This is a genomic window from Streptosporangium sandarakinum, assembly GCF_050942225.1.
Classification (GTDB): Bacteria; Actinomycetota; Actinomycetes; order Streptosporangiales; family Streptosporangiaceae; genus Streptosporangium; species Streptosporangium nondiastaticum.
Map to the genome: position 1 here is coordinate 57672 of NZ_CP192034.1, position 443215 is coordinate 500886.

Consider the following 443215-nt stretch of genomic DNA (forward strand, 5'->3'; position numbering starts at 1 on the left):
TGTCGACGGACCTGACGGCCGAGGGGTGGCTGACCGTCGAGACCGTGCTGCCCGCGCCGGCCGCGGACCAGGGGCCGTCCGTGTCCGCCGAGGACCCGCGCGCCTACCGGCTGTCCGTCGCGCTGCTGGTCGCCGTGCTGCTCGGGTTTTCGGCCAAGGCGCTGCTGGCCGTCCCCGCGCACCTGGCCGCGCCGGCCGCCGCCTGCCTCGCGGTGATCGTCGTCATGCAGGTCCGTTCGGTCACCGGGCGGCACATGGCCGCGCTCGCGGTGATGGCGCTGCTGGCCTTCGCGCCGATCCTGGTGTTCGGCAGGGCGTGGCTGGGCGTGCCCGGGTTCCTCGCCGGCCCGGTCCTGCTCGCGTTCCCGGCGGCGGTGGCCTGGCCGCTGGCCGGGTGCGTGATGGCGGGCACGGCGGTCGCCGCGGTGCTGCTCGGCCTGCCGGTCCCGGTGACGGTCAACTTCACGGTGAGCACGCTGGTGACCGGGCTGGTGATGTACGGGCTGGTCAGGCTCGCCCAACTGGTCAGGGAACTGCGGGAGGCCAGGCAGGGGCTGGCCCGCTCGGCCGTGGTCGAGGAGCGCCTGCGCGCCGCCCGCGACCTGCACGACCTCCTCGGCTCCAGCCTGGCCGCGATCCTGCTCAGGTGCGAGCTGGCCAGGCGGCTGGACCCGGAGCGGGCCCGCGCGGAGCTGACGGAGGTCCTGGCGATGACCGGGAAGGCCGAGGCGGACCTGCGGGTCGTCTCCGGCGGGCGCGCGGCGGTGTCGCTGGCGGACGAGGCGGAGACGGCGCGGTCGGTGCTGGCCGCCGCGGGAGTCCGTGCCGAGGTCTCCCTCGCGCACGGCGCGCTTCCCGGCGAGGTGGACGCCGCGCTGGGCACGGTGCTGCGAGAGGCGGTGACCAACGTGCTGCGGCACAGCGCGGCCCGGCACTGCGTGATCACGACGACGGCGGAGGAGGGCGGCGTACGGCTCGGCGTGCGCAACGACGGCGCGGGCACGGGTGGCGCGCGCGGCGATGGAGCGGCTGCGGGTGGCGTGCGCGGTGACGGTGCGGTCGGGGCCGGGGTCCGGCCGGGCTCGGCCGGCCTCGGCAACCTCACCACCCGCCTGGCGGTCCTCGGCGGGCGACTCGGCACGGCCCGGGACGGCGACCGTTTCGAGCTGACGGCCTGGGCACCGGTCCCCCGGGACACGGTGGCCATCGCGCCGTCCGTCGTCCCGGCCGGTGACGACCGCGCCGGGCGTGCACCGTACTGACCGGGGACCGGGGACCGGGGACCGGGGACCGAGGTCCGAGGGCCGGTTCCGATTCCGGTTCCAGGTCCGGTGGACGGCGGGCGGCAGGCGGCGGACGGGTCAGATCCAGCCGGCCTCGGAGGCGATGCGGACGGCGTCGGTGCGGTTGCGGGCGTTGAGCTTGGCCACGATGGCGGTCAGGTAGTTGCGCACCGTTCCGGCACCGAGGAAGAGCCGGGCCGCGATCTCGGCCGCGTCGGCGCCGCTCGCCGCCAGCCGCAGCACGTCGGCCTCCCGGGGGGTCAGCGGATTGTCGGCCAGGTTCCAGGCGGTGACCGCGAGCGAAGGGTCGAGCACCCGCTGCCCCGCCGCGACCGCGCGGATCCCGGCGACCAGGTCCTCCGGCGGCGCGGTCTTCAGCAGGAACCCGTCCACCTGGGCGCCGAGCGCGCGGCGCAGGTGGCCCGGCTTGCCGTGCGCGGTCAGCATGAGGGTGCGGCAGCCCGGCAGCCTCTCACGCAGTTCGGCGGCGGCGGCCAGGCCGTCGCGTGCGCCGGGCATGTCGATGTCGAGCACCGCGACATCCGGGCGGTGGACCAGGGCCGCGGAGAGGGCCGCGTCGCCCGAGTCGACGGCGGCCACGATCTCCAGGTCCGGTTCGAGGCCGAGCAGTGCGGCCAGGGCGCCCCTGATGACGTGCTGGTCCTCGGCGAGAAGCACACGGATCACAGGGATATGTCTATCAGTGTCCGGATCATGATGAGGTCATGACCGATCGGTGAGCACCTCCGTGGTCCGCGCCGCACCCCGCCGCCAGGGTTGAGGACATGACGGACGTGGTGCGGCTGGACGCGGTGAGCAAGGTGTACGGGAAGGGGCAGGGCGCGGTCGCGGCCCTGCGCGAGGTGTCGGTGGGGATCCCGCGCGGGAGTTTCACCGCGGTGATGGGACCTTCGGGGTCGGGCAAGAGCACGTTCCTGCACTGCGCGGCGGGACTGGACGTGCCGTCCTCGGGTTCGGTACGGCTCGGCGGCACCGAGCTGTCCGGGATGGACGAGACGGCCCTGACCGAGCTGCGCAGGCGGCGGGTCGGCTTCGTGTTCCAGGCGTTCAACCTGATCCCGGCGCTCACCGTGGAGGAGAACATCACGCTGCCGCTGCGGCTGGCCGGGACGCGGGCGGACCGGGCTTGGCTGGACGAGGTCGTCTCCCGGGTGGGTCTGCGGGGGCGGACCGGCCACCGGCCCGCCCAGCTGTCCGGCGGCCAGCAGCAGCGGGTCGCCATCGCCCGTGCGCTGGTCACCCGGCCCGAGGTGGTGTTCGGCGACGAGCCGACCGGGGCGCTGGACACGATGACCGCCCGGGACGTGCTGACGCTGCTGCGGGAGATCGTGGACGGCACGGGGCAGACGGTGGTGATGGTCACCCATGACCCGGTGGCCGCCTCCTACGCCGACGCGGTGCTCTTCCTGGCGGACGGCCGGATCGTGGACTCCATGGCGGCCCCCACCTCCGAGAAGGTGGCCGAGCGGATGACCCGGCTGGGAGCGTGGGTGTGATGATCTCTCTGGCGATGAGGACGATCCGGCACCGCGGGGCCGCCTTCGCGGGCGCGTTCGTCGCCCTGCTCTGCGCCGCCGCGCTGGTCTGCGCCTGCGGCATGCTGCTGGAGACGGGGCTGCGCGGGAGCGTCGCCCCGGAGCGCTACGCGGGCACCCCGGTGGTCGTCACCGGTGACCGGTTCGCCCGCGAGACGATCCGCAAGTCGGCGGAGAAGACCAAGACCAAGACCAAGGCCAAGCCGCTGGCCGAGCGGGCGTGGGTTCCGGTGTCCCTGGCCGAACGGCTGCGCCGCCTCCCCGGCGTCTCGCGGGTGGTCACCGAGGTGACGTTCCCCCTCTACGTCGCCGGCCGCCCCTTCGAGGGGCACGGCTGGGAGTCGGCGGCGCTGACCCCGTTCACCCTGAGCGCGGGCCGCGCGCCGCGGGCGGACGGAGAGGTGGCCGTGGAGGCCGGGGCGGGCCTGCGGCCCGGCGCGCGTGTGCCGGTGCGGACGCCGGCCGGTGACCGGACCTATCTGGTGACCGGCGTCACCGCTCAGGACCTGCCCGGCCGGGAGACGCTGTTCCTCTCTCCCGCCGAGGCCCGCCGCCTGGCCGGCCGGCCGGGCATGGTCAGCGCCGTCGGCGTCTTCCCGGCGGTGGACGTGTCCGCGGCGCTGCGCGAGGCCGCCGCGGCCCCTGGCGGCGTCCCGGCGCTCGCCGCCACCGGGGACGAGCGCGGCGCCGTGGAGTTCCCGGACGCCGAGCAGGCGAGGGTGCGGCTGATCAGCCTCGGCGGCGCGCTCGGCGGCACCTCGCTGCTGGTGGCGATCCTCGTCGTCGTCGGCACGTCCGCGCTGTCCGTCCAGCAGCGCCAGCGGGAGATCGCCCTGCTGCGGGCCGTCGCGGCCACTCCCCGCCAGGTGCGGAAGATGCTGGGCGGCGAGGCGCTGCTGGTCGGCGCGGTGGCCGGGTTGATCGGTGCGGCGGCCGGCATCGGCCTGGGGTTCTGGCTGCGCTCCCGGTTCGTCGCACTGGGCGCGATGCCGCCGAACCTGCGGCTGGTCGTCAGCCCGTTCCCGGTGTTCGCGGCGCTCGCGGCGACCGTGGCGGCCGCGTGGGCGGCGTCCCGGCTCTCGGCCCGCCGCGCCGTACGGATCCGCCCGGTGGAGGCGCTGGGCGAGGTGGCGCTGCCGGCCGCGTTGCTGCCGACGGGCAGGCTGGTCGCCGGGCTGCTGTGCGCCGGGGGCGGCCTCGCGCTGACGCTGGTGCTGTCGTCCCTGTCGACCGAGGCGGCGGCGAGCCCGGTCACCATGCTCACCGCGCTGGTGTGGACGGTCGCCGTGGCGCTGCTCGGCCCGCTGGTCGCGCGGGCGGCGGCCACCCTGCTCGGGGCGCCGCTGCGGGCCTTCCGGGCGAGCGGACACCTGGCCGCGGCCAACCTGCGGGCCGGCGCGCCGCGCCTGGCCTCGATCATCGCGCCGCTCAGCCTGATGGTGGCGATGACCTGCACGATCCTGTTCACGCAGACCACCGTGGAGGACGCCGCCCGGCGGGAGGCGGCGGCCGGCACCGTGGCCGGACACGTCCTCGGCCCGCACCTGCCCTCCGGGGCGGCGGCGACCCTGCGCGGCCTCCCGGGCGTCGAGGCGGTCACCGAGGTGCTGCACACCTCGGTGCGGGTGGGCCTGGAGAAGTACGGCGCGCAGGGCGTCACCGGCGAGGGCCTCGGCAGGACCCTCGACCTGGGCGTGGTCGCCGGTCGGCTGGACGGCCTCGACGAGGACGCGGTCGCGGTCAGCCGTACGGCGGCCGAACGGCTCGGCGTCCGGGTGGGCGGGAGGCTCCGTCTGACGCTCGGCGACGGAACCCCGGCCGACCTGCGCGTCACCGCGGTCTACCACCGCGGGCTGGGGTTCGGTGACCTCACGCTCTCCCACGCGCTGGTGGCCCGGCACGTGGACGACCCGCTCGGCACCGCGCTGGTCTCGGCGCCCTCCCTGACCCGGGCGGACCTCGCGCGGGCCGTTCCCGGCACCGGCGTGGCGGAGACGGCCGGAGCCGCCTGGGCCGGCCCGGCGAACGCCGAGGTGAACTACGTCGCGATGGGCCTGATCATCGCGTTCACCGCGATCGCCGTGGTCAACACCCTGGCCATGTCCACCTCGGCGAGGTCACGCGAACTGGCGCTGCTGCGCCTGGTCGGTACGACACGGCGGCAGGCGCGCCGGATGCTCGGGCTGGAGACCCTGGTCGCGCTCGCGGTCGCGGTGGCACTGGGGACGGGCATCGCGTTGGTGACGCTCACGGCGTTCAGCAAGGGCATGACGGGGTCGGCGGCGCCGTACGTCCCGCCGCTCGGCTACCTCGCGGTGGTCGGCGCCGCCGTCCTGCTCGCCCTTGCGGCCACCGCGCTGCCGGCCCGCGTCGTCCTGGGCCGGCACCCGGCGGAGGCGGTCGGCGCGCGGGAGTAGGCGCGGGAGCAGGGACGGGAGCCCGGGACCCGGAGCCCGGACGGGCTCCGGCCTCCGGTCTCCGGCGGTGGACCGGGGCGGGGCCGGGCGGCCACGTCCCGGCCCCGCGTTTTCCCGGCCGATCCGTTTGGCCTCGTCAACCTGGGTATGGCCACTGATCTGGAACAAGGCACCGAGGAGGCGGCGATGACCAGGTTCGGATACTTCCTCTCCTGCGAGGAACACGACCCCAAGGAACTGGTACGGCAGGCGAAGCTGGCCGAGCGGGCCGGTTTCGAGGGGCTGTGGATCTCCGACCACTACCATCCCTGGCTGGACGCGCAGGGGCAGAGCCCGTTCGTGTGGTCGGTCATCGGCGCCATCGCCGAGGCGACCTCGCTGCCGATCACCACGGCCGTCACCTGCCCGCTGGTCCGCATCCACCCGGCGATCATCGCCCAGGCCGCCGCCACCAGCGCAGTGCTCACCGACGGCCGGTTCCGGCTCGGCGTCGGCACCGGCGAGGCGCTGAACGAGCACATCATCGAGTCCCGCTGGCCCCCGGCCTCCGAGCGGCTGGAGATGCTGGAGGAGGCGGTCGAGCTCATGCGGGAGCTGTGGTCGGGCAAGCTGGTCACCCACCGCGGTCTCCACTACGACGTCGACAACGCCCGCCTGTACACGCTGCCCGACAGCCCGCCGCCCGTCTACGTCTCCGGCTTCGGCGAGAAGTCGGTGGAGCTGGCCGGGCGGATCGGCGACGGGTACATCTGCACCGGCCCCGCGGCCGAGCTGGTGGAGCAGTTCCACAAGGCCGGAGGCGAGGGCAAGCCCACCCAGGGCGGCCTGAAGGTCTGCTACGCCACCGACGAGGCCGAGGCCCGCAAGACCGTGCACCGGCTCTGGCCGACCCAGGGCATCCAGGGGGAGGCGTCCCAGATCCTGCCGCTGCCGCGGCACTTCGAGCAGCTCGCGGAGATGGTCACCGAGGAGCAGGCCACCGCCTCCACGCCCTGCGGTCCCGACCCCGAGAAGCACATCCAGTCGATCAAGGAGTACGTGGACGCGGGCTTCGACGAGGTCTACATCAGCCAGATCGGCCCCGAGCAGGACGCCTTCTTCGACTTCTACGCCCGCGAGGTGCTGCCCCGGGTGCGCTGAGGCCGGCATGCCCCCGGCCGGCCCGCCGGGGGCACGCGCATCGCACCCTTACGTTCCGGCGCGCGTACACGGCGTAGTCGTCCCGACGTGACTTTTGGGAGCGGCGGGGTAAGGGGAGCCGATGAACAGTCGAGCAATTTCATTGGCATTGATGTCATTAGTTGCGATTTTGACCGGTTGTTCCTCAGCCGAACGGGAAACCGCCGAACAGGCGGCCACCCGTTTCTACGGCGCGGTGCACGACCGCCAGGGAGAGCAGGCGTGCTCGCTGCTGGCCCCCTCGGCGGCCGAGGGGCTGAACACCGGCGGCCAGAGGTGCGCCAACGCCATCCTCGACCTCGAACTGCCCGGCGGGCAGCCGGTGGACACCGCGGTCTGGGGCGACGAGGCGCAGGTACGGCTGTCGCGGGACACCGTCTTCCTGCACAGGTTCCCCCAGGGCTGGCTGGTGCGCGGCGCGGGCTGCACGGCCCAAGGCGAGCTCCCCTACCGGTGCGAGGTGACGACCTGACATGCGCGTCATGTTCACCGTCACTTTGGTCCTGATCGGTGCCGGCCTGGCCTATTTCCTCGTCATCGGCCTTCTGCAGCGTTAGGGAGGGCTCCGTGAAGAACTTCATCAAGAACAACGCCCTGAGCCTGTTCTTCCTCGCCGCGTTCCTGCTGTCCCTGGTGGGGCAGTCGTTCGCCGGGAACGCCGACGCCAACCAGCAGCGACTCGCCGAGGGCGGCGCGCCGCTGTCGTGGGTGTCCTACGTGACCTCCTCCGACTTCACCGCCGACGTCGCGGAGAACTGGCAGTCGGAGTATCTCCAGTTCCTGCTGTTCATCCTCGCGACGGTCTGGCTGGTGCAGCGCGGCTCCACCGAGTCGAAGAAGCCGGGCGAGGAGGGCGGCGAGAGCGACGCCGAGCAGAAGACGGGCCGGTACGCCGAGTCCGACAGCCCCGCCTGGGCCGCCGCGGCCGGGTGGCGGCGGTCACTGTACGGCAACTCCCTCGGCCTGGTGATGGGCGCCGTCTTCTTGCTGTCATGGCTCGGCCAGTCGGTGTCGGGCCAGGCCAGCTACAACACCCAGCAGCTCGCACAGCTGGAGGACCCGGTGAGCTGGGGCGAGTACGTCGTCTCGGCCGACTTCTGGAACCGCACGCTGCAGAACTGGCAGTCGGAGTTCCTCGCCGTGCTGTCGATGGTCGTGCTCTCCGTCTACCTGCGCCAGCGCGGGTCGACGCAGTCCAAGCCCGTCGGGGCCGCCCACGGCACGACCGGCGTCGAGGGGTGAAGCCGCCCGAGGAGGACACCTCCTCGGGCGACACCGAGCCTTCACACGCCGAGCCTTCACACGCCGGGCCTTCACACACCGGACCTTCACACACCGGACCTTCACACACCGGACCCTCATGCGCCGGGCTTCACGACGAAACCCCCATGCACCGGGCTTTCACACACAGGGCTTCACCTGTCGGGCCTTTCACGCACCGAACCGGCGCCGGAGAGGTCGTCAGACCTCCAGGCATCTTTCCCCTGCCACGATCTTCGCCCCCATGTTGCGCTCCATCATCCGCAGCGCGGCGTCCGCCAGGTCGGCGTGGATGCCGGCCACGCAGTCACGCGGGATCCTGATCGAGAAGTGCCGCACATAGGCGTCGAGCGCGCTGTAGAGGACGCACTGCTCGGTGACCTGGCCGGCCAGCACCAGGGTCTCGACCTCCTCCCGGTGCAGCAGATACTCCAGGGAGGTGCCGTAGAACGCGCTGTGGCGCACCTTCTGCAGGAAGGGCGCCTCCTTCGGGGGCAGCACCGGCTCGACCAGGTCGGGCCGCCGGCCCGAGAGCGCCCGCCCCGCGAGGTCATCCCGGGTCACGGAGAAGTCCCCGTAGTTGTCGTTGACGTACACCAGCTCGATGTCGTCGTGTTCGTGCGCCCGGCGCATCAGATCGGCCAGGGGTTCGACGATCCCGGCGACGTTCTCGGCGAGCGGTTCCGCATCCTGATGGTCGTAGGGGTTCAGCATGTCCACCACGACCAGCGCAATCTTTCCCATGCATCGCTTCTCTCCCTTTCCGTCCCGTTCATTCGGCCCCGGTTTCGCCGGCGGGCTCCCGGGTAGCCGCAGAGGCTCCGGAGCACAGAAAGGAGCGAGATGAAGACCGCACGCGAGATCATGACGCCGAGCGCCGAGTGCGTGAGGGTCGACGAGACCGTGCTCGATGCCGCGGGCAAGATGGCTCGCCTCGACGTGGGCTCCCTGCCGATCTGCGGCACGGACGACCGGCTCAAGGGCATGCTGACCGACCGCGACATCGTGGTGAAGGTGCTGGCCCAGGGCAAGGACCCGAGGTCCTGCCAGGCCGGTGAGTTCGCCCAGGGCGAGGCGGTCACCATCGGCGCCGACGACGACGCCAGGGAGATCCTCGGCACGATGGCCAAGCACAAGGTCCGCCGCCTTCCGGTGATCGACGGACACAAGCTGGTCGGGATGGTCGCCCTGGCCGACGTGGCGCGGGCGCTGCCCGACGCGCCGGTGGGTGACCTGATGGACGCGGTCACCTCCGACTGACCCGCTGCCGGCGCCCCGGATCCTGCGTCTCCGGGGCGCCGGGTTCTTCACCGCCCGGGCCCGCCGCCTGGGCTTTTTCATGCCCTTGCGGGATCGCCGCGCCCGCCGTACGGCGGGGCGCGCGATTCCCGAACGGTCGAACATTCTCCACAAATGTCACTCTGCGTAGCGATTCATTACATAATGGAGCGTACGCTCGTGGACATGGTCGTATCGATACGGCGGTGCATGCGGCGCGGAGGAATCCTCCGCGCCCTGTATCTGACCGTGCTCGGTGCCACCGTGCTGCTGCACCTCGTGCTGTGCTCCCACGCCCACTCGGCCCACGCCCACTCGGGCCATCATCATCGTCACGGGGTCCGGGCCGCCCTTTCCGGAGAGATGTGCCCCGGAGGGGCCCGGAGCGCGACCGCCGGGTCCCGGCCCGCCGCCGAATCCCTCCCCGTACCCACCACCGGCTCTCGGACCGCATCCGGCTCCCGGACCACTGGCTCCCCGAACGCCACCGGCCCCCGGACCGCCACCGCCTCCCGGACCGTGTCCGGCTTCCACGCGATCACCCGCTCTCGCGCCGTGTCCGGCGCGACGGCGTACTGCGGCGGCACCCCGTGCCCCCTGCGGCCTCTGCTGCCCGCGGGCGAGGACCACACGCTGTGCGGGGCGGCGGCCGGACCGTCGATCACCACCCTCCGTGTCCTGCTCCCCGTCGGCCGCGCCGTCTGCGACGCCGCGGTCGCCGAGGTGGCCGCCGAGGCCCCGGCCGTTCCTGCGGCGCGGCGCTCCTCCCGTCCGGTCCGCCCGCTTCCCGGGGCGGCCCTGCTCCTGCTCAAGTCTGTTTCCCGGGTGTAGCCGGTCCGTCGGCGCGCCCCGTCGCCCGTGCCGTCGGCGCGGGCCGTACCTCCGGCGTGCCCTGAGGCGGATCACCGGATCACCGGATCACCGGATCACGTTCAAGGGAAACGGACCATGACCTACACACTCAACTCACCAGACATCTCACTGCTCCCGACCGGCCGACTGGTCACCGGGAACACCTGCCACGCTCCGGAGCACGTCGTCGGGAACACCCCGGTCCTGTGGATTCCGGAGATCGTCACCGGCCGGGGCCGCGGCTTCTGGGCGAAGCTGGAGGGCGGCAACCCCGGGGGCATCAAGGACCGGCCCGCCCTGCACATCGTGGATCGGGCGCGCCGGTCGGGCCTGCTGCGACCGGGAGCGCCCATCGTGGAGTCCACCAGCGGGACCTTCGGCCTGGGGCTGGCGTTGGCCGGCATCGTCCACGGACACCCGGTGACGCTGGTGACCGACCCGGGGATGGAGCCGCTGATGCGGCACCTGCTCGCGGCCTACGGAGCCCGGGTCGTCGTCGTCACCGAGCCGCACCCGGTGGGCGGCTGGCAGCGGGCGCGACAGGACCGGGTGCGCGAACTGCTGGCGGGGCACCCGGACGCCTACTGCCCGGACCAGTACGGTAACCCCGACAACGTCACCGCCTACGCGGGTCTGGCCACCGAGCTCGCCGGTCAGCTCGGCCGGATCGACGTCCTGGTGTGCAGCGTCGGGACCGGCGGCCACAGCGCGGGTGTCACCCGGATGCTCCGCCGCTTCTACCCCGACCTGCGGCTCGTCGGCGTCGACTCGACGGGATCGACGATCTTCGGCCAGCCGGCCCGCCCCCGGCTGATGCGCGGCCTGGGCAGCAGCATCCACCCGCGCAACGTGGCCTATGAGCTGTTCGACGAGGTGCACTGGGTGGCGCCGGCCGAGGCGGTGTGGGCGTGCCGCCGCCTGGCGGCCCTGCGCTACGCCACCGGCGGCTGGAGCGTCGGGGCGGTGGCCCTGGTGGCGTCATGGCTGGCCCGCACGATGCCCGGACACACACGGACGGCGGCGGTCTTCCCCGACGGGCCGCACCGCTACTTCGACACCGTGTTCAGCGACGACTACTGCGCGGCCCACGACCTCCTCGGTGCGCCACCGGCCGCCGACCCGGAGGAGATCGGTCACCCCGCGGAGCGCGAGCCGGTCCGCTGGACGCGGTGCACGACCGTGGTCGATCCCCTCGCGGACGCGCCGCCCGGAACCCCGCCCGGTACGGCGGGCACGGACCCGCCCGGCCCGGCGGACGCCGTCACGGACGACCCCGGCCCGGCGGGCGCCGTCACGGACGTCCCCGGTACGGCGGGCGCCGTCCGGGAGGATCGGTGACCGGCGCCGCCGAGGGGAGGCTGATGGCGGGCACCCCGGCGCTCATCCGGTCCTTCGACCGGCCGGTGCGGCTGCTGCTGGTCAACCAGCTCACCATCAACACCGGCTTCTACATGCTCATGCCGTACCTCGCGGGCCATCTGTCCGGGACGCTGGCGCTGCCCGCCGCGCTGGTCGGGCTCATCCTCGGCGTCCGCAACCTGAGCCAGCAGGGGTTGTTCCTGGTCGGCGGGACGCTCGCCGACCGGCTCGGCTGCAAGCCGGTGATCGTGGCGGGGTGCGGGGTGCGGGCCGTGGCGTTCCTGATGCTGGGGGTGGCTGGCTCGGTCCCCGCGCTGGTGGCGGCCTCGGCGCTCACCGGGTTCGCCGGGGCGCTGTTCAACCCGGCGGTGCGGGCCTATCTCGCCAGGGAGGCCGGTGAGCGCAAGGTCGAGGCGTTCGCCGCCTTCAACGCCTTCGGCCAGCTCGGCATCCTGATCGGGCCGCTGGTCGGGCTGCTGCTCAACGGGGTGACGTTCACCCTGGTCTGCCTCACCGCCGGGGTGATGTTCGCCGCCCTCACGGTCGCCCAGGTGCGGGCGCTGCCGCCGGGCACGGGAGCCGGTCCAGCCGGTCCAACCGGTTCAGGCGTTCCGGGGGCGGCCGGCGCCCCCGGAACGGCGGCCGGCGGGCGGGCGGTCTGGCGGGAGGTGGCCGCCGACCGGTCCCTGCTGCGGTTCTCGCTGGCCATGGCAGGCTCCTACGCGCTGAACTTCCAGATCTACCTCGGTCTGCCGCTGGAGGTCCGGCGGGTGACGGCCGGCGAGTTCGGGGTCACGCTCGTCTTCGTGGTCTCCGGCGTCATGACCGTCATCGGGCAGGCCCGGGTGACGGCGTGGGCGGGTCGGCGCTGGGGGCCGTCCCGGGCCATCGTCCGGGGGCTCGTCCTGATGGGCCTGGCCTTCGTCCCGCTCGCGGTGGCCGCGCCGCTGACGGCCACCGCCACCGCTCCGCCGCCCGCCGCCGCCCAGGTCCTCCTGCTCCTGCCCGTGCTGGGCGCGGCGGTGCTGCTCAGCCTGGCCACGATGATCATTTACCCCTTCGAGATGACGACCGTCGTCGCCCTCGGTCCCGAGCACTCGGTGGGCACCCGCTACGGGCTCTACAGCACCCTGGCGGGCCTCGGCGTCGCCGCGGGCAACCTGCTGTCGGGGTGGGCGCTGGACCTGGGCAGGTCGGTGGGCCTGCCCAGCCTGCCGTGGCTCGGCCTGGCGGCGGTCGGCGCCGGATGCGCGGCGGCCGTGCGCGCCCTGGACCGGTCCGGGCGGCTGGCGGAGCACTCCGTGGTCTCCCCGGAAGCGGTTTCCCCGGAAGCGGTCTCCCCGGAAGGGACCTCCCCGGACCCGCCCTCTCCGGACGTGGCTTCCCCGGGCCCGCCGTCTCCCGGCACGGCCCCACCGGATGCCGCCCCGGCGGCCCCGGGGCGGCATCCGCCCGTTTCGCCGGCGCGGGCGTCCGGAGCCCGTCTCAGGGACGTCGCCGCCGGGCGAGGTCGTGCAGGGCGGTGGCCAGGAGGTCGACGTCGTCACGCGAGGTGAAGAGCGCCGGCGTCACCCGGACGCAGTCACCCCGGACGGGCCCGCCCCGGCGCACGGTGAAGATCCGGTACCGGTTGTACAGGTCATTGGTGATCGCGACGTTCTCGGCCTCCGAGGTACGGCCGGCGAACCGGAAGGCGGTGATCGCGCCGTACATCGCCGGGTCCTCCGGGGTCAGGATCTCCATGCCCGGGATGTCGCGCACCCGGTGGACCCAGCGGTCGCGCAGGAAGCGCAGCCGCGCCTGCTTGGTCGCGGCGCCCAGGGCGTCGTGGAAGTCCAGGGCCGCGTCCACCGAGAGCACGGCGGCGGCGTCCAGGGTGCCGGAGTGGACGCGCGAACGGATGTCGCCGGCCGGATAGGTCTCGTCGGCGAACGCGAGGTCGATGTCGGCCAGGCGCTCCCTCCGGATGTGCAGGAAGCCCGTGCCCAGCGGCGCCCCCATCCATTTGTGCAGGGAGAACACGGTGAAGTCCGACCCGAGGTCGCCGAGGGTGAAGTCGAGCTGGCCCCACGAGTGCGCCGCGTCGACGATCACGTCGGCGCCGCGGGCGCGCGCCATCTCGACGATCTCCCTGACCGGCGTCACCAGCCCGGTGCGGTTGTTCATGTGGCTGAGCAGGAGAAGCCGTACCCGCGGGTGGTCGCGCAGCGCCGTGGCGTAGGCGTCCAGCACGGCCGACCGGGTCGCCGGCTCGGGGATCGCCAGCCGTTCGACCGTGACGCCGCGCCGGTCGCGCAGCCAGTTCATCGCGTACCGGGCGCTGTGGTAGTCGAGGTCGGCGTACATCACCGCGTCGCCCGGCCGCAGCCGGTTGTAGCCGCCGATCAGGTTCTGCAGGGCCTCGGTGCCGCCGCGGGTGAGGGCGATCTCCTCGGCGGAGACGCCGAGGAGGGCGGCGACGCGTCGCCTGATCCGGTCGGCCCGCTCCTTGTAGTCCGTGCGCAGCAGGTGGGAGTTCTGCTCGTTGAGCAGGTCCACGTTGCGGTGGTAGGCCAGGCGCACCGGCTCGGGCATGATCCCGTAGTAGCCGTTCTCCAGGTTCACGAAGTCCGGGCTGACGCGGTACCGCCGCGCGACGTCCCCCCAGAAGCGTTCGTCCCCGGCCGTCCGGTCCGGGGCGCGGCCGGCGGGGAGGCCGGGGAGCGAGGCGGCCGGTCCCCGGGCGGCGGGCGGCTCCGGACCCCGCGGGGCCGCCGCGGCGAGGGAGGCGGTCAGCGCGCCCAACCCGGTGATCATCTCGCGTCTGGACACAGTCATCGAAATCCCCCGTACCGCATCAGCGGGCGACCGCGGCGCGCGCCGGCCGGCCGTCCTGAAGCGGAACCGGCGGGCCGGGCGGATCACTCCGGGCGGGGCCGCGGCGGCACCCTGGTCGACGCTTCCAGTGTGCGGCGGACCGGCGCCGTCACGCCGTCACCGCCGGTGCCCGGCGTGGCGCGGGCATCGGCGGTGACGGCGGAGGACGGCCTTGGCGGCGGAGGACGGTTTACTTGAAACCGCGAAGCCGCAGGCTGTTGGTGACCACGAACACCGACGAGAACGCCATGGCGGCTCCGGCGATCATCGGGTTGAGCAGCCCCATGGCCGCCAGCGGCAGGGCCGCCACGTTGTAGGCGAAGGCCCAGAACAGGTTGCCCTTGATCGTGGCGAGCGTCCGGCGGGCCAGGCGGATCGCGTCGGCGGCCACCCGCAGGTCGCCGCGGACCAGCGTGAGGTCGGACGCCTCGATGGCCGCGTCGGTGCCGGTGCCCATCGCCAGCCCCAGGTCGGCCTGGGCGAGCGCGGCGGCGTCGTTGACCCCGTCGCCGACCATCGCCACCGACCGCCCCTCGCCCTGGAGCCGCTTGACCACGTCCACCTTGTCGGCGGGCAGCACCTCGGCGATGACCTCGTCGATGCCCACCTCGGCCGCGACCGTCCTGGCGACGGCCTCGTTGTCACCGGTGAGCAGCACCGGGGTCAGGCCGAGGGCGCGCAGCCTCCGGATCGCCTCGGCGGAGGTCGGCTTGACCACGTCGGCGACCACGAGGACCGCCCGTGCTCTGCCGTCCCAGCCGACCGCGACCGCCGTACGGCCCGCGGCCTGCGCCTCCTCCAGGGCCCGCTCCAGGTCGGCGGGCAGGTGCTGCGACCACTCGGCCAGCAGCCGGGGGCGGCCGACGAGGACGGCGTGCCCGTCGACGACACCCTGGACGCCGAGCCCTTCGACGTTGGCGAAGTCCTCGGGAGTGGGCAGCTCGCCCACCCGTTCGGCGGCCCCCCGGGCCACGGCCTGGGCGATGGGGTGCTCGGAGGCGTGCTCCAGCGCCCCGGCCAGGCGCAGGACCTCGGCGTCGTCCTCGCCCTCGGCGGTGACGACGTCCACCAGGGTCATCCTGCCCTCGGTGACCGTGCCGGTCTTGTCGAGCACGACGGTGTCGATGCCGCGGGTGGACTCCAGGACCTCCGGCCCCTTGATCAGGATGCCGAGCTGGGCGCCCCGGCCGGTGCCGACCAGCAGCGCGGTCGGGGTGGCCAGGCCCAGGGCGCAGGGGCAGGCGATGATCAGTACGGCCACCGCCGCGGTGAACGCGGCGCCCGCGCCGTCGCCCGTGCCGAGCCAGAAGCCGAGCGTCCCGAGGGCCAGGGCGATCACGATCGGCACGAAGACCCCGGAGATCCGGTCGGCCAGGCGCTGGACCTGCGCCTTGCCGGTCTGGGCCTCCTCCACCAGCTTGGCCATCTGGGCGAGGCGGGTGTCGGAGCCGACCCGCGTGGCGCGGACGACCAGGCGGCCTCCGGCGTTGACGGTCGCGCCGGTCACCGCGTCGCCGGGCCGTACCTCGACCGGGACCGACTCGCCGGTCAGCATGGAGGCGTCCACCGCCGAGGAGCCCTCCTCGACCACGCCGTCGGTGGCGATCTTCTCGCCGGGCCGCACCACGAACCGGTCGCCCACCGCCAGGCGGTCGGCGGGGACGCGGACCTCGACGCCGTCGCGCAGCACGGAGACGTCTTTCGCGCCGAGTTCCAGCAGGGCGCGCAGCGCGGCGCCGGCGCGGCGCTTGGAACGGGCCTCGAAGTAACGGCCGGCGAGGATGAACGCCGTCACCCCGGCCGCGGCCTCAAGGTAGATGTTGCCCGTGCCGTCGGTGCGCTCGATGGTGAGCGCGAACGGGTGGGTCATGCCGGGCGTGCCGGCCGTACCGAAGAACAATGCCCACAGCGACCAGCCGAGCGCGGCGATCGTGCCGAGCGACACCAGGGTGTCCATGGTGGCGGCGCCGTGGCGCAGGTTGGTCCAGGCGGCGCGGTGGAACGGCCAGCCGCTGTAGACCACGACCGGGGCGGCCAGGGTCAGCGACAGCCACTGCCAGTTCGTGAACTGCAACGCCGGGATCATCGCCATCGCGATCACCGGGACGGCCAGGACGACGGAGGTGATCAGCCTGGCCCGCAGCGGGGCCAGTTCGTCGGTCTCCTCACGGGGTCCGTCCTCCCCGGCGCCCTCGGCGCGGGGCGGCGGGGGCAGCTCGGCGCTGTATCCGGCCTTCTCCACCTCCGCGACCAGATCGCGGGGGTCGAGGTCGGCGGGGAAGACGACCTTGGCCTTCTCGGTGGCGTAGTTGACGGTCGCCGTGACGCCGTCGAGCTTGTTCAGCTTGCGCTCGATCCGGTTGGCGCACGACGCGCAGGTCATGCCGCCGATCGAGAGCTCGACCGCGCCGGTGGCCGGCGGCCGGTCATCCGTGATGGAGGACATCACCTCTCCTTTCCGCGTCATGTCCTGGTCAGTGTGAGTGGTCTTCGGCGTGGTCCGGGCCGTTTTCCGGCGGCTCGGGTGTGCCGTTCTCCGGCGGCTCGGGCGTGCCGGGCGGGCCAGCCGGAGCCGCGGCCGGCTCCTCGGACGGCGACCCCTCCGGCGCCGGGGCGTCCCCGGCGCGGACGGTGAAGTCCGCCGTGCGCACCTTGCCCCCGTGTTGGAAGTCTAGGAACAGCCGGTAGGTGCCCCGGCTGGGCACCTCGGCGTAGAAGGTGACGTCCGGGCCGGACGGCGTCCTGCCGTCACCGGGCTCCCCGTCGGGGTGGACGTGCAGGTAGGCGAGGTCGCCGTCGCGCAGCGCCACGAGGTGGCCGTAGGCGCCGAGGTACGGCTGCAGGTCGGTGACCGGCCGGCCGTCCTTGCTCACCTTCAGCGTGACCTTGCTGGAGCGTCCGGGCGCCAGGTCGCCGTCGAGGGTGACGGTGTACCCGTCCACCTCCGCCGTACGGCGCGGCTCCAGCGGCCCGGCCGGCTTGTAGTCGCCGCCCGCGCGCAGGTCGGCGCCGAGCGTCAGCGGCCGGCCGCCCTCGGGGGCGAAGTCGGCGAACGCGCGGTACGCGCCCGCCTCCGGCAGCGTCAGCCGTACCGACCAGACGCCGTTCCCGGCCTCCTCGGGGTGCAGGTGCCGGAACACGCCGAGGTCCCGCGAGACCACGATGAAGTGCAGTTTCTTCTCGTGCTGCGTCTGGTAGGCGGTGACCGGGCGGCCGTCCGGGCCGGTCACGGTGAACCGGAGGTCGGTCTCCTCGCCGGGGGTGAACGCGGTGGTCTCGGGGGTGAGGGTGTAGCCGTCCTGGGAGATCTGCAGCCCCGCCGGGGCGGACGCCGGAGCGTCCGTCCCGGCGTCGCCGTGGCCCCCGTGCCCGGCGTCCGGCTGCCCGGTGGGCGCGGCGTGCGCCGGGTGGGCGGCGCCGGTCGTGGACGGCGTGGCCGCCGGGCCCACGGCCCTGCCCGCGCCCAGCGCGCCGCCGAAGACCACGGCGAGCCCGAGGGCGTAGGCCCCGATCCGGGCCGGGGTGTTCACGACGTGGCCGTCACTTCGTAGCCGGCCTCCTTGACGGCGGCGGCGATCGCGGCCGCGTCGACCGGGGCGTCGCTGGTGACGGTCATCGCGCCGGTGGCGAGGTCGACGTCGACGCCGGTGACACCGGGAACCTGGCCGACCTCCTCGCTGACCGAGCTGACGCAGTGGCCGCAGGTCATGCCGTTGACGGTGTAGGTGGCGGTGGTCATATCCGGCCTCTTTCCTCGTTGTTTTTACCCCTGGGGGGTATCCGTACATGGACAACATACCCCTCCCCCGTTCTATTCCTCAACTCCGGCATCTGATGCGGGCGGCCCCGGGCCCGGCCACGGCGGCCGCGGAAAATGGGCGCGACATCGCCGCCGGGGAGCGGGAGGATGGTGCTCCCGTACATTCGCGAACCGGCGTGCGGCCCGGTGCGTCACGCGGCCGTGAGAAGGAGACCCCCGGTGCACAGCTTCAGGCGCGACCTCGCGTTGCTCCGGGACAGGCGCTTCACCCTGCTGTTCGCGGCCCGGACCATCTCGGTGCTCGGCAGCTCGTTCGCCCCGGTGGCCCTGGCCTTCGGCGTCCTCGGGCTTCCCGGGGCCACGCCCAGGACGCTCTCGACGGTGCTGACCGCCGAGTCGCTGCCCATGGTGGTCTTCATGCTCGTGGGCGGGGTGATCGCCGACCGGTTCCCCCGGCACCGGGTGATGATGGCCGGTGACGGGCTCAACGCGGTGGCGTTCTTCTCCCTCGCCGCGATGATGCTCACGGGGTGGACCCCGGTTCCGGTCCTGGCGGCGGCCGCGGCGCTCAGCGGGATGGCGATGGCCGTCCTCTTCCCCGCCCTGACCGGCATCATCCCCGAGGTCGTCCCCGCCGACCGGCTGCAGACCGCCAACGCCCTGCTGGGGCTGGGCGCCAACAGCTCCCGCGTCGCCGGGCTCGTGCTGAGCGGCGCCACGGTGGTCCTGATCGGCGGCGGCTGGGCGCTGGCCGTCAGCGGCGCCATGTTCACCGTGGCGGCCCTGCTCGTCGCCGCGCTGCGCCTCACCCCCGCCGAACGCGCCGCCGGGGAACGGCACTCCGTCCTCGCCGACCTGCGCGGCGGCTGGCGCGAGTTCGTCTCCCGGCAGTGGTTGTGGGTCGTGGTGGCGCAGTTCTCGGTGCTGGTGATGGCGGCGCAGGCCGCGCACGGGGTGCTCGGCCCGCTGGTGGCCAAGGAGAGCCTCGGCGGAGCCGCGGCCTGGTCCGCGGTGCTGACGGGCGAGGCGGTCGGCATGATCCTCGGCGTCTTCCTGGCGTTGCGGCTGCGCCCCCGCCGTCCCATCCTGCTCGGTACCGTCCTCACGGTGCCGACGGGGCTCCCCTACCTCCTGCTCGGCGTCGGAGCCCCGCTGTGGGCGGTCGTCGCCGGAGCCGTGGTGATGGGCATCTGCTTCGACCTCTTCGGCGTGCTGTGGAACACCACGATGCAGCGGGAGATCCCGCCCGCCTCCCTGTCGCGGGTCAGCTCCTACGACGCCCTGGGCTCGCTGATGTTCGGCCCGCTCGGCCTGCTGCTGGCCGGCCCGGTGGCGATCGCCACCGGGCCCCGGCCCGCTCTGGTGGGATGCGCCGGGCTCATCCTCGTGGTGTCCCTCGCCGCGCTGCTCTCCCCCGGTGTCCGGGGCCTGCGGGCCCCGGACACCGCCGCGGAGGACCGGGAGCCGGCGGGGGACGCGGAGCCCGGCTCGCCGGTGAAGGCCGGGCGGCCCGGCACGCCCGCCGGAGGCCCCGGGCCCGCCGCGGACGACCTGGAACCCACCGGGTGACGGGGCCCGGCCACCGTCCGCCGTACGGCCCGCCCGCGGGCGGCCTGCCGGGTGGGGAGGCCGCCCGCCGTACGGTCCGTCAGTAGCCGAGGGCGCGGTCGGTGAAGCGCTTGGCCAGGAAGGGCGTCTTGAACTTCGGGTAGGCGACCGTCTTCGGGTCGCCGTCGGAGGTGTACCGCTCGTCGGCGTGCGCCTTCAGCCAGTCGAGCCAGGCGGTGGAGCAGAACTTCGCGCAGTCGCCCTTCTTGTCCATCGACCGGATCCGCGGGATGCCGAGCGGGTCGAACTTCTTGCTGAACGGAGACTCCGCCGGGGTGTACCCGGCGAGGAACACCCCGCCGAAGTCGTAGCCGGCGTTCCCCGACCCGCCCTTCAGGCCCCACTCCTTGGTGCTCGGCTGGTTGCCGTACGGCAGGGCCAGCGTGACCGGCTTGAAGTTGATCAGCTTGCTGACCAGCTCCTGACCGGCGCCGATCTCCGCCGTCACCTGCTCCTTGGACTTGCCGTGCAGGTTCTTGTGGTCCCGCGTGTGGTTGCCGATGTCGTAGCCCCTGTCGTGCAGCCAGAGCAGGATCTGGGCGGCCTCCTCCGGGAGGTTCTCCTTCCCGAACAGGTCGCGGATCACGTAGAACGTCGCCACGGAACGGAACCCGGGGTTCTTCTTGGCGACCTCCTCCAGGATGCCGACGGCGGTGTTCGGCATGGGGTTCCCCGTGCCGTCCAGGGTGACCTGGGAGGGGGAGGAGTCGTCGAAGGTGAGCACGACCGGGTGTTTGCCGGCCGGGATGTCGATGTGCCCGGTGACGTACTCGGCCGCGGTGACCGGGACGTAGCCCTCCCGGGCGAGCCGCTCCAGCTCGGTGCGGAACTGCTGGGGAGTGCGGTCGTCCTGGGTCGTGGGTTTGTCCACCACGCGGTGGTACATCAGGACCGGTATCTGGCCGAGCTCGTTGGCGTGGGCCCCCGCGGCCTTCGCCAGCTTGGCCTGGAGAGTCGCCTGCTGGGCGGCGGCGGCCGATTTGGCCGCGGCCGGCTTCGCGGCTCCGGCGTTCGTGTCGTGTGAGTCGTTCTGCCCGGACGCGCATCCGGCCAGCAACGAGCCCACCGCCGCGGCGACCATACCGGTCCTGACCACCTTGAGACGGTTCATTGAATCCCCCCAGCGCACTGATCAAGTGCCTGTTATCCCCCGCTGACCTGCGGATGGATCTCCACGTGGAGCAAAGGATTCATACCCGCGGGACAGAAATCGCAGGCAGTGACGATGGTCAAGGATTGAGGGCGCCGGGACGAGGATGACCTACGAAACCAAGGGGGCGATAGCCGTATTTCCGGACAGGAGTCCCGAAAGGGATGGATGGTACGGCGGCGCGGGCTCAGTTCCGGAAAGACACGGCGGGATCAGTCCGCGGCGCCCTTGAGGGCGGAGCGGTCGATGAGCGACATCCCGGGTAGGGCCCGCATGCCCAGCCGCGCGTAGTAGGGCTGGAGCCGCTCCTCGCAGAGGAGATCGACCGAGTAGAAGCCCTCGGCGCCGGCCAGGACCCTGCGCATCAGCTCGGTGCCGATCCCCCGGCCCTGGTACTCCGGCAGGACCTCCAGCCACGGGATGTAGGCCGTCAGGACACCGTCGCTGATCATGTTGACGAAACCGACGACGCGGCCGGTCTCCTCGTCGATCGCGACGACCGCGCGGTGGCTTCCCCGCAGGACGGCCAGGTGCTGCTCGGGCGAGGCCGGCGTCGGCCACCCGACGAAGAAGCCGGTGAGCCGGTCGGCCTCGACCGTGTCGACGTCGTCGGTGTAGCGGATCACGATCACTCCTCGCGGTGGGGCGCCGGCATCGGCCGATCATGCCGGATCCGCAGAAGATATCCACCGGGATTCCGGTCGTCGACCGGATTTCCGGACAGCCGGATCATGGGCGGCCGGATCATCGGGCGGCCACCGGTCCGTCCGGTGCGGGCGCGCGGTGGGCAGGTGGGGCGCGGTAGGTGTTCTGGGCGCTCAGCGGGCGCTCAGCGGGCGGGCTCGGAGTCCAGGCGCATCCGGAGGCGGACCCGGGAGCCCTCGTCCGCCTGGTCGATGGTGAGCTCGTCGCAGAGTTGGCTCATCAGCCACAGCCCGAACCCGCGCACCGTGTCCGTGGGCCGCTCGGGCGGGACGTGCTTGGCCGCCAGGTCCCCCGAGCTGTCGGTGATCTCCACGGTGACGCAGGTGGCGTTGTGCCAGATGCTCAGCGTGCCCTCTCCTCCACCGTGCTCCAGGACGTTGATGACCGCCTCGTTGGCGGCGAGGAGCAGGTCGTCCAGCCGGTCGCCGTGCATGCCCGCCAGGGTCGCGTGCCGGAGCAGACGCTCGCGCAGGGCGGTGAGGTCGTCATCGATCGGCCAGTGCTGACCGCGGTCGCCGGTCACGACACCCCCCTGAGCTTCGCGCTGCCCGGCAACCACCGGGGCGAGCCGACCCGCTCCGGAACCGGATGTTGCCGATGACTTGTCGATGCCGGGCATCTGCCCGCTCCAGGCCGACTTACGACGGCTCGGGCGGACGGAATATCCCTCGGGTCGCCGTCCGCCGGGAACCGGCCCGGTCACGCCGGATCCTCGTTCCGCCGCAGGAACCCGACGGCCTCCTCGACCGTGGGATGCACGGCGAAGGCGTTGGTGAGCCCGGTCAGGTGGAAGATCCGTCGTATCCGGGGATGCGGGTCGGCGATGGCGAGGTTGCCCCCGCGGTCCTGGACGAGCTTGCGGATGGCCAGGAAGACCCGGATGCCGGTGGAGTCGCAGAACGACAGCCCGGCGAGGTCGATGACGAGGTGCTGCCGGTCGGAGCCGATGGACCCCAGGAGGTCGTGGCGGAACCGCTCGGCGTTGGTGTAGTCGAGCTCGCCCGACACGGCCAGGAGGGACACCCCCTCCGCCGGACCGCCGGACGCCGCCACGGCGTCGTCGGGCACGGTGCTGACGTGGACGGCAGTGCTCACGGGCGACCTCCGCAGGCGGCCGAAGGGGAAGGGGGCGGGAGCGGAGCCGTCACCCGGACGGCGCGAACGCGAACCGGCGGGCGCCTGCCGGACCCCGGGGCCCGGCGTACCGGGACCGAGATGATCCGCTGGACGCCGACATCGTTCACCCGCAATCTCGATTCCTCTCGCGAGGCCGCTGACCACGTCGCGGCCCCCCGCCGCGTGGCCGGGCCGACCCTGATCGCTCTAGCCTATTCAATCCCCAGAATTCACGATTGGTACCCCTTTGCCGATCGACTGACCGGTGTCCCCGGCGGATCACCCCGGGCCCTCCGGAACGCATACCTTGTTCCCATCGGGAATGAATGCCGCTTCGGGAACGAACGCCGCGGAGAACCGGCCGGCCCAGCGCCGCCGTCCGGCGGCCGGAGAAGGGAGAACCCATGCAGGTCGACGTCAGGCTTCTGCCCGGTGGAGGCTCCTATACGGCGGAGGTCGGCGGCGAGCGGGTGGGGCGGCTGGACCTCAGCCGGCGCGACGGCGCCATCGCCTACACCCACACCGAGGTCGACCCCCGTTTCGAGGGCAGGGGCGTGGGCGGCGCGCTCGTCCGGGTGGCGCTGGACGACGCCCGGTCCGAGGGCGCGAAGGTCGTCCCGCTCTGCTCGTTCGTCAGCGCCTGGATCCGGAAGCACCCCGAGTACGCCGATCTGGTGAAGGACGCCTGACCGGCTCTCTCCCCGGGCCCGCGTCCGGGAGGGGGCCGCACCCGGACCCGGGCACGCGGTGCCCACCCGGTCCGCCAGCATGGGTGCATGCTGCATCATGTCGAACTCTGGGTGCCCGACCTCGACCGCGCGGTGCGGTCGTGGGGGTGGCTGCTCGGGGAGCTGGGATATCAGCCCTTCCAGGAGTGGGAGGCGGGCCGGAGCTGGATCCTGGACGGCACCTACGTCGTCGTCGAGCGGTCGCCCGCCCTCACCTCGTCCACGCACGATCGATGCCGACCGGGTCTGAACCATTTGGCCTTCGGCGTAACCGGACAGGCGCGGGTGGATGAGCTGGTCAGCGCGTCGGCCGAGCACGGGTGGACACTGATGTTCCCTGATCGCCACCCCTACGCGGGCGGAACCGGCCATTACGCAGGTTATCTTGAGAACGAGGACGGCTTCGAGGTCGAACTCGTCGCGGTTCGCGAGCGTTGAGCGCGGCCGTACGGCATGGTTATCAGGAATCACCTGGTTGATGTGGGTTTGCCACGTGGGCTTACCGTGTGAACCAGATCAGGGTCCGATCCCTTGCTAGGCTGCAGGGAACCGTTTGAACCGGGCGTTGTCTCACCCCGGCAGGTGAGACCGTCGAGAAGTGGGGTCACACCGTGAAGAAGCTGCTCGTTCTGGTGCTTGTCGCCGTTGGGGGACTGCTGGTCTGGCGCAAGGTGCAGGCTGATCGCGCCGAGCTCGACCTGTGGACCGAGGCCACCGGCGGCGAGAACTGATCAACGCGGCTACCGATTTGGGTGCTTTCATGATCCCTGCTCGCGATGGGGAAGCAATGCCCATCAGGCTCGCCTGTCTGGATCTGGCAGGCACCACGATCGGTGATATCGCCATGGTTGAGCGGGCGTTCGCCGACGCGATCGCCACTCAGGGCATCGTTCCCGGGACCGGTGCGTACGCGCGTGCCATGGTGCACGTGCACCGGTCCCGGGGATGCCCGACCATCGAGGTCTTCCGCGGCATCTTCCCCGACAACGAGGCCCAGGCGCAGGCGGCCAACCTCACCTTCGAGCGCTCCTACCAGGGCGCCATCGGCCGCGCGGGCCTGGTCCCGGCGCCCGGTGTCATGGAGGCGCTGGACGATCTCCGCGACGCCGGCGTCAAGGTGTGTCTCACCACCGGCTTCAGCCGGGCGATGCTGGGAGGCGTCCTGGAGGCGCTGAGCTGGTCCGGCAAGGTGGACCTCGCCCTGAGCCCGGAGGACACCGGGCGAGGCCGTCCCATGCCCGACATGGTCCTCGCCGCGGTCCTGCGCCTCGGCATCGAGGACGTCCGGCAGGTGGCGGTGGCCGGTGACTCCGAGAGCGACATGATCTGCGGCCGCCGCGCGGGCGCCTCGGTGGTCGCCGGCGTCCTGACCGGGGTCCACAGCAGGGAACGCCTCCTCAAGGGCGGCGCCACCCACCTCGTCGGCTCCGTCGCCGACCTCCCCGCCCTGCTCCTCGGCGGCAGGCCGCTCCAGCCCACCGCCGCCTCCGCCGCTCTCTGACCGTTCGGAAGGTACGGCGGAGCTCTGCCGTACGGCCCCGCCGCGGGACCATCGCCGAGTGGCGCCGAAGCGGGTCCTGTTGCTACGGTGTACGACTGGAAGCGAGCCGTGTCCCGGATGAACCCCGGCGACCCCGACGGCTCACCGGGGGCCTTAGCTCAGTTGGCAGAGCGCCTGCTTTGCAAGCAGGATGTCAGGAGTTCGAATCTCCTAGGCTCCACCACTCTCTCGACACGAAGAAGCCCAGGTCAGGCGCGGTCGCCTCACCTGGGCTTCGATCTTCATCCGGCCTCGTCCGGTTCCCGTGCCCGTTGAGTGCCCGAGTGCTTCCCGAGTGCCTCGCGGGCGAGGTCACCAGGGTCAGGGAAAGCGTTGCGCGAGCGGCTTGGGGCCGTTCCCGCACGCGGCACGCGAGTTCGGGCCGCCGCTATGGCTCGTCGAGCTCCGCGTCCTGTCTTCGAGCCTCGCGTTCCGCCCACTCCCGCCGCTGAGCCGCACGCTCGGCCGTCACGCGCTCATGTAACGTCGGTTCTCTTCGACGCTCGTGCCGAATCGCCAATCGCACCGCCCAGTAGACGATGACGAACAAAAGCGCGGCAGAAATCATCCAGCTCACGAGCACGATGAGGCCTTCTGCCATCGAAAGTCCTTTATCAGTTTCCCGAACCAGGATGGCAAGCATGCCCGATCAGCCATTCAGCGTCTACTGCTTCAGCCGTACTCAGTGATCTTCAGTTCGGCAGGGGAGGGCTCTGCCGCACCCGGTGGAACTCGACGCTGACGAAGTGACCGTCGGTGAAGCCGAGGCGTACGCCGTCGCAGTGCGCGAACGGCGTTCCCCACGTGTCGTGCGAAGCATCCGGCAAACACGCCACCAACGCCAGTTCGATCGCCCCTCCGTGTCCGACCAACAGCGCCGACCCGCCCTCCGCGACGCCGTTCACCGTTTCCGCCCAGATCGCGCGGTGGGTCTCGGCCACGGCCGCCGCGGTGCGGCCTTTTCGGATGATGTCCGCGATCTGCAGGTATGGCTCGGTCCAGTCCCACTGAGCATGCCGAGGGATCTCTTCGGATACGTAGCCTGGCGGCATCTCCACGGTGTCGTCGACGGCGAAACCCATCGCCACGGCGGTCTCGATCGCCCGAGGGGACGAACTGGTGACGACGCGCTCGTAGGGGCCGACTCCGGAACCGATGAAACGGGCCAGGGCGATCCCGTCAGCCGACAGATGGGACCCTCGACCACGCATCGCGCCCTTCTTGGTCAGGCTGTGCCGGCGCACGTCCAGCCAACGCATGGACATCCTCCTCCACAAGACATTGTGGTGGTCAGATGAAAAACCTATACGACCACCGCGATCATCGACTGTTGTGCTGACAAACGAAGATCATGCGGTGGCCGCAGGCGATAATGTGGCGGCCTCGCGCCGGAAAGCGTCGCGCGAGCGGCTCGGGGCCGTTCCCGCACGCGGCACGCGAATTCGGGCCGTCGCTATGGTTCGTCGAGCTCCGCGTCCTGTCTTCGAGCCTCGCGTTCCACCCACTCCAACCGCTGAGCCGTACGCTCGGCCGTCACACGCTCATGCGTGGACGTACGGTCCCAACCGTTCGGAGTCGGAGGGACCGAGGCCCGGAGCGAGGAGTCATGTGACCTCGCCGCGGGCGCGTAGGGTCGCCACACCGTCGCCTTCGAGCTCGTTCCAGTAGCCGGAGCGTCCGGTCATCGCCATGATCAGCGCCAGTGTGGGGCCGGTCACGAGTGCGCCGGAGCCGGTCGTGAAGGGACCGTCGGTGGCGACGAGACGCAGGCCGCGGATTCGGCCCTTGGCGAGGACGACCAGGTCGGAGCGCCGGTAGTGGTCGGCCACCCGGGTGAGCGTCCCGATCGGATAGTCGCGCCGGATGCCCAATGGCCGTCGAATGTCCTCTCCGTGCACGACCGTCTCGCCCAGCATCGCCATGACGGGCAGGGGCGGCTTGGTCGTGCTGGTCACGATGCGGCGGAACCCGGCGAGCGTCTCGGCCGGGGTCGCGCCCAACTGCTCGGCCAGTCGCATGGCCACCTGTGCGTCGAAGTCGAAGCGGCAGCGGATGACGCCGGTCATCCACCGTACCGGTGTGAGGCTCGCCCCTGAGGTGATGTGCGCCAGCACCTCGCGCACCGTCAGCCCGGTGCACAGGGACGGTGTGGTCCATCGCTCGCCGGTCAGATCCGCGAGGTCGGCCGCCAGGGCCGCCCGCTCGGTGTGGACCAGGGACCAGATATCGGTCTTGTGGTGTGCCGTCGGCTCGAATGCGGAGTCGGTCATGGTCAGTGGCTCACCAGACCGACATGGTTGCCGTCGGGGTCGGCGAACACCGCGATCCGTCCCAGGGGGGTCGGTGCCGGTTCCATGACGCGGCTGCCGCCCAGGCTTTCCGCGCTCGCCAGCGCGGCCTCGACGTCGTCGACCGTGAAGTAGACCACGAGCCCGGTGTACGGGCTGCCGGGACCGGCCTGGCCGATACCGCCTGCCGGACGGCCGCCGTCACCGTCGATGAGTGTGTAGGTCTCGTCGATGACGTTCACCGTCCAGCCGAACAGCTCCTGGTAGAAGCGCCGTGCCTGCGAAGCGTCGGGAGTGGAGATGTCGAACCATCCGGGCGTGGGATGAGATCCGGTCGAAGTCATTGCAGTCCTCCTTCACATGGGCCGGTATGCGCCCTCGCCTGGTAGGACTGCCGCGGTAGGGCACAATCGTCGCTCATGGGGGAAAATTCGTCCGGGCTCCAGGCGGATCCGGCGATGCGGCGTGTTCAGGACGCTGACCTGGCCCGGGCTCGCGCGGGGGATGACGTCGCTTTCGCCCGCCTGGTAGGACCGCTACGCCAGGAGTTGCATGGTCATTGCTACCGCATGCTGGGATCGAGTCACGACGCCGACGATGCCCTGCAGGATGCCCTGCTGCGCGCGTGGCGGGGGCTCGCGCGGTTCGAGGGACGTGGCTCGTTGCGTTCGTGGCTCTACACCGTGGCCACCCGTACCTGCCTGGACCTGGCCGACTCCCGCGGCAAGCGGGCGTTGCCCGTCGACCTCGGCCCATCCAGTGAACGCGCCGTGCTTGACGCCGTCCCGCTGACCGAGGTCGCCTGGCTGGGCCCCTACCCAGACCAGGGCCTCGCCGACGGCCGGGCCGTCCCTGAGGCGCGTTACGAGCAGCGCGAGTCCGTCGAACTCGCCTTCGTCGCCGCCCTGCAGCACCTGCCGGGCAACCAGCGGGCCGCGCTGCTGCTGTTCGACGTTCTCGGGTTCTCCGCCGCCGAGATCGCCTCCATGATGGGCACCTCGACCACGTCGGTGAACTCCGCCCTGGCGCGAGCCCGCAGGCTCGTGACAGAGAAGATCCCCTCCATGAGTCAGCAGCAGGCGCTGCGGAAAATCGGCGACACCAAGGTCCAGCGGCTCGTGGCCGCGTTCGCGGCGGCACTGGAACGTGGCGACATCGACGCTCTGGTGCCGCTGCTGACCGAGGACGTCACCTGGTCCATGCCACCTCTGGCGACCTGGTACCAGGGACTGGCGGCCGTCACGGACTTCGCCGTGCAGGTCCCCATGACCAGATGCCCAAGCTGGCGGTCTCTTCGGACCAGCGCCAACGGCCAGCCCGCCGTGGCGTTCTACATCGGTGGCGACGCCACCGGATCGCACGCCGCCTGGTCGATCACCGTGCTCGCGTTCCGCGACGCGCGAATCTGCCAGATCGTCTCGTTCCTTGCTCCCGACCAATTCCCGGCCTTCGCGTTGCCTGCCTCGCTGCGCTGATCCCGAGAGCCGCAGGGCGTTGGCCGGGGTCCGTATCGGCCGCACACCGCCGTCTCTCCGCCGTAGGCGCGCCCGCGGTGTCTCAGTGCCTCGCCAACCACCGGCCCGCCGCCGCCCAGGCGCCACGAGCGACTCCGGGGGCGTTTCCCTGCTCCCGCTCACGTCGGTCACGTTCCGCATTCGCCTGGCGCAGCGCCAGGAAGGCCAGGCCCACGGCGGTGAGCATGGTGAGCACCGACAGGGTTGACCCCACCGGCAACGACAGGGGTATGAGCGCCCCTGCCAGCGCGCTCATGACCGATGGGATGAAAAAGAGGAACGTCCGCCGGCGCATGATCCAAGTGTGCATCCTGTGAGGCGGATGGCGGCGGCGCGGAGCGCTCCGAAGCAGGCGTCCTTATGCGCCCATCCATCGTGGTCGGGTGACCGGAACCACCGTGAGCAGGTGATCCAGCCCTTTGAAGTCCTTGGGGTTGCAGGTGTAGAGCGGGAGACGGTTGGCGATGGCCACGCAGGCGATCATCAGGTCCGCTGTCCGAGGACGAGGCTTGCGGCCTGAGGCGATGACGGCCGTCCACAGCTGGCCGTACTCGCGGGCGGCGGTGTCATCGAAGGGAAGGGGATCGAACTCGGCCTCGGCCGCCTGAAGGATCTTCATCCGCTGAGCGAGTTCCTGCGGTCCGGATGCCACCAGCACACCTACCGACAACTCCGCGGTGGTGATGGCGCTGATCAGCATCTCGTCCGGTAGTTCGTCCGGATCGATCTCGGCACGCAGGATGAGGATGTTGGTGTCGAGCAGTCCTTGGGCGTGGCTCATTCCCCGTCTCCGGTGAAATCGCCTCTGCCGTAGGCGCGATCGTACGGATCGTACGGATCGTCGTCGACGTGACGATCCATGTCCTCGCGGTACTTCCGGTCGTCGAGGCGCGGCATGCCCCGGGACATGGCTGCGAACTCCGCTCTTGAGACGGCCCGGCGCCGCCGGCGGATGGGCACGAGGTCGCCGATGTGATGACCGTTGCGGGTGACGGCGTACCGCTCTCCGCGCTCCAGGCCGTCCATGATCTCGGCTGACCGGTTGCGCAGGTCACGCTGGGAGATCTGATGAGTGTGGTCGGGCTGAGGAGTGCTCATCCGTCAACCGTACAACGGTGTGCCACATGGTGCTATGTAGTAGCACCATGTGGAGGGCCGTTCTGGGTCGGGCCCTGAGAGAACGCGTTCCCTGCGATGGTGACCGTTCGGAGACGCGACCGCGTTAGATTCAGGGCACGGCGCGCGAATCCACCGAATCCTGGGCAGATCACAGCCTGTACGAAACCTGCGCTCCACCGCCCTCCCGGCACGAAGAAGCCCAGGTCAGGCATTGCCGCCTCACCTGGGCTTCGACCTTCGTCTCGTTTCGCGCTCCTTTCACCGGCCGGGCTCGCGGCTTTTCGTTCTCTGGCCGTACGGACTCCTTTCGTTACTTGACCGCACGGATGCCGACGATGGCGGGGTTGGTACGGAAGTCGTCCCAGAACGTGTCGCCGGGGTCGGCGGGCAGCACGGGGGGGACGATCTCCACCGAGCGGAATCCCGCGTCGCGCAGGGCGGTGACCACCGGCTCCTCCTCCCAGAAGCAGGCCTGGAACGAGATGGGCGGGTTCACGTGCGCGGTGACCGTCAGCTCCTTTCCACCGGGGAAGTCCGCGTCGGGCCGGTGGGTCAGGCCGTACTTGGTGGCCAGGGGCCCGTCCCAGTCGAAGTTCGGGTTCATCTCCAGGCCGGTGTACACGCCTCCGGGGGCGAGGTTGTCGTGGATGGTGCGGGCCATGGCGGCGAGGTCGGACCGGTCACGGGCGTAGCACAGCAGCCACACCGCGTTGACCAGGTCGAACCTGCCGACGACCCCGAGCGTCCGGGCGTCGTGGACCTTGTAGGCGATACCGAGTGGTTCGCGGGCCTCGGTGTGCTCGGCGACGGCGACCATCTCCTCGGAGATGTCCACCCCGAGCACCGAGGCCGCGCCGGCGCGGGCGATGATCCTGCTGTACCAGCCGGTTCCGCAGGCCAGGTCCAGTACGGACCTGCCCGCCACCGCGCCGGTCAGCGCCTCGACCGTGGCCCGTTCGGGGCCCCTGGCCAGGGGCATCTCCCGCTTGAGCCGCTCGTAGGACCGGCCGATCTCGTCGTACTGGGTCCGCATCAGGCGGCCCTGCGGGTGGCGGAGGTCACTCGCTCGCGGACGGCGGCGACGACGTCGTCCCTGGCGTAGCTCTGGGCGTTGTAGAGGGAACGGAGGGGATCGCGGATCTTGCGCCTGCCGTGCATGAGCCTGCTGTTGTCGACCAGCGCGACATCGCCCGCGTGCCAGTCGATCTCTTCGGTCTCCAGTTCGGTCGCCTCGATGATCTGGCGCATCAGCATGGCGTCCAGCGGACGGCCGTCCTCGAACTCGATCACCGGGGGCTCGTAGTTGACCGACGGGGTGAGGATGCTGTTGGTGAACGCGATGTCGCCGCCGAACAGCGTGGTGTGCGCGGCGTAGGTGAAGTACTTGTAGTGGACGGAGCCGTCGGGGCGCAGCCGGTACTTGACGTCGACGCCGTCGTCGGTCACCGCGAGCAGGTCGTCGAAGACGACCTCGTCGGCGGTCTTGGCGCCGTCGAGCAGGCGGACGACGAGGTTCTTCCACTTGTCCTCGGGCATCGGCCTGGCGAAGGTGATCCGGGTGGACAGGAACAGCTCCTGGGTACGCGCCGGCAGCCGGTCCCACACGTGCAGCCCGTCGCAGATGGTGGTCTGCGAGCCGACCTTGGCCGGGGTCTCGCAGTAGAACCACACCAGGTCCGGCACCCACGGCGTGGCGCCGTTCTCCACGTGCAGGCCCTGCGGCACCAGGCCCGCCTCGATCTTCTGCGCGACGTTGCCGCCGGCGAACTTGCGCGCCGGGTCCAGGGTGATCCGCGAGGAGACGCTCTGGATGAGCGTGGAGAAGGTGGCCGGGTCGGTGTCGAAACCGCGCAGGAGGACGTAGCCGTGCTCGGCGAGCGCGGTCATCAGCTCGACGCGGTCGACGGTGTCGAGTCCGGCGCGGTCGGCGGCGGTGACGACCAGGCCCTTGCCGTCGGTGTGGTCGGTGGTGGTGAAGTTGCCCAGCATTTCTCAGACCTCCGTCAGGCCGAATCGGCCGGTGGTGAGTGCTTCCTTGATCTCTTTACGGCGAGGGCGTCCGGTGACGGTGAAGAACTCGGCGTAGAACGTCTCGTCGGCCTCGACGAACGCGGCGCTGCCGACCTGTTCGATCTCCGAGAGGACCTCGGCGTTGACGTGGCGCACGTCGGCGAGCGCGGCGGCGGGGTCGGTGCCGCGGCTGACGACGAAGACCGCGATCAGCCGCTCCATGTTGTCGCCGAACACGGCGGCGGCCTCGATGCCGGGCCGGCTCTTGTACTGCGCCTCGACCCATTCCGGGCTGACGTTGCGCCCGTTGGAGGTGATGATGATGTTCTTGAGCCTGCCGGTGATGGTGACGTAGCCGTCGTCGTCGATGTCGGCGATGTCGCCGGTGTGCAGCCAGCCCTCGGCGTCCAGCGGGAGCGCGGTCGGGTCGTCCGATCCGAGGTAGCCGGTGAGCAGGGACGAGCTGCGGATGAGGAGTTCGCCGGCGTCGGACCGCCTGACCTCGCAGTGCCGCAGGGGCTTGCCGACCGTGCCGAGACGGACGAGGCCGGGGCCGTTGAGCGTGGCGACGGAGCCGTTCTCGCTGAGGCCGTACGCGACGTACACCGGCAGGCCGCGGTCCCACATGACGCGCAGGACCTCGTCGGACACCGGGGCGCCGCCGCTGAACAGCAGCATCGGGTCCTCCCGGCCGTACACCGCCAGCGACAGCTCGCGGGTGGTCGCGTCCGGGATGGTCCTGGCGTGGGCCGCGATGGACTCCACGAGGGACGGCGGTACCAGCGACACCGTGGGCCGGGCCTCGGCGAGCAGCCCGCGGACCTGCTCGACGTCACCGCCGGCGGTGCCCAGCGGCTTGGCCTCCTCGGGCAGGAACACGACCGTGCCGCCGGCGAGGAAGGTCAGGTAGACGGCGAAGACCTGCTCCACCAGCAGGCTCGTCGGCACGACGGAGACGTAGCGCTGCCACGCCTCGACGCCGACCCGGCTGGTGACGGAGTCGATCAGGTCGTCCACCGCGCCGCGGCGGAGCATCACGCCCTTCGGGGTGGAGGTCGTGCCGGACGTGTGGACGATCTTGCAGATGGCGGACTCGTCCAGCGTCGCCGCGGCCCGGACCCTGGCGGTGATCTCCTCCGGGGAGTACCCCTCCCCGACCGTGATCGTGATGACCTCGCACCCCTCGGGGAGGATCCTGTCCTCGCCGCCCCACTCCGCCAGGCGCTTGCGTCCCTGCTCGTCCACCAGGCAGACGATCGAGTGCGACAGCAGATGGCGGGCCTGGTCCCGGCCGAAGGCGATCGGGATGGGCACCGACCGCACGCCGGTCAGCAGGCAGGCCAGGTCGCCGACGATCCCCTCCACACCGTTGCCGGTGAGCAGGCCGATCGTGCTGGTCCCGGTGTCCCTTCCCTCGGCCGCGGCGACGACCGCGTCGCCGGTGCGGATCGCCGCGCCGAGCACAGTCCCGTAGGTGTACGGGCGGGGCGGCGCGGACGACTTCATCTCCTCCACGGCCACCTTCTCCAGTGAGCCGAGGCGGTCGAGGGCATGGTCAAGCCAACGCATCAGCGGACTCCTTCTATGCGTTCAGATCTCGGTGCCGTTGAAAAGCCGGGTGCCGTTGAAAAGCCGGGTGCCGTTGAAAGCCCGGTCGGAAAGCCCGGTTGAAAGCCCTGCCGGAGGGAGCGCCGTCAGCCGGCGGCCCGCGGGGCGACGTCCCGCCCGCAGCGGAGGATGCCCGTGCGGGGTTTCGCGGAGTAGTAGGTGCCCCAGTCCGTGCCGCCGGTCCCGGCGAGGTCGGCGCGGCGGGCGTTGGTGAGGGTGTGGAACTCCCAGCCCGCGACCCTGGCCACGTCGTGGAGCTTCTCGGTCAGCGTGGACAGCAGGAAGTCGTATCCCAGGTGGAGGGCGATCCCCGGCAGGGCGCGCATGAGGAACAGGCCGGCGCCGGGGTGGAACGACGCGATCGGGCCCATCTCCACGACCCGGCGGCGGTCGACGTGGGTCCCCGGGACCAGGTCGGCACAGGCCCGCTCGACCGGGACGTCGAGGTAGTTCTCCGACAGCAGCCTGCGCCCGGCGGCGGTGGTGAGCCCCGCGACGCCCAGGATGCGGCCGAAGGTGGGCGAGTCGCGGGCACCGTCCCACGCGGTGACGAACAGGTCGGGGCAGGGGGTGACGACGGCGCCGTACCGGTCGAGGTACTTGCGCTTCACGCTGTCGACGCAGAACCGGTAGTTCGGCGTGCCGGGACTGGCGAACCCCGTCCGGAGAAGCGGAGGGGTCACGGGGCCGGGCCGGACCTCCTCCAGCGACGGCAGGGATACGGACAAGGAGTCGGACGCGGTGCCAGGTGTTGCCATTTCCTCATCCTCATCTCGAAGTGCCTATCTGCTTGCGTATGCACAACTCTGCGTGACCCCGGGTCGCGGGAACAGGAGTTTCGGGTGCAGCAAACTGCCCGGGGCTGCAGTTTTCTGCCAAAGACCGGCGCTTGACATGCCGTACGGCTCCGCACCGGACGGTGCCGCGGGTGGCGGCGATCTCCGTACGGGCAGGTGAGGGGCGGGAAAGGACGTCCGCGGGAGACGATCGGCGGCGAGAGGAAGCCCCGTACGGAGGGTCCTCGGTACGGGGCTGCCCGGTGCCGGAAGGGCGCACGGCGAGGCCGCGCCCTTCCCCTCGCCGACCGGTACCGGTCAGGCCACGACTTCCGGTCAGGTCATGTGGGCCGGGCCGCCGCCGGCGGGCCCGCTCACGACGCCTCGCCGCCCTGCCGGCGCACCATCTCGGTGATCCAGACGGGCGCGAACGGAGACGTGCAGCCCGGGGAGGTCGGGTAGTCCCTGAGCACCCCCAGGCGCTCGCCGATGCCGATCGCACGGGCGCGGTGCCCGGCGTGCTCGATCCCGATCTGAGCCAGGCAGGTGTTCATCGCCCACTGCAGGCGATCCGGGGCGCCCTTCATCTCCGTCTCGATGACGTCGAGCAGTCCCGCGAGGTCGAGGCCCTCGGGCTTCCTCGTCACGCGTTCGGCGGTCAGCGCCCAGCCGGCGGCCGCGACCGCCGGATCCGGGTCGGCGGACCAGGCCAGGCGCAGCTCCTCGGAGTGCGGGTTCTTCTTCACCACGTAGTTCACGAGCCAGTCGTGCACCTTGGGGGTGCGCGCCTCACGCAGCATGGCGTCCAGCTCGTCACGCCCGAACGCCTTCGGACGGCAGATCAGGAGGGCCAGCAGCCTCGCCGCGGTGTCACCCGTCTCCCAGAGCCGGCGCGCGAGTTCCTGCTGCGTCTTCAGCCGCTTGGCGAGCGCGCGCAGCCTGCCGAGGTTCACACCGTGATCGTCGCCGTGCCTCTCGTTCACCTCGCGGGCCCTCGGGTCCTCAAGCCCGGCCAGCTCGGCCATCACCTCGGCCACCGTGGTCCCGGTCGGCGTCGTCTCGGCCACCTCGTTCTCCTGTCCGTCACGCGCGGGACCCGCCCTACGCCGGATCGAGCGCGTGCCCCGGGTCAACGGTCTCATCCAAGGCTTATATAAGACAAGGCTGAATAAGGTCGAGACGGCCCTTCCCCGGTCGCATCCGGACGCCTGTCACACACGGCGGGGCCGTCCGGTCGATCGTGTGCGTCCGCGGCCCGGCCGTGATCGGCCGTGTCCGCGCGGAGCGGAGTCGGCCCCCGGCCGCGTCGCGGACTGCCGGGGGCCCTCACGGCGCGGGACGTGGCCGGTGACGGGAGCCGCGCCGCTCCGCGCCACCGGCGGCATCAGGTGAGCAGCCAGATGGCCGAGAACAGGCCTATGACCATCACGAGCGTCCGCAGGTACGAGGCCCGCAGTCGCCGGCCGAGCACCGCGCCGACCCAGCCGCCGAGAAGCGCGCCGGCGCCGAGCAGCAGAACGGGTTGCCAGACCGGCAGCAGATGCCCGGTCATGATGAAGACCACCGTGCCCGTGGCGTTGATCGTCGTCGCGGTGAGGATCTTGAGAGCGTTGATCTGCTGGAGCGACATGCGCGGGAACGCCACGTTGAACACCGAGAACAACAGCACGCCGAGAGCCACCACCCAGTAGCCCCCGTAGACGCTGACGGCCAGCATCATGGCCCACGGCCCGAGGCGGCGAAGCCGGCTGGAGCGCGACTCGCCGGTGGCGGCGTGGCGGTCCGGATCGGCGGTCGCGGGGTCGGCGGCCGCGGTGTCCGCGGTCGCGACGACCTCGACGGCCGGACCGTCTCCCGCCGGATCGGGTCCCGCCCCGGCGGGAGACGGCCCCGAGGCGGCCGGCACGAGCACCAGGGCGGGCCGGGACGCGGGCTGGGACACGGTCTCCCGGGCCGGGACGCCGGACTCCCGCCGGGTACGACGGCTCATCAGCGGTTGCGCCGCGGCCAGGGCCGTGGCGGCGAGGATGAGCACCGGCGTGGCCGTCGCGAAGTATCTGGCCGGGAGGCTGAGCAGGAGCACGCTGCCCACGAGGCCGCCGGCCACCGCCACCACGATGATCTTCACCAGGAGCGCCGGCTGCTTGGGCAGCCAGGTGCGGTAGCCGTACGCCCCGGAGATCCCTCCGGGCAGCAGGCCCAGGCCGTTGATGATGTTGGCCAGCAACGGCGGATATCCCAGCCAGATCAGCACGGGGAAGCTGACCAGCGACCCTCCGGCGACGACCGTGTTGAGCGCGCCCGAGGCGACGCCCATGGTCGTGAGGAAGACGGTGTCCGACCATGTCATGATCGGTCCCGGGGGGTCACGCCGGTGGCCGCCGCGGCACCGCCCCCCGGTCCCGGATCCCCTCCGCGGAGGGGACCTCCCGTACGGCCGGCGCACCTCCGCCGCGCGCCGCGGATCCTCACGAATGTTCTTCCTGCGACCGGCTCCGTCAGGCCCATGGCGACCTCTCATGGAGATGACCGGCGGATCCAGGTCTCGAGAGGCCGGCAGTCCGGCCGAATCGGCCGTCCTGACGACACGCCACCGGCAGCCGCGAGGATCGTCGGGCTTCGCGTCTCGCGGGAGATGCCGGCCGCGTGCTTCGTACCGGGCGCGGCCTCCGGCCACTGTGGCCGGTTGCGCCCCGGGCTCGGTCCTGTGTTCCGCGGGTGAGGTTCCTCACCCGCGGTCAGGGTGCGCGCCGTACCTTGATGACAATCTTGCCGTTACCTTGCAGTCCAGGTCAGGCGTGGAAAACGGCTTTCGGGCCTGCCGCCGGACCCGATGCGGGACGGCTTTCGGGTCATGGGAACGGGCGGTCCGGAATCGGTGCCGGGGAACTCCTCCGGGAGTTCTCCACCGCCGGCCGGATGAAATCGATATATGTTTCGAGCTCGGTCGGGAAAATCGAGCGGCTGCTGACAAAAGGGTCGGGAGCATCGGCCGCCGCCGGCCGGTGATGTCATACCGGAACGCCGGTCGGCCATGGCGACTTTCGGCGTGCGCCGTCATCGATCGTTCCGCGGCGGCGGCTGATCGCTCCTGCGTGATGGATCGCGTTCCGGGGCCGCGTGCGACGATCGCACGAGGCCACGCGTTCGTTCGCGGATTCGCCCGGCTCACGCGTCGTACCCGGGCACCGCGTCGAGATCGGCGTTTTCGCGGCGGACGGCCACTCGGGCGCCGATGGCCCGATCGGTTCAGATGACGATGATGTAGATCATCTGGAATGGAGTGAACACCACTGCCTCCCCTCGGTTAACTGCTGTCACGTTGGTCACATGTTAACCATGCCGGGAAGCATCATGCGGCATATCCAGAAAAATCCAATTATGTAAATTAGGTATGGATGACCCGGGCGAAGCGGGCCATTCCCGAGCGCGCATGCCTGAGCCCGGCGGGTCTGAGAACACACCGGTCAGGAGGCGGTCACATCGAGACCGTGCAGCCGCGCCCGCAGGGCCGTCTGCTCGGGCACGTTCAGCCGTTCGAAGATCTCCAGGGCCTCGTTCCACAGCGGTTCGGCCGAATCATGGCCCTGGACGTGGAGCGTCGCGTCGCCGAGCCCTTCGAGGCAGCAGGCCCGCTCGTAGGGGTCGTCGAGGTCGCCGGCGAGCCGCAACGCCGTACGGAGGGCTTCGAGCGCCGCGCCGTAGTGGCCGCTGCCCCGATGGGCCGCGCCGACGCCTCGCAGGGCGCGCGACTCCTCGAAGGGATCGGTGATCGCCTGCGCGATGCCGAGAGCCTTCTGGTGGTGGATGAGCCCCTCGGCGTACCGCTGGTCGCGTACGTAGGTGTAGCCGATGTTGTTCAGCACGTTGGCCGTGTTCCGGCGGTCCCCGGTGGCCTGGTAGATCTTCAGCGCCTCCCGGTAGAAGCGGAGCGCCTCGCCGTGCTCGCCGACGTGCTCGTAGGCGTTCCCGATGTTGTTGAGGACGACGCCCTCGCTCTGCGCCCATCCGATGTCCCGGATCGTGGTCAGGACGTCGTGGAACATCCGCAGGGCCCGCCGGCCGTCCCCGAGACGTAGCGCGATCTCGCCGATGTTGTTCTCCACCTGCGCCTGGAGGCGCCGGTCCCCGAGGTCGCGGTTGAGGTCCATGACCTCTTCGAAGTCGGTGACGGCCTCCCGGTACCTGCCCGCCTGCCACAGCAGGATCCCCTTGTGCACGAGCGCCTGGCACTCGCCGCGCAGGTCGCCGACGCTCCTGAATATGGTCAGGGCCTCCGTCGTGTGGGTGAGCGCCGCCTTGAAGCGTCCCGAGTACCAGCACACGCGCCCCTGCTGGTCGAGCGTCTCCGCCTCACCGAGGCGGTCGCCGATGGAGCGGTGGATCGCCAGGGCCTCCTGGCAGTAGCCGAGGGCGAGCTCGAAGTGGCCGGTGTGACCACGTAACAGGCTGAGCTCCAGCAGCGCTTCGGCCTCGCCCGCCCGATCGCCCATGTCGCGGCAGGCGGCCAGGGCCTTCTCGTGGGTCGCCACGGCGTCGTCCCAGTGCCCGAAACGTTCGAGGAAGGCCGCGAGCGCCTGCGGGAGCCGCCGGGCATGGGGGCGCCATCGGTGGTCGGCCGCGTACTGCGCGCTCGCGACGAGGTTGACGCGTTCGGCCTTCAGCCACTCCTGCGCCTCGGCGGCGGTCCGCAGCGGCGGCGGGCTCTCGGGTACGTGGACGATCTCGATCCGGCCCCGGCGGCGGTGCGGGTTCAGGGCGCGGTCCGCCCTGTCCGCGAGGTGGAGGTAGTGGTCGAGGAGCCGGTGTACGGCCTGGCGGGCCTCGTCCTCGGACTCCTCGGAGAGGGCCCGTTCGGCGGCGAACTTCCACAGCAGGCCGTGCAGCCGGACCCTGCCGGCCACCGCCTCCTCGACCAGGTGATGGTCGAGGAGGTCTTCGAGCAGGCGCTCGCCCACGGACAGGTCACAGCCGATGAGGGCGGAGGCCGAGTGCACGGTGAGGTCGATCCCGGGGTGCAGGCCGAGCCGGCGGAACGCCCGGCGCATCTCGTCGGTCAGCCCGCGGTAGGACAGCTCGAAGGCCGCGGCGATGTCCCGGTCTCCCGCCCTGATGTCGGAAAGCCGGAGCCTGGCTCCCGAGAGCCGGGTGACGAGGTCGGCGACGCCGCGGGCCGGCCGGTGGCGGAGCTGGCTCGCCACCAGCTGGATGGCCAGGGGCAGGTGACCGCAGAGCCGTACGACCGTTTCGACGTCATCCGGCGCCATGGGCCGGTCGTCTCCGACGACCCTGCGGAACAGGGCCATGGCGTCCGGCGTCGGAAGGACGTCCAGGGACAGCGAGTCGACCCCTTCGAGCCCGGTCAGCCTGCGGCGGCTGCTGACCAGCACCAGGCAGCCCGGCGCGCCCGGCAGAAAGGGGCGGATCTGGTCCTGGTCCGCCGCGTCGTCCAGCACGATGATCGCTCTGCGGTCGGCCAGCTCGCTCCGCCACAGCGCCGCTCTGTCGTCGAGGGAGGCCGGTATCCGGTTGCGCGACACGCCCAGGCGCCGGAGGAGGACCGCGAGGCCCTCCCGGGGATCGAGCGGGTCCTGGCTCGGGTCGTGAGCGCGCAGCCGCAGGAAGAGCTGCCCGTCCGGATAGCGTGGCGCCAGCCGGTGCGCGAGGCGAACGGTCAGGATGGTCTTTCCCACCCCGGGCATGCCGTCGATCACCTCGACCGGGGCCACGTCGCCGAGCGACTCCTCGTCGAGGGCGCCGAGCAGCCGCTCCATCTCCGCGGCCCGCCCGGTGAAGTTCGAGATCCCCCGGGGCAGGTCGTTCGGAGCCGCCTGATCGACGATCCTCTGACGGCCCGGTGGCCCGGCGATCTCCGGATCACCGCGCAGGACGCGCTGGTGCGTGTCCCGCAGGGCCGGTCCGGGCTCCATCGCCAGCTCGGTGTTCAGGCGGCGGCGAGCCTGGTGGTACGTCTCCAGGGCGTCCGCCTGGCGGCCGCAACGATAGAGAGCCACCATCAGGTACCTGATGAACTCCTCGTCGAGGGGGTGCTGCGCGACGAGCCCGTACAGTTCCGCGACGAGGTCCGCGTGCTGTCCCAGATCGAGTTGCACGGCGACGCGTCTCTGCGTCGCCGTCCGGCGCTCGCTCTCCAGGGCGGTGCGGATCTCCCTCGCCCAGTCGCCGTCCATTCCGGCCAGTGCCTCGCCACGCCAGAGCGCGTCGGCTTCGCGGAGCAGCCGCAGGGCGTGCTCCGGGTCGCCGCTCTCGGCGATGGCCTGTGCCTGGTCGCACAGCCGCCGGAACCGGTGCAGGTCGACGCGGTCGGGATCGACCTCCAGGGTGTAGGCTCCCGAGCCCGAGAACAGCCGGGCCGTTCCGTCCCTGAGCGCGGCCAGACGGCCGCGGAGCCGCGCGATGTAGGCGTAGAGGCTGTCGCGGGGTTTGGGCGGCGGGTTCGCACCCCAGAGCCGGTCGATCAGGGATTCGGCCGGCAGCGGACGTCCCGCTGTCAGCAGCAGCATCGCCAGCACCTGGCGTTCCTTGGCCGAGCCAAGCCCGAGGTGCAGGCCGTCGGCCGACAGCTCCACAGGACCGAGAATACGGAACTCCACCCCGAGCCCTTCCGGGTTGGGTTTTTCTTCAATATCGAATTATTTCACTAGGAGCTCCGGAAATCCAGGAGGAAGAAAAGTGGTCCTGTGGCCATCGGGACCGGAAGAGACGGAAACAGGCGGCCGTATGGGCCGGAAACGGGCTCGCCGAAAACCGCCGGCACCGGAAAGGGTCTGTCGAAATCCCACCGGCGCCGGAGCGAGCCCGCCGGAACCCTCCGGTCTTGCGGTGATCAGGTCGCCGGAGCCTCCGGGGCCGCCTGGGTGCCGGGCATGCACGGGCCGTAGTGCCCTCTGCCGCACATCGAGCAAATGATCTTAAGCATTGGCATCTCCTCGGGGCGTGTCGAATCAGCCGCGGCGCTCCTGGGGACCCGTCCTCGTCCCGGGAGTCCGCCGCGTCAGCCTTGCCGGACGGCCGTCGGAATCTCGTGCTCGACGGCTTCTCCCGCTCTCTCCGCGCCCTGTGTGCCGCCGGTCGCGATCCCGGATGCCGACGGCGCTCCACGTGGAGCGGGACCGCACCGCCGGGAGTGGCCGGTGCCGTGGGTCCGCCGTACGGCTTCGGTGGCGAGCTTGAGACCTCGGAGAGACGTTCTCTCTAGTACCTCAGGCCCCAGTACACCAGAACGGCATCACCCGTGACTCGCGTTTTCCTAACCTTTGCGGATATGCCAGTAAATATCTTGTATGTTCTATATTTGATAATATATGGATGATTGTCGGGATTGGTGATGCATGAAGATCACAAAAATGAGGAGAGGCGCGGCGGGGCCGTGATTTCGGTCCGAGGATATGTCCGAGGCCGCACCAGGTCAGGCGGCGGATCGCCATTTCGGTCCCGAGAATATGCGCGGGTTCGCGCCGGTCCGGGCGGCGGATCGCCACCAGCCGTCACCACCAGCCGTCACCACCGCCAGCCGTCACCATCGGCCGTCATCGCCATCGGCCGTCATGGCCGCCGGCGGTAGCCTGGCTCCGGGGCGTACATCGCGTCGGTCTCGCCGTCGCCCCCACCGGCTCGGCCGTCCCCGCGCTCGGCGCGTCGCGGGGAAGCACGCGGTTCCGGCGCGTCACGCGCGACATCGGAGGTGATCACGGTGCATCCGGTCTTGTGACGGCCCCATCCCGGGGTGTCACGGAGCCGAAAGGTGACCGTATGAGCAAGACCGACAAGACCCGGCCCTGGTGGGTGCGGATGGCCGACACACCGATGGTGACCTGCCTCCCCGTACACGACCACCGGTTCGGGCACTGCACGCTGCCGGACGAGATCACGGCCGGCGGCGCGTCCCTGAGCCGCCGCGCGGCCGGTTGCCACTGGGGCGGCCCGGCCCACTACGTGTTCGGCAACCTCACCAGGGGCGGCAACCGGGAGTGGTACCACCTCCGGCGCGAGGAGCGCCGCCGGAGCCGTCACCGGGCCCGCCGCGAGCTGCGCGGCTACCGCGGCGAGGACTGAGAGAAGGCCGCGGGCCGGGCCGGGTGCGGTCGTCCCCGGTCCGGCCCGGATCTCCCGCGGGCGGCACCGCGGGCACCGCGAGCGCTGCGGGCGGGGCGGGCGCGCCGCCCGGTGCGGTCTACTTCCCGGTGGCCGCCCGGTAGACGCACACGTTCGCGCCGGCGCCGCCGGTGGTCGTGGAGACCAGCTCGAACGCGCGCAGCGCGCCGTCGTCCGGGAAGATCTTCTTGCCGCCGCCGAGGAGAACCGGCATGACCACGAGCCGGAGTTCGTCGACCAGACCCTCGCGCAGGAGGGCGCGCACGAGCGTGGGGCTGCCCATGACGACCACGTCGCCGCCCTCGGTCTCGCGCAGCTTCCGGATGTGGGCGACCGCCTCGCCGCCGGGGATGAGCGCGGTGTTGTTCCACGTCAGGTCGTTCTCGCCCAGCGTGTCGGAGACGACGTACTTCCGGATGGAGTTCATCCGGTCGGCGAACGGGTCGCCGGCCTGTCCGGGCCACGCCGCGGCCATCGTCTGCCAGGTGCGGCGTCCGAACAGCAGCGCCTCGGCGTTGCTCAGCGCGTCGTCGAAGGAGCCGCCCACGACCTCCGGGTCGAAGAACTGGTGCGACCAGCCGCCGTGGGCGAAGCCGCCGTCGGTGTCCTCGTCGACCCCGCCCGGTGCCTGCACGACGCCGTCGAGGCTGATGAACTCGCTGACCAGGATGCGCATGGGAGGTGCTCCTTCGGGTTGTGTCGTCGAGGTGGCCGGCCCGTCCGCCGGGCGGGCGGCTCCGCGGTCGTTCCGGTCGCGAGGCCGCCCGCCCGGCGGGTCCGGCGGAACCCCGCTGACCGGTCTCCCCGGCCGCGGCGTTCCGTGTGATCAGAGACTATGCTCCGACAACTTTTTTTGTCAAGGATGAAATGATTGTCGGCGGTTTCGGGCGCGGGAGACGGGTTCGGATAGCGTCGGGGCATGCGGCTTCATGTGGGATGCGCGATGTGGACCCATACGCCATGGCAGGGGCGCTTCCTGCCCCACCCGCTCCCGCCCGGCGAGCGCCTGCGGGCGTACGCGACCTGGTGCGACGCGGTGGAGGGCAACACGACGTTCTACGCGACCCCTGCGCGGAGCACGGTGGAGTCGTGGGCGCGGCAGACCTCCCCGGACTTCCGCTTCGTGGCCAAGCTGCCCAAGTCGATCACGCATGAGCGCCGCCTCACCGGTCCCGGCGCCGACGAGGAGCTGGCGGCGTTCCTGGAGGCGATCGAGCCGCTCGGGCCGCGGGCCGAGACCCTCTGGGTCCAGCTTCCCGGGTCGTTCGCCCCGGCCGACCTCGGCGTCCTGGCGGGTTTCCTCCGCGGGCTTCCCCGCTCGCACAGATACGCCGTCGAGGTTCGGCACCGCGCGTTCTTCGAGGACGAGCGCGCCGGGCGGCTGCTCGAAGGTGTCCTCGGCGGCGTGGGCGCCGAGTGGGTCCCGTTCGACACGACCGCCCTCTTCCGGAGCCCTCCGACCAGCGACGCCGAGCGGGAGGCCTGGACGAGGAAGCCGCGCCTGCCGCGCCGGTCGGTCGCCCTCACCGACCGCCCGATCATCCGCTACCTCGGCCGGGACTCGGCCGAGCGCACGGTCGAGGGCTGGCGGCCGTGGGTCGGCACGGTCGTCGAATGGCTGCGCGAAGGCCGCTCGCCGACCGTGTTCATCCACACGCCCGACAACGCCGACGCGCTGATGCTCGCCCGCCGTTTCCATGACGAGGTACGGGCCCACCTGCCCGAGGTCGAACCGCTCCCCGAACCCATGCCGGCGGAACCGCTGACCCTCTTCTGACCACCGCGCCTCCCGCGCCTCCCGCGCCGCCCGTGTCCGTCTCGTTCGGCGGCTTCGGCGCGGCGACAGTGGTCATTTGCCCCTTCCGCCCGCTTGTGCGGGCTCTAGGCTGTCTGCCGTGACGTCCGGGCGGGTTTTGATCGACAACCGTTTCGAGCTGCTGGAGCGGCTGGGAAGCGGTGGCATGGGCACGGTGTGGCGCGCCCACGACCTCGCCCTCCACCGGGAGGTCGCCCTGAAGGAGGTCCGTCCGTCGGGTGCGACGGAGGACGATCCGGGCAGGGTGCGGATGCTGCGCGAGCGGGTGCTGCGCGAGGCGCGGGCGCTGGCCCGGCTCAACCACCCCAACGTGGTGACCATCCACCACATCGTGGACGCGGGCGAGACGGCGTACCCGTGGATCGTCATGGAGCTGGTGCGTGGCCGTTCGCTGCAGGACCGTCTGGCGGAGGGGCCGCTGACGCCGGCGGAGGCGGCGCGCCTGGGAAGAGGCGTCCTGGCCGCTCTGTGGACCGCTCACGCGGCGGGAATCTGCCACCGCGACGTGAAACCGGCGAACGTCCTGCTGCGCGACGACGGCAGCCCGGTGCTCACCGACTTCGGCATCGCGGCGCTGCACGACGCGCCCAGCCTCACGGCCAGCGGTCAGCTGGTCGGCTCACCCGAGTACATCGCGCCGGAACGGCTGCGCGGCCGGGAGGGCGACCCCGCCTCGGACCTGTGGTCGCTGGGCATGCTGCTGTACGTGGCGGTGGAGGGGTACCACCCCATGCGCCGCGAGACCACCATGGCCACGCTCGCGGCCGTGCTGAACGGCCACGTCCCGCCTCCGCGCCGGGCCGGCCCGCTGGCGCCCGTCCTGGCGGCCCTGCTGGCGCAGGACCCCGCCGCCCGCCCGCCCGCCGCGGAGCTCGACCGGATGCTGGGCTGGGCGGCCGACCCGGCCTCGAACACGCACCCCGCACTTCCGGTGTCGCGCGGTGGCCCACGCCGGCTCCGTGCCGTGACGGTCGCCGGGGCCGTCACGCTCAGCGTGGTCCTCACCGCCGTGGTCCTCCTCAACGTTCCGGGCGGGTTCGGAGACGGGGCGGACCCGGCGGCGTCACAGCCCACCGGCGGCTCCGCGCGCACCCCGGTCGCCGCCGGCACGAAGCGGGCCGGAAGGAGCGCGGCCCCCGAGCCGAAGGAGAGCACCGGTTCCGAGCCGGAGGAGAACACCGGCTCCGGAACGCTGCTGGACCCGCGCCGGGTCAGGGAGGTGATCAAGGTGCTGAGGAAGGCGACGGGCGGCACCGACTTCGTGGGATTCGTCGTCTACGACGAGCACGTGGTGGCCCAGGCCCTCGTCCCCGGCAATGAGAAGCTCTACGACCTCTACACCTACCGGGACGGTCAGGTGAACCGGATCAAGGGAAGCACCGTGACGCCGCTCCAGAAGCGGGTGAAGCCGGAGTCGTTCAACTGGGACGCGCTTCCGGCGCTGCTGCGTACGGCGGACCGGAAGCTCGGCATCACCCGTCCGACCGGCCACTACGTGATAGCGGAGGGCGGCTGGGTCTTCGCGGGGGGCCAACCGGTCCTCCTCGTCTACGTCTCCGACGGCTACGGCGCCGCCTACCTGACGGCGAGCGTGAAGGGCAGTGTGCTGCGGATGATGCCGCGGGACTGACCGGGAAGCATCGACCGGGCCTCACCGCGTGGGCCCGGTCCAAGGAGACGTCGTCCCCGGGTTCCGTTCCGTGGACGACCGCGGCAGGCGGGATCGTCCACGAGACGGCGCCTAGCCGAGCGCGGCCGGTTTGCGGGCCAGCACGAACGCCTGCGGGAACCCCCGCTTCTCGTCCTCGTCCGGTGAGATCACCATGCGGGCCACCTCGGCGATCCCGGCCTCGCGGAGCAGGCGGGAGACGTGGTCGGGCGACCAGCGGTAGGCGAGCGCCACGGTGTGGTCGAACGCCTCCGGTGCCGCCGAGGGGTCCTCGTGGGCCTGGAAGGCGACCAGCAGGTGGCCGCCCGGGGCCAGTACCCGCGAGAACTCGGCGAGCATTTCGGGAACCCGCTCCGGCGGGGTGTGGATGATCGAGTAGTTGGCGAGGACGCCGCCGAGCGCTTCGTCCGGCAGGTCGAGGGCGAACATCGAGCCCTCCTCGAACCGCAACTCCGGATGGGTACGGCGGGCCAGGGCGACCATCTCCGCGGACAGGTCGACGCCGAAGACGTCCAGCCCGAGGGCGCTCAGGTGGGCCGTCACGTGGCCAGGGCCGCAGCCGAGGTCGGCGACCCGCCCACCGGTGGCCCGGACCAGCTCGGCGAACGGAGTGATCATCGCGCGGACCAGCGGTGTGCTCGCGAACTTCGGGCTGATGAGCTCGGCGTAGGTGTCGGCGACCGCGTCGTAGGCGGTGCGGGTGGCGCTCAGGAAGTCCGGTTCGATCATGGCCGGCCATCGTAGCCCGCCCCGTCCGCGCGGGCCGGTCGTGCTCGGGCCGGATACGGGCCGGCCGTACCGGGGCCGGGATCCGGGACGCCCCGGATCCCGGCCCCGGTACGGCCCGCGGTCCCGCGGTCCCGCGGTCCCGCGGTCCCGCGGTCCCGCGGTCCCGCGGTCCCGCGGTTCCGCGTCAGGCGGCCCGCCGGAGCGCGGCCAGCCGGTCCGCCGCGGCCACGCCGGCCCACGCCATCGCGACCAGCACGCCGACGCACAGGGTGAGGGAACCGGCGCGTCCGCCCGACATCGCCCAGCCGTTGCCGAGGAGGAGGGCGGCGCCGCTGACCCGCGAGGCCACGGCGAAACCGGTACGGCCGGCGCGGGAGAAATGGCGGCCCAGCACGAAGCAGGCGGCGATGAGCGCGGTGAACGCGACCGATCCGGCGGCCATGTGCGCCATGGCGTGCCAGCTCATGGCCGTCGGCTGGCCCAGCGGGGTGCCGACCGGGAAGCCGTCGCCCGGGTCCATGACGAACACCCCGGCGACGGCCAGCATGACGCCGTTGACCAGGAGCAGCCGGGGCGCCCAGGTCCCGCCGGGCGTGCCGCGCATGACGCGGCGGAGCCCTGCCGCCCCGGCGATCATCAGCGCGCCGGAGACCAGGAAGTTCGTGATCTGGATCCAGCCGAGGTCGCCGGTGCTGAGCATGCTCAGCGGGTGGCGGAGCAGGTCGAAGCCCTCGCGGGTGAAGACCTGGGCCAGCGACACGAACCCGAAGACAGGCGTGGCCGCCACCAGGCAGGCGAGCAGGAGACGCGTGGCCGGGGCGGCGGCACCGGGCCGGGCGGCGGCCTCGGACCGTTCGGCGGTGCCGGCGCGGGTGGTGCGGCGGGCGGGGACGGCGGGGGCGGGCCGGACGGCGGTCATGGTTGCTTTTCCTCTCCTGCGGCGGGTTCTCCGCCGGGGTGTTCGAGCGGCCGGCTTCCGTCCGGCCTCGCTGACGCGTCGAACGGGGCGGGGCGGATTCGACACCGCCGCGCCGTCGCGCGTCCGGCCCGTACTGACCTGCGACGTCATGCGTTCCCTGTCACATGGCGTTCCCTGTCACATCGCGCGGTCTCCCAGGTCGGGCACCGGATGTCGATATCCGCCCGCCTCGTTCGACGCGTAGCCGGAGACCGGAGAGAATCGGTCACCCCGGTGGAGTCCGGTACAAAAGCCGGGCATGACAGCCCGGCGAACGAGGGAGATACGACGATGCGGTTCCTGATGACCACCAAGGGCGTCGACGCGGCTCCTCCGACCCCGGAGGTCATGGCCGAGATGGCGGCGTTCGTCGAGGAGATGACCCGTGCGGGAGTGCTGCTCGCCACCGGGGGCCTGGACCCGGCCGGCATCCACCTCTCGGCGTCCGGCGGGAAGATCACCGTCACCGACGGGCCGTTCACCGAGGCCAAGGAGGCGATCGTGAGCTTCGCGCTCATCGAGACGCGCTCCAAGGAGGAGGCCGTCGAGATGTCCCGTCGCTTCTGGAAGATCATCGGTGACGGTGAGGGCCACATCCAGCAGGTCTTCGGCCCGCAGGGCTGAGCCCGCGCTTGCGTGCCCGGCCGGGTGCCGCCGATGATCGGGCACCTGGCGTCCGGAACGGGAACGGGGATGGACGCGTGACGTCCGGAAACGGAGACGGGAGCGGAGACGGGCAGGTGACGTCCGGAAACGGGAACGGGGTCGAAGGCGAGGCCGGGAGCGGGAGCGGGAGCGGAGGCGGGGCCGGAAACGGGAGCGGGACCGAAGGCGAGGCCGGGAACGGAAGCCGGGCCGGGGACGCCCGCGGCGTGGTCGGCGCGGTCTGGAGGATGGAGTCGGCGAGGATCATCGCCGGGCTCGTCCGGATGGTGGGCGACGTGGGGCTGGCCGAGGAGTTCGCTCAGGACGCGCTCCTCGCCGCCCTCGAACAGTGGCCCCAGGCGGGAGTGCCGGACAACCCGGGCGCCTGGCTCATGGCCGTCTCCAAGCGCCGCGCCGTCGACCACCTGCGGCGCGGTGAGCGGCACGAACGCGGGAACGAACTGCTCGCCCACGACCTCGCCACCCGGCCGGACACCGGCGAGGACGGCGTCGACGAGGCCCTCGGCGTCCTCGACGGCGAGGTGGGCGACGACGTCCTGCGCCTGATGTTCGTCTCCTGCCATCCGGCGCTGTCCACCGAGTCCCGGGTGGCCCTGACGCTGAAGCTGATAGGCGGCCTGCGCACCGAGGAGATCGCCCGCGCGTTCCTCGTCTCCGAGGCGACCGTCGCGCAGCGCGTCGTCCGCGCCAAGCGCACCCTCGCCGACCTCCGGGTCCCCTTCGAGGTCCCGGAGGGCCCGGACCGGGTGGCGCGCCTGTCGTCCGTACTGGAGGTCGTCTACCTCGTCTTCAACGAGGGGTACGCGGCGACCGCGGGCGAGGACTGGACGCGCCGGGACCTCTGCCACGAGGCGCTGCGCCTGGGCCGCCTGCTGGCCGGGCTCGCGCCGGGCGAGGCCGAGGCGCACGGCCTGGTCGCGTTGACGGAGCTCCAGGCGTCCCGGCTGGCCGCCCGGAACGACCCGTCGGGCCGGCCCCTCGCGCTGCACGAGCAGAACCGCGGGCGCTGGGACCGGCTCCTCATCCACCGCGGCTTCGAGGCCCTGCTGCGCGCCAGGAAGTGCGGTGGCCCCCTGGGACCATACGTGCTCCAGGCCGCCATCGCCGCCTGCCACGCGCAGGCGGCCACGGCGGAGGAGACCGACTGGAAGCGGATCGCCGACCTGTACGAGGTGCTGATCCGGGTGCTGCCCACACCCGTCGTACGGCTCAACCGCGCGGTCGCGCTGGCCATGGCGTACGGCCCCGAGGCGGGTCTGGCCGCCGTCGACGCGCTGGCCGGCGAGCCGGCGCTCGGCGGCTACCACCGCCTGCCCAGCGTGCGCGGCGACCTGCTGGCCAGACTCGGCCGTCACGAGGAGGCCCGGCGCGAGTTCGAACGCGCCGCCGCGCTCACCCGCAACGTGCCCGAACGCACGGTCCTCCTGGAACGCGCCGCGGCCTGCGCCGACGCGGCGGCGGCCGTGCGGGCGGCCCCGGGCGGGACCGTCACCCTGGGCGAGGCGGCGGACGACTTCCTCGCCCGCGAGGACCTGGACGCCGCGACCGTCCGCTCCTACGGCCAGACCATGGGCCGCCTGCGCCGCGAGATCGGCGACGACGTCCCGCTGGCGGACATCGACGCCGGGCGGGTGGCCCGGATCTTCGCCGCGGCCTGGGGGAGCGCCGCGCCGGCGACGTGGAACCGGCACCGCGGCGCGGTCCGCTCCTTCTCCGCCTGGGCGGCGGCACAGGGCCGGCCGGCCGGCGGGCCGGACGGTGATCTGGCCGCCGGGCTCGGCCGCCGGTACGAGCCCCGGGGACGGATCCGCCCGATCGACCGGTCGTGCGTCGAGGCGCTGGGGGAGCGACCGGACGTCGCGCTGCGCGAGCGCGTCCTGTGGCTGCTGCTGCACGAGAGCGCGGCGGGCGTCGGCCCGGTGCTCGCGCTCGACGTCGAGAACCTCGACCTGGCCGGAAGGCGTGCCCGGACGGCCGGCGGGTCCGGCTGGATCCGCTGGGGGGACGGCGTCGCCGAACTGCTCCCCGGGCTCGTCGCGGACCGCCGCCGTGGCCCGCTGTTCCTGTCCGAGCGCAGACCGGGGCCGGGCCGTCCTCCGGCGCCCGGCGACCTGTGCCCCGAGACCGGCCGCCGCAGACTCTCCTACGAGCGCGCCGAGTACCTGTTCAAGCAGGCCACCGGCCACACCCTCGGCCGGCTCCGCGCCAGGTAGCGGCGACGCCGTACCGTCTCGGGGGCCGCCCATCCGAACAGATCGCCGCCCGTGCTCCCGCCGGGCTCCGCCACGCCGTACAGGCCGCTCATTCCCCGTGGGGAATTGCCGGTCGGCGGCCCCGGTCGCAGGGTGGGACCGGAACACGGGAACGCCGACACACCAGCCGAGGAGGAACGGTGACCGACATCCGCGTCCGGGAGCTGACCGAACGTTACGTCGCCCTCTGGAACGAGCCGGACGGAGGGCTGCGCCGCAAGACGATCGAGGAGCTGTGGGCCGAGGACGGCGTCCACGTCCTGCACCCGTCCGAGGAGATCCGGGAGGCCGCCGCGAAGCTGGGCTTCGACCATTCGACGCTCCGGGCCCGTGGGCACGACGAGATCGACGTCCGGGTGAGCCGCGCCTACGAGGAGTTCGTCGCCCCGGGCGAGTTCGTCTTCCGGCAGGGAGGTGAGCCCGTCCGTCTGGACGACGTCGTCAAGCTGACCTGGGAGATGGCGCCCGCGGGTGGCGGCGAGGCGCTGGGCGGCGGTCTGGAGATCCTCGTCCTCGACGGTGAGGGCCGCATCACCGCCGACTACCAGTTCCCCGGGTGACGGCCGGCCGGCGCGCCGTCCCGGGGCCGTTCCCATGGTCCGCCGCCCGGGAGCCGCCGGCCAGCACCGCCGCGGTGGCCGCGTCGGCGGGCAGGAACGCCTCCAGCTTCAGCTCCGCTACGGTCACGTCGAGCGCGGTCGCGAACGTCGTGATCGTGGTCGTCAGCCGCAGCTCACCGTGCGCCGAGCGCAGCCGCACCGGTACGGCGAAGCCCACGTGGTCGTGCCCCGGCTCGGCGTGCGGCACGTAGCCGGACAGTTCCTCGCGCAGGTCACCCGGGGGAACGCGGTCGAGGATGTGCCGCGCCCACTGCGCCAGGTTCACGATGCGCGGCGCCAGCCCCTGCGGATGCAGGGAGAGGCGCAGCACGTTGACCGGCGGGCGCAGCAGATGCTCGGCGATGCCCTCGGTGAGCAGGCCGAACGCGTCGTTGGCCAGCACCAGCTCGTGATCGGCGTCCACCACGACCGCGGGATAGGGGAGGTGGCCGGTCAGGATGTGCCCCAGCGCGGCGCGCACGTGCGTGAGGGCGGGGTCGTCGAGCGGGGTCCGCGGGTAGACGGGGGCGTATCCGGCCGCGGTCAGGAGCTCGTTGCGCTCCCTGAGCGGCAGCTCCATCGACTCGCCGAGCCGTACCACCATGGTCCGGCCCGGCCGGGAACGGCCGCTCTCCATGAAGCTGAGGTGGCGCTGTGTCGTGCCGGCGCGCAGGGCGAGGTCGAGCTGGCTGAGGTGCCGGCCCCGCCGGGCCGCGCGCAGCGTCTGGGGGAAGTCCACGCATCCAGTGTGCCGAGGCCGTCCATTCCCTCCGGGGAATTGCCGGCATTCCCCTCGGGGAGCACGATCCCCGCTGTGAACACGCGACTCGGGGTCCTGCTCCCCACCCAGCACAGTCAGTGGAAAGATGCCCGGCGGCTCCTCGACTTCGGGCTCCACGCCGAGCGGCTCGGATACGACTCGGTCTGGGCCAACGACACCCTGATCGGCGCGCGTGCCGAACCGCTGGCCACGCTCGCCGCCCTCGCAGCGGCGACCGAGCGCGTCACGCTCGGCACCGCAGCGCTGCTGCCCGCCTTCCGCAGGCCGGTCCTGGCCGCGCAGGAGCTCGCCACCGTCGACCATCTTTCGGCGGGCCGACTGATCGTCACCGTGGGCGCGGGCTTCCCCGGCCGGTCGGAGATCGAGTACGCCGTGTCGGAGGTGCCCTGGGAACGCCGCTTCGGCCGGCTGCACGACACGGTCGCCCTGTGGCGGGCGCTGTGGTCGGGCGAGCGGGCGTTCCACGGCGCGGTACTGCGCTTCGACGACCTGCCCGAATCCACCCCGTCCCACCGGCCCGGCGGCCCGCCGATCTGGCTGGGCGGGGCGAGCCCTTCGGCCCTGGTGCACGCCGGGCGGCGCTACGACGGCTGGCTGCCCTACCCGCCCGACCCCGACGATTACCGCGCCGGCCTGGCCACGGTACGGCGCGCCGCCACGGAGGCGGGACGGCCCGCCGGCGCGGTCACCCCGGCGCTGTTCGTCACGGTCCTGGTCACCGGTGACGTGGCGCGGGGCGAACGGGAGCTCGACGCCTACTGCCGGTCCGTCTACGGCGTGCCGTACGAGGTGGCGCGGACGATCCAGGCGATGGTCGCGGGCCCGGCCGATCACGTGGCCGCCACGCTGGGCCGCTACCTGGAGGCGGGCGCGGAACACCTGGTCTGCCGCCTCGCCGCGCCGGACATGGACGCGCAGCTCGAACAGCTGGAACGGGTCGCCGAGATCGTCCGCCCGGTCCCGGCGGGACGATGACCGGTCGCGCTGACCCGGCCGGAGGCGGCCGGACGGGGTGGAGCCGGGCCGGAACGGCCGGGCAGGACGCGGAGCCGTGTGACTCCAGGTGAGGAGGCGGCGGCCCCGGGTATGGCAACGGGGCACCGGACCGGCCGGGCGGCCCGCACGGGCCGGTGGCCGGGCCCCGCCACGGATGCCGCGGGAGCCGGGACACAGGGAGCGGAACACAGGGAGGCCGGATGACGGAGACGCTGCGGATGACGCTGACGGCCACGGTGCTGGGCGCGCCCGACGCCCGGGAGCTGGCGTCCTTCTACCGGATGCTGCTCGGATGGGAGGTTCGGCGGGACTCGCCCGACTGGGTCTCACTCGCCGCGCCCGGCGGCGGCGCCGGGCTGTCCTTCCAGACCGAGAAGGACCACGTCCGGCCGATATGGCCCGCGGGGCCCGATGACCAGCAGATGATGATGCACCTGGACATCGAGGTGGACGACCTGGACATCGCCGGGGTGCACGCGGTCGCCGCGGGGGCGACCCTCGCGACCTACCAGCCGCAGGACGACGTGCGGGTCTACCTCGACCCCGCCGGTCATCCGTTCTGCCTCTGGAAGCGGTAGCGGGCGTGCGGGGTCTGCCCCGACCCGGCCGGTCACCCGTTCCGCGGCTGGAAGCGGTAGCGGGCGTGCGGGTCCACCCCGATCTCGCCGGTCACCCGTTCCGCCTCTGGAAGCGGTAGCAGGGACCGGTCGCCACGGCCCCTGCTCACGCCGGGCCGCCGGGGACGGCGAGCCCGGTCTCGTAGGCGGCGATCACCGCCTGCACGCGGTCACGCAGGCCCAGCTTGGTCAGCACGTTGCTGACGTGCGTCTTGACCGTGTGCTCGCTGACCACCATGGTCTCGGCGATCTCGGCGTTGGACAGTCCGCGTGCGATCAGCCGGAGCGTCTCCCGCTCCCGGGCGGTCAGCACGGCGAGCCGCTCGGCGGACGGCGCGGCGGGACGCGGGGCCGTCCGGGAGACGAACTCGGTGATCAGCTTCCTGGTGACGGCCGGGGCGAGCAGCGAGTCCCCGGCCGCGACGACCCGGACCGCGTGCACGAGGTCGTCGCGGCGGACGTCCTTGAGCAGGAACCCGCTCGCACCCGCCCGCAGCGCGTCGTAGACGTAGTCGTCCAGGTCGAACGTGGTGAGCATCAGCACCTTGCAGTCGCTTTCCGCGCACACGATCCCGGCCGCCTCGATGCCGTCCATCACGGGCATCCGGATGTCGAGGAGAACCACGTCCGGCCGGTGCTCGCGGACGGCCGCGACGGCCGCGGCGCCGTCACCGACCTCGGCGACGACCTCGATGTCCGGCTGGGCGCCGAGGATCATCCCGAACCCCGCGCGCACCAGCTCCTGGTCGTCGGCGACCACGACCCTCACCGCCATGCCGTCACTCCGTTCTCCCCGTTCTTCTCCGTCACGCCGCCATCGGTCCGGTTCACGCCGGTCACGCCGCGGTTCGCCGGGTTCGCGCCGGTCATGTCGTGGCCCGCCGGGTTCACGCCGGTCATGCCGTCACCGGCCGGGCCGCCAGCGGCAGCCGCGCGGTCACCCGGAAGCCGGGGCCGTCCGTACGGGGTCCCGCGACTGCCGAACCGCCGCAGGACTCGGCGCGTTTGCGGACGCCGGCCAGGCCGTTCCCTCCGGAGGGGAGCGATGACGCCGAGCCGCGGCCGTCGTCGGTGACGTCGATCACGAGCACGTCGTCCTCCCAGCGGAGCCGGACGTCGGCGCGGGTGGCGCCCGCGTGCTTGACGACGTTGGTGAGGGCCTCCTGGGTGATCCGGTAGGCGGCGACCTCGACGTCGGGGAGCAGGGGACCCGGCTCCCCCGAGGCGGAGCAGACCACCTCGACCCCGGCGCCGGAGACCTGCTCGGCCAGCTCGGTCAGGGCGGCGACGGTCGGCTGCGGGGTGCGCGGCCCCGCCTCCTCCTTGAGCACGTTCAGCGTCCGGCGGAGCTGCACCATGGCGTCGCGCCCGGCGGCGGCGATCGCGTCGAAGGCCGCCTCGGCGCGGGCAGGGTCGCTTCTGACCACGACCGGGCCGGCCTCGGCCTGCACGACCATGAGGCTGACCGCGTGGGCGAGGATGTCGTGCATGTCACGGGCGATCCGGGCCCGCTCGCGTTCGGCGGCCCGTTCGGCCTCGACCACGCGCTCGTGCTCCAGTCGTACGGCCCGCTCCTCCAGGACGGCGGCGTACGCGCGGGAGGCGGCGGAGGCGCGGCCGATCGCGTAGGCGGCGACGAACAGCACGACACCGCGCAGCGCGGTCTCCGAGGAGCCGGCCAGTAGCAGGCCCCCGGCGATCGTGGCGAGGAGTACGGCGACGCGCGGCCACCGGGAGGAGTGGACGGCGACCGTGTAGGTCGCGATGAGCCCGCCGTACCAGATGGGCTGGGCCGCCACGTCGTCCGAGAGGTCGTAGAGGGCGGTCGCCATGAGGCTGGCCAGCAGGGTGGCGATGGGCGCGCGGCGCCGCCACATCAGCGGCACGGTGGCGGCCACCACGACCGCGTACCCCCACCAGCTCCATGGCTCGTCCCGCGGTTCGTCCGGGGAGAGGAGCGGCCACAGCTGCACGACCAGCACCGCTACGGCGAGCGTCGCGTCCACCCACAGAGGCGGCAGCGACCTCAGGCGGTCACGGACAGGACCGAGGCGGGACAGAACCGGCACAGAACCCAATCCTGCCGTCTCCCACCGGATCTCGGGCACACCGGTCGGCCGGAGGCGTCGCGGGGACCCCTCCATGTGCCGGGACTCCTTCATGCGCGGGGCGTCGTCCGCGTGCGGGGCGTCCCTCACGGGAGGGCGTGGGTGGTGGGGACAGGGATGCGGGATCTCATCGGGAAGGCTCCTCGGTGGTGTTCTCCTGCGTAGATCCTGGCCGCCCGCCGCTCGCAGGGGATCGCCGAGGAGAGCGATTCCGGTGCTCCCTCCCACGGGGGAGCGCCGGTCCCCGGAACGATCCGGAGGACCCGGGGCGCCGGGACGTCCTCGGACCGGGCCGAGGTCAGGACCTCCCGGCCGCCTCGTGCCACTCGTCCCCGGTCAGTGCGTACTCCACCTCGCCGTGCTCGCTGCCCGGGATGGTCTCCGGCCAGTCGGCGAAGAAGGTGCGGACGTGGCGCAGGCCCGCCTTCTCCATCACGTTCCGCGAGCCGGTGTTGACCGCCATCGTCCGCGCGACGACACGCTCGACCCCGAGACCGGTGAAGCCCTCGCGCACCAGCGCCCGCGCCCCCTCGGTGGCGTAACCCTTCCCCCATGCCGTACGGCGCAGCCGGTAGCCGAGCTCGACCGTCTCCGGGGCGTCCTCCTCCACCAGGGGCCGGAACTCGAACCAGCCGATGAACTCCCCGGTGGACCGGATCTCGGCCGCCCAGTACCCGGGGTGCCCGAAGAGGTCGTGGCGGCGCAGCATCCGGGGGAGCACCCGGCCCAGGATCTCCTCGCGCGGGGTGGGCCTGCCCCCGTTGAGGAAGCGCATGACCTCCGGGTCGCCGTCGAGCTCGAACAGGCGGTCCGCGTCGGCGTCGGTCAGTTCGCGGAGCGTCAGCCGCTCGGTCTCCAGGAAGATCTTCATGGTCCGATCATCGTCCGGCGGCAGGCGGGCCCGCCAACCGTTTTGCCCGCTCTGTACGGGTGCGGCAGCCGTTTCTCCCACTCCACGCGGGTACGGCAGCCGTTTCGCCCACTCACGCGGGCAGGCTGGCCGTTTCACCCGCCCCGTACGGGCCCGCCAGCCGTTCCGCCTGTTCCGTGAGGGGAGGGCCGGGCGGCTCTACGTCCTCGACCCGCCTGGACGGTGTGAGCGGTCCCGGGAGTAGGTGACCGTACGCCCGATGACCGTGAAACCCAGCGAGGCGTACAGCCGCGCCGGTCCGGGATGGGCCGCGTCACCCCGGACGTGCACGACCGCGGTCCGCGCGCCGGCCGCCCGCAGCCGGTGCATCGCCTCCAGGCAGACCGCGCGCGCCAGCCCCATCCGGCGGAAGTCCGGGTGCGTGCCGACGGGCTCGAACTCCCCGACGTGGTTTCCGGCGTCCAGCCAGGCCAGGCCGTACGCCACCAGCCGGCCGTCCGGGGCCTCGGCCACGCAGTCCAGCTCACGCCGGTACGGCCAGGCGCCCATGACACCGCGGTAGCTCTCCTCGGTGACCCGGGAGGAGCGGAACGCCGCCCGGTGCGCCGCGGCCCGGGCGGGCACGTCGCCGTCGTCCCGCACGTGCCGGACGGTGAACCCGGCGGGCGGCTCCACCGGGGGAAGCTCCCGCAGGTCATGGGCCATGCGCAAGAAGAAGGGAAGGCCGTCGGCGGGCCGGTAGCCGCGCCGGGTCAGGGCCGCGGAGACCGGACCCTCGCCGTCCATGATCTCCACACTCAGCGTGTCGCCGGTGGCGACCGTCTCGAACCAGCCGAGCACCTCATCCACCAGCCCGGGATGGCGGGGATGCACCAGCAGCCGCAGCTCGCCCGGCGGTTCGGTCCACCCCCAGGCCAGCGGGCGGCCGTCGCGCTCCCACAGCATGGTCGGCCACTCGCCGTCCCGCCCGATGTGCCGGCAGCGGCTCCAGGCGAGGCCGCCGACGTGCCAGCGACTGCCGGACGTCCAGGTGGTCCACGCGAGCTCCTGCATCCTGCGCAACGCGCCGGGACCGTGACAGGGCCGCATGACGATGTCGTTCACCTGTACGGCTCCCTCTCCTCGCACCTCCGCGACGGTCCCGGACGGTTCGGGTCCACACGCTTCCTCGACGGTCCCGGGTGATTCGGGCGGCACGCCGGATCGATCATCACATCCGGCATTCTCCGCCGTCGGGACGGGGCGCGACGGCGGTTCGGGCAACGCGGGTTTCACGGGCGGCCGGCGCGGAGCATAGCGGGGCGCCCCGGGCGCGTCTGTAGGACGTAACCACACAGTGGAGGTGATCGTGGACGCCGCAGAGGAGCGACGTTTCCGCGAGTTCGTCTCGGCACGGTCCCCGGCGTTGATGCGGCTGGCGTTCCTGCTGACCGGGGGTGACCAGCACGCGGCCGAGGATCTGCTGCAGACCGCGCTGACCAGGACGGTCACCAGGTGGCGGACGGTGGACGCGCCCGAGGCGTACGTCCGCCAGGTCATGTACCGCCAGCAGGTCTCGTGGTGGCGGCGGCACCGGGAGGCGGCCGTCCCCGAGCCGCCCGATCGGGCCGCGGCGGACGGCACGGACGGGGTGGAGCTGCGGCTCGTCATGCGGCGCGCGCTGGCGAAGCTGACGGCGAAGCAGCGGGCCGTCCTGGTCCTGAGGTACTACGAGGACCTGCCGGAGGCCGAGGTCGCCGGAATCCTCGGCTGCTCGGTGGGCACGGTCCGCAGCACCGCCCACCGATCCCTGGCCAGGCTGCGGCAGCTCGCGCCCGAGTTGCGGGAGCCGTACATGATCTTTGGGGAGGCGAAGAGATGACCATCGACGAGCTCGTCAGGCGGACCCTCCACGGCTGGTCGGAGGAGGCGCGGGTCCCCGCGGACCTGGCGTCGCGGGCGCTGGGGAGGCGGCGGCGTTCCAGGGTGAGGACGTTCGCGGTGGTCGCGGGGGCGACCGCGGCCGTCGTCGCGGGCGCGTTCGCGGTGCCGGACCTGGTCGCCGGGGGCTTTCCCGGGTCGGACGGCACCGCGCCCGCCGTGGCCGTCGCCACCGGCTCCGACCCGTCCGCCGCGCCTGGCCCGTCGGCGGGGACCCGGGAGACCCTGGGGGACGCGGACTCCGCGCCGCCCGAGACCCTGGTGGCCGCGGGGGACACGGCGGTCTACGCCTACTACACCTGGAGGAACGAGAAGGTCGTGGGCAACCGGGAGGCACGCCGGCTCACCTGGCACCTCTACGACGGCGACTCGGGAACCTACGAGAAGACCCCCTGGGCGTGGCTCGACCCCGCGCCGGGCGGGGAGTCCGCCGCGGTGCTGGAGTCGATCCCGGCGCGCCGGGTCGGGGTGGTGACCGTACGGGGCGGTGACGTGCGGTGGTTCGACCTCGAACACCCCGCGGGGGCGGTGTCGTGGTCACCGGACGGCACGAGACTGCTGGTCACCAACTACGACGACGACCCCGACCAGGTCGAGGTCATGGGGAAGGACGCCTGGACCGTGATTCCGGCGGCCCGGACCGGCTTCACCCTCATCGACCCCGCCGCCGGACGGCAGGACTTCCACCCGGCCGCGGTGGAAAGCGATGGTGGGGGGGCCAGCAGGCAGGACTTCTTCTGGAACGCGGACGGCACCCTGATCTGGGAGTGGACCAGCCCCGGTAGATCCAAGAAGTTCTACGGCATGGACGGCGTCCCGCGGCCCGTGCCCCCGGATGAGCCGGTGAAGCGGGAACAGGCGGCGGGGCTGTCACCCGGCGGCCGGTGGCTCGCGTCCAACAGCCCGGACCGCACCGCGGTCACCGCGGTGAAGGACATGAAGTCCGGCGAGGTCAAGCCGCTCAGGCCGGTCGACGGCTACTGGATCGAGCAACTCGCCGCCTGGGCCGACGACGGACACGTGATCGCCTGGGCGTGCGAGCTCAAGGGGGCCGACGGCTGCGTGAAGAGTGAGTTCCGCAACCGGCTGCTCCTCGTCGACGTCCGGGGAGGCGCGGTCGTGCCGCTCACCGGCTACCGGGAGAACAGCCTCCGGCCCGGAGCCTGGGCGCCGGTCTTCTCCCGCCGCTGAACCGGCCCGTGCCCGCTGTACGGCCCGTGCCCGCTGTACGGCCCGTGCCCGCTGTACGGCCCGTGCCCGCTGAACCGGCCCGTGCCCGCTGAACCGGCCCGTGCCCGCCGTACGGCCCGTGCCCGCCGTACGGCCCGCTCCCGTCACCGGACCGGCCCGCGCACCCCGGCGCGGGCCGTACGGCGGGCACGGCGGAAAACGTCTCGCGGCGCGGCGAGGCGCCCCCCTAGGCTTGCGGCCCATGACTCTCCAGTTGCGGCCGTTGACCGAGGACGACGTCGAGCGGTGGGCGCAGCTGCTCGCCGAGGTCGAGAAGGTGGACCAGGTCGGGGAGAACTATGGGGCCGAGGATCTCGCCGACGACCTCGACAACCCCATGCTCGACCTGGCCGAGGGCACCCTGGCCGCCTGGGACGGCGACCGGATGGCGGCCTTCGGCCTCACCGCCTGCGGCTCCGCCGCGGATCCGGCCCACCGGATGCACCTGTGGGCCGCGGTCCACCCGGAATACCGCCGCCGGGGCCTCGGCCGTCACGTGCTCGACTGGGCGATCCGCAACACGCCGGTGCTGCACGAGCGGCGCCATCCCGGCCGTCCCCTCGAACTCCACACCAGCGTCTTCGACGGCAACGAGGGCGCGACCGCGCTGATGCGGGCGGCGGGGATGACCCCCTCCCGGTGGTTCTTCACCATGGGCCGCGACCTGGACGCGGAGATCCGCCCGGCGGTCCTGCCGGCCGGCCTGCGGATCGTCCCCTACCGCGCGGACCTCGCCGACGCCGCCCGCGGGGTGCGCAACGCCGCCTTCACCGACCACTGGGGCAGCGTCCCGCACACCCCGGAGAGCTGGGAACGGACCATCGTCGGCGTGCACGCCTTCCGTCCCGAGGACTCCTACCTCGTACAGGACGGGTCGGGCAGGGGCGTGGCGGTGCTGATCACCCACTACTACGAGGCGGACACCCAGGCCACCGGGATCCGCGAGGCGTGGATCCAGATCATCGGCACGGTGCAGGAGTGGCGGGGCAAGGGGGTGGCCGGGGCATTGCTGGCCCACGCCCTCGGGGAGTTCCGCGCGCGGGGCTACCGGCGGGCCGCCCTGGGCGTGGACGCCGACAATCCGACCGGTGCCCTGGGCGTCTACACCCGCGCCGGGTTCGAGGTGGAGAACCGCACGACCACCTACGTGCTCCGGCTCGCCGGTGAGGCGTCCGGCGACTGACCGCGGTCCGCCGCCGGCGGTTCGCGGCGACACGGCCCGATACGACGGCGCGGCCCGGTGAGGCGCGGTCATGGATGCACCGGCCGGGAATCCGGTGATGCGCGATCGGCGGCGCCCGGCCGGCGTCCGGAAACGCGAGTGCGGCCCACCCCGCGAGGGGTGGGCCGCACTCGCGTTTCTCAGGACAGCTTGTTCGAAGCCTGATCCGCCTGGGCTTCGCCCTTGTCAGCGTGCCCGTCCGCCTCGGGGCCGGTCTTGGAGGCGGTCTTGCCGGTCATCTCGCCGGCCTTCTGCGTCCCGGTGTGAGTCTTCTCACTCACCCAGCGGGAGGCGTCGGAGGCGTTCTCCTTCAGCATGTCGGTCCACTGCTCGGAGTTCCTGCGGTACATCGCGAAGCCGGCGGCTCCGACCGCGAGACCCGCGAGCAGCAGGAACATCGGCCAGCTTCGGGACTTCCCCTTGGGTGCGGGGTCGACCTTGGCCGCGGCCTGGGACAGCATCGCGCTGACCCTGGGGGCGAGCTGCTCCTCCACGGAGTGAGCGGCCGCGTCCAGTCTCGGCGCGGCCCACTCTCGGGCCACGTAGAGCTTGTCCTGCGCCATGTCCCGGGCCTGGACGGCCACCGGTGCCATGCGATCGGCGGCACTCGCGACCTGAGACTTCATCTGCTGCAGTTTCATCTGCGTCATCAACCGTGCGTCCGTCGGCATGATCTTCTCGATCTTCTGCTTCTTCAGCAGTACAAGAGGCACATCAACCTCCCCAGTCGTCGGGGCCCCGTTGCGTCCCCTTCCCGATCGAAGGCGGCTCAATCATTACCGGCCGTGGGAGGATGCTAGATGGACCGGCTCCGGCCGCAGCCATCACAAGACCACAAAACAGCACCTCGCACAGGGTGTGAACAAAGAGACCCGAAGGGGGCAGTCCCTCGTGGCTGAGAAGTTGATCGCTACTCTGAACACCAACCGCGGCACCGTGAAGGTTCAGCTCTTCCCGGACCACGCGCCCAAGACGGTGCGCAACTTCGTCGAGCTGGCCGAGGGCACCCGTGAGTGGGTGCATCCGGAGACCGGCCAGAAGACCACCGACAAGCTCTACGACGGCACGGTCTTCCACCGCGTCATCGACGGCTTCATGATCCAGGGCGGCGACCCGCTGGGCCAGGGCATCGGCGGACCGGGCTACAAGTTCGACGACGAGATCCACCCCGAGCTGTTCTTCAACCGCCCCTACCTGCTGGCCATGGCCAACGCCGGCATCCAGGGCGGCCGCGGCACCAACGGCTCGCAGTTCTTCATCACCGTGGTGCCCACGCCGCACCTCAACGGCCGCCACACCATCTTCGGCGAGGTCATCGAGGGCCAGAACGTCGTCGACGCCATCGCCAAGACCGACACCGACGCCCGTGACCGGCCCAAGGAGCCGGTCGTCCTGGAGTCGGTCACCATCGACCGCGTCCAGGGCTGATCCGCCCGTGACCGTCGGGCGGCCGGCGACCCCGCGCACGGGGCCGCCGGCCGCCTCACGGCGCGGACACCCATGCCCGCCGTACGGCCGTTCCCGGCCACTGTGGCGTGCGCGGACACCCCGGATCCTTAATAGGCTGGCAGCCTGTGGACAACAGCACGGTCGAAGGGGCAGCGAGACGCCATGACCACCCAGCCTCCCGGCGAGCCTGACACCGCTGACACCGCGGCCGTCCCCACCTGTTACCGCCATCCCGGCCGTGAGACCTACGTGCGCTGCCAGCGCTGCGAGCGTCCGATCTGCCCCGACTGCATGCGGGACGCCTCGGTGGGCTTCCAGTGCCCCGAGTGCGTGGCCGAGGGCGGCAAGACGGTACGGCGGACCCAGGCGGTCTTCGGTGGCAGGCCGGTCGGCACCCCGTACGTGGTCTGGACGCTCCTCGTAGTGAACGTCCTGGCCTACGGCGCCCAGTTCCTCGACCCGGGGGTGATCGCCACCTTCTCCACCTTCTCCCCCGCCATCCACGAGGGCGAGTGGTGGCGCCTGGTCACCGGCGCGTTCCTGCACGCGCAGCCGGGACGGGGCTTCTCGATCACCCACATCCTGTTCAACATGCTGGCGCTGTACGTCATCGGCCCGCAGCTCGAACGCAGCCTCGGCTCGCTGCGCTTCCTGGCTCTCTACCTGCTCTCCGCGCTCGGCGGATCGGTGGCGATATACCTGTTCGGCATCAACGCGGTGGGCGCCTCGGGTGCGATCTACGGCCTGTTCGGCGCGCTGTTCGTGGTGGGCCGGAAGCTCCGCTACGACGTCACCGGCGTGCTGTGGCTGATCGGCATCAACGTGCTGCTCACGTTCACCCTCAGCGGCATCAGCTGGCAGGGCCACCTGGGCGGTCTGGTCGCGGGCGTCGCGGTGGCGGCGATCCTCGTCCACGCCCCGCGCGGGAACCGCAACGCGTTCCAGCTGGCCGGCTGCGTGGCGGTGCTCCTGCTGCTGGTGGCGGCGGTCGTGCTGCTGCCGCCGATCGCCTACGCGGCGCGGTACGGCCTTCCTGTTTGATCATCCACACCCTGGGGCTTCCCCAGGGTGTGGATAACCCTGTGGAAAGAACTAACGCCAGCGGGTGGACAGCACCACACCGAAGATGATGAAAACGAACCCGATGAACAGGTTCCAGTTGCCGAGGGCGCCGATGAGGGGCGCGGTGGGGGCCACATAGTAGACGGCGATCCACAGGATGCCGATGATCCAGGAGGCCACCATGACCGGCGCGAGCCAGCGCGGGCTCACCTTGACCGTCTGGGCCGTCTGGGGCGGGGTGTAGACCGCCTTCTTGCGAGACTTGGACTTGGGCACTGGGTTCTCCTGCGTCAACCCTGCGCGGTCCGGATCGTGCGCAGGCCGTGTAGCCAGCGTAGTCGCTGGTGGGTGAAGACCCGAGTAAGAATAGACCGCACACATGGGACATGGCGATCCCACGGGCGATCAGCACGGGGCAAACCTTGCGCCAACGGCGCGCTTCGCTCCGGTCCCGGGCCGCCTCTTCCGCCTAGCCTGAGTGAATGAGAGCCGCGCTGAGAGCCCTGGGGGAGACGGGCGTCACGCTGGGCGCGGTCCTGCTGCTCTTCTGCGCCTACCTCGTCTGGGGGACCGGCTCCTACACGGGTGAGCAGCAGACGCTGCTGCGCAGGCAGCTCGTCGAGGCCAGGAAGAACATCGTGCGGACCGGCCGGCTCGGCGAGGTCCAGGTGGGCGGGGCGCTGGCCATGCTGCGGATCCCCCGGCTCGGCGATCTCTACCGGTACGCCGTGGTGGAGGGCGTCGGCTGGGAGCAGCTCCGGATGGGGCCCGGCCACTACCCCGGCTCCGCCCTGCCCGGAAAAGTTGGAAATTTCGTTATTTCGGGGCACCGAACCACCTATGCCGCCCCGTTCAACCGTCTCGACGAGCTCCACCGGGGCGACTACATCGTGGTCGACGCCCGCGACGCCCGCTACACCTACCGGGTCACCGACAAGCGCGTGGTCGATCCCACGGACCTCGACGTCATCGCCCCGAACCCCGCCCATCCCGATCGCAGGCCGACCAGAGCCCTGATCACGCTGTCCACCTGCCACCCGGAGTACTCCGCCGCCCAGCGGCTGATCGTCACCGGCGAGCTGGAGGGACGCCGGGACCACCGCCCCTGGAGGGCGGACCGGAAGCCGGAACCGCCGCGGGCCGATCGGAAGCCGGAACCATCGCGGGCCGATCGGAAGCCGGAACCATCGCGGGCCGGCCGTCCACCGGGCGGCCCGGCCGCGGGAACGGGCGTGAAGGGAGATCACGCCGTGGACGGGCACTCCACGCACGGCCCGGAGGGCGGGCGTCCCGCGCACGGCCCGGCGGGCGAACACGACACGAGCGGATGAGGAGGGTCGCGTGTACGAGTGGATCTGGCGGCTGCTTCCCGGCGGCCCCGTGTGGAAGACGGTCACGGCGCTGACACTGGCCGGGCTGGCGGTGGCCGTACTCTGGTTCCTCGTGTTCCCCTGGATCGAGACCCGGATTCCCTTCGACCACGTCACGATGGTCCCATGACCCCGCGCCACCCGATGACCCCGCGCCGGCCGGGGACGGCGCCGCGCGTCCTCGTCGTGGACAACCACGACAGCTTCGTCCACACGATCGTCCAGTACCTCCGCGAGCTGGGCGCCTTCTGTGACGTCCGCCCGCGCGACCTGGTCGCGGCCGAGGACGCCGACGGGTTCGACGGGGTCCTGATCAGCCCCGGCCCCGGCACCCCCGAGGACGCCGGGGTGAGCGTCCCGCTCGTGATCCGCTGCCGGGACCGCGGTCTGCCGCTGCTCGGCGTCTGCCTCGGCCACCAGGCCATCGCCGTGGCCCAAGGCGCGACCGTCGCGCGGGCCCCCGAGCTGATGCACGGCCGGACCAGCGCGATCATCCACGACGGCAGCGGGGTCTTCGCCGGGCTGCCGTCCCCGGTCACCATGACCCGCTACCACTCGCTGGCCGTCGTCCCGGAAACCGTGCCGGCCGACCTCCGGGTGACCGCGACCACCGCCGACGGCACGGTGATGGGCCTGCGGCACCGTACCGCGCCCGTCGAGGGCGTGCAGTTCCACCCGGAGTCGGTGGTCTCCGAGCACGGTCACCGGCTGCTCGGAAACTGGCTCGACGAGGTCTGTAACACCCGCGTCCGCCTGAACGACTAACCAGTGAGCCCTTCCGCCATCGCCCCCGAGTGACGGAAGGGCTCACCGCTCTCTCCGGCCGGGAACGGCTCGCGCGGCCCGTGAACGACGAAGGGCCCCGCCGTACGGCGAGGCCCCTCATCGCGGTGCTGACCGGTCGCTCAGTTTCCGTCGCCGGGCGGCGGGTTGTCGAAGACGTCGCCGCCGCCGTCATCCTGGCCGCCGCCGTCACCCCACCCGTCGTCGGTGTTGGTGTCGTCCGGCTGGGGGTCGTCGCCGACGGTCGGCTCGTCGCTCGGGGTCGTCGGCTGCTGGGTCGGTTGCGGCGCCTCGCCGCTGGACACGACCAGCGTGATCGTGGTGCCCGGCTGGACCTTCGCCCCCGCTTCGGGACCCTGACTGAGGACGGTGTCCTTGGGCAGCTCGCTCGACTGCGGGACGACCTTGACCTTCAGACCGGCCTGCTGCAGCAGCCGCTTGGCGTCCTGGACCGTGAGGTTGGCCACGCTCGGCACCTCCACGGCCGCCTTGGGCACGTAGAGCCGGACGGTGCTGCCCTTGGCGGCCCGCTTGCCCGCCTCGGGATCGGTCTTGAAGACGACGCCCTCCTTGCCGCTGGAGACCTGGGGCACCACGCTGACCTTGAAGTTCTTGGCCTCCAGCGCGGAGGTGGCCTCCTCGGTGGTCATGTTGACCACGTCGGGCACCGCGACCTTCTCCAGGCCCTTGGAGACGGTGAGGACGACCTCGCTGCCCTTGTCCACCTCGGTCTCGGCCGGCGGGTCGGTGTCGATGACCGCGCCCTTCTCCATCTCCTCGTCGTACTTCTCGACGACCTTGACCTTGAGCCCCATGCCGACGAGCGTCTTGTTCGCCGCCTCCTCGGTCTGCGAGACCAGCGAGGGGATCTTCACCTTGCCGCCCTTGGCGGTGTCGCCGGGGGAGCTCAGGAACATGTAGCCCACGCCGATGAAGGCGCCGATGATCAGCAGCGGGACCAGGATCCACGCGGCGGTCCTGACCGCGGCGTTGCCGTTGCCCTGCTGGCGGCGCCGGCCGCCGCCTCCGCCACCCCCGCCGGCCGCCTCGGTGCCGTACTCGTACGCCGGGACGGCGGTGGTGCGCTGGGTGGCCGGGCCGGAGGCGCCGGCCGGGGTCTGCTGCATGGTCCGGGTGGCGGAGCCGTAGTTGTTGGTGATCGCCATCGTCTGGGCGTCCATCGGCATCCCGGACAGCGCCCGCTGGAGGTCGGCCCGCATCTCCCCGGCGTTCTGGTAGCGGTGCGCCGGGTCCTTGGCCATCGCCTTGAGCACGATGGCGTCGGCCCACTTGGGGATCTCGGGGTCGATCTGCGACGGCGGGATCGGGTCCTCGCGGACATGCTGGTAGGCGATCGCCACGGGAGAGTCGCCGGTGAACGGCGGCTGCCCGGTCAGCAGCTCGTACAGCACGCAGCCGGTGGAGTACAGGTCGCTGCGGGCGTCGACGCGCTCGCCCCGGGCCTGCTCCGGCGACAGGTACTGGGCGGTGCCGATGACCTGCGCGGTCTGCGTCATGGTCGCGGCCGAGTCGGCCATCGCGCGGGCGATGCCGAAGTCCATGACCTTGACGTCGCCGTTGCGGGTGATCATGATGTTCGCCGGCTTGATGTCCCGGTGGACGATGCCGCCGCGATGGCTGTAGTCCAGCGCCCGCAGGATCCCGTCGACCAGCTCGGCCGCCCGCTCGGGCATCAGCCGCCGGTCGGCGCGCAGCAGGTCGCGCAGCGTGCGGCCGTCGACGTACTCCATCACGATGTACGGCACCGGCGCGCCGTCCGTGACGTCCTCACCGGTGTCGTAGACCGCGACGATGGACGGGTGGTTCAGTGACGCGGCGGACTGCGCCTCCCGGCGGAACCTCGCCTGGAAGATGTGGTCCCTGGCGAGGTCCGCGCGGAGCGTCTTGATGGCGACGACCCGGTCCAGCCGGATGTCTCGAGCGCGGTACACCTCGGCCATGCCGCCGCGTCCGACGACGCCGTCGAGCTCGTAGCGATCGCCGAGGCGTCGGGGCTGAGTCATTTCCTGCACTGTCCCTTACCGTTCATCTTGGGTGCCGGTGATCCCTTGTTCCACCGGTGTCCATCATCGACCCCGTGCCGCATTACGTCTCCTCGTTCGGCGCGTCTGTTTCGCCGGGGTCGGGGGTGGTGCTGGTCGTGGTGCTCGGCGTCGCCGGAGGGGCGGTGGGGGTCGGGGGCGGAGGCGGGGCGGTCGGGGTGGGGCTGGGTGTCGGCGACGTGCTCGGCTGGGCGCTGGGCGTGGCCGATGTGCTTACGGTAGCCGACGGCGTGGACGGAGGCCGGTGCTGTTTCGTCGGCACGGCCGACGGCCGGCTCCGGACCGGTTTGGGACGCGTCGGCGTGGGCGACGGGGAGGCGGTGACGGCGGGGCTGGCCGGGATGACCGACCCGCCGGACCCGCGGTCGACGTTCCGGTGCGTCAGGTCCTGGGCGGCCAGTGCGCCGAGCCCGACGGCCGCCGCGCACCCCACCACCGTGGCGGCGATCATCGTCGTACGGCGCAGCCTCCGCCGGGGGCGCCGCGCACCGTCCGCGGTCTCCGCGCCGGGGCCGTACGGGTCCGTGCCCGCGACGCCCGGGTCCGCGATCCCCGCGCCCGCGACACCCGCGACGACCGAGCTCGCGCCCGCGGCGCCCGCGCCGGCCGGGTCCGTGTCGTCCGCCCCGACCGCGCCGACCGGGGTCGGCGCCCCGGCGTCCCCGTCCGCCGGGGCGGGCACGACGTCGCGCGGCCACTCGCTCGCGGGCTCCGCCCGCCACCCGTGCGGATCGGTCAGCAGGGCCAGCCCGGTCGCCCCGGCGGCGGTGAGCGACTCGCGCAGCGCGCGGGCCCGGCCGGCCAGATCCTCGGCCCCGGCCGGACGGCTGCCGGGGTCCTTGGCCAGGCATCGCATCACCAGGTCCCGCACCGCCTGCGGCACGCTCTCGGGCAGCGGCGGCGGCTCCTGGCCGATGTGCATGAGCGCGATCGCCACCTGCGTCTCGGAGACGAACGGTGGCCGGCCCGCGAGGCACTCGTAGGCGACCACGCCGAGCGAGTAGACGTCGGTGGCGACGGTCAGCCGCTCCCCCGACGCCTGCTCGGGGCTGACGTACTGGGCGGTGCCCAGGACGGTACCCGTCTGCGTCATGGGCGCGGCCTCCAGCGCCCGGGCGATGCCGAAGTCGGTGATCTTCACCGTTCCGGTCTCGGTGACCAGCAGGTTGCCCGGCTTGATGTCGCGGTGGATGATCCCGGACCGGTGCGCGGCCGCGAGAGCCCGGGCGGTCTGCTCGACCATGTCCAGGGTGTCCTCGACGCTCAGCCGGCCGGAGCGCTTCAGGATGGTCGCCAGCGAATCGCCGGGGACCAGCTCCATCACGAGGTAGGCGACGTCGTCGGCCTCGCCGTAGTCGAAGACCTGGGCGATGCCGGGGTCGGACAGGCCGGCCGCGATCCTGGCCTCCATGCGGAACCGCTCGCGGAAGTCGGGGTCCGCCGCCACGTGGCGGCGCAGCAGCTTCACCGCCACCTCGCGGCCCAGCAGCTCGTCGCGGGCCCGCCAGACCTCGCCCATGCCGCCCGTCGCGATCCGCCCCAGCGGGCGGTATCGACCCCCGAGCAACGCGGTCATCGTCTCAGCACCGCTTCCATCACGCTCTTGGCGATGGGGGCGGCGGTGTGACCGCCGGTGGCCTCGCCACCGGCGCTCCCGGACTCCACGATGAGCGCGACCGCGATCTTCGGGTCCTCGGCGGGGGCGAAGGAGATGAACCAGGCGTGCGGGTCGCGGCCGTCGGCGGTCTCGGCGGTTCCGGTCTTGCCGCCGACAGTGACGCCCGGGACCTTCGCGGCGCCGGCGGTGCCGATGTCGACGACGTTGACCATCATCTCCTTGAGCTTGGCCGCGGTCTCCTCGCTGACGGCGGTGGACAGCTCTTCGGGGTCGGCGGACTCGATCTCGTTGCCCTCGGCGTCGGCGACCTTGTTCACCAGGTAGGGCTTCATCACCACGCCGTTGTTGGCGATGCCCGCGGCGATCATGGCCATCTGCAGCGGGGTCATCTGGTTGCTGCGCTGGCCGATGGCGGTCTGGGCGAGCGCGGCCTTGTCGGCGTCGAGGTCCTCGTCGCCGCGGAGCCTGCTGCCCGCGACCGCGAGCGGGATGCTCAGCGGCTCGCCGCCGATGCCGAACTTCTCCGACTGCTTCTGAAGCGCGTCGTAGCCGAGGTCCATGGCCATCTTGCCGAACGGCGTGTTGCAGGACTTCTCCAGCGCGAACGACAGCGTCACCCGACCGGCGCCGCACGCCGCGCCGGCGTAGTTGGGCAGGTCGTGGGTGGTGTTGGGCAGGTCGAGCACCTGTGGGGCGTCGATCTGGCTCTGCGGGCCGAGGCTGTCGTCGCTTTCGAGGTAGGCGGCCATGGTGACCACCTTGAAGGTCGAGCCCGGCGGGTAGGTGCGCTCGATCGCCCGGTTGACCAGCGGCTTGTCCGCGTTCTTGTCCAGCTTGTTGTACGCCTTGTTGACGTCGGCCTTGTTGGGCACGGCCAGCGGGTTGGGATCGTAGGACGGCACCGAGACCATGGCGCGGATCGCCCCGGTCTTCGGCTCGATCGCGACCAGCGCGCCCTTCTTGCCGCTGGCGCTCAGCGCCTCGTAGGCCGCCTCCTGGGCCTTGGGATCGATCGTCAGGTCGACGTTGGCGCCCTTGGTCTTCTTGCCGCTGAGCAGGTCGATGCCGCGACGGATCAGCAGGTCGGCGCTGGAGCCGTTGAGCAGGCCGTTCTCGGCGCGCTCCATGTCGCGCTCGCTCTCGGGCGCGAAGAAGCCGGTGATGGGCGCGTAGACCTTGCCGCCGGGGTAGCGGCGCTCGAACCGGAAGTCCTTGTTGACGCCGGTGTCGACGGACTCGGCGAGCACCTTGTCGCCGGCGGTGATCCGGCCGCGCTCGACCTCGTAGCGGTTGTAGAAGTTGCGATTGTTGCGGGCGTCGGCGCTCAGCTTGTCCGCCTTGACGGCCTGCAGGTAGTTCACGTTGAACATGAGCAGGCCGAACATGAGCAGACAGGCGATGGCGACGCGCTTGAGGGGACCGTTCATCGCTGGAACACCTGCGTCATTCCTTCGTCCTGGATGGCCTGGGGCGGCGGCTGCCTGGCCGTGTCCGACGTGCGCACCAGCAACGCGATGAGGATCCAGTTGGCCAGCAGCGCCGAACCGCCCTGCGACATGAAGGGCGTGACCAGGCCGGTGAGGGGGATCAGGTTGGTGACGCCGCCGACGATGATGAAGACCTGCCAGGCGAGGATGAACGACAGGCCGCCCGCCAGCAGCTTGGAGAACGGGTCGCGGGCCGCGAGCGAGGTGCGCAGGCCGCGCTCGACCAGCAGCGCGTAGAGCATCAGCAGGGCCATCAGCCCGGTCAGGCCGAGCTCCTCGCCGACGGCCGGGAAGATGAAGTCGGAGATGGCCAGCGGGATCAGGTCGGGGTGGCCCTGGCCGAGCCCGGTGCCGAGGATCCTCCCGGTGGCCATGCTGAACAGGCCCTGCATGAGCTGGGCGCTGCCACCCAGCTCACGGTCGTAGAACGCCTGGTTCTCCGGGTCGAGGAAGACCTCCCACCGGGCGTACACGTGGTCGAAGATCGTCCCGGCGAGGACGGCGCCGCCGATGAACAGCAGGATGCCGATCAGCACCCACGAGGTGCGCTGGGTGGCGACGTAGAGCATCGCGATGAACGTGCCGAAGATCAACAGCGAGGAGCCGAGATCCTTCTGCAGGATCAGCACGCCGAGGCTGAGGCCCCAGACGATGAGGATCGGGCCGAGGTCGCGGGCGCGGGGCAGGTCGATGAAGAGCAGCCGCCGCCCGGCCAGGGCCAGCACGTCGCGCTTGGCGACGAGGTAGCCGGCGAAGAACACGATCAGCGCGAGCTTGGCGAACTCGGCGGGCTGGAGCTGGCCTAGGCCGGGGATGCCGATCCAGATCCGCGCGCCGTTCTGCGAGACGCCGATGAACGGCAGCAGCGGAGAGATCAGCAGGACGAGACCGACCGCTCCGGCGGTGTACCTGAACCGTTGCAGCGCGCGGTGGTCGCGCAGCACGATCAGCGTGACGGTGAACATCACGACCCCGACGGCCGTCCACATCAGCTGGGTGGTGGCCGAGGCGCCGAACGCCTCGGCCTCCTCCAGCCGGTAGATCATCACCAGTCCGAGGCCGTTGATCAGCGTCACCAGCGGCAGGATCAGCGGGTCGGCCCAGGGGGCGAACTTCGCCAGCACCAGGTAGGCCACCAGCATGAGGCCGCCCAGACCGAGGCCGTAGCCCAGCATCCCCGCCGGGATCTTCTGGTCGATGGCCAGGCCGACGTTCGCGTACGCGAACATCACGATCGCGACGGCGAAGGCCAGCATCGCGAGCTGGGCCACCCGTCGCTTGGCGGGCATGGGGACGGGCTCTGCGGCAGGGGTGCTCATGTGTCTACTGCGACCTCGTGGGTTCCGGGGTTGCGCTCTCGCTGGGCTGGGCGGTCTGCCTGGGCTTTCCCTCCGGCTTCTGGGCGGACGACTTCAGCTCCTGGATCTTCCGCAGGCCGGCGTCGACGTCGGGGACGGGGATGCCGTCGCGGACCTGACCCTGCTGGAAGGCTCCGAGGACCGTTATCGACTCGGCGGTGCTCCGGGCGACGTCGAAGAGCTCGATGGGACCGATATTGGTCTTCACGCCCTGGAAAACCACGATCTCATCCCCTTTCGCCCCCACGAAGTACTGGTCGTCGAGCCACTGGTTTCCGAAGTACCACCCTAGGCCGCTGCCGACCAAGACGACGCCCCCGGCGGAGGCCAGAAGGGGCCACAGACGCCGCCGGCGTTTCGCCGGGCGTCCCGCGGCCCGGGGGGCCGCGGGCCCGTCCTCGTCGTCGGTGACGACCGGCTGCGGCATGGTGATCGCGGCGGCGCGGCCCGCCGGGGTGTCCGGCGGCTGCGGCTGGGACCGGGTCGAGCCCGCGGCGCCGACCACGGCCGCCTCGGCGGCCGGGACGGACCCCTCGTCCACCTCCAGGACGTCGGCGACCACGCAGGTGATGTTGTCCGGGCCGCCGCCGCGGTTGGCCAGGTCGATGAGCGCGCGGACCACCGCCTCCGGATCGTCCACCGTCGAGAGCGTGTGGTGCAGCGTCTCGGCGCTCACCACCCCCGACAGCCCGTCGGAGCACAGCAGGTAGCGGTCACCGACCTGCGCCTCGCGCAGGGACAGGTCGGGATCGACCTCCCCGCTGCCGTCGAGCGCCCGCAGCAGGATCGACCGCTGCGGGTGCGTGGCGGCCTCCTCCAGGGTGATCCGCCCGTCGTCCACGAGGGACTGCACCAGAGTGTGGTCGTGCGTGATCTGGTAGAGCTCCCCGGCCCGCAGGAGGTAGGCGCGGGAGTCGCCGACGTGGACCAGCGCCACCCGCGTCCCGGACCACAGCATGGCGGTGAGCGTGGTGCCCATGCCCTTCAGGCTCGGGTCGCGCCCGACCATCTCGTGCAGCCTGCGGTTGGCGTCGCGGACCGCCGCCTCGATGGCGCTGAGCAGGTCGCTTCCGGCCGCGCCCTCGTCGAGGGAGGACATCGCGGCGATGGCGACCGAGCTGGCCACCTCACCGTGGGCGTGGCCGCCCATGCCGTCGGCGACGGCGAGCAGGCGGCCGCTGGCGTACGCCGAGTCCTCGTTGCCTTCGCGGAGGAGCCCGACGTCGGAGCGGGCGGCGTAACGGAGTGCGATGGTCATTTGCGCAATTCGATGACGGTCTTACCGATGCGGATCGGAACACCGAGCGGCACCGGAGTCGGACGGGTGACTTTGGAGCGGTCGAGATATGTGCCGTTGGTCGAGCCGAGATCTTCCACGATCCACTGACCGTCCTGGGGGAAGAGCCGGGCGTGCCGGCTGGAGGCGTAGTCGTCGTTGACCACCAGCGTGGACTCGGTCGCCCGGCCGATGGTGATCGTCGCCTCGCTGAGGGGGATGGTGGTGCCCTGCAGGGGCCCGCCGGTCACGACCATCTGCCGCGGCTCCCCCTTCTTGGGTTTGGCCGCGGGCTTGACCGGTTTGGGCGTCTTGCGGGCTGAGGCGGCGCCTGCCGTCTGGGAGCCGAAGAGGTCCGTCCGGATCACGCCGACCGCGGCGATCACGAAGAACCACAGCACCGCGAGGAAGGCGAGCCGGATCAGCAGCAGCGTGAGCTCGGACATGGAGCGTCTGTTTACCTCTAATCGCGCCGGAAAACCAGTGTCGTGCGTCCGAGCGTCACGCGAGTGCCGTTCTGGAGCTCGACCCGGCGGACCGGCTGGCCGTTGACGAAGGTGCCGTTCGTGGAGCCGAGATCGACGAGCACGACCTCGGGGCCCTCCACTCGCAGCTCGGCGTGGTGCCGGGACACACCCGGGTCGACCAGCCGCAGATCGCAGTCGGTGCCCCTGCCGAGCAGGGTCACCGGCGTGGTGAGGTCGTAGGAGCGCTGCCCCTGCGGGTCGTCCTGGGTGGAGACCAGCAGCCGGGGCTGCCCGCCGAAGGCGCGCGGCCGGGCCGCGGGCACGTCGCTCGGGGGGTGGCGGATCTCGTCCTGCTCGACCGTCGCGCCGCGGATCACGCCGGAGCGGATCCGGAACAACCCGACCGCCAGGTCCTCGGCGGTCTCGAAGCGCACCCGGACGGGTCCCACGAACGAGTAGCCCTGCTCCTTGGCGTACTCCCTGGCGAGGTTGGCGAGTTCGTGGCCGATGCTGTCGGCGTAGACCTCAAGGCGCTCGCTGTCGGTCATGGACAGCTCGACCACGAAGTCGTTCGGCACGAGCGTGCGCCCCTGCGCGACGATCGCGGCCCGCTCGTCCATCTCCCGCTGGACCGCGCTGGCGACCTCGACCGGCTGAAGGTCAGATTTGAACGCCCGCGCAAAGGCCCCCTCGACCAAGCCTTCGAGCCTGCGCTCGAAGCGCTGAAGGACTCCCACCGGGTACCTCCCTTCTTCCGTCCTATGTGGGTCACGGCCGCTGGGGGGCTCGTTCCTCGCTCTCTCGCACCCAAGCTCCTCCGCTCCGCGTCTAGGAGGATCGTATCCGGGTTCGTGGGTAGCGGCTGATTCGTGCTAATGTTTCGACCGCACCCAACAAGGGCGGGTGGCGGAACGGCAGACGCGCACGGTTCAGGTCCGTGTGTCCGAAAGGACGTGAGGGTTCAAATCCCTCCTCGCCCACGCGGAACCGTCGATGAAATCGGCGGATCCGAACTGTCGATGAAGGGCCCCGGTTCGTGAGAGCCGGGGCCCTTTCGCATGTCGCGGCGGCCTTCCCCCGGAGTCCGGGCGGGGGGCCGTACGGTGACCGATCATGGCCGACTGTCTACCCCGAATCGCTTGCAGGGCACTTTCGGCGGGCTTGCTGGAGATTCATCCTGTTCGCCCTCAGCTTAATGATCATGGCGATCCGGCTGCCCGGTGCGATCGGGATATCGCTGACCTGCGCGGAAAGGGGATCGCCGGTCCGGGCGACGGAAGGCCGCCGGGTTGAGCCGGGTTGAGCGGCCGGACCGGCGCGACCGGGGGCCGGTGGGAGGAGCCGGGTGGCTCCGTGCGGGAACCGCCTGCGGCGGAAAGAACCGGACGGCCCGGTGCGGGAACCGCCGGCGGCGGGAGGACGCGGTCCGCCCCGCCGCCGGCTTCGTTCTCCGATGACCCCTCAGCGGGCGGCCAGGACCCGGACGTCGAGGATCTCGCCCACCAGGTCGGTGAGGCTCACCATGCCGGCCACCTCGCCGCCCTCGTCCGTGACGAGGCCCACGTGGGCGTGTGCGTCCTGCAGGACGGCGACCGCCTCGGAGATCGTCGTGGTCTTCGCCAGCCTGGGCGCCGGGCGGGCGAGCTCCGCCGGGCTCTCTCCGGGCCGGATCAGCAGGTCCCTGACGTGCAGCACACCCACCACCTCCGAGCGGCGCCCCGCGTTGACCAGCAGGCGCAGGTGCCCGCTGTCGGCGGCGGCGCGGCGCACCTCGGCCTCCGGGGCGTCGCCGGCCACCGAGGCGGCCCGCTCGATGGGCAGCATCAGCCGCTCGACCGGCTGCTGGTGGGCGCGCAACGCCCGGGTGAGCAGGTCGTGCTCGGTGCGGTCGAGCAGGCCCATCCGCCCCGACTCTCCGACCAGCATGGCCAGCTGCACCGGCGTCCTGGTGGTGGCGAGCTCGTCCCTCGGGTGCACGCCGAACATCCCCAGCACGGCGTTGGTCAGGCCGTTCAGGGCGGCCAGCACCGGCCGCATCACCCGGGTGAAACCGCGGAACGGCAGGGCCACGCTCATCGCCGCGGTCTCCGGGTGGGTCAGCGCCCACGACTTGGGGGCCATCTCGCCGACGACCATGTGCAGGAACGTGACCAGGGCCAGCGCGAGCACCAGCGAGACGGGGACCCGCAGCGACTCGGGCACGCCCACCAGCCCGAAGACCGGCTCCAGCAGGTGCTCGATGGCCGGCTCGGTGACCATGCCCAGGCCCAGCGAGCACAGCGTGATGCCGAGCTGCGCGCCGGCCAGCATCAGCGACAGTTCCTTGCCGCCGCGTACGGCGGCGCGGGCGACGATCCGGGTGAACCGGCCGCCCCGGCCCGCCAGCTCCTCCAGGCGGTGCCTGCGGGCCGAGATGACCGCGAACTCCGCGGCGACGAAGAAGGCGTTGCCGATCAGCAGCACCACGCCGAGCAGCAGCGCGCCCACGGGGCTCATCGCTTTCTCCCCGCCGCGCCGGTCCTGGCGCCCTCTCCGGTCCGGTGGCCGGCGCTCAGGGCGGGCTCGCCGCGCCGCGCGCCGTTCTCCCGGGCGCCGTCGTCCCGCGGGCCGTCCTTCCGGGCGCCGTTCTTCGCGCGGTCGTCCGGTGTGCCGTCGTCCCGCGCGCCGTCCCCGGCCGCGGGGAGCGACAGCCGTACCCACTCCGGGACCCGGCGCTGCACCGACAGCACGGTGAGCACCGCGCTGGCCTCCTCCGGGCCGTCGTCGTCGAGCAGATCGGTCTCCATGGTCAGCGGGACGGTCACCTCGTCGCCGAGCTCGGCCATCCGGCCGAGTTCGGCGAGCACCAGGCCCGCGATGGTGTCGTAGTCGTCGCTCTCCGGGAGCGCCAGCTTGGTGACGCGCTCGACCTCGTCGAGGCGGAGCGTGCCGGGGAGGTTCCAGGTGCCGTCGCCGTTGGCGACGACGCCGGCCGGCTCGGGGTCGTTCTCGTCCATCAGCTCGCCGACGAGCTCCTCGGCCAGGTCCTCGACGGTGACCACGCCGGCGAGCCCGCCGTACTCGTCGATGACGCAGGCGAGGTCGTCGCGGGCGGCGCGCATGCGCTCCAGCACGGCCGGCAGCGGCAGCGAGTCGGGCACCAGCAGGGCCGGGCGGGTGATCCGCGACAGCGGGCCCTCGGACTCGCCGGAACGCAGCAGCTCGCGGACGCCCGTGACGCCGACCACCTCCTCGCCGTTCTCGGTGGACAGCACCGGATAGCGGGAGTGGCCGTGCTCGCGGATCGCGTCGACCAGGTCGGAGATCGGGCGCGCGGCGCGGAGCAGCACCACCCGGGGGCGCGGCACCATGACGTCCTCGGCCGTGCGGTCGCCGAACTCCAGGGCGCGTTCGAGCTGCTCCGACAGCCGGGGCGGCAGATCGCCGGCCGTGGCCGACTCGGAGATGATGCGGGACAGCTCCTCGGGGCTCGCGCCGTGCTCGACCTCCTCGACCGGTTCCACGCCCACCCGGCGCAGCAGGCCGGCGGCGGCGGAGTCGAACAGCCGGATGACGGGCCCGGCGACCTTGAGGTAGCCGAGCGTCCAGCGGGCCAGGAACTTGGCGACCGGTTCCGGGCGGGCGATGCCGAAGTTCTTCGGGGCCAGCTCGCCGAGGACCATCTGGACCACGGTGGCGATCACGATGGCCAGCGCCACGGCGAAGCCCGGCACGACGGCCGCGGGCAGCCCGACGGCCGAGAGACCGGGACGGATCACCTCGGCGATGGCGGGTTCGGCGATGAAGCCGACCAGCAGCGCGGTGACGGTGATGCCGAGCTGCGCACCCGAGAGCATGAAGGAGAGCCGGCCCGTCACCTCCAGCGCGCGCCGGGCGGCGGCGTCACCGGCCTCGGCCTGCTCGCGCAGCACGGCGCGGTCGGCGGCCACGAACGCGAACTCCTGGGCGACGAAGAAGCCGGTGGCGACGGTGAGAAGGAGTACGGCCAGCAGACCGAGAGCCGTGTTCACAGGGCGGTTCTCCCGGTCGGGTCAGCGGTTCCCGTGCCTGTGCACGGGCCGGTACTCCATGGGTCCGGAGTGGACACGATCATCCTTTCGAGCAGAGGTCGTCCTCTACCGTAACGATCCGTGAGGGGTTGGTGTTTCCAGATCGGCTGACGACTGCATCACTGGGGTTTATGTACCGTCTGGGTACTTCTGTATGACCAAAACTTGGGGAGAGGCTTCGCGGGCCGGGGCCGCGACGTAGCGTCGATAATGGCTTTTCATCGCGAACCGGAGAAGTGGCGGGGATACGACGTGGGTGACGCGCAGGACGACGACGACCGCACACGTGCGATGCGGCCGCCGCCCGCCGAGCCGTGGCGCGCGGCGGGGCAGCCCGCCCATCCGACCCCGGGGCGGAGCCGCACGTCCCCCGCCCAGGACGCCGGCCGTACGGCCCGTGACCAGGGCGCCGACCGTACGGCCCGCCATCAGGGCCCCGGCCGCGCCGCCGGGTCCGAGCCGGGGGACGAGACGGCCCCCCGGGCGACCTCGCGGGTCTACGGCCAGGCCAGGCAGGGATCGGAACCGGTCAGGCCGCTCCGCGGCTCGCAGTCGTCCTCCGCCCGGCCCGCGGACGCCGATCCCCCCGACAGGAAAGGCGGCCCCCGGATGCCAGGCGCCACCTGGAGACCGAAACGACCCGGCAGGCTGGCGGTGCGGATCCTCGCGGGCCTGGTCGTCGTGCTGCTGGTGCTCGGCGTCGTCGGCTTCTTCGTGATCAACTCGCGGCTGAAGGAGGTCGACGCGCTCGGCGAATACGACGGCCGCCCGGACGCCACCGCCGGCACCAACTGGCTGCTGGTCGGCTCCGACAGCCGTGAGGGCCTGACCAAGGCCCAGCGCAGGAAGTTCGCCACCGGCCGCGCGGTCGGCCGCCGCACCGACACGATGATGCTGCTGCACGTCCCCGACGGCGACGGCCGGCCGACCCTGGTCAGCCTGCCCCGCGACTCCTACGTGCCGATCGACGGGCACGGCAGCGACAAGCTGAACGCCGCCTACGCCTACTCCGACGGCGGCCCCAAGCTGCTGGCCAAGACCGTCGAGAAGGTCACCGGCCTGCGGATCGACCACTACATGGAGATCGGCTTCGGCGGCTTCGTGGGCATCGTGGACGCCATCGGCGGGGTCGATATCAATGTCAAGCAGGACATCAAGGACCCCAAGGCCGGGATCGACCTGAAGAAGGGCGTGCAGACGATGGACGGCGGCACCGCCCTCGGCTACGTCCGCACCCGCGCCACCGGCGGCATCCCCGACTTCGAGCGGACCCAGCGCCAGCGGCAGTTCTTCTCCGCGGTGGTGAAGAAGGCGTCCGCCCCCGGTGTCCTGCTCAACCCCTTCCGCTCCGTCCCGCTCGCGCTGAGCGCCACCGACGCGGTGGTGGTCGGCGAGGAGACCGGCGCCTTCGACCTGCTCTCCCTCGGGCTGGCCATGGGCGACAATCCGGTCACCACGATCGTCCCGGTCGCCTCCTTCCCCAAGGTCAACGGGCAGGACGTCGCCAAGTGGGACACCCAGCGGGCGCTGCGCATGTTCCGGGCGCTGGCCGAGGACAAGCCCGTCCCCAAGGACGCCCTCGGAAAGTGACGCGGTCTCCCGGCGCGACGCCGGGGGACCGTTGGCCCGCCCGCTCCCGGCCCCGGCCTCCGGCGGACTCGCGCGGGGCGGAGCGGGGCCGGGCGGCCGTGGAACAGGCCCCGGGAGCACTCCACGTCCGCGCGGTCCGGGGCGTAGGGTCTCGATCATGACGACCATCGCCGAGGAAGTCCTCCTCCTCGCGCTCAGCGAGCGGGAAGGCACGCAGTTGGTCGGCTCGACCGATCTGGGCGTCGCTCTCAGCGGCGCCCTGCTGGCCGAGCTGGCGATCGACGGCCGGGTCGGCCTGACCGACAAGAAGATCGCCGTCCTCGATCCCACCCCCCTGGGCGACGAGGAACTGGACGCGGCGCTGGCCCGGATCGCCGCCGAGGACAGGCCGCACAAGCCCGACCGGTGGGTCTACAAGCTCCGTTCGGCCAAGCTCCGCGGACGCCTGCTCACCAGGCTGGCCGAGCGCGGCGTGCTGGGCGAGGAGCGGTCGAAGATCCTGGGGATCTTCCCCCGCACCCGCCACCCGGAGCTCGACCCGAGCGTGGAGCGGGCGGTGCGCGAGCGCGTCCGGGAAGCGCTGACCGGAGCCGCGACCGACGAGCGGACGGCCGCGCTGATCGCCGTACTGCACGCGGCCAAGATCGACCGAAAGGCCTTCCCCGACGAGGACCGGCGCGCCTTCAAGGAGATCGCCGAGGGCCACTGGGCGGGCGACGCGGTCTCGAAGACCATCGCCTCCATCAACGCCGCCGCGGCGGGCGGCGCGGCGGCGGCGGCCGCCGCGACGTAGCCGATCGCGCACGGCCTGTGCCGCCGTGCCACCCGCCCGGTACGGCGGCGCCCGCCGTACCGGGCGTCCCGTACGGTCATCCGTTCCGTACGCCCGGGGGCCCGGCCGGGCCGCACGACCGTGGGCCGGTTGGGCCGCTTCCTGCCCCACCAGGGGGACGGACTTGGGACAATGGGTGTCATGACTGTTCCTGAGGTCGAAGCACAGGCCGTCCCCGACGGAGCGTTCCTGCTCGACGTGCGCGAGAACGACGAGTGGCGGGCGGGGCACGCGCCCACGGCCGTCCACATCCCGCTCGGAGAGCTCCAGGTCCGGGCCGGCGAGGTGCCGCCGGACGCGCCCGTCTACGTGATCTGCCGCTCCGGCGGCCGGTCGGCGCACGCCGCCGCCTGGCTCAACCACGTCGGCCGGGACGCGATCAACGTCGGCGGCGGCATGCAGGCGTGGGGGAGCGCGGGCCTGCCGATGGTGAGCGAGAGCGGCCGGGACCCGTTCGTGGCCTGATCCGCCGGTCCGGGGCCGGCCCGATCGCGTCGATCACGGGATCACGCGGCCGGGCCGGTCCCGCCGCGGTTCACCGTTCGACGTCCTGGGGATACCAGCGCAGTTCGACGGTGTTGCCGTCCGGGTCCCGCACGTACACCGACTGCGCGTCGCCACGCGCGCCGAACCGGCTGACCGGCCCCTCCAGCACGGTGAGGACGCCGGAGTCGATCACCTGCCGCCAGTCCACCGGATCCACGACGAGGCAGATGTGGTCCACGTTGGACTCGCCGCGCGGACGTTCGACCAGGTCGATGATGGTGGACTCGTCGACCCGTACCGACGGGAAGGGCGCCTCACCCGCCCGCCACTCCGCGACCCGCTCCTCCGCGAGGCCGAGGGTCCCCGAGTAGAACTCCAGTGCCCGTTCGGCGTCCTTCACGTTGAGCACCAAGTGGTCGAAGGCTTTCACGCGCATCGATGATCTCCTCTGCTGAATGTTCCGTCTGAGTCGGGGGGTGGGCTCATCCGTGTGCGGCCGGCGCCTCGCCGGGGACGGCGGGTGAGGTCCTGCCGCGGGTGGCGAGGGTGAGGAGCAGCGAGGCGGCGGTCAGCGCCACGCCGAACCAGACGACGCCGGTGACGCCCAGGTGGTCGGCTAGCAGTCCGCCGAACAGCGCCCCGAGCGCGATGGAGGTGTTGTACGCCATGGTGTTGAGTGACATCGCGGCTTCGAAGGTATCGGGCGCGGCGGCCTGGGTCATGTTGACCTGGCACAGCTGCACGACGCCGAAGGAGATCCCCCACAGGGCCAGCGAGACGACCGCGCCGGCCTGCCCGTGCCCGATGGTGAGCAGCAGCAACAGGGAGACCGTGAGCCCGGCGCAGCCCACGGCGAAGCCGCCCCTGAGGTTCCTGCCCACCGTGTGCCCGGCGATGAGGTTCCCGGCCGCGCCTCCGGCGCCGTAGAGCATCAGTACCGCGGTGATGAAGAAGGGCGTGGCCGAGGTGCTTTCCTCCAGGTATGGGCGCACGAAGGTGTAGGCCCCGAAGTGGCCGAGCACGAACAGCACGACGGTGAACAGCACCAGCCGCAGCGGCGCGTTCCTGAGCGGGAGCGTGAAGACCTCCCGGACCGGGACCGCGTTCTGCGACGGCAGCGACGGGATCGCGGCGACGACCGCGAGGAGGACCAGCGCGCTGAGGCCGGCCCAGATGAGGAACGTGGTCCGCCAGCCGGTGAGGCTCTCCAGGAGGGTGCCCAGCGGTATGCCCACGACCGCGGCGACCGAGATGCCCGACATCACGATCGCGGCCGCCCGGCCGGCGTGGCGTTCGGCGACGAGGCGCATCGCCATGCTCACGCCGATGGCCCAGAACACGCCGCTGGCGAATCCCATGACGAGCCGCGTCGTCAGGACCAGCGGGTAGTTCGGTGAGACGGCGGTGATGAGGTTTCCCAGGGTCAGTATCACCAGCAGCGCCGACAGCAGCACGCGCCGGTTGACGCGCCTGGTCCAGGCCACGATGAACGGCACGCCCAGCCCGGCTGAGACGCCGTACAGGGTGACCATCAGCCCGGCGGCGCCCACCGATATGCCCAGGTTCGAGCTCATCGGGGTGAGCAGGCCGACGGGCATCAGTTCCGTGGTGAGGAAGACGAACAGGCTGGCGGTGATCGCCGAGACGCCCAGCCACGACCTGGTGGCCGAGCGGGGGTGGTCAACGTGTGTGGCCATCATCTTCTTTCTGGTCATCGGATGTCACAGGCCGAGGGGACGGGGCCCTGCGGCGCCTGGCCGGGGCGCACTTCAGGGCCTCCGTCGTGTGGTCAAGAGTGGGCGAACACCGATCAATGAGTCCAATGCCTACTTTTCATCCTGATCGATCTGAATAAACGATTGATGGATGTGGCCGCGGCAGTCGAGGGCGGCGAGAGGGCTGTGATCCGACCCGCTGTGGCCATGTGTCCTGTCATGCGGCAATATGAGGGCGCCAATTGCATAAACCAACGCGGGAGCTCGGGGCGCCGGGCTGAGAGGGCAGCACAGCCGCTGCCGACCGCCTGAACCTGTCCGGGTAATGCCGGCGTAGGGAGCGTTTCGTGACATCCGATGTCATCGGTTCCAAGCATGCAGAGGCCCCCCTCACCCTCGACCAGGCCCCGCCCAAGACGCTCGGCGCGCTCGACCAGGGCGCGTTCTGGGCGAACCTGGGCGTCAGCCTGCTCGGCTTCTCCTTCGCCGTCTTCCTGATCGACCCGCTGCTCGACGGCGACGCCCTCACCCTGCCGGCGGCGCTGCTCGCCTCGCTCGTCGGCAGCCTGATCGGCACCGCGATGGTCGGCCTCGCCGCGGTGCCGGGCGTGCAGACGGGCCGGCCCGCGATGGTGCTGCTGCGCGGCCTGTTCGGGGCGAGGCTCTCCTCCGTCCCCACCGTCCTCAACATCGTCCAGATGATCGGCTGGGGCGCGTTCGAGCTGTGGGTCGTCGCGATGGGCGCCCAGGCGATCTTCGGACCGTCCGTGCCGTACGCGGTCTGGGCGGTCGCCGCCGGGGCGCTGACGACGGCGCTGACCCTCTACCCGCTGGGCGCCATCCGGCTGCTGCGGCGGTTCGTCACCGTCGGCGTGGTGGTGTCGGTCGTCTGGTTCGCGGTGGTCTTCCTCCGCGACACCCCCGCCCAGACCGGCGGGTCCTGGCACAACTTCGCCCCCGCGGTGGACTTCGTGATCGCCCTGTCGGTGTCATGGGTGCCGGTCGCGGCGGACTACGCCCGGCACTCGCGGTCCAGCCGCGCGGCCTTCACCGGCGTGGTCGGCGGCTACACGATCGCCCAGGTGGCGTGCCTGGCCGTCGGCGTCTACGCGGTGGCGCTGGCCGGCCACGCCGCGGTGGCCGAGAACCAGACCACGGTGTTCGCCCCGTTCGTGGCGGCGCCGCTCGGGGCACTGTTCTTCGGCATCCTGGTGCTGCGCGAGACCGACCAGTCGTTCGCGAACGTCTACTCCACGGCGATGTCGCTGCAGAACCTGATGCCCAGGGTGGACCGGAGGGTCTTCTCCGTGGCCATCGGCGTGCTGACCACCGCCGTCGCCCTCGTCATCGACGTCCACTCCTACCAGGCGTTCCTCGGCATCATCGGCGCGGTGTTCGTCCCGATGTTCGGCGTGCTGGCGGTCGACTACTTCCTGCTCGGCCGCGGCCGGACCTGGGACACCTCCGAGACCGCCCCCTCCCGCCTGCTCATGGTGGTCCCGTGGGTGCTCGGCTTCGCCACCTGGTGGCTGCTCGCCGCCCCCGCGGGGGTGAAGTGGTGGGACGACCGCTGGGCCTGGGTCAGGGACGCCGTCGGCTTCACCAAGCAGCCGTGGATGAGCGCGGCCGTCGGGTCCTTCCTCGTCGCGGGCCTGGTCACCCTGGCCGTCGGCAGGTTCGCCCGCCGGCCGCACGTCCTGACCGGCCGTACGCGGTGAGCGGGCGCGGGGCCCTCGTCCCGCGCCCACGGGCCGCCTCACGAGTTGCCGGCGACGGCGCCGATCGCCCTCGTCCCGCGCCCGCGGGCCGCCTACGAGCCGAGGGGCGGGCGGCCCGCGCCCCGCTCGACGCGCAGCAGCCGTTCCTTGGCGACCGGGCCGCCGGCGTAGCCGCCGAGGACGGTCTCGCTCTCGACGACCCGGTGGCAGGGCACGATCACGCAGACCGGGTTGCCGCCCAGCGCGTTGCCGACCGCGCGCAGCGCCCGCGGCCTGCCGATCCGCTCGGCGATCTCCCGGTAGGTGGTCACCGTGCCGTACGGGACCGTGAGCATCTTCTGCAGGACCGTCCGGGCGAACGGCGTGGCGAGCTGCAGGTCGATCTGGACGGTGAAGGTGCGCAGCCGTCCGGAGAAGTAGGCGTCCAGCTCCCGGCGGACCGGGTCGAGCCGCCGGGGGTCGCCCCCGATGAACGAGCTGACCTCGTTGCTGACGCGCTCGAAGACGGTGTTCTCGTCCTCGTAGCTGCACGCCACCACGCCCCGGCCCGTCACGGCGAGGACGAGCCGGCCCACCGGCCCGTCGAGCGTGCCGAACGCGACATCCGGGGAGGTTTTCCCCACGTACGTGGGCGAGGTCACCCGCAGCAGTGCGTCGATGTCACCGGATGACATGGCCCCACCCTTTCGCTGTCCGGGCGTGTTCAGGCGCGCGGTGACGGCAGCGTATCGGACGGATCCTCCCAACGGGTGTCAGCACATGCGGACGAAAGTGCCAAGATCAGGCCGGTTGACACGGCACTATTGGTATGTGGGTGACAGCAGGGGGTGCGACGACGGCATCGGCCGCGCGGTCGTCGCCAGCGCGCCCAATGCGATCGTCGCCCTCGACCGCGACCAGACGGTCCTCAGCTGGAACGCCGCCGCCGAGCGGCTGTTCGGCTGGACGGCGGCCGAGCTGCTCGGCCGCCGCGCCCCGATGGTCCCCGAGGAGCTGACCGCCGAGCACAACGCGGTCCTGGAGCGGGTCCGCACCGGCGGCCAGGTGTCGCTGCGGACCAGGCGGTTCCGCCGCGACGGCACCCTCCTCGACGTGCGGGTCGACACCAGCGCGCTGCGGTCCTCGGCCGGCGCCCTGCTCGGCTACGTCAGCGTCTACCACCTGGCGCGCGACGACGAGAGCGCCCACGACGAGGCCGCCCGGCGGGCACAGCTCGTCCGCAGGCTCACCGACGTGGTCGCCGACATCAACGCCGAGCGGGAGCTGCCCGCCGTGCTCGACCGGATCGCGGCCAGCCTCACCGAGCTGACCGGCGCCGACGCGGGCGGCTTCGTGCTCATCGAGGGCGACCGGCTCCGGCTGGTGGCCACCCACCGGCTGCCGGAGTCCATGCGCGGCTCCACCGCCGACCTGCGTTCCAGCCTGGTCGGCAAGCTCCTGCGCACCGGCCGGACCGTGATGCTGGAGACCGGCGAGCAGGCCGCGCTGGACGAGCTGATCTGGTCGCGGCTGCCCGGCCTGCACACCATCGCGCTCGGCCTGGCGGCGGTGGGCGGCCGGCCGTACGGCGCGCTGTACGCGTTGTTCGCCAAGCGCAAGGCGAGCCACCTGGAGCTGGAGCTGCTGGAGCTGCTGGCCGGGCACGCCGGGATCGCCGCCGGCAACGCCATGGCCTACCAGGAGGCGGTGTGGCAGCGGGCCCACGAGCGGGCCGTGTTCGACGCCAGCGCCGACGGCATCGCGGTCCTCGACGAGAAGGGCCGGGTCACCCAGTGGAACCCGGCGGCGGCCGGGCTGACCGGCCGCACCGCGGCCGACGTGATCGGCGGGCCGCCGCCGTTCCCGCTGCCGGAGCCGGGCGACAAGCTCACCCTGCAGCTCGCCTCGGGAGCCTGGCTGGAGGTGCTCTGCGCGGAGATCGTGGAGACCGGGGAGACCGTGGTCGACTTCCGCGACATCACCCGCGCCAAGGAGCTGGAGGAGGCCAAGGACCTCTTCCTGGCCACCACCAGCCACGAGCTGCGCACCCCGATCACGGTGGTGCGGGGGTTCGCGGGCACCCTCGACGCCCGCTGGGACAGCATGACCGACGCCGAGCGCCGCGCGGCCGTGCACACCATCGCCGAGCGGGCGCGTTCCCTCGGCCAGCTCATGGACCACCTGCTGCTGGGCTCCCGGGCCGGCACCGGCGAGCTCACGCTCCGGATCGAGGCGCTCGACATGGGCGCGCTGATCCGCGCCGCCACGCTGGGCCTCCCGGTGCTGTCGGATCTGCACCGCGTCGAGGTCGATGTGGCCTCTGACCTGCCCCCGGTCTCCGGTGACGCGCTGGCGACCGATATCGTGCTGGGGCAGCTCCTGGAGAACGCGTTCAAATACTCACCGGACGGTGGTCTCATCAGGGTCGCGGCTTGGCGGGAAGGTGACCGGGTGGTGGTGGTCGTGGACGACGAGGGCGTGGGCATCGCGCCCGCCAGCCGTGAGCGGGTGTTCGAGCGGTTCGTCCAGGTGGACGCCGGTGACCGCCGCAGGTTCGGCGGAGTCGGCCTCGGCCTGTACATCGTGCGCAGCCTGGCCCGCGCCCAGGGCGGCGAGGTGACGGCGCACGAGAACGCGGGAGGGGGCACCCGGATGCGGCTCTCCCTGCCCATTGCCGACACGCCGAGCGCCCATACCTGACCGACACACCGGTGCGGTCATGACCCGGTAACGGATGCGCTGAACTATCGTCGAATGTGCACAAGCCGTAATCGAGGCGCGGTTTCTAAGACCATCTAACGGGGCATTTCGGTCGTACCAGGTGTGTTCCTGAGGGGGAACGGGGAAACGGGGAGGTGAGTGCGTCGAGCGTCGTTCTGTTGCCGTATGCACCGTCCAGCGTCGCTGTCGCACGCCAACGTCTCTGCTCCGACCTGCAAGAATGGGGTGTCTACGAGACCGCCATCGACGACGCGGTCCTCGTGGTGAGCGAACTGCTGAGCAACGCGCTCCGGCACGCGCATCCGCTGCCGTCCGGCCAGGTCATGGTCGCCTGGCGGTGGGCCGGGGGGTGCGTCGAGGTTGCGGTGAGTGACGGAGGCGCCGCCACCGAGCCCCGCGCCGGACGGCCCACCCTCTCCTCCCTCGGCGGCCGAGGCCTCGGCATCGTCGAGTACGTCGCCGAGAACTGGGGCGTCAGGCACGAAGGAGAGATCACCACGGTCTGGGCCCTGCTCACCGCCGTCGCCGACCAGGGAGACGGCCAGGTGCCCCTGCCCGAGCCCGCGCTGCGGGAGTGCGGGTAGACCCGCCGGGCCCGCCGTACGGCTCACGCGGGCACGGCCGGGCCGCTCACTTCGAGAACCGGCTCACGACCGTGACCACGGTCACCACCGCGAACGCCACCACCGCCAGCACGAGCACGAACTTCAGCAGCCCGAACAGCGCCGGCAGCAGGAGCCCGAACACGACGTAAAGCGCCAGCAGGACGCCCAGGACCGCCATCACCGTACGAGTCATGTGATCCACGGTACGCGGGACGCGGGCCCCGCGGGGACGGAGAGGATAACGATCCGCTCTCCCCGATCCTTACGGACCGGTGACGCGGGCACGGTGGACGGCCCGCACGGGCCTACCGTGGACGTCATGGGCGCGCGGATTCTGGTGGTCGACGACGACCCCACGGTGGCCGAGGTCGTGGTCCGCTATCTCGAACGCGACGGCCACCGGGTGGAGTGCGTCTCCGACGGCGCCGAGGCGCTCCGCCGGGCGCTGTCCGACCCGCCGGACCTGATGGTGCTCGACCTGATGCTGCCGAAGATGGACGGCCTCGCCGTCTGCCGGAAGCTCCGGGAACGCCGCCCGATCCCCGTGATCATGCTGACCGCGCTGGGCGAGGAGATCGACCGGGTGGCCGGTCTGGAGATCGGCGCCGACGACTACGTCACCAAGCCGTTCAGCCCCCGGGAGCTGGCCCTGCGAGTGCGGTCCGTGCTGCGGCGGGGACGCGGCGCCGCGGCGGCGGCCGGGACCGGCGTGCTCCGGGACGGCGACCTGGTCGTCGACGTCGACGCCCACGAGGTACGGCTCGGCGCCGCGGAGGTGACGCTGACCGCCCGCGAGTTCGACCTGCTGGCCCACCTCATGCGCAACCCCCGCCAGGCGTTCAGCCGCGCGGCCCTGCTCGACCAGGTCTGGGGCTGGTCCTTCGGCGACTCCTCCACGGTGACCGTGCACGTCCGCCGCCTCCGCGAGAAGATCGAGCCGGACCCGGCCGCGCCCCGCCGCATCGTCACCGTCTGGGGCGTCGGCTACCGCTTCGAGCCCACCCCGGAGCCATGATCCCGTGATCCCCGAGATCCTGGTCATCGTCGCGGTCACGGCGGGCCTCGGCCTGCTGGTGGCGCTGGCCGGGCTGGGCGCGATGCGGCTGCTGCGCGAACGGTCGATCGGCGTGATGCTCGCGGTGGTCGCCGTGGTGACCGTCGTGGCGACGGTCGGCGGGGTGGTCGCCATCACCCTTGAGATGATCATCGAGGGCACGCCCCGGGACATCGTGCTCAGCGTGGTCGCGGTCGGCGGGCTCGTCGGGCTGGGGGTCGCGGCGGTGCTGGCCCGCCGGGTCGTGGCGGCCAGCCGCAGGCTTGTCGCGGCCGTGCGCGCCGTACCGCCGTCGGGGGAGTTCGCGCCGCCCCGCGGCCTGCCCGCCGAACTCGACACCATCGCCAGGACCCTGGAGCAGGCCTACGAGCGCATCCGCCTCGGCCACGAGCGCGAACGCGCGCTGGAGAGCGCGCGCCGCGAGCTCGTCGCCTGGGTCAGCCACGACCTGCGCACCCCGCTGGCGGGCATGCGGGCCATGGCCGAGGCGCTGGAGGACGGCGTGGCCGGCGACCCGGAGACCGTGGCGCGCTACCACCGGCGGATCCGCCTGGAGGTGGACCGGCTGTCGGGCATGGTCGGCGACCTGTTCGAGCTGTCGCGGATCCACGCGGGCGCGCTGCGGCTGTCGCGCTCCCCGGTCGGCCTCGGCGACCTGGTCGCCGACGCCCTGGCCGGCGCCGAGCCGCTGGCCAGGGCCAAGAGCGTACGACTGGCCGGCGAGGCGGGCGAGGTCGTCCCGGTCGTGGCCGACGCGGGGGAGCTGTCACGGGCGCTGCGCAACCTCGTGGTCAACGCGATCAGGCACACCCCCGCCGACGGCACCGTGCTGGTGCGCGCGGCGGTGGAGGGAGAGGTCGCCTGCCTGTCGGTCGCCGACTGCTGCGGCGGCATCCCGGAGGAGGACCTGCCCCGCGTGTTCGACGTGGCCTTCCGCGGCGAGGCGGCCCGGACCCCGGGCGCGGACGGCACCGGGGCCGGGCTCGGTCTGGCGATCGCGCAGGGCATCGTCGAGGCGCACGAGGGGACCATCGGCGTGGTCAACGCCGGGGCCGGCTGCCGCTTCGAGATCCGCCTGCCGCTGCCGGCCTGAGCGTCCGCCCGCCGTCCCGGGCCCGGGGCCCGTCCGCGGTCGGCGGCCTACCGTTCGTGGGGGCCGCTCCGGGGGGAGACGAGGATCACCCGGGTCTTCCCTCCGTCGCCGGAACCGCCGGAACCGCCGGGATCGTCGGGATCGTCGGGTTCGACGTGCCGGTAGGAGGACGGTGCCCGCGGGGTGTCGAAGGATTCGACCATGGCCCGGAAGGTGGGGCACGGCCAGCGCCACATGCAGCCGCGGCACCGCAGGATCGGGTGGGCCGCGTCGCTGGTGATGCCGCCCGCGTCGCGCGGCCGGTGGAGGTCGAGGAGCCGGACCCCGAGGGTGGCGAAGCCGAGCAGCTCCTCGCGCGCGCCCTCCAGGAAGTCGAGGTCGTCGCCCGTCAGGCGGGTCCTGATCGGGACGTATCCCTCGTGGCTCATCATGTCGCGGAGGGACCCGGCCGCGTCGTGCCACGAGGTGGCCTTCTCGGTTCGGGTGATCATGGACTCCAGGTGGTCCCGGAGCCGCTGTCGCTGGGGGTCCTCAGGAAGGTCGGTGTTCATCTGGTCGAGCCCGTTTCTGCTCAGCGGTCGTCGCTGCCGTGGCGCAGTGGACGGGCGGGAGAGTTCCGGGTCACTCCCTTCCCGGCCGAGCCGGTATTGCGCAGTGTCAAGTCTCGCGCACTCAGGGTTTCCGTGAGGTCGAAACGGGGGACAAAAGGCCGGCGACTCGTCCTGGGCGAGAGAACGTGACCCGGGGCCTTCGCGCCGCTAGTGTGCCGCTGTGGAGCTAAAAGTCTCAACTCGATCTCATGCCGGGCACACCGTCATGACTATCACCGGTGAAATCGACCTGTACACCGCGCCAGGCCTGCAGTCCGAGTTCGCTCGGCTGCTCCAGGAGAGTCCGACCACCTACGTGGTCCTCGACCTCTCCAAGGTGGAGTTCTGCGACTCCACGGGGATGAACGTGCTGCTCGCCGCGCTCAAGCGGCTGCGCGAGCGCGGGGGGACCATGGAGCTGGCCGCGCCGCGGCCCGCCGTACGCAAGATCCTCCAGGTCACCGGGCTCGACTCGGTGTTCACCGTGCACGAGGCGGTGCCGGACGAGTCGCTGTCGGCCGAGCCGCAGGGGTGACCGGCGCGACGATGACCGGCACAGCAGTGATCATCCCCGCCAAGGACGAGGCGGACAGGATCGGCGCCACCGTGGCCGCCGCCACGGCGCTCCCGGGCGTCGATCTCGTCGTCGTGGTGGACGACGGCTCGACCGACCAGACCGGCAGGGTGGCCAAGGCCGCCGGGGCGCGCGTCGTACGGCACAGCCGCAACCGCGGCAAGGCCGCCGCCATGGAGAGCGGCGCCGAGGCGGTTCGCCTGTTCGACGACGAGAGCCCCAGGAACCTCCTGTTCCTCGACGCCGACCTGGGCGAGACGGCGCGCACCGCCGCGCCGCTGATCGAGCCCGTCGCGGCGGGCGAGGCCGACATGGCCATCGCCGTGTTCGCCACCAGGGTGAAGCTGGGCGGCCACGGGTTCGTGGTACGGCTCGCACGCGAGGGCATCGAGCGGGCGACCGGCTGGACCCCGGCCCAGCCGCTCAACGGCCAGCGCTGCCTGACCAGGGCGGCCTTCGAGGCCGCCCGCCCCCTGGCGCACGGCTTCGGCGTGGAGACCGCGCTGACGATCGACCTGCTGCGCAAGGGGTTCCGCGTGCGGGAGGTCGAGGTGGAGATGACCCACCGGGCCACCGGCACCGACTGGAGGGCCCAGGTCCACCGGGCCCGGCAGTTCCGCGACGTCGCCCGCGCCCTGCTGGTCCGTCGCTAGCCGCCCGTCACCGGCCGCCGGCCGCCGTCTCGGCGGACCGTCACCGGGGGCCCGCGCATGCCCGTCCGGCGCTCCGGACCGGCCACCGCCCGGGGCACCGCGCCGGGTGTGCTGGAATTTGCGGGTGACTCGGGATCCGGCGGTTGTCGACGGCAGGCGAGCCCCCGCGCGTGGCGCGTTCCGGGGACTCGACGCGGCCGCCTACGCGGCCGTGGGGCTGTCGGCGGCCCTGACGGTCCTGATCGGGCTGCTCGGGCCGTCCGCGATGGTCCCCGGGCTGCCCGGCCCCGCCTGGCAGCCCCCCTACTCCCTGGGCGTGCGCCCCGACGGCCACCTCGTGATCGCCATGGCCGCGGCCGCGATCGTGCTGGGCGGCCTCGGACTGGCCGGCGCGCTGCGGGCCCGGAGCGGGCCCGCCCCCCGCCTGCTGCTGGTGGCCGGCTGCGCGGTGGCCGGACTGCTGGCCTTCCTCCCCCCGTCCGGCTCGGCCGACCACCTGAACTACGCCGCCTACGGCCGCCTGGCCGCCCTCGGCCTTGACCCCTACGCCGTCACCCCCGCCGAGCTGCCCGCCGACCCGGTCACCGGCGCGGTGGAGGAGTGGGCCGGCGTGACGAGCGTGTACGGACCGGTGGCGACGGCCGTGCACGCGCTGGCGAGCCTGATCGGCGGCGACTCGGTCAGGCTGACGGTCTTCGCGATGGCGGCGTTCAACGCGGCCGCGTTCATCGGGACCGCGTTGCTGCTGCACCGCTTCACCCGGGCCGACGCCGGGCTGTCCCGCCGGGCGGCGCTGTTGTGGGCGGCCAACCCGCTGATGCTCTACCACCTGGCCGCCGGGATGCACGTCGACACCCTCGCCGTGGCCTGCATGGTCGCCGCGCTCGTGGCCCACGCGGCCGGGAACGCGGCGCGGGCCGGCGCCGTCCCGGCCGGCGTGGCCGGACCAGGGGTCCGGCCGTACCGGTCGGTTCGGACGGGCCGGGCGGCGGCTGGCGGCGGGCCGGGAGCGGCGTGCTGCTCGGGCTGGGCATCGGGGTGAAGCTCAACGCCGGGCTGGTCGCGCTCGGCCCGGCGTGGGAGCTGCGCCGCTCACCGCGCCGGCTCGCCGTCGTCGCGGGCGCCGCCACGGCCACCGTGCTGCTGACCTACGGCCTGGCCGGGCCGCACGTGCTCGACCAGGTCGGCGCGGCCAGCAAGAAGGTCTCCCTCGCCACTCCGTGGCAGCTCGCCAAGACCGGCCTGCAGGCGGCCTTCGGGCCCGGCGCGTACTCCTCGTGGATCCAGCTCGGCTCGATGCTGCTGCTGGCCTGCCTGGCGTGGCTGGTCCTGCGGGCCACGCCCCGGGCCACCGCCCCGGCGGTCTCCGCGGCGCTGGTGGCCGCCTGGCTGTTCGCCGCGCCGTACGCGCTGCCGTGGTACGACGGGCTGGCCTTCGCGCTGCTGGCGATGGCGGCCGGGGCGTCCTGGCCCGCGCTGGAGACCTTCGTGCTGGCCAGGACGGCCGTCCTGTCGCTGGGCTACCTCCCGGCCAGGGAGGCGATGCGCCCGGCCGACCTGCTGTGGCTGAAGACCCTGATCAGGGAGCGGGTGGTGCCGTGGTCCCTGCTGGCTCTGACGCTCGCCCTGGCGTGGTGGGCGGCGAGAGCCGGAGCGCGCGCACGCAGGCGGTCAGCGTCAGCGGCACCGCGACCGTGAGCGCCATCGCCGGGATGGCGATGCCTGAGTCGTTCAGCAGGAACCCGGCCAGCGCGCAGACCAGCGCGCCGATCAGCCCGGCGCGCAGCGCGGGCGCCAGCGTGTAGGCCCGGCCCAGCGCGGAGGCACCCCACCGGGAGGGGCGGTCCAGCACCAGGAACAGGAAGGCCAGCGCGACCAGCGAGAGCAGGGTCAGCGGCCAGTTGCCGACGGTGATCCCGAGCATCGCGCCGAACTTCCGGGTGACCACGGCCCACGCCTCGCCGTCCAGCACCTGCTGGACGAACGCGCCGAGGTGGGTGCGCTGCTCGGCGGGCCGCAGCCAGTCGGCCACCGCGATCACCGTGATGGCCAGGACGCCCGCCGTGCCGATCAGGACGGCCTTGGTCACCGACAGCCGGCGGCCCGACAGCAGGACCACGAGGACGGCCACCCCGGCCAGGAACGCCGGGACGCCGCCGAAGTCGGCGCCCCACCCCGGCCAGCCGTCGGCGAACACCGCGAGCCCGCCGTACAGGACGCAGACGGCCAGGGCGAGCGCGCGGCGTCCGCGGGGCAGCAGCCACTGGGCGACCCCGGCGAGCGCCAGGATGGTGCCGGCCGAGTAGACCGCGAAGGCGATGTTGCCGAAGCCGTAGAAGCGCCCGCCGGTGACGGGCTCGTAGCCGCCGACCGCGTTCACCTGGAGCCGGGAGCCGGTCATCACGTCGGCCAGCAGGGCCAGCGAGGTGATCGCGGCGACCACGGTCAGCGGGCCGAGGACGTGCGCCCGCCACGGCCCGGCCAGGGCGAGCGCCGCGACCAAGCAGGCGACGGCCACGATGGTCAGGACCAGGGCGGCCATCGGCGCGGGCAGGCTCCACCACGGCACGAGCTGGGCCAGGAAGATGCCGACGGGGATCGCGCCGCTGACCGTCGCGACGCCCCGGACGGCCGTCAGCGCCCGCGAGCCGCCCCAGCCGCGCCGGAACGCCACGGCGGCCAGCACGTAGAACAGGATCTGCACGGTCACCAGGCCGGTGAAGAACGGCCCCCGCACCTCGCGCAGCACCTCGCTGGCGAGGTCGTCGTCGGCCAGCCGGTCCACCGTGGCGGCCGTGCTCCCGCCGCCCGGCCCGGCGCTCCGCCAGGCGTGCCCCACGACCGTGTTCGGCGCCTCCAGGCCGAGCAGGGCGATCACGGTGGCGGTCAGGTCGGTGTTGGTGACCAGGCCGTCCTGCCGGGTGGAGGGCGCGGTGAGCAGGCCGCGCGGGTACGGCGCGCCGCCGGGGGACGCCCCCCGGGCGACGGCCACGTGCAGGTGGGCGGTCGGCGAGGTGTCGGACAGGCCGCCGAGCAGGACGGTGGCGCCCGGCGGGACCCGGCCGAGGACCGCGTCCACCCCGCGGTCGGCGGCGGCCACCGCCTCCCGGCGGGCCCGGTCGGTCAGCGCGGCGAGCGGGCCGCCGTCTCCCGGACGCTCCCGCAGCCACGCCTCGGCGAGGTCGGGGACCTCCGCCACCACCAGCCGGTACGGTGCCAGGTCGCCGAGTCCGCCGATGCTGGGGGCGTATTTACCGATATTTCCGGACTTGTCGGCAGCGGCGAGCGCGGCTCCCGGCCCGGCCGCCGCCACCTTCCCCCCGGCGTCCACCACGAGCTGCCCGAGCTGCCCGAGCACCGGGCGGTAGGAGACCTCGGCGGCGTTGTGGGCGGTGAGCCGGGACCAGTCCGGCACGCTCGCCCCGCCGTCCGGTCCGGGTCGCGGCACGGCGGGCGGCGCGCAGCCGTCCCCGGGAGCGCCCGCCCGCTGCCCCGCCGAGACGGTCAGCCAGCCCGCGACCGGGCAGATGAGGCTCCGTCCCGGCGGGGGCACCGCCCGGGTGGACATCGACGCGGATCCGCCCCGCTCCACGAGCCCCCACAGGTTCGGCGTCCGCGCCCGGTCGAGGTCATCCCATTCGAGGCCGGGAACCCCGATCACCACGACCTGCCCCGGGTTCGCCGGCACGGCCGGGGAGGCGGCGGCCGGAACGGCGGCGTGGGCGGCCGTGCCGGGGACGAGGAGAACCAGAGTGAACACGGCGACCAGCGCGGCCCACAGCACCCGCGCGGCGGCCCGCGCGGAGGGGACGCCCCCGGCGGCCGTCCGCGCGGCGCGTGCCGGCCGTTCCGGGACCCGCGTGACGTGGAACGGCCCCGCGGCGCCCGGCGGGGCCGGGAACGGGCCCGCGGTGGGGACGGGCCTGTGACCGCCGTGCACCGCACCCATGAGACTCCCCCGTGTCCGTGAACCGTCAGGTCCTGCTTCGTGGATCATTCCGCCCGTCGCGACCGGCCGGACGGCCGGGCGTCCCCGTCACGGCGGAGATCCGCGGGCGGGACCCGGGCCGCCGGTTTACCAGCCCCACGGTAACCTGCCTGCTCGTGATGACTGGCGAGGCGACCGCGACGACCACCGTCAGGCGGCCACCGTGGGTGTGGCCGCTCGCGCTGCTGCTCGTCGCCGCGGCGGCGGCCCCGCTGGTCCTCTACTGGCTGGGCAACGTCGACGACCAGCGACTGGTCGACCTGGATGTGTACCGTACCGGCGGCCAGGCACTCCTCGAAGGCCGGCCGGTCTACGACTTCGTGACGCCCGCGCCGCAGCTCCTGCCGTTCACCTACCCGCCGGTCGCGGCGATGCTGGCCGTACCGCTGGCCATGATGTCCTGGCCGGTCGCGCAGTGGGTGTGGACGGCCGGGATCTTCGTCACGCTCGCCGTCACCGTCGCGTACGCCTTCCGCGCCGCGCTGGGCCGTCTCGCGACGGGTCGCGCGGCGGCGGGTCTCGCCGCGCCGGGGTCCGGTGTGCCGGGCGGCGGCGGGCCGGACGGCGCCGCGTCCGGCCGTGGTGCGCAGGGCGGGGCCGCGCCGAGCCGTACGGCCGCGCCGACGGAGGGCCGGTGGGGCGGCCTGTGGCTCCCGGCGGTGTTCGCCGTCCTGATGGTCGCGTGCACCTACCTGATGCCGATCAGGGACCAGGTCCGCTTCGGCCAGGTGGACATCCTGCTGGTCGCGCTCTGCCTGGCCGACTGCGTGGCCCGCCGCCCGGTCTGGCCGCGCGGCCTGCTGATCGGCCTGGCCACCGCGGTCAAGCTCACCCCCGGCGTCTTCCTGATCTACCTGCTCATCACCGGGTTCGGCCCGGGCGGGCGGCCGGAGCAGCGCCGGGCCTTCTTCATGGCGGCCTTCACCGCCGCGCTGCTGACCCTGCTGCCGTTCCTGGTGATCCCGTCCGACGCCGCCGACTTCTGGTTCCACGCGCTGCTCGACCCCGAACGGCTCGGCGCCAACGCGGCGACCACCAACCAGTCGATGCGCGGCATGCTGATCCGGCTCTACCTGCCCGACGCGCCCACCTCCCTGCTCTGGCTGGCCCTGGTCGCCGCGGTCGGCTGGTACGGCTTCCGTCACGCCCGCCGGGCGTTCCTCGACGGGCACGCGATGACCGGGGTCGCGCTGACCGGCCTGATGGCGGTGCTGCTGTCGCCGGTGGCCTGGATCCACCACCTGGCCTGGGTGGTCGTGGTCCTCGGCGCGCTGGCCGGGGACGGGCGCGACCCGGTGCGGGTACGGGTCGCCGCGGGCGTCTGGCTGTACTACGTGGTGCCCGTCCCCTGGTGGGGAGTGGCGATCAAGGCCGCCGAGATCCCGGTGCTCAGCCCGGTGCTGGGGAAGATCGTCCAGAACGGGTTCGGGCTGGGCGCGCTGGTCCTGGTCTGGTTGCTCGCCTCGTGGCTGCCGAGACGCCGCGAGACGTTCCGGCCGCTCGCCTGACGCCTCCCGGCACGTGTGATTCACCACCGTTTCCGGACCGGCACCGGATAGCCTGACAACATGCCGAAACTCGCCTACCTGGGCCCTGAGGCCACCTTCACCGAGGAGGCCCTGCGCATCCTGGCGCCGCACGCCGAGGGCCTGCCGAGCGCCAACGTCAGCGCGGCGCTGGACGCCGCCAGGCGGGGTGAGGCCGACGGCGCCGTCGTGCCGCTGGAGAACTCCCTGGAGGGCGGCATCAGCTCGACCCTCGACGAGCTCGCCTGGGGCGAGCCGCTGCTCATCACCGCCGAGCTGCTGCTGCCGGTGCAGTTCTCCCTGCTGACGCGGACGGAGATGCCGCTCTCCGACGTCAAGCGGGTCTACACCCATCCGGCCGCCATCACCCAGTGCCGTGGCTTCGTCGCCCGCGAGATGCCGGACGCCGTGGTGGTCCCGGCCCCGTCGACCGCGGCCGCCGCCCAGGAGGTGGCCGACCCGGGCTCGCCGTACGACGCGGCCATCGCCGCGCGCATCGCCGGCGAGCGCTACGGCCTGGTGGAGCTGGCGTCCGGGGTCGGCGACCGGTCCGACACCGTGACCCGGTTCATCCGCCTCTCCCGGCCGGGCCGGCTGCCCGATCCCACCGGCTCCGACTGCACCTCACTGGTCGCCTTCCTCACCGACGACCACCCGGGCGCGCTGCTGGAGATGCTCACCGAGTTCTCGGTGCGCGGCGTCAACCTCACCCGCATCGAGTCGCGGCCCACCGGCGACGGCATCGGCCGTTACTTCTTCCACTTCGACCTCGAAGGCCACGTGGCCGAGGCCCGGGTCGGCGAGGCGGTCTCCGGCCTGCGCCGCATCTGCGCCGACGTCCGCTTCCTCGGGAGCTACCCGCGCGCCGACGGCGTGGCGCCGCGGATCAAGCGGGGCACGGCCGACGACGACTTCGCCGAGGCCGCGGGCTGGCTGTCCAGGATCCGCTCCGGCCGGCCCTGACCCTTCCAGCGCCCTCCCGGCCGGCCCTGATCCTTTCGGCCGGCCTGGCTCTTCCGGCCGGCCCGCCCCTCCGTTCCGGTGGGACCGGCCGGGCCGGAGAAACCCGGGTAATAGGTGAGCGGGTGCGTGCCCCGCATCGGTAGCCTTGTCCTGTGATTGACCTGCGTACCCTTCGTGAGGATCCCGACCGGCTACGGGCGTCGCAGCGTGCCCGCGGTGAGGACGACTCCGTCGTCGAAAAGCTGCTCGACCTCGACGAGCGGCGGCGCGGCGCGCTGAGCCGCTTCGAGGCGCTGCGCGCCGAGCAGAAGAGCATCGGCAAGTCGGTCTCCCGCGCCTCCGGCGAGGAGAAGACCGCCCTGCTCGACCGGGCCAAGGACCTCTCGGCACAGGTCAAGTCCGCCGAGGCCGAGGCCGAGAAGCTGGCCGGGGAGCTTGAGGAGCTGCTCCACACCGTGCCCAACCTCGTCGAGGAGGGCGCCCCGGAGGGCGGCGAGGACGACTACGTCGTGCTGGAGGAGGTCGGCGAGAAGCCGTCCTTCGACTTCGAGCCGCGCGACCACCTGGAGCTCGGCGAGCTGCTCGGCGCGATCGACATGGAGCGCGGCGCGAAGGTCTCCGGCGCGCGGTTCTTCTTCCTGAAGGGCGCCGGCGCCCGGCTCCAGCTCGGCCTGCTCAACATGGCCATGCAGCACGCGATCGAGGCCGGGTTCATCCCGATGATCCCGCCGGTGCTGGTCAAGCCGGAGTCGATGAAGGGCACCGGCTTCCTCGGCGCGCACGCCAGCGAGGTCTACCACCTGCCGGAGGAGGACCTGTTCCTGGTCGGCACCAGCGAGGTCCCGATGGCGGCCTACCACGCCGACGAGATCCTCGACGGCGCGGCGCTGCCGTACCGCTACGCCGGCTGGTCGTCCTGCTTCCGCCGCGAGGCGGGCTCGTACGGCAAGGACACCCGGGGCATCATCCGGGTCCACCAGTTCGACAAGATCGAGATGTTCTCCTACTGCCGTCCCGAGGACGCGCAGGCCGAGCACCGGCGGCTGCTCGACTGGGAGCGGGAGATGCTCGCCAAGGTCGAGCTGCCCTACCGGATCATCGACACCGCGGCGGGCGACCTCGGCACGAGCGCGGCGCGGAAGTTCGACTGCGAGGCGTGGGTGCCCAGCCAGGGCCGCTACCGCGAGCTGACCTCGACGTCCAACTGCACCGACTTCCAGGCCCGTCGCCTGGGCGTCCGCTACCGCGACGCGGGCGGCAAGCCGCAGCACGTGGCGACTCTCAACGGCACCCTGGCCACCACCCGGTGGATCGTCGCCATCCTGGAGAACCACCAGCGGGCCGACGGCTCCGTCGTGGTCCCGGAGGCCCTGCGCCCCTACGTCGGCCTCGACGTCCTCGAACCCGCCAAGTAACACATATAGGCCTTCCGGCCTTCTTTTCGGTCTTTCCCCACCCTTCCGTACCCTCCCGGCCCGAGGGCCCCGCCGATCCCGGCGGGGCCCTCGTCGTCATGCCCCCGGTCAAGGGAAGTGGACGGCGAGCGTACGGCCTCCACCTCCTGGTAGATGGCCAAAAGTCCGGATATCTACGGCAAAGGTCGGGGGGTGGTCACGAGGGCTTCCCCGATCGCCGGAATGTGATTCGGCATCCACCGCCGAGCGGTGATGTCCGCCACACGAGCGGCGGCCCGCACCGGTGTCGATCTACGGCTCCCGTGGCGGCCGTCGAGCCTCCTCGGCAGAGACGGCCTCCATGGGCCCACAGGAGGCTTTGGGGCCGACTACCGGCTTCCCCGATGGTCCGGGCCGGGTGAGGCCCTCAGCGGCGCTCTCAGAGGCGAAGAGGGGGTGCGGGCCGTGCGCCCGGTGATTCGCCGGCCGTGGCGGAAACCGACCCGCGAAGTCGTTCGGGGGTGCGGCGGCGAGGACGCCCGGAAAGGGCGGCGGGACGCGATCGGCGGTGGCGAAGGGGCGGTCGGCGGCGGCGAAAGCGGCGACCAGAGGGGGTGTAAGGGGCGCCCAGGGAGGCGTAAGGGGCGCGCAGGGGGCGAAAGGAGCGACCAGGAGAGGTCGTAAGGGGTGCCCGGAAAGGGCATCCGGGTATGTCCGAAAGTCGCAGGGCTGTCCGGAAACGGCGAAGGCGGGGTTCGCGTGAAGCGAACCCCGCCTTCCCCTCTGCAGAGGTCTATGCGTCAGACGGCGCGAACCTGCGAGGCCTGCGGGCCCTTCTGGCCCTGCGTGATCTCGAACTCGACCCGCTGACCGTCCTCGAGGCTCCGGTAGCCGGAGCCCTGGATCTCGGAGAAGTGGACGAAGACGTCCGGTGCGCCACCGTCCGGCGCGATGAAGCCGAAGCCCTTTTCAGCGTTGAACCACTTGACGGTTCCCTGAGCCATTAAAGCTCTCCCTCAGGATTTGAAACTTCGGGATTCACACCTCGTGAACCCCATGTGTCGTACAGCACGCCCCGGGGTGGTTCAGTCAAACTGGTTTTCACAACGGGATTCAGCTAATACAACGCCATCACATCTAACACTATCCCGCGGACAGGTGTTCCCGCCATGAGGAAGTTCATCCCAGGCGAGTCCCGCGTGGCGTGGCACCGGGCATCACGGTGCAGACTGGACGTGTTATGGGAAGCCCCCGCCTTGTCGCCACCGACCTCGACGGTACCGCACTGCGCTCGGACGGCACCGTCTCGGACCGCACCGTCGCCGCCTTCGCACGCGTGGAGGAGGCCGGCGCCACACTCGTCTTCGTGACCGGCAGACCACCACGCTGGATGCGCCCGGTGGCCGGAGCCGTACGCCACCGGGGTCTGGCCATCTGCGCCAACGGCGCCCTGGTCTACGACCTGCACACCGAGCGTGTCGTCCAGTCGCGCCTCATCACCCCCGACATCCTGGAGGAGGTCGTCGGGAGGCTCCGCGCGGAGTTCTCCGAACTGACCTTCTCCGTCGAGTACGAAGGCGGGTACGCCCACGAATCGTCCTTCCGCCTCGACCGCGCCGACAGCCGTACCGCCGGGCTGCTCGTCGAGGCGGCGGCCCTCACCGAACGGCCCTGCGCCAAGCTCCTGGCCCTGCACCCCCGGATGGACCCCGACGTCCTCAACGACGCCGTCTGCGAGCTGGTCGGCGACCTCGTGACGCCCACCCACTCCAGCGGCCGGGCGCTGATCGAGATGAGCGCCCGAGGTGTGACCAAGGCCACCGCGCTGGCCGCCCTCGCCGAGACCCAGGACGTCGTGCGGACCGACTCGATCGCCTTCGGCGACATGCCCAACGACCTGCCGATGCTGCACTGGGCCGGCACCTCCTACGCCGTCGCCAACGCCCACGCCGAGGTGCTGGCCGCGGTCGATCACGTGACCGCGGCCAACGACGACGACGGGGTGGCCGAGGTGCTGGAGGGCCTCTACCGGTAGCCCCGCGAGCGCCGGTGACCCCGGACGTCCCGCGGGATCACCGGTGGCTCTGCGGACGCCGATGGCCCCGCGGTCCCCGGGCGCGGATCCCCCTGGCAGGTGGCCCCGCGGGGCCCACAGGTACGGACTCCCCCGGCGGGTGGCCCCGCGGGTCCTTGCGGGTACGGCCCCCGGCGGGGGTGGCGCCGCGGGTCCTACAGGTACGGACCCGAGCTGCCCTGGTGGCCGCTGTCCTGCTGGAGGGAGACGCCGCCGGGCAGAGCCCTGCGCATGTTCTCCAGCTGGGCGCGGGCGGCCATCTGCTGGGCGAAGAGCGTGGTCTGGATCCCGTGGAACAGACCCTCCAGCCAGCCGACGAGCTGCGCGTGCGCGACGCGCAGCTCCGCGTCGCTCGGCGGGGCGCCCTCACCGTCGGCGAAGGGAAGCGACAGCCGCTCCAGCTCCTCGACCAGCTCGGGGGCCAGGCCGTCCTCCAGCTCCTTGATCGAGCTCTGGTGGATCTCCTTGAGCCGCTTGCGGCTCGCCTCGTCCAGAGGGGCGGCCCGGACCTCCTCGAGGAGCTGCCGGATCATGCTGCCGATGCGCATGACCTTGGCGGGCTGCTCCACCAGATCGGCGACCGAGCGGCCCTCGCCGTCCTGCTCGACCTGGGCGCCCTGGGGCCCCACGACCACGATGTGCGGAGTGCTCTCCTCAGCGTTCATAGTCTTCAACCTACTAGCAGAATTTTCCCGACGTGTTCCCCGGTCTCGATGAGCCGATGGGCCTCGGCCGCCTCGCTCATCGGCACGCGGGCGTGGATCACCGGCCGGATCACGCCCGCGTCGACCAGCGGCCAGACGTTCTCCACGACGCCGCGCACGATCGCCCCCTTCTCATCCACCGGCCGCGCGCGTAGCGTGGTGCCGTGCACCGAGGCCCGCTTGGCGAGGAGCGCACCCAGGTTCAGCTCGCCCTTCGAGCCGCCCTGCATGCCGATCACGACCAGCCGTCCCCCGGTCCTGAGCGCCCTGACGTTCGCGGGCAGATACTTCCCGCCGATGATGTCGAGGATCACATCCGCCTGGATCCGCTCGGAGAAGTCCTCCTCGCGGTAGTTGACGCCCTCGTCGGCGCCGAGCTCCAGGCAGCGGGCGATCTTCTCGTCCGTCCCGGCGGTGACGGCCACGCGCGAGCCGAACGCCTTCGCGAGCTGTACGGCCAGCGTGCCGATGCCGCTGGCGCCGCCGTGGACGAGGAGCGTCTCGCCCCTCCTCAGCCGCGCGGTCATGAAGACGTTGGACCACACCGTGCAGGCGACCTCCGGCAGCGCCGCCGCCTCCACCAGGTCCACGCCGTCGGGCACCCGCATGACCTGCTGCCAGGGCACGGCTACCTTCTCGGCGTAGCCGCCGCCGGACAGCAGGGCGCAGACCCGGTCACCCGGCCGGAAGCCCTCGACGTCCGGACCCGCCTCGGCGACCACCCCGGAACACTCCAGCCCCGGGTACGGCGAGGCGCCCGGCGGCGGGTCGTACCGTCCCTGTCTCTGCATCACGTCGGCGCGGTTGACGGCCGAGGCCGCCACATCGATGAGGACCTCACCTGGGCCGGGGCGCGGATCGGGCACCTGTTGCCACGACAGCGCTTCGGGTCCGCCGGGTTTATCGATCACGATGGCGTGCATGTGAGCCAAGCTATCCGGTGGGCCAACTTGACCGTTGCCCGCGATGATGTGAACACAGGGCGTTAACCTGCTATGTGTTTGCTGCCCTTTTACGCCCATCCCGAGGGGGAACACGGTGGCAAGGCACGATCGTGAGGAATCTCTCGAGGAACAGCTCGCCTGGCTCGACGCTATCAAGGAGCAGGAGGAGGTACCCCCGGTACCGGCAAAGAACGCGGTGGACGACGCCACCGCGGTCTCGCCGTACCCGAGGGACCCCTGGGGCCTGGTCGCCGCCGAGCCCGAGCCCGAGACCACCTCGGCGCAGCTCCTCCGTGCCGCCGTCGACTCGGCCTACGCCCCCTCGGACACCTCCCCGGGCACGGGCGGCCACCCGGCCGAGGACGCCGACGCGGCGGACTGGATGAACGCGGGCTCGACGGCGGGCGCGTTCGCGGTGCCCCCGTTCGGGGGGCCCTCCTCGCCGTCCTCTCCCTCGTCTTCCCACTCGTCCTCCCAGCCGTCCTCCCCGTCGTCCTTCCCCCGGAACGACGACGGCTTCCTGGCCCCGCTGAGGCCGCTGCCCCGCCAGGAGCACGACGACGCCGAAGGCTCCGCGACGGGTGACCTCACCCGGCCCGACGTCCGTTTCCCCGTGGACGGCGACCGGGCGTCCTTCACCGACCCGGGCCTCGGCCGGGGATCGTTCACCGACCCGGGCTTCACACGGCCGTCGCCCACCGACCCGGGCCCCGAGCGGTCGTCGTTCACGGACCCCGGGCTGGAGCGGCCGTCGTTCACCGACCCCGCTCTCGAACGGCCGTCCTTCACCGACTCCGGCCCTGCGCGGTCGTCCTTCACCGACCCGGGTCCCGGCCGGGGGTCGTCCACCGATCCCGGCCCCGAGCGGTCGTCCTTCACCGACCCGGGCCTTCGCACGCCCCCGACCGGGCCGGAGGAGCCGTCCCGTCCGCTTCCCGAGCAGTCCCGGCAGGCGGAGGAACGGCTGGAGCGCTCGCCGTCCGGCGAGCCGACCGCGACCGGGCCGTCCGGCCCCGCCGGGCCGTCCGGTAGCCCCACCGACGAGCCGTCCGACGGCCCCGCCGACGCCGGTTCCGGGCCCCCCGGGTCCTCCGGTTCCGCCAGGACCGCCGGGTCCTTCGGCGCTTCCGGGGCCTCCAAGTCCGCCGAGCCGCCCCTGGAACCGTTCAAGCCCGCCGGTGCCCCGCTCGAACCCTTCAAGCCCGCCGAGTCCGGCCGCTCCCTCGACCCCGCCGAGCCCCCGCTTGAGCCCTTCAGGCCCTCGGGACCCGCGCCGGAGCCGCTCAAGCCCACCGGGAACACGGCCGGCCCCGCCGAGTCCCCGCTCGAACCCCTCAGGCCCTCGGCTCCGAAGCTCGAAGGGTTCTCCTTCGGGAACTTCGAGTCCCGCGGCGCCGACCGCGACCGACCCCCTTCCGAAGCTTCCGAACCGGACACCGCCGCGGAACCGGCCGCCACCGACGCCGTACGGCGGGCACCTGAGACGCCCGGGTCCGGGACGTCGGGCGCGGGGAGCCCCGGTTCCGAGAAGCCGGGTTCGGAGATGTCCGGCACGGAGACGCCGGGTTCGGAAGGGCCCGGCTCGGAGAAGCCCGGCTCGAAGCCCGGCTCGGAGGCGTCCAAGCCCGGCGCTGCCGGCCCGTTCGGAGCCCCCGTCGCCTTCGGCGCCGACCGGCCGCAGCCCGGCACGCCGGAACGGCAGACCCCCGGCTCGTTCGGTTCGGCCGCCTTCGGCCTTTCCGGCCCCTCCGGTCCCGAGCCCTTCACCCGGGGCTGGGACGCGCCCTCGGCCGCCCGCGACGACGCGGCCCTCACGCAGTCCCGGGACGACCGGAACGACCGTGACGATCGGGGCGCCGCCCCCCGGCCCGACGAGGTTCCCGGCCGCACCGGGGGCGACTCCGAGCGTGATCGGGCTTCCGGCCGTGACACGGCCTTCGGGCCGGGCTCCGGTCGTGACATGGCCGTCGAGCGCGAGCCGGGATCCGGACGCGACACGGCCTTCCGCCAGGACCGTGACGTCGCCCCCCGCGGGGAGGCGCCCTTCTCGCCGGAACACCACGAGCGGCCCTTCACCCCGGCCGCCTCGGCGACTCCGGCGGACGCCCCGGACCGCGAGAGGCCCCCCGCTCCCGAACGGGGCCGGCCCGCCGATCGCGGAGACAGGCTCGCCGCCTCCCGCAAGGACAGAGATCCCACCTCCGGCCGGGGGACGATCGACCGGGGCAACTCCTTCTTCCCCGACGACGACGAGGACGAGGAACTGCGGGAGCCGTACCAGCCGCGCCGCCGCCACTCGGCGCCGCCGCCCGCGTTCAGCGCCCCCTCCCGCCAGTCCTCCGGCACGGCCAGGCCGTCGGCCGACAGCCTGGACCCGGACTCGCTGCTGCGGGGCCGCCGCAACGGGCCGTCCAGCGGCTGGCGCAAGCTGATCTACCGGGCCACCGCGGGCCTGATCAAGCCCGGGGAGTCGCCCGAGGTCCGCCGCCGCGGCGAGCTGGTGACCCGGGCCCGCACCCCGGTCGCCACCGGCCACCACCGCGTCGCCGTACTCAGCCTGAAGGGCGGGGTCGGGAAGACCACGACCACGGTCGGCCTCGGCGCGACCCTCGCCCAGATCCGCGGCGACCGGGTCATCGCGGTCGACGCCAACCCCGACCGCGGGACCCTCTCGGACAAGCTGGAGCTGGAGACCTCCGCGACCGTCCGCGACCTGCTCAACGAGCGCCAGCAGATCAAGCGCTACGTCGATATAAGAGCCTTCACCTCGCAGGCGCCGTCGCGGCTGGAGGTCCTCGCCTCCGACCGCGACCCGTCGGTGTCGGAGGCGTTCAGCGCGTCCGACTACCAGGCGGTGGCGCAGGTCCTGGAGAACTTCTACTCGATCTGCATCACCGACTGCGGCACCGGCCTGCTCCACTCGGCCATGTCGGGAGTCCTGGGCCTGGCCGACCAGCTCGTCCTGGTCAGCTCCCCGTCCGTGGACGGCGCCCGCGCCGCCTCGGCGACCCTCGACTGGCTGGAGGCCCACCACTACGAGGACCTGGTCAGCTCGGCCACCGTGGTGCTGTGCAGCGTCCGCCCCAGGTCGAAGTCGACCGTCGACCTCGACCGGCTGGAGGCCCACTTCGCGGCCCGCTGCCGCGCCGTGATCCGCGTCCCCTACGACCCTCACCTGGAGGAAGGAGCCGAGATCGACCTGGAGCGGCTGCAGCCCGCCACCCGCGACGCCTACCTGCGGCTGGCCGCCTCCGTCGGCGACGGCTTCGCCGCACCGCAGCCCTGACCCCGGGCGGCGGCCTCCCACCCGTGGGCTCCGGCCCCGGGGCGGACGCGGAGCGCCACCGAGTCAGGGACGCGCCGGTGACGGTGAGAGGCTAAGGTGCAATCTGACACGTTCTTCGGGGCGTGTCGGCCGGGAGAGCTCGCCTAGTGGACGATGGCGGCGGTCTTGAAAACCGCTAGGGCCGGCGACGGTCCTCGTGGGTTCGAATCCCACGCTCTCCGCTCACCACGCGAAACGGCGCCTGACCAGGGGATTCCCTTCGGTCGGGCGCCGTTGGTCGTTTCGGGGGTGCGCAGCGGGATGCCGCTCTGAGCACCTCTCGGCCGGTGGTCGCGGAATATACGCGGAATGATCTTGGTGGTGTTTCCCCAGGTCGGCCCGGAAAAGCAGAAGGGCCCCGGTCTCCCGGAGCCCCTCCACCGCGCGCCCCTCACAGGGCCAGCACGCCGTCAATACGATGGTTCGCCCGCTCTGTGCCACCGTCGATGCATTTCGCGTAGACCTTGAGCAGCACGTCCACCCCGTGCCCTGCCCGTTCGGCCACGTCGGGGGCCGCCACCCCGGCGTTGAGCCACAGACTCACGGCCGCGTGCCGCAGGTCGTACGGCCGGGCAGCCAACGGGGACGCCTGCTGTTCTGGAGTCAGAGCGAAGGTTCGCGCCGCTTTCCACGCCTCGCAGTAGGTCCCGATGGAGATCACCCCGCCGCGCGAGGTCCGGAACAGCTGGCCGTCCTCGTGGGCGCCGAACTCGTCGAGGTGCTCCCGCAGGATGGCCACCAGCTCCGGCGGGATGGGCACCGGACGGCCCTCGTCCCTGGCCCGGTGCTTGAGCCCGCGGTCGTCGTGAGCCTTGCCGCTGTCGGTCCACTTCTTGTTGGCCTGCGGCTTGGACTTGGCGAGGATCAGCCGGCCCCACCCGGTCTCGGGAAGGTGGCAATCCTGCCTGCGAAGCCCGAGCGCCTCGGCCGGACGCAGGCCCGCGAAGTACAGGCAGGCGAAGAACCCACGCAGGTGCCGGCCCCGGTCAAGCCGTCCGACATAGGTCACCGCCGTGAGCAGCTCCCGCGCCTGGGCTGGGTTGACCACCACGCGCCGGTCCACCACCTCACGGACCTTCGGGGGCTTCCACGCCTTCACCTTGTCGATCGGGTTGGCGGGCAGCTCCTCCAGGTCCACGGCGTACTGAAGGGCGTTGTAGAAGACCGACCGCTTGCGGGCGATGGTGGTAGCGGCGGCGGCCCCGCCGTCAAGCCGGAGCGTCAGCGCGTCCAGGCCCAGCCGTACGTTCCGGACCTTGGCCAGATCCGAGACGCGGAGCGAGTGACGTTCGAGCCAGGCCAGGGCCGTACGGATCTCCTGCGGACGGGGAAGCTCCCGGGCAGCCGGAGGAAGAGCGAACTGCCGAAGAGCCTCCCGCAGGAGACGTGCGTCAGGCCGGCCCGGGGCGTCCTCGTCGACGAGTGCCGGAGTCACGGTCGCCAGGGCATCGGTGAGGCTGTCGCGGGTCTTGGCCGCCGCGTGGGACCACTTCATGTCCACGTACGCCATGGCGAAGCTGAACCACGTCACCGCGTTCTTGACCGCCAGCAGGGAGAGCGGGAGGCCCGTCTCCACATCGAAGGCTTCACCCCGCTTGGCCGCCTGCCGAAGGTCCGACAGGAAGCTCTCGGCGAGCGCCTTCGTCCGCAGGGTCTTGGACCTCTCCTGTCCGCCCACCTTCCAGCGGACCACGTAGGAGGGGGTCTTGCTGGAGGCGTTCCGGCGGATTTCCCAGAACTTCACGTCATAGGAGGTGCTCACGCCGCCTCCCGCAGGGACTCAAGCCAGGCGGTGAACTCGCTACGCCAGACACGGATTTCACCGTTCGGGAGTTTGATCCCCTGTGGTGCGTGGCCGATCTCGCGCCAGCGGTAGAAGGTGCGCCGGGAGACGCCGCCCAGCTCGGCGAGGATCTCCGGGACGGTCATCAGCTCGTCACGCTGCTTGCTGCTCATGCCGCCTCCCGCATCTCGACTGCCGGAGCCTGTTGTCCGTCTGCTCTGGCGTCCAGGGCGAGCAGGGTTGCTCGCCAGCGTTGGCGTTCGGCGACCATGCGCAGCAGCCGCAGGGCGAGCGAGGGGGTATCGGCGTCGCCGGCCGGGACCGGTTTCCAGACGTAGCGGTGCGAATCGATGGCCTCTTCGGACAGGCCGAGGGCTTCCAGCGCCCAGGTTCGGCGGTCACGCTTGTGCTCGGTCAGGGTCTTGTTCGACCACTTGCGGGAGACCAGCACGCGGCGGCCCGCGTAGCCGAGGTGTTCGGGCTTGTGCGCCTTGCCCCGGCACCGGCCCGGTGTCATGCCCACTTTCGCGTTTTTGGGCTGCACGCCGTACCGCAGCCAGTTCGGGCACGAGGGTGAGCAGGGTTCGTAGCGCAGCGCCTCCACCAGACGGGCGGCGTGGTCCCGGCGGGCCGGGTCGTCGGCGTCGAGGCTCTCGCCCAGGCTCTTGGTGAGGTACTTGGACAGGTAGCGGATGCACTGGTCGGCGTCCGGGGTCCCGGCGAGTACCCCTTGGACGTCGATCTGGTCGCCGAAGCGGATCACGTGCAGCGGTTCGGAGTCGTCGTCGGTGTCGAGCTGGTCGAGGGCCTCGTGCCAGGTGGGCAGGACTTCCCCGGTGTCGGGGTCGAGGTAGTCGCCGGTCTGGCCGTCCGGGTAGCTCTGGTCGTCAGGGAGGTCGGCGCGCGGAGTCCAGACGGGCAGGTGCTCACCCTCGAAGCGCACTTCATCGACGGACGGCCACCACACCTGGTGGTATGTCGCGGCGGCGATGGCCTTGACCTCCGCGCGAGGGAGGGTGCCGCGGATGGCCATATGCAGGTGCGGGGCGAGCCGCTTCTGTGGTTCGACGGTGGCGAAGTACTGTACGTCGTAGCCCGCCACCCGGCGGAGGTTCTGCACGAAGCGGTCGACGAGCTTGGAGAAGTGCAGCGCGTCGCGGGCCGCCCGCGCATAGTCGTACGTGGCCGGGTCGACGGGGACGCCTTGGCCGGATCGGATGCGGCCGTAGGACGGCAGGGTCAGGGTGAGGAACAGCGACGGCCGGAACACCTTCCCCTCGATGCCGGTGAAGGTCCGCCCGAGGGTGGTGGGGCGCATGGCCCGCCGAGGCAGATCCGGGGCGTCCTGGCGGCGCCGGGTCGAGCGGGATCGCCGGGGAGCCGCCCGGCCGGACAGACTGCCGCGCATCCCCGCCGCACGGATCTCCTCGTCGATGGCCTGAATCGCCGCGTCCCAATCGGCGACCTCCTCGGACATGCCGTTGCGTTCGGCTTCATCGCGCTTGGCTTGGACGTCGGCGCGGAACTCGATCAGCCACCGCTGATCCTCGGTGGCGGGGTTCGGGGCGGTGACGGGTTCGGCGTCCAGGTGCCAGCCTTCGCGGCATTGGGCCTTGCGGAGCTGCTTGTTGCGCCGGGCGCACGGCGGGCAGACGGCCTCCCGGGTGGACCCGCACGGAACGTTGACGTCCTCACTCTGCCCGGTGCAGGTGTCCAGGCGGCGCAGGAGGATCGGCCGGATGCACACGCCGTTGGCCTTGGCGACCTCCACGGCCACGTCCAGAGCGACGGGCATCTTCTGCCTCTCAGCCCGCGACAGGTTCCGGTCGCTCGTGGTGTTCATTCGGTCACCTCCTCGCGGTGCACCTCGGTCAGGTCAGCGGCCAGCCGGAACAGCGAGCCGTAGGGGTCGGTGGTGATGGAGACGCCGGCCAGCGTGAAGACCACCACCGGCTGAGAGCGGCGCGGGCCGACCATGGCCAGGACGGGGCGCTGGCAGATGCGGGTGATCTCTTCGTCGGTGTCGTAGAAGCAGACCCTCACGCGGCCACCGCCTCGGCCATGGCGCGGATGTCGGCATCGGAGACGTAGGCGGCGCGGACCCGGATCGGATCAGGCGAGGCTTCCAGCCGCACGTAGGCCACGCCCGCGCCCTGCTCGGGGATCGGGGAGATGTGATCGGCCAGCGCTCCCCGGTCGCGGGCGCTGTCCCCGAGGACCATGTCCACCTGTTCCGACTCGTCGAGCCGCAGGGCGATCTTGTCGGGGAACAGGTTGCGGATGTTCATGACCTCCTTACGCGGATCCTGCAACGCGGCCAGGACCCCGACACCGACCGCCCGACCCTGCGTCGTCAGAGTCGCCAGAGCGGCGGAGATGCGCAGCTTCAAGCCCTTGTCGGACTGGTAGGCGGTCAGGAACGCCACCTCATCGACGACCACCAGGACGAACGGGTCATCGACGGTGGGGGTGTGGTTGCGCTGGTGTCCGGCGAAGCGGTCGGCACGTTCCTGCATCACCGCCACGGCCGCCTCCAGCAGGTCGGCGCAATCGGCCGGAGTCGCGGCATAGCGCTTCCCGAACAGGGATCGGCCGAAGGACAGCTCCATCCGCTTCGGATCCAGCGCCCAGATCTGCACCAGGCCCGCGCGGGCGGCGGGGAGGAGGCCGCGGATGGCCGACCAGATCACCGAGCCCTTGCCGGCCCCGGTGGCCCCGGCGACCAGAACATGAGTGCCGTGGACGGTCAGCAGCCAGGGTGAGCCGTCCTCACGGGTACCGACCCGCACCGGCCCCACCGATGCCGTCTCCGGGATCGGAACCGCGGGCATCGGGGTGGCGAGCGGATCGCGCCGGGGGAAGACCAGGTGCAGGCGGCCCGCGCGGGCGATGGAGACGCGGCAGGAGCGGGCGCCGAAGCCGTGCGCGAGCTGGTCGAGGCGGTCGGCCCAGTCCTTGACCGCCTGCCCGCTGAGCATCTTCACCGTGACCACGTCGGCCCAGGAGGTGCAGCGGACGCTGAGGAGGCGGGGCAGGTAGTCCCGGCCGCGTAGGTGCCGCCCTAATCCGGAGATGATCATTACCGGTTGCCAGTGCCGCCGGTAGATCCAGACCAGGCGCCAGAAGGCCAGCAGTCGCCAGCCGATCAGGCGCAGGAACGAGGGCCGGTGCAGGGTGAACCACAGCCCCGGCACGGTCACGGCCGCCGCTATCGAGATCAGGCCCCAGCGCCAGCCGTACCAGTAGGCCAGCGCGCACGAGGCGGCGACGACGGCCGAGGCGACCGGATGCCGCCAGAGCAGGCGGACCAGGCCGGCCAAGAGCCGCCAGGCGAAGATGACGAGCGTGACGATCGCCGGAGTGCGCAGCACGGCGGGGCGGAAGACGACGGCGGTATCGGGGGTGGTGGAGACAATGTGCTGTGCCTCATCCCCGGGCAGTTTCCGGAACATTAGGCTGGGGTCCTCTTCTTGATGTGGTGTCAGGGGGAGATGTGAGGGGCCGCCGGAAGTAGCCGCTTCTGGCGGCCCCGCTTGCGTCTCAGCCCGGCAGGTCGTCCAGGCCGGGCAGGGTGGGGCCGTGGTCCTGTTCGTTGTGGATGCGGACGCAGTCGCCGAGGTAGCGCACCGCGGCGGCGGCGATTTCCTTGGCCAAGGCGACGTCGGAGGCGGTGACGGGTCCACCGCCGGTGGTGGTGATGGTGACCTGGGCCTCGGAGGTGGCCAGGTTCAGAAACGGCCGTCCGCTGGTGGTCACCGCGGCCAGGACGCCGACGTCCGGGGTGCTGAAAGACAGGTCCAGGCGGGTCAGCCCGTTGCGCAGGACGCCGGTGAGGTAGATGTGCGGAGCGGGGGCGTTCACGCTGCGATCTCCTTGCTGGTTGCGGTGGTGTTCTTGCCGGGGGCCGCGGGAGCGGTGGCGCGGGGTGCGCGCATGGTGCGGGCGCGGATGGACCAGGCGAGGCGTCCGGTGTTCTGGGCGACGTAGGGGGTGACGGTCATGCCGTCGAACTCGACCGGGACGAACGGCAGGCCCGGCAGCGAGGCCGGGGGGACCGGCTGCACCTCGGCGAGGATCTTGACGGTGACGGTCTTCTGGCCGGCCTTGACGGTGGGGTCGGCGTCCATGACGGCGACCTGCCAGACCGGTTCGCCGGTGGTCTTGTCCTTGGCGTAGACGGTCCGGCCGTTCGCTGAGGCGGTGAAGTCCTTGACCTGCTCGACCTCACCGACGATGTAGCAGCCATGCGGGAAGACCTGCTCGAAGCTGACGGGGATGGGGCCCTGGATGGACATGATCATTCCTTTCGAGAATGCCGTTTAGGTGGTCGTCCACTTGTGCGGACGAGTTGAGATTAGGTGATCCCACTCGTCCGCACAAGTGACTATGCGAAGCGAGTGGGACAGCGGATCAGGTCACCGGGTAGACGTCCTGCAACTCATGAAGATCACCCGGCAAGGCCGCCTCCATCACCAGGACCACCGTCCCCGTCGCGTCATGCACGGTGGCCAGCACCCCGAGCACCGGCTTGGAAGAGCCGAGCACCTCGACCTCGTCCTTACGCGGATTGCGGGCCGTCAGCCGTTCGGTGATGTGGTCGAAGCGCAGATGCTTGACCGCCTGCAAGTGCTGACGGATGCCGTGCCGTAGCGGCTGGGGCTTGTCCAGGTCGGTGCCGAGCGCGACTTCCAGCGGCACCCACACCGTCTCGGTCGCGGACGGCCGGCCCCCATGCCGGCTCACCCGTCGCCGGGCGATCACCGGAGTGCGCTCCTCCACGCCCAGGAGACGGGCGATGTACCGGGGCGCCGCAACGCGCTGCACGTCGGTGACGCTGTCGGCGCTTTCGGCCTGCTCGGTCGCCATCAGAGCGGGGCGGAGGCGGTCGGGGGAGCTTTCCGGACGGCCTTTGACGAACGAGCCGCGGCCGTGCTCCCGCTCGATCCACCCCTGCATGGCGAGGGTCTGCAAGGCCCGCACGACGGTGGTACGGCCCACGCCGAACTCGCGGACGAGCTGCGTCTCGGACGGCAGCATGTCCCCGGGCGCGTACTCGCCGTCCCGGATGCGCTGCTGAATCGCTGTCATCACCTGGGCATACTTCGGCGGGGCGAAGTCCATGCTCATGTCAACCGCCCGATCACTCTTCCACTTGTCTGCTCAAGCAGGCTACCGGCCGGAGCCGCGCCTGTCAGGACCCACACTCACTGGCCGACCGGATTATCGCGCCATTCCGGACAGCACATCGATCCATATCGACCGGGCCTCAATACGCCGCCATGCATCGCTGTGCGAGACGACCGTTTTCCCTTTTGCGGCGACCGTCCGCCGGATGAACGCCAGCCCGCCCGCTTCGCAGAATTCGTAGAACGTCACCCGATGCTCGTGACAGGTCCATTCGACGACACGAATCCGCTCGAACCGGCGCGGCACATTCCACGACAGAAGCCGATGCCCTTCCTGCGCCGGCGGCAGATGTAGCGCCGGACAGGAAAACCCCGAGGTCTCGTATCTGCCGCTCATGACGCGGTGCGCTCGAACCTCACCGAGCCGGCCGCATCGAGCGTCGCGCGGAAGATGACCCGCCGCGACCAGTCGTCCGGCATGGTGCAGAAGTCGTAGACCCGGTGCGTGATACGTCCCCAGGCCGGGGCGCCAGGCGGCAACCGTCGGAGCGTCGCACGCAGCGTGTCCATCGCCGTGGCCTGCCCCGAGCTGATCCCGCACGGCCCGAGCTCGTCGGTCCCCTCGGAGGTGAGGAACACCTCCCACTCGAACATCTCAACCACGTGGCTGGGGCCGTCGCAGTACAGGCAGTCCTCCCGCGCGGACGGCTCCATGTGTAAGGCGCTGGCCGCCACGCACCCACGGCGGGTAACGATCTTCCAGCCGCGCCCATCGCATTCGGTGCACTTAACCGGAGTTGTCATGCCGGAAAGAATGGTCGAGCAGATTTCCCAGCCCTATCCCACGCAGGTATACCGCCGAGAATATAGAGTCACGGACTACAGCGATGCACCACCTCGGGGACTGATGACCGGAGGACGGAATGCACAGCAACGCTTTCGACCCCATCGAGATTCCGGCATGGGTCTGGGAGCACGACGAAAACCGGGAAATCCTCAAAAAGCGTGACGTAGCAGGGCTGTTCAACCTCGCCGTCAAGTACAGCGGTGCCAGCCAGACGCGCATCAGCGCCGCGACCGGCATCGCCCAGGGCCACGTAAGCATGATCATTAATAGGCGGCGTCTGGTCACCGACCTGGAGGTCTATGAGCGCATCGCCGTCGGCTTCGCCCTGCCTGACCATGCCCGCATGCTCTTCGGCCTGGCCCCCGTCGACACCGCCTCCCCAACTGGAGACCACGGGGACGGCCACCAAGAGCAGATCGAGGAGTTGACCGCCCGGCTCGAAGCCGCCGCCGTCATCGACCCCGTCATGGTCATGATTCTCACCACCGAGACCAACAACCTGCGGCTCATGGACCGTCGTGTCGGCGGAATCGCCATCGCCGACAAGATGCGCGCGCACATCACCCACGTCGAGCGCGTTCACCGCCACGCCGTACGGCACGGCATCCGCGCCCAGCTCGCCCACGTCCTTGCCGAGACCGCTTCACTGGCCGGCTGGCAGGCCATCAACACCGGCGCGCTGCTGGATGCGTGGGACCACTACGAGCATGCCAAAGCCGCGGCCCGTGAAGCCGACAACCCTGCGATCCTCGCCTACGTCTCCGGCGAGCAGGCATACGTTCTGATGGAGATGGGCCGGCCTGCCGAAGCCACCGAACTCCTCCAGCACGTCCACGCCGCCCACCGCGACCGCATCCCCGCCCGGCTCCGCACCTGGCTGGCCGCCGCTGAAGCCGAAGCTGCCGCGATCCTTGGTGACGAGAACACTTGCCGAACGGCTTTGGAGGCGGCCGCCACCCTCTTGCCCGAGGGCAGCGGCGACGCGAGCATGCCCTACCTCTCCCTGGACATCCACCATCTGGCCCGATGGCGCGGCAACTGCCTCGTCCGCTTCGGCGACCCCGACACCATCGAAGACCTCCGCTCCGCCCTCGCCGGGATGGACGGCACCTACAACCGCGCCGAAGCCGGCCTCCGCTGCGACCTGGGCCACGCGCTCCTCGCCCAAGGCGAACCCGACGCAGCCCTACCGCACATCCAGCGCGCCGAGCAGCTCGCGACCCTGACCGGCTCACGCCGCCAGCACCTCCGCATCCGGGAGCTGTCCCGAGCGGTCAAGCACGCCCTCCACTGAGCCGATCACGCGCCGCGTACAGACCGATCAGCGTCCCCGACGTCCAGATGTCACCGCGGGCGATCATGTCCGGGATCTCGGCCAGCGGCACCCACTCGATGAGATCGGCCTCGACCTCCCCGGTCGGCTTGCCGACCAGCTCAGCACCCCGCGCGAGGAACAGGTTGTGCTCGGAGTCGACCATGCCGGCCATCGGCTGATAGGTGATCAGGTGCTCGATCTCCTTCGGCCGGTATCCGGTCTCCTCCTCCACCTCGCGAAGCGCTGTCGTCATGGCGTCCTCGCCGGCGTCGATCAGACCACCGGGCAACTCCCAGCCCCACCGGTCAGCGAGGAACCGGTGCCGCCACATCAAGAGCACCCGGTTCTCGTCGTCGACCACCACCGCGATGGCCGCTCGATCCAGATGCACTACGTGATGCTCGAACCGCTCCCCGTCCGGGATCGCAACGTCGACCAGGCCCAGCCGGATCCACCGGTTGTCATAGATCAGCCGCTCACCGTGAACGATCCAGCGCGTCTGCTCCTCATTGGTAGCCACACAGCGAAGCTACCGGCCGAGGTGCCTGCCGTACATAGAGACGGCTGGCCACGACCCGACCGCAGTACGTCAGGAACGAGAAAGTCAGTCCGGCCACTCAGTTAGACCGTACACATCCAAGGCGATTGCTGTGGCTGCCTCAACGTCCCGCCTTCGGAAGGCGTCAGTCAACCGCTCTCGCTGTACGGAGGTGAGCGCCGCCGGGTCAGGGACAGGGATGCGTCGAAGGTACTGAGCCTGAAAACGAAGCGTCTTCCCACGCATCTTTACTGCATATGCATCCACGAAGGCCTCTGCCACGCTGGAGAGCAGAAGCCCGCCCAAGACTTCTAGATCCCAAGTATCCGAGGTAACGAAATAGAGATTGTGATGTGGATAGAGGTCACCCTTGTCGAGGACAGGATGGCTACTCAGCTTCATGTCCGGGAAGAGGAGTTTAGGGCGTTTTGCAAGGCCAACCTCGACCTTGTCAATGGTCTTGTACCACTTATCCGGACTCTTCCTAGCGACATATCGCCCTTTCAGGGCAGCAGCGTTCCGGCTGAGATAAGCCCTAAGCTTCGGATATTGATCAAGGTTGACAAGACGGCCGTTGTCGTCCCAGGGGTTGATCAGGAAATGTCCTGACCATTCGAGGCGACCACTGGTTGTGTCGCGGACCATCGACATCGGAAGGAGACGGTCGGTCTCGACCAGATCGGCGTCACGGGTGATGAAGACCTTGTCGGCGCCAGTCGCGATGCCGATCCCCACTCGGATTCCAGGGGCATCGCCCAGGACTGTGAAACGTTCTGTGAGGTCTTCCAGGACGGCGAGCCGGGTGGGCGAGCCCGTGGGCCACAAGTCATCGCCGGGGAACCAGTGGGGCATCCTCGCGGCCTCGAAGGACTCTTGCCGGAGAGTCCCCTCTTCTCCCTGGGCGATCCAGGAGACAAGCTCCTGAGCCTCCGTCTCTCCAAAGCGGCTAGTCGTGTCAGCCGCCACCGCGGAGCCCTGGACGCCCTGGCGTAGCACCGTCACCGCTGGATAAGCGGCAACTTGCTCTTCGAAGGCGTTCACGTCATGCATCGTTACGCAGACGTCAAGCGCGTACTCCTGACTCACAAGCCGTCGGAGCTCTCTGCCGTACTGGTTGCGCATCCATCGATCCGCACAGATGAACCCCAGCCGGCCTCCGGCACGTAGAGAGCGAAGAGCAGCCTCGAAGAAGCCGACGTAGATGTCCGCCCGTCCTACCATCGTTGGCCATAGCTCTCGATAGAGACTCATCCGGTCCTCGGGCAGGTCCTCCAGGCGAATGTACGGCGGGTTCCCCACGACGACATCCACTTGAGGAGTACCTGGAGGCTGCTCAAGCAGATAGTCAGCCCGCCTCACCCATGCGTGTGCCACGCGGGAGACGTCGGCGGGAGCCCAACCCTCCTCGGTCAGGATGTCCTCGACCAGAGCGCGTGATGCTGTCACGTTTCGAGGCAGAAGATCAGAGGCCCTGACGGCGTCCACGGCATCGGTGATGTCTCGCTCGTACTTGCGGCAGGAGTCGCTGACCCGGCGGGCGATCCCGCTGAGGAACGCCCCCGCCCCGCATGCGGGTTCAACAAGCCGGAGCGCAGCAAGGTCTTGATCGGAGCTGTAGCCGACGAGGTCGAGGATCATCTCGACAACCCATCGCCGGGTGAACACCTCACCGTGTTCCACAGCCTCGTCAGGTATGGCGGCCAGCGTGGCGCGAGGGGCGAGACCGAAGTCCAGAGCAAGAGCTTTCACGGTGCCACCTTATGAGGGTCGGGTGATCCACGGTTACCGCTGTGCCCGATGCCTGACCGGAGCATGAGGTAAGTGGATCAGGATGGTTTGGGAGAACTCGGTGTGATCCGTTGCTTTCTGCTGTTACCTTGATCGGATTCAGGACAGGATCAGCGCCGGGGAGAGCACGGGCGATGCGCAAGGAAGCGGTTCGAGGGGCCGTCGAAGATTTCTGGTCGGTAAGACAGGCTCAGATAGAGAAGCTCGAAGATCAAGGGAAAGCCGGTGGTGCTGCCCGAGCGAACGGCCATATGGGCGGCTTTACTGAACTTGTCGCTCAAGAGTTCATCGACACCGGAGTGCCCAGGGAGTGCATTAAGAAAGGCCAACCCTATCTTCCCGGTTATTACCGGGTTCGCAAGCAATGGGATCTCGCGATCGTCTGGAACGATATTCTCGTCGGTGCGGTTGAGTTCAAATCTCAAGTCGGCAGCGTCGGAAAGAACATCAACAATCGATTCGAGGAGGCGCTAGGAACCGCGACGGACACTCACGCAGCACACGCAAAGAACGAAACCTATGGCGAGGTCCCGCCCTGGCTAGGGTACGTGTTTGTCTTGCAAGAAACAACCGAGACAGAAAAAAAGAACCGTTCCACAAAGGCACTTTTCCCGACAGACCCGGTGTTTGTCGGAATGTCCTACAGTGAACGATATCAGGAGATGGTAAAGCGCTTCATTGGAGAGCGGGTCTACCAGGCCGGGTGGTTCATCACCACGAAAGCCACAGACGAGGGCATCGTATACAACGAACCCTTGGCGACAGCCACTGCCGAAGCCTTCGCCGTTCAGATCAGAGGACAGGTCGACTACGTGAAGGCCGTTCTCAAGGCGATGGGCTGAACCAGCGTAACCACGCGGAGCGCATTGCCGAATTGTTCTTGTGGGGTATCAAGCGGCGGCGCGCCGCGCCGCCGTACCTCGGCCCTCTGCCGCCCGCCGACCGGGCGTGCGGCGTGGGCGCCGGTCCCGGCCGGCGGCGCCCCGGGCCGTCCACCGACCCGCGCGCCCGCCGTACCAAGCCACCGCACCGACCACCGACGCCCCGCCACTCGACTCCTCAGCTCGGGCGCCGGACCATCACCGCGGCCTGGGGCTGCGGCGCATAGAAGCGCTCCACCATCGCGATCTCCCCCGGCGAGCACCGCCACAGGAACTTGACCTCGGAATTTCGCTTCACCAGATCCACCGTGCACGCCACGGCGGACACGACCGGGACAGCCGCCGAACCGACCCACACATCGATCCCCTCACCGTCACCTCCCTGCGTGTCCCTCAGGAAGCCGTAGTCGAGCGGATAGACGAAACTCCTCACCTTGGGATGCGCCGAACCGGCAGGGCGGTCGATCACGATCTCAGCGGTGCTCACCAGAAGATCCGCCTGCTCCCACAGTGACAACCGCGCCCACGCCTCGAAATCAGTCACAGCCGCACCGTACTGGTCATGATCTGTCAGGGCACGGCCTCCGGCGGGGGCGCTCCGGCTCCGGTCTGATCATCCCGTCCGCCATCGACCCGGGACAAGCCGAGCAGACCACGGGCCGGGGCGCCAGGTCGTTCGTCCGCGGGGCGCTCCACCTGGCGCCCCGGCCCGCGCCCTGCTTCCCCTGCGGGCGGGTCGACGGCAGACGGGATGATCAGGTGGACGGGGTTCGCGGGAGCACATTGACGTAGACACTGATCACATGAGCGATCGTCCAGACACGACCAGGCCCGTGACCGTCCGCATCCCTGCATATGTTCCGGGCTCTGGAGTCACCAGGTCATGGCCTATAGATCATCCACTGAGCGTCCGGTCCTACGGGAATGAAGTCGTGATCGAAGGAGACAAGATCGCGCTCCGTGCTCTAGCCGAACTCCTTCTGACGCTTTCCGAACCCGATACACCCCTTAGCTTCCACTTCCACCTAGAGGCATCCCTGGGCGACCTGACGCTAGGCTCCGCGGACCTCGTGCTTGACCACGATGAGTGGGACGAGTGACTTCGGGCCATTGGCGGGCCATTAGACAGGGTGACGAGGGGTCAACCACGGTCACTCACGGCCGGCCGAACGCCCAGCTCAAGCGCCTCACGAGGCGCGAGTCATGCACTTCCCAAGCTGACAGTGCGGGTTCGATCCCGGCACCCGCTTCAACTCGAAGGCTTGGTCAGGACGCGAATCCCGGCCCGACCCTGAGCATTTCTAGGCGTTCTCAGCCCCGGCCCTCGGCGAGCGCCGCAACTCATCGTGGTGCAACACATCTACGAACATGATTCGCCCGTCGACGACGTCGACGATCAGATCGTCTTTCTCCGGAAGCAGTGGCACGCATCGATGCCCGAGACCGTATGCCCCACTTCAATGTTCGGTGGTGATCCTTCTTGCCACCACCTCGATCTCCCGGGAACCGATCAGTTTGAGCCAGACCAGCTCGCTGTCGTTGTTGTGAAGGTGAAGAAGATGATGGGCGTCAGCTGGCCAGGCTCCGGTCCTCGGCAGATCGCCTACAACGGCCTCGTCGATGAAGCCGCCCCTAACATCCGGGCTGTCCATCTTGACATGGACAACGCCCAACAGCTCGATTACAGCAGTGTCATCGTCTCCGCTCGTAAGGCTGATTCTTGCAGTGCTGGCAACGGAGTCAACTTGGACGACAACCGAGTCCAGGAAGTATCCGCGGTAGGCGCTGAGGTCCATGCGCAGCACGGTAGTCGAGCATTGAGACCGGACGTGGAGGTCTCGCCCCCGCATCGTTAGAGGAATCATTGAAAAGGCTCACAGTGCGGTGACGGCCTCCGGTGCTGTCCAGCATCCCCGGCGTCGTGCTCGATCGCCTACGGCAAGCCGTACCCATGCGGGGAGGCGCGGCGCAATGCCGGAGACCGCCTCAACGGGAGTACCGCCGTGCCCGTCGCGTGCCCGATGGAGCGGGAAACGAGGGGGAACAGCGGGGAGTCACGGGGAGCATGATCAGTGCCGTGATCTGTGTCTTCGCAGGTCGAGCATGATCGGCATGCGTTTTTGCAAGCAGGATGTCAGAAGTTCGGTCCTCCTGGCCTGGTCAACGGCTTACGTGTGGCGGCATGTCCACCTTCGGGGAACGCGCAATGGCGACTCCTCGGCCGATCAAGATCAATATGCCGACGAGTAGGGTCACCACTCCCGAAAGCTCGGCGAGCGCGGCCATGACGTACTCGCCATCTGGATCGCCGACTCCGGACGGCCGACCGTTGAGCCAGCGTGACGAGGCCATCGCCTGTGACAGGACCAGAGCACCGAACGCGACGGTGATCCCTCCCAGGACGAAGCCTGGAGGCGCCGGCCGGGGCCGCTCGCTCCAGGAACCGCTCTTCCAGGCTCCGACTACCAGCGTGATCGGTACCGTGAGGAACTGGCCGAAGTCCAGGCCCATGAGTGCGGCCAGGCGCAGATGCTCGAACTCGTCACCTCGCTGATCCCATAGAAAGGGAACCACAGCGGCCCCGCTGAGAAGCCCGATGGCGAGGAAGCGAAAAAACAGCATGATCGATATGCTCTCGGACGGTTCAGGGGGCAAGTCAAGAGGCGAGGAGGACCTTCGCCGACAGGAAGTGCGATCCGCGGCTGAACCACGGTGAGCGAGACCCAAGGAGCCTGCGGGATATGTGCGGAATGATCTTCTGTCGTTCGGGTGAGGGATGATGCTTTCACCCTGATCAGAGGCTCTGCCGCCACCCGGAACGCGGCCCTCTTGAAAACCGCTAGGGCCGGCGACGCTCCTCGCGGGTTCGAATCCCACGCTCTCCGCTCACCACGCGAAACGGCGCCTGACCAGGGGTTTTCCTTCGGTCGGGCGCCGTTGATCGTTTCGGGGATGTGCAGCGGGATGCCGCCGTGAGCGGCTCTCGGCCGCGGTCGTGGGATATACGCGGGATGGATCTTGAGGCGTTTCTCCAGGTCACGATTGGAACTACGGCGGGACGTGTCGGGACTGGTAACTTTTCGCCGGCTCTGCTCGACCGTCCGACAGGCAAGATCATTGGGCTGTTGGGTGATGCCCGGCCTTGCGGTTCTCTCTGAGTCGACTCGGACTGTCAGCCTCGCACGTCATGATCAGCTCGCATGCACCAGCACGTGCCCTCAAGGAGTGCCATGGCGGGGATCATCAAGACACTTCTCGACTCGCGCAAGATAGAGCGGTATCTGGTGGGAGTGGTGGACGTCGAAGCGGAGTGGGATCTTTTCGGGCCCGAGAGGGCCGACGTCGTTCCCCGGTCCATCGCGCTTGAGGCCACCTACTGTGACCATGTTCTCATCAAGTACGAACTCTGGGACGGCGAGCCACCTGCCATGAGCTGGGATGAGAGCTGGTCGGGGACCATTCACCTTCCCTCGGGAAGGATGCACGCGATCAGCTGCCACTCCGGGGAATTGGACTACTACGAAGAGTTCGAGCTGGGCCACCCAGGCCGCCAGTGGCAGTTCAGGGTCCACAGGAAGCTCCTCGGTCACGAGGACTTCACAGCGGACATCGTCGGCTTCTCCCTGTTCAAGTTGCAGTTCTGGCCGTCTGCGGAGGCTCCTGCCCTCTCCTGAGAAGGCATCACCTCTGCACGGCGACAGGCCCGGCTCCATGATCCGGAGTCCGGGCCTTCGCCTTGGCGGTGTTCACGGGTAGGTCAGGCCTGTGGCGAAGAAGGCTCTCCCTTGATCACTTCCCGTACGAGAGGTGACCGCTTCCCATGGTCTGGTGAGCCGCCCCGTCCGCGTCTGCCGGAAAAGAGGCTGAATGACCCGTTGCTGCACGTACACGAAGGCCACGGGCGCGGACGAGGTGCACGAAGCGGGAGACGATGACGGCGGCGGCGGCGAGCGCGGCGGTGGCGGCCCAGACGTACAGCGCGAGCCACACGTATGTGATCTGCTCCAGCGTGCCCGCCCTGTGCATGGCGAAGCCGATAAGGTCCGCGAGGCCGAAGAAGAGCACGATCGGTGTCGCGTACGGAATCAGCCTCACGAGCGGGCGCCAGGCGGCCAGGCCCTCGCGGCGGCGGACCCAGCGGCGGGCACGGCGGACGCCCAGGGCGCCGAGACCGAGGTTGAGCACACTCAGGCCGGCCAGCCAGGGGTCCGCGGTCATGGTGAAGGGCGCCGCTCCGGCGTCGGGGCGGCCCTCAATGATGTCGATCAGACCGTTGGTGATGAGAAGCGCGTCGTCGCCGGAGATCATCCCTGTGTTGGTGACCACGGCGATGCCGTACTGGCTCGCGGGCAGGAGTGTCTGTGCGGAGTTGTGGGTGAACAGCCAGCCGGTGTGCTGGAGCTGGGGTGCTCCACCGGGGGTCTTCCCGGTGTACCAGCCCATGCCGTACGTGCTGCCGGCCACGCCGGAGGCGGTCTGGGCGGTCTTCAGGATTTTCCCGGGCAGGGCAGAGCCGGCGCCGTTCTGCGCGATCAGCCACTTGGCCAGATCGTCGGCGGTGCTGACCACGCCGAAGGCGCCGTTGAGGAACCACTTCGGATGGGAGCGCTCGATGACGCGGCCATAGGCTCGTATGTAACCCGCGCCTTGGCCGGGGAGTTCCCCGGTGGTGTTCACGGTCGTGGTGGACGTCATGCCGAGCGGACGGAACACGGCGGCGTTCATGTAGTCGGCGAACGGCACCCCGGCCACCACCTCGGCGAGTCGCGCCGCGACGGCGTAGTTGGGGTTGTGGTAGGCCATCGTGGTGCCGGGTTCGGTGGCGAGCGGAGCGGTTCGCAACATCGCGACAGCGTCCTTGAGCGTGTCCGGTGCGGGGAGCGTCAGCTCCGGGAAGCTCATGTCGCTCATCCCCGAGGTCTGCTGGAGCAACTGCCGCACCGTGATCTTCGCGGCGCGCGGGTCGGCCATGGCGAACTCGGAGAGATATGTCCGTACAGGAGCATCCAGGTTGATCTTGCGTTCATCGCTGAGGCGAAGGACCGCCAAGGCCGTGAACGACTTGGAGACCGAGGCGAGCGGCATCGGAGTGGCTTTGGTGATCGTCTCGTGGTCGGCTGTGTGACCGTAACCTGCCGTATGCACGACCCGGTCACCCTTGGTGACGGCAACGATGGCACCAGGTAGCCCGGTCCGCTCGACATAATCGCGCATGTAGTCGTCGATCGTGCTTGCACTCAGGTCTCCAGACCGCGGGGACGCTGCGGAGGCATGCGCCGTCGTAGTCCCCAAGGCCAGCAGCACACCAGCCAGTCCGGCCATCGCCGCGGCCTTCCGCATCCTCATCGGGTTCCTTCCGAGCTTCCTGTTCACCGGGAACCCAAAGGTAGAAGTCCGTGCAGGCAGCGCACAGGACACGATCGTCTAGCCCGCACCCTGACTTTCGTCAGGGGGACATGGATCTCTTTGTCTCGGCACCGTACCCGCACATGTCGTCGATGGCGGGACCCAGGGCGGGCTCGCAAAGTGGCTGCAGCGGTCCGGCCTACCGGCGGCCTTCGGCCGGCAGGCCGGGCCGCCCGCCTTGGAGCTCACCGCAACAGCGACCGCTCGGTGGGCGCGAGCCGCAGTCGTTGCGACGCCCTCACCCACCGCTCCGAAAGGGCGGGCAGCACTTCCTCGGACCAGCGTCCCGAGCGCTGCAGGGAATCCAGGTGCTCGTCGAGCCGACCTTCGTCGGCGAACCGTGCGAACCACACGAAGACCTCCTCGCCGGTCCGCACCGGCAGCGCCGGGAAGGTGTTCGGGGCGTGCTCCGACCGCAGATACGCCAGTGGCTCGCCGCCGGCCTCGGCGAGCACGGGCCGGACCCGCCGTTCGAAGAACTCGATGAACGCGGTGTCGAACGGGCCGATGCCGTGCCAGATCGTGGCGAGGACGAGCGACGGCGGGAACACCGACGGCTCGCCGGGGGCCGGCCGGGCGTCCACCGGCGCCGGGAAGCCGCCCCGCGCCGAGGCCGGTCGCAGCAGCAGCACGTCATCAGAGTCGATCATCGTTGCGTTCGCCTCGTCGCGGTGCGCCCGCCAGATCGGCCCGCCGTAAAAGCTCTCCAGCGCCTTCGCGCGGCGCGGCATGTCTTCGAAGCCACGGAGCCATACGAACCGGTCGGGGTCGTCCAGGTCGCGGAACTGCCCCAGGACGGTCATGCCCGTCGCTTCCTGGGTTTCGACGAACTCCCGGTCGAACAGGTCGATCAGCACGTCGCGCTGTCCCGGGTGCAGCGTGTACTGCCGTAGTTCGACGATCGGACACCGTACGGCTTCCATCGGATCCACTCCTCGTTCAATGATGTAACAAGCTTTGTTACAACAACGGTCGTGCTGTGATGCGGCGGGATTCGACCGCCGCACCGGCGACTAGTTCGTCAACGTTTCGCGAAGCATGTCGGCGATGGAGGTGTCCGCCAGCTCCCGCCGGATGGCCTGTTCAACCCGGCCGTAGGTCTGGCTGAGGGCGGGCCGGATGCCTCGGCCGACCGGACACTCCAGGTTGGGCTCGGTGTGGTGCAGGCCGAATGGCTGCTCCCCCCCGACCGCGTCGTACACCTGGAGCAGGGTGATCTCCTCGGGCGCACGGGCCAGACTCCAGCCTGCGCCGGCGCCGTGGCGGACCTCCACCAGACCGGCTCGCCGCAGGTCGCCGAGGCTGCGCCGAATGATCACGGGGTTGGTGTTGACGCTGGCCGCGACCTGATCAGAGGTCAGCACCTCCTGGCCGCGACGCTGCGCCAGCGCCAGCCACGTCAGCGCATGCGTCGCGATGGTCAACCGACTGTTCGCCGCCATCACCCCTCCTTGTCGTAACATTTTCTGTTACAGCTGTGCGGCGGTCAAGCCACGTCGACGGGCCGCTGTCGAAGGGATGCGGGGACGCGGGTGGTGACATCGCGGCCCTCATATAGCTCGGCGATCACCACCGGGTGGCCGCCCTTCCGCCGAGGCCGGGGCGATCGGTGAGCCGGGATTCGTCCCCCGCCCAGGTTCGCCGAGTAGCGTGGCTGGTCATCGCGTGCCGTGCGAGGTGGTTCCGATCCACCTCGGAGAACGGCAGGAGCATGAGAAAGAGCGGGACGATGCCCGAATACAGGAGTGACGGACGTGTCCTGCGCGGGGGAGGGGCGAAGGGCGGCCTCCGAGGACCCGTCCTGGTGAACCTCGGGCTCGGCGTGCCCGCGAGCGTGCCGCTCTATCTGGCGTGGTGGTTGCTGACCGAGTACATGCCGATGGACTGCAGGACGCCGGAAGACCTCGCCAAGCCGGGGCTCACCAACTGCAACTACACGATCCTCGATCACTCCTACCCCGTCATGCTTCTCCTGGCGGTGACCGGTGTGTTCACAGTGGCCTTGGTGGTCGTGGTCGACGTGGTCCTTCCGCTCCGACGCGGGCGAAGGCCGACGGCATGGCTTGGTGCGGCTGTACTCATCCCCGTCCCGTTCGCGGTGTGCTTGGCGCTGACCTGACGACTGAACCACGCCGGGTTTCGTGGGGGCCGAACGGCCCGGACGCGCCCGCCGATTCAAGGGCGCCTGCGGTCTCCGTCCGCGGTCGGCTTCGCTGATCTCTGACATGGCGAACCCGTCCTGAGGAGCGGCGGCTGCAAGGAGGGCGGAGGCGGACCGGGGGACGGGTCGCGTGCCGTTCACCGGGCCCGTGGCGTGATCCCTGTGTATGAATGAATCATGACCGCGCGATATGACGGCCAGGCCGAATGGTACGACGGTTACATCGGGCCCGGTGCCGGTGGTAACGCCGTCTGGATCGTCGATCTCCTCGGCCCCGGGGCCGGTCTGTGCCTGGACATCGGTTGCGGTACCGGCCTGTACCTCGAAGCCATCCGTTCCACCGGCCGCATCGTCGTCGGTCTGGACCGCTCGGCCGACCAGCTACGCCTGGCCCGTGGCAGGGACGGAGCTCCACTCCTGCAGGGTGACGCCACGAGGCTTCCGTTCGCCGCGGGCACCTTCGCCACGGTCACCGCGCTGTGGGTCTCCACCGATGTCGGGGACTTCGCCGGCCTGGTGCGGGAGGCCGCCCGCGTGCTGCGGCCGGGTGGGATGCTGCTGTTCTACGGCGTGCACCCGTGCTTCAACGGTCCTCACATCGAGCCGCGTCCGGACGGGGCGGTGGTCATCCACCCCACGTACCGGATCACGGGCCGGCACAGGCGTTCGCCGTGGTGGCGCGAGGGCGGGCTCCGGGACAGGGTGGGCATGAGCCACGTACCACTGCCCGACCTGATCAACGCGTTCATCGACGCGGGGCTGAACATCGACCGGGTGACCGAGCCGCGCGAGGACCCCATTCCCTACGCCCTGGCGGTCAGGGCGTTCAGGGCTTGACGCGATCGACAGTCGGTCGGGCGCCGGAGATCGTCACGCGGCCGATCCACTGGACGGGAAGCCGTGTCGACTCTACGTTCCGACCATGCGGACATACGCCGAGAAGATCTTCGATGAACCCAACTTCCTGGACACCTCCGACGAGGCCGAGGGCGAGGTCGAGACCGTCAGCCGCTATGTCGCCGCCACCCTCACCCACAGCGGAGATCAGTGGATCGCTGTCGCCCGCGACCTTCCCGGCGGAGACGTCGTCCGAGCCGAGGGCGCGACCTGGAGAGAGGCCAGGAAGAACATCGCCCGACGCGTCCTCGACCTGCTTCAGGACGAGCCCGGCATGACCTGCTTCCAGGTCGTTCCCGCCGACCCGGAAGCCAAGGCCGCACTGGCGGCCGTCATGGATGCCCGCTCGGCGCGCGCTGAAGCCGAGCTGGCCGAGGTCGGCGCGACCCGCAGCGCCGCCCGTCTCCTCCTGGACAAGGGATGGAGCATTCACGATGTGGGCTATGTGCTGATGCTGCCCCGCCAGCGCATCTCCCAGCTCCTCCATCTCGATACCGAGTAGGCCGTAAGCGTTCACGCGGTGTCCCTCCGACACGGCGGCGCGGCCGGGTCGATCCCATGGGAATCCGTAAGGATCAAGGTGATGCGGCGCACCGCTGTACGGCCCGGCGCCGCGGACTCCGGCCGTGCTGCGGCTTGGAGAGAAGAAGCTTTCACCCCCGTTCGCTGGGGAGCGCGGTTGATCGCCGGGCTTGACCTCCGGATCGGTGCACTGCAGGGTGGCGAACCATGGGCAGGAGGCGCTATGTCGCCAGAGGTGTTCCCGGTGGCTACCGGATCTGGGACAACAAGACGCGCCGCTGGTGGGGCGACCTCTACGAGTTGTGCCCCGACGATCTGCTCGACGAGCTGAACGGCGCACGCGACCACGACGAGATCACAGCCCTGCTCAGGCGTTACAGGGCCATGAGGCGGTAGGCGGTGCTCCCGCGTGTACCACCGGGAGGTCTGACGGCTGAGCACGAGAAGCGGCACCCGGCCGGGCCGTAAGCCCCGGCCGGGTGCCGTCGGCCGTTTCGGGGCACATGGCCGTGCGCCGTCATGGGCGACCCCTGCCTTCCGGCCCCGACCTTCGGCCCCGGTCCCGGCACCTGACCTCGGTCCCGGTCCCGGTCCTGGCCATCGGTCGCGATCTCGACCTTGACCTTGGTCTTCGAGTCTTGACCCTTGCCCCCGGTTCTCGGCCGGCAGCCACGGAAAGCCCCGTTGACGGCGGACGCCGCCGCCTCGGCGTGCCCGTCGGCAGGAGGGGCGTCGAAGAGTCACACCCTTGTTTTCCAACACATACGGGTGTAAATACATATGAAACCAAACCGAAACGGCGGTGAATCAACACCATGTACGCCGAGGAGCGGCAGCAGGAGATCCTGCGGCGCGCCCGGGAGGCCGGGCGGGCGGACGTGATGGCGCTGGCGGAGGAGTTCGCCGTCACCACCGAGACCATCCGCCGTGACCTGACCGCGCTGGAGCGGGCGGGCGTGCTGCGGCGGGTGCACGGCGGCGCCATCCCCGTGGAGCGGCTGGGCTTCGAGCCCGCCCTGGCCACCAGGGACGAGGTGATGACCGCCGAGAAGGAGCGCATCGCCAAGGCCGCCCTCGCCGAGCTCCCGGAGGACGGCGCGGTCATCCTCGACGCGGGGACGACCACCGCGCGGCTGGTCCAGATCCTGCCTCCCGACCGGGAGCTCACGGTCATCGTCAACTCCCCGCCCCTGGCGACCGCGCTGGCCGTACGGCCCGGCCTGAACGTGATCATGCTGGGTGGCCGGGTGCGTGGGCGGACGCTGGCCACCGTCGACGACTGGGCCCTGCGCCCGCTCGCCGACCTGCACGTGGACGTGGCGTTCATGGCGGCCAACGGCTGCTCGGTGTCCAAGGGCCTCACCACCCCCGACCCGGCCGAGGCCTCGATCAAGCGGGCGATGATCGGCGCGGCGCAGCGGAGCGTGCTGCTCGCCGACCACACCAAGTTCACCAACACCTACCTGGCCCGTTTCGCCACGCTGTCCGAGATCGACCTCGTGATCAGTGACACCGGCCTGGACGCCGCGACGGCGGCCGAGATCGCGGCGGCCGGTCCCGAGGTGGTGCGTGCATGATCGTGACGCTGACCCTCAACCCCAGCCTGGACCGGACGATCGACATCGGGTCGCTCGACCGCGGTGCCGTCATCCGCTCCGCGGCCACCCATCTCGATCCGGGCGGCAAGGGGGTGAACGTCTCCCGCGCGCTGCTGGCCAACGCCGTCCGCTCCCGCGCGGTCGTCCCCTACGGGGGCGAGGAGGGCAGGCGGCTCATCTCCCTGCTGTCGGCGGAGGGCATCGACATGGTGACCGTTCCGGTCACCGGGCCGACCCGCTCCAACGTCGCGTTGGCCGAGCCCGACGGCACGGTCACGAAGATCAACGAGCCGGGCACGGCCCTGTCCCCGGTCGAGCTGGACGCCCTCGCCGAGGCGGTGCTCGGCGCGGCGGGCTCCGCGGACTGGGTGGTCGCCTCCGGCAGCCTGCCGCCCGAGGTGCCGGCCGACGTCTACGCCCGCCTGTGCCGCCGTTTCGCCCGCGCGGGCATCCTCGTCGCGGTCGACACCAGCGGACCCGCCCTGAGGGAGGCCCTGGAAGCGGGACCCGCGCTGGTCAAGCCCAACCGGGAGGAGCTCGCCGAGGCGACCGGCCGGGCGATCACGACGCTCGGTGACGCGATCGAGGCCGCCTCGACGCTGCGCTCCCGGGGCGCGGGCACGGTCCTGGCCAGCCTCGGGCCCGACGGCGCGGTCCTCCTCGAAGGCGACCAGGTCTGGTACGGCGAGGGCCCGGTCGCCGAACCCCGCAGCACCGTCGGGGCAGGCGACGCCATGCTGGCCGGGTTCCTCGCCGCCGGAGCGCGGGGCGAGGCCGCGCTGGTCGAGGCGCTGGCCTGGGCGACCGCCGCCGTGGGGCTGCCCGGCAGCCGGATGCCAGGTCCGGCCGACATCCGCCGCGACCACGTCCGCACCTTCACGGCCGATCCCGCCCTGCCGCTGTGGTCCGGGGGCTGACAGCGGCGCACCACCACCCCCCTGACCGGCGGGCCCGACGCGCCGCCGGTCACCCCGGAAGGAGCACACCGGATGAGCACCGACTACACACCCACCGTCCAGGGGACCGGGGTGAGAGCCACGATCCAGCGCTTCGGCGGGCACCTCGCCGGAATGATCATGCCCAACATCGGCGCCTTCATCGCCTGGGGTCTGATCACCGCGCTGTTCATCCCCACCGGCTGGCTGCCCAACGAGACCCTGGCGGCCCTCGTCGAACCGATGGTCAAGGTCCTGATCCCGGTCCTGATCGGCTACACCGGCGGGCGGATGGTCCACGGCCAGCGCGGCGCCGTGGTGGGCGCGGTCGCCACCATGGGCGTGGTCGTCGGCGCCGAGGTGCCGATGTTCCTCGGCGCGATGATCATCGGTCCGCTCGCCGCCTACCTGATCAAACTGGTGGACGGTTTCACCCAGGACCGGACGAAGGCCGGCTTCGAGATGCTGGTGGACAACTTCACCGCGGGCATCGTCGGCGGCGCCATGGCGATACTGGGCGTCCTGGGCATCGGCCCGGTCATCCAGACGGTGACCAGGGCGGCGGGCGAGGCGGTCGGCTGGCTGGTGGGCAACAACCTGCTCCCGCTGGCCTCGGTCCTGATCGAGCCCGCCAAGGTGCTGTTCCTCAACAACGCCATCAACCACGGCGTGCTCAGCCCGCTGGGCGTGGCCGAGGCCGCCGAGCACGGCAAATCCATCCTGTTCATGCTGGAGAGCAACCCCGGCCCCGGTCTCGGCCTGCTGCTCGCCTTCCTGTTCTTCGGCCCCCGGGCGTTGCGCCCCAGCACCCCCGCCGCGATGATCATCCACTTCTTCGGCGGCATCCACGAGATCTACTTCCCGTACGTCCTCATGAAGCCGCGCCTGATCCTCGCGGTCATCGCCGGCGGCGCGGCGGGGGTCTTCACCTTCATCATCACCGGCGCCGGTCTGGTGGCTCCGCCGTCCCCCGGCAGCGTCTTCGCCTACTTCGCGGTGACCCCCAAGGGCGGCTGGTTCGCCTCCGCCGCCGGGATCGTCATCGCCACGGCCGTGTCCTTCGCGGTCGCGGCGGTGCTGCTGGGCTTCGGCCGGGGCGAGAAGGACATGGACGCGGACGCGACCGCCGACGTGACCACGATCCCACCGTCCACCTCCCCGGGCATGGACGCGGACGCGGATGTGAAGGACCCGGAGGAGACCGTTCCCGGCACCGTTCCCGCCACCTCACCCGCCAGCAAGGAGGCATGACCCATGGCCGGCATCGACGGCAAGGACATCCGCAAGATCGTTGTGGCCTGCGACGCGGGCATGGGCAGCAGCGTCATGCTCGCCACCCAGGTCCGCCGCCAGCTCAAGGGGGCGGGGGTGGAGGTGGTGCACACCCCGGTCAACTCCATTCCCGGCGACGCCGACGTGGTGCTCTGCCACGCGGGACTGGCCGACCGCGCCAGGGCCGCGGCTCCGGGCACCGTACTGGTCCCCTTCCAGGTCTTCATCGGCGACCCCGCCGTGACGCGGCTCGTCGACACCATCAAGAAGGGCGGGACCGTCGGTGGCTGAGACCGCGCCCCTTCCTCTCGACCCGCGCGCCGTACGGCTCACCGCCTCGGCGGCCGACCGGGACGACGCGATCCTGCAGTGCGGCCGGGCGCTGATGGAGGTCGGCGCGGTCGAGTCCCCCTATCTCGACGCCATGCTGGAGCGCGAGCGCGCGGTCTCGACCTACATGGGCGAGGGGGTCGCCATCCCGCACGGCACCCTGAAGGCCAAGGAGGTCGTCAGGCACGACGCCCTCTGCGTGCTGCGCTTCCCGGACGGCGTCGACTGGGACGGCGAGCGGGTGACGGTGTGCGTCGGCATCGCCGCCCGAGGCGACGGCCACCTGCGGCTGCTCTCCGCGCTGGCCCGGATCCTGATGGACCCCGAGCGTGCCCGTGCGCTCCGCGATGCGGAGGAGGTCGCCGAGGTGCTGCGCCTGCTGGAACCGATCGAGGAGGAAGAATGAAGGTCGCCCGTTTCCACGCCCCCGGTGACATCCGGGTCGAGGACGCCGACGAACCCGTCGCCGGGCCCGGGGAGCTCAGAATCCGCGTGCGCAACTGCTCGACCTGCGGCACCGACGCCAAGATCCTCAGGTACGGGCACCACCACATCAGGCCGCCGAGGGTCATGGGCCACGAGATCGCCGGGGAGGTGGTCGACGGGGCGGGCGGCTGGACGCCGGGCGACCGGGTGCAGGTGATCGCCGCCATCCCCTGCGGCCGGTGCGGCGAGTGCCTCCGGGGACGGATGACGGTCTGCCCGAACCAGGAGTCGATGGGCTACCACTACGACGGCGGCTTCGCGGAGTACATGGTGGTGCCCGAGAAGGTTCTGGCCGTGGACGGCGTCAACCGCATCCCCGACGGGGTCGGCTTCGCCGAGGCGTCGGTGGCCGAGCCGCTCGCCTGCGTGCTCAACGGCCAGGAACTGGCCCGGGTCGGCGAGGGTGACGACGTGGTGGTCATGGGGTCGGGCCCCATCGGCTGCCTCCACGTACGGCTGGCCCGCTCGCGCGGAGCCGCCCGGGTGTTCCTCGTCGACGTCAACGCCGGACGGCTGGAGGCGGCGGCGTCGCTGGTACGGCCGGACGCCGCCGTGCACAGCGGGGAGGGCTCCGGGGACGTGGTGGACCAGGTGCTCAAGCTGACCGAGGGCCGGGGCGCCGACGTCGTCATCACCGCCGCGGCCTCCGGCGCGGCCCAGGAGCAGGCGCTGCGGATGGCGGCCCGCCAGGGACGGATCAGCTTCTTCGGCGGCCTGCCCAAGGATGATCCGATCATCCGGTGCGACTCCAACCTGGTGCACTACCGGGAGCTGACCATCGTCGGCGCCAACGGGTCCAGCCCGGCGCACAACGCCCAGGCCCTGCGGCTGATCGCCGACGGGCGGGTCCCCGTCGCCGACCTGATCACCCATCGGTTGCCGCTCCCGGAGGTCCTCGACGGGATCGGCATCGTCAGCCGCGGCGAGGCCATCAAGGTCACCGTCGAGCCCTGACCGGCCCCGGTCCCGGTTCCGATCCCAGCCCCGGCCCCGGCATGGGCCCGGGCTTGGGCCCGCACCACCATCCCGCCCCCCGCCAGAGAGGAAGTCCGGACAATGCCGGAAAGGACAGTCGTCATCGCCTCGCGCACGGGTCTGCACGCCCGGCCCGCCAAACTCTTCGTCCAGGCCGCGGCGGCGCAGGGGGTGCCGGTGCGGATCCGGCTCGGCGCGGGCAGGTCCGTCCCCGCCAACAGCATGCTCGCCGTGATGGCCCTCGGGGCGGAACACGGCGCCGAGGTCGTGCTGGAGGCCGAGGGGCCGGGCGCGGACGCCGCGCTCGACTCCCTGGCCGGGCTCCTCTCCCGCGACCTCGACGCCGAGGAGGCGCCGGATGCCTGAGCCGACGGCCGCGCCCGTGCCCCTATCTGAGACGGCGCCGCTCCCCGGAAACACGGCCGGGAACGGTACGGCGCCCGGGACCGGGACCGGAACGGACCCCAGGGCGGACCCCGGAACGGCGGCCGAGACCGGTACGGCGGCATCGGGCGGGCCGGTGACAGGGACGTTGCGCGGGCTGGGTGTCGGTCCCGGGCGGGCCGCGGGCAGGGTCTTCCGGATGGCGGGCCCGCCCCCGCTCCCCGCCCCGGTCCGGGGCCGCGACCCCGACCGGGAGCGACGCGAGGCGCTGCGCGCGCTGGCGGCCGTCGCCTCGGAGCTGGAGGCCCGGGCCGAGGCCGCGCCCGACCCGGCCGCGAGCGCGATCCTGGAGGCGCAGTCGTTCATCGCCGCGGACCCGGGCCTGCTGGAGTCGGTGGAGGGGAACGTCGCGGCGGGGATGGACGCCGCCCACGCCGTCGACGCCGCCTGCGCCGGTTACCGGGAGGCGCTGCTGGCGGCCGGCGGCCTGATCGCCGAGCGCGCCGCCGACCTCGACGACATCCGCAACCGGGCCGTCGCCGAGGTGCTGGGCCTGCCCGTGCCGGGCGTCCCCGATCCCGGCCACCCGTTCGTCCTCGTCGCCGACGACCTCGCCCCCGCCGACACGGCGGGACTCGACACCGGCACCGTGCTCGCCCTGGTCACCGAGCGGGGCGGGCCGACCAGCCACACCGCGATCCTCGCCCGAGCGCTCGGCCTGCCCGCCGTGGTCTCCTGCCCGGGCGCCACGCGCATCGGCGAGGGGACCTGGGTGTCGGTCGACGGCACCACCGGGGAGGTCCGTACCGGCATCGGGGAGAAGGAGGCCGCCGAGATCCGGCGGCGCGCCACCGCCGACCGTCGTCGGCGGGCCGCGAGCGGCGGCCCCGGCCGGACCGCCGACGGCCACCCGGTCGAGCTCCTGCTCAACATCGGCTCCGCCGCCGACCTGAGACCGGAGGTGGAGGCCGAGGGGGTGGGGCTCTTCCGCACCGAGTTCCTCTTCCTCGACCGCAGGGAGGCCCCGGGCTTCGACGAGCAGGTCGCGGCGTACGAGGAGGTCTTCCGGGTCTTCCCGGGCGGGAAGGTCGTCATCCGCACGCTCGACGCGGGTTCGGACAAGCCGTTGCCGTTCCTCGGGGCGGGCCGGGAGCCCAACCCCGCGCTGGGCGTGCGGGGGCTGCGTGTCGCGCGCGGGCGGCCAGCCGTACTCGACATCCAGCTCGACGCGATCGCCGAGGCGGCCCGGCGACGCGGCGCGGAGCCGTGGGTGATGGCGCCGATGGTCTCCACGGTGGCCGAGGCGGACGACTTCGCCGCGCGGACGCGGGTGCGGGGGATCACCCGCGTCGGTGCGATGATCGAGGTTCCGGCCGCCGCGCTCCGGGCGGACCGCCTGCTGGAGCGGCTCGACTTCCTCAGCGTCGGCACCAACGACCTCAGCCAGTACGCCTTCGCCGCGGACCGCCAGCACGGAGAGCTCGCCGACCTGCTCGATCCCTGGCAGCCGGGGCTCCTGCGGCTGGTCTCCGAGTGTGCGCGGGCCGGGCGGGCGGCGGGCAAGCCCGTCGGGGTGTGCGGGGAGGCCGCGGCCGACCCCCTCCTGGCGCCCGTGCTGGTCGGACTGGGCGTCACCAGCCTGTCCATGTCGGCGCCGAGCGTCGCACTGGTCCGGGACGCGCTGGCCCTCCGCTCCCTGGAACGCTGCCGGAACGACGCCCGGACCGCCCTGGAGGCCGATGACCCCGCGCGGGCCCGGCAGGCGGTCGCCGCGAACGGACCGTCGTGACGGTGGACGGTCATCGCGGACTGACCATGGTGACGGTGGACGGACCGTCGTGACGGCGGGCGGTCATCGCGGGTGGACCGGCGTGACCGCTCGGGAGGCTCCGGCATGACCCACCCACGCGCGGAGCCTTCGTACCCGGTCAGCCGGTCGCCCGGTCGTCCGGTCACCCGGTCGGCCGTGGCCCCAGCGGGAACGTGGCGACGGTGCGCCAGGAGCCGGGCTCCTGCGAGCCGCTGATGAGCAGGACGTTCTCGACCGCGGCCGGGATCGGCAGGTGCGCGGAGACGGTCCGGGCGGCGCGGTCGAGGACGTGCCCGGGGGCGTCGTGCCCGACGGTCAGGTGCGGCACCGTGTCGGTGTGGGCCCCCTCGTAGGGTGGTGCCTCCGGAAAGCGCCGCCACACCGCGGCGGTGAGGTCGCGGAACGGGTGATCAGGCCGCGGGGCGAGCCACACGACCGACTCGCCGAACCAGGCGACGTGGGTGAAAGAGACGTCGAAGCGCGGTACGGCCGCGATCGTGCCGGTGAGGGCGGCGAGTACCCGGGAATCGATCCGCTCGGGCGGAAGGAACGGGTAGAGCACCGTCACGTGGGCCGGCACCCCCCAGCCCGCTGACACGTCGAGCGTCGCCCGGAAGGGGCCGACCGCCTCCTCGGCCTCGGGTATCGGGACGATGAGGGCGGTCTGGGTCGGCTTCACGCCCCCAGTTTCCAGCGACGGAGTACGGCGATCCACCCATTTGCCGCGTCCACCGCCGGAGCGGACCGCCGGGTCGGGTCCTGGCCGGCTCCCGACCCCCGTGGCTCCCGGCTTCGGCCGATGGCGGTGGTTCTCGCCCGGCGCGCGGGACCGATCAGGCCGTCCGGTGCCGCCGGTGGACGGGTCTCCCGATGAGCATTGAGCGCTGCGGTTCCTTCCGCCGGGGGCCAGGGGCTACGGGATCCGGTCCCCCGGCCACGTCAGCCATGTCCCCGCCAGGAAAGCTCCGAGCCCCACGAGGATCACCGCGATCGACAGTTCGTACGGCATTTCCATCAGCCCCATGCTCGGCCCGAGGGCGAACGGGAAGACCGACATCAGCAGTTGCCCCCGCCCGTAACGGCGAGGGTCGAGGCCGGCGCGTCGGCGGAAGAGCAGGCGGGGGAGCCGGCCGGTCACCAGCGAGTAGACCCCGGACGCGACGTTGAGGCATCCGGCTCCCAACAGGATCCACTGTGCCGCGCCAAGGCCCATCGAGATCAGCTCCTCCGCCGTTCACACCGGACGATACGGGCAGGCGCCGTGGCCGTCACCTCACCGGTGGGAACAGGACGTGGTCCGGACCCCATCACGTCCCCCCCGCGGGGGGACAGCGGGTCCGCCGCGGGGGTTACCTCCGGCATTCCGGTGGACGATCACCCGAAGGATCTTTCAGACTTCTCTGCAGATATCAGTGGGATGAAAAGGGCTCGGCGCTGTCAACCGGACGTCCTCATGCCTCGTCTCTCCTGTGCCCCTCTGTCACGACAGGAGATGTCTTGCGCATCCGTCCCGCTCTTTCGGCCGTCGCCGTGGCCGGCGGCCTGGTCCTGCTCTGCCCACCGGCGCACGCCGCGGCCTCCGAGGCGTGGCAGGCGGTCTCAGAAGTACGGCAGGCCACGGTTCTCGCCACCGACGTCGTCGAATACCGGTGTGAAGTGGCCGCCAGCCGGGAGAAGCAGGACGTCAGGGTCAGGGTCGAGATGGAGATGCCGTCCGACGCCAGGGTGAATGTGCAGACGACCATCCGGTGGCGCGGAACCTACGCCGACGAAACCGGTGTGCTGAGGGTGCCCGACGTGGGGCTGCCCATCGGGACCAAGCTGTACGCGTACGCCTCCATCAGCGGGATCGAGAACTTCACCTCCGCCACCGGGACGAATGACCTCGCCACGCCCAGAGCGGGCCAGGCCCTCCAGTTGCCGGAGGGATGGGTCTCCCTGAGGACCACTCCGAGGAACGCGGGCACCGCGACGGTGAGGCCGGCCACCATCAACTTCGGTACCGATTCCGACAAACAGCTGATTCACTGCAAGGTCCTGAACGCCGATGCCCTGAAGACCTACTCCCTCCCCGTCGCCTCAGAGAACGGGCAGCCGGCCGACCCGACTTCGACTCCGGACCCGACCGATTCCGCCCCGGTCTCCCCGACCCTGGATCCGACACCGGACCCGACGCCCGAACCGACCCCCACCGTCACGGTCACCACGGTCGACCGGTCGGCGGACTCCGGCCCGGAGGCCCCGGAACCGGCGGTCGTGGCGGAGGAGGCGGTGGAGCAGGTCGGAGGGGTGAACGAGACCCCGTTCGGAGCGGCCGCGACCGGAGGCGGCGGTGAGGCCGGCCCCGACGCGCGGACGTTCGTGGTGGCCGGTTTCCTGCTGACCCTCACCGCGGGCATCGGACTGCGGTCGCGTCGCCGTGGCGTCCTCGACGGGTGACCCGCTCCGGCGCCGGTCCCCGTCCGCGATGCGCGAGCCGCGGCGCGTCGGCGGTTCTGGGCCGTACGGCTCCGCCGTCCGGCGTCACCGCCGCGGCGGCTCATCCGGGGCGGATGCCGCCAGGCGGTCGGCGAGGCGGTCGAGGCCCCCCTTGATCATCTGGCCGTAGCCGTCGTCGCCGAGTGCGCCCACGGCGGCATGGCCGCGAGCGAGGTGGTCGCGGGCACGGCCGAGGTCGCCGAGCCGGTGGTAGGCGTCGGCCAGGTTGAGATGCAGGGAAGGGTAGAGGCCACTCGCGGATCCGATGACACCGGCCTGGCGCGCCCGTTCGTCGGTGATCAGATCCGCGGTCTCCAGGGCGCGCAGATCCCAGAGCAGTTCCTCGCGCACGTCGTCCTGGACGTCGGCCATCGAGTGGGCGAGGGCGCATCTGTGCATGGGATCGCCGCCCGCGCCGATCTCATCCCACAGGCCGGAGAACAGCAGGCGGGCCGCTTCGCGCTCACCGCGGTGGCCCAGCTCGATCCCCTGACCGATCCTGGCCATCATCGCGTCGGATCCGGTCATGTGGCGCCTCCTCCTCGCCGTCTTCCCGGTGGACGGCGTCGTCCGGACATCATGCCAGCGGTGCGGATGACGCCCGCCGGTCGATCGTCCGGAGGCACGTCAGGGCCGCGGGTCCGTGGCCGGAGCCGCGCGGGCGGGGTCCGGTGGAGTCGGCGTTTGTTGCGGGGCTTCCTGAGCACCTCGGTGAAGCCGTACCGGGAGCGCGGGACGTGTGACGCGTTGGGAACGCCGGAGCCTCGGCGGCGGCACGGCGGAGGGGTGCCGGTGGCGCCGGTGCCGTGCCGTACCCACCTCGGGGCAGGGGATCGATGCGCCTCAGGGCAGGGGGTCGATCGCGATGTGCTGGTCGTACTGGGAGAGTTCCCCGCCGCGGTCGGTCAGGATGGGCCACTTGGTGCTCCGGGCGCACCAGACGGCGTGTCCGGCGGTGATGTCCCGCGAACCGTCGAGGATCTCCGCGATGTCGCCCACCTTCCCGTAGGTGAAGTCGTCGACCACCACGCCGGGCGTCGTGACCAGTTCGAACAGCTCGACCTGGGTGGATATCGGGGAGATCGACAGCACGGCCGCGAGGCTGGTGGCGGGGATGCATATCCCGCCGCCGCGGAACAGGCACATGGCGGCGATGCTCCGCGAGTACTCGGTCTTCGCCACCGCGATGTCGATCAGGGCGCTGACGTCGAGGACGCGTCCAGGCAGCATGATCAGCTCCTCCGTACTCGCCGGATACCGATCTGTCCCCACTCGGTCTCGGTCAGCTGCTCAACGCCGAGGGCGTCGGCGGCCCGGTCGAGGTCATCGCGGTGGAGGTTCCAGCGCTGCATCAGCGTGATCACCTGCGGCTTGTTGCCGATCTCGCGCTGCAGGGCGGCGTTGACCACGTCCGAGATCCTGCTGCCGGTCGCTCGTGCTTTATGAGAAAGCGCCTCATAGGCTGCTTTATCCAGCTCTATCGTGATAGAGGTGTCGGGGTCTGGGGGAATTACTCTTTGTTGCACCTTTCTGTGGTGAAGATGTGCCAGCCACAGGGGAACGGGCTGCGACTCCTGCATGGTTACATCCTGGTCGTCGGGTTTTGGCGTATCGGGGCTTTTGCCGTTTCGCCAGTCCGGTAGGGGATGGGCCATACATCTGACATTAGCTGTGAAATCTGCTGATGGCAGCACCCTCCTTACGGCCCGCTGGCCGGCCACCGGAACAAAAAGGGCGGAGCCGGACGCCCCCGGCAGGGCGTCAGGACTCCTGCGCGGGTGGCGCGGAGGTGGGATCGGATGACGGCGCGGCCGGATCCCGCCCCGGGTCCCGAACGGAGCCCGACGGTGGCGAAGAAGGGTCGGGCGCCGGGGTGAAGATGTCCGGGGTGGCACCGGACGCCGGGGTGGACGCGGCCGGGTCCGAGGTCGGGCCGGTCCGCCTCTCGGACGGATCCGCCGGGTCCGGGGAGGGACCGTTCGAGGAAGGTGCGGAAGAAGGGTCCGCCGGATTCGAGGAGGGGCCGGCGGACGGGTCCGCCGGGTCCGGGGAGGAGCCGGGTACGGGATCCGGGGAGGGGTTCGCCGGATCCGCCGCGTCCGGTACGGCGACGCCGCACAGCCCCGCGCCCCGCCGTTCCAGCGCGATCTGGTCGGCCGTCTTCGTCCGGTACTCCTCCCGCTCCTCCGGTGACGGCGCGTACCGCCACGAGCCCTCCTCGAAGCGGAACCCGAAGCCCGTCGCGGTGCCGGACCGGATCGCCTGGACCGTGGCGTCGTCGCCGTGGACCGTGACGGAGTCGATGGTGAACGCGGCGCCGCCGGACGGCAGGCCGGTGGACGCGGGATCGGCGGAGGGATCGGCGGGCGGGGCGCCGGTGGACGTGGCACCGGTGGACGTGGCGTCGTCCGTGGGCTGCGGGCACAGCCGGAACAGCCGGATGTAGTCCTCGCGTCCGATCAGCCCCTTGGCGTCGGTGCTCCACAGGTCCCAGAAGTCGCCGTAGGAGCCGCTGGAGTAGGCGTCGAGAACGGGCTGGACGCTCCGGCGGACCTCCTCCTCGGAGTGCGCGGCCCCGCCGGTGGCCGAGGCGCTCCGCATCGGGGCGGGCGGGTCGAGCACCGTCACCATGGTGACGACGGCGCCGATGACCAGGCCGACCGCCAGGAGTGCGATCACCGCCAGTCCCCGGGCCGTCTCGTCCGAGGGCCGGCCGTACCGCGGCGGGTAGCCCACGTGAGGTCTCCGGAGGGGCGGGGAAAGCGGACGGACGCGATCGTAACGCCCGGTGCCCGCGGCTGACCATGGGCGCTCACCGGCTCATTCCCGTCACCGTGCCGGGTCCGCCGGCCCCGATCCCGTTCCCGGCCCGTCCCGCCGGCTCCATCCGGAGCCGGCGCCTGCCCGGGGAACGCCACCGCCGATGCCCTCGGTCACCGCGGAGATTCCGGAGCCGGCGTCTGCCTGGGGAACGCCACTGCCGATGCCCTCGGTCACCGCGGAGATTCCGGAGCCGGCGTCTGCCTGGGGAACGCCCTCCCGTTCCGGTCATCCGTCCCAGAAACCGGGCGGAAACCGGCGAACAGGTCGGTGCGCGGAGCACGGAGGCCGGATAATGCGCCGGTGGGTGAGACGATCGGTACGGCCGCGGCCGTCTTCGCGGGGACCAACATCGACGACATCGTCATCCTGACGGTGCTGTTCCTGGCGTCCCGGGCGGGTGGCGCGCTCCGTCCCCGGCACATCGTCGCGGGCCAGTACGCCGGCATCGCCGCGCTGGTCGCGGTCTCCGCGGTGGCGGCGCTCGGCCTCGCCGCGGTGCCCGACCGGTGGGCGGGGCTGCTCGGGCTGGTGCCGTTCGGCATGGGGGTCTGGGGACTCGCCGGGCTGCTCAGGAAGGGCGATGACGACGGCGGCCCCGAACCGGTCGCCTCCGGCCCGTTCGCGGTCGCCGGGGTGACCATCGCCAACGGCGCCGACAACATCTCGGTCTACACCCCGCTGTTCCGGACGATCGGACCGGGCGCCGTCGCCGTCACCGTCGCCGTGTTCGCTGCCCTGGTGGCGGTCTGGTGCGCTGCGGCGTCGTGGCTCGGGTCGCACCGGAGGGTCATCGTCCTGGTGGAGCGGTCGGGCAGGTGGCTCGTGCCGGTGGTCTTCATGGTGATCGGCGCGGTCATCGTGGCGCAGTCCATGATTCCCTAAAAATGGACTAACCATCCGAATTTAGGACATTCCCCTCGGGGAATTACTTCACATGCGACAGCATTTGCGGTTCTACCGGCACCGTTGGTTCAAGGCATGGCTCGCCATGACGGCCCTGTCGGCCGCGCTCATCATCATGATGGAAGCGGTCGGCAACCACGCGGTCAGGCCCGCCGCCTTTTTCTACGGCGCCGCCGCGGGACCGATGGCCCTTCTCGTCGCCGTCCACGACCGGACCGGAATCGGCACCAGCGTCCCGGGAGTCACGCTGGTGGGAATGTTCCTGTTCGGGGGAGGCGTCGCCCTGCTGCTCGGCGGATACTTCGACTCCCTTCTGATCCCCGACGGCGCGAGCCTGGACATCCTGCGGGTCGGCTGGATCGAGGAGCCGGCCAAGCTCGTCCCGATCCTCGCGCTCGCACTCACCGGCCGCCACCTCACCAAGGCGGCCGGGGTGGCGCTGGGCCTGTCGTGCGCGACCGGCTTCGCCGTCATGGAGTCCATGTCCTACGCCTGGAAGAACGTCGACAAGGACAGCGCCGTCGGGGCGGGCGTGGTGCTGTTCACCCGCGGGCTCACCACCCCCTTCGGGCACCTCGTCTGGACCGGGATGGTGTGCGCGATCGCCTTCGAGGTCTGGCACCTCGCGGGGCGGGTCGTCTTCACGGTCACCATCGCCTGCGCGTTCACGGTCGCCGCGACGCTGCACTCGATCAACGACGGCCTGCTCGTCCTCGACGTCCCGGCGCCCGTCCGGCTGCTCTTCCCGGTCGTGGCGGCGGTGAGCTACTGGCTGTTCCACCAGGCCACCGGCGATCTGTCCCCGCGGGTGCCGGGCGGTGCCGCGGCGCTCGCCGTACGGATCACGATGCCTCCGGGGCTGCGGCCTCCGGCCGGGGAGTTCGCCGTACGGATCACGGCGCCGCCCGGCCTGCAGCCTCCGGCCGGGGCGCCACCGGGCCGGTCCGCCTGACCGCGCCACCGGCGTCCGGCCGCGCCGTACGCCGGTCGGGGCATCGGCGTGTCCGGCCGCGCCGTGCCGGCTCAGAGCCGGCTCAGAACCTGCTCAGAGCTGGGACAGCAGCCACCGGGGGCCCGCGACCAGGGCGCCCTCCGCGGTGACGCGCTCGCGCAGCTCCCGGTCGGCGGTGACGACCAGGACGCGCTGCCAGCCGGGGACCTCCCGTACGGCCCGCACGACGGCGTCGTCGCCGCTCCCCGGGGCGGCGACGACCGAGACCCCGGGAACGGGCGCGACGTCGCGGGCGGCTCCCTCGACGACCATGGTGAAGCGGGGGAACCACCGTTCCAGGGCCGGCAGGGGCGCGGGCACGTCCCGCACACCGCACGTGCCGAGCGCGGCGACCTCCGAGACCAGCCTGGCGGCGGCCCCGGCGCGGTCCCTCCACCAGCCGTGCTCGGCTCGGGCGCCGACGATGTTGGCGACGTCGAGGACGACCGTGAGCGGGGCGAGCGCCAGGCCGATCACGGGCCAGGTCGCGGCGAAGCCGGGATGCAGGTTCCCGGAGGGGATCGTCTCGGGGGTGAACCAGCGCAGCGCGACGCTCTCGCGGTTGGCGGGGAACGCCTCCAGCAGCCCGGTGGCCTCGGCGATGACGGTCGCGAAGGACCAGGCGCCGTGGTCGTCGAGGTATATGCCCTGGACGCGGAGGTCGTCGCCGTTCAGTCCGGCCTCCTCGCGAGCCTCGCGGAGCGCGCCCCGGACGGGATCCTCGTGGCTGTCGAGGGCGCCGCCGGGCAGCGCCCAGGTGCCGCCCTGGTGGCTCCACGCGGCGCGCTTCTGCATCAGGATCCGGGGCGTCCCGTCATCGTCGTGATGGACGGCGAGCAGGCCGGCCGCGTGGTGCAGGCCCCAGTGACGGTGGCCGAGGTCGCACCGGGCCCACCCGTCGCCGTCACCAGCAGCCATGGCTCCCATGATGCCCCAGGCGAGGGGGTGCTCACCGCGCCGGTCCGGGACCGGCGCGGGGTCACCCGGGACATGTCGGACCGTGCGGGCCGTGCGGGCCCGGCGGTGTCACGCGGGCCGTACGGCCACGCGCGGCGTCACGCGGGTTGTACGGTGTTGCGCAGGGCGGCGACCGTGAGGCCGAGCCCGTCGGCGGAGGCCCGGTCGAGGGCGGCGGTCAGCGTCTCCACGTACGTGCCGCTCGCCGCCTCCTTGCGCGACCGGCCCTCCTCGGTGATCACCGTGTAGACCCCGCGCCTGTCCTTGGCGCACAGGCTGCGCCGGGTGAATCCGGCGGCCTCCAGCCGCCCGACGAGCCGGGTGACCGAGCTCTGGTTCAACCCGAGCAGGTCGGCCAGCTCCTGCATGCGCAGCTCGCCGTCGTGCGCGGTGGACAGGTGGCACAGCGCCCGGTACTCGGACAGGCCGAGCCCGTGGCGCTGGAGCGCGACGGAGAGCTCGTGCTCCACCCGCGCGTGCAGCCGCACCACTCCGATCCACATGTCGTCGTCGATCATCATGGGGCGGCTCCCTCCTCGGTGTTGACGCTCACCCTACATGTATGCACAGAATATGCATGCACAAACAAATGAATGAAGGAGTGAGTACGGCATGGCCTGGATCTACCTGCTCGTCGCGGCCGTCTTCGAGGTGGTCTTCGCGCTGGCGACCAACGCCACCGAGGGCTTCACCCAACTGGGGCCGTCACTGCTGACCGCCGCCGCGGCGGCGGGCGGGATCTTCTTTCTCAGCCTGGCCCTCAAGACCCTGGACGTGGGCGTGGGCTACACCGTCTGGACCGGCATCGGCTCGGTCGGCACCGTCGTCTTCGGCACCCTGATCTTCGACGAGCCGGTCAGCATCTGGAAGGCGCTGGCGTTCGTCCTCATCATCGGCGGGGTGCTCGGCCTGAAGCTGGCCGACCGCCTGTCTCCGGCCCGGCCCGCCGCCTGAGCGGCCTTTTCCGCCTTCCGGATTCCATCCCCCGGGTCTTCCGTCTTCGGATTCCACCCCCGAGTCCCATCAAGCCTCCTCCGGCACCTCCCTCACCCCTCAACGGCCCTCGAACCCGTGCAAGGAGCATCACCGTGGCCTGGATCCATCTGTCCGTCGCAATCGTCTTCGAGATCGGTTTCGCGCTCGGCACCAACGCCACGCGGGGTTTCACCCGCCTGTGGCCCTCGGTCTTCACCCTGCTGTCCGCGGCCGGCGGCATCTTCACCCTCAGCCTCGCGCTCCGGACTCTCGACGTGAGCGTGGGATACACGATCTGGACCGGCATCGGCTCGATCGGCACCGTCATCCTCGGCGCCCTCATCTACAAGGAGAAGATCACGCCGGCCAAGCTCGTGTCGTTCGCCGCCATCATCGGCGGCGTCATCCTGCTCAGGATCGCGGCCGGGGCGTGAGAGGCGACCGCGTCCCACGTCCCGCGTCCGGGGCGTGGGACGTCACCGTGTCCCGCGGCGGGGTCCCCAGGATGGCGGCAGGGACCCCGGACCGGCGGCGGAGACCTCGAAACGGTGGCGAGAACCCCGGAACGCGGGCGCCGGGATCCCTCGCGGTGACGGTCCCGACGCCGGAGCGCCGTCTCAGCCGCCGCCCTTGCTGAAGTGCTGGAGGTCCTTGGGGCCGCTCCAGTAGCCGCCCCACTCCCAGCCGAGCTGCTGGAACGCCTTGACCACCTTGTCCCCCGGATTGATCACCCCGGGCTTGTCCAGCGGGCGCTTGGCGAATTGGCGGGCGTTCTTGTGCGCCACGGAGCCGTTCGCGTACACGTAGGGGTTCTCGCGTGGGTTGAGGTCGATGGCCTTGCCGTAGGCGTGCTGGGACCAGTTGCTCGACCCGGTCGCCGCGCGGCAGTTGAAGGCCGAGGTGTTGCCGGCGTCGATCGAGGCGAAGTCGTCGCCCTTGTAGGCGTCGACGGGCACCATCTTGTAGATCGGCCATCGCCAGCCGTACAGGCGCTTGAAGATCGCGACGACGTCGTCCGTGACGCTCTTGTTCACCACGAGCCTGCCGGTGTGCGGCTTGTCGTCGAAGCCCCAGTGGGTCATCGTGACCATCCGCAGGTCACTGACCGGGACCGGGCAGCCGGGCCGCCAGGAGTAGGGGAGCTGGTCGCGGGTCACCTTCGAGACCTTCGCCGAGAACTCCGGCGGGCCGGTCGGGCTCGGGCTCGCCGAAGGGCTCTCGCTCGCCGGGGCGCTCTCGCCCGGGGTCGCGCTCGTAGCCGGGGTCGGGGTCGCGGCGACCCGCTCGGGTGTGGTGGACGGCGACCCGGACGTCGGGGAACCCGACGGCGGCGGCGCGTCGGACACGCCGCACGAGGCCGCCAGAAGGCAGCCGGCGGCCACGGCGACGGCCGCCCGGACTCGGATGGCGCCCGTCGCCTGGGCGCGGACGGCGGGCCGGGTGGTTGGCATCTGATCGCCCCCGTACAGAGGTTGAGACGGCGAGTTTCCGATGTAGCCAGCCTGCTACAAGAGGCGAGCGACCGCCGTGGCGGGGTCCGGTCACGGGGCTCCGGGTGAGTTCGCCGTGCTTGTGACGGAGTCCGGTCCCGGGTGTCCGGGCGGGCCGCCGGACTTCTTGGCCGAGCCTTTCCGTGGAAAACCTCGTTCCTGTGTTCGAAGGGACGCTACAGTCGGAGGCACTGGATCGAACACGGGTTCGGACGCTCGCTCGGGTGGCGTTCGCCCAGGTGGGAGGGGTGCGTCATGGCGATGCTCGCGACGCCGCCGGTGATCCGCACCCCGATCCGGCGGCCCGCCGTCCGCCGCCGCGCGACACGCCGTAACGCTTTCTACGGAAATCTACGTCGGCCGCTATATCCCGTCATAAAGTCCGAGAGCGTGGACCCCGTGCGCAATCCCTACGCCCCCGGTGCGGGGCAGCGCCCCCCAGAGCTCGCCGGGCGCGACCGTGAGCTGCAGCAGTTCGAGATCGTCCTGGAGCGGGTGGCCCGCGGCCGCCCGGAGCGCAGCATGGTCATCACCGGCCTGCGCGGCGTCGGCAAGACCGTCCTCCTCAACACCTTCAAGTCGATGGCCATGCAGCGGCTGTGGGGCACCGGGAAGATCGAGGCTCGGCCCGACCAGTCGATCAGGCGCCCGGTGGCCGCCGCCCTGCACCTGGCGATCCGTGAGCTGGCGCCCCGGCACCGCGCCCCCGACCGCATCGAGGAGTTCCTCGGCGTGCTCAAGGCGTTCGCGATGCGCGACCCGACCGCGGCCAAGGGCACCTCGCACTGGTCACCCGGAATCGACGTGCCCGCCGCCCGCGGCCGGGCCGACTCCGGTGACCTGGAGATCGACCTCACCGAGCTGTTCGTCGACGCCGCCGGGGTCGCCACCGACCTGGGCGTCGGCATCGCCCTGTTCATCGACGAGATGCAGGACGTCCAGTCGCCGGACGTCTCGGCACTCTGCGTGGCCTGCCACGAGCTCTCCCAGAGCGGCGGCCCGCTGATCGTGGTCGGCGCCGGCCTGCCGCACCTGCCCAGCGTGCTGTCGGCCAGCAAGAGTTACTCCGAGCGGCTCTTCCGCTACGCCCGGATCGACCGGCTCGACCGTCAGGCGGCCGACCAGGCGCTCATCGCCCCGGCCGAGGAGGAGGGGGTGGAGTTCACCCAGGAGGCGCTCGACGCCCTCTACGAGGCGGCCGACGGCTACCCCTACTTCGTCCAGGCGTACGGCAAGGTCGCCTGGGACGTGGCGCTGCGCAGTCCGATCACCGCCGATGACATCAGGGTCTCCGCGCCGGAGGCGGAGGCGGAGCTCGCGGTCGGCTTCTTCGGCAGCCGTTACGAACGCGCCACCCCCGCCGAGCGCGACTACATGCACGCGATGGCCGTCATCGGCGACGAGCCGGTCGCCACGGCCGAGGTCGCGGAGGGCCTGGGCCGCAAGCCGTCCAGCCTTTCGCCCGCCCGCGACAGCCTCATCAAGAAGGGCCTGATCTACAGCGCCGAGCGCGGCCTGATCGCGTTCACCGTGCCGCACTTCGGAAAGTTCCTGCGTTCCCAGCCCGTCTGAACATGTGTTCGATATACTGAAGGCAGGTCCTAGACCCCTATACGGCTCTCTAGTGGGGAAGCTAGAGAGCCGTATAGATCTCCATCGACCGTGCCCTAGAAAAATCTAGGGTTCTCTAGCCTCGCGCCGATACGGGGATAGATTCCGTCAGAGTTCCGGCGTCGACCGGCTGCCCGGCGGCGTCCACCAGCGCCACCCGCACCGCCGGGTGCCGCCCGCTCAGATAGACCGCGAAGACCACGTCCACCGGCTCGTCCGTACGGCTGCGCCCCGGATAGACGAAGAACCGCCAGCACAGCTCCCGCCAGCTGTCGACCGGTTCGCCGGAGGCCAGCAGCCGCTCGTGGGCCCGCCAGACCGTGCTGGCCCGCAGCCGGTGGAGCGCCTGCTCCGGGGGCATCGGCCGCTGCTCGCAGGGGGCACGGTGCCGGATCCGGGCCGCCGCCTCCTCGATCTCGGGAGACAGCGCGGCCAGCACCACCAGCCCCCCGGCCGCGGCCAGCGCGTCCGGCCACGTCATGGCGGTCAGCAGTGACCAGCCGGAGACCGGCGGGGCCCAGACGGTCCCGGTGGCCATGGCCGTCAGCACCGTCGTCCGGCCCAGCGAGCGCAGCCCCACCGGCGCGGCGCTGACCTCGCCGAAACAGCCGCATCCCACGTCGGGGCGCTGCCGCCGCAGCTCCCACAGAACATAGGTGGACATCGCGAAGAACCCGGCCGTCGCCCAGCGGAACACCGGGTGCCCGCTCGCCAGCAGGCCGGCCAGCAGGGCCGTCTCCCCGGCCGCGCAGACGAGCATGGCGGGTGCCCGCAGGCGGTCGGGCACCAGCACCGCCGGCCCGAGCCTGCCCAGCGCGCCCGGCTCGGCGTCGCCCCTGGCCGTCCACACCTTGGCGAGCGCGCCCGCCGCCAGCAGAACGCACAGCACCGGCAGCTGCGCCACGGCGATCATCGTCAGCGTCCACGTCATCACGGCGTCACCCCGGTCCGATCCGTGCGTTGAAGCATCCCTTGGTCAGGTCGCCGCCGAGCTCCACGAAGGAGGTGGCCGACAGCTCCACGATCCGGCCGCGCGGCGAGGTGCCGCACTCCAGGCACCGGTCGCAGAACCTCCCGGCCATGCAGCCGCACGCCGCCAGCGGCAGGGCCGAGGTACGGCCGGCGCACACGTTGCGCACGGTGAGCGTCGAGCCCAGCGCCAGGTAGGGCAGCCCGGTGCACGACACCCCGGTGTCCTGGCAGTCGGCGTCGGAACGCTCCAGCATGGGATAGGCCGCGCCCCGCTCGGCGTAGTCGAAGGCGTCCGACCAGGTGGCGGTGCCGGAGATCCGCGACTGCGTGCCGCCGTAGCCGGGCGGCGGCTTGGGCACCGCCGTCCACCGGTAGGGCGGCTGCGAGGTCGCCGGCAGCCGGGCCTTGGCCACGCCGTCCTCCCGCACGCCGATGGCGTCGAAGAGATAGCCCGGCTCGAACTTCGGGTGCCGGACGCGGAGCCGGCCGGAGGCGCCGTAGGGCACGACGATCGTGCGGTGTCCGCGGTGCGGCCCGCAGTACAGCTCCACGGTCTGGTCCCGGCTCTCGGCTCCGATGGACCGGATCACCCCGGTGATCCGGGTGATGTCCGCCCAGATCCGGTCCACGACCCGGCCGGACCGCAACGCCCTGATGATCACGTTGGCGCCCCGCGGCAGGTCCGCCGGGGCGACGTTCTCGCCGCGCCAGGCGGTCGCCCACGGCGCGATGACGAGCCGCTCGTGGCGTCCCTCGGGGGTCTCGATGAGGATCAGGTGCGGGCTGACGTCCAGGAGCTCGCCGGTGACCGCCTGGAAGACGTCGCCCTCGTCGGGGGCGGGATCCGGTTCGTCGAGGCTGCGGCCAAGCGCCGCCGCCGCCAGGATCCGGCGGCGGTCAACGCTGCGGTACGGCATCGGCACTCCCATGCTCCGGTGATGTCTCCGGAACTAGCCTCACACGACCGCCGGTGACCGGACGCCGTCTTCGGTCGTCGGAACCCACAGGACTCCGACCAGGTAGCAAAATTCCCATCCTCGATGCAATGCGTTACCTCCCGTAACGGGATGAAACCGAGCACGGCGCACGGGTACGCCGGAGTTCCCGCCGGGCTCGATTTTTGCCGTTGACCGTATGAAATATGGGTTCCGGTTCAGCCGGATCGGGGGCCAGGGCTGCGATTCTGGCGACTACAGCACCCTGACCGCAGGCTGGTGATCGCGGTGACCGGCGGGAACCACGAGGAGTTCCGCGAGTACGTCGTTGCTCGCGGCCCCGCGCTGCTGCGCGCCGCCCGTCAGCTGACCGGCCACCACAGCGACGCCGAGGATCTGCTCCAGGCGGCCCTCGCCCAGACCTACCTGGCCTGGGACCGCATCCAGGACCGCGCCGCCCTGGACGGCTACGTGCGGCGGGCGATGGTCAACATCAACATCTCCTGGTGGCGCCGGCGCAAGCTGGAGGAGTACCCGTCGGAGGACGTCCCCGAGCCGGCCCTCGCGGGCGTCCGCGCGCCGCTGCCCGAACGGGTGGAGCAGGCCCTCGACCGGCTGCCGACCCGGATGCGTGCGGCGATCATGCTGCGCTACTACGAGGACATGACCGAGCCGGAGATCGCCGAGACCCTGGGGATCAGCATCGGCACGGTCAAGAGCACGGTCTCGCGGGCGATGGCCAAGCTCCGCGGTGACCTCACGATCCCCGAGCAGCGCCGGTTCGGGCCGCGGTCCTGACGTCGCGGGCGGCGTCGGTGGCTTCGCCGTACGGCCGGAGCGTGTACGGCCGGGGTCCGTGTGGCGGGGCCCGTGCGGTGAGGCCGGTGCGGCGGGGGTCCGTGCGGCGGGGCGGCTATCCGGTGTGGTCCTCCACGCCCGCGGTGGCGCAGGGCCGTACGGCGTCGCGGATGACCCTGAGCGCGTCCAGGAAGGCGTCGAGCCGTGCGGGGGGCAGGAGGCCGGTGAACCAGGTCTCGATGTCGTCCAGGTGCCGCGGGACGACGGTGGCGAGTCGTTCGGCGCCCGCGTCGGTGATCGCGGCGTAGGAGGCCCGGCGGTCCTCCGGGCATGCCTGCCGGGCGACCAGGCCGTCACGTTCCAGCCGGTCGACGACCCTGGTCATGCCGCTGGTGGAGAGGCTCGTCTGGGCCGCGAGGTCGCTCATGCGCAGGCGTCCGCCGGGTGAGCGGGCCAGCCGGAGGAGCGTCTCGAAATCGATGTCCGACAGCCCCGCCGCCGCGAAGGTCGACCGGGTCTTCGCCGCCAGTCCGCCGTGGACCTCGGCGAGGAGGCCCATCGCGGTGAGGCGGGAGTCGTCAAAGGGGATCACTCCCTCACTGTATCCGACGGTAGTTGACGCAATGAATATTCCTCCGGTACAAATATGCTGACGCAAACATCCGCGCAGCAAGAGTCATTCGGGAGTAGATCATGAGCACTCGGACCTGGGAAGGGCTGCAGCTCCCCGCGGCCGGCACCTTCGCCCTCGACGCCGCGCACACCCGCGTCGGCTTCGTCGTGAAGCACATGATGGTCAGCAAGACCCGGGGCAACTTCACCGACTTCGCCGGCAAGGTCACGGTCGCCGAGAACCCCCTGGAGTCGTCGGCCGAGCTCACGATCCAGGCCGCGAGCATCAACACCGGCAACGCCGACCGCGACGGCCACCTGCGCAGCGGCGACTTCCTGGAGGCCGAGAAGTACCCCGAGGTCACCTTCCGCAGCACCCGGGTGGCCGGTCACTCCGGCGACGAGTTCACCCTCGTCGGCGACCTCACGATCCGCGACGTCACCAAGGAGGTCGAGCTCACCGTTGAGTACGGCGGCGCCGGCACCAACCCGTGGGGTCAGGACGTGTGGGGCTTCTCCATCTCGACCGAGATCGACCGTGAGGAGTTCGGCCTCACCTGGAACCAGGCCCTGGAGACCGGCGGCGTCCTGATCGGCCGGAAGGTCAAGATCGAGATCGAGGGCGAGGCCAACCCGGCCTGACCCGCCCGGGCGGGACGCCCGATCCCGCCCGCAGGCTTCTCCCGGGAGGGGAACCCGTGTCCGTCGGGTTCCTCCGAGGAGGGACGCGCCGCGCTCACCCTCCGGGAACCCGCATCCGTCGGCTCCCTTCGAGGATGAGCGCACCGCGCCCGCCCTCCCGGAGCCCGCGTCCTGTCGAGCGCCATCCGGGACCCCGCGTCCCGCCGAGCGAATCCCCAAGCCCGTAACCGCGCTGAGCTGGGAATTCGTTCTTCTGTCCACAGCTGTGGATCAAGTTTTCCACAGCTGTGGACGACCCTCGTCGACACGCCTCCCGCCGGAATTCCGGCGACTCCCCTTTCACGGACATTCCGCGGATCTTTCGCGGGCCCGAGCCTTTCCGGAGGCTCGCCCGCCAACCGCTTTGCCGCACTGCCTGATGGCCGGTACGCTGTTCTGAGCCACACGGCAACCAGGAGGCTTCGCCTAGTCAGGTCTATGGCGCCGCACTGCTAATGCGGTTTGGGTCTACAGCCCATCCGGGGTTCAAATCCCCGAGCCTCCGCAGGTCAGAGCCCCTCTCGCTATCTCAGCGAGGGGGGCTCTTTCGATCTTCACAGGTGCCGTGGTTGCAGTTTTGGTGGCAGTCGCTCCCAGGACTCACCCCAGAGCGCAGTCCCCATGCGCTCGCTCGCGTCCTTCACCTGGGAACCGGCGATGCGGGTGTACCGCTCAGTCGTGGTCACCCGGGCGTGACCGAGAATCTCCTGCACGACGCGGGTGTGGACGCCCCGCTCGACGAGTAGGGTTCCGGCGGTGTGGCGGGCGTCGTGAAGGCGGGCTTCCCTGATTCCGGCCTGCTTGAGGAGCGCTTTCCACACCTTGCGGTCCGGTGGGCGGTCGGGGTCGTGCTCATGGGCTTTGCACCGTAGCCTGCACGGCCAGTGGTGCCACTCCCTGCCACACTCCTGGGGATCGTCGCAGCCGTGCCACCAAGGGGACCCGCTGCGCCTGGTACCAGGCTTTGATCACGCCCGTTTCGGGATCGACGAAGGACCAGCGGAGGCCGAGCGCTTCGCCCTGGCGTATGCCGAGAGCCAGGACGACCGACCACCGGGCGGTGCTCCGCCCGCTCGGCGGCCGGGCATGTGGCCTGGGGACCGGTCCTGGCCGCCGGCAGCTCGGGCCACACCACCGTGCGCCCCGCTCGGCGTACCCGCCGAATCCGCCGATCAGAGCACCACACCGCCGTTTTCCGACCGGTCCGACAGCTACACGGCCGGTTCAACGTCCTTATCATCGCGCCGCCCGCTCCGCCTCCGCCAGGAGTGCACGACCGCGCCCGTCATGGGGATTATTCCCGCCAGCGACATGAGCACCAGGGTGCCATTCACCCAAGCCTGAGGCATCGGGCCACGAAATCCGGAGTACATAAAGACCAGACCGGCTCCCAGCCAGCCGCAATTGAGGAACGCACATACGAACCCGAGCCGAACCCAAAGAGATCTTCGCCATCCCATGGACTGAACCTTCTCATTGAAGTGCTTTGGACAAAAGCGCGCCCCCGGCGGGGGCCTCGGCTCCGGGATGATCGTCCGTACGTGAGCCATGTCCGTAGCCGGCTGAGGTGGGAGCCCGATCGTCCCGCCCGCCACGACCCAGGAAAGCCCCAGCAGCCCGGCTCTGCTGCTCAAGCCCGTCTGTGGCCGTTGGCATCCAACGATCGAGGAACGGCGACCGGTTCACGCACACGCGAAAACGGGCTTTGGCCAGACGAGAGAACCGGTCGACGCTCTACAGGAGGTTCAGCCCGCAGGTGGGCACACCATCGAAGTGCCGAAGACGACCTGGCTATTGCCCGGCCCCCTGGAGATCTTCGCGGGAGTGGTTCTGGCTGCACTTCTGGTTGCGGTTTCACGCCGTGTCAGGCGGTTCCAGAAGGACCGCTGAGCACCGCTGGTCCAGGTGGAACCGATCGGGAGGGGCAGGATCCGAACTGCCGACGCGGTTCGGGTCCACAGCCCATCCGGGGTTCAAATCCCCGAACCTTCACAGGTCAAGGCCCCTCTCGTCTCATCCACGAGAGGGGCCTTCGCGCGTGTACGGGTCAGGCGGACGCGCCCGCGTTCCTCGCGCCCTTCCTGGCCGACCTCCCGGTGCCTGTGGTCGCTACGGCGCTTCGTACAGGGTCGTCGCCTCCGGATCCACAGGACGGCTCCGCGCATGTGAGGGAGCTCTCAGCGCCACGACCTCCTGCGGTCCCGCCACCGGCCCGCCCGCGGTGACCGTCTCGGCGGTGGCTCACTCCGGATCCGGCAGATTCATCGACGCGAGCCTGGCCGGATCGGCCACGACCATGATGTCGGCGATCCGGCCGTCGACGACGGTGAACGCCATGACCGACAGGGGGGTACCGTCCTCGAGCCAGGACACGATCCCGGGAAGGCCGTTGACGAGCACCGTCCGTCCGCGCGCGGCCGACCGCTGACGCAGCCGCGCGCCGGAGGCGACCTCGGTGGCGCCGAGGACGACGACCACACCGCCGGGGGTGTCGACGGTCAGCCTCACCTCGGGGTCGAGCACGCGCAGCAACCCCTCGAAGTCGCCGCGGTGAGCCGCAGCCAGGAATGCCTGGACCACCTCGCGCTGCTCCCGCCCGGCCGCCGCCGGCCGCCCGGTTCCCCGCACCTTCCTGCGGGCGCGGCTGGCGAGCATCTTGGTGGCGTCGGCGGACTTTCCGAGGATCCGGCCGATCTCGTCGAACGGCACCGCGAACAGGTCGTGCAGCACGAACGCCAGCCGTTCACTCGGCCGGAGCGACTCCAGGACGACCAGGAGCGCGAGCCCGACCGAGTCGGCCAGCGCCACGTCGTCCTCCGGCGCGGGGCTGTCGTCGGCCGTCACGACGAGTTCGGGTAACCGGTCGTCGTAGGACGCCTCAGGGCGGGCCTGGCGCGATCGCAGGACGTCGAGGCTGATCCGGCCGACCACCGTGGTCAGCCAGCCGGCGAGGTTGTGGATGACCGCCGTGTCCTGCCGGCGGAGCCGCAGCCAGGCCTCCTGGACCACGTCCTCGGCGTCGGCGTGCGATCCGAGCATGCGGTAGGCGACCGCGCGCAGCCGGTCGCGCTGGGCCTCGAACGCCTCGTCCACCGGGCCCGCCGGGTTGGTGCCGGACATGTTGTTACCTCCCTCGGATCCACTCCGTCATAGGGGATGACGGGCCCGGACGGGCACAGGTAACCGATGAAGGAGCAAGGCCAATGGAAGCACGCATGAAGAGCCGGGTGAACGCCGACATGATGACGGCGATCCAGCACCTCCACAAGGCGATTCACGCAGGTGGCGCCGATCCGCTCGTGCTTGAACTGGTCCACCTGCGGATCAGCCAGATCAACGGCTGCAGCCCGTGCGTCTTCGCCGGGGTCGCGTCGGCCAAGAAGCGCGGAGAGACCGACGAGCGGCTGCACAACGTGGTCACCTGGCGCGAGACGCCCTTCTTCACCGAGGCGGAGCGGGCGGCGCTCGCACTGGCCGAGGCCGCCACCCGGATCCAGGACGGCGCGCCGGGCGTGACCGACGAGATCTGGGACGCCGCCGCCGCGCACTTCGACGAGAAGCAGCTGTCCGCGATCAACCTGCAGATCGCGCTGGCCAATTTCTTCAACCGGATCAACCGCACGATCCGGGAGCAGGCCGGCAAGACCTGGTGAGCCGACCGGGAAGCCCCCGATGGCGCCGTCAGGAAGCCGCGCAGACCCGCCCGCCAGAAGGAGGTGTGCTCACCGCGCATGGTCCGGCCCTTCGCAACCGTCAAAGGAGCTGAACCGATCTCATGCCGAGGGTGACGGCCGGATCCGGGTCGTTTCCGGGAGACCGGGGCCGTCCGCGCCCATCCGTCGGCACGGCGGGGAACCGGCCCCGCCGTCATCGACTTCGGCACCTCCGGGGTCGGTGATCCCGCCTGCGACCTCGTCGTGGCCTGGACCCACTTCGCCGGTGACGAGCGGAAGGTCTTCCGGGAGGCGGCCGGCCTGCCCCACGACGCCTGGCGGCGGGCACGCGGCTGGGCCCTGTGGAAGGCGCTGGTGACCATGGTCCGCTCGTCCGGCTCCGAGGCCGGGACTTCCAGAGTCGCGTCCTCCCTCAGGCCCTGGTGGACCCGGTCGCCGGCTGACCGGCCGCGGACGGCCGGCGGTGTCGCGGAGGGCCGGGCACACCGGACCCCTCCGCTTTCACCGCCGGCCCGCCGGGTCCGGCCGGACCGTGGGGGCCGGAAGCCCGCGAGGCGCTCCCGGCCCCCACGGAACGGACCTCGCTAGCAGGGCGCGATGGCGACGGTCACGTGGCAGACCGTCGCGGCACTCACCATCGGGACGGCGACCTCCGGGCACGTGACGGCCGGAGGACGCCAGGTGCCGGAACGCCCCTTGGTGACGGCCGCACTGGTCGTGCCGGGGTAGACGGTCGTGCCAGCCGTGCCGGTCGTGCCGGTCGTGCCGGAGTAGGTTGCCGTACCGACCGTGCCGGCTGTACCGATTGTGTCTGTCGTGCCAGAGCAGGCTGCCGTGCCGGTCATGCCGGAGTAGACAACTGTGCCGAAGGAACCCGCCGCGCCGGCCTGGCCGGAGGAACCGATCACGCCGAAGGAACCGCCGGTGTGCAGGCAGGTGGCGCCGGGGTACTCGATGAACCCGACGGCGCCGTATCCGCAGACCGGGCTGATGGACATCGGGAACGACCGCGGACGCTCGGCAAGCCACATGGCGCCTTCCGAGACGCCCGTCATCGGGCAGTAGGCGACGGATGTGGAGCTGGTGAGGTTCGGCGTGCAGCTCGCGTCCGGTACTCCCGTGAGAGCATCGGGCCCGACCGGTCCCCGTGGTCCCGCAGGTCCCGTGGGTCCGGCCGGACCCCGAGGCCCGGCGGGTCCTTGAGGCCCGGGAGGACCGGCGGCTCCCCGTGGTCCCTGCCCTGGCCCGAGAGCGGCCGGTACGCCGGCGGGCCCGACGGGTCCGGCCGGCCCCCGAGGTCCGGCGGGTCCGGTGAGTCCAACCGGTCCCGCGGGCCCGGCGGGTCCGGTGAGTCCCACCGGTCCGGCAGGCCCGGCAGGTCCAGCGGGTCCTTCAAGCCCGGCGGGTCCGGCGGGCCCGGGAGGTCCAGGTGGCCCGGGCGGTCCGGGGGGGCCGGGTGGACCGACGATCGATTCTCCGGGTCTGCCGTCCAGGCCCCGTGGCCCCTCCGGACCTACCGGGCCCCGGAAGCCGCGCGGTCCACGGCATCCGCGGTGACCCCCGCACCCGAATCCTCTCCGGCATCCCCGGCAGCCCCTGGGGCAGGCGCAGACGCGTGGCCCTCCGGAGACGTGCCGGACGTGCGGGACGATGCCCTTCTCGGCGTTGTCGTATATCGGAGGGCCTCCGTAGGCGTTCGCGGGTGCCTGGTTCGACGCCACCGTGAGGACGCCCGCCGTCGTGGCGAGAGCCAGACTCGTGAGACGTCCGCGAGGGGAGGAAACCGGCATACGCCTTTTCTTCTTAGAAAATCCTCTATTTTCCATGACGTTCCAATTCTGGAGGGGTGTATCTCTCAGTGCCACAACGGGCGGCACTGTTCGGCAGATACCCAGAAAATAGGAGTAGGCCATATTGGAACGGTTCGGCGAGGGTAAACAAAGCTTCAGGCGGTCTGTCGGTAATCTGCATCGGTCCACCGTCCCGCTGCTCTTTTCCTGATTTTCCTGGAAAAGAGCAGGGATTTCTGTCGGTTGGTGTCCGGCGGTTGCGCTGATCCGATGACATCGCTGTAATTCCTGTTTATAACCCGCTGGTCACTGTTTTCGGGCATCACCCCGATTGTGGGGGAAGAATCGGATATTCCAGTTTTCATCGCGGTACGGCGGCGCTGAGATCCGCTCGGTGGATGTCTCCACCGAGTGGGTCCCCGGCCCGGCACGACCCTGCCCTCACCGGATACGCGGTACGGGCCTCGGGGCCTCACGGCCGTACGGCCCGGCACCGAGCGCGGACGCCCGCGGGCCCGGCACCGAGCGCGGACGGTCACAGGCCCGGGGCCGAGCGCGGACGCCCGCGGGCCCGGGGCCGGGCCGTACAACCGAGGAGGCGGTGCCGGGCCGTACGAGCGAGGAGGTGGGGCCGGGCCGTACGAGCGAGGAGGTGGGGCCGGGCCGTACGAGCGAGGAGGTGGGGCCGGGCGGCGGTGCCGCTCAGTCCGGCGGGGTCAGGTCGATGAACGGGATGCAGTTCTCCGGCCACCGGGGGTTTCCCGGCGTCCCCGGGGTGGGCTGCACGACACACGAGGTGTAGGCCAGGTTGCCGTTCGCGTTCCGCACCGTCAGGTGGATGTCGTTCCCCAGGCTCGCCATGGCGAGGCCGACCACACCGCCCGGATAGCCGGGCACGGACGAGAGGTCGAACCAGCGAGGGGTCGTCCGCGGGTCCCGGATCAGCAACGCCCCGTCGCTCCGGGGAGCGCCCACGAAGGCGATGCTGCCCTGGAACGCCATGGCGACGCTCGCGCTCAGTCCCTGGGGCCCGGTCCGGCCCGGCGGGCCGGGGACACCGGGCGGGCCCTGGGGTCCGGGTGGGCCCTGGAGGCTCGATTGCCCCGGGGGCCTGGGCGAGCCTGGAGGTCTGGGCGGGACGGGCTGCCCCTGCGATCCTCCCGATCTCATCGCCGCGCGCCGGCACCTGCCGTTCCTGAAGATGTATCCCTTCCTACCCCGGCAGATCTCCCTGGCGAAGGCCTCCCCGCCGGGGGACGGCCGTGCGGCGGCCTGGTCCGAGCCGTGGACCGCGGTCTCCGAAGCCTCCATCGAATCCTCGGCGGCCTCCGCCCGGTCCCCGGCGAGCTCGGTGAGGAAGTCCAGGGCGAGGTCCTGGGCACCCTCGGTCGTGACGACCGCCGTGTCCCCGGCCGTGCTTCCCGCGTCCCGGGCCATGACGGTTTCCAGGTCCCCGGCCGCGCTCTCCGCGCCTCCGGCCGTGAGGGTTCTCATGACCTGGGCCAACGCGGCTTCCGCGTCCCCGTCCGTGCCGGTTCCCGCGCCCCAGGCCGTCCAGGAGCCGTCGCCCGAGGCCGTACCGGTCCCCATGGTCCCGGCCGCTCCGTCGGCTCCGGTGAAGCGGGTCGACCCGGCCGCTCCGTCGGCGCCGGTGAAGCCGGTCGCCCCGGCGGACTCGGTGGCTTCGGCGTCCTCGGTGATGACGGTTCCCGTGCCGCGGACCGTCCGGTGAACCGCGGCGGTCCCGGCGTCCCCCGTCGTGACTCCGGTCGCGGCCTGTGCCGGCGTGTGGAGTGGGGTCGTCAGTTGGAGAACGGTCACCGTCGCCGCGACGGCCCAGGCCCGGGCATGACCGCCGTATCCGTTCTCGGGGCCGTATCTGCTGTTACTCGATATCATTTCATCCCATGTCGTTCGTGGCGTATCGGAAATCAGGTCCGTTCCGGGCCGCGAGAGCGGCACTGGTCAGGAGATACCCGACGGCAGGCACGACAGGGTGTTGATTCAGATGATGAACGTTAAACGCGTGTCACATCGGCAGGAAAAGCCGTCCGGCCTCCCCGCCGGTAACCGCTTAATGGGGAATCAAACGGCCTTTTCCCGCTGACATCGCTCTTGGGGGCGTTCGGCCATTGATCGCCGGTTTTCGGGATTTCCTCTTCCGCTCCCGCGACCCCGTCATGCCCGCGGAACAACTCGTACCGGATACGAAACCATGCCCGGTCCGGATCCTCCCGACGGCACGCAGAGGGCCGCGGACGCCGGTGCGGAGGCGGGGGCCGGAACGCGGAGACGGCGGATGCCGATGCGGAGACGCGGTCCGGACGCGGAGACGGTGAATGCAACAGATACGGCCCCCGAACCGTCCCTGGGACGTGGAGTTCACCGATTTCGTCGCCGCGCGGGCCGATGCGCTGTACCGGTACGGCTACGTGCTCACCGGCAACGCCGAGGACGCGGCGGACCTGACGCAGGAGGCGCTGATGCGTCTGGGCGACGCCTGGCCGAGGATCAGGAAACGCGACGACCCGGAAGGGTACGTCCGCACGACCATGGCCCGCCTGCACATCAGCGTCTGGCGGCGGCTGCGCAGGGAACGGCTGGTCGCGGCGGTCCCCGAGCGGGCCTACGACGACCGGGCGGGGGACGACACCGGCCTGTGGAACGAGCTGAAGGGACTGCCGCCCAGGCAGCGGGCCGTACTGGTCCTGCGGTACTACGAGGACCTCTCCGACAAGGAGATCGCCGAGATCCTCGGCGTCTCGCGCGGCACGGTGCGCAGCCAGGCGGCCCGTGCGCTGGACAAACTCAGGGTGCGGGTCACCGCTCTCGAAACGGGGCGAGTGTGATGAGGGACAGGGACGAAACCGATCTGGTCCGCGCGCTGCGCGGAGCGGCGGACGATGCGCCCGAGCCGGTCGGGGACCTGCCCACGGCGATCTCCGAGCGGCGCAGGCGCCGGAGCCGCCGGCGGGCGCGGTCGGTGCTCGCCGCGGCGGCCGTGCTGGTGGTGATCGGCGGCGGTACGGCGGTGGCCAGGGACGTCTTCCCCAGCGGGGGCGGGGAAGGCGTCTCGATCACCGGGGTGGCGGCCGATCCGTCCTTCCCCGCCGCGGACCCCTCCGAGGCGACAGGGGAGACGCCGGAGGTATCCGTGGACCCCGTCACCGAGGTCTGGCCCAAGGCGGTGTCCACCATCCCGGCCAAGACCGCGGACGGCTGGAAGTACCGGCCGATCACCGGGCTGAGCGCCACGGAGCTGCTGCTCACCGCCGAGTCGTCGTTCGAGAAGGCGGGCCGGCTGGAGGTCTACGACACCGCGGCGCGCAAGAGCACCGTGCTCGCGGAGATGCCCGCCCCGCCGGGCGTGAAGGGCTACTTCGCGCAGGACGTCGAGGTGGGGGCCGACTCCATCGCGTGGTGGGGGGAGACCCCCAACAACCGTGACGAGTGGGCCGACTTCTGGGTCGTCCCCCGGACCGGCGGCACGGCACGTCAGATCGGCGAGGTCACGGGCGCCCAGGCCCACGTGGAGCGGATCGGCGTCACCGCGGACTCCGTGTTCTGGTCGGTGCGGGCCGGAGGGGTCTACCGCATGCCGCTGGCCGGCGGGTCCCCGGAATACGTCACCGGTACGGACGGTCTGCACCTGCTGTCCTGGCCGTGGGCGTTCGACGTCGCCAACGGGCGGGAGGGCGAAGACCGGGACAGGAACCAGACCAAGCTGTTCAACCTGGAGACAGGGCAGACGGTAGCGGTGAACGCCCCGGACGGCGCCCGGGGGCTGCGTTGCGGTCCGGTCTGGTGCTTCGGCGCGAGCGGTGACGAAACCGTGGTGCAACGGACGGACGGTTCGGACCGCCGGCCCCTGCCGGGGCTGTCCGGCAGCGGGGGATACACCCCCCTCGCCGGCAGGTTCGGGTTCTTCGGTCTCTCCGGGCTCACGGGCCGTGACGCGGCGGGGGAGGAGATCGAGGACGTCCACGCGCCGCTGGCCGCGGTGTACGACCCGGTCACCGGTCGTACGGCGGGCGTCGGCAAGCGGAACCCGTCCGGCGGCGGGAGCATCGGCACCGGGATCTCCTCCTCGCCCACCTCGATCATCTACTGGGACGAGGACCGGCGTCAGGTGGAGGAGTGCAAGATGGAGGACTCGTCATCCGCCCCCGGCTCCGCGCCGTCGGGTGCTCCGCTCCCGACCGGGAAGACCAGGGTCTGCTCGACGACCGAGAAGGGCGGCGGCAAGGAGCTCACGGTCGTGAACCTTCTCGCCGTGCCTCCGGCGGAATAACGTTCTGCCCATGAGGATCTTCAGTAGTGTCATGGAGCTCAAGGCCGCCCGCGGTGAGCACCTGGGACACACCGAGTGGCGGCCGGTCACCCAGGAACGGGTCGACGGGTTCGCCGACGCGACCGACGACCACCAGTGGATTCACGTGGACCCCGAACGGGCCAAGGACGGCCCGTTCGGGACCACCATCGCCCACGGCTACCTCAGCCTGTCGCTGCTGCCGTCGTTCATGGCGGAGCTGGTGCGGGTGGACGGCCTGGCGATGGGGATCAACTACGGGCTCGACAAGGTCCGCTTCCCGGCGCCGGTCCCGGTCGGGGCGCGGATCCGGGCCGGAGCCGAGCTCCTCGACGTCAAGGGGACCCCGGCGGGCTACCTGGCGAAGGTCCGCGTGACCGTCGAGGTCGAGGGCGGGAAGAGACCCGCCTGCGTCGCGGAGACCCTCTCCCTCTACGTCCCCGCCGAGAGCGACTGAGCCCCGGCGCCTCCGTCCGGTCCTGGTGTCCCCGGGAACCGGTGATCGAGTCGGGCCCTGGCGATTTCGGGAGCCGCCGGCCCGGACGGGCCTCGGCGTCCGCGAGGTCGCGGCGGTCCCGCCGGGTTCCGGCCCGGGACCTCTCACGCCTCCGGTGGGAGTCCCCGGGCCAGGATCGCCGCCTGGACGCGGCTGCGCAGCCCCAGCTTGCCCAGCAGCCGGCTGACGTGGGTCTTCGTGGTCGCCTCCGCCATGTCCAGCTCGGCGGAGATCTCGGCGTTCGACAGGCCCCGCCCGATGCACGTCAGCACCTGGCGCTCGCGCGGGGTCAGGCTCCCCAGGTCGTACGGCTCGCGCTCCGGCACGGCCGTGGCGAAGGCCGAGATCAGCCGCCGGGTGACCGCGGGCGAGATGAGCCCGTCACCCCGGGCCACCACCCGCACCGCGTCCACCAGCGCGTCGGCGTCGGTGTTCTTCAGCAGGAAGCCCGCGGCCCCGGCGCGCAGCGCCCCGAAGACGTACTCGTCGATGTCGAACGTGGTCAGGATCAGCACGTCGGCGACCCCGCTCAGCTCGCGCGTCGCCGAGACGCCGTCCAGCTTCGGCATCCGGACGTCCATCAGCACCACGTCCGGCCGCAGCTCGCGTGCCATCGCGACGGCCCGCTCGCCGTCCGCGGCCTGCCCGACCACCTCGATGTCGCCGTGACCGTCGAGGATCAGGACGATCCCCGCGCGGACCGCCGCGTGGTCGTCGGCGACCAGGACACGGATGGTCATGCGAACTCCTCGGTGCCGCGGGCGACGGCGATCATGCGGGTGCGGGTGTTTCCAGCGCGGGTCCGGATCCGGGTTCGGGTTCGGGTGCTTCTGGCGGGTGGACGGACCCGGTCGCCGGGCGGCGCGCTCACGCGAGCCCTTCGGTGGGCAGCAGGGCGCGGACCCGCCAGCCGTCGCCGTACGGCCCGGCATCGAGCTCGCCGCCGACGAGAGCGACCCGTTCCCGCATGCCGATGATCCCCGCGCCCGCGCTCATGACCACGTCCGTGCCCGTGTCCGCGCCGGAATGCCGGTGGTCGGCATCGCCGAGAGGGTTGTCCACGGTCAGCGTGACCGCGCCCGGCCGGTAGTCGACCACCACGTCGGCGGCCTTCCCGCCGTGCTTCAGCACGTTGGTGAGCGACTCCTGGATGATCCGGTACCCGGCGAGGTCCACCGGCGCGGGCAGCTCACGGGCCTCGCCGTCCACCTGGAACCGTACCTCCAGGCCCGCCTCCCGGGCCCGCTCGGCCAGCTCACCGGCCTCGGCCACCCGGCGCCGGACGGCCTCGGCCTCCTCGTCGTCCCGTCGGAGCAGACCGATCATGGTGCGCATCTCGGTCATGCCCTGGAGGCTGTTCTCCCGGATGGACCCCAGCACCGCCCGCACGGTGTCCCCGTCCAGGTCGGCGCGGGAGAGCACGGCGGTGGACTGGATGGCGATCGCGCTGAAGTGGTTGGCGATCATGTCGTGCAGCTCCCTGGCCATCCTCGCCCGCTCGGCCTGCACGGCCGCCGCCCGGTCCAGCTCGGCGAGCCGCGCCACCTGCTCGGCCCTGGCCCGCTCGGCCGCCGCCTGGTCCTCCAGCTGCCTGATGATCATTCCGGTGATGACGGGGGTGGTCCCGACGAGGGCGCACTGGACCAGGATCACCGCGGCCATCCCCACCTCGCGCATGAGGATCCCGGCCGTCACTCCCGCGACGACGGCGAAGATCGAGGTGATGCCGAGCATCCACCTGCCCAGGACGCGGGGGCCGTACCTGACGGCCGCGTAGAAGTTGTCGGTGACCACGATGACGGTGCCCATGGAGAACCCCATGGCGAAGTCACCGGCGAAGGCCACCACCCCGAGGCCGAGTGCGAGCAGAGGCCTGCTCCGCCGTACCGCGACCCCCAGGCACGTGATCGCCAGCGGGACGGCGAACAGCGGGGCGGGCGCCCAGCGATGCTGGTAGATGCCGACGGCGAGCAGGGCGACGCCGCCGAGGAACGATGCCACGGCCCACAGCACGTCCTCCCGTTTCATGCCCCCATCTCACCATCCCGGCAGCGCACCGGACATACGCGTACGGGGCGGCTTGGCCGTACATACAAGGATGTACGGTGGTTCGTCACCAGCGACGATGTCCCGCGGGCGGGGAGCGGCGATGCTGGGAGCATGATTCTGGCCGTCATCATCGGATGCGAGATCGGGTTCTGGGTCCTCCTCGTGCTGGGGCTCGTCACGCGTTACCTGTGGCGCATGCGGCGGCTCAGCACGGCCCTGCTGGTCGCGGTCCCGCTGCTCGACGTGGTCCTGCTGGCCGCCTCCGTCATCGACATGCGCGGCGGCGCCACCGCCGACTGGCGCCACGGCCTGGCCGCCGCCTACCTCGCCTACTCGATCGTCTTCGGCCACCGGACCGTGAAGTGGGCCGACGCCAGGTTCGCCCACCGCTTCGCCGGAGGCCCCGAACCGTGGAAGCCGTCCGCGGGAGGGATGGCCCGGGCCCGCTACGAGTGGATCATGTGGTTCAAAATCGTCCTCGCGTACGGCATCGCCTGCGGCCTGCTGTTCGGCCTCGCCTGGATCGTCGGAGACCCCGCGCGGACCGCCGCCCTGACCGGCTTCATGCTCGACCTGTCCAAGATCCCGCTGATCGCCCTGATCTGGCCGGTGAGCTACACCCTCTTCCCGAAGAAGGTGAAGGAGGACCGGCGGGAGTCGGGCGTACCAGTGAAGCCGCGGGGGTGAACGGGGACCGGCCGGGAGGCGGAAGGGACCGGTGAGGGCGGCTCACGGGGTGGGCTGGGGACGCTCGGGAGGTGCTTCGAAGACGCTTCGGGGGAGAGCGGACAACTGGTTCGAGGTACTCCTCGGAACCCGCTATAGTTACTTACGCAGCGAGCGGCCGTAGCTCAATGGATAGAGCATCTGACTACGGATCAGAAGGTTAGGGGTTCGAGTCCTCTCGGCCGCGCAACGCGAAGAAGGCCCTGGAACAGGCGATATGCCATCCAGGGCCTTCTTGCTTTTGATGTTCAACCGGTCTCTTCCCCGTCATTGGGAGCCACCCTGGGAGCCACCGGCTTCCGCCGCCCCAGCAGGGCCCCCGATATCGCCGCCGTCGCCGCCCGCTTGTCGCCCTCCACCAGGTGCCCGTAGACGTCCTTCGTGATGGCGATGCTCGCATGCCCGAGGACCTCGGAAACAACGTGCAGAGGGGTTCCCTGGGCGAGCATGAGAGAGGCGCCCGAGTGCCGCAGCTCGTGCGGGTGCCAGTGCCCGAGGCCGGCCTTCCGCGCCAGGTTGGAGAACAGGTGCGAGAACGTGTCCGGATCCGAGGGATTGCCGAAGACGGTCGGGAAGATCAGCCCGTGCTCGGTCCACTCCTGCCCGGCCTGGAGCCGCTCGGCGTTGTGCGCGGCCCGGTGCCGCCGGAGCGCATCGACCAGCTCCGGAGTCAGGCAGAGCGTACGGCGTGACCTCCTCGTCTTCAGCTCCGAGATCACGAGCTTGGTCTTCCGCTCGGCCCCCGGAGCGCGGTTCTTGACGCGCTTGACGGCGTGCGTCACCCGCAGGGTTCCGGCTTCCGGATCGAAGCCGTCCCACATCAGCCCGAGCGCCTCACCGCGACGCAGCCCGAAGACGAGCGAGAGCAGGACCAGCGTTCCCATCCGGTGCCCGTTCACCTGGTCGAGGAGCTTGTGCGCCTGGTCGATCGTGAGCGTCCGCCCCTCGTTGGTGCGGACCCGGGGCGGCATGGACAGCGCCGCGACGTTGCGCGCGACCAGTCCTTCACGCTCGGCCTGTCCGAACGCCTTGCGCAGCACGGCCCGCATGATGCGGACGCTGTTGGCGCTGTACGTCTCTCGCTTGGCCTGCCAGAGCGCGTCGACCTGGGCGACGGTCAATGCGGTGAGTTTGTACCGACCAAGTGCCGGCTTGAGGTGGAGCCGTACCGTGTCCTCATAGTCGTCCAAGGTCGAGTCCGCGATGTGGCCGGGCAGGGTGGACAGCCACCGGTCGAGGAACGCCCCCACGGTGAGCTTGTCGTCGGGGACGGGGAGGCCCTTGGCGATGCCCTCACGGATCTTCCGGACCTTGTCGACGACCTCGGCCCGGGTCTTGCCCGAGACCTTCTTGCGGATGCGCTTGCCATCCGGCCCGTACCCGAGGGAGATCGCACCGCGCCAGCGGTCGCCGTCCTTGTAGATGGAGTCCTCGTTCTGACCGCGCCTCTTCCCGCCGCTCATGCCGCGTTCTCCTCTTCCAGGCAGGTGACGAACTCGATGAGCGCGGTCCGGGGGATTCGGCGGAGACCGCCGACGCGGACCGAGCGGAGAGCGCCCGACCTCATGAGCGCGTAGACCTTCGTCCGGCCGATGCCGAGCGACTCCGCCACCTTCTCGGGCCGGAGAAGCAGGGGATCGAGATCACTGGTCATGCAGCCTCCTTTGTTGCCGAAAAGTCGGGGACGGGTCGGCCGGCGGCTTCCGCTTGCCGGGCGAGGAGGGTCGCTCGCCAGCGTTGGCGTTCGGCGACCATGCGCAGCAGCCGCAGGGCGAGCGAGGGGGTGTCGGTGTCGCCGGCCGGGACAGGTTTCCAGACGTAGCGATGCGGGTCGGTGGCCTCTTCGGTCAGGCCGAGGGCTTCCAAGGCCCAGGTGCGCCGGTCGCGCTTGTGTTCGGCCAGGGTCTTGTTGGACCACTTGCGGGAGACCAGGACCCGGCGTCCGGCGTAGCCGAGGTGTTCGGGCTTGTGCGCCTTGCCCCGGCAGCGACCCGGGGTCATGTCCGGCTTGGCGCCCTTGGGCTGCACGCCGTACCGGAGCCAGTTCGGGCAGGACGGCGAGCAGGGTTCGTAGCGCAGCGCCTCCACCAGGCGGGCGGCGTGGTCCCGGCGGGCCGGGTCATCGGTGTCGAGGGTGTCGCCGAGGGACTTGGTGAGGTACTTGCTCAGGTAGCGGATGCACTGGTCGGCGTCCGGGGTCCCGGCGAGCACGCCCTGGACGTCGGTCTGGTCGCCGAAGCGGATCACGTGCAGCGGTTCGGCGTCGTCGTCCTGGTCGAGCCGGTCGAGCGCTTCATCCCAGGTGGGCAGCATCTCCCCCGTATCAGGGTCGAGGTAGTCGCCGGCCTGGCCGTCCGGATAGATACCCTCGTCGGGCAGCTCCGCCCGCGGAGTCCACACCGGCAGGTGCTCGCCCTCGAAGCGGACTTCATCGGCCGCCGGCCACCACACCTGGTGATACGTCGCGGCGGCGATGGCCTTGACCTCCGCCCGAGGCAGGGTGCCACGGATCGCCATGTGCAGATGCGGCGCGAGGCGCTTCTGAGGTTCGACGGTGGCGAAGTACTGCACGTCATAGCCGGCCACCCGGCGCAGGTTCTGCACGAACCGATCGACGAGCTTGGAGAAGTGCAGCGCGTCCCGCGCGGCCCGCCGGTAGTCGTAGCCCGCGGGATCGACCGGCACACCCTGGCCGGACCGGATGCGACCGTAGGACGGCAGGGTCAGGGTGAGGAACAGCGACGGCCGGAACACCTTCCCGTCCGCCCCGGTGAAGGCCCGGCCGAGAGTGGTGTTGCGCATGGCCCGCCGGGGCAGGTCCGGGGCGTCCTGGCGGCGACGGGTGGAACGGGACCGCTTGGGAGCCGTCCGCCCGCCGAGGACCGTGCCCCGCATCCCGGCTTGGTTGATCTCGGCATCGATGGCCTGGATCGCCGCGTCCCAGTCGGCGACATCCTCGGACATGCCGTCGCGTTCGGCCTCATCCCGCTTGGCCTGGACGTCGGCCCGGAACTCGATCAGCCACCGCTGGTCTTCGGTGGCGGGGTCCGGGTCGGTGACGGGTTCGGCCTCCAGGTGCCAGCCCTCCCGGCACTGGGCCATACGGAGGTAGCGGTTGCGCTTGGCGCACGGCGGGCACTTGGCCTCCTGGGTGGCGCCGCACGGGATGTCGAAGGTCTCTTCCCGGCCGGTGACGATGTCCTGGCGTCGCATCTCGATCGGGCGGATGCACACGCCGTTGAGCTTGGCCACCTCGATCGCCACGTCCAGGGCCAGCGGCATCCGGGCACGGACGGTACGGGCCGGCCGGGGATAGGAAGCGTCTACCAGGGCCGGGGATGGTGCGGGTGTGGGGGCGTCGGTCACATGGCCTCCTTCCGGTCGATCAGGTCGGCACACAGCCGGTAGGCGTCGCTGTAGGGGTCTTTGCGCAGGTGGGCGGAGTCGAGATCGATGATCAGGACCACCTCGCCTAGGTCGGAGCCGCCCGTGGTCGAGAGCCGTCGGAACGGCAGGGCATCGAGTTCGGTGGAGGTGCCGTGAAGGATGATCTTCATCAGGCTGCGTCCCCCATCTCGAACAGGGCGGCCATGTCACGGATGTCGTCGTCGGAGACGTAGGCGGCGCGGACCCGGATCGGGTCGGGGGAGGCTTCCAGCCGTACGTACGCCACCCCGGCGCCCTGCTCCGGCACGGGTGAGATGTGGTCGGCCAGCGCGCCCCGATCACGGGCACCGTCGCCGAGGACCATGTCCACCTGTTCGGACTCGTCGAGCCTGAGCGCGATCTTGTCGGGGAACAGGTTGCGGATGGTGAGCACGTCCTTGCGCGGGTCCTGGAGTGCGGCCAGGACGCCGAAGCCGACCGCCCGGCCCTGCGTGGTGAGAGTGGCCAGGGCGGCGGAGATGCGCTGCTTCAAGGCCCGGTCGGACTGATAGGCGGTCAGGAACGCCACCTCGTCCACGACCACCAGGACGAACGGGTCCTCCACTGTCGGAACATGGTCCCGCTGGACGCCGGCGAACCTCGCGGCCCGCTTCTGCATGCGCTCCACGGCCTCGTCGAGCAGGTCGGCGCAGTCGGCCGGGTCCGCGGCGTAGCGGTTGAAGATGGACCGGCCGAAGGACAGCTCCATGAGCTTGGGGTCCAGTGCCCACAGCTCTGCGACGCCGGTCCATACGGCGGGGATCAGGCCGCGGATGACCGACCACAGGATGGAGCCCTTGCCCGCTCCGGTGGCACCGGCCGCCAGAACGTGCGTGCCGTGGACCTTCAGCCGCCACGGGTACCCGTCCTCGCGGATGCCGACCTCGACCGGCCCGACCGACGCCGTCTCCGGTAACGGGATCGCCGGAAGCGGGGGCGCCAGCGGGTCACGGCGGGGAAAGGTCAGCAGCAGGCGGCCCGCGCGAGCGATGGAGACCCGGCACGAGGCGGCGCCGAACCCGTGCGCCAGGTTCTCGATGCGATCGGCCCAGTCCTTGACGGCCTGTCCGGTGAGCATCTTGACCGTGACCTCGTCGGCCCAGGAGGTGCAACGCACCCCGACCAGGTGCGGCACGTAGTCCCGGCCACCGGCGTGCCGGGCCAGGCCGGAGATCGTCATCACCGCGTGCCAGTGCCGCCGGTAGACCCAGACCAGCCGCCAGAAGGCCAGTAATCGCCAGCCGATCCAGGCGTTGAATGTGTCCCGGTCGAGCAGCGCCCACGGCACCATCAACGAGACGGGGATCCAGACGGCCAGCAGAGCGAAGCGCCAGCCGTACAGCCAGCCGAGGACGGCCGGAACGGTGAGCATGACCGTGGCGATCGGATGCCGACAGACCATGCGGACCAAGCTGGCGAGCAGGCGCCAGATGAAGACGGCGATGGTGATGGCCGCCGGGGTCCGCACGACGGCCGGGCGGAACACCACGGCGGTGTCGGGAGTGGTCGTGACCAGGCCGGAGACCTGGTCACCGGGCAGTTTCTTGAACATTAGACTTCGGTCCTCTCTTGGAATCGCATCTGGGGAGACAAGGGGCCGTCGGAAGTTGCCGCTTCCGACGGCCCCGCTTGCGTGTCAGGCCGCCATCTCCTTGCCGGCCGACGGCTGCTTGGCCGGACCGGCGGAGCGAGGCGCCCGCATGGACGTGGCCCGGATGGAGTAGGCCAGCCGTCCCGTGGCCTGGCTGACGTACGGCGTGACGGTCATGCCGTCGAACTCGACCGGCGTGATCGGCAGGCCGGGCACCGGGGGCGGCGGCACCGGCTGGACCGGCGCGAGGATCTTGACCGCCACCGTCTTCTGGCTGACCTTGACGGCCGGGTCGGCGTCCATGACCGCGACCTGCCAGACGAGTTCGCCGGTGGTCTTGTCCTTGGCGTAGACGGTCCGTCCGTTGGTCGAGGCGTCGAAGTCCTTGACCTGCTCCACCTCGCCGACGATGTAGCAGCCGTGCGGAAAGACCTGGTCGAAGCTGACGGGGATAGGGCCTTGCAGAGCCATAGCAGTTCTCCTGTCGTACAGTCGATAACTTGTATTGTCATGTTTGAAGATAACCCTGTAACGCGCACTCGACAAGACAAGTTTCCGTGCTTCTATGTGATGCGCGTCACATCACAGGGTGTAGGCGTCCTCCAGCTCGTGCAGCGTCCCGGGAAGCGCCGTCTCGATCACCAGCACCGGCCGGCCCGAGGAGTCGAAGATGCGCGACAGCACCGACAGCATCGCCGCCGTCTTGTTCACCTTGAGGGCCTGGGTCTCCTCCAGCAGCGGATGACGTGCCGCCAGACGCTCGATGACGTGGTCGAGCTTGATGCCCTTGACCGCCTGCACGTGCTGACGAACTCCCACGCTCAACGGTTCGGGACGACCGAGATCCGTGCCCTCCGCCAGCTCGATCGGACACCAGAAGGTCACCAGCTCGCATGGCCGCCCGGCGTTCGACAGCAGCAGGCGGCGCATCATCACCGGGGCGCCTTCCGGGAGCGCCAGCAGCGTCGCCACGTTCGCCGGGGCGGGGTGGCCACCCGCCTGGAGGACTTCCGCGTTCTCGCCGGCTTCGACGCGATCCAGGACCGCGCGGCCCGGACGGGCGGAGTCCTCCTCAACGACCGGAGGAGCCGACTTCACGAACGAGCCCTTGCCGTGCTCACGATCGATGACCCCGCGAAGCTGCAACACCTGAAGCGCTCGCACCACGGTGGGACGGGACACGGCGAACTCGCGGACCAGTTGCGTCTCCGACGGCAGTTGCGACCCCGGAGGGTAGGTGCCATCAGCGATCCTCCGTCGGATCGCCTGCACGATCTGGGCGTACTTCGGAGGTGCGTACTCGTCATCAGACACGGACATAACGACAACCCAACTACTCGACTTGTCGTCAGCATAGAGAGTCGCCGAGAGCTTGCCTAGCCGCTCGCCCCTTCACACAGGTGAGTGTGGCGGCGCGGAGATCCGACCCCCCTCCGTCTTTCGGCCGGACCGACCGCACCGCCACACCCGTCTACCGAGCGCGTCCGGACAGCACCCCCGTCCAGACCGCCCGCGCCTCACCGATCGGCCACAACCGCGTCTGATGCACCCGATGGCCCTGGTCGTGCTGCACCGTCCGCCGGATGAACCCCTGACCGGCCCCCGCGCACAGCTCGTAGACCACCGCCAGGCACGCGCAGGTCCAGGCCGTCACCCGCACCCGCTCCAGCACCGGGTACGGCTCCAGCCACTCCAGCGGCACATGATCACGCTGAACCATGGAGACATGCGGGCTGAACCCGGCGCAGTCATCGCGGAGTGGCATCGCCGGCCTGCCCGAGCGTCTGGGGAAGTGGGCGCTGCCGTACGAGTTCGGCGTAACGGAACGCCACCCGGCGCGCGGCCCGGTCCGGTTCCATCGCCGAGTGCCAGGCGTAGACGGCCCGGCGTCGCCGCTCATCCCAGCCACCCGTCTGCCACCAGAACCGCACGCCGTCCGACCAGACCACCAGACCGGCCCAGACCGACACCACGGCCAGCCCGTAGCCGTCGATCACATCGGCGGGGATGCCCAACCGGTGAAGCGCACCGCGCAGCCCCTCCCCGGCTTCCACCGGGGAGAACACCTCATCCCGTACGGCTTCCGCGGAACCGATCGCACTGTTCATGACCGCTCCTGCTCCACCGCGAAGGTTCCGATCCCCTGACAGGCCGAGCAGGCGTCTCGCACGCGCGGCATGGAGGCGACCGGACCACCGGGGCCGGCGATCAGAGCCCGCCGGAAGCTGACGTACTTCCAGCCCCGGCCCTCGCAGGACAAGCACGGTTCAGTCATGAAGCGAGATTCGCCGAACACCACGTCGCGTCTCGACACCGCGCGTGTATCGCCTGTGATCATGACGTCTTGCTTTGTCTCGTCTTTGTCTCGTCTCGACTCGTCTCGATCGCTAATCTGGGCGTGCGAGGGGCCTCCGCCTACCGAAGGGCATGGAGCATGGCTGATCGACAGGTCCTGTTGAAAACGCTCTTGCACCAACGTCACTGGCAGACCTACAGCACGTTCTGTAAGGAGTACGACAAGGCCGCCCGATCGGTGGACCCGGCGCTGGAAGGCAAGAGGCCGAGCCGGGCGCAGCTCCATCGCTGGCTCTCCGGCGAGCTCAAGGGCCTGCCCTACTCCGATCACTGCCGCGTGCTGGAAGCCATGTTCCCCGGCCGGACGGCCCAGGAGTTGTTCTCCCTCTCCCCGAACGGAACCGGTACGGCGACGCCAGTAGTGCCGGCCCAGCCGCCCAACGGCACGGCACAGGTAGCGGTCAACCCGATGTCGCAGATGGCCGACGTGACGGCGGTGTTCAGCAGTCGGTCGGCGTTCGCCGCCGCGTTCCCTCCGACCGCACTGTTCGACGACGCCCAGGAGATCCACGCCGCTGGCCTGTCGCTCAACATGCTGTGCCAGAACTACCCCGACCACCAGCTCAAACGGCTCCTGGAGAACGGCACGCGCATCCGCTGCCTCTTTCTCGACCCCGAGGGCAGCGCCATCCGCGCCCGGGAGCAGGAGGAGAACCATCCCGCCGGGACGCTCACCACCCTCACGGCACTGAACATCAGCGTCCTGTCCCGGTTGAAGGCCGGCCTTGCCGCGGAGCCGGCCGAGCGCCTGGAGGTGCACCTCTACGACGAGACGATCCGCTTCAACATCCTCATCGTGGACGGAAGGACTTGCGTGGTTCAGCCCTACCTGCCCCAGGCCCGCGGCGTGGACTCCCCCACGTTCGTGATGAACGACAACACCGCGGCCAACGGCCTGTTCCCCGTGTTCGAGCAGGTCTTCACGTCGATGTGGGAGCGGAGCCGCCCCGTATGAACCTCCCCGTCACGTCGCTTCTGGAGATCGCCGAGGAGGCCGTCACCCTCGCCGGCCGGATCGTGCGGACCACGCTGCCCGGAGCCGTTACAGCCAAGGGAGACCGCGACATGGCCACCGAGGTGGACTATGCCGTCGAGCAGGCCGTCCGTGACTTCCTCGACCGCGAGACCCCCGAGATCGGATTCCTAGGGGAGGAGGAAGGCGCGACTCGGGGTGCCGACGCCGCGCTCACCTGGGCGCTCGACCCTCTGGACGGCACCGCCAACTTCCTGCACGGCATTCCGCTGTGCGGCGTGTCCCTGGGGCTGATCCACCGTGACGTCCCCGTGGTCGGCGTGATCGACCTGCCGTTCCTCGGTTCCCGCTACACCGCTGCCGAAGGCCACGGCACACGGGCCAATGGGACTTCCGTCTGTGTCTCGCGGGCCGCCGACCTGGAATCGGCGATCGTCGCCATCGGGGACTACGCCGTCGGCACCGACGCTGCCGAAAAGAATCGCCCCCGGCTGGCCCTCACCCACGAACTCGCCGCCCGCGTCCAACGGGTCCGCATGTTCGGATCAGCGGCCATCGATCTAGCTTGGGTCGCCGAAGGCAAGATCGACGCCAGCGCCATGTTCAGCAACAACCCCTGGGACACTGCCGCAGGCGTCCTCATCGCCCGCGAAGCCGGGGCCATGGTGGTGGACCTCGACGGCAGCCACCACACGATGAACTCCCATGGCACCATCGCGGCCGGCCCCAAGATCCTGGGCGAGTTGGTCACGCTCATCGCAGACGCACGGCAGACCGCCGAGCGGACCGGATGACTTGCCGAATTGTTCTTATAGGAATCAAGCGGCGGCGCGCCGCGCCGCCGTACCCGGCCCTCTGCCGCCCGCCGTCCGGGCGTGCGGCGTGGGCGCCGGTCCCGGCCGGCGGCGCCCCGGGCCGTAGCCGCACCGCGTACCCGCCGCACCCAACGAGACTCGCCGCCACCAGCGACGCACCGCCGCATAAAATCATTCGGCCAAGCTATGGGCCGGCACATGGCCAGAGCGGCACTGATCGATGATCAGAGGGCGTCCCCGTATTCATCGACGTCGAGTTCCGCCCGAATGGTCTGCAAGAAGTCGAGGACACGGCGGTCAAGGTGCCAGCCCAGTGGCCGGGGTCGAGTTGTTCGCTCTTCCTCGGAGTTCTTGTCATCGTCACCGAAGAAGCGAACCACTTGTAGGACGGCAGTGTGTCCGGGCTCATGCCGGTCCAGTTCGTCGGCGAGTGCTCCGATCGCTGGGGCGTGTGGCTCCAATCGGTCGACCAAAGCTGTGATCATGTCGTCAACGGGCAGGCTCAATCTGGGAACGTTGATCTGCCAGATGTGCATCGCTGGACGAGGGGGCTCAAGCCTCTTACCGGCTCGAATCGTGACCTCATCCGCCTCAAGTCCCAGTCGCGTGGCCATCTCCTCTGCAGACATGCGTTCGCTCTTGAGAGCGAAGTACACGTACTGATCCACTTCCGTGGGGCGACTCTAAACAGCCGAGAACCTCTGACTTGCCTAAACGACCTGGGAAGATCAAGCGTCTGGCTGCTATGCCTTCGTGGTGGCACCGCCCTTATACCGCCCTGGCGATCGCCTGGCGATGGCTGATCTCCGTAAGAGGCTGGGGGCGATCGACGGTCCGGGGCTTCGTTCCTCAGCCCCGGCCCACCGGCAGCGCAAAGGTCATCGTCGTAAGTAGTGCTGCAAGAGAGGTACACGACAGCTCAGCCCTCACCTATACGGCACTAGTTACGTTTGTATGCGATCTCTGCCATTTCACCAAAATGATCATCATAACGGGCCTAAGATCCGCCTTAGATGCAGCCCACCATGGGGGCCGAGGTCACAAAGATCGGATTGTGTGAACGTGTCAAAGAAAACCATTAAGCGAAATGTCTTAGAAGAAGGAGATCGTTACGCTGCCAGTCGAGAACGGTTTGTTCAGAGTATTCCATGGATTGTCTCGGGGATGCTCTTTCTGATCATTTTGATCAGGATTTTGATCATCGCGCGTCTCGATATGCAAACTGCGCTAGCAGTTATTCAACAAATTGGTCCGATCGAACTAGCTCCAGGGATGCTTATTTCATTGCTCCCAACTCTTGGGGCTACGGTGTCCATTATAGGGGCGCGAATTGTCCATATCAATGACGTAAACAATCTTTCGCGACGAGAAATTGTCACCAACTGGTCTTTTTACTGCATTATAGTTATTGTTTTTTCTTTCATTCAAATTTGGGTCGTGACATTGCTGCAGATAATTATGCCCGTAGTCATGATCATGGTGTACAAGATCATAGACAGAAATTCAGCTCGTCCTAAAAAAGCTAGCAAATTTAATGTGTTGCATTGGGCGAAAAAAAATAACGGTCGAGGACGGAGCGAAGATTCCAGAGAGACGAAGTACCCCGACCCCGAGGATTCAATCCTTCATGGCTACGTTATTGAACTAGAAGAGGTCGACGGAAAAATAAAAAACGCCACAGTGGGGCCTGTGAATCTAGACGAACTGGGAGCCTTGCGAAAGGAACGAGAGAGAATAGTTAATAACTACATTGAGCGGATGGATGCAATTTCGCGCCCATGGAAGTCATCAGTGGATACCGCAATTATGGGGTTGATAGCATACTTCATTCTTAGCAATTTAACCGTATTCTTGCGGGATGCCCCTTGGATGCCTTCAGAAAAAGTGGAGATTAGCAAAATCGGCGTAGTCGCTGGCTATGTAATAAAAAGCGATGAAAGTTGGACTACCATTCTAACGCTCGGAAGATCTATCCGAACTGTGAAGACGGACGATGTTGTAAGGCGCGAGATATGCAGAGACCCCAATAGCCAGGGTCGCGCAAGCGGAATGCATACAATATTTGGAACCAAAATGAATAGCCCTAACTATCCTCCCTGTGCTCCACCTAAGAGGCAGACGCCGCCAGCAAAGAAGAAATAGAAGAAAAAATTAGGCATCAATACGTATCGTACACGAGTGTCAAGGGGTTGAGAAAATGAAGGTGCGGACGCCTAAATGGGATCGTGCGGCATACACTCGTAGTCCTTACATGTATATAATTAAAGAACAAAACCTAGCTGTAGCAAAGTCCTCAATAGAATGTTGGTCGGGAACATACGACGAGTTGCAGATGATCACACGCACCTTAACGGAGTGCATCAGTGGCGAGGGGGTTTCCGTAGCACGTCTATGGATATCCTGGAATGATGGCAGGCGAGAATCATTCAAGGACATTAATTTATTATTCGAAAGGCTATCAAACAGTGCTGTGCAGCATATTTTCTCTATCCGCGTGGAGGTCACGTCTAAGAAGGGTGCCATATCCGGTGTTCTAGTTGCTCGTCGAGAAATGCCAGGAATGACATTAGCTATAACCGGAAAAGATAATGCACGGGTACTTGGAGTTAATGAACTTGTGTTCAGAGAGATGATGGTGGGATATGTCGATCGACTAGGTCGCCTAAGAGCACCATTTTTGATGCTTATGTCCATCGCTCCAATGTTTCTTCTGTCTGTATTTACCCGTGATGCCGATAAGGGTTCATGGGCAAGTATCGTTATCTTTGCAGCGACCGCAGTATGCTCGTTGAGCATTTTTGTTCTCGGATATCGCTTTATTATCGTATCGAATCCGCTGGTTTTATCTCACGAACTCCCACCAAGAAATGATCGACTATTAATATCATGGATATCTGAAACCTATAGAAAACCGGCCATAAAGGCTATTGCAGGAGTACTAGGTGTGATTCTGGTTGGTATTGTCACCAACAAAATATCTGACTTCATAAACTGGCCTTGAAGTGAATGCGCTTCCATGTTCAATTGATTCGGCAAAGACAGATGTGGCGCGCAGTTCCCTGTGGTCGGGGCGCCCTAGATCCGGTTTTCGGTTCTCATAAACGAAAAGGAAGCGGTCATCCGTGCAGGGTCAGGGTGACCGCCGGGCCATTGAGGGTGGACAACGGTGGTCAGTCACGGTCGCTTGCGGGGAGCTCGCCGCCCAGTTCAGGCCCTGTGCTGTTCAAGATCAGATCGATTTGCGAGTATAGGATTAGGGGTCCGGACCCTCTAAGGTTCACCAAGCGGAATCCTGCGCCGATTAAGCATTGCCGGCATTCCCGCATCGGCCCTTTGCGCATGCCGCGTTTGGATCAGAATCTTGTCGAACGTCTCGGTCGGTGCGGCGCACGTAAAACTGGCCAGCAGATCAGCGAGTCAGAAAGGTAGCAGACGCATGGCTAGGACGGTTCCGTCTTCGTGTACTGATACGGGACCTCCCCATTTCTGATCCCACATCTGCTCAGGCCATGTTCCGCGTCTGTCGTATATTTCATGTCTATACTGCTCAACTCTTCCTGGGTTCGGCTTCCCATTCTTATCTCTCGGGGAGAGGAGAGAAAAAAGATCCTCTGCGACTCCAGAGAACGCCTCTACGCGCTTGCCGTTCATCTTGAATACGTGGTCCGTACCGATGAACGAGATATCGAGGAGTTCGTGAGCCGCGTCCTGGACACTGCCTGTCGCCGGGTGTGCGAAGCCGGTGGTGTAGCGCTGACTTCCCTGGCGCGTAGTCAAGTAGCGAGCGGTGGTGTCGCCATCGCCAGCGAAGGCTGCCACCCCAGCTGTCGCTGTCCGCGCCAAAACATGATGAAACCATGCGTAGTGCCGAGGCTGGACATGAAATCCGGGTTCGGGATCCGGGGTTTCATCACCTTCGGAGGGAGGTTGTATTCCTGGCATGATGTTCTTGTTCTCCGCGGCACTATCCAGGTTCCGTAGGGGATGCTCAGGGAAGGCATTCAGCCAGCCGCTCTTTCCAGGGGCATGGAGGCAGTGGACCGTAACTGGGCCCTCCATCGACAATTCCGTACTGAAGATGAGACAGGGGGTCTGGCCCCACTTTCCGATATGCATGGCCTCCACATGGGCCGAGCATGCTGCGAGTTGCCTGTAGGAAGAACTGGGTCCGCGGCCGTGATTTCCCTTGGTCGCCATCGGGATGACCCATGACGGCTCACCCGGCTTCCAGACTTCGGCGAAGAAGTCAGGCTGGTACTGATAGCCAGACGATCCTCTTTGCCACCCCGCCCGTATGACGATGTCTGCGCTGACAATCGATACAAAGCGATCCGGATAACGCTGTCTAAGAACATGTCTGGCCAATGCTAGGGCAAAGCCCTGACCTAGTTCTCTTGATTGGAGCTGCTTATAGTACCGCGCTATTCCCTTACCTTCATCTGACAACTGCATATACGCATGGGGAATCGGATCTAGTGCCTGACTGTATTTGAGGCTTCCCCAGTGTTCCGCTAAGCCGCGGCCAGCGCCTTGGCGAGACAATGAGAGAGCCTGGGATAGATCGTGCAGTGCATGCCATGGAGACAATTCCAGTGAACCGCCGACCTCCGAACTTGATAGGAAAGTTAAACCGCTCTTCCGACGAATCGGTTGCTCGCCCTTATTTTTTCGCTCGTTGTCTTCCTTTGTCGCCGCCTTTTCTACACTGCTGACCAACATCGGATTCGAATGAACCGCTACGTTTGACGGCCGAACTAACTCCTGTAGTACGTCCTCTGCAGATTTCCTCGCTGGCCTCAACTCGCCCCTCCTATGCGTACGACTGGTACACATCAACATGAGCTTGCCATCAGAGGGCGTAAGATTCTCTATCCGAGCAGAGACTGTTCTTTAACCTTGGCCTCGATGAGTTAGGGCATCGGAGGGCTAGTCCTCACGATCATTAAGCTCGGATGGGGGATCCACCTGTGTAGGAAGTGGGACATTACGGGTACTGTCGGCCTGAACCTGAATCCCTGAGGTTCTCACACTGGCCGGGATCAAGGAAGAACGCGATCTCCTTCGTGTCCAGCATCTGTCTGTGGGGATAGGAAGTCTTCGATCTGCGGGATATACGTGGGATGATTTTGTGTCGCTAGACCCGCTCTTCGTGTGACAGCGCTGATAGCAAGGGTTACCTCGACGTGGAACACGGCCCTCTTGAAAACCGCTAGGGCTGGTGACGGCGTTTGCCGGGAGCTGTCGGTGTTCCGTGTCGGTGCCGCCTCCTAAGCTCCCCGCCATGGCACTGACCACCCCTGACCCTCCGGTCGACGTCACCCAGATGTTCCCCGAACTGCGCGCGTACGCGAGAACAGCGGTCCGCCTCCATCCGCGGCCGGGGAAGCCGACCATCCATGACAGTCACATCGGGGGACCGCTGATCTGGCCGGTCACCGAACCATGGCCCGCATGCGACCAGACCCTCCAAATGCCGGCCGCGCCCTTCGGTGAACCCGGCTGGGCGGACTGGGAGGACCGCGTTCCTGAAACCCCGACGCCCATGGTCGGGGTCGCGCAGTTCTACGCACGCGACATCCCGGAGATCCCCTTCCCCGAGGGAGCCGACCTGCTCCAGGTGCTGTGGTGCCCCAACGAACACGACCTGGACGACATCTGCGGACCCGTCCCTCTGCTGGTCTGGCGCAACACCGCAGACCTCACCGACGTTCTCACCGAACCACCCATGCGCCACCACGCCAGCCCCGACAGCCTCCCCGGCACCCCGGCGACCGACCTCAGCCAGGAGGACTACCTACCGCGCCCCTGCGTGCTCCACCCCGAACGCGTCACCGAGTACCCCGACTGCGAGGAGCTGCCCGAGCAGGTCCAAGCAGCTCTCAACCGGTGGAGCGCTCAGGTGGATGACAGCAGTTACCAGTACCTCCTGTCCATGGCGCCCGGCTGCAAGATCGGCGGATGGGAGTCCTGGCACCTCACCGACATGTACCCGCTGCCCTGTAACGTCTGCGGAACCGAGACCGAACCGCTCCTCAAACTGGACAGCAGCGAGTGGGACGGCGGCAGCGAACCACGATGGCGTCCCCTGGAAGAACGCCACCTCGCATGGGGAACACCCGAATGCGAGGAGACCGTCGAACCCACCACGCTCGCCCTCGGCCGATCCGGAGCCCTCACCATCTTCCTCTGCCCCCGCTCCGTCGAACATGGCTACCGCATGACCATCCAGTAACCGCTGAGCAGCCCTCGCGGCTCCGATGGGAGCGCAAGCGATCACCGGTGAAGCGCTCCAGGCCCGTCCGGTTTCGGGAGCCACACTGGGAGCCACCCGAACGGACGATCATGAACTGAGCCGGACGGGTTTGAACGGCCGGAGTCCCGGCGAGCAGCACGGCGAACGGCTCTGGACGATCCCGGACGTCGTTTGGGGACCTACGGATCAGAAGGTTAGGGGTTCGAGTCCTCTCGGCCGCGCAGCAGGTCAAAGGCCCTCCGGGATGATCCCGGAGGGCCTTTTTCGTGGCCGTACAGCAGCGTTGTACAGCAACACAGCCGCTTGCATCTCCTACCGCGGCTCGTACCCTCCAAGCCGCCAGTCGCTCTGCTCGGACGCCGCCGAAGCCCCCTGTAGACGGCGAACCCAGTCCGCAGGGAAGACCTGCGCAAGCCACTCCTCGTTGGTCGCTGGCAGACCTCGTTCGCCAAGCGAAGCAGGACGCCATCCGATCGTCACAAGGTGGCCCAGGTCCGTCGCGGTCGGAGGCGATCGAAGACCCAGGGTTCGTTCCTCCCCCTGGCTCACCGGGAAGCGCGGTTGACCGTGCACCGCAGTCCGGATGTCCAGCGGCAGAGATCAGGCCGCGTAATTACGCGTTGCTCTGGTGGTAGCGCTTCGTCTCAGGCAACAGATCCGGTTGCCGCGTGGCCCTGCGAACCTACTGCAGCACCATGGGCTGCTCGGGGTGACGGTGGTGATGGAGTTCCCAGGGGTCGTGAGCGCTGAAGATCGACACCTGGTCGCCGTGACGGCGGAGGAGTTCGCGGAGGCGAGCCTGAGTGCCGAGTCTGAGATCGTGGTGAACTTCTGACCTGGTTTGCACCAGGTCCAGGAGCGGGTGAGGTTGGGGGGCGTCACCGAGTTCCCGGTGGTAGTAGTAGGCGTCACCGCAGTGCAGGAGCCAGCGGTCGCCGTCCTGGACCGCCACTCCGGCGTGGCCGGCGGTGTGGCCGCCGAGCGGGATCAGGCGGATCTGCGGCGGAAGGCCCTGGGGCTGCAGGGAGGCGAAGCCGAACCAGTCCTCGCCGGGGCCGGTGGGATAGGTCACCCAGTTCGGGTGGTGCGCCCAGTGGGCCGGGCGGTAGCGGAAGCTGGGCGCCTGGCTGGTCGCGGCTTCAAGCTCGGCCGCCAGAACGTGGACCTGGGCGGTGGGGAAGTCGGGCAGGCCACCGCAGTGGTCCACATCGAGGTGCGTCACGATGATGTGGCGTACGTCGCCGGGGTCATACCCCAGCCGGGCGATCTGGCGTATGGCCGTTTCCTGCTCGTCCAGCACGGGCTGGGCCATCTCGACCCAGTCGGCGCCGAGGGTATGGCTGGGGTCGCGTACATCGTCCAGGCCGAGACCGGTTTCGATGAGGACCAGTCCTTCGGAGTCGGTCTCGACCAGCAGGCAGTGGTTGACGGCGTGCGCGGGGGCCGGGCCCGGGTAGGTGGCTTCGATCTGCCGTACGGACCCGCAGTTGAGGTGATGGATCTGCATGGCGGCTAGCCTGCTAGTTGAAGCGCGGTTCAAGTCAAGGAGGCATGGTGGGCGAGCAACTGCTGGACATTGCAGAGGTAGCCGAGCGCTCCGGACTGGCGGCGTCGGCGCTGCGGTTCTACGAGAAGCGGGGCCTCGTCGCCCCGGCGGGCCGCAACGGGTTGCGCCGGACCTACCACTCCGAGGTCCTCGAACACCTCGCCTTCATCACCTGCGCACGTGGCGCCGGGTTCACCATCGCCGAGATCGCCGGATTCCTGCGGGCAACCCCCGGCGACCTGGAGCTACGCACTCGTATGACGCGCAAGGCCGAGGAACTGGAGGAGGACATAGCCCGCTTGATCCGCATGCGCGACGGCCTCCGCCACGCCTCGACCTGCACGCACGAGCCGCTCGTGGAGTGCCCCGACTTCAAGCGCACCTTCCAACCCGGCACCCTTTCCGACCCCCTGGGACCGGTTCCTGTAGACCAGGCTTGATCCCGACGCACCCTGTTCGTGCAGTGAAGGCTCCCTGCCATACGGGCCAGAGCCCCTGGCCCGCTTCCCCTTTGGGCGGGTCGAAGGCGGACGGGTTGATCAGGCGGGCCGGGGTACGCGCGTTGCGCGAGAAATACCAGGTCGCTGGCTGATCGTTGGGCTATTAGCGGGCCATTAAGAGGGGGGCGAGGGGTCCGCCACGGTCACTCAGGACCGGCTCGCTGCCCAGCTCAGGGTTCCAGTGGGCCATGATCGATGCAATTCCCAAGCTGACAGCGCGGGTTCGATTCCCGTCATCCGCTCCACGCGCGAAGGCCCAGTTCAGGACGCTGATCCAGACTCACACCTTGGTCATTTTCAGGGCCATGTCCATGTCCCGTTGCGAGCGTTCCAACAGGCGGCACATACTGGTGGGGATGAAGTCAGCCAGCGGCGCGCCCCGTCGCCACCTGTCCACAAGTCCCTTCAAGCCCCCGCCCCCCGCCCCGCCTGCCGAGCGGTTCAGCGTGAACGACCAAGTGACCCATGATCGGTATGGTCTCGGCGTCGTCATCGCTGTAGAAGACGAGATCGCCGTGTTCGTCGATTTCGGATCGCGGCAGCAACGAATCACTACACCGTTCAACAGGCTGTACAAACTCTGAGACCGCTGTCATACGGGAAAGCACACAGCGCGAGGCACATCCATGCCAGCGTCTAGCTCGGCCGAGCCGGCGTCCACAGGACCGTGTGGAGACGTTCCTTCCTCGGCCCGGCCATACGACCATAGGCATGCCGCGAGGAAGCAGAAGCCATGCCCCGTGCTCGTTGCATGCCCGTCGGTGAGGAGACCATGAGGGACTCATAGGGAGCCGTGGCTACTCAATAGGCGTTGCGGGATATGCACGGGATGATCTCCGTCTTCGGCTGACCCTCGACGCCTCATTCCGCAGATCAGAGGCTATGCGAAGCCCATGAAGGGTCATCCACTTCTAATCCGATGGCCCTTCGTCCTCCTTGCCGCCCAGGTGTCTCGTGCTCGCCGAGCCGAGGGCGCCTGCGCCGTTGCCTCACGATCAGCTTCGCTGACCCTTGACGCAGCGGTCCCGTCCTGGGAGGTCGACAGCTATGAGGAGGACGGAGGTGGAGCAGGAGACTGGGGGCGTATGCAGTGCGTCGCCGACTGGCAACAAGCCTGATCAACGGGCCATTAGCGGGCTATCAAGAGCGGTCATCAGGGGGCACTCAGGGATACTCGCGGGCTGCCACTTGCCCAGGTCGGGGCCGCTGCCCCTGGTGACCGGGCCGATTTGCAAGCAGGGTGTCAGAAGCCCGGGCTTTCCACATCCGTAGCGCTCTCTATTCGATCAGCGACCTGCGGGCACCGGGACGTCTACCTTTCGGGAACGCCTCGCGGCAAAAAGGGAGAGGGCCCGGCCGGCGGTGGCCCGGGCCGTAGCCGCACCACGGGCCCGCCGTACCCAACCAACGCGCCGACCCCAGCGCCGCGCCACCGCACAGCATCGATCTCAGCCGTCGAGCTCGGTATGCCCAGCCTCCTCATAGAAGCCGTAATGCTGCTGCCTCCGCCGCTCCCAGAACCCGATGCCCGTCATGAACACGCTGAAGAAGGCGATAAGAACACACAGAATCCCCGTCTCACCCCAGCCCCATGCCTTCGCGGACAGAACTTCCAGCACCGCAAGCAGAGCTCCCACCGCCGCCCCCACTCGCACCCCCATCTTGACCGGATGCCGCGCAGTGAAGATCTGACTTCGCCCAGGTTGGGCGTCGCCTCCCAGCACGGTGTCCAGCCACCAGAACCCACGGACCAACCAGCGACGCAGCGCCATTGATGAACCCCTTCCAATCTCCGGCGGGGACGCTCCGACTCCGGGATGATCAGGCGGGCGGAGGCGTACGCGCCGCGCGAGAGGAGCCGACCACCGGCTGATCGCCGAGCCATCAGCCAAGGTGACGAGGGGTCAATCATGGCTGGCCCAACGCCCAGATCGGCCCCCTACGAGGCGTGATCGATGCACTTCCCAAGCCGATGCTGTCGTTAGGTGATCGGCCTTGTCTCAGTCGTCATCGTCATCGCCGGTGTAGTCGTCGTAGAGCTTGCGGCGTAGGAGATCGGTTCGGACGGTCAGGGCACCGAGGAGTTCCTCATCGCTCAGCCCATCCGTGGTCCTGAACGCCCAAGAGGAATGGCCTTCTTCATCGAGGCACTTCACAAGGACTATCGCTCCCAGGGCGGTCCATCCCTCGGGAAGCGGATAGACATCGAGGCCGTTCAGGGCCTGGCCTACGGGTACCTCTTTCTCTTCCTCTGTCACGGAGCCTCCTGATAACTGGTGGTTACATGGATCGGAGTGTGCTGCTCGACCGCGTCACAGCAAACGTCGAAGCCACTATGCCGGGGGCACTCGACCTCACCGGCTCGCGGGCAGTAGTAGATGTCCGAGCAGCCGCAGTCGAAGAACTCGGGCAAAGGGTCAGGCGGATCGGCCATGCTCATGATCATCTGGTGGAGGCTTCATGCTCCACAACCGCTTTGATCTAGATGACGCGCAGTATGCCGACCGACGCTGGAACCGTCGCGTCGTCCACTGCCGGCAGACGGCCAGCCATGCGACCCTGATCAGGACTGTCCTGATGAGAGATCTCGCCAAAGGTGCCGCTCCGGGCTTGGGAGCCACGATGGGAACCACCCAAGCGGACGATCACGAACCGAGCCGGATGGATCTGAACAGCCGAAGACCCGACGAGCAGCAGGACGGACGGCTCTGAACGATCCTGAAGGCCGTTCGGGAACCTACGGATCAGAAGGTTAGGGGTTCGAGTCCTCTCAGTCGCGCCAGACAAGAAGGCCCGTTCCCAGGGAAAACCTGGGAACGGGCCTTCTTGTTTTATCGATCTTCCAGGCCCCTTGTGGACAGGGTGGTTCCCATCACCACCTCCTGAGCGCCTCAGCGAAGGTCTCGGTCGCCCTGCCGTGGCTGCTGCGGGTTCCGACTTCGGCCTTGGCGTCGCCGATCATCGTTCCCAGCGCCCCCGGGTCGGTGGTGCTGCCCCGGGCTCCGTCGACCGCGGCACGTGGGCGTTCTTCTCCAGGGCGCTCACCGCGGGAGACTGCTTACCGCCCGACACCGGCGCAGGGGCCGCCCGGCACCCGGCAGTCGCCAGTACCGCCGGAGCCGTGATCGCGGGCACCGCCGTCGGCCGATCCGCTTCCTCTTCGCCGTCATGCCTGTCTTTCTCAGACTCCGTGTTTCGAACGGGGAAGCAAGCATGGAACGCGGTGGAGGTCCCGCGCGCTGAGGACGGCCTCCGGCTTCATGCGGGGGAACACTCCCTGGTCAGGGGGACGGCCATCGGGTGGAGCCCGCAGCCCCGTTCGGCCGCCCCTGGGCAGGCCCATCCGCGAGGCGGCCCCGAATCACCTGGCTCCCGTCACGCGACGCCGGCGCGCGCCGCCGCCAGCGCTCCTGCCGCGGCGCGCTCGGCGGCGTCATCGTCGAGCGGTTCCCCCGTGTTGAGCAGCGCGTAATACAGGGGCGCGGAGACGGCTGCGATCACCCGTCGCGGATCGGTCCCGGCGGGTAGCTCTCCTCGCTCGACCGCGTCGCCGACGCAGCCGGCCCATTCGTCGATGCGTTTGGCGTAGAAGCGGTGCAGCGCCTGGGCCGCCTCGTCGTTGCAGAGCGAGGCGGCGATCAGTGCCTTGAACAGACGTCCCTGCCGGGGGTCGGTGAGGGTCTTGACGACCAGTCGGGCATTGTCCCGCAGGTCCTCCTCGACGCTGCCGGTATGGGAGCGGGGCAACGATCCCTGGGCCATGTCGTCGAGCAGGTCGGCGGCGAGAGCGCCGGGCGTGCCCCAGCGACGGTAGACGGTGGTCTTCCCTACCCCGGCGACACGGGCGATCTCGGCCAGGTCGAGGGCGTCGAATCCCTTCTCGGCCAGGACGTCTCCTGTGGCCTGAAGAACGGCTTCGCGGACGCGGGCGGTGCGCCCACCGGGCCGGACGGCGCCCGGCGGCGGTGCGGCGCTCTGCTGCGAGGCGGCGGCCATGCGGACTCCTCTCAAGAGGCACCCTTATTGGGACTATTGTTCCCTTAGGGCGACAACGGTGTTATCGTTCCTCACATCTTAACGGAACCATAGAGCCGTTTAAGCGTTCGAAGGAGTTCCCCGTCATGACCATGACCACAGAGCCTGTGTCCGGTCCCCCGATCCCGCAGCGGCTGACCGGCCGCATGAAAGCCGTCCTCGTGGTGCTGCTGGTCGCCCAGTTCATGCTGGCCGTCGACTTCTCGATCCTGAACGTGGCCCTGCCCAAGATCGGCGACACCCTCGGCTTCTCCCTGTCCGACCTGCAGTGGATCGCCACCTCCTTCGCCCTGGGCGCGGCCGGGTTCACCCTCTTCTTCGGCCGCATCGGCGATCTGATCGGCCGCAAGCGCATCTTCCTCGGCAGCCTGGCCCTCCTCGGCCTGGCCTCGCTCGTCGGCGGGCTCGCCCCGAACCCCGAGATCCTCGGCCTGGGGCAACGTGCTGGGACTGCTCGCCTTCGTCACCGAGACCTCCCTGGTGTACCTGCTCACGCTGTACATGCAGAAGACGCTCGGCTTCTCGGCCCTCACCGCCGGGCTCTCGTTCGGCGTCCTGGGGCTCGGAACCGTGGCCGGGGGCATGCTCGCGCCGAAGTTGATCTCCAGGACCTCCACTCTGGCCGTCCTGGTCGGGGGCGGGCTGTTGCAGGCGGCCTTCACCGGCGTCCTGCTCTTCCTGGGCAGCACCTCGGCCTCGATGGCGCTGATGCTTCCGGCGATCTTCCTGGGCGGGGTCGGCAACATGCTGGTCATCGTCGGCTTCATGATCACCGCCACCACCGGCCTGCCGGACCACGAGCAGGGCCTGGCCACCGGACTGGCGTCCATGTCCCAGCAGATCGGCATCACCATGGGGACTCCCGTCATGTCCGCGATCGTCACCGCGGCCACCATGGGCGCCATGTCCGCCAGTGCGATCCTGCACGGCGTCACCGTCGCCATAGCCGCCAACGCCGCCCTCGTCCTCCTCTGCGTCCTCATCGCCGCCGTCTTCCTGCGCGCCCGGCACGGCCGCACGCAGAACTGACCGCCGGCCTCCTCTCCCACTTCAAGGAGCACGACATGGATCTTCAGCTCTCCGGCAAGGTGATTCTCGTGACGGGCGCGACCAGCGGGATCGGTCTGGCGACCACTCACCTGCTCGCCGCGGAGGGAGCCCGCGTCGTGGCGCTCGCCCGCGGTAGCTCGGCCATCCCCACGCTGCCGCCCACCACGCAGTTCATCCGCGCCGACCTCACCGACCCCGCCACGGCGGCCTACGCCGTCTCACAGATCCTGGCTCGTCACGGCAGGCTGGACGGCCTGGTCAACAACGCGGCCGCCCTCACCTCCCGCCCCACCTTTGCGGACATCGACGACGATCAGTGGCACGCCACCTTCGAGCTCAATCTCCACTCGGCCGTCCGGCTCACCCGCGCGGTGCTGCCGGTCCTGGAGAAGAACCCAGGGGGAGGCGGCATCGTTCATGTCGCCAGCGAGGCGGCCCGCCTGCCCGACGTGACCATCGCCGACTACGCCGCGTCCAAAGCGGCGCTGCTGTCAGTGTCGAAATCCCTGTCCGCGGCCTTCGGGCCGGCCGGGGTGCGCTCCAACGTCGTCTCTCCCGGCCCCACACGCACCGAGCTCTTCGACGCCCCTGGCGGCTTCGCCGAACAGCTCGCCGAGCGGTTCGACCTGTCGCCCGCGGACGCCATCGAACACTTCATCCGCGTCGAGCGCCGCCTGCCGACCGGGCGCATCGGCACCCCCGACGAGGTGGCCGGCGTCATCGCCTACCTCCTGTCACCCTGGGCCGCACAGGTCACCGGCGCCGAGTGGACCATCGACGGAGGAGCTCTGCGTCAGCTGTGAGCCTGGACAGATCGACGCCGGCCCGTGGTGGGAGCGGCGCCCCGCAGTGGTCCCGCCTCATCCTTCCCGGGCCGGATCCCGTTCCGGTCCAGATCCACCGGCCGGCACCGGCCAACGGTCCCCCGGCAGGCTTCCTGGTCTGGGCGCACGGCGGCAGCTGGCAGCACGGTTCGACCGCCGAGTGGCACCACGCCACGGCGTCCCTGGCCAAGCGCTCCGGCTGGACGGTGATCAGCGTCGACTATCGGCTCGCGCCACGGCACCGCCACCCCCGAGCCGTACATGACGTTCTCACAGCGCTTTCCTGGGCCGCCGGACGGGCGGCGGGGGCACCGCTCGCGGTGGGCGGCGACAGCGCCGGCGGTACGCTCGCCGCCTGCGCCGCCCTGGTCGCGCGAGAGCGCGGCCTGCCGCTGGCGGCGCAGGTCCTGGCCTACCCACCGTTCGACCCCACGTGCAGCAGCCCGTCCTACCACCGGAGTCCCCAGGCGTTCCCGCAGGCCGCCCTGCTGCGGCAAGCCTGGCTTGCCTGGCGCGGCGACGGCGAGCCCGCCACCTACGACGAGGACGGCACCCGGGTGTATTCGACGCCCTGGGAGGCGCCGTCCTTGGCAGGCATGGCACCCGCCGTCCTCGCCGTAGGCGCCCACGACCCGGTACGCGACGACGTCGACTCCTACGCGTGCCGGCTCCGCCGCGACGGGGTTCCGGTGCGCCTGCTGCACCCGCCGGGGGCCGTGCACGGAGACGTGCTCCGCCAGGACAGTCCCGTTCTCGACCACATAGCGCGAGCCATCAGCCGGAAGGACCTGTCGTGAGCACCATGAGCACCGGCGGGCACGGTGTCCCGCCCGCTCCCTTGGAAGCCCTCGTCCGCCACTTCGGCGACCTGCGCGACGGTACCCACGCCGGCGAGATCACCCGGCGCGGCAAGGAGGCCGCGTTCGAGCAGGCCGTCCGCCTGCTCGACGCGCCCGCCCGCCAGGTTCTCGCCGAGTTCGACCAGTACCTCCTGCTCGGTACGGGCACGCTGCAGGCCACCGGCACGCGCCGGGACCTCCAAGGCGGCAGCTTCGCCGCCTGGCGGTTGTCGTGGCCGCGGCAGCGCGAGGCGGGCATCGCCCCGATCACTTTGACCGCCCACTACGGCGCCGCCTTTCACCATCCGCATCTGCGCGGCGCCACCCTCGGGGAGTGGCCGCTCAACGTCGTCGGCGCGGAACAGGCGGCCGAGCTCGTCCCCGTGCTGCGCGCCATCGCCGCCGCCGACCTGCACAACCTCGTCTTCCAGCGTGACTGGCGGATCGTCCCCGCCCTCCACTCGCAGGATTAACGGAACTAAGTTGCCATTAAGCGCTACATCCCCTATCGTTCTTATTAACGGAACGTCAGTTTCATTAAGGAGTCACCATGAAGAACTTCGCGGCAAAGAGCGGCGCGGCGGTGTCGGCCTTGGCCCTCGCGCTCGCCGTGGCCGCCCCCGCCCAAGCCGGCACAGACCGGCAGGCGGGCTGGCAGGCGGCCTGGATCGCCGCACCGCAGCGGGCCAGCACCGGATTCGGGCCGAACTGGTCAGAGGAAGGCTTCACCGGCCAGAGCGTGCGCCAGATCGTGAGGCTCACCGCCGGCGGCTCATCCCTGCGCATCCGCCTGTCGAACGATTACGGTCCCACCCCTGTGCGCCTGACGGGTGCCACTGTCGCCTACGCCGGCCAAGGCGCCGCGATCCGGCCTCAGCCCGTACGGAAGCTGACCTTCAGCCACGCCACCTCGGCCAGCATCCCCGCACGCGGCAGCCTGTCCAGCGACCCGATCAAACTCGACGTGAGCCCCTTCCAGTCCGTGGCGGTCACCCTCTACTTCGCCGGGACCACCGGACCGGCGACCTTCCACTCCCAGGCGCACGCCACCAGCTATCGCGCCCAGGGCGACCACAGCGCCGACACCACCTCGAACGCCTACGACCAGACGACGCACTCGTGGTACTACCTGTCCGGTGTCGACGTCGCGGGCGGGCCCAGGACCCGCGACGGGGTAGTCGCCTTCGGCGACTCCATCACGGACGGGTTCGGCTCCACCGGCGACGCCAACGACCGCTACCCCGACGAACTCGCCGAGCGCCTCGCCGCCACCGGCCGCGCCCGCCCCGTCCTGAACGCCGGCATCGGCGGCAACCTCGTGCTCAACGACTCCGCCTGGTACGGCGACCGCTCCGCGACCCGCTTCAAGCGGGACGTGCTCGACCAGTCCGGCGTCGGCGCGGTCGTCGTGCTGCTGGGCGTCAACGACATCGGATTCAGCGAGTCCGACACCCCGACGTACAAGCCCGCGCCCGTCGTCTCCGCGGACGAGCTGATCACCGGCTACCGCCGTCTCATCCGCCAAGCCCACGCCAAGGGCGTCAAGGTCGTCGGAGCCACCTTGCTACCGTTCAAGAACTCCGACCACTGGGGCGACCACGCCGCCGCCGTCAGCGACACCGTCAACCAATGGATCCGCACCTCAGGCGAGTTCGACGCCGTCGCCGACCTCGACCAGGCCATGGCCGCCCCCGGTGACCCCGACGTGCTCAACCCCGCCTACGACAGCGGTGACCACCTGCACCCCAACGACGCCGGTTACACCGCCATGGCCCACGTCATCGCCGACCGGCTCTGACCGGGAGACCATCCGCATGGGAAGCCGTTCCCGGTGCTCGCGATGTGACGGTCTCGAGCGGCCATGAGGCCCGCGAGCACCTGGGGCGCCGCCCTCTGCCGATGCCCGACCAGATGCTCGCGCACATGGTCGACATTCTTGCGGCCGGCTTCATGCAGCCGCGCCGTACAGCGACACCGTCTTACGCGATCGCATCCCACCAGCCCTCATCTATCGCCTGGCCAGGCCGGGACGCCTCTGACGCGGCATCCGCCCTTCCCTGCGGGGCAGAAGGTCAGGGGTTCGAGTCATCTCGGCCGCGCAGCAGGTCAAAGGCCCTCCGGGATCATCCCGGAGGGCCTTCGTCATAGCCGTACAGCAGTGGGATGCAGCAACACCGCCCTACGCGGACAGCCGTTCGCGATCCTTACTCGCCAGGGCTCAAGGCTTGCGCGTCCTCCCGGACATGCCGGCGGTGCCTGAGCGCGGTGACGCACAGGCCGAGGTGCGGGAAGACCGAGCCCTCGCCGTTCGCACGCCTGCCCATGCCCAGCCTCGGTTCTTCATGCACCCTCCAGTGACCCGAACATTCGTGTTCGAGTCACTGATACCCATAGGGGGTTCCGGAATACCCACGGGGGGTATATGGTTGGCGACAGATGAGGAGGACACGATGAGACGCCTTCAAGCACTTGACCCGTCGGAAGCCCCCGACAAGTCCCGCGAGATCCTGAGTGACATCGTCGCCAGGCGCGGCGGGGTGGGCGACATGGTGGCCACGATGGCCCACTCGCCCGCGCTGCTCCAGGGCTACCTGGACTTCTCCCGCGCGATCAAGCGGGTGAAGATCCCCCGCCCGCTGAGCGAGAAGGTCTCGCTCGCGGTGCAGGAGTGGATCGGCTGCGCGATGTGCTTGTCGGCGCACACCAAGGCGGCGCGAGCGGCGGGGCTCAGCGAAGTGGACATCGAGCTGGCCCGCCAGGGCACCTCGACCGACGCGCGCGAGGCCGCCTTGATCGCCGTGGCCGTGCGGGTGCTGGCCGAGCCTTCGTCCCTCTCCGACGAGGACGTGGCCGAGCTGCGAGCCCATGGCTGGAGCGACCGGGTGATCGCGGAGATCGTCGGCCTGGTGTCGCTGAACCTGTTGACCGGCGCCTTCAACCTGCTGATCGGACTTGAGCCCGATGAATGACAAAGCGGCTCACCTGCGGCGGCTGCGCCGGGTGGAGGGGCAGGTGCGGGGCCTGCAGCGGATGGTCGACGACGACAAGTACTGCATCGACGTCCTGACCCAGGTCTCGGCGGCCACCAGCGCCCTGCAGTCCTTTTCCCTGGTCCTCCTGGAGGAGCACATGGCCCACTGCGTCGCGGAGGCGACGCGGAAGGGCGGCGCCGAGGCGGACATCAAGATCAAGGAAGCGGCAGACGCGATCGCGCGCCTGGTCCGTTCATAAGAATCACAAGACTCATAAGAGTCACAAGACGAGAGGTGATTGTCATGGCCACCGCCACCTACACCGTCAAGGGCATGACCTGCGGACACTGCGTCAGCTCCGTCAAGGAGGAGGTCGGCGAGGTCGCCGGCGTGACCGAGGTCGACGTCGACCTGGCCACCGGGCTGCTGACCGTGACGAGTGAAAGCCCGGTCGACGCGGCGCGGATCAACGCCGCGGTCGAAGAGGCCGGATACGAAGTGGTGAACCCATGAACGCCGCAGCGAAGATCGGCGCCTACATGGCGGGCCTCGCCCTGATCTTCGGCGGAGCGCTCGGGCTCGGCAACGTCGTCGGACCGCTGGGCGGGGAGCCGGCGAAGCCGGGCCATGGCAGCGGCGGCCACGCCGTGGCGGCTCCGGCTCCACAAACCACCGCAGGCCACGGAGAGCACGCCGCTCCCGCGCAACAAGCCGAGAACAGTACCCCCGGGGGGCTTCAAGTGTCCGAGAGCGGCTACACCTTCACCCCGCTCACCACGGCGATCAAGCCGGGCGAGTCGACAGACTTCCGGTTCACCGTGACCGGCCCTGACGGCAAGGCGGTCACCGACTACCAGGTCCAGCACGACAAGAAGCTCCACTTCATCGTCGTCTCGCGTGACCTGGGCACCTTTCAGCATCTCCACCCGGTCGAGGCCGGCGACGGCGTCTGGTCGGTCAAGCTGACGCTGCCCGAGGCTGGGGCCTACCGGGCCTTCGCCGACTTCGCGCCGACCGGCGGTCAGGCCCTGACGCTCGGCGGCGACCTGCTCGTCGCGGGCGACTACACACCCAAGGCGCTGCCCGCGGCCGGCCGTACGTCCGAGGTCGACGGCTACACCGTCACCCTCGACGGCGAGCTGCTCCCCGGCCGGCAGAGCAAGCTCACCCTCAAGGTCAGCAAGGACGGCAAGCCGGTCACCGACCTGCAGCCCTACCTCGGCGCCTACGGGCACCTGGTGGCCCTGCGCGGCAGCGACCTGGCCTATCTCCACGTACACCCCGACGGTGAGCCCGGCGACGGCAAGACCCGGCCCGGCCCGGAGATCGTCTTCTACGCCGAGGTACCCAGCCGCGGCGACTACCGGCTCTTCCTCGATTTCCAGCATGAGGGCAAGGTCCGGACCGCCGACTTCACCCTCGGCGCCGAGCAGGACTCCACGGTGGACCCGAACGCGAAGCCCACGGCCGGCTCCACCGAGCACGGCGCCGACCACAAGCACTGACAGCAGGACGCAAAGAAAGGAGCGGTGATGTCTCCGCTTACCGATGACCAGCGCCAAGGCGCCATCGAGCTATCCATTGGTGGCATGACCTGCGCGTCCTGCGCCAACCGGATCGAGCGCAAGCTGAACAAGCTGGACGGCGTCACCGCGACGGTCAACTACGCCACCGAGAAGGCGAAGGTGACCTTTCCCGAGGGCATCGACCCGCAGCAGTTGATCGCCACAGTGGAGTCGGCCGGCTACACCGCGGCTCTCCCCGCCCCGCCGAAGGCGGAGTCGGGCCAGGAGGCCCAGGAGCCGGAGGACGAGCTCCGTCCGCTGCGCAACCGCCTGGTCACGAGCCTGGTGCTGAGCGTTCCGGTGATCGCGATGGCGATGATCCCCCCGCTGCAGTTCACCAACTGGCAGTGGTTGTCGCTGACGCTGGCCGCTCCGGTGGTGGTCTATGCGGGCTGGCCCTTCCACAAGGCGGCCTGGACCAACCTGCGGCATGGCGCGGCGACCATGGACACCCTGGTGTCCCTGGGCACGCTGGCCGCGCTCGGCTGGTCGCTGTGGGCCTTGTTCTTCGGTACGGCAGGCGTACCGGGTATGACGCACCCGTTCGAGTTCACGATCGCCCGCAGTGACGGCTCCGGCAACATCTATCTTGAGGCCGCCGCCGGTGTGACCGCGTTCATCTTGGCCGGACGCTACTTCGAGGCGCGATCCAAGCGCCGCGCGGGAGCGGCGTTGCGCGCACTGCTCGAACTGGGCGCCAAGGAGGTCGAGCTCGTCGACGGCCGGCGGATTCCCACCGACCAGCTCAACGTCGGTGACCTCTTCCTGGTCCGCCCGGGCGAGAAGATCGCCACCGACGGCGTGATCGAGGAGGGCACCTCCGCCATCGACGCCTCCATGCTGACCGGCGAGTCGGTCCCGGTGGAGGTAGGGCAGGGCGACCCCGTCACCGGCGCCACCGTCAACGCGGGCGGCAGGTTGATCGTCAAGGCCACTCGCGTCGGCTCCGACACCCAGCTGGCCCAGATGGCCAAGCTGGTGGAGGAGGCCCAGACCGGCAAGGCCCAGGTCCAGCGGCTGGCCGACCGTATCTCGGGCATCTTCGTCCCGATCGTGATCGCTCTGGCGCTCGGCACCCTCGGCTTCTGGCTCGGCACCGGGTCCGGTGCGGCGGCGGCCTTCACGGCCGCGGTGGCCGTACTGATCATCGCCTGCCCCTGCGCGCTCGGCCTGGCGACGCCGACGGCTCTGCTGGTCGGCACCGGCCGGGGTGCTCAGATGGGCATCCTGATCAAGGGCCCGGAGGTGCTGGAGTCCACCCGCAGGATCGACACGATCGTCCTCGACAAGACCGGCACCGTGACCGAGGGCAAGATGACCCTCACCGATGTGCTCCTGGCCGAGGGCGAGGACCGCGACGAGGTCCTCAAGCTCGCCGGAGCCCTGGAGCACGCCTCCGAGCACCCGATCGCCCAGGCGATCGCCCGCGCCGCGCAGTCCACCGCCACGGTGGAGGACTTCGCCAACGTCGAGGGCCTCGGCGTCCAGGGCATCGTGGACGGCCACGCCGTCCTGGTCGGCCGGCCCAAGCTGCTGGCCGAGTGGTCGCAGCACCTGCCCGTCGAACTGGAGCGCGCCTTCCAGGAGGCTCAGGCGGCCGGCCGTACGGCTGTCGCCGTCGGCTGGGACGGCAAGGCCCGGGCCGTCCTCGTGGTGGCCGACGTGGTGAAGCCGACCAGCAAGGAGGCCATCCAGCGACTGCGGGCACTCGGCCTCACCCCGGTGCTGCTCACCGGCGACAACGAGGCGGTCGCCAGGACCGTCGCGGCCGAGGTCGGCATCGACGAGGTGATCGCCGAGGTCCTGCCCAAGGACAAGGTGGATGTCGTCAAGAAGCTCCAGGCCGAGGGTAAGAGGGTGGCGATGGTGGGTGACGGCGTCAACGATGCCGCCGCGCTCGCCCAGGCCGACCTCGGCCTGGCGATGGGCACCGGAACGGACGCGGCGATCGAGGCCTCGGACCTCACCCTGGTCCGCGGCGACCTTCGAGTGGCCGCGGACGCGATCCGGCTCTCCCGCCGGACGCTGGGCACCATCAAGGGCAACCTGTTCTGGGCCTTCGCCTACAACGTGGCCGCCCTGCCGCTCGCGGCGCTGGGCCTGCTCAACCCGATGATCGCGGGAGCGGCGATGGCCTTCTCCAGCGTCTTCGTGGTCACCAACAGCCTGCGCCTGCGCGGCTTCAAGTAACAGGACGCCGGTGGCCGGTGGTCCGGGAAACCCGGGCCACCGGCCACCGGACTGCTCGAAAGGAGGGACTGCCATGGTCGTGATGTGGCCGCGCCGGACGATCCCCTGCTTCTCCACGGCTACCGAGTCCATCCCGTCCCTCTGACGACTCCAGGGGCGGGGCACATCGGACCCGCCCGTGGAGGCCCGTCATGTCGGCCCTGTTCACGCAGGCCTTCGTCACCCTGCTCGTCATCTTCGACCCGCTTGCCGCCATCCCGGTGTTCCTCACCCTCACCCGGCACCAGAGCCCGTCCGGACAGCGCAGAACGGCTCGGGTCTCGGTGCTCGTGGCCGCCGGGATCGTGACCGTCTTCGCCGTCACCGGCAAGGGCCTGCTCGACGCACTCGGGATCTCTCTCCAGGCGCTCCAGGTGGCCGGCGGTGCCCTGCTCGCCCTGATCGCGCTCGACCTGCTCAAGGCGGACTGCGCACGCGACCGCACCGCGGCCGAGAGCGGTGGCGTGGCGTTCGTCCCGCTCGGCACGCCTCTGCCGGCCGGACCCGGCGCCATCGCGGCGACCATGCTCTACATGGAGAAGGCCGGAAGCGCCTCCGCCGTGGTGGCGGTAGCCCTCGCCCTGGCGGCGGCACTGCTGCTGACCTGGCTGACTCTGCACTTCTCGCCCTTCATCGGGCGGCTGCTCAAGGACAACGGGCTCAACCTGGTCACCCGGATCATGGGGCTTCTGGCCGCGGCCATAGCCGTGGAGCTCGTCGCCGGGGCGATCCTGCACTGGATCTGAGGCGATACGGCAGCCCGACGCCGGAGGCCACGGGGCCTCCGGCATGCCCCTGCCCACCGCCTTGTCATACCCCTTGGGGGTATGTTACGTTCCTTGCGCCTCAGATACCCCCCTTGGGTATCGAATGAAAGGAGAACGTCGTGTCTGCCGTTAATCCGCGTCGGTGGTGGGCGCTCATCGTGCTCGCCGCCGCGCAGTTCATGGTGATCATGGATACGTCCATCATCGGAGTGGCCCTGCCGGACATGCAGCGCGAGCTGGGCTTCACCGACAGCAGCCTGCAGTGGGTGTTCAACGCCTACGTCGTCGCCTTCGGCGGCTTGCTCCTCCTGGGCGGCAAGCTCTCCGACCTGCTCGGCGCCCGTAAGATCTTCACCGCCGGCTGGGTCGTCCTGACCGCCGGCTCGGTCATCGCCGCAGCGGCGGGCACCGCGTGGGTGGAGATCCTGGGGCGCGCCGTCCAGGGCGTCGGCGGAGCCCTCATCGCCCCCGCCGCGATGACGCTGTTGATGATGCTGTTCGGGCACAACCCGCGTGAGCTGGGCAAGGCCATGTCCCTGTACGGCGCCGCCGCACCCGCGGGCGGTACGGCGGGCGTCTTCCTCGGCGGCGTGATCACCGAGTACCTGAGCTGGCCCTGGGTGTTCATCGTCTACATCCCGATCGGCCTGGCCACGCTGGCCGCCATTCCCGCACTGCTGCCCAAGGCCGAGGGCAAGCGCGGGTCGGTCGACTGGCTCGGCGCGATCGCTGTGACCGCGGGCGTCGCCCTCGCCGTCTACGCGATCGTCACCACCGACTGGCTCGCCGGAGTCGGCGCCGCCGTTCTCCTGATCGCCTTCCTGCTCATCCAGCGTTCGGTCCGTGAGCCCCTCATGCCGCTCGCCATCTGGAAGACCCCCGGCCTGGCCGCTGCCAACCTGGCCATGGCGCTCCTGGGCGCCGCGTGGATCCCGATGTGGTACTTCCTCAACCTCTACCTGCAGAAGACCCTCGGTTACGGCTCCTTCGCGAGCGGTGCGGCGCTGCTGCCCATGACCGTCGCGGTCATGATCTTCATGGTCGGCATCACCGCCAGGCTGCTCGGCCGCTTCGGCGCTAAGCCGCTCATCGTGCTGGGCCTGGGCGTCCTCGCCGTGGGGATCGCCGGTCTGAGCCTGGTCAGCGCGAACGGATCGTTCGTCGCCGATGTGCTGCCCGCGAGCCTGATCGCGGCGGTGGGCATGTCGCTGGCCTACATCCCCGCGATGATGTCGGCCATGTCCGGCGTGCGGCCCGAAGAGGCGGGCCTGGCCTCCGGCATCGTGAACACCACGTACAACGTGGGCTCCGCGCTCGGCCTGGCCGTGATGACGGCCATCGCCACCGGCCAGGGCTCCACCAACGCGGCCTTCGTCGGCGCGGCGGTGGTCGCGGCGATCGGCGTGGTCGCCACGGTGGCGTTCATGAGGCGGCCCAAGGCCGTCGCGCAGGAGGCGCAGCGGCCGGCAACCCTTGCGTGAGGAGAACCCACTCTCAGATACCCCAGGGAGGTACAGTGGTGAGATAGGGAGAGGGAGCGGACATGGCTGGATACGGCAACACCAAACAGGACCATCTCCGGCGCCTGCGCCGGGTCGAAGGTCAGACCCGCGGTCTGCAGCGCATGGTCGACGACGACAAGTACTGCATCGACATCCTGACCCAGGTGTCCGCGGTCACCAGCGCACTCCAGTCATTCGCCCTCTCCCTCCTGGAGGAGCACCTGGCCCACTGTGTGGCCGAGGCCACCAGAAACGGCGGCCCCGAGGCCCAGGAGAAGATCAAAGAAGCCTCGGACGCCATCGCAAGACTTGTCCGTTCCTGATCACCCAAAGTGAATCGAGAGAGTGCCGCCTACGCCGGCGAGGGCGCACCGGGCCTGATCCGCCCCTGCGGTTCGTGCACCGCCGACCCCGTGGCGCAGAGCAGGGACACGAGAGCCGGAACGGCGTGGATCGCGACGGAAGGACTCCTCCGCCCGTCGAGATCCACGCCAGAGCTGCGAGCATGACGAAATGATCGCGACTCCTGGCGACTATGCCTGGTTCTCCTACGAGCGCTTCCCCGAGCTGGCGGAGGCCTACTGCTTCACCTACGTCCGCGGCCTGACGCCCGGGCAGCTGGTGGTCCGGCTCGGTGGCCGGCCGGAGGACTTCACGCCCATGACGTTTGATGAGCTGGTCGGGACCCGCTACGGGAACGGCTACGACACCGCATTTCTCGGTGCCGCGACCATAGGCGACTGGGTGTTCATGGTTGAGCCCAACGGCGGTCTCGGCGCCGATGAGGAGATCATCACTTCGTTGTCGGCGGGAACCCGCCTCGTCTCCCATTTCCGCGACGTCGAAGGCGTCGAGTATTTCTACTGGAGCGAAGACGGAGAGATCCGGTTCTGCTTCGTCGCCGACGAAGGTTACTCGGAAGAGGTGCCGGAGGAGGTCGTGGGGATCATGCGGCGGATCGACGCCGGCCACGGACACCTCCCTCCCGGCGACGGGCCGGCGTTCCTCCTGGCCGAGCATCTCACCGGCGTCACGCTGACACCGGAGCTGCTGGAGGGGTCCACCTACCTGTGCGGGGTCATCCCCGAACCGATCATCCCCGAACCGAGGTGAGCGGGATCCATCGTCTGCGACCCCCTCGGACCGGTCGCAGGCGATGGATCACGCCACCGCAAGCTCCCGCAGGACCCACCGGGGCACCGTTCCGCACGGACCCGCCGTACCGACCACCGGGACGAAAAGCCCCACCGGAGTCTCAGGCCGCGTAGACGGGGGCGAGGTCGACGAATATGCGGTAGTCGGTGATCAGGCCGTCGTCGCGGGTGTGCCAGATGGACACGGCCACGGCGCTGGTGTCCTTGCCGTCGAGTCGCCGGTAGGTCACCTCGGTCTCGGCGATGACGTCGGCGTCCACCTGCCAGATTCTGACGATCCGGTGCCGCAGGCCGCCGATGGTGGAGTAGAACGCCCGCAGCCCGGCGGCGATGGCCTCGCGTCCCGCCAGCGGTTCGGCGTTGCCGAACACCAGCGTGGCGTCCTCGGCCAGCAGCCGGGCGAACTCGTCGGGGTCGAACGAGTCGACCACCTGGAAAACGCGTCGTACCGCGTCGTCGGTCATGCCGTCCCTTCCTCGCACGGCCGGGATCACTGGTGGGGACGATACGGGGCGAAGGACGGCGTGCAACTATCGCCAGGGTGGGGATCCCGTCGCCGTGCGAGCCGTACGACCCGTCGACGTCCTCCGGACCCGCGCGCGGTATCGCGGTCGGACAGGCGGTCGGTCGCATCCGGACGGGTGAGCGCCGGTCAGCCCGCGCGACCCCGCCGTTGGAGCACCTCGCCGAACGGGGTTTCGTCGAACGGGATCCGACGAGCTCGCCAGGAAGGTCCGCTGCCTCGCCCGGGGGGCGACGGCTTCGTCCGCTGCCTGGGCTCTTACGTGATCCGCGAGAGGCAGGACGGCCGGTAAGCGACCCGCCTCAGCGGAAAGCCCTTGGACGGTGCCGTATCGGGGACCTGCCGGCGTCCACCGGTGCGACCGGGCAGCACGGACGTCCTGAGCCGATCATGGCCGGAGTTCTCCCGGTCGTGTCCGGCGGCGACAGGCATGGCGGTCGCCCCGGTGCGACCGCGAGAATCGGGGCTCTACTGAGAATCCACCGAGAGTCCACGGGCATCAGGGTCAACACCCCGGCAGCCCGAACGCTCCGTCAAGCCAGGAAGGCGACCCCATGACCGAACGCACCCTCACCGACGAGCTGTACGAGGCCGAACGCCGCCTGCAGGCGGCCATGCTCGCCGGAGACGTCGACGAGCTCGACCGGCTGCTCGACGAGCGGCTCGTCTTCACCGGCCCGCCGGACGGCGCATGCCATCCGCGGGCCAAGCAGCTCGACCTCGACAACCACCGTTCGCGCAGGCAGATCATGACCGGGCTCACCCAGGAAGACCTCACCGTGGTCGTGGCGGGCACCACCGGCGTCACCTGCTTCCTCGGCCTGCTGGAGGGGACGTTCGCGGGAGAGCCGTTCGCCTCGCGGCTGCGCTACACCCGCACCTGGGTCCACACCGGTGAGTACGGCTGGCGCGTCCTGGCCGCCCACGCCGGCCCGGCGTGACGCCGGGTCCGCGCGTTCGGGACGGTCTGTACGGCGGGCACGGCCGCGGTGACGCGCGGGACCGCCCCGGAGGTTCGGCCGGCTGACGTCGTCGCGCGTCAGCTTTCGGCGTTTCCGCTGTTCGAAGGCTCAGAACGGCGGGGTGGGGGCTTCGCCGGACATGATCCGGACAAGATCGACAAATGTGTACCTTTCTAGATCAACAAGCGCTAGCGTGTGATCATCCGTACGGCGGCGCGTGCGCCGCCCGTCGAGGAAGGACGATGTCTCTTGCGACAGAAAGCCGCACGGTTCGGCCTGACACTGGCCGTGGCCGGCACCCTCGCCGCCGGCGCTCTCGCCGCCGCGACCCCCGCCAGTGCCGCGGCTACGGGCTGGGCCCCGTACAAGGGCTACCTGACGCTTCAGAACTGCGTCTCGGCGGGGACCACCATGCTCGTCACGAAGGGGTACAAGGAGTACGAGTGCCGCTGGGACAGCCCGTACTACATGCTCTGGCTGAGGAAGTAGCCCCGGCGCGGTCGGGCGTTCCGCTCGCCGAGCGCCCCTGACCGTGCGACCGCCCGGCCCGCTCTTCGCGGACCGGGCGGTCAGGTGTCACAGGAGCCGTCCCAGGGCTCGGGGAAGCCGAGTCTGTCCCGGCGGCCGTACGCGAGCGGTCACAAGGACACCGTCTACGTGCCGTCGAAGAGCACGGTACGGCTCGCCGTCCGGTTCGGCCGGTACACCGATCCGGCCACGCCGTACATGTACCACTGCCACATCCTCCGGCACGAGGATTCCGGCATGATGGGGCAGTTCGTGATCGTGGAGCCCGGCACCGAGAACCAGGTGCCCAGCAGGATCGCCGCCCACCACATGTAGTGGCCGCCGGACGCGGCAGGGCGCCGGGCTCCGGCGGGATCCAGCGCATGCGAACCCGGATCCTCCTCGTCCGTCACGGGGACTCCGTGGTACGGCGTGCGTACCCCCGGCCGGTGGGGTGTCTCAGGTGTTGCCGGAGTCCTCCGGGATGGGCTCGTTCCGCTCGCGGACGTATTCCAGGAGGTCGGCCTCGTCGATGACCTCGTCGGCGGGCGGGGCGGTGATGACGAGGCGGAAGCCCCAGCCGGTGTAGCGCGTGTCGCTCCGCTTGACCAGCGGGTCCTTCCCCTCTCCCACGGTGTCGGCGGTGACGAGACGCTTGGGCAGGCCGGTCCGGTCGGTCCAGAGCCGCCAGGAGACCTTCCCCTTGCTCTTCGCGCCGACGGGCCGCCCCGAGGCCCAGTCGATGAAGGCGCCCTTGGAGAGCCTGCCCAGCTCCTTGCGGCTCAGGGTGCCCCGGTAGAGGAAGCCGCCGGAGACGCGCTCGCTCTTCGAGCACTTCAGCAGGGTCTTCATCAGGGACGTGTCGTACAGGTCGATCGGCTGCAGGCTGGCGTCCCGGGCCATGTCCCGGTTCGTGCGTCCCAGGTGGGCGTCCGGGAACCGGATCCACTTCTTGCCCTCCGGGACCGGCCCGCCGGGATAGTCGGCGGCGTCGTCGTAGGTGTTCCCGCCGACGCGGATCATACGGTGGGAGGTCTGCTTCCCGGGCGGGAGCTTCTCGGCCTTCGGCGCGGGGAGGTCCCGCCAGGTGAGGTCCGCGGCGACCGGGCCCGACGGGGCGAGCCGGAGCCTGCCGGTGATCCGGGTCCCGCTCCCGGAGGTCGTCGACTTGGCACCGAAGTAGAAGCGGTCGGTCTCGGAGATCCGGACGCCGTGCTCGCTGCGGAGCTGCCGTTTGATCGCACGCGCCGGATCGGGGGCGTCCGCCTGCGCGACGGCGGGGCTCGCGGTGACCGGTGCGGCCCCGGCCAGTACGGCGGCCGCCAGCACAACCCATCGTCTCATTGGGGGTTCGTCCTTTTGCTAAGGCTTTGGGGTCACTAAGCGGAAAGAGAAGGGTGAATGCGATATTAACCCGCCCGTTCCATCCAAAACTCGCCCGCCTTTGGCGTCCGGCCGTGTCCTCCGCCCGGTCCCCCGGCGGCCGCCTCGGCGGGACCGTGGTGGGGCGGGTCAGCACCGATCACTGAGCAGGGCTCGGGCTCCCCCGGCGGGGGCGGTCAAGGGCAACGAAATCCACGATCAGGCGTTACCGCCGGCCTCATTTCCACGATCTCACGCAGCGTCATTTTCGTTACGCAGAGTTACTTTGCCCCCTTGATGGCGTCAACCCGGGCACCAGGCCGAGATGGCCGACTGCAGCAGGTTGGCCCAACTACGTGACCACGAATTGGCTCTGTGCCGGTGGTGACGTCCTTCCTAAGATCATTTTTCATGAATCCTCTTTCGAAGCGTCTTATCGCCGTCGGTGCCTTCGTGGCAATGGCCGCGGCGGCGACTCCCGCGTACGCCGCCGCGCCCACCGGCGACGTCGTGGTGAACGGCTCGCTGGACAACGGGGTCAAGGGCTGGTGGGCCTCCAAGAACACCCCGATCAAGGTGGCGGGCGGGCGGTTGTGCGCCCAGGTCCCCGCGGGTGGTGACAACGTGTGGGCCGCGATGATCGGGCAGAGCGGCGTCGCGGTCCAGGCTGGACAGACCTATCAGTTGAGCTTCGAGGCGACCGCTACGAAGACGACGCGGATCAGGTCGGTGGTCCAGGGCGGCGGTGAGACGCACGCCGCGATCGTGGACGGCTACCCCGAGGTCGGCGGCAGCCCGAAGAAGTTCACCTACGCGGCCACGGCCAAGGTGTCGGACTCGGAGGCCCAGGTGTTGTTCCAGGTGGGCGGCGCGGACGCGCCGTACACGTTGTGCCTGGACAATGTCTCTCTCGTGCCCGTGCACCAGAGTGTGGTGAACGGCTCGCTGGACAACGGGGTCAAGGGCTGGTGGGCCTCCAAGAACACCCCGATCGAGGCGACGGGCGGGCGGTTGTGCGCCCAGGTCCCCGCGGGTGGTGACAACGTGTGGGCCGCGATGATCGGGCAGAGCGGCATCGCCGTGGAGGCCGGGAAGACGTACCGGCTGAGCTTCAAGGCGTCGGCGACGCGGACGGTGAAGATCAGGTCGCTGGTCCAGGGCGGCGGTGAGACGCACAGCGCGATCGTGGACGGCTACCCCGAGGTCGGCACCGGGTCCAGGACTTACGCCTACCAGAACACCGCCAGGGTCTCGGACCGGGAGGCCCAGGTGTTGTTCCAGGTGGGCGGCGCGGACGCGCCGTACACGTTGTGCCTGGACGACATCCTGCTCACCGACTAGAACGTCGGGACGCAGCGGCCCGGCCGTCCTGGCGCAAGCCCCGGCGGACCGCTGCGTCCCGCACGATCCTGTGGATGACGGCGTGGCATTCCAGCCGTGGCCGGGCCGCTCTGCCACGGGCGGGGACCCCGGATCGCGTTCGGTCACGGACGCCTCGGACGGGTACGGGAGGACTCAGGTCGCCAGTGGCGCCGGCGGCGGCCGGAGCGCGTTCTCGCGGGAGCCGAAGGAGGACCCGGGGCCACTGCGGCTGGAGACGTTGCCGGCCGAAACCGTCAAGCTGGAGCGGGTCGAGGCGATCGGCCCGCCGGCCGCGTTGTTCGAGGGGGGCTCGTGGCTTGAGCAGCAACGGAACGGCCGGTCACGTCAAGGAGCCCGGCGGGCTCGTCCTGTCATGACGGCCGTTCTGATGTCGATGGCCTACGGGGGCCTCTCCGGAACTCGCCAGAGGTCAGAAGGCGTAAGGGCCGAAGCGGCCCCAGGCGATGACCACGGACAGCGCGAGCAAGGCCACGTTGACGGCGATGCCCGACGACTCCTTGCGGCGGGCGTGGGTGGCGGCTGCACCGAGCATGGTGACGGCCAGGCCGGTAGCGGCCAGCGGAGTGAGGGTTGGGGCGATGCCGGTGACGGCGGGCAGGATCAGGCCGACGGCACCGAGAAGTTCGACCACGCCGATCAGACGAACCTGGGTGGCGGTGAAGTCCTCCACCCAGGGCATCACGGGGCGCAGCTTCTCCTTGGGCCGGATGGACTTCATCACCCCGACCAAGCCGAAAGCGGCGGCCAGGACGGCCTGCAGTATCCACAGGAACACGTTCATATCAGTAGCTCTCTCCACGAGACGATGCAGAGGTGCTCGGCCTGGTCTCAGACACAGGTGACGGGTGTCGTCCACGAGAGGCCATGGCCCTGCGAGCAGGTTGATCACTGGACGGCCGGCGGGGGCCCGCCGACCGGAACGTCAGTAGTAGGAGCTCATGAGCTCGGTGGCCCAGGCCGGTTGGGTGACCGGCCGGTGAGGCACTCACCGCGACCGGAGATCGCTAGGCGTCGCGGCGCAGCGTGAACCAGAAGGTCGGCACCGAGTTGGTGCCCGGTGTGACGTCGAGTAGTTCCCAGCCGGGGAACCTGGCGCGGAGTTCATCGGGTGTGACGCCCGCCGCCCACGACGCGACCTCGGGGGTCGGACCGCCGAGCGGCTCGGGGCCGTACCCGAACATCAGCAACCGTGCTCCGGGAGCGGCGCGGTGGGTGAGTCCGGCGGCGTAGGCGTCGCGGCGGTGCAGCGGGATCCCGCAGTAGCAGCTCAGATCGAAGAACAGGTCGAAGGGACCCGGCGCGTCCAGCTCGTCGAGGCGGGTGGCGTCTCCGTGCAGCAGCCGTACCGTCACTCCCGCATCCGCGGCCTTCTCCCTGGCCTGGTCGACGGCGCGGTCGATCAGGTCGACGGCCGCCACCTCCCAGCCGTGCCGTGCGAGGTAGATGGCGTTGGTCCCCGTGCCGCAGCCGAGTTCGAGGGCGCGGCCGGGCGGCAGCGCGCCGTGCCCCTCTACCAGGGCGACCAGCTCGGGCGGCGTCACGCCGGTGTCCCACGGTGGCCTACCGGTGCGGTAGTAGCCCTCCAGTGCGCGGTGGACGGACTCCTCCTCCGGGTCCCGCCGCGTCGAGGCCAGGTCCGGTTCCGGCCTCTGGGCGGTGTCGGGCTTGTCCATCGTCTCCTCCAAGAATTTAGAGTTGAACTCTAGTGATGCACTCTAGAGATATACTCGCAATATGGACAGCGTCAAGCGGCCGGACAAGCGGGCCGAGCGCTCACGCCGCACCCGTGAAAAGGTCGTCGAGGTGGCTCGCGAGCTGTTCGTCGCGCAGGGTTACGGGGCGACGAGCCTGCAGGAGGTCGCGGACCGGGCGGGCGTGGCCGTCCAGACGGTCTATTTCGTCTTCCGCAACAAGCGCACGCTGTTCAAGGACGTCGTCGACACATCCATAGCCGGGGATGCCGAGCCGGTCGCCACCATGGATCGTGAGTGGTTTCGCGCCGCATGCGCCGAGCCCACCGCAGCCGGGCAATTGCGCGCGCACGTCCACGGCACCCGCGAGATCCTGGGCCGGGTCGCCCCGATCATGCCGCTGATCGCGGCTGCCGCGGCCACCGACCCTGAGATCGCCGCGCAGTGGCCGGAGGGCCCCGACCCGCGTTACACCGTGCAGTACGCAGCGGCCGAAGCCCTGGTCCGCAAGCCCGACATCCGTCCCGGCCTCTCCGCCGAGATGGCGGCGGACCTGCTGTTCGGCCTGCTCAGCCCGCAGCTCTATCTGATCTTCGTCCGCGACCGCGACTGGTCACCGGACACGTGGGAAGAGTGGGCCCGCACCGCCTTGACCTCCCAACTCTGCGCCGACCCCGGCTAAGCGGACGTCCAGCCCGCGATGCCGGTGGCCGACCAGCCGGCCAGCCTTCCGCGGGCCGGGTCGGACGACCCGGCCGAACATCGCGCGGCCCTCCATCGTGTCGGTGTCGATGCCCTGCTCGTCCCGCGTTCGCGCGGGCCCGCCCCGCGGGTGACCAGGTGCAGGACCGGGCGCGACAGCCGGTCCGGCGCCCGGCCGGCGTTCAGTCCGCCCGGACGATCTGGAACGAGTAGGGCCCGGTCTTCGCCGTACCCGACCTGGCCACGAGCGCGTGCCGGCCGGGCTCGGTGGTCCGGGTGGTCTCGGGAGCCCCGGCGGTGACCGTGACGGTCACGCGTTCCGGGGCGGGCCGATCGTTTCCGAGGACGCCGGCGCCGCATCCGATGACGATCAGGAGCATGAAGGGCGCGCCGGCGGCGAGCCGGGGGATGGCACGCCACGGCGGCCGGCGGAGGAGGCTTTCATGCCGGCCGTTGTGCGAAGCCCGCCGTCAGTCCGCTTTCGTCGCGGGTCCGTTGCCCCCGGAGCCCGCGGGAGCGACGCCGCGGCGTACGCCCCCGCTTCCTCGTCTCCCCGGAGCGTCACCCGGTACGGTGGCCGGTCACGCGGTGAACTCCTCGCCCATGATCGGCCGGATCTCGATCGGTTCGCCCAGCACCTCGACGATCCGTGAGGCGATCTCCACGGCTCGTTCCCGGCCGCTCACGTCGATCACGGCGAAGCTGGCCAGGACCTCCTTGAGTTCGGCGAAGGGTCCGTCGGTCGCCGCCACGCCGTCCGGGGTCCTGCGGACCGTGGTGCTGACCACCGGGTGGCCGAGGCCCACGCTGGTGACGAACTCGCCGGTCTCGACCAGCTCCCGCTCGAACCTCTGGTACGTGGCGAAGGCGGTCATCGCCTCCTCGGACAGCGCGTCGGGGGTGGCGGCGTCCCAGTCGGCGGCCGGGGTGTAGCCGAGCAGCAGATATTTCACGGGGGTCCTCCTCGGTCTTTCACGGTGAATGTACGCAAGGTCCGGCGGAACGGCGGCCGATGAGGACGGAGACGGTGGTCACGGCTTCCTCCTCGGCCGAGTCATATCGGATACCTCGTGGCCGGGTCCGGGATCTCGACACGACCCGACTGTGACGTACATCACATCAGATGCGTGTCGAGACCCGTCGGCCGCCTCCGAGGTACCGGCGAACACACACCACGACCCGAGAGGGAGACGAGATGTCTGAGAACCACCAGCCGAGCGCCGGTCTGAAGGCTCTGGACCGCCTGGTCGGCACCTGGAAGATCACCGGCGGCGCGGAGGGGACCGTGCGGTACGAGTGGATGCCCGGCGGGTTCTTCCTGCTCCAGCACGTCGACCTCAGCCAGTCCGGCGACTCGGCCACCGGCCTGGAGGTGATCGGTAACCTGCGGCCGTTCGGCGAGCCGGCCGGTACGGAGGTGGTGTCGCGGTTCTACGGCACGTCCGGCGACACCCTCGACTACGTCTACGAACTGATCGGCGACGAGCTGACCATCTGGTGCGGCGCGAAGGGCAGCCCCGCCTACTACCGGGGCACCTTCAGCGCCGACGGCAACACGGCCACCGGCGGGTGGGTCTACCCCGGCGGGGGCGGGTACGAGACCACCATGACCCGGATCTGAGACCGGCCCGCACCACGAGCCCGTACGGCCGCTCCGGACGGCCGGGGATCGAGACCGGTCCGTCACCGGCTCCGTCGCGGTCCTGACGGCCGCTCCGGGCGGCCGGGGATCGGTGAGGCCCGCCGGACAGGGCGGCCACCGTTCCCCGGCCGGTTCGCCGGCGTTCCGGGCTCGCGGTCACCGGTGGACCCGGGGAGTGTGAGGCGTCCGAATCCGTGGCGCGGGGCTCCCCGGCGGTCCCGTGATCCTCGCGCGCCGGTGAAAACCGGGTGACATCTCACGTCATCCACCGGAATGCTGGAGGCGGTCGATGGGTTTTGTCGGTGGCGTCGGTCACTCTTTACATGACCGCGACTTCTTGCGAGACCCATGGCCGTGACGCCGGCCGTGACGACATCATGTCCGACGAACCTGATCGAGGTGCCGTGTCCGTCCCCCAGCTCGACTCTCCCGCCGCGTCCGTGAAGGCCGCTCCGGATCGTCCCCGGGCCGTTCCGGGACGCACCCCACCCGTGATCCGGCTGCTGGTGCTCGCCACGTTCGTGGTCATCCTCAATGAGACGATCATGGTCAACGCGATCCCTCAGCTGATGAGCGCGCTGCGCATCACCGCGCAGACGGCGCAGTGGCTCTCGACCGCCTTCATGCTGACCATGGCCGCCGTCATCCCGGTCACCGGCTGGTTCATGCAGCGGGTCTCCACCCGTCAGGCGTACACCGTCGCGATGGGCCTGTTCCTGCTCGGCACGGCGCTGGCCGGCGTCGCGCCGACGTTCGAGGTGCTGCTGGGCGCCCGCATCGTCCAGGCGTCCGGGACGGCGGTGATGATGCCGCTGCTGATGACCACGCTGATGCAGGTGGTGCCGGAGTCGGACCGGGGCCGGGTGATGGGCAACGTCAGCCTGGCCATCTCGGTCGCGCCCGCGATGGGCCCGACCGTCTCGGGGGTGATCCTCCAGCTCGGGTCCTGGCGGCTGCTGTTCGCCGTGGTGCTCCCCATCGCCGCCGTGATCACATGGCGCGGCCTCGCGCAGCTCAAGAACGTCGGGGAGCCCGAGTTCAGCACCGTCGACTGGCTGAGCGTGGTGACCGCCGCCCTCGGCTTCGGCGGCCTGGTCTACGGGCTCAGCCGGTTCGAGGGCGGTGACGCCGGCGTCGCCGCCGCGATCGTGGCGGCCGGTCTGGCGGCCATCGCCGTCTTCGTCGTCCGCCAGCTGCTGCTGCAGAAGCGCGGCGCGCCGCTGATGGATCTGCGCACCCTGCGCCACCGCACCTTCACGGTCTCGCTGATCCTGATGTCGGTGGCCTTCATGGCGATGCTCGGCTCGATGATCCTGCTGCCGCTGTACCTGCAGAGCGTCCGCGGGCTCACCCCCCTGCAGACCGGGCTCCTCGTGATGCCGGGCGGCCTGGCGATGGGGCTGCTCGGCCCGGTCGTCGGCCGCCTGTTCGACCGGTTCGGCGGCCGGGTGCTGGTCGTCCCCGGCGCGATCGGGATCGCGCTCGCGCTCACCGGCTTCACCCAGGTCACGATGACCATGCCGTTCTGGCAGCTCCTCGGCCTGCACGCGCTGCTGATGGTGAGCCTGGCCGCGACCTTCACCCCGGTGTTCACCCTCGGGCTCGGAGGGGTCCCCCCGCACCTCTACCCCCACGCCAGCTCGATCCTGAGCACGCTGCAGCAGGTCGCCGCGGCCTTCGGCACCGCGCTTGTGATCACCGTGATGAGCACGCGGGCCGACGCCCTGAGGGCCACGGGCGTCACCGACTCCCTCGCCGTCCTCGGCGGCATGCGGCTGGCCTTCGTCGTCGGCGCCGTGCTGTCCGTGGTCGTGGTCGTCACCGCCCTGATCCTGCCCGCCCGGGCGGACAACGCCGGCGGGTTCGGGGGACACGGGCACTGAGACCGGCCCCGGCCGCCGGTGCGGGCACCGGCGGCCGGGGCCGTGCGGGCGGTTCGGTTCACGGGATCGTGCGGGGGGTTCCGCTCACCGGGTCGTGCAGACGGTTCCGTTGAGGGTGAAGACCTCGGGCAGCACGTTCGGGCCGCTGTAGTTGCCGACATAGCCGACCGTGGCCGTCGCGCCGGTGGCCAGCGAGCCGTTGCCGGGCTCATTGACGACCTTGACGTCCTGACCGTTCTGCGTCCAGACGGCGCTCCAGCCGCTGCCCAGGCTCTGCCACGCCCTGGGCCAGCCGAAGGTCAGGGTCCAGCCGCTGACCGGTGCGCCGTTGTTGGTGATGTCGATGGAGCCGACGTAGCCGCTGCCCCAGTCGGACTGCTTGGTCAGGCGTACCGAGCACGAGCTGGAGGCGGGCGTGCCGGTGGTGAACGTCAGCGGCGCGGAGGGGGACGAGACGCCGCCGCCGCTGTCGCGGGCGATCACGTTGACCGTGTGGCGCGTGCCCGGCTTCAGGTTGCTCACGGTGAGCGAGGTGCCGGCGGTCTCGCCGATCTGCTCGCTGACGGCTCCGTTCTGGAGGTGGACCTCGTACTTCGCGATCGGACGGGTGCCGGCGGAGGCGGCGGGCCAGGAGATCGTGGCGGCCCGGTCCGTCACGGCCGAGGCCGCCGGCTGCCCGGGTGCGCCCGGCAGGCCCGCCTGGGCGGAGGCGGGACGCACGATGATCGTGGTCAGCGAGAGGGGCGGCAGCGTCCGGCTGGTCGCGTCGCCCGTGGCCGAGGTGGTGATGCTCGTGGCGCCGTTGGTGTGGGTCAGGACGGTGGGGGCCCCGGACGCCGGGCTGAAGCCGGAGTAGTCGATCGCGACGGGGTACGACGTGTCGGATGAGGTGTTGATCAGCATGACGGCCAGCGCGCCGTCGGGGCGGCGTACGGCGTGCGCGGTGACCTTCGCCTGGTCGGTCGCGGCCCGGATGAACCGGTCACCGGGGCGGGCGAACCTGCTGACCATCTGGAGCGCGTGGTACGGCGCGAAGGGCGTGTTCGCCGCCGGCTCGCAGACGCCGCCGTCGGTGCACGTCCCGCTCGACAGCAGGCCGAAGTCGCCGTAGTCGGTGTGCCCCTCGACCTCGGTGACCTTGCCGATCCCGTTGTGGACGTTCCACCAGTCGACGGTGAACACCCCGTTCGCCAGCAGCGTCGCATAGGCGTCGGCGGCGGCCAGGGCGCCGGGCTGGGTCGTCGCGCCGCGGTCGCTCGACCCGGTGTTGAACTCGGTCATCGCGATGCCGATCCGCTCGGACCCGGCTCCGGCGTGCTTCGCGATCTGCTTCCGGGCGAGCTGGATCATGTCCGGGACCTGCGCGGCCCTGTCGAAGGCGCCGGGGTACCAGTGCAGGATCACGAAGTCGATCTTCGGTCCGGCGGTGGACAGGACGACCTCGTTCCAGCTCCCGGCGTCGCCGTCGGCGACCAGGGCGTCGGGCCAGTTGGCGGGTGTGGTCAGCACCGCGCCGATCTTGATTGTCGGGTCGACGGCCTTCATCGCGTCGGAGTAGGCCACGACGTTGCGCGCGTACTCGGCCGGGCTCTTGTCGGCGTGGTCATCGGCCTCCCAGGCGGCGCCGTAGTGGCCGTTTCCGTAGTTCTCGTTGCCGATCTCCCAGTACCTGACGCCGTACCCCTTGGTGACGTTGGCGCGCCGTACCCAGGCCGCGGCCTCCTCCGCCGTGCCGGTGCCGTAGTTGGCGGTCACCATCGGCTGCGCCCCGGTGCGCCGTACCCCGCGCATGAAGGTGTCGAAGTCGGTGTCCGGGGCGACGTAGCCGCCGGGAGCGGTGTGGTCGGCCCAGTGGTAGATGTCGGAGTAGGAGCCGCCGGGATAGCGCAGCAGCTTCACCCCGGCGTCTTTGAGCAGGTCGGCGGTCTCGTCGGTGCCCAACCGGGAGTCCCAGATCGCATGGTTGGCTCCGACGGCGGTCTCGGGCACGGAGGCGAGCGCGGCGCGGGCGTTGACGGTCACCGCGACCGGGGCGGTCTCGTCGGCGTACGCCGTGGGCGCCTGCAGGACGGCCAGCGTCAGCAGTACGGCGGACGCGGCCCGCAGCAGAGGTCTTGGCATCGATGACACCTCGGATCGATAGCGGCCTTCATTCGACGCCTCCCCTGACCCGGAGGCAACATGATCGTGAGTGGCCGCCTCACGCCCGTCAACCGACGGTGAAACTTTCACGCCGGAGGGCCCCCGCGGCGGGTCGTGCCGCGGGGGCCCGAGGGCCGGCCGGCAGGTGGGGTCAGCCGGTCCGGGTCCACTTCTGGTTGTCGCCGCCCCAGCAGGAGTAGAGCTGGAGCCTGGTGCCGTTGGCGGTGCCCGATCCGACGGCGTCCAGGCAGAGGCCGGACTGGACGCCGACGATGGTGCCGTCGCCGTTCAGACGCCACTTCTGGTTGTCGCCGCCCCAGCAGGAGTAGATCTGGACCACGGCGCCGTTGCCGGTGCCGCCGGCGTCGAGGCACTTGTTGCCGTAGACGCGGAGCTCTCCGGCGGAGGTGGAGGCCCACTGCTGGTTGGTGGCGCTGTGGCAGTCCCAGAGCTGGACCTGGGTGCCGTCGGCGGTGCTGCTGTTGGGCACGTCCAGGCAGCGGCCGGAGGCGACCCCCCTGATCTGCCCACCGCCGGGCGGCGGGGTGGTGGGCGTCGGGCTCGGGTCGGGGCCGCCGGGGGAGGCGGCGTTGAGGGCGTTGAGCACCGAGTTGTAGGCGGCCTTCTTGTTGCCGTTGCCGTCGAACAGCAGCGGGGTGTCGCCCGAACGCCAGGAGTCGGTGTCGCGCACACCCCACACGGTGATGCCGACGCAGCGCGGCACGGCCAGGCAGTCGTTGGTCACGTTGGCGTAGGTCGTGGCCGAGGCGCCCTGGATGTCCAGCTCGGTGATGGCCACGTCGACGCCGAGGGCGGCGAAGTTCTGCAGGGTGGTGCGGAAGTTGCTGTTGTAGGGGCTGCCGCTGTTGAAGTGGCTCTGGAAGCCGACGCAGTCGATCGGCACGCCGCGCTGCTTGAAGTCGCGGACCATGTTGTAGACGCCCTGGGTCTTGGCCCAGGTCCAGTTCTCGATGTTGTAGTCGTTGTAGCAGAGCTTGGCGGACGGGTCGGCGTTCCGCGCGGTGCGGAAGGCGACCTCGATCCAGTCGTTGCCGGTCCGCTGCAGGTTGGAGTCGCGGCGGTTGCCGGAACCGTCGGCGTACGCCTCGTTGACCACGTCCCAGGCGTAGATCTTGCCCTTGTAGTGGGCCATCACGCCGTTGATGTGGTCGATCATCGCCTGGCGCAGGCTGGAACCGGACAGGGACTGCATCCAGCCGGGTTGCTGTGAGTGCCAGGCCAGGGTGTGCCCGCGGACCCGCTTGCCGTTCTGGACGGCCCAGTTGTAGATGCGGTCCCCGGCCGTGAAGTTGAACTGGCCCCGCTGGGGCTCGGTGGCGTCGATCTTCATCTCGTTCTCGGCGGTCACCATGTTGAACTCGCGGCTCGCGATCGTGGTGTACGCCGAGTCGCCGAGCTTGCTCCCGGCGATGGCGGTGCCGAAGTAGCGCCCGCTCTGCGCGGCCGCCGCGCCGAGCGTGCTCTCCGCGGCGTCGGCGGGAATCTGCATCGCCAGCGCCGTGATCGTGCCGAGCGCGCCGAGGGCGCCGGCGAGCAGGGCCCGGCGGAGGCCGCCGAGGGGTCGCCGGGTTCCAGACGGGGGTATGGCGTTTGAACCCATGCCTTGAGCCTCCATAACTGGGTCACGGGAAAAGGGGGGAACGGGGAGGGCCCCGCGGGACCGACGCCCGCCCCATCGCCTCACAAGGGACCACGCACCACCGGGCGTCGAGGACGGTGGTCCTCTCCGCGCACCACCACCCGCGGGGCCGTCCTGGGGACCCAGTGTGGAAATGCCTCTGAAACCTGTCAATAGCTGATTGAAACTTTCGGAACGCGTTTTGCGTGCCCGATTCACGCGTGTTCCGACGTCCGGCCCATTTCCTGGGATTTCCCGGTGTTCTCCTGCCGGACGGTACGGTGCGACATCGCGCCGGACAAGGCTCCGCGGGTGAAATTTTCAGAGACGCGCCCGCATCGGCCGGGCGCGGCTTCCCCGATAACGCGAGATGAGCCCCGCCCGGCCGCCGCGCACGCCCGCGCGACGGGCTCCGGGCCCTTGACGCGCCTTCCCGCCTCGTATTTGCTCCGCCCACCACCACCGTCTCCACCCACCCGGCGGAGAACCGTCTCCATCCGCCCGACGGGAGGTCCCCCGTACCCGGCGGGCCGGACCGGCGGCGACCACCGGGAGCCCGACCGGATGGCCCACTCCCAGAACCGACGAGGACATGGCGTGAAACGAACACTCAAAGCCGTGCTGGCGGTCATCGCCCTGCCCCTGGTGATCGCGGGCATGCTGGCGGCGACCCGGCCGGTGGCGGCGGCGTCGCTGACCCGGGTGACCGGCTTCGGCAACAACCCGACCAACCTGAACATGTACCTCTACGTGCCCGACCGGGTCGCGGCCCGGCCGGCGCTGCTGGTGCTGGTGCACTACTGCACCGGAACGGCCTCGGCGATCTTCAACGGAAACGGGCACGACTACGTCACCGCCGCCGACCGCTACGGCTACATCATCGTGCTGCCCGAGGCCACCCGCAGCGAGAAGTGCTTCGACGTGTCCACCCCCGCCGCGCTGCGCCGCGACGGCGGCAGCGACTCCACCGGCATCATGTCGATGGTCTCCTACACCCGCCAGCGCTACAACGTCGACCCCGCCCGGATCGTGGTCAGCGGCATCTCCTCCGGCGCGATGATGACCAACGTCCTGGCCGCCGAGTACCCTGACGTCTTCGCCGCCGGAGCGGCCTTCTCAGGGGTCCCGGCCGGATGCTTCGCCACCACCAACGGCTCGCTGTGGAACAGTCAGTGCTCCGGCGGCACCCTCATCAAGACCGCCCAGCAGTGGGGCGACCAGGCAAGGGCGATGTATCCCGGTTACACCGGCCGCTACCCCCGGATGCAGCTGTGGCACGGCACCACCGACACCACGCTGGCCTACCCCGACTTCGGCGAAGAGATCAAGCAGTGGACCAACCTCCACGGCCTGAGTCAGACCCCCGCCTTCACCGACCACCCACAGTCGTCCTGGACCCGCACCCGGTACGGCACCACCACGACCCAGGCCACCGTCGAGGGCATCAGCGTCAGCGGCGTCGGCCACTCCCTGCCGCTCAGCGGCCAGATCTCCTACGCCATCTCCTTCCTCGGCCTCGACGGCACCACGCCCTCGCCTTCTCCGTCGGTGACCCCCTCGCCCAGCGCCACCCCGACGCCCTCCGGCGAACCGGGCGCCTGCCGGGTCGGCGTCACCGTCAACGCCTGGAACACCGGGCTGACCGACAACCTCGTCATCACCAACACCGGATCGTCGCCGATCAACGGCTGGTCCCTGGCCTTCACCCTCCCCGGCGGCCAGACCGTCACCGGCGGGTGGAACGCCACCTACACCCCCGCCAGCGGCCGGATCACGGCCAGGAACGTCACCTACAACGGCTCCCTGGCGCCCGGAGCCTCCACCGAGATCGGCTTCCAGGCCACCCACACCGGCGACACCGGCAAGCCCACCGCGTTCACCCTCAACGGAGCCGCCTGCACCCTCTCCTGACGCGACGACCGGGCTCCACCCGAGCCGGCCCGTCCCCCCTCCGGTGAGCCGGCTCGGCCCTTCCCGGCTCACCGGACCTCCTGGCTCACCGGACTCCCGGCTCACCGGACGGCGCGGTGTTCCGGCGGGTCCCGTGCCACACTCCTGCTCATCGGCATCGGCGGCGCCGACAGGGTGAAGGGAACGGCTCGGATGGGGCTGGAGATCGAGGACCGATCGTCCGACTCGCCGTACATCGAGCGGGTGTGGCGGAGCACCAGCCACGGCGTGGAACGGATGACGTCTGTTGCGACCGCGCACTGGGACCTGGTCTTCTGGGAGCACCGCGGCCGGGTCAGCGTGGCCGTCCAGGGGCCGGAGTCGCGGGCGAGCCCGGCCTCCGTGCCCGAGGACGCCACCTTCTTCGGGATCAACTTCTCGCTCGGCACCTCGATGCCGCATCTACCGGCCGGCCGGCTCGTCGACGGCGCCGTGGAGATCCCGGACGCGACACGCACATCCTTCTGGCTGAAGGGTTCCACCTGGCGCGTTCCCGACTACGACAACGCCGAGGCGTTCGTACGGCGGATGGCACGCGAGGGCGTCCTGGTCGGCGACCCCCTCGTCGCCGCGGTGCTTCGCGGTGACCCGCCGGACGTGTCCGAGCGCACCGTGCAGCGGCGCTTCGCGGCGGTGACCGGACTCACCCGCGGCGCCGTCCGGCAGATCGACCGCGCCCGGCGGGCGGCGATCCTGCTCCTGGAGGGCGTGCCGGTCCACGACGTCATCCACCTGCTCGGATACTTCGACCAGCCGCATCTGGCGCGGTCGCTGGCCCGCTACATCGGGCGGACCGCCACGCAGCTGAGCGCCCGGGGCCCGTCGGAGCCGCTGTCGCTTCTGTACAAGACCTGAGCGTCGTGCCCGCCTAACCTCGTGGCCACAGCCATCGTCGTGGCGGGAGGTTCCGCCGCCGACGCCGGCGAGGAGAAAGGGCCTGCCGCCCCGCCGCAGGGCACTTCTCAGACCTCGACGACAAAGGAACAGCGCAATGGCCAAGATCGTTTCCAACTTCTTCATCTCGCTGGACGGCGTGACCGAGTCGCCGGACCAGTGGCACTTCCCGTACTTCGACGACCAGATGGGCGCGGCGGTCGAGGCGGGCATGCGGGACGCGACGGCGTTCCTGATGGGCCGCAGGCTGTACGAGGAGTGGGCGGCCTACTGGCCGACGGCGGACCAGGACCAGGACTTCGCCAAGTTCATCAACGACGCCCGCAAGTACGTCGTGTCGAACACCCTGCGGGAGGCGGACTGGAACAACACCACCGTCGTCTCCGGTGACGTCACGGCCGGGCTGCGCGAGATCAAGGAGCGGACCGAGGGCACCATCCAGATGTCCGGCTCCGCGACGACCGTGCGGTGGCTGCTGGCCGAGGGGCTGCTCGACGAGCTGAAGCTGCTCGTCCACCCGATCGCCGTCGGCCACGGTCAGCGGCTGTTCGAGGACACCCCGACCCACAGGCTGAAGCTGGTCGAGTCCGAGACGTTCCGGTCCGGCGTGCTCAACCTGACCTACGTCCCGGACGTCGGCTGACCGGCGCCTGCGGCGCGGCGCTCGGATCCGCCGAGCCGGGCGTAGGCCGCGGGAGACATGCCGACCGCGGCGGTGAAGTCGCGGGTCAGGTGGGCCTGGTCGGTGTAGCCGAGCTCGGCGGCCAGCGTCGCGAGGTCGAGGCCCCGGTACACCCGCTCCGCGGCCTCGTGCAGCCGGAAGCGGCGGATCACCCATTTGGGGCCGACGCCGACGTAGTCGCGGAACAGCCGCTGTAGCGAGCGCACCGACCGCCCCGCCCGGGCGGCCAGCTCGTCGGCCCGGGTCACGGACACGTCGCCCTCCGCCATCGCCACCAGCGCCGCGACCTCCTCGGCCACCGGGTCCCGCCGGGGTTCCAGGTCCAGCAGGAATCTCTCGACGAGCGCGACGGCGGCCCGGGCGCCGGGCTCGGCGAGGACACGCCTGACCAGCGTCGCGCCCGCCGCGCCGTACATCTCGCCGATCTCCGTGAAGCGGCCGGTCAGCCGGGACACCGGGCCGCCGAGGAACGGCCGGAAGCCACCCGGGCGGAAACGCGTGCCGAGCACGCGGCCGCTGCCCCGCATCGTGTAGGAGAACCCGCCTCTGATCACCCCCGCGATCTGGTGGAAGTCATCGGTGATCGTCATGTTCACGGTGGGATGGGAGACGATGCGCTGCTCGTACGGCTCGGCGAGGCCGGTCCACGTGACGACCCAGAAGTGCTCGACGTACGCCGCGAGCTCCGGTGACGGCGCCTGCCTGACGTAGTCGAAGGCGTCGAGCCCCGCGTACGGGTCCACCCAGCCGCGCTGTCGCGTTTCTACAAGCCGGGCCTCGGGCGAATGGGGCACGCTTGTCGTCATGGACGACATGATGCCCTTGATGAGGCGCGCCACCGAACGGACCGCGGAACTGGTGCGCGAGGTGCGGCCCGAGCAGCTCGGGCTTCCGACGCCGTGCGAGAAGTTCGACGTCAGGGAACTGGTCAACCACCTTGAGTGGGTGGCGGAGATGTTCGAGTCGCTGGCCCACGGGGGGCCGATGACCGAGCGGAGACCGTACGCGGGCGACTTCCCCGAGCGGGCGGAGCGCACGCTGGCCGCCTGGTCGCGGCCGGAGGCGTGGGAGGGCGCCAGCCCCGCCATGGGCCTGCCGATGGGCGTGCTGGCCCACATGTACCTCGTCGACATGGTCGTGCACGGCTGGGACCTGGCCAGGGCCGTCGGTCAGGAGTACGAGCCGGACCCCGAGGCGGTCTCGCGGGCGCTGAGCTTCACCGACCAGATGGCGGAGACGGGCAGGCAGCGCGGCGCCTTCGGGCCGCCGGTGGCGGTGCCGGACGACGCCCCGCCGTTCGACCGCCTGCTCGGCGTCATCGGCCGGGACCCGGCCTGGACGCCCTGACCACCCGGACGCCCTGACCACCCGGACGCCCTGCTCCCGCGCCCGGCGTCATCCGCCGAGGAGGAGCAGCAGGGCGCCTTCAAGGAGGTTTCCGGCGAGGACCGCGATCGCACCCGGGATCCACATGGGCGCGTGCGCCTCGTCCCTGGACAGCAGCGTGGTGCCCGGGTCGTACGGCCGCTGCGGGCCGATCTGGACGAGGTGAGCGGCCACCACCGGGCGTGTCCGGCCGTCGCTGGCGGCCCGGACGGCGGATCCATGGACGGCCGGGACGACGAATTCACGGTCATGGGGAACGACCTCCAAGGTGTGATCTTGGAATTCTCGCCCATCCCTCGTTCGGAACAGGGAGAACAAGGAGAGCCGCCGTCTCTTGTGACCCTTTGCTCGCTTCTGACCAAGTAAGGGTGTCAGGCGACGAAGGGAGCAGTGCCGGTGCGTCGTAAACGGGCGGAGATCGCCAGGGATCACGCGGCGTTCGAAGCCTTCTACCGGCGGCACGTCGACGCGGTCACCCGCTTTCTCGCTCGGCGCGTCGACGATCCGCACACGGTCGCCGACCTGGTGGCCGAGGTGTTCATGGCGGTCCTCGACTCCGCCCACACCTACCGGGCCGAGTCGGGAAGCGAGGTCGCGTGGCTGTACGGCGTGGCACGCAACACGCTCTCCAGCGAGCGGCGCCGGTTGTTCAGGCAGTCGCGGCTCACCGACCGGATGAGCGGGCGGCGGCCGCTGGACAGCGACGACCTGGCCAGGCTTGAGGAGCGCATCGACGCGGAGCAGCCCGCCAGGCGGGTCCTCGCGGCCATGGCCGGCCTGCCCGAGGGGGAGCGCGCCGTACTGGAGCTGGTCGTCATCGACCAGCTCACGGTCACCGAGGCGGCGACCGCCCTCGGCATCCGGCAGGGGGCCGCCAAGATGAGGCTGCACCGCGCCCGCCGCACGCTGCAAGGACTGCCCTTCGTCATGGAAGGAACACCGGGATGAGCTTCGAGGAGCGAATACTGATGGAACTGAAGGACGAGATCACGGCGCGTGCCGAACGACGCCGCCGTACCGGCCGCCGCCTGTTCGCGGGGGCGGCGGTGGCCGGGCTGGCCGCGGCGGCGGCGATCGTGGTGCCGCTGCTGACCGGGGCGGAGCAGCCCGCGTACGCGGTGACCAGGAACACCGACGGCACGATCGACGTCAGGCTCAACGAGTTCAGGGACGCCGACAAGCTGGAACAGGACCTGGGGAAGCTGGGGGTGAACGCCGACATCACCTACCTCCCGCCCGGCAAGTGGTGCGGCGAGGGGAGAGGAAAGGCCGTCGGAGGCGACGGTTCCCCGGAGGACTGGGACGCTTCCGCGTCCGGCAGGGCCGCTCGGCTGGATCCCGACGGGTTGAGGATCGACCCCCGGTACGCCGGGAAGGGGCGGACCCTGGTGATGATGTTCAGCGAGGCCAAGAACGCGTCCGCCGGTTCGAAGCCGAAGACGAAGTGGCAGTTCGGTTCGTTCGTGGTCGAGGGCCCGGTTCAGCCGTGCGTGGTCGTCGACAACCCGCTCTGGAAGGACACCGGCGGCTCCGGCCAGCCGCCGGCGGGTGACTGATCCTCGCGGAGCCGGTCCGGCCGCGGAGGCGATGGTCGCTCGAAGGTGATGCCGCCTGAGAACGATCCGCCGAGGTCCCGCGTGATCGTCCTGGTCGCGCGGGACCCGTGTTCCACCCGTCGAAGGCCGTCGTGGCCGCCGGACGCGTGGACACCGTAGGGCCGTCGTGGCAGCCGGGGGCGAGGACGCCGTTACGGCGATGCCTTCGGCGGCCGGTGACCGTCGGTGCTTATCTCTCGTTATTTCTCAACATCAGAGTATTTTCCGGACATTGATCATTAGCATCGTCGGATGCTCACTGCTCCGGTGGCGGCTCGGCAGACCGGGCGGCGCATGGCCTGGCTCGACGCCCTCCGCGGCCTCGCCGCCCTGTTCGTGGTCTTCGAGCACGCGCTCCAGCCCCTGCTGCCCGAGGCGCGGACACCGGTCAAGGCGGTCTTCGAGCCCGGATGGTACGGCGTGACCGTGTTCTTCCTGGTCAGCGGCTACATCGTGCCCGCGTCGCTGGAACGGCGGGGTGACGTGCGCGCCTTCTGGGTCTCCCGCTTCTTCCGGCTGTACCCGCCGCTCGTGGTGTGCGCGGTGGGCGTGCTGCTGCTGAGCGCGGCCGGCTGGGACGGTCTGCACATCTGGTGGGGCTCACGACCGGTCTCCCTGACAGCGGGCCATCTGATGATGCTGCAGAACCTGCTGGCCATGCCGAACCTGGTGAACGTGCTGTGGACGCTGTCGTACGAGATGGCGTTCTACCTGCTGCTGACCGCGATGTTCAGCCTCGGCCTGCACCGTCGGAGCATCGCGTACGCACTCGCCTTCACCACGGTGGCCGTGGCGGGCGCGGGCGTGCTGCCGGTCGCGCTGCTCTCGGCCGGCGGTTCGGGCCGGATGCTGACGGCGACGCTGGTGGTGGCGGCCCTGGTGACGGCGGGCCTGGCGGCGGTGCTCGCGGGCTCGGGCGCGGTACGGCGGGCGGGCGCGATCGTCATCGGGGTGACCGTGCTCGGGCTGCTGGCGGTCAACCAGAGCTACCCCGGCCCCTGGCAGGGGTTGCTGATCCTGGCCACCATGTTCGCCGGAACGGCGCTGTACCGGGCCGAGCAGGGCCAGATCCCCTGGGGGCGGGCGGGCTGGGTGGCGCTGGTGCCACTGGCCGGGATCTGGCTGGCGCGCGGCGACCTCGGCACCCAGACGGCCGAGGCCGCCGCCTGGCTCACCTTCGTCGCCGCGATGGCGCTGCGGCACCGCGGGATGCCCCGGGCCCTGTCCTGGTTGGGACTGGTCAGTTACTCGGTCTACCTGCTCCACCCGCTGCTGCTGGAGAGCGTCCAGTGGTTCTGGCCCGAGCCGTCGGCCGTACCGCTGGGGGCGCGGCTGCCGGCACTGGCGGGCGTGGTGGCGGCTCTACTCGGCCTCAGCGCGCTGACCTGGCGTTTCGTGGAGGCCCCGGCGCAACGGCTGGGTAGGCGCCTCATCTCGGCCGGCGGCTGACGCCCTGAGCCGGAAACGCCGGCCGTACTCCTACCGGGTCGGCGTGAAGGACGAGGAGACCAGCCATACGACGGCGGCCGCGACCACGACCGCGACGGTGAGATCCCTCGCCCGCCTGGAGAGCACGGCGTCCTGTCCGCGGACCACGCGCCACGCCAGGCGGACGACCCCGGTCCCGGAGCTCCGCGTCTCCGGGTACCGGACGGCCACCGCGACGAGGACCGCGGCGAGAAGCAGGTGCCATCGCACCGAGGCGGCGAAGGACGTCGGGAAGTCACCGCCGCACCGGTCGATGTACAACGCGATGTCGAGCAGCGGGAAGAGGAGGAGAGCCGCCGCGGCCCCGGCGGCGGCCGGCCGTACCCAGCGGGCAGGGGCGGCGGCCCACACGGCCGCCGCCGACGCGACGAGGACGACCGGCAGGCCGACCGCGTCGGCGTCGCAGGACCACCACGCGAGGCCCTCCCAAGGGGGAACCTCCACGGTGTCGACGTAGACCGCGGTGGCCGCCCAGAGCTCGTCGAAGGAGACCGGGGTGCGGTGGAACATCGCCGTCCAAGCCGCCGCGCCGACGGCGCCCGCCCACAGGACGATCCCGCGCCGGCTCGGGGGCAGGGGTGACCGGGCCGCCATGAGCAGCGCGCCCGCGGCGACCGGCAGCAGGAGAACACCCCAGAACGGGAACTCCCCCGGTGTTCTCCCCAGCGCGTAGGGCGCTTCCGCCTGGGCGATGAGGAGGCCGGAGTCGTCCACGGTGGCGGGGACCGTCGCGGAACAGAACCAGGGGAGACTCTCCCCGCCGATCCCGAGGGCCGTCAGGATCACCGGTCCGGACGCGGCCAGGACCGCACCGATGCGCAGCGCCGTCGCGGGAAGCCGCGTTCGCCCCACGGGTTCCCGCATCACGGCACCTTCCCGGAAATGATCAATCCGGGTCAGGGTAACGGCCGGGGGCCGGGCGCGAGCCTCTTTCGGGTGATGCCTACCGATCCGGCCGCCACCGGCCGCCGCGTTTCGCCTCGGTGCCTTGATCATGGGGAAGCGGATCGTCCCGTCGAACTCGCCGCGCGGCCTTGCCTCGGAGGGTGTCGGCCGCTCCGAACAGACGCCGCTCAAGCTGCGGCGACGATGGGGCGTTCGGCACGCTCTACGCGCCTGAGGACGGCCGGGAGTCGTCCGCTCCCGGCCGGTGCCACTCGGGCGCCAGGATGGAATGCACGACCGAGTCCCGCCACCGGCCGCGGACCTTCAGGTGCCCGCGGATGCGGCCCTCCTCCACCATCCCGAGCCGGCCCATCACCCGGGCCGATGCCTCGTTGAGCGGACTGCGCGCTCCCCAGACGCGGTACAGGCCGAGTTCGTCGAAGCCCAGGCGCAGCAGCAGCCGTACGACGTCGCCGCCGAGGCCCTGTCCCCACTGGTCGGCCCGCAGGGCGAACCCGATCTGGCCGCTGCTCTGCCCCGGATGCTGGGTGTCGACGGCCAGCCGGGCGAACGCGATGAGATCGCCGTCCGGCCGTACCGCCGCGAGAGAGTACTCGGTGCGCGGTACGGCCTGAGCGGCTCCCGTCACGGCGGTGATCGTCGCCTCCACCTGCTCGCGGCTGCGCGGCTCGAAGCTCATGTGCTCGGTGACCTCCGGGTCACCGTAGATGGCGGTGAGGGCGTCCACGTCATCCGGCGTGAACTCACGCAGGCCGACGCGAGCAGAGGTGATCGTGACGGGGTACATGGGGTGAGATTAACGGCCTCGGGGCAGCGCGATACCGGCTGATACCTGCCCGTAGACCTCGATCCGCTGCTGGAGTTCCCGCGCGGTGGCCGCGCCCCGGTGGCCGGGGTCGCGAAGCGCGGTGTGCACGCGCATCGCGCTCGCCACGATGCCGCCGATGCGCTGGTCGGCGGGCAGCTCCAGCACCGGGTCCAGCGCTTCGGCCGCTCCCTCCAGGTCGCCCATGGTGACCCTGGCGAGCGCCTGGTCGGCGCGGGCCCCCGCCTCGTCGCTGAAGGAACGCTCATGGTCCGGAGCCTCCTCGTAGGCGATGATCGCCTCTTCGGCGACGCGGTCGGCGTGCTCCTCCTGCCCCGGCAGCCATACCCGGGTGTCGGCGTCGTAGTAGAGCTGCCGCGGCCGGGGGAACGTCATGATGCCGCCGAGTTCGTCCAACTCGTCCGGCTCGACCTGTTCGCGCGCGTCGTTGGCGCGCTCGATCGCGGCGAGCGCCTGCTCGCCGTTGCCGAGTACGGCCCACACCCGGGCCTCCTGCGCCGGCAGCCACACCGAGCCGGTGCCACGGGTCCGGCCGGCGAACTCGCCGCCGAGCTGGGCGTAGCGGGCGGCCTCGTGCGGCCATCCGGCCCAGTAGGCGATCATCGACTGAAGGCCGCGCGTCCAGGTGCGCAGCCCGTCGTGGCCGGCGTTGTCGGCGCAGATGAACGACGCGCGGGCCTGCTTCATCGCCGAGTTCGGGTCGCCGAGGTCGTGTGAGGCTTTGGCGAGCATGCCGCTGAGGACGCCGGCCATGAGGTACATCTCCCGCGCTTCGGCGGGCCGCTGGCGGCCTTCCAGCAGGCGGAACGCCACGTCCTGAAGGTCGATCAGGTCGCCCATGAGGGTGATGAGAGATTGCTGCTGGTAGGCCCGGGTGAGGCGCGTGGCCTCTTCGCGGAGCTGGTCGAGGGTTTCCGGCCCGATGTTGCTTCCCTCCGCGGTGACGGCGAAACGGAGGGCTCTGTGTGCGGCCATTTCTACCTTTCTCTGCAAGCTGTCGGATTCCGGCTGGATCAATGACCGGGTCGGCGCTACGGCTGGAGGCGGTGCCTTCCCGGCCGGACCGGCGGGGAATGAGCCGAACCCGGCGTTGCAGCGCATCAGGATGTTCCGCTCCGACGGCTCCAGCCGATCCAGGGCGAAAGGGTCCAGCAATCTCAACGGCGTGGTGCCGTAGATGCCGGCCAGGGCGATGATCTGTGTCGCCTGCGGTGCCCGGGAGCCGCGCTCGGGGAACATCTCCAGCCTCGACAGCGTCGGCTGGTCGATGGGCAGGGCGGACGCATCCTGCCGATAGCGCACGATGACATCGGGTTGGCTCCAGCCGTGCGCCAGGCGGAACGCCGCCAGCCGTGACCCGCCGCAGCGAAGGCGGATCTCTTCGGCGATCTCCTCCAGGCCACGACCTTGCCGGGTCATGTCATCGCGCAGTTTGTTGATGTCCCTCTTGCTCCACCCGCTCATCACGGCTCCCTGGAATGAGGCTCTGCCCGCAGGTTGCCGGTGAAAGCCAACATCGGGCAACTGTACAAATCGGGCAGTGGTCTTTCCGATGGCATGGAACAAATGTGTTGGCCGAGTAACCGCAGGTCAGATGGCTTTCATGGCGCATAGAAAGTATGTCGCCGCACCCGGTGACCCGCGGGGGTGTGGAGGCGTTTACTGGCTTCAGCGATCGGTTCCCGAGAAATGCACCCTCCATCCTGTGTGACCGTTTATGGCCTTGTGTTTCCGGACTGCTTCCGCATGTTCCTACTGATACGCACGGCCGCTCCGAGGAGGTGACCATGACCTACGAGACAGCCCCGCCGAGCACAGCCGCCCATCACATGACCCTGTTGCGCCGCGCCCTGGCGGAGAAAGGCATCTCCACGGTGGGTTCCGACGTCATGACGACGGCCGGCGGCCACTGCACGCTGAGCCTCGCGCCGGGTCTGATCGTTCGGAGCGTTCCGCACGTGTTCCGCTGGTTCGGCGACGGCGGCATGGTCCGGCATCCCTCGTCCGACCCCGAGGGTGCCGCCGGCCTCCTGGTGGAGCTGTTCGACCGGAACCCGAGTCTGCGGCGTCAGCGGGAGTACCTGGAGGCGCTCGCCGAACCCGCCGGAGCCTCGCCCGTCTGACCCGCTGATCGGCGGAGCACCGATCGTGCGGACCGGTTGCAACGGCGAGGTCGTCTACCGGAGCCCCGAACCGGGCGCCCCCGTCGAGAACGCCCTCACCCCCGCCTCCGACCTGACCGGCACCGCCCGCCGGATCGCCGAACGCGTCCACCCCGCCGGGCATTCGCCCGGCGGGGTACGCCCGTCGGCGCCACCCGCCGTGTCCCGGTGAACAACCGCAGGTCAGATGCTATTGAGTGAGGCTTGCTCGTGCCGTACCGGCGGGGGAGGCGCGGCTTATGCCCATCGGTGAGGCAGGCGGGTGGGAAGGTGGAGATGAGGCGTCGGGAGGCGTAGGCTCCAGGGCCGGAAAACGGCGGCCGGCCTGAAGAAAAGGGGAACAGGTGACCGAATCATTCGTGCATCTGCATGTCCATACCGAGTACTCGATGCTCGATGGCGCAGCGAAGATCGGCCGTATGTTCGAGGAGGTGGCGCGACTGGAGATGCCCGCCATCGCCATGAGCGACCACGGCAACATGTTCGGCGCCTACGAGTTCCAGGGCGAGGCCAAGAAGGCGGGCATCAAGCCGATCATCGGCATCGAGGCCTATGTGGCGCCCGCGTCCCGCTCCTTCAAGAAGCCGGTGTTCTGGGGCAAGCGCGCCGAGACCGGCATCGCGGACGGCGAAGGCGGCAAAGACGTCTCCGGCGGCGGCCGGTACACGCACATGACCATGTGGGCCAAGGACGCCGCGGGCCTGCGCAACCTGTTCCGCCTGTCGTCCCTGGCCTCCTTCGAGGGCTACTACGGCAAGCCCCGCATGGACCGGGAGCTGGTCGCCGAGCACGCCGAGGGGATCATCGCCACCACCGGCTGCCCCTCGGGGGAGGTGCAGACCCGGCTGCGGCTCGGCCAGTACGACGAGGCCGTCGCGGCGGCGGCCGGCTACCAGGAGATCTTCGGCAGGGAGAACTACTTCCTGGAGCTGATGGACCACGGCCTGGACATCGAGCGTGACGTCCGCGAGGACCTGCTGCGCCTGGCCAGGCAGCTGAACATCCCGCTGCTGGCCACCAACGACTCCCACTACGTCACCGAGGACCAGGCCGACGCCCACGACAGCCTGCTGTGCGTCGGCGTGGGCCGCAACAAGGACGACCCGAACCGGTTCCGGTTCAACGGGTCGGGCTACTACGTCAAGAGCCCCGCCGAGATGCGGGGCCTGTTCAGGGAGCTGCCCGAGGCGTGTGACAACACGCTGCTGGTCGCCGAGATGATCGGCGACTACGACGAGGTGTTCGCCTACGTCGACCGGATGCCGCAGTATCCCGACGTCCCCGAGGGGGAGACGCAGGAGTCGTGGCTGCGCAAGGAGGTCGAGCAGGGCCTGGTGATGCGCTACGGAGACCCGGTCCCCGCCGAGGTGTGGGAGCGGTACGAGACCGAGATGAAGGTCATCGGCCCCATGGGGTTCTCCTCCTACTTCCTCGTCGTCGCCGACATCTGCAAGTACGCCCGTGACAACGGCATCCCCGTCGGTCCCGGCCGAGGATCGGCGACCGGTTCGATCGTCGCCTACGCGACCCGCATCACCGAGCTGGACCCGCTGGAGCACGGCCTGTTGTTCGAGCGGTTCCTCAACCCCGAGCGCATCAGCCCGCCCGACATCGACCTCGACTTCGACGACCGCCAGCGCGACCGCATGGTCTCCTACGTCACCCAGAAGTACGGCAACGAGTACACCGCGCAGGTCAACACCTTCGGCACGATCAAGGCCAAGGCCGCCGTCAAGGACGCCTCCCGCATCCTCGGCTACCCCTTCGCGATGGGCGACAAGATCACCAAGGCGATGCCGCCGGACGTCATGGGCAAGGGCGTCCCCCTGGCGAAGATGTTCGACCCCGAGCACCCCCGCTACGTCGAGGGCGGCGAGATCCGCTCCCTGTACGAGTCGGACGTCGACGTGCGCAAGGTCATCGACACCGGCCGCGGCATCGAGGGCCTGATCCGCGGCACCGGCGTGCACGCCGCCGCGGTCATCCTGTCGTCCGCGCCGCTGCTGAACCTGATCCCCATGCACATGCGGGACAAGGACGGCGTGGTCATCACCGGCTTCGACTATCCGTCCTGTGAGTCCATGGGCCTGATCAAGATGGACTTCCTGGGCCTGCGCAACCTCGGCATCATCGACCACGCCATCAAGATCATCGAACAGAACCGCGGCGTGACGATCCGTACCGAGGAGATCCCCCTCGACGACGAGACCACCTACAAGCTGCTGGCCCGCGGCGACACCCTGGGCGTGTTCCAGCTCGACGGCGGCCCCATGCGGCAGCTGCTACGGCTGATGGAGCCCACCCGGTTCGAGGACATCGCCGCCGTCCTCGCGCTGTACCGGCCCGGCCCGATGGCCGCCAACGCCCACACCAACTACGCCCACCGCAAGAACGGCCGCCAGGAGATCACCCCGATCCACCCGGAGCTGAAGGACGCCCTGGAGCCGATCCTCGGCTCCACCTTCCACCTGCTCGTCTACCAGGAGCAGATCATGGCGGTCGCCCGGGAACTGGCCGGCTACACCCTCGGCGGCGCCGACCTGCTGCGCCGCGCCATGGGCAAGAAGAAGCCCGAGATCCTCGCCAAGGAGTTCGTCAACTTCCAGGCGGGCATGCGCGGCAACGGCTACAGCGACGGGGCGATCCAGGCGCTGTGGGACGTCATGCTGCCGTTCTCCGGTTACGCCTTCAACAAGTCCCACACCGCCGGCTACGGCCTCGTCGCGTACTGGACGGCCTACCTCAAGGCCAACTACCCCGCCGACTACATGGCGGCCCTGCTCACCAGCGTCGGCGACGACAAGGACAAGGCCGCCATCTACCTCGCCGAATGCCGCAAGATGGGCATCCAGGTCCTGCCGCCCGACGTCAACGACTCCGACCTGACGTTCGCCGCGGTCGGTGACGACAAGGTCCGCTTCGGTCTCGGCGCGGTCCGCAACGTCGGTGAGAACGTCGTCGAAGGCATCATCAGGGCCCGCCAGGAAAAAGACGACTACACCGACTTCAACGACTTCCTCAGCAAGGTGCCGTTGCAGGTCTGCAACAAGCGCGTCATCGAATCCCTGATCAAGGCCGGAGCGTTCGACTCCCTCGACCACCCCCGCAAGGGCCTGCTGCTGACCCACGAACAGGCCGTCGACTCCGTCATCGACATCAAGAAGAACGAGGCCCACGGCCAGGACTCCCTGTTCGGCGGTACCGACGACACCGAGGAGAACGCCTTCACCGTCACCGTCCCCGACACCGAGTGGGACAAGAAGACGCGTCTGGACTTCGAGCGGGAGATGCTCGGCCTGTACGTCTCCGACCACCCCCTCGCCGGCACCGAACGCCTCCTGGTGCGCAACCGCGACACCACGATCGCCGACCTGCTCGACAGCGGCCGTGAACGCGGCGACGTCCGGGTCTGCGGTCTCATCACGAAGGTCGACAAGCGCGTCAACAAGGCCGGGAACCTCTGGGCGATCGTCGTGGTCGAGGACATGGACTCCGCCGTCGAGTGCCTGTTCTTCCCCAAGAACTACGAGTTGTACGGGCCGATGCTGCGGGAGGACTCCGTGGTGTCGGTGGGGGGTCAGATCAACAACCGCGACGGCGCGATCTCGATCTTCGCCCAGGACCTCACCCTCATCGACGTCTCCAGCGTCACCAGCGACTCCGGCCCGCCCGTCACGATCTTCCTGCGGGAGGAGCGGGTCACCGCCGAACTGGTGGAGGAACTGCGTAACATCCTCAAGATGCATCAGGGCAAGGTGCCGGTCCAGGTGCGTCTGCGTCGTCACACCGGCCGGACGGTGGTCATGGCGCTGCCGGACTACCAGGTCGACGCCGCCCCGTCCTTCGCCGGGGACGTCAAGGCGCTGATCGGATCGGACGCGATCGCCCTGTGAGCCGCCCCGTCGAGGTCGTCTCGGCCGCGGAGCCTCCGGTGTGCCCTCACCGCGACGGTGAGGGCCTGTTGTCGGCACTGGTCGCCCACGGCTGAACCGGCGCCTTCACGACGCCACCGGCGACATCGCCTGCCTCCCCCCGGTGCCGGCCCTGGCCGCCTGACATCCGGGGAGCGGCCGGCACATCGTTCCGACCCGCACCGAACGGCGGCCGTCGCGTGAGCGGCCCTCAGGGCCGCTCACGCCTTCGACTGGGAGCCGCTCGAGTTCGACGAGGAGACCGGCTGGGCGCGCCTGCCGGACCACCACCCGATGTCCGGCCGCTCCGGGCCCACGATGGACGGCTTCGAGGCGCTGCCCGCGATCAGTGACGAGGATTACGAGGACGACGTGCGGTGACCCACCCCTGGTCGCCTCCGGGGTCAGCCGTCGCGCCGCCAGAGCTTCCCCGTCGACAGATCGAGGTGGTAGACGCGCTCGCTCACGGCGCCGCGCACCAGGAAGGATCCCTGCTCCGACCAGCCGAGGCCGATGTCGATGGAGTCGTCCCCGCGGAATCGGGGAACGACGCCGCGCAGGAGCCGCCCGGTCGTCACGTCGAAGGTCTCGACGCGTCCCTCGTGGCCCCGGATGACCACGAGGCGGCGTCCGTCCGGGCGAAGGTGGTACGCGTCCTCGGGGGAGTCCTTGATCTCATTCCTGAGGGGAAGGCTCATCCGGGTCCTCCCTCGCAGGTCGGCCACGAGCACCTGGGACGCCGTGGTGAACACGGTCCCGCTCCCATTGAGATCGTGGACCCGCCGGGCGCCGGGGACCGGCACCGGGGCCCAGGTCCTGGTGTCGATGACCTGCGCGCCGTCCCCGTTCAGGACGACGTACCTGTTCTGGCCGAGGAACGCGGGCGTGGGCACCGCGGTGTCGGCCAGAGCGCCGGTGAGGCGGTGGACGCCCCGGGCGTCCTGGTACGCCATGCGGCGATCGTCCCTGCCCAGATAGACGACGGCCTTCTTGTCGGGGCTGCGCACGAACGGCGCGAGCCGGGGCGCTCCGCCCGGCCTGATGACGTACGGCGCCGCCTGCGGGAACGGTGTCCCGTTCACCCGCCACGACCGGCAGGGAGCGTCCAGATGGCCGGACCACGAACAGGTGGGCTCCTTGTAGCCGCGCACCGTCGTGAACGTGGCCGTCCACTTCGAAAGCGGCTTGGCTGACGAGTATTCCGGCAGCGGTGGCCGCCCCGGGGCGAGGATCACACTCGACAGCATGACCGCGGTTCCCGCGAGGTAGAGGCCCCGGGTCGACCAGTGGCCGACGGCCTGCCCGGCCCGGGCCGCGTCGTCCGGCTCCCCGGACGCCGGCCCGGCGCTCGTCCTCCAGGCGACGAGCGGTACGGCCGCCATCATGATGACCACGGTGACGGCATGAGCCAGAAGCACCGGTGTGACGTCCCGGCTCGTCAGCAGGTGGACGCCGGCCACCGCGGCGGCGGCCGAACCGAGCAGCCACGCTCTCCGGTAGACGCCGACATCACCGGGGGCGCGCGATATCGGGGCCGGTGACCGTACGCCGTGGAAAACGGAAACGGCGCACCAGCCCACGACCAGATAGAACGGGTCCTCGGTGAGCAGGGCCGGTGGAACGGCGACGACAAGGGTGATCAGCCGCCACCGGCGCAGGGCGGTGAAGTGGTCGATGACCTGCCGGGCGTTGGCCGGTGTGACGGAAAGGCCGGTCAGCGTGACGAACCTGTCGAGCCTTTCCCGGGTGACCGGCACGGCCGCCGCCAGCAGGGCCGCCACGGCGATTACCGAAATGGCTATCGAGGGTACTGTCACAAAGGGCAACCATATATGGTGCTATATCGTGACTGCGGAGAATGCATGGGAGCAATTCGATATCGCCACGTGGCGCACGTGGCGCTCCCGATTGCCGAGTCTGCTGTCCGTTTTCGCATTGCTTGTGGTCATCGCAGTTCTCCTGTGGAGTTCAGGGGTCATAACGCCGCAGATCAGGTGGCGGGTCGATGCTTTCTTCGTCCATGCCGAGGTGGATGAGAACGGCGTGCTGTCCGGCAGCTTGCTCATCGAAATCGAGAACGAAGCCTCGGTCCCCTTCACCATCACCGGCGTTTCGGCGGAGATGCCCGGCCTCCGCCTGCTGCCCGCCGACGAGGCGAAGGGGGAGCACACCGAACTGACCGTGGGGGGCGGGCGCATAGAGGTCCTGGAGAGGCGCGTCGTCATCACCGACTGCGCGGCGGTGCCGTATGAGCCCCAACCGGTCCGTTTCACCTACCGGACCTGGATGGGTTCGAGGTCGGCGGAGGTCACGTGGGACTCGTGGCGGCTGTCGGAGCCCGAGGAGGCGGAGGAGCCCGAGGAGTCCGGGGAGTTCGAGGGGACCGTCCTCATCGGCGACCAGCAGCAGAGCGGTCCCGTCGCCTGGCAGCGGGGCTTCGCCGGCATGGTCTGCAACGACGCGATGGACCCGGACAAGTTCCGATGACCGGCTCGTTCAGGCACGGCGACAGGTAGAGAGAGGTACGGCGCATGCGGCCCGTCACGACGATCGCCACCGGTTTCGTCTTCGCCTTCGGCGCCCTCAAGCTGAACGGCTTCGACCTACTGCTCGACCCCGTCGGATGGGGACTGTGCGCCTCCGGGCTGTTCCGGCTGCGGCGATCCGGCGACGACCCGTTCGCCGCGGCCTGGGTCTCCGCCGTCACCATGATCTGCGTCTCGTTCGTGATCCTGGCCGTGTCCAGCGGAGTACTGGGTTACGACCGGACGGTCTCCTACTTCGCGCAAGTGATCGGCGTCGCCGGGACGGTCGGTGCGCTGCTCACCGTCTGGCTGGCCGTCGAGGCCGTCATCAGGCGGATCCGTCCCGGCGGGGAGACCGCCACGGCGGATCTTCTCGACGTGCTGCGCTGGGCCGTGGCCGGGCTGGGAGCGCTCGCCGGGCTGGCGCAGTACGGCTACGTCGGCCTGGAAACCGCCGTGGGCGTCGTCTGGTTCGCGGCCGTCATCTCCCTGATCATCGTGCTCTACCGCTCGGCCCGCCTGCGGTGCCTCTCCCCGACGTGGGAAGCCGTGGCGGACCAGGTGCGTCCGGCTCGGCATCCCTGAGAAAACCGGTTCCCCGGGACCGATCGGTTGGTCGCTTCACCGGCCCGGTAGGAGCCGGCACCGGCTCCGGCGCCCTCGGGGCCCTGGGATCCCCGTCCCTCCGCGCCGGTTCTCAGGAGGGGCGGACCAGCCTCCGGGCCTCGTCGCCGGTGGGGCGCCGGGCGCCGAGCACGGCGGCGCGGAGGACGTCCCGGGACACGGCGTCGGAGGAGAGGACGCTGACCAGGACGCCGCCGTCCTGCCGGACGTATCCCCGCAGCCCGCACGGGCATCCCCACTTCGGTTCCGGGATCCGGCCGGTGAGGTACCAGAGCCCGGGGCGTTCCAGGACGCACCGGGGGCGTTCGTCGCGTCCGAGAGGGGCACTGAGGGACGTCTTCGGGCATGTCGCCGTCGCGGGCTCGCCGCGTTCGGCGGTGAGCGAGACGGTGTGGTCCTGCCAGACCCTGACCACCTTCTGGTCCACCGGTTCGAAGAACGCGCTCACTCCCGAGGAGTCGCGGGCGGCCCGATAGCCGGGGATGTCCACGACGTAGAGCAGGTCCCGCACCGGATCGAGGCGGGCGGCGATGGCCTTCTCCTCCCCGTCGGCGCGCTGCCGGTCGGCGAGGTGCGTTCCGGTGGCCACCAGCGCCACGATCACCACGACGGCGCCGAGGGAGACCGCGCGCCGGGAGAACAGCCCCGCGGCCAGGGCGAACGGCAGGCCGCAGGCCAGGGTCATCAGCGGTTGCCGGCCGAAGGGCAGGTCCAGGTCGGAGGTGGCCCAGGCGCCGCCGGCCCAGCCCGCCGCCCCCACGAGGAGCACGAGCGCCGACCAGGAGAGCCGGCCCCCCGCCTGGCGCGACGTCAACGCGGATCCCCGGGGGGTGAGCCGGGCGACGAGGTACAGCGTGCCGACCATGAGGGCGGCGGGGAGAGCGAGCAGGAGGGGATGGCCGCCGAAGAGGACCATCGCGCCGGCCTCCAGCAGTAACGGACCCAGCAGGGAGCCGACCAGCCAGACCCCGGCGATCTGACCGAGCGGCGCCGTCCAGCCGGCATCCGCCTTGCCGCCCATCCGCACGTCCTCTCCACGTCCTCCCCGCGCCCGAACCGATCCGCGCATCAGCGTAGGCGGCCGCGGCCGAGGCGGTCGAACGTGTCAGCCGGCGAATCCCCGGAGCTTGGCACCGGTTTCCATCGCCTAAAGTCGGGCGAATGCCCCCGAATTCCTCCCGGCTGGCCTGGTTGGACGCCCTGCGCGGACCCGCCGCGCTCGCCGTCGCGCTGCACCACTCGGGCTGGACGTTCCTGCCGGACCTCTGGGCCGAGGTGGATCGCAGGATCGACGTCGGCACGTGGGGCGTCTTCGTGTTCTTCATGGTCAGCGGCTACATCATCCCCGCCTCCCTGGAACGGCGCGGTGACCTGCGGGCCTTCTGGATCGGCCGCGCCTTCCGCCTTCTTCCCCTGCTGGCCGTCGCGGTCGTCCTGGCGCTGCTCCTCGCCGCCGCCGGGGTATTCGACCTCCACCCGGGGCTGGGCGCGCGCCCGCTGCCTCTGGTCGTCCTCGGGAACGCGACGATGCTGCAGGAGCTGCTCGGCGTGCCCGCCGTCATCGGCGTGATGTGGACGCTCTCCTACGAGATGGCGTTCTACCTGCTGACGGCCGGGCTGTTCACCGTACGGCAGGCGCACCGTTCGGCCTTGATCGCGGTCGTCCTGGCGCTGGCGGCGGTGCCGCTGGGGCTCCTGCTGCCGCGCCCGGCCATCAAGGGAGGCGCCGACCTGGTGGCCGCGCTGCTCGGGGTGGCGGCCGTCGCGGTGATCGCGGTGTCGGCGCGCGGGCGGGGCGGGAAGCGCGCCGCCGCCGCGGTGTCGGGCGGGGTCCTCGGCCTGGCGCTGGTGGTCTTCGGCAGCCGGATCGGTGCGTGGCAGGGTCTCATCGTCCTGGCCATGATGTTCGCCGGCACGGCCGTGTACCGCGCGGAGCGGGGGGCGATCCGGTGGCGCACCGCCGTCGTCACCGTGCTGGTGGTCCTGGCCTGCGGGCTCCTCGCCAAGGACGACCCCGGCTGGGCCCCGGCGCTCCTGCTGGCCGCGGCCTTCTTCGCGGCCGGTTTCGCGCTGCGGCGCAGGTCGTTCCCGCGCTGGCTGACCCATCTCGGGGTGATCAGCTTCTCCCTCTACCTGCTGCACCCGCTCCTGCTGCGGGTGGTCCCGAACCTTCCGCTGTTCTTCCTCGTCCTGGTGCCGCTCGCCTACCTGACCCACCGGCTGGTCGAGGCCCCCGCCCAGCGCCTCGGCAGGCGGCTTGCCCGGCGTGCGACGGAGGAACGGCCGGTGGCGGCGCGGGAGTCCGCGGCGGGTGAGCCCTCCGGGTGAGGGGAGAGCCCGGGTCCGGGCGGCACGTCCGGGAGGAACACGGCTGCTTTTCCGCTGGCTGTGGTTCTTCGCCGGGAATTACGGCAAATCTGCACTATTTCATCACGTATATCCTGTGCAACATTCATCCGCTTTTGGAATGATGGCCTCTTTGGTGCTCTCCCACCCCTCCAGAAAGGGACAAAGCCTCATGAGGCGATGGATTGTCCTCACCGTCGCGGCGCTGATCGCGTCCGTGCCGGTCACCGCTGTGCCCGCCGCCGCGCAGGCGGGTTCTCCGGACCCGGTGCAGGCGGTCAAGCGGCAGTTCCGCGACGAGCACGGCGTCCAGCTCGCCGAGGTCACGCGGTTGCTCGTCAACAAGGAATCCGCGGTGCGGATCCGGAACAACGCCAGGCTGCAGTTCAGCCGTTCCGGACCGGTCGCCTTCGACGCCACCTGGCAGATGGTCGCCGAACCCGAGCTCGAAAAGCTCCTCAAGGACGGCGACGACGACGGCGGCGTGGTGTCCTTCGACTTCTTCGCCCCGTCCTCCGTGACCGTCGTGGGCGGGAAGATGTACGTCTCCAGCGACATCTACCGGAAGATGGTCCCCCAGGACAAGGAGTTCGTCCGCACGACGGCCCCCGCCGACCTCAAGGCCGTCAGCAGCCAGACCATCAACGTCTTCGAGCCGACGGTCCTGAAGACCGTGCTGAAGGACGCGAAGCGGACGTCCGCACCCGGTGGTTTCCTCTACCAGGGCACCACGAGCCACGCCGAGCTGTCCAAGGCGTCGCCCAAGACCTACGCCGGCGCCTTCGGCCGCGAGAGCGCCCGCCAGGCCGCGAAGAAGACGATCTCCTGGCGGATCTGGACGAACGGTGACGGCCTGGTCCAGCGCATGCTGAGCACCGAGACCGCACGGCTGAACAAGAAGCTCTCGATGACCTTCAGGACCGACACCCGCTACGCCGACTGGGGCATGCCGATCACCGTCGTCGCCCCGCCCGCCGACAAGGTCGTCGACGAGAAGGATCTGAAGGTCGAGGACCTCTTCGACTTCTCCGACCCCAAGCAGATCATCAACACGGTCAAGCCCTGACGACCGGTCCCGGTCCCGGTCCCGGTCCCGGTCCCGGCGCCCGCGCGCCGGGACCGTGTGCCCGGCGGCCGGGGTTCAGCGGGCGTGCAGGGCCGCGCGCCAGGCGTCCGGGACCGGCCCGCCGTACGTGATGGTCCGGGCGCCGAGGAACGCGGCGAGGGCGGCGACGGCCTCGGCCACCGGCTCGGCGGCCGAGGCGGGGGCGTCGGGCTCGGCGTAGACGCCCTCCACCGTCAGTACGGCGGCGCGCCGGTCGAAGCGCGGCGCGATCCGGCCGACCAGGCGTTCCCCGTGCAGGACGGGCAGGACGTAGTAGCCGTAGCGGCGCTTGGCCCGGGGGACGTACATCTCGGTGCGGAAGACGAAGTCCCACAGGCGCTCGGTCCTGGCGCGGTCGCAGATGAGGTTGTCGAAGGGCGACAGCAGGACCGTCCTGGAGAACCCGTCGTCCGGGGTCTCCAGGAGCGGGAGGGTGTCGTCGTGGACGTACCAGGTCTCGGCGTCGCCGGAGCCGAGGCGGACGCGGTGGACGCGACCCGCGCGTTCCAGAGCGGCCAGGGCGACGGGCAGGTCGGGGTAGCGGCTCCGGATGAAGTGCTGCTCGATGTCCGCCGGGCGCGCCACGCCCAGCGCCCGCAGCGCGTGCTCGGCCGCCCGCGCCACCGCCTCGGAGGAGGACAGCGGTTCGCGGTCCGTCCAGTCGGGCAGGCAGCGGTCGGCCAGACCCCAGAGCCGGCGGCGGCCGTCGCGCCCGGCGACCATCACCGTGCCCTGCCTCCACAGGAAGTCGAGCATGCGTTCCACGTTGCGGCCCGCGGTCCAGCCGCTCGACTGCCACGGCACCTCGGCGAGGTCGTCGAACCCGCCGGTCGGCAGCGGGCCCGCCTCGTCCAGCCGCTCCAGGACGTGCAGGCGCAGGCGCTCGTTGGCGGTCATCCAGTCGCGGACCACCCGGGCGTGGGGGGAGTCGCCCGCCGGGAAGCCCCGCATCATGACCTGGTGGATCGGGTAGTCCTCGGTCAGCACGATCGAGGCGGCGTGCGCCCAGAACTCGAACAGGCTGCGTTCCTTCCACAGCCGCGTGTCCAGCTCGGCCCGGTCGTAGGAGCCCAGGCGGCTCCACAGCACCAGCAGGTGGCTCCGGGCGACCACGTCGATGGGGTCGAGCTGGAGGCACCGCAGCCGCCGCAGGACCTGCTCCATGCTCACGGGCCCGGGGCTCGCGAGGCACTGCGCGCCCACGGCGAGTCGCCTCGCCTGGTCGACGGTGAGCGTGAGAGTTGACGGCATGCGCGGCGGCCCTTCTCGCGGGGGATTTCCGTCCGGCAATCTACACATAAGTCCGCGCGGTATTCGATGATTTGTGCGAACTTCCGAGACCGTCGGAAGACGTCGGGGCATGGAGACGGGAGCGGGGGCGGGAGGCGGAACCCGGTACGCGGGGAGGCGCCGGGGACGGCTGGAAACGGCTGGGAACGGCCCGCGGGAAGAACCACGGAAGAGCGGTCATCGGGGATGGGTGTGCCGATCCCGGACACGATCGCCCCGGGGCTGGTTAGGATCGGCGCGTACGCGCATGTTCTGGGGGGACGGTGACCGAGCACACGCATCCGGAGGGCCGTCCGCGCGACTCCCTCGCCGCGGCCGCGAAGGCGCTGCTCCGGCTGGGCCGGGTGCGCGATCTGCCGGTCGTCCTGATGCTGGCGTGGGTGGGCTGGCTGGCCATCCCGTGGCCGTCCGGCGGTCTCGCCCAGGCGCGCGACGGGGGTGGGCGGCAGTTCAGTACGGACATCGCGGCGGGCCCGGCGTCCGGCGCGGGCGTCTCGGACGCCTCTGGGACCCCGGGTAGCGCTTCGGGGACCCCGGATACCGCTTCGGGCGCTTCGGGAACTCCGGACGCGGCCTCTGGTGCTTCGGGGGCCTCGGGTACGGTCTCGGGCGTTTCGGGAGGTCCGGGCGCGGTGGGGTGGGCGCTCGCCGCGGCCCCGGAACGACCGGCGCCGCTGGTGAAGCCGGAGCGGCGGCCCGGGTCCGCGGAGCCGGACCGTCCCCGATGGCGCGCCGCGGTGGTGGACCGGGAGGCGGGCGGAGCCGTCCGGGGCGAACCGGGCGCCAGGGCCGTACGGAGCGAATCGGGCACCGGAGCCGTTCGGAGTGAATCGGGTGCCGAGGCCGTACCGGGCGAGCCGGATACCGGGGCCGTCCGGGGCGAACCGGATGCCGGGACGATGACAGCGGCGGCGGGAGTGCGGGAGCTGGTCGCCGCGGAACGCGCGCATCTCGCCGACGAGGTGCACGACGCCGCCGGGCACGGCTTCGCGACCATCGCCATGCAGGCCGGGGTCGCGCTGCTCATGCTCGACGAGCATCCCGAGCGGGTCCGCGAGTCACTGGAGGCGATCCGCTCGACCAGCGCGCAGGCACTCGGCCGGCTCCGTTCCGCGCTCGACGTCATGGACCCCGAGCCCGCGGACCACGACCTGCTCCGGCTGGTCGGCGGAGTGCGGGCGGCGGGCCTGCCCGTGGACGTCGAGCCGGCCGAGCCGTACGTCCCCGCGGGACTCGAAGAGCCTGTCTACCGGGTGGTGCGCGAGGCGCTGACCAACGTCGCGCGCCACGCCGGTCCGGGTGGGGCCCTGGTCCGCCTCGCCGACGGGCCGCGCGAGTTCGTCCTGGAGGTCGTCGATCGGGGAGGCGGTTCCCCCGGAGCGGCCGAGCCCACCGGTTTCGGCCAGGTCCGGGCGGCCGGAGGCCGGGGGCTCGCCGGGATGCGGGCCCGGGTGACGGAGGCGGGCGGCGTGTTCGCCGCGGGGCCTCGCCCGGACGGCGGCTTCGGGGTGGTCGCGCGCTTCCCCAGGGACGGCGTGTGCCTCCCCGTGGACGGCGCGGGCTCCCGGGGGGACGCGTGAGCGCGCCGGCCGGTCCGATCCGCGTCGCGGTCGCCGATGACCAGGCCGTCGTGCGCATGGGGCTGCGGGCCCTCATCGAACGCGAGCCGGATCTGGAGTTCGCCGGTGAGGCGGCCGACGGCGCCGCGGCCCTCCGGCTGCTGGCCGGCACCCGGCCCGACGTCCTCCTGCTCGACATCCGCATGCCGGGAATGGACGGCATCGACACGTTGCGGGCCGTCGCGGCCGATCCCGCGCTCGACGGCACCCGGGTGGTCGTCGTCACGACCTTCGAGACCGACCGGTACGTCTTCGCCGCGCTTCAGGCCGGGGCCAGCGGGTTCGTCCTCAAGGACGGCGCCCCGGAGGAGCTGGCCCACGCGATCAGGGTCGTCGCGTCGGGGGAGGCGCTGCTCTCGCCGTCCGTCACGAGGAAGGTCATCGGCCTGTTCGGCCGCCACGACGCCGGTCCGGTCGAGGGTCTCGACTCCCTCACCCCCCGGGAACGCGAGATGGTCGCCTGGGTCGCCACCGGCCGGTCGAACGACGAGATCGCCCGGGAGCTGGTCATCAGCCCCGACACGGTGCGCACCCATGTAAGCCGCGCCATGGTCAAGCTCCGGGCCCGCGACCGGGCCCAGCTCGTCGTGTTCGCGGTCAGATCCGGTCTGGCGATCCCCTGAGACCTCCGGGGTCCCGAAGGAGCCCGGCCCGCCCGCCGCCCCCGGTCCGTCGGGGCTGCTCACCGTCCTTGGCCCGCCGGGCCCGCCCTCCGTCTCCGGGCCCCGCGGTTCCGCGGTCCCGCAGGAAACCCCGGTAGTCGCGCTGTTCGACCTGCGCCTGGATCTGCTTCACGGTCTCCAGGCCCACGCCGACCATGATGAGCACGGTCGTCCCGCCGAACGGGAAGTTCTGTTGCGTCGCCGGGTCGCGCAGCACCACGAAGGCGACGATCGGGATGAGCGACAGCACACCGAGGTAGACCGCTCCCGGCGCGGTCAGCCGGGAGAGCACGAACCGCAGGTAGTGGGCGGTGGGCCGGCCGGGCCGGATGCCGGGCACGAACCCGCCGAACCGCTTCATGGTGTCGGCCACCTCGTCCGGGTCGAAGGTGATCGACACGTAGAAGTAGGTGAACGCCACGACCAGCAGCAGGTACGCCGTCATGTGGACCGGGTGGTCGCCGGAGGTGAGGTAGCGCGAGACCCACTCCGCGACCGGCCCGGTGCCGCCCGTCAGCTGTACGGCCAGCTGCGGCAGGAAGAGCAGCGAGGAGGTGAAGATGACGGGGACGATCCCGGCCTGGTTGACCTTGACCGGGAGGTATGTCGAGGTCCCGCCGTACATCCTGCGCCCGACCACGCGCCTGGCGTACTGCACGGGGATCCGCCGCTGCGCCTGCTCGACGAACACCACCGCCGCCACCAGGAAGACCCCCGCCACCAGCATCGTCGCCAGCGCGAACGGGCTGAGCCGGAAGATGTTCGACACGTAGGAGGGGAAGACGGCGACCGTCTGGGTGAAGATCAGGATGGACATGCCGTTCCCGATCCCCCGCTCGGTGATCAGCTCGCCCAGCCACATGATCGCGCAGGTGCCCGCGACCATGACGGTCGTGATGACGACGACCGTCATCATGCCCTGGTCGTGCAGCAGCCGCTGCCGGCAGGTGGGGAAGATCTGACCGGAGCGGGCCGTCGCCACGATCGTCGCGGCGTAGGGCACGGACAGCGCCACCGCCATGTATCTCGTGTACTGGGTGATCTTCGCCTGCCCGCCCTGCCCCTCCTTCCTGAGCTCCGCGAGGCGCGGGATCAGTACGGCGAGCAACTGCATCATGATGCCCGCGGTGATGTACGGCATGACGCCGAGGGCGAAGACCGACAGCTTCAGCATCGCCCCGCCGCTGAACAGCTGCAGCATGTCGACCAGTCCGCCGCCGGTGTCGCTCAGGCATCGCCGCACCGCGGTCACGTCCACGCCGGGCGAGGGCAGGATCTGCCCGAACCGGAACAGGGCGATCAGTCCCAGGGTGAAGAGCAGCTTCCTGCGGAGATCGGGCGCGCGGAAGGCGCGGATGAGAACGGTGGGCATGCGCCGAGTGTGTCCGCGTCGTGCGGTGCCGGTCATCCGCTCACCGGAGGCGTCGCCGTACGCGGATTCGCGTAGCCCGTGACGTGCGCGGTCACGCGCGACCGCGACGGCGACGACCGAGCGGTGGCGGCCGGGCGGTCAGCGGCCATAACGGGACTTGTGTTCCATTACGGGGTGACCTCTGTTACTGTTCTCTCATTCTAATGGGACTTCAGTTTCATTAATGGTCGCCTCTCCAGGAAGGATCCCTGATGTCCATGCTCGACCGGGTCGCGCCCGTCCAGGACGCGCCCGCCCGGCCCGCCCCAGCCGAGGGCGGACCCGTCCGGCCCGCGTCCCCCCAGAGCGGCCCCACCCCACCGGCACCCGTCCAGGGCGAACCCGGCCGGGGAGCCCGCATGACCGGGCGGCAGAAGCTGGTGCTGACCCTGCTGCTCGGCGCCCAGTTCATGATCGCCGTGGACTTCTCGATCCTGAACGTCGCGCTGCCCGCCGTCGGCGCGGGGCTCGGCTTCTCCCTGGCGGACCTCCAGTGGGTGGCCACCGCCTTCGCCCTGTCCGCCGCCGGGTTCACGCTGCTGTTCGGCCGGATCGCCGACCTCGTCGGTCGCAAGCGCCTCTTCCTGGTCGGCATGGCCGTCCTCGGCCTGTCCTCAGCCCTGGGCGGCTTCGCCGCCTCGCCCGGGGTGCTGCTGGTCGCCCGGGTGCTGCAGGGGCTGGCCACCGCGGCCGTCACCCCGGCCGGACTCGCCCTGCTGACCACGGCGTTCCGGGAGGGGCCGCTGCGGGAACGGGCCCTCGGGCTCAACGGCGCGCTGATGTCGGCCGGGTTCACCGCCGGGGCGATCCTCGGCGGCCTGCTCACCGACCTGCTCTCCTGGCGCTGGGCCTTCCTCATCAACGTGCCCGTCGCCGCGCTCGTCGTCGCCCTGGCGCCGTCCGTGATCGACGACTCGCGGCCGTCCGAGCGCCCGCGACTCGACCTGCCCGGCGCCGTGACCGTCACCGGCGGACTGCTCCTGCTGGTCTACGGCCTCACCCAGGCGGGCGCCTCGGGCTGGGCCTCCCCGCTCACGCTGGTCGCGCTGGCCGCCGCGGCCGCGCTGCTGATCGGGTTCTGGTTCGTCGAGAAGCGCTCGGCCGCGCCGCTGGTGCCGACGACCGTCATGCGGCGTCGCAACGTCCTCTGGGGCAACGCCGCCGGGCTGATCGCCTTCGCCACCGAGACCTCCCTCGTCTTCCTGCTCACCCTCTACCTGCAGGAGGTCCTCGGCTACTCCCCGATGGCCACCGGCCTGGCGTTCGGGGTCCTGGGCGCCGGCACCGTGCTCGGCGGGACCCTCGGCGGCAGGGTGGTCGGCCGGTTCGGCGCCCGCGCGACGATCGTCGGCGGCGGAGTCGTCCAGGCCGTGGCGACCCTCTCGCTGGTGGCGCTCGGCGCCTCCGGCTCATGGATCTGGCTGCTGCTCGCCGCGACCTTCGTCGGCGGCGTCGGCAACATGCTGATGATCGTCGGGTTCATGGTCAGCGCCACGTCCGGTCTGCCCGACTCCGAGCAGGGGATGGCCACCGGCCTGGCCACCATGACCCAGCAGGTCGGCATCACCCTGGGCATCCCGGTCATGAGCGCCGTCGTCACCGCCCGGACGGCCGCCCTGGGGGTGACAGGGCCGGTGGCCGTCCTGTCCGGTGTCTCGCTCGCCGTCCTCGTCAACGCGGCGCTGGTCCTGGCCGGGGCGCTGCTCGCCGGGGTGTTCCTGGCCGCGCGGCGCGGAGACCGGCCGGTGACCGGTGCCGGAACCGGCGCTTGAGCGCCGCGGCCGTGCCCGCCCGGTCGTGGGAACCCCACGGGGGGCGGGCGCGGAACGGGCCACTGAGGCGGGCCGGTGGGGCGGTCCATTCCGGTCCGTTCCGGGAGATCCGATGACGAACGGGTTCCGGGGAACCTGACATCGGTCGGCAGGTACGGGCGGTAGCGTCGCCCGAGAGCTCTTCGAGAGGAAGGCGGTTCGATGCGGTACGTGGCGCTGTTGCGCGGCATCAACGTCAACCCCGCGACCACGGTCGCGATGTCCGATCTCCGCGCGCTGCTGGAAGGGCTCGGCCACACCGGTGTGCGGACCCACCTTCGGAGCGGGAACGCCCTGTTCACCCCGGCGGAGAAGCGGCCCGAGCGGGTCGCAGCGGCGATCGAGCGGCGGATCACCGCGGAGTTGGGGCTGTCGGTGGCCGTCATGGTGCGGACGGCCGCGGAACTGCGCGCCGTGGTCGAGGAGAACCCGCTTGAGGTGCGGGATCCGGCCAAGTTCGGAGTGTTCTTCCTGGCGGAGGCCCCCGATCGGAAGGTGCTCGCGGCCCTCGATCCGGAGGAGTACGCGCCGGAGGAGATGGCGGTGGGCAGGCGCGAGCTCTACGTGCACTTCCCGGACGGCCTGCGGCGTCCGAAGCTGCCGCCCCTGCTGGAGAAGCGGTCGAACACGCAGGCCACGATGCGCAACTGGAACACCGTCACGAAGCTGCTGGCCCTCGCGGAGGAATGACGCCGGTCCGGCGGCCTGATGAATCGCGGCCGGGTCGCGCCGGCTGAAACTATTCGCTCCATGTATACAGCGCATGTATAGTCGCGATCATGTCGACCGGACATGTCCTGCTCGGGCTGCTCAGCGAGCGGCCCAAGCACGGCTACGAACTCAAGAAAGAGCACGACCAGCGCCTGCCGGGCGCCAAGCCGCTCGCCTACGGGCAGGTCTACGCGACCCTGCAACGGCTGGAACGTGGCGGGCTCACCGAGGTGGCCGGGACGGCCCAGGAGGGTGGCCCGGAGCGCACCGTGCACGCGATCACCGAGGCCGGACGGGCCGAGCTGGACCGGTGGCTGGCGGAGATCGAGGCACCCGCGCCGTACGTCGCAAGCCCGCTGTTCGCGCGGGTGGTGGTGGCGACCCTGGCGGGCGGGACGGCCGAGGAGTACCTGCTCAGGCAACGCGCCGCCCATCTGACGCGGATGCGGGAGCTCACCGCGCGCAAGGCGTCGGGGTCGCCCGCGCAGGTGCTGGCCGCCGACTACGCGCTCCAGCACCTCGACGCCGACCTGCGATGGATCGAGACGGCGCTGGAACGGCACACCGTGCTGAAGGGAGAGACCGATGCTTGAGGCGCGAACGCTGCGCAAGTCCTTCGGCCGGACCACGGCGCTGGACGGCGCGTCCGTGGAGATCGGGGAGGGGGAGGTCGTCGCCGTCACCGGCCCGAGCGGCTCCGGCAAGTCCACCCTGCTGCACTGCCTGGCCGGGATCATCCGCCCCGAGGCCGGCGAGGTCCTGTTCGCCGGGCGGCGTCTCGACACCCTCGACGAGGACGCCCGGACGAGGCTGCGCCGGGAGAACTTCGGCGTCGTCTTCCAGTTCGGCGAGCTGGTGCCCGAGCTGACCGCGGAGGAGAACGTCGTGCTGCCGCTGCTGTTCGGCGGGCGAGGGCGGCGGGAGTCCCTGGAGGCCGCCCGCTCCTGGCTGGAGCGGCTGGACGTGGCGGACTGTGCCGGGCAGCGGCCAGCGGAGCTGTCCGGGGGCCAGCTCCAGCGGGTCGCGGTGGCCCGCGCGCTGGCCGCCGAACCGCGGGTGATCTTCGCCGACGAGCCCACCGGCGCACTCGACTCGCTGGCCGGGGAACGGGTGATGGGCGAGCTCGTCGGCGCGGCCCGGGAGAGTCGCGCCACGCTGGTGGTCGTCACCCATGACAACCGGGTGGCCGCCTACGCCGACCGGGAGATCGCGCTGCGGGACGGCCGGGTCGTCGCGGGCGCGACCGCGGCGACGGGAGGAACGGCGGACGGGACGCCCGGAGAGGCGGCGGCCGGGGCGTCGGCGGCCGGCGGGGTGAGCCGATGATCACCGTGGTCCGGATGCTCGCCCGGGGCGGTCCCGCCGCGAGCGGGCGCGTGGGCGCCTGATGGCCGCGGGGGCGGCGCTCGCGACCGTTCTGCTGTGCGCGGCGGCGCACCTGACGGCGTTCCGGCTCGACGCGCGGCGCGGTGCTCTCGGCATCCTCACCGAGAAGGAGCCGCGCCTCATGGTGGCGCTCACCCTGGCGCTGCTGGCCGTACCCGCCGCGGCGTTCATCTACCAGGTGAGCCGCCTGGCGACCGCGACCAGGGAACGGCGGTTGGCCGCGCTCCGGCTGGCCGGGGCCACGCCGCGCGAGGTACGGCTCACCGGGGCGGCCGAGAGCGGATGGTCGGCGCTGGCGGGCGGGTCGCTCGGCGCGGCGGTCTACCTGCTCGCCGCCCTGGTGGCGAGGTGGTCGCTGGGCGACGTCGTGCCGGTGCGCCCGCTGTTCTGGACGCCGGTCGTGCTCGCCGCGGTCGTGCTCGGCGGCGCGCTGTCCGGCCTGCGGGCGGGCCGGCACGTGGTGGCCTCCCCGCTCGGCGTGGTACGGCGGGCCCGGCCGCGGGGGCCGAGGGTGCGCGATCTCGCCCTCGTCGCGCTGGGCGTCGGACTGCTGGCGGCCGCGCTCGCCGGGAAGGGCAGGTTCCTCCTCGGGGGCAAGTACGGCGCGGCCGTGGCCATCGCCGCCGGGGCGGTGCTGCTGCTCTTCGGCCTGGTGCTGGCCACCGCGTGGCTGATCAGAATGGCCGCCCGCCGGGCCGGGCGCGGGGCGGCGGCGCCCGAGACGCTGCTGGCCGCGCGGATGGTCGAGGCCGATCCCCGGGCGTGGGCCCGCGCGCTGTCGGTGGTCGGGCTGACGGTGTTCTTCGGCTCGGCCGTGGGCGCCCATCAGGCGCTCACCGTGTTCCAGAGCGACCTGACCGCCTTCCAGGCGGCGTCCTACGCGCTGCTGTACCTGGCGCTGCTGACGGCCATGGTCACCTCGGCCGGCGCCCTCGTGGCGCACCAGGCCGAGGAGCTGCTGGACCACCGGAGGTCGTTCACCGTCCTGGCCGCCTCCGGTGTCCCCGTCCCCGCGCTGGGGCGGGTCCTCACCCGGCAGGCGCTCGTCGCGGCGCTGCCGGTGTGCGTGGTCAGCGCGGTCGCCGGGGCGGGCGTCGTGGTCCTGCTCCTGGCCGAGCTCTACGCCCGGCGGCCCGGCGCGCTGGCCGTCTCCGTCGCCGGGGCGGCGGCGATGGCCGGGATCGGCGTGCTGGCCGCCGTGCTGGTGGCGAGGGCGGCGCGGCCGATCCTGCGCCGCTGGGTCCGGCCGGGGGAACTGCGCGCCGGGTGACCCGGCGAACCCGGGTCCTCCCCGTCGGAGGACCCGGGTTCGCCGTATCTCCTTGCGGACCGGGCGCGTAAAGTGCCAGTCTCGTTACCATCAGTGACAGGTCATGTCCGGGCGGGGCGAGCGCGGCCCGCCGGGCGAAGGTCCAGGAGCACGAGAGTAGGCGCCCCCATGCAGGCTTTCACGCTGCCCGACTTCTACATGCCGTACCCGGCGAGGCTGAACCCCCACCTGGAACGTGCCCGGGAGCACAGCACGGACTGGGCCCGGCGGATGGGCATGCTCGACGCGCCCCGGCCCGGTGGCGGCGTCGTCTGGGACGATGACGCGCTGGCCCGCATGGACTACGCGTTGATGTGCGCCTACACCCACCCCGACTGCGACGGCCCCACCCTCGACCTGGTCACCGACTGGTACGTCTGGGTGTTCTTCTTCGACGACCACTTCCTGGAGCACTTCAAGTACTCCCGCGACCTCGCCGGGGCCAAGGCGTACCTCGACCGCCTGGAGCTGTTCATGACCGCCGACGGCGAGACGCCGCCGGAGCCGGGGAACCCGGCCGAGGCGGGCCTCGCGGACCTGTGGGAGCGCACGATTCCGGCGATGTCCGAGGGGTGGCGGCGGCGCTTCGTCACCAGCACGCACAACCTGATGGTCGAGTCGATGTGGGAGCTGGACAACATCGACCGCGGCCGGATCGCCAACCCGATCGAGTACGTCCAGATGAGGAGGCGGGTCGGCGGTGCCCCGTGGTCGGCGAACCTCGTCGAGTACGCCGCCGGCGCGGAGATCCCCGACGTCTTCGCCGAGACGAGGCCGATGCGGGTGCTGTCGGACACCTTCTCCGACGCCGTGCACCTGCGCAACGACCTGTTCTCCTACCAGCGCGAGGTCCGGGAGGAGGGTGAGAACTCCAACGCGGTGCTGGTCTTCGAGCGGTTCTTCGACTGCCCCACGCAGGAGGCGGCCGAGCTGGTCAACGACCTGCTGACCTCGCGGCTGCAGCAGTTCGAGAACACGGCGCTGATCGAGGTCCCGGCCCTGCTGGCCGAGCACTCCGCGTCCCCGTCCGAGCTGGTCGCGGTGGCGGCCTACGTCAAGGGGCTGCAGGACTGGCAGTCCGGCGGGCACGAGTGGCACGCGCGGTCCAGCCGGTACATGAACGACGTCACCGCCACCGACGCCACCGACGCCACCGACGCCGCCGACCCGGCCGCCGCCACCGCGTCCGGCCCCGCCGTCTCCGACCCGGGCGCCGTCTCCGGCTTCGCCTTCTCCAGCCCGGCCGCCGTCTCCGGCCCGGTCACCGCGCCGGGCGGCCCGACCGGTCTCGGCACCTCCGCCGCCAGGCTCGTGCTCTCCGCGGGGAGGCTCGGGCTGCGGACCCGGGCGCGGCAGCACCTCTTCGCGCCGTTCCGCCCGGTGGGGCACCTGCCGCTGCCCGCCCTGCGCATGCCGTACCCGGTCCGCACCAACCCCCACCTGGACGCCGCCCGGCGTCACGCGGTCGGCTGGGCCAGGGAGATGGGCATGTTCGGCTCCGTGCCCGGGGTGGAGGGCGGCGGGGTGTGGGACGAGCGGCGTTTCCGCGGCTTCGACTTCCCGCACTGCGCCGCCATGATCCACGCCGACGCGACCCCCGGGCAGCTCGACCTGTCGTCCGACTGGCTGGCCTGGGGGACGTACGGCGACGACTACTTCCCCCTGGTGTTCGGCGCGACCCGCGACCTCGCGGCGGCCAAGCTCTGCGACGAGCGGCTGCGCCTGTTCATGCCGCTGGACGACGAGCCCGTCCCCGAGCCGGCGAACCCGATCGAGGCGGGCCTCGCGGACCTGTGGCGGCGTACGGCGGGGCCGATGACGGCCGACCACCGGCGGCGGTTCCGACTGGCGGTCGAGGAAATGACCTCAAGCTGGCTGTGGGAGCTGGTCAACCAGGCCCAGAACCGCGTCCCCGACCCGGTGGACTACATCGAGATGCGCCGCAGGACGTTCGGGTCGGACATGACGATGGGCCTGGCCCGGCTCGCGCACTCCGACGTGGTGCCCGAGGAGCTCTACCGGACGCGGACCATCCGCGAGCTGGACACCGCGGCGCAGGACTACGCCTGCTTCACCAACGACCTGTTCTCCTACCAGAAGGAGGTCGAGTTCGAGGGCGAGTTCCACAACATCGTCGTGGTGGTGGAGCACTTCCTCGGGGTGGACCGGCTCACCGCCCGGGACGTCGTGGCCGACCTGATGGAGGCGCGGATGCGGCAGTTCGAGCACATCGTCGCCGAGGAGCTTCCCGCCCTGTTCGACGACTTCGGCCTCGACGAGCCGGTCCGCCGGGTCCTCACCCGCCACGCCGACGACCTCAAGGAGTGGATGTCCGGCATCCTGGAGTGGCACCGCCGGTGCGCCCGGTACACCGAGGCGGAGCTGCTCCGTCACCGGTTCACCGCCGTGGCGGGCTTCCCGTTCGCGCCCACCGGGCTCGGCACCTCCGCGGCGCGGCTCGCGGCGATCGCCGCCCGCTGACCGGCACGAGATTCCGTACGGCCGCCCCGCGCCCCGGCGGCCGTACGGCCTCGGCGCGGAGCGGTCCACGGTCCTGGTGGGTGGCCACGGCTTGACGCGGGACGGTTCGCCGTCTCAGCGCGGGCGGGTCGCGATCACGACTCCGGCGGGGCGTTCACGGTCTCAGCGAGGTGGCTGTTCGGCATCCAGCGCGTTGAGCGCCCCGACGAGGTGCTCCTCCTCGTAGGCGAAGTGCGCCTCGATCTCGGCGGTCAGCCGGTCGAGTTCCTTGCCGATGCGCCCCAGGTCCGCCGTGCGGGGGCCGGAGAACAGCTCCTCCACCTGGCGGATGAGATCCGCCAGGGCGACGTGCTCGCCCCGCAGCCTCTCCAGCGCGGGGCGGAGGCCGGGGAACCGGCGCTCCAGGAGCGGGAAACCGGCGGTGTCCTCGCGGGTGTGGTGCTCGTGGAGCGCGGAGCAGAGCGTCAGGCAGTGTTCGCGCAGCTCGGCGCCGATGTCAGCGCCGATGTCAGCGCCGGACCCGACGCCCGGCCCGGCGGCCGGGCCGACCCCCGTTTCCGGCCCGGCGGTCGTTCCCCGGTCCGGGCCCGTCGCCCCGCTCGCGTCCCCGGAGCCGGTGAGGGCCTCGTCCACCTTCGCGCGGGTGGCCGCGAGCCGTTCACGGATCCCCGCGTGGATCCGCACCAGTTCGTCGCCGATCGCCCGGGCCCGCGGGTCGTCCGCCCAGTACAGGGCGACCACCGGGATGACGCGGGAGGTCGCGGCCTGGTAGCCGGCGAAGGCGGGGACGAGCCGGGCCTGGCGGGCGTAGGCCTCGTCCCGCTCCGCGTCGCGCAGCACGGTCGCCGTCGCGGTGCGGCTCTCGACCTTCTCTCCGTCCCCGATCTCGACGGTGACGCGCGGGCGCCTCAGGAGGTTCCCGTACCAGGCAGGGTGGCTGTCGGACCCGGCGTTGGATCCGAAGACCAGGATGCGCTCCCCGTCCCGCGCGTACATGACGGGGGTGGTCCTGGGCCTGCCGGTCCTGGCTCCGACGGTCGTCAGCAGCACCAGCGGCGCGCCCTCGAACATGCCGCCGACCCTGCCGCCGTTCGCGCGGAACTCGTCGATCACCCGCTGGTTGAAATCGTCGGCCACGTGCCGATCCCTCCGATCCGCGCGGAGGCGTGTTTCGGTAGCCTCCGGACAACGAGGAACTTTTGCTTTAGTAGCAAAGCTATTTTGGAGATCAAGGTATGTCAACCGGTGGCCTGAGCGTCGAGGACGGGATCCGGACGCTGCTGCTCCTGATGCCACGCATGGTCGGGCGCACCAAGCGGATCAAGGTTCCGCCGCGGCTCCAGTCGCTCAACCTCGCCCCGCGGCACCTGTCGCTGCTGTCGTACCTGCTGTTCGACGGCCCTCTCGGGGTCAACGAGCTGGCCGCGCGCCTGGAGGTGGCGCCCGCGACGGTGAGCCTGATGGTGGGCGACCTGAGCCGGAGAGGCGTGGTGGAGAGGCGCGAGGATGACGCCGACCGCCGCCGCACGATCGTGTGCATCGCCGAGGCCAACCGGGAGGCGGTCGACGGGTGGCTGGCGAAGGGGGCGCGCGCCTGGCGCGCCGCCCTGGAGCCGCTGACCCCCGAGGAGCGGCTGATGTTCATCGAGACGCTGCGGACCTACGAGCGCGTGGTCGCCGAGGAAGAGGGCGACGAGACCTGACCGCGCCCGGGACGCGTCACCCCGTGCGCCGAGCCCCGCGCATCGAGCCCCGGTGCCGGGGGAGGGTGCAGCGGTGCGGCCCGGCGGCCGACGGCGCCGTGACCGCGCCCCGCGCGGCAGGAGAGGGTACGGACGGTGCTCAGTCGCGGGTCATCGCGTCGAGGGTCTCGGTCATGTGCTTGCGCAGCTCGCCCAGCCGTACGTCGAGGATGACCGAGGCGATCTCCGGGTTGCTCCGGATCATCTCGCGCAGGCCGCTGTCGCCCGGCCCGTGCTCGAAGCTGTGCCGCACGACGGTCCGGCCCGGCTCCTCGGCCGGCTCCAGGTCGTAGCGCCACCGGGAGGAGGGACGCTCCGGGTCGCCCGCGCGGTCGAGCACCGCCCAGGCGAACGAGCGGGGACGGTCGGCTTCGGTGACCACGGACGTCACCGTCCACACCCGGTCCTGGCGGCGGTTGCGCCCCTCGAACCGCGCCCCGACCCGCGGCGCGGCGTCATCGGCGTCCAGCCAGGCCAGGTGCTCGCACTCAGGGCTCCAGTCGGCGATCCGCGGCACGTCCGTGATGAGGTCCCACAGCCGCTCCGGGGGCAGACCGACGGTGGTCTCGATCTCCACCCTGGATCCCGTGACGTCGTGGTCTTCCATGCCCGCCTCCGCGTGCTCGCGGCACCTCGCCCGGTGCCTGTTCCGGTCTCGCAGACGATTCCGTAATCGTCATCCCCAACGATGGACGATCGGCCCGCCGGTGCACACCCCTGTCCCGGTCAAGGGTGGAAAGGACGGCCTCGCCGTACCGCCGTGGCCCGCCGTACCGCCGCGGAACGGCGGAGCCCGGTACGGCGAGGCTCGGTACGGCGCGCCGGGCGGCCCGCCGTACCGGCGGGCGTCACGAGGAGGACCGGACGACCAGCTCGGTGGGGAGGATCACCGAGGACGAGGGGCCGCCGCCGATCTGGCGCAGGAGCAGGCGCACCGCCGCCAGGACCTGGTCCGCCCACGGGACGCGCACCGTGGTCAGCGGGGGGACGGCGTAGGCGGCGTCCTCCTCGTCGCCGAACCCCACGACCGCGACGTCCTCGGGCACCCGCAGTCCGGCCTCCCGCAGCGCGTGCAGGGCGCCGACCGCCATCAGGTCGCCGGCCACGAAGACCGCGTCCAGCGACGGGTCCGCGGCGAGCAGCTCGCGCATGGCGGCGGCCCCCGAGGCGCGGCCGAGGTCTCCGACCGCGTCGGCCGACCGGCACGCGGCGTCCCGCAGGGCGTTCCGGTAGCCGTCGAACCGGTCCCGCGCGGCGGCGAGGTCCACCGGCCCGCGGATCGTCGCGATCCGCCGCCGCCCCCGGCCGAGCAGGTGTCCGACCGCCGCCGCGGCCCCGCCCGCGTCGTCGGTCCCGGCGTACGGCAGCGCCACCGCGGCCGGCGGCCTGCCCAGCGACACGACGGGGACGCCCGTCCCGGCCAGCGCGCCGGGCAGCGGGTCGGAGCCCCGGGCCGGCAGCAGCAGGGCCCCGTCCACGTGCCCGGCGGCCAGGTGGCGCTCCACCCGGTTCCGGTCCGCGGGGGAGCCGGCGAACATGAGCGTGACCCGTTTGCCGGCCCGCTCCAGTTCCCGGCCCGCCGCGTCCACGGCCGTGGCGAACAGCGGGTCCCCCGCGCGGGCGCCGTCCGGGACGATCAGCGCGATCGACTCCGTGCGCCGGGTCACCAGGCTCCGGGCCGCCGAGTTGGGCACGTAGCCGAGTTCGGTGACCGCGTCCATGACGACCGCCCGGAACTCCGGGCTGACCGCCGCCTCACCGTTGATCACCCGGGAGACGGTCGACCTGGACACGCCGGCCCGGGCGGCCACCTCCTCCAGGGTGGGGCGCCGGGCCCGTCCGGCGCGCAGCCCGTTGTTCCGGATGACGTCGCGGTACCACAGCGCGCTGTCCTTGGGCAGCCGCCGCTGGGTGTCGAAGTCGACGTGCACGATCCCGAAGCGCTTGCCGTACCCCTCGGCCCACTCGAAGTTGTCCAGCAGCGACCAGACGAGGTATCCGCGCAGGTCGGCCCCGGCGTCGACGGCGGTGTGCGCGGCCCGCAGGTGGCCCTCCAGGAAGGCGATCCGGTCGGCGTCGTGGACGTGCTCGCCGGACACCGTGTCCTCGAAGGCGGCGCCGTTCTCGGTGACGAGCAGGCCGACCTGCGGGTAGTCGCGGGAGAGCCGCACGAGCAGGCGGGTCAGGCCGGTGGGGACGATCGGCCAGCCCATGGCGGTCTTGGGGGCGTAGGCGTCGCCGAACCGGATGCCCTCGGTGCCGGGGTAGGCCGGGTTGGCCGGCTCGCCGGGCTCGGCGCTCACCACGCAGGGGTTGTAGTAGTTGACCCCGAGCAGGTCGAGCGGCTGGTTGACGGTCTCCAGGTCGCCGTCGCGGATGTGCCCGAGGCCGGCGGCCCGCTCCACGACGTCCAGGACGGCGGCGGGATACTCCCCGCGCAGCACCGGGTCGAGGAACTGCCGGTTGATCAGGCAGTCGACGAGGTCCACCGCCGCGGCGTCCTCGGCGGAGAGCGCCGCATCGGGGTCGTCCAGCCGTCCGGGGGTCGTCACGGGGGCGAGGTTCAGCGTCAGGGCGATCTCCCGGGCGCCCGCGTCGCGCAGCGCCCGGGCACCCAGCCCGTGGGCGAGCAGGAGGTGGTGGGATGCCTGGAAGGCGTCCCGCCAGGACGCGCGGCCGGGGGCGTGCGCGCCGATGCCGTACCCGAGGACGGACACCACCCAGGGCTCGTTGACCGTGATCCAGGTGCCGACGCGGTCGCCGAGCCGGTCGTGCACGATCCGCGCGTAGTCGGCGAACCGGTGGGCCGTGTCGCGCTCCGTCCAGCCGCCGCGGTCCTCCAGCGGCTGGGGCAGGTCCCAGTGGTACAGCGTCACGTAGGGGGAGACGTCGGCGGCGAGCAGCTCGTCCACGAGGCGGTCGTAGAAGTCGAGCCCGGCGGCGTTGACGGGGCCGGAACCGGTCGGCTGGATCCGCGGCCACGCCACCGAGAAGCGGTAGGCGCCCAGGCCCAGCTCCCGCATCAGGCGGACGTCGTCGCGGTAGCGGTGGTAGTGGTCGCAGGCCACGTCGCCGGTGTGGCCGCCCGCGACGCGCCCGGGGGTGTGGGTGAAGACGTCCCAGATCGACGTGCCGCGGCCGTCCTCCCCCGCCGCCCCCTCGATCTGATAGGCGGCGGTCGCGGCCCCCCAGACGAAGCCGCCGGGGAAGGACAGAGTTCCCCCGGCGGCGGCGGTGAACATCGCCGTCATCGTTTCCGGCCCCTTGTCTTCTGGGGTACGGCGACGCCGCCGTCCCCGTCGTCGCGGACATCTGAATCATCGGGGTGCCGGGCACCCGGCGTCGAGCCGGGACCGTCGTGGCCACCGGAGCCCGCCGCGCCCGCCGTTCCCGGCACGTTCCGTCGTTTTCCGCCATGCCGTGCCGCCTGCGGGTACGCGCGGAGTAAAAAAAGTGATTAATCAATAATGATTACTCAAATGAATGATCTGCCTTATGTGTCGTTCTTTCCGCGCCGGGCATACGGGTTCCAGGGGGGCGTACGGCGAAAGGCCGTGCGATCAGGGGGAGCGTGGAACATGACAATCACCGGCATCATCAGTGCCATCATCATCGGCGCCATCATCGGCGCCCTCGGCCGGCTCGTCCTGCCGGGCAAGCAGAACATCCCCATCTGGCTGACGGTCGTGATCGGCATCATCGCCGCCTTCATCGGCTCCGGGATCGCCAGGGCCATCGGGGTCAGCGCGACGAGCGGCATCGACTGGATCGAACTGATCCTGCAGGTCGTCGTGGCGGCGGTGGGCGTCTTCCTGATCGCCAGCGTGTACGGCAGACGCAGCTTCCGCTGACGCCCCGCGCGGAGCGGTCCCGGGAATGCGGCACATTCCGGGACGCGGTGGGTTCCGGGGACGCGGCACGTTCTGGAGACACGGCATGTTCCGGGTATGCGGCACGTTCCGGGGACACGCCGCGCAAGCGGCCGTGTCCCCGGCGGCGGGGCGCGGGCGCTATTTGATCGGGTCGTGTCCCCAGTTCATCAGGGAGTGCCGCCACCGGGTGTCCGTGACGTCCCCCGACGGGCGCTGCGCGAGGTGGCGGTGGACGTACCCCGTCACCTTCCGCATGTGGGCGTAGTCGTCGTCGGACAGATCGCCCTTCTTCTTGCGGAGGATCTCGGTGATGCGGCGGCCGGACTCGTGTCCCGTCGACTCGCCGCCCCCGGACCTGTCGCCGGCGGCCTCGGACTCGGGGGTCCGCAGCCAGCGTTCCAGCTCGGCGGCGGTCATGTTGACCGCCTCACCGAACTCGGCGGAGATCCGCTCCCGGTCCTCGGCCATGTCAGCCCTTCTTCCGCAGCGCAGACGGCCGGTGCACGGCGCTCCCGCCGCTGTGTTCCTCGTCCATACGCCCCCTGTACCCCTTCCGGCGGATCGGACGGTCAACGGACGGGCATGGGCCACTATGCCTTCCCGCCGCCCGGGGCGCGCGGCGGGTCAGCCGCGCTCCTCCCGCTCGAACCTGCGGACCTCCGCGCGCTCGTCCTCGTTGAACTTGCGGGTGTCGCGGGGCTCGACGTACGGCTCGGCGTCGGCCGGCACGCCCGCCTCGATGGCGCGCTCGCGGGCGAGCTCGGCGTCGAACTCCACGCCGAACAGGACGGCGATGTTCGTGATCCACAGCCAGATCAGGAAGATGATGACCCCGGCCAGGGCGGCGTAGGTCTTGCTGTAGGAGCCGAAGTTGGCCACGTAGAACGCGAAGGCCGCGGACGCGACGATCCACAGCACGACGGCCAGCAGGCTGCCGGGGGTGATCCAGCGGAAGCCGGGGTGCGAGACGTTGGGGGCCGCCCAGTACAGCAGGGCCAGCACCAGCGCCACGACGATCACCAGGGCCGGCCACTTGACGATGCTCCAGACGGTCAGGGCGGTCTCGCCGATGCCCAGGAACCTCCCGGCCTGCTGGGCGAGCGATCCGGTGAACACGACGGAGACCGAGCCGACCGCCATCAGGATCACCAGGACCGCGGTGATGCCCAGGCGCAGCGGGAGAGTCTTCCAGATGGGCCGGCCCTCGGGCATCTCGTACATGACGTTGGAGGCCCGGATGAACGCCCCCACGTACCCGGAGGCGGACCAGAGGGCGACGGCGATGCCCAGGATCGTGGCGACCCCGGCGGCGCCCTGGTTGCTCTGCAGGGCCTGGAGCACGGCGTCGATGGTCTGCCGGGCGGCGCCGGGCGCGATGGCGCTCAGGTTGTCGGTGAGCGCCTTGGTGGTGTTCTGGCCGAACAACCCCAGCACGGACACCACGGCCAGCAGCGCCGGGAAGATCGACAGCACCGCGTAGTAGGTGAGCGCGGCGGCCCAGTCGGTGAGGTTGTCCTGCTGGAACTCCTTGACGGTGCGTTTGAGCACGCCCCACCACGACCGCTTGGGAAGCTCGGACGGGCTTTCGGGAGCCGGTCCGCCGGCGGTGCCGGGGTCGCGGGTCGCGCCCCGGTCGTCGTGGCGTGGAGTGTCGTGCTGGATCATCGCGCACCGTTCTCTTCGCACAGCTTACGGATGCCCGCCGCCGCCCTCCCCTGCCGGGCGAGGGCGGCGGCGACGGCGTTCTCTCATCAGGCGTCCTGGTCAGGCGTCCGGCCGGACGTCCTGGTCAGGCGTGCTCCTGCCGGGCTCCTGTCACGGACGGGACCCGTCAGACCCCGTCAGACCCCGTGGGAGGAGCGGGCCGTCTCGGTCACCTGGTGGGCCTGGTCGCGGGCGTGGTCGCCGGTGGCCTTGGCCGCCTCGCCGGCGGTGTCCCTGACCTGGCCGACGGCCTCCTGGGCGACCTGCTTGGCCTCCTGGCCCAGCTGCTGGGCCGACTCGCGCACCGCCTCCTTGACCGGCTCCATCATGTCGCCGGCCTGCTCCTTGACCTGCTGGGCGGCACGCTGCTCGGCCTCGGTCGCCGGGATGAGGGCCGCGGCGAGCAGTCCGGCGCCGAAGGCGATCAGCCCGGCGGCCAGCGGGTTGCCCTGGGTGCCGCGCATCGCCTGCTCCGGCGCCTCACGGACCAGCTCGGTGGCCTGCTGCGCGCCGTGCCTGACGCTGTCGGCCGCGCCGGCGGCGGTCTCACGGACGGCGCCGGCCGCACCGGCGGCGGTCTCGCGGACACCGTGGGCGGCGTGCCCGGCCTGGTAGCGAGCCTGGTGGGCGGCGTGGGACGGGGTGCCCATCACCCGCTCGCGCACCGAGTAGAGCTTCTCACGCATGCGATCGGTCCTCCGTTGAATGATCCGCGACGGGCTCGTCCGGTCGGCCAGCCGATCGACGTCGGCGGCCAGTTCCGCCCTGGTGGCGGCGATCTCTCTTCTTATTTCGTCAGGTTCCGCGCCCATCGCGCATCCTCCTTGAGCGTCTCGACGGTCTGTTCGGGCTTGGGGGAGACCTCGCTCATCCGCTTGCGCCCGTTGGTGTACAGCACTCCGCCGATCACGGCCCACACGACCGCGACGATCAGGGCGGCCCAGCCCAGGGGCATGACGGCGCCCAGGCCGAACATGACCGCCAGCGACACGAAGAGGGCGACCACGAGGCCGGCCGCTCCGGCGCCGCTGAGCATCCCGGCGGCCTTGCCGGCCTTGGTCGCCTCCTGGCGGATCTCGGCCTTGGCCAGCTCCACCTCCTGGCGGAAGAGCTTGGAAAGGTCCTCGCCGACCTCGCCGACGAGCTGTCCCAGCGAGGGCTCGGCCGGTTCGTAGACGGACGAGCCCGGTTCGTAGGCGGGCGAGCTCACCGTGGCTCACCGTCCCAGCCGGTCGACGGAGGGGTCTCGGACGGGTACTGCGTCGTCGGGCGCGTCTGGGCCGACGACGGGTACGGCTCGGCGGAGCCGTAGGCGTCGGCGGTGGTGTAGGTGCCGTCCGTGGTGTACGGCTGGGCCGACGGGTACTGCGTGCCGGTCGGCTGGGTGTACGGCTGCGCCGGCTGGGTGTACTGCTGCGGGCGGTAGCCGTCCTGGAAGCCCTGGTACGCCGTACCGGAGGTGTCGTTCTGGGAGGCGGCCGTCGCCTTGGCCATCCGGCCGACGAGGAAGCCCGCGGCCACCGCGCCCATCAGGAACGCTCCAGGGCGGCGGCGGGCGAAGCTCTGGACGTCCCGGACCACCCCGGCCAGGCCCTCCTGCTCCAGGTAGTCGGCCGCGCGGCGGCCCGTCCCGGCGACCTGGTGCACCACGTTGGTCACCGGGGAGTCGGGCTTGGCGGCGTCGGTCATCGAACTGAGGTCGTCGGCCCACTGGCGGATGCCCTGGGCGGCGCGGCGGCTCTGGTGCATGCTCTGCTCGCCCACGCGGTCGCGCAGCTGTCCCATGACGTTCTGCGCCTGGTACCGGGCCTCGTGGGCGACCGCGCGGGTCTGGTCCTTGGCGGTCTCGGCCACCTCTCCGACGGCTGCCTTGGCGTGTTCGGTCGTCGTGTGGGGCTGGTCGCTCAGCGTGGAGCGCTCCCCCGTCCCGGCTGGGAATTCGTTCACCGATGCCTCCAAAGTCGTGCGCGTCTTCGCTTGGGACCGCCGCTACCCCCAGCGATTCAACACATTCGTAAACGGCAAGAAAGGGCTCTCGACCTGCCCCTCGGCGCGAACGGTCGGTGTAGGGGAGCATTGACCACGAAAAACCACAAAAGGGACCGACATGCCCGTATCTCCGGCTCTCATGCAGGGGGACGGTTCGGCGCTGACCAAAGAACGGGGCCCATAAGGTGCCGCGTATGAAACGGACCATGCTGAACCAGGCAGAAGCGGTGCAATCCCAGCCGGATCGGCGCACGATGGCGGCGGCCGGCGTCACCGTGCTGCTGTGGGCCTCGGCGTTCGTCGGCATCCGTGGCGCGGTGCCGTACTTCTCCCCCGGGGCGCTCGCTCTGGGCCGGTTGCTGGCGGGTTCGGCGGTGCTGGGGGTCATCCTGCTGGTGCGGCGCGAGGGATGGCCGCCGAGGGCCGCCTGGCCGGGCATCCTCGTCTCGGGAGTCCTGTGGTTCGGCGCCTACACGGTCGCGCTGAACTGGGGCGAGCAGGAGGTCGACGCGGGCACCGCGGCGATGGTCGTGAACATCGGCCCGCTGCTCATCGCGCTACTGGGCGGTCGGCTGCTCGGGGAGGGGTTCCCGCCCCGCCTGCTGGCGGGCATGGCGATGTCGTTCGGCGGCGCGGTCGTGGTCGGGATCTCCATGTCGGGCCAGGGGCGCGCGTCGGTGACGGGCGTCCTGCTCTGCCTGGCGGCGGCGGTGACGTACGCGGTGGGAGCGCTGTCCCAGAAGCCCGCGCTGCGCCACGCCTCGGCGCTCCAGGTCACCACGTTCGGCTGCTTCGTCGGGACGGCGGCCTGTCTGCCGTTCGCCGGGCAACTCGTGTCGCAGGCGGCCCGAGCCCCGCTGGCGGCGACCCTGGATGTCGTGTACCTCGGCGTCTTCCCGACGGCGGTGGCGTTCACCACCTGGGCTTACGCCCTCGCCCGCACCACCGCGGGCAGGATGGGCGCCACGACCTACCTCGTCCCGGCGCTGGTGGTCCTGATGGCCTGGGCGGTGCTGGGGGAGGTCCCCGGGTGGCTGTCCCTCCTCGGCGGGCTGCTGTGCCTGGCGGGGGTGGCCGTCTCGCGGAGGCGGGCTCCGGGACGGTGAATCCGGGACTCGCGGTCAGGCCGGCGTCGAGACCCCGATGCCGCCCCGGGTGTGCGCGCCGTACCGCTCCTTCTCCGCGGCGAGGTCGAGGGGCCGGATGCGGCTGCGCCCGCGCAGCGTCTCCTCGGTGAGCAGGGTGGCCGGGACGAGCCAGGACACCTCGAACTCCAGCCCGTCGGGGTCCTTGGCGTACAGGGCCTTGGTGGTGGAGTGGTCGGAGGCGCCGACCAGGGCGCCCATCTCCGTCAGCCTGGCGGCGATCCGCTCCAGCTCCTCCAGGGTGTCGACCTCCCAGGCCAGGTGGTACAGCCCGACGGCGGAACGGCCGGCGGGCGAGGGGGCGGCCTGGGCGCCGACCTCGAACAGGCCGAGGTCGTGGTCGTTGGCGGAGCCGGCGGCCTGCAGGAACGCCGCGCCCCGCATGCCCATGACGACCTCGAAGCCGAGGGCCTCCCGGTAGAAGGCGACGCTGCGCTCGACGTCGCGCACGTACAGGACCGCGTGGTTGAGCCGCTGGACGGGCATGGCTCTCTCCTAAAACTTGAACCTTCAATCAGCCTACCCACCGGCGCAAGGGCGCCGGGCGCGGCGTGCGGTGAGAAGCGCTTTCTCTCGGGCTCCGGGTGAGAGGCGCGCTCTCCTAGCTCGGTGGTCGGCGGTCGGCGGACGCCGAAGGGGCCGGCCGACGGTTCAGAGGGTGAGCGGGCGGGCGGTGGGGAGGTGGGGGGGGGGGTCGGCGATGACGCGGTGGATGACCCGCCCGGCCCCGCCGAGGGTCGCGGCGTCGCCGCCGAGCCGGGAGACCGCGAGCTCGGGCACGGAGCGGCGCATCCCGGCCAGCCGGGTGGACATCGCCTCGCGGACCGGGCCGGCGATCCACTCGAACAGCGGCGCGAAGATCCCGCCCAGCACGACCGTCCCGGGGTCCATCAGGTTGACCGCCGAGGTGAGGGCGACGCCCAGCGCCCGCCCGGCGCGCTCGCAGGCGCGCAGCGCGTCCGCCTCGCCGGCCCGCAGCCGTTCGGTCAGCTCGGGCACCCCGGCGGCGCCGGAGGCGCGGAGCAGTGCCTCCTGGCCGGCGTACCGTTCCAGGCAGCCCCGGCCGCCGCAGCGGCAGTCCGGGCCGTCGGGGAAGACGACCACGTGGCCCAGCTCGCCGGCCAGGCCGTGCGCGCCGCGGAACAGCTCGCCGCCGACCACCAGACCGGCGCCGATGCCGGTCTCCCCCGACACGTGCAGGAAGTCGTCCGGCCCGCCGCCGAACCACAGCTCGCCCAGCGCGGCGAGGTTGGCCTCGTTCTCCACGGTCACCGGGAAGTCCAGCAGGTCGCCGGCCCGGACGCCGCGCCACCCGAGGTTGGGCGCGGTGTGCAGCAGCCCGCCGTCCACGGGGCCGGGGACGGCGAGCGTGGAGCCGACGACGGACAGGCCGGCCGTACGCGCTTCGTCCACAGCCCTGTGGGCAAGTTCCTGCAGATGGGCCATGGTTTCCACAGGGGGGCGGGACCGGTTGTCCACAGCCTGTGCAAAACGGAGCCGCACCGCGAGGGTGAGGTCCGCCACGCAGGCCGACAGGTGGCCGGCGGTAATCTCCAGGCCGAGCGCCGCCACCCGGCCGCCGCTGAGGGAGACGGCCGTGCCCGGCCGGCCCCGCTCGCCGTCGCGGGGTGCCGCCGACTCGGCGACCATCCCGGCCTCCAGCAGGTCGCCGACCATCTTGGCGACCGTGGTCTTGGTCAGCCCGGTGATCTCGGCGAGCGCCGCGCGGGTGACCGGGCCGCTCCGGCGCACCTCGCCCAGCACTACGGCGAGGTTGCGGGCGCGCATCGCGTCGTGGCGTACGGCCTGCGTCGTCATGGAACCCGTCCGGTCCGCGCCGTCCCGGAACCTGTCATCCCGGAACCCCTCATCCCGGAACCCGTCGTCATGGAACCCATGGAACCCCCACCTCTTGACGATCCCACCCTGCCGGACCATATTAAGTCCATAATGTGGATTAAATAGGAGGGCGCGATGAGCGACTACACCCCCAGGCCGGAGGACCGCTTCACCTTCGGGCTGTGGACCGTGGGCTGGCAGGCCCGTGACCAGTTCGGGGACGCCAGCCGCCCCCCGCTGGACCCGGTCGAGACCGTCCACCGCCTGGCGGAGCTCGGCGCGTACGGCGTCACCTTCCACGACGACGACCTGCTGGCCGTCGAGTCCGACCGCGAGCGGGCGATCGCGGCCTTCAGGAAGGCGCTGTCGGAGACCGGGATGAAGGTCCCGATGGCCACCACGAACCTGTTCACCCACCCCGTTTTCAAGGACGGCGCGTTCACCAGCAACGACCGCGACGTCCGCCGTCACGCCCTGCGCAAGGTGATGCGCAACCTCGACCTGGCCGCCGAGCTGGGCGCCACGACCTACGTCTTCTGGGGCGGGCGCGAGGGCGCCGAGTCCGGGGCCGCCAAGGACATCAGGGCCGCGCTCAGCCGCTACAAGGAGGGCGTCGACCTGCTGACCTCCTACGTGATCGAGAAGGGCTACGACCTCAGGTTCGCCATCGAGCCCAAGCCGAACGAGCCGCGCGGCGACATCCTGCTGCCGACGATCGGCCACGCGCTGGCGTTCATCAACGAGCTGGAGCACCCCGAGCGGGTCGGCCTCAACCCCGAGGTGGGGCACGAGGAGATGGCCGGGCTCAACTTCGCCCACGGCATCGCGCAGGCCCTGTGGCACGGCAAGCTGTTCCACATCGACCTCAACGGCCAGCACGGCCCCCGCTTCGACCAGGACCTGGTCTTCGGCCACGGTGATGTGAAGAACGCGTTCTTCCTGGTGGACCTGCTGGAGAACGGCGGCTACGACGGCCCCCGGCACTTCGACTACAAGCCGGTCCGCACCGACGACCCCGAGGACGTGTGGGTGTCGGCCGCCTCCAACATGCGGATGTACCTGATCCTGAAGGAGAAGTCCCGGGCGTTCCGCGCCGACCCCGAGGTCGCCGAGGCGCTCGCCGCGAGCAGGGTCGCCGAGCTGTCCGAGTCCACGCTGGCCCCCGGTGAGACCCTGGCCGACCTGGCGGACGACGAGTTCGACGTCGAGGCGGCGGCGGCGCGCGGCTTCCACTTCTCCCGCCTCAACCAGCTCGCCATGGACCACCTCCTCGGGGTCCGCGGGGGCGACCGGGCATGACGCTCGTGGCCGGGGTCGACTCCTCGACCCAGAGCTGCAAGGTGGTCATCAGGGACGCCGAGACCGGGGCCCTGGTCCGCCAGGGCCGCGCGGCCCACCCCGACGGCACCGAGGTCGCCCCGGCCGCCTGGTGGGCCGCGCTCCAGGAGGCGATCGCCCAGGCCGGCGGGCTCGGCGACGTCGCCGCGGTGAGCGTCGCCGCCCAGCAGCACGGCATGGTCTGCCTGGACGAGTCCGGGCGGGTCGTGCGGGACGCGCTGCTGTGGAACGACACCCGCTCGGCCGGCGCCGCCCGCGACCTGGTCGAGGAGCTGGGCGGGCCGGAGCGGTGGGCCGAGGCGGTCGGCAGCGTGCCGGTCGCGTCGTTCACGGTGGCCAAGCTCCGCTGGCTGGCGGTCCACGAGCCGGAGGCGGCCCGCCGTACGGCGCGGGTGTGCCTGCCGCACGACTGGCTGACCTGGCGGCTGGGCGGCGGGGACGGCGAGCCCGTCACCGACCGGGGCGACGCCTCCGGCACCGGCTACTTCTCGCCCGCCACCGGCTCCTACCGCACCGACCTGCTCAAGATGGCGTTCGGCGCCGTGCCCGGCCTGCCGCGCGTGCTCGGCCCCCGCGAGGAGGCCGGCGAACTGCGGACCCCGGGCCCGCCCGGGGCGTCCGGACCGGTACGGCTGGCCCCGGGACCGGCGACAACATGGCCGCAGCCCTCGGGGTGGGCGCGGGACCCGGCGACGTGGTGGTGTCGATCGGTACGTCCGGCACGGCGTTCGCGGTGGCCGAGCGCCCGAGCGCCGACCCGACCGGCGCGGTGGCCGGGTTCGCCGACGCGACCGGGCGGTTCCTGCCGCTGGTGTGCACGCTCAACGCGGCCCGGGTCCTCGACGCCGCCGCCCGGCTGCTCGGGGTCGGTCCCGCCGACCTCGACCGGCTCGCGCTGCAGGCCCCGCCCGGAGCGGGCGGCCTGGTCTGCGTGCCGTACCTGGAGGGGGAGCGGACACCGAACCTGCCCGAGGCCACCGGGACGCTGCACGGCCTGACCCTGGCCACCTCCACCCCCGCCCACCTGGCCAGGGCCGCGGTGGAGGGCATGCTCTGCCACCTGGCCGACGCCTTCGACGCCCTCGGGCTGGAGCCGGCCAGGGTGCTGCTCATCGGCGGCGGGGCGCGGTCGGAGGCGGTGCGGCGGATCGCCCCGGCGGTCTTCGGGCGGCCGGTGGTCGTCCCGGAGCCGGGGGAGTACGTCGCCGACGGCGCGGCGCGGCAGGCCGCCTGGCTGGTCGCGGGCGGGGACGAGCCCCCGGTCTGGGACCGGGCCGGCTCCCGGGGCTTCGAGGCCGACGCGGTGCCGGAGATCAGGGCCCGCTACGCCGAGGCCCGCGCCCGGTACACCGGAGGCCGCGACACGGCCTGAGCGGCGGCCCGGGACGGGAACCCGCGGGCCGGCCCGGGGCCGCGGCGCGACCCCGGCCGCCGGTCCCCGGGACCCCGCTCCACGGGGCGGAGTCTCGGGGATCGCTCAGGGTCGGATCAGGGACGCCGCCGGATGTGTGGAACCGGGTCCGCGGGACAGTCTGGGTCCATGCTCGCGTCGAAGAGGCTCTACCCCCTGATCGCCTGCGCCGGTACGGCGGCGGCGATCGTGGCCGCGATCGCCGGTCAGATCGACCCGGATCCGCAGCTGGATCCGCTCAACCTGACGATCAGCGAGTACGCCGTGCTCGACCGCGGCGGGGCCACCGAGTTCGCCATGGCGTGCCTGGGTGTCGCGTCCCTCGCGCTGGTGGCGGGGCTGCGGGCGGTCCGGGCCCCGATCGGCGCGGCGGCCGAGCGGCTGATGCTGGCCTGGAGCGCGGCGCTGGTCGTGATCGCGGTCGTGCCGACGGTCGCCCCGGGCCTGGCGATGGACCTCGGGGCCCAGGTGCACCGCTACGTCTCCATCGCGGCCTTCCTGGCGCTGCCCGCGGCGGGCGCGCTGATGGCTCCGGGGCTGGGCCGGGACGAGCGGTGGCGGGTGGTGGCCAGGCCGGTGGAGTGGCTGACCCTGGCCGGCGGATTCGGGCTGCTGGCCCTCACCTACGTGGCGCTCCCGGGCGACCGGGTGCTGATCGGCCTGGCCGAGCGGGCGCTGCTGGTCACCGAGGTCGCGTTGCTCGGGGTGCTCGCCGTACGGCTGGCGTGGCTGGCCTGGGCTCCGGCCGCCGCCCGCACGTCGCGCGCGGGTCAGGCGCTTCTTGGGGGACTTGTCCCGGAACATGACTATTTCCTGACAGGTCACAAATAGGACAAGAATATTTCTCCTGTCCGATGCTATCCTCGTCGGCGATCTGAAGATCGTCCGGAGGTTCTCGCTCTCGCGCTCCGAGACCGAACCGTTGAGGTGACATGGCATCGAGCAGGTCCATCCGGTTCAAGATCTCTGCTCTGCTGGCGATCCCTCTGACCTCACTGGTGGCCCTCTGGGGATTCGCGGCGACGGTCACCGTCGGCGACTCGATGAGCCTGCTGGAGGCCGACGACCTCTACGAAACCGTCATCGCGCCCGCCAACGAGGTGAGCCACGCCGTGGAGCGCGAGACCGTCCTGTCGGCCGAGTATCTCGCCGTCCGCTCCGCGGACGCCCGCAGGTCCCTCGACGCTCAGCGCGCCATCACCGACCGGGAACGGTCCCGGCTGCGTGACGGGGCGCGGCGCGGGCTGGACCTGGCGGGCCTGGGCCCGACGTCCAAGGCTCGGTTCGCCGACCTGACCGCCGCGGTCGACGCGCTCGACGCGGTGCGGGCCAAGGTGGACGGCGGACGGATCGAGCCCGCCGGGCTCGTCAAGGAGTTCGGCCCGGTGCCCGACGCGTTCTACCGGTTCATCGACATCGCGGCCATCACCGACGACGAGGCCCTGTCCCGGCAGATGCGCGGCGTCAACACGGTCGGCTACTCGATGGCCTTCTTCTCTCACGAGCGAGCGCTCGCCGCGGACGCGCTGGCCACGGGCCGCCGCCTGACACCGGCCGAGCTGCGGTTGTTCGGCCAGTTCGCCACCAAGCGGGCCTTCCTCATGGAGGAGGGCATGTCGCAGCTCGACACCGAGATGCGCGCCCTGTTCGCCGGCCTGGTCCCCTCGTCGCGGCCGGTGCGGGAGCTCACCGAGATGGAGGACCGCCTGCTGTCCGGCGGCGTGGTCGCCGAAACCGACTGGCGGGCCACCACCGGCCGGCTGGAGATCACCTACCGGAGGGGGACGTCGGCGGCCGCGCTCGGGCTCGTCGACCGGACGGCGCCGACGGCCCTCACGACCTTCGCCAAGGCCGGGATCGCCGGCGTGCTCGGCCTCGTCGCGGTCATCGCCTCGCTGCTGGTCTCCTTCCGGATCGGCCGCAACCTCACCCGCGAGCTCGCCGGGGTCCGGCGCGCCGCCGCCGACCTCGCGGAGGTGCGGCTGCCGCGCGTCATGGAGAAGCTGCGCCGGGGCGAGCCGGTGGACGTGGCCGCCGAGGCGCCCCCGCTGGAGCCGCTGGGCAGCACCACCGAGGTCCACGACGTCGCCGCCGCCTTCGACAGCGTCCAGCACCGCGCCGTGGACGCCGCCGTGGAGCAGGCCAGGCTGCGCGAGGCCGTCGCGCAGTCCTTCCGCAGCCTCGCCCGGCGCAGCCAGTCGCTGCTGCAGCGCCAGCTCAAGCTTCTCGACGGCATGCAGAAACAGGCCGAGGACCCCGAGGCGCTGGAGAACCTGTTCCGGCTCGACCACCTGACCACCCGCATGCGCCGCCACGCCGAGGGCCTGGTGATCCTCTCCGGCGGGGCCGCGGGCCGCAAGTGGCGCTCGCCCGTCCTGATCGAGGACATGCTGCGCGGCGCCGCCGCCCAGGTCGAGGACTACGCCCGGGTACGGATCTACCCCATGCCCGGCGCCACCCTGGCCGGTGACGCGGTGGCGGACATGATGCACCTGTTCGCCGAGATCATCGAGAACGCCACGGCCTTCTCCCCGCCGGGGGGCGAGGTGTCGGTCCGGGGCGAGTTCGCCGGTCACGGCTTCACGGTCGAGGTCGAGGACCGCGGCCTCGGCATGACCCCGGAGAAGCGCGCCGCCGTCAACGAGCGGCTGGCCAGCCCGCCGGAGTTCGACCCGGCCGAGACCGACCGGCTGGGCTTCGCGGTGGTCGGCATGCTGGCCGCGCGGTACGGGGCGAAGGTGACGGTGCGGCCCTCGCCGTACGGCGGGACCGGGGTCGTCGTGCTGGTCCCCGAGTCGCTGCTGGGAGCGCCGGAGACGGACGGGCAGGCGCCGCGGGAGATCCCCGGACCGTCCGGGACCGGCGGCGAGCCCACCGGGACCGTACGGCCCGCCGGGGCCACCGGGGCCACCGGGGCCACAGTGCCGGAGCCCGCCGGAGCCACGGCCGGGAGCGCGGAGCCGGCCGGAAGCGCCGGGTTCGCCGGGACGGCCGGGATCGTACGGCTCGCCGGGACCGGAGAGCCCGCCGGGCGGACCGGGACCGCGCCGCGGCCGGACGGCCTGCCCCGCCGGATCCGCCAGGCGGGCCCGCCGCGGCCGTCGCATGATCCGGACGCGGACGGGCAGGCCGGGGAACGATCGCCCGAGGAGGCGCGGGCGGTGCTCAGCTCGCTCCAGGCCGGCTGGCGACGCGGCCGGGCCGAGGACGGCGATGAGGGGCACTGAGGCCGGGCCGCGGACGGTGATGAGGAGCACCGAACGGGAGGCCGGCCCGCGGCCGGCGTAGACACGCGAACGAGCGCGACCATCACAGGGGAAGGGGTTTTACCACGTGCCGGGTGAGCTGTATTGGCTTCTGGATGACTTCGTCACGAGCGTGGCGGACGTCTCGCACGCGCTGATCCTGTCCAACGACGGGCTGATGATGGCCTCGTCACGCGGGCTGAGCAAGGAGGACGCCGACCACCTGTCGGCGGTGGCCTCCGGGTTCCAGAGTCTGGCCAAGGGGACCAGCCTGCAGTTCGGCGGAGGAGCCGTCCGGCAGACGATGGTGGAGATGGACTCGGCGTTCCTCTTCGTCACCTCGGCCGGCCAGGGCAGTTGCCTGGCGGTCATGACCACCGGCGCCGCCGACGTGGGCCTGATCGCCTACGAGATGGCCCGCCTGGTGACCCGGGTCGGCCAGCACATGGCCACCACCCCCCGGGCGGGGCAATGAGCGACGACGTCGAGTGGGTGGACGAGGAGGCCGGTCCGGTCGTCCGCCCCTACGCGCTGACCGGCGGGCGCACGCGCGCCTCCTCGTCCTCGTTCGACGTGCTGTCGATGGTGGTGGCGACCGGCGCGGCGGCCACCACCGCCGTCCACCTGGGATCGGAGCACCGGCGGCTGCTGGACCTGGTCCGGCGGACCAGGCCCATCGCGGAGGTCGCCTCGGAGGCCGGGCTGCCGATGGGAGTCGTCAAGGTGCTGCTGGGCGACCTGCTGGACCAGGGGCTCATCCTGGTGCGGTCACCGGTCCCGGCCGCCACGCCGCCCGTGGAGAGCCTCCTGCAGGAAGTGATCAACGGCCTCCGGGCGCTCTGAGCCCGTTTCCGCCGTGGTGGGGGACGGCGGGAGGAACGCGGTGGCCCGCGACGGGAGTGCGGGCCACGAGTTCGTCCGTGCCGGCGGGCCGGTCAGTGCTGGCCGGCCGTCAGCACCTTCAGGGAGTGCTCGACGAGCGTCACCAGGACCGTCTTGGCCGAGGCGCGGCGCCGTACGTCGCACAACAGCACCGGCACGTCCTCGTCGAGGTCCAGCGCGGAGCGCACCTCGTCGGCCTCGTACCGCTCGGCGCCGTCGAAGCAGTTGACCGCCACGATGAACGGCGTGCCCCGCTGCTCGAAGTAGTCGATCGAGGGGAAGCAGTCGGTCAGCCGCCGGGTGTCGGCGAGCACCACCGCGCCCAGCGCGCCGTAGGACAGCTCGTCCCACATGAACCAGAACCGCTCCTGCCCGGGGGTGCCGAACAGGTACACGACCAGGCCCTCCCGGATCGTGATGCGGCCGAAGTCCATCGCGACCGTGGTGGTGTGCTTGCCCTCCACGCCCTCGACGTCGTCGATGCCGATGCCGCGGTCGGAGAGCACCTCCTCGGTCCGGAGCGGCCGGATCTCGCTGATCGAGCCGACCAGCGTCGTCTTGCCCACCCCGAAGCCGCCCGCGATGAGGATCTTGAGCGCGACTGGTTCGTCAGAGGGCTCGAAGTCCATTGATCACTTCCTTGAGAATGCGCTCGCTCGTCGAGGCGCGCCCTATCGAGATCAGCTTGTGGTCGTGCAGGTCGCCGAGGAGGACACGGACCACGCCGAGGGGCAGGTCCAGGTCGGAGGCGATATCGGCGACCGAGGTCGCCGTGGCGACCAGGGAGAGGATCCGTTCCTGCTCGGGGCCGGGGACGAACCCGCCGGGCGGGACCGTCCCCGTGGCGGTGATCATCGAGACCAGGTCCAGCGCGTCGCCGGACGACCGGGTCCGGCCGCCGATCAGCGCGTACGGCCGGACGACGGGCCCGGCCTCCTCGTCCATCCACCGCGTCATGACGGCCGCTCCCCTCCGCCCCCGTACGGCGCGCGGGCGGCGGACCGGCCGTACGCCGTACCGACCGCGTGGCGGCCGTACGGACCGCGGGTCACCGGCCGGCCGTACGGCGCGCGTGCCGCGCGGCGGCCGCGCGGGAGGCGGGTCGCGGGACGACCGCCCGGCATGCCGCGCCCGGTGTCCCGCTCGCTCATGAGAGGCCTTGGCGCGGGAGCGTGGAGATGTGCGGGCCGACCCGCTTGACCAGCATCGCCATCTCGTAGGCGATGTGGCCGACATCGGCGTCGGAGCTGCTCAGTACGGCGAGGCACGTGCCCTGCCCGGCGGCGGTGACGAACAGGAACGCCGACTCCATCTCCACGATGGTCTGGCGCACCTCGCCCCCGCCGAAGTGGCGGCCGGCCCCGCGCGCCAGGCTCTGGAACCCGGCGGCGACCGCCGACAGGTGCTCGGCGTCCTCCCGGCTGAGGCCCTTGGAGGAGCCCACCGCCAGGCCGTCGGTGGACAGGATCACAGCTTGGCGCACCGCGGCCACCCGGCTCGTCAGATCGTCGAGGAGCCAGTTCAACTCGCCGGTGTTGGTGAACTTCCCGGTCATCAGTCCCTCTTGTCGGCTGTCGTGTGGTGTGCCAAGTCTTCGTTCTCCTCGCGTGCCCGTCGTGTGCCCGCCTGGAAGGCGGAGAACAGGGCCCGCACCTCGTCGGGCGAGCGGCCTTCGGCGGGCGGGTCCGGTTCGGGCTCCGGCGCGGCGGGCGCCTGCCCGGTCGAAGCCGTCTCCTGCCGGAGCTGCGGCACGAGGCTGGCCTGCCGGACCCGGCGGGGCAGATCCCGGGGGCCGGTGGTCTCCGCGGCGCTCCCCGCGGAGCTCTCCGCGGTGGCGGCCTTGTCGGGGGCCGCCACGCCGGTGGCCCGCCCCGCGCGCTCCTCGCCGGTCCCGCCGGCCTGCCGGGCCGCCTCACGGTTCTTCCCGGAAGCCTCGTCGGGGGCCGTCTCGCGGTCCTTCCCGGGAACCGCCTCCGGGGACGACGGCCCGGGCACCACGGTGAGCGTCGGCGCGGCGAGGGGCGGTCGCCCGGCAGGAACGTCACCGGGGGCGCCGCCGGGCCTGGGCGTCGTCCTCGTCCGCCGGGGCAGGCCGCCGTTCTGACGGCCTCCGTTCGACCGCGAGCCGTTCGGCCGGCCGCCGTTCTGGCGGGTGCCGCCCGCCGCGGTGAGCGGGGACGGCGCGACGGCCCGGGGGCGTCGCCCGCGGGCGCCTCGGGCCGTCGCGGGGCGGCGGGGGCGAGCGGCGGGCCGGTCTCGGCGAGCACCGCCCGGGGGATGAGCACGATGGCCGTGGTGCCGCCGAACGGCGAGCTGCGCAGGGTGACCTGGACGCCGTGCCGGGCGGCGAGCTGGCCCACCACGAACAGGCCGAGCCGGTCGCTGTCGGCCAGGTCGAACTCCGGCGGGGTGGCCAGCCGCTCGTTGATCATCGCGTACTCCGTGGCGCTGAGCCCCAGGCCGCGGTCCTCCACCTCGACGGTGAACCCGTTGGCCACCACGTCGCCGCGCACGGTCACCGAGGTCTGCGGCGGCGAGTACACCGTGGCGTTCTCGATCAGCTCGGCGAGCAGGTGCGTGAGGTCGGCCACCGCGGCCCCGTCGACCGCGGCGGCGGGCATCGGCGCCACCTTGACCCGCCGGTAGTCCTCGACCTCGGCCAGGGCGGCCCGGACGACGTCGAGCACCGGCACCGGGTTGCGCCAGGCCCGGCCCGGCGCGGCGCCGGACAGGATGATCAGGCTCTCGGCGTGCCGCCTCATGCGGGTGGTCAGGTGGTCCAGCCGGAACAGGCCCTCAAGGGCGTCGGGGTCGTTCGTCCGGCGCTGCATGCCGTCCAGCAGGGTGAGCTGGCGGTGCAGCAGCCCCTGCTTGCGGCGGGCGAGGTTCACGAAGACCTGGCTGACGCCGCGGCGCAGATCGGCCTGGCCGACGGCGGCCTCGACGGCGGTGCGCCGTACCGAGTCGAACGCGTGGGCCACGTCGCGGACCTCGGCGGAGCCGCCGGCGATCTCCATCGCCGGGGCCTCGGCGCGCACGTCCACCTTCTCGCCGAGCCGCAGCCGCTCCACGAGACGCGGGAGCCGCACGTCCGCCAGGTCGAGCGCGGCCGACCGCAGCCCGGCCAGCTCGCCGGACAGCCGGCGGCCGAAGCGGACCGAGATGACGATGGAGGCGACCACCGCGAGCAGGCCGACGCCGCCGGCGATCGCGATCCGGGTCAGGATGCCCGTGGCCACCGACTCGGAGCGGTCGGACAGCACGGCGGAGGCGGAGGCGCCGAGTTGGTCGAGCGAGGTCGCCAGGCCGTCGACGGTCGTCTTCCAGGCGCCCAGCTCGGTGGGGAGCAGGTCGTCGGGGGCCGTGATGACGGCCGTCTCCAGCTCGGTGAACTTCTTGAAGGCCGCGGATCCGAAGACGTCGCGGTACGGCCCGGCCAGCTCGCCGTCCAGGGCCGCCAGGCCGCGCGAGTGCAGGAACCGGCGGGTGGCGGCGTACTCGCCGAAGACCTCCCGCTCCTGGCGGGACAGCCGTTCGTCGATCAGCGCGCCGCTGATCAGGGCGTTCTCCCGGGCGATCATCTCCCGGGCGTTGCCCATCGACTGCAGGGCGACGGCCTGCCGGAAGATGCCGACTTCCGGGACGGCGACGAGCTGGTCGTACAGCAGGAAGATCGAGTCCAGGATCTGGTTGTACTGCGTCAGGGCGTCCAGCCGGTCCCGCCGCTCGCCGTCGATGCCGGCGCGGATGCCGTGGAGCCGGTCGAGCTGCCGGAGCACGCCGTCGAGCGCGGCGCTCATCTCGGGGCCGCCGGGGTCGGCGGCGAGGGCCGCGTCCCGGAAGCTCGTCACGGCCCGGTCGGTGCGGCCACGCTGCTCGCCTGTCACGCCGGTGACGGCCCGGGAGCTGATCGCCACCGAGGACTGGGTCCGCTCGGCCTGGATCTGGAGCCCCAGCTCGGTGGAGGTCACACCGACGCTCTGGTAGAGGTCGTAGGACCGCAGGAGGGCGGTGCCGTCGCCGACGGTCAGGTTGAGGGCGAACCCCCACAGCGCGCTGAGCGACACCAGGGGCAGGAGCAGCAGTAAGACGATCCTGAACCGAATGGATCGGTTTCCAGAGCCCATGCCCACTCGTCCCAACCTGTGAGTATGTGGAGGCTCGTGACCGGCTTGGGGATGGAATGCGCCTCCGGAAGATCGCACAGGAGACTAGCACCGATTAAGGTTTCGGCGCAGTGGAGGATCTGATGATTAGTGTGATTACCGGGGCCAGTGCCGGAATCGGCGCGGCCGCCGCGGTGGAACTGGCCCGCCGCGGCCACCGGCTCGTCCTGGTCGGCCGCGACGCCGGACGGCTGGCCGAGGTGGCCGGCCGGGTGGCCGGGGTGACCGCCGCCTCCGGCCCGGATGCCGGCTCCGGTGCCGCGCCGGACACGCTGACGTGCGACTACACGTCGTTCGACGACGTGCGGGCGCTCGCGGCGGAGCTGCGCTCACGCTACCCGCGCATCGACGTTCTGATCAACAACGCGGGCGTGATGACCACGCAGCGGACGCTCACCCGCGACGGTCACGAGACGATGATGCAGGTCAACCACCTGTCGCCCTTCCTGCTGACGAACCTGCTGCTGGACCGGGTGGCCGGCCGGGTGATCACCACCTCGTCCCGGGCGGGCAAGTCGGGCCGCCTGGACCCCGCCGACCTCGACCGCGAGCGGCGGAAGTGGAGCGGCTGGCTGCAGTACGGCGACTCCAAGCAGGCCAACGCGCTGTTCACCGTGGAGCTGGCCCGGCGGCTGGCGGGGACCGGGGTGAGCGCCACCTGCTTCCACCCCGGCGTGATCAAGACGGGGTTCGCCCCGGGCACGCTCATGATGTGGATGGTGAAGCACATCCCCGGCATGGGGCAGACGGCGGAGGAGGGCGCGAGCACGATGGTCCACCTCGCCACCCACCCGGACGGCGCCGACCACCCGGGCCGCTACTTCGCCGACCGCGCCCCCGCCGCCGTCCCCCGGGGGATGAGCGACCCGGAGCGGGCCCGCGCCCTCTGGGACGCCAGCGCCGCCGCCGTGGGCCTGGACTAGCCGCCGGGGACACCGGGTTCCGGCGCGGTCCCGGGCGGTCCCGGACGATTTTGGGCGGTGCGAGGTGGTTCCGGGCGGCGCGAGGCGGTTCCCGGTGGCCGGTCGGCCCGGCGCGCAGCCCGGCGCTCCGGCACCCGGGCGGCCGGCCTGGGCGGATGACCGCATTCTCAGACGCTCTTGGCGCTTCGCGAAGGTTCTCCGGGTCCGACGCAGGCAATCTCACGATTGACACGGCACCGGCATCGCACGGGGACTTCACATGAGGCGCGGGGGGCTTCGCATGAGGATCGGGAGAACGATCTGGGCCACGGTGGCGCTCGCCGCCCTGGCCACCCTCGTGGCGTGCGGCGGGGGGCAGCCGGGCGGTCCCACCGCCTCCGCCCCCGCCACGACCGGCAGCGGCACGAACTCCCCCGCGGTCACCTCCCCGCCCGGCGGCCCCTCCGCCCCCGGCGGAGCGCCCGGCGGTGCCCCCGGCGGCGCCCCGACCTCGCAGCTCGCCAGGGTGTCGGCGAACGCCGCCGGTGAGAGCCAGATCGCCACCGCGCTCCGGGACGCCGGGGTGCCCGACGCCGAACGGTGGGCGAAGGAGGTCGTGAAACACCGGCCGTACCCCACCGACGACCGCAGCCTCACGAAGCTTCGCGAGGAGCTCGCCAGGTACAACCCCGGCCAGGACACGATCGACAAGATCATTTCAGCGCTCCAGCCCTGAACGACCCGGGCCGCGGGACCGGCGCCGGTGCCGGTGCCGGTATGAGCCGAAGCCGTGCCGCCCGTTCCGCCCGGTCCGTCGTCCGCCGCCCGTCCCACCCTGGTGTGCGTCCACCGCGCAGACCGAGGCGCCCATCGGCCGGAGCGCGCCGTACCCCGTCCCTGGCTAGGGTCGAACGGTGACTGAACCGATCATCATGCTCCGCGGCCTGCGGGTGGGCCTCGGCGGGAATCCGGTCCTGCGCGGCATCGGGCTGACGGCCGCGGCGGGGGAGATCGTCGCCGTGACGGGGCCGAACGGCGTGGGCAAGTCGACCCTGCTGCGCTGCCTGGCCGGCCTGCAACCGCCCGACGAGGGGGAGATCACCGTCCTCGGTGGCCCGCCCCGCGACACCCCGGCGTTCTGGCGCGATGTGGTGCTGGTCGCCGACGAACCGGCGTGGTACCCCGGCCTGACCGTGCGGGAGCACCTGGAGTTGGTGCGCGCGGTCCATCCCGCCCCGCGGATGGACGCCGGTGAGGCGCTGGAGACCTTCGGCCTGCGCGACCGCGCCGACGCGGTGCCGCAGAACCTGTCCACCGGCCAGCGTCAGCGGCTCTCCCTCGCCGCGGCGCTGCTCCGGCCGAGCCGGCTGCTGCTGCTCGACGAGCCGGAGCGCGGGCTCGACGCCGACTTCCGCGAGCACCTGGCGGCCCTCCTGGCCGGCTACGCGGCCGAGGGGCGGACGGTGGTCGCGGCCACCCACGACCCCGGGCTCGCCGAGGCCGCCGGAGCCCGCCGCGTCGAGCTGACCGACGCCCCGGCGACCGGCTCGGCCGGCCGCGGGAAACCCGGACGCCGGGCCGCCCGCCGTAACGCCGGTACGGCGGGCGGCCGCGCGACGAGGAGGGCCCGATGAGCGAGGGCGCCGCCGCGGTCCGGGCCGTGCGCTCGCTCGCCCGTCCCCGGCGCGGGCGGATGAGCTGGTCGGACCGCTACGTTGCCGGGTTCGGGCTGGTGATGATCCTCGCCGTCCTCGCCGAGCCCCTCTCCTCCGCGCTGGCCGCGTTCGGCGACCCGCGCGACCCGTCGCGGGCGGCGGCCGGGATCGCCCTGGTCCTGCTGGCCTACGCAGGGCTCCTCGCCCTGGCCCGCGCCGCCGGTCCCGTCGCCCTGCCCGCCCCGGACGCCTCCTGGCTGCTGCTGTCCCCGCTGGACCGGCGGGCCCTGCTGGGGCGGACGACGCGGATCCTCGCGCTGGTCTGCGTGCCGGTCGGGATCACGCTGGGGGTGGTCGCGCTCGCCGTGCTCGGGGCGCCCGACCAGACGGTGGTACGGCTGGCCGTGGCGGTGGCGCTCGGCCTCGCGGCGAGCGCGGCGGGCATGGCCGCGGCGGTCACGGCCCAGGCGTCGCAGACGTGGGACTCGTGGCTGCAGGCCGCCGTCGCCGTGACGGTGGTCGCCGCCGCGGCGGTCGCGCTGCTCGGCGGCGCGGGACGATGGCTGCTCGCCGCCTCCTCCGCTCCCCGGCGTACGGCGCGGCCCTCGCCGCGGTATCCGCCGCCGTGGCGGCGCTGCTCGTACGGCGGGCCCACGCGGCGACGGCGGCGATGCCCGCGCGGGCCGTGCTCGGGGCCTCCACCCGGACCGGGCACGTGACGCGGGCGGCGACCGGTCTGGACCCCAGCGTGCTGGCCGAGATCGCCGAGGAGGCCCACTGGCGCGGGCGCCGTCTGCGGTCCCGGCCGTGGCCTTCACTGCCCGCCCCGCTGGCGACGGCGTGGCATGACTGGCGCAGGTTCGCCCGGCGGCCGGGACGGCTCGCCGTACTGTTCGGCGTCGCCGTACTGCCGGCCCTGGTCGCGCGGGCGTCCGGCGGGCTCACCCCGCTGACCGCGGCGGCGGTGCTCGCCGGCGGGCTGGCCGCCGCGGCGTCCGGCGTCTCCGGTGCGCGCCGCGACGGCGACGACCCCGCCCTCGCCCGGCTCCTCGGTGCGGGGTTCCGCTCGGTCCTGGCGGCCAGGGCGCTGCTTCCGGCGCTGCTGGGCGCGGCCTGGCTGGCCGTGGCCCTGGGCGGGCTGACGCTGGCGGGCGCGCTCCCGGCGGGCCCGTGGTTGCTCCTGGGCGCGGCCGCGGCGCCCGCCCTGGCCGCGGCCGCGCTGCGGATGGCCCGCAGGCGGCCGGTCGACCACTCGATGCCGGTGATCGACACCGGCGGCGGCGCGGTCCCCACGGGACCGGTGATGTGGGGCCTGACCGGCGTCGACCTGGCCGTGGCCGGGTGCCTGCCCCTGGCGCTGGCGCTGACCGGCGGCTCCGCCGGGCCGGGCGCGTTCCTGGTGGCGCAGGCGCTGACCGGCGCGGCGGCCCTGGCCGCCTACCTGCTCTGCGCGCGCCGCGGCGGCTGAGGAGCGGGCGGTCGCGCTCCCCGGCCCGAAGACCGGGGAGCGCACCGGAGCCTAGTAGCGCTCGCGGCGGACCGTCGCCCGGCGGCCCTTGATGGTGCTTCCCCGCAGTCCTGCGATCACCTGCTCGGCCGCCGGGTCCGGGACCTCCACCAGGGAGAAGCGGTCGAAGATCTCGATCGCCCCGATGTCCCGGCCGCTGAGGCCCGTCTCGCCGGCGATCGCGCCGACCAGGTCCTGGGGCCGGACGCCGGCGCTGCGCCCGGCGCCGACGAACAGGCGGGTCATCCCGCCCGAGGCGGCCCGCGGCCCGCGCCGCGGCTCACGACCGCCGTCCCGGCCGCCGTCCCGCCCGCCGTCCCGGCCCATGCCGTCGCGGCGGCCCCGGCCCTCGGCGGGCCGCAGGGTGACCTCGGGGATCTCCTCCTCGTCGGCGGCGGCCCCGCTGGCCTCGTGGGCCAGCTTCACCGCGGCGAGCGCCACCTCCATGATGTCGAACTCGTCGGTGAGGGTCTCGACCACGACGCGGAAGCGGTCGAAGTCGTCCTCCAGCAGGCTCTCGTGCAGCGCGGCGCGCGTCATCTCCAGCTGCCGGGCGCGCAGATCCGCCACGGTCGGCACCTTCTCGACCGGGATCCGGCGCTTGGTCACCCGCTCGATGGTCTTGAGCATCCGGTGCTCGCGCGGCTCGGCCAGGGTGATGGCCACGCCCTCGCGGCCGGCCCGGCCGACCCGCCCGATCCGGTGCACGTACGCCTCGGGCGCGGAGGGCACGTCGTAGTTCACGACGTGGGTGAGCTGCTCGATGTCGAGGCCGCGCGCGGCCACGTCGGTCGCCACCAGCAGGTCGGCCGTGCCGCTGCGCAACCGTCCCATGACGCGGTCGCGCTGCTCCTGGCCCATCCCGCCGTGCAGGGCCTCGGCGCGGTAGCCGCGGCCGTTCAGGGTCTCGGTGAGCTGGTCCACCTCGTCGCGGGTGCGGCAGAAGACGATCGCGGCGGTGGGCGACTCCACGTCCAGCAGGCGGCCGAGCGCCGCGGGCTTGTGCGCCCGGGGCACCACGTAGGCGGTCTGCCGCACCAGCGGCGACTCGCCCGGCGCGGGCGCCTCCCGCCCGATCTCGATCCGGACCGGGTCCTGCAGGTGGCGACGGGCGATGCCGTTGATGCGCGGCGGCATCGTGGCGGAGAAGAGCACCGTCTGGCGGTTCTCGGGGGTCTCCTGGAGGATCGCCTCGATGTCCTCGGCGAAGCCCATGTCGAGCATCTCGTCGGCCTCGTCCAGCACGACCATGCGCAGGTTCGACAGCCGGAGCGTGCCGCGGCCGATGTGGTCGAGCGCGCGTCCGGGCGTGGCGATCACGACGTCGACCCCGCGGTCCAGCGCGCGGAGCTGCCGCCCGATCGGCTGCCCGCCGTAGATCGGCAGGACCTGCGCGCCCAGCTCGCGGCCGTAGTGGTGGAACGCCTCCGACACCTGTACGGCCAGTTCCCGGGTGGGCACCAGCACCAGTGCCGTCGGGTCCTCCCTCTCGGCCGCGGTGCCGAGGCGCTGGAGCACCGGGAGCGCGAAGGCGGCCGTCTTGCCGGTGCCCGTCGCGGCCTGGCCGAGCAGGTCGCGGCCCTCCAGCAGCGGCGGGATCGCCTCCCGCTGGATCGGCGTGGGCTCCTCGTAGCCCAGGCCGGAGAGCGCGCGCAGGATCTCGGGCCTCAGGTCCAGCTCGGCGAAACCGGACGCGATGCCGTCGGTCATGGCCGGGTCGGGCGCGGGGGTGGTATTCGGGGTGGTCATGCTCGGGTTTCCTCACTCCTGGACGGACGCGCAGGGCTCACGGTGACGACAAGTTCCACCCCGTGACCGCATGCTCCGTCTTCGGGGCGCCCCCGGACCGCCGGTTTCACCGGTCCGTCACGGCGCGCCTCCCCGGACGGCGGCCGTCGTGAGCGGCCGGGCGCGAACGCCGGTGGACCCGTCGGCCGGTCCCACCTCAAGGGACCGGCGCCGCCGATCCGGTGGTGACGGGCGGGCCAGGGTGCGTGTCCCATGACATGCCCGGCCGTGCGCCGGACGAACGTCGAACAGACGACATCGGCGGCGAACTCCGGATCGGTGGTCCCAGCCTAGTTGACCTCCCCGTGCGTTCGTCCGGGGCGGGTGTCCCGATGAGGCCCGAAACGCCGACGCCCCGGCGTCCGGCCGGGAAGGGCCGGGCACCGGGGCGTTCACCGTGCGGTCAGCGCAGAGCGGAGAAGAACTCCCGGACGTCGCCGGCCAGCAGCTCCGGCTGCTCCAGGGACAGGAAGTTGCCGCCGCGCTCGAACTCGGTCCACCGGGTGACGTTGTGGTCGCGCTCGGCGAACCGGCGGACCGTGATGTCGGTGGTGCGGGCGAGCGCGATGGCGGTGGGGACGGTGCCGCGCTCCTTGGGAGCCCAGGCGGCCGGGTCGTGGGCCATCTCGTAGTAGAGGTTCGCCGAGGAGCCGGCGGTGCCGGTGAACCAGTAGACGCTGACGTTCGTCAGCAGGTTGTCGCGGCCGACGGCGTCCTCGGGCAGCTCGGCCGCCGCGTCCGTCCACTCCTTGAACTTCTCGGTGATCCAGGCGAGCTGCCCGACGGGGGAGTCGTGCAGGCCGTACGCGAGGGTCTGCGGGCGGGTGGACTGGATGACGTTGAAGCCCATCATGTCATCGCGGAAGTTCTGCAGCCGGGCCAGGCGCTCCTGCTCGTCCCCGGTCAGGTCGGCGAAGTCGGCGGGGTCGTCGGAGGGGAAGGTGACCAGCCCGTTCAGGTGGATCCCGACGACGCGCCCGGGGACCTGGCGGCCCATCTCGGCGGCGATCCAGGCGCCCCCGCCGCCGCCCTGCACGCCGTAGCGGTCGTAACCGAGGCGGTCCATCACCTCGGCGAACGCGCTCGCGATCTTCCCGGTGTTCCAGCCGGGGGCGGTGAGCGGCCCGCCGAAGCCGACGCCCGGGGTCGAGGCGATGACGAGGTGGAACTCCTTGGACAGGGGCTCGACGACCTCGGTGAACTGGGTGAACGAGCCCGGCCAGTCGTGCAGGAGCAGCAGCGGGAGCGCGTCGGCGTCGTCCGACCGGACGTGGGCGAAGTGGATCGTCTGGCCGTCCACCTCGGTGGTGAACTGCGGGAGCTCGTTCAGCTTCGCCTCGGCGGCGCGCCAGTCGTAGCCGTTCGCCCAGTGGTCGGCGAGCCCCTTCAGGTAGTCCACCGGCACGCCGCGGCTCCAGCCGGCGCCGGGGATCTCGCCGCTCCAGCGGGTGCGGCGGAGCCGGTCGCGGAGGTCGTCGAGGTCGGCCTGCGGAACGTCGATGTGGAAGCGGCGGATCTCGGTGCTCGTCATGCCGGCGTGCCTCTCTCGCGGTTCACCGACCCACTCTGCGGAGCGGGTCGTTCTGTTCCAACTATAGCAGAACGGAATGCTCTATTCCACAAATATGCCGGAGCGAGCCGGTCCGGCGGACATGGAACCGCGGGCGCGGCGACGCGCCTCCCGGCGCTCTCAGCGTGTCCCCAGGGCCTCCCGTACGGCGGAGCGCGGCTCCGTCCGAGGCCCCGAGGCCGGGCGTTGGCAGCGCCCCGGCCGGTTCCCTGAAAGGAAAGCCCCTGTGTCGGGTCCCGCCCACGCGGGAGTGCCATGGGCGGGATTCGACACAGGGGCTCGGGCCGCGGTCGCGGTGTCCGGGCGGTTCCGGGTCAGATCATCACGTGGTCGTCGGGGCGGCCGACGAAGGAGAACTGGGCGCCGCGGGTGAGCTTGTGGTCGTCGGGCTGCCAGGTGTGCATCGTCGGGTCGCCGCTGCGCCAGTAGACGAAGTTGAACCGGTCGGTGGAGTAGATCTTGACCCGGTCCTCCTTCAGCCGCTTGACCAGGCGGGTGTCCTCGCCCCGGGTGACGTCCTCGAAGCCGTAGTGACGGAACATCTCGGCCTTGCCGAGGAAGGTGCCGCCCTGCACCAGCCAGGCGTAGCGGTGCTCCAGGCCCGGCATGCGCAGCATCGTGGTGTTGGTGGACTCGAAGTAGGCGTAGTGCGCGCCCTTGCCGACCAGTTCGGCGTCGGAGTAGTCGAAGGCGCGGACGAGGTCCGACAGGTAGTGCTCGCCGTACAGGTTGTCGTCGTCCATCTTGGCGATCAGCTCGCCCTCGGCCGCGGCGATGCCCATGTTCATACAGGCGCCCAGCGACATCGACGCGTCGGCGGCCAGCACCACGACGTCGGAGACCCCCGCCACGCGGGCCTTGTCGGCGACCACGACCGGGTCGATGTCCAGGCCGTGCAGCACCATGACGAGCTGGACCGGGTTGTGGATCTGCCTGGCCACCGAGGAGATGGCGTGTTCGAGCTGCGAGGCCCGGTTGGTCGGCAGCACCACCGAGACGGACCGCGTCCGGGGCCGCACCGGCCGGCCGAGGAAGCCCAGGATCTGGTCCACCCGGTGGGTGAACAGGTGCTTGTCGAAGACCTCGCGCATGGCCAGGTGCCCCCGGCGGGCGCGCAGCTCGGGGCTGTTGATCAGGTGCAGGACGTTGTTGTAGGACTCCAGCTCGTCGTGGGCGATGGGGACGAGGTCGCCGAAGGTCTCCTCGATGGCCCGGGACCAGCCGGAGACCACCGGGGTGGAGCAGGCCGACAGCTCGAAGACCCGCCGGGCGCACATGGTCGGCGAGTGCAGCACCGAGTTCACGTTGAGGAAGACCTTGTACATCTTGTACGCGGCCAGCATCCGGTCGTAGGGCAGCTCGCCCACGATGTGCGGGACGTACTTCTCCGGCCAGGCGTACTTCTCGTCCACCGTGCCGTTGCGGGCGAAGATGTGCAGGCCCAGCTCGCGGATCGGGTCGAGGACCGTCTCCATCTGCTCGCGGCGCTCGGGGTGCTTGTCGCGGAAGTACATGCCCGCGAAGACCACGTCGTGGATGCGGCCCTGCTTCTCCTGGATCGGGTTGTGCACCCGGGGCTGGGCCGCGAACTGCAGGACGTCCACCCGGTCGTGCCCGAGCACCTCGCGGTAGCGCGGCACCATGTCGCCGTCGCAGGTGAAGACGTAGTCGAACAGCTTGGCCGTGTCGATGAAGAAGTCGAAGTTCGGCGGGTCCTCCTTGTTCCAGAAGACCGTCGGGATCCCCTCGGCGCGGCACCACTCGATCAGCGCGCGCAGCTCCGGCTTGGGGGCGTTCGTCCCGGTCATCTGGTAGCGCCAGCGGCCCTGGTTGCCGTGCCAGGCCGACTCGGCGAACAGGATGTCCGGCCGCCGCTCGGCGAAGATCTCCGGCCAGTCGCGCAGCCCGAACTCGATCTGGTCCCACTCGTATTTGAACGCCATGCGGGAGAAGTCGTCGAGGATGACCGCGACCTTCAGGTCGGGCCGGTTCACCGGGCCGGACGGCCACTTCACCTGCGGCACGTCCACGACGGGCCCCCGGTTGGAGACCTCATCGATCACCTCCGACACCGGCCGGGGCGCCTTGGGCGCGCGGCCGGGCCGCATCGCGCCGCGCAGCTTGCCCGGCAGGTTCACCACCCCGGCCCCGCGGGCCCCGGTCAGCGCCTCGGCCACCCGGTAGGGGCGCTGGACCTTGGTCGACTCAAGCTTCCACTGGGCGTACTCGGCGCGGGCCTCGGCGATGGCCAGCCGCCGCTCCAGGTCCTGGACGCGCTCCTCGTAGCGCTCGATGACCTTGCGCTCCTCGGGCAGCCAGTTGACCGGTCCGAGACGCTGGTACTTCGGCTCTTCGGGAGTCTGCTCACTCATGGGGTCGGTCGCCTTCGTCCGGGGTCGTGCCAGCGTACGGCTTACGCCGTGATCAAATGGGCGTTTTGCGGAGGTTCGCGGAGTACGGCCCGCCCGTCACGGCACGCCGTACGGTACGGCCCGCGCCATACGGCACAGCCCGCGCCCGTCACGGCGTGCCGCCCGTCACAGCGCGTCGCGCGGCTCGTTCTGCGCCGCCGGGGAGAGGTTCCGGCCGCCGAGCCACGCCTCGATCACCCGGGCGATCCGGGGACCGGCCTTGCCGTCCCAGAGCGGCGGCAGCTCGCCCGACGGCGTCGCGGCGCCGTCGGCCAGGGCCCGGTCCGCGGCGGCGGGCAGCCCCGCCGGGGTGACCAGGCGGTTGGTGCCGTGGGTGACGGTGACGGGCCGCTCGGTGTTGGGCCGCACGGTCAGGCAGGGCACACCGAGCATGGTGGTCTCCTCCTGCACGCCGCCGGAGTCGGTGACGACCAGGGCCGCTCCGCGCACCAGCGACAGGAAGTCGACGTAGCCGAGCGGGTCGACGATGGACAGCCGCTCGCCGTCCACCAGACCGGCCTCGGCCAGGCGGGTCCGGCCGCGCGGGTGCAGCGGCACCACGACCGGCAGCCGCTCGCTCACCGCCAGCACGGCGTCGACCAGCTCCTTGGCCGCGGCCGGGTCGTCGACGTTGGCCGGGCGGTGCAGGGTCGCCACGGCGTACCGCTCGCCGAGCCCGAGGCGCGCCCGGACCGGGGCCGGATCGAGCCGGTCCAGCGCGGAGAACAGGCTGTCGATCATCGGGTTGCCGACGAGGTGCACCCGGGCGGGGTCCACGCCCTCGTTCGCCAGGTGGGAGAGCGCGTCGGACGAGGTGGCGAAGAGGATGTCGGACAGCGCGTCGGTGACGACCCGGTTGACCTCCTCGGGCATCCCCCGGTCGAAGGAGCGCAGGCCCGCCTCGACGTGCGCGGTCGGGACCTGCAGCTTGGCGCAGACGAGGATCGCCGCGAGCGTGGAGTTCACGTCGCCGTAGACGACGACCAGCGCCGGGCGGTGCTCCAGCACCACCTCCTCCAGGCCGGTCAGCAGGGCCGCCGTCTGGCGGGCGTGCGAACCGGACCCGACGCCGAGGTTGGCGATCGGCTCGGGCAGGCCGAGGTCGGCGAAGAACACGTCGGACATCAGGGCGTCGTAGTGCTGGCCGGTGTGGACGATGCCCTGGCGCACCCCCACCTCCGCGAGTGCCCGCACGACCGGGGCGGCCTTGACGAAGTTGGGCCGCGCGCCGAGCACGTGCAGGACGAGCGGGTCCTCGGGGGCCGGAGCCGTCTCCGTGGGGGCGTAGTCCCTCACTGACCTCGCCTTTCATCCGGGAGTAGGTCAAACGTTGCCTATGGTACGGTCACGGCGTGGTATCCGACGCCAGCAGGCCAGAGTCCCCCAAGGTATCCGCGAGGACGGCCCGAGCCGGTCTCGGCGGGCTGCTGAAGGGGTTCGCCCAGCACCCCGTGATCGTGTCCCGCGTCGTCGCGGCCAAGGTCAAGTCCGACCCGGTCAGGGTGGCCCAGGCCGCCGCGGAGACCCTCCCGCCGAAGCTGCGCCCCGTCGTGGGCCGGGTCGCCTGGCCCGCCGCGCGCCGGGCGAGGTTCGTGTTCCGCAAGCTCGGCATGCGGGTGCTCAAGGGCCCCTGGAACGACGCCAAGGAGCACTTCGACGCCGGCCGGATGACCGACGCCGTCGCGGTGCTGCAGCCGTACACCAAGTACCCCTTCATCAACCGCCGGGCGACGTACTACGCGGGCGAGCTGGCCGCCATCCAGCCGAACCCGATCCCGCCCAAGCCCAAGGTGATCGTGGGCGAGCGCGTCCAGGGGAGGGTGCTGCACTGCGTCACCAACGCCCTGCCGTACACCCAGGCGGGCTACACCGTGCGGACCCACCGCATCGTCACCGCGCAGAAGGCCGCCGGGCTCGACCCGCACGTCGTGACGAGCTGGGGCTGGCCGATGATGCAGGGCCACGCCGACGCCGAGCCGTACGAGGAGATCGACGGGATCCCCTACCACCGGCTGCTGCCCAGCGGCGAGGTGCCGTTCGAGAGCCACGGCCGGATGATCCGCGGCGCCGGCGAGGTGACCGAGCTGGTCAGGACGCTGCGCCCGCAGGTGCTGCACGCCGCGACCGACCACCGCAACGGCTCGGTGGCGCTGGCCGCCCGCGAGCGGACCGGCACGCCCCTGGTCTACGAGGTCCGCGGCTTCCTGGAGGAGACCTGGGCCTCACGCGACCCCAAGCGGGTCGGCAGCCAGCGGCAGGTGCTGCAGCGCGAGCGCGAGGCGTTCATCATGCGCTCGGCCGACGCCGTGGTCACCCTCGCCGAGACCATGGCCACCGAGATCGTCGACCGGGGCGTGCCGCGGGAGAGGATCTACCTCGCGCCCAACGCGGTGGACGACTCCCTGCTCACCGCCTCCTACGACGGCCCGGCCTTCCGCGCCGCCTACGGCATCGAGCCCGACGAGATCATCATGGGCTCGGTGTCGAGCATCGTGGGCTACGAGGGCTTCGGCACGATGATCAGCGCCGCCGCGCTGCTGCGCGATCGGGGCACCCCGATCAAGGTCCTGCTCGTCGGCGACGGCGCCGCCCGGCCCGGGCTGCTGGAGCAGGTCGAGGAGCTGGGTCTTGAGGACATCGCGATCCTGCCCGGCCGGGTCGGCCCGGACGAGGCGCTGCAGGCCCAGGCGGCCATCGACATCTTCGTCTGCCCCCGCGAGGACCTGCGGGTCTGCCGGCTGGTCACGCCGCTGAAGCCGGTCGAGGCGATGGCGCTCGGCAAACCGGTCGTGCTGAGCGACCTGCCCGCGCTGTCGGAGCTGGTGGGCACCGACGGCGCCGGCCTCCTGGTCCCGCCGGGCGACCCCGAGGCGCTCGCCGACGCGCTCGCCGAGCTGCGCGAGGACCCCGAACGGCGGGCCGCGATGGGCGAGGCGGGGCGGGCCGAGGTGGCGGCGAAGCGCACGTGGAGCCGGGTCGCGGAGACCTACCGCGAGATCTACCGATCCCTCACCGACCGATGACCACCCGTCATGAGCTGTATGACCAGCCGTTTACGAGGCGTTCAGTCGCATTAGACGTGCCTCGTGCCGACTTGAGATAGCCTTTGCCACCATGAAGTGTTGTTTCCGGCATTCCAAGGTCACGCCGTGAGCGAGCGAAGCGAGCACGCCGACGGGCGGGGCAGCCTCGCGGGCGTGGCCGAGGAAGCCCATGACGCGGGCGTCTACGACCTGGCCGTGATCGGTCTCGGGTATGTCGGCATGCCCCTGGCCAAGGAGGCCGCGGCGGCGGGCCTGCGGGTCGTCGGCTTCGAGGTCGACCCCGCCAAAGTCGACGCCCTGAACGCGGGCCGCTCCTACATCGACGACCTGACCGACGCCGACCTCGACCACATGCTGGCCGGCGGGTTCCGCGCCACCCTCGACGAGTCCGTGCTGGCCGCCAGCCGCACCATCGTCATCTGCGTGCCCACCCCGCTGGACGAGGACCACCGCCCCGACCTGTCCGCCGTCGAGGGCGCGACCGCCACGGTCGCCCGCAACCTCTCCGCCGGCACCCTGGTCGTCCTGGAGTCCACCACCTGGCCCGGCACCACCGACGAGGTCGCCCGCCCGATCCTGGAGGCCTCCGGCCTCGCCGCGGGCACCGACTTCCACCTCGCCTTCTCGCCCGAGCGCATCGACCCGGGCAACCCCAAGTTCGGCCTGCGCAACACCCCCAAGGTCGTCGGCGGCTACACGGCCGCCTGCCGCGACCGCGCGGTCGGGTTCTACTCCCAGTTCGTCGAGCAGGTCGTGCCGGTCAGCGGCACCCGCGAGGCCGAGATGGCCAAGCTCCTGGAGAACACCTACCGGCACGTCAACATCGCCCTCGTCAACGAGATGGCGATCTTCTGTGACGAGCTGGGGATCGACCTCTGGGAGTCCATCGAGGCCGCGGCCACCAAGCCGTTCGGCTTCCAGAAGTTCCTGCCCGGTCCGGGCGTCGGCGGCCACTGCATCCCGGTGGACCCGTCGTACCTGTCCTACACGGTCCGCAAGCTGGGCTACCCGTTCCGGTTCGTGGAGCTGGCCCAGGAGATCAACGAGCGGATGCCGTCGTACGTGGTCGCCCGCGTGCAGCGGCTGCTCAACCGGCACAAGAAGGCGGTCAACGGCGCCAGGGTGCTGCTGCTCGGCGTCACCTACAAGCCCGACATCGCCGACGAGCGGGAGACCCCGGCCCTGCCGGTCGCCCGGGCCCTGCTGGAGCTCGGCGCCGATCTGGTCTTCGCCGACCCCCACGTCAGGGAATGGCGGGTGGACGGCATGGAGGTGCCGCGCGAGGACGACCTCGCCCGGGCGGTCGCCGAGGCCGACGTGACGCTGCTGCTGCAGCAGCACGCCGCCTTCGACCTCGCCACCATCGAGGACCACGGCCGGCTCGTGCTCGACACCCGCGGCGTGCTCGCCGAGGGTGAACGCGTCGAGCGACTCTGACGGCGGAGGCTGCGCGCAGTGCACGTGCTCGTCATGACGGTGGTGCATCACCCCGAGGACGCCCGGATCCTGCACCGGCAGATCCGGGCGCTCGTCGATGCCGGTCATGAGGTCACGTACGCCGCGCCGTACACCGCGCGGGGCGTCATGGCCCGGTCGTGGGTGAACGGCGTCGACCTCCCCCGGGCGGCGGAGCGCAGGCGCCTGTCCGCCGTGCGGGCCGCCCGCAAGGTGTTCAAGCGCATGCGCGACCAGGTCGACCTGGTCGTGATCCACGACCCCGAGCTGCTGCTCGCGGTCGCGGGGGTGCGACGGCGGCCCCCGGTGGTCTGGGACGTCCACGAGGACACCCCGGCGACCCTGTCGCTGAAGCCCTGGCTGCCGGCGTTCCTGCGGCCCCCGGTACGGTTCATGGCCCGCATGTTCGAGGGCATCGCCGAGCGGCACCTGCACCTGCTGCTGGCCGAGAGCGCCTACGCCGGCCGGTTCAGCCGCACCCACCTGGTCGTCCCGAACGAGACCTGGGTGCCCGACGCGGTGACCGCGCCGGGCGACGACCGCGTCGTCTACCTCGGCTGGCTGTCGGAGGCGCGCGGGGTGCACGACGCCATCGAGGCGGCCCGGCTGCTGAGGCCGCACCGGGTGGCGGTCGAGCTGATCGGCTACGCCGACCCGCAGTCCCGGCCGGCGCTGAACGCGGCGGTGGCCGAGGGGGTGCTGGAGTGGCGCGACTTCATGCCGAACGACGAGGCGCTCAAGCGGCTCGACGGCGCGCTGGCCGGCCTGTCGCTCCTGCACGACGAGCCCAACTACCGCCACTCCATGCCGACGAAGATCGTGGAGTACATGGCCCACGGGGTCCCCGTCATCACCACGCCCTCGCCGCGCGCGGTGGAGCTGGTCGAGCGCTACAACAGCGGCGTGGTCGTGCCCTGGAACGACCCCAGGGCGGTCGCCGACGCCGTGCTGTTCCTCCGGAACGACCCCCGCGAACGGCATGGCCGGGGCGCCCGGGGGTATGCGGCGGCCCGTGCGAACCATCACTGGCCGAACTCCGCCCGTCGCTTCGTGGCCCAGCTGGAGGAGTGGGGCGGCGTCAAGAACTGACCGCTTGTACGGCGAAATGATTTACGTCCGCCTGATCACAAGAACGGTAGTGTCCTGATCGTGCGCTGGTTCACCGCTCTGCTCGGCGTGGCGATCCTCGCGGCGGTGGCGGCGGTCGTCCTGGTCCTCCCCCGGGACGGCGAGAAGGCGGCCGACGGCAGGACGCCGATCGCGTCGTCGGTCCCCGCGCGGACCCCCTCGACCCCCGCCCCGAAGGCCGAGTTCACCGACCCCTGTGGAACGTTCGACACGGCCATGCCCACGCCGTACGCGGTGACCGGCTACTGGCTCATCCCCACGGTCGACCACTGCACCTGGCGGCGGCAGTTCGCCGCCATCCACCGGCTGGGCGGCGACACCGTGATCCGGATCGGCTGGGGCCTGCAGGCCCGCCGCGTCGACGACGAGGGCCGCGTCCTGGACAAGAACGGTGAGAAGGTCGATCCCCGCTACGAGCCGTGCGTGGAGGACGGGCTGCCCTGCGAGGCCGCGGCCGAGCGCGACCTCCAGGCCGCCAACCCCGGCAACCGGGTGAGCTGGACGTTCGTCTACCGCACCGACGAGGCGTTCGGTCCCGGCCTGTTCCGCTGCCCGGAGTTCGAGCGGAAGATCCCCGTCGGCAAGACCGTCTTCTACCGCCTCCTCGTCAACGAGGACGGCAGCGACGACCCGACCTGCGACAACATCAGGGCCAAGGGCCGCGGCTACCACGTGATCCTGATCGCCGCGGCGGAGAAGGACAGCCTCACCGAGCTGCTCGACCTCGGCGACCAGTTCGGGGTGAAGGTCTTCCCCGCCCTGCCGCTGGCCCCGCGCGACCCGGCGCTGCAGTCCAGGGCCGCCAAGCAGGGCACGAACACCCTGACCACCCTCACCCGGCGCATCCTGCAGGACTACGGCGACCGCTTCGGTGACCGGGCCTCGCTGGGCGGCTTCTACCAGCCGTTCGAGGTGCAGATGCGCGACATGCGCTACTCGGGGTCCAGCGACCCGGAGGAGGCGAAGAAGGACCATCCGACGCTGCGGGTCTACGCCTCCCAGCACGAGATCGTCGAGCAGGAGATGCCGGGCAGACCCATCCTCGTCAGCCCCTACCTCGACGCCCGCAAGAGGCTGTCGTTCAGCGCCACCCCCCAGGAGGTCGCCCGGGGGTTCGAGGCCCTCGCCAGGACCGGCGTCGGCATCATCGCGCCGCAGGACAGCCGCGGCACCGGCAAGGTCGGGCTGTTCTGGCCCGACGAGCGCGACGAGAAGGTGGACGAGAGACTGCGCCCGGTCGTCGGGGAGGCCGACAACGGCACCGCCTACCACGGCTCGACCCGCGACTACTACCGGGAGATGTCCGCGGCCCGCGACCGGATGGCCGAGCAGGGTTACAACGTGCAGCTGTGGGCCAACGTGGAGGCGTTCGAGCCGTCGAAGGGCGAGCCCTGCGAGGTGCGGACCGGCGACCGCGGCCGTACCGACAAGAAGCGGCTCGACGCGGCCGTGACCCAGGCCGGCCGCTACGTCTCCAAGATCGTCTCCTACATGTGGAGCGACTTCTACACCTGCGGCTCGCCGTCGCTGTCGGAGGAGATCACCCGCGACTGGAACCGGCCCATCCCGGTGGACGCCGTCCGCCGGCCTCGTGACATCCAGGACGGCGTGGAGATCCGGGGCTACAACATGCCGATGGGCGCGAAGGTCACCCTGACCTGGGAGGGACAGGAGACCCCCAAGGTCGTCGAGGTGGCCGGGGTGAACCTCAACCCGCCCCCGCCGAACCAGCCCGCCCGGATGGAGACGGCGTGGATCCCCTTCGACTGGACCCAGGTGCCGCCCGGCCAGTGGGTGGAGGTCGAGGTCGCCGCCCCCGACGGACGGGCCGCCGCCGAGGCGCTGCACGTCCGCGTCGCCCTCTGACCGGTGTAACGTGCCTGGCATGGTGCCGCGCATTCCCGTCAGCGTGGACCTGGTCGTCCTCACGGTGCGCTGCCAGGCGCTGAGCGCGCTCGTCTGGCGCCGCGACAGGCCCCCCTCCGAAGGACGCTGGGCCCTGTCCGGCGGATTCATCCAGCTCGACGAGGACCTCCCGGCCGCCGCGGCGCGGATCCTCGCCGAACGGGCCGGCCTGCCCGGCGCCCCGGTCCACCTGGAGCAGCTCCAGACCTACGGCTATCCCGACCGTGACCCGCGCCAGCGCGTGCTGAGCGTCGCCTACCTCGGCCTCGCCCCCGACCTGCCGGCCTCCACCGAGGCGCACATGAGCTGGGAGCCCGTCTCCTCGCTGCACGACATGGCCTTCGACCACCGGCGCATCATGGTCGACGGGGTCGAGCGCGCCCGCAGCAAGCTGGAGTACACCCCGCTGGGCGCGGCGTTCTGCCCCCCGGAGTTCACCGTCGCCGAACTGCGCCGGGTCTACGAGATCGTCTGGGACCGTCCCCTGGACCCGCGCAACTTCCACCGGAAGGTCACCCGGGCGGAGGGCTTCCTGGTGCCGACCGGCCGCACCACCACCCGCGACGGCGGCCGCCCCGCCAAGCTCTACCGACGCGGCCCGGCGACGCTCCTGCACCCCCCGATGCTCCGCTCCCTGAAGGACTGACCTCACCGGCTCCACGAAGGACGGGCGGTGACGGCACGGGCGGCGTCGCCCGGACGTGAGCCCCGGTCACGCAGGGCCGAGGAGACGGACGGAGCCCCGCCGTTCGGTCCTCGGCGCCTCACGGCGGTCAGAGCTCGTCGATCTCCCCCAGATCCATGTCGATCTCGAAGGGGACGCCGACCTTCAGCCGGTCGTGGTGGACGCCGGCGATCCCGTAGGTCCGGGTGGCCGGGTCGAGCTCGTAGACGTAGACCACCGGGCGGCCCTCGGCGAACTCCACCCGCCAGAAATGGGGGATGCCCGCCCCCGCGTACAGCTGCGGCTTGCGCTCGCGGTCGCGGATCTCGGACTCGGCGGAGACGACCTCGACGGCCAGGAGCACATCTTCCGGCCGGTAGGTCGTCTGCCGCAGCTCCTTGACGGCCTCCGCGCGGATCACGATGAGGTCCGGCTCCGGCCGCTGACGCTTTCCGAGCGTCACGGTCATCTCCCTGCGGACGCGCATGTCCGCGGGAGCGGTGCGGCGAAGCTCACGCTCCAGAAGGAACATCACCAGGGCGTGGAAGTTGGTCTGGGGGCTCACGAAGACGAGAGTGCCATCGATCAGTTCGGTGTGCGGGGGGATTCCCCTGAGGCGGTCCAGGTCATCGGCGGTGAAACCCTCCGGGGGCGGGATCACCCAGGAGGGCAGAGGCTCCGTTTCGGATATGTCGGCAGCGGGGGCCTCGGCCACGTGCGGCGGTGCGATGCTCATGTCGTCCTCCCGGTCGGGCAAGCCTCTCACCTCCAGTGTTCCAGGATCATGCCCCGTGCGCCCGTGGTTCTCCCGTCGGGGCGATCCTCCTAAAGTAAGAGCATGCCTCGTTTCCGTGCGATCCTGGACACCATGCCCGCCTACAAGGCGGGCAAGGCCGTCGTGTCACCCGACGGCCGGTCCTACAAGCTGTCCTCGAACGAATCCCCCTACGAGCCGCTGCCCTCGGTGGTCGAGGCGGTCGCGAAGGCGGCCACGGAGATCCACCGCTACCCCGACCCGGCCGCGACCGGCCTGACCAACGCCCTGGCCGAGCGGTACGGCGTGCCGCCGGAGCACATCGCGCTCGGCGGCGGCTCGGTGGCGGTGGCCCAGCAGCTCTTCGAGACCGTGGGCGAGCCGGGCGCCGAGGTGGTCTACGCCTGGCGGTCGTTCGAGGCGTACCCGCTGCTGGCCGACCTGGCCGGGACGACCTCGGTACGGGTCCCGCTGGCGGGCGAGTCGCACGACCTGGACGCCATGGCCGAGGCGATCACCCCGCGGACCCGCATGGTGCTCGTCTGCAACCCCAACAACCCCACCGGCACGGCCGTCCACTCGGCCGAGCTGGAGGCGTTCCTGGACCGCGTCCCCGAGGACGTGCTGGTCATCCTCGACGAGGCCTACCGGGAGTACGTCAGGGACGCCGACGTGCCCGACGGCCTCACCCACTACCGGTCCCGGCCCAACGTCGCCGTGCTGCGCACCTTCTCCAAGGCGTACGGCCTGGCCGGGCTCCGGGTGGGCTACCTCATCGCCGACGAGCCGGTGGCCTCCGCCGTGCGCAAGACGATGGTGCCCTTCGCGGTCAGCCATCTCGCGCAGGCCGCCGCGGTCGCCTCGCTCGCGGCCGAGGACGAGCTGCTGGAGCGGGTGGAGGCCGTGGTCAAGGAGCGCACCCGGGTCCGCGAGAGCCTGATCGGCCAGGGCTGGGAGGTGCCCGTCACCGAGGCCAACTTCGTCTGGCTCCGCCTGGGCGAGCGCACGACGGCCTTCGCCGAGGCCTGCGCGGCCGAGGGTGTGGCGGTGCGCCCGTTCGCGGGGGAGGGGGCGCGGATCTCCATCGGGTCCCCCGACGCCAACGACACCTTCCTCGCCGTCGCCGAGGCGTTCCGGAAGGCCTGACGGCCCGCCGCGGGCCCGCTCCGCCGGGCCCGCGGCGAAACCCACGACCCCACGCCCGCCGCGTACGGGCCCGCGTGATTCGCGTACGGCCCACGCCCGACATGTACGCCCCGCGCCCGCCGCGTACGGGCCCGCGTGGTCCGCGCACGGCCCGCATGGTCCGCGTCCGCCGTGCATGGCCCGCGTCCGCCGCGTACGGCCCCGTCCCGGCGCGCCGTCAGGCGGCCGCCGGTTCCTCCTCGGCGGCCGTCCGCGTCCGGCCGCGGCGTTCGGTGGAGACCACCAGGGCCACGCCCAGGACGATCACCAGGCCCGCCACGAGCATCGGGACGGTGACCGCCTCGTGCATGACGAGCGCGCCCAGGGCGACCGCCACCGCCGGGTTGACGTAGGCGTAGGTGGAGACGAGTGAGATCGGGGCGTTGCCCAGCAGCCAGACGTAGGCCGTGAAGCCCACCAGGGAGCCCATCGCGACCAGGTAGGCCAGTCCCGCCCAGGACGCCCCCGAGATGGCCCCGAAGTCCACGTGTTCACCCGCGACGGAGGCGACCAGCACCAGCCCGGCGCCGCCCGCGGCCATCTCGACCGCGCTCGCGGCGAAGGGGTCGGCGGGCATCGGGATCCTGGCCGACAGGAATGATCCGACCGTCCACGACAGCGACCCGAACAGGATGATGGCGATCCCCACGCCGTCGCCCGAACCGCTCCCGCCGGTCAGCGACAGCCCGGCCACCCCGCCGAATCCGAGCAGCACCCCGGTGAGGGTCAGCGTCCGCGGCCGGTCCCTGGCGATGAGCCGCAAGATGACCAGCCACAGCGGCACCGAGGCCACCAGCAGCGCGGCCAGCCCGCTGGAGATGTGCTGCTCGGCCACCGCGACCATGCCGTTGCCGCCGGTCAGCAGCAGCAGCCCCACCAGCGCGGCCCCGCCGGCCTCCCTCGCGGTCATCCGGAAGGCCCGCCGCCCCCGCAGCGCGAGCACCGCGAGCGCCAGGATCGGAGAGGCCGCCAGGAAGCGCATCGCGCCACTGCTCAGCGGTGGGATCGTCTCGATCGCGAACCTGATCCCCAGGTAGGTGGACCCCCACACGACGTACACGATCGCGAGCGCTCCCCACACGAGGAGCGGCCGGGGGCCGACAGCAGTGTCACGGCTCATGACGCATGACAATAGCCCCTGCGCCCGATCGTCATGCCGCATATTTCAGACATTGAGATGGGCGAGGGGCGAGTCGCCGGATCAGGAGTGAACCGCCGGATCCGGGGAAGCCATGAAGCCTGAAGACGAACCACCGGACCCCGGAACCACCGGGCTCCCGGAAGCCGCCGGGGGCGGAAGGAAGCCGCCGGGCCCGGGGGGCGAACCGCGGAGCCCGGGGACCCCGCCGTGCGAGGGCGGGGTCACCCGGCCGCGGAAGGCCGCAGGGGCTCGGTGACCGCTCGGGCGACCGCTCAGCGGCCGTACGGTGACGGCTCGGATGACCGTACAGTGACGGCTGACCGCACAGCGGACGCTCGGTGGCCGGCCCGGTGGTCGCCTCAGTGACCGCCGAGCTTCTCCACGATCAACCGGTACAGCTGGCGGGGCCGGCCCGGCTGGGGGGTGCGGTTCGGCGGAAGCGGCCACGCGAGTCCCTCGTCCACCAGCGTGCGCAGCAACCGCCGTGCCGTCCGCGGGGTGACGCCGAGCATCTTGCCCGCGCTCTCCGCGTCCACCACCGTGTCCCCGCCCTCCAGCTTGGCCGCCAGCCTGGCCAGCACCTCCACGCCCTTCGGCTTGAGCTGCCCACCGCCCTGGGGAGGCATCCTCGGCGCCGGGACCAGCGCCCTGCCCTCGCGGTCCACCGCGAAGCCCTGCGCCTGCTTGCCCGCCTGCGTGCGCGCCATGGCCGCGCGGGCGTGGGCCTCGGCGTCGTGGGCGGTACGGCCCATGCCGACCCCCACCTCCACCGCCAGGCCCAGCTCCTCGCGCACCCGGGCGGCGAACGGCAGCACCCGGAACCCCTCGGTGGCCGTGGCCACCGAACCCCGCGTCGCGGTCACCATGTAGCTGTGGTCGTCGACCGGGGTCACCGCCGCGTTGATCCGGTTGGCCTCCTGCACCAGCAGCCGGTGCAGCGACAGCCGCAGCTCGTCCCGCCAGTGACGCGGCGCGGCCCGGCGGACCGGCTCGCGCAGCGTGGGCACCTCCACCAGGATCACGGTGAGCTGTGACTCCTCCAACCGGTGGTGGGCGCCCAGCAGGGTCGCGGTGTGCAGCGCCGTACGGATCGCGGCGGAGGTCGGGCGGATCCTGATCGTCGGCACCCCCGCCGCCTGCAGGCGGTCGGCGACCGCGGGCAGGCACGTCAGCGCGCCGGTGCTGAGGCCCTGGCGGACGAGGCGCTCATGGAAGGCCGTGATCGTCCCGGTGGCCCCGGGCTCGTCACGGCTGTGCACCTCGCCCGCGGGTAGGCCGAGGTCGGCGTAGGCCTCCTCGACGTCCGCCCGGCTCAACACGTCCACGCTGACCCGGCGGGGGTCGATCCGCTCGTCCAGCGCCGCCCTCGCCAGCGCGGCGATCAGGGCGGCGCCGCCGAGCTGGACGTACGTCGCGGGCATCGTCAGCACCCCCGAACGCCGGGCCAGGTCGTAGGGGACGGGGCTGGCGAACAGGCAGGCGTCCACCCCCGCACCCAAACGGTTGACCTTGTCGGAGGCCTCCTGCTCGTCCCGGTATGCAGCGGCTACCAGGCGACAGGGCAGCGGGGCCGCCGCGTGTCCCATCAACATCACTCGCTCGACGAGGTCATGGGGTCCCACGACACCGATAGTGAGGTCCGGTGTCATGGCACCCGGGCGTGACACTCGTGGAGCTTCTTCAGCTCGCTCGACCAATGTTCGTCCCATCATGCCATCCGTTTGTTTCGGCTCTCTTTTGGAACGATCGCTTGTGATGGCCGTAATGTCACGCCCGATTTGATGTCAATTCTGGAGGCAAGTTCGGGGGTAAACCCCTTACTTCCATCGTTTACACAGGTCATCCCGGCTTTAGGGGAGGCGTGAACCGGCGATTACGCGGGAGAAATCTCCCGGGTCACATCGCCGCCCAGGGCCTGCATACGCTCGGCGAGATATGAGTGGCCGCGGTCGATGAGATATCCGGATTCGATGACGGTCTCCCCTTCGGCGGCCAGACCGGCGAGCACGAGGGCGATTCCCGAACGAAGGTCGTGCGCGGTCACCGACGTTCCGGTCAGCGGAGTGGCGCCGCGGACGACCGCGCTGTTCTCCTTGACCTCGATGTCGGCGCCCATCTTGTTCAGTTCGGAGGCCAACGCGAACCGGCCGTCGAAAATGCGCTCGTGAATGTAGCTGGCGCCGTCGGCGAGGCAGGCGACCGTCATGATCGGCGACTGCAGGTCGGTGGCGAAGCCGGGGTAGGTGTCGGTGATGACGTTGATCGGGCGCAGCGGACGGTCCCGGCGCACATGGAGCACCGCGCCGTGGTCGGCGAACTCCACCCCCATCTGCTCCAGCTTGTAGCGGACCACGCCGAGGTGGTCGAGGTCGGCGCCGACCAGGTTGACCTCGCCGCCGGTGATGGCCGCCGCCATGGCGAACACGCCCGCGTCGAGACGGTCGGGCATCACGGTGTGCTCGACGGCCTGCAGCTCCTCCACGCCCTCGACGGTGATGAAGCCGGTCCCGCCGCCGCTGATCTTCGCGCCCATCCGGGTCAGCATCTCGATCACGTCGAGGACCTCGGGCTCCAGCGCCGCGTTCTCGATCACGGTGGTGCCGCGCCCGAGGACGCCCGCCATGATGAGGTTCTCGGTGCCGGTGTGCGAGGGGGTGTCGAGGTAGAGGGTGGCGCCGGTGAAGCCGGCGGCCTTGACGTGGATGACGGCGTCGCCCTCGTCCACCACCGCGCCGAGGCGCTTGTAGCCCAGGTAGTGGAAGTCGAGGTTGCGGCTGCCGAGGTTGCACCCGCCGACGCCCTCGATGACGGCCTCGCCGAGGCGGTGCAGCAGCGCGGGCACGAACAGCACCGAGCCGCGGAAGCGGCGGGCGATCTCCGCGGGCAGCACCGGGCTCGACAGCGTGGACGCGTCGATGACCAGCGTGCGCTCCGCCTCGTGGAGCTCGACCTTCGCGCCGATCGCCTCGGCCAGTTCGACCGCGCGGCGGACGTCCTCGATGATCGGCACGTTGCGCAGCACGGTGCGGCCCTTGGCCGCCAGGAGCGCGGCGCCGATCATCGGAAGGACGGCGTTCTTGGCTCCCTGGATGAAGGCGGTTCCACGGAGGGGATTGCCACCGCGCACGCGGTAACGGACCATTCGTAATGCTCCTTGCAGGTGGGGCGGTTGTACGTCTACGGCGAAGCGCGACAGCCGGGGCGGCTACCGGCCAACAGTAGCCGCTGGATGTCCCTGAACAGGCCGCTTCGTGCGGGAACTACCCCTCGAACGGCCGAACAGTCGGGGGGCGCGTGAACTCCGGGTGAGGGTCACGCGTCCGCTCGGCGGTCCGGGGGGAACGGAAGGGCGGTACGGGGGTCTTTCGCGGGGGTCGTCCGGGACGGTCGCCGGGGCGGCGCGGAGGCGACCGGGGGTCACGGGAGCCCGCCCCAGGGCACGTGCTTCACCGCCCCGATTTTATTCACGCCGCCCGGGTCCCCCGCGCGGCGGGGGTCAGCGGGGAGGCGGCCGACAACAGGGTGTCGGCGCGCTGGTCGACGAAGCGGGTGACGAGTTGCTGGCCGTACCCGAACGCCATGGCCCACACCAGGATCGCCGGCTGCGAGCCGAGCCCGGCGAAACCGGGGACGAAGCCGGAGTTCAGGATCAGCAGGCCGAGCACGGCCGTGGCGACCCCGGCCGGCGCTTTGAGGAGGTTCTGCACCACGGCCAGCGAGTAGCGGGTGGACTGCTCCGACCGGGTGGACAGCGAGGCCGCGGTGGCCAGCGCCGCGCCCAGCATCCCGACCAGGGCGACGAGCGGGACATCGCCGTGGCCCGGACTGCGCCCGCCGGTCGGGCAGATCTGCGCGGGCATCAGCCCCTGGGCCTGGATCACCGCCTGGTTCCCGCACATCGGGACGACCTCGGGCCAGATCGCGCCGACGGCGACCACGCCCAGCACGAGCAGGGTGAGCATCATCACCCCGGCGAGCAGCAGGTTGCGGAAGCTGCGGACCCGCCCCGTCTCCATGGCCTGGGCGGTGTAGGCGGCGCGCAGCACCGACTGCATCAGCGGCCTGTCGTCCTCGCCCAGGTCGCCGGCGGCGAGCCTGGCCTGCAGGTGCACCAGGCGGGGGTCGTCGGCGGGGAGGTAGGCCCGGCCGATCGCCACCACCTCCGGGCACCTGCCGCACAGCTCCACCGTGGGCAGCACGCCGTACAGCATGACGGTCGCGCTGTTGATGTTGGACCAGGCGCCCTCGATGGCCTGGCCGGTCAGCCAGCGCCGCAGCCCGTGCCTGCTGCGGGCGTAGGTCTCCGCGCGGGCCAGGTGGGTTCCGATGCCCTCGCCGACCGAGACGAGCTGGCCCGCCTCGTCACGCAGGGCCAGGGCGCGCTCGGCGTCGGCCCTGATCTCCTCGCTGCGCGTGGCGACGTACACCCGCCAGGTGCCCGGCCAGCGCAGCACGCCGGTGTCACCGATCCGTTCGAGCGACACCGGGGAGTCGAGCGTCATCGTTCCTCCGAGGGGGGCGCGGCGGGACGGGCGGCACCTGCCCCCTGCTCATCGGGGCATGCCTCCTCCACGCTACGTCTCCCGCCCCCCACGGGTTCACCGTGCCGCCCCGGCGTCTCCCGCGGGCGTCCGGGCCGCCCCGGCCGCGCCCGCCGTACGGGGGCGGCGCCGCGAAGAGGCCCGGGGCCCGGGGCGCCGTGCCCGCGGCTTCAGAGGGCGCGTGACGCGATGTCGGTGCGGTGGTGCGAGCCGCGCATCCGGACGCGGCCGACCGCCTCGTAGGCCGCCGCGCGCGCCGCCGCCACGTCCGGGCCGGTGCCGACCACGCTGAGCACCCGCCCGCCGTTGGAGACGACGCGGTCGCCGTCGGCGGCCGTCCCGGAGTGCAGCACGTAGGCGTCCCCGCCGACGTCGGAGAGCCCCTCGATCACGTCGCCCTTCACCGGCTCGCCGGGGTAGTTCTCCGCCGCGACGACCACGGTCACCGCGGCGCCCTCGCGCCACGACAGCGGCCCGAAGCCGCCCAGCGTGCCGCTCGCGCAGGCCAGCAGCAGCCGGCCCAGCGGCGTGGCGAGCCGGTCGAGCACCACCTGGGTCTCCGGGTCGCCGAACCGCGCGTTGAACTCGATGACCTTCGGCCCCTCGGCGGTGAGGGCCAGGCCGACGAACAGCACCCCGGTGTACGGGGTGCCGCGCCGGGCCAGCTCGGTGACCGTCGGGATGACGGTCTCGGCCATCACCCGCTCCGCGAGGTCCGCGGGCGCCCACGGCAGCGGCGTGTAGGCGCCCATGCCGCCGGTGTTGGGCCCCTCGTCGCCGTCGTAGGCGCGCTTGTGGTCCTGGGCGGGCTGGAGCGGCACGGCCGTGGAGCCGTCGCACAGGGCGAACAGCGACACCTCGGGGCCGTCGAGGAACTCCTCGATGACGACCCGCCCGCAGGCGGCGGCGTGCCGCAGCGCCTCGTCGCGGTCGCCGGTGACGACCACGCCCTTGCCGGCCGCGAGCCCGTCGTCCTTCACCACGTACGGCGCGCCGAACTCGTCCAGCGCCGCGGCGGTCTCCTCGGGGGTGACGCAGGTGCGCGACCGCGCGGTGGGCACGCCCGCCGCGGCCATGATCTCCTTGGCGAACGCCTTGGACCCCTCGATGCGGGCCGCCTCCGCCGACGGCCCGAAGCAGGGGACGCCCGCCGCCCGGACCGCGTCGGCCACCCCGGCGACCAGCGGAGCCTCCGGGCCCACCACCACCAGGCCGGCCCCCAGCTCCACGGCCAGCCCGGCGACCCGGTCCGGGTCGGTCGGGGTCACCGCGTGGAGGGTCGCCACCCGCGCGATGCCCGCGTTTCCGGGAGCGCAGTGGACTTCGGTGACCTCGGGATCCGCCGCCAGCGCCCGGCACAGGGCGTGCTCGCGCCCGCCGGAACCAATCACAAGAACGCGCACGTGCGAGAGCCTATCGGTCCCCGCCGGACGGCGGTCCTCCCGGTTCGGCGGACGGCCGTCACGGCCAGGAGTAAGCTGGAGGGCACCCGACTTCTGTGCTAGGTTTGGGCGGCTTTGCCTCTCTCAGGGTGATTGGAGGTGGTTGGGGATGTCCTCTGGCGATCCCAGCAGTACGTGCACGCGCACGTCTTCGGTGCGCACCCTTGACCACTCCGCATCATTGCCCGGCGGGCATCGCGCGCTTTTCTCCGCAGAACCGAGGTGACATCGCGTCGCGCGTGAACGGCCCAGGCCGGGCGGGAAGGCCTGCCATGCGCTCCTCGCTTCTCTTTCCCCGGATCAAGCACGCCCGCGTCGTGCGGGCTCCGCACGCCCCCGCCGCCTCCGCCCGCGTCAGGGCCGCCGGCCGGTGCGTCCCGCCCAGCGACTCGCTGGTCGAGTACGCCGCCTACATCGGCGGCAAGAAGATCGAGGCGCTGGGCATCCCCGACGCCCTGGAGATCGTCCGCCGGCACAACGCGGCCGAGGAGAACGGCAACGCGTTCGTCTGGGTGGGGCTGCACGAACCCGACGCCCCCGAGGTCGAGTGGCTGGCGGAGGTCTTCGCCCTGCACCCGCTCGCCGTCGAGGACGCCGTCAAGGCTCACCAGCGCCCCAAGGTCGAACGGTACGGCGACTCGCTGTTCGTGGTCCTGAAGACCGTCGCCTACCTCGACCACGACGTGCTCACCGCCACCAGCGAGATCATCGACACCGGCGAGATCATGATGTTCGTCGGGCCCGACTTCGTGGTGACCGTACGGCACGGCGGGCTCTGCCCGCTGTCGGTGGTGCGCGAGCGCCTGGAGGACGACCCCCGCCTCCTCGACCGCGGCCCGACCGGCGTGCTGCACGCGATCGCCGACCACGTCGTGGACAAGTACCTCACCGTGGCCGACCTGATGCAGGCCGAGCTGGAGGACGTCGAGGCCATGGTCTTCGCCGACGTCAGCGCCCGCGACATCGGCCGCATCTACAACCTCAAGCGCGAGATGATCGAGATGAAGCGGTCCGTCACGCCGCTCCAGTCGCCCATGTCGTCGCTGGCCCAGCGCCGCATGATCCCCTCGGAGATGCGCGAGTACTTCCGCGACGTCGTCGACCACCTGGCCCGCGTCTGCGAGCAGGTCGAGTCGTCCAACGAGCTGTGCAACTCGATCCTGCAGGCGGCGCTGGCCCGCTCCAACGCCCTCGCCAACGAGGACATGCGGAAGATCTCCGCGTGGGTGGCCATCATGGCGGTCCCGACGATGATCGCCGGCATCTATGGCATGAACTTCAAGCACATGCCCGAGCTCGACTCGGTCTTCGGCTACCCGCTGGTGATCGGCGCGATGGTCATCGCCTGCTCGCTGCTCTACCGGGGCTTCCGCCGCAACGGCTGGATGTAGCGGCACGGGCCGGGCCGCGCCGTACGGCGCGGGCCCCGGTTCGGAACGCCCGCCGTACGGCCGGGGAAGGGCGCGGGCGGCCTTCCCCGGACCTACGCGCGGGCCAGGACCGGAGCCGGGGACGGAGCGGGGACGGTGACGGGCGGGGGGACGGGCAGACCCCGCTCCGCCCACAGCGCGCGCATCCGGTCGGGGTAGTCGGTCACGATCCCGGCCACCCCGAGGTCGAGCAGCTCCGCGGCCCGGCCGGGGTGGTTGACCGTCCAGGGCACCACCGGCAGCTCGTGCTTCTCCGCCTGCCGCGCCAGCTCCACGTCGACCATGACGTGCGCGGGCGACAGCACGGTGCCCCCGGCCGCCGCCGCGGCGGCCGGCACGTCGCCGCCGAAGTCCGCCAGGTGCAGGCCCGCGAGCCAGACCGCGTCCATGGTGGCGTGCTCGATCAGCGCGTACCGGGGGACGTCGGGGACGAGCGAGCGGGCCACGTCCAGGATCCGCCAGTCGAAGCTGAGGATCGCCGCCCCGCCGAGCCTGCGGTGGCGGGCCAGCTCGGCCACCACGGCCTCGGTGAACTCCGCGGGATCGGCGGTGAGCTCGGGCCTGGACGGGTCGGACTTCAGCTCCACGTGCATCCGCACGTCGTCCGCGCCGTAGGCGTCCACCAGGCCCAGCACGGCGCCGAACGTCGGCATCCGGGTGTCGGGCACCGGCACCTGCGTCGCGGCGAACCGGTCGGTCTCGGAGCGCGGGCGCCGGACCCCGCAGTCGAGGGTGCGCAGCTGCGCCAGCGTCAGCGCGCCGACGGGCCTGCCGACGTAGGGGAAGAGCGGGTCGCCGGGGAAGACCGGCCCGCGGTCGGCGCTGGTCACCGGGGAGACGGTCAGGTCATGGCTGAGCACCAGGCACCGGTCGGCCGTCATCACGACGTCGAACTCCAGCGCGTCGACTCCCAGCTCCAGGGCGTGGGCTAAACCGGGAAGCGTGTTCTCCGGACGGAGCCCGCGGGCCCCCCTGTGGCCGTGAATCTCGACATGCACGGGGGGACCTTATCGATCTCCCGTGCCGAACGCCCGTACGACACGCGCCCGCCGTGCAACGGGCGCGTGTCACCGGGATGAACCTCAGGTCAAGGAGATCAGATCAGCGAGTGCAGCTGGAGCGTCTGGGTACGGCCCGGCCCGACGCCGATCGCGGAGATCCGGGCGCCGCTCATCTCCTCCAGCGCCCTGACGTACGCCTGGGCGTTGGGCGGCAGCTCGTCGAACGACGTGGCCCCGGAGATGTCCTCCTGCCAGCCCGGGAACTCCTCGTACACCGGCTTGGCGTGGTGGAAGTCCGTCTGGGTCATCGGGATCTCGTCGTGGCGGACGCCGTCCACCTCGTAGGCCACGCAGACCGGGATCCGCTCCAGGCCCGACAGCACGTCGAGCTTGGTGAGGAAGAAGTCGGTGACGCCGTTGATACGGCTGGCGTAACGGGCGATCACCGCGTCGAACCAGCCGCAGCGGCGGTTGCGGCCGGTGGTGACGCCGTACTCGCCGCCGGTGGTGCGCAGCCACTCGCCCATCTCGTCGGTCAGCTCCGTGGGGAACGGGCCGGAGCCGACACGGGTGGTGTACGCCTTCAGGATGCCGATCACGCGGGTGAGCCGGGTCGGCGGGATGCCCGAGCCGGCGCAGGCGCCGCCGCTCGTCGGGGAGGAGGAGGTGACGAACGGGTACGTGCCGTGGTCGAGGTCGAGCAGCGTGCCCTGACCGCCCTCCAGCAGCACGGTCTTACCGTCGTCCAGCGCCCTGTTCAGGATCAGCGAGGTGTCGGCGATGTGCGGCTTGAGGCGTTCGGCGTAGCCGAGGTACTCCTCCAGGACCTTGTCGGCCTCGATCGCCCGGCGGTTGTAGAGCTTGGTGAGGACCTGGTTCTTCTCCTGAAGCGCGGCCTCGATCTTCTTGCGCAGGATGCCCGGGTCGAGGAGGTCCTGGACCCGCACGCCCATCCGGTAGACCTTGTCGCCGTAGGCCGGGCCGATGCCCCGGCCGGTGGTGCCGATCCTGGCCTTGCCGAGGAAGCGCTCGGTCACCTTGTCGATGGCCTTGTGGTGCGGCATGATCAGGTGCGCGTCGGCGGAGATCAGCAGTCGCTCCGAGGAGACGCCCCGCTCGCTGAGCCCGTCGATCTCGCTCAGCAGCACGCCCGGGTCGACGACCACGCCGTTGCCGATCACCGGGACGACGTTCGGCGAGAGCACACCGGTCGGCAGCAGGTGCAGGGCGTACTTCTGGTCGCCGATGACGACCGTGTGACCGGCGTTGTTCCCGCCCTGGTATCTGACGACGTAGTCAACTCGGTCGCCGAGAAGGTCGGTCGCCTTACCCTTGCCCTCATCGCCCCACTGGGCACCCACGAGAACGACTGCCGACATCGCTTTTCTCCCACCGCAAAAACGAAAACCCCGGACGCAATCGCGACTGGGGCTCTTGCGTGGTGAGAATACCCGAACGAATCCGGTATGGGGATCTCCCGCCCTCCCGGCGGGAGATCCAACGGCGTCAGCGGGCGCTGAGAACCTCGGCCGCCTCGGGGCTCGCGTCCTTCAGGAACTGCAGACAGCGTTCGGCCTCGTCCTTCTCCCCGATGGCCGTGGCCGCCCGGCACAGCGCGTGCAGGCAGCGCAGGAAGCCCCGGTTGGGCTCGTGCTCCCAGGGGACGGGTCCGTGGCCCTTCCAGCCCGCGCGGCGCAGCTGGTCGAGGCCGCGGTGGTAGCCGGTGCGCGCGAACGCGTACGACGTCACCGCGTGGCCGCCCGCGAAGTACTCGTCCGCGAGCGCGGCCCAGGCCGCCGGGTAGGCGGGGAAGCGCGCGGCGACGTCGGATGCCTGGACGCCGGATTCCAGCGCCTCCCTGGCCTCGGGCAGGTCCGGCAGCCGGGTCGGCGGCGGGCCGGCGAGAAGGTTCTCGTGCGTTTCCATGGGGACAGTCCTACCTCTTCCGTCGGTCCTGGCGAAGAACGACCCCCGGTTGTCCGCGCCGGGGGAGCCGCCCCGGCGCCGCACCGGGCGTCCGGAGCGGCTCCCCTGACGCCGGGCGCCGTCCGGGAGTCGTTCCGGCGCCGTCACGTCACGCGTCGTCCGGGAGCCGCCCCGGCGCCGCTGATCAGGAGATCTTCGTGCCCGCGGACCTCAGGTGCCGGCAGGCCTCGACCACGCGGGCGGCCATGCCGACCTCGGCGGCCTTGCCGTACGAGCGGGGGTCGTAGGTCTTCTTGTCGCCGACGTCGCCGTCCACCTTCAGCACGCCGTCGTAGTTGCGGAACATGTGGTCGGCGATCGGCCGGGTGAAGGCGTACTGGGTGTCGGTGTCGATGTTCATCTTGACCACGCCGTAGGAGATCGCCTCCTGGATCTCCTCCAGGGCGGAGCCGGAGCCGCCGTGGAAGACGAGGCTGAACGGCTTCTCCTTGCCGTACTTGGCGCCCACGGCCTCCTGGATGTCCTTCAGCACGCTCGGGCGGAGCTTGACGTGGCCCGGCTTGTAGACGCCGTGCACGTTGCCGAAGGTCGCGGCGAGCATGTAGCGGCCCCGCTCGCCCAGGCCCATCGCCTCGGCCGTGGCCAGGGCGTCCCCGACCGTCGTGTAGAGCTTCTCGTTCATCTCGCCGACGACGCCGTCCTCCTCGCCGCCGACCACGCCGATCTCCGCCTCCAGCACGATCCTCGCGCGGGCCGCCTTGTCCAGGAGCTCCTGCGCGATCTCCAGGTTCTCGTCCAGCGGCACGGCCGAGCCGTCCCACATGTGCGACTGGAACAGCGGGTCCTCACCCCGCGACACCCGCTCAAGGGAGATGTCGAGCAACGGCCGGACGAACTTGTCCAGCTTGTCCTTGGGACAGTGGTCGGTGTGCAGCGCGACCGTCACCGGGTACTTCTCCGCCACGACGCGGGCGTACTCCGCGAACGCCCTGGCACCCGTCACCATGTCCTTGACGCTCGCGCCGGACAGGAACTCGGCGCCACCGGTGGACACCTGGATGATCCCGTCGCTCTCCGCCTCGGCGAAGCCGCGGAGCGCGGCGTTCAGGGTCTGGGACGAGGTCACGTTGATCGCCGGATAGGCGAACTCGTTCGCCTTCGCCCGGTCGAGCATCTCGGCGTATACCTCTGGGGTCGCGATGGGCATGGTGTCATCTCCCTACGAGACGGCTTAAGGCGGCTGGCGCGGGGCTCGGCGCGGACCGGGCCCTTGGCCAGTATCCAGGGTCCTGGTCCGGCCCGATAGTTCCGCCACCGTCCCTTCGCATGCCCAGACGACCTCGACGGTAATCCCCGGCGGGGTAGGCTTCACGCTGATGGACCTCCTGCACAACCTCCTCGACCCCAAGTGGTGGCTCGGCCTGCTCGGCCCGTTCGCCACGGCCGGCGTGCTCGGCATCATCTTCGCCGAGACCGGGCTGCTGCTCGGCTTCTTCCTGCCCGGCGACTCGCTGCTGGTCGCCGCGGGCATCTTCAGCACGGCCGAGGCCGCCGCCGCCATCCCGGGGCTCGCGCCTCTGTCGTTCCCCCTGCTGCTGATCCTGGCGCCCCTGTGCGCCATCGCCGGCGCCCAGCTCGGGCACCACCTCGGCGCCACCTACGGCCGAAGGATGTTCGACCGCCCCGACTCCAGGCTCTTCAAGAAGGAGTACGTCGACAAGGCCGAGCACTACTTCCAGAAGTTCGGCCCGGCCAGGGCGGTGGTGCTCGCCCGGTTCATCCCCATCGTCCGGACGTTCCTCAACCCGGTCGCCGGCATGCTCGGCATGGACCGCAAGCGGTTCTTCCTGTGGAACTGCATCGGCGGCATCATCTGGACCGACGGCATGCTGGTCTTCGGCCGGCTGGTCGGCTCGGCCGTGCCCGACATCGACAAGTACATCCTGCCGGGTGCCCTGGTCGTCATCCTGATCTCGATCATCCCGATCATCCTGGAGATCGTGAAGAGCCGCAGGGGCGGCGGACCCGGCGGTCCGGCCGCCCCCGGCACCCAGGGTGTCCAGGGCGTGCCGGGCGTTCAGGGTCCGCAGGGCGAGGCCGGTGTCGCCCGCCCCCGGGGCAGGCACCACCGCGACACGTCCGCCCCGTGGGGCGACGGCCAGTGGTGACCGCGCGGGACGACGCCCGGCGGTGACGCGGGGTCACCACCATGCGGGTGAGGCACGGTGGTGACGAGCCGGGACGCCGCTTTCAGGCCAGGTCGAGCTCCTCCAGACCGTAGGCGCTCCGGTACGGCAGGCCCGCCTCGGCGACCGCCGCCGCCGCGCCCCGGTCCACGACCACGGCCACCGCCACCACCTCGGCGCCCGCCTCGCGCAGCGCCTCCACCGCGGTCAGCGCGGACCCGCCGGTCGTGGAGGTGTCCTCCACCGCCAGCACCCGCCGCCCCGCGACGTCCGGGCCCTCGATCCTGCGCTGCAGCCCGTGGACCTTCTGCGCCTTGCGCACCACGAACGCGTCGAGTCTGCGGCCCCGGGCCGCCGCCGCGTGCAGCATGGCCGCCGCGACCGGGTCGGCCCCCAGGGTGAGCCCGCCCACCGCGTCGTAGTCGAGGTCCTCGGTGAGGTCCAGCATGACCCGGCCCACCAGCGGAGCCGCCTGCCCGTCCAGGGTCACCTTCCGCATGTCCACGTAGAAGTCCGCCTCCTTGCCGGAGGACAGCACGACCTTGCCGTGCACGACACCCTTGCTCTTGATCTCGGCCAGCAGGCTCTCACGATCGCTCATGGCAACAAGGTTAGGGCGGCATCCCCGGCACGCCGTTCCCGCCCCGCCTCACGCTCCGTCCCCGCCCGCTCCGGCGCTCCTGCCAGCCCCGCCTGCCAGCCCCGCCTGGCCGCTCCGCCGCTCCCGCCTGGCCGCCGCTGAGCCGTACCCGGGTTCCGCGCCTCCGGGGCCGGCTTTACCCGCGCCGCGACCCCGGCAAAACCGCGGTCCCGGTTTAGCCATCACCCCGAGTGCGGAATCACCGATACTGCTACTCAGAGTAACGGAGGGTTCTCGATGAGCGCGGTAGGGCCTCAAGGAGACGCCGACCTGCTGGCCGCGACGCGGGGCGGGAACGCCGCGGCCTACGGCACGCTGTACGAACGGCACGCCACGGCGGCCCGGATCCTCGCGCGCCGCCTCGTCCGCGACCCCGTCGAGGCCGAGACCGCCGTCGCGGAGACCTTCACCGCGCTCCTGCTGCTGGTCAGGGACGGCGGCGGTCCGCGAGAGGCGTTCCGGCCATGGCTGCTCGCCGCGCTCCGCCGGACGATCCGCGACCGCGGGCGAGGGGAGCGCCGGCCCGGCCGGGGACGTTCCCGGCGGGCCCGGCCCTGGCCGGGCCGGAGCGCGCGCCGATGGCACGTGTCTTCTTCTCGCTGCCGGAACGCTGGCGGCTCGTCCTGTGGCACACGGGAGCGGAGCGGGCCGGACCGGCCGAGATCGCGCCCCTGCTGGGCCTGACCCCCGACGGCGCGGCCGCGCTCGCCCGCACCGCGCGGGAGGGCTGCGCCAGGCGTACATCCGGACCCGCCTGGCCGGCGACCTGCGGATCGGCTGCCGCCCCACGCTCCGGAAAATGGCCGCTCACCTGCGAGGGGACCTCGACCGGCGCGCCGTGGCGGCCCTGGAGGAGCACATGGACGGCTGTGCCGGCTGCCACGCCGCCTTCCTGGAACTGGCCGACGTCGGCCGGGCGCTGCGCCGGGCCGTCGGCCCCCTCGTCGCGGGCCCGGCGTTCCCCGCCTACCTCACCGGGCTGGAGCGGGCGAGGGGCGTGCGCGGGCGGCTCCGCCGGTGGCGGGTCTCCGGCTCCTGGTGGCGGCCCCTCGCGGCCGTCGCGGCGACCGTCGCGCTGACCGCCACGGTGACCCTGGCCGCCGCGCTCACGGTGGCGTCCGCGGGCGAGTCGCCGGGCCCGCGGTCCGGTTTTCCGCCACCCGGCACGCCGTCCCCGCCCTCCCCGGCGGACCGGTGCACCGGGGACCCGTCCGCCCGTACGCCGGACGGATCACCGGGGGCGGGAAGCGTTCTCCCCCGGCCGTGAATCGCTCACGGGAATTCGGACACGGGCCGAACGGGCCGGGGTGAATCGGGCAGTTATGGAAGACCTGAATAACAGGACAAACTGGTACGGTCTGCGTGGACACACTGGCGTATGGTCAGGCGCGGGTCGAATCGCCGGGATTCAGCCTCAGACGATCAGTTGCTTGATTACCCTGAGGAAGGGCCGCCTGCCTGATCCCTCAGGGTGCTTTCTGGCTTCTTCAGGCCGAAGGCGGGCCACGTAGGAAGGGCGGTGTCGCGTGGATCGCTGCGCGCTGTTCGTGGACGCTGGCTACCTGCTGGCCGACGGCGCTATGGCCGCGCATGGGACCCGCCATCGCGAGGCCGTCACCTGGGACTACCCGGGCCTGCTGAAGCTCCTCAACACCCTGTGCCGGGAACGCACCGGGCTCCCCGTGCTGCGCTGCTACTGGTACGAGGCGACCGTCGAGGGCCGGCGCACGCCCGAGCACGACACGCTGGCCGACATCCCCGGCCTCAAGCTGCGGCTGTCACGCATCCGCCCCGGCCGCCGGGAAGGCGTCGACGCCCAGGTCCACCGCGACCTGATGACGCTCGCCCGCAACAACGCGGTCTGCGACGCCGTCGTGGTCAGCGGTGACGAGGACCTCGCCCAGGTCGTCTGCGACGCCCAGGACCTCGGCGTCCGCGTCACCGTCGTGCACATCGGCGCCGACGGGAGCTGGGCGGTGTCCCGCTCGCTGCGCCAGGAGTGCGACGACCTCATCGAGATCGGCGCCGGCCACCTGCGGCCCTACGTCACCCTGAACGGCGCCGCGGCCGACTCGCCCGCCCGCGGCAACGGCCACCACGCCGCCGGAAACGGCCAGGTCACCGTACCCCTGACCAGCGGCTCGCCGAGCGGCGGCACAGGCGGCCTCGGCGCGGGACTGAGCGGTGGCGCAGGCGGCCGGAACGGCGCCATGAGCGGCCCGGGCGGTCCGGGCGGCGGCACAGGCGCTCTGGGCGGCGACCTCACCGCGAGCGGCGCGAGCGGCGGCCTGGGCTCCGGTACGCCGAACGGCGGCCCGAACGGCCTGAGCGGCGGCCCGAACGGCCTGAGCGGCGGCCCGAACGGCCTGAGCGGCGGCCTGAGCGGCCTTGGAGATGGCCCGGCCGGCCTGGGCGGCAACGGCGGCGCGGGCGGTCCGGGCGGCCTGGGCTCCGGTACGTCGGCCGGCGGCCTGGGCGGTGGCACGACCGGCCTGGACGACACCACCCCGAGCAGCGGCATGAACCCCGGCACGGCGGGTGGCGGTTTCGGCGCCGGCCCGGGTTCCGGTACGGCGGGCAGCGGCCTGAACAGTGGTGCGCAGGGCGGCGGTACGGCGGGCAGTGGCCTGAGCACCGGTACGCCGGGCGGCGCTGCGGGCGGCGGCCAGGGCATCGGTGCCGCGGGCGACGGCCTGAACACCGGCGCGGGCGGCGCTCCGGCCCCCGCCCCCCTTCCGCAAAGGAGGAGCCGGGCGAGTCACGCCCAGACCTCCCAGCCCGCACCGCCGTCCTACTCCGGTTATCCCCAGGAGCCGTCCTCCTCTTCTTCCCTCCCGCCCGCCGCGGCGCCCCAGTCGCAGGCTCCCGCCACCCCGCCCCCGGCTCCGGCCTCCCCGCCCGCCCCGGCCTCGCTCCCGGCGGCCTCGGCCCCCAACGGGCCGACCAGCCCGTTGCCCGCCGCCTCGCCGTACACGTCGAACGGGACCGGAGGCATGTCCGGTTACCAGTCCGCCTACACCGGTCCCCAGGCGGCTCCGGTGCCGATCCAGAGCATGCCCGCGGGCGTCGCCACCACCCTCGCCGACGCGGTCAAGGCCGCGCACAAGGAGGGCTACGACTTCGGCGAGTCCGTCGCCAAGGACGCCCCCGCCCTGTGGCTGGAGGCCGTGCTGGCCCGCAAGCCTCGGATGCCCTCCGACCTTGAGGCGCGTCTCCTTCAGGGCTCCTCCCTGCCGATCGACTTCCTCCTCCATGACGAGGTCCGCCACGCCCTCCGCCGAGGCTTCTGGGACGCCCTCGAACGCGCCCGCCGCTAGCGCGGGCGCGACGGTCCGCACCGCGAAGTCCGGCCTGTGCGGCCGTTCAGGCTGGTGCTTTTCCCGCAGGCTTGAGTGATTCGGCGATTGCCGCACTGGTCGTTTGTGCGTACCGCGGCGGGTGTTTTGATTGGGGCTTTTTCCGCTATTCGGGGCGTTTCTCTGTGGTTGGGCGGGTCGGTGGTCACCGGGTCGGTGGGTGGTTCGCGCTGCGGTGGGTGGGTGTTCCGGCCGGCGTTGTGGCTGAGCTCTGGTGTTTCCCGGCCTTCGGCCTGGCCTCGGGCGCGAGGGTTTCTGGCGTTTTGAAGCCGGCCGGAACACCCACCCACCTCCGCGCCATGACTTGCCCGGCCGTACGGCCCGCTCGCCGTAGCTTCTCCCTTTCCGCCCGGCCCACGGCCCTCGCCGATGCTGAAGCCACTCTGCTTCCCCGTCCGGGGTGGGCCGCCGTAGCCTTGCGGCCACCCTGGCGGGGGAGAGCGCAGGGCCGGGCGCCGTAGCCTCTCCCTTTCGGGCCGCTCATGGTCCCGCCCCTTTCCTTCGAGCAGGAACTCAGGTCGTCCGGGGAGCAGGAACGCGGTCCTATGGTGGGGTGGCTGCGACGACGGACCGCTCAGTGGGCGGTGGTCCGTGCGCGTTCCAGATACGCCAGGAGCTCGACCATCTTCTCGGTCGGCCAGGGCAGGCGGGCACTGAGCCGGTCGCGGTGCTCCTGCCACATTCGCCGGGCCGCCGCCTTGGTCTGTTCTCCCCTGGTGTCTTCAGCGTGGAAGGGGGTGGCCAGCTCGTCCCAGCGCCGGACGAGTTCCCGCACCTGCGGATCGTCGGCAGGAGTGTCGTCCTGCACGTGCCGCAGGAGTTGCTCGACCAGCTCGATGAAGTGGGTCTTGGCCTCCTCGACGGCCTCGGCGCCCAGCTCGCCGCGGCGACGGGCGAGTTCCTCGCGTTGCTCTTGCGTGAAGTAGGTCTCCAACATCGAGATCATCTCCAGGGTCGTCATGAACTGGTCCGAACCGGGCATCGACGCCTCGTCGAGCTGTCGCAGCAACCCATGAATCTGTTCGATCAGCTGTTGAGTCTGTTCCGCCTGGAACGTCAGCTGCCGCAGCTGGGTTCTCAGGAGAGTCCGCATCGCCGCCGGGTCCTCCGGCGAGGACGCGAGCACCTCCCTGATCTCATCCAGCGACATGCCCAGCGCACGCAGTGACCGCACCCGGTACAGCCGCCGTAGGTCAGCCGCGGTGTACCGGCGATGGCCCGACGTGGTGCGCTCGCCGGATCGCAGCACGCCGATCTCGTCGTAGTGCCGCAGCGTGCGCACCGTGACCCCACTGGCCCGAGCCAGCTCACCGATGCTCCACCAGCGCGCGGTGGCGTCTTCCCCGATCACATCAGCAACGCTAGGACCTCACGCGACGAGAGGTTCAAGCCCGGCCTCCCGCCCGCTCTCACCTCTTACTGCCTCGCCCCTCGGATTCCTTCTCAAGATGGGCGGGGACCATGAGCGGCCCGAAAGGGAGAGGCTACGGCGCCCGGCCCTGCGCTCTCCCCTGTCAGTGTGGCCGCAAGGCTACGGCGGCCCGCTCTGAGGCAGGAGCAACGGGTGGCTTCAGCATCGGTGAGGGCCGTGGGCCGGGCGGAAAGGGGGAAGCTACGGCGAGCGGGCCGTACGGCCGGGTCAGGTATGGCGCGGAGGTGGGTGGGTGTTCCGGCCGGCTTCAAAACGCCGGAAACCCTCGCGCCCGAGGCCAGGCCGAAGGCCGGTCGGAATCAGACAGCAACCACAACGCCGGCCGGAACACCCACCCACCGCAGCGCGAACCACCCACCAACCCGGCACCCACCAACCCGGCACCCACCAACCCGGCACCCACCAACCCGGCAACCACCGACCCGGCACCCACCAAGCCGCCCAACACCGGAGAAATACCCCGAACAGCGGGAAAAGCCCCAGCCCGGCAGGTGGTCAGGAGAGCGCGTCGAGGCCGGCGCGGAGGTGGTCCAGGCGGTGGGAGAGGTCGGCCAGCGCGCCGGTGAGGCTGGGGTCACCGGTTTTGCGGGCCAGCTCGCCGACCCGGATGAACTCGTCCTCCACCGCGGCCAGACGCCTCGACAGCTCCGGGAGCACGGCCGCCTGGTCGGCGGCGTCGCCCGGGGGCAGTTCGCCGGCGAGCCGGTCGCGGAGCATGGACGCCTGCTCGGCCAGGCGGCGGTTCATGTTGTAGAGCTCGACGAACACCGCGACCTTCGCCCGCAGCACCCACGGGTCGAACGGCTTGGTGAGGTAGTCGACGGCGCCGGCGGCGTAGCTGCGGAAGGCGTAGTCGGGGGCGCTGTCGACGACGGTCAGGAAGATGATCGGGATGTTACGGGTGCGTTCGCGCCGCTTGATGTGGGAGGCGGTTTCGAACCCGTCCATGCCGGGCATGCGGACGTCCAGGAGGATGAGCGCGAACTCCGTGTTGAGCAGAGCCTTCAGCGCCTCCTCGCCCGACCTCGCTCGGACGGGCACGAGGTCGAGCGAGCTGAGGATGGCCTCGAGCGCGATCAGGTTCTCTTCCCGGTCGTCAACCAGGAGGATCTTCGCCCGGTCGGACATCGATCAAGCCCCTTCGTAGGAGTCGCCGGTCGCCTTGCCGCGGCTCAGCCAGCCGCGCAGGCGTTCCAGCAGGCGGTCGACGTCCACGGGCTTCGGCACGTAGTCGGAGGCGCCGGACGCGATGCTCTTCTCCCGGTCGCCGTGCATGACCTTAGCGGTTAGCGCGATAATCGGCAGATCGGCGAACTGTGGCATCTGGCGTATCGCGGACGTGGTGGCCCAGCCGTCCATCTCGGGCATCATGATGTCCATCAGCACCAACGCCACGTCCTCGTTGCGTTCGAGCTGTTCGATGCCCTCACGCCCGTTCTCAGCGTAGATGACCGTGGAACCGTACCGTTCGAGCACGCTGGTCAGCGCGAAGACGTTGCGGATGTCGTCGTCCACGATCAGAATCTTGGCGCCGGTGAGCGGGTCCTCGCCCTTCCAGGGCTTCGTCTCGCTCTGCCAGGGGTTCGGGGCCGGCAGGCTCTCCGGCAGGATCGTCTCCATCTCGGGCAGCGCGACCGGCTCCGCCGGCGTCTCGTCCGGCACGAGGACGGGTGTCTCCTCGTGGGACGGGGCGGAGGCGGCCGGCACGGCGGCTCCGCCGTCGCGTGACGCCAGCGGGCCGCTGTAGACCGGCGGGAGGTAGAGGGTGAAGATGCTTCCCTTCCCGACCTCGCTGACCACGTGGATCTCACCGCCGAGCAGGCGGGCGATCTCCCGGCAGATGGACAGGCCCAGGCCCGTCCCGCCGTACTTGCGGCTGGTGGTGCCGTCGGCCTGGCGGAACGCCTCGAAGATGACCTCCTGCTTGTCGGCGGCGATGCCGATGCCGGTGTCCACGACCTCGAAGGCGAGGATGCCGGTGGCGCCGCGCAGGGTGTCGTCCACGAAGGCCACGCCGGGCTGCGCGTAGCTCACGCGCAGCCGTACCTCGCCCGTGGGGGTGAACTTCATCGCGTTGGACAGCAGGTTGCGCAACACCTGCTGGAGGCGCTGCTCGTCGGTGTGGACCTCCTGCGGGACCGCCGGGTCGACCTCGACCGCGAACGACAGGCCCTTGTCCTGTGCCACGGGGGCGAAGGTGGCCTCGAAGTAGTCGACGAGCTTGGGCAGGGAGATCTGCTGGGGGTGGATGTCCATCCGCCCGGCCTCGACCTTGGTCAGGTCGAGGATGTCGTTGATGAGCTGGAGCAGGGAGGAGCCGGCGCCGTGGATGGTCCGGGCGAACTCGACCTGCTGGACGGTGAGGTTGCCCTCGGTGTTCTCGGTGAGCAGCTTGGCCAGCACCAGCAGGCTGTTCAGCGGGGTGCGCAGCTCGTGCGACATGTTGGCCAGGAACTCGGACTTGTATCGCGAGGAGACCGCGAGCTGCTCGGCGCGCTCCTCCAGCGTCCGGCGGGCCTGCTCGATCTGGAAGTTCTGGATCTCGATGGCGCGGTTCTGCTTGGCCAGCAGCGCGGCCTTCTCCTCCAGTTCGGCGTTGGAGCGGCGCAGCTCCTCCTGCTGCCGCTGGAGCTCGTCGGAGCGCTCCTGCAGCTCGGTGGTGAGGCGCTGCGACTCGGTCAGCAGGTCCTCGGTGCGGGAGTTGGCCATGATCGTGTTCATCGTGACGCCGATGGTCTCGACGAGCTGGGTCATGAAGTCGTGGTGGACCTCGCCGAACTGGCGGAAGGAGGCCAGTTCCAGCACGCCGAGGACCTGCGACTCGAACAGGATCGGCAGCACGACGATCTGGGCGGGGGAGGAGGAGCTGAGGCCGGTGTCCACGGTGAGGTACTTCGCGGGCACGTCGTCCAGGACGATCCGCCTGCCCTCCAGGGCGGCCTGTCCCACGATGCCCTGGCCGATCCTGAACCGTTCCCGGGCGTTGGAGCCGGGGCGCGTGCCGTACCCGGCGATCAGGTGCAGGTCGCCGGAGGCGTCGGCGAGGTAGAAGGCGCCGTAGCGGGCGGAGACCAGCGGGGTCAGCTCGCTCATGATGAGCCTGGCGACCTCCATCAGGTCGCGGTGGCCCTGCATGAGGCGGGAGATGCGGGCCAGGTTGGACTTGAGCCAGTCCTGTTCCTGGTTGGCGGTGGTGGTGTCGCGCAGCACCGACACCATCGTGTTGATGTTGTCCTTCAGCTCGCCGATCTCACCCTCGGCGTCGACGGTGATCGAGCGGGTCAGGTCGCCGCGGGCGACGGCGGTGGTGACCTCGGCGATCGCGCGGACCTGGGTGGTCAGGCGGCCGGCCAGCTCGTTGACGTTCTCGGTGAGCCGCTTCCAGATGCCCTCGGCGCCCTCGACGCGGGCCTGGCCGCCGAGCTGGCCTTCGGAGCCGACCTCGCGGGCGACGCGGCTGACCTCGGAGGCGAAGGAGGACAGCTGGTCGACCATGGTGTTGATGGTGGTCTTCAGGGCGAGGATCTCGCCCTGGGCGTCCACGTCGATCTTGCGGGTCAGGTCGCCGTTGGCGACGGCGGTGGTGACCTCGGCGATGTCGCGAACCTGGTAGGTCAGGTTGTTGGCCATGGAGTTGACGTTGTCGGTGAGGTCCTTCCAGACACCGGAGACGCCGCGGACGCGGGCCTGGCCGCCGAGCTGGCCTTCGGTGCCGACCTCGCGGGCGACGCGGGTGACCTCGTCGGCGAACATCGACAGCTGGTCCACCATGGTGTTCAGGGTGTCCTTGAGCTGGAGGATCTCACCCGCGGCGTCCGCGGTGATCTTCTTCGACAGGTTGCCCTGGGCCACCGCGGTGGAGACGGCCGCGATCTGCCGCACCTGGGTGGTGAGGTTGTTGGCCATGACGTTGACGTTGTCGGTGAGGTCCTTCCAGACCCCCGACACGCCCCGCACCTGCGCCTGGCCGCCGAGCTGTCCCTCCGACCCCACTTCGCGGGCGACGCGGCTGACCTCGGAGGCGAAGGAGGACAGCTGGTCGACCATGGTGTTGATGGTGGTCTTCAGGGCGAGGATCTCGCCCTGGGCGTCCACGTCGATCTTGCGGGTCAGGTCGCCGTTGGCGACGGCGGTGGTGACCTCGGCGATGTTACGGACCTGGTAGGTCAGGTTGTTGGCCATGAAGTTGACGTTGTCGGTGAGGTCCTTCCAGACCCCCGACACACCCCGCACCCGGGCCTGGCCGCCGAGCTGGCCTTCGGTGCCGACCTCGCGGGCGACGCGGGTGACCTCGTCGGCGAACATCGACAGCTGGTCCACCATGGTGTTCAGGGTGTCCTTGAGCTGGAGGATCTCACCCGCGGCGTCCGCGGTGATCTTCTTCGACAGGTCGCCCCGCGCCACCGCGGTGGACACGTCGGCGATGGCGCGCACCTGCGTGGTGAGATTGCTCGCCATGACGTTGACGTTGTCGGTGAGGTCCTTCCAGACGCCGGAGACGCCGCGGACGCGGGCCTGGCCGCCGAGCTGGCCTTCGGTGCCGACCTCGCGGGCGACGCGGGTGACCTCCTCGGCGAACGCGGAGAGCTGGTCGACCATGGTGTTGACGGTGTTCTTCAGCTCGAACATCTCGCCGACCGCGTCGACGGTGACCTTGCGGCTCAGGTCGCCCTTGGCGACCGCGGTGGTGACCAGCGCGATGTCGCGGACCTGCGCGGAGACGCGGCTGGACATCGTGTTCACGGCCTCGGTGAGGTCGCGCCAGCTCCCCGACATGCCCCGCACGTTGGCCCGCCCGCCCAGGCGGCCCTCGGTGCCGACCTCGCGGGCGACGCGCGTCACCTCGGAGGTGAACAGGGAGAGCTGGTCGACCATGCCGTTGATGGCCTTGCCGAGGCGGCGCACCTCGCCCCGGGTGCCCCGGCTGAGGTCGATGCGGCGGGACAGGTCGCCCTTGGCGACCGCGTCGATCACGTCGGCCGCGCCGGTGACCGGCCCCACCAGGGCGTCGATCAGCAGGTTCACCGAGTCGACGCTCTCGGCCCAGGAGCCGACGCCGGGGCCGGGGGTGAGACGCTCACCGAACCGGCCCTCCCGCACCACCTCGCGGCGGACGCGGTGCAGCTCGTTGGCCAGGTGCTCACGGCGGTCGGCGACCTCGTTCAGGAGGAGACGGATCTCACTCAGGATCCCCGGGGGAGCGTGTGGGACGCGGCGGCGGAAGTCGCCGTCGCGCCAGGTGATGAGCGTCTGCAGGATCGGCCTGAGATCCGATTCGCTGTAACGCCGCTCCTCGACGTGGGACACGGTGTCGGCCGTGGTCATGAGACCTCCTTGACTCCCGGGGGGGCGCATCCGTGAGTCATCCCAGTCTGTCACGGTGCGCAACCCCGAGTCCCGCCTTCGAATTACCCCATGCCACCGTCAAGTGTGATAGGCACGAAGCAATGACTAATGCTCCCCGAGCCGTCCTGGCTGCGGCGTTCGCCCCAGCAGACACGGCCGTCCTCGCCGCCAGACGGTTCACCACGGAGGTGATGACCGCCTGGGCCGCCGTGTCCGTGATGGCATCGGCCGAACATCTGGCGGGAGAGCTCTCCTCGCAGGTGATCGACGAACCATTCGAGGTCGTCTGGAGCCACCTGGGAGACAGCGTCCAGATCGAGGTCCGGCAGCGGGGCGTTCCGGAGAAAACCCCTGCCGCTCCCACCGTACCTGTGGAGGAGTGGGGAGTCACCTTCGCAGGTCAGACCCGTACTCATTGGGTGCGGCTGCGGCTGCCCGAGGCCGGCGGCCCGGCGACCGGGGAGTGGGAGATCGGGGAGCCGAGCAGGGGCCCGCTGTGGATGGGCTTCCTGGCCAACGCCAGCGACCTGCTGGCCGGCACCCTCGACCCGGGCATGGTGCCGGCGATCATCTCGCAGATCGTGGTGCCCCGGCTGGCCAGTTGGTGCGCCGTCTACACCTGGGGCGACGACGGCGGCCCGCGGCGCCCGGCGTACGTGTGGCACGCCGACGAGCGCCGCATCGACGCGCTGCGCGACGAGCTCGACACGGTACGGATCCCGCAGGCCGGCGGCACCCTCCAGGTCGGCGACTCCCAGATGCTGGTGATCCCGCTCCTGGCCCGGGGGCGCGCCCTGGGCGTGATGTGCCTGGGCCGGCCCGACCGCTTCGCCGAGGACGCCTTCCAGTACGCCGAGGACATCGGCCGCCGCGCCGCCCTGGCACTGGACAACGCCCGGCTGTACGCCACGCAGGCGGCGGCCAACCGCGCGCTCCAGCGCAGCCTGCTCCCGCCCGGTGAGCCCGGCGAGATCCCCGGCCTCGACCCCGCGGTGGTCTACGAGCCCGCAGGCGAGACCAACGAGGTGGGCGGTGACTTCTACGACCTGTTCGCGGCCCGCGACGGCGCCTGGCGCTTCGCGGTCGGCGACGTCTGCGGCACCGGCCCCGAGGCCGCCGCGGTCACCGGCCTGGCCCGGCACACCCTGCGCCTGCTCGCCCGCGAGGGGTACGGCATAGCCGCCGTCCTCGACCGGCTCAACCAGGCGATCCTGGACGAGGGCGACCGGGCGCGCTTCCTGACGCTGCTGCACGGGGAGCTCGTGCCGGCCGCTTCCGGGTTCGACGCGTCGCTGGTCTCGGCCGGTCATCCGGAGGCGCTGCGGCTGCGGCCGAGCGGCCTGGTGGAGACGGTGGTGACCTCCCAGTCGCTGCTGGGCGTCTTCCCCGAGGCGACCTTCAAGGCCGAGACGGTCCACCTCGACCCGGGCGACGTCCTGCTGGCGGTGACCGACGGGGTGACCGAGCGGCGCCGGGACGGCAGGCTGCTCGACGACGACGGCGGGCTGGCCAAGCTGTTCGCCGAGTGCGTGGGGCTGTCGGCGCGGGCGGTCGCCGAGCGGATCCGCCGCGCCGTACAGGACTTCGCGCCCGACCCGAGCGCCGACGACATGGCGATCGTGGTCCTGCGCGCCCGCTGAGCCCCGGCTCCGCGTGCCGGCCGGGCACGCCCGCCGGACGGGCGCCGGTACGGCGGAGCGGGGCGTCAGTCGTCCAGCTTGACGTGTTTCCGGACGAAGTCGAGCTGGAGCGCCATCTGCGCGATCCGCTCGGCGACGACCAGTGAGCCGTGGCCCGCGTCGTACCGGTGGACCTCGTGCTCGTGGCCGCGCTCGGCCAGCCGGGTGACGTAGCTCTCGACCTGGCCGATGGGGCAGCGCGGGTCGTTCTCCCCGGCCAGGATCAGCACCGGCGCCTCGACCCGGTCGACGTAGGTGATCGGGGAGCTGACGGCGTAGCGCTCAGGGTGCTCGTCGGGCGGGCCGCCGAACAGCGCGCGGTGGTAGGCCCGCAGCGCCTCCGGCTCGGATTCGTAGGCGGCCAGGTGGTCGGTGAGCGGCACCGCCGCGACGCCCGCCGCCCACGTCCCGGGCTGGGTGCCGAGGCCGAGCAGCGTGAGGTAGCCGCCCCAGGAGGCGCCGGCCAGCACCAGGCGTTCGGGGTCGATGATCCCCTGCGCCACCAGGGCGTCCCGGACGGCCGCGACATCGGACAGTTCGATGTGGCCGACGTCGCCGGTCAGGGCGTCCCGCCAGGCCGAGCCGTACCCGGTGGAGCCGCGGTAGTTGACCCGGACGACCGCGAGGCCGAGGTCCACCCACGCGGCCACCTGCGGCAGGAACGAGTCGTCGTCGTGCTTGCCCGGCCCGCCGTGCAGCAGGAAGACCGCCGGGAGAGGCCCGGAGCCGCGCTCGGGACGGGACACCAGGGCGTGGACGCGCCCGCCGGGACCCGTCACGTCGAGGTCCTGGACCGGGACGGACGGGGGCGGGGTCGGCCCGCCGTGGCTGATCACCACGTTGCCGTTGCTGGAGCGGATCACCGGCGGGTGGGCGCCGCTGGACCAGGAGTACTCCACCGAGCCGTCGGGCCGGGGGACGGCGGCGTCGATCACGCCGAGCCGGGTCTCGACCGGGAAGAGTCGGCCGCCCGCCAGGTCGTAGCGGTGCAGGTAGGTGCGGCCGCGGTTGGCGCGGACGATGAGCAGGGAGCGGGCGTCGCCGTACCACTCGGCGGTGATCTCGCCGGGGTCGCGCAGCCAGATCTCACGCTGCTCGTCGCTCTCGGGGTCCCAGACCAGCGGCTCGCGGCGTCCCCTGCGCTCGTGCAGGGCGAGCAGCCTGCGGTCGCCGGGGAGCGGGGCGAAGCGCAGGCCGAGGACGCCCCGGCCGGGGCCGTCGTGCAGCTCGCCGACGGTCTCACCGTTCGGGCGGAGCACGCGCAGCGCCGGGTGGCGGGCGTCGCCGTGCTCGCTGTGGCTGATCGCGATCAGCGAGCCGTCCAGCGACATGGCGGCGACGGAGGCGGCCTCGGCGTGCTCGTAGATCACTCGCGCGGGGTGGCCGGGCCGGACGAGGTGGATCGTGAAGCCCTCGCCGGGCCGGGCCATGCCGACCACCGCGTCACCCGTCGCGGACAGGGCCAGCCCGGCCGGGGTGCCGGGCGGGAGGTCAACCGGCTCGTCGGGGCCGCCGCCGAAGGGCTGGCGCATCCACCGGCCCCACTCGTCGCCGTCGGTGTCGGAGAACCACCAGATCCACCGGCCGGAGGGGTCGATCGCGCCGTGCGAGGTGCCCTTGGGGCGGGAGGTCGCCTGGCGGACGGAGCCCGCCGAGCGGTCCCAGGCGTAGACCTCCCAGGTGCCCGAGGCGTTGCTGCGGTAGACCGCCCGCGCGGGGGCCTGGGGCGCCCACGCGGGCAGCGTCGCGCGCGGTGCCCGGAACCTGGTCTGCCAGCGTTCCTCGGCCTGCATACGGCGCTTCCCTCCGTCATGGCATGGCTACGATCCAGGCGTAGGGATCGCCGGATTGCCGTCCAGTATGTCGGTTCGCCCCGTGTTTCGCGTGGCTAATGTGTGGCAATTTCGGACTATATGTCACTTAAGTAACATGCGCCCCTTAGGTTGCTGTCAAGCCGCATCCTTGCTCACGGGTTCCGCCGGAAGATAGACATGCGAAAAGAAGCCGTCACGTAGTTCGTTTCCGGCAGTTTCGCAATTTCCTGCCGCATATTCTCCGGATCGGTGTGCCAAGCACTCGGCCCCATGCCCACGACGGCCTCGACCGCCGCGCGGTCCAGCGCCATCTCGAACTCGTGGACGCTCCGCTCCGCCTCGGCGAACCGGCCGTCCAGGCTCGCGGCCACCCGCCGCTCCTTGTCCTCGTCCACCGACAGCAGGCCCAGCCGTTCCACCAGCGGCCGCAGGTGCCGCGGCGTGGGGGTGACCACGACCAGCGACCCTCCGGGCCCGAGCACCCGGGCGAACTCCGGCCCGTTGCGGGGGGCGAACACGTTGAGGATCACGTCGGCCGCGCCGTCGCGGACGGGCAGCGGCCGCCACACGTCGGCCACCACCGCCCCCAGCCGGGGATGCGCCCGCGCCGCCCGCCTGATCGCGTTCTTGGAGACGTCCAGCGCGATGCCGGCCGCCCCCGGCAGCCGGTCCAGCGCCCCGGCGAGGTGGTGGCCCGTCCCCGCGCCCGCGTCCATCACCACCCGCACGTCCGCCGCTCCCGTACCGGTACGGCAGGCCGCGGCGACGGCGTCCACCAGCGGTGCGAAGTGCCCCGCTCCGAGGAAGGAGTCCCTGGCCGCCACCATGGCGGCGCTGTCGGCCGTGCCGGGCGCCTGGGAACCGGTCAGCAGGCTGACGTACCCCTGCCGGGCGATGTCGAAGGCGTGCCCCCGGGGGCAGCGGAGCACCCGGTCACCGAGGCCGAGTCCGTCCCCGCAGACCGGGCAGATGAGGTGTTCGACGATGTCTGCGAGGCTCACCGGAAACCAATCGACGAAGACGGCCTTACCGGCGCAGCGTAGCCGCAGGGCGCCTCCGCCCGGAAAACGCCCGCTCCCCGCGCGGCCCCGGCCCATGAGGGGGACCGTACGGCGGGCACGCGTCCTCGCGCCGGCGTCCCCCGGCCGACGTGGGGCCGACGGCCCCGGTCGTCGTCGTTCCGCGGGCGGCACGGGTGATGAGGATGAATCGTCGGGGCCACGGCGAAGGGACGAAACCATTCAGCGGAGCACAAGGGCTCTGCAAGTCGGGCGGACTATCTGTAGGGGGCATGAGGAAGATCACTGTCATCGGCGGGGCGCTGGCGTTCGTGCTCGCGGCCGGCCTGCCCGCCGCCGCGTCCACCGGCTTCACCGGCTTCACCGGCTTCACCGGCTCCATCGGTTCGCCTGAGGTCGCCGTTCCCGTCGCCTCCACCGCCTCCACCGCCTCCGCGGCGTCCGTGAGCGCCGTGCGGGCCGTCGCGCCCGCGGGCACGAAGTACCACTGGGGGCCGGTCCGGTCAGCCGCGGGGCACTCCGGCCACGCCGCGGCGGACGTGTGGGTGAGCGACTTCTCCGCCGAGACGTTCGTCGTGTCGGGTACGCTCCGCGACCGCGACGCCCACCGCGGCCACTGCGCCTACGTCCGCGCCAGGTTCCACTACGCGGGCGGCGGCACCGGATGGGCGCGGCCGAGCACCACCTGCCGGGCGAGCGTCCCCTTCCGGCTGTCGTCGGACGGCGAGATCACCCGGGTGGACGTGCGGGTCTGCCTCCTCGACGCCGGGCGCGTGCCCTTCCGCTGCCACGTGGACCCCATCAAGGCCGAGACCATCGCCGGCTGGCCCCGGTAGTCCTCGGCCGCGCCGCTCTCAGGCCAGGGCCGTCCGGATGGCCTGAGCCGTCCGGGGCGGGTCGTCCACCCAGGGGAAGCGGCCGCAGCCGGGCGGCCATTCGAGGAGGGCCTTCGGGAACCAGCCCGTCCAGTTTCTTCAACTATCTGTGATGGATCGCATGCGGATTGTTGATGCGCCGAGTGGCATCCGCCGTATGTATGCACAACGTACGTACACCGTTGTCATGGCGAAGGACGAGCGCATCAACCTCCGGGTCGACGCGGAGCGGAAGCAGCTGTTCGAGGCGGCGAGCGCGGCCGAGGGCAGATCCGTCTCAGCGTTCATCCTGGATGCCGCGACCGTCGCAGCGGAGCACGCTCTGGCCGACCGAACCGTCTTCAGGCTGAGCGAGGAGCAGTGGGCGGCCTTCGACGCGTTGTCGGATCGGCCGGCGCGGGATCTCCCGAAACTTCGTGAACTCCTCGACACTCACACGATCCTCGACGAGCTGCTGTGAAGCTTGCTCCCCTGCAGCTCCCGCGGAGGAGCCACCGGGTGGAGGAGTTCGACTGCGGCTCTCCGGCACAGAGTGACTGGCTCCGTCGGTACGGTCGAATGGCGCACACCGCCGGCACCTCCCGTGTCTACGTCGTGGAAGACCTCGATGCCGAACGGGTCGTGGGCTACTACGCTCTGGCCGCCGGAAGCATGACGGCGCCATCCGCCCCGGAACGGCTGCTCAAAGGCGTGGGCCGGCATGACCGGCCCGTCATACTCCTGACGCGTCTGGGGGTCGACCGCGCCGCCCAGGGAGTCGGGCTGGGACGCGCACTGGTGGCCGACGCGCTGCGCAGGGTGGGGAACGTGGCCGACCGGATAGGCGTCAGGGCGTTGCTGATCCACTGTGAGAACGAGGCGGCCCGCGGGTTCTACACGCGTATCGCCGAGTTCGAAAGCAGCTCGACCGACCCGCTCCACCTCGTACTTCTCACCAAGGACCTGCGGCGTTCGCTGGGCTCCGGAGACCGGTGGCCGGATGGTGGCCATCGGAGCCGGTCCGGCGGGCGGTGAGAGCCGCCGCACCGAAGCCCCCGGGATCGGCCTCCGGCCGGTCGTGTTCCCAGCGAAGCGGCCCGGAGACCGGCGGGTCCCGGAATCCCGCCGAGGGTGGTGAGCGGGGACGGATGTCCGGTATCACTGGGAATCCGCTGGAACATGGGAGCAGGAGGCCGGATGCGGCACGAGCCGAGGATCGTCGCGGGAGTCGAGGTGTTCCCGCTGTGCGACGCCGTGGGACCGATGGGCGGTGACGTCTGGCGTCCGCTGCCGGAGCTGTTCCCCGGGGGCGTCCACGAGGACGCCGAGTGGATCCTGCACTTCCACTGCTACCTGCTGCGCGACGCGGCCGGCCGTACCGTGCTGGTGGACACCGGGGTCGGTCCCGAGGACTCCCCCGCGGCGAGCTGGGCGCCGGCGCCCGGAGCGCTCGGCGCGGAGCTGACGCGGGTGGGGGTGACCCCCGAGGAGGTGGACGCGGTGGTGATCACGCACCTGCACAGCGACCACGCGAGCGGAGCGGTGGTCGGCGGCGTGCCCGCCTTCCCCAACGCCCGTCACCTCCTGCAGCGGGCAGAGGTCGACACCGCCTCCGAGGCGGTCCTCGACCACGTGGTCCGGCCGCTGGGCGAGCGGGTGCGGGTGGTGGACGGCCCAGCCGAGGTGCTGCCCGGCATCCGGGTGCTCCACGCGCCCGGGCACACCCCGGGTCACCAGGTCGTCCAGGTGGGGGAGCTGACGCTGACCGGCGACGTGGTGCTGCACCCGGTGCAGCTCGCCGACCCGAAGGTGCCCTACCTCTACGACGCCGACCCCGAGCAGGCCGCGGCGACCCGGGTCGAACTGCTGGAGCGGGTCAGGGCGGAGAACGGGCTGATCGCCACCGCCCACTTCGCCGAGCCCTTCACCCCCGTCCGCTGACGGGCGCCGGGAACCTCCGGAGTCCTCTCCGGGTGCCTTCCGGGCCCGTCCGCCGGCGGCCGCACGCGGTCACCGCCCGGGGGCCGGCGGGCGGCGCGGGTAGCGGATGAGCAGGCTCGCGCGGACGTCCTCGTCGCCGACCGCCGCGTAGGTGTGCGGGACGTCGGACGTCCAGCTCACATGCTCGCCCGGCCCGGCGACCAGGGGCGCGTCCGCCGGGCCCGCGCGGAGGGTGCCGCAGAAGACGGTGATGTGCTCGGTGACGCCCGCGTGGTGGGCGGGGGAGGTCTGGACGGTCCCCGCCCGGACCGCCAGCCGGTAGAGCTCGTAGGTGACCGCCTCGTCCTGGAAGACCTCCAGCAGCTCGGCCTGTACGGCGGCGCCGTGGATGACCGCGCCCGCGGCGCCGGAGGGCGCCGTCTCCCCGGGTCCCCGCCCGGTCGCGTCCGCGCCCAGGGCCAGCGCCAGCGGCACGCCCAGCTCGGCGGTGACGGCCCAGAGCGTCTCCAGGGTCGGATTGCGGGTGCCGTTCTCCAGGCCGGAGAGCGTCGCCTTGCCCACGCCGGCGCGCCGGGCCAGCTCGGACAGGGAGACGCCGCGCTCCTCGCGCAGCCTGCGGATCCGTGATCCGACCTCCTGGACGCCCGCGTCGAGCGCCGGACGGGGGACTGGTGTGCCGGGCTTCATGGGGATATCGTGCAACACGCCGTCGTTCCGTTTACGGAACGATCGGCTCGCGCACCGGGAGAGGACCATCAGATGACACGCCTTCTGCAACCGGTGACGGCCGGGGTCGTCACCGGGATCGTCGGCTTCGCCAGCTCCTTCACCGTCGTCCTGGCCGGCCTGCGGGCGGTGGGCGCCGACGAGCGGCAGGCGGCGTCGGGACTGCTCGCGCTCTGCCTGGCCAACGGCGTGGTGGCGATCTGGCTGGGCCTGCGGCGGCGGATGCCGATCACCATCGCCTGGTCCACCCCGGGCGCGGCGCTGCTGGCCGCGACCGGCGCGGTGCAGGGCGGCTTCCCCGCCGCGGTCGGCGCGTTCGCGGTGTGCGGGCTGCTGGTCGTCGCCGCCGGGCTCTTCCCCGTGCTGGGGCGCTGGATCGCCGCCATCCCCGCCCCCATCGCCGGTGCCATGCTCGCCGGGGTGCTGCTCGGCCTGTGCGTCGCGCCGGTCCGCGCGCTCGCGGAGATCCCGGCGATGGCCGTCCCGGTCGTACTGACCTGGGCGCTGCTGAGCAGGTTCGCCCGCATGTGGGCGGTCCCGGGGGCGCTGCTGGTCGCGGTCGCGGCGATCGCGCTCACCGGCCCCGGCCTCGGCGCGGTGGACGTGCGCCCGGTGGTCGTGCCGACCGTGCCGTCCTTCGGCGTGCAGGCCATGGTGAGCATCGCGCTTCCGCTGTTCCTGGTCACCATGGCCTCGCAGAACGTGCCCGGCATGGCCGTACTCGCCGGGTACGGTTACCGTCCCCGGCTGGGCGGCATCCTCGTCGGCACCGGCCTGGCGACCGTGGCCGGGGCGCCTCTGGGCGGCCACGCGGTGAACCTGGCGGCCATCACCGCCGCGCTCGCCGCCGGTCCCGACGCCGACCCCGACCCGGGACGCCGGTGGATCGCCTCGGTCACCGCCGGGGGATCGATGATCGTCCTCGGCCTCGGCTCCGGCCTGGCGACCGCGCTGGTGCTGCTCTCACCCCCCGTGCTGATCGAGGCCGTCGCGGGCCTGGCCCTGCTCGGCGCGCTGGCCTCGGCGGTCACCGCGGCCGTGGCGGACCCGGAGCGCCGGGAGGCGGCGGTGGCGACCTTCGTGGTCACCGCCTCGGGGTTCACGCTGTTCGGGGTGGGGGCGGCCTTCTGGGGGCTGGTCGCGGGCGGGGCGATGACGCTCCTGCACGGCCGGAGGAAGGGCCGGGCCGAATCGGGGGAGAGCACCGGGGACACCGGGGACACCGGGGACTCCGGGGAGAGCGCCGAGGGCGCCGGGGGTCCCGGGAAGAGCGCCGGCGGTGCCGGGGAGGGCTCCGGGGCCGGGGAGTCCGGTGCCCACGGGAGTGCCGGCGACCCCGGGGAGTCTGGGCTCCCCGGGAAGAAGGCCGGCGCGTCCCGGGGGGAGACCCGGCTCGCCCAGCGGTGACCGCCGAGCTATCGCCGGGCGAGCGGGTCGTCTGCGTCCCCGCCGGAACGCGTCCTCGCCGGTACGGCCTGCGTGCCGCACCGGCGAGGACGCCGCGATGAACCAGATCGGGGCATGGTCACCGGGTGTTCTCGTGGCGCCCGTGGCGGCCGGCCACCAGCCGGTCGTCGCTGGACTGCCGGGGCACGTCGATCCGGGGGTGCGGAGCGGTCGGCTCGTTCCGGTCGTCGATGCCGTCGCGGTCCCGGTCGAACACCGGGGCGCGGTCGGCGACGCCGTCGCCGTCGCGGTCGGACACCGGGGTCCGGCGCGCGGGCACGTGGGCGTCGGTCGTGGTCGTGGTCGTGGTGGCGGTCGTGGTGGCGGGGGTCTCTTCCAGCTTGCGCTCCAGCTCCCGCTTCTCGGCCTCCAGGCGGGCGACGCGGTCACGCGTCTCCAGCTTGGTCTCGCGGAAACGGCGGCGCTTCTCGGCGGCGCGACGCATCCCACTGAAGATCATCGAAAGGCCGAGCAGGAACACGGCGCCGGTGATGGCGCCGGCGAAGAAGAACTCCAGCTGGGAGAGCTGGATCGTCTGGTCGAAGACCGTGAACGACGCGGGGGTGGTCGCCGTGGCGGTCTCGTCCCAGGAAACCGCGATCACGGCAGCGCCCGCGAGCACGATCATGAGGAGTCCCAGAACTATCATTTGACCTCACTTCGGGCTGCGTCTGTGGTGCCACCGCCTCTGCCCCGGGGAGGCGGGATTATGCGCGCGGCCGGGACGCCGGGAGCCGCCGGAACGCCGACGCGGCCGGGGTTTCCGGGGCCGACCAGGGCGGGAACGCCGGCGGGGGTCGTCAGGAAGGGAACGACGCCGGACGCGAGGAGCCGGACGGACGCCGCCGGGATGCGAGAAGCCGGATGGACGCCGCCGGAGCGCGCGGAGCAGCCGGGGACGGGGTCGCCGCCGGGGAACGGGCCCACGGGGGTGGTGCCGCTTTACCGGGGCGCGGGCTACCGTTGACGGCCATGAACCGTACCCGCCTGTACCGCGACGGCGTCCTGGAAGCGGAGGGCTTCCCCGTGGACGAGGTCTCCGACCACGTCTGTGACCCGTCCGCCACGGTGTGGTTCGACCTGTGCTCCCCCACCCCCGCCGACCTGGCGAAGATCAGCGAGGAGCTCGGCCTGCACGAGCTGGCCGTCGAGGACGCCCTGCACAGCCACCAGCGTCCCAAGCTGGACATCTACGACAGCCACCTGTTCCTCACGGTCTACGGGGCGAAGTCGGTACGCGGGCGGCTCGACCTCGTCGGGCTGTCGGTCTTCGTCACGAAGAACGCGTTGGTCACCGTGAGGGACAGTCCGGAGTTCGACATCGACGAGGTCGTCAGGCGCTGGGACGCCAACGGCGCGATGGCCAAGTACGGAGTGCAGTACCTGCTGCACGGCCTGCTCGACCACGTGGTGGACGGCTACTTCGAGGTGCTCCAGGAACTGGACGACCGGGTCGAGGACCTGGAGGACGAGCTCTTCGACGAGCAGCCCGGCGACCGCGCGCACATCCAGCGCCAGACCTACGAGATGCGCAAGGAGCTGGTGCGGTTCCGGCGGATGGCGGTCCCGACGCGGGAGGTCGTGGGCAGCCTGCTGCGCCGGAACGTGGAGACCCTGGACCCCGTGCTGACCCCCTACTACCAGGACGTCCACGACCACGCGTTGCGCGTCGCGGAGTGGACGGACTCGCTGCGCGAGCTGGTGGGCAATGTGCGCGAGGCCCACATGAACCAGCAGGGGTTCCGGCTCAACGACATCATGAAGAAGATCACGAGCTGGGCGGCCATCGTCGCGGTGCCCACGATGATCACCGGTTACTACGGCCAGAACGTGCCGTATCCCGGCTACGGTCACCCGGCCGGCTTCTGGGCCTCCACCGCGGCCATCATCGTGGCCTCGGCCGCCCTGTACGTGGTCTTCAAGAAGAAGGGCTGGCTCTAGGTTCCGTCCTGCCGGATCACCGCCGTGGTGAGGAGCCGCGGAACGGGGTCCCGGCAGCGCCGGGCGGTCGTGACCGGGTCGCGGTCGCCGTGCCCCGCGGCTCGTCCTGCTCACCGGGCACTCCCGGCTCACGGGACATCCGCGGTTGACCAGGCGTTCCGGATGACTCACCGCCGAGCGTGCCAGAAGTGATGGAACAGTTCGTGTGATCCGTACGGACGCGGGTAGCCCGAGAGCTTCTGGGCCTGTCACTCGCTCCGGAGGCATAGGTGGGCACACGGGGGGTGGTCGCCGCCGTTCTCGGCGCGGCCGTGATGTTCTCGCTGGCGGGGCAGTCCGGCACCCGGGCGGAAAGCGACGCCGGGACGTCGGCGCGGAGCGGCACCCGGGCGAGGGCCGTCCCGCTCGACAACCCCCGGGGTGTGCGGCCGGGACTGGCCCCGGTCCTGTCCACGCGGGACCGGGCGGCGGCGCGCAGGCTGATCAGCAGGCTGCGGGTCGGCAGGGTCGGGCCGGTGAAGGGGTACAGCCGGACGAGGTTCGGCGAGAACTGGAGCGACCGGGCCAGGGGCGTGCCGTACGCGCGCAACGGCTGCCGGACCCGCGACGACGTCCTCGCCCGCGACGGCGACGACATCACGCGCCGGAAGGGGTCGCGCTGCGTCGTCGTGGCGATGCGGCTGCGCGACCCCTACACCGGCAGGACGATCCGGTGGCGCAGGGAGCGGGCCGACGTGGTCCAGGTCGACCACGTGATACCGCTGTCCTACGAGTGGCGGATGGGCGCCTCCCGGTGGCCGCTGTCCAAGCGGATCCGCATCGCCAACGACCCGCTCAACCTCATACCGGTGTACGGCGCCGCCAACCAGGCCAAGGGCGGCTCGGGTCCGGCCACCTGGCTGCCGCCGTCCCGCCGCATTCGCTGCGCCTACGTCGTCCGCTTCGCGCAGGTCGCGCTGAAGTACGGCCTCCCGGTCAGGAGGGCCGACAGGACGGCCATGCTGGCCCAGTGCCGCTGAGCACGGAGACGCGCGGGAACGTCGCGGAGACGTCCTCCGGACACCCGAAGGCGACGCACGGCGTCCTGGGAAGCGCCGCGCTCCCGGGCGGGCGGCGAATGCCGCGATCCGGCCGTGGCGATCTCCTATCCTTTCGTGCGAAGCCCCACCCGCGACCGTCAGGCGGAGGAACCACGTGACGATTCCCGCTTCGGACCCCGGCGAGCTCGCCGCCCGGCGTGACAGCGCCCTGCGCGACTACGAGGCGCTCAGGGCGCGCTCGCTCTCCCTCGACCTCACGAGGGGCAAGCCGTCGGCGCGCCAGCTCGACCTCGCCGACCGGATGCTCACCCTGCCCGGCGGCCACACCGCCGCCGACGGGACCGACTGCCGCAACTACGGCGGGCTCCAGGGGCTCCCCGAGCTTCGGGAGATCTTCAGCGGACCGCTGCAGGTCCCGGCCGGGCAGCTCATCGCGGCCGGAAACTCCAGCCTCGCGCTGATGCACGACTCCATCGTGCACGCGCTGCTCGACCGGGTCCCGGGCGCCGACCGCCGCTGGGTGGACGAGCCGCGGATCGCCTTCCTGTGCCCGGTCCCCGGGTACGACCGCCACTTCGCCCTGTGCGAGCGCTTCGGCATCGAGATGATCTCCGTTCCGATGACCGCCGACGGCCCCGACATGGACGTCGTGGAGCGCCTGGTGCGTGAGGACGCCCAGATCAAGGGGATCTGGTGCATACCGAAGTACAGCAACCCCAGCGGGATCTCCTACTCCGACGAGACGGTGCGGCGCCTGGCGGCGATGCCCACGGCGGCGCCCGACTTCCGGATCTTCTGGGACAACGCCTACGCCGTCCACCACCTCACGGACACGCCGGTGGAGATCGCCGACGTCCTGGCGCTCTGCGCCGAGCACGGCCACCCCGATCGCGCCTTCGTGTTCGGTTCCACCTCGAAGGTCACCTTCAGCGGCGGCGGCGTCGCCTTCTTCGGCTCGTCCGAGGCGAACGTCGCCTGGACGCTGAAGAACACCGCCAAGCGCACCATCGGCCCCGACAAGCTCAACCACCTTCGACACGTGGAGTTCTTCGGCGACGCCGACGGCGTCCTCGCGCACATGCGCCGCCACGCCGAGCTGCTCCGGCCGAGGTTCGACCTGGTGGAGACGGTTCTCACCAAGGAGCTCGGCGGCACCGGCCTGGCCTCGTGGACCACCCCGGCGGGCGGCTACTTCGTCACGCTCGACGTCCTTCCGGGCTGCGCGCGCGAGGTCGTGCGCCGGGCGGGCGAGGCGGGCATCGCGCTGACCCCCGCGGGCGCCACCCACCCGTACGGGGACGACCCCCGCGACAGCACGATCCGGATCGCGCCGACCTATCCGGACCTGGCGGAGCTGGAGCTGGCGATCACCGGGCTGACCGTCTGCGTGCGGCTGGTCGCGACCGAGAAGCTGCTGGAGCGGGCCGGGTAGGGAATCCGGGTTCGGGAGGTCTCCCGGTGGCGTGGCGGCCCACCGCCCACCCGGGAGACCTCCCGAGGACCGCCTACCTGGGGACCGCCCCCCGGGACCCGGAACTCCGGGAGCCGTCCGCCGTCAGTCCCGGACGGCGGCCCGGACGATCTCCGCGAGCCGCCGCATCCCCGGCGCGATCCGTTCCGGCGTGATCGCGCCGTAGCCGATCACCAGCCCCGCCTGGGCGGGCGTCTCACCGCAGTACCCGGCCAGTGACTCCACCGCGATCCCGGCCACCCTGGCGCGGGAGACCACCTCGCCGGCGTCCAGCCGTACGCCGGTGGAGACCCGGGCGCACAGGTGCAGGCCCGCCACGGAGGGCACCGGGTCGAGCAGCCCGGCGAAGTCCCGCCGGAGCGCGGCGACGATCCGCTTCCGGCGGGCCGCGTACTCGCGCGTCGCCCGGCGGATGTGCCGTCCCATCAGCCCCTCGTCGAGAAACTTTGCCAGGGCCGCCTGCGCGGACGGTTCGCCGTGCCAGTCGGTGAGCCGCCGGGCGGCGCGCAGCGCGGGCCGCAGCGAGGCCGGGGCCACCAGGAAGCCGAGGCGCAGCGTGGGCAGCAGCGTCTTGGAGAAGGACCCGACGTAGACGACGTGGCCGCCCCGGTCGAGGCTCTGCAGCGGCTCCAGCGGACGGTCCTCGAACCGGAACTCGCTGTCGTAGTCGTCCTCGACGACCACCGCGCCCCGCCGCGCGGCCCACTCCAGCAGCGCGGCGCGGCGGGCGAGGGACATCGGCGTGCCGAGCGGGAACTGGTGGGAGGGCGTCACGTAGACCAGGCGGGCGGCGTCGGGGAGGGCGGAGACGACCAGCCCCTCGGCGTCGACGGGCACCCCGGTGACGCGGGCGCCCAGCGACCGCAGCAGCGCCCGCGCCGGGGGGTAGCCCGGCTCCTCGACCGCGACCAGGTCACCGGGCTCGATCAGCACCCGCCCGACGAGGTCCAGAGCCTGCTGGGCGCCGGCGGTGACCAGCACGTCGGCGACGCCGGCCCGTACCGAACGGGACACGCCCGCGTACCGGGCGATCGCCTCGCGCAGCCCGGGGTGCCCGGCCGGGTCGGCGTACCCGGCGGGCCGGACCAGGGCGGCGCGGAGTTCGCGGGCGAGGAGGCGGCGCCAGGTCTCCAGCGGGAACAGTCCCGCGTCGGGGACGCCCACCCGGAAGTCGTAAAGCGGCGGGGCCACCGCCCCGGCCCCCGGTTCCGGCGGGACCACCGTCCCGGTCCCCGGTTCCTGCGGGACGGCCACCCCGGCCCCCGGTTCCGGCGGGACCACCGTCCCGGTCCCCGGTTCCGGCGCGGCGGACCGCCAGAAGGCGCGGGGGCGCACGCCGCCGCCCACGGGCGCGCTCCTCGGGAGCGTCCGGCCGGGCGGCTCGTCGCACACGAAGGTGCCCGCTCCGACCCTGCCGACGAGGAAGCCCTCCGCCGTCAGCCGGTCGTAGGCGATCGACACCGTGTTGCGGGAGACCTCCAGCCGCCGGGCCAGTTCGCGCGTGGGCGGCAACCGCTCGCCCGGCCGGAGCCTGCCGTCCAGGACGGCCTCGCGGAGCTGCCGGTAGATGCGAGCGGCCAGGTCGCCGCGCCCGGTCAGGGTCACGTGGACGTCCATCCGCGTCCTTTCTCGTCTCTCGCCGGATTGGCCTGAGCGATTCGCCGGATATTGGATCTTACGGCGAGCCAATCGGCTCCATAACGTGAGTGTCGAACGTGATCGGCGAGCGCGACCGACCCGCACCCGACGAGGAGGAAGACGAGATGACGACGGTCGACATGTGGTTCGACCCCAAGTGCCCCTGGGCCTGGATCGCCTCCCGGTGGCTGCTGGAGGTCGAGCGGGTCCGCGAGGTGGAGGTCCGCTTCCGCGTGATGAGCCTGGCGGTGCTGAACGAGGGCCGCGAGGGGCTGGAGGAGTGGTACGTCGAGTGGCTCGCCCAGGCGTGGGGCCCGGCGCGGGTGGCGCTCGCGGTCGAGCGGAAGTACGGCGCCGCCGCCGCGCGCGACCTCTACACCGCGCTCGGCACCCGTATCCACCACGACAGGACGCCGCCGGGCCGTGACCTCTACCTCGCCGCGCTGGCCGAGGCCGGCCTGCCCGCCGAGTTCGCCGACGCCGCCGAGACGGCCGAACTGGACGGGGAGCTGGAAGCCGCCGACCGCGCCGCCCTCGGCCCGGTCGGCGAGGACCTCGGCACCCCCGCGATCCACGTGCACGGCCCGGACGGCACGGTCAACGCCTTCTTCGGGCCGGTGGTGAGCCCGATTCCGCGTGGCGAGGACGCCGGGCGGCTCTGGGACGGCGTGCTGCTCGTCACCGGCGTCGACGGGTTCTTCGAGCTGAAGCGGAGCCGTACCCGCCCGCCGATCACCCGTTGAGCAGGAGGCGAACATGTCCGGCCGGATCATCCCGCCCCCCGGGGCGCCGCGCGTCCTGGCGCTGGCGCAGCTCGCCAACTCCTTCGGCGACGGCGCGTACTACGTGTGCTCGGCGCTGTACTTCACCCGCGTCGCCGGGCTGTCCCCCGAGCAGGTCGGGTTCGGCCTGACCCTCGGCTGGGCCGCCGGGTTCGCCGCGGGGGTCCCGCTCGGACACCTGGCCGACCGGCGGGGGCCCCGGGGGGTCGCCGTGCTGCTGGCCGTGGCGACCGGCGCGGCGGTCGCCGGGTTCCTCCTCGCCGGGTCGTTCGGCGCGTTCGTCGTGGCGGCCTGCCTGTACGGGTGCTGCCAGTGCGGCCTCGCGGCGGCCCGTCAGGCGCTGCTCGCCGCGCTGGTGGGGCCCGAGGAGCGGACGCGGGTCCGCGCGTATCTCCAGGCCACGGTGAACGCCGGGCTGGCGGTCGGCGCGGCGCTCGGCGGGCTGGCCCTGTACGCCGGGACGCGCGAGGCGTATCTGGCGGTGTTCGCGATGGACGCGGCGAGCTTCCTGGTGGCGGCGCTGGTGCTGCTCCGCCTCCCCCCGGTGCCGCCCGCGCCGCCCGCCCCGCCCGGCGAGCCCGCGCTGGCCGTACTGCGCGACCGGCCGTACGCCCTGGTCACCCTGCTGAACACGGTCATGCTGCTGTACATGCCGATGCTCAGCCTGGTCGTCCCGCTGTGGATCGCCCAGCACACCCGGGCACCGGGCTGGACGGTCTCGGCGCTGCTGGTGCTGAACACGGTGGGCGTGGTGCTGTTCCAGGTGCGGATGGCCCGCGGGGTGACCGATCTCGCCTCCGCGGCCCGGTCGGTACGGCGGGCCGGCGCGACGATGCTCGCCTCGTGCGCGGTGTTCGCGTTGTCCGCGGCCGTCCCCTCGGCCTGGGCTGCCGGGGCGATCCTGGTGGTGGCCGCCTGCCTGCAGGTGGTCGGCGAGATGATGCAGGCGCCGGGGGCCTGGGAGATCGGGTTCGGCCTGGCCCCGGCGGACCGGCAGGGCCAGTACCAGGGCTTCTTCGGCGCCGGTACGGCGGTCGCCAGGATGCTCGGTCCCCTGCTGCTCACCACGATGGTCGTGGGCTGGGGCGCTCCGGGCTGGTTCGCGCTGGGCGGGCTGTTCCTGCTGGCGGGCCTGGCGACGGGCCCGGCCGTGCGGTGGGCCGAGCGGACGGGGCCGACCGGCCGGACCGGACCCGCCGCGGTGCGGCTCACGGGTGCAGCCGAAGCCCCTTGAGGGTCTTGTCGACGGCGTTCCGCGGCCCGTGGACCGCGATGCCGACCAGGCGCAGCTCCTCGGCCGGCACGTCGAGCACCGCCGCCCGGTTGTCGTCGTCGTTGTCGGTCTTGAACAGCTCCTCGGTGTAGAGGGCCACGTCGAGGCCGCGGGTCAGCGCCCGGGAGTGGGCGGCGGCCAGGCCCGGGGCGTCGGCCGCGTAGACGAGGACGGGCTGGCGGAACATGGCGAGGTAGGTGTTGCCCGACCCGTCGGCGTACGGCTCGCCCGTCACCCGCGGCCCTCCGGCGGCCACCCCGCTCGCCAGGAAGGCGGTGACGTTGAGCTTCTGCCAGACGGCGAGGTCCTCACGGACCACGATGCCGATCTTCGTATCGAAACGCATGGGCACAGCCTGGCCGCATGGTCCCCGGCGGGTCTTGGACGCTCGTGCGGCGGGACAATGGACGCATGCCGCGTGACTGGTCCCGGTACTGGAGGTCACCCCGCCCGGGGCTGGAGGCGATGCACGCCCACTTCGAGCGGCACACCTACCACCGGCACAGCCACGAGACCTACTCTTTCGGGGTCACCGACGCGGGGGTGCAGGCGTTCACCTGCCGGGGCGGGGGACACCGGAGCACGGCGGGGATGGTGCTGGCGTTCAACCCCGACGAGCCGCACGACGGCCGGGCGGGCGACGAGCTGGGCTTCACCTACCGGATCGTCCACCTCGCCCCCGAACTCGTCGCCGGCGCGCTGTCCGACGCCGCGGGCCGCCCGGTGGGCCTGCCCCTGTTCCCCGACCCGGTCGTCCACGACCCGGTCCTCGCGACGGCGCTGCGCAGGCTGCACGCGGCGCTGCTCGGCGGCGCCCCGCGCTGCTCCGCGACGAGCTGCTCGATGCCGCCGTCCGCGCCATGGCCGGCCGCGCCGCGGCCTCCGGCTCCGGGCGGAGCCGTCGGGAGCCGGCCTCCCGCGGGGCGGCCGTCCTCGTCGCGCGGGCGGCCGAGGCGCTGCGGGCGGACCACCGGACCGACATGACCGCCGACGAGCTGGCCGCGACGGCCGGCTCCAGCCGCTTCGCCGTCTACCGCGCCTTCCAGGCGGTGTACGGCATGGCACCGAGCGACTACCGGCGGCAGCTCCGTCTGCGGGCGGCCCGCGAGCTGCTGGCGGGCGGCGCGCCGATCGCCGACGTCGCGGCGGAGACCGGGTTCACCGACCAGGGGCATCTGACCCGGTGGTTCGTCCGCTGCTACGGGGTCACTCCGGGCGCCTATCGCCGGGCCGTGGCCTGAGCGCCGCCCGGCGGGCCCGGTTTCCGGGCCGGGTCCGTCAGCGCTGGACCTCGGCGGCGGGAGCCTGGGGAGGAACCGTCGCGACGCCCGGGCGGGGGGTGTCGGCGGCGACGCGATCCGGGAGCGTGACGCGGATCTTGGACTGCTTGTGGGGGAGCCTCTCCCAGTCGTCCATGAACGTCGCCCGCAGGCCGTGCTTCTCGGCGAGGGCGACCAGGGTCTCGGTGCGGTAGTAGAAGTCCTCACCGAGGACTTGGTGCTCCTGCCCCTCGGTGCGGTCGAAGGTGAAGTCGAACCAGCCGCCCGGCTTCATGATCCGTCCGATGTGCTCGAAACACTCCTCGATCACCTCCGGCGGGGAGTGGGAGAACACGCTGTGCGCGTGCACCACGTCGAACATCGCGTCGGGCAGGAACTCGAAGCGCAGATCCTTGATCACTGTGAGGTGGGGGAGCTTCTCGCGCAGGCCGTAGTCGGCGACGACGTCCTGGGCGGCGAACAGGATGTCGGGGGAGATGTCCACGCCGTAGTAGTCGCCGGTGTCGAGGTGGCCGATGAACAGGCGTCCCGCGCGCAGGTTGCCGCAGCCGATCTCCAGCATGCGGTGACCGGGCGCGAGGCCGTGCCGTACGAGGTAGTCGAACTGCATCTGCCCGATGGCCAGCCAGCGCCGGTGCGACCTGCTGCCGGTGGCCGCGTGGGCGCCGCGGGCGGCCTCGGACCTCATGATGGCGCGGTAGTAGCCGACATGGTCGGAGGTGCGCAGCCGGAGCCAGGCGTTCCTGGTCACGCGCCTGAGGTGCCGGGGGATCCGCCCGGGGCGGCGGAGGGCGTATCCGACCTGGTGGGCGAGGCTCGCCCGGTTGTGGTTCTTCACGTCTCTCCCCACGTCGAGACCGTGTTCCGATGATCATGACAGGAATCCGATCGTATCGGAGAGTGATCGTCAGGTCGCTCAACGCGGCGTTCGTGGGAGTGGCGGGCGCGCCGCCGGCCGGGTCGGCCGTTCCCGTCGGGGATCCAGGACTCGACGTGATCGGCGGATCGGTCCGGACGGTGCGGATCAGGCGGTGTGGCCGGCGGGCCGGAGGTGCCGGGCGGCGACGGCCTTCGGGTAGCGGACCGTGAAGACCGCCGGTACGGCGAAGCTGAGGATCTTGACGGTGACGACGGCGGCGGTGGCGTGCGGGGCCTCGTGCAGCAGGACGGCGAGCGCGACGGCGGCGACGGTGAAGGCCACCCCCCACACCATGGTGATGACGACGTTGACCCGGAGGAACAGCGGGGTCCGCCACACCTCCGGCGGGGTCGTCCGGCGGGCGATGCCCAGGGTGAACGGCCGCCGGACGGCCAGCGACCCCCAGGCGGTGAGCGCGAGCCAGGCGTTGACCAGGGCCGGGCCGTACGGCATGAGCGGGGAGCCTGGGCTCACGAAGGAGATCACGGTGATCGGCAGGAAGAACGCCGCCGCGCTGACCTCGATCACCATCTGGTCCCAGGTCCTGCCCGCCCGGCGGTCGATGACGATCACTCCCACGGCGATGACGAGCCCGAGGATCGCGCCGTAGCGCCACTCGTCGCTCGTGGCGACGACGGCGTAGGCGATCCACGGGAGGAAACCGAGCAGACTGCGGGCCATTGGGGGCTCTCCTGACATTCCTATTTAGACAGGTCGAGAATAGAACCTCCTGTTGTGACATGTCAATATAGGAATATAGGGTGAGGGTATGAGCCTTCGACACGCGCTGCTGGGTCTCCTGGCCGCAGGGCCCGCCAGTGGCTACGACCTGCTGAAGATCTTCAATGTCTCGCTGGCCAACGTGTGGCCCGCCACCCAGAGCCAGGTCTACGCCGAGCTGGGCCGCCTGGCGGACGCCGGGCTGGTGGAGGTGGTCGCCGAGGGGCCGCGGGGCCGCAAGGAGTACGCCATCGCCGACACCGGCCGCGCCGAGCTCCGGCGCTGGCTGACCGAGGTCGCGCCGACGCGGACGGGCCGCAGCGACACGCTCCTGCGCGTCTTCTTCCTGGGGCAGGTCGAGCCCGGACAGGCGCGCGCCTACCTGCGGCGGCTGGCGGAGACGGCCGCGGAGGCCGAGCGCGACCTCGCGGCGCTGAGCGACGCCGTCTCGGCCGAGGAGGACGACCTGGCGTTCTACGGCCGGCTGGCCCTGGAGTGGGGACTGCGCTTCAACGCCATGCAGCGCGAGTGGGCCGACTGGGCCGAGCGGCGGATCGAGGAGCACGAGGCGGCCGCGCGCCGGCCGTGAAGACCTCCGGGCGGAGCGTCACGGCGCCGGAGCGGGCGGCGTGACGAGACGTCGACCGCACAGAGGGCGCGGCCGTCGTGCCGGACGGTGCGAACGTGCGCGGCGGTGGCCGCCGCGTGCCGTTCCCGGCCGGTGGCCGTGCAGCGGTTCCGCCCGGCGACCGTACCGGGATTCCGCCCGGCGCCCGAGTGGGCCGGCCGGGAGACCGGGACGCCCCCGGTGGCGGCCGGGCGGGGGGCGATGACCACGCCGAGGGGCTGGTCACCGACGGGGATGGTCGCCACGACGGTGTTGGTGGCGATATCGACCACCGAGACGGTGTCGGAGATCTGGTTGGCCACGTACAGCCGGGAGTCGTCGGGGGTGACGGCCATCACCCGTGGACCGTCACCGACCTCGATGACGGCGACGACCTTCAGGGCCGCGGTGTCGATCACCGAGACGGTGTTGAAGTAGGCGCTGCCGACGTAGGCACGGGCCCCGTCGGGGCTGAACCTGACGACACGAGGGCTTTTGCCGACGTCCAGCTCGGTGGCGGTCTCACCCGTCGCGATGTCGATCACTCTCACGACGCTCTGCTGCAATTCGGTGACGTACAACCGCCGCCCGTCGGGGGTGACCCGCACTCCCCAGGGGCCGCCGCCGACGTGGAGGGTGCCGACCACCGCGAGGGTGGCGGTGTCGATCACCGTCACCGTCCCCGACTCGAAGTCGGTGACGTAGGCGCGCCGTCCGTCGGGGCTGAGCGCCGCCTCCACGGGGGTGACGCCCGTGTCGACGGTGCCGGTGAGCGTGTCGGTGACGGTGTCGACCACCGACAGGCCGCCGCCGCCGAAGTCGGCGACGTAGGCCCGCCGGCCGTCGGGACTGACGGCCACGCCGAAGGGGGCCTTGCCGACGGGGACGGTGGCGGCCACGGCACCGGTGACGGTGTCGATCACCGACAGCTTCCCGGCGACGAAGTCGGTGACGTAAAGACGGCGGCCGTCGGGACCGGCGGCGATCCTGCCCGGACTGCCGCCGACGCGGAAGGTGCGGACGACCCGGCCGGCCGCGTCATCGATCACCGAGATGGTGCCGTCGGCGTAGTTGGTGACATAGACCAGGTTCCGGCCGCCGGGGTCCGCGGAGGCGGGCGCCGTCGGCGTCATGGCCAGGAGCGCGACCAGGGCCCGGCATGCCCAGGGCCGGCGCCGCCCCCGCCGGGCGCGCGCCGGGCACCGGCCGATCCCCAATGTGTTCTTCATCCGCTCGCGCAGCATCGCGGCCCCCGGTATCGGCGGTGATCGGCACTTTTCTACTCCCTCGCGACGACCCGCGAGAGGTGGGACATCCCGCCGCTCCGCACCCCGGTCAGACGCTTGACCGGGTCCTCGCCTCTGCGGCGTATCACCGGTCCGAGCCGGGCGGCGGGTTGACCCGCCGCTGACCCGTCGCTGATCCGCCGCTGATCAGCCGCGACGGCGTGAACGCCGCCCGTCGCCGATCCGCCAGACGATCGGGCACCGGCCGTGCCGCGTCACCGGCCGGCCGGGCGCGTCCGAAAACGCGGGCCGGTGCTCCGGCCTTCGGGCCGGGGAGGAGTTCAAACCCAGAACGTGTCGTGGCGGAAGTAGAACTCCGTCAGCTCCTCGTCGGTGGGCCGGCCCGACACGGCGAACTCCGCGAGCCCCTCGAAGTAGCCCTCCCTCGGTGCTCCGGGCGCGAAGTGCAGCAGCATCGACGCGGGCTGGCCCGACTCGTTGCGGAAGGCGTGGATCCCGCCTTCGGGCACGTGGACGAAGTCCCCGGGGGCCGTGTCGATCCAGCGGGTGCCGTCGTAGATCCGCACGCTCCCGGTGAGGATGAAGAACGATTCGGAGATCGACCGGTGGAAGTGCGCGCTCGGGCCGCTCGGCTGCGGGCCCATCTCCCACCGGTAGAGGCCGAACCGGCCGTTGGTGGTCGCCCCGGTCGCGAGGTAGTGGACGGTGTTGCCGGAGTGGTAGGTCAGCTCGGGCTCGTGATCGGCCGGGCGGTAGGTGGCGCTGATCTCCCCATCGGCGCCTAGATAACGCGGTTCTGGATATGTCATGAGATTTCCTCGCCAGGTCCGTCGATCTCCGGCGGACCGGATCCGGTCCGCCGGAAAAAGACACTAGGGGTTTTCTCGGTTCTTTTCCCCTCCCGCCGGCATATGGGCGTTTCCCGGCCGGGCCGGTTCGTCAGATCCCCGGCCGGAGCCGCAGCAGGCCGTCGGCGAACGCCTTCTGGCTGAGCGCGCCCAGCCGTACGACCGAGCTGGGGTAGGGGCTGTCGCAGCTCGTGTCCTGGGCGACGAGGTCGGGGCGGATCACGGCCGAGTCGATCACGCCCTGGCCGTACCCCATGAGGAAGGAGCGCAGCTCCACGGGGCCGGGGCGGGCGCCCTCCCGCCGAAGGGTCTCGTCGATGACGGCGACCTCGCGGGCGATCGCGTCGGACAGGGCCCGGTCCATGGCGGCCTGGGCCAGGATCTCGCGGCCGAAATGAACGTACAGATACTCCAGAGATGTGGCCGGGAGGTGGCTCGTCAGAGTCCGCGCCCGCATCATGCGCAGGGCGTGGGCCAGCCGAAGCATCAGCATCTTCATGCTTCTCTGAGACGGTCGCCGGCACCGGCGGGATGGCGTTGCCAGCCAATCGTTATCCGGTGGATACCGCTTCTCTCCTGCCCGGCCAGATATGGTAAAAAGCCGCGAAAAACGTGAACCCGCTGGTCAATGGACCTGCGCTGGGAGTTGTGGCGCGGCCAGGACGCCTTTTCCGGTATCCATTGCACTGTGCAATGATGGGTCGGCAAGCTGCTCGGGCCGTGTGCCGACGGGCTTGGGCGAACCGGATGAAGGGCCGCTCGCGAGGGCGACCACCGCCCCGGCGAGCGGGCGAAGAGGATGTCGTGCGGGAAAGAACGGGCCACGGTCGACCTGCCGCCTTCTCCGTGACCACCGGACTGCGCGGCGACGTCGTCGTCCTGCGGCTGGCGGGAGAGCTCGACCTCGCCGCGGCGCCCCTCCTGCGGGCCCGCCTCTCGGAGGCGATGGCGCTCATCACCCCGCCGCACATCGTCATCGACACCGAGGACCTCCTCTTCTGCGACTCGTCGGGGCTGAGCGTCCTGGTGGGCGGGCTGCGCGGCGTGCGGGCGGCCGGCGGGCGGCTGGTGCTCAGCGGGGTCCGGCCGCGCTTCGCCCGCCTGCTCGCGCTCACCGGGCTGACGCGGGAGATCCGGGCGTACGCGACGGTCGACGAGGCCGCCGAGCACCTGGCGCCGTCCCGAGAGGACGGGTGACGGCGCTTCCGGGGATCCGGGCGGACGCGACGGGCCGGGCCCGGGGCGCCGCCGGAGCCCGCGGCGGCGCGAGAGCGATGGGCGGCGGGCGGCGGCACCGGGACGGCGAGCCGCGGCTCCAGGGTGGCGACTCCGGGACGGCGGGCCGCACCCGTGGCGGAACGGACCAGGTGGGAGCGGGGCCGTCGGAGGCGCCGTGTAGAACAGACCATATGTCGGAGCATCAGGCGAACCGGGCGAACCGGGCGGACACGGACGGGGAGGACGACCCCTCCGCGGTCATCTCCGCGGTGCTCACCGGCTCACGCCTGCTCGTCGCCATCGCCGCCCGATCCCTCGGCGCCGTCGAGGACCGGATCACCCTGCCGCAGTTCCGCATGCTCGTCGTCCTGACGAGCCACGGGGAGACCAAGCTCGTCACGATGGCCGAACGGCTCAACGTCAACCCCTCGACGGCGATGCGGATGGCCGACCGCCTCGCCGCCTCCCGGCTGGTGGTCCGCGAGGTCAACCCGCGGAACCGGCGGGAGACCCTGATGCGCCTCACCCCGGAGGGGCGGCGCATCGTCGACGAGGTCACCGCCCGGCGCCGCGAGGAGATCGCCGGCATCGTCTCCCGGATGTCCGCCGAGCAGCGCCACGCCCTCATCTCGGCGATGACCGCCTTCAACGAGGCGGGCGGCGAGCCGCCGGTGGACGACGCCCATCCCCTCGGCTGGCCCGACGTCTAGACGACGCCCGTTCCCGGGCCGGGACCCGGTACGCACCCGGGTGGGTCCTTCACGGCCGGACGCGGACATGTCTGGTATCACTGACTACTGAACGTAATCAGGGATCGGTGCGCCGTTCACCGCCGGGTCGCGGACGTCCGTACGTCCGTTCGCCGGCCAGGTGACCTCCTCCCGCCGGCGCCTCGGGCGGAAAGCCGCGGGCTCGGCTTCTCCGTCCGGACGCGGACGGACGCGAGCGGGGGCGGGTGATGGCGAGACGGCGGCCGGCACGGCCACGGCCCCTCCCAGCACGCTCCCGGCCACTTCCGGCACGCTTCCGGCCACCTCCGGCGTGGCCACGGCCCCTCCCGCCACGGTCGGCGAGGTGGCCGTGGATCGCGCTCGCGGTCCTTCCCCTCTCCGCCTGCTCGGGGTCCGGTCAGTCGACGCTGACGCCGTACGGCGACGGCGCCAGACGGGTGGCGGGGCTATGGTGGCTCATGTTCGGCATCTCGCTGTTCGTCACCGCCGTGATCGTGGTCCTCGTGCTGTGGGCGGCGACCCGCCGCCGCCGGCCGGGGGTGCGGGCCCGGATGGACACCGGGCAACGGTACGTGACGATCACCGGCATCATCCTGCCCGCCATCGTCCTGGTCCTCGTCTACGTGATCAGCCTGCCCACGCTGCGCGCCATCGGGGACCCCAAGGACCCCGACCAGCTCACCATCGACGTCCTCGGCCACCAGTGGTGGTGGGAGGTGAGCTATCCCGGCTCCGGGGTCGTCACCGCCAACGAGATCCACATGCCGACCGGGCGGACCGTCCACCTGAGGCTGCGCACCGCCGACGTCAACCACAGCTTCTGGGCGCCGCAGCTCAACGTGAAGACCGACCTCGTCGCGGGCCGGACGAACCACCTGTGGCTGCGCACCGACCGTCCCGGCGTCTACCGGGGGCAGTGCGCGGAGTACTGCGGGCTCCAGCACGCCCGGATGGCCTTTCACGTCGTGGCCCAGCCGCCGGCCGAGTTCGCCGCCTGGCTCACCGGGCAGGCCCGGCCCGCGCCGGCCCCGCCCGGGGGCCTGGCGGCCCAGGGGCTGCGGGTGCTCGAATCGGGCTCCTGCGCCTCCTGCCACGCCGTACGCGGGACCACCGCGAACGGGCGGATCGGCCCCGACCTCACCCACCTGGCGAGCCGGAGATACCTCGCGGCGGGCACCGTGCCCAACACCCGCGGCTACCTCGGCGGCTGGATCTCCAACTCCCAGACGATCAAGCCCGGCAACAGGATGCCGCCGCAGCCGCTGGGTTCGGAACAGCTGCAGGCGCTCATCGCCTACCTCGAGACGCTGCGTTAGGGGATCGGGATGAGCATCGACAACGCCACCCACGCGTACGGCGTCACCGAGGAGACGGCCGGCGGGCGGGTCGGGCGGCACTGGCCGGAGGAGCACGGCCTGCGGGCCTGGGTCACCACCGTCGACCACAAGCGGATCGGCCGGCGCTACCTGGTCACCGCGGCGGTGTTCTTCGCGCTCGCCGGACTGGACGCCACCGCCCTGCGCACCCAGCTCATCACGCCGAACGGGGATCTGCTCACCCCCGAGGCGTACAACCAGCTGTTCACGCTGCACGGCACGGCGATGATCTTCCTGTTCGCGACGCCGATGTCGTTCGGGTTCGGCAACTTCCTGCTGCCGCTCCTGCTCGGCACGCGCGACATGGCCTTCCCCCGGCTCAACGCCTTCACCTACTGGGTCTTCACGTTCGCGGGCGTGATCCTGTTCACCAGCCTGCTCTTCGGCCGGGCGCCCAACGGCGGCTGGTTCGCCTACGTCCCGCTCACCGGGCCGAAGTACCAGCCCGGCATCAACATGGACGTGTACTCGCTGGGGCTGCTCTTCCTCGGCGTCTCCACCACCTCCGGATCGATCAACTTCATCGCGACCTCCCTCAAGCTGCGGGCCCCGGGCATGACGCTCAACCGGGTACCGATCTTCGTCTGGGCGCTCGTGGTGACCGCGTTCCTGCTGATCTTCGCGTTGCCGCCGCTCAACACGGCGAACGCCATGCTGTTCCTGGACCGGAGGTTCGGCACCCGGTTCTTCCAGCCGGACGCGGGCGGGGACGTGGTGCTGTGGCAGCACCTGTTCTGGCTGTTCGGCCACCCAGACGTGTACATCATCGTGCTGCCCGCGCTCGGCATCGTCTCGGCGATCATCCCGACCTTCTCCCGGCGGCCGATCATGGCCTACCCGTTGCTCGTGCTGGCCATGGTCGCGGTGGGGATCATCAGCTTCGGCGTGTGGGTGCACCACATGTTCGCCGTGGGGCTGCCGCAGCTCTCGCTGACCTTCTTCTCCGCGGCCAGCATGATCGTCACGATCCCCTCGGGCATCCAGATGTTCGCCTGGGTGGGCACCATGCTCATGGGCCGGGTCGTGCTCGGGGTGCCGATGATGTGGGCGATGGGCTTCCTCGTCGTGTTCGTGATAGGCGGGGTCACCGGCGTCATGTTCGGCATCGTGCCGTTCGACCAGCAGGTCACCGACTCCTACTTCGTGGTGGCGCACTTCCACTACGTGCTGTTCGGCGGCGCCGTCTTCCCGATGATCGGCGGTGTCTTCTACTGGTGGCCGAAGATGACCGGGAGGCTGACGGGCGTCCGGGGCGGGCAGTGGTCCTTCTGGCTGGTCTTCGCCGGGTTCAACCTCACCTTCTTCCCCATGCACATCTCCGGGCTGCTCGGCATGCCGCGCCGGGTGTACACCTACCCCGGCGGCCTGGACTGGGACCTGTGGAACCTGCTCTCCAGCCTCGGCGCGTACCTGCTGCTCGCCGGACTGCTCGTCACGCTGGGCACGTTCGCGCACAGCCTGTGGAAAGGGGCGCAGGCCCCGCCCGACCCGTGGGGCGGGGAGACCCTCGAATGGGTCACGGCCTCCCCGCCGCGCCCGTACAACTTCCCGGTGATCCCGACCGTGCACAGCGTGCACCCGCTGTGGGACCAGGGGAGCCTGGACTCCTTCGCCGAGGGGGCGCGCTTCAAGGACCGGGTGCTGGCCGAGGGGCACGAGCTGCTGGTGACCAGCGAGCTCGACGCCGAGCCCGAGGTGGCCCTGGAGATGCCCGAGCACACGCCGGTCCCGTTCTTCACCGCGGTCAGCCTGTTCCTCGCGGTGCTGGGGCTGCTGCTCGGCGTGTACGTCCTGGCGGTGGCGGCCGGCGTGGTCGCCGTCCTCGTCATCGGCCGGTGGCTGTGGCCGCGGTGGAGCAGGCGCGAGGCCGGCCACGCCCCCGGGGAGAAGGCCCGGGAGACGGCCGAGCAGGACGCGGCGGCCGAGCAGGAGGCCGAGAAGGAGAAGGAGAAGACGGAGAAGGGGGCAGGGGCATGACCGCCACGGGGGAGTGGGTTCCCATCCGGCCCATCGGGCCGGCGCCGCCGCACGGCAAGCCGCCCAGCGGGCGGACCCCGGCCTGGTGGGGCATGGTGCTGTTCATCACCACCGAGGCGACGATCTTCGCCTGCCTGCTGGGCTCCTACTTCTACATCCGGTTCTCCACGGCCGGCCCCTGGCCGCCCGGCGGGATCAAGGACCCCGAGCTGTCCAAACCGCTGATCATGACCGTGCTGCTGCTCTCCAGCAGCGGCCCGATGGTCTGGGCCGACTTGGCCGTACGGCGCGGCCGTACCGCGCAACTGCGGGCGGGGCTGGCGTTCACCCTCGCGCTCGGCGCGGCGTTCCTGGGCCTGCAGGCCACCGAGTACGCCACCAAGCTGGGCGAGTTCGTCTGGTCCACCAACGTCTACGGCTCGCTGTTCTACGTCATCACCGGCTTCCACGGCCTGCACGTGATCGTCGGCCTGGTGATGCTGGTCTTCGTCACGATCGCGGCGCTGGCCGGGAAGCTCGGCAGCCGGCACCACGAGCGGGTCAGGCTCGTGGCGTTCTACTGGCACTTCGTCGACGCCGTCTGGATCACCATCCTCTTCACCATCTACCTCAGCCCGCACCTGTGAGAGCCATGTCCGAGCAGACCGAATCCGCCGCCCCGGGCTCCGGGGGACGCCCCGGGGAGGCCGGAGCGTCCAGGAGGCCCGGGGAGCCCGGGGAGCCCGGGGAGCCCGGGAAGGCCCGCCGTACCCGGCCGGGACCGCTGTGGTTCGCGGTGCTGGGCGGGGTGATCGCGTGGTCCCTCCACATCGTCTTCGCGTGGAGCGTGGTCGAGCTGACCTGCGTCGATGGTGGCGGTCTCATCGGCGGGATCCCGGTGGTCGTCTTCGCCGCCGTCGCCACCGGGCTGCCCGCCGTCGTCGCGGTGGCCGCGCTCGTCGTGGACCTGCTGCTGTGGCGGCGCGACCCGCCCGAACCCCCGGGGAGGAAGTCGGACCGGGTCCGTTTCATGCTCCAGATCGGGTTCTGGCTGGACGTGTTCTCCGTGCTCATGATCCTGATGGGGGGCCTCGCCGTGGTGATGCTGCCGCCATGCGTCCAGACATGACGCTCCTCGCCCACGGCGGCGGCGCCGGGCCGTGGAAGTGGGACGTGTTCGCGGTGGTCTGCTGGCTCCTCCTGCTGGCCGCCGCCTACCTCGGGGGCCTGCGGGCGTTCTCCGGCCCGCGGCTCCGTTCGGTGCGGGCGGGCGCCCGGCGGCTCGGCACGGTCCGGGCCGCCTGCTTCGCCGGGGGCTGCTCGCGGTGGCGGTCGCGCTCCTGCCGCCGCTGGACCACGCGGCCGACGAGCGGCTCTTCGCGCACATGGCGCAGCACATGGTCCTCGTCGTGGTGGCCGCGCCCCTCCTGGCGGCCGGGGCGCCCGGCCTGGTGGTCCCGCTGACGCTGCCGCCGCGGTGGCGTCACGGCCTCGCCTCCGTACGGCACGCCGCGCGGAACCTGCCGCTGCTGCGCCTGCTCTACCTGCCGGTCACCGCCTGGCTGCTGCACACCGTGGTGCTGTGGTTCTGGCACCTGCCGGTCCCCTACGACCTCGCCCTGGCCGTCGAGCCGGTGCACGTGATCGAGCACCTGTGCTTCCTCGGCGCGGCCTGGCTGCTGTGGTGGCACCTGCTGACCCCGGGCAGGCACCGGATCGGCGGGCCCGTCGCGCTGCTCTACCTGTTCGTGACCATGCTGCCCGCGGCGGCGCTGGGCGCGGTCCTCACCCTGGCGCGGGCCCCGCTGTACCCGCTGCAGGCCGCCGAGGCGGCCGGGATCGGCGTGGACCCGCTCACCGACCAGCAGCTCGCCGGCCTGGTCATGTGGGTGCCGGCCGACCTGGTCTACTTCGCCGTGATGATCGCCCTGTTCCTGCGGTGGATGGGCGGATCCGCGGGGGAGGACGGTACGTCGCCGCCGCGCGTGCCGGAGGTCCCCGAGCGGGTCCCCTCCGAGGAGGCGCGCCCATGAGAGCGGCGGGGTCGGTGGGACAGGGGGCCCGGCGGGCGGCGGCCCTGGCTGCACTGGCGGCGCTGTGCGCGCTCGCCGCCGGTCCGCTCGCCGGGTGCGGCGCGGGCGGCGGCCGGTCCGGCTTCCCGCCGCCGGAGGTGCAGGGCGGCGACCCCGAGCGCGGGCAGCGGCTCATCAGCGTGTACGGCTGCTCCTCCTGCCACACCATCCCCGGCGTGCAGGGCGCGGAGGGGACGGTGGGGCCGCCGCTCACCGCGTTCGGCCGGCGGAGCTACATCGCCGGGGTGCTGCAGAACAACGGGCCGAACCTGCAGCGCTGGATCCGCGACCCGCAGGGCGTCGTGCCCGGCAACGCGATGCCGAACCTCGGGGTGACCGAGGAGGACGCGCGGGACATCGCCGCCTACCTGTTCACGCTGAGGTGACCGATGCGGTACCACGACCACCGGCCGGGACCCGCCCGGCACGTCACCCGGCGGACCGTTCGGGGCGCCGCCCGGGACACGGCCCGGCACACCCTGGGGCAGGCCGTACGGCACGCCGCGAAGCACACCGTGAAGCACGCCGCCCGGGGTGCGCTGCTCCTGGTGGTGGCCGCCGCGGGCGCGGGCGCGCTGTCCGGCGGGCCGGCGGACGCCGGAGCGCGGAGCGAGCCGTGGCCGCGGTCCTCGGCACCCGGGGCGCGGAGCGAGCCGTGGCCGCCGTCCCCGAGGCCGGTCCCGTCCTCCGTCACCAACGATCCGTTCGCCCGCGGGCGGCAGCTGTACCGGGCGACCTGCGCCGGCTGCCACGGCCAGGACGGCGGGGGCAGCCAGAACGGCCCGAGCCTGCGCGACGCCGGACCGGCCGACGTGGACTACCAGGTCTCCAGCGGCCGGATGCCGCTGCCCGCGCCCGACGCCGTGCCGCGGCGCGGCAAGCCGGCCTTCGGCCGCCACGACATCGACGCGCTGATCGCCTACGTGTCCACCCTCGGCCGGGGCGAGCCGATCCCGCGCGTCGCCCCGGGTGACGTGCGGCTGGGCGCCACCCTCTACCTGCAGAACTGCGCCTCCTGTCACTCCGCGAGCGCGGTGGGTGCGGCGCTGCCCGACGGGCGCTACGCGCCGTCGCTCATGTACCCCTCATCCACCCAGATCGCCGAGGCGATCCGGATCGGCCCCGGGACGATGCCCCAGTTCTCACAGGGGACGCTGAGCGACGCGGAGGTGAACTCGATCATCGGCTACATCCTCGCGCTGCGCCGTACGGACGACCGGGGCGGGGCGAAGCTGGGCGGGGTCGGGCCGGTGGCCGAGGGCCTCGTGGCGTGGGTCTTCGGCATCGGCCTGCTGCTGATCGTCATCCGCCTCCTCGGGAAGAGGGCGCGGTGAGCGGGCCCCGGCGCCGGGCGGAGCGCCACGTCGCCGTCGCGTTCGGGGTGGCCGCCCTCGCCGCCGCCTTCTTCGCCGCGATGTACGTCCTCGGCGACGACACCCAGCTGCTCGGGCTCGGGCTCCTGGTGGCGTTCGCCGGGCTCGCGGTGGGATTCGCCCTCTGGGCGCGCACGCTCCTGCCCCAGGGGCCGTTCGTGGAGGAGCGGGAGCCGATGATCTCGCCGCTGCCCGAACGCCGCGCCCTGGCCTCGGAGTTCGCCCGCGACGAGGCCCCCCTCACCCGGACGGCGCTGCCCCGCAGGATGCTGACCCTCGCACTCGGCGTGCTGGGCCTGGCCGCGCTCTTCCCGATCCGGTCACTGCTGGCGCGCGGCCCGAACCCGTGGCGCGCCCTCGCCGACACCCCCTGGCGGGCAGGCGCCCGCGTCGTGAACGACAGGGGCCGGCCGGTACGGCCCGGCGACGTCGCCGAAGGCGGCGTGGTCACGGTGTTCCCCGAGGGACGGGCCGGGATCGGCGACGCGGCGGTGCTGCTCATCCGGGTGGACCCGGCCGACCTGGAGCTGCCCCCCGGGCGGGAGAACTGGACCGTCGACGGCCTGGTGGCCTACTCCAAGCTCTGCACCCACGCCGGCTGCCCGGTCGGGCTGTACGTCAAGCAGACCCAGCAGCTCCTGTGTCCCTGCCACCAGTCGCTCTTCGACGTCCTCGGCGGGGCAAGGCCGGTCGCCGGACCTGCCGCCCGGCCGCTGCCGCAGCTGCCGCTCGGGGTGGGCGCCGACGGGACGCTCGTCGCCCGGGGCGGCCTCTCGGGCCCGCCCGGTCCCGGCTACTGGAGGAAGACATGATCACGCGGTGGCTGGTGCGGCGGAGCATGGGCTGGCTGGACGCCCGGCTGCGGATCGCGCCGCAGCTCCGGCTGGCGCTGGCCAAGGTCTTCCCGGACCACTGGACGTTCATGCTGGGCGAGATCGCCCTCTACTCCTTCGTGGCGCTCGTCGCCACCGGTGTCTTCCTGACGTTCTTCTACGACGCGAGCATGGCCGACCGCGTCTACAGCGGCGGCTACGCGCCGCTGCGCGGGACCACCGTGTCGGCCGCCTACGCCTCGACCGTCGAGCTGAGCTGGGACGTGCGGGCCGGCCTGCTGATGCGGCAGGCCCACCACTGGTCGGCGCTGTTCTTCATCGGAGCGATCATCGTCCACATGTGCCGGATCTTCTTCACCGGTGCGTTCCGCAAGCCCCGGGAGATCAACTGGGTGACCGGGCTGACGATGTTCGTCCTCGGGATGGCCACGTCCTTCGCCGGGTACTCGCTCCCCGACGACCTGCTGTCCGGCAGCGGCCTGAGAGTCGCGTCGGCGATCGCGCTGTCGATACCGGTGGCGGGGCCGTGGGTCCAGTTCCTGTTCTTCGGCGGCGAGTTCCCGGCCGACCCGATCATCCCCCGGCTCTACATCCTGCACGTCCTCCTCATCCCGGTGCTCATCGCGGCCCTGCTCGGCGTCCACCTGGCGGTGATCATCAGGCAGAAGCACGCGCAGTTCCCCGGCCCCGGGCGCAACGACCACAACGTGGTCGGGTCGAAGCTCTGGCCGACCTACGGCATCCGGTCCCTGGCCCTGCTGTGCGCGGTGCTCGCGGTGGTCTTCGGCTTCGGGGGCTTCGCCCAGATCAACCCGGTCTGGGTGTGGGGGCCGTACGAGCCGGCGGCGGTGACCGCGCCCGCCCAGCCGGACTGGTACCTCGGCTGGGTGGACGGGATGCTCCGCATCTTCCCCGCCGTGGAGTTCCGGGTCTTCGGCTATCTCGTCCCGTCGCCGTTCCTGCCCGGTGTGTTCTTCCCCGCGGTCGTCATCCTCCTCATGTACGTCTGGCCCTGGGTGGACCGGCGCCTGACCGGTGACCGGGACCGGCACCAGGTGCTCGACCGGCCCCGGGACCGGCCGGCGCGGGTCGCGGTCGGGGCCTGGGCGGTGTCCTTCCTCGCGCTGCTCCTCGGCGCGTCCTCCAACGACGTGGTGGCCCGGTTCACGCAGATCCCGGTCCTGGGCATCATGCGGGCGATGCGCGCCGTGGTGATCGTCGTGCCGCTGGTCGTCGCGGCCGTGGCGTACACGCTGGCCAGGGCGCTGCGTGACAACCCCGACCGGACCCTGCTCACGCTGCGCCCGCGGCACCTGGTGAGGGTACGCCGCGAGATCGTCCCGCCGCGCGGCGACGAGGGCGGCCGGCCGCCGGAGCCGCCGCACGACAGGTCGGGCCGGCTGGTGGTCCCGGCCGGCGACGCCCCGAAGCTGACCGCTCCGGGCGAGGCCCCGGATGAGGGAAGCCGGTCATGACGGGCGGGGAGCGGACCGAGGTATGGCGGCAGCCGAACGGCTACTGGGGCTGGCGGTACGTCCACCCCGGGGAAGAGGACGGCGAGGGCGGCGAGACCCGGCTGCGGAGCAACCTGGAGTACCAGAGCCAGGAGGAGGCCCGCGGGAGCGCGGAGGCGGCCTACCCCGGGGTCCCGGTCCACGGGCCGCCCGAGGAGGAGGGTGAACGGCCGGGGGAGAAGAAGGGCGGGTCTCGCCGCCGCCCGCGCCGGCTGCGGCGGGCACTGGCCCTGGTCGCGGTGGCCGCGCTGCTGAGATGGGCCGCCCGCGGACGGCGGCGGACCCGTCCGCCGCTGGCCCGGACCGGAATCGAGATCAGGGCCGGGAACCGGGTCTGGACCTGGGACGGAACCCGGATTCGGGACAGGCTCCGGGCCGTGGCCGAGACGACCCGCGCCCCGGCCACGGCCCGGATTCGGGACAGGCTCCGGGCCGTGGCCGGGACGACCCGCGTCCCGGCCGGGACGTTCACGCGCCGATGGCCCCGGCGAGCACACCGGCGACCCTGGCGTGGGTGCGCATGCCCATCCCGTCGTGGCCGGCGACGGAGCAGAAGAACTCCAGGCGGGTTCCGGGCCGGGCGGTGAAGCGCAGCACGAAGGTGCCTCCCGGAGGGAGCACGGGCGTCCTGGCGGACACACCGGGGCCGGTGACGACGAGGTCGTGGGCGGTGGTCCCGGCGTTGGTGACGTCGAGCGCGACCCTGCCGGGGGCGAGCACGGGGTCCCGCACGCCCACGCGCCACTCGGTCAGCCCGACGTTCGTCCGGGACACCGGCTCCCTCGGCGGAACCGTCGTCGCCCGACCGCCGCAGGCGGCGGCCGGGAGGGACAGGAGGCCCAGGGCGGCCGAGACGGCCAGGGAACGCCGCATCACGCGGTCTCCTCTCTCAGGACGCGGCGGACCGCGGCGATCGCGGGATGCCCGGGGCGGGCGAACCGCAGGAACCGCCGCAGCGTCCGCCGCCCGGCCGGCGGGTCGACGGTGATCTCCGCCGCTCCGAGCGCCAGCAGGACATCGGGGTCACGGGGGGAACGCCCGTCCGGCGGGCGGAGCACCGGTACGGCCTCGGCGGGCCGCCCGGCCCTGATCAGGGCGAGGCCGAGGAGGCGGCGGGCCGTGCGGTCGCGCGGGCCGAGCCGTACGGCCTCGCGGTAGACCTGTACGGCCTGTTCGGTCTCACCGCGGGCGTCCAGGTCGCGGCCGAGGGCGAGCAGGGAGTCCGGGCTCTCCGGTGGTTCCCCGGTCCTCGGGGCGGCGGCGGAGACGACGGGGGCCGGGGCGGGGGCCGGAACGCCGTCGGGCCGGGCGAGCGCCGCGGCGGCGACGCCCCCGGCGCAGGCCGCCGTCAGCAGGACCGCCCCGGCGAGCCCGGCGCGGGACCGCGACGGGGGAACACCTGCTCCGGAGGGGTGTGCTTCGGCAGGCGTCACGGGATGTTCCCGGCGGTCCTCCCCGTTCCCGCGTTCCGGGCCCCGCCCGTTCCGGCGGGCGGTGCGGACGACGGCGGCGCAGCCCGCGGCCAGCACGACGACGGGGAGCGCCCACAGGGCCGCCGAGGCTCCCGACATCGGCGGTGACAGCAGGATCCGCTCGCCGTAGCGCCGCACGAAGTACTCCCGGATCGACTCGGGATCCCGGCCCCGGGTGAGCCGGCGGCCGATCTCCGCGCGCATGGCCCCGGCCAGCTTCGACGGCGACTCGGCGGCGGACAGCCCCTGGCAGTCGGGGCAGCGCAGCGTCGCGGCCACCTCCATGACGCGCTCGCCGAGGGCCGGTTCGCTCCGGCCGGCACGCCACACCGCCGCGCAGGCGAGCGCCACGAGAACGATCAGCCCCGCGACCGCGAGCCGGCGTCTCAAGGGGCGGTCCACGATGTGATCCGGGGACGTGGAGCGGCACGCCGCGGTGCGGCCCGAAGGCGCGGGGTGGCGTCTCATCGCGTGAGCCGGGGCAGTACGGCGCGGTCGATCCACCGCTGTGTCACCGGGCCGAGCACGCGGTCGGCGATCCGGCCGTCCCGGCCGACCAGGAAGGTCTCCGGCACGCCGAGCACGCCGAGTTCGAGGGCCAGCCGGCCGTCCGGGTCGAAGAGCTGGACAGGGACGCTCACGTCGGTCACGCCGGACTCGCGCAGGAACAGCCGGGCGGCCTCCCGGGTGTCGCGGGTGTCCACCCCCACGATCCGCAGTCCTCGCGGGCCGAGCCGCCGCGCGATCTCCACGACGAGCGGGAACTCCTCTCGGCACGACTCGCACCAGGACGCCCAGACGTTCACGAGCACGACGTGCCCCCGCAGCTCGCCGAGCGTGAACCGCGTGCCGTCCAGGGTGGTGCCGGACAGCTTCGGGGCCGGCCGGTCGGCGGGCACCGCCGGTTCCGCCGGTCCGCGCGCGAGACCGCGGGCGAGGACCGCCGACAGGGCCATCACCGCCGCGGCGACCAGGAGCAGCGCGGGATAACGCCATCTCCGCGAGGGACCGGCCGGGGCCGGCGGATCCACCGTGTTCACCGGACCGGCCGGGTCCGTGAGACTTCCCGGGCCTGCCGGATCAGCCGGGTTCGCCGGGCTCATCGGGTCTGTGGGGTCCACCGGCCCTGTCGGGTCCGTCGGATTCACCGGGCCGGCCCTCCCACGGTCTCGCGGCTGTCCACGCCGGGTCCGCCCGGGTCCTCCCGCACCGCCACGGAGGGTGTCTCGGTCCCGCCGATCCCCGCGGACGGCGCCCACCGCGCCCGCCACGGGCGCCGCGCCCACCGCGCCTGCCGTGAACGCCGCAGACGCCGCGCCCCGGGGCGGGGCAGGGCCGCCAGGGCGCCGAGCACCATCACGGCTCCGGAGGTCCACAGCAGGGCCATCAGCGGGTTGACGGCCGCGCGCAGCACCGCCGTACCGTCCGCCGGATCCACCTCCGAGACGGTGACGTAGAGGTCGGCCAGCGGCCCGGTGCGCACGGCGGGGACGCCGACCGGGGGCGCGCCGCTCGCCGGGTAGAAGGTGATCGACGGACGCAGGGTCCCGGCCGGGCGGCCGTCCTCGAAGACGCTCACCCGCGCGGCGACGGACATGGCGTCGGCGTCACGCCGCCGTTCCACGCCGTCGAGCCGCAGGACATAGCCGCCGGCCCGCAGGGTGTCCCCCGGTTCCAGGCGTCCCCGCGCGTCGTGGGTGTACGCCGAGGAGCCGGCGATCGCCACGGCGGCCAGCGCGACCCCCGCGTGGACGGCGGAGCCGCCCAGTCGCCGCCGGACGGACGCGCGGACCGGCGCGGCAGGGCCGTGCCGCCCGGCGACCTCGCGGACGCGGAGCGCGGTGGCCGCGAGGACGAACGCCCCGAGCCCGAAGGCGACCAGCGGCAGGGGCCCGTGACCGCCGCCGGGACCACCGGAGCCGCCGAATCCACCGGGGCTGCCGAACCCGCCGAACCTGCCGAAGCCGAGGGTCGCGACGGTCGCCGCGCCCGCCGCGACCGGCCAGGCCAGCCGCCGCAGCGGCGGCCGCGCCCGGTTCGGGGGGACGAGCGGGGCCACCGCCATGAGCACGAGCAGCGCCAGGGCGAGCGGGACGGTCACCCGGTCGAAGTACGGCGGGCCGACGGAGACGTCCGCCCCGACGAGGACCTTCACGACCAGCGGGTACAGGGTGCCGAGGAGCACGGTGAACGCCAGGGTGACCAGCAGCGCGACACCGGCCCCGACCAACGTCCCCCGGCCGTCACCGCAGGCGTTCCCGACCGGCGTCCCATGGCCGTCACCGCAGGCGCCCCCGACCGGCGTCCCATGGCCGTCACCGCAGGCGCCCCCGACCAGCGTCCCCCGGCCGTCACCGCGTGCACTCCCGGCCGACGCCCCGCGGCCGTCACCGGAGGCGCCCCCGACCGCCGTCCCGCGGCCGGCTCCGCCGGGGACCTCCCCGGCCCGGCGGAGCCGCCCGGCCCGCCACACCAGCAGGCCGCAGGTCGCGATGAGGGTCGCGGTGAGGATGCCCAGCAGCGGCGGGCCCACGGCGGACCGGGTGAAGGAGTGGACGCTGGCGACCGCCCCGCCGCGGGTGAGGAACGTCCCCAGCAGCGCCAGCGGGAACCCCGCCGTCGCGAGCGCCGCGGACCACGGCCCCAGCGAGCCGTGGCGGTCCCGTACGGCCAGCGAGTGCAGGGACGCCGTCGCGGTGAACCACGGGACGATCGAGGCGTTCTCCACCGGGTCCCACTCCCAGTAGCCGCCCCAGCCGAGCACGCCGTAGGACCACCAGGCGCCCAGCACGATGCCGGCGGTCAGCGCGGCCCAGGCGGCGAGCGTCCACCGCCGCATCGCCCGCACCACCGGACGCCCGGCGTGCCCCGCGACCAGGCTCGCGACCCCGAGGGCGAACGGCACGGCCAGGGCGAGGTAGCCGAGGTACAGCAGCGGCGGATGGATCCCCATGAGGGGGTGGCCGCGCAGCAGGGGATTGGGCCCGGGGCCGTCCGCGGGGGGCGCGGCGACCTCCCGGAAGGGGTTCGCGGCCAGCGGGACGAGGGCGAGGAAGCACGCGCACAGCGTCATGAGCACGGCCATCGCGATCCGCCGGTGCGGTCCCTCGTCCCGGCCGAGCCCGGCGACGAGGGCGCACCCGGTGAGCACGAGCGCCCACAGCACCAGCGAGCCCTCGACGGCCGACCACAGGCTGGTGAAGGTGTAGTAGGAGGGGACGCCCCGCCCGCCGTTGCGGGTCACGAATCCGACCTGGAAGTCACGGGTGAGCAGAGCCCATTCCAGGACGGCGAACGCCGCCGCCGCACAGCCGGACGCCGCCGCCGTGGCGGCCATCGCCGTACGGCGTCCGGCGAGACCGGCCCAGGCGAGGGCGGCGACCACCGAACCCGCCGCGCCGGCCCAGAGCGCGAGCGTTCCCAGCAGGCACTTCACCGGGCCGGCTCCGCGGCGCGGTACTCGTCGGAGTGCTTGACCATCAGGCGGTCCGAGCGGAACACCCCGCCGGGACCGAGCACGCCCTCGGCCACGGCCCCCTGCCCCTCGCGGAACACCGGCGGCACCTCGCCCCGGTGGAGCACCTCCACGGTGCCGACGCCGTCGCTCAGCCGGAAGCGGAGGGCGTCCCCCTCGGCCCGCACCGAGTGCGGCAGCACCAGCCCGCCGACCCGCAGCCGGCCGGTCCGCCCGGCGTCGTGCCCGGCGAGTTCGGTGGGCGTGCGGTAGTACACCATCCCGTCCCCGATCCCGGAGAACGCCAGGGCGCCGAGGGTGAGCGCGGCGACGCCGACGAGCAACAGCGGCAGGCGGCGCCGTACCCGGTCCGGGAGCGGGCGGCGCCGCGGCCACGGAGCGGACGGGGGGCGCCGGAGCCGCCGGCGGGGCGGGATCACGACTGTCGCCTGCCCGATCGGAGCAGGTACGCCGCCCAGGTGGCGGCGGTGAGCAGGTATCCGGCCCACACCCATCCCCAGCCGGTCACGCGGCCCTCCCCAGCGCGGCGCGGCTGACGTGTTCCGCCGGGGCCGCCGCGGCGGCGTCCAGCGCGCGGACCCGCCGGGCGACCACCAGACATCCGAGCAGGGTGAACGCCAGGACCCCGGCGGCCAGGGCGGCCAGCATCGGCGGGTCCACCGGCACGTCCCCGGGCGGGCGCAGCACCGAGGGAGGCTGGTGCAGCGTCCGCCACCACAGGACGGAGAAGTGCGTGACGGGCACCATCGCGAAGCCCGCCACCCCCGCGACGGCCGCGCCCCGGGCCCCGCGGGCGGCGTCGCCGTGCCACCGCCGCACCGCCAGGCAGGTGAGGAAGGCCAGCAGCATGGCGAGCGTGGCGACCAGGCGCGGGTCCCACGTCCACCAGACGCCCCACACCGGCCGTCCCCAGATCATGCCCAGCGCCACGGCGAGGGCCGTCATCCCCGCGCCGAGCTCCGCGGCGGCCCGGCCCACCCGGTCCCACACCGTGCCGCGGCGGGCCAGGACGGCCAGGCCCGAGACCGCCGTGACGGTGAACGCGGCGTAGGCGGTCCAGGCCGCCGGGACGTGCACGTACATGAGACGCTGCGCCTCGCCCTGCACCGCGTCGGCGGGCGCGAGGACGAGACCGGTCACCAGGGCGGCGGAGGCCGCCAGGGCGGCGACCGCGGAGTGGTGGCACGTGTCGCGGTGAGGCAATGTTCCGCTCCAGCCGGGTGCGCTCGGTGAGGCCGTGAAGGCGGCCTTCGTCTGCCGCCCCCACTCCAGTCCGGCGGCTCCGGCGTCACAATCCGCCACACCCCGGGGCGGGAGACCTTTGTCAGTTGTTTTCCGTCGCCACTACGCCCACTACACCCCGGAGATGGTCGAGCGGATCTGCGGCATCCCGCGGGAGCTGTTCGCCGAGGTCTGCCGGCACCCGGTGGAGAACTCCGGCCCGGAGCGGACCGCCGAGTTCGTCTACGCGGTGGGCTGGATCCAGCACAGCGACGGCTCGCAGTTCATCCGCGCCGCCTGCGTCCTGCAACTGCTGCTGGGCAACATGGGCCGTCCCGGCGGCGGCATCCAGGCGCTGCGCGGGCACGCCAGCATCCAGGGCTCCAGCGACATCCCCACGCTGTTCAACCTGCTGCCCGGCTACATCCCCATGCCGCACGCCCACAGGAACCCGCCTGCGCCAAGAGCCGCCCGACCGACTCCATCCAGGTCGGCGAGCTGGACGAGCTGCGCGACCGGGCGACCCGGCGTCTGGAGCAGCTCCGGGACGCCGGGATGACGTCGGCCCGGCTGTACGGCCACGGCCCGGGCGACGGGGTCGGCGGGTCCGGCGCGTTCTTCCTGCTCCTCGACGAGACCGAGGTGTACGGTCTGCCGCCCGCCCCGGGACCTGCCGTCGATGTGGAAGCACGTCGGACTGGCGGCGGTCACACTGCTGGCCGGAATCGTCGCGGTGACGCTGGGCGGCGGATCGTGAGCGGACGGGGGACCGGGAGACGGACCGTGAGCACCGTACGGGGCGGAAACCGGACGCGGGGCGGTGGGTCATGAGCGGCGGGCAGGTCGGAAGCCAGACCGACGTCCGGCTGGACGACGACCCCGGTCTGCGGCCGGAGCGGGAGGCCGCGGTCGGCGCGGCCGGCCGTCCCCGGCGGCGGCGGCGCGGCGAGCGGCTCATGGTCCCCGAGGCGGAGTTCCGCTCCTACTACGGCAAGGCGGTCATCAACGAGCCGACCTGGCAGGCCCACGACATCGCCGGATACCTCTTCCTCGGCGGCCTGGCCGGGGCGTCCTCGACGCTGGCCGCGGCCGGTGAGCTCACCGGCCGCCCGCACCTGGCGCGCGCCTGCAAGGCCGGCGCCCTGTGCGCCCTGGGCGGCTCGCTGTACGCGCTGATCCACGACCTCGGCCGGCCCGGGCGGTTCCTGCACATGCTGCGGGTGTTCAAGGTGATCTCACCGATGAACATGGGCACCTGGATCCTGAGCGGGTACGGCCCGCAGGCCGGCGTCGCCGCGGCCACCGCGGTCACCGGGTGGTTCCCGCGCCTGGGCCGCGCCGCCACCGTCGGCGCCGGGCTGACCGGTCCCCTGGTCGCGACCTACACCGCCGCCCTCATCTCCGACACCGCCGTGCCCGCCTGGCACGACGGGTACCGGGAGATGCCGTTCCTGTTCGCCGGGTCGGCCGCCGCGTCGGCCGGCGGGCTGGGGATGCTCGCCGCGCCGGTCGGCGAGGCGGGACCGGCCCGCCGCGCGGCCCTGGCGGGCGTGGTGAGCGGCCTCCTGCTCCCGGGGCCGTCGCGCGGGGCGCCGCCGCGATCTCCGCGGCTCCGGAGCCCGGCCGGCATCGTCACGAAACGCCGCCGGTATTTCGGCTGCCAAATGCCAGAAAAGCGGTCATTCCGATTTTCCCTTTCCCGTGGGTTCCGTAGTCCGCGGGGAAGCTCGGCGGGAAAGAGGTCACCTTTGCGGAAAGGGGAGACCGTCGGATTTTGATGAATTTTCGCGTATTGTGTCTGACTCTGAGTTTTGCGATCCTCGAAACAGAACGGACAGGACGGCGGCGAACCCGGCCGCTCGGACGGAGCACGGACGAGAGGCGGATCGCGCGTGGCCATGCGTGCCCAGCGGCCCTTCCTCGCGGAGGGCGGGAAGGAATGGCCCGCGACACTGGACGTTCCGGCCCTGACCGCGGCGGGCTGGCGTCCCACCCCCTTCCGGGAGTTCATCGTCAAAGTCCACAGCCGGTGCGACCTCGCGTGCGATTACTGCTACGTCTACGAAATGGCGGACCAGACGTGGCGTTCCCGCCCCGTCCGGATGTCCCCGCGGATCGCCGACCGGGTCGCCGCCCGCGTCGCCGAGCACGTACGGTCCCACGGTCTGACCGCGGTCCGTGTCGTGCTGCACGGCGGTGAGCCCCTGCTCGCCGGACCCGCGACGATCCGCCGCCTGGTGGACGCCCTGCGCGCAGAGGTCGGCCCGACCGCGCGGACGGACGTGGTCGTCCAGACCAACGCGGTCCGCCTCACCGAGGACTACCTCCGCCTGTTCGACGAGCTCGGCGTCCGGGTGGGGGTCAGCCTGGACGGCACGGCAGAGGCGCACGACCGGCACCGCCGCCGCGCGGACGGCGGCGGCAGCCACGCGTCCGTGCGGGCCGCTCTCGAACGGCTGACGAGCCCCCGTCACCGGCACCTGTTCGTCGGCCTGCTGTGCGCCGTCGACCTGCGCAACGACCCACTGGACACCTACGAGGCGCTGACGGAGTTCCGGCCGCCGGTCGTCGACCTGTTACTTCCCCACGGAAACTGGGACGCCCCGCCGCCCGGCCGCGGCCCGGACCGCTCCGCCACGCCGTACGGGGACTGGCTCGTCGCGGTCTTCGACCGGTGGTACCGGGAGCCCCGGCAGAGGACGCGGGTGCGCCTGTTCGGCGAGATCCTCCACCTCCTCTTCGGCGGGGCCTCCACCAGCGAGGCGATCGGGCTCTCACCGGTGGGCGTGCTGGTCGTCGAGACCGACGGAAGCATCGAGCAGTCCGACGTGCTGAAGTCCGCCTACCACGGAGCTCCGCACACCGGCCTGCACGTGGACCGCGACCCCTTCGACGCGGTGCTGTCGCTGCCGGCGGTGGTGGCCAGGCAACTCGGGGTCGGGGCACTGTCGGCGACGTGCCGGGCATGCCCGGTGCACCGGGTGTGCGGGGCGGGGCTGTACGCGCACCGCTACCGCTCGGGCACCGGTTTCGCCAATCCGTCGGTCTACTGTCCGGACCTGTTCCGCCTGGTCACCCATGTGAAGCGGACCGTTGAGGCGGACCTGGCCGTACGGCTGGGCCGCCCATGAACTTCGGCGCGCACCGCCTGAGCGAGGCCGTCTTCCGGGCTCTCGCGGCGGGAGGCGGCGGTGCCGCGGTCCGTGACCTGGCCGCAGCCCAGCACAGCAGGCACATCCTGCTGATCCGCGGGGTCGTGGACGCCGCGGCCGGGACCCGCCATCCCCAGGCCGCCCGAACCCGCCGGGCCTACGATCTGCTCGCGGACGTGCAGGCCCACGCGCCTGCGGAGGCCGAAGCGGTGATCCGGCATCCGGGCACGGGCGCGTGGGCCCGCCGTACGCTGCGCGCCCTGCACGGTGGGGCGGCGGCTCCGGACGGCGGGCCCACGCGGCCGGGCCCGGCCGTTCCGGCTGTCCCCGCGGACCTCGCGGCCGTCGCCGCCGCGACGGCGATCAGGGCGGGTGTCGCGGCCGTCGTCGAGGTGCCCGTCCATGAGGGGGTCGTCGCGCTGCCCACTCTCGGCCGCGCCGTCCTGGCCTCCGGCGGGGGCGGTGACCGCGCGGTCGTGCGGGTCGCGCCGCGCGGCGGGGCGGAGATCGTGGCCGGTGACGACCGCGTCCGGGTGCCGCCGGACCACCGGGCCGATGCCCCGGGCTGGCACGGCGTGCGCAGGCTGTCGGCCGAGGCGGGAGGGAGCGGGATCGAGCTGCTCCTCGACGACGTGGACGCGCACTGCCTGCCCGCGGCGACGACCGCGGCCGGCCGACTGACGGCAGCCGAGGCCGCGAGGTGGCAGGTACTCCTCGACGGAGCGTGGCAGCTGCTCGTCAAGCACCACTGGACCGTCGCCGCGGAGATCGGCGAGATCGTCAGGGTGCTGGCACCGCTGGCTCCGCCGACGGCCGGGCAGGTGAGCGTGTCGTCCCGGGAGACGTTCGGTTGCGTGGCGCTCTCCGCTCCGGAGGACGACCGGGTGCTGGCCGTGACGCTGGCCCACGAGGTGCAGCACGCCAAGCTCACGGCGTTGCTCGACCTGGTCCCGCTGACCCTGCCGGACACCGGGGCGCGGTACTACGCGCCGTGGCGCGACGACCCCCGGCCGGTGAGCGGCCTGCTGCAGGGGGTCTACGCACACCTGGGGGTGGCCGGGTTCTGGCGCAGGCAGCGCCTTCACGAACACGGGAACGCGGCGATCAGGGCGAACGCCGAGTTCGTCCGCTGGCGGGACGCCGCGGCCGAGGTCGTGCGGACGCTCACGGCGAGCGGGGCGCTGACCCCCGAGGGGACGGCGTTCGTCTCCTCGATGAACCGGACGCTGGCCGGCTGGCGTGGGGAGCCGGTGCCGGACCCGGCGCTCGGGCTCGCCCGCCGCGCCGCCGAGCGGCACCGACGGCACTGGCGCCTGCGCAACGGCTCGCCCTGACCGGCCCGGCACGAACCGCCCGCACGGCGCGCCCCGGTCGTCCACACGGTTGTCCGCCCGCGCGGCCACCACCCGGCACACACGACCGGCCCGGCCCGCCCGTCAGGGCGGACCGGGCCGGATCCGGCGGGGCCGGATCAGATCGGCGGGGGGTCGAAGTCGAGGTCGAGGTGCCTGCCTTCCAGGGCGACCCTGGTGTCCGGATGGTCGGGTCCGAGGGTCCGGGCGTAGGCGTCCAAGGTCTCCTCCGAGAGGCTCTTCGCCTCCCCCTCGGCGCCCGCCCGGTACAGGTCGGCGACGAGGTTCGCCGCGCCGGCCAGTGCGACGGGGTGCTCGCGGCCGAGGATGGTCCGCAGCCGCTCCAGGGTGTCGCGCCGCAGCGGGATGGCCTCGTCCAGCTCCCCCAGCATGACCAGGTCGGTGGCGAGGTTGGTCGCGACGGTGAGGCTGTAGTGATGGTCGCGCGAGAGCCGGGCGTCCAGGGCGGCGAGTGAGGCCCGGTCGAGGTCGCGGGCGCCGATCACGTCGCCCCGCACCCGGCGCAGTACGGCCAGGTTGCCGGCGCAGCCGTGGTGGTAGGGATGGTCCGCGCCGTAGACGGCGGGGTAGCGGTCGAGGGTGTCCTCGGCGAGGTGGAAGGCGTCGTCGATGTCGCCGTTGCTGCGCAGCGCGTTGGCCAGGCTCATCGCGGCGGCGAGGGTGTCCGGGTGGTCCTTGCCGAAGATCCGCTCGTAGCGGGAGAGAATGTCCCGGGCCAGCTCGATGGCCTCCGGGATCCGGCCGGTCCGCCGCAGCGCGATGGACAGGTCCTTGGCGGTGCGGAGTGTCCAGGGATGCTCGGCACCGAGCTCCTGCACGCCGTAGGCGTGGGCGTCCTCGCCCAGGTCGCGGGCCTCGGGGTAGTCGCCGCACAGCCGCACCACCCGGGACAGGCCGTTCCAGGAGGAGAGCACGTCGGTCCTGCTGACGCCGTTGACGCCGACGTTCTGCTGCTGGAGGAGGTAAGTGTCCTCGTGCAGCTCGCGGGCCCGCTGGTACCGGCTGATCAGGCCGTGGTCGACCGCGAGGTTGTTCATCATGTTGAGCGTCCAGGGGTGGACCGGGCCGAGCACCGCCTCGTGCCGCCGCCGGGCCTCCTCGTCGACCTCCAGGGCCGCGGCGAAGTCGCCGCGGGCGCGCAGGTCGGCGGCGTGGATGTTGGTGACCACCAGCGTCTGCGGGTGGTCCGGGCCCAGGACCCGCGTCATCTGCTCCAGCGTCCTGCTGTTGAGGTCGTACGCCTCGCGGTAATCGCCCAGCTCGCGCAGGACGTCGCCCAGGTGCCGCTGCGCGGACAGCACGTCGGGGTGGTCGGAACCCGAATCGGCCCGCCAGCGCTGCAGGAACTGCTGCGCGAAGGCACGCGCCGACTGGTAGCCGCCGGAGACGAACAGGTAGCGGAGGAGGTCGAGTGCCATCCGCCGGACGGTCGGGTTCCTGCTCTCCGGCACCAGCGCGGGCGTCACGTGGGCGAGGAGGTCGGCGTATCGCGGCCAGTTGGCCGTGTCGTCGGGGTCGAGCGGGGCACCGGCGGCGAGCAGGAGGTGGACCTCGCCGCGGTAGCGGGCCTGCTCCCGGGCGGTCAGCTCGTCGCGGATCAGCGCCTGGATCAGCCGGTGCACCTGAATGGTCCGGCTGGGGGAGTCGATGCGGGCCAGGGCGAACCGGCCGAGTTCCCGGATGGCCCTGCTGAGCAGGATGGGGTTGCCGAGGATGCGGCGCAATGCGCCGGCGGCCTGCGGGTCGTCCACGTCGGCGGTGTCGCCGGACAGCGGCCGGAACACGTCGCGAGGGATGGGTTCGGCGCCGAAGAACGCGCAGCAGCGCAGCAGCTCGACCGCCTCGGGGAGCTGCTCCTTCAGCCGCTCCACCGACAGCGACCACGCCGCGGTCATCGACAGGGGGTACTCCGAGGGCTTGCTCTCGGCCAGCAGCTGGCTGGTCTTCTCGGTGAGCAGCCGGAGGTACTCGTCGACGGACATCCCCGTCTCGGCCTGCAGGGCGCCGGCCTGCTCCAGCGCCAGCGGCAGGTCGCCCAGCTCGTCGGCCAGGCGACCCGCGTCGACGGTGCTGATGGCCTTGGGCACGCGGCGGCTGAGGAACTCCACGCTCTCCGCCCGGTCGAAGACGTCGACGGCGAGCGTGTCGACGACCCCCTCCCACCGGTGATTGCGCGAGGTGATCAGCACGTGCCCGGGACCTCGGGGGATGATCTCGTTGATGTCCTCGGGCTGGTCTGCGTTGTCGAAGATGAGCAGCCACCGGGAGTAGGGCTCGCCCCGGCGCAGCGCGTCGAGGACGGCGGCGGCGGCGTCCTCGATGCCGGTCACCGCCGCCGAGGGCAGCTTGAGGTGGGGCGCCAGGGCGGCGAGCGACGAGCGCACGAGGAGGGGCTGGTCGGCGGAGATCCACCAGACGAGCTCGTAGTTGCCCTGGTAGCGGTAGGCGTACTCGACGGCGAGCTGGGTCTTCCCGACGCCGCCGATGCCGTGCAGCGCGTGAGGCAGAACGGCGGTGACGTCCATCGTGATGCCTTCGCGCAGACGGGAGAGAAGGTCTTCTCTTCCCGTGAAGTTCATGTTGCGCTGGGGTACTTTGCCCCAAACGTGTGGAATGCGCCCGTGTTCAGCCTTCACAATGGCCATCCTAAGCGCGCCACCCCCCGATCGTCGAAGAGGCGGGCGTTTCATCGGTGTCTGCTGTGGGGGAATATGGAGGACGACGTTCCTGTTGTCCGGAATGACATGATTAATCGTTATAAGTGAATTTATTCGTGACATTCGTTTGAATTCGGACATGCACAAACGGGCGCGTGACCATGGTCGGACGGCGTGCGAAGATAGAGGGGCGGAGCACCGGGAACGAAGGTGACGGGAGCGCCTATGTGGGATGACGCCGCCACGCGGGACAGTGGCCTCATCGACGTCTCAGGGCTTTCCCTGAGAGACCTCGACCAGCTCGACGAGACCGCCTTGGCGCACGCGCTTCGCAGGCTCATGGAGATCGAGGAACGGGACGCCGATCCGGTCGCGGGTCATCAGTCGTCCGTGTGACGCCCCCGCGCGCCGCGGACGAGATCCCGTCGATGACAAGTGGGTGATGAGGGTGCGGTCGATGCCCGTTCCGCGGTCGGCCGAGCCGGCGCGCCGCCGTCCGTCCGCGAAACGACGGAATCCGCGCCCCCGATGGGCGTGCGCGGATGAGGCGGCAGCAAGGATGCGTAAAACTCGTGCACACATTCCATTTGGTCACTCGGGCCACCGCCCCACTATTTCGGCAGTGACGCAGGATTCGGTCGACGAGTGGTTATATTGCACCGGATGGGATCGATGTGACCGTTGAGACTCTGATCAATACCGTGGACCACGGTCCCTACATCGGCCTGCGCGCGTTCCGCACCGAGGAGAGCCGCCTGTTCTTCGGGCGGGAACGGGAGTCCCGGCAGGTCGCCAGACTCTGGAAGGCCGACCGGCTGACCGTTCTCACGGGGGGGCCGGGGGCTGGCAAGACCTCGCTGCTGAACGCCGGCGTCTGTCCGCTGCTGGCGTCGGAGCGACTGCGGATCCTTCCCGTCGGCCGCCTGACGTACGCCTCCTCCTTCCCCGTCGCGGCGCTGCCCGAGCACAACCCCTACGTCCTCGCGCTGCTGGCGTCCTGGTCCCCCCACGAGTCCCCGGCCCGGCTGGCCGCGATGACGATCTCCGGGCACCTGCGCAGATACGAGGCGGTCGCCGGTCGCTCCGCCGCCTCCGGCCCGCTGATGGCCGCCATCGACCAGATGGAGGAGCTGTTCGACGACCGTGAGGACCGCCGGCGGCACGTCGGCGCGTTCGTCGACGAACTCACCACCGCCCTGGACGACCATCCGGGACTGCACCTGCTGCTCGCGGGCCGAGAGGAGTTCACCGATCTCTTCGAGTCCTACCGTGCCCGGTTCGGGACGGCCGCGGGCTCGAAGGTCGTCCTGGCGCCCCTGGACCGCGACGCGGCGACGCGGGCGGTCCGCGGCCCCTCGGAGACCCGGGGCCGCCCCTTCGCGCCCGGCGCGGCGGAGGAACTGGTCGACGACCTCCGCTCGGTGACGCTCCACGACGACATGGGAAGGCCGGTCGCCTCCCCGACCGGTACGGTGCACCCGCCGCTGGTCCAGATGGCGTGTTCCTCGCTGTGGGAGACGTGCTCCGGCACCGACGTCGTCACCGGACCGCACCTGCGCCGGGAGGGCGGCGCCGAGCGGTTCCTCGGCGACACCTGGCGGCGCGTCGTCTCCGGGATCGCCACCGACCATGACCTGTACCCCGAACGGCTGCTCAACTGGCTGGGACGGACACTCACCGCAGGCTTCCCCGGACGCGCGCGGGTCGGCGAACGGGAGGCGGAGGCGGCCGGCGTGCCCGGTTCCGTGCTGCGGGCACTGGCCGCCCTCCACCTCCTCCGGTCCGAGGGAGGGACGTCCGGCTCGCGGGAGTACGCGCTGTACGACGACCGTCTCGCCGCGGTCGTCCGCGGGCTCGCCGTCGGCGGCCCGGTCCCGGCGGTTCCTCCGGCGCCGACGTCCTCCGCGGCGCTGCTGCACGCCGCGGTCCAAGCCCTCGCCGAGGGGGAGGCCGCGCTCGCGCGCGGGCACGTCCGGAGGATCCTGGAAGCCGGTGACGACGACCTGCGCCCGCGCGCCGAGGCGTGGTCCCTGCTCGGCAACATCGCCTGCGAGGAGGGCGACCTGGAGGAGGCCGTCCGGTCCTACGACACGGCCACGACCATGTTCGAGGCCATGGGAGACACCTCCGCGGTGGGACGGCTGCTGGCGGCGATCGGTCGGCTACACCTGCGGCAGGGAGACGGGGCACTCGCCCTCACCCTGCTGCGTGCGGCCGTCGAGCGGGTGCCCAACGACCTGACGGTGCAGACCCAGCTCGGGCGGGCGCTCGGGGAACTGGGTCGCCCGCGGGCGGCCGTGGCGGTGCTCAACGGGGTACTGGCCGTCGACGGGAACACGCCGGACGCCCTGCGCGTGCGCGGGGAGATCCTCGCCGACCTCGGCGAGGCCGAGGAGGCGCTACGCGATCTGGACCGGGTGCCGCACCGCGCGGAGCCCGTCACCCGGGCGGCCCGCGCCTTCGCGCTGGCCACGCTGCACGACTTCGGGGCCGCCGACGGCGAGTTGGCCGCCGTGCTCGCCGACGCGCCGCACGAGGGTTCCGTACTGCTGTACGGCGCGCGGGCACGGGCGGCGGAGGGAGACCGGGCCGGCGCCGCCGACCTCGCGGGCCGGGCGCTGACGGCCGCTGGTGCGCCGCTGCCACCCCACCGGCGCGAGGTCGCCCTGGGACTGCTGGCGGCCTCGGAGCCGGGTGAGCCGTACCATGACGATCCGGGGCGGTGACGACGCGGAGTCGCACGGCGATCACTCCGTGCCGCCCTCACTCCGTGCGGCGCGTCACCTCCCCGTCCCGGCGGCGTCCCGTGCCGGGGTCCGGCGTGCTCCCCGCCTCCGGGCCGCCGGTCACCTCGCGCCTGGCGGCGAGCTGGAAGGCGGCGAGACGGGCGTCGAGGTCGCGCAGGTCCGGGGCACTCCTCATCTGGCCGCCCAGGCAGACGCCGTCCTGGAAGGCCAGGTCGATGGACTTCACCGCGGCGGCGGCGCTCCGGCCGGCCGACTCGGCCAGGGCCAGCGCGGCGGACGCCACCTCCTCGGGAGCCGTCAGCGACACCTGCGCGGCGTGCAGACCCGTGGCCGTCGCGTGCTCCTGGACGGCGCCGAGCCTGACGTCCATGTCCCGCCAGTGACGCTGGGCCGCGATCTCGATCGTCATCCTGAGCTGAGCGGCCGACTCGGACAGGTTCGCGCACGCCTGCCGGAGCTCGTCACGCCGCCGGTCGCGCCGGTCGCGCTCCGCCTGGCGTCTCTCGCGCCGGGCGGTGGTCCCCTGGGTCAGCGCCACTCCTCCCAGAGCCCCCAGAAGCGTGCCTACCGTCGATATCACCGTCGTGACGACAGATGGGTCAGGCATAGGTAGATCGTGCCATCGGCGGGTCATTCTCCGCAGGCTCCGGCGAGCGAACCGTCCCGCCACGGGCCGACACCAGGGCCTCATCCCCTTCCAGGCGGTGCTCGCGTCCCAGTCGCGCTTCGGCCAGCCCGCGCAGCGCCACGGTCTCGCCGAGCCGGTCCCCGGACCGGCGGCAGGCCGCCAGGGCGGCCCGGAGGGCCCGCTCCACACCGGTCCAGGAGGACCGCAGCGCCGCGTCGTTCAGCATCGCGGCGGTCAGCTCCCAGCACAGCTCGTCCAGGCCGAGGGCCGACGCCTGCAGCACGGCGGCGACCAGGGAGGCCCGCTCGCTCTCGAACCAGGCGATGGGGTCGGCGAGCAGCATCTCGCGGACCCGCGCCGGAGGCGGCCAGCGCGGCGCCCTGCCCCGCACCGGGGTGTACCGGGCCGACGGCAGGCGCTCGTCGGCCTCCTGCGCCAGGGTGAGGAAGGCCGCGAGGGTGCGGGTGATCACCACGTCGACGACGGTGCCGCTCTCCTCCAGCGCGGCCTGCTCGCGGGCGTAACGGCGGACGAGCTCGTGGAACCGGTAGCGGGTCTGGCCGGCGGCGTCCGGCTCGGTGATCTCCAGCATGCGCGCGTCGGCGAGGGAGTCGGCGAGCTCCTCCGCCGCCTCCTGGGACGTCTCCAGCACCATCGCGATGGTCCACGTGGCGAAGGAGGGGAGGTCCAGGACGCCGAGGAGGCGGACGGCCCGCCGCGCCGCCTCGTCCAGCCGGTGGTAGTCGGCGGCGATGCCTCCCCTGACGTCCGGGTCACCGAGGGCGAGCTCGTCGAGGCCGTCGCGGTCCAGCCGCTCGGCGAACCGCGCGAGCGTCCAGTGCGTACGGCCGGCGAGCCGCGTCCCGGCGGCGCGCAGTGCCAGCGGCAGACGCCCGCACAGCCGGGTGACCTCGGCGGCGGCCTCGGGCTCCGCGGCGACGCGTTCGCGGCCGAGGACGTTCGCCAGCATGTCCGCGGCCTCCCCCGGCTCCAGCGGCTCCAGCTCGACGCGGGCGGCGCCCGGCCAGCCGGGCAGCCGGGAGCGGCTGGTCACGATGACCGAGCAGGTGGGCGAGCCGGGTAACAGCGGCCTGGCCTGCGCGTGGTCGGCGACGTCGTCGAGCACCACGAGCATCCGGCGGCCGGCGAGCCGGCTGCGGTACAGGTCGATCCGTTCCTCCAGGTCCTGGGGGACGGCGGAGGCGTGGACGCCGAGGGCGCGCAGGAACCGGGCCAGCACCCGCGACGGGTCCGCGGGGCACGCGCTGGAGCCGTGCATGTCGGCGTAGAGCTGGCCGTCCGGGAACGCCTCGCCCAGCCGGTGGGCCACGTGCAGGGCCGTGGCGGTCTTGCCGACGCCGCCCTGCCCGGTGACGAGCCCCACGGCGACGGACCCGGTGCCGCGGGTGGTCAGCGCGCCGCGGAGCCGGCCGACCGTCTTCTCCCGCCCGGTGAAGTCGGCGACGTCGGGAGGCAGGAGGGACGGGCGGAACGTTCCACCGGAGGGCGCGGACTCGCATGACTCGCAGGAGTCGTAGGGCTCGTAGGGCTCGTAGGAGGAGGACGGGCCCGTCTCCTGCCGCAGCACCTGCAGGTGCGCCGCGCGCAGCTGCGGGCCGGGGTCGATGCCGAGCTCGTCCGCCAGCCTCCTGCGGGTCGCCTCGTACTCGGACAGCGCCTCGGCCTGCGCCCCGGCGCCCGCGAGGGCGAGCACGAGCCAGGAGTGCACCGCCTCGTTCAGCGGCTCGGCCGCGGCGACGGCCCGCAGCTGCGGGATGACCTCGCAGGTCAGGCCGAGCTGGAGGGCGAGCTTGGCGGCCTCCAGCAGGACGTCCACGCGTTCCTGGTCGGCCGCGCGGACCCAGGGATGCCCCCGGACCGCGTGGCCGAGATCGGACAGGCAGGGGCCCTGCCAGAGCTGCAGCGCCCGCAGCAGCAGTTCCAGGGTCTCCCTGGGGGAGCCGGCCCGCCCGGCCCGCACCACCGCCGTCCGGAAGCGGACCAGGTCGGTGTCGCACCGGTCGAGCCGGATCGCGTACGCGGGTCCCAGCCCGGCGAGCCAGGAGGCGCCGGACCGGGCCACGTGGGACGGATCGACGCGGCGGCGCAGTCGCCCCACGTAGGTCTGGACGAGGTTGACCACGGAGTCCGGGGCGCCGTCGCTCCACACGGCGTCGATGATCTCCTGGCGGTGGACGGGCGTCCCCGCCTTCAGCAGCAGCAGAGCGAGAACGGTCCGTTGTTTGTCCGAGCTGATCGCGATCTCGGTATTTCCCCGCCATACCCGTAGTGAACCGAGCAGGCTGAACCGTATATCCGCCATTTCTCTCCTGAAAAAGCCCACGGTCAGTGCCGGAAATCTGGAGAATCATATGTTTTGACGGAATGTATAGCGAGATTGTGATGTGTCCAATCCCGGCCATCACCGCTGTCACTTCCTCCTCTTTCCCGTCGCCGGATGGCCGCTCCACCCCAGGACCGCGCCGTACGGCATCGGCCCCGGCGGTGCGTCCGGCACCGTGGTTTCTACGGCGCGGTCCGCCCTGTCGTACGGCCGGCACAGCGTGATCTGCCCTGCCGTACGGCCGGCACGGCGCGGGTCCGCCCCGCCGTACGGACGCGTCGTACGGCCGGTCGCGCCGGGTCCACTGGCGGTTCACTGGCGGTTCACTGGCCACGCCGCCCGCCCGTGCCCGCGCCGGGTTCAGTGCCGCGGCGACGCCGCTCCAGCGGCGGCGGTCATCGTTGACATCGACCTTCGGACCTCGGGAGGAGGTGCACGATGAAGAAGATCAAGATCCGTAAGGCCGGCCCGGTCCGCCTGACCGCCGCCGCCTGCTCGATCTACAAGAACGTGAGCTGACGTCGGCTCCCGGCGGTGCGCCGGGTACGGCACGCCCGCACCCGGCGCTCCGCCCCACGCCGCGGAACCCCACCGCACGACCTCGCACACCACCCTCACGCGACGCCACCTGGGAGGGCTGCCCGTTGACCGACGCAGAGGCCGTGACCGGCGGCCCGGCGACCCGTTACGACCCCGACCGGCCGCTCCCGCTGCACCACCTGGTCTACCTGGAGGACGGCGAGGAGGTGACGGTCGGCAGGCCGGACACCGACTCCTACGCGATCTTCCCGGCGGACGGCGCCGAACTGCTGCGCAGGCTCCAGGAGGGACTTCCGCCGCGCGCGGCGGCCGCCTGGTACGCCGAGCGCTACCACGAGGACCCCGACATCGACGACCTGGTCGCGGCGCTCGGCGAGCTCGGATTCGTCCGCGAGGCCGACGAGACCGGCGAGGCCGGCGAGGCCCGTGAACCCGGCGCGGTCGACGATCCCGGCGGGCCGTACACCGCGGACCGGCCGGTCCGCTGGCGGCGGCTCGGCGCGGCCCTCTTCTCCGTCCCCGCCTGGATCTGCTACGCGGTCGTCGTCGGATGGGCGCTGGTCGCGATGGCGCGCCGGCCCGACCTGGTGCCGAGCTACCGCAACGTCTTCTTCACCGACTACTACACCGTCATCCAGGCGGCGCTGTTCGTCGTGGCCATCCCGCAGCTGCTGCTGCACGAGAGCTTCCACGCGCTCGCCGGGCGGCGGCTGGGCCTGCGCTCCAGCCTGCGGATCTCCCGCAGGTTCTACTTCGTCGTGCTGGAGACATCGCTGGACGGGCTGGTCGCGGTGCCCCGGCGGAAACGGTACCTGCCGATCGTGGCCGGGATGCTGGCGGACGTGGTCGTGATGGCGGCCCTGACGATCGCGGCCGACCTCACCAGGCAGCCGGGGGGCGCGCTCTCCTTCGCCGGGAGGTTCTGCCTGGCGTTCGCGTTCGCCGTACTGCTCCGCATCCTCTGGCAGTTCTCCTTGTACCTCCGCACCGACCTCTACGTCCTCGTCTCCACCGCGCTCGGCTGCGTCGACCTGCACACCACGGCCCGGCAGATGCTGGCCAACCGGGTGAACCGGCTGCTCGGCCGGCGCGACCGACTCGTCGAGGAGTCCGACTGGCACCCCACGGACCGGCGCGTCGCCCGGTGGTACTCCTGGCTGATCGTCGCCGGCTACACGGTGAGCCTGACCACGTTCCTCGTCGCGGTCGCCCCGATCGTCTACCAGATGTTCACCGGGATCCTCGGCCGGTTCACCGGCCACGGCGCGTCCTGGCCGGAGCTGCTGGACTCGCTCGTCTTCTGCGGATTCATCCTCGCGCAGCTCGTCGTTCTCGCCTGGGTGGCGGCCCGGGAGCGATACCGCGACCGGAGACAGCGGCTCGAACACGTCATCACCTGAAAGGGACGCACCATGGGTAACCACCACTGGATCCGGGCCGCCCGGCGCCGCGACCGCGACCTGCTGCGGGAAGGACTCGACCTGCCGCCGGTGCTGATGGTGCTCGACGCCCACCGGCGGCTGCGCGGGCCGTACACGGCGGCCGGCACGCTGATGCGGGCGATCGCGCCGGAGGCGCTGGAGCGCCGGCCCGAGCTGGGACCCGCGCACAACATCGAGATCCTGACCAGCACCCCGGAGCTGGCCCGCCTGGTGCCGCCCGCGTGGACCTCGCTGGAGTGGCAGGCCGGCAAGGGGGAGCGCACCCGCTTCTACTCCCGGCTGCACACCCTGAACATCTCCAACGGCCTGGCCGAGCTGCTGCGCGACCACCTGGCGGCACTCGGCGGAGGGCCCCGCACCCTCGTCTTCGAGAACGTGCACCACGCCGACCCGACCGACCAGGAGCTCGTCGCCGTGCTGCTGCGCCGCGGCGACCTGGACGGGCTGACCGTCGTCGTCGGCACCGGGCCCGAGCCGGTCGCCGACCCGCCGGGCGAGGTCACGATCTCGCTGGCGCGCGTCCTCGCGCGCCACGCCGTACCGGTGGACGCTCCCGCCACCGCCCTGACCTCCGCCGCCCCGGGCGCCGGGGCCGTGGATGCGCCGGCCGCCGCGCGCGCCTACGTCGAGGGCGACTGCACCGACGACGACCCGCTGCTGCTCGCCGCCTACGAGGCGCTGCCCGCCGCCGAGCGCGCGCGGCTGCACGACGAGCGGGCGGCGGCGCTGGCCGGCCGGGGCGAGTTCTCCCTGTCGCTGGGCGCGATCCCGTACCACGCCGAGCACGGCACCGACCCGTCCGGCGCCGGACTGGCCGCCCTGCGCCTGGCGATGGACCACTGCCGGGGCATCGGCCTCTACCAGGCCGCCGCCGACCTGGGCCTGCGCGGCAGGGCGCTGGTGGACCGGTCGACGCAGGAGGAGCTGTGGTGGCACTTCACCAACGCCACCAGCACCACGCTCGCCTCCCTCGGCCGGGCCGACGAGGCGATGACCATCTACGACGAGGCGCGGGCCGTCAGCACCGACCCCATCGTCCACATGGAGCTGGCCTACAGCACCGCCATGCTGTACGCCCGGCACTACCCCGAGCCGCGGCGCGACTACCAGCGGGCGCGGATATGGATGAACATGTCCATCGCGATCGCCTCCCTGGTGGAGGACCCGAAGAAGCGGGCCTTCCACTCGGTCTTCGGCCACAACGGGCTCGCGCTGGTCGAGGTGCGCCAGAAGCGGGCGGACGAGGCGCTGCGGATGCTGGAGGACGGCATGGCCCGGCTGGACCGGGAGCTGGAACCCGGCGAGCACGCCCTGCACCGCGCGGTGCTGCGCTACAACCGCGCGCAGGTCCTCGGCATGATGGGCAGGCTGGAGGAGTCGCTGAGCGACTACCTCGCGGTCGTCGAGCTCGACCCCGACTTCCCCGAGCACCACTTCAACGTCGGCAACATCCTGCGGCGCCTCGGCCGCGACGAGGAGGCCATCGCCGCCTACGAGCGCGCGCTGCGCCTGTCGCCGCCGTTCCCCGAGGCTTACTACAACCTCGGCGACGCCCGCCTCGAACTCGGCGACGTGCGCGGGGCGCTGGCCGACTTCGGCTACACCCTCGAACTCGACCCCGCCCACCTCGACGCCCGGGTGAACCGCGCCGGGCTGCTGTGCGACCTGGGGGAGACCGACGCCGCCTGGCGGGACGTCACCGAGGGGCTGGAGCTCGCGCCGGACAACGCCCACCTGCTGTGCCTGAAGGGCCGGCTGCTCGCCGAGCGGGACGACCCCGACGCGGCCCGCGAGGCGCTGTCGGCCGCGATCGGCCGCGACGAACGGCTCGCCGAGGCGTGGGCGCTGCGCGGCGAACTCGCCTACGCGGCCGGGGACCTCGCCGGAGCCGCCCACGACCTGGACCGGGCGGTCGAGCTGGGCGGCACGCCCGAGATGCGGTTCAACCGGGCCGTCGTCCACCAGGAGTCGGGCCGCTACGCCGAGGCCGCCGCCGACTACGAGATCGTGCTGGCCGCGACCGGTGACGAGGACAGCCGGGAGCGGCTGGGCGCCTGCCGGGCGGCGCTGGGCGAGCCCGCCGCGGCCGACATGCCGGCCTGAGCCGACGTGCCGACGCGCCGGCCCGGGAACGACCCACGGCCGACGCGTCGGCCCGGGAACGACCCACGGCCGGCGTGGGCCCCGAGAACGACCCGCGGAAGGGACGCGTCATGCCAGACCTGTTCGAGCCCGCGCGGCTGGGACGGCTCCGCCTGCCCAACCGGCTGGTGATGTCACCGATGACCCGCAGCCGCGCCGACCACCGCGGGGTGCCCGCGGCGGAGACGGCCGTGTACTACGCGCAGCGGGCCACCGCGGGGCTGATCGTCTCCGAGGGCGCCCAGCCGAGCCAGGCCGGGCAGGGCCACCCGGGGACCCCGGGCCTGCACACCGCCGAGCAGGTCGGGGCGTGGCGGGCGGTGACCGACGCGGTGCACGCGGCCGGTGGCCGGATCTTCGCCCAGCTCATGCACGCCGGTCGCATCGGCCACGAGAGCGTCAACGGGCTGCGGCCCGTGGCGCCGTCGCCGGTGCGGGCCGCCGGGCGGATCTTCACCCTCGGCGGGCACCGGGACCTGCCCGTCCCCCGGGAACTGAGCACCGCCGAGACGCGGGCGACGATCGGCGACTTCGCCCGCGCCGCCCGGCTGGCCCTCGACGCCGGGTTCGACGGGGTCGAGCTGCACGGCGGCAACGGCTACCTGATCCACCAGTTCCTCGCCTCGGGCACCAACCACCGCGGTGACGTCTACGGGCGCGACCGCCTCCGCTTCGCCGTCGAACTCGCCGCGGCCGTGGCGGAGGCGGTCGGTGGAGACCGGGTGGGGCTGCGCGTCACCCCGGGCGACCCGCACAACGACATCGCCGAGGACGACCTCGAACTGGTCTACCCGGCGCTGGCCGCCGCCCTCGCCCCGCTCGGCCTGGCGTATTTCCACCTCGCGGGCGTCGCGGCGGGCACGCCGCTCGCCGCCCGGATCCGGGCTGCCTGGCCCGGAGCCCTGGTGGTGGCGCCGCGGTCGGGGGGCGAGTTCCCCGACGACGGCGGCCGGGCCGCCGCCGAGGGATGGCTCGCCGCCGGGGCCGACCTCATCGCCTTCGGCCGGGCCTTCCTCGCCAATCCCGACCTGGTGGAACGGCTGCGCACCGGCGCACCGCTGAACCGCCCCGACCCCGCGACCTACTACGGCGGCGGTGGGCACGGCTACACCGACTACTCCTTCGCCTCAGCCCGCGGCTGACCCCGTCGCGGCGCCCACTCCGCGGCCGGCCGTACGGCCGGGAACGCCGCCGGCGAACCCCGAACCGCCGCCACCCCGCCGTCCTGACCGGGCCGTACGGTTCCGGCCGCGGACTGTGCGGACTGTGCGGACCGCGTGGACCGGCCGGCCCGCGGGGCGCGGGCCGGCCGGTCACGACGTCACGGGCTGAGGCGGTGCAGGTCGCGCGGGAAGAGGGTCGTCTGGCGGACGTTGGCGGCGCCCGTCAGGCGGGAGGTCCAGCGTTCCAGGCCGATGGCGAAGCCGCCGTGCGGCGGCATGCCGTGCGCGAAGGCCGCGAGGTACCCCTCGTACGCCGCCGGGTCCTCGCTCCGGGCGGCGAGCGCGGCCAGGTAGTCGGCGTGCAGGTGCAGCCGCTGGCCGCCCGTCACCAGCTCCAGCCCCCGGAAGAGCAGGTCGAAGCTGCGTGAGCGCTCCGGCACGGCCGGGTCGGGGTGGGTGTAGAAGGGCCGCTTGACCATCGGGTAGCCCGTGACGAACAGGAACTCCGAGCCGTGCTCGCGCAGCGCCCACTCGCCGAGCCACCGCTCGTGCGCGGGGGCCAGGTCGGGTTCGCCGCGCGGGTCCTCCTCGGTGTGCCGGGCGAGGAGCTCCTGCGCCTCGGCGAAGTCGATCGCCGGGATCTCCTCCGGGACCTTCGGCACCTCGATCCCCAGCAGGGCGACGGCGGCCCCGGCGCGTTCGGCGACGGCCGCGTGCATGCCGCCGAGCGCGCGGGTGAGCACCGCCATGACGTCGCGATGGTCGCGGACGAAACCCAGTTCGGCGTCCAGGCTCGTGTACTGCGCCAGGTGCCGGGCGGTGTCGTGTGGCTCGGCCCGGAAGACCGGCCCGACCTCGTAGACCCGCTCGAACACCCCGACCAGGGCCTGCTTGAAGAACTGCGGGGACTGGGCCAGGAAGGCGGGCCGGCCGAAGTAGTCGATGCCGAAGACGTTGGCGCCCGACTCCGTCGCCGAGGCCACGATCTTCGGGGTCGACGTCTCGACGAACCCGAGCCCGTCCAGGGTGGCCCGGAATCCGGCGACCCCGGCGGCGGCGATCTCGAACGGCGCCCGCAGCCGGGGATGCCGCAGCGCCACCGGCGCGTGGTCGAGGACCGTGGGCAGCGTGCCGGAGACGACGGGCCGGTACAGGTCGAAGGGAGGCGGCTCGACCGGCGCGGAGAGCACGTCGATCACCGGGTCGGCCAGCTCGGCCCCGCCGGGGGCCTGCGGGCTGGCGGAGACGGTCCCGGTGACCTCGACGACGGTCTCCTCGGCCAGGTGGACCGGCTCGCGCAGCACGACCTGGGCGAGGCCGGAACGGTCCCTGACCACCAGGAACGACACGGATTTCAGCTCGCGGCGGCGGTGCAGCCAGCCGGCGATCCGTACGGTGCGGCCGACGTGCGCGGGCAGGTCGGCGGCGAGGATACGAGAGATCATCACACTCCTTGTGGAATATGAGCGGATCCCTTGGGAGTGCGGGGGAGAAGGGTGCTCCCGGTGCCACCGCACTTTCGCCGCCGCCTGGGCGGCGGCCTCATCGCGGCCCGATCACGGGGGCCGGCCGGCGGGGCATTGGGCGGGATCGCCGTTCCTCCCCGCACTCGGGAGGGTCTTCGCCCCGGGGCGCGGGACCGCCTTCGCAGCTACCGGCGGCTCTCTGACCCGCGTGATCCCGGGACTACTCGTCTCCGTCATCGCGTTGCGCCCAGTCTAATCCGTATGGCCGGCCCCCGGCGTTCACCTCTTCCGCCGGTGTCCGGCCCTTATGAGTCTCGGCGTTCACCCGCGCCACGCGTGCGCGCCTCCGAGGCCATGGCGGTCGCGACGTCTCGGGGATAGGTTCGTCCCGCGGTGAAGAGGATGAGTCCGTTGGCGACCAGCGGGACCAGCATGATGAGGAAGGTGTACTTCAGGCCATCGGCCCGGCCCGCGCCACCGCCGAGCGCACCGGCCACCGCGCCGAACAGCACGGGGGCGCTCGCCTCGGAGCTCATGCGCAGGAACGTGCGGACGCTTTCCGCGCGTCCCCAGAGCCGGAAATGCATCACATCCAGGCGGGCGGCGTCCAGAGGGGGGTTCGTCGCGGCCAGGCAGAACGCCGCCGCCGTGTACAGGGGGATCGCCATCGCCACGGTCGTGGTCGTTATCGCGGGAAGGAACAGCGCGGCCGAGACGATGTAGGCGGCCGCGGGCATGCGCACCCGGCCGCTGAGATGGCCGCGTTCCGTCAGCCGGTCGGACAGCGGCCCCGCGCTCAGCACGCCGGCGAGGGCGCCGATGCCGATGATCGGGATCAGCCCGCTCACCGCGACCCTGCTCAGTCCGTAGTGCCGGGTGACGAACTCGACGGTGAAGGTGCGCAGGCCCGAGAAGAAGAAATAGCCGACGGCGGAGGCGATGATCATGATCCGGTTGGTGGGGACGCGCAGGACGTAGACCACCGCCTGCCGCAGGGACATGCGGGCGGGATCGTGCTTGAGGATCAGCGCGGTCTGGGGTTCGATCGCCCGCCGCCGGATCGTCTCGTAGACCAGGTCGTTCCGCCGGGGAGGCTCCTCGCCCGTCGTCCCCGTCTCGCCGCCGTCGTGCTCTCGGCGCTCGTGCCGCTCCCCGGCCGTGCGCGTCCGGCTTCCACCACCGCGCTCCGGTTCGGGAAGCCGGCGCGCCACCACGTAGAGCAGCCCGAGCCCGATGAGCGCGAGAACCCAGAAGGAGGTGCGCCAGGACGTCCAGGAAGCCAGATCGCCGAGCACGATCAAGCCGAGGCCCGAGCCCAGCATCTCCCCGGCGAGGATGAAACCGTACATGCGTCCTCGCTCGGAGAGCGGGAAGTAGTCTCCGACCAGGGAGGCCAGCGTCGGTCCGGTGGTCGCGGTGACGGCCCCCATGGCCATCCGGGAGAACAACAGCACCTGGAAGGAGTCGGCCAGGGCGCTGATCGCCATGGCCATGCTCCACAGCAGGATGCTCCCGGCCAGCAGCCGGACGCGGTTCACCCGGTCGGTCAGCCAGCCCACCGGGATCGCCGCCAGTGCGCTGGCTCCGGACGAGACCGCGACCAGGGCTCCGATCCCGGTGTCGTCAATGCCGAGGTCCTGTCTGAGGTCCGGAGTGACTGCGCCGATGGTGCCCTTGTCCGCCGCGTCCAGGGCGAGCACGCAGGCCAGGATGGCGATCACCTGAAGCCGGGCGGAACCTCCCACCTGGGCCGCGAGCCGCCCCAGCAGTTGCCGCATCCGCCGCGAGGCGGTGTTGCGCGTAGAGCTACCAGTCATTCATCCTGGCGCTTCCCGCCCTGCGCGTAAGGGATGCCCGGGGCCGCAGCCCCGAGATCCTCGGTCAGGTCCGGCCGGCCGTCCCTCGGCACGGCATCGGCCGGTCCTCCGGGAAGGAGCGTGGTCCGCCCCCGGCGCTGCGCTCAGATGGAGTTCACTGCCCGATCTTCACACCCGGCTGCCCATGGACGTATTCCAGCGGCCGGATGGCCCGCCGCCCGGAGATGTCGGCCTCGTGGCTGTACCTGCCGGTCGGCAGTATCGTCCGGCCGAAGCTGGACTCGCACATCAGCGCGGTGGCCGTGTAGAGGGCGATGCAGGCGCCCGCGACGAACAGCCACCCGCCGACGATGACCGCCCACGACGAGCCGGCGAAGAATCCGGCGGCGTTGAAACCCGCCCCCGCGGCCAGGACCGTCAGCAGCAGGCCCAGGACGAGGTTCTCCGCGAACGCCGCGATCGCCGTCAGCCCGGTGATCAGACACAGCACCAGGAACCAGAACCCGAAGCCGGCGTTGCCGATCCCGATGATCGGCACGAGCGCGGTGGGAAAGGCGCCCAGGGCGACGAGGGTGAACAGCAGGCCGAACGCCAGCCAGAACGTCCCCCACAGCCCGTGCACCGCCGTCGCCAGGCCGTCGCGCGCCCGGTAGGACCACATCCCGGCCAGGAGTTGCGCGAGGCCGCCGAAGGCCATCACGAACGGGAAGATGATGAGCGGCGTGGCCGCGGTGCCGTACCATCGGGCCAGCCAGGCCCCGACGATCAGCGTCGCGCCGGCGAGCCCGAACAGCCCGAGGATGGACGGCGCGGCGATGGGCTGCAGGAAGACTCGGGTTCTGCCCTCCCATTCGGCGCGGTCGTCCGCGGATGACCGCGGTGCCGGGGGGCTGGTGGAGCCGCCGTACGAATAGGGGCCTCTTGGTCCGGACATGGCGTTCTCCTTCCGAACGGGTTTACTGTTCCTCTACCCTCTGGCCTCGGAAATACATTTCCATTCGCCCCATTTCGGATCATATATTCCTGAAACGGAAACCATACCTCGGCGGCGAAGGCAAGCGTTTGGGAAAATAATGAAGTATGTCAAACTCCGGCATCACTGTCTTTTGGAGAATTTCAGGCCGTTGGCCGACGTCGCATACCGATGCCGCGGCCGACCCCGTTCTGTGGACGGCGCAGATCTGTTTGAGCGGTGATCGAGGCGTTCGCGGCGCGCTGCCGGGCCGGTACCTGTCGAGCCTGTTGAGGCGCCGAGCTGCGTTCGGTGTCTGCGCTGAGGTCTCGGTCTCGTCGGCTTCGGGATCCGCCGGCGGCTGGTCGGTCCATACCCGGGACGGCGACGGAGGCGGACTCGGCCGCGGAACCGCCCGGGATGGGCCAGGGTACGGCGTGGCCCGGGATCTGCCGAGGATCGCGCATGAACGGCCCGTGCCGAGCGTTTCCTCCATCGCGGGGAAACGCTCATCGAGCACCCGGTTCACTTCTCGCCGGAGTCGGCGCTGTTTCTTCGTCTGCTGAGCCGGGAAGTCGCTCCAAGATGAGCTACCCGCAGATGGCGCCGCGCTCCCAGGCGAATGGGTAAATACCTCACTGGGTTCATATGGCGGATCCGAGGAGGGGAGCGATGCGGGACTGGCAGGGAAGCGCCTGGCAGAGGTCAGTCCTGTGATCGTCACCGTGCTGCTGGGGCTGGCGGCCGCGTGCCTGCTCGGGCTGGGGTTCGTGGCCCAGCAGCACGCGGCCTACACCGAGCCGCTGGGGGAGATGCTGCATCTGCACCTGCTGCTGGACCTGATCCGCAAACCGCTGTGGCTGTGCGGTGTCGCCGCGATGGTAGGCGGCCAGGTGCTCGGCGCGCTGGCCCTGCGGCGTGCCGACGTCGCCCAGGTCGAGCCGCTCCTGGCGACCAACCTCATCTTCGCCCTGGCCGTGGCGGCGGCCGTATACCGGGAGCGCCTGGGCCGGGGCGAGTGGCTGGGGGCGGTACTGGTCAGCGGAGGAGTGGCGATGTTCCTGCTGTCCGGCCGGCCGCACGGCGGCGGCGTGCCCGGCCCGGTCTCGGTTGTCTGGGTGGCGATACTGGCCACGCTGATGGTGGCGGCCGTGCTGGTGCTGGCGGCGGTACGGGTCACGCTGCCGACCAAGGCCATGCTGCTGGCGGCGGCCGCAGGCATGCTGTACGGGATCCAGGACGTGCTCACCCGAGCCTCACTGGTCACGCTGGAGCAGGCGGGGCGCGGGCCGGGCGCGTTGCTGACGATCTGGCAGCCGTACACGCTGCTCGTGATCGCGGTGCTGGGCATCCTGCTCAACCAGAGCGCCTTCGACGCCGCGCCGCTGCGCATCTCGCTGCCGGCCACCACCGCGGCCGAACCCGTCATCGGGATCATGCTCGGGGTGGTGATCCTCGGCGAGCGCCTGCGCGCCGACCCCCCGGCTCTCGCAGGCGAGGTCGCGGGCCTGATCGCGCTGGTGGCGGGCATCGTCATCCTCGGCCGCTCGCCGTACCTGGCCAAGTCCGAGCAGGGCGCCCAACGGCGTCCGGGAAGGAGGCGGCGATGATCACGGCCCTCTTCGCCCTGCCCCGCGCGACCGGCGACGCGACGGCGCCGGTTCCGCGGCGGCACGACTCATGGCACCCTGTTACCCGGGTGATTCAATGAGTAATTGGATGTCACGCGGCAGGTCACCGGCATGCCCGGCCGGTGGCGCGCACGGTCGCGGCCATGTCCGTCACCGAATCGCCGGCCAAGACGGCATTCGACGGCTCCACGCCGAGATGCGTGAGCATTCGCCGTACGAGGTGCGCAGGCGGCTCATGAAATGACGAAAGGCCATCTGTGATTCTCACAGATGGCCTTTGGCCTCGGGAAATAACGTCGGGGTGACAGGATTTGAACCTGCGACCTCTTCGTCCCGAACGAAGCGCGCTACCAAGCTGCGCTACACCCCGGCACACGACGGTCTTGCTCGTGCTTGAGAAAGTCTAGCGGACTTCGCGGGTGCTTGCGCCATTCCGGCGCCGCGGCACCAGGGTCAGCAGGCTCGCCTCGGGGAAGCAGGCGAACCGGGCCGGAGCGTAGGGGCTGGTGCCCAGGCCGGCCGAGACGTGGAGGAACGCCGAGTCGTGGCGGCTCAGGCCCTTGACCCGGGCGCGGTCGATGCCGCAGTTGGTGACCAGCGCGCCGTAGAACGGGACGCAGAGCTGGCCGCCGTGGGTGTGGCCGGCCAGCAGCAGCTGGTAGCCGTCGGCGGCGAAGCGGGTCATGTTGCGCGGCTCGGGGGAGTGCATCACGCCCAGGCGGAGATCCGCCTCCTCGGGGGCGGGCCCGGCGATCAGGTCGTAGCGGTCGCGGTTGATGTGGGAGTCGTGGATGCCGCCCACGGCCACGTCGAGATCGCCGACCTTGAGACGGGCCGTGGTGTTGTTCATGTCCAGCCAGCCCTCGGCCGACATGGCGGCGCCCAGCTCCTCCCAGGGAAGCGAGGGGATCTTCTGGACGTGGTCGCCCTTGGAGGTGCGCCACAGGTAGCGGGCCGGGTTCTTGGGGCGCGGCGCGTACATGTCGTTGGAGCCGTAGACGAACAGGCCGGGGCGGGTCAGCAGCGGCTCCAGGGCGTGCATGAGCGGGGCGACCGCGTCGGGGTGCGCGATGGAGTCGCCGGTGTTGACCACCAGGTCGGGCTGGAGCTCGCCCAGCGAGCGGACCCAGTTGATCAGCATCCGCCTGCCCGGGGTGAGATGCAGGTCGGACAGGTGCAGGATGCGCACCGGACGCCGGCCGGGCGGCAGCACGGGCACGTCGAAACGCCGTAGGCGGAACGCGTTGCGCTCGACGACCGAGGCGTAGGCGAGGCCGGTAAGGCCGACGCCGAGCAGGGACAGGGGCACCGCGGCTGCTTTCCTCACACCCTCATCATGCCCGACACCCGGTGCCCAGGGAGAAACCCTGGATACACCGGGACCGGTGAGACGGCAAGATGGACCGCATGAGCACATTGAAGGACAAGCTGAAGGCCGACCTCACGGCCGCGATGAAGGGCCGCGACGAGGTCCGCACCCGGACCATCCGCATGGCCCTGGCGGCCGTGAACGTCGAGGAGGTGGCCGGCAAGGAGGCGCGCGAGCTCTCCGACGACGAGATCGTCAAGGTGCTGACCAAGGAGGCCAAGAAGCGCCGGGAGGCGGCGGAGGCGTTCAGCGGCGCGGGCCGCGCCGAGCAGGCGCAGGCCGAGCTGGACGAGCAGGCGGTGCTGGAGGAGTACCTCCCCGCCCAGCTCTCCGACGACGAGATCGCCGGGCTGGTGGACGAGGCCATCGCCGAGAGCGGCGCGTCCGGGCCCAAGGCGATGGGTCAGGTCATGAAGGTCCTGAACCCCAAGGTCGCCGGGCGGGCCGAGGGCGGCCGGGTGGCGCAGATCGTGCGGGCCCGCCTGAGCGCCTGAGTTCGCTCCCGGTGCTGCGGGAGCGGCCGGCCGACGCCGCCGGGCCCGCCTGAGCGCCTGAGTTCGCTCCGGAAACGCCGGGAGCCCTCCCCGCGACGCGGGGAGGGCTCCGGTGGCTCGGCGACCGGTCGTGAGGGACCGGCCGGGGGTTACGGAGTCGCCTGGGACTCAGGGGGTGCCGTCGTTGACGACGCCGCCGTTGCCCCGGCCCCGCCCGTGGCCCCGGCCGACCCCGGGCCCGAAGGTGCCGCCGTCGTTGACGACCGTGTTGCCGTCGCCGTCCCCGCCGCCGTGGTCGCCGCCGACGTCACCCGGCTTCCTGGGCGGCGGCTTGGGCGCGCAGTTGCCCGAGCAGCCGCCGAAGCGGTCCATGTCGACCGCGTGGAAGGACGTCGGCTCGACGCCCTTCAGCGCGCCGGGCATGGACAGCTTCCAGATCTTGCCGGAGATGGTGGCGCCGTAGACGTAGCCGTAGTAGCGGCCGCCGATCGTCACGCCCGTCAGGTCGTGGCCGAAGGCGCCGCGCGGGTCGCCGAGGCTGACCGCGGAGGCGAGGTCCGGGGTGAACCCGGCGAACCAGGCGGCGGTGTAGGCGTCGGTGGTGCCGGTCTTGCCCGCCGCCGGCCGGCCGATGCCGCCGATCTCGCTCATCGTGCCCTTGGTGAACACCCCGGACATGATGTGGGTGGCCGCGTCGGTGACCTCCTCGTCGAGGACCTGCTTGCACTTCGGCTTGTACGGCGTGGCCTTGCCGTAGCGGTCGCGGACCTCGGTGATGGCCATCGGCTCGCAGTAGGTGCCGCGGGCCGCGATGGTCGCGTAGGCGGCGGAGACCGTCACCGGGTCCATCTCGTTGACGCCCAGGGTGAAGGTCTCGACCTCCTGCAGCGGGCCGCCGTCGGACCGCTTGATGCCGAGCTTCTTGGCCGTCTCGACGACCTTGCAGAGGCCGACCTTCTCCTCCAGCTTCATGAAGAAGGTGTTCACCGAGCCGAGCGTGCCGGTGGTCAGCGACTTGAAGCCGCCGCCGCCCTCGCTGGAGTTGAAGACCTGGTGGCTGGGCTCGCCGACCGCGTTGCCCTTGCAGTCGCGGAACGCGCTGTGGCTCGGCGCCTGGTAGGTCTTGCCGGTGGTGTTGCCGTCGTTGAGCTTCATCCCCTGGTCGAGCGCGGTGAGCAGGGTGAACGCCTTGAACGTCGAGCCCGCCTGGAAGCCGATGCCACCGCCGTGCTGGGCGTCGGCGGCGAAGTTGATGCTGGTCTCGTTCTTCTTCTTGCTCGTGCCGAACTTCCGGCTGGTGGCCATCGCCTTGATGGCGCCGGTGCCCGGAACGACCATCGCCTGAGCGGCGACCGGCTTGTCGCTCGCGTTGACCATCTGCTTGATGGCCTTCTCCGAGGCCTTCTGCGCCTGCGGGTCGAGCGTCGTCTTGATCGTCAGACCGCCGCGCTGGAGCAGCTTCTCGCGCGCCTCGGCGGTCTTGCCGAACACCTTGTTGTTGCGGATCTCCTCGCGCACGTAGACGCAGAAGAAGGGGTACTTGCTGGTCTCGCAGCCACCCGGGGCCGAGATGTCCTTGAAGCCGAGCTTCTTGGCCTTGGCCTCCGCCGCCTCCTGCGGCGTGATCTTGCCGAGCTCCTGCATCCGCTGCAGGACGATGTTGCGCCGGTCCAGCAGGAGCTTCTGGCGCTTCTTCCAGCTCTTGGAGGACTCGCCCTTGTGCCGGGCCGGGTCGGTGCCGTTGGGGTCCTGTACGGCGCCGGCCAGCGTGGCGGCCTCCCACAGGTCCAGCTTGGCCGCCGGCTTGCCGAAGAACCGCTTGGCCGCCGCCTGGATGCCGTGGGCGCCGGCGCCGAAGTAGGAGATGTTGAGGTATTTCTCCAGGATCTCCGACTTGGTGTACTTCTCCTCGACCGCCAGGGCGTAGCGCAGCTCGTTGAGCTTCCGGGAGAGGGTCGGCGCGATCGCGGCCTGCTTCTCCTCGGGGGTCTCGGCGCTGTTGAAGAGCACCTGCTTGACGTACTGCTGGGTGATCGAGGAGCCGCCCTGCGTGGAGCCGCCGCCCGCGTTCCGCACGGCCGCGCGGAGGGTGCCCTCGATGTCGATGGCGCCGTGCTCGTAGAACCGGAAGTCCTCGATCGAGATGATCGCGGTCTTCATGACGTCGGCGATCTCGTCGAGCTTCACCGACTCGCGGTTCTCGTAGTAGAACTGCGCGAACTGCTTGCCGTCGGCGTCCAGCAGGATGGTTCGCTCCGGTAGCGCGGGTTCCTTGAGCTCCTCAGGGCGTAGGTTCAGCTCCTCTGTGACGGAGTTCACGCCGAGCCCCGCCCCGCCGACCGCCGGGAACGCGACTCCGGCCGCCAGAAGACCCGCGGCGGCGCCCGCGGCGACCAGCCGCAGAACCTTCCCGACCGCGCCTATCGCCGATACATGATCTTTGCCCTGAGCTTGCACACGTCAAGAGTACGTCGGACGGATGTCCCAAACGGTAACGGATCGCCAATTCGACTTGACTCGGTCTTGTATCGAGTCAGGCGGCGGCCGCCTGCCGAGTCAGGTGACTAGTCATTCCCGGCCACGTGGCCGCTGATGACCATGCGGGAAATTGGTCCCGCCGGGGTCTGTCGGCTCGAACGTCTGATTGCGTACGTTCTCTTTCTGCGGCAACTGAATACGGAGGCCCGACGCCCGCGCCCGTCGGCCCCAAGTCACGACTGACCACCTAAGGGGAGTGGGGTCGAATGTGGATCACGGATTGGACCTCCCGTGCGGCCTGTAAGGGTGCGGATCCTGACGCGCTGTTCGTTCAGGGCGCTGCCCAGAACCGGGCGAAGCTGATCTGCCGGGGATGCCCGGTCCGTACCGAGTGCCTCGCCGATGCGCTGGACAACCGCATCGAGTTCGGGGTGTGGGGCGGAATGACCGAGCGCGAGCGCCGCGCGTTGCTGCGCCGGCGACCTGACGTCGACTCCTGGCGCGATCTGCTGGAGATGGCCAAGGAGGAGTACGAGCGGACGAACGAGCTGATCGCCGGCTGACGTCCGCCCTGATCCCGTACGGCCGGCGCCTCGGCGCCGGCCGTACTCGCGTGTTCCGGGAAGGGCCGGGAACCCCGGCCCCGTGACACCCTGTGCTCCCCGTCGCCCACCGGGCGGCGGGGAGTCCGCCATGCCGGGCTCCGGACGACCGCCGCGCGGCCGTGCCGGGCTCCCGGCGGTCGCCTACTGCGCGGCCAGGAGCTTGCCGACCTGGCGCAGGCCCTCCAGGTCGTGCACGTCCTCCCACATGGCCGGCACCTCCGCGACGGGCACCGTGGGGTGGGCGGTGACGAAGTGCTCGCGCTCGCGGTGCTCGCGGGCGGCGAGCTGCATCCGTCCGGTGTGCAGCCGGAGCACGGCGGCGGCCAGGTCGTGCCCGCCCCGCGACTCCAGCTCCTCGGCGGCGGCGGCGCTGCGCGCGGCCGACAGGCCCTCCGCGGGCGAGCGGTGCACCCGGTTGATCACGACGCCCGCCAGGGGCATGCGCTCCTCGGCGAGCCGTTCCACGAAGTACGACGCCTCGCGCATCGCGTCGCGCTCCGGCGCGGCCACGACGACGAACGCGGTCCCGGGGGCCTGCAGCAGCCGGTAGGTCTGCTCGGCGCGCGCCCGGAAGCCGCCGAAGACGGCGTCCAGCGCGGAGACGAACGTCTGCAGGTCCTTGAGCACCTGCGCGCCCAGCAGCTTGGTCATGGCCCCGGCGATCAGGCCGAAGCCCGCGTTGAACAGCTTGAACGCGCTCCGCCCGCCGGCCTTGGCGGGGGCGGTCAGCACGCGGATCAGCCGGCCGTCCAGGAAGCGGCCGAGCCGTTCCGGCGCGTCCAGGAAGTCGAGCGCGGACCGGGAGGGCGGGGTGTCCACGATGATGAGGTCCCACTCGCCCGACCGGCGCAGCTGGCCGAGCTTCTCCATCGCCATGTACTCCTGGGTGCCGGAGAAGCTGGACGACAGCGACTGGTAGAAGGGGTTCGTCAGGATCTGCCGGGCCCGCTCCGGGTCGGCGTGGGCCTCGATGATCTCGTCGAAGGTCCGCTTCATGTCGAGCATCATGGCGTGCAACGTGCCGTCGCCCGTCACGTCCTCGACCGGCCGCGGGACGTTGTCCAGCTCGGTGAGGCCCATCGACTGCGCGAGCCGCCGCGCCGGATCGACGGTGAGCACCACGGCCGCCCGGCCGCGCTCGGCCGCGCGCAGCCCCAGAGCGGCCGCGGTGGTGGTCTTGCCGACGCCGCCGGAGCCGCAGCAGACGATGATCCGGGTGCCCGGGTCGTCGATGATCGCGTCGAGGTCGAGGACCGGGACGTCCCGGTGCCCGCCGGATCGCTCGCTCATGCTGCTCCCTGGTTGCGGATCGATTCGGCCAGCTCGTACAGCCCGGCGAGGTCGACCCCGTCGGCCAGCAGCGGCAGCTCGTAACGGGGGCGGCCGGACGCGTCGAGAGACTCCCGCTCCCGCTGCTCCAGCGCGGTACGGCGGGCGTGCTCGACGATCTCCTCGGCGAGGGCCTCGGCCACCGCGGCGGCGTCGGAGGCGCCGTCGGCGAGCCCCGCGGCCTTGAGGCCGAGCGCCAGCTCGGCCGAGTCGAACCGGCCGCCGGCCGCGGCGTCCAGCACGGAGGCGGGGAGCAGCGACTCCCTGACCATGTTCGTGAAGATCCCACCGGGCGGGAGCCCGGCGGCGGTCAGCTCGGCGAGCCCGTCGAGGGTCTCCTGGACCGGCATCTCCTCCAGGAGTGTGACGAAGTGCACGGCGGTCTCCGGGGAGGCCACCACGCCGTTCACCAGGTCGGCGTGGTTCTTGATGGGGCCGACCCTGGCCAGGCCCGCCACCTCGTTGGTGACGTTGAGGAAGCGGGTGATCCGCCCGGTCGGGGGCGCGTCGAGCACGACCGCGTCGTAGATCCGCCTGCCGTCCTTGTTCTTGCGGCGGACCGCCTCGGTGGTCTTGCCGGTCACCAGGACGTCGCGGAAGCCGGGGGCGATGGTGGTGGCGAAGTCGACGATGCCCATCTTGGTCAGGGCCTTGCCCGCCCGGCGCATGCCGTAGAACATCTCGAGGTAGTCGAGCATGGCCTCTTCGGGGTCTATGGACAGGGCGTGGACGTCCCCGCCGCCGGGCGCGACGGCGATCCGCCGCTCCTCGTACGGCAGCGGCGGCAGGTCGAAGACCTGCGCGATGCCCTGCCGGCCCTCGACCTCGACCAGCAGGACCTTGCGCCCGCCCGCGGCGAGGGCAAGGGCGAGCGCGGCGGCCACCGTGGTCTTGCCGGTGCCGCCCTTACCGGTGACGACGTGGAGGCGTACGCCGTCCCAATCGGTGTCGCGAGCTCTCACGTCTCGAAGGCTACCCAACCGTCACCTCACGATTCGCCCGGACCGTCCGCCTCCGGGGCCCACCTTGGTGATCCCGCTCACTGGTGTGCCGGAGCGGCGTAGGGCGACCGCCGGCCGGGCCCGCCTCGCTAATGTGTCCCCCATGACGAAATGGGAGTACTCGACGGTGCCACTGCTGGTCCACGCGACCAAGCAGATTCTCGATAACTGGGGCGAAGACGGCTGGGAGCTCGTCCAGGTCGTGCCGGGGCCGAACCCCGAGCAGCTGGTCGCCTACCTGAAGCGGCCCAAGCAGTGACGCCGCGGCAGAGGTTGGACGAGCTGGGCATCGAGCTGCCCGAGGTCGCGGTGCCGCTGGCCTCCTACGTCCCGGCCGTCCGGACGGGTGACTACGTCTACACCTCGGGCCAGCTCCCGATGGTGGACGGCAAGCTCGCGGCGACGGGCAAGGTGGGCGAGAAGCTGACCGCGGAGGAGGCCGCCGGCCTCGCCGGGATCTGCGCGCTGAACGCCCTGGCCGCCGTGGCGGCGGCGGCGGGCGGCGTGGACAACATCGTGCGCATCGTCAAGGTCGTCGGCTTCGTGGCCAGCGCCCCCGACTTCACCGGGCAGCCGCAGGTGATCAACGGCGCGAGCGACCTGCTCGGCAAGGTGTTCGCCGAGACCGGCGGGCACGCCCGCAGCGCGGTGGGCGTGGCGGTCCTCCCGCTGGACGCGCCGGTGGAGGTCGAGCTGATCGCCGAGGTCCGCTGACGGCGGCTCACCGGAGACCGGAGCCGGCCCCGGTCCGGCCCGGTCGCCGGGGCCGCCCGCGATTGTCCGGGGCGGCGGACCTGCCACATGATGGTTCCCGAGACCGACTGTTGTTCTGGTGGAGGATCTGAATGGGTGGGTTCCCGCTTTCCGGCGCGGACGGCGAGCGCGCGCGTGACATCCTGGCCGGACGGGCGCGGCCCGCTCCGACCCGGGACGCCGCCACGGTGGTCCTCCTGCGCGAGGGCACCGAGGGCGGCGAGGACGCCGGGAGCGCCGGCGGTCCAGGAGGCACGGGCGGTCCCGGGGGCGCCGGCGGTCCCGAGAACGGGGGCGTCGAGGTCTACCTGCTCCGGCGCAAGGCCGCGATGGCCTTCGCGGCGGGCGCCTACGTCTTCCCCGGCGGGTCGGTGGACACCCGGGACGCCGACCACGCGGTCGCCTGGGCCGGGCCGTCGCCCGCCGAGTGGGGCGAGGTCTTCGGCGCGGACGAGAAGCTCGCCCGCGGCCTGGTGTGCGCCGCGGTGCGCGAGACGTTCGAGGAGTCGGGGGTCCTGCTCGCCGGCTCGTCCGCGACGTCCGTCGTGGCCGACACCACCGGTGACGACTGGGAGGCCGACCGGCTGGCCCTGATCGACCGGAGTCTGTCGTTCGCCGACTTCCTCGCCGGGCGCGGGCTGGTCCTCCGCTCCGATCTGCTGCGGCCCTGGGCCCACTGGATCACCCCGGTGATCGAGCCCCGGCGCTTCGACACCCGGTTCTTCGTCGCCGCCCTCCCGGCCGGACAGCGCACCCGCGACGTCGGCGGCGAGGCCGACCAGGTGACCTGGGCCCGGCCCGCCGACGCGCTCGCCGGGGCCCGGGACGGGCGGATCTTCCTGATGCCCCCGACCTACCGCACGCTCGGCGAGCTCGCCGGGTACGCGACCGTGGCCGACGTGCTCGCCGTACGGCGGGAGATCGTCACGCTCATGCCCGAGGTCGCCGAGGTGGACGGGGAGCTGTGCCTGGTACTCGACGGCGAGTACTTCAGGCAGGGCCGCCCGTGAGCGGGCTGCGGATACCCCTGGGCGGACCGGACGGGTCCGGCACGGCCCACACCCTGGCGCTGCTGGCGCCCAACCCCTCCCCGATGACGCTGGACGGCACGAACACGTGGCTGATCGGCCGCGAGGAGGACGTGCTCGTCGTCGACCCCGGACCGGACGACGAGGCGCACCTCGCCCGGGTCGCCGCCCGCCTGGCCGGGCGCAGGGTGGCGGCGATCCTGCTGACCCACGGCCACGACGACCACAGCGGCGGCGCGCGGAGGTTCGCCGGGCTGGTGGGCGCGCCGGTCAGGGCGCTGGACCCCCGGCACCGCCTCGGCGAGGAGGGACTCGCCGACGGCGACGTGGTCACCGCCGACGGGCTGGAGCTGCACGTCGTGGGCACGCCGGGCCACTCGTTCGACTCGCTGTGCTTCTGGCTGCCCGAGGACCGGGCGATGCTGACCGGCGACACCGTGCTCGGCCGGGGCACCACCGTGATCGCCCCGGACGGAGACCTGGCCGACTACCTGCGGTCGCTGGACCGGCTGCGGGCGACGGCCGAACGGGTCGGGGTCGAGGTCCTGCTGCCGGGCCACGGCCCGGTGCTGGCCGATCCGATCGGCGCGCTGGACGGCTACGTCGCGCACCGCAGGCGGCGGCTGGACCAGATCCGGGCGGCCCGTGCCCGGGGCGCGGCGACGCCGCAGGAGATCGTGGAGATCGTCTACGCGGACGTCGACCCGTCGCTCTGGCCTGCCGCCGAGATGTCGGTCCGCGCCCAGCTCGACTACCTGGCGGGCTGACCGGCCGGGCCGTCGACCACCCGGACGGCCGACCGGGCCGGTCGCGCGTTCCGGCCGATCGTGGGAACGGTCCCAACGGCACCGGCGGGACTAGCGGGAGCGGTTGTGCAGGCGCTCCAGGTCGAGGATGACCACGGCCTTGGCCTCGATCCGCAGCCAGCCGCGCTGGGCGAAGTCGGCGAGGGCCTTGTTCACCGTCTCCCGGGAGGCGCCGACGAGCTGGGCCAGCTCCTCCTGGGTGAGGTCGTGGTGGACGCGGATGCCGTCGTCGATCCGCTGGCCGAAGCGGTCGGCCAGGTCGAGTAGCGCCTTGGCGACCCGCCCGGGGACGTCGGTGAAGACCAGGTCGGCCAGCACGTCGTTGGTACGGCGCAGCCGCTGGGCCAGGGCCCGCAGCAGGTGCAGGGCGACCTCGGGGCGGCCCGTCAGCCAGGGACGCAGGTCGTCGTGCCCGAGGCCGGCCAGCCGGACGTCGGTCAGGGCGATGGCGGAGGCGGTGCGGGGGCGGGGGTCGAACAGCGACAGCTCGCCGAACATCTCACCCGGGCCCAGCACGCTCAGCAGGTTCTCCCGGCCGTCCGGCGCGGTCCTGGACAGCTTGATCTTGCCTTCGAGCACCACGTAGAGACGGTCGCCCGTCTCGTTCTCGCTGAAGAGCGTCTGTCCCTTGGACAGGGTGACCTCGGAGATGCTCGTGCGCAGCGCCGCGGCGCTCTCACGGTCGAGCGCCGCGAACAGAGGTGCCTTGCCCAGCACGTCGTCGGTGTTCACAGTGCCTCCTGTTTCACGGCTCACGCAGTCATTGTGACGTATCCCACCGCGCGGCCCCAAAGGGGGCCGTACGCGTAGGCTGTCGGGGTGGCCCGCAACGTCATCCCCGCTGGTGAGACCCGGCTCGCTCTGGTCCGTCGTGCCCGGCGAATGGACCGGATCCTGGCGGAGACCTACCCCGACGCACACTGTGAACTCGACTTCCGCGACCCGCTCGAACTGCTGGTCGCGACGATCCTGTCCGCGCAGTGTACTGACAAAAGGGTCAATCTAGTCACTCCTACCCTTTTTGAGAAATATAGGACAGCAGAGGACTACGCCGCCGCCGACCGGGCCGAGCTGGAGGAGATGATCCGGTCCACCGGCTTCTTCCGCGCCAAGGCCGCCAGCATCATCGGCATGGCCCAGGCCGTCTGCGAGCGCCACGGCGGCGAGGTCCCCCGCAGGCTCGCCGACCTCGTCAAGTTGCCCGGCGTGGGCCGCAAGACCGCGAACGTCGTGCTGGGCAACGCGTACGGCGTGCCCGGCATCACCGTGGACACCCACTTCCAGCGTCTGGTCGGCCGGTTCGGCTGGACCGCGGAGACCGATCCGGTGAAGATCGAGAAAGTCGTGGCGGAGCTGATCCCCAGGCGCGACTGGACGATGATGTCCCACCGCCTGATCTGGCACGGCCGCCGCATGTGCCACGCGCGCAAGCCCGCCTGCGGCGTCTGCCCGCTCGCCACCCTCTGCCCCTCGTACGGCATCGGCCCGATCGACCCCGCCCAGGCCGGAAAGCTGGTGCGACCGGGGCCGTTCTCCTGATCCGCCGGGAAGCCACGGGGACCCGGGAAGCAGCGGGCCGGGCCGAGGTGTTGCAGAAGATCGGAGGTGTACCCGTGGAAGTTCCCGGATGGTTGGAAACCCTCGCCCAGAAAGCCGCCAAGGCGCCCGTTCCCCCGATGCTGCGCCCGCCCGCCTCCGGAGGGCGCGCCGCCGCGGTTCTGCTGCTGTTCGGTGAGGGTCCCCTCGGCCCCGACGTGCTGCTGATCCAGCGCAGCCGGCGCGGGCGTCTGCACGCCGGTCAGCCGGCGTTCCCCGGCGGTGGGGTCGATCCCGTCGACGGCGGCCCGGTCGCCGCCGCGCTGCGCGAGGCGCGCGAGGAGACCGGCCTGGACCCGGCGGGTGTGCACGTGGTCGGCACGATGCCGGAGCTGTACGTCTGGCACAGCCACAACCGGGTGACCCCGGTGCTGGGCTGGTGGCACACCCCGTGCGCGGTCCACGCGGCCTCGCCCGACGAGGTGGAGTCGGTGGAGCGGGTCCCGGTGGCCGAGCTGGTCGACCCGGTCAACCGCCTCAGGCTGCGCCACCCGAGCGGCTACAGCGGCCCGGCGTTCCGGGTGCGCGGGCTGCTGGTGTGGGGCTTCACCGCGGGAGTGCTCGACGGCGTGCTCGCCGGGTCGGGGTTCGAGCTGCCCTGGGACCGCTCACGGATCGAGGACATCCCCCCGGACGTCGTCAACCTCGCCGCCCGCTGACCGCCGCCCACCGCCTGACGGCCGCCCGCCGACCGCCCGCCACCCTCGTCGCCGGTCGCCCGTCCCTGGTTCAGTCGGCCGGCCGCCCGTCCCTGGTTCAGCCGGCCGGCGGCCGGACGTCGTCGACCGCGCCGCCCGTCGACAGCGCCAGGCCCAGGCAGGCCCACTCGGCCACGTCGTCGTCGGGGTCGGCGGCCAGCCGCCGCAGGGCCGTCAGACCCGTGGGGTCCGGCGGCCTGCCCACGATGTTCGGCAGCGCGTAGGCCGCGCCGTACCGCACCCTGGAATCGGGGTGCTCGCTCAGGCGGATCACCGACGGCAGCGCGCGGCGGTCGTGGAGATGACCGAAGGCGATCAGCACCGAGTACAGGACCGTCCGGTCCTCCTCGCGGGCGGCCAGCGCGCGCAGGATGGGCAGGCTGCGGTCGGTGAGGCCCAGGCGGCCGAGGATGTCGGCTCCGAGCGTCCGCTCGGCCACCGTCCCGCCGTCGCACAGCCGCCGCGCCGCGGCGAGGGTCTCCAGGTCGTGCCGCTCGCCCAGCAGCCCGATCACGTGCCAGCGGACCTCGCCGTCGTCCTGGTCCCGCAGCGCGGTCTCTATCAGTGCCGCCACGGGCGCCGACCCCCCGATCGTTGCCATACGGCCACGATAACGGGCCGCACGTCACCGAAGGAGTGCACGCGCGGGCCGGTCGGTGGATACCGTAAAGGGGTGAGTGGTGATCTCCTCGACCTTATCCTGATCGCACTGATGGTGGCCTTCGCGGTGTCGGGATACCGGCAGGGGTTCATCATCGGGGCGCTGAGCTTCGTCGGATTCGTCGGCGGAGGGCTGCTGGGCATGTTCATCGCCCCGCCGATCGCGGCCGCCGTGGTCGACGGGGACACCGAGCGGGCGCTGCTCGCCATCGTCATCGTGTTCCTCAGCGCGACCATCGGGCAGTTCGCCTCCTCGACGATCGGCGCGGTGGTCCGCAGCCACGTCACCTGGGAGCCGGCGAAGGTCGTCGACGCGGTGGGCGGCACCTTCGCCAGCGCGTTCTCGGTGCTGGTCACCGCCTGGCTGATCGGGTCACTGCTGACCTCCTCGCAGTTCACGCTGCTCAGCGAGCAGGTCAACAAATCGCTGCTGATCAGCACCGTCGACCAGGCGCTGCCGACCGCGGCGAAGGACTTCCAGAAGCCGTTCAAGAACTTCATCGACACCTCCGGCTTCCCCAAGGTCTTCGACGCCATAGGGGCGGGCCAGTTCGTCGAGGTGCCGCCGCCCGACCAGGGCGTGCTGAAGGGCTCGCAGCTCTCGCGGGCCCGCCGGGGCATCGTCAAGGTCCAGGGCATCGCCACGAGCTGCCGCAGGCACATCGAGGGCACCGGCTTCGTCTACTCCCAGAACCGGATCATGACCAACGCCCACGTGGTCGCGGGCGTCGACCAGGGCCTGCAGGTCACCGACTACCTCAACAACGTCCACGACGCCAGGGTCGTGCTCTACAACCCCGACCGGGACATCGCGATCCTCTACGTCCCCGGCCTGAACCTGCCGGTCCTGCGCTTCGACGGCACCGCCGAGAAGGGCGACGACGCCATCGTCGCGGGCTTCCCGCACGGCCACGGCTTCACGCCCAACGTCGCCCGCATCCGGGGCCAGCAGAAGGCCAAGGGCCCCGACATCTACGACCGCAAGACCGTCTTCCGCGACGTCTACGCGATCCGCGGCCTGGTACGGCAGGGCAACTCCGGCGGTCCGCTGCTCTCCCCCGAGGGCAAGGTCTACGGCGTCGTCTTCGCCGCGGCCCTCGACCAGCGCGAGACCGGATACGTCCTCACCGCCGCCGAGGTCACGCCGGACGCCCAGGACGGCTCACGGCTGGTCAACCGGGTCAGCACCCAGGAGTGCGACCAGAGCGGCGGCTGATCCCGGAACCCGGCTCCTCAGTGCCCTCCGGGTGCTTCGAGGAGGTCCCGGACCGCGGCGACGGCCGCCCCGGCGTCCGCGTCCCCCAGGGACCGGGCGATCCGGGCGATCTCCCCGTACGGCGCGCCGTACCCCTCGATCCGGTCCGCCCCCCGGGCGAGCAGCGCCGCGGCCCCGCGCCGGTTGCCGCGCTGGAGGTGGGTGAGACCGACGCAGATCTGCGCCAGTCCCTGCCACAGCTCCCGCTCCCCGGCCGGAGAGTTCTTCCACCGGCCCTCGAACACCTCATGGGCGTGGAAAGGCCGGCCCTCACCGAGCAGCCGCCGCGCCTCGGACAGGGCTTCGGTGGCGCTCGGCGCGTAGTCGTCGGGGATCCGCTCGACGCCCTCGGCGCCGTGCGGCAGCGGCCTGCCGAAGGCGTCCCGGGGCCGCCGGTTGCGCGGCCGTCCCTCCGGGTCGCGGTCTCGGGGGATCACCGGCCCGACCCCTTCGCCTGAGCGGGCCGGGCCGGAGACGCCCCCGCTGCCCGGCGGGCCGGGGACGCCCCGGGGGCGCGGTCGCGCGGGGTCACCGGCCGGGCTCCGGGTCGGCCAGCCACGGGATGACCTCGGCGTCGAACTCCTCCGGGCGCTCCTCGTGCGGGAAGTGCCCGGCGCCGTCGATCATCCGCCACCGGTACGGCCCGGTCACGTAGCGGCCGGAGCCGTGGGCGGTGCGCGGCAGGGCGTGGGGGTCCAGCGCGCCGTGCAGCTGCAGCGTGGGCGCGTCGATCCTCTTCCGCATCATCCTGGCGTACCGCAGCCCGTCGGGGCGGAGCTGGGAGCGGGCGAACCAGCGGTGGTACTCCACCGCGCAGTGGGAGACCGTGGGGATGCGGAACACCTCGCGGTAGGTCCTCGCCACGTCCTCCTCCGGCCAGCCCGGCCCCGACCACTCGTCGAGCATCCGGCCCACCTTCGCCCCGCCCCTGGCCACCAGGCGGCGCTCGGGCAGGAACGGAAGCTGGAAGCCCAGCGCGTAGGAGGACGCCCGCAGCTGGCCGAACGGCTCGCCGAACAGGGCCGCGCGGAGCCTGCGCGGATGCGGGGCCGACACCGTGACCAGCCGCAGGACCGCCTTGGGGTCGCACACCGCCATCGTCCAGGCCAGCAGGCCGCCCCAGTCGTGGCCGACCACGACGGCGCCGCTCTCGCCCAGCGCCCGGATCAGTCCGGCCGCGTCACCGGCCAGGGTGGGCAGGTCGTAGCCGCGCGGCGGCTTGTCGCTGCCGCCGTAACCGCGCAGGTCGACGGCGACGGCGCGGTATCCCGCCGCGGGCAGCGAGACGAGCTGGTTGCGCCAGGTCCACCAGAACTGCGGGAACCCGTGCAGCAGCAGCACGAGCGGCCCCTCGCCGGCCTCCACCACGTGGAAGCGGGTCCCGCCGGCGTGCACCGACCGGTGGGTCCAGGGGCCTTCGACCTGTACGAGGGACTCGTCGGGGGCGCTCACAGGTCCCGGCTCACCGGCTCACGGTGCGATCCGACCTGGCCCGCGGTCGGAGGGGCGGGCGCGGCGGCGACCGGGAGGTCGCTCTCGCCGCCCTTGAGCGTCTTCAGCGAGTGCAGTGTCCGTTTCATCCCGGTCAGGCCCTTGAGCCGGCGGATGCCGAGGTAGACGAACAGGGCCGCCACCAGCAGGTAGAACACCGTGACGATCGCGAACGCCAGCCACGTCCAGACGCCGAGGGCGACCAGGCCGTAGGCGATGGCGAACGAGGCCAGGATCAGGCACAGGTGGGCCATGAACGCGGCGGCGCCGAACAGGCCGCCCGCCACGCCGGCCCGCTTGGCGTCGAACTTGAGCTCGGACTTGGCCAGCTCGATCTCGGCGCGGACCAGGGTGGAGATCTGGTCGGTGGCCGCGGCGACCAACGAGCCCAGCGACTCCTCCTGTGGTTCCGCGGGTGGGATCTGTGTCATCTAGGGGTCTCCAATCAAGCGCCGGTGTCGACCATCATCCTGCGTGCGGAGTGTTCGCGCACGCGCACCCTGAGCAGGATCGCCGCCAGGACCGAGGCGGCGAGGCTCGCCGTCAGCACGCCGACGGTCACGGCGTTCGCCCGCCCCGGGTCATCACCGTAGGCCAGGTCACCGATGAGCAGGGAGACGGTGAACCCGATTCCCGCCAGGGTGGACACGGCCGCCATGTCCCGCCAGCTCAGCTCCTCCGCGAGCCTCGCCAGGCCGAGCCGTACGGCCAGCCAGGCGCCGCCGAAGACACCGAGGAACTTGCCGGCGACCAGGCCCGCGACCACACCGAGCACCACCCGGTCGCCGGCCGCGTCGCCCAGCCCGGCCAGGTCGAGCGGGACCCCGGCGGACAGCAGCGCGAACACGGGCACCGCGAGACCCGCCGAGAGCGGGCGGATCCGGTGGTCGGCCCGTTCGGCGGGGGAGCCCGTCTCGCCCGGAGCGGCGTGCACTCGCGTCATCAGTCCCAGCGCTACCCCGGCGACGGTCGGGTGAACACCGCTGATCTCCACGGCGTACCAGGCGGCCAGGGCGAGCGGGAGGTAGATCCACAGGCCGCGGACCCGGCGGGCCTGGAGCAGGCCGTACAGGGCGATGATCAACGCCCCGGCCAGCAGGGCGAGGAGGTTCAGGTTGTGGCTGAAGAAGACGGCGATGACGGCGATCGCGCCGAGGTCGTCCACGACGGCGCAGGTCAGCAGGAACGCCCGGAGCGCGGCAGGCATCGCGCTCGCCGTCACGGCGAGCACGGCGAGGGCGAAGGCGATGTCGGTGGCGGTGGGGATGGCCCAGCCGCGGCCCGCGTCCGGCGCGCCCCGGCTCACCGCGAGGTACACCAGGGCCGGCACGATCATCCCGGCGATCGCCGCGATGACGGGCAGCGCGGCCTTGCGGAGGTTGGCGAGCTCGCCGTGGACGAACTCCTCCTTGACCTCGACGCCGGCGACGAAGAAGAAGATCGCGAGCAGGCCGTGCTGGGCCCACCGGTACAGCTCCAGGTCCAGGTGCAGGGCCCCCGGGCCGAAGGAGGCGGCGCGCAGCGCCTCGTAGGAGTCATGGGAGACGTTGGCCCAGACCAGCGCGGCGACGGCGGCCAGCAGCATGACGACGCCGCCGACGGTCTCGGTGCGCAGCGCCTCGGCGACCTGGCGGCCGTACCGGATGGTGGGCCCGAAGGGCCAGATCTCGGCGGGACGGCGCACGGGACGGCGCGTGGAACGGCGCATGGGACCTCCTGGCAACGCGGCGGAGGTCGTTCCCCCACCGGCCGACCAGACTTCCCGGCACACCTGCCCGCCAGCCTACATGGGCCGGAAAAATCCCTGATTGGTGGGATTCATAGATGGATGGCGGGATTTGAGGAGACACGGCCGTGGACATGGGCCTGCGAAAGAAGCGCGGCCCCGGCCGGTCCTTCGGTGAGGACCGGCCGGGGCCGCACTCCCTTCAGCCGTGCGCGCGGGTCCGCGGGACCGCGGGAACGGGCTCGCGGACAGGCGCGTTCACGTTCCCGACGTCCGGACGCCCGCGTGCGCGCGGGTCAGTCGTCGCTCTTGGCGCTGGGAAGCTTCTCGGAGATGAGGTTCATCACCGTGCTGTCGGCGAGCGTGGTGACGTCGCCGATGCTGCGGTTCTCGGCCACGTCGCGCAGGAGACGCCGCATGATCTTGCCGGAGCGGGTCTTCGGCAGCTCGGGGACCACCATGATCTGCCGCGGCTTGGCGATCGGACCCAGCGTCTTCGCCACGTGGTTCCGCAGCTCGGCGGCGATGTCGTCGCTCTCCTCGGCGCTGCCGCGCAGGATCACGAACGCCACGATGGCCTGGCCGGTGAGCGGGTCGGTGGCGCCGACCACCGCGGCCTCGGCGACCTTCGGGTGGGAGACCAGGGCCGACTCCACCTCGGTGGTGGAGATGTTGTGGCCGGAGACGAGCATGACGTCGTCGACCCGGCCGAGCAGCCAGATGTCGCCGTCCTCGTCCTTCTTGGCGCCGTCGCCCGCGAAGTACATGCCCTCGAAGCGCGACCAGTAGGTGTCGATGTAGCGCTGGTCGTCACCCCAGATCGTGCGGAGCATGGACGGCCACGGGTCGCGGATCGCGAGGTAGCCGCCACCGCCGTTGGGCACCGAGTTGCCCTGGTCGTCGACCACGTCGGCGCTGATGCCGGGCAGCGGGCGCATGGCCGCGCCGGGCTTGGCCGCGGTGACGCCCGGCAGCGGGCTGATCATGATGCCGCCGGTCTCGGTCTGCCACCAGGTGTCCACCACCGGGCAGCGCTCGCCGCCGATGTGCTCGCGGTACCAGACGTACGCCTCGGGGTTGATCGGCTCGCCGACGCTGCCCAGGATGCGCAGGGACGACATGTCGTACTTGGCGGGGATGTCGTCGCCCCACTTCATGAAGGTGCGGATCGCCGTGGGGGCGGTGTAGAGGATCGTGACCCCGTACTTCTGCACGATCTCCCAGAACCGGCCGCGGTGCGGGGTGTCCGGGGTGCCCTCGTAGATGACGCTGGTCGCGCCGTTGGCCAGCGGGCCGTACACGATGTAGGAGTGGCCGGTCACCCAGCCGATGTCGGCGGTGCACCAGTAGACGTCGGTGTCGGGCTTGAGGTCGAACACCGCGTCATGGGTGTAGGCGATCTGGGTGAGGTAGCCGCCGGTGGTGTGCAGGATGCCCTTGGGCCTGCCGGTCGTCCCGCTGGTGTAGAGGATGAACAGCGGGTCCTCGGCGCCGTTGGCCTGGGCCTCGTGGGTCTCGGGCTGCCGGTCCACCAGGTCGTGCCACCAGATGTCCTTCTCGGTCCAGGCCACCTCCTGGCCGGTCCGCCGCACGACCAGGACGTGCTCGATGTCCGGGCACTCCTTGACCGCCTCGTCCACGGTCGGCTTGAGGGCGCTGGGGGCGCCCCTGCGGTAGCCGCCGTCGGCGGTCACCACGAGCTTGGCGTCGGCGTCCTTGATCCGGCCGCTGAGCGCGCTCGCGGAGAAGCCGCCGAACACCACCGAGTGGATCGCACCGATACGGGCGCAGGCCAGCATCGTGATCGGCAGCTCGGGGATCATGGGCATGTAGACGGCGACCCGGTCGCCCTTGCCCACGCCCAGCTCCCGCAGAGCGTTGGCCGTCTTCGAGACCTCGCGCTGCAGGTCGGCGTAGGTGAGGGTACGGCTGTCGCCCTCGGGCTCGCCCTCCCAGTGGTAGGCGACCTTGTCGCCGCGGCCCGCCTCGACGTGACGGTCGACGCAGTTGTAGGCGACGTTGAGCTCTCCGCCGACGAACCACTTGGCGAAGGGCGGGTTCCACTCCAGCGTGGTGTCCCAGCGCCTGGACCAGGCGAGCCGGTCGGCCTGCTTCTCCCAGAACGCCAGGCGGTCCGCCTCCGCCTCCGTGTAGGCGTCGGCCGTCACGTTGGCGGCCGCGGCGAGGGCGGCGGGAGGCGCGAACCGCCGGGTCTCCTGCAGCAGGTTCGACAAGGTCTCCTGGGTCTCACGCGACTCGGAACCAGGGGTCTCCGGGGTCACTGCGCACTCCTTACGTACGGGCCGGTCGGACTGGTCGTGTCCCACTTCACCAGGCCAGCGGTGCCCGCCACAAGAGGTCTAGACAGGTCTGTACCAACCGGTGATAGGGGTTCAGCGCGGTTCACAACGGTCTTGACGCACGGTGACGGACGTCGGGAAAACGTTGTGCTTTCGACACCATAAGAATGGATAAAGCGTTATTCCCATGGTTTTATGGGGGCTTGCGGTGGGCGGTGGTATGCGTTCGCCGAACGGCGCGCCGCGCGTTTCCCGCCGCACGTACCGAACGTTTCGGCGACGGGCCCAAATCGCCCCGGTGGCCGGTCCGGACCCGGCCGGAAGCCGGCGACGCCGTACCGGGGGCGGAGGCGAGAGCCGAGGGGAGGCCGGTGCGGCGCCGTCCGGAGTGCGGATCGGGCGTTTTGCCGGCCGCTTTGCCGGGTGAGGGCCGGGTTTTGCCGCGTTCTGCCGCCCGGATGCGCGGCCGGAGGCTCGGCGGGCGGGGACGCGCGGCCGCGGGTCCGCCACGCCGGGCTCGGGAGCCGCGCCCCCGTGAGGACGTGCGTCCGCGAGGCCGTCATGCCTCGGGGCCCAGGTCGGACCGGTCCGGCGGGCGTTCGACGGGCGTCCGGTGAGTGTTCGGCGGGCGTCCTGCGAGCCTTCGGCGGGCGGGGGCGGCCCTTTGTTGACCGGCCGGTAGGGTCGGGGGCGTGAACGACCCATTGGCTGCCATCGCCGAGCTCCCCGGGGTGCCCGAGGCCGTCGCCGAGGCGCGCGGGGCCGTGGACCGGCTCTACCGCCATCGCGTGCTGCGGCGCAAGAGCCCGCAGGTGTCGGCCATGTCGGCGCTGCACGGGGCGCGCGCGTCCGCCGCGCTGGACGGCGTGGACATCCCGCTCGAAGCCATCCCCGAGGTCACCGACCCGGTCGTCCAGGGCGCGCTGCGCGTCTCGGCGGAGCTCGGCCGGCTCAGCCCCACGTGGCGTACGGCGCCGCGCCAGGTGCTGGCCAGGCTGCACACTCTCGCCGCGGCCGGCCTGACCGAGGACCTCGGACGGCCCCGGACCACCGCGGAGGCGCCCGATCCCCTGGGGGCGGGCCCCGCGCCCGGTCCGGAGGAGACCGTGGCCCGGGTGGACGGGCTGGTGGGTCTCCTCACGGGGACGTCCACGGCGCCCGCCCTGGTCCTCGCCGCCATCGTGCACGCGGAACTGGCGGTGCTGCGGCCGTTCGGGTCGGCGGACGGCGTGGTCGCCCGGGCCGCGGAACGACTGACCCTGGTGGAGTTCGGTCTCGACCCCAAGTCACTGGTGGCCGTCGAGGTGGGTCACGCCGAACTCGGTTCCGCCTATCCGGAGGCCCTGCGCTCCTACCTGCTCGGCACTCCGGAAGGGGTGGCGGCCTGGGTGCGGCACTGCGCCTCGGCGGTGACCCTCGGGGTACGGGAGGCCACGGCGATCTGCGAGTCCATGCAGCGCTGACCGCGTCCCGGACGCGGTGGGGTCTCCCGCGTCCGGAGCGGGCGGCGTGCGGGTGCGGCGCCCTGGTGCGCCGGTGGGACGCCCGTCATGCCGGTGCGGGCCGGTGCGGCGGTGGGTGCCCGCCCTGTCCGTGGGCCCCGTGGGCACGGCTTGGCCGTACCCGCGGACATAGCAGACGGCGCTCCTGGTGTGGAGCGCCGTCGCTGGCACGTCCAGCCGGGTTACCAGGCGTGCACCCTAGATGTCACTGAGCGGGTTGGAGCCCGCTCCGACATGCCTCCCGCGGCTCGGCGGCACGTGGGTGCCCGATGGCCATGCCCCGGACAAGTGGTCCGTTGAACCCTTTCTATGCCGGATCGAGGCCGATGGGAACCCCTGAGACCAAGACCTTTACAGACCGAGGGACATTCATGGACTAGTCCCGCTTGCGGGACATAGGGGACATGTACTGTCAAAAGCGGCATTGTGGTCGACTGGTCACCCTTCGTGTCCGCGGAGTCCCGGCGAGAGGGGCGGTGAATGAGAAGTTCCTCGCGACTGAATCGTTACCTTAGAAAAACCATAAGAAATCGCCGTTTACTCCTCGACGAAACTCAAGTTGATCGGGCAGCATTGGGGCGTATCCCCGTACCGGGGTGGCCGTGGACGAGTTCGTTTGACAGCGTTCCTGTCCCGCCTCCGATACCGGTGAAGGCTTTCTTCTGAAACGGGACCGGCTCTACCCCCCCAGAGCCGGACCGGTCGGCGACCCCCGCTCTCCCCCCTGCGGGGGTCGCCACTTTTTCCGGGGTCCCACCCCGCGCCCGGCGCGCTCCCGTCCGCCTCTCCGGCCCGATCCCGGCCTCGGTCTCGGCTTCGTCCACACGGCGCGCCGGTTCGACGGCTCGGCCGTCCACAGGGGGGCGGCCACGGCGGCGAGGTTTTCCACAGAGCGGTGTTCGGTGCCTCGGGGACGGGTGCCTTCCCCGGAAAGTGGCCTTCCGCATTTCAGGGAGGCACCCATGGACCGCCCGCTGGTCATCACCGAAGACCCCGACCTGCTCGACGACCTGCTCCGCGTCGCGGCCGCCGCCGGGGCCGAGCTCGACGTCGCGCACGCCCCGGCACACGCCCGGCCCTACTGGAACCGCGCTCCGCTGGTCGTGGTCGGCAGCGACCTGGCCGATGCCCTGGCCGCCACCGGGCCGCCGCCCAGGCCCCGCGTTCTGCTGGTCACGCGCGCTCCGGACGAGCCCGACACCTGGCGCAGGTGCGTCGCGGTCGGCGCCCAGTCCGTCCTCGAACTGCCGTCGGCCGAGCGGCGGCTGGTCGACGAGTTCGCCGACGTCGTGGAGCCGGCCGAGCGGGCGGGGCGCGTGGTCTGCGTCGTGGGCGGGAGCGGCGGGGCGGGGGCCAGCGTCCTGGCCGCGTCGCTGGCGCTGAGCGCCTCCCGCCGCCGCCTCCGCACCCTCCTCGTGGACGCCGACCCGCTCGGTGGGGGCCTCGACCTGCTGCTCGGCCAGGAGGAGGCCGAAGGGGCCCGCTGGCCCGACCTGGTCGCCCGTGAGGGAAGGATCAGCTTCACCGCCCTCCAGGCCGCCCTGCCCTCCTTCGCCGAGCTGACCCTGCTCTCTTTCCATCGCGGGGAGGTCCAGGCCATCCCCGCCGAGGCGATGCGCTCGGTCCTCGAATCGGGCACGCGCGGCTTCGACCTGGTGATCGCCGATCTTCCCCGCTGCCTCGACCCGGCCGCGGCGGAGGCACTCGGCCGGGCCGCCGTCACCCTGCTCGTGGTCGCGGCCGACGTGCGCGGCGTGCTGGCCGCCGCCCAGGTCCTGACCGGGCTGCGCGAGCACACGGGCGAGGTGCGCGCCGTCGTGCGCGGCGGGGTCCTCGAAGAGAGCGTGGTCACCGCCTCACTGGACGTCCCCTCCGCGGGCACCCTGCCCGACCAGCCCCGGCTCGCCGCCGCGCTCAACCGCGGCGACGCCCCGCCGGTCGGCCGCCGCACCTCCCTCGGCCGTTTCTGCTCCTCGTTCCTGGTCTCGCTGTACGGACCCGAGAGCGGAGCCGGGGCATGAACCGGGAGCCGGCCGCGGGCCGTGCCGGCGACCGCTCCACCGGCACGGCCGCCGCCGTCTCACCCGACCTGGTGGAGGCGGTCCGCGTACGGCTGGCCAGAGCCGGCGTCGAGCCCAGCGCCGCGCACGTCGCCGCCGCGCTCAGAGCCGAGCGCGCGGTGCTCGGCGACGCCGAGATCCTGGCGGTCGCCCGCGCCCTGTGCGCGGACCTGATCGGAGCGGGCCCGCTGGAGCCCCTCCTCGCCGAGGCCGAGGTCACCGACGTGCTGGTGAACGGCCCGCGCGAGGTGTGGGTCGACGACGGATGCGGTCTACGCCGGACACCGGTCGTCTTCCCCGGCGAGGACGCGGTCCGGCGGCTCGCCCAGCGCCTCGCCGCGGCGGCGGGGCGGCGCCTCGACGACGCCTGCCCCTATGTCGACGCCAGGCTTCCCGGGGGCGTCCGGCTCCACGCCGTTCTGCCACCGGTGGCGCCCGGAGGGACCTGCCTGTCCCTGCGGCTCCCGCCCCGGCGTGCCTTCACCCTCACCGACCTCGTCGAGGCGGGCATGATCGGAGCCGGCACCGTCCCGGTGCTCACCGCGGTGGTCGAGTCCAGGCTCGCCTTCCTCGTCACCGGTGGCACCGGCACGGGCAAGACCACACTGCTGTCGAGCCTGCTGTCCCTCGTCGACCCCGGTGACCGGCTGCTCCTGGTGGAGGACTCCGCGGAGCTGAGGCCGGAGCACCCGCACGTGGTGCGCCTGGAGTCCCGCCCGGCCAATCTGGAGGGAGTAGGCGGCGTCTGCCTGCGCGACCTCGTCCGCCAGGCCCTCCGGATGCGTCCGGACCGCCTTGTCGTCGGCGAAGTGCGAGGCGCCGAGGTCGTCGACCTCCTCGCCGCGCTGAACACCGGGCACGAGGGCGGCTGCGGCACCCTCCACGCCAACACCGCGACCGACGTGCCGCCCCGGCTGGAGGCTCTGGCGTGCGCCGCGGGTCTCAGCCGCGAGGCCGTCCACAGCCAGATCGCCGCCGCTCTGGACGTGGTCATCCACCTTGTGCGCGGGCACGCCGGCGGCCGCCGCAGGGTGGCCGAGATCTGCATGATGATCCGCCGCCCCTCGGGCCTGGTGGACGCCGAACCGGCCCTCACCTTCCCGGCCGGAGGCGAGGTGATCCCCGGCCCCGGCTTCGCGGCCCTCAGGGAGCGGATCCCGGGCATCACCGCCGTAGCGGCCCGCCCGGACTCCGGTGCTCCGGAAGCATGGTCATGACGGCGGCGGCCGTGTTCCTCGCAACCCTGGCCGCCTGGCTGTGGACCGGGCCGGATCCGGGGACGGCGCGTCTCCTCCGGATGGGCCGCCGTCCTTTCCGCCGGTTTCCGCCCCTGAAGGAGAGGATCACCCGCCGTTCCAGGCCCGCCAGGCGCGCCGCGGCCTGGCGGGCCGCCTCCCTGGAGCTGTGCCAGGGGCTGGCGGCCGAGCTGGCTGCGGGGCGGGCACCCGGTGAGGCGCTGGCCCGGGCGGCGGCGGTCGTGGAGTTCCCCGACCCGGTGGCGGTCCGGCCGCTGGTGGCGGCGGCGAGAGACGGGGGAGACGTTCCCGCCGCCCTGCTGGCCGCGGCACCGCAGCACGGGGGGGAGGCGTTCCGCGGGCTGGCCGCCTGCTGGCGGGTGAGCGCGACCGCCGGGGCGGGACTGTCGGTCCTCGTCGATCGGGTGACCGCCTCGCTGCGGGAGGCCCAGGCGCATCGCCAGGAGGTTGCCGCCCAGCTCGCCGGTCCGCGTGCCACCGCACGCCTGCTGGCGGCCCTCCCGGCCCTCGGCCTGGTCATGGCCACCGTTCTCGGCATGCGGCCGCTGCATTTCCTGTTCGGCGGCCCGGCGGGGTTCGGCTGCCTGCTCGCCGGGCTGGCGCTCGACGGCTGCGGCCTGTGGTGGACCCACCGCCTGGCGGCCCGCGCGGAACGGTCCTGACCGTGAGGCGGGAGTCGGCGTCGGAAGCCCGGAGGAAGAGCGGTCCCGGGCCGGGAGGCGGTGGGTCCAGGTGCCCGCGGGCCACGGAGGTGGCGCGCTCCAGAACGGTGAGCACGCGAAGGCGCGAAAGCCGAAGAGGCGCGAGGCCTGAAGAGGTGCGAGGCCCGGAAAGCGTGGGGCCCGGAAAGCGTGGGGTCTGGGAAGCGTGAGGAACGACTCGGGGAGAGACAGATGATCGGACTGCTCACCGTCATGCTCACCGCGCTCGCGGGCTGGTTGTGGATACCACCCGACGATCCGGCCCGGCGCGTCCACCGGATTCACCGAGCCGGGCCGGCTCCGGCCTCACCGGGATTCCCGGGCCCGGGAATCCCGGTGAGGCCGGAGCGGTCGGTGAGGCCGGAGAGGTCGAAGAGGCCGGGGAGCCCGGGAACGCCGCAGGCGGGAGCTGAGGCGCTCCCGTTCCGTCCACCCGAGGCGAACGGCGTCCCGGCCGCGAGGCGACGGCTGGGCCGGAAAGAGACGATGCTCTGCGCCGCCGTGGGCGTCGCGGTGTTCCTCCTCGTCGAGGACGCTCCAGGGATCGCCGCGGGAGCGCTCGGCGCCGTTGTCACGTGGGCGATGCTCCGCAGGCGAGAGCCTCCCGGGCCGCGCCGTGAGCACGACCGTGTGGCGGCCGACCTGCCGCTGGCGGCGGACCTCATGGTCGCCTGCCTCCGCGCCGGGCAACCGGTCACCGGGGCCGTCGACATCACGGCCGAGGCGATCGGCGGGCCGATCGCGGACCGGCTGGCCTGGGTGGGCGGGCAGTTGAGGCTGGGCGCGGCACCGGAGAGCGCCTGGCGGGCCCTCGCGGCCGACCGCCCGCTGGCTCCTCTCGCGCGGACGATGAGCAGGACGGCTCTGAGCGGTGCCCCGGTGGCCGATGTCCTCACCCGGTTGGCCGACGACTCCCGGCACGAGGCACGGGCCGCGTCCTCCGCCGCGGCCCGTCGAGTCGGAGTTCAGGCCGTCGCCCCCCTCGGACTCTGTTTCCTGCCCGCCTTCGTCCTCCTCGGGATCATCCCCGTCGTCGCCGGTCTCGCCGGCGAGGTGCTCCTTCCCTGACGCCCGGTCAGGGCGCGGTGGGGAAGGGGCTCCGCGGCGTGTCCTGCGCCCCGCCGGCGGGGCTTCGTGTCCGGCTTACTCCGATTCCATGGCGTTCGATACGGCGGCGGCTCTCCCACGTGCGGTGAGGGCCGCTTTCTACGCCAGAGCCGTCGTCCGTCCCGAGTTCGCCGCGTCGATCGGGAAACCGAACCGGGAGGCCCACGACGATCTCGGCAGGGTCTTCGGCCATGCCGAGTCCGTCGGCGAACCGCGTTCAGGGGCCGACCACGACGCGCTCGCCCGGCTCACCTTTCCGATCATCGATGGGCTCATGTGGGCGATCTCCTGAGCCCATCCGGAGATCCGGGGGTTCACGAGGCGACCGCGGACGCCGCGGTCCGCCTCGTCACCAAGCCGGTCAGGCGGGTCCGGGAAGGTTCCCGACCTCGTCGATGACGATTTCGGGTATCTCCGACAGACCCCGCCGCCGCTCATCCTCCGCTTCGGACGGGAGCGAGGTTTTCCACAGGGAGCTCTCCTGGCCTCCGGGTTATCCCCAGAACGTCGTTCGCCTCCCTCGGCGCATACCCGTATCGGGGACCCTGGCTTCGCAGGCACCGGGCATGGGGTCCGGTCGCGGCATCCAGGAGGAGACATGGTTCGTTCGCCGAGTTCACCCGCCGCCGGCTCGTTCTCCGGCGGCGTCCGGAGGGGGCCGCTGCGCAGCGTGCCGGCGCTCTCGCCGAACGGGTGGAGCGTACGGTCGCGGCGCTGGGCGGGGAGGTTGTCCTCGCGGGCGCGCGAGGCTCTGGCGCGCCGGACGGCCGCCCTCACCGGTCCAGACCGTGACCGGGGCATGTCCACCGCCGAGTACGCCGTCGGCACGATCGCCGCCTGCGCGTTCGCCGCACTGCTCTTCAAAGTGGTCACGAGTCCGGAGGTTCAGGAGATGATCTCCAAACTGATCAAACGAGCTCTGAACGTGGCCGGATGAGCCCGGCGAACGCACTTGCCTCTCCACATTCGAGATCTCGCGTCCGTATCCGTCCGCGGCCGGGTGCCCCAGCTCATCGGTCCGCCAGGCTCTGCCGGTTCGCTCGGTCCCGACGGCCTGTCGGGTTCCATCGGCTCGGGAGGCCGGTTGACCGGTTCGGGAGGCAGGTCGGCGCCCTCGCCCGCCCGCGCCGTTCCGAGGGGTCGGTGACCGCTGAGACAGCCGTGGTGCTGCCCGCCGTCGTGGTGGTGCTGGCCGCCGCTCTGTGGGCGGTGGCGGCGGTCGGGGCGCAACTTCAATGCGTCGACGCGGCCCGGGCCGGTGCCCGGGCCGCGGCCCGGGGTGAGCCCGCGGAGCGGGTGCGTGCCGACGTCCTCGCCCTCGCCCCGGCGGGGGCGTCGGTCAGGGTGAACGTGACCGCGGAGACCGTCCGAGTCGAGGTCGCCGCGCGTGTCCGGCCCCGCTGGGGTTCCACGCTCCCCGCCGTCGAGGTCGGCGCGTCCGCCGTCGCCGTGCCGGAGCCCGGAGTTCCCGGTGTGCCGGAAGCGCCCGGTGGGTCCGAGGGGGAGCCGTGAGCCGGAGAGGTGCGAACAGCCTGACGGGCCGCTTCAGCACGAGGGCGGAACGGCGAACGGATGAGGCGGCACGAGGAGCAGCCGATGCCCGGCAACGGGGACAAGAAGCGGCCGGTACCGGGAGGGCGCAGACAAAGAACAGCCGATGCCGGGGACGCAGAGGAGGAGCGGCCGATGCCGGAAGCGCAGACGAGGGGCGGTCGGCGCCCGGGGGCGCGGTCGGCGAACGACCGAGGAGCGGCAGTGGATACGGCGACGGAAGAGAGCACGGTTCGTGACCATGGGCACGAGGGCGGGGCGGCGGCGCGGAGCCGAGCCTGGCGAGAGCGAGGGTCGGCGACGATCTGGGCGGTTGCCGTGGCGGCGACGGTATGGGCCGTGGCGGCGGCGCTCATGGCCGTCGGCGCGGCCAGGGTGGGAAGACATCGCGCGCAGAGCGCCGCCGACCTGAGCGCGCTCGCCGCCGCCCGGCTGGCCTTCGTCGTTCCCGACCGCGGATGCGCGCGGGCTGAGGCGCTGGCCCGGGCCAACGGCGCGGAGGTCACCGGATGCGCCGTCGGCCAGGACGGCATCGCCGACATCCAGGTGACCGTACGGCTGTCGCTGCCCGTTCTCGGTCCTCGGCCGATCACCGCACTCGCCCGGGCCGGGCCGGTGTACATCGCCGAATCCCCGGCGGAGCCGCCGGCAGGCCCCTGAGGCGGCTGCCGATCGTCCGGCGGAGCCGTTCGTGGGAGTACGGCTCGGCAGCCACGCGGAAGCGCGTTTCGCGCCACGCCGGAGGGCTTTCCCGAAGCGCGCGAGCTCACAGCCGTGCCCGGGGGTTTCCCGTGCCGTACTAGGAACGTGCCCCGAGGGAGAGCAGAACGGCGAGGAGCCGGAGTGCGCCGGCCTTGTCCAGAGGTTCGTTTCCGTTGCCGCACTTGGGCGACTGGATGCACGAGGGGCAGCCGTGGTCGCACTCGCAGGAGGCGATGGCCTCGCGGGTGGCCGTGAGCCAGTCGAGGGCCCGGGCGTAGCCGCGCTCGGCGAAGCCGGCGCCGCCCTCGTGGCCGTCGTAGACGAAGACCGTGAGCAGGCCGGTGTCGGGGTGCAGTTCGGTGGAGACGCCGCCGATGTCCCAGCGGTCGCAGGTGGCGAAGAGCGGCAGCAGGCCGATGGAGGCGTGTTCCGCCGCGTGTGCGGCCCCGCCCAGGTCCAGGCCCTCCTCGGCGAGAGGGGTGATCACGGAGGCGGGCAGGGTCCACCAGACCGCCCGGGTGCGCAGGGTGCGTGGAGGCAGGTCGAGGTCCTCGTCCCCGAGGAGCTCGCCGCTCTGGGTGCGGCGTTTGAGATACGACACGACCTGGCGGGTGACCTCCACCGAGCCGAAGTGGAGCTCACCCGGGCCCAGGGGCCGCGAACGCAGTGATTCGAGGATGGAGATCTCGGTGACGTCCCGGGCGAACGTCGTGTAGTCCGGTGTACCGGCCTCCACGAGGGCCACTCCGGCGTCCAGGTCGAGCTCCTCCACCAGGAACGTCTCCCCCTGATGGACGTACACGGCCCCGGCGTGCACGGTCGTGTGGGCCGAGGGCTCGTCCACGGTGCCGAGCAGCCGCCCGGTGGACGCCTCCACGACCTGGATCGGCGAGCCACCGGCTCCCCGGATGTCGGCGAGGTCGGCGGCCCGTTCTCGCTTGGTCCAGAACCATCCGGTGGCGCGCTGCCGGAGCAGCCCGTCCTCGACGAGGTCGGCGAGCACCTCCTTGGCGGACGGGCCGAAGATCTCCAGGTCGTCGGGGGTGAGCGGGATCTCGGACGCGGCGGCGCACAGGTGCGGGCCCAGCACGTAGGGGTTCCCGGGGTCCAGCACGATCGCCTCGACGGGCCGGCCGAACAGTGCCTCCGGGTGGTGGACCAGATAGGTGTCCAGGGGGTCGTCCCTGGCGATGAGCACGGCCAGGGCGTCCTGCCCCTCCCGGCCCGCCCGGCCGGCCTGCTGCCAGAGGGAGGCCCGGGTGCCCGGCCAGCCCGCGATGAGCACGGCGTCCAGTCCGGACACGTCGACGCCGAGTTCCAGCGCGTTGGTCGTGGCCAGGCCCAGCAGTTCACCGGACCGGAAGGCCCGCTCCAGCCTCCGGCGGTCGTCGGCGAGATACCCGGCCCGGTAGGCGGCCACCTTGCCCGGGAGGCCGGCGAGCCTCCCGGTACCACCGGCGGGGGCCCCGGTGCCGCCGGCGGGCGTCTCCGCGTCGTCGGCGGCCGTCCTCGTGCCACCGATGGGCCTTCCCACGTCGGCGGCCAGGTCCTCCAGCCTCGCCCGGGTGGTGAGGGCCACGGACTCGGCGGCGCGGCGTGAGCGGACGAAGGCCAGGGTGCGGACCCCTCCGGCCACCAGGTCGGCGAGGAGCTCGGCGCTCTCCATCGTCGCGGGACGGCGCACGGGGGCGCCGCCCTCGCCGCGCAGCTCGGTCAGGGGCGGCTCCCACAGGGCGAAGGTGGTCGTGCCCCGGGGAGAGGCGTCGACGGTCACCTCCTCGGCGGGCAGGCCGGTCAGGCGCGCCGCGAAGGCGCCGGGCTCACTGGCGGTGGCCGAGGAGAGCAGGAAGACCGGGCGGGAGCCGTACCTGGTGCAGACCCGTCGCAGCCGGCGCAGGATCTGCGCCACGTGCGAGCCGAACACGCCCCGGTAGCCGTGGCACTCGTCGACCACGACCACCCGCAGCCGCCGCCAGAAGGCCGACCACTGGGCGTGCCGGGGCAGCAGGGTGCGATGGAGCATGTCGGGGTTGGTGAGGAGGTAGTTGGCGTGCCGCCGGGCCCACGCCCGTTCCTCGAAGGAGGTGTCGCCGTCGAAGGTGGCCGCGCGCAGCTCCGGCGGGTCGAGCTCGGTCAGCGTGCGCAGCTGGTCGGCGGCCAGCGCCTTGGTCGGCGTCAGGTAGAGCACCGTGCCGCCGTCGAGCACCTCGGAGACGGCCGGGACGAGATAGGAGAGGGTCTTGCCCGAGGCGGTCCCTGTGGCAATGATCACGTTTTGCCCGCCGCGGGCCAGTTCGGCCACCTCGATCTGGTGCCGCCACAGGCCGGTTACGCCCAGGTTCGCCCAGCGCGTAACCAGGCGTTCGTCCACCCAATCCGGCCAGCTCACCGGCGCAGCGGGCCGGGCGGGGACGTGCTCGACATGGGTCACTCGCGCCCGACGTGCGGGAACGTCGAGCAGACGGGCGAGCGCGGAGCCCGCCCGAAGCGGCGAAGATGAGAGCGGAGTCACTGGTTTCCAGTCTTGCATCTGTGGGCAGAGTCGCCGGGAATCGTGATTTCGTATAGACACTGAGCGTACGCATGGTTGAATGCCGCGCGTCAGGGCTTGTCGTCTGGGGCCGCCCGGCCCCGGGGAGTCACGCCTGAATCGGTACTTTCGCAGGCAAGGCGCTGGAGGATCTGTGGATCTGAAGTTGGACCACCATTCCGAGGACCGTCTCACCATCGTCGAGGTCGAGGGTGAGATCGATGTCTACACCGCGCCCAGATTGCGTGAGCTCCTGATCGACCTGGTCAACAAGGGAAACTTCCACCTCCTGGTCAACATGGAGAAGGTCGACTTCCTCGACTCCACGGGCCTTGGTGTCCTGGTCGGCGGGCTCAAGCGAGTTCGGGCGCACGACGGCTCGCTGGAGCTGGTCTGCACCCAGGAGCGCATCCTGAAGATCTTCCGGATCACCGGTCTGACCAAGGTCTTCGGGATCTACGCCTCGGTCGATGAGGCCAAGGAAGCTCACGGCCGAGACAAGTAGTCATGGCCACCGTCGAGCTGACGTTCAGCGCACTTCCCGCCCACGTTCGAACGGCACGCCTGGTCGCCACCGCGATCGCCAGGCGCACCGGGGTGGAGGAGTCGGTGCTGGACGAGGTAAGGCTCGCCGTCGGGGAGGCGTGCTCCCGGGCCGTCGAGGCGCACCGCCTTCACTGTCCGGGGGAGCCGATCCGCATCGAGCTCTCCGACGATCTGGGGCGTTTCGAGGTGACCGTCACCGACTCGGCCCCCAGCGACGAGTTGGAGCATGATCGCGGTATGTTACGGATCGATGATCCGCTCGGGCAGCTCCCCGATACCCTGATGTCCGGTTTCGGCATCGCGGTCATCGCGGGACTCGCGGACGATGTCCAGGTCTATCCGAGCCCCAAGGGCATGCGCATCCGCATGAGCTGGCCTGCGGCTCCCAACGGCCTGCCCAGGATCTGACCCGGCGGCGGCCGGGACGGACCCGATCCGACGTTCATGGATTCCGGTAGCCGGGTGCCTCACCGAGGCACCCGGCCGTCCGTGCTCCCGATCCCTCATTTTCGGTCAAAGCATAATTTTTGCCACTGAAGACCGAAACATGCTTGAAACCTGGTTCCGGGCTCACCGTGTCAGACGAATCGGCCTCGTCGGCGGGCTTCCTGACAAGGTTCGGCCAAACACGTTGTCAATTCACCGTGCGCGGAGGCTTTATATCCGCAGCGACGCTGCGTAGACTCCCTGGACCGGCCAAGGTTTGTCCTTCGGACCGGCCCGTCAGCGGGTCCGGCCCCCCGGAGGAGGTCTGCGGACGCAACCGGAAGCGGCACTGCCAATACCCGGATGTGTGCCGCTTCTGCCGACCATCCACGGCGGCGCACTCCGGGCAGGACGTGAACCCGTCTTGCCGAGGAGAGTCGGATGTCTGTGCTTCGATCAGCCGTTGCCGATGAGCCAGCGGTATCCCTGAGCGGTTCCCATTCCACCATTGTGATCGTCGTGGCCGTCGTGGCCCTGTTGGCGCTCGCCGTAGCGGGTGTCCTGGTGCGGGAGGTGCTGGCCGCCGGCCAGGGCACCGAACGCATGCAGAACATCGCGCGAGCCGTACAGCAGGGAGCCTCCGCCTATTTGGCGCGGCAGTTCCGGACGCTCGCGATCTTCGTGATCCTGATCCCATTCCTGCTCTATCTCCTCCCCGCCCCCTCGACCGGCACGGCCATCGGCCGGTCGGTCTTCTTCATCGTCGGAGCCCTGTTCTCCGCGCTGACCGGTTTCATCGGAATGTGGCTGGCGGTGCGCGGCAACGTCCGCGTCGCCGCGGCGGCCCGCGAGTCGGGCGAGAAGCGCGCGATGCGGATCGCCTTCCGCACCGGCGGCGTGGCAGGCATGATCACGGTCGGTCTCGGCCTGCTCGGCGCGGCCATCGTGGTCCTGGTCTACCGGGGCGACGCGCCCGCGGTGCTGGAGGGCTTCGGCTTCGGCGCCGCGCTGCTCGCCATGTTCATGCGGGTCGGCGGCGGCATCTTCACCAAGGCGGCAGACGTCGGCGCCGACCTGGTCGGCAAGGTCGAGCAGGGCATCCCCGAGGACGACCCGCGCAACGCCGCCACCATCGCCGACAACGTCGGTGACAACGTCGGCGACTGCGCGGGCATGGCGGCCGACCTGTTCGAGTCGTACGCGGTCATGCTCGTCGCCAGCCTCATCCTGGGCAAGGTCGCCTTCGGCACCGAGGGCCTGGTCTTCCCCCTGATCGTCCCGATGATCGGGGTCATCACGGCGGTCATCGGCATCTTCACCACCGCCCCGCGGAGCGGCGACCGCTCCGGCATGAGCGCGATCAACCGCGGCTTCTTCATCTCGGCGATCATCTCGGCGGTGCTCGTCGCCGTGGCCGCCTTCCTCTACCTGCCGAGCAGCTTCTCCGAGCTGTCGGGAGTGAGCCCGCAGATCGCCTCCGTCACCTCCGACCCGCGTCTGATCGCGATCGGCGCGGTGCTCATCGGCCTGGTGCTGGCCAGCGCCATCCAGATCCTCACCGGCTACTTCACCGAGACGAACCGCCGCCCGGTGCGGGACATCGGTGAGAGCTCGCGCACCGGTCCCGCCACGGTCATCCTGTCCGGCATCAGCGTGGGTCTGGAGTCGGCGGTCTACTCGGCACTGATCATCGGCGCCGCCGTCTACGGCGCGTTCCTGCTCGGTTTCGGCAACGTCACCATCGCCCTGTTCGCCGTGGCGCTGGCCGGGACCGGCCTGCTGACCACGGTCGGTGTGATCGTGTCGATGGACACCTTCGGGCCGGTCTCCGACAACGCCCAGGGCATCGCCGAGATGTCCGGCGACGTCGAGGGGGAGGGCGCCCAGGTGCTCACGTCGCTGGACGCCGTGGGCAACACCACCAAGGCCATCACCAAGGGCATCGCGATCGCCACGGCGGTGCTCGCCGCGACCGCACTGTTCGGCGCGTTCCGGACATCGGTCGAGACGGAGCTGGCCCGGGCGTCGGCGAGCGTGCAGGGGGCGCTGGGCAGCTTCAAGGTCTTCAGTCTCAGCGTCGACTCCCCGAACGTCCTGGTCGGCCTGGTCATCGGGGCGTCGGTGGTGTTCCTGTTCTCCGGCATGGCCATCATGGCGGTCGGCCGCGCGGCCGGGCGGGTCGTCTTCGAGGTGCGCGAGCAGTTCCGTACCAAGCCGGGCATCATGGCCGGGACGGAGCTGCCGGACTACGGCAGGGTGGTCGACATCTGCACCCGTGACTCGCTGCGGGAGCTGGCCACGCCGGGTCTGCTGGCCGTTCTCACCCCCATCGCGGTCGGCTTCGCCCTCGGATACGCCTCCCTCGGCGCCTTCCTCGCCGGGGCCATCGCCTGCGGCACCCTGATGGCGGTCTTCCTCGCCAACTCCGGCGGCGCCTGGGACAACGCCAAGAAGCTCGTCGAGGACGGCCACCACGGCGGCAAGGGCTCCGAGGCGCACGCGGCGACCGTCATCGGCGACACCGTCGGCGACCCGTTCAAGGACACCGCCGGCCCGGCGATCAACCCGCTGATCAAGGTGATGAACCTGGTGGCGCTGCTCATCGCTCCGGCGGTGGTGGCCTACGCCGACAACCCGGGGCTGCGGATCGGCGCCAGCCTGGTCGCGGTCGGCATCGTCGTCAGCGTGGTGGTGATCTCCAAGCGCCGGTCGGCGAGCATCGCCCCGGCGGAGGACCGGCCCGCCGACCGGGAGCCGGAGCAGATCCCGAGCTGAGGACCGCCCTCCGGCTCCGCCCCCTGAAGGCGGGCGGAGCCGGGGGACCGGTACGGCCGGCGGAACCGGGTACGGCCCTGCGAAGACCGGGCCGGGTACGGCCGGGCGAGGTCTGCGAGGTCTGTGAAATCGGTGAAAGGGGTGCGCCGGAGCGGCGCACCCCTTTCACGGGTGCGGGGTGGCGCGGTGGGAAACTGGACCACGTGACTTCTCCACTTCACGCGGCGAGCGGCCGTTCCGCCCCGGACCCGCGGACCGCGCCGGGGAGGCGGTCGCGCCGGACCGGCCCGGCGCCCCTCTCACCGGACCCTACGGAACGGCGGATCTGATGGAACAGCAGCCCTCCGGGGGCAAGACGCTCCTGCTCATCCTGCTGGGGATGGCCGTGGTGTTCGCGGTGATCGTCGGGCTCGCCATATGGGCGTCGGGATGACGGCGCGCACGCTGGTCGTCCTCAGGCACGCCGAGGCCGCCACCGTCCCGGGCCTGGCCGACCGCGAGCGTCCGCTGACGGCGCGCGGCGAGCGCGACGCCCGCGGGGCGGGCGAGGCGCTCGCCGGTCTGGGGCTGCGCCCCGAGGTGGTGCTGTGCTCACCCGCGCTGCGCACCCGGCGGACGGCGGAATTGGCCCTGCCCGACGCGGACGTCAGATTCGAGGCGGGCATCTACGAGGCGTATCCCGACGAGCTTCTTGAGCTGCTCAGGCGGAGCGACCCCGAGGTCCGCACGCTGGTGCTGGTCGGCCACAACCCCGGCGTCCACGAGCTCGTCCTGGGTCTCACCGGCACGGACGGCGGCGACGGCTTCCCGCCCGGCGCGTTCACCGTCCTGGAGACCGAGGACGAGTGGATCGGGCTCGGCGCGGGCCGCGGGGTCGCCCGCTGGGCGCCGGGAAGGCACTGAGGGGCCCGGGCCCGATCAGCCGGGGCGGCGCTGAGGAGCCGCCTGTGAACCAGCCGGGGCGCGCTGAGGGGCCGTCCGTGAACCAGCCGGGGCGGCGCTGAGTGGCCCCGCCCGTGAACCGGCCGGGGCGGGTCCCAGCCCCGGCCCGCGGGCTCCCGGAGGGAACGGCGCGCGGAGCCGCTCCGTCCGGGATCGGCCGCGCTCACGGCTTCGGCGGAACGACACCGTCCTCGGCGTCGGCGGCCTCGACCTCGGCGCGCGGGATGCCGAGAAGGTAGAGGATCGAGTCGAGGTAGGGCACGTTGACCGCGGTGTCGGCGGCCTCGCGCACCACCGGCTTGGCGTTGAACGCGATGCCCAGGCCGGCCGCCGAGATCATGTCCAGGTCGTTGGCGCCGTCGCCGATGGCCACGGTCTGGCTGATCGGGATGCCCGCCTCCCGGGCGAAGCGCTCCAGCGCCCGCGCCTTGCCGGGGCGGTCGAGGATCTCGCCGACCACCCGGCCGGTCAGCACGCCGTCCACCACCTCCAGGGTGTTGGCCGCGGAGTAGTCGATCCCGAGGTCCTCGACGAGGGCGTCGGTGAGCTGGGTGAACCCGCCGCTGACGATCGCGAACCGGTAGTCGAGCCGCTTGAGCGTCCGCACGAGCGTCCGCGCGCCCGGGGTGAGCACCAGTTCCTTGCGGACCGTGTCGAAGACCGACTCGGGCAGGCCCACCAGCAGGGCGACCCGGCGGCGCAGCGACTCGGCGAAGTCGATCTCGCCGCGCATCGCCTCCTCGGTGACCTTGGCGACCTCCGGCAGGCAGCCCGCGTGCGCCGCGAGCAGCTCGATCACCTCGTCCTGGATGAGCGTGGAGTCGACGTCCATCACGATCAGCCGCTTGGCCCTGCGGTACAGGCCGCTCCGCTGCACGGCCACGTCCACCTGGTGCGCGTGCGCGGCGGCGGCGAGGCTGGCCCGCAGCATGTCCGGGTCGGCGCCGGAGACGGACAGCTCGATGCTGGTCACGGGGTAGTTGGACAGGCGCTCGATGCGGTCGATGTTGGCCCCGGCCGCGGCGATCCGGCCCGCGATGCCGGCCATCGCGGCGGGCTGCAGGGGCGAGCCCAGGACGGTGACGTGCAGTCGCCCGCGCCGCCGCTTCTCCTGCAGGTCGGTGCCGGTGGTCAGCTCGACGTGCAGGCCCATGTCCTCGGCGATGCGCTCGACGGCGGTCCACATGGCGCCGAGGGTGCCGCCGGTGCCGGTCGGCGGACCTCCGGAGTAGGCGACGAGGACGCCGAGGGTGAGCCGGCTGCGGATGACGACCTGCTCGATGTCGGCGACGACGACGGGGAAACCGGCGAGGACGGAGAAGAGCCGGGAGGTGACACCCGGCCGGTCCGGCCCGGTCAGTGTGATCAGGAGCGTGCGCTGGTTCATCGCCATCTACGCTACTTGGCCGTGGAAAATGCCGTGGATACGGTTCACCATGCGGACGCCTGGAGTTCGCCCTCGCCTTACAACCGGCACATCCCCTCATAAGCCGGTGTGCGGGGCTCGCGTCCGGCGCGGCGTTCGTGTCCGGTGCGTGTGGGATCCGTGCCCGGCACGCGGAAAGGCCCCCGCCTTCCGGCGGGGGCCTTCGCGCGGTTCACGGCCGCCCGGGAACCCCGGTCAGCGCACGACGCGCGTGCTGTACTGCTTGCCGTAGAGCCAGCTCTTGACACCGAGACGCTCCAGCTCCTCGCGGCTCAGGTTCTCCGCGCCGTTGGGCACGTCGTAGGCCAGAACGCCGAGGGTGCTCTTCAGCGTGCCCTTGGCGTTCTTCTTGACGTTCATCCTGAAGGTGAAGGAGACCGAGTCGCCGACCTTCATGGTCTTGTCGATCGCGCAGACGGCGATCGGGCCGTCGCTGACGCACTGGCTCTTCTTGGGACCGTAGTAGGACCACTTCCCGCCGACGTCGACGCCCTTGGGGGCGTACACCACGACGTAGTACTCCCCGGCCTTGGACTCGTAGGGGCCGGTGTTCGTGGCCTTGAGGGAGTAAGTGATCTTCCCGCCGGGACGGACCTTCTTCGGGGCCGCGCCCTTGACGGTGAAGACCGAGAACGGGTCGTCGGCCTTCTTGACCGCGGAGGCCGCGGTGGCCGTCGAGGCCGCGGCGGGGGAGGCGGAGGCCGCGGTGGCCGGGGCGGCGAACAGCATCGCGCCCGCGAGCGGGGCGGCCACGGCGAGGGTGGCGATCTTAGAGATCGGGTGGAGCATCAAACGTCTCCCAGTAGAGGGGGGAACGGGGATATCACACGTTCCCCGTGAAAGTTCAAGATTTTTACCACATTCGGCGGGAAAGAGGGACTGGAATTCGGGTTCCCGGGGGAGACGATTGATGTATCGGCGGTGAACCGGCGGAACGCCGGAACCCCTGCCCGCGACGCCGTAACCCCTGTCAGCCCGGGCCTCCCGGGTCCTGCCGGGTGATTCACCGGCTCATTCACCAGCCGTTTTCCGCCTGGACTTGAACCGTTCCAGGGCCGGAGCCACCCGGCGTGCCTGCTCGCCGGGCGGGTGGCCGTGACGGATCGGGCGTCCGCGATTTCCCCACCCCCTGGAATTCGTTTCCGGCAGGCTGCGCCTCCGGTGTCCGGTGACCGGATCGCGACCCCTTCGGAGCCGTCGGGAGAGCCGGACGTCAGCGGATGATCAGGTGGACGTCGCCGAACTCGTGCCACAGGTAGCCCTCCCCGAGGGCCTGCGCGTAGGACCGGGAGAGCAGTTCGTCGCCGGCCAGCGCCGACAGCATCAGCAGGTGGCTGGAGCGCGGCTCGTGCAACCCGGTCACCAGGCCGTCCACGACCCTCACCCCGGACCGCGGGGTGACGAGGTGGGCGGTCCAGCCGCTCGCGGCCCCGATCCGGCCTCCGGGCAGGGCGGCCGTCTCCAGCGCCCGCACCACGGTCGTGCCCACCGCGACCACCCTGCCCCCGGCCTCGCGCGCGGACGCCACCTGCCGCGCGGTGGTCTCCGGCACCTCGAACCTCTCCGGGTAGGGCGGCTCGTCCGCCTCGGGCGAGGCGACCCCGGTGTGCAGGGTGATCGGCGCGACGCCGATCCCGCGCGACACCAGCTCGGTCACCAGGGCGGCGGTGAACGGCCGTCCGGCGCTCGGCATCTCCGCGCTGCCGGGCCGCAGGGCGAAGACCGTCTGGTAGTCGGTCAGCGGCCAGTCCCGGCCCACGTAGGAGTAGCGGATCGGCACGCCGTACCGGCGCAGGTAGCCGAGGACCTCGCGGTCCAGCCGGGCCCGCCACAGGCGCGGCGTCCGCCGCTCCAGGAGGCGCAGCGTGGCTCCGCCGGGCAGCGGCAGCCACTCGCCGGGTACGCCGCCCGGGTACGGCTCGCTCGCGCCCGCTTCGCCGTCCATCCGGGCCGTCCCCCCGTCCGCCGCTCCCGTACCGTCGCCCGCCGTCCCGGTGGGCCGTCCCGCGCGGCGGCGCAGCTCCACCAGCCAGGTCCCGTCCTCGCACTCGGTGGAGAAGTGCACCGCGAGCCGGTCGAGCCGGACCGCCGCCGGGAGCGTGGCGGAGTTGTTGACCACCAGCAGATCACCGGGTTCCAGCAGCCGGGGCAGATCGGTGAACCTGTGGTGGCCGATCTCCCCGGTGCCGCGCCGCGAGACCAGCAGCCGCACGCCGTCACGGGCCAGCCCCCGCGCCTCGGGCGGCTCGTGGGCCTCCAGGTCGTCCGGGAGGGTGAAGCCGCCCGCGCTTCCGGTGAGGAGACCGTCCGCGCCGCCGGTGGGAAGGCCCTCCGCGGATCCGGGGTTCCGCCCGTCCCCGGAGAGGCCGTCGGGGAGTCCGGAGAGCGTGAAGTCGCGCGCGCCGCTCATGAGTGGCTCACCCGCCCGCTCGGCGGGCGCTCCGCCACCAGCCGCCGCAGCGTGGGGACCACCTTCTCCGGCGGGGAGGCCGTCGCCGCCTCCTGCTCGCCGACCGCTTCTGCGAGCATGGCCGTGTTCATCTCGCCCGGGTCCACCCACCAGACGGCGACGTCCGGCTCCTCGGCGGCCAGGACGTTGGAGAGCTGCTCCAGGGCCGCCTTGGTGGCGCCGTAGCCGCCCCAGCCCTCGTACGCCTCCACGGCCGCGTCGGAGGTGACGTTGACGATCGCGCCGCGCCGCTCCCGCAGACCCGGCAGCGCCGCCTGGATCAGCGCCAGGGGGGCCAGCACGTTGGTCCGCAGCAGTTCCTCCAGCTCCCCGAGCGGGTAGTGGGACAGCGGCGGCAGCGGGACCGTGCCCAGCCCCGAGGCGTTGTTGACCAGCAGGTCCAGCCCGCCGTGGTCCTCCACGGCCCGGATCAGCCGGTCCCGGTGGGCCGGGTCGGCGACGTCCCCGGCCAGGGCGAGGGCGCCGAGGCCGCCCGCGGCGGAGCGCAGTACCTCCTCTCCCCGCGCGGTGAGGATGAGGCGCCAGCCGTCGGCGGCCAGGGAGCGGGCCAGTGCCAGCCCGAGTCCGCGGGACGCGCCGGTGATGAGTGCTGTCTTCGTCATGTCCCCGACGCTAGGAACCGGCTCCGTGCCGCACATCGGCCACCGGCAGCAGGACCCCGCGGGCCGATGGTCCTAGGACCGCCGCCCCAGCCGCTCCACCAGGCAGAACGTCTAGAGTTCCATCTGTGAACGCGATGGGCTCCAGGAGTTCCGGTGACGAGGACCGGGACGACGTCCTGCACGCGGTGAGTTCCGCCGTCCTCGCGGTCACCAGGCACCTTTCGGTCCGGGAGGTGCTGCAGGTGATCGTGCGGTCGGCGCGCCGGCTGCTGGACGCCCGCTACGCCGCGCTCGGCGTGCCCGACGACGACGGGGCGTTCGCCGAGTTCGTCGCCGACGGCATCACCGACGAGCAGTGGAAGGCGATCGGGCCGATGCCCCGCCAGCACGGCATGCTGGGCGCGATGCTGCGCGAGGGGGCGCCCGTCCGGCTGCCGGACATCCGCAGGGACCCCCGGTTCGAGTACTGGCCGCGCGCCCACCCGGTGCTCAAGGACTTCCTCGGGGTGCCGATCCGCGACGGCGACCGGGTGCTCGGCATCGTCTTCCTGGCCGACAAGCGGACCCCCGGCGGCTTCACCGAGGCGGACCAGAGGCTGCTCACGCTGTTCGCCGCGCACGCCGCGATCGCGCTGACCAACGCCCGCCTGTACGAGCGCGGCCGGGAGCTGGCCCTGGCCGAGGAGCGCACCCGGATGGCCAGGGAACTGCACGACGCGGTGACCCAGAAGCTGTTCTCGCTCCGCCTCACCGCCCAGGCCGCGAGCTCCCTGCTGGACCGCGACCCCGGGCGGGCCCGGCGGGAGCTGGAGCGGGTGGAGCGGATGGCCGGGGAGGCGCTGGCCGAGCTGCGCGAGGTGATCGTCGAGCTCCGCCCGGCCGACCTCGACCGCCACGGCCTCGCCGAGACGCTGCGCAAGCACGTGCGGCTGCTGGACCGCCTGCACCCGGCCGACTTCTCCTTCGAGGAGGCCCCGGTGTGCGAGTTCGAGCCGGCGGCGGGGGCGGCCGTGCTGCGCGTCGCCCAGGAGGCGCTGCACAACGCCGCCCGGCACGCGGCGGCCCGGACGGTCACCGTACGGCTCGGCTGCGAGGGCGACCGGCTGGTCCTGGAGGTGCGCGACGACGGGCGGGGGTTCGACGTGGCCGCCGCGACCGGACGGGGGCTGGGCGTCGCCTCGATGCGCGAACGGGCCGGCGCCCTGGGCGGGGACGTGCGCGTGACGTCGCGGCCGGGCGCCGGCACGCTGGTGCGGATGGAGGTCCCCGCGTGATCCGCGTCCTGATCGCCGACGACCACCCGGTCGTACGGCAGGGCCTGCGCACGTTCCTGGACCTGCAGGACGACCTCGACGTGGTGGGCGAGGCCGCCGACGGCGCCGAGGCGCTCGCCCTGGTGGAGTCGCTCGCCCCGGACGTGCTGCTGCTCGACCTGAGGATGCCGGTCCTCGACGGCCCGGGAACGCTGGCCCGCCTCGCCGGCCGGGAGGGCGGCCCGCGGGTCCTCGTGCTGACCTCGGTCGGCGACCCGGAGGACGTCGCCCCGGCGCTGCGGGCGGGGGCGGCCGGGTTCCTGTACAAGGACGTCGAACCCGGCACGCTGGTCCAGGCCATCCGGACCGTCCACGGCGGCCAGGTGCTGCTCGCCCCCGAGGCCGCCGGCGCGGTGCTGTCGGCTGCTCCGGTCGCCCCGGACGCTCCGGCCGGGGGCGTCCCAGCGGACCCGGCCGCGCCCGTCCCGCCCCGGCGGGGAGCGGGCCCGGTGGCGCCGCTGACCGGCCGCGAGCGCCAGGTGCTCGCGCTGATCGCCTCGGGCCGGTCCAACCGGGAGATCGCCCGCGAGCTGGCGGTGGCGGAGAAGACCGTGAAGACGCACGTCTCCAACGTGCTGATGAAGCTGGGCGTGCAGGACAGGACGCAGGCGGCCCTCTACGCCGTCCGCCACGGCCTGGCCTGAGCGGCCGGACCGTGTCCGCCTCGGCCCGGAGCGGGGCCGCCGATCCGGTTCCCGCCCAGGCCGGACGGCCCGACCCGCCGGTTGGTTTCGCTGCGGGATCATCTCGCAGCGGGACGATTTGTTAGGCTCGCACCATGACGAGCGGTATGACGAGCGGTATGACGATGAGCGCGCCCCCGCGAACCGTCCGCGACCTCACCGGCATGCTCATGCACGCCGGTCACGTGCTGACGACCCGGTTGACCGCGGCCCTCGCCGAGATCGGCATCACCCCGCGCGACCAGTGCGTCCTGTGGCACGCGGCCGAGGCCGAGCGCACCCAGATCCAGCTCGCAGAGCTGGCCGACCTCGACAAGACCACGATGGTCGTGACGATCGACAAACTGGAGCGGGCCGGATACGCCGAACGCCGCCCGTCGAGCACCGACCGCCGGGCCCGGATCATCTCGGTCACCGAGGAGGGCATACGGATCGTCGCCGAGGGCGCGAAGATCGTCGATCGCGTTCACGCCGAGGTGCTCGCCGCGCTGCCCGAGGGGGAGCGGCAGGCGTTCGTCGACGCGCTGATGCGGCTCGTCGGCGGCCCCCTCGCCGAGCCCGAGGAGGGTGGCGGGCCGGTGCGCCGGTCCCGCCAGGCCCGCTGAGTTCATGGCGACAGTGCTCATGGCGACGCTGCGCGTCGCGGCTCGGGGGCTTGAGTCCGGTGTCTTCCCTCGTCACTCGCTCGCTGCGCTCGCTCTCTCCTCAGTCCAGACACCGGCGCCCCCTCGCGGGCTCATGGCGACGCTGCGCGTCGCGGCTCGGGGGCTTGAGTCCGGTGTCTTCCCTCGTCACTCGCTCGCTGCGCTCGCTCTCTCCTCAGTCCAGACACCGGCGCCCCCTCGCGGGCTCATGGCGACGCTGCGCGTCGCGGCTCGGGGGCTTGAGTCCGGTGTCAGACGAGTTCGGTGATGGCGTGGTGAGCGGCGACCCGCGCTCGCCGTACGGCGCGGTCGAGGTCGCGCAGCGCGGCGCCGCGGGCGGCGATCTGCCCCGAGGTGAGCCCCCGGTCGTCGGCGACCCGCAGCACGGCGGCCAGCCGGGCGGCGAGGGCCGCCACCCGGTGGGCACGAGCGGGGTAACCCGGGGCCAGGCCGTCGTCGGCGTCCCTCGGCCGAGGATGCCCCTGAGTGGGGCCGCCCAGTCCGAGCAGGGTGTCGGTGGCCGTGCGCATCGCCATGGTCAGGGCGTGCTCCGCCTCGGCCAGGGAGGGGACGTCCGGGGCGTTGGCGCTGGCCGCGAGCGCGCTCCAGCGGACCCCGGCGTACGATGACCCGCGGCGGTCGGACGCGGGCACAAGCCCGACGCACCGGTCGGGGAACACGGCGATCGCCGCCTGCCCGGCCTCGATGGCCGCGGAGTTGAAAGGAGGCGGCCCGGTGAGTCCGAGCGGGTCGCCCGGCACGGGAAGGGCCAGGCGCAGCGACTTCATGCCGTCCATCCGCAGGTCGGCGAGGAAACCGCGCAGGCCGGTGTCGCCGGTCCCGGTGGCGACGAGCTGGGGGCCGCCGCGGCGCTCGACGCGGTCGACGGCCTCGTCGAGGCCGACCTGACCCGTCAGCCAGGCGTTGCCCCAGCAGACCAGGGTGGCCGAGATCTGTGAATCAGGGTGCACCGGTCCACGATATGCGCTTGTCCTGCAATAGGTTTTGTTCCAGCGATTCTCTAGGAGGGGTAGGGGCATGGGCGGTCAGGTGCTTCGGCTACAGGACGTCACCGTGCGCAGGGACGGGGCGGCGCTGCTTCGAGACATCGAATGGACCGTTCACGAAGACGAGCGATGGGTCGTCATCGGTCCCAACGGCGCGGGCAAGACGACGTTGCTCCAGGTCGTCGGCGCGATGCTGTTCCCCTCCGAGGGAGTGGTGGAGATCCTCGGCGAGCGCCTCGGGCAGACCGACGTGTTCGACCTGCGCCCCCGCATCGGGCTCGCCAGCGCCGCGCTGGCCGAGAAGGTGCCGCCGGAGGAGAAGGTCATCGACCTCGTCCTCACCGCCTCCTACGCCATCATCGGCCGCTGGAACGAGGAGTACGACTCCGGCGACGTCACCCGCGCCGTCGAGCTGATCGACCAGCTCGGCTGCGCCCACCTGATCCGGCGTCGGTTCGGCACGCTGTCGGAGGGCGAGCGCAAGCGGGTGCAGATCGCCCGCGCGCTCATGCCGGACCCCGAGCTGCTGCTGCTGGACGAGCCGGCCGCCGGACTCGATCTGGGAGGCAGGGAGGATCTCGTCCGCCGCCTGTCGGCGCTCGCGCAGGATCCGAAGTCCCCGACGATGGCGCTGGTCACCCACCACGTGGAGGAGGTTCCCGCCGGGTTCACCCACGCGCTGCTGCTGCGGCACGGCTCGGTGGTCGCGCAGGGTGAGATCGATCACGTGATGACCGCCGAGAACCTCTCCCGCACCTTCGGCATCCCGCTCAACCTGGAACGCGGGCGCGACGGCCGCTGGTACGCCCGCGCGTACGGCTTCTGAGCCTCTCCGCCCGTTTCCGGGCCGCTCCTGCCGGGCCCGCGGGCCACGGTCCGCTCCGGCCGCGCGGCGGGGCCTGCCACCCCGCCGACGGCTCACCGACGTTCCCCTCCTAGCATCCGGTGGAGGCCGTGCACCGATCATCGGGCGCGAGCCGTACGACCGAGGAGGGGCCAGATGACACCGTGGGAGGCAGTCGCCGTCCTGGCGGCGGGGATCGCGGCGGGCGGCATCAACGCCGTCGTCGGGTCGGGATCGCTGATCACTTTTCCGACCATGGTGGCCGTCGGGTTGCCGCCGATCGTGGCGAACGTCTCCAACAACATCGGCCTGGTGCCGGGGTCGCTGACCGGCGCGCTCGGCTACCGGGCCGAGCTGGAAGGGCAGGGCGGGCGGCTGGTCCGGCTGGGGGTCGCCGCGATCGTGGGCGGGCTGGTCGGGAGCGTCCTGCTGCTGTTCCTGCCCGCCGAGACCTTCGACGTGGTCGTGCCGGTCCTGATCGGGCTGGCCTGCGTGCTCGTGGTGGTCCAGCCGAGGCTCAACCGGTGGCTGGCCGCCCGGCGCGAGCACGCTCGCCCGCACGGCGGGCCCCTGCTGTGGTTCGGGGTCCTCGCCGCCGGCGTCTACGGCGGCTACTTCGGCGCCGCCCAGGGCGTGCTGCTCATCGGGCTGCTCGGCAGCTTCCTCGACGACGGCCTGCAGCGCGTCAATGCCGCCAAGAACGTGCTCTCGGTGCTGGTCAACGGCACCGCGGCGCTTCTGTTCATCGGGTTCTCGCTGTTCTCGGGGCGGGACGTGGTGGACTGGCGGGCGGTCGCGCTGGTCGCGGTCGGGGCGTCGATCGGCGGGTTCCTCGGCGCGAAGGTCGGCAGACGGCTGCCGGCGCCGGTGCTGCGCGGCTTCATCGTGTGCATCGGCGTCGTGGCGATCGTCAAACTGGTGTACGGCTAAAATCCCTCACTTGCGGGAACAATACGGTCATGAAAGGCGACCGTGTAGAGATCGTCATCGATGCGGGCGACAGCTCGCGCACCTACGACGTCGTCGCGACCAAGGCGGGCCGCCGGGTCGAGATAGCCAACCGCCGGGGCGGCGTGGTCGAAGTCAGCGAGGTCACCCGCAGCGGGACGGCGGTTCGCACCGCGCGGTTCATGTCCAGCCGGGTCCTCGCCCTCGTCGAACACCCCGCCGACGGCCGGTCGGAGGACGAGGAATGACGGCCCCCTGAAACCCCGGCCGGGGCCGGGAGACGCAGGCGCCGTTCCGCGGGTCCCCTTCGCGAAGGGGACCCGCGGAACGGCGCCTGGCGGAACCGGACCGGTGGACCGGACGGAGAGGTCACGCCGGGACGGGACGGACCTGCAGCACGCCGTCGCGGCGCAGCCTCGACTCGAAGGCCGGCTGCGGGGCGGTGGCGGGGCCGTGCATGACCGTGCCGTCGGACAGCCGGAACGTGCTGCCGTGCCAGGGGCACACCACGCAGTCGGCACCCTGTACGGACGTCACGCGCCCCTGGTGCAGCGGTCCGGCCAGGTGCGAGCAGCGGTCGGCGAGCACGGTGACGTCCTCGCCCCTGCGCAGCACGAAAAGGTCGATGTAACCCAGCCGCCGGGTCACCGGGCGACCGTCCGGCAGGTCCTTGAGCTCGCACAGGTCATGCCAGCCCAGCGGGACCAGGTGGGAGACCGACACGGCGTGGTTGGCCCCGGCCGCCTGCCGGTACGACATGTGGCCGCCGAGGTAGGCGCCCAAGCCGCCGACGGCCAGTCCGGCGAACGACAGCATCCGGCCGCGCCGTTCGTCGCCCCGCACGCGCAGCAGCAGGGAGCCGGCGTAGAGGGTCAGGGCGGCCACGTTGGCCAGCGCGTGCACGAACCCGACCCGCTGCTGCTCGCGGTGGAGCGCCGACCAGTCGGTGATCCCGGACGCGGCCGTGGGAACGGACGCCACGAGGCCCGCCGCGAGCAGCGTCCGGGAAGCCCGGGGGTCGACGTCGGTCATGTCGAGCAGCGACGCCGATATCCAGCAGCCCAGGGTGACGTCGGTGAGCGGCGGGTGGAGGGGCTTGCCGGTGGGAACCCCGTGCAGCAGGTCGCGCAGGAACCCGGGGCCGAGCCGCCGCCGTACCGCCTTGGACACCGCCTGGATCGGGCGGTCCAGCTTCGTCGAGCGCTCCACGTTGCCGACGAGGTCGACGGGCGGAACGAGCTTGCGGAAGCTCTGGCGATTCGTTTTAACGTTTTCCTTCACGATCGTCCCCTTTCCAAGCGATAGGGACCTACCCGGGAACGGTGTTATGCACGCGCCAAATGTCCCCGGCTGACCGAGAGCTCGACGATCTCCGTGGCGTAGGCGCCGAGTGTGGGTGAGCCCTCCTCGATGATCTTCACCTTCTCCAGCACCTGTTCCGCGGTCACCTTGTACAGCGACCAGGTGCCGCCCTCGTTGTGATGGTTGGCCAGGATCGGGGCGATCCGGTCGAGGGCCCTGGCGAACCTGGCCTCCGGGGTCTCGCGCTCCTCGAACTCGTCCCACAGCGCCCGCAGCCGCGTGGCCTGGTCGTCCGGGAGCAACCCGAAGATCCGGTCGGCGGCCTTGCGCTCCAGGCCGGCCTGGGCCTCCACGGCGGAGGCGTCGTAGACGAAGGTGTCTCCGGCGTCGATCTCGACGATGTCGTGGACGAGCAGCATCGCGACGACTCTGTCCAGATCGATGCCCGGTGGGGCGTGCTCGGCCAGCACCATCGCCAGCATGCCCACGTACCACGAGTGCTCGGCGTCGTTCTCTCGCCGCGACCCGTCCATCAGGGTGTTGCGGCGCACGATGCGTCTGAGCTTGTCGATCTCCATGGCGAAGGCGAGCTGAGCGTGCAGACGGTCCTGTTCTGGAGGGGTGGTCACGCGCGTAAGCCTAATGCGCGCGGATCCCGCTTTTCCGAACGATCATCGGATCGCGCCGTCCCGGCCGTCCGGGTACCGCGAGGGGGCGCCGGTGTCTGGACTGAGGAGTGAGTGAGCGCAGTGAGTGAGCGACGAGGGAAGACGCCGGGTCTGAGCCCCCGAGCAGCGACGCGCCAGCGTCGCCATGAGCCCGTGAGGGGGCGCCGGTGTCTGGACTGAGGAGTGAGTGAGCGCGGCGAGTGAGCGACGAGGGAAGACGCCGGGTCTGAGCCCCCGAGCCGCGATGCGCCAGCGTCGCCATGAGCCCGTGAGGGGGCGCCGGTGTCTGGACTGAGGAGTGAGTGAGCGCGGCGAGTGAGCGACGAGGGAAGACGCCGGGTCTGAGCCCCCGAGCCGCGATGCGCCAGCGTCGCCATGAGCCCGTGAGGGGGCGCCGGTGTCTGGACTGAGGAGTGAGTGAGCGCGGCGAGTGAGCGACGAGGGAAGACGCCGGGTCTGAGCCCCCGAGCCGCGATGCGCCAGCGTCGCCATGAGCCCGTGAGGGGGCGCCGGTGTCTGGACTGAGGAGTGAGCGAGCGCGGCGAGTGAGCGACGAGGGAAGACGCCGGGTCTGAGCCCCCGAGCCGCGATGCGCCAGCGTCGCCATGAGCCCGTGAGGGGGCGCCGGTGTCTGGACTGAGGAGTGAGCGAGCGCGGCGAGTGAGCGACGAGGGAAGACGCCGGGTCTGAGCCCCCGAGCCGCGATGCGCCAGCGTCGCCATGAGCCCGTGAGGGGGCGCCGGTGTCTGGACTGAGGAACGGAGGAGCGAAGCGACGGAGTGACGAGGGAAGACACCGGACTCAAGCCCCCGAGCCGCGACGCGCAGCGTCGCCATGAACACTGCCGTCCGGAGACGGCGGCGGCCCGCACCCCGACGAGAGGGTGCGGGCCGCGCGGACCGGTCGGCCCGGGGTTTCCCGGGCGCGTCGGATCGGACGGTTCCGGGGTTTCCCGGCGCGCCGGGTCAGACGCCGACGCCGAGGCCCTGGGCGACGCTCTGGCCGAGGTCCTTGTGGATGTTGGTCCAGTACTCCACGACGCGCTTCTTCATGTCCGCGGTGACCTCGGGGGCCGAGGCGTGGCCGACCACGTTGCTCACCAGGTGGGCCCGGTCGGTCTCGGACAGGACGTTCTCCCACAGCGCGCGGGGCTGGACGAAGTCGTCGTCCTCGCGGTGCAGGGCGTAGGCGGAACGGATGATCTCCCCGGTCACCTGGTAGTTCTCACCCTCGTACAGCGACGGGTCGGCCGCGGGGCCGCCCACGGTGTTGGGGGTGTAGACCGGGTCGGCGGGGTTGACGAAGGCCATCTGGCCGTCTTTGTTGTAGCTGTGGACGGGCGACAGCGGCCGGTTGATCGGCAGTTGGAGGTAGTTGGCGCCGATGCGGTAGCGGTGGGCGTCGGGGTAGGAGAACAGCCGCCCCTGGAGCATCTTGTCCGGGGACGGGCCGATGCCCGGCACCAGGTTGGCGGGCTCGAACCCGGCCTGCTCCACCTCGGCGAAGTAGTTCTCCGGGTTGCGGTTCAGGATGAACCGGCCGATCGTGATCTCGGGGTAGTCGGCGTGCGGCCACACCTTGGTCAGGTCGAACGGGTTGAAGCGGTAGTCGGCCGCGTCCTCGAACGGCATGATCTGCACGTTCACCGTCCAGGACGGGTGGTCGCCGTTCTTGATCGCGGTGTGCAGGTCGCGGATGTGGTAATCGGCGTCCTGCGCGATGACCGCGCCGGCCTCGGCGTCGGTGAAGTTCTTGATGCCCTGGTCGGTCTTGAAGTGGTACTTGACCCAGAACTTCTCGCCGCCGGCGTTGTACCACAGGAAGGTGTGCGAGCCGAAGCCGTGCATGTGGCGCCAGGACGCCGGGGTGCCGCGGTCGGTCATCAGGAACGTGACCTGGTGGGCGCTCTCCGGGGAGAGCGTCCAGAAGTCCCACTGCATGTTGTGGTCGCGCAGGTTGGTGTCGGCGCGGCGCTTCTGGCTGTGGATGAAGTCGGAGAACTTCTGCGGGTCGCGGATGAAGAAGATCGGCGTGTTGTTGCCGACGATGTCGTAGTTGCCCTGCTCGGTGTAGAACTTGATCGCGAAGCCGCGCGGGTCGCGCTGGGTGTCGGGGCTGCCCAGCTCGCCGGCCACGGAGGAGAAGCGCAGGAAGAGCGGGGTCTCCTTGCCCTTGGCGAACAGGCCGGCCTTGGTGAACTGGCTGACGTCCTCGGTGATCTGCAGGATGCCGTGGGCGCCGCCGCCCTTGGCGTGCACCACCCGCTCCGGCACCCGCTCCCGGTTGAAGTGCGCCATCTTCTGGATCAGGTAGTGGTCCTGCAGCAGCAGGGGTCCGTTCGGGCCTACCGAAAGGGAGTGCTCGTCGCTCGGCGCGGGGATGCCTGCGTCAGTGGTGGTGGTGGGCCTGGTGCTCATGAACAGTCCTCCGGATCTTCTTCAGCGAGCCTCAACGGGACGGCAGGCGGGACACACGCCCCAGTAGATGACGTCCGCCTCGTCCACCAGGTATCCGGCGTCGGAGACGGGGGCCATGCACGGGGCGTGTCCGACGGCGCAGTCGACGTCGGTGACCCTTCCGCACTCTCTGCAGACGAGATGGTGGTGGTTGTCGCCCACCCGCGTCTCGTACCGGGCGGGGCTGCCGGGAGGCTCGATCCTCCGCAGGAGCCCGCCGCGCTGCATGGAGTGCAGGGAGTCGTAGACGGCCTGCAGGGAGACCTGACCGACCCGCTCCCGCACGCCCCGATGGATGGCGTCCACGTCGAGATGGTCGCCATCTCGCACGGTCTGCATGATCGCCAGGCGGGCCGCGGTCACCCGCAGTCCCACCTGGCGGAGCCGGTCCCTGTCGTCCACGAGGCACACGCTATGTCCTAAACCGGAATCATTCAAGTATTTGAGCTATACCAGTTTTGAGGAGATGACACTCCATCGGCCGGGTTGTGCCGGATGCGCCCTCTGAGGTGGCATCCTCGGATACCGATGGACACCTACCTCCCCCGCCGACTCGGGGCCGCCGCCGCCCTCGTCGTCGCCGCAGCGCTCTCCGCGGCCTGTACGGCGGCGCAGTCGGCGTCCCCGGAACCCGCCACATCGACGCCGGACGTCGTGGAGAAGCCCACCTCCTCGGCCCGGCCCAAGCCCGAGCGCCGGCCGTACACCATCTCCTTCGGCGGTGACGTGCACTTCGAGGGGGTGCTGCGGTCCCGGCTGGACGCGAACCCGCAGACCGCGCTCGGCCCGATCGCCAAGGTGCTCAGCCGGTCCGACATCGCGATGGTCAACCTGGAGACCGCGATCACCACCGGCGGCACCCCCGCCCCGGGCAAGCAGTTCACCTTCCGCGCCCCCTCCTCGGCGCTGACCGCGCTGAAGGCCGCCGGGGTGGACGTCGCCTCCATGGCCAACAACCACGGCATGGACTACATGGAGAGCGGCCTCACCGACTCGCTGGCCGCGATCAGGCGCGCGAGGTTCCCGGTCGTCGGCGTCGGCGCGACCGAGGCCCAGGCGTACAAGCCCTGGCGGACGACCGTGAACGGCAACCGGATCGCCGTCATCGGCGCCACCCAGGTGCTGGACGCCGAGTTCATCCAGCCCTGGACCGCGCTCGGCGCCAAGGGCGGCCTGGCCTCGGCCAAGCGGGAGGACCGGCTGATCCAGGAGGTGCGCAGGGCGCGCCGTACCTCCGACACGGTGATCGTCCACCTCCACTGGGGCACCGAGCTGCAGAAGTGCCCGAACGAGGCCCAGCTCACCCTGGCGCCCAAGCTGGTCGCGGCCGGGGCCGACGTGATCGTGGGCGGGCACGCGCACATCCTGCTCGGCGGCGGATATCTCAAGGACGCCTACGTCAACTACGGCATGGGCAACTTCGTCTTCTACAACTGGGGTCCCCAGACCGGCCGGACCGGCGTGCTCACGCTGACGATCCAGGGGCGCAAGGTGCTGAAGGAGCAGTGGACCCCGGCCACGATCCAGGGCGGCGTCCCCGTCCCGCTCACCGGCGTCGCCCGGCAGCAGGCCCTGACCGACTGGAAGGCGCTGCGCGGCTGCACGGGCCTGTCCACCCGGCCCGGCTCCGCCACAGAGAGCTGACCGTACGGCGAGCCGACGGTCGCGGAGGTTTCCCGCGCGGGAGGCCGGGAGCCCGGTCGCGCGGGAAACCGGCGGGTCCGGGGCGCGCGGGGAGGCCGGCCGGGGAAATCCGGTGATTGGCCGATACGGCCTGACCCGGCGGTGCCGGAAGGGCAAGATGGGGGGATGTCCATCCTGCCTGCCGAGGAGCCCGGCGAGGCTCCGCTGCGCCGCCGGCCCGCCCAGCGGAGGAGCGCGAGACGTGTCGAGAGGATGCTCGACGCCTGCGCCGACCTGCTCGACGAGGTCGGCTACGAGGCGCTGACCACCACCCGCATCGCCGAGCGCGCCGGGGTCGCGATCGGCTCGGTCTACCAGTTCTTCCCCGACAAGCGGGCCATCGCCCAGGCGGTGACCCGGCGCAACGTGGAGCGTTTCATCTCCCGGATCGGCCACCGCTTCCTGTCGGAGGAGTACGCCTGCTGGTGGGACGCGGTCGACGCGATCATCGACGAGTACGTCGAGATGCACCGGACCGTCCCGGGGTTCCGCTCCCTGCGGTTCGGCGACGTGGTCGACCTCAACCTGCTCGACCCGGCGTCGGACAACAACGCGGTGATCGCCGGCCGGCTGCGCGGCCTCCTCCTGCAGGAGTACGGCATGGCCGACAGCGAGGAGCTCGACCTGGGCATCCTGATCGGGGTCGAGGCGGGCGACGCGGTGCTCAAGCTGGCCTTCCGGCGCGACCCCGCCGGCGACCCGCGGGTCGTGGCCGAGGCCAAGAACCTGATTCGGGGCTACCTCAACCGCCAGTTCGCGGTGGTCTCATCCTGAGCGGTGTCCCCGGTCCCGCCGGTCGCCGTGCTCGCGCCCGTGCTCGTGCCCGGCCGGCCTGCGCCGTATCTCGGCGTGCCCGCCGCCGAACCCCGGGGCCGCGGATCCGGAGAACGCCCGGCCGGGGACGGTTCCGGGCGGTATGGCCGCCGGATCCAGCGCCTCGACCGGCGCCGGGATGAGCCCGGCGGGCATCGGCGTGCCTCTCCGCCGGGTCTGCGGCTGTGCCATGACGGGGCAGGGGGCCGGCGCGGCGAGCATCCGCAGCCACGACTCCTGGCGGGCCGGGGTGATGAGCCGCTCCTCGCGCAGCCGGTTCTCCAGCGCCACGAGCCTGTGGTGGGCCTGTTCGACCGCGTCCATCCTGGCGGAGAGGTATCCGGCGGAGCCCGGGACGATCACCGAGAGGCCGAGCAGGAACGTCAGCGTGAAGGTGGTCTGCTTGGACATGCCCATCGCAGCTCCTTCGGACGAGGTCGCCTCTCGGGCCGGGATCGCCTGGCATATGCCCGTTTTCCTCCAGAAATACGCAGACTGTAATTAATGATGCACAGAGGGTGGCATAACAAATACCTGCCGTTGTGCGGGCGAAGTCGAGCGCCGCTCGGTACTCTCGCGATGTGGCGTATGTGACACACGGGCAACTGCACCGGTTGCTTGAACAGGCACTTCTGGCCGACGATCACGAGAACCTCGCCCGGCGCCTGGAGGCGCTGGCCGAGGACGACGTGTCCGGGGACGTCTCGCGGGCGGCGATCCTCGTGCTCGCCGGCGAGGAATGGCGGCAGGCCGGGCAGCCCGCCCACGCCCTCGACTGCTTCCAGCGGGCCGTGGACGACGGCGGCGAGGTGAGCGCCGATCCCCGGGCGGGGATCGCCGACACCCTCTTCGAGCTCGAACGGCCCGACGAGGCGCGCGAGGTGATCGAGGCGATCCGGCTCGGCGGCTGCACCCCGGCCACCGCGCTCACCGTCGCCGAGACCCTCGTCGCCTACGGCGACCTGCGGGAGGCCCACGTCTGGGCCACCGACGGGGCCCGGCAGGCGGCGGAGGGCAGCGGGGAGCACGCCGCGCTGCTGCGCACCCGCTACCGGATCCGGGTGGACCTCGGGCTGCCCGAGGATGACCTCGACGCGCTGCTGGACGCCTCCCGCTGACGCGAGAAGGGCCGCGACCCACACGGGTCGCGGCCCTTCTCACGGCGGCCGGGCATGGCCCCTACCGGAGCCGGAAGCCTCCGCCGAGGACGGTCTCCTCCGCGGTGGAGGCGTCGCCGTCCTCCCCGGAGACCTGCGGTTCGTCGCCGTCCGTCGCGGGCGCCTCCGCCGTCGTGGTGACCTCCCGCTCGATGACCGCGACCTCCCGCTCGACCACGCTGGGCAGCTCACCGACCGGGGTGCCGGTGTCCCCGGCCGAGGCCGGGAGCGACTCCCCGGTGCCGGTGCCCGCCTGCGCGCCGGGCAGCGCCGCGCCGTCGAGCGGCGCGTCGGTGGTGCCGGCCGGGTCGGTGGCGCCGGTCGTGCCGGTGCCCGTGGAGACCGGCGGCGCCGGCCGTACCGTGACCGGTGCCCGGTCGAAGCGGGTGTCCGGGGTGGACGGCAGGCCGGGCAGATCCGGCGCGGCGGGCAGCGGCCCGGCGGCCATGTGCTCCACGGCGTGCCCCGCGACCGCCGCCTCCGTCTCCGTTCCCCCGGGCACGCGGACAGGTCCGCGCCCCCGCGACGCCCGCGGCGTCGGTGAAGCCGGCCACGGCGGACGCCTGCGACAGACCCGGCAGGCCGGCGATCCGCGCGAGCCGCTCCGCGCTCATCGGCGCCTCGGCCCCGGCGACGCCCGCTCCGGGCGTCTCAGCCTCCCCGGGCGCCTCGGGCCCGGACACCGCCGGGCCGTGGCAGGCCGCGGCCGAGGCCGGGACCGCCCCGAGCCAGGACACGCCGGCCGGAGCGGTCGACAGCCACGTCACACCGGCCGTGAGCGTCGCCACCGCGAGGATGCCCCGGATCTTCAGTGATGGGTTCATCATGCACGTCCCCCTGTCGTTCGTTCTCGTGCCGGACGAGTGCCGAACGTATCCAGCGGGGGCCGTCCCAGGGGCGGGCTTCACCCAACGGTGGTCAAGCCCTTACCCTCGTCGAGATCGTCAGGGCGTCGTCGCCCTCGGCCATGTCCACCGTGACCTCGTCGCCGTCCTGGACCTTCCCGGCCAGCACCTCCTTGGCGAGCTTGTCACCGATCGCGGTCTGCACCAGGCGGCGGAGCGGACGGGCGCCGTACAGCGGGTCGTAGCCGGTGAGCGCCAGCCAGTCGCGCGCCGCGGGGGTCACGTTCAGCGTGATCCGCCGGTCGGCGAGCCGCCTGGCCAGGTGCGCGACCTGCAGGTCCACGATCTTCGACAGCTCCTCCATGCCGAGCGCGTCGAACATGATCACGTCGTCGAGCCGGTTGAGGAACTCCGGCTTGAACGCGCTCCGGACCGCGTCCATCACGGCCTTGCGCTGGGCCTCCCGGTCCAGCTTGGGGTCCACGAGGAACTGCGAGCCCATGTTGGAGGTGAGGATCAGGATCGTGTTGCGGAAGTCGACCGTCCGGCCCTGGCCGTCGGTGAGCCGCCCGTCGTCGAGCACCTGCAGCAGGATGTCGAAGACCTCCGGGTGGGCCTTCTCGACCTCGTCCAGCAGCACCACGGTGTACGGCCTGCGCCGTACGGCCTCGGTGAGCTGGCCGCCCTCCTCGTAGCCGACGTAGCCGGGCGGGGCGCCGACGAGCCGCGCCACGCTGTGCTTCTCGCCGTACTCGCTCATGTCGATGCGGACCATCGCCCGCTCGTCGTCGAACAGGAAGTCGGCCAGCGACTTGGCCAGCTCCGTCTTGCCGACGCCGGTGGGCCCGAGGAACAGGAAGCTGCCGGTCGGCCGGTCGGGGTCGGAGATGCCCGCGCGGGCCCGCCGTACGGCGTCGGAGACGGCCTGGACGGCCTCGCTCTGGCCGATGAGCCGCCTGCCCAGCTCGTCCTCCATCCGGAGCAGCTTGGCGGTCTCGCCCTCCAGCAGGCGGCCCGCGGGGATGCCGGTCCAGGAGGAGATGACCTGGGCGATGTCGTCCGGCCCGACCTCCTCCTTGACCATGGCGCTCTCCGGCTGGGCGGCCGCGCTGGCCTCGGCGAGCTCGGCCTCCAGCCTGGGCACCTCGGCGTACATCAGCCGCGAGGCGGCCTCGAAGTCGCCGTCGCGCTGCGCCCGCTCGGCGGCGCCGCGGGTCTCGTCGAGCTGCTTCTTCAGGTCGCCGACGCGGTTCAGGCCGGCCTTCTCCCGCTCCCAGCGCCCGACCAGGGCGTTGAGCTCCTCCTGGCGGTCGGCCAGCTCCTTGCGGAGCCGCTCCAGCCGCTGGAGGCTGCTCTCGTCGGTCTCCTTGGCGAGCGCCAGCTCCTCCATCTTCATCCGGTCGACGTTCCGCTGGAGCTGGTCGATCTCCACCGGGCGGGAGTCGATCTCCATGCGGAGCCGGGAGGCGGCCTCGTCGACGAGGTCGATCGCCTTGTCCGGCAGGAACCGGGAGGTGATGTAGCGGTCGGACAGCGAGGCGGCGGCCACCAGCGCGCCGTCGGAGATCTGCACCTGGTGGTGCGCCTCGTAGCGGCCCTTGAGCCCGCGCAGGATCGCGATGGTGTCCTCGACGGTGGGCTCGCCGACGTACACCTGCTGGAAGCGCCGCTCCAGCGCGGGGTCCTTCTCGATGCGCTCGCGGTACTCGTCCAGCGTGGTGGCGCCGATCATCCGCAGCTCGCCGCGCGCCAGCATCGGCTTGAGCATGTTGCCGGCGTCCATGGCGCCCTCGGCCGCGCCCGCGCCGACCATGGTGTGCAGCTCGTCGATGAAGGTGACGATCTGGCCGTTGCTCTCCTTGATCTCACTGAGCACGGCCTTGAGGCGCTCCTCGAACTCGCCGCGGTACTTCGCGCCGGCGACCATCGCGCTCAGGTCGAGGGCCACCAGGCGCTTGTCGCGCAGGCTGGAGGGCACGTCGCCGGCGACGATGCGCTGCGCCAGGCCCTCCACCACGGCGGTCTTGCCGACGCCGGGCTCGCCGATGAGCACCGGGTTGTTCTTGGTCCGGCGGCTGAGCACCTGCACGACCCGGCGGATCTCCGAGTCACGGCCGATCACCGGGTCGAGCTTGCCGGCCCTGGCCCGCTCGGTCAGGTCGACGCCGTACTTCTCCAGCGCCTGGTAGGTGTCCTCGGGCGTCTCGCTGGTCACCCGGGCGTGCCCGCGCACCTTCTCGAACGCCTCCAGCAGCGCGTTCGGGGTGGCGCCGCGGGACTTCAGCAGCTCGGCGACCGGCCCGCCGTCGGTGGCGAGGCCGACCAGCAGGTGCTCGGTCGAGACGTACTCGTCCTCCAGCTGCCGGGCCCGCTGGGCCGCGGTGTTCAGCGCGGTCAGCAGCTGCCGGGAGCTCGACGGGGCGCTGACCGTGGCGCCCTGCGCCTTCGGCAGGGCCGCGAGCTGCTTCTCGGCCTCGGTGCGGAGCTGCTTCCAGTCGGCGCCGACCGCCTCCAGCAGCGGTACGGCGGTGCCACCGGTCTGGGACAGCAACGCGGTGAACAGATGGACCGGGGCGACCTCGGGGTTGCCCTCGGCGGCGGCACGCCTGATGGCGGCGGAGACCGCCTCCTGGCTCTTCTGCGTAAGCTTGTAATCCATGGCTATCGCCTAACTCCGTTCAGGCGTTCTATACGCGCCGGAGCACGGCGCGACGTAAATCCCCCCGGCCCTGGTCGGTGGAGTGTCAGGCGGGCGGCAGCTGGTACCGGATCAGCGCGCGGATCATGGCGGTCTCGGCGCGCAGGCGGTGGTTCTCCTCGCGCAGCCGCATCGCCTCGTTCTCGAGCGTCAGTATCCGCTTGATGCCCGCGAGGTTGATGCCCTCCTCCTGGGAGAGCCGCTGGACCTCGCGGAGCATGACGATGTCGCGGGTGGAGTACAGGCGGCCGCGGCCGGCCGTACGGCCCGGGCTGACCAGGCCGAGACGGTCGTACTGCCGCAGGGTCTGCGGGTGCAGACCCGACAGCTGGGCGGCCACCGAGATGACGTAGACGGGAGTGTCGTCCGACAGATCGAAGTAGTTGGCTTCCATGGCTACTCGCTTCTGGCCTGTTGGATGAGGTCGGCCCGCGGGTCGCCTCCCGCGGTGGCGTCGCGGAACTCCTCCAGTGCGCTCCTGGCCTTGTCCTCCAGATGCTGGGGCACCAGGACCTCGACCGTGGCGAGCAGGTCGCCCTTGGTGCCGTCCTTGCGGGTCACACCCCGGCCCCGCACCCGGAAGGTGCGGCCGTTGGGGGTGCCCTCGGGGATGCGCAGCGTCACCGGCAGCCCCTTGAGGATGGGCACCTTGATCTCCGCGCCGAGGGCGGCCTCGGCGAAGGTGACCGGGACGGTGACCGTCAGGTTCTCGCCGGTCCGGCCGAAGACCGGGTGCGGCTTGACGTGGACCTGGACGTACAGGTCGCCGGCCGGGCCGCCGTTCTCGCCGGGAGCGCCCTTACCCTTGATCTTGATGCGCTGGCCGTCGGCCACCCCGGCGGGGATGCGCGCCTGGATCGTGCGGGTGCTCTTGCCCCGGCCGCTGCCCTCGCACACCGGGCACGGGTCGTCCACCAGCAGGCCGCGGCCCTTGCAGTCGCGGCACGGCTCGGAGAAGGCGAAGTTGCCGAGGTTGCGGCTGGCCGCGCCGGTTCCCTCGCAGGTCGGGCAGACCCGCGGGGTGGTGCCGGCCTTGGCGCCGGTGCCGCCGCACGCCGTACAGGCGGCGGAGCTGGTCAGCCGGAGCGAGACGGTGGTGCCCTGGACGGCCTGGGTGAACGAGAGCGTGACCTCCGACTCGACGTCCTGGCCGCGCCGCGCCCTGGTGGTGGTCCCGCCGGTCCGGGGGGCGGTGCCACCCCGGTTGAACAGGCCCCCGAACAGGTCGCCGATGCGCTCACCGGCGCCCTGCTGGGTGCCGCCGAACAGGTCGCCCAGGTCGAAGGCGAAACCGCCACCGCCGCGGGAGGCCCCCCCGCCCCCCGGGTAACCGCCGAGACCCGACCCGAACAGCGTCCGCGCCTCGTCGTACTCCTTGCGGCGCTTGGTGTCGGACAGGACGTCGTAGGCCTCGGAGACGTCCTTGAACTTCTCCTCGGTCTCCTTGTTGCCCTGGTTGGCGTCCGGGTGGTACTGCCTGGCCAGCTTCCGGTACGCCTTCTTGATCTCTTCGGCGGTGGCGGTCTTGGGCACACCAAGGACGGCGTAGTAGTCCTTCTCCAGGTAGTCCTTGGTGCTCATCATTTTCCTTTTCCGATCAAATGGAATGGGGGTGTGTTCAGTTGTCGCCCGCGTCGCCCGCGGCGGGCTCCTCGGGTTCGGCGACCGCGACCCGGGCGGGCCGCAGCACGCGCTCGCCGATCCGGTAGCCCGGCTGCAGGATCTCCACGCAGGTCGGCTCGGTGACGTCGGGAGAGTAGCTGTGCATCAGCGCCTCGTGCACCGTCGGGTCGAACGGCTCGCCCTTGGCGCCGAAAGCGCTCAGTCCCAGCTTCCCCGCGACCGTCTCCAGCGACTCGCTCACCTTGGCGAAGCCGCCGGTGAGCTCCCCGTGGTCGCGGGCCCGGCCGATGTCGTCGAGGACCGGCAGCAGCTCGGACAGCACGCCGGCCACCGCCTGCTCCTTGACCATGGCCCGGTCGCGATCGACCCGCTTGCGGTAGTTGGCGTACTCGGCCTGGAGACGCTGGAGGTCGGCGGTGCGCTCGGCGAGCTGGGTGGCCAGCTCGGCCGCGGCCAGGCCGGCGGCGGACTGGTCGGCCTCCCCTGCCTGCGCCGCCCACTCGGCCTGCTCCCGCTCGGCCTGGCTGCGCGCCTCTCCGGTCTCCGGATCGATCTTCCGGTTGTCGCGGATCACCGGCTCCTCCCCGGAGCCGTTCTCACGCGTGCTCACGCTCACGCTCCCCTCGGATCACGGCTCGTCACTTCGCGCCGTTGTCGCGCTTGGGCTCTTCGTCGACGATCTCGGCCTCGACCACGTCCTCGTCGGCCTTCTGACCGGCCGCGCCCTCGGCGCCGGCGCCGGCGGCGGCACCGGCCGCCTCGGAGCCCTGCGACTGGGCGTAGATGGCGGAGCCCATCTTCTGGCTGACCGTGGCGAGCTTCTCGGCGGCGGTCCGGATCGCGGCCGTGTCGGTGCCCTCCAGAGCCTTCTTCAGCTCGGCGACGGAGTCGTTGACCTCGGTCTTGACGTCGTCCGGGACCTTGTCGGAGTTCTCGCTGAGGAACTTCTCGGTCTGGTAGACGAGCGAGTCCGCGTTGTTGCGGGTCTCGGCCTCCTCGCGGCGCCGCTTGTCCTCCTCGGCGTAGGACTCGGCCTCGCGCATCATGCGCGCGATGTCGTCCTTCGGCAGCGCGGAGCCGCCGGTGATCGTCATCGTCTGCTCCTTGCCGGTACCGAGGTCCTTGGCGGAGACGTTCACGATGCCGTTGGCGTCGATGTCGAAGGTGACCTCGATCTGCGGGATGCCGCGCGGCGCCGGGGCGATGCCGGTCAGCTCGAAGGTGGCCAGCTTCTTGTTGTACGCCGCGATCTCACGCTCGCCCTGGTACACCTGGATCTGCACCGACGGCTGGTTGTCCTCGGCCGTGGTGAAGACCTCGGAGCGCTTGGTCGGGATCGTGGTGTTGCGCTCGATGATCTTGGTGAAGATGCCGCCCTTGGTCTCGATGCCCAGCGACAGCGGGGTCACGTCGAGCAGCAGGACGTCCTTGACCTCGCCCTTGAGCACACCGGCCTGCAGGGCGGCGCCGATGGCGACGACCTCGTCCGGGTTCACGCCCTTGTTGGGCTCCTTGCCGCCGGTCAGCTCCTTGACGAGCTCGGTGACGGCGGGCATGCGGGTCGAGCCGCCGACGAGCACGACGTGCGCGATGTCGGAGACCTTGATGCCGGCGTCCTTGATCACCTGGTGGAACGGGCCCTTGCAGCGCTCCAGCAGGTCGGCGGTGAGCCGCTGGAACTCGGCGCGGGTGAGCTTCTCGTCCAGGTGCAGCGGGCCCTCGGCGGAGGCCGTGATGTAGGGCAGGTTGATGCTGGTCTCGGACTGGCTGGACAGCTCGATCTTGGCCTTCTCCGCCGCCTCACGCAGACGCTGGAGGGCCATCTTGTCCTTGGACAGGTCGACGCCGTGGGCGTTCTTGAAGCGGTTGACCAGCTCGTCCACGACGCGCTGGTCCCAGTCGTCGCCACCGAGGTGGTTGTCGCCGCTGGTGGCCTTGACCTCGACGAAGCCGTGGCCGTCCTCCTGGCCGACGTCGAGCAGGGACACGTCGAAGGTGCCGCCGCCGAGGTCGAAGACCAGGATCGTCTGGTCCTGGTCCTTGTCGAGACCGTAGGCGAGCGCCGCGGCCGTCGGCTCGTTGATGATGCGCAGGACGTTCAGGCCCGCGATCTGCCCGGCCTCCTTGGTGGCCTGGCGCTGGGCGTCGTTGAAGTAGGCGGGAACGGTGATCACGGCGTCGGTGATCTTCTCGCCCAGGTAGGCCTCGGCGTCCTGCTTGAGCTTCTGCAGGACGAAGGCGCTGATCTGCTGGGGGGAGAACTTCTTGCCGTCGATCTCCTGGTTCCAGTCGGTGCCTATCTCGCGCTTGACCGAGCGGATCGTCCGGTCCACGTTGGTGACGGCCTGTCGCTTGGCGACCTCGCCGACGAGGACCTCGCCGTTCTTCGCGAAGGCGACCACGGACGGCGTGGTCCGAGAGCCCTGCGCGTTGGCGATGACGGTGGGCTCACCGCCCTCGAGGATCGAGACGACGGAGTTGGTCGTCCCCAGGTCGATACCTACCGCACGTGCCATGAGTACGTCCTTGTAGTCAAAGTTGAGTCGGTCGGGCTCATATTGGAGCTTCGAGTGGCGTTTGTCAAACGACTTGAGCCTATGTCACTCAACCTTCCGGCGCGTGAAAGCATTCCCGATCTCCGGGGAAGAACGGGCGATCCCCCTCTCCCAACGAAGGAACCCCGTGTCCGCTCCCCACCCCGTCCCACGGGACGAAGCGTGATCGCTCCCCGCCTCGATCCCGAGGCCGGTCCCGAGACCGGCGGCAGCCCGCCGGTCCTCGACTTCGACCGGATCTTCGACGACCACTTCACCGAGATCCACCGCTACGTCGCCCGCCGCCTGGACGTCCACACCGCCGACGACCTCGCGGCCGAGACCTTCCTCCGCGCCTTCCACGACCGCCACCGCTTCGACGCCGCGCGAGGGGAGATCCGCCCCTGGCTGTACGGCATAGCCACCAATCTGCTCGCCAAACACCGGCGGAGCGAGATCCGCCGATGGAAGGCGCTCGCCCGCACCGCCGTACGCGACACCGCCGGTCACCACGGCGGCCACGCGGACGGACACGAGGACGCGGTGACCGCGCGGGTCGCCGCGGGGCGGGTGACCGGCCGGCTCGCGGGGGCGCTGGCCGGTCTGGCCGAGCGGGACCGGAACGTGGTCCTGCTGGTCGCGCTCGGCGGTCTCTCCCACGCCGAGGTGGCCGCCGCGCTGGACATCCCCTACGGGACCGTCGCGTCCCGGCTCAGCCGGGCCCGCAGGCGGCTCCGCGAGGCGCTCGGCGACATCGACCCGCTGAAGGAGGACCACGATGGATGAGATCAACCTGCTGGCGTCGTCGCTTCCGGACGCCCCGCCGCCGTCGCCCGCGGCCGTCGCCCGCGCCCGCGCCCGGCTGGCCGCGGCGGAGACGGCCCGGCCGGTACGGCACCGCGTGCGCCTCCGTCCCCGGCCGTGGGTGTGGACCGCCGCCACCGCCGCCGCGACGGCCGCGGTCATCCTGGCCGTCACCGCCGGGGTCGGGGCCGGAGGCGGGTCCGCGAACGGTCCCGCGACGGCGGTGTCCGCGCCGGACGGCCGCCAGGCGCTGCTGGACATCGCCGCCAGGGCCGAGGCGCTGCCCGCGGAGACCCCGGGGGCGTACTGGCGGCGCAGGTCCGTCGCCGGTTCATTCGCCCGGTGGGGAGACGGATCCGCCCGCTACATGGTGCTCTTCACCACCGAACTGGACTCGTGGACGCCCCGCGACCCGCGCGACCCCGTTTTCACCCGCCTCGACAGGATGGAGGGCCGTCCCGCCGCCCCC

423 protein-coding genes, 6 tRNA genes, 7 pseudogenes and 1 riboswitch (2 of these 437 only partly in view) are annotated in these 443215 nt (G+C 71.6%); of the genes and pseudogenes, 231 read left to right on the forward strand and 205 right to left on the reverse strand.

The genetic code is table 11. From position 1 onward, the window contains the following. Nucleotides 1–1262, forward strand: the 3' portion of a protein-coding gene (locus ACQP10_RS00245) for a histidine kinase (RefSeq protein WP_433540638.1). The gene continues 922 nt to the left of window position 1, outside the view; the window shows 1262 of its 2184 coding nt (coding positions 923–2184); the start codon falls outside the window, past its left edge; its stop codon occupies nt 1260–1262. A 99-nt stretch (nt 1263–1361) separates the two neighbouring features. Here the strand turns inward: ACQP10_RS00245 and ACQP10_RS00250 are convergent, their stop codons facing one another. Then, on the reverse strand, nt 1362–1970 hold the full coding sequence (locus ACQP10_RS00250) for a response regulator transcription factor (RefSeq protein WP_179821497.1): 609 nt from the start codon (nt 1968–1970) through the stop codon (nt 1362–1364). 98 nt (nt 1971–2068) lie between these two features. On the opposite strand from ACQP10_RS00250, the gene ACQP10_RS00255 reads away from it, so the two are divergent. The 5 genes from ACQP10_RS00255 to ACQP10_RS00275 all read left to right on the forward strand — a co-directional run bounded on the left by ACQP10_RS00255 (nt 2069) and on the right by ACQP10_RS00275 (nt 7677). Beyond that, entirely contained in the window at nt 2069–2800 is a 732-nt protein-coding gene (locus tag ACQP10_RS00255) for an ABC transporter ATP-binding protein (RefSeq protein WP_179821495.1), read from the forward strand. Further along, nucleotides 2800–5256: an FtsX-like permease family protein gene (locus tag ACQP10_RS00260; RefSeq protein WP_433540639.1), complete on the forward strand. Its 2457-nt coding sequence runs from the start codon at nt 2800–2802 to the stop codon at nt 5254–5256. The genes ACQP10_RS00255 and ACQP10_RS00260 overlap by 1 nt, the downstream gene beginning before the upstream one ends. 186 nt (nt 5257–5442) lie before the next feature. Further along, entirely contained in the window at nt 5443–6396 is a 954-nt protein-coding gene (locus tag ACQP10_RS00265) for an LLM class F420-dependent oxidoreductase (RefSeq protein ID WP_346018268.1), read from the forward strand. 235 nt (nt 6397–6631) lie between these two features. After that, on the forward strand, nt 6632–6907 hold the full coding sequence (locus ACQP10_RS00270) for a hypothetical protein (protein ID WP_433540640.1): 276 nt from the start codon (nt 6632–6634) through the stop codon (nt 6905–6907). Between the two features lie 95 nt (nt 6908–7002). After that, on the forward strand, nt 7003–7677 hold the full coding sequence (locus ACQP10_RS00275; RefSeq protein ID WP_389992663.1) for a DUF6766 family protein: 675 nt from the start codon (nt 7003–7005) through the stop codon (nt 7675–7677). A gap of 219 nt (nt 7678–7896) precedes the next feature. Here the strand turns inward: ACQP10_RS00275 and ACQP10_RS00280 are convergent, their stop codons facing one another. After that, on the reverse strand, nt 7897–8439 hold the full coding sequence (locus ACQP10_RS00280; protein ID WP_346018265.1) for a cysteine hydrolase family protein: 543 nt from the start codon (nt 8437–8439) through the stop codon (nt 7897–7899). Between the two features lie 99 nt (nt 8440–8538). On the opposite strand from ACQP10_RS00280, the gene ACQP10_RS00285 reads away from it, so the two are divergent. The 4 genes from ACQP10_RS00285 to ACQP10_RS00300 all read left to right on the forward strand — a co-directional run bounded on the left by ACQP10_RS00285 (nt 8539) and on the right by ACQP10_RS00300 (nt 12740). Next, complete coding sequence (locus ACQP10_RS00285; RefSeq protein WP_346018264.1) at nt 8539–8955, forward strand: CBS domain-containing protein; 417 nt, start codon at nt 8539–8541, stop codon at nt 8953–8955. Nucleotides 8956–9159: 204 nt separating this feature from the next. Continuing rightward, nucleotides 9160–9804 (forward strand): hypothetical protein, encoded by a 645-nt coding sequence (locus tag ACQP10_RS00290; RefSeq protein WP_433540641.1) that lies wholly within the window; start codon nt 9160–9162, stop codon nt 9802–9804. 117 nt (nt 9805–9921) lie between these two features. Further along, on the forward strand, nt 9922–11163 hold the full coding sequence (locus tag ACQP10_RS00295) for a PLP-dependent cysteine synthase family protein (RefSeq protein WP_433540642.1): 1242 nt from the start codon (nt 9922–9924) through the stop codon (nt 11161–11163). Continuing rightward, the gene (locus ACQP10_RS00300; RefSeq protein WP_433540643.1) at nt 11160–12740 is read left to right on the forward strand and encodes an MDR family MFS transporter; all 1581 of its coding nucleotides are present in this window, start codon (nt 11160–11162) and stop codon (nt 12738–12740) included. The genes ACQP10_RS00295 and ACQP10_RS00300 overlap by 4 nt, the downstream gene beginning before the upstream one ends. Here ACQP10_RS00300 and ACQP10_RS00305 read toward each other — a convergent pair. From ACQP10_RS00305 to ACQP10_RS00320, 4 genes are all read right to left on the reverse strand, one after another. Continuing rightward, complete coding sequence (locus ACQP10_RS00305) at nt 12670–14001, reverse strand: aminotransferase class V-fold PLP-dependent enzyme (protein WP_433540644.1); 1332 nt, start codon at nt 13999–14001, stop codon at nt 12670–12672. The genes ACQP10_RS00300 and ACQP10_RS00305 overlap by 71 nt on opposite strands. 229 nt (nt 14002–14230) lie before the next feature. Further along, nucleotides 14231–16486 carry a heavy metal translocating P-type ATPase gene (locus ACQP10_RS00310; RefSeq protein WP_389992648.1) on the reverse strand — a complete coding sequence of 752 codons (2256 nt, stop codon included), beginning with the start codon at nt 16484–16486 and terminating at the stop codon, nt 14231–14233. A 28-nt stretch (nt 16487–16514) separates the two neighbouring features. Beyond that, a complete protein-coding gene (locus ACQP10_RS00315) occupies nt 16515–17570 on the reverse strand; it encodes a hypothetical protein (protein ID WP_389992645.1) in 1056 nt (351 codons plus the stop codon). After that, the gene (locus tag ACQP10_RS00320; RefSeq protein WP_346018257.1) at nt 17567–17779 is read right to left on the reverse strand and encodes a heavy-metal-associated domain-containing protein; all 213 of its coding nucleotides are present in this window, start codon (nt 17777–17779) and stop codon (nt 17567–17569) included. The genes ACQP10_RS00315 and ACQP10_RS00320 overlap by 4 nt, the downstream gene beginning before the upstream one ends. A 240-nt stretch (nt 17780–18019) precedes the next feature. On the opposite strand from ACQP10_RS00320, the gene ACQP10_RS00325 reads away from it, so the two are divergent. Continuing rightward, nucleotides 18020–19369 carry an MFS transporter gene (locus tag ACQP10_RS00325; protein ID WP_399498673.1) on the forward strand — a complete coding sequence of 450 codons (1350 nt, stop codon included), beginning with the start codon at nt 18020–18022 and terminating at the stop codon, nt 19367–19369. A gap of 79 nt (nt 19370–19448) precedes the next feature. Here ACQP10_RS00325 and ACQP10_RS00330 read toward each other — a convergent pair whose 3' ends face one another. The 4 genes from ACQP10_RS00330 to ACQP10_RS00345 all read right to left on the reverse strand — a co-directional run bounded on the left by ACQP10_RS00330 (nt 19449) and on the right by ACQP10_RS00345 (nt 22358). Next, a complete protein-coding gene (locus ACQP10_RS00330; RefSeq protein ID WP_346018255.1) occupies nt 19449–20519 on the reverse strand; it encodes a polysaccharide deacetylase family protein in 1071 nt (356 codons plus the stop codon). 251 nt (nt 20520–20770) lie between these two features. Further along, on the reverse strand, nt 20771–21184 hold the full coding sequence (locus tag ACQP10_RS00335; RefSeq protein ID WP_433540645.1) for a GNAT family N-acetyltransferase: 414 nt from the start codon (nt 21182–21184) through the stop codon (nt 20771–20773). A gap of 203 nt (nt 21185–21387) precedes the next feature. Further along, the gene (locus ACQP10_RS00340) at nt 21388–21786 is read right to left on the reverse strand and encodes an ATP-binding protein (protein WP_346018253.1); all 399 of its coding nucleotides are present in this window, start codon (nt 21784–21786) and stop codon (nt 21388–21390) included. Nucleotides 21787–21962: 176 nt separating this feature from the next. Then, nucleotides 21963–22358, reverse strand: a complete 396-nt coding sequence (locus ACQP10_RS00345) for an STAS domain-containing protein (protein WP_346018252.1) — start codon at nt 22356–22358, stop codon at nt 21963–21965. Between the two features lie 425 nt (nt 22359–22783). Between ACQP10_RS00345 and ACQP10_RS00350 the strand changes: the two genes are divergently transcribed. The 5 genes from ACQP10_RS00350 (at nt 22784) to ACQP10_RS00370 (ending at nt 24831) form a co-directional block, all read left to right on the forward strand. After that, on the forward strand, nt 22784–23068 hold the full coding sequence (locus ACQP10_RS00350) for a GNAT family N-acetyltransferase (RefSeq protein ID WP_346018251.1): 285 nt from the start codon (nt 22784–22786) through the stop codon (nt 23066–23068). Nucleotides 23069–23155: 87 nt separating this feature from the next. After that, a complete protein-coding gene (locus tag ACQP10_RS00355) occupies nt 23156–23545 on the forward strand; it encodes a VOC family protein (RefSeq protein WP_399498675.1) in 390 nt (129 codons plus the stop codon). Between the two features lie 173 nt (nt 23546–23718). Then, the gene (locus ACQP10_RS00360) at nt 23719–23838 is read left to right on the forward strand and encodes a DLW-39 family protein (protein WP_229811953.1); all 120 of its coding nucleotides are present in this window, start codon (nt 23719–23721) and stop codon (nt 23836–23838) included. A gap of 56 nt (nt 23839–23894) precedes the next feature. Further along, nucleotides 23895–24608, forward strand: a complete 714-nt coding sequence (locus ACQP10_RS00365) for an HAD family hydrolase (protein WP_346018249.1) — start codon at nt 23895–23897, stop codon at nt 24606–24608. A gap of 147 nt (nt 24609–24755) precedes the next feature. Then, nucleotides 24756–24831: transfer RNA gene (locus tag ACQP10_RS00370), tRNA-Ala, on the forward strand. A gap of 204 nt (nt 24832–25035) precedes the next feature. Here ACQP10_RS00370 and ACQP10_RS00375 read toward each other — a convergent pair. The 4 genes from ACQP10_RS00375 to ACQP10_RS00390 all read right to left on the reverse strand — a co-directional run bounded on the left by ACQP10_RS00375 (nt 25036) and on the right by ACQP10_RS00390 (nt 27279). Next, nucleotides 25036–25290 (reverse strand): hypothetical protein, encoded by a 255-nt coding sequence (locus tag ACQP10_RS00375; RefSeq protein ID WP_346018248.1) that lies wholly within the window; start codon nt 25288–25290, stop codon nt 25036–25038. 49 nt (nt 25291–25339) lie between these two features. Next, nucleotides 25340–25906: a histidine phosphatase family protein gene (locus ACQP10_RS00380; protein ID WP_346018247.1), complete on the reverse strand. Its 567-nt coding sequence runs from the start codon at nt 25904–25906 to the stop codon at nt 25340–25342. Between the two features lie 345 nt (nt 25907–26251). Continuing rightward, the gene (locus ACQP10_RS00385; protein WP_389992628.1) at nt 26252–26917 is read right to left on the reverse strand and encodes a maleylpyruvate isomerase family mycothiol-dependent enzyme; all 666 of its coding nucleotides are present in this window, start codon (nt 26915–26917) and stop codon (nt 26252–26254) included. Between the two features lie 2 nt (nt 26918–26919). Next, nucleotides 26920–27279 (reverse strand): VOC family protein, encoded by a 360-nt coding sequence (locus ACQP10_RS00390; protein WP_346018245.1) that lies wholly within the window; start codon nt 27277–27279, stop codon nt 26920–26922. A gap of 114 nt (nt 27280–27393) precedes the next feature. Between ACQP10_RS00390 and ACQP10_RS00395 the strand changes: the two genes are divergently transcribed. Further along, nucleotides 27394–28410: a sigma-70 family RNA polymerase sigma factor gene (locus ACQP10_RS00395; RefSeq protein WP_399499136.1), complete on the forward strand. Its 1017-nt coding sequence runs from the start codon at nt 27394–27396 to the stop codon at nt 28408–28410. Between the two features lie 397 nt (nt 28411–28807). Here ACQP10_RS00395 and ACQP10_RS00400 read toward each other — a convergent pair whose 3' ends face one another. The 9 genes from ACQP10_RS00400 to ACQP10_RS00440 form a co-directional block, all read right to left on the reverse strand. Next, the gene (locus tag ACQP10_RS00400) at nt 28808–29230 is read right to left on the reverse strand and encodes a type II toxin-antitoxin system VapC family toxin (protein ID WP_346018243.1); all 423 of its coding nucleotides are present in this window, start codon (nt 29228–29230) and stop codon (nt 28808–28810) included. Next, nucleotides 29227–29547, reverse strand: a complete 321-nt coding sequence (locus ACQP10_RS00405; protein WP_399498720.1) for a type II toxin-antitoxin system Phd/YefM family antitoxin — start codon at nt 29545–29547, stop codon at nt 29227–29229. The genes ACQP10_RS00400 and ACQP10_RS00405 overlap by 4 nt, the downstream gene beginning before the upstream one ends. A gap of 331 nt (nt 29548–29878) precedes the next feature. Then, on the reverse strand, nt 29879–30601 hold the full coding sequence (locus tag ACQP10_RS00410; protein WP_362753654.1) for a class I SAM-dependent methyltransferase: 723 nt from the start codon (nt 30599–30601) through the stop codon (nt 29879–29881). After that, complete coding sequence (locus tag ACQP10_RS00415) at nt 30601–31557, reverse strand: TauD/TfdA family dioxygenase (protein ID WP_346018240.1); 957 nt, start codon at nt 31555–31557, stop codon at nt 30601–30603. Before ACQP10_RS00415 ends, ACQP10_RS00410 begins: the two co-directional genes overlap by 1 nt. A 3-nt stretch (nt 31558–31560) precedes the next feature. Next, nucleotides 31561–33147, reverse strand: coding sequence for an AMP-binding protein (locus tag ACQP10_RS00420; protein WP_346018239.1), 1587 nt, complete (start codon nt 33145–33147; stop codon nt 31561–31563). A 125-nt stretch (nt 33148–33272) separates the two neighbouring features. After that, nucleotides 33273–33944 carry a thermostable hemolysin gene (locus ACQP10_RS00425; protein ID WP_346018238.1) on the reverse strand — a complete coding sequence of 224 codons (672 nt, stop codon included), beginning with the start codon at nt 33942–33944 and terminating at the stop codon, nt 33273–33275. 392 nt (nt 33945–34336) lie between these two features. After that, complete coding sequence (locus ACQP10_RS00430; RefSeq protein WP_346019685.1) at nt 34337–34987, reverse strand: DNA alkylation repair protein; 651 nt, start codon at nt 34985–34987, stop codon at nt 34337–34339. A gap of 359 nt (nt 34988–35346) precedes the next feature. Next, entirely contained in the window at nt 35347–36312 is a 966-nt protein-coding gene (locus ACQP10_RS00435) for a sulfite exporter TauE/SafE family protein (protein ID WP_346018237.1), read from the reverse strand. A 1117-nt stretch (nt 36313–37429) separates the two neighbouring features. Continuing rightward, nucleotides 37430–40552, reverse strand: coding sequence for a tetratricopeptide repeat protein (locus ACQP10_RS00440; RefSeq protein WP_433540646.1), 3123 nt, complete (start codon nt 40550–40552; stop codon nt 37430–37432). A 1183-nt stretch (nt 40553–41735) separates the two neighbouring features. On the opposite strand from ACQP10_RS00440, the gene ACQP10_RS00445 reads away from it, so the two are divergent. Further along, nucleotides 41736–42038, forward strand: a complete 303-nt coding sequence (locus ACQP10_RS00445) for a hypothetical protein (RefSeq protein ID WP_346018235.1) — start codon at nt 41736–41738, stop codon at nt 42036–42038. A 118-nt stretch (nt 42039–42156) separates the two neighbouring features. Here the strand turns inward: ACQP10_RS00445 and ACQP10_RS00450 are convergent, their stop codons facing one another. Further along, nucleotides 42157–42753 (reverse strand): dihydrofolate reductase family protein, encoded by a 597-nt coding sequence (locus tag ACQP10_RS00450; protein WP_179821402.1) that lies wholly within the window; start codon nt 42751–42753, stop codon nt 42157–42159. 243 nt (nt 42754–42996) lie between these two features. On the opposite strand from ACQP10_RS00450, the gene ACQP10_RS00455 reads away from it, so the two are divergent. Together ACQP10_RS00455 and ACQP10_RS00460 are read left to right on the forward strand one after the other, a co-directional pair. Beyond that, complete coding sequence (locus ACQP10_RS00455) at nt 42997–43854, forward strand: DUF72 domain-containing protein (protein ID WP_346018233.1); 858 nt, start codon at nt 42997–42999, stop codon at nt 43852–43854. Between the two features lie 118 nt (nt 43855–43972). After that, nucleotides 43973–45523 (forward strand): serine/threonine-protein kinase, encoded by a 1551-nt coding sequence (locus ACQP10_RS00460; protein WP_433540647.1) that lies wholly within the window; start codon nt 43973–43975, stop codon nt 45521–45523. Between the two features lie 111 nt (nt 45524–45634). On the opposite strand, the gene ACQP10_RS00465 is transcribed toward ACQP10_RS00460, so the two are convergent. Together ACQP10_RS00465 and ACQP10_RS00470 are read right to left on the reverse strand one after the other, a co-directional pair. After that, a complete protein-coding gene (locus ACQP10_RS00465) occupies nt 45635–46291 on the reverse strand; it encodes a class I SAM-dependent DNA methyltransferase (protein ID WP_433540648.1) in 657 nt (218 codons plus the stop codon). 184 nt (nt 46292–46475) lie between these two features. Continuing rightward, nucleotides 46476–47210 (reverse strand): DUF998 domain-containing protein, encoded by a 735-nt coding sequence (locus ACQP10_RS00470; RefSeq protein WP_433540649.1) that lies wholly within the window; start codon nt 47208–47210, stop codon nt 46476–46478. Nucleotides 47211–47540: 330 nt separating this feature from the next. On the opposite strand from ACQP10_RS00470, the gene ACQP10_RS00475 reads away from it, so the two are divergent. The 3 genes and pseudogenes from ACQP10_RS00475 to ACQP10_RS00485 all read left to right on the forward strand — a co-directional run bounded on the left by ACQP10_RS00475 (nt 47541) and on the right by ACQP10_RS00485 (nt 50727). Next, complete coding sequence (locus tag ACQP10_RS00475) at nt 47541–47873, forward strand: YciI family protein (RefSeq protein ID WP_346018229.1); 333 nt, start codon at nt 47541–47543, stop codon at nt 47871–47873. Nucleotides 47874–48142: 269 nt separating this feature from the next. Then, nucleotides 48143–49366: pseudogene (locus ACQP10_RS00480) on the forward strand (RNA polymerase sigma factor); the annotation flags it as partial. Nucleotides 49367–50307: 941 nt separating this feature from the next. Then, a complete protein-coding gene (locus tag ACQP10_RS00485; RefSeq protein ID WP_346018227.1) occupies nt 50308–50727 on the forward strand; it encodes a hypothetical protein in 420 nt (139 codons plus the stop codon). Here the strand turns inward: ACQP10_RS00485 and ACQP10_RS00490 are convergent. Beyond that, nucleotides 50699–51505: a helix-turn-helix domain-containing protein gene (locus ACQP10_RS00490; protein WP_433540650.1), complete on the reverse strand. Its 807-nt coding sequence runs from the start codon at nt 51503–51505 to the stop codon at nt 50699–50701. The genes ACQP10_RS00485 and ACQP10_RS00490 overlap by 29 nt on opposite strands. 75 nt (nt 51506–51580) lie before the next feature. On the opposite strand from ACQP10_RS00490, the gene ACQP10_RS00495 reads away from it, so the two are divergent. After that, nucleotides 51581–52522 carry an LLM class flavin-dependent oxidoreductase gene (locus ACQP10_RS00495; RefSeq protein WP_433540651.1) on the forward strand — a complete coding sequence of 314 codons (942 nt, stop codon included), beginning with the start codon at nt 51581–51583 and terminating at the stop codon, nt 52520–52522. 221 nt (nt 52523–52743) lie between these two features. Beyond that, complete coding sequence (locus tag ACQP10_RS00500) at nt 52744–53121, forward strand: VOC family protein (protein WP_246423998.1); 378 nt, start codon at nt 52744–52746, stop codon at nt 53119–53121. Nucleotides 53122–53266: 145 nt separating this feature from the next. On the opposite strand, the gene ACQP10_RS00505 is transcribed toward ACQP10_RS00500, so the two are convergent. The 5 genes from ACQP10_RS00505 to ACQP10_RS00525 all read right to left on the reverse strand — a co-directional run bounded on the left by ACQP10_RS00505 (nt 53267) and on the right by ACQP10_RS00525 (nt 57243). Further along, a complete protein-coding gene (locus tag ACQP10_RS00505) occupies nt 53267–53935 on the reverse strand; it encodes a response regulator (protein ID WP_179821385.1) in 669 nt (222 codons plus the stop codon). Continuing rightward, nucleotides 53926–54060 (reverse strand): hypothetical protein, encoded by a 135-nt coding sequence (locus tag ACQP10_RS00510; RefSeq protein WP_399498727.1) that lies wholly within the window; start codon nt 54058–54060, stop codon nt 53926–53928. The genes ACQP10_RS00505 and ACQP10_RS00510 overlap by 10 nt, the downstream gene beginning before the upstream one ends. Continuing rightward, the gene (locus tag ACQP10_RS00515; protein WP_433540652.1) at nt 54057–55229 is read right to left on the reverse strand and encodes a sensor histidine kinase; all 1173 of its coding nucleotides are present in this window, start codon (nt 55227–55229) and stop codon (nt 54057–54059) included. The genes ACQP10_RS00510 and ACQP10_RS00515 overlap by 4 nt, the downstream gene beginning before the upstream one ends. Before the next feature lie 337 nt (nt 55230–55566). Then, nucleotides 55567–56139: a GNAT family N-acetyltransferase gene (locus ACQP10_RS00520; protein WP_433540653.1), complete on the reverse strand. Its 573-nt coding sequence runs from the start codon at nt 56137–56139 to the stop codon at nt 55567–55569. Between the two features lie 198 nt (nt 56140–56337). Continuing rightward, nucleotides 56338–57243 carry a GNAT family N-acetyltransferase gene (locus tag ACQP10_RS00525; protein WP_399498730.1) on the reverse strand — a complete coding sequence of 302 codons (906 nt, stop codon included), beginning with the start codon at nt 57241–57243 and terminating at the stop codon, nt 56338–56340. 244 nt (nt 57244–57487) lie between these two features. Between ACQP10_RS00525 and ACQP10_RS00530 the strand changes: the two genes are divergently transcribed. The 3 genes from ACQP10_RS00530 (at nt 57488) to ACQP10_RS00540 (ending at nt 60472) form a co-directional block, all read left to right on the forward strand. Continuing rightward, a complete protein-coding gene (locus tag ACQP10_RS00530; protein WP_346018220.1) occupies nt 57488–58000 on the forward strand; it encodes a SigE family RNA polymerase sigma factor in 513 nt (170 codons plus the stop codon). Continuing rightward, nucleotides 57997–59250, forward strand: coding sequence for a hypothetical protein (locus ACQP10_RS00535; RefSeq protein WP_433540654.1), 1254 nt, complete (start codon nt 57997–57999; stop codon nt 59248–59250). The genes ACQP10_RS00530 and ACQP10_RS00535 overlap by 4 nt, the downstream gene beginning before the upstream one ends. A gap of 241 nt (nt 59251–59491) precedes the next feature. Continuing rightward, complete coding sequence (locus ACQP10_RS00540; protein ID WP_433540655.1) at nt 59492–60472, forward strand: GNAT family N-acetyltransferase; 981 nt, start codon at nt 59492–59494, stop codon at nt 60470–60472. 179 nt (nt 60473–60651) lie between these two features. On the opposite strand, the gene ACQP10_RS00545 is transcribed toward ACQP10_RS00540, so the two are convergent. After that, nucleotides 60652–61224: a hypothetical protein gene (locus ACQP10_RS00545; protein ID WP_346018217.1), complete on the reverse strand. Its 573-nt coding sequence runs from the start codon at nt 61222–61224 to the stop codon at nt 60652–60654. Nucleotides 61225–61402: 178 nt separating this feature from the next. Between ACQP10_RS00545 and ACQP10_RS00550 the strand changes: the two genes are divergently transcribed. Together ACQP10_RS00550 and ACQP10_RS00555 are read left to right on the forward strand one after the other, a co-directional pair. Further along, entirely contained in the window at nt 61403–61939 is a 537-nt protein-coding gene (locus tag ACQP10_RS00550; RefSeq protein ID WP_179821361.1) for a peptidylprolyl isomerase, read from the forward strand. 183 nt (nt 61940–62122) lie between these two features. Next, nucleotides 62123–63001, forward strand: a complete 879-nt coding sequence (locus tag ACQP10_RS00555) for a rhomboid family intramembrane serine protease (RefSeq protein WP_346018216.1) — start codon at nt 62123–62125, stop codon at nt 62999–63001. A gap of 51 nt (nt 63002–63052) precedes the next feature. Here the strand turns inward: ACQP10_RS00555 and ACQP10_RS00560 are convergent, their stop codons facing one another. Further along, a complete protein-coding gene (locus ACQP10_RS00560; protein ID WP_179821357.1) occupies nt 63053–63298 on the reverse strand; it encodes a cell division protein CrgA in 246 nt (81 codons plus the stop codon). A gap of 206 nt (nt 63299–63504) precedes the next feature. Here ACQP10_RS00560 and ACQP10_RS00565 point away from each other — a divergent pair, with 206 nt between their 5' ends. The 3 genes from ACQP10_RS00565 to ACQP10_RS00575 are packed head-to-tail and all read left to right on the forward strand — an operon-like array spanning nt 63505 to nt 65157. Next, a complete protein-coding gene (locus ACQP10_RS00565; protein WP_433540656.1) occupies nt 63505–64353 on the forward strand; it encodes a class E sortase in 849 nt (282 codons plus the stop codon). A gap of 10 nt (nt 64354–64363) precedes the next feature. Next, complete coding sequence (locus tag ACQP10_RS00570) at nt 64364–64522, forward strand: hypothetical protein (protein WP_179821351.1); 159 nt, start codon at nt 64364–64366, stop codon at nt 64520–64522. Beyond that, nucleotides 64519–65157, forward strand: a complete 639-nt coding sequence (locus ACQP10_RS00575) for an anthranilate synthase component II (protein WP_433540657.1) — start codon at nt 64519–64521, stop codon at nt 65155–65157. The genes ACQP10_RS00570 and ACQP10_RS00575 overlap by 4 nt, the downstream gene beginning before the upstream one ends. Nucleotides 65158–65297: 140 nt before the next feature. Here the strand turns inward: ACQP10_RS00575 and pknB are convergent, their stop codons facing one another. The 7 genes from pknB to ACQP10_RS00610 all read right to left on the reverse strand — a co-directional run bounded on the left by pknB (nt 65298) and on the right by ACQP10_RS00610 (nt 74181). Beyond that, complete coding sequence (gene pknB, locus ACQP10_RS00580) at nt 65298–67199, reverse strand: Stk1 family PASTA domain-containing Ser/Thr kinase (protein WP_346018213.1); 1902 nt, start codon at nt 67197–67199, stop codon at nt 65298–65300. An 82-nt stretch (nt 67200–67281) separates the two neighbouring features. Then, a complete protein-coding gene (locus tag ACQP10_RS00585; RefSeq protein ID WP_389992556.1) occupies nt 67282–68814 on the reverse strand; it encodes a protein kinase domain-containing protein in 1533 nt (510 codons plus the stop codon). After that, complete coding sequence (locus ACQP10_RS00590; RefSeq protein ID WP_346018211.1) at nt 68811–70283, reverse strand: peptidoglycan D,D-transpeptidase FtsI family protein; 1473 nt, start codon at nt 70281–70283, stop codon at nt 68811–68813. Before ACQP10_RS00590 ends, ACQP10_RS00585 begins: the two co-directional genes overlap by 4 nt. Further along, nucleotides 70280–71662, reverse strand: a complete 1383-nt coding sequence (locus ACQP10_RS00595) for an FtsW/RodA/SpoVE family cell cycle protein (protein ID WP_433540658.1) — start codon at nt 71660–71662, stop codon at nt 70280–70282. The genes ACQP10_RS00590 and ACQP10_RS00595 overlap by 4 nt, the downstream gene beginning before the upstream one ends. A gap of 4 nt (nt 71663–71666) precedes the next feature. Then, nucleotides 71667–72959, reverse strand: coding sequence for a PP2C family protein-serine/threonine phosphatase (locus ACQP10_RS00600; RefSeq protein WP_399498738.1), 1293 nt, complete (start codon nt 72957–72959; stop codon nt 71667–71669). Then, complete coding sequence (locus tag ACQP10_RS00605) at nt 72956–73423, reverse strand: FHA domain-containing protein FhaB/FipA (protein ID WP_179821337.1); 468 nt, start codon at nt 73421–73423, stop codon at nt 72956–72958. The genes ACQP10_RS00600 and ACQP10_RS00605 overlap by 4 nt, the downstream gene beginning before the upstream one ends. 17 nt (nt 73424–73440) lie before the next feature. Further along, the gene (locus ACQP10_RS00610; protein WP_179821335.1) at nt 73441–74181 is read right to left on the reverse strand and encodes an FhaA domain-containing protein; all 741 of its coding nucleotides are present in this window, start codon (nt 74179–74181) and stop codon (nt 73441–73443) included. A 160-nt stretch (nt 74182–74341) separates the two neighbouring features. Between ACQP10_RS00610 and ACQP10_RS00615 the strand changes: the two genes are divergently transcribed. Continuing rightward, a tRNA-Leu gene (locus ACQP10_RS00615) sits at nt 74342–74424 on the forward strand. Between the two features lie 481 nt (nt 74425–74905). Here ACQP10_RS00615 and ACQP10_RS00620 read toward each other — a convergent pair. Beyond that, nucleotides 74906–75940, reverse strand: coding sequence for a hemolysin family protein (locus ACQP10_RS00620; protein WP_433540659.1), 1035 nt, complete (start codon nt 75938–75940; stop codon nt 74906–74908). Further along, a complete protein-coding gene (locus ACQP10_RS00625; RefSeq protein WP_433540660.1) occupies nt 75937–77454 on the reverse strand; it encodes a hemolysin family protein in 1518 nt (505 codons plus the stop codon). Before ACQP10_RS00625 ends, ACQP10_RS00620 begins: the two co-directional genes overlap by 4 nt. Before the next feature lie 291 nt (nt 77455–77745). Between ACQP10_RS00625 and ACQP10_RS00630 the strand changes: the two genes are divergently transcribed. The 3 genes from ACQP10_RS00630 (at nt 77746) to ACQP10_RS00640 (ending at nt 80380) form a co-directional block, all read left to right on the forward strand. Further along, complete coding sequence (locus ACQP10_RS00630; protein WP_389992545.1) at nt 77746–79083, forward strand: LCP family protein; 1338 nt, start codon at nt 77746–77748, stop codon at nt 79081–79083. Between the two features lie 157 nt (nt 79084–79240). After that, nucleotides 79241–79876, forward strand: a complete 636-nt coding sequence (locus tag ACQP10_RS00635; RefSeq protein WP_433540661.1) for a GOLPH3/VPS74 family protein — start codon at nt 79241–79243, stop codon at nt 79874–79876. 171 nt (nt 79877–80047) lie between these two features. Then, a complete protein-coding gene (locus ACQP10_RS00640; protein ID WP_189250155.1) occupies nt 80048–80380 on the forward strand; it encodes a rhodanese-like domain-containing protein in 333 nt (110 codons plus the stop codon). Nucleotides 80381–80450: 70 nt separating this feature from the next. Here the strand turns inward: ACQP10_RS00640 and ACQP10_RS00645 are convergent, their stop codons facing one another. Continuing rightward, entirely contained in the window at nt 80451–80837 is a 387-nt protein-coding gene (locus ACQP10_RS00645; RefSeq protein ID WP_346018205.1) for a VOC family protein, read from the reverse strand. Nucleotides 80838–80883: 46 nt separating this feature from the next. Further along, nucleotides 80884–82098: an MFS transporter gene (locus tag ACQP10_RS00650; protein WP_346018204.1), complete on the reverse strand. Its 1215-nt coding sequence runs from the start codon at nt 82096–82098 to the stop codon at nt 80884–80886. 264 nt (nt 82099–82362) lie between these two features. Beyond that, a riboswitch (TPP riboswitch) is annotated at nt 82363–82475 on the forward strand. Here ACQP10_RS00650 and ACQP10_RS00655 point away from each other — a divergent pair. Continuing rightward, complete coding sequence (locus ACQP10_RS00655) at nt 82464–83834, forward strand: purine-cytosine permease family protein (protein ID WP_433540662.1); 1371 nt, start codon at nt 82464–82466, stop codon at nt 83832–83834. (Overlaps the previous riboswitch by 12 nt.) Before the next feature lie 92 nt (nt 83835–83926). Here the strand turns inward: ACQP10_RS00655 and ACQP10_RS00660 are convergent, their stop codons facing one another. Then, nucleotides 83927–84508: a methylated-DNA--[protein]-cysteine S-methyltransferase gene (locus tag ACQP10_RS00660; RefSeq protein WP_179821319.1), complete on the reverse strand. Its 582-nt coding sequence runs from the start codon at nt 84506–84508 to the stop codon at nt 83927–83929. Between the two features lie 85 nt (nt 84509–84593). Here ACQP10_RS00660 and ACQP10_RS00665 point away from each other — a divergent pair, with 85 nt between their 5' ends. Next, on the forward strand, nt 84594–86513 hold the full coding sequence (locus tag ACQP10_RS00665; protein WP_346018202.1) for a sensor histidine kinase: 1920 nt from the start codon (nt 84594–84596) through the stop codon (nt 86511–86513). Nucleotides 86514–86689: 176 nt separating this feature from the next. After that, on the forward strand, nt 86690–87118 hold the full coding sequence (locus ACQP10_RS00670; protein WP_386150741.1) for an ATP-binding protein: 429 nt from the start codon (nt 86690–86692) through the stop codon (nt 87116–87118). Nucleotides 87119–87164: 46 nt separating this feature from the next. Here the strand turns inward: ACQP10_RS00670 and ACQP10_RS00675 are convergent, their stop codons facing one another. After that, nucleotides 87165–87332 carry a hypothetical protein gene (locus ACQP10_RS00675; RefSeq protein ID WP_346018200.1) on the reverse strand — a complete coding sequence of 56 codons (168 nt, stop codon included), beginning with the start codon at nt 87330–87332 and terminating at the stop codon, nt 87165–87167. Nucleotides 87333–87458: 126 nt separating this feature from the next. Here ACQP10_RS00675 and ACQP10_RS00680 point away from each other — a divergent pair, with 126 nt between their 5' ends. Both ACQP10_RS00680 and ACQP10_RS00685 read left to right on the forward strand, forming a co-directional pair. Further along, a complete protein-coding gene (locus tag ACQP10_RS00680; protein ID WP_179821310.1) occupies nt 87459–88154 on the forward strand; it encodes a response regulator transcription factor in 696 nt (231 codons plus the stop codon). A 4-nt stretch (nt 88155–88158) separates the two neighbouring features. Next, nucleotides 88159–89286 carry a sensor histidine kinase gene (locus ACQP10_RS00685; protein ID WP_346018199.1) on the forward strand — a complete coding sequence of 376 codons (1128 nt, stop codon included), beginning with the start codon at nt 88159–88161 and terminating at the stop codon, nt 89284–89286. Nucleotides 89287–89333: 47 nt separating this feature from the next. Here ACQP10_RS00685 and ACQP10_RS00690 read toward each other — a convergent pair whose 3' ends face one another. Then, the gene (locus tag ACQP10_RS00690; RefSeq protein WP_346018198.1) at nt 89334–89837 is read right to left on the reverse strand and encodes a hypothetical protein; all 504 of its coding nucleotides are present in this window, start codon (nt 89835–89837) and stop codon (nt 89334–89336) included. A 220-nt stretch (nt 89838–90057) separates the two neighbouring features. Between ACQP10_RS00690 and ACQP10_RS00695 the strand changes: the two genes are divergently transcribed. From ACQP10_RS00695 to ACQP10_RS00710, 4 genes are all read left to right on the forward strand, one after another. After that, nucleotides 90058–90411, forward strand: a complete 354-nt coding sequence (locus ACQP10_RS00695) for an STAS domain-containing protein (protein ID WP_179821304.1) — start codon at nt 90058–90060, stop codon at nt 90409–90411. 11 nt (nt 90412–90422) lie between these two features. Beyond that, nucleotides 90423–91103, forward strand: coding sequence for a glycosyltransferase (locus ACQP10_RS00700; protein WP_433540663.1), 681 nt, complete (start codon nt 90423–90425; stop codon nt 91101–91103). A gap of 124 nt (nt 91104–91227) precedes the next feature. Then, the gene (mptB, locus tag ACQP10_RS00705; RefSeq protein ID WP_433540664.1) at nt 91228–92145 is read left to right on the forward strand and encodes a polyprenol phosphomannose-dependent alpha 1,6 mannosyltransferase MptB; all 918 of its coding nucleotides are present in this window, start codon (nt 91228–91230) and stop codon (nt 92143–92145) included. Beyond that, nucleotides 92118–92801: a hypothetical protein gene (locus ACQP10_RS00710; protein WP_433540665.1), complete on the forward strand. Its 684-nt coding sequence runs from the start codon at nt 92118–92120 to the stop codon at nt 92799–92801. The genes mptB and ACQP10_RS00710 overlap by 28 nt, the downstream gene beginning before the upstream one ends. Here ACQP10_RS00710 and ACQP10_RS00715 read toward each other — a convergent pair. Then, nucleotides 92683–95052, reverse strand: a complete 2370-nt coding sequence (locus tag ACQP10_RS00715) for a hypothetical protein (RefSeq protein ID WP_433540666.1) — start codon at nt 95050–95052, stop codon at nt 92683–92685. The genes ACQP10_RS00710 and ACQP10_RS00715 overlap by 119 nt on opposite strands. Nucleotides 95053–95210: 158 nt before the next feature. On the opposite strand from ACQP10_RS00715, the gene ACQP10_RS00720 reads away from it, so the two are divergent. The 3 genes from ACQP10_RS00720 (at nt 95211) to serS (ending at nt 98995) form a co-directional block, all read left to right on the forward strand. Continuing rightward, the gene (locus ACQP10_RS00720; RefSeq protein WP_389992904.1) at nt 95211–96599 is read left to right on the forward strand and encodes a glycosyltransferase 87 family protein; all 1389 of its coding nucleotides are present in this window, start codon (nt 95211–95213) and stop codon (nt 96597–96599) included. Between the two features lie 60 nt (nt 96600–96659). Next, nucleotides 96660–97580, forward strand: coding sequence for a prephenate dehydratase (gene pheA, locus ACQP10_RS00725; protein WP_346018194.1), 921 nt, complete (start codon nt 96660–96662; stop codon nt 97578–97580). 152 nt (nt 97581–97732) lie between these two features. After that, nucleotides 97733–98995: a serine--tRNA ligase gene (gene serS / locus ACQP10_RS00730; protein WP_179821291.1), complete on the forward strand. Its 1263-nt coding sequence runs from the start codon at nt 97733–97735 to the stop codon at nt 98993–98995. Nucleotides 98996–99774: 779 nt separating this feature from the next. Here serS and ACQP10_RS00735 read toward each other — a convergent pair. Further along, nucleotides 99775–99978 carry a cold-shock protein gene (locus ACQP10_RS00735; protein ID WP_179821289.1) on the reverse strand — a complete coding sequence of 68 codons (204 nt, stop codon included), beginning with the start codon at nt 99976–99978 and terminating at the stop codon, nt 99775–99777. Nucleotides 99979–100214: 236 nt separating this feature from the next. Between ACQP10_RS00735 and ACQP10_RS00740 the strand changes: the two genes are divergently transcribed. Beyond that, nucleotides 100215–101009, forward strand: a complete 795-nt coding sequence (locus ACQP10_RS00740) for an HAD family hydrolase (protein ID WP_179821287.1) — start codon at nt 100215–100217, stop codon at nt 101007–101009. Nucleotides 101010–101203: 194 nt separating this feature from the next. Here ACQP10_RS00740 and ACQP10_RS00745 read toward each other — a convergent pair whose 3' ends face one another. After that, a complete protein-coding gene (locus ACQP10_RS00745) occupies nt 101204–101713 on the reverse strand; it encodes a bacterial proteasome activator family protein (RefSeq protein ID WP_179821285.1) in 510 nt (169 codons plus the stop codon). 5 nt (nt 101714–101718) lie between these two features. Beyond that, a complete protein-coding gene (locus ACQP10_RS00750) occupies nt 101719–102675 on the reverse strand; it encodes an NAD(P)H-quinone oxidoreductase (RefSeq protein WP_179821283.1) in 957 nt (318 codons plus the stop codon). Between the two features lie 115 nt (nt 102676–102790). On the opposite strand from ACQP10_RS00750, the gene ACQP10_RS00755 reads away from it, so the two are divergent. Beyond that, nucleotides 102791–105982, forward strand: a complete 3192-nt coding sequence (locus tag ACQP10_RS00755; RefSeq protein ID WP_433540667.1) for an AAA family ATPase — start codon at nt 102791–102793, stop codon at nt 105980–105982. Between the two features lie 132 nt (nt 105983–106114). Continuing rightward, nucleotides 106115–106203: transfer RNA gene (locus ACQP10_RS00760), tRNA-Ser, on the forward strand. A 209-nt stretch (nt 106204–106412) separates the two neighbouring features. Here ACQP10_RS00760 and ACQP10_RS00765 read toward each other — a convergent pair. The 10 genes from ACQP10_RS00765 to ACQP10_RS00810 all read right to left on the reverse strand — a co-directional run bounded on the left by ACQP10_RS00765 (nt 106413) and on the right by ACQP10_RS00810 (nt 113644). Then, on the reverse strand, nt 106413–107783 hold the full coding sequence (locus tag ACQP10_RS00765) for a tyrosine-type recombinase/integrase (protein WP_433540668.1): 1371 nt from the start codon (nt 107781–107783) through the stop codon (nt 106413–106415). Continuing rightward, a complete protein-coding gene (locus tag ACQP10_RS00770) occupies nt 107780–107977 on the reverse strand; it encodes a helix-turn-helix transcriptional regulator (RefSeq protein ID WP_355635656.1) in 198 nt (65 codons plus the stop codon). Before ACQP10_RS00770 ends, ACQP10_RS00765 begins: the two co-directional genes overlap by 4 nt. Next, entirely contained in the window at nt 107974–109647 is a 1674-nt protein-coding gene (locus ACQP10_RS00775; RefSeq protein WP_433540669.1) for a replication initiator, read from the reverse strand. Before ACQP10_RS00775 ends, ACQP10_RS00770 begins: the two co-directional genes overlap by 4 nt. Next, a complete protein-coding gene (locus tag ACQP10_RS00780; protein WP_433540670.1) occupies nt 109644–109847 on the reverse strand; it encodes a hypothetical protein in 204 nt (67 codons plus the stop codon). The genes ACQP10_RS00775 and ACQP10_RS00780 overlap by 4 nt, the downstream gene beginning before the upstream one ends. Continuing rightward, the gene (locus tag ACQP10_RS00785) at nt 109844–111256 is read right to left on the reverse strand and encodes an FtsK/SpoIIIE domain-containing protein (RefSeq protein WP_433540671.1); all 1413 of its coding nucleotides are present in this window, start codon (nt 111254–111256) and stop codon (nt 109844–109846) included. The genes ACQP10_RS00780 and ACQP10_RS00785 overlap by 4 nt, the downstream gene beginning before the upstream one ends. A gap of 88 nt (nt 111257–111344) precedes the next feature. Further along, nucleotides 111345–111665 (reverse strand): hypothetical protein, encoded by a 321-nt coding sequence (locus tag ACQP10_RS00790; RefSeq protein ID WP_433540672.1) that lies wholly within the window; start codon nt 111663–111665, stop codon nt 111345–111347. Then, nucleotides 111662–112099: a plasmid replication, integration and excision activator gene (locus tag ACQP10_RS00795; protein WP_433540673.1), complete on the reverse strand. Its 438-nt coding sequence runs from the start codon at nt 112097–112099 to the stop codon at nt 111662–111664. The genes ACQP10_RS00790 and ACQP10_RS00795 overlap by 4 nt, the downstream gene beginning before the upstream one ends. 115 nt (nt 112100–112214) lie before the next feature. Then, nucleotides 112215–112931, reverse strand: coding sequence for a GntR family transcriptional regulator (locus tag ACQP10_RS00800; protein ID WP_433540674.1), 717 nt, complete (start codon nt 112929–112931; stop codon nt 112215–112217). Nucleotides 112932–113024: 93 nt separating this feature from the next. Next, nucleotides 113025–113327, reverse strand: coding sequence for a hypothetical protein (locus ACQP10_RS00805; RefSeq protein ID WP_433540675.1), 303 nt, complete (start codon nt 113325–113327; stop codon nt 113025–113027). After that, on the reverse strand, nt 113324–113644 hold the full coding sequence (locus tag ACQP10_RS00810; RefSeq protein ID WP_433540676.1) for a hypothetical protein: 321 nt from the start codon (nt 113642–113644) through the stop codon (nt 113324–113326). Before ACQP10_RS00810 ends, ACQP10_RS00805 begins: the two co-directional genes overlap by 4 nt. A gap of 209 nt (nt 113645–113853) precedes the next feature. Here ACQP10_RS00810 and ACQP10_RS00815 point away from each other — a divergent pair, with 209 nt between their 5' ends. Continuing rightward, nucleotides 113854–115071 (forward strand): XRE family transcriptional regulator, encoded by a 1218-nt coding sequence (locus ACQP10_RS00815; RefSeq protein WP_433540677.1) that lies wholly within the window; start codon nt 113854–113856, stop codon nt 115069–115071. On the opposite strand, the gene ACQP10_RS00820 is transcribed toward ACQP10_RS00815, so the two are convergent. Then, nucleotides 115052–115612 (reverse strand): NUDIX hydrolase, encoded by a 561-nt coding sequence (locus ACQP10_RS00820; RefSeq protein ID WP_433540678.1) that lies wholly within the window; start codon nt 115610–115612, stop codon nt 115052–115054. The two genes, ACQP10_RS00815 and ACQP10_RS00820, sit on opposite strands and share 20 nt — an antisense overlap. 84 nt (nt 115613–115696) lie before the next feature. Further along, nucleotides 115697–117379 carry an Eco57I restriction-modification methylase domain-containing protein gene (locus ACQP10_RS00825; protein WP_433540679.1) on the reverse strand — a complete coding sequence of 561 codons (1683 nt, stop codon included), beginning with the start codon at nt 117377–117379 and terminating at the stop codon, nt 115697–115699. A 173-nt stretch (nt 117380–117552) separates the two neighbouring features. On the opposite strand from ACQP10_RS00825, the gene ACQP10_RS00830 reads away from it, so the two are divergent. Next, nucleotides 117553–118260 (forward strand): PaeR7I family type II restriction endonuclease, encoded by a 708-nt coding sequence (locus ACQP10_RS00830; protein WP_433540680.1) that lies wholly within the window; start codon nt 117553–117555, stop codon nt 118258–118260. A gap of 217 nt (nt 118261–118477) precedes the next feature. Here the strand turns inward: ACQP10_RS00830 and ACQP10_RS00835 are convergent, their stop codons facing one another. Continuing rightward, nucleotides 118478–118843, reverse strand: a complete 366-nt coding sequence (locus ACQP10_RS00835) for a hypothetical protein (RefSeq protein ID WP_433540681.1) — start codon at nt 118841–118843, stop codon at nt 118478–118480. 259 nt (nt 118844–119102) lie between these two features. Between ACQP10_RS00835 and ACQP10_RS00840 the strand changes: the two genes are divergently transcribed. Next, nucleotides 119103–119399, forward strand: coding sequence for an Imm32 family immunity protein (locus ACQP10_RS00840; protein ID WP_433540682.1), 297 nt, complete (start codon nt 119103–119105; stop codon nt 119397–119399). Nucleotides 119400–119756: 357 nt separating this feature from the next. Here the strand turns inward: ACQP10_RS00840 and ACQP10_RS00845 are convergent, their stop codons facing one another. Together ACQP10_RS00845 and ACQP10_RS00850 are read right to left on the reverse strand one after the other, a co-directional pair. Next, a complete protein-coding gene (locus tag ACQP10_RS00845; protein WP_433540683.1) occupies nt 119757–120095 on the reverse strand; it encodes a hypothetical protein in 339 nt (112 codons plus the stop codon). A gap of 364 nt (nt 120096–120459) precedes the next feature. After that, entirely contained in the window at nt 120460–120921 is a 462-nt protein-coding gene (locus ACQP10_RS00850) for a hypothetical protein (protein ID WP_433540684.1), read from the reverse strand. A 608-nt stretch (nt 120922–121529) separates the two neighbouring features. On the opposite strand from ACQP10_RS00850, the gene ACQP10_RS00855 reads away from it, so the two are divergent. Further along, nucleotides 121530–121973, forward strand: a complete 444-nt coding sequence (locus tag ACQP10_RS00855) for a hypothetical protein (RefSeq protein ID WP_389992507.1) — start codon at nt 121530–121532, stop codon at nt 121971–121973. Nucleotides 121974–122088: 115 nt separating this feature from the next. Here the strand turns inward: ACQP10_RS00855 and ACQP10_RS00860 are convergent, their stop codons facing one another. The 3 genes from ACQP10_RS00860 to ACQP10_RS00870 all read right to left on the reverse strand — a co-directional run bounded on the left by ACQP10_RS00860 (nt 122089) and on the right by ACQP10_RS00870 (nt 125147). Beyond that, nucleotides 122089–123645, reverse strand: a complete 1557-nt coding sequence (locus ACQP10_RS00860; protein ID WP_433540685.1) for a serine hydrolase domain-containing protein — start codon at nt 123643–123645, stop codon at nt 122089–122091. A gap of 245 nt (nt 123646–123890) precedes the next feature. Next, a complete protein-coding gene (locus tag ACQP10_RS00865) occupies nt 123891–124628 on the reverse strand; it encodes an NIPSNAP family protein (protein WP_399498748.1) in 738 nt (245 codons plus the stop codon). A 90-nt stretch (nt 124629–124718) separates the two neighbouring features. Then, nucleotides 124719–125147 carry an Rrf2 family transcriptional regulator gene (locus ACQP10_RS00870; protein ID WP_399498749.1) on the reverse strand — a complete coding sequence of 143 codons (429 nt, stop codon included), beginning with the start codon at nt 125145–125147 and terminating at the stop codon, nt 124719–124721. A 287-nt stretch (nt 125148–125434) separates the two neighbouring features. On the opposite strand from ACQP10_RS00870, the gene ACQP10_RS00875 reads away from it, so the two are divergent. The 12 genes from ACQP10_RS00875 to ptsP all read left to right on the forward strand — a co-directional run bounded on the left by ACQP10_RS00875 (nt 125435) and on the right by ptsP (nt 135054). After that, complete coding sequence (locus ACQP10_RS00875; protein ID WP_433540686.1) at nt 125435–125824, forward strand: hypothetical protein; 390 nt, start codon at nt 125435–125437, stop codon at nt 125822–125824. Between the two features lie 219 nt (nt 125825–126043). Then, on the forward strand, nt 126044–126703 hold the full coding sequence (locus tag ACQP10_RS00880; protein WP_433540687.1) for a class I SAM-dependent methyltransferase: 660 nt from the start codon (nt 126044–126046) through the stop codon (nt 126701–126703). Between the two features lie 85 nt (nt 126704–126788). Beyond that, nucleotides 126789–127265 carry a hypothetical protein gene (locus tag ACQP10_RS00885; protein ID WP_346018169.1) on the forward strand — a complete coding sequence of 159 codons (477 nt, stop codon included), beginning with the start codon at nt 126789–126791 and terminating at the stop codon, nt 127263–127265. Nucleotides 127266–127492: 227 nt separating this feature from the next. Further along, a complete protein-coding gene (locus ACQP10_RS00890) occupies nt 127493–127681 on the forward strand; it encodes a hypothetical protein (protein ID WP_179821215.1) in 189 nt (62 codons plus the stop codon). Between the two features lie 419 nt (nt 127682–128100). Then, on the forward strand, nt 128101–128862 hold the full coding sequence (locus ACQP10_RS00895; protein ID WP_433540688.1) for a DeoR/GlpR family DNA-binding transcription regulator: 762 nt from the start codon (nt 128101–128103) through the stop codon (nt 128860–128862). After that, nucleotides 128859–129800, forward strand: a complete 942-nt coding sequence (pfkB, locus tag ACQP10_RS00900) for a 1-phosphofructokinase (RefSeq protein WP_433540689.1) — start codon at nt 128859–128861, stop codon at nt 129798–129800. The genes ACQP10_RS00895 and pfkB overlap by 4 nt, the downstream gene beginning before the upstream one ends. 72 nt (nt 129801–129872) lie before the next feature. Continuing rightward, the gene (mtlA, locus tag ACQP10_RS00905) at nt 129873–131069 is read left to right on the forward strand and encodes a mannitol-specific PTS transporter subunit IIC (RefSeq protein ID WP_399498752.1); all 1197 of its coding nucleotides are present in this window, start codon (nt 129873–129875) and stop codon (nt 131067–131069) included. Nucleotides 131070–131072: 3 nt separating this feature from the next. Then, nucleotides 131073–131381, forward strand: coding sequence for a PTS lactose transporter subunit IIB (locus ACQP10_RS00910; RefSeq protein WP_189250402.1), 309 nt, complete (start codon nt 131073–131075; stop codon nt 131379–131381). Then, entirely contained in the window at nt 131374–131826 is a 453-nt protein-coding gene (locus tag ACQP10_RS00915; RefSeq protein WP_346018166.1) for a PTS sugar transporter subunit IIA, read from the forward strand. The genes ACQP10_RS00910 and ACQP10_RS00915 overlap by 8 nt, the downstream gene beginning before the upstream one ends. After that, nucleotides 131823–132860 (forward strand): zinc-dependent dehydrogenase, encoded by a 1038-nt coding sequence (locus ACQP10_RS00920; protein WP_346018165.1) that lies wholly within the window; start codon nt 131823–131825, stop codon nt 132858–132860. The genes ACQP10_RS00915 and ACQP10_RS00920 overlap by 4 nt, the downstream gene beginning before the upstream one ends. A gap of 102 nt (nt 132861–132962) precedes the next feature. Continuing rightward, entirely contained in the window at nt 132963–133247 is a 285-nt protein-coding gene (locus ACQP10_RS00925; protein WP_389992480.1) for an HPr family phosphocarrier protein, read from the forward strand. A 154-nt stretch (nt 133248–133401) separates the two neighbouring features. Continuing rightward, complete coding sequence (gene ptsP / locus ACQP10_RS00930; protein ID WP_433540690.1) at nt 133402–135054, forward strand: phosphoenolpyruvate--protein phosphotransferase; 1653 nt, start codon at nt 133402–133404, stop codon at nt 135052–135054. A gap of 163 nt (nt 135055–135217) precedes the next feature. Here ptsP and ACQP10_RS00935 read toward each other — a convergent pair whose 3' ends face one another. Then, entirely contained in the window at nt 135218–135754 is a 537-nt protein-coding gene (locus ACQP10_RS00935) for a 2'-5' RNA ligase family protein (protein ID WP_346018162.1), read from the reverse strand. Nucleotides 135755–135988: 234 nt separating this feature from the next. Continuing rightward, a complete protein-coding gene (locus ACQP10_RS00940; RefSeq protein WP_433540691.1) occupies nt 135989–136288 on the reverse strand; it encodes a hypothetical protein in 300 nt (99 codons plus the stop codon). Between the two features lie 284 nt (nt 136289–136572). Between ACQP10_RS00940 and ACQP10_RS00945 the strand changes: the two genes are divergently transcribed. Continuing rightward, complete coding sequence (locus tag ACQP10_RS00945) at nt 136573–137514, forward strand: hypothetical protein (RefSeq protein ID WP_433540692.1); 942 nt, start codon at nt 136573–136575, stop codon at nt 137512–137514. 84 nt (nt 137515–137598) lie between these two features. Here ACQP10_RS00945 and ACQP10_RS00950 read toward each other — a convergent pair whose 3' ends face one another. The 4 genes from ACQP10_RS00950 to ACQP10_RS00965 all read right to left on the reverse strand — a co-directional run bounded on the left by ACQP10_RS00950 (nt 137599) and on the right by ACQP10_RS00965 (nt 140289). Next, entirely contained in the window at nt 137599–138081 is a 483-nt protein-coding gene (locus tag ACQP10_RS00950) for a hypothetical protein (RefSeq protein ID WP_433540693.1), read from the reverse strand. A gap of 315 nt (nt 138082–138396) precedes the next feature. Further along, nucleotides 138397–138783, reverse strand: coding sequence for a hypothetical protein (locus ACQP10_RS00955; RefSeq protein WP_346018158.1), 387 nt, complete (start codon nt 138781–138783; stop codon nt 138397–138399). Between the two features lie 2 nt (nt 138784–138785). Then, nucleotides 138786–139208, reverse strand: a complete 423-nt coding sequence (locus tag ACQP10_RS00960; RefSeq protein ID WP_346018157.1) for a hypothetical protein — start codon at nt 139206–139208, stop codon at nt 138786–138788. A gap of 106 nt (nt 139209–139314) precedes the next feature. Then, nucleotides 139315–140289, reverse strand: a complete 975-nt coding sequence (locus ACQP10_RS00965) for a hypothetical protein (RefSeq protein WP_433540694.1) — start codon at nt 140287–140289, stop codon at nt 139315–139317. A 387-nt stretch (nt 140290–140676) separates the two neighbouring features. Between ACQP10_RS00965 and ACQP10_RS00970 the strand changes: the two genes are divergently transcribed. After that, complete coding sequence (locus ACQP10_RS00970) at nt 140677–141258, forward strand: cadmium resistance transporter (RefSeq protein ID WP_346018155.1); 582 nt, start codon at nt 140677–140679, stop codon at nt 141256–141258. A gap of 52 nt (nt 141259–141310) precedes the next feature. After that, complete coding sequence (locus tag ACQP10_RS00975) at nt 141311–142231, forward strand: PrsW family glutamic-type intramembrane protease (protein WP_433540695.1); 921 nt, start codon at nt 141311–141313, stop codon at nt 142229–142231. A 93-nt stretch (nt 142232–142324) separates the two neighbouring features. On the opposite strand, the gene ACQP10_RS00980 is transcribed toward ACQP10_RS00975, so the two are convergent. Together ACQP10_RS00980 and ACQP10_RS00985 are read right to left on the reverse strand one after the other, a co-directional pair. Further along, nucleotides 142325–143188 carry an NUDIX domain-containing protein gene (locus tag ACQP10_RS00980; protein WP_433540696.1) on the reverse strand — a complete coding sequence of 288 codons (864 nt, stop codon included), beginning with the start codon at nt 143186–143188 and terminating at the stop codon, nt 142325–142327. Between the two features lie 137 nt (nt 143189–143325). After that, nucleotides 143326–143748, reverse strand: coding sequence for a MarR family winged helix-turn-helix transcriptional regulator (locus ACQP10_RS00985; protein WP_433540697.1), 423 nt, complete (start codon nt 143746–143748; stop codon nt 143326–143328). A gap of 91 nt (nt 143749–143839) precedes the next feature. On the opposite strand from ACQP10_RS00985, the gene ACQP10_RS00990 reads away from it, so the two are divergent. After that, nucleotides 143840–144181 carry a DMT family transporter gene (locus ACQP10_RS00990; protein WP_179821179.1) on the forward strand — a complete coding sequence of 114 codons (342 nt, stop codon included), beginning with the start codon at nt 143840–143842 and terminating at the stop codon, nt 144179–144181. A gap of 134 nt (nt 144182–144315) precedes the next feature. After that, nucleotides 144316–144636, forward strand: coding sequence for a DMT family transporter (locus ACQP10_RS00995; protein ID WP_179821177.1), 321 nt, complete (start codon nt 144316–144318; stop codon nt 144634–144636). Nucleotides 144637–144819: 183 nt separating this feature from the next. Here ACQP10_RS00995 and ACQP10_RS01000 read toward each other — a convergent pair whose 3' ends face one another. Beyond that, nucleotides 144820–145653, reverse strand: a complete 834-nt coding sequence (locus ACQP10_RS01000; protein WP_433540698.1) for a M15 family metallopeptidase — start codon at nt 145651–145653, stop codon at nt 144820–144822. 429 nt (nt 145654–146082) lie between these two features. Here ACQP10_RS01000 and ACQP10_RS01005 point away from each other — a divergent pair, with 429 nt between their 5' ends. Then, nucleotides 146083–147264, forward strand: coding sequence for an AAA family ATPase (locus ACQP10_RS01005; protein WP_179821173.1), 1182 nt, complete (start codon nt 146083–146085; stop codon nt 147262–147264). Nucleotides 147265–147379: 115 nt separating this feature from the next. Here ACQP10_RS01005 and ACQP10_RS01010 read toward each other — a convergent pair whose 3' ends face one another. Together ACQP10_RS01010 and ACQP10_RS01015 are read right to left on the reverse strand one after the other, a co-directional pair. Continuing rightward, the gene (locus ACQP10_RS01010) at nt 147380–148234 is read right to left on the reverse strand and encodes a MauE/DoxX family redox-associated membrane protein (protein WP_399498760.1); all 855 of its coding nucleotides are present in this window, start codon (nt 148232–148234) and stop codon (nt 147380–147382) included. Nucleotides 148235–148241: 7 nt separating this feature from the next. Further along, nucleotides 148242–149204, reverse strand: coding sequence for a hypothetical protein (locus ACQP10_RS01015; protein WP_346018149.1), 963 nt, complete (start codon nt 149202–149204; stop codon nt 148242–148244). A gap of 285 nt (nt 149205–149489) precedes the next feature. Here ACQP10_RS01015 and ACQP10_RS01020 point away from each other — a divergent pair, with 285 nt between their 5' ends. Next, a complete protein-coding gene (locus tag ACQP10_RS01020; RefSeq protein ID WP_346018148.1) occupies nt 149490–150008 on the forward strand; it encodes a SigE family RNA polymerase sigma factor in 519 nt (172 codons plus the stop codon). A gap of 115 nt (nt 150009–150123) precedes the next feature. Here ACQP10_RS01020 and ACQP10_RS01025 read toward each other — a convergent pair whose 3' ends face one another. Further along, nucleotides 150124–150600, reverse strand: a complete 477-nt coding sequence (locus tag ACQP10_RS01025) for a MarR family winged helix-turn-helix transcriptional regulator (protein WP_346018147.1) — start codon at nt 150598–150600, stop codon at nt 150124–150126. Between the two features lie 101 nt (nt 150601–150701). Between ACQP10_RS01025 and ACQP10_RS01030 the strand changes: the two genes are divergently transcribed. Together ACQP10_RS01030 and ACQP10_RS01035 are read left to right on the forward strand one after the other, a co-directional pair. Continuing rightward, entirely contained in the window at nt 150702–151262 is a 561-nt protein-coding gene (locus ACQP10_RS01030) for a YceI family protein (RefSeq protein ID WP_179821165.1), read from the forward strand. 454 nt (nt 151263–151716) lie between these two features. Next, nucleotides 151717–151806 (forward strand) — tRNA-Ser (locus ACQP10_RS01035). A gap of 49 nt (nt 151807–151855) precedes the next feature. On the opposite strand, the gene ACQP10_RS01040 is transcribed toward ACQP10_RS01035, so the two are convergent. Both ACQP10_RS01040 and ACQP10_RS01045 read right to left on the reverse strand, forming a co-directional pair. Further along, complete coding sequence (locus ACQP10_RS01040; RefSeq protein WP_433540699.1) at nt 151856–152122, reverse strand: tyrosine-type recombinase/integrase; 267 nt, start codon at nt 152120–152122, stop codon at nt 151856–151858. Nucleotides 152123–153542: 1420 nt separating this feature from the next. Further along, a complete protein-coding gene (locus ACQP10_RS01045; protein ID WP_346018146.1) occupies nt 153543–154421 on the reverse strand; it encodes a sigma-70 family RNA polymerase sigma factor in 879 nt (292 codons plus the stop codon). A gap of 83 nt (nt 154422–154504) precedes the next feature. On the opposite strand from ACQP10_RS01045, the gene ACQP10_RS01050 reads away from it, so the two are divergent. After that, complete coding sequence (locus ACQP10_RS01050) at nt 154505–154954, forward strand: carboxymuconolactone decarboxylase family protein (protein ID WP_433540700.1); 450 nt, start codon at nt 154505–154507, stop codon at nt 154952–154954. A gap of 216 nt (nt 154955–155170) precedes the next feature. Next, on the forward strand, nt 155171–155563 hold the full coding sequence (locus ACQP10_RS01055; protein ID WP_433541864.1) for a hypothetical protein: 393 nt from the start codon (nt 155171–155173) through the stop codon (nt 155561–155563). Here ACQP10_RS01055 and ACQP10_RS01060 read toward each other — a convergent pair. After that, nucleotides 155560–155973: a hypothetical protein gene (locus tag ACQP10_RS01060; RefSeq protein WP_433540701.1), complete on the reverse strand. Its 414-nt coding sequence runs from the start codon at nt 155971–155973 to the stop codon at nt 155560–155562. The genes ACQP10_RS01055 and ACQP10_RS01060 overlap by 4 nt on opposite strands. Before the next feature lie 1494 nt (nt 155974–157467). Next, the gene (locus ACQP10_RS01065; RefSeq protein WP_433540702.1) at nt 157468–158664 is read right to left on the reverse strand and encodes a hypothetical protein; all 1197 of its coding nucleotides are present in this window, start codon (nt 158662–158664) and stop codon (nt 157468–157470) included. Nucleotides 158665–159104: 440 nt separating this feature from the next. On the opposite strand from ACQP10_RS01065, the gene ACQP10_RS01070 reads away from it, so the two are divergent. Genes ACQP10_RS01070 through ACQP10_RS01080 form a run of 3 tightly spaced genes read left to right on the forward strand, consistent with a single transcriptional unit; the run spans nt 159105 to nt 161531 of the window. Continuing rightward, on the forward strand, nt 159105–159614 hold the full coding sequence (locus ACQP10_RS01070; RefSeq protein WP_179821151.1) for a SigE family RNA polymerase sigma factor: 510 nt from the start codon (nt 159105–159107) through the stop codon (nt 159612–159614). Then, nucleotides 159614–161056, forward strand: a complete 1443-nt coding sequence (locus ACQP10_RS01075; protein ID WP_399498764.1) for a hypothetical protein — start codon at nt 159614–159616, stop codon at nt 161054–161056. The genes ACQP10_RS01070 and ACQP10_RS01075 overlap by 1 nt, the downstream gene beginning before the upstream one ends. Nucleotides 161057–161066: 10 nt before the next feature. After that, complete coding sequence (locus tag ACQP10_RS01080) at nt 161067–161531, forward strand: MaoC family dehydratase (RefSeq protein ID WP_179821146.1); 465 nt, start codon at nt 161067–161069, stop codon at nt 161529–161531. A 143-nt stretch (nt 161532–161674) separates the two neighbouring features. Here ACQP10_RS01080 and ACQP10_RS01085 read toward each other — a convergent pair whose 3' ends face one another. Together ACQP10_RS01085 and ACQP10_RS01090 are read right to left on the reverse strand one after the other, a co-directional pair. Further along, complete coding sequence (locus tag ACQP10_RS01085; RefSeq protein WP_179821143.1) at nt 161675–162310, reverse strand: response regulator; 636 nt, start codon at nt 162308–162310, stop codon at nt 161675–161677. Between the two features lie 127 nt (nt 162311–162437). After that, a complete protein-coding gene (locus ACQP10_RS01090) occupies nt 162438–163598 on the reverse strand; it encodes a sensor histidine kinase (protein ID WP_346018139.1) in 1161 nt (386 codons plus the stop codon). Nucleotides 163599–163730: 132 nt separating this feature from the next. On the opposite strand from ACQP10_RS01090, the gene ACQP10_RS01095 reads away from it, so the two are divergent. Both ACQP10_RS01095 and ACQP10_RS01100 read left to right on the forward strand, forming a co-directional pair. After that, a complete protein-coding gene (locus ACQP10_RS01095) occupies nt 163731–164306 on the forward strand; it encodes a hypothetical protein (RefSeq protein WP_346018138.1) in 576 nt (191 codons plus the stop codon). Between the two features lie 153 nt (nt 164307–164459). Beyond that, nucleotides 164460–164532: transfer RNA gene (locus ACQP10_RS01100), tRNA-Arg, on the forward strand. A gap of 61 nt (nt 164533–164593) precedes the next feature. On the opposite strand, the gene ACQP10_RS01105 is transcribed toward ACQP10_RS01100, so the two are convergent. From ACQP10_RS01105 to ACQP10_RS01150, 10 genes are all read right to left on the reverse strand, one after another. Beyond that, on the reverse strand, nt 164594–165808 hold the full coding sequence (locus tag ACQP10_RS01105; protein ID WP_433540703.1) for a tyrosine-type recombinase/integrase: 1215 nt from the start codon (nt 165806–165808) through the stop codon (nt 164594–164596). Beyond that, a complete protein-coding gene (locus tag ACQP10_RS01110; protein ID WP_433540704.1) occupies nt 165805–165999 on the reverse strand; it encodes a helix-turn-helix domain-containing protein in 195 nt (64 codons plus the stop codon). Before ACQP10_RS01110 ends, ACQP10_RS01105 begins: the two co-directional genes overlap by 4 nt. Then, nucleotides 165996–167627: a replication initiator gene (locus tag ACQP10_RS01115; RefSeq protein ID WP_433540705.1), complete on the reverse strand. Its 1632-nt coding sequence runs from the start codon at nt 167625–167627 to the stop codon at nt 165996–165998. The genes ACQP10_RS01110 and ACQP10_RS01115 overlap by 4 nt, the downstream gene beginning before the upstream one ends. An 80-nt stretch (nt 167628–167707) precedes the next feature. After that, nucleotides 167708–167902 carry a hypothetical protein gene (locus ACQP10_RS01120; protein WP_433540706.1) on the reverse strand — a complete coding sequence of 65 codons (195 nt, stop codon included), beginning with the start codon at nt 167900–167902 and terminating at the stop codon, nt 167708–167710. Beyond that, nucleotides 167902–169323, reverse strand: a complete 1422-nt coding sequence (locus ACQP10_RS01125) for an FtsK/SpoIIIE domain-containing protein (protein ID WP_433540707.1) — start codon at nt 169321–169323, stop codon at nt 167902–167904. Before ACQP10_RS01125 ends, ACQP10_RS01120 begins: the two co-directional genes overlap by 1 nt. A gap of 84 nt (nt 169324–169407) precedes the next feature. Next, entirely contained in the window at nt 169408–169833 is a 426-nt protein-coding gene (locus ACQP10_RS01130; RefSeq protein ID WP_433540708.1) for a plasmid replication, integration and excision activator, read from the reverse strand. 111 nt (nt 169834–169944) lie between these two features. Then, complete coding sequence (locus ACQP10_RS01135) at nt 169945–170682, reverse strand: GntR family transcriptional regulator (RefSeq protein WP_433540709.1); 738 nt, start codon at nt 170680–170682, stop codon at nt 169945–169947. 151 nt (nt 170683–170833) lie between these two features. Further along, entirely contained in the window at nt 170834–171082 is a 249-nt protein-coding gene (locus ACQP10_RS01140; RefSeq protein ID WP_433540710.1) for a hypothetical protein, read from the reverse strand. A 28-nt stretch (nt 171083–171110) separates the two neighbouring features. After that, nucleotides 171111–171470, reverse strand: coding sequence for a hypothetical protein (locus ACQP10_RS01145; protein WP_433540711.1), 360 nt, complete (start codon nt 171468–171470; stop codon nt 171111–171113). Continuing rightward, entirely contained in the window at nt 171467–171637 is a 171-nt protein-coding gene (locus ACQP10_RS01150; protein WP_433540712.1) for a hypothetical protein, read from the reverse strand. The genes ACQP10_RS01145 and ACQP10_RS01150 overlap by 4 nt, the downstream gene beginning before the upstream one ends. A gap of 159 nt (nt 171638–171796) precedes the next feature. Here ACQP10_RS01150 and ACQP10_RS01155 point away from each other — a divergent pair, with 159 nt between their 5' ends. After that, nucleotides 171797–172672, forward strand: coding sequence for a DUF5919 domain-containing protein (locus tag ACQP10_RS01155; protein ID WP_433540713.1), 876 nt, complete (start codon nt 171797–171799; stop codon nt 172670–172672). Then, nucleotides 172669–173484: an inositol monophosphatase family protein gene (locus tag ACQP10_RS01160; protein WP_433540714.1), complete on the forward strand. Its 816-nt coding sequence runs from the start codon at nt 172669–172671 to the stop codon at nt 173482–173484. The genes ACQP10_RS01155 and ACQP10_RS01160 overlap by 4 nt, the downstream gene beginning before the upstream one ends. A 245-nt stretch (nt 173485–173729) precedes the next feature. Here the strand turns inward: ACQP10_RS01160 and ACQP10_RS01165 are convergent, their stop codons facing one another. Next, nucleotides 173730–174173 carry a DUF4279 domain-containing protein gene (locus ACQP10_RS01165; RefSeq protein ID WP_433540715.1) on the reverse strand — a complete coding sequence of 148 codons (444 nt, stop codon included), beginning with the start codon at nt 174171–174173 and terminating at the stop codon, nt 173730–173732. A 394-nt stretch (nt 174174–174567) separates the two neighbouring features. Between ACQP10_RS01165 and ACQP10_RS01170 the strand changes: the two genes are divergently transcribed. Together ACQP10_RS01170 and ACQP10_RS01175 are read left to right on the forward strand one after the other, a co-directional pair. Next, nucleotides 174568–175647: a hypothetical protein gene (locus tag ACQP10_RS01170; RefSeq protein WP_433540716.1), complete on the forward strand. Its 1080-nt coding sequence runs from the start codon at nt 174568–174570 to the stop codon at nt 175645–175647. 190 nt (nt 175648–175837) lie between these two features. Next, nucleotides 175838–176506: a hypothetical protein gene (locus ACQP10_RS01175; protein WP_433540717.1), complete on the forward strand. Its 669-nt coding sequence runs from the start codon at nt 175838–175840 to the stop codon at nt 176504–176506. A gap of 416 nt (nt 176507–176922) precedes the next feature. Here the strand turns inward: ACQP10_RS01175 and ACQP10_RS01180 are convergent, their stop codons facing one another. Then, complete coding sequence (locus tag ACQP10_RS01180; RefSeq protein WP_433540718.1) at nt 176923–177957, reverse strand: hypothetical protein; 1035 nt, start codon at nt 177955–177957, stop codon at nt 176923–176925. A gap of 829 nt (nt 177958–178786) precedes the next feature. Between ACQP10_RS01180 and ACQP10_RS01185 the strand changes: the two genes are divergently transcribed. Further along, nucleotides 178787–179737: a hypothetical protein gene (locus ACQP10_RS01185; protein WP_433540719.1), complete on the forward strand. Its 951-nt coding sequence runs from the start codon at nt 178787–178789 to the stop codon at nt 179735–179737. Between the two features lie 703 nt (nt 179738–180440). On the opposite strand, the gene ACQP10_RS01190 is transcribed toward ACQP10_RS01185, so the two are convergent. Further along, nucleotides 180441–181265 carry an MBL fold metallo-hydrolase gene (locus ACQP10_RS01190; RefSeq protein WP_346018137.1) on the reverse strand — a complete coding sequence of 275 codons (825 nt, stop codon included), beginning with the start codon at nt 181263–181265 and terminating at the stop codon, nt 180441–180443. 44 nt (nt 181266–181309) lie between these two features. On the opposite strand from ACQP10_RS01190, the gene ACQP10_RS01195 reads away from it, so the two are divergent. Then, nucleotides 181310–181744, forward strand: coding sequence for a MerR family transcriptional regulator (locus ACQP10_RS01195; RefSeq protein ID WP_433540720.1), 435 nt, complete (start codon nt 181310–181312; stop codon nt 181742–181744). Nucleotides 181745–182160: 416 nt separating this feature from the next. Beyond that, nucleotides 182161–182388: a hypothetical protein gene (locus ACQP10_RS01200; protein WP_346018135.1), complete on the forward strand. Its 228-nt coding sequence runs from the start codon at nt 182161–182163 to the stop codon at nt 182386–182388. An 864-nt stretch (nt 182389–183252) separates the two neighbouring features. Here the strand turns inward: ACQP10_RS01200 and ACQP10_RS01205 are convergent. Together ACQP10_RS01205 and ACQP10_RS01210 are read right to left on the reverse strand one after the other, a co-directional pair. Beyond that, nucleotides 183253–183576, reverse strand: coding sequence for a hypothetical protein (locus ACQP10_RS01205; RefSeq protein ID WP_346018129.1), 324 nt, complete (start codon nt 183574–183576; stop codon nt 183253–183255). A gap of 228 nt (nt 183577–183804) precedes the next feature. After that, entirely contained in the window at nt 183805–184062 is a 258-nt protein-coding gene (locus ACQP10_RS01210; RefSeq protein ID WP_346018128.1) for a hypothetical protein, read from the reverse strand. A 202-nt stretch (nt 184063–184264) separates the two neighbouring features. Between ACQP10_RS01210 and ACQP10_RS01215 the strand changes: the two genes are divergently transcribed. Next, entirely contained in the window at nt 184265–184516 is a 252-nt protein-coding gene (locus ACQP10_RS01215) for a hypothetical protein (protein WP_346018127.1), read from the forward strand. Nucleotides 184517–185179: 663 nt separating this feature from the next. Here the strand turns inward: ACQP10_RS01215 and ACQP10_RS01220 are convergent. Next, entirely contained in the window at nt 185180–185800 is a 621-nt protein-coding gene (locus tag ACQP10_RS01220) for a TetR/AcrR family transcriptional regulator (protein WP_346018126.1), read from the reverse strand. 224 nt (nt 185801–186024) lie between these two features. On the opposite strand from ACQP10_RS01220, the pseudogene ACQP10_RS01225 reads away from it, so the two are divergent. From ACQP10_RS01225 to ACQP10_RS01295, 15 genes and pseudogenes are all read left to right on the forward strand, one after another. Next, nucleotides 186025–186198, forward strand: a pseudogene (locus ACQP10_RS01225) (MFS transporter); the annotation flags it as partial. A gap of 82 nt (nt 186199–186280) precedes the next feature. Further along, nucleotides 186281–186868, forward strand: a complete 588-nt coding sequence (locus ACQP10_RS01230) for an MFS transporter (protein ID WP_346018125.1) — start codon at nt 186281–186283, stop codon at nt 186866–186868. 35 nt (nt 186869–186903) lie between these two features. Continuing rightward, nucleotides 186904–187692, forward strand: coding sequence for an SDR family NAD(P)-dependent oxidoreductase (locus tag ACQP10_RS01235; RefSeq protein ID WP_346019680.1), 789 nt, complete (start codon nt 186904–186906; stop codon nt 187690–187692). Further along, the gene (locus ACQP10_RS01240; protein WP_346018124.1) at nt 187689–188510 is read left to right on the forward strand and encodes an alpha/beta hydrolase; all 822 of its coding nucleotides are present in this window, start codon (nt 187689–187691) and stop codon (nt 188508–188510) included. Before ACQP10_RS01235 ends, ACQP10_RS01240 begins: the two co-directional genes overlap by 4 nt. A 5-nt stretch (nt 188511–188515) precedes the next feature. Then, the gene (locus tag ACQP10_RS01245; protein ID WP_346019679.1) at nt 188516–189025 is read left to right on the forward strand and encodes a hypothetical protein; all 510 of its coding nucleotides are present in this window, start codon (nt 188516–188518) and stop codon (nt 189023–189025) included. Between the two features lie 77 nt (nt 189026–189102). Continuing rightward, on the forward strand, nt 189103–190350 hold the full coding sequence (locus ACQP10_RS01250; protein ID WP_346018123.1) for an SGNH/GDSL hydrolase family protein: 1248 nt from the start codon (nt 189103–189105) through the stop codon (nt 190348–190350). A gap of 652 nt (nt 190351–191002) precedes the next feature. Beyond that, entirely contained in the window at nt 191003–191521 is a 519-nt protein-coding gene (locus ACQP10_RS01255) for a carboxymuconolactone decarboxylase family protein (RefSeq protein WP_346018122.1), read from the forward strand. Continuing rightward, complete coding sequence (locus ACQP10_RS01260; protein WP_179821112.1) at nt 191514–191783, forward strand: metal-sensitive transcriptional regulator; 270 nt, start codon at nt 191514–191516, stop codon at nt 191781–191783. The genes ACQP10_RS01255 and ACQP10_RS01260 overlap by 8 nt, the downstream gene beginning before the upstream one ends. A gap of 44 nt (nt 191784–191827) precedes the next feature. Continuing rightward, nucleotides 191828–192037, forward strand: a complete 210-nt coding sequence (locus ACQP10_RS01265) for a heavy-metal-associated domain-containing protein (protein ID WP_346018121.1) — start codon at nt 191828–191830, stop codon at nt 192035–192037. Next, nucleotides 192034–193029, forward strand: a complete 996-nt coding sequence (locus tag ACQP10_RS01270; protein ID WP_346018120.1) for a hypothetical protein — start codon at nt 192034–192036, stop codon at nt 193027–193029. The genes ACQP10_RS01265 and ACQP10_RS01270 overlap by 4 nt, the downstream gene beginning before the upstream one ends. Nucleotides 193030–193056: 27 nt before the next feature. Further along, nucleotides 193057–195279, forward strand: coding sequence for a heavy metal translocating P-type ATPase (locus tag ACQP10_RS01275; protein WP_346018119.1), 2223 nt, complete (start codon nt 193057–193059; stop codon nt 195277–195279). Between the two features lie 191 nt (nt 195280–195470). Continuing rightward, nucleotides 195471–196064 (forward strand): MarC family protein, encoded by a 594-nt coding sequence (locus ACQP10_RS01280; protein WP_399498776.1) that lies wholly within the window; start codon nt 195471–195473, stop codon nt 196062–196064. Nucleotides 196065–196204: 140 nt separating this feature from the next. Further along, nucleotides 196205–197566: an MFS transporter gene (locus ACQP10_RS01285; RefSeq protein ID WP_346018117.1), complete on the forward strand. Its 1362-nt coding sequence runs from the start codon at nt 196205–196207 to the stop codon at nt 197564–197566. A gap of 62 nt (nt 197567–197628) precedes the next feature. After that, complete coding sequence (locus ACQP10_RS01290; protein WP_346018116.1) at nt 197629–197910, forward strand: metal-sensitive transcriptional regulator; 282 nt, start codon at nt 197629–197631, stop codon at nt 197908–197910. A gap of 190 nt (nt 197911–198100) precedes the next feature. Continuing rightward, on the forward strand, nt 198101–198700 hold the full coding sequence (locus ACQP10_RS01295; protein ID WP_399498778.1) for a DUF6461 domain-containing protein: 600 nt from the start codon (nt 198101–198103) through the stop codon (nt 198698–198700). 142 nt (nt 198701–198842) lie between these two features. On the opposite strand, the gene ACQP10_RS01300 is transcribed toward ACQP10_RS01295, so the two are convergent. Next, the gene (locus tag ACQP10_RS01300) at nt 198843–199205 is read right to left on the reverse strand and encodes a nuclear transport factor 2 family protein (RefSeq protein WP_346018114.1); all 363 of its coding nucleotides are present in this window, start codon (nt 199203–199205) and stop codon (nt 198843–198845) included. 613 nt (nt 199206–199818) lie between these two features. On the opposite strand from ACQP10_RS01300, the gene ACQP10_RS01305 reads away from it, so the two are divergent. The 3 genes from ACQP10_RS01305 (at nt 199819) to cas5 (ending at nt 201069) form a co-directional block, all read left to right on the forward strand. Further along, nucleotides 199819–200205 carry a nuclear transport factor 2 family protein gene (locus tag ACQP10_RS01305; protein ID WP_346018113.1) on the forward strand — a complete coding sequence of 129 codons (387 nt, stop codon included), beginning with the start codon at nt 199819–199821 and terminating at the stop codon, nt 200203–200205. Between the two features lie 270 nt (nt 200206–200475). After that, nucleotides 200476–200715 carry a hypothetical protein gene (locus ACQP10_RS01310; protein ID WP_346018112.1) on the forward strand — a complete coding sequence of 80 codons (240 nt, stop codon included), beginning with the start codon at nt 200476–200478 and terminating at the stop codon, nt 200713–200715. Nucleotides 200716–200799: 84 nt separating this feature from the next. Then, entirely contained in the window at nt 200800–201069 is a 270-nt protein-coding gene (cas5, locus tag ACQP10_RS01315) for a CRISPR-associated protein Cas5 (RefSeq protein ID WP_346018111.1), read from the forward strand. A gap of 123 nt (nt 201070–201192) precedes the next feature. On the opposite strand, the gene ACQP10_RS01320 is transcribed toward cas5, so the two are convergent. After that, nucleotides 201193–202077, reverse strand: a complete 885-nt coding sequence (locus ACQP10_RS01320; RefSeq protein WP_433540721.1) for a hypothetical protein — start codon at nt 202075–202077, stop codon at nt 201193–201195. 477 nt (nt 202078–202554) lie between these two features. On the opposite strand from ACQP10_RS01320, the gene ACQP10_RS01325 reads away from it, so the two are divergent. Continuing rightward, nucleotides 202555–203436 carry a carbohydrate binding domain-containing protein gene (locus ACQP10_RS01325; RefSeq protein WP_433541865.1) on the forward strand — a complete coding sequence of 294 codons (882 nt, stop codon included), beginning with the start codon at nt 202555–202557 and terminating at the stop codon, nt 203434–203436. 451 nt (nt 203437–203887) lie between these two features. Here the strand turns inward: ACQP10_RS01325 and ACQP10_RS01330 are convergent, their stop codons facing one another. Together ACQP10_RS01330 and ACQP10_RS01335 are read right to left on the reverse strand one after the other, a co-directional pair. Continuing rightward, nucleotides 203888–204259 (reverse strand): DoxX family protein, encoded by a 372-nt coding sequence (locus ACQP10_RS01330; RefSeq protein ID WP_346018108.1) that lies wholly within the window; start codon nt 204257–204259, stop codon nt 203888–203890. Nucleotides 204260–204482: 223 nt separating this feature from the next. Then, nucleotides 204483–205151: a class I SAM-dependent methyltransferase gene (locus ACQP10_RS01335; RefSeq protein ID WP_346018107.1), complete on the reverse strand. Its 669-nt coding sequence runs from the start codon at nt 205149–205151 to the stop codon at nt 204483–204485. A gap of 61 nt (nt 205152–205212) precedes the next feature. Here ACQP10_RS01335 and ACQP10_RS01340 point away from each other — a divergent pair, with 61 nt between their 5' ends. After that, nucleotides 205213–205851: a TetR/AcrR family transcriptional regulator gene (locus tag ACQP10_RS01340; protein ID WP_433540722.1), complete on the forward strand. Its 639-nt coding sequence runs from the start codon at nt 205213–205215 to the stop codon at nt 205849–205851. A gap of 202 nt (nt 205852–206053) precedes the next feature. Here the strand turns inward: ACQP10_RS01340 and ACQP10_RS01345 are convergent, their stop codons facing one another. Further along, entirely contained in the window at nt 206054–206251 is a 198-nt protein-coding gene (locus tag ACQP10_RS01345; protein WP_346018105.1) for a hypothetical protein, read from the reverse strand. 201 nt (nt 206252–206452) lie between these two features. Then, on the reverse strand, nt 206453–206824 hold the full coding sequence (locus tag ACQP10_RS01350) for a YciI family protein (RefSeq protein ID WP_346018104.1): 372 nt from the start codon (nt 206822–206824) through the stop codon (nt 206453–206455). 242 nt (nt 206825–207066) lie between these two features. Here ACQP10_RS01350 and ACQP10_RS01355 point away from each other — a divergent pair, with 242 nt between their 5' ends. Continuing rightward, nucleotides 207067–207492, forward strand: a complete 426-nt coding sequence (locus ACQP10_RS01355) for a hypothetical protein (protein ID WP_399498781.1) — start codon at nt 207067–207069, stop codon at nt 207490–207492. 512 nt (nt 207493–208004) lie between these two features. Next, nucleotides 208005–209396 (forward strand): MDR family MFS transporter, encoded by a 1392-nt coding sequence (locus ACQP10_RS01360; protein WP_433540723.1) that lies wholly within the window; start codon nt 208005–208007, stop codon nt 209394–209396. A gap of 84 nt (nt 209397–209480) precedes the next feature. On the opposite strand, the gene ACQP10_RS01365 is transcribed toward ACQP10_RS01360, so the two are convergent. Together ACQP10_RS01365 and ACQP10_RS01370 are read right to left on the reverse strand one after the other, a co-directional pair. Further along, nucleotides 209481–211517, reverse strand: a complete 2037-nt coding sequence (locus ACQP10_RS01365) for a cellulose binding domain-containing protein (RefSeq protein WP_433540724.1) — start codon at nt 211515–211517, stop codon at nt 209481–209483. A 172-nt stretch (nt 211518–211689) separates the two neighbouring features. Beyond that, nucleotides 211690–213159, reverse strand: coding sequence for an endo-1,4-beta-xylanase (locus ACQP10_RS01370; RefSeq protein WP_433540725.1), 1470 nt, complete (start codon nt 213157–213159; stop codon nt 211690–211692). Nucleotides 213160–213774: 615 nt separating this feature from the next. Here ACQP10_RS01370 and ACQP10_RS01375 point away from each other — a divergent pair. The 3 genes from ACQP10_RS01375 to ACQP10_RS01385 all read left to right on the forward strand — a co-directional run bounded on the left by ACQP10_RS01375 (nt 213775) and on the right by ACQP10_RS01385 (nt 216664). Beyond that, entirely contained in the window at nt 213775–215088 is a 1314-nt protein-coding gene (locus ACQP10_RS01375; protein WP_433540726.1) for an extracellular catalytic domain type 1 short-chain-length polyhydroxyalkanoate depolymerase, read from the forward strand. Nucleotides 215089–215280: 192 nt separating this feature from the next. Beyond that, nucleotides 215281–215982, forward strand: a complete 702-nt coding sequence (locus ACQP10_RS01380) for a helix-turn-helix domain-containing protein (RefSeq protein ID WP_346018099.1) — start codon at nt 215281–215283, stop codon at nt 215980–215982. A 136-nt stretch (nt 215983–216118) separates the two neighbouring features. Next, entirely contained in the window at nt 216119–216664 is a 546-nt protein-coding gene (locus tag ACQP10_RS01385) for a dihydrofolate reductase family protein (RefSeq protein ID WP_346018098.1), read from the forward strand. Here ACQP10_RS01385 and ACQP10_RS01390 read toward each other — a convergent pair. Next, nucleotides 216643–217509 carry an AraC family transcriptional regulator gene (locus ACQP10_RS01390; protein ID WP_433540727.1) on the reverse strand — a complete coding sequence of 289 codons (867 nt, stop codon included), beginning with the start codon at nt 217507–217509 and terminating at the stop codon, nt 216643–216645. The two genes, ACQP10_RS01385 and ACQP10_RS01390, sit on opposite strands and share 22 nt — an antisense overlap. Nucleotides 217510–217528: 19 nt before the next feature. Between ACQP10_RS01390 and ACQP10_RS01395 the strand changes: the two genes are divergently transcribed. Beyond that, complete coding sequence (locus tag ACQP10_RS01395) at nt 217529–218050, forward strand: TIGR03086 family metal-binding protein (RefSeq protein ID WP_346018096.1); 522 nt, start codon at nt 217529–217531, stop codon at nt 218048–218050. 48 nt (nt 218051–218098) lie between these two features. Here the strand turns inward: ACQP10_RS01395 and ACQP10_RS01400 are convergent, their stop codons facing one another. Further along, nucleotides 218099–218356 (reverse strand): hypothetical protein, encoded by a 258-nt coding sequence (locus ACQP10_RS01400; protein ID WP_433540728.1) that lies wholly within the window; start codon nt 218354–218356, stop codon nt 218099–218101. Nucleotides 218357–218485: 129 nt separating this feature from the next. Here ACQP10_RS01400 and ACQP10_RS01405 point away from each other — a divergent pair, with 129 nt between their 5' ends. From ACQP10_RS01405 to ACQP10_RS01415, 3 genes are all read left to right on the forward strand, one after another. After that, complete coding sequence (locus ACQP10_RS01405) at nt 218486–219037, forward strand: RNA polymerase sigma factor (RefSeq protein WP_346018094.1); 552 nt, start codon at nt 218486–218488, stop codon at nt 219035–219037. Continuing rightward, a complete protein-coding gene (locus ACQP10_RS01410; RefSeq protein ID WP_346018093.1) occupies nt 219034–219645 on the forward strand; it encodes a hypothetical protein in 612 nt (203 codons plus the stop codon). The genes ACQP10_RS01405 and ACQP10_RS01410 overlap by 4 nt, the downstream gene beginning before the upstream one ends. Before the next feature lie 291 nt (nt 219646–219936). Next, nucleotides 219937–221133, forward strand: a complete 1197-nt coding sequence (locus ACQP10_RS01415) for an acyltransferase family protein (protein WP_346018092.1) — start codon at nt 219937–219939, stop codon at nt 221131–221133. A 30-nt stretch (nt 221134–221163) separates the two neighbouring features. Here ACQP10_RS01415 and ACQP10_RS01420 read toward each other — a convergent pair whose 3' ends face one another. The 3 genes from ACQP10_RS01420 to ACQP10_RS01430 all read right to left on the reverse strand — a co-directional run bounded on the left by ACQP10_RS01420 (nt 221164) and on the right by ACQP10_RS01430 (nt 224368). Next, nucleotides 221164–222036 carry a hypothetical protein gene (locus ACQP10_RS01420; RefSeq protein ID WP_433540729.1) on the reverse strand — a complete coding sequence of 291 codons (873 nt, stop codon included), beginning with the start codon at nt 222034–222036 and terminating at the stop codon, nt 221164–221166. A 244-nt stretch (nt 222037–222280) separates the two neighbouring features. Continuing rightward, nucleotides 222281–222865, reverse strand: coding sequence for a GNAT family N-acetyltransferase (locus tag ACQP10_RS01425; RefSeq protein WP_346018090.1), 585 nt, complete (start codon nt 222863–222865; stop codon nt 222281–222283). A gap of 9 nt (nt 222866–222874) precedes the next feature. After that, nucleotides 222875–224368 (reverse strand): helix-turn-helix domain-containing protein, encoded by a 1494-nt coding sequence (locus ACQP10_RS01430; protein WP_389992214.1) that lies wholly within the window; start codon nt 224366–224368, stop codon nt 222875–222877. A gap of 323 nt (nt 224369–224691) precedes the next feature. On the opposite strand from ACQP10_RS01430, the gene ACQP10_RS01435 reads away from it, so the two are divergent. The 3 genes from ACQP10_RS01435 to dnaE all read left to right on the forward strand — a co-directional run bounded on the left by ACQP10_RS01435 (nt 224692) and on the right by dnaE (nt 228959). Next, a complete protein-coding gene (locus ACQP10_RS01435; RefSeq protein ID WP_433540730.1) occupies nt 224692–225027 on the forward strand; it encodes a hypothetical protein in 336 nt (111 codons plus the stop codon). Between the two features lie 25 nt (nt 225028–225052). Then, entirely contained in the window at nt 225053–225238 is a 186-nt protein-coding gene (locus tag ACQP10_RS01440) for a hypothetical protein (RefSeq protein ID WP_433540731.1), read from the forward strand. A 172-nt stretch (nt 225239–225410) separates the two neighbouring features. After that, the gene (dnaE, locus tag ACQP10_RS01445; protein ID WP_346018087.1) at nt 225411–228959 is read left to right on the forward strand and encodes a DNA polymerase III subunit alpha; all 3549 of its coding nucleotides are present in this window, start codon (nt 225411–225413) and stop codon (nt 228957–228959) included. 422 nt (nt 228960–229381) lie between these two features. On the opposite strand, the gene ACQP10_RS01450 is transcribed toward dnaE, so the two are convergent. Continuing rightward, nucleotides 229382–230758 (reverse strand): hypothetical protein, encoded by a 1377-nt coding sequence (locus ACQP10_RS01450; RefSeq protein ID WP_433540732.1) that lies wholly within the window; start codon nt 230756–230758, stop codon nt 229382–229384. On the opposite strand from ACQP10_RS01450, the gene ACQP10_RS01455 reads away from it, so the two are divergent. Next, a complete protein-coding gene (locus ACQP10_RS01455; RefSeq protein WP_433540733.1) occupies nt 230724–231464 on the forward strand; it encodes a hypothetical protein in 741 nt (246 codons plus the stop codon). The genes ACQP10_RS01450 and ACQP10_RS01455 overlap by 35 nt on opposite strands. Before the next feature lie 44 nt (nt 231465–231508). Beyond that, complete coding sequence (locus ACQP10_RS01460; RefSeq protein WP_346018084.1) at nt 231509–232087, forward strand: hypothetical protein; 579 nt, start codon at nt 231509–231511, stop codon at nt 232085–232087. A gap of 112 nt (nt 232088–232199) precedes the next feature. Here ACQP10_RS01460 and ACQP10_RS01465 read toward each other — a convergent pair whose 3' ends face one another. Beyond that, nucleotides 232200–233147, reverse strand: a complete 948-nt coding sequence (locus ACQP10_RS01465) for a hypothetical protein (RefSeq protein WP_389992199.1) — start codon at nt 233145–233147, stop codon at nt 232200–232202. A 140-nt stretch (nt 233148–233287) separates the two neighbouring features. On the opposite strand from ACQP10_RS01465, the gene ACQP10_RS01470 reads away from it, so the two are divergent. Together ACQP10_RS01470 and ACQP10_RS01475 are read left to right on the forward strand one after the other, a co-directional pair. Further along, the gene (locus ACQP10_RS01470) at nt 233288–234454 is read left to right on the forward strand and encodes an acyltransferase family protein (RefSeq protein WP_433540734.1); all 1167 of its coding nucleotides are present in this window, start codon (nt 233288–233290) and stop codon (nt 234452–234454) included. 190 nt (nt 234455–234644) lie between these two features. Then, entirely contained in the window at nt 234645–235538 is an 894-nt protein-coding gene (locus ACQP10_RS01475; RefSeq protein ID WP_433540735.1) for a hypothetical protein, read from the forward strand. Between the two features lie 75 nt (nt 235539–235613). On the opposite strand, the gene ACQP10_RS01480 is transcribed toward ACQP10_RS01475, so the two are convergent. Further along, nucleotides 235614–236828 carry a winged helix-turn-helix domain-containing protein gene (locus ACQP10_RS01480; protein WP_433540736.1) on the reverse strand — a complete coding sequence of 405 codons (1215 nt, stop codon included), beginning with the start codon at nt 236826–236828 and terminating at the stop codon, nt 235614–235616. A gap of 938 nt (nt 236829–237766) precedes the next feature. Between ACQP10_RS01480 and ACQP10_RS01485 the strand changes: the two genes are divergently transcribed. Then, nucleotides 237767–238447, forward strand: coding sequence for a sensor histidine kinase (locus ACQP10_RS01485; RefSeq protein ID WP_346018079.1), 681 nt, complete (start codon nt 237767–237769; stop codon nt 238445–238447). Continuing rightward, a complete protein-coding gene (locus ACQP10_RS01490) occupies nt 238444–239109 on the forward strand; it encodes a response regulator transcription factor (protein ID WP_346018078.1) in 666 nt (221 codons plus the stop codon). The genes ACQP10_RS01485 and ACQP10_RS01490 overlap by 4 nt, the downstream gene beginning before the upstream one ends. On the opposite strand, the gene secY is transcribed toward ACQP10_RS01490, so the two are convergent. Further along, the gene (gene secY / locus ACQP10_RS01495) at nt 239084–240520 is read right to left on the reverse strand and encodes a preprotein translocase subunit SecY (RefSeq protein WP_389992186.1); all 1437 of its coding nucleotides are present in this window, start codon (nt 240518–240520) and stop codon (nt 239084–239086) included. The genes ACQP10_RS01490 and secY overlap by 26 nt on opposite strands. A 251-nt stretch (nt 240521–240771) precedes the next feature. On the opposite strand from secY, the gene ACQP10_RS01500 reads away from it, so the two are divergent. The 6 genes from ACQP10_RS01500 to ACQP10_RS01525 all read left to right on the forward strand — a co-directional run bounded on the left by ACQP10_RS01500 (nt 240772) and on the right by ACQP10_RS01525 (nt 248257). Then, entirely contained in the window at nt 240772–242331 is a 1560-nt protein-coding gene (locus tag ACQP10_RS01500) for an MFS transporter (RefSeq protein WP_346018076.1), read from the forward strand. Nucleotides 242332–242532: 201 nt separating this feature from the next. Continuing rightward, complete coding sequence (locus ACQP10_RS01505) at nt 242533–243060, forward strand: DUF1697 domain-containing protein (RefSeq protein WP_179820997.1); 528 nt, start codon at nt 242533–242535, stop codon at nt 243058–243060. 89 nt (nt 243061–243149) lie between these two features. Next, a complete protein-coding gene (locus ACQP10_RS01510) occupies nt 243150–243674 on the forward strand; it encodes a PadR family transcriptional regulator (protein WP_179820995.1) in 525 nt (174 codons plus the stop codon). Beyond that, nucleotides 243667–244407 carry an ABC transporter ATP-binding protein gene (locus tag ACQP10_RS01515; protein WP_179820992.1) on the forward strand — a complete coding sequence of 247 codons (741 nt, stop codon included), beginning with the start codon at nt 243667–243669 and terminating at the stop codon, nt 244405–244407. The genes ACQP10_RS01510 and ACQP10_RS01515 overlap by 8 nt, the downstream gene beginning before the upstream one ends. A gap of 61 nt (nt 244408–244468) precedes the next feature. Beyond that, nucleotides 244469–245737 (forward strand): hypothetical protein, encoded by a 1269-nt coding sequence (locus tag ACQP10_RS01520; protein WP_433540737.1) that lies wholly within the window; start codon nt 244469–244471, stop codon nt 245735–245737. Nucleotides 245738–245905: 168 nt separating this feature from the next. Continuing rightward, nucleotides 245906–248257, forward strand: a complete 2352-nt coding sequence (locus tag ACQP10_RS01525; protein ID WP_433540738.1) for a terpene synthase family protein — start codon at nt 245906–245908, stop codon at nt 248255–248257. A 162-nt stretch (nt 248258–248419) separates the two neighbouring features. Here ACQP10_RS01525 and ACQP10_RS01530 read toward each other — a convergent pair whose 3' ends face one another. Next, nucleotides 248420–249394, reverse strand: a complete 975-nt coding sequence (locus ACQP10_RS01530; RefSeq protein ID WP_433540739.1) for a nitroreductase/quinone reductase family protein — start codon at nt 249392–249394, stop codon at nt 248420–248422. A 98-nt stretch (nt 249395–249492) separates the two neighbouring features. Between ACQP10_RS01530 and ACQP10_RS01535 the strand changes: the two genes are divergently transcribed. Next, entirely contained in the window at nt 249493–249960 is a 468-nt protein-coding gene (locus ACQP10_RS01535; RefSeq protein ID WP_179820985.1) for a MarR family winged helix-turn-helix transcriptional regulator, read from the forward strand. Between the two features lie 139 nt (nt 249961–250099). Here the strand turns inward: ACQP10_RS01535 and ACQP10_RS01540 are convergent, their stop codons facing one another. Together ACQP10_RS01540 and ACQP10_RS01545 are read right to left on the reverse strand one after the other, a co-directional pair. After that, nucleotides 250100–250606 (reverse strand): SRPBCC family protein, encoded by a 507-nt coding sequence (locus tag ACQP10_RS01540; protein ID WP_179820982.1) that lies wholly within the window; start codon nt 250604–250606, stop codon nt 250100–250102. 241 nt (nt 250607–250847) lie between these two features. Then, nucleotides 250848–253250 carry a GH1 family beta-glucosidase gene (locus ACQP10_RS01545; RefSeq protein WP_389992167.1) on the reverse strand — a complete coding sequence of 801 codons (2403 nt, stop codon included), beginning with the start codon at nt 253248–253250 and terminating at the stop codon, nt 250848–250850. Between the two features lie 327 nt (nt 253251–253577). Here ACQP10_RS01545 and ACQP10_RS01550 point away from each other — a divergent pair, with 327 nt between their 5' ends. After that, nucleotides 253578–253850, forward strand: coding sequence for a GlsB/YeaQ/YmgE family stress response membrane protein (locus ACQP10_RS01550; RefSeq protein WP_346018070.1), 273 nt, complete (start codon nt 253578–253580; stop codon nt 253848–253850). 159 nt (nt 253851–254009) lie between these two features. On the opposite strand, the gene ACQP10_RS01555 is transcribed toward ACQP10_RS01550, so the two are convergent. The 5 genes from ACQP10_RS01555 to ACQP10_RS01575 all read right to left on the reverse strand — a co-directional run bounded on the left by ACQP10_RS01555 (nt 254010) and on the right by ACQP10_RS01575 (nt 257522). Continuing rightward, nucleotides 254010–254339, reverse strand: a complete 330-nt coding sequence (locus tag ACQP10_RS01555; protein WP_189248731.1) for a DUF3140 domain-containing protein — start codon at nt 254337–254339, stop codon at nt 254010–254012. Between the two features lie 156 nt (nt 254340–254495). Next, complete coding sequence (locus tag ACQP10_RS01560) at nt 254496–255536, reverse strand: YihY/virulence factor BrkB family protein (RefSeq protein WP_346018069.1); 1041 nt, start codon at nt 255534–255536, stop codon at nt 254496–254498. A gap of 176 nt (nt 255537–255712) precedes the next feature. Continuing rightward, on the reverse strand, nt 255713–256387 hold the full coding sequence (locus ACQP10_RS01565; protein WP_346018068.1) for a DUF3618 domain-containing protein: 675 nt from the start codon (nt 256385–256387) through the stop codon (nt 255713–255715). After that, nucleotides 256363–256785, reverse strand: coding sequence for a phage holin family protein (locus ACQP10_RS01570; protein ID WP_433540740.1), 423 nt, complete (start codon nt 256783–256785; stop codon nt 256363–256365). Before ACQP10_RS01570 ends, ACQP10_RS01565 begins: the two co-directional genes overlap by 25 nt. Next, entirely contained in the window at nt 256782–257522 is a 741-nt protein-coding gene (locus tag ACQP10_RS01575; RefSeq protein WP_433540741.1) for a hypothetical protein, read from the reverse strand. The genes ACQP10_RS01570 and ACQP10_RS01575 overlap by 4 nt, the downstream gene beginning before the upstream one ends. A 236-nt stretch (nt 257523–257758) precedes the next feature. Between ACQP10_RS01575 and ACQP10_RS01580 the strand changes: the two genes are divergently transcribed. Further along, the gene (locus ACQP10_RS01580) at nt 257759–258670 is read left to right on the forward strand and encodes a DMT family transporter (protein WP_433540742.1); all 912 of its coding nucleotides are present in this window, start codon (nt 257759–257761) and stop codon (nt 258668–258670) included. A 15-nt stretch (nt 258671–258685) separates the two neighbouring features. Here ACQP10_RS01580 and ACQP10_RS01585 read toward each other — a convergent pair whose 3' ends face one another. Together ACQP10_RS01585 and ACQP10_RS01590 are read right to left on the reverse strand one after the other, a co-directional pair. After that, entirely contained in the window at nt 258686–259195 is a 510-nt protein-coding gene (locus ACQP10_RS01585) for a VOC family protein (protein ID WP_433540743.1), read from the reverse strand. A 165-nt stretch (nt 259196–259360) separates the two neighbouring features. Beyond that, complete coding sequence (locus tag ACQP10_RS01590) at nt 259361–260527, reverse strand: ROK family protein (protein WP_433540744.1); 1167 nt, start codon at nt 260525–260527, stop codon at nt 259361–259363. Nucleotides 260528–260683: 156 nt separating this feature from the next. On the opposite strand from ACQP10_RS01590, the gene xylA reads away from it, so the two are divergent. From xylA to ACQP10_RS01620, 6 genes and pseudogenes are all read left to right on the forward strand, one after another. Next, nucleotides 260684–261847, forward strand: a complete 1164-nt coding sequence (xylA, locus tag ACQP10_RS01595; RefSeq protein WP_433540745.1) for a xylose isomerase — start codon at nt 260684–260686, stop codon at nt 261845–261847. Continuing rightward, nucleotides 261844–263258: pseudogene (gene xylB / locus ACQP10_RS01600) on the forward strand (xylulokinase). The gene xylA and the pseudogene xylB overlap by 4 nt, the downstream one beginning before the upstream one ends. Nucleotides 263259–263426: 168 nt before the next feature. Next, complete coding sequence (locus ACQP10_RS01605; RefSeq protein ID WP_346018061.1) at nt 263427–264128, forward strand: DUF998 domain-containing protein; 702 nt, start codon at nt 263427–263429, stop codon at nt 264126–264128. 101 nt (nt 264129–264229) lie between these two features. Continuing rightward, the gene (locus ACQP10_RS01610) at nt 264230–266524 is read left to right on the forward strand and encodes a nitrate- and nitrite sensing domain-containing protein (protein ID WP_433540746.1); all 2295 of its coding nucleotides are present in this window, start codon (nt 264230–264232) and stop codon (nt 266522–266524) included. Nucleotides 266525–266630: 106 nt separating this feature from the next. Further along, the gene (locus tag ACQP10_RS01615; protein WP_179820950.1) at nt 266631–267017 is read left to right on the forward strand and encodes a roadblock/LC7 domain-containing protein; all 387 of its coding nucleotides are present in this window, start codon (nt 266631–266633) and stop codon (nt 267015–267017) included. Beyond that, the gene (locus tag ACQP10_RS01620; RefSeq protein WP_346018059.1) at nt 267014–267385 is read left to right on the forward strand and encodes a DUF742 domain-containing protein; all 372 of its coding nucleotides are present in this window, start codon (nt 267014–267016) and stop codon (nt 267383–267385) included. Before ACQP10_RS01615 ends, ACQP10_RS01620 begins: the two co-directional genes overlap by 4 nt. Before the next feature lie 92 nt (nt 267386–267477). On the opposite strand, the gene ACQP10_RS01625 is transcribed toward ACQP10_RS01620, so the two are convergent. The 4 genes and pseudogenes from ACQP10_RS01625 to ACQP10_RS01640 all read right to left on the reverse strand — a co-directional run. Next, complete coding sequence (locus tag ACQP10_RS01625; RefSeq protein ID WP_179820945.1) at nt 267478–268053, reverse strand: GTP-binding protein; 576 nt, start codon at nt 268051–268053, stop codon at nt 267478–267480. Further along, nucleotides 268034–268381 carry a DUF742 domain-containing protein gene (locus ACQP10_RS01630; RefSeq protein WP_346018058.1) on the reverse strand — a complete coding sequence of 116 codons (348 nt, stop codon included), beginning with the start codon at nt 268379–268381 and terminating at the stop codon, nt 268034–268036. The genes ACQP10_RS01625 and ACQP10_RS01630 overlap by 20 nt, the downstream gene beginning before the upstream one ends. 190 nt (nt 268382–268571) lie before the next feature. Continuing rightward, complete coding sequence (locus ACQP10_RS01635) at nt 268572–268979, reverse strand: roadblock/LC7 domain-containing protein (RefSeq protein WP_346018057.1); 408 nt, start codon at nt 268977–268979, stop codon at nt 268572–268574. A gap of 727 nt (nt 268980–269706) precedes the next feature. Continuing rightward, a pseudogene (locus tag ACQP10_RS01640) lies at nt 269707–271551 on the reverse strand (sensor histidine kinase); the annotation flags it as partial. A gap of 122 nt (nt 271552–271673) precedes the next feature. Between ACQP10_RS01640 and ACQP10_RS01645 the strand changes: the two are divergent. From ACQP10_RS01645 to ACQP10_RS01665, 5 genes are all read left to right on the forward strand, one after another. Then, the gene (locus tag ACQP10_RS01645; RefSeq protein ID WP_346018055.1) at nt 271674–272513 is read left to right on the forward strand and encodes an SDR family NAD(P)-dependent oxidoreductase; all 840 of its coding nucleotides are present in this window, start codon (nt 271674–271676) and stop codon (nt 272511–272513) included. A 280-nt stretch (nt 272514–272793) separates the two neighbouring features. After that, entirely contained in the window at nt 272794–273228 is a 435-nt protein-coding gene (locus tag ACQP10_RS01650) for a hypothetical protein (RefSeq protein ID WP_389992140.1), read from the forward strand. Nucleotides 273229–273406: 178 nt separating this feature from the next. Continuing rightward, entirely contained in the window at nt 273407–274126 is a 720-nt protein-coding gene (ccmA, locus tag ACQP10_RS01655) for a heme ABC exporter ATP-binding protein CcmA (RefSeq protein ID WP_389992137.1), read from the forward strand. Then, nucleotides 274123–274866, forward strand: coding sequence for a DUF6297 family protein (locus tag ACQP10_RS01660; protein WP_433540747.1), 744 nt, complete (start codon nt 274123–274125; stop codon nt 274864–274866). Before ccmA ends, ACQP10_RS01660 begins: the two co-directional genes overlap by 4 nt. Continuing rightward, nucleotides 274773–275615 carry a DUF6297 family protein gene (locus ACQP10_RS01665; RefSeq protein ID WP_433540748.1) on the forward strand — a complete coding sequence of 281 codons (843 nt, stop codon included), beginning with the start codon at nt 274773–274775 and terminating at the stop codon, nt 275613–275615. The genes ACQP10_RS01660 and ACQP10_RS01665 overlap by 94 nt, the downstream gene beginning before the upstream one ends. 51 nt (nt 275616–275666) lie before the next feature. On the opposite strand, the gene ACQP10_RS01670 is transcribed toward ACQP10_RS01665, so the two are convergent. The 4 genes from ACQP10_RS01670 to wecB all read right to left on the reverse strand — a co-directional run bounded on the left by ACQP10_RS01670 (nt 275667) and on the right by wecB (nt 282719). After that, nucleotides 275667–277403, reverse strand: coding sequence for a DEAD/DEAH box helicase (locus tag ACQP10_RS01670; RefSeq protein ID WP_346018051.1), 1737 nt, complete (start codon nt 277401–277403; stop codon nt 275667–275669). A gap of 442 nt (nt 277404–277845) precedes the next feature. Further along, entirely contained in the window at nt 277846–278973 is a 1128-nt protein-coding gene (locus tag ACQP10_RS01675) for an epoxide hydrolase family protein (protein WP_389992132.1), read from the reverse strand. 353 nt (nt 278974–279326) lie between these two features. Continuing rightward, nucleotides 279327–281384 (reverse strand): glycosyltransferase family protein, encoded by a 2058-nt coding sequence (locus ACQP10_RS01680; protein WP_179820922.1) that lies wholly within the window; start codon nt 281382–281384, stop codon nt 279327–279329. A 165-nt stretch (nt 281385–281549) separates the two neighbouring features. Beyond that, nucleotides 281550–282719, reverse strand: a complete 1170-nt coding sequence (gene wecB / locus ACQP10_RS01685) for a non-hydrolyzing UDP-N-acetylglucosamine 2-epimerase (protein ID WP_346018049.1) — start codon at nt 282717–282719, stop codon at nt 281550–281552. Nucleotides 282720–282775: 56 nt separating this feature from the next. Between wecB and ACQP10_RS01690 the strand changes: the two genes are divergently transcribed. From ACQP10_RS01690 to ACQP10_RS01710, 5 genes are all read left to right on the forward strand, one after another. After that, on the forward strand, nt 282776–284446 hold the full coding sequence (locus ACQP10_RS01690; protein WP_346018048.1) for a glycosyltransferase family 4 protein: 1671 nt from the start codon (nt 282776–282778) through the stop codon (nt 284444–284446). A 240-nt stretch (nt 284447–284686) separates the two neighbouring features. Next, nucleotides 284687–285904 carry a nucleotide sugar dehydrogenase gene (locus ACQP10_RS01695; RefSeq protein ID WP_386151352.1) on the forward strand — a complete coding sequence of 406 codons (1218 nt, stop codon included), beginning with the start codon at nt 284687–284689 and terminating at the stop codon, nt 285902–285904. Nucleotides 285905–285922: 18 nt separating this feature from the next. After that, nucleotides 285923–287011 carry a glycosyltransferase gene (locus tag ACQP10_RS01700; RefSeq protein ID WP_346018047.1) on the forward strand — a complete coding sequence of 363 codons (1089 nt, stop codon included), beginning with the start codon at nt 285923–285925 and terminating at the stop codon, nt 287009–287011. Between the two features lie 60 nt (nt 287012–287071). Beyond that, entirely contained in the window at nt 287072–288916 is a 1845-nt protein-coding gene (locus ACQP10_RS01705; RefSeq protein ID WP_399498816.1) for a DUF4434 domain-containing protein, read from the forward strand. A gap of 19 nt (nt 288917–288935) precedes the next feature. After that, a complete protein-coding gene (locus ACQP10_RS01710; protein ID WP_179820908.1) occupies nt 288936–289601 on the forward strand; it encodes an NUDIX hydrolase in 666 nt (221 codons plus the stop codon). Nucleotides 289602–289728: 127 nt separating this feature from the next. Here ACQP10_RS01710 and ACQP10_RS01715 read toward each other — a convergent pair whose 3' ends face one another. Further along, entirely contained in the window at nt 289729–290355 is a 627-nt protein-coding gene (locus tag ACQP10_RS01715) for a Uma2 family endonuclease (RefSeq protein WP_433540749.1), read from the reverse strand. 102 nt (nt 290356–290457) lie between these two features. Between ACQP10_RS01715 and hisC the strand changes: the two genes are divergently transcribed. Beyond that, on the forward strand, nt 290458–291519 hold the full coding sequence (hisC, locus tag ACQP10_RS01720) for a histidinol-phosphate transaminase (RefSeq protein ID WP_346018044.1): 1062 nt from the start codon (nt 290458–290460) through the stop codon (nt 291517–291519). A 217-nt stretch (nt 291520–291736) separates the two neighbouring features. Here the strand turns inward: hisC and ACQP10_RS01725 are convergent, their stop codons facing one another. The 5 genes from ACQP10_RS01725 to purD all read right to left on the reverse strand — a co-directional run bounded on the left by ACQP10_RS01725 (nt 291737) and on the right by purD (nt 298643). Then, nucleotides 291737–292678, reverse strand: a complete 942-nt coding sequence (locus ACQP10_RS01725) for an EamA family transporter (protein ID WP_433540750.1) — start codon at nt 292676–292678, stop codon at nt 291737–291739. 380 nt (nt 292679–293058) lie between these two features. Continuing rightward, nucleotides 293059–294348, reverse strand: a complete 1290-nt coding sequence (locus ACQP10_RS01730) for a GTP cyclohydrolase IIa (RefSeq protein WP_179820897.1) — start codon at nt 294346–294348, stop codon at nt 293059–293061. A gap of 224 nt (nt 294349–294572) precedes the next feature. After that, nucleotides 294573–295841 carry a UDP-N-acetylglucosamine 1-carboxyvinyltransferase gene (murA, locus tag ACQP10_RS01735; RefSeq protein WP_346018042.1) on the reverse strand — a complete coding sequence of 423 codons (1269 nt, stop codon included), beginning with the start codon at nt 295839–295841 and terminating at the stop codon, nt 294573–294575. A 322-nt stretch (nt 295842–296163) separates the two neighbouring features. Then, the gene (locus ACQP10_RS01740; protein ID WP_433540751.1) at nt 296164–297201 is read right to left on the reverse strand and encodes a hypothetical protein; all 1038 of its coding nucleotides are present in this window, start codon (nt 297199–297201) and stop codon (nt 296164–296166) included. Between the two features lie 209 nt (nt 297202–297410). Beyond that, on the reverse strand, nt 297411–298643 hold the full coding sequence (purD, locus tag ACQP10_RS01745; protein ID WP_346018041.1) for a phosphoribosylamine--glycine ligase: 1233 nt from the start codon (nt 298641–298643) through the stop codon (nt 297411–297413). A gap of 311 nt (nt 298644–298954) precedes the next feature. Between purD and corA the strand changes: the two genes are divergently transcribed. After that, complete coding sequence (corA, locus tag ACQP10_RS01750) at nt 298955–300073, forward strand: magnesium/cobalt transporter CorA (protein ID WP_179820886.1); 1119 nt, start codon at nt 298955–298957, stop codon at nt 300071–300073. A gap of 92 nt (nt 300074–300165) precedes the next feature. On the opposite strand, the gene ACQP10_RS01755 is transcribed toward corA, so the two are convergent. The 4 genes from ACQP10_RS01755 to fbaA form a co-directional block, all read right to left on the reverse strand. Further along, nucleotides 300166–301110, reverse strand: a complete 945-nt coding sequence (locus ACQP10_RS01755) for a glycerophosphodiester phosphodiesterase family protein (RefSeq protein WP_433540752.1) — start codon at nt 301108–301110, stop codon at nt 300166–300168. A 98-nt stretch (nt 301111–301208) separates the two neighbouring features. After that, nucleotides 301209–302492 (reverse strand): adenylosuccinate synthase, encoded by a 1284-nt coding sequence (locus tag ACQP10_RS01760; protein ID WP_346018039.1) that lies wholly within the window; start codon nt 302490–302492, stop codon nt 301209–301211. 127 nt (nt 302493–302619) lie between these two features. After that, on the reverse strand, nt 302620–303039 hold the full coding sequence (locus tag ACQP10_RS01765; RefSeq protein ID WP_179820879.1) for a DUF3151 domain-containing protein: 420 nt from the start codon (nt 303037–303039) through the stop codon (nt 302620–302622). 184 nt (nt 303040–303223) lie between these two features. Beyond that, nucleotides 303224–304246 carry a class II fructose-bisphosphate aldolase gene (fbaA, locus tag ACQP10_RS01770; protein WP_346018038.1) on the reverse strand — a complete coding sequence of 341 codons (1023 nt, stop codon included), beginning with the start codon at nt 304244–304246 and terminating at the stop codon, nt 303224–303226. A gap of 169 nt (nt 304247–304415) precedes the next feature. Here fbaA and ACQP10_RS01775 point away from each other — a divergent pair, with 169 nt between their 5' ends. Then, entirely contained in the window at nt 304416–305207 is a 792-nt protein-coding gene (locus ACQP10_RS01775) for a DedA family protein (protein WP_433540753.1), read from the forward strand. 82 nt (nt 305208–305289) lie between these two features. Here the strand turns inward: ACQP10_RS01775 and pyrE are convergent, their stop codons facing one another. Then, nucleotides 305290–305826 carry an orotate phosphoribosyltransferase gene (gene pyrE, locus ACQP10_RS01780; protein WP_389992112.1) on the reverse strand — a complete coding sequence of 179 codons (537 nt, stop codon included), beginning with the start codon at nt 305824–305826 and terminating at the stop codon, nt 305290–305292. Nucleotides 305827–306102: 276 nt separating this feature from the next. On the opposite strand from pyrE, the gene ACQP10_RS01785 reads away from it, so the two are divergent. The 3 genes from ACQP10_RS01785 to ACQP10_RS01795 all read left to right on the forward strand — a co-directional run bounded on the left by ACQP10_RS01785 (nt 306103) and on the right by ACQP10_RS01795 (nt 309182). After that, nucleotides 306103–306549: an RNA polymerase sigma factor gene (locus ACQP10_RS01785; RefSeq protein ID WP_433540754.1), complete on the forward strand. Its 447-nt coding sequence runs from the start codon at nt 306103–306105 to the stop codon at nt 306547–306549. Next, nucleotides 306491–307132 carry an anti-sigma factor family protein gene (locus tag ACQP10_RS01790; protein WP_433540755.1) on the forward strand — a complete coding sequence of 214 codons (642 nt, stop codon included), beginning with the start codon at nt 306491–306493 and terminating at the stop codon, nt 307130–307132. The genes ACQP10_RS01785 and ACQP10_RS01790 overlap by 59 nt, the downstream gene beginning before the upstream one ends. A 259-nt stretch (nt 307133–307391) precedes the next feature. After that, complete coding sequence (locus ACQP10_RS01795; RefSeq protein ID WP_433540756.1) at nt 307392–309182, forward strand: NYN domain-containing protein; 1791 nt, start codon at nt 307392–307394, stop codon at nt 309180–309182. 613 nt (nt 309183–309795) lie between these two features. On the opposite strand, the gene ACQP10_RS01800 is transcribed toward ACQP10_RS01795, so the two are convergent. The 3 genes from ACQP10_RS01800 to ACQP10_RS01810 all read right to left on the reverse strand — a co-directional run bounded on the left by ACQP10_RS01800 (nt 309796) and on the right by ACQP10_RS01810 (nt 315978). After that, entirely contained in the window at nt 309796–310572 is a 777-nt protein-coding gene (locus ACQP10_RS01800) for a MerR family transcriptional regulator (protein ID WP_433540757.1), read from the reverse strand. 576 nt (nt 310573–311148) lie between these two features. After that, complete coding sequence (locus tag ACQP10_RS01805; RefSeq protein ID WP_179820860.1) at nt 311149–311781, reverse strand: response regulator; 633 nt, start codon at nt 311779–311781, stop codon at nt 311149–311151. A 3-nt stretch (nt 311782–311784) separates the two neighbouring features. Beyond that, nucleotides 311785–315978: a HAMP domain-containing protein gene (locus tag ACQP10_RS01810; protein WP_346018032.1), complete on the reverse strand. Its 4194-nt coding sequence runs from the start codon at nt 315976–315978 to the stop codon at nt 311785–311787. A 122-nt stretch (nt 315979–316100) separates the two neighbouring features. Between ACQP10_RS01810 and ACQP10_RS01815 the strand changes: the two genes are divergently transcribed. After that, nucleotides 316101–317639 (forward strand): PP2C family protein-serine/threonine phosphatase, encoded by a 1539-nt coding sequence (locus tag ACQP10_RS01815; protein WP_346018031.1) that lies wholly within the window; start codon nt 316101–316103, stop codon nt 317637–317639. 65 nt (nt 317640–317704) lie between these two features. Here ACQP10_RS01815 and ACQP10_RS01820 read toward each other — a convergent pair whose 3' ends face one another. After that, the gene (locus tag ACQP10_RS01820; RefSeq protein WP_346018030.1) at nt 317705–319471 is read right to left on the reverse strand and encodes a S9 family peptidase; all 1767 of its coding nucleotides are present in this window, start codon (nt 319469–319471) and stop codon (nt 317705–317707) included. Between the two features lie 173 nt (nt 319472–319644). Next, nucleotides 319645–320493 carry a putative RNA methyltransferase gene (locus ACQP10_RS01825; RefSeq protein ID WP_433540758.1) on the reverse strand — a complete coding sequence of 283 codons (849 nt, stop codon included), beginning with the start codon at nt 320491–320493 and terminating at the stop codon, nt 319645–319647. A 290-nt stretch (nt 320494–320783) separates the two neighbouring features. Here ACQP10_RS01825 and ACQP10_RS01830 point away from each other — a divergent pair, with 290 nt between their 5' ends. The 4 genes from ACQP10_RS01830 to ACQP10_RS01845 all read left to right on the forward strand — a co-directional run bounded on the left by ACQP10_RS01830 (nt 320784) and on the right by ACQP10_RS01845 (nt 323306). After that, entirely contained in the window at nt 320784–321347 is a 564-nt protein-coding gene (locus tag ACQP10_RS01830; protein WP_433540759.1) for a hypothetical protein, read from the forward strand. 226 nt (nt 321348–321573) lie between these two features. Then, nucleotides 321574–321846 (forward strand): DUF1778 domain-containing protein, encoded by a 273-nt coding sequence (locus ACQP10_RS01835; RefSeq protein WP_346018027.1) that lies wholly within the window; start codon nt 321574–321576, stop codon nt 321844–321846. A 38-nt stretch (nt 321847–321884) separates the two neighbouring features. Then, nucleotides 321885–322400: a GNAT family N-acetyltransferase gene (locus ACQP10_RS01840; RefSeq protein WP_433541866.1), complete on the forward strand. Its 516-nt coding sequence runs from the start codon at nt 321885–321887 to the stop codon at nt 322398–322400. 162 nt (nt 322401–322562) lie between these two features. After that, the gene (locus ACQP10_RS01845) at nt 322563–323306 is read left to right on the forward strand and encodes an MBL fold metallo-hydrolase (RefSeq protein ID WP_399498823.1); all 744 of its coding nucleotides are present in this window, start codon (nt 322563–322565) and stop codon (nt 323304–323306) included. A 69-nt stretch (nt 323307–323375) separates the two neighbouring features. Here ACQP10_RS01845 and ACQP10_RS01850 read toward each other — a convergent pair whose 3' ends face one another. Then, nucleotides 323376–323993: a helix-turn-helix domain-containing protein gene (locus ACQP10_RS01850; RefSeq protein ID WP_433540760.1), complete on the reverse strand. Its 618-nt coding sequence runs from the start codon at nt 323991–323993 to the stop codon at nt 323376–323378. Between the two features lie 72 nt (nt 323994–324065). On the opposite strand from ACQP10_RS01850, the gene ACQP10_RS01855 reads away from it, so the two are divergent. Beyond that, on the forward strand, nt 324066–325439 hold the full coding sequence (locus ACQP10_RS01855) for a benzoate/H(+) symporter BenE family transporter (RefSeq protein ID WP_433540761.1): 1374 nt from the start codon (nt 324066–324068) through the stop codon (nt 325437–325439). Nucleotides 325440–325557: 118 nt separating this feature from the next. On the opposite strand, the gene ACQP10_RS01860 is transcribed toward ACQP10_RS01855, so the two are convergent. Then, nucleotides 325558–326127, reverse strand: a complete 570-nt coding sequence (locus tag ACQP10_RS01860; protein WP_179820840.1) for a hypothetical protein — start codon at nt 326125–326127, stop codon at nt 325558–325560. A gap of 323 nt (nt 326128–326450) precedes the next feature. Here ACQP10_RS01860 and ACQP10_RS01865 point away from each other — a divergent pair, with 323 nt between their 5' ends. From ACQP10_RS01865 to ACQP10_RS01875, 3 genes are all read left to right on the forward strand, one after another. Next, entirely contained in the window at nt 326451–327419 is a 969-nt protein-coding gene (locus ACQP10_RS01865) for a magnesium transporter CorA family protein (RefSeq protein ID WP_433540762.1), read from the forward strand. Nucleotides 327420–327688: 269 nt separating this feature from the next. Continuing rightward, nucleotides 327689–328438, forward strand: coding sequence for an HNH endonuclease family protein (locus ACQP10_RS01870; protein ID WP_346018022.1), 750 nt, complete (start codon nt 327689–327691; stop codon nt 328436–328438). Nucleotides 328439–328613: 175 nt separating this feature from the next. Next, nucleotides 328614–329891, forward strand: coding sequence for an aminotransferase class I/II-fold pyridoxal phosphate-dependent enzyme (locus tag ACQP10_RS01875; RefSeq protein ID WP_386150038.1), 1278 nt, complete (start codon nt 328614–328616; stop codon nt 329889–329891). A 123-nt stretch (nt 329892–330014) separates the two neighbouring features. On the opposite strand, the gene ACQP10_RS01880 is transcribed toward ACQP10_RS01875, so the two are convergent. Further along, the gene (locus ACQP10_RS01880; RefSeq protein ID WP_433540763.1) at nt 330015–331547 is read right to left on the reverse strand and encodes a PLP-dependent aminotransferase family protein; all 1533 of its coding nucleotides are present in this window, start codon (nt 331545–331547) and stop codon (nt 330015–330017) included. Between the two features lie 146 nt (nt 331548–331693). Here ACQP10_RS01880 and ACQP10_RS01885 point away from each other — a divergent pair, with 146 nt between their 5' ends. Continuing rightward, nucleotides 331694–332311: a mycothiol-dependent nitroreductase Rv2466c family protein gene (locus ACQP10_RS01885; protein ID WP_433541867.1), complete on the forward strand. Its 618-nt coding sequence runs from the start codon at nt 331694–331696 to the stop codon at nt 332309–332311. 13 nt (nt 332312–332324) lie between these two features. Continuing rightward, complete coding sequence (locus ACQP10_RS01890) at nt 332325–333584, forward strand: MFS transporter (RefSeq protein ID WP_346018020.1); 1260 nt, start codon at nt 332325–332327, stop codon at nt 333582–333584. On the opposite strand, the gene ACQP10_RS01895 is transcribed toward ACQP10_RS01890, so the two are convergent. After that, the gene (locus ACQP10_RS01895; protein WP_346018019.1) at nt 333559–333969 is read right to left on the reverse strand and encodes a DUF2000 family protein; all 411 of its coding nucleotides are present in this window, start codon (nt 333967–333969) and stop codon (nt 333559–333561) included. The two genes, ACQP10_RS01890 and ACQP10_RS01895, sit on opposite strands and share 26 nt — an antisense overlap. Nucleotides 333970–334034: 65 nt before the next feature. Between ACQP10_RS01895 and ACQP10_RS01900 the strand changes: the two genes are divergently transcribed. Both ACQP10_RS01900 and ACQP10_RS01905 read left to right on the forward strand, forming a co-directional pair. Further along, entirely contained in the window at nt 334035–334607 is a 573-nt protein-coding gene (locus tag ACQP10_RS01900) for an AraC family ligand binding domain-containing protein (protein WP_433540764.1), read from the forward strand. Then, on the forward strand, nt 334604–334864 hold the full coding sequence (locus ACQP10_RS01905; RefSeq protein WP_433540765.1) for a helix-turn-helix domain-containing protein: 261 nt from the start codon (nt 334604–334606) through the stop codon (nt 334862–334864). The genes ACQP10_RS01900 and ACQP10_RS01905 overlap by 4 nt, the downstream gene beginning before the upstream one ends. A 37-nt stretch (nt 334865–334901) precedes the next feature. Here the strand turns inward: ACQP10_RS01905 and ACQP10_RS01910 are convergent, their stop codons facing one another. After that, entirely contained in the window at nt 334902–335741 is an 840-nt protein-coding gene (locus ACQP10_RS01910; RefSeq protein ID WP_346018017.1) for a class I SAM-dependent methyltransferase, read from the reverse strand. Between the two features lie 186 nt (nt 335742–335927). Beyond that, a complete protein-coding gene (locus ACQP10_RS01915) occupies nt 335928–336503 on the reverse strand; it encodes a hypothetical protein (RefSeq protein WP_346018016.1) in 576 nt (191 codons plus the stop codon). An 88-nt stretch (nt 336504–336591) separates the two neighbouring features. Between ACQP10_RS01915 and ACQP10_RS01920 the strand changes: the two genes are divergently transcribed. Further along, the gene (locus ACQP10_RS01920; RefSeq protein ID WP_346018015.1) at nt 336592–337131 is read left to right on the forward strand and encodes a PadR family transcriptional regulator; all 540 of its coding nucleotides are present in this window, start codon (nt 336592–336594) and stop codon (nt 337129–337131) included. On the opposite strand, the gene ACQP10_RS01925 is transcribed toward ACQP10_RS01920, so the two are convergent. From ACQP10_RS01925 to ACQP10_RS01935, 3 genes are all read right to left on the reverse strand, one after another. Beyond that, a complete protein-coding gene (locus ACQP10_RS01925) occupies nt 337017–338378 on the reverse strand; it encodes a beta-propeller fold lactonase family protein (RefSeq protein ID WP_433540766.1) in 1362 nt (453 codons plus the stop codon). The two genes, ACQP10_RS01920 and ACQP10_RS01925, sit on opposite strands and share 115 nt — an antisense overlap. Before the next feature lie 338 nt (nt 338379–338716). Further along, on the reverse strand, nt 338717–339205 hold the full coding sequence (locus ACQP10_RS01930) for a cupin domain-containing protein (RefSeq protein ID WP_346018013.1): 489 nt from the start codon (nt 339203–339205) through the stop codon (nt 338717–338719). Nucleotides 339206–339335: 130 nt separating this feature from the next. Then, nucleotides 339336–339737, reverse strand: coding sequence for a hypothetical protein (locus ACQP10_RS01935; protein ID WP_346018012.1), 402 nt, complete (start codon nt 339735–339737; stop codon nt 339336–339338). A gap of 353 nt (nt 339738–340090) precedes the next feature. Here ACQP10_RS01935 and ACQP10_RS01940 point away from each other — a divergent pair, with 353 nt between their 5' ends. The 12 genes from ACQP10_RS01940 (at nt 340091) to qcrB (ending at nt 350278) form a co-directional block, all read left to right on the forward strand. After that, on the forward strand, nt 340091–340441 hold the full coding sequence (locus ACQP10_RS01940; RefSeq protein ID WP_346018011.1) for an anti-sigma factor antagonist: 351 nt from the start codon (nt 340091–340093) through the stop codon (nt 340439–340441). Between the two features lie 212 nt (nt 340442–340653). Continuing rightward, entirely contained in the window at nt 340654–341172 is a 519-nt protein-coding gene (locus ACQP10_RS01945) for a MarR family winged helix-turn-helix transcriptional regulator (protein ID WP_389992054.1), read from the forward strand. A gap of 248 nt (nt 341173–341420) precedes the next feature. Beyond that, nucleotides 341421–342509 carry a cytochrome c oxidase subunit II gene (coxB, locus tag ACQP10_RS01950; RefSeq protein WP_346018009.1) on the forward strand — a complete coding sequence of 363 codons (1089 nt, stop codon included), beginning with the start codon at nt 341421–341423 and terminating at the stop codon, nt 342507–342509. A 9-nt stretch (nt 342510–342518) separates the two neighbouring features. Then, nucleotides 342519–344546: a cytochrome c oxidase subunit I gene (ctaD, locus tag ACQP10_RS01955; RefSeq protein WP_433540767.1), complete on the forward strand. Its 2028-nt coding sequence runs from the start codon at nt 342519–342521 to the stop codon at nt 344544–344546. Beyond that, nucleotides 344543–345172, forward strand: coding sequence for a cytochrome c oxidase subunit 3 (locus tag ACQP10_RS01960; RefSeq protein ID WP_389992044.1), 630 nt, complete (start codon nt 344543–344545; stop codon nt 345170–345172). The genes ctaD and ACQP10_RS01960 overlap by 4 nt, the downstream gene beginning before the upstream one ends. Before the next feature lie 5 nt (nt 345173–345177). Beyond that, on the forward strand, nt 345178–345654 hold the full coding sequence (locus ACQP10_RS01965) for a hypothetical protein (RefSeq protein ID WP_433540768.1): 477 nt from the start codon (nt 345178–345180) through the stop codon (nt 345652–345654). Continuing rightward, a complete protein-coding gene (locus tag ACQP10_RS01970; protein WP_433540769.1) occupies nt 345639–345989 on the forward strand; it encodes a hypothetical protein in 351 nt (116 codons plus the stop codon). Before ACQP10_RS01965 ends, ACQP10_RS01970 begins: the two co-directional genes overlap by 16 nt. Continuing rightward, complete coding sequence (locus ACQP10_RS01975; RefSeq protein ID WP_433541868.1) at nt 345875–346558, forward strand: cytochrome c oxidase assembly protein; 684 nt, start codon at nt 345875–345877, stop codon at nt 346556–346558. The genes ACQP10_RS01970 and ACQP10_RS01975 overlap by 115 nt, the downstream gene beginning before the upstream one ends. After that, nucleotides 346555–346983, forward strand: a complete 429-nt coding sequence (locus ACQP10_RS01980; protein ID WP_433540770.1) for a c-type cytochrome — start codon at nt 346555–346557, stop codon at nt 346981–346983. The genes ACQP10_RS01975 and ACQP10_RS01980 overlap by 4 nt, the downstream gene beginning before the upstream one ends. 3 nt (nt 346984–346986) lie before the next feature. Continuing rightward, on the forward strand, nt 346987–347931 hold the full coding sequence (qcrC, locus tag ACQP10_RS01985) for a cytochrome bc1 complex diheme cytochrome c subunit (protein WP_433540771.1): 945 nt from the start codon (nt 346987–346989) through the stop codon (nt 347929–347931). Next, nucleotides 347928–348782, forward strand: a complete 855-nt coding sequence (locus ACQP10_RS01990; protein WP_346018002.1) for a ubiquinol-cytochrome c reductase iron-sulfur subunit — start codon at nt 347928–347930, stop codon at nt 348780–348782. The genes qcrC and ACQP10_RS01990 overlap by 4 nt, the downstream gene beginning before the upstream one ends. Further along, nucleotides 348779–350278, forward strand: a complete 1500-nt coding sequence (gene qcrB / locus ACQP10_RS01995) for a cytochrome bc1 complex cytochrome b subunit (RefSeq protein WP_433540772.1) — start codon at nt 348779–348781, stop codon at nt 350276–350278. Before ACQP10_RS01990 ends, qcrB begins: the two co-directional genes overlap by 4 nt. A gap of 507 nt (nt 350279–350785) precedes the next feature. Here qcrB and ACQP10_RS02000 read toward each other — a convergent pair. The 6 genes from ACQP10_RS02000 to ccsA form a co-directional block, all read right to left on the reverse strand. After that, nucleotides 350786–351193, reverse strand: a complete 408-nt coding sequence (locus tag ACQP10_RS02000) for a hypothetical protein (protein WP_399498833.1) — start codon at nt 351191–351193, stop codon at nt 350786–350788. Further along, nucleotides 351190–352179: a cytochrome c-type biogenesis protein CcmH gene (locus ACQP10_RS02005; protein ID WP_433540773.1), complete on the reverse strand. Its 990-nt coding sequence runs from the start codon at nt 352177–352179 to the stop codon at nt 351190–351192. The genes ACQP10_RS02000 and ACQP10_RS02005 overlap by 4 nt, the downstream gene beginning before the upstream one ends. A 74-nt stretch (nt 352180–352253) precedes the next feature. Beyond that, entirely contained in the window at nt 352254–352829 is a 576-nt protein-coding gene (locus ACQP10_RS02010) for a redoxin family protein (protein WP_433540774.1), read from the reverse strand. Nucleotides 352830–352933: 104 nt separating this feature from the next. Next, nucleotides 352934–355225, reverse strand: a complete 2292-nt coding sequence (locus ACQP10_RS02015) for a cytochrome c-type biogenesis CcmF C-terminal domain-containing protein (RefSeq protein WP_433540775.1) — start codon at nt 355223–355225, stop codon at nt 352934–352936. Further along, a complete protein-coding gene (locus ACQP10_RS02020; protein WP_346017997.1) occupies nt 355222–355683 on the reverse strand; it encodes a cytochrome c maturation protein CcmE in 462 nt (153 codons plus the stop codon). Before ACQP10_RS02020 ends, ACQP10_RS02015 begins: the two co-directional genes overlap by 4 nt. An 85-nt stretch (nt 355684–355768) precedes the next feature. Next, nucleotides 355769–356467, reverse strand: coding sequence for a cytochrome c biogenesis protein CcsA (ccsA, locus tag ACQP10_RS02025; RefSeq protein WP_399498838.1), 699 nt, complete (start codon nt 356465–356467; stop codon nt 355769–355771). A 127-nt stretch (nt 356468–356594) separates the two neighbouring features. Between ccsA and ACQP10_RS02030 the strand changes: the two are divergent. From ACQP10_RS02030 to ACQP10_RS02050, 5 genes and pseudogenes are all read left to right on the forward strand, one after another. After that, a pseudogene (locus ACQP10_RS02030) lies at nt 356595–356930 on the forward strand (formate dehydrogenase); the annotation flags it as partial. Nucleotides 356931–356932: 2 nt separating this feature from the next. Then, a pseudogene (locus ACQP10_RS02035) lies at nt 356933–357242 on the forward strand (4Fe-4S dicluster domain-containing protein); the annotation flags it as partial. Nucleotides 357243–357312: 70 nt separating this feature from the next. Next, on the forward strand, nt 357313–358263 hold the full coding sequence (gene nrfD / locus ACQP10_RS02040; protein ID WP_433540776.1) for an NrfD/PsrC family molybdoenzyme membrane anchor subunit: 951 nt from the start codon (nt 357313–357315) through the stop codon (nt 358261–358263). Between the two features lie 120 nt (nt 358264–358383). Next, entirely contained in the window at nt 358384–359616 is a 1233-nt protein-coding gene (locus ACQP10_RS02045; protein WP_433541869.1) for an FxsB family cyclophane-forming radical SAM/SPASM peptide maturase, read from the forward strand. After that, nucleotides 359613–360971 (forward strand): HEXXH motif domain-containing protein, encoded by a 1359-nt coding sequence (locus ACQP10_RS02050; protein WP_433540777.1) that lies wholly within the window; start codon nt 359613–359615, stop codon nt 360969–360971. Before ACQP10_RS02045 ends, ACQP10_RS02050 begins: the two co-directional genes overlap by 4 nt. A 137-nt stretch (nt 360972–361108) precedes the next feature. Here ACQP10_RS02050 and fxsT read toward each other — a convergent pair whose 3' ends face one another. Beyond that, the gene (fxsT, locus tag ACQP10_RS02055; protein WP_433540778.1) at nt 361109–363700 is read right to left on the reverse strand and encodes an FxSxx-COOH system tetratricopeptide repeat protein; all 2592 of its coding nucleotides are present in this window, start codon (nt 363698–363700) and stop codon (nt 361109–361111) included. 192 nt (nt 363701–363892) lie between these two features. On the opposite strand from fxsT, the gene fxsA reads away from it, so the two are divergent. After that, nucleotides 363893–364063: an FxSxx-COOH cyclophane-containing RiPP peptide gene (fxsA, locus tag ACQP10_RS02060; protein ID WP_346017992.1), complete on the forward strand. Its 171-nt coding sequence runs from the start codon at nt 363893–363895 to the stop codon at nt 364061–364063. Nucleotides 364064–364341: 278 nt separating this feature from the next. Further along, nucleotides 364342–366393 (forward strand): tetratricopeptide repeat protein, encoded by a 2052-nt coding sequence (locus tag ACQP10_RS02065; RefSeq protein ID WP_433540779.1) that lies wholly within the window; start codon nt 364342–364344, stop codon nt 366391–366393. A 37-nt stretch (nt 366394–366430) separates the two neighbouring features. Here the strand turns inward: ACQP10_RS02065 and ACQP10_RS02070 are convergent, their stop codons facing one another. Further along, nucleotides 366431–367021 (reverse strand): hypothetical protein, encoded by a 591-nt coding sequence (locus tag ACQP10_RS02070; RefSeq protein ID WP_179820752.1) that lies wholly within the window; start codon nt 367019–367021, stop codon nt 366431–366433. Further along, nucleotides 367014–369365 carry an AfsR/SARP family transcriptional regulator gene (locus tag ACQP10_RS02075; RefSeq protein ID WP_346017990.1) on the reverse strand — a complete coding sequence of 784 codons (2352 nt, stop codon included), beginning with the start codon at nt 369363–369365 and terminating at the stop codon, nt 367014–367016. Before ACQP10_RS02075 ends, ACQP10_RS02070 begins: the two co-directional genes overlap by 8 nt. A 665-nt stretch (nt 369366–370030) precedes the next feature. Between ACQP10_RS02075 and ACQP10_RS02080 the strand changes: the two genes are divergently transcribed. From ACQP10_RS02080 to ACQP10_RS02090, 3 genes are all read left to right on the forward strand, one after another. Further along, the gene (locus tag ACQP10_RS02080; protein ID WP_399498841.1) at nt 370031–371326 is read left to right on the forward strand and encodes a hypothetical protein; all 1296 of its coding nucleotides are present in this window, start codon (nt 370031–370033) and stop codon (nt 371324–371326) included. 12 nt (nt 371327–371338) lie between these two features. Further along, nucleotides 371339–373471, forward strand: a complete 2133-nt coding sequence (locus ACQP10_RS02085) for a tetratricopeptide repeat protein (RefSeq protein WP_433540780.1) — start codon at nt 371339–371341, stop codon at nt 373469–373471. A gap of 110 nt (nt 373472–373581) precedes the next feature. Next, nucleotides 373582–374652 (forward strand): alkene reductase, encoded by a 1071-nt coding sequence (locus ACQP10_RS02090; RefSeq protein WP_346017987.1) that lies wholly within the window; start codon nt 373582–373584, stop codon nt 374650–374652. Between the two features lie 179 nt (nt 374653–374831). Here the strand turns inward: ACQP10_RS02090 and aspS are convergent, their stop codons facing one another. The 3 genes from aspS to ACQP10_RS02105 all read right to left on the reverse strand — a co-directional run bounded on the left by aspS (nt 374832) and on the right by ACQP10_RS02105 (nt 378890). Beyond that, entirely contained in the window at nt 374832–376118 is a 1287-nt protein-coding gene (gene aspS, locus ACQP10_RS02095; protein WP_433540781.1) for an aspartate--tRNA(Asn) ligase, read from the reverse strand. A gap of 326 nt (nt 376119–376444) precedes the next feature. Next, the gene (locus ACQP10_RS02100) at nt 376445–377956 is read right to left on the reverse strand and encodes an MFS transporter (RefSeq protein WP_433540782.1); all 1512 of its coding nucleotides are present in this window, start codon (nt 377954–377956) and stop codon (nt 376445–376447) included. A gap of 154 nt (nt 377957–378110) precedes the next feature. Next, on the reverse strand, nt 378111–378890 hold the full coding sequence (locus ACQP10_RS02105) for an acetate uptake transporter family protein (protein WP_346017984.1): 780 nt from the start codon (nt 378888–378890) through the stop codon (nt 378111–378113). A gap of 731 nt (nt 378891–379621) precedes the next feature. On the opposite strand from ACQP10_RS02105, the gene ACQP10_RS02110 reads away from it, so the two are divergent. Then, complete coding sequence (locus ACQP10_RS02110; protein WP_346017983.1) at nt 379622–380518, forward strand: DMT family transporter; 897 nt, start codon at nt 379622–379624, stop codon at nt 380516–380518. A gap of 317 nt (nt 380519–380835) precedes the next feature. Here the strand turns inward: ACQP10_RS02110 and ACQP10_RS02115 are convergent. Together ACQP10_RS02115 and ACQP10_RS02120 are read right to left on the reverse strand one after the other, a co-directional pair. After that, a tRNA-Pro gene (locus tag ACQP10_RS02115) sits at nt 380836–380909 on the reverse strand. 33 nt (nt 380910–380942) lie between these two features. Continuing rightward, nucleotides 380943–381866 (reverse strand): metallophosphoesterase, encoded by a 924-nt coding sequence (locus ACQP10_RS02120; RefSeq protein ID WP_179820730.1) that lies wholly within the window; start codon nt 381864–381866, stop codon nt 380943–380945. Between the two features lie 80 nt (nt 381867–381946). On the opposite strand from ACQP10_RS02120, the gene ACQP10_RS02125 reads away from it, so the two are divergent. Further along, nucleotides 381947–382402 (forward strand): GatB/YqeY domain-containing protein, encoded by a 456-nt coding sequence (locus ACQP10_RS02125; RefSeq protein ID WP_179820728.1) that lies wholly within the window; start codon nt 381947–381949, stop codon nt 382400–382402. Between the two features lie 168 nt (nt 382403–382570). On the opposite strand, the gene ACQP10_RS02130 is transcribed toward ACQP10_RS02125, so the two are convergent. Continuing rightward, nucleotides 382571–384859 (reverse strand): transglycosylase domain-containing protein, encoded by a 2289-nt coding sequence (locus tag ACQP10_RS02130; RefSeq protein WP_399498845.1) that lies wholly within the window; start codon nt 384857–384859, stop codon nt 382571–382573. 287 nt (nt 384860–385146) lie between these two features. Between ACQP10_RS02130 and ACQP10_RS02135 the strand changes: the two genes are divergently transcribed. Beyond that, nucleotides 385147–385443: a WhiB family transcriptional regulator gene (locus tag ACQP10_RS02135; protein WP_179820724.1), complete on the forward strand. Its 297-nt coding sequence runs from the start codon at nt 385147–385149 to the stop codon at nt 385441–385443. Between the two features lie 183 nt (nt 385444–385626). On the opposite strand, the gene ACQP10_RS02140 is transcribed toward ACQP10_RS02135, so the two are convergent. Next, nucleotides 385627–386775, reverse strand: a complete 1149-nt coding sequence (locus ACQP10_RS02140; protein WP_346017981.1) for an ArsA family ATPase — start codon at nt 386773–386775, stop codon at nt 385627–385629. Beyond that, the gene (locus ACQP10_RS02145) at nt 386772–387776 is read right to left on the reverse strand and encodes an ArsA-related P-loop ATPase (protein WP_389991974.1); all 1005 of its coding nucleotides are present in this window, start codon (nt 387774–387776) and stop codon (nt 386772–386774) included. The genes ACQP10_RS02140 and ACQP10_RS02145 overlap by 4 nt, the downstream gene beginning before the upstream one ends. Before the next feature lie 142 nt (nt 387777–387918). Here ACQP10_RS02145 and ACQP10_RS02150 point away from each other — a divergent pair, with 142 nt between their 5' ends. The 4 genes from ACQP10_RS02150 to ACQP10_RS02165 all read left to right on the forward strand — a co-directional run bounded on the left by ACQP10_RS02150 (nt 387919) and on the right by ACQP10_RS02165 (nt 390363). Continuing rightward, nucleotides 387919–388074, forward strand: a complete 156-nt coding sequence (locus ACQP10_RS02150) for a DUF4177 domain-containing protein (RefSeq protein WP_179820716.1) — start codon at nt 387919–387921, stop codon at nt 388072–388074. Continuing rightward, entirely contained in the window at nt 388071–388529 is a 459-nt protein-coding gene (locus ACQP10_RS02155; RefSeq protein WP_346017979.1) for a RidA family protein, read from the forward strand. Before ACQP10_RS02150 ends, ACQP10_RS02155 begins: the two co-directional genes overlap by 4 nt. Nucleotides 388530–388660: 131 nt before the next feature. Beyond that, the gene (locus ACQP10_RS02160; RefSeq protein WP_433540783.1) at nt 388661–389578 is read left to right on the forward strand and encodes an NUDIX hydrolase; all 918 of its coding nucleotides are present in this window, start codon (nt 388661–388663) and stop codon (nt 389576–389578) included. Further along, nucleotides 389575–390363, forward strand: coding sequence for an MBL fold metallo-hydrolase (locus tag ACQP10_RS02165; RefSeq protein WP_433540784.1), 789 nt, complete (start codon nt 389575–389577; stop codon nt 390361–390363). Before ACQP10_RS02160 ends, ACQP10_RS02165 begins: the two co-directional genes overlap by 4 nt. Nucleotides 390364–390453: 90 nt before the next feature. Here the strand turns inward: ACQP10_RS02165 and ACQP10_RS02170 are convergent, their stop codons facing one another. Further along, nucleotides 390454–391134: a Crp/Fnr family transcriptional regulator gene (locus tag ACQP10_RS02170; protein ID WP_179820706.1), complete on the reverse strand. Its 681-nt coding sequence runs from the start codon at nt 391132–391134 to the stop codon at nt 390454–390456. 87 nt (nt 391135–391221) lie between these two features. Here ACQP10_RS02170 and nth point away from each other — a divergent pair, with 87 nt between their 5' ends. Both nth and ACQP10_RS02180 read left to right on the forward strand, forming a co-directional pair. After that, nucleotides 391222–391941: an endonuclease III gene (gene nth, locus ACQP10_RS02175; protein WP_433540785.1), complete on the forward strand. Its 720-nt coding sequence runs from the start codon at nt 391222–391224 to the stop codon at nt 391939–391941. Nucleotides 391942–392078: 137 nt separating this feature from the next. Beyond that, complete coding sequence (locus ACQP10_RS02180; protein WP_386150183.1) at nt 392079–392657, forward strand: NUDIX hydrolase; 579 nt, start codon at nt 392079–392081, stop codon at nt 392655–392657. Between the two features lie 97 nt (nt 392658–392754). Here ACQP10_RS02180 and ACQP10_RS02185 read toward each other — a convergent pair whose 3' ends face one another. Next, nucleotides 392755–393297: a HEAT repeat domain-containing protein gene (locus tag ACQP10_RS02185; RefSeq protein WP_179820701.1), complete on the reverse strand. Its 543-nt coding sequence runs from the start codon at nt 393295–393297 to the stop codon at nt 392755–392757. 72 nt (nt 393298–393369) lie between these two features. Between ACQP10_RS02185 and ACQP10_RS02190 the strand changes: the two genes are divergently transcribed. Continuing rightward, nucleotides 393370–394572, forward strand: coding sequence for a MarP family serine protease (locus tag ACQP10_RS02190; RefSeq protein WP_189248618.1), 1203 nt, complete (start codon nt 393370–393372; stop codon nt 394570–394572). A 17-nt stretch (nt 394573–394589) separates the two neighbouring features. Here the strand turns inward: ACQP10_RS02190 and ACQP10_RS02195 are convergent, their stop codons facing one another. The 5 genes from ACQP10_RS02195 to acs form a co-directional block, all read right to left on the reverse strand. Beyond that, nucleotides 394590–395048 carry a DUF309 domain-containing protein gene (locus tag ACQP10_RS02195; protein WP_346017973.1) on the reverse strand — a complete coding sequence of 153 codons (459 nt, stop codon included), beginning with the start codon at nt 395046–395048 and terminating at the stop codon, nt 394590–394592. Nucleotides 395049–395139: 91 nt separating this feature from the next. Next, nucleotides 395140–396063 (reverse strand): alpha/beta fold hydrolase, encoded by a 924-nt coding sequence (locus tag ACQP10_RS02200; RefSeq protein WP_433540786.1) that lies wholly within the window; start codon nt 396061–396063, stop codon nt 395140–395142. Next, nucleotides 396060–396533: a phage holin family protein gene (locus ACQP10_RS02205; RefSeq protein ID WP_179820689.1), complete on the reverse strand. Its 474-nt coding sequence runs from the start codon at nt 396531–396533 to the stop codon at nt 396060–396062. Before ACQP10_RS02205 ends, ACQP10_RS02200 begins: the two co-directional genes overlap by 4 nt. A 14-nt stretch (nt 396534–396547) precedes the next feature. Then, complete coding sequence (nhaA, locus tag ACQP10_RS02210; RefSeq protein ID WP_346017971.1) at nt 396548–397810, reverse strand: Na+/H+ antiporter NhaA; 1263 nt, start codon at nt 397808–397810, stop codon at nt 396548–396550. Nucleotides 397811–398124: 314 nt separating this feature from the next. Next, nucleotides 398125–400110 carry an acetate--CoA ligase gene (gene acs / locus ACQP10_RS02215; RefSeq protein WP_433540787.1) on the reverse strand — a complete coding sequence of 662 codons (1986 nt, stop codon included), beginning with the start codon at nt 400108–400110 and terminating at the stop codon, nt 398125–398127. 710 nt (nt 400111–400820) lie between these two features. Here acs and ACQP10_RS02220 point away from each other — a divergent pair. From ACQP10_RS02220 to ACQP10_RS02260, 9 genes are all read left to right on the forward strand, one after another. After that, nucleotides 400821–401591 (forward strand): oxidoreductase, encoded by a 771-nt coding sequence (locus ACQP10_RS02220; RefSeq protein WP_346017969.1) that lies wholly within the window; start codon nt 400821–400823, stop codon nt 401589–401591. A 1001-nt stretch (nt 401592–402592) separates the two neighbouring features. After that, nucleotides 402593–403651 (forward strand): septum site-determining protein Ssd, encoded by a 1059-nt coding sequence (gene ssd, locus ACQP10_RS02225; protein ID WP_433540788.1) that lies wholly within the window; start codon nt 402593–402595, stop codon nt 403649–403651. Next, nucleotides 403648–404907 carry a TadA family conjugal transfer-associated ATPase gene (locus ACQP10_RS02230; RefSeq protein WP_433540789.1) on the forward strand — a complete coding sequence of 420 codons (1260 nt, stop codon included), beginning with the start codon at nt 403648–403650 and terminating at the stop codon, nt 404905–404907. Before ssd ends, ACQP10_RS02230 begins: the two co-directional genes overlap by 4 nt. Before the next feature lie 11 nt (nt 404908–404918). After that, nucleotides 404919–405608 (forward strand): type II secretion system F family protein, encoded by a 690-nt coding sequence (locus ACQP10_RS02235; RefSeq protein ID WP_433540790.1) that lies wholly within the window; start codon nt 404919–404921, stop codon nt 405606–405608. A 525-nt stretch (nt 405609–406133) separates the two neighbouring features. Further along, entirely contained in the window at nt 406134–406715 is a 582-nt protein-coding gene (locus tag ACQP10_RS02240) for a type II secretion system F family protein (protein WP_346017965.1), read from the forward strand. 88 nt (nt 406716–406803) lie between these two features. Then, complete coding sequence (locus ACQP10_RS02245; protein WP_433540791.1) at nt 406804–407046, forward strand: TetR family transcriptional regulator C-terminal domain-containing protein; 243 nt, start codon at nt 406804–406806, stop codon at nt 407044–407046. A gap of 306 nt (nt 407047–407352) precedes the next feature. Then, the gene (locus ACQP10_RS02250) at nt 407353–407691 is read left to right on the forward strand and encodes a DUF4244 domain-containing protein (protein ID WP_346017964.1); all 339 of its coding nucleotides are present in this window, start codon (nt 407353–407355) and stop codon (nt 407689–407691) included. A gap of 206 nt (nt 407692–407897) precedes the next feature. Continuing rightward, nucleotides 407898–408266: a TadE family type IV pilus minor pilin gene (locus ACQP10_RS02255; protein ID WP_346017963.1), complete on the forward strand. Its 369-nt coding sequence runs from the start codon at nt 407898–407900 to the stop codon at nt 408264–408266. Between the two features lie 174 nt (nt 408267–408440). Then, entirely contained in the window at nt 408441–408965 is a 525-nt protein-coding gene (locus ACQP10_RS02260; protein ID WP_399498854.1) for an Rv3654c family TadE-like protein, read from the forward strand. A 139-nt stretch (nt 408966–409104) separates the two neighbouring features. On the opposite strand, the gene ACQP10_RS02265 is transcribed toward ACQP10_RS02260, so the two are convergent. Beyond that, complete coding sequence (locus tag ACQP10_RS02265) at nt 409105–411537, reverse strand: DEAD/DEAH box helicase (protein ID WP_433540792.1); 2433 nt, start codon at nt 411535–411537, stop codon at nt 409105–409107. Between the two features lie 154 nt (nt 411538–411691). Here ACQP10_RS02265 and ACQP10_RS02270 point away from each other — a divergent pair, with 154 nt between their 5' ends. The 4 genes from ACQP10_RS02270 (at nt 411692) to ACQP10_RS02285 (ending at nt 416187) form a co-directional block, all read left to right on the forward strand. Continuing rightward, nucleotides 411692–412042, forward strand: coding sequence for an STAS domain-containing protein (locus ACQP10_RS02270; RefSeq protein WP_030916965.1), 351 nt, complete (start codon nt 411692–411694; stop codon nt 412040–412042). Nucleotides 412043–412044: 2 nt separating this feature from the next. Continuing rightward, the gene (locus tag ACQP10_RS02275) at nt 412045–412491 is read left to right on the forward strand and encodes an ATP-binding protein (protein WP_179820660.1); all 447 of its coding nucleotides are present in this window, start codon (nt 412045–412047) and stop codon (nt 412489–412491) included. 459 nt (nt 412492–412950) lie between these two features. Then, entirely contained in the window at nt 412951–415284 is a 2334-nt protein-coding gene (locus tag ACQP10_RS02280; RefSeq protein WP_346017960.1) for a sodium-translocating pyrophosphatase, read from the forward strand. A gap of 429 nt (nt 415285–415713) precedes the next feature. After that, on the forward strand, nt 415714–416187 hold the full coding sequence (locus ACQP10_RS02285; RefSeq protein WP_433540793.1) for a SixA phosphatase family protein: 474 nt from the start codon (nt 415714–415716) through the stop codon (nt 416185–416187). Between the two features lie 202 nt (nt 416188–416389). Here the strand turns inward: ACQP10_RS02285 and serB are convergent, their stop codons facing one another. The 4 genes from serB to ACQP10_RS02305 form a co-directional block, all read right to left on the reverse strand. Further along, a complete protein-coding gene (serB, locus tag ACQP10_RS02290; RefSeq protein WP_346017959.1) occupies nt 416390–417613 on the reverse strand; it encodes a phosphoserine phosphatase SerB in 1224 nt (407 codons plus the stop codon). A 234-nt stretch (nt 417614–417847) separates the two neighbouring features. Continuing rightward, on the reverse strand, nt 417848–418441 hold the full coding sequence (locus ACQP10_RS02295; protein WP_346017958.1) for a hypothetical protein: 594 nt from the start codon (nt 418439–418441) through the stop codon (nt 417848–417850). Nucleotides 418442–418865: 424 nt separating this feature from the next. After that, the gene (locus ACQP10_RS02300) at nt 418866–420062 is read right to left on the reverse strand and encodes an S-adenosylmethionine:tRNA ribosyltransferase-isomerase (RefSeq protein ID WP_389991925.1); all 1197 of its coding nucleotides are present in this window, start codon (nt 420060–420062) and stop codon (nt 418866–418868) included. Beyond that, nucleotides 420059–420724: an SDR family NAD(P)-dependent oxidoreductase gene (locus ACQP10_RS02305; protein WP_433540794.1), complete on the reverse strand. Its 666-nt coding sequence runs from the start codon at nt 420722–420724 to the stop codon at nt 420059–420061. Before ACQP10_RS02305 ends, ACQP10_RS02300 begins: the two co-directional genes overlap by 4 nt. Nucleotides 420725–420858: 134 nt before the next feature. Between ACQP10_RS02305 and ACQP10_RS02310 the strand changes: the two genes are divergently transcribed. The 3 genes from ACQP10_RS02310 (at nt 420859) to ACQP10_RS02320 (ending at nt 423325) form a co-directional block, all read left to right on the forward strand. Further along, nucleotides 420859–421998, forward strand: coding sequence for a GAF domain-containing sensor histidine kinase (locus ACQP10_RS02310; RefSeq protein WP_433541870.1), 1140 nt, complete (start codon nt 420859–420861; stop codon nt 421996–421998). After that, a complete protein-coding gene (locus ACQP10_RS02315; protein ID WP_346017955.1) occupies nt 421995–422681 on the forward strand; it encodes a response regulator transcription factor in 687 nt (228 codons plus the stop codon). The genes ACQP10_RS02310 and ACQP10_RS02315 overlap by 4 nt, the downstream gene beginning before the upstream one ends. 134 nt (nt 422682–422815) lie before the next feature. Further along, nucleotides 422816–423325 (forward strand): MarR family winged helix-turn-helix transcriptional regulator, encoded by a 510-nt coding sequence (locus ACQP10_RS02320; protein ID WP_346017954.1) that lies wholly within the window; start codon nt 422816–422818, stop codon nt 423323–423325. Between the two features lie 290 nt (nt 423326–423615). Here ACQP10_RS02320 and ACQP10_RS02325 read toward each other — a convergent pair whose 3' ends face one another. Continuing rightward, nucleotides 423616–424335, reverse strand: a complete 720-nt coding sequence (locus tag ACQP10_RS02325; protein ID WP_179820638.1) for a hypothetical protein — start codon at nt 424333–424335, stop codon at nt 423616–423618. A 67-nt stretch (nt 424336–424402) separates the two neighbouring features. Between ACQP10_RS02325 and ACQP10_RS02330 the strand changes: the two genes are divergently transcribed. The 3 genes from ACQP10_RS02330 to ACQP10_RS02340 all read left to right on the forward strand — a co-directional run bounded on the left by ACQP10_RS02330 (nt 424403) and on the right by ACQP10_RS02340 (nt 426411). After that, nucleotides 424403–425197 (forward strand): ABC transporter ATP-binding protein, encoded by a 795-nt coding sequence (locus ACQP10_RS02330; protein WP_346017953.1) that lies wholly within the window; start codon nt 424403–424405, stop codon nt 425195–425197. A gap of 174 nt (nt 425198–425371) precedes the next feature. Further along, nucleotides 425372–426145, forward strand: a complete 774-nt coding sequence (locus ACQP10_RS02335; RefSeq protein ID WP_346017952.1) for a sulfite exporter TauE/SafE family protein — start codon at nt 425372–425374, stop codon at nt 426143–426145. 29 nt (nt 426146–426174) lie between these two features. Next, complete coding sequence (locus tag ACQP10_RS02340) at nt 426175–426411, forward strand: hypothetical protein (protein WP_179820630.1); 237 nt, start codon at nt 426175–426177, stop codon at nt 426409–426411. Between the two features lie 121 nt (nt 426412–426532). Here ACQP10_RS02340 and ACQP10_RS02345 read toward each other — a convergent pair whose 3' ends face one another. The 4 genes from ACQP10_RS02345 to ACQP10_RS02360 all read right to left on the reverse strand — a co-directional run bounded on the left by ACQP10_RS02345 (nt 426533) and on the right by ACQP10_RS02360 (nt 430991). After that, nucleotides 426533–427444, reverse strand: coding sequence for a Rieske (2Fe-2S) protein (locus ACQP10_RS02345; RefSeq protein WP_346017951.1), 912 nt, complete (start codon nt 427442–427444; stop codon nt 426533–426535). Nucleotides 427445–427488: 44 nt separating this feature from the next. Continuing rightward, on the reverse strand, nt 427489–428043 hold the full coding sequence (locus tag ACQP10_RS02350; RefSeq protein ID WP_218912174.1) for an HD domain-containing protein: 555 nt from the start codon (nt 428041–428043) through the stop codon (nt 427489–427491). 1055 nt (nt 428044–429098) lie between these two features. Further along, a complete protein-coding gene (locus tag ACQP10_RS02355) occupies nt 429099–430550 on the reverse strand; it encodes a catalase (protein ID WP_346017950.1) in 1452 nt (483 codons plus the stop codon). Nucleotides 430551–430571: 21 nt separating this feature from the next. Beyond that, nucleotides 430572–430991, reverse strand: coding sequence for a Fur family transcriptional regulator (locus tag ACQP10_RS02360; RefSeq protein ID WP_346017949.1), 420 nt, complete (start codon nt 430989–430991; stop codon nt 430572–430574). 126 nt (nt 430992–431117) lie between these two features. Here ACQP10_RS02360 and ACQP10_RS02365 point away from each other — a divergent pair, with 126 nt between their 5' ends. After that, the gene (locus tag ACQP10_RS02365; protein ID WP_433540795.1) at nt 431118–432233 is read left to right on the forward strand and encodes a CapA family protein; all 1116 of its coding nucleotides are present in this window, start codon (nt 431118–431120) and stop codon (nt 432231–432233) included. A gap of 165 nt (nt 432234–432398) precedes the next feature. Continuing rightward, entirely contained in the window at nt 432399–433046 is a 648-nt protein-coding gene (locus ACQP10_RS02370; RefSeq protein WP_346017948.1) for a TetR family transcriptional regulator, read from the forward strand. Here the strand turns inward: ACQP10_RS02370 and ACQP10_RS02375 are convergent. Next, nucleotides 433038–433496, reverse strand: a complete 459-nt coding sequence (locus tag ACQP10_RS02375) for a hypothetical protein (protein ID WP_346017947.1) — start codon at nt 433494–433496, stop codon at nt 433038–433040. The genes ACQP10_RS02370 and ACQP10_RS02375 overlap by 9 nt on opposite strands. Nucleotides 433497–433666: 170 nt before the next feature. Between ACQP10_RS02375 and ACQP10_RS02380 the strand changes: the two genes are divergently transcribed. After that, nucleotides 433667–434203, forward strand: a complete 537-nt coding sequence (locus ACQP10_RS02380; RefSeq protein WP_179820609.1) for a hypothetical protein — start codon at nt 433667–433669, stop codon at nt 434201–434203. Nucleotides 434204–434264: 61 nt separating this feature from the next. On the opposite strand, the gene ACQP10_RS02385 is transcribed toward ACQP10_RS02380, so the two are convergent. The 6 genes and pseudogenes from ACQP10_RS02385 to dnaK all read right to left on the reverse strand — a co-directional run bounded on the left by ACQP10_RS02385 (nt 434265) and on the right by dnaK (nt 441924). Beyond that, entirely contained in the window at nt 434265–434744 is a 480-nt protein-coding gene (locus ACQP10_RS02385) for a hypothetical protein (protein WP_433540796.1), read from the reverse strand. A 416-nt stretch (nt 434745–435160) separates the two neighbouring features. Continuing rightward, nucleotides 435161–437746 (reverse strand): ATP-dependent chaperone ClpB, encoded by a 2586-nt coding sequence (clpB, locus tag ACQP10_RS02390; protein ID WP_346017945.1) that lies wholly within the window; start codon nt 437744–437746, stop codon nt 435161–435163. 109 nt (nt 437747–437855) lie between these two features. Continuing rightward, nucleotides 437856–438179, reverse strand: a pseudogene (locus ACQP10_RS02395) (heat shock protein transcriptional repressor HspR); the annotation flags it as partial. 2 nt (nt 438180–438181) lie between these two features. Next, nucleotides 438182–439366, reverse strand: a complete 1185-nt coding sequence (gene dnaJ, locus ACQP10_RS02400; protein WP_179820599.1) for a molecular chaperone DnaJ — start codon at nt 439364–439366, stop codon at nt 438182–438184. A gap of 37 nt (nt 439367–439403) precedes the next feature. Then, on the reverse strand, nt 439404–440018 hold the full coding sequence (gene grpE, locus ACQP10_RS02405) for a nucleotide exchange factor GrpE (RefSeq protein ID WP_346017944.1): 615 nt from the start codon (nt 440016–440018) through the stop codon (nt 439404–439406). Nucleotides 440019–440046: 28 nt separating this feature from the next. Beyond that, entirely contained in the window at nt 440047–441924 is a 1878-nt protein-coding gene (gene dnaK, locus ACQP10_RS02410) for a molecular chaperone DnaK (RefSeq protein ID WP_346017943.1), read from the reverse strand. Between the two features lie 201 nt (nt 441925–442125). Here dnaK and ACQP10_RS02415 point away from each other — a divergent pair, with 201 nt between their 5' ends. After that, entirely contained in the window at nt 442126–442728 is a 603-nt protein-coding gene (locus ACQP10_RS02415; protein ID WP_433540797.1) for an RNA polymerase sigma factor, read from the forward strand. Further along, on the forward strand, nt 442721–443215 hold the 5' end (the start) of the coding sequence (locus tag ACQP10_RS02420) for a CU044_5270 family protein (RefSeq protein WP_346017941.1). 675 nt of this gene lie beyond the right edge of the window; the window shows 495 of its 1170 coding nt (coding positions 1–495); the start codon lies at nt 442721–442723; its stop codon lies off the right edge, out of view. Before ACQP10_RS02415 ends, ACQP10_RS02420 begins: the two co-directional genes overlap by 8 nt.

What these genes read in the sequence shown, in the direction of transcription:
- ACQP10_RS02230 (WP_433540789.1), top strand. Translation starts at nt 403,648, where the DNA reads ATGAACCGGGAGCCGGCCGCGGGCCGTGCCGGCGACCGCTCCACCGGC.
- ACQP10_RS02240 (WP_346017965.1), top strand. Translation starts at nt 406,134, where the DNA reads ATGCTCTGCGCCGCCGTGGGCGTCGCGGTGTTCCTCCTCGTCGAGGAC.
- ACQP10_RS00605 (WP_179821337.1), bottom strand. Translation starts at nt 73,423, where the DNA reads ATGTCCGAGCTCACGCTGCTGCTGATCCGGCTCGCCTTCCTCGCGGTG.
- ACQP10_RS01135 (WP_433540709.1), bottom strand. Translation starts at nt 170,682, where the DNA reads ATGTCCGTGTCTGATGACGAGTACGCACCTCCGAAGTACGCCCAGATC.
- ACQP10_RS00595 (WP_433540658.1), bottom strand. Translation starts at nt 71,662, where the DNA reads ATGAGCACCCCTGCCGCAGAGCCCGTCCCCATGCCCGCCAAGCGACGG.
- ACQP10_RS01465 (WP_389992199.1), bottom strand. Translation starts at nt 233,147, where the DNA reads ATGGGCGGCAAGGCGGATGCCGGCTGGACGGCGCCGCTCGGTCAGATC.
- ACQP10_RS00960 (WP_346018157.1), bottom strand. Translation starts at nt 139,208, where the DNA reads ATGGCCCATCCCCTACCGGACTGGCGAAACGGCAAAAGCCCCGATACG.
- ACQP10_RS01470 (WP_433540734.1), top strand. Translation starts at nt 233,288, where the DNA reads ATGCCCCCGAATTCCTCCCGGCTGGCCTGGTTGGACGCCCTGCGCGGA.
- ACQP10_RS01710 (WP_179820908.1), top strand. Translation starts at nt 288,936, where the DNA reads ATGGTGCCGCGCATTCCCGTCAGCGTGGACCTGGTCGTCCTCACGGTG.
- ACQP10_RS02050 (WP_433540777.1), top strand. Translation starts at nt 359,613, where the DNA reads ATGAACTTCGGCGCGCACCGCCTGAGCGAGGCCGTCTTCCGGGCTCTC.
- ACQP10_RS00435 (WP_346018237.1), bottom strand. Translation starts at nt 36,312, where the DNA reads ATGACATGGTCGGACACCGTCTTCCTCACGACCATGGGCGTCGCCTCG.
- ACQP10_RS01900 (WP_433540764.1), top strand. Translation starts at nt 334,035, where the DNA reads ATGCCGCGTGACTGGTCCCGGTACTGGAGGTCACCCCGCCCGGGGCTG.
- ACQP10_RS00910 (WP_189250402.1), top strand. Translation starts at nt 131,073, where the DNA reads ATGGCCGGCATCGACGGCAAGGACATCCGCAAGATCGTTGTGGCCTGC.
- ACQP10_RS00645 (WP_346018205.1), bottom strand. Translation starts at nt 80,837, where the DNA reads ATGCGCGTGAAAGCCTTCGACCACTTGGTGCTCAACGTGAAGGACGCC.
- ACQP10_RS00880 (WP_433540687.1), top strand. Translation starts at nt 126,044, where the DNA reads ATGACCGCGCGATATGACGGCCAGGCCGAATGGTACGACGGTTACATC.
- ACQP10_RS02075 (WP_346017990.1), bottom strand. Translation starts at nt 369,365, where the DNA reads ATGGCGGATATACGGTTCAGCCTGCTCGGTTCACTACGGGTATGGCGG.
- ACQP10_RS02320 (WP_346017954.1), top strand. Translation starts at nt 422,816, where the DNA reads ATGACGAGCGGTATGACGAGCGGTATGACGATGAGCGCGCCCCCGCGA.
- ACQP10_RS00320 (WP_346018257.1), bottom strand. Translation starts at nt 17,779, where the DNA reads ATGACCACCGCCACCTACACCGTCAACGGCATGACCTGCGGCCACTGC.
- ACQP10_RS01260 (WP_179821112.1), top strand. Translation starts at nt 191,514, where the DNA reads ATGAATGACAAAGCGGCTCACCTGCGGCGGCTGCGCCGGGTGGAGGGG.
- ACQP10_RS01650 (WP_389992140.1), top strand. Translation starts at nt 272,794, where the DNA reads ATGAGGATCGGGAGAACGATCTGGGCCACGGTGGCGCTCGCCGCCCTG.
- ACQP10_RS02085 (WP_433540780.1), top strand. Translation starts at nt 371,339, where the DNA reads ATGGGTAACCACCACTGGATCCGGGCCGCCCGGCGCCGCGACCGCGAC.
- ACQP10_RS00735 (WP_179821289.1), bottom strand. Translation starts at nt 99,978, where the DNA reads ATGGCTCAGGGAACCGTCAAGTGGTTCAACGCTGAAAAGGGCTTCGGC.
- serB (WP_346017959.1), bottom strand. Translation starts at nt 417,613, where the DNA reads ATGAACCAGCGCACGCTCCTGATCACACTGACCGGGCCGGACCGGCCG.
- ACQP10_RS01175 (WP_433540717.1), top strand. Translation starts at nt 175,838, where the DNA reads ATGATCACACGCACCTTAACGGAGTGCATCAGTGGCGAGGGGGTTTCC.
- qcrB (WP_433540772.1), top strand. Translation starts at nt 348,779, where the DNA reads ATGATCACGCGGTGGCTGGTGCGGCGGAGCATGGGCTGGCTGGACGCC.
- ACQP10_RS01190 (WP_346018137.1), bottom strand. Translation starts at nt 181,265, where the DNA reads ATGCAGATCCATCACCTCAACTGCGGGTCCGTACGGCAGATCGAAGCC.
- ACQP10_RS00795 (WP_433540673.1), bottom strand. Translation starts at nt 112,099, where the DNA reads ATGTCCATCCAGGGCCCCATCCCCGTCAGCTTCGAGCAGGTCTTCCCG.
- ACQP10_RS00375 (WP_346018248.1), bottom strand. Translation starts at nt 25,290, where the DNA reads ATGCTTGCCATCCTGGTTCGGGAAACTGATAAAGGACTTTCGATGGCA.
- ACQP10_RS00510 (WP_399498727.1), bottom strand. Translation starts at nt 54,060, where the DNA reads ATGACCGGCGTGAACCCGGCGGGCCACGACATGACCGGCGCGAACCCG.
- ACQP10_RS01535 (WP_179820985.1), top strand. Translation starts at nt 249,493, where the DNA reads ATGTCAACCGGTGGCCTGAGCGTCGAGGACGGGATCCGGACGCTGCTG.
- ACQP10_RS01965 (WP_433540768.1), top strand. Translation starts at nt 345,178, where the DNA reads ATGTCCGAGCAGACCGAATCCGCCGCCCCGGGCTCCGGGGGACGCCCC.
- ACQP10_RS00980 (WP_433540696.1), bottom strand. Translation starts at nt 143,188, where the DNA reads ATGGCTGCTGGTGACGGCGACGGGTGGGCCCGGTGCGACCTCGGCCAC.
- ACQP10_RS01050 (WP_433540700.1), top strand. Translation starts at nt 154,505, where the DNA reads ATGGAAGCACGCATGAAGAGCCGGGTGAACGCCGACATGATGACGGCG.
- ACQP10_RS00785 (WP_433540671.1), bottom strand. Translation starts at nt 111,256, where the DNA reads ATGTTCCGGAAACTGCCCGGGGATGAGGCACAGCACATTGTCTCCACC.
- ACQP10_RS00305 (WP_433540644.1), bottom strand. Translation starts at nt 14,001, where the DNA reads ATGACTGTGTCCAGACGCGAGATGATCACCGGGTTGGGCGCGCTGACC.
- dnaK (WP_346017943.1), bottom strand. Translation starts at nt 441,924, where the DNA reads ATGGCACGTGCGGTAGGTATCGACCTGGGGACGACCAACTCCGTCGTC.
- ACQP10_RS00875 (WP_433540686.1), top strand. Translation starts at nt 125,435, where the DNA reads ATGCCCGAATACAGGAGTGACGGACGTGTCCTGCGCGGGGGAGGGGCG.
- ACQP10_RS01830 (WP_433540759.1), top strand. Translation starts at nt 320,784, where the DNA reads ATGAGGAAGATCACTGTCATCGGCGGGGCGCTGGCGTTCGTGCTCGCG.
- ACQP10_RS02365 (WP_433540795.1), top strand. Translation starts at nt 431,118, where the DNA reads ATGGACACCTACCTCCCCCGCCGACTCGGGGCCGCCGCCGCCCTCGTC.
- secY (WP_389992186.1), bottom strand. Translation starts at nt 240,520, where the DNA reads ATGCCCACCGTTCTCATCCGCGCCTTCCGCGCGCCCGATCTCCGCAGG.
- ACQP10_RS01080 (WP_179821146.1), top strand. Translation starts at nt 161,067, where the DNA reads ATGAGGATCTTCAGTAGTGTCATGGAGCTCAAGGCCGCCCGCGGTGAG.
- mtlA (WP_399498752.1), top strand. Translation starts at nt 129,873, where the DNA reads ATGAGCACCGACTACACACCCACCGTCCAGGGGACCGGGGTGAGAGCC.
- ACQP10_RS01760 (WP_346018039.1), bottom strand. Translation starts at nt 302,492, where the DNA reads ATGTCGGCAGTCGTTCTCGTGGGTGCCCAGTGGGGCGATGAGGGCAAG.
- ACQP10_RS01385 (WP_346018098.1), top strand. Translation starts at nt 216,119, where the DNA reads ATGGCCAAGATCGTTTCCAACTTCTTCATCTCGCTGGACGGCGTGACC.
- ACQP10_RS00535 (WP_433540654.1), top strand. Translation starts at nt 57,997, where the DNA reads ATGACCATCGACGAGCTCGTCAGGCGGACCCTCCACGGCTGGTCGGAG.
- ACQP10_RS01555 (WP_189248731.1), bottom strand. Translation starts at nt 254,339, where the DNA reads ATGGCCGAGGACCGGGAGCGGATCTCCGCCGAGTTCGGTGAGGCGGTC.
- ACQP10_RS01085 (WP_179821143.1), bottom strand. Translation starts at nt 162,310, where the DNA reads ATGACCATCCGTGTCCTGGTCGCCGACGACCACGCGGCGGTCCGCGCG.
- qcrC (WP_433540771.1), top strand. Translation starts at nt 346,987, where the DNA reads ATGCGGTACCACGACCACCGGCCGGGACCCGCCCGGCACGTCACCCGG.
- ACQP10_RS01585 (WP_433540743.1), bottom strand. Translation starts at nt 259,195, where the DNA reads ATGCCCGTCCAGCGGCTCAACCACGCGGTCCTGTACGTGCGCGACGTC.
- ACQP10_RS01030 (WP_179821165.1), top strand. Translation starts at nt 150,702, where the DNA reads ATGAGCACTCGGACCTGGGAAGGGCTGCAGCTCCCCGCGGCCGGCACC.
- ACQP10_RS01380 (WP_346018099.1), top strand. Translation starts at nt 215,281, where the DNA reads ATGGGGCTGGAGATCGAGGACCGATCGTCCGACTCGCCGTACATCGAG.
- ACQP10_RS01120 (WP_433540706.1), bottom strand. Translation starts at nt 167,902, where the DNA reads ATGAAGATCATCCTTCACGGCACCTCCACCGAACTCGATGCCCTGCCG.
- ACQP10_RS00280 (WP_346018265.1), bottom strand. Translation starts at nt 8,439, where the DNA reads ATGGGAAAGATTGCGCTGGTCGTGGTGGACATGCTGAACCCCTACGAC.
- ACQP10_RS00750 (WP_179821283.1), bottom strand. Translation starts at nt 102,675, where the DNA reads ATGCACGCCATCGTGATCGATAAACCCGGCGGACCCGAAGCGCTGTCG.
- ACQP10_RS00740 (WP_179821287.1), top strand. Translation starts at nt 100,215, where the DNA reads ATGGGAAGCCCCCGCCTTGTCGCCACCGACCTCGACGGTACCGCACTG.
- ACQP10_RS00430 (WP_346019685.1), bottom strand. Translation starts at nt 34,987, where the DNA reads ATGGCCGAGCTGGCCGGGCTTGAGGACCCGAGGGCCCGCGAGGTGAAC.
- ACQP10_RS01075 (WP_399498764.1), top strand. Translation starts at nt 159,614, where the DNA reads ATGAGGGACAGGGACGAAACCGATCTGGTCCGCGCGCTGCGCGGAGCG.
- ACQP10_RS01415 (WP_346018092.1), top strand. Translation starts at nt 219,937, where the DNA reads ATGCTCACTGCTCCGGTGGCGGCTCGGCAGACCGGGCGGCGCATGGCC.
- ACQP10_RS02100 (WP_433540782.1), bottom strand. Translation starts at nt 377,956, where the DNA reads ATGACTGGTAGCTCTACGCGCAACACCGCCTCGCGGCGGATGCGGCAA.
- ACQP10_RS01560 (WP_346018069.1), bottom strand. Translation starts at nt 255,536, where the DNA reads ATGATCCAGCACGACACTCCACGCCACGACGACCGGGGCGCGACCCGC.
- ACQP10_RS01460 (WP_346018084.1), top strand. Translation starts at nt 231,509, where the DNA reads ATGCGGCCCGTCACGACGATCGCCACCGGTTTCGTCTTCGCCTTCGGC.
- ACQP10_RS01635 (WP_346018057.1), bottom strand. Translation starts at nt 268,979, where the DNA reads ATGACCGGGAAGTTCACCAACACCGGCGAGTTGAACTGGCTCCTCGAC.
- ACQP10_RS00885 (WP_346018169.1), top strand. Translation starts at nt 126,789, where the DNA reads ATGCGGACATACGCCGAGAAGATCTTCGATGAACCCAACTTCCTGGAC.
- ACQP10_RS01620 (WP_346018059.1), top strand. Translation starts at nt 267,014, where the DNA reads ATGAGCGACGACGTCGAGTGGGTGGACGAGGAGGCCGGTCCGGTCGTC.
- ACQP10_RS00745 (WP_179821285.1), bottom strand. Translation starts at nt 101,713, where the DNA reads ATGAACGCTGAGGAGAGCACTCCGCACATCGTGGTCGTGGGGCCCCAG.
- ACQP10_RS00850 (WP_433540684.1), bottom strand. Translation starts at nt 120,921, where the DNA reads ATGCTGTTTTTTCGCTTCCTCGCCATCGGGCTTCTCAGCGGGGCCGCT.
- ACQP10_RS00455 (WP_346018233.1), top strand. Translation starts at nt 42,997, where the DNA reads ATGCGGCTTCATGTGGGATGCGCGATGTGGACCCATACGCCATGGCAG.
- ACQP10_RS01970 (WP_433540769.1), top strand. Translation starts at nt 345,639, where the DNA reads ATGCGTCCAGACATGACGCTCCTCGCCCACGGCGGCGGCGCCGGGCCG.
- ACQP10_RS00500 (WP_246423998.1), top strand. Translation starts at nt 52,744, where the DNA reads ATGACGGAGACGCTGCGGATGACGCTGACGGCCACGGTGCTGGGCGCG.
- ACQP10_RS02335 (WP_346017952.1), top strand. Translation starts at nt 425,372, where the DNA reads ATGACACCGTGGGAGGCAGTCGCCGTCCTGGCGGCGGGGATCGCGGCG.
- ACQP10_RS01485 (WP_346018079.1), top strand. Translation starts at nt 237,767, where the DNA reads ATGACAGCGGCGGCGGGAGTGCGGGAGCTGGTCGCCGCGGAACGCGCG.
- ACQP10_RS00840 (WP_433540682.1), top strand. Translation starts at nt 119,103, where the DNA reads ATGAGCGATCGTCCAGACACGACCAGGCCCGTGACCGTCCGCATCCCT.
- ACQP10_RS01810 (WP_346018032.1), bottom strand. Translation starts at nt 315,978, where the DNA reads ATGACCACGGCCGACACCGTGTCCCACGTCGAGGAGCGGCGTTACAGC.
- ACQP10_RS02045 (WP_433541869.1), top strand. Translation starts at nt 358,384, where the DNA reads ATGCGTGCCCAGCGGCCCTTCCTCGCGGAGGGCGGGAAGGAATGGCCC.
- ACQP10_RS01785 (WP_433540754.1), top strand. Translation starts at nt 306,103, where the DNA reads ATGAGCGCGGTAGGGCCTCAAGGAGACGCCGACCTGCTGGCCGCGACG.
- ACQP10_RS00690 (WP_346018198.1), bottom strand. Translation starts at nt 89,837, where the DNA reads ATGAACACCGACCTTCCTGAGGACCCCCAGCGACAGCGGCTCCGGGAC.
- pheA (WP_346018194.1), top strand. Translation starts at nt 96,660, where the DNA reads ATGCCGAAACTCGCCTACCTGGGCCCTGAGGCCACCTTCACCGAGGAG.
- ACQP10_RS01980 (WP_433540770.1), top strand. Translation starts at nt 346,555, where the DNA reads ATGAGAGCGGCGGGGTCGGTGGGACAGGGGGCCCGGCGGGCGGCGGCC.
- ACQP10_RS01540 (WP_179820982.1), bottom strand. Translation starts at nt 250,606, where the DNA reads ATGGAAGACCACGACGTCACGGGATCCAGGGTGGAGATCGAGACCACC.
- ACQP10_RS01675 (WP_389992132.1), bottom strand. Translation starts at nt 278,973, where the DNA reads ATGACGAGCACCGAGATCCGCCGCTTCCACATCGACGTTCCGCAGGCC.
- ACQP10_RS01110 (WP_433540704.1), bottom strand. Translation starts at nt 165,999, where the DNA reads ATGACCAGTGATCTCGATCCCCTGCTTCTCCGGCCCGAGAAGGTGGCG.
- ACQP10_RS01715 (WP_433540749.1), bottom strand. Translation starts at nt 290,355, where the DNA reads ATGAGCATCGCACCGCCGCACGTGGCCGAGGCCCCCGCTGCCGACATA.
- ACQP10_RS00555 (WP_346018216.1), top strand. Translation starts at nt 62,123, where the DNA reads ATGACCACCCAGCCTCCCGGCGAGCCTGACACCGCTGACACCGCGGCC.
- ACQP10_RS02125 (WP_179820728.1), top strand. Translation starts at nt 381,947, where the DNA reads ATGAGCACATTGAAGGACAAGCTGAAGGCCGACCTCACGGCCGCGATG.
- ACQP10_RS01145 (WP_433540711.1), bottom strand. Translation starts at nt 171,470, where the DNA reads ATGAACAGTGCGATCGGTTCCGCGGAAGCCGTACGGGATGAGGTGTTC.
- ACQP10_RS00385 (WP_389992628.1), bottom strand. Translation starts at nt 26,917, where the DNA reads ATGACCGACTCCGCATTCGAGCCGACGGCACACCACAAGACCGATATC.
- pfkB (WP_433540689.1), top strand. Translation starts at nt 128,859, where the DNA reads ATGATCGTGACGCTGACCCTCAACCCCAGCCTGGACCGGACGATCGAC.
- ACQP10_RS01590 (WP_433540744.1), bottom strand. Translation starts at nt 260,527, where the DNA reads ATGACGACGCAGGCCGTACGCCACGACGCGATGCGCGCCCGCAACCTC.
- ACQP10_RS02340 (WP_179820630.1), top strand. Translation starts at nt 426,175, where the DNA reads ATGAAAGGCGACCGTGTAGAGATCGTCATCGATGCGGGCGACAGCTCG.
- ACQP10_RS00520 (WP_433540653.1), bottom strand. Translation starts at nt 56,139, where the DNA reads ATGAAGATCTTCCTGGAGACCGAGCGGCTGACGCTCCGCGAACTGACC.
- ACQP10_RS01905 (WP_433540765.1), top strand. Translation starts at nt 334,604, where the DNA reads ATGACCGCCGACGAGCTGGCCGCGACGGCCGGCTCCAGCCGCTTCGCC.
- ACQP10_RS01275 (WP_346018119.1), top strand. Translation starts at nt 193,057, where the DNA reads ATGTCTCCGCTTACCGATGACCAGCGCCAAGGCGCCATCGAGCTATCC.
- ACQP10_RS00450 (WP_179821402.1), bottom strand. Translation starts at nt 42,753, where the DNA reads ATGCGCATCCTGGTCAGCGAGTTCATCAGCCTCGACGGCGTCGTGCAG.
- coxB (WP_346018009.1), top strand. Translation starts at nt 341,421, where the DNA reads ATGGCGAGACGGCGGCCGGCACGGCCACGGCCCCTCCCAGCACGCTCC.
- ACQP10_RS01060 (WP_433540701.1), bottom strand. Translation starts at nt 155,973, where the DNA reads ATGTCCATCAGCCCGGTCTGCGGATACGGCGCCGTCGGGTTCATCGAG.
- ACQP10_RS02355 (WP_346017950.1), bottom strand. Translation starts at nt 430,550, where the DNA reads ATGAGCACCAGGCCCACCACCACCACTGACGCAGGCATCCCCGCGCCG.
- ACQP10_RS00990 (WP_179821179.1), top strand. Translation starts at nt 143,840, where the DNA reads ATGGCCTGGATCTACCTGCTCGTCGCGGCCGTCTTCGAGGTGGTCTTC.
- ACQP10_RS01510 (WP_179820995.1), top strand. Translation starts at nt 243,150, where the DNA reads ATGTCGACCGGACATGTCCTGCTCGGGCTGCTCAGCGAGCGGCCCAAG.
- ACQP10_RS02305 (WP_433540794.1), bottom strand. Translation starts at nt 420,724, where the DNA reads ATGACGAAGACAGCACTCATCACCGGCGCGTCCCGCGGACTCGGGCTG.
- fxsT (WP_433540778.1), bottom strand. Translation starts at nt 363,700, where the DNA reads ATGAAACGCCCGCCTCTTCGACGATCGGGGGGTGGCGCGCTTAGGATG.
- ACQP10_RS00665 (WP_346018202.1), top strand. Translation starts at nt 84,594, where the DNA reads ATGCGGACGAAAGTGCCAAGATCAGGCCGGTTGACACGGCACTATTGG.
- ACQP10_RS01730 (WP_179820897.1), bottom strand. Translation starts at nt 294,348, where the DNA reads ATGACACCGGACCTCACTATCGGTGTCGTGGGACCCCATGACCTCGTC.
- ACQP10_RS01410 (WP_346018093.1), top strand. Translation starts at nt 219,034, where the DNA reads ATGAGCTTCGAGGAGCGAATACTGATGGAACTGAAGGACGAGATCACG.
- ACQP10_RS01305 (WP_346018113.1), top strand. Translation starts at nt 199,819, where the DNA reads ATGACCGAACGCACCCTCACCGACGAGCTGTACGAGGCCGAACGCCGC.
- ACQP10_RS00950 (WP_433540693.1), bottom strand. Translation starts at nt 138,081, where the DNA reads ATGACCGGATCCGACGCGATGATGGCCAGGATCGGTCAGGGGATCGAG.
- ACQP10_RS01180 (WP_433540718.1), bottom strand. Translation starts at nt 177,957, where the DNA reads ATGCAGTTGTCAGATGAAGGTAAGGGAATAGCGCGGTACTATAAGCAG.
- ACQP10_RS01065 (WP_433540702.1), bottom strand. Translation starts at nt 158,664, where the DNA reads ATGATATCGAGTAACAGCAGATACGGCCCCGAGAACGGATACGGCGGT.
- ACQP10_RS01815 (WP_346018031.1), top strand. Translation starts at nt 316,101, where the DNA reads ATGACTAATGCTCCCCGAGCCGTCCTGGCTGCGGCGTTCGCCCCAGCA.
- ACQP10_RS02295 (WP_346017958.1), bottom strand. Translation starts at nt 418,441, where the DNA reads ATGCTCCACCCGATCTCTAAGATCGCCACCCTCGCCGTGGCCGCCCCG.
- ACQP10_RS01860 (WP_179820840.1), bottom strand. Translation starts at nt 326,127, where the DNA reads ATGATAGTTCTGGGACTCCTCATGATCGTGCTCGCGGGCGCTGCCGTG.
- ACQP10_RS01345 (WP_346018105.1), bottom strand. Translation starts at nt 206,251, where the DNA reads ATGCTCCTGATCGTCATCGGATGCGGCGCCGGCGTCCTCGGAAACGAT.
- ACQP10_RS01245 (WP_346019679.1), top strand. Translation starts at nt 188,516, where the DNA reads ATGAGCACCGGCGGGCACGGTGTCCCGCCCGCTCCCTTGGAAGCCCTC.
- ACQP10_RS01805 (WP_179820860.1), bottom strand. Translation starts at nt 311,781, where the DNA reads ATGTCCGACCGGGCGAAGATCCTCCTGGTTGACGACCGGGAAGAGAAC.
- ACQP10_RS01125 (WP_433540707.1), bottom strand. Translation starts at nt 169,323, where the DNA reads ATGTTCAAGAAACTGCCCGGTGACCAGGTCTCCGGCCTGGTCACGACC.
- ACQP10_RS01195 (WP_433540720.1), top strand. Translation starts at nt 181,310, where the DNA reads ATGGTGGGCGAGCAACTGCTGGACATTGCAGAGGTAGCCGAGCGCTCC.
- ACQP10_RS01045 (WP_346018146.1), bottom strand. Translation starts at nt 154,421, where the DNA reads ATGTCCGGCACCAACCCGGCGGGCCCGGTGGACGAGGCGTTCGAGGCC.
- ACQP10_RS00815 (WP_433540677.1), top strand. Translation starts at nt 113,854, where the DNA reads ATGCACAGCAACGCTTTCGACCCCATCGAGATTCCGGCATGGGTCTGG.
- ACQP10_RS01295 (WP_399498778.1), top strand. Translation starts at nt 198,101, where the DNA reads ATGATCGCGACTCCTGGCGACTATGCCTGGTTCTCCTACGAGCGCTTC.
- ACQP10_RS01095 (WP_346018138.1), top strand. Translation starts at nt 163,731, where the DNA reads ATGATTCTGGCCGTCATCATCGGATGCGAGATCGGGTTCTGGGTCCTC.
- ACQP10_RS01725 (WP_433540750.1), bottom strand. Translation starts at nt 292,678, where the DNA reads ATGAGCCGTGACACTGCTGTCGGCCCCCGGCCGCTCCTCGTGTGGGGA.
- ACQP10_RS00575 (WP_433540657.1), top strand. Translation starts at nt 64,519, where the DNA reads ATGACCCCGCGCCACCCGATGACCCCGCGCCGGCCGGGGACGGCGCCG.
- ACQP10_RS00640 (WP_189250155.1), top strand. Translation starts at nt 80,048, where the DNA reads ATGGGTGTCATGACTGTTCCTGAGGTCGAAGCACAGGCCGTCCCCGAC.
- ACQP10_RS01010 (WP_399498760.1), bottom strand. Translation starts at nt 148,234, where the DNA reads ATGACGTGGACGCTGACGATGATCGCCGTGGCGCAGCTGCCGGTGCTG.
- xylA (WP_433540745.1), top strand. Translation starts at nt 260,684, where the DNA reads ATGAGCGACTACACCCCCAGGCCGGAGGACCGCTTCACCTTCGGGCTG.
- ACQP10_RS01475 (WP_433540735.1), top strand. Translation starts at nt 234,645, where the DNA reads ATGAGGCGATGGATTGTCCTCACCGTCGCGGCGCTGATCGCGTCCGTG.
- ACQP10_RS02185 (WP_179820701.1), bottom strand. Translation starts at nt 393,297, where the DNA reads ATGGCAACGATCGGGGGGTCGGCGCCCGTGGCGGCACTGATAGAGACC.
- ACQP10_RS01330 (WP_346018108.1), bottom strand. Translation starts at nt 204,259, where the DNA reads ATGAACGTGTTCCTGTGGATACTGCAGGCCGTCCTGGCCGCCGCTTTC.
- ACQP10_RS00975 (WP_433540695.1), top strand. Translation starts at nt 141,311, where the DNA reads ATGCGACAGCATTTGCGGTTCTACCGGCACCGTTGGTTCAAGGCATGG.
- ACQP10_RS01000 (WP_433540698.1), bottom strand. Translation starts at nt 145,653, where the DNA reads ATGCCAACCACCCGGCCCGCCGTCCGCGCCCAGGCGACGGGCGCCATC.
- ACQP10_RS01280 (WP_399498776.1), top strand. Translation starts at nt 195,471, where the DNA reads ATGTCGGCCCTGTTCACGCAGGCCTTCGTCACCCTGCTCGTCATCTTC.
- ACQP10_RS00380 (WP_346018247.1), bottom strand. Translation starts at nt 25,906, where the DNA reads ATGCGTTGGCTGGACGTGCGCCGGCACAGCCTGACCAAGAAGGGCGCG.
- ACQP10_RS01605 (WP_346018061.1), top strand. Translation starts at nt 263,427, where the DNA reads ATGCTCGCGTCGAAGAGGCTCTACCCCCTGATCGCCTGCGCCGGTACG.
- ACQP10_RS01610 (WP_433540746.1), top strand. Translation starts at nt 264,230, where the DNA reads ATGGCATCGAGCAGGTCCATCCGGTTCAAGATCTCTGCTCTGCTGGCG.
- ACQP10_RS00770 (WP_355635656.1), bottom strand. Translation starts at nt 107,977, where the DNA reads ATGAGCAGCAAGCAGCGTGACGAGCTGATGACCGTCCCGGAGATCCTC.
- ACQP10_RS01895 (WP_346018019.1), bottom strand. Translation starts at nt 333,969, where the DNA reads ATGCGTTTCGATACGAAGATCGGCATCGTGGTCCGTGAGGACCTCGCC.
- ACQP10_RS01695 (WP_386151352.1), top strand. Translation starts at nt 284,687, where the DNA reads ATGCCCCTGGCCAAGGAGGCCGCGGCGGCGGGCCTGCGGGTCGTCGGC.
- ACQP10_RS01920 (WP_346018015.1), top strand. Translation starts at nt 336,592, where the DNA reads ATGAGCCTTCGACACGCGCTGCTGGGTCTCCTGGCCGCAGGGCCCGCC.
- corA (WP_179820886.1), top strand. Translation starts at nt 298,955, where the DNA reads ATGCGCTCCTCGCTTCTCTTTCCCCGGATCAAGCACGCCCGCGTCGTG.
- ACQP10_RS00265 (WP_346018268.1), top strand. Translation starts at nt 5,443, where the DNA reads ATGACCAGGTTCGGATACTTCCTCTCCTGCGAGGAACACGACCCCAAG.
- ACQP10_RS01660 (WP_433540747.1), top strand. Translation starts at nt 274,123, where the DNA reads ATGAGCGAGGGCGCCGCCGCGGTCCGGGCCGTGCGCTCGCTCGCCCGT.
- ACQP10_RS00425 (WP_346018238.1), bottom strand. Translation starts at nt 33,944, where the DNA reads ATGGCAACACCTGGCACCGCGTCCGACTCCTTGTCCGTATCCCTGCCG.
- ACQP10_RS00260 (WP_433540639.1), top strand. Translation starts at nt 2,800, where the DNA reads ATGATCTCTCTGGCGATGAGGACGATCCGGCACCGCGGGGCCGCCTTC.
- ACQP10_RS00350 (WP_346018251.1), top strand. Translation starts at nt 22,784, where the DNA reads ATGCAGGTCGACGTCAGGCTTCTGCCCGGTGGAGGCTCCTATACGGCG.
- ACQP10_RS00405 (WP_399498720.1), bottom strand. Translation starts at nt 29,547, where the DNA reads ATGAGCACTCCTCAGCCCGACCACACTCATCAGATCTCCCAGCGTGAC.
- ACQP10_RS01130 (WP_433540708.1), bottom strand. Translation starts at nt 169,833, where the DNA reads ATGGCTCTGCAAGGCCCTATCCCCGTCAGCTTCGACCAGGTCTTTCCG.
- ACQP10_RS00680 (WP_179821310.1), top strand. Translation starts at nt 87,459, where the DNA reads ATGGGCGCGCGGATTCTGGTGGTCGACGACGACCCCACGGTGGCCGAG.
- fbaA (WP_346018038.1), bottom strand. Translation starts at nt 304,246, where the DNA reads ATGCCCATCGCGACCCCAGAGGTATACGCCGAGATGCTCGACCGGGCG.
- ssd (WP_433540788.1), top strand. Translation starts at nt 402,593, where the DNA reads ATGGACCGCCCGCTGGTCATCACCGAAGACCCCGACCTGCTCGACGAC.
- ACQP10_RS01250 (WP_346018123.1), top strand. Translation starts at nt 189,103, where the DNA reads ATGAAGAACTTCGCGGCAAAGAGCGGCGCGGCGGTGTCGGCCTTGGCC.
- ACQP10_RS00255 (WP_179821495.1), top strand. Translation starts at nt 2,069, where the DNA reads ATGACGGACGTGGTGCGGCTGGACGCGGTGAGCAAGGTGTACGGGAAG.
- ACQP10_RS01960 (WP_389992044.1), top strand. Translation starts at nt 344,543, where the DNA reads ATGACCGCCACGGGGGAGTGGGTTCCCATCCGGCCCATCGGGCCGGCG.
- ACQP10_RS00420 (WP_346018239.1), bottom strand. Translation starts at nt 33,147, where the DNA reads ATGCGTTGGCTTGACCATGCCCTCGACCGCCTCGGCTCACTGGAGAAG.
- ACQP10_RS01680 (WP_179820922.1), bottom strand. Translation starts at nt 281,384, where the DNA reads ATGAGTGAGCAGACTCCCGAAGAGCCGAAGTACCAGCGTCTCGGACCG.
- ACQP10_RS02280 (WP_346017960.1), top strand. Translation starts at nt 412,951, where the DNA reads ATGTCTGTGCTTCGATCAGCCGTTGCCGATGAGCCAGCGGTATCCCTG.
- ACQP10_RS01890 (WP_346018020.1), top strand. Translation starts at nt 332,325, where the DNA reads ATGTCCGGCCGGATCATCCCGCCCCCCGGGGCGCCGCGCGTCCTGGCG.
- ACQP10_RS01525 (WP_433540738.1), top strand. Translation starts at nt 245,906, where the DNA reads ATGCAGGCTTTCACGCTGCCCGACTTCTACATGCCGTACCCGGCGAGG.
- ACQP10_RS01090 (WP_346018139.1), bottom strand. Translation starts at nt 163,598, where the DNA reads ATGAAACGGGAGGACGTGCTGTGGGCCGTGGCATCGTTCCTCGGCGGC.
- ACQP10_RS00415 (WP_346018240.1), bottom strand. Translation starts at nt 31,557, where the DNA reads ATGCTGGGCAACTTCACCACCACCGACCACACCGACGGCAAGGGCCTG.
- ACQP10_RS00395 (WP_399499136.1), top strand. Translation starts at nt 27,394, where the DNA reads ATGCGGCGTGTTCAGGACGCTGACCTGGCCCGGGCTCGCGCGGGGGAT.
- ACQP10_RS02265 (WP_433540792.1), bottom strand. Translation starts at nt 411,537, where the DNA reads ATGCAAGACTGGAAACCAGTGACTCCGCTCTCATCTTCGCCGCTTCGG.
- ACQP10_RS01335 (WP_346018107.1), bottom strand. Translation starts at nt 205,151, where the DNA reads ATGGACAAGCCCGACACCGCCCAGAGGCCGGAACCGGACCTGGCCTCG.
- ACQP10_RS02140 (WP_346017981.1), bottom strand. Translation starts at nt 386,775, where the DNA reads ATGAGCGAGCGATCCGGCGGGCACCGGGACGTCCCGGTCCTCGACCTC.
- ACQP10_RS00775 (WP_433540669.1), bottom strand. Translation starts at nt 109,647, where the DNA reads ATGAACACCACGAGCGACCGGAACCTGTCGCGGGCTGAGAGGCAGAAG.
- ACQP10_RS01845 (WP_399498823.1), top strand. Translation starts at nt 322,563, where the DNA reads ATGCGGCACGAGCCGAGGATCGTCGCGGGAGTCGAGGTGTTCCCGCTG.
- ACQP10_RS01925 (WP_433540766.1), bottom strand. Translation starts at nt 338,378, where the DNA reads ATGAAGAACACATTGGGGATCGGCCGGTGCCCGGCGCGCGCCCGGCGG.
- ACQP10_RS01370 (WP_433540725.1), bottom strand. Translation starts at nt 213,159, where the DNA reads ATGGGTTCAAACGCCATACCCCCGTCTGGAACCCGGCGACCCCTCGGC.
- ACQP10_RS00400 (WP_346018243.1), bottom strand. Translation starts at nt 29,230, where the DNA reads ATGAGCCACGCCCAAGGACTGCTCGACACCAACATCCTCATCCTGCGT.
- ACQP10_RS00355 (WP_399498675.1), top strand. Translation starts at nt 23,156, where the DNA reads ATGCTGCATCATGTCGAACTCTGGGTGCCCGACCTCGACCGCGCGGTG.
- ACQP10_RS00865 (WP_399498748.1), bottom strand. Translation starts at nt 124,628, where the DNA reads ATGGAAGCCGTACGGTGTCCGATCGTCGAACTACGGCAGTACACGCTG.
- ACQP10_RS01505 (WP_179820997.1), top strand. Translation starts at nt 242,533, where the DNA reads ATGCGGTACGTGGCGCTGTTGCGCGGCATCAACGTCAACCCCGCGACC.
- ACQP10_RS02205 (WP_179820689.1), bottom strand. Translation starts at nt 396,533, where the DNA reads ATGACACAGATCCCACCCGCGGAACCACAGGAGGAGTCGCTGGGCTCG.
- ACQP10_RS02250 (WP_346017964.1), top strand. Translation starts at nt 407,353, where the DNA reads ATGGTTCGTTCGCCGAGTTCACCCGCCGCCGGCTCGTTCTCCGGCGGC.
- ACQP10_RS01150 (WP_433540712.1), bottom strand. Translation starts at nt 171,637, where the DNA reads ATGACTGAACCGTGCTTGTCCTGCGAGGGCCGGGGCTGGAAGTACGTC.
- ACQP10_RS01500 (WP_346018076.1), top strand. Translation starts at nt 240,772, where the DNA reads ATGTCCATGCTCGACCGGGTCGCGCCCGTCCAGGACGCGCCCGCCCGG.
- ACQP10_RS02330 (WP_346017953.1), top strand. Translation starts at nt 424,403, where the DNA reads ATGGGCGGTCAGGTGCTTCGGCTACAGGACGTCACCGTGCGCAGGGAC.
- ACQP10_RS01340 (WP_433540722.1), top strand. Translation starts at nt 205,213, where the DNA reads ATGGACAGCGTCAAGCGGCCGGACAAGCGGGCCGAGCGCTCACGCCGC.
- ACQP10_RS01390 (WP_433540727.1), bottom strand. Translation starts at nt 217,509, where the DNA reads ATGACGACAAGCGTGCCCCATTCGCCCGAGGCCCGGCTTGTAGAAACG.
- ACQP10_RS01580 (WP_433540742.1), top strand. Translation starts at nt 257,759, where the DNA reads ATGAAACGGACCATGCTGAACCAGGCAGAAGCGGTGCAATCCCAGCCG.
- ACQP10_RS01200 (WP_346018135.1), top strand. Translation starts at nt 182,161, where the DNA reads ATGAAGTCAGCCAGCGGCGCGCCCCGTCGCCACCTGTCCACAAGTCCC.
- ACQP10_RS02375 (WP_346017947.1), bottom strand. Translation starts at nt 433,496, where the DNA reads ATGTCCAAGCAGACCACCTTCACGCTGACGTTCCTGCTCGGCCTCTCG.
- ACQP10_RS01355 (WP_399498781.1), top strand. Translation starts at nt 207,067, where the DNA reads ATGTCTGAGAACCACCAGCCGAGCGCCGGTCTGAAGGCTCTGGACCGC.
- nhaA (WP_346017971.1), bottom strand. Translation starts at nt 397,810, where the DNA reads ATGCGCCGTTCCACGCGCCGTCCCGTGCGCCGTCCCGCCGAGATCTGG.
- ACQP10_RS00675 (WP_346018200.1), bottom strand. Translation starts at nt 87,332, where the DNA reads ATGACTCGTACGGTGATGGCGGTCCTGGGCGTCCTGCTGGCGCTTTAC.
- ACQP10_RS00920 (WP_346018165.1), top strand. Translation starts at nt 131,823, where the DNA reads ATGAAGGTCGCCCGTTTCCACGCCCCCGGTGACATCCGGGTCGAGGAC.
- ACQP10_RS01855 (WP_433540761.1), top strand. Translation starts at nt 324,066, where the DNA reads ATGACACGCCTTCTGCAACCGGTGACGGCCGGGGTCGTCACCGGGATC.
- ACQP10_RS02105 (WP_346017984.1), bottom strand. Translation starts at nt 378,890, where the DNA reads ATGTCCGGACCAAGAGGCCCCTATTCGTACGGCGGCTCCACCAGCCCC.
- ACQP10_RS01160 (WP_433540714.1), top strand. Translation starts at nt 172,669, where the DNA reads ATGAACCTCCCCGTCACGTCGCTTCTGGAGATCGCCGAGGAGGCCGTC.
- ACQP10_RS01235 (WP_346019680.1), top strand. Translation starts at nt 186,904, where the DNA reads ATGGATCTTCAGCTCTCCGGCAAGGTGATTCTCGTGACGGGCGCGACC.
- ACQP10_RS00650 (WP_346018204.1), bottom strand. Translation starts at nt 82,098, where the DNA reads ATGGCCACACACGTTGACCACCCCCGCTCGGCCACCAGGTCGTGGCTG.
- ACQP10_RS02180 (WP_386150183.1), top strand. Translation starts at nt 392,079, where the DNA reads ATGCTGCGCCCGCCCGCCTCCGGAGGGCGCGCCGCCGCGGTTCTGCTG.
- ACQP10_RS00285 (WP_346018264.1), top strand. Translation starts at nt 8,539, where the DNA reads ATGAAGACCGCACGCGAGATCATGACGCCGAGCGCCGAGTGCGTGAGG.
- ACQP10_RS01885 (WP_433541867.1), top strand. Translation starts at nt 331,694, where the DNA reads ATGACGACGGTCGACATGTGGTTCGACCCCAAGTGCCCCTGGGCCTGG.
- ACQP10_RS01115 (WP_433540705.1), bottom strand. Translation starts at nt 167,627, where the DNA reads ATGCCGCTGGCCCTGGACGTGGCGATCGAGGTGGCCAAGCTCAACGGC.
- dnaJ (WP_179820599.1), bottom strand. Translation starts at nt 439,366, where the DNA reads ATGAGCACCAAGGACTACCTGGAGAAGGACTACTACGCCGTCCTTGGT.
- ACQP10_RS00585 (WP_389992556.1), bottom strand. Translation starts at nt 68,814, where the DNA reads ATGACCGCGTTGCTCGGGGGTCGATACCGCCCGCTGGGGCGGATCGCG.
- ACQP10_RS02370 (WP_346017948.1), top strand. Translation starts at nt 432,399, where the DNA reads ATGTCCATCCTGCCTGCCGAGGAGCCCGGCGAGGCTCCGCTGCGCCGC.
- ACQP10_RS01850 (WP_433540760.1), bottom strand. Translation starts at nt 323,993, where the DNA reads ATGAAGCCCGGCACACCAGTCCCCCGTCCGGCGCTCGACGCGGGCGTC.
- pknB (WP_346018213.1), bottom strand. Translation starts at nt 67,199, where the DNA reads ATGACTCAGCCCCGACGCCTCGGCGATCGCTACGAGCTCGACGGCGTC.
- ACQP10_RS00600 (WP_399498738.1), bottom strand. Translation starts at nt 72,959, where the DNA reads ATGACCATCGCACTCCGTTACGCCGCCCGCTCCGACGTCGGGCTCCTC.
- ACQP10_RS01425 (WP_346018090.1), bottom strand. Translation starts at nt 222,865, where the DNA reads ATGTACCCCGTCACGATCACCTCTGCTCGCGTCGGCCTGCGTGAGTTC.
- ACQP10_RS00955 (WP_346018158.1), bottom strand. Translation starts at nt 138,783, where the DNA reads ATGCTGCCTGGACGCGTCCTCGACGTCAGCGCCCTGATCGACATCGCG.
- ACQP10_RS02300 (WP_389991925.1), bottom strand. Translation starts at nt 420,062, where the DNA reads ATGAGCGGCGCGCGCGACTTCACGCTCTCCGGACTCCCCGACGGCCTC.
- ACQP10_RS00870 (WP_399498749.1), bottom strand. Translation starts at nt 125,147, where the DNA reads ATGGCGGCGAACAGTCGGTTGACCATCGCGACGCATGCGCTGACGTGG.
- ACQP10_RS00635 (WP_433540661.1), top strand. Translation starts at nt 79,241, where the DNA reads ATGACGACCATCGCCGAGGAAGTCCTCCTCCTCGCGCTCAGCGAGCGG.
- nrfD (WP_433540776.1), top strand. Translation starts at nt 357,313, where the DNA reads ATGAGCGGCGGGCAGGTCGGAAGCCAGACCGACGTCCGGCTGGACGAC.
- ACQP10_RS01630 (WP_346018058.1), bottom strand. Translation starts at nt 268,381, where the DNA reads ATGACGCGGTGGATGGACGAGGAGGCCGGGCCCGTCGTCCGGCCGTAC.
- ACQP10_RS01430 (WP_389992214.1), bottom strand. Translation starts at nt 224,368, where the DNA reads ATGAGCGGGTGGAGCAAGAGGGACATCAACAAACTGCGCGATGACATG.
- ACQP10_RS00365 (WP_346018249.1), top strand. Translation starts at nt 23,895, where the DNA reads ATGCCCATCAGGCTCGCCTGTCTGGATCTGGCAGGCACCACGATCGGT.
- ACQP10_RS01645 (WP_346018055.1), top strand. Translation starts at nt 271,674, where the DNA reads ATGATTAGTGTGATTACCGGGGCCAGTGCCGGAATCGGCGCGGCCGCC.
- ACQP10_RS00390 (WP_346018245.1), bottom strand. Translation starts at nt 27,279, where the DNA reads ATGACTTCGACCGGATCTCATCCCACGCCCGGATGGTTCGACATCTCC.
- ACQP10_RS01740 (WP_433540751.1), bottom strand. Translation starts at nt 297,201, where the DNA reads ATGACGCTCGACTCCCCGGTGTCGCTCGAACGGATCGGTGACACCGGC.
- ACQP10_RS02310 (WP_433541870.1), top strand. Translation starts at nt 420,859, where the DNA reads ATGGGCTCCAGGAGTTCCGGTGACGAGGACCGGGACGACGTCCTGCAC.
- ACQP10_RS01270 (WP_346018120.1), top strand. Translation starts at nt 192,034, where the DNA reads ATGAACGCCGCAGCGAAGATCGGCGCCTACATGGCGGGCCTCGCCCTG.
- ACQP10_RS01775 (WP_433540753.1), top strand. Translation starts at nt 304,416, where the DNA reads ATGGACCTCCTGCACAACCTCCTCGACCCCAAGTGGTGGCTCGGCCTG.
- ACQP10_RS02090 (WP_346017987.1), top strand. Translation starts at nt 373,582, where the DNA reads ATGCCAGACCTGTTCGAGCCCGCGCGGCTGGGACGGCTCCGCCTGCCC.
- ACQP10_RS00505 (WP_179821385.1), bottom strand. Translation starts at nt 53,935, where the DNA reads ATGGCGGTGAGGGTCGTGGTCGCCGACGACCAGGAGCTGGTGCGCGCG.
- ACQP10_RS01215 (WP_346018127.1), top strand. Translation starts at nt 184,265, where the DNA reads ATGCTCCACAACCGCTTTGATCTAGATGACGCGCAGTATGCCGACCGA.
- ACQP10_RS01255 (WP_346018122.1), top strand. Translation starts at nt 191,003, where the DNA reads ATGAGACGCCTTCAAGCACTTGACCCGTCGGAAGCCCCCGACAAGTCC.
- ACQP10_RS01820 (WP_346018030.1), bottom strand. Translation starts at nt 319,471, where the DNA reads ATGCAGGCCGAGGAACGCTGGCAGACCAGGTTCCGGGCACCGCGCGCG.
- ACQP10_RS01320 (WP_433540721.1), bottom strand. Translation starts at nt 202,077, where the DNA reads ATGAGACGATGGGTTGTGCTGGCGGCCGCCGTACTGGCCGGGGCCGCA.
- ACQP10_RS01435 (WP_433540730.1), top strand. Translation starts at nt 224,692, where the DNA reads ATGACCTACGAGACAGCCCCGCCGAGCACAGCCGCCCATCACATGACC.
- ACQP10_RS00890 (WP_179821215.1), top strand. Translation starts at nt 127,493, where the DNA reads ATGGGCAGGAGGCGCTATGTCGCCAGAGGTGTTCCCGGTGGCTACCGG.
- ACQP10_RS01290 (WP_346018116.1), top strand. Translation starts at nt 197,629, where the DNA reads ATGGCTGGATACGGCAACACCAAACAGGACCATCTCCGGCGCCTGCGC.
- ACQP10_RS01545 (WP_389992167.1), bottom strand. Translation starts at nt 253,250, where the DNA reads ATGACGGCGATGTTCACCGCCGCCGCCGGGGGAACTCTGTCCTTCCCC.
- ACQP10_RS01070 (WP_179821151.1), top strand. Translation starts at nt 159,105, where the DNA reads ATGCAACAGATACGGCCCCCGAACCGTCCCTGGGACGTGGAGTTCACC.
- ACQP10_RS01945 (WP_389992054.1), top strand. Translation starts at nt 340,654, where the DNA reads ATGTCGGAGCATCAGGCGAACCGGGCGAACCGGGCGGACACGGACGGG.
- ACQP10_RS01105 (WP_433540703.1), bottom strand. Translation starts at nt 165,808, where the DNA reads ATGAGCGGCGGGAAGAGGCGCGGTCAGAACGAGGACTCCATCTACAAG.
- ACQP10_RS00410 (WP_362753654.1), bottom strand. Translation starts at nt 30,601, where the DNA reads ATGCGGACCCAGTACGACGAGATCGGCCGGTCCTACGAGCGGCTCAAG.
- ACQP10_RS02260 (WP_399498854.1), top strand. Translation starts at nt 408,441, where the DNA reads ATGCCGGAAGCGCAGACGAGGGGCGGTCGGCGCCCGGGGGCGCGGTCG.
- ACQP10_RS01300 (WP_346018114.1), bottom strand. Translation starts at nt 199,205, where the DNA reads ATGACCGACGACGCGGTACGACGCGTTTTCCAGGTGGTCGACTCGTTC.
- fxsA (WP_346017992.1), top strand. Translation starts at nt 363,893, where the DNA reads ATGTGGGATGACGCCGCCACGCGGGACAGTGGCCTCATCGACGTCTCA.
- ACQP10_RS01835 (WP_346018027.1), top strand. Translation starts at nt 321,574, where the DNA reads ATGGCGAAGGACGAGCGCATCAACCTCCGGGTCGACGCGGAGCGGAAG.
- ACQP10_RS01395 (WP_346018096.1), top strand. Translation starts at nt 217,529, where the DNA reads ATGAGGCGCGCCACCGAACGGACCGCGGAACTGGTGCGCGAGGTGCGG.
- ACQP10_RS02150 (WP_179820716.1), top strand. Translation starts at nt 387,919, where the DNA reads ATGACGAAATGGGAGTACTCGACGGTGCCACTGCTGGTCCACGCGACC.
- ACQP10_RS01325 (WP_433541865.1), top strand. Translation starts at nt 202,555, where the DNA reads ATGGCCGCGGCGGCGACTCCCGCGTACGCCGCCGCGCCCACCGGCGAC.
- ACQP10_RS00565 (WP_433540656.1), top strand. Translation starts at nt 63,505, where the DNA reads ATGAGAGCCGCGCTGAGAGCCCTGGGGGAGACGGGCGTCACGCTGGGC.
- ACQP10_RS00290 (WP_433540641.1), top strand. Translation starts at nt 9,160, where the DNA reads ATGGTCGTATCGATACGGCGGTGCATGCGGCGCGGAGGAATCCTCCGC.
- ACQP10_RS00860 (WP_433540685.1), bottom strand. Translation starts at nt 123,645, where the DNA reads ATGAGGATGCGGAAGGCCGCGGCGATGGCCGGACTGGCTGGTGTGCTG.
- clpB (WP_346017945.1), bottom strand. Translation starts at nt 437,746, where the DNA reads ATGGATTACAAGCTTACGCAGAAGAGCCAGGAGGCGGTCTCCGCCGCC.
- ACQP10_RS00805 (WP_433540675.1), bottom strand. Translation starts at nt 113,327, where the DNA reads ATGAGCGGCAGATACGAGACCTCGGGGTTTTCCTGTCCGGCGCTACAT.
- ACQP10_RS01935 (WP_346018012.1), bottom strand. Translation starts at nt 339,737, where the DNA reads ATGCTGATGCTTCGGCTGGCCCACGCCCTGCGCATGATGCGGGCGCGG.
- ACQP10_RS02275 (WP_179820660.1), top strand. Translation starts at nt 412,045, where the DNA reads ATGGCCACCGTCGAGCTGACGTTCAGCGCACTTCCCGCCCACGTTCGA.
- ACQP10_RS02285 (WP_433540793.1), top strand. Translation starts at nt 415,714, where the DNA reads ATGACGGCGCGCACGCTGGTCGTCCTCAGGCACGCCGAGGCCGCCACC.
- ACQP10_RS00800 (WP_433540674.1), bottom strand. Translation starts at nt 112,931, where the DNA reads ATGAGCATGGACTTCGCCCCGCCGAAGTATGCCCAGGTGATGACAGCG.
- ACQP10_RS00475 (WP_346018229.1), top strand. Translation starts at nt 47,541, where the DNA reads ATGCGGTTCCTGATGACCACCAAGGGCGTCGACGCGGCTCCTCCGACC.
- ACQP10_RS02135 (WP_179820724.1), top strand. Translation starts at nt 385,147, where the DNA reads ATGTGGATCACGGATTGGACCTCCCGTGCGGCCTGTAAGGGTGCGGAT.
- ACQP10_RS00925 (WP_389992480.1), top strand. Translation starts at nt 132,963, where the DNA reads ATGCCGGAAAGGACAGTCGTCATCGCCTCGCGCACGGGTCTGCACGCC.
- ACQP10_RS01265 (WP_346018121.1), top strand. Translation starts at nt 191,828, where the DNA reads ATGGCCACCGCCACCTACACCGTCAAGGGCATGACCTGCGGACACTGC.
- ACQP10_RS01205 (WP_346018129.1), bottom strand. Translation starts at nt 183,576, where the DNA reads ATGGCGCTGCGTCGCTGGTTGGTCCGTGGGTTCTGGTGGCTGGACACC.
- ACQP10_RS01765 (WP_179820879.1), bottom strand. Translation starts at nt 303,039, where the DNA reads ATGGAAACGCACGAGAACCTTCTCGCCGGCCCGCCGCCGACCCGGCTG.
- ACQP10_RS00700 (WP_433540663.1), top strand. Translation starts at nt 90,423, where the DNA reads ATGACCGGCACAGCAGTGATCATCCCCGCCAAGGACGAGGCGGACAGG.
- ACQP10_RS00445 (WP_346018235.1), top strand. Translation starts at nt 41,736, where the DNA reads ATGAGCAAGACCGACAAGACCCGGCCCTGGTGGGTGCGGATGGCCGAC.
- ACQP10_RS01930 (WP_346018013.1), bottom strand. Translation starts at nt 339,205, where the DNA reads ATGACATATCCAGAACCGCGTTATCTAGGCGCCGATGGGGAGATCAGC.
- ACQP10_RS00590 (WP_346018211.1), bottom strand. Translation starts at nt 70,283, where the DNA reads ATGAACGGTCCCCTCAAGCGCGTCGCCATCGCCTGTCTGCTCATGTTC.
- ACQP10_RS00720 (WP_389992904.1), top strand. Translation starts at nt 95,211, where the DNA reads ATGACTGGCGAGGCGACCGCGACGACCACCGTCAGGCGGCCACCGTGG.
- ACQP10_RS00715 (WP_433540666.1), bottom strand. Translation starts at nt 95,052, where the DNA reads ATGGGTGCGGTGCACGGCGGTCACAGGCCCGTCCCCACCGCGGGCCCG.
- murA (WP_346018042.1), bottom strand. Translation starts at nt 295,841, where the DNA reads ATGGTCCGTTACCGCGTGCGCGGTGGCAATCCCCTCCGTGGAACCGCC.
- ACQP10_RS01550 (WP_346018070.1), top strand. Translation starts at nt 253,578, where the DNA reads ATGACAATCACCGGCATCATCAGTGCCATCATCATCGGCGCCATCATC.
- ACQP10_RS01625 (WP_179820945.1), bottom strand. Translation starts at nt 268,053, where the DNA reads ATGGACTTCGAGCCCTCTGACGAACCAGTCGCGCTCAAGATCCTCATC.
- ACQP10_RS01520 (WP_433540737.1), top strand. Translation starts at nt 244,469, where the DNA reads ATGGCCGCGGGGGCGGCGCTCGCGACCGTTCTGCTGTGCGCGGCGGCG.
- ACQP10_RS00985 (WP_433540697.1), bottom strand. Translation starts at nt 143,748, where the DNA reads ATGATGATCGACGACGACATGTGGATCGGAGTGGTGCGGCTGCACGCG.
- ACQP10_RS01565 (WP_346018068.1), bottom strand. Translation starts at nt 256,387, where the DNA reads ATGGGCGCGGAACCTGACGAAATAAGAAGAGAGATCGCCGCCACCAGG.
- ACQP10_RS00540 (WP_433540655.1), top strand. Translation starts at nt 59,492, where the DNA reads ATGACTCTCCAGTTGCGGCCGTTGACCGAGGACGACGTCGAGCGGTGG.
- hisC (WP_346018044.1), top strand. Translation starts at nt 290,458, where the DNA reads ATGCCTCGTTTCCGTGCGATCCTGGACACCATGCCCGCCTACAAGGCG.
- ACQP10_RS01915 (WP_346018016.1), bottom strand. Translation starts at nt 336,503, where the DNA reads ATGGCCCGCAGTCTGCTCGGTTTCCTCCCGTGGATCGCCTACGCCGTC.
- ctaD (WP_433540767.1), top strand. Translation starts at nt 342,519, where the DNA reads ATGAGCATCGACAACGCCACCCACGCGTACGGCGTCACCGAGGAGACG.
- ACQP10_RS01865 (WP_433540762.1), top strand. Translation starts at nt 326,451, where the DNA reads ATGAACCGTACCCGCCTGTACCGCGACGGCGTCCTGGAAGCGGAGGGC.
- ACQP10_RS00620 (WP_433540659.1), bottom strand. Translation starts at nt 75,940, where the DNA reads ATGAGCCCCGTGGGCGCGCTGCTGCTCGGCGTGGTGCTGCTGATCGGC.
- ACQP10_RS00295 (WP_433540642.1), top strand. Translation starts at nt 9,922, where the DNA reads ATGACCTACACACTCAACTCACCAGACATCTCACTGCTCCCGACCGGC.
- ACQP10_RS00855 (WP_389992507.1), top strand. Translation starts at nt 121,530, where the DNA reads ATGGCGGGGATCATCAAGACACTTCTCGACTCGCGCAAGATAGAGCGG.
- ACQP10_RS01185 (WP_433540719.1), top strand. Translation starts at nt 178,787, where the DNA reads ATGGCACTGACCACCCCTGACCCTCCGGTCGACGTCACCCAGATGTTC.
- ACQP10_RS00940 (WP_433540691.1), bottom strand. Translation starts at nt 136,288, where the DNA reads ATGGGCCTTGGCGCGGCACAGTGGATCCTGTTGGGAGCCGGATGCCTC.
- ACQP10_RS00465 (WP_433540648.1), bottom strand. Translation starts at nt 46,291, where the DNA reads ATGATCGAACCGGACTTCCTGAGCGCCACCCGCACCGCCTACGACGCG.
- ACQP10_RS01515 (WP_179820992.1), top strand. Translation starts at nt 243,667, where the DNA reads ATGCTTGAGGCGCGAACGCTGCGCAAGTCCTTCGGCCGGACCACGGCG.
- aspS (WP_433540781.1), bottom strand. Translation starts at nt 376,118, where the DNA reads ATGATCTCTCGTATCCTCGCCGCCGACCTGCCCGCGCACGTCGGCCGC.
- pyrE (WP_389992112.1), bottom strand. Translation starts at nt 305,826, where the DNA reads ATGAGCGATCGTGAGAGCCTGCTGGCCGAGATCAAGAGCAAGGGTGTC.
- ACQP10_RS01220 (WP_346018126.1), bottom strand. Translation starts at nt 185,800, where the DNA reads ATGGCCGCCGCCTCGCAGCAGAGCGCCGCACCGCCGCCGGGCGCCGTC.
- ACQP10_RS01420 (WP_433540729.1), bottom strand. Translation starts at nt 222,036, where the DNA reads ATGCGGGAACCCGTGGGGCGAACGCGGCTTCCCGCGACGGCGCTGCGC.
- ACQP10_RS01670 (WP_346018051.1), bottom strand. Translation starts at nt 277,403, where the DNA reads ATGACCACCCCGAATACCACCCCCGCGCCCGACCCGGCCATGACCGAC.
- ACQP10_RS00660 (WP_179821319.1), bottom strand. Translation starts at nt 84,508, where the DNA reads ATGTCATCCGGTGACATCGACGCACTGCTGCGGGTGACCTCGCCCACG.
- ACQP10_RS00845 (WP_433540683.1), bottom strand. Translation starts at nt 120,095, where the DNA reads ATGGACCTCAGCGCCTACCGCGGATACTTCCTGGACTCGGTTGTCGTC.
- ACQP10_RS01155 (WP_433540713.1), top strand. Translation starts at nt 171,797, where the DNA reads ATGGCTGATCGACAGGTCCTGTTGAAAACGCTCTTGCACCAACGTCAC.
- ACQP10_RS02070 (WP_179820752.1), bottom strand. Translation starts at nt 367,021, where the DNA reads ATGCCTGACCCATCTGTCGTCACGACGGTGATATCGACGGTAGGCACG.
- ACQP10_RS01365 (WP_433540724.1), bottom strand. Translation starts at nt 211,517, where the DNA reads ATGCCAAGACCTCTGCTGCGGGCCGCGTCCGCCGTACTGCTGACGCTG.
- ACQP10_RS00470 (WP_433540649.1), bottom strand. Translation starts at nt 47,210, where the DNA reads ATGACCGCCGTCCGGCCCGCCCCCGCCGTCCCCGCCCGCCGCACCACC.
- ACQP10_RS00830 (WP_433540680.1), top strand. Translation starts at nt 117,553, where the DNA reads ATGCGCAAGGAAGCGGTTCGAGGGGCCGTCGAAGATTTCTGGTCGGTA.
- ACQP10_RS01480 (WP_433540736.1), bottom strand. Translation starts at nt 236,828, where the DNA reads ATGCCGTCAACTCTCACGCTCACCGTCGACCAGGCGAGGCGACTCGCC.
- ACQP10_RS00810 (WP_433540676.1), bottom strand. Translation starts at nt 113,644, where the DNA reads ATGGAGCCGTCCGCGCGGGAGGACTGCCTGTACTGCGACGGCCCCAGC.
- ACQP10_RS00310 (WP_389992648.1), bottom strand. Translation starts at nt 16,486, where the DNA reads ATGTCCTCCATCACGGATGACCGGCCGCCGGCCACCGGCGCGGTCGAG.
- ACQP10_RS01015 (WP_346018149.1), bottom strand. Translation starts at nt 149,204, where the DNA reads ATGGGAGTGCCGATGCCGTACCGCAGCGTTGACCGCCGCCGGATCCTG.
- ACQP10_RS01880 (WP_433540763.1), bottom strand. Translation starts at nt 331,547, where the DNA reads ATGGACGTCCACGTGACCCTGACCGGGCGCGGCGACCTGGCCGCTCGC.
- ACQP10_RS00330 (WP_346018255.1), bottom strand. Translation starts at nt 20,519, where the DNA reads ATGAACCGTCTCAAGGTGGTCAGGACCGGTATGGTCGCCGCGGCGGTG.
- ACQP10_RS01140 (WP_433540710.1), bottom strand. Translation starts at nt 171,082, where the DNA reads ATGGTTCAGCGTGATCATGTGCCGCTGGAGTGGCTGGAGCCGTACCCG.
- ACQP10_RS02160 (WP_433540783.1), top strand. Translation starts at nt 388,661, where the DNA reads ATGGGTGGGTTCCCGCTTTCCGGCGCGGACGGCGAGCGCGCGCGTGAC.
- ACQP10_RS02350 (WP_218912174.1), bottom strand. Translation starts at nt 428,043, where the DNA reads ATGGAGATCGACAAGCTCAGACGCATCGTGCGCCGCAACACCCTGATG.
- ACQP10_RS02245 (WP_433540791.1), top strand. Translation starts at nt 406,804, where the DNA reads ATGGCGTTCGATACGGCGGCGGCTCTCCCACGTGCGGTGAGGGCCGCT.
- ACQP10_RS00895 (WP_433540688.1), top strand. Translation starts at nt 128,101, where the DNA reads ATGTACGCCGAGGAGCGGCAGCAGGAGATCCTGCGGCGCGCCCGGGAG.